This window comes from Actinoplanes sp. HUAS TT8, from assembly GCF_051380535.1.
GTDB lineage: Bacteria > Actinomycetota > Actinomycetes > Mycobacteriales > Micromonosporaceae > Actinoplanes.
Genome location: NZ_CP195646.1, coordinates 3996526 through 4457898 on the forward strand (window position 1 = coordinate 3996526; position 461373 = coordinate 4457898).

At 71.2% G+C, this 461373-nt stretch carries 383 protein-coding genes, 4 pseudogenes and 1 riboswitch (2 of these 388 cut by a window edge); of the genes and pseudogenes, 173 read left to right on the top strand and 214 right to left on the bottom strand.

Annotated elements, in window-relative coordinates; genetic code table 11:
• A protein-coding gene (locus ACSHV8_RS18145) for a restriction endonuclease (protein WP_436534582.1) crosses the window boundary here: on the top strand, positions 1-1427 show its 3' portion. The gene continues 184 nt to the left of window position 1, outside the view; 1427 of the gene's 1611 nt are visible here — the last part of the coding sequence; its start codon lies off the left edge, out of view; the stop codon is at positions 1425-1427.
• A gap of 18 nt (positions 1428-1445) precedes the next feature.
• Here ACSHV8_RS18145 and ACSHV8_RS18150 read toward each other — a convergent pair whose 3' ends face one another.
• Positions 1446-2006: a TetR/AcrR family transcriptional regulator gene (locus ACSHV8_RS18150; protein ID WP_436534584.1), complete on the bottom strand. Its 561-nt coding sequence runs from the start codon at positions 2004-2006 to the stop codon at positions 1446-1448.
• Positions 2007-2038: 32 nt separating this feature from the next.
• On the opposite strand from ACSHV8_RS18150, the gene ACSHV8_RS18155 reads away from it, so the two are divergent.
• Positions 2039-2857 (top strand): Vgb family protein, encoded by an 819-nt coding sequence (locus ACSHV8_RS18155; RefSeq protein WP_436534586.1) that lies wholly within the window; start codon positions 2039-2041, stop codon positions 2855-2857.
• On the opposite strand, the gene paaI is transcribed toward ACSHV8_RS18155, so the two are convergent.
• Positions 2838-3224, bottom strand: coding sequence for a hydroxyphenylacetyl-CoA thioesterase PaaI (gene paaI / locus ACSHV8_RS18160; RefSeq protein WP_436536810.1), 387 nt, complete (start codon positions 3222-3224; stop codon positions 2838-2840). The genes ACSHV8_RS18155 and paaI overlap by 20 nt on opposite strands.
• A 140-nt stretch (positions 3225-3364) precedes the next feature.
• On the opposite strand from paaI, the gene paaK reads away from it, so the two are divergent.
• Entirely contained in the window at positions 3365-4663 is a 1299-nt protein-coding gene (gene paaK, locus ACSHV8_RS18165) for a phenylacetate--CoA ligase PaaK (protein ID WP_436534588.1), read from the top strand.
• 21 nt (positions 4664-4684) lie between these two features.
• The gene (locus ACSHV8_RS18170; RefSeq protein ID WP_436534590.1) at positions 4685-5512 is read left to right on the top strand and encodes a hypothetical protein; all 828 of its coding nucleotides are present in this window, start codon (positions 4685-4687) and stop codon (positions 5510-5512) included.
• Here the strand turns inward: ACSHV8_RS18170 and ACSHV8_RS18175 are convergent.
• Together ACSHV8_RS18175 and ACSHV8_RS18180 are read right to left on the bottom strand one after the other, a co-directional pair.
• A complete protein-coding gene (locus tag ACSHV8_RS18175; protein WP_436534593.1) occupies positions 5445-7253 on the bottom strand; it encodes a hybrid sensor histidine kinase/response regulator in 1809 nt (602 codons plus the stop codon). The two genes, ACSHV8_RS18170 and ACSHV8_RS18175, sit on opposite strands and share 68 nt — an antisense overlap.
• Before the next feature lie 850 nt (positions 7254-8103).
• On the bottom strand, positions 8104-9408 hold the full coding sequence (locus ACSHV8_RS18180) for an MFS transporter (protein WP_436534595.1): 1305 nt from the start codon (positions 9406-9408) through the stop codon (positions 8104-8106).
• Between the two features lie 123 nt (positions 9409-9531).
• On the opposite strand from ACSHV8_RS18180, the gene ACSHV8_RS18185 reads away from it, so the two are divergent.
• Positions 9532-10149, top strand: coding sequence for a 5-oxoprolinase subunit B family protein (locus ACSHV8_RS18185; protein ID WP_436534597.1), 618 nt, complete (start codon positions 9532-9534; stop codon positions 10147-10149).
• Entirely contained in the window at positions 10146-11006 is an 861-nt protein-coding gene (locus tag ACSHV8_RS18190) for a biotin-dependent carboxyltransferase family protein (RefSeq protein ID WP_436534599.1), read from the top strand. The genes ACSHV8_RS18185 and ACSHV8_RS18190 overlap by 4 nt, the downstream gene beginning before the upstream one ends.
• Positions 11007-11343: 337 nt before the next feature.
• On the opposite strand, the gene ACSHV8_RS18195 is transcribed toward ACSHV8_RS18190, so the two are convergent.
• Complete coding sequence (locus ACSHV8_RS18195; protein ID WP_436534601.1) at positions 11344-12051, bottom strand: GntR family transcriptional regulator; 708 nt, start codon at positions 12049-12051, stop codon at positions 11344-11346.
• A gap of 4 nt (positions 12052-12055) precedes the next feature.
• Positions 12056-13012 carry a LysR family transcriptional regulator gene (locus ACSHV8_RS18200; RefSeq protein WP_436534603.1) on the bottom strand — a complete coding sequence of 319 codons (957 nt, stop codon included), beginning with the start codon at positions 13010-13012 and terminating at the stop codon, positions 12056-12058.
• A 72-nt stretch (positions 13013-13084) separates the two neighbouring features.
• On the opposite strand from ACSHV8_RS18200, the gene ACSHV8_RS18205 reads away from it, so the two are divergent.
• The 4 genes from ACSHV8_RS18205 to ACSHV8_RS18220 all read left to right on the top strand — a co-directional run bounded on the left by ACSHV8_RS18205 (position 13085) and on the right by ACSHV8_RS18220 (position 16500).
• Positions 13085-13999, top strand: coding sequence for a DMT family transporter (locus tag ACSHV8_RS18205; RefSeq protein ID WP_436534605.1), 915 nt, complete (start codon positions 13085-13087; stop codon positions 13997-13999).
• A 117-nt stretch (positions 14000-14116) separates the two neighbouring features.
• Positions 14117-14593, top strand: a complete 477-nt coding sequence (locus ACSHV8_RS18210) for a GtrA family protein (protein WP_436534607.1) — start codon at positions 14117-14119, stop codon at positions 14591-14593.
• 65 nt (positions 14594-14658) lie between these two features.
• On the top strand, positions 14659-15504 hold the full coding sequence (locus tag ACSHV8_RS18215) for a helix-turn-helix domain-containing protein (protein ID WP_436534609.1): 846 nt from the start codon (positions 14659-14661) through the stop codon (positions 15502-15504).
• A 93-nt stretch (positions 15505-15597) separates the two neighbouring features.
• Entirely contained in the window at positions 15598-16500 is a 903-nt protein-coding gene (locus ACSHV8_RS18220) for an alpha/beta hydrolase (protein ID WP_436534611.1), read from the top strand.
• A gap of 60 nt (positions 16501-16560) precedes the next feature.
• Here the strand turns inward: ACSHV8_RS18220 and ACSHV8_RS18225 are convergent, their stop codons facing one another.
• The 4 genes from ACSHV8_RS18225 to ACSHV8_RS18240 all read right to left on the bottom strand — a co-directional run bounded on the left by ACSHV8_RS18225 (position 16561) and on the right by ACSHV8_RS18240 (position 19041).
• On the bottom strand, positions 16561-16938 hold the full coding sequence (locus ACSHV8_RS18225) for a VOC family protein (protein WP_436534613.1): 378 nt from the start codon (positions 16936-16938) through the stop codon (positions 16561-16563).
• A 37-nt stretch (positions 16939-16975) separates the two neighbouring features.
• Entirely contained in the window at positions 16976-17332 is a 357-nt protein-coding gene (locus ACSHV8_RS18230; RefSeq protein ID WP_436534615.1) for a hypothetical protein, read from the bottom strand.
• 156 nt (positions 17333-17488) lie between these two features.
• Positions 17489-18397 carry an NADP-dependent oxidoreductase gene (locus tag ACSHV8_RS18235; RefSeq protein ID WP_436534617.1) on the bottom strand — a complete coding sequence of 303 codons (909 nt, stop codon included), beginning with the start codon at positions 18395-18397 and terminating at the stop codon, positions 17489-17491.
• Positions 18398-18402: 5 nt separating this feature from the next.
• A complete protein-coding gene (locus tag ACSHV8_RS18240; RefSeq protein WP_436534619.1) occupies positions 18403-19041 on the bottom strand; it encodes an HD domain-containing protein in 639 nt (212 codons plus the stop codon).
• 98 nt (positions 19042-19139) lie between these two features.
• Between ACSHV8_RS18240 and ACSHV8_RS18245 the strand changes: the two genes are divergently transcribed.
• Together ACSHV8_RS18245 and ACSHV8_RS18250 are read left to right on the top strand one after the other, a co-directional pair.
• Complete coding sequence (locus ACSHV8_RS18245) at positions 19140-20105, top strand: GlxA family transcriptional regulator (RefSeq protein WP_436534621.1); 966 nt, start codon at positions 19140-19142, stop codon at positions 20103-20105.
• Between the two features lie 12 nt (positions 20106-20117).
• Positions 20118-20750, top strand: coding sequence for a trimeric intracellular cation channel family protein (locus tag ACSHV8_RS18250; protein ID WP_436534623.1), 633 nt, complete (start codon positions 20118-20120; stop codon positions 20748-20750).
• Positions 20751-20778: 28 nt separating this feature from the next.
• Here ACSHV8_RS18250 and ACSHV8_RS18255 read toward each other — a convergent pair whose 3' ends face one another.
• Together ACSHV8_RS18255 and ACSHV8_RS18260 are read right to left on the bottom strand one after the other, a co-directional pair.
• Positions 20779-22554, bottom strand: coding sequence for a hypothetical protein (locus tag ACSHV8_RS18255; protein WP_436534625.1), 1776 nt, complete (start codon positions 22552-22554; stop codon positions 20779-20781).
• Between the two features lie 41 nt (positions 22555-22595).
• Positions 22596-22802, bottom strand: a complete 207-nt coding sequence (locus ACSHV8_RS18260) for a hypothetical protein (RefSeq protein ID WP_436534627.1) — start codon at positions 22800-22802, stop codon at positions 22596-22598.
• Between the two features lie 258 nt (positions 22803-23060).
• Between ACSHV8_RS18260 and ACSHV8_RS18265 the strand changes: the two are divergent.
• Positions 23061-23315: pseudogene (locus ACSHV8_RS18265) on the top strand (DoxX family protein); the annotation flags it as partial.
• A 9-nt stretch (positions 23316-23324) separates the two neighbouring features.
• Here ACSHV8_RS18265 and ACSHV8_RS18270 read toward each other — a convergent pair.
• Entirely contained in the window at positions 23325-24281 is a 957-nt protein-coding gene (locus ACSHV8_RS18270) for an NADP-dependent oxidoreductase (protein ID WP_436534629.1), read from the bottom strand.
• A gap of 71 nt (positions 24282-24352) precedes the next feature.
• On the opposite strand from ACSHV8_RS18270, the pseudogene ACSHV8_RS18275 reads away from it, so the two are divergent.
• Positions 24353-25237, top strand: a pseudogene (locus ACSHV8_RS18275) (GlxA family transcriptional regulator); the annotation flags it as partial.
• 75 nt (positions 25238-25312) lie between these two features.
• On the opposite strand, the gene ACSHV8_RS18280 reads toward ACSHV8_RS18275, so the two are convergent.
• Positions 25313-26815 (bottom strand): dolichyl-phosphate-mannose--protein mannosyltransferase, encoded by a 1503-nt coding sequence (locus tag ACSHV8_RS18280; protein ID WP_436534631.1) that lies wholly within the window; start codon positions 26813-26815, stop codon positions 25313-25315.
• Between the two features lie 119 nt (positions 26816-26934).
• Here ACSHV8_RS18280 and ACSHV8_RS18285 point away from each other — a divergent pair, with 119 nt between their 5' ends.
• Positions 26935-27384 carry a hypothetical protein gene (locus tag ACSHV8_RS18285; RefSeq protein ID WP_436534633.1) on the top strand — a complete coding sequence of 150 codons (450 nt, stop codon included), beginning with the start codon at positions 26935-26937 and terminating at the stop codon, positions 27382-27384.
• Here the strand turns inward: ACSHV8_RS18285 and ACSHV8_RS18290 are convergent, their stop codons facing one another.
• Entirely contained in the window at positions 27385-29001 is a 1617-nt protein-coding gene (locus ACSHV8_RS18290) for a diguanylate cyclase domain-containing protein (RefSeq protein WP_436534635.1), read from the bottom strand.
• Positions 29002-29282: 281 nt separating this feature from the next.
• Here ACSHV8_RS18290 and ACSHV8_RS18295 point away from each other — a divergent pair, with 281 nt between their 5' ends.
• Positions 29283-29483: a Flp family type IVb pilin gene (locus ACSHV8_RS18295; protein WP_436534638.1), complete on the top strand. Its 201-nt coding sequence runs from the start codon at positions 29283-29285 to the stop codon at positions 29481-29483.
• 247 nt (positions 29484-29730) lie between these two features.
• Here ACSHV8_RS18295 and ACSHV8_RS18300 read toward each other — a convergent pair whose 3' ends face one another.
• The 5 genes from ACSHV8_RS18300 to ACSHV8_RS18320 form a co-directional block, all read right to left on the bottom strand.
• A complete protein-coding gene (locus ACSHV8_RS18300; RefSeq protein WP_436534640.1) occupies positions 29731-30573 on the bottom strand; it encodes a hypothetical protein in 843 nt (280 codons plus the stop codon).
• A 93-nt stretch (positions 30574-30666) separates the two neighbouring features.
• Positions 30667-31056: an STAS domain-containing protein gene (locus ACSHV8_RS18305; protein WP_436534642.1), complete on the bottom strand. Its 390-nt coding sequence runs from the start codon at positions 31054-31056 to the stop codon at positions 30667-30669.
• 93 nt (positions 31057-31149) lie between these two features.
• Positions 31150-31713, bottom strand: a complete 564-nt coding sequence (locus tag ACSHV8_RS18310) for a GerMN domain-containing protein (RefSeq protein WP_436534644.1) — start codon at positions 31711-31713, stop codon at positions 31150-31152.
• Positions 31710-33080, bottom strand: coding sequence for a sensor histidine kinase (locus tag ACSHV8_RS18315; protein WP_436534646.1), 1371 nt, complete (start codon positions 33078-33080; stop codon positions 31710-31712). Before ACSHV8_RS18315 ends, ACSHV8_RS18310 begins: the two co-directional genes overlap by 4 nt.
• Positions 33077-33760, bottom strand: a complete 684-nt coding sequence (locus tag ACSHV8_RS18320; RefSeq protein ID WP_436534649.1) for a response regulator transcription factor — start codon at positions 33758-33760, stop codon at positions 33077-33079. Before ACSHV8_RS18320 ends, ACSHV8_RS18315 begins: the two co-directional genes overlap by 4 nt.
• Before the next feature lie 159 nt (positions 33761-33919).
• Between ACSHV8_RS18320 and ACSHV8_RS18325 the strand changes: the two genes are divergently transcribed.
• The 3 genes from ACSHV8_RS18325 (at position 33920) to ACSHV8_RS18335 (ending at position 34946) form a co-directional block, all read left to right on the top strand.
• Positions 33920-34207, top strand: a complete 288-nt coding sequence (locus ACSHV8_RS18325) for a GlsB/YeaQ/YmgE family stress response membrane protein (RefSeq protein ID WP_436534651.1) — start codon at positions 33920-33922, stop codon at positions 34205-34207.
• A complete protein-coding gene (locus tag ACSHV8_RS18330; RefSeq protein WP_436534653.1) occupies positions 34204-34578 on the top strand; it encodes an STAS domain-containing protein in 375 nt (124 codons plus the stop codon). The genes ACSHV8_RS18325 and ACSHV8_RS18330 overlap by 4 nt, the downstream gene beginning before the upstream one ends.
• 176 nt (positions 34579-34754) lie before the next feature.
• Entirely contained in the window at positions 34755-34946 is a 192-nt protein-coding gene (locus ACSHV8_RS18335; RefSeq protein WP_436534655.1) for a hypothetical protein, read from the top strand.
• 67 nt (positions 34947-35013) lie between these two features.
• Here the strand turns inward: ACSHV8_RS18335 and ACSHV8_RS18340 are convergent, their stop codons facing one another.
• Both ACSHV8_RS18340 and ACSHV8_RS18345 read right to left on the bottom strand, forming a co-directional pair.
• A complete protein-coding gene (locus tag ACSHV8_RS18340; RefSeq protein WP_436534657.1) occupies positions 35014-36429 on the bottom strand; it encodes an MFS transporter in 1416 nt (471 codons plus the stop codon).
• A 10-nt stretch (positions 36430-36439) separates the two neighbouring features.
• Complete coding sequence (locus ACSHV8_RS18345) at positions 36440-36916, bottom strand: Lrp/AsnC family transcriptional regulator (RefSeq protein ID WP_436534659.1); 477 nt, start codon at positions 36914-36916, stop codon at positions 36440-36442.
• A gap of 166 nt (positions 36917-37082) precedes the next feature.
• Here ACSHV8_RS18345 and ACSHV8_RS18350 point away from each other — a divergent pair, with 166 nt between their 5' ends.
• From ACSHV8_RS18350 to ACSHV8_RS18370, 5 genes are all read left to right on the top strand, one after another.
• Positions 37083-40499 (top strand): indolepyruvate ferredoxin oxidoreductase family protein, encoded by a 3417-nt coding sequence (locus tag ACSHV8_RS18350; protein ID WP_436534661.1) that lies wholly within the window; start codon positions 37083-37085, stop codon positions 40497-40499.
• A 69-nt stretch (positions 40500-40568) separates the two neighbouring features.
• A complete protein-coding gene (locus tag ACSHV8_RS18355) occupies positions 40569-41759 on the top strand; it encodes an acyl-CoA dehydrogenase family protein (RefSeq protein WP_436534663.1) in 1191 nt (396 codons plus the stop codon).
• Between the two features lie 20 nt (positions 41760-41779).
• Positions 41780-43327 carry a carboxyl transferase domain-containing protein gene (locus ACSHV8_RS18360; protein ID WP_436534665.1) on the top strand — a complete coding sequence of 516 codons (1548 nt, stop codon included), beginning with the start codon at positions 41780-41782 and terminating at the stop codon, positions 43325-43327.
• A 4-nt stretch (positions 43328-43331) separates the two neighbouring features.
• The gene (locus ACSHV8_RS18365) at positions 43332-45176 is read left to right on the top strand and encodes a biotin carboxylase N-terminal domain-containing protein (protein ID WP_436534667.1); all 1845 of its coding nucleotides are present in this window, start codon (positions 43332-43334) and stop codon (positions 45174-45176) included.
• Positions 45177-45306: 130 nt separating this feature from the next.
• Positions 45307-46506 (top strand): cytochrome P450, encoded by a 1200-nt coding sequence (locus tag ACSHV8_RS18370; RefSeq protein WP_436534669.1) that lies wholly within the window; start codon positions 45307-45309, stop codon positions 46504-46506.
• On the opposite strand, the gene ACSHV8_RS18375 is transcribed toward ACSHV8_RS18370, so the two are convergent.
• Positions 46471-47838 (bottom strand): MFS transporter, encoded by a 1368-nt coding sequence (locus tag ACSHV8_RS18375; protein WP_436534671.1) that lies wholly within the window; start codon positions 47836-47838, stop codon positions 46471-46473. The genes ACSHV8_RS18370 and ACSHV8_RS18375 overlap by 36 nt on opposite strands.
• A gap of 123 nt (positions 47839-47961) precedes the next feature.
• On the opposite strand from ACSHV8_RS18375, the gene ACSHV8_RS18380 reads away from it, so the two are divergent.
• Positions 47962-48303, top strand: a complete 342-nt coding sequence (locus ACSHV8_RS18380) for a hypothetical protein (protein WP_436534673.1) — start codon at positions 47962-47964, stop codon at positions 48301-48303.
• 11 nt (positions 48304-48314) lie between these two features.
• Here the strand turns inward: ACSHV8_RS18380 and ACSHV8_RS18385 are convergent, their stop codons facing one another.
• From ACSHV8_RS18385 to ACSHV8_RS18405, 5 genes are all read right to left on the bottom strand, one after another.
• A complete protein-coding gene (locus ACSHV8_RS18385) occupies positions 48315-48983 on the bottom strand; it encodes a potassium channel family protein (RefSeq protein ID WP_436534675.1) in 669 nt (222 codons plus the stop codon).
• Positions 48976-50232: a TrkH family potassium uptake protein gene (locus tag ACSHV8_RS18390; protein WP_436536812.1), complete on the bottom strand. Its 1257-nt coding sequence runs from the start codon at positions 50230-50232 to the stop codon at positions 48976-48978. Before ACSHV8_RS18390 ends, ACSHV8_RS18385 begins: the two co-directional genes overlap by 8 nt.
• Before the next feature lie 85 nt (positions 50233-50317).
• Positions 50318-50929 (bottom strand): TetR/AcrR family transcriptional regulator, encoded by a 612-nt coding sequence (locus tag ACSHV8_RS18395; RefSeq protein ID WP_436534677.1) that lies wholly within the window; start codon positions 50927-50929, stop codon positions 50318-50320.
• A gap of 78 nt (positions 50930-51007) precedes the next feature.
• Positions 51008-52234 (bottom strand): FAD-dependent oxidoreductase, encoded by a 1227-nt coding sequence (locus ACSHV8_RS18400; protein ID WP_436534679.1) that lies wholly within the window; start codon positions 52232-52234, stop codon positions 51008-51010.
• A gap of 101 nt (positions 52235-52335) precedes the next feature.
• Positions 52336-53277, bottom strand: a complete 942-nt coding sequence (locus ACSHV8_RS18405) for a hypothetical protein (protein WP_436534681.1) — start codon at positions 53275-53277, stop codon at positions 52336-52338.
• A gap of 271 nt (positions 53278-53548) precedes the next feature.
• On the opposite strand from ACSHV8_RS18405, the gene ACSHV8_RS18410 reads away from it, so the two are divergent.
• Positions 53549-54508, top strand: a complete 960-nt coding sequence (locus ACSHV8_RS18410) for an endonuclease/exonuclease/phosphatase family protein (RefSeq protein ID WP_436534683.1) — start codon at positions 53549-53551, stop codon at positions 54506-54508.
• Here ACSHV8_RS18410 and ACSHV8_RS18415 read toward each other — a convergent pair.
• A complete protein-coding gene (locus ACSHV8_RS18415) occupies positions 54496-56091 on the bottom strand; it encodes a methyl-accepting chemotaxis protein (RefSeq protein WP_436534685.1) in 1596 nt (531 codons plus the stop codon). The genes ACSHV8_RS18410 and ACSHV8_RS18415 overlap by 13 nt on opposite strands.
• A 66-nt stretch (positions 56092-56157) precedes the next feature.
• Complete coding sequence (locus ACSHV8_RS18420) at positions 56158-56940, bottom strand: ATP-binding protein (protein ID WP_436534687.1); 783 nt, start codon at positions 56938-56940, stop codon at positions 56158-56160.
• Positions 56941-57201: 261 nt separating this feature from the next.
• On the opposite strand from ACSHV8_RS18420, the gene ACSHV8_RS18425 reads away from it, so the two are divergent.
• Positions 57202-58725, top strand: coding sequence for an alpha-L-arabinofuranosidase B (locus ACSHV8_RS18425; RefSeq protein ID WP_436536814.1), 1524 nt, complete (start codon positions 57202-57204; stop codon positions 58723-58725).
• A gap of 111 nt (positions 58726-58836) precedes the next feature.
• Here ACSHV8_RS18425 and ACSHV8_RS18430 read toward each other — a convergent pair whose 3' ends face one another.
• From ACSHV8_RS18430 to ACSHV8_RS18455, 6 genes are read right to left on the bottom strand one after another with little or no spacing between them, the layout of a single operon-like run.
• Complete coding sequence (locus ACSHV8_RS18430; RefSeq protein WP_436534689.1) at positions 58837-59457, bottom strand: hypothetical protein; 621 nt, start codon at positions 59455-59457, stop codon at positions 58837-58839.
• A gap of 41 nt (positions 59458-59498) precedes the next feature.
• The gene (locus ACSHV8_RS18435) at positions 59499-59861 is read right to left on the bottom strand and encodes a metalloregulator ArsR/SmtB family transcription factor (RefSeq protein ID WP_436534691.1); all 363 of its coding nucleotides are present in this window, start codon (positions 59859-59861) and stop codon (positions 59499-59501) included.
• Positions 59858-60673, bottom strand: a complete 816-nt coding sequence (locus tag ACSHV8_RS18440) for a metal ABC transporter permease (protein ID WP_436534694.1) — start codon at positions 60671-60673, stop codon at positions 59858-59860. Before ACSHV8_RS18440 ends, ACSHV8_RS18435 begins: the two co-directional genes overlap by 4 nt.
• A complete protein-coding gene (locus ACSHV8_RS18445; RefSeq protein ID WP_436534696.1) occupies positions 60657-61532 on the bottom strand; it encodes a metal ABC transporter permease in 876 nt (291 codons plus the stop codon). Before ACSHV8_RS18445 ends, ACSHV8_RS18440 begins: the two co-directional genes overlap by 17 nt.
• Positions 61529-62302, bottom strand: a complete 774-nt coding sequence (locus tag ACSHV8_RS18450; RefSeq protein ID WP_436534698.1) for a metal ABC transporter ATP-binding protein — start codon at positions 62300-62302, stop codon at positions 61529-61531. The genes ACSHV8_RS18445 and ACSHV8_RS18450 overlap by 4 nt, the downstream gene beginning before the upstream one ends.
• 1 nt (position 62303) lies before the next feature.
• Complete coding sequence (locus tag ACSHV8_RS18455; protein ID WP_436534700.1) at positions 62304-63236, bottom strand: metal ABC transporter substrate-binding protein; 933 nt, start codon at positions 63234-63236, stop codon at positions 62304-62306.
• Positions 63237-63394: 158 nt separating this feature from the next.
• Between ACSHV8_RS18455 and ACSHV8_RS18460 the strand changes: the two genes are divergently transcribed.
• Complete coding sequence (locus ACSHV8_RS18460) at positions 63395-64999, top strand: AMP-binding protein (protein WP_436534702.1); 1605 nt, start codon at positions 63395-63397, stop codon at positions 64997-64999.
• A gap of 12 nt (positions 65000-65011) precedes the next feature.
• Here the strand turns inward: ACSHV8_RS18460 and ACSHV8_RS18465 are convergent, their stop codons facing one another.
• From ACSHV8_RS18465 to ACSHV8_RS18485, 5 genes are all read right to left on the bottom strand, one after another.
• Positions 65012-65818, bottom strand: a complete 807-nt coding sequence (locus ACSHV8_RS18465; RefSeq protein WP_436534705.1) for a GNAT family N-acetyltransferase — start codon at positions 65816-65818, stop codon at positions 65012-65014.
• Positions 65819-65842: 24 nt separating this feature from the next.
• Positions 65843-68329: an FtsX-like permease family protein gene (locus ACSHV8_RS18470; protein ID WP_436534707.1), complete on the bottom strand. Its 2487-nt coding sequence runs from the start codon at positions 68327-68329 to the stop codon at positions 65843-65845.
• Positions 68326-69075: an ABC transporter ATP-binding protein gene (locus tag ACSHV8_RS18475; RefSeq protein ID WP_436534709.1), complete on the bottom strand. Its 750-nt coding sequence runs from the start codon at positions 69073-69075 to the stop codon at positions 68326-68328. The genes ACSHV8_RS18470 and ACSHV8_RS18475 overlap by 4 nt, the downstream gene beginning before the upstream one ends.
• Positions 69076-69200: 125 nt before the next feature.
• A complete protein-coding gene (locus tag ACSHV8_RS18480; protein WP_436534711.1) occupies positions 69201-69851 on the bottom strand; it encodes a response regulator in 651 nt (216 codons plus the stop codon).
• The gene (locus tag ACSHV8_RS18485) at positions 69839-71068 is read right to left on the bottom strand and encodes a sensor histidine kinase (RefSeq protein WP_436534713.1); all 1230 of its coding nucleotides are present in this window, start codon (positions 71066-71068) and stop codon (positions 69839-69841) included. The genes ACSHV8_RS18480 and ACSHV8_RS18485 overlap by 13 nt, the downstream gene beginning before the upstream one ends.
• A 151-nt stretch (positions 71069-71219) precedes the next feature.
• Between ACSHV8_RS18485 and ACSHV8_RS18490 the strand changes: the two genes are divergently transcribed.
• Together ACSHV8_RS18490 and ACSHV8_RS18495 are read left to right on the top strand one after the other, a co-directional pair.
• On the top strand, positions 71220-71609 hold the full coding sequence (locus ACSHV8_RS18490; protein ID WP_436534715.1) for a hypothetical protein: 390 nt from the start codon (positions 71220-71222) through the stop codon (positions 71607-71609).
• Positions 71609-72721, top strand: coding sequence for a hypothetical protein (locus tag ACSHV8_RS18495; protein ID WP_436534717.1), 1113 nt, complete (start codon positions 71609-71611; stop codon positions 72719-72721). The genes ACSHV8_RS18490 and ACSHV8_RS18495 overlap by 1 nt, the downstream gene beginning before the upstream one ends.
• 30 nt (positions 72722-72751) lie before the next feature.
• Here the strand turns inward: ACSHV8_RS18495 and ACSHV8_RS18500 are convergent, their stop codons facing one another.
• The gene (locus tag ACSHV8_RS18500; protein WP_436534719.1) at positions 72752-73630 is read right to left on the bottom strand and encodes a S1 family peptidase; all 879 of its coding nucleotides are present in this window, start codon (positions 73628-73630) and stop codon (positions 72752-72754) included.
• A gap of 148 nt (positions 73631-73778) precedes the next feature.
• Between ACSHV8_RS18500 and ACSHV8_RS18505 the strand changes: the two genes are divergently transcribed.
• From ACSHV8_RS18505 to ACSHV8_RS18520, 4 genes are all read left to right on the top strand, one after another.
• Complete coding sequence (locus ACSHV8_RS18505) at positions 73779-74438, top strand: response regulator transcription factor (RefSeq protein WP_436534721.1); 660 nt, start codon at positions 73779-73781, stop codon at positions 74436-74438.
• Positions 74435-75526 carry a sensor histidine kinase gene (locus tag ACSHV8_RS18510; RefSeq protein ID WP_436534723.1) on the top strand — a complete coding sequence of 364 codons (1092 nt, stop codon included), beginning with the start codon at positions 74435-74437 and terminating at the stop codon, positions 75524-75526. The genes ACSHV8_RS18505 and ACSHV8_RS18510 overlap by 4 nt, the downstream gene beginning before the upstream one ends.
• A gap of 124 nt (positions 75527-75650) precedes the next feature.
• Positions 75651-76343, top strand: coding sequence for a FadR/GntR family transcriptional regulator (locus ACSHV8_RS18515; RefSeq protein ID WP_436534725.1), 693 nt, complete (start codon positions 75651-75653; stop codon positions 76341-76343).
• On the top strand, positions 76330-77535 hold the full coding sequence (locus ACSHV8_RS18520; RefSeq protein WP_436534727.1) for an MFS transporter: 1206 nt from the start codon (positions 76330-76332) through the stop codon (positions 77533-77535). Before ACSHV8_RS18515 ends, ACSHV8_RS18520 begins: the two co-directional genes overlap by 14 nt.
• Before the next feature lie 2 nt (positions 77536-77537).
• Here ACSHV8_RS18520 and ACSHV8_RS18525 read toward each other — a convergent pair whose 3' ends face one another.
• Positions 77538-78332, bottom strand: coding sequence for an SAM-dependent methyltransferase (locus ACSHV8_RS18525; RefSeq protein ID WP_436534729.1), 795 nt, complete (start codon positions 78330-78332; stop codon positions 77538-77540).
• 42 nt (positions 78333-78374) lie between these two features.
• On the opposite strand from ACSHV8_RS18525, the gene ACSHV8_RS18530 reads away from it, so the two are divergent.
• Entirely contained in the window at positions 78375-79049 is a 675-nt protein-coding gene (locus ACSHV8_RS18530) for a hypothetical protein (protein ID WP_436534731.1), read from the top strand.
• A 7-nt stretch (positions 79050-79056) separates the two neighbouring features.
• Here ACSHV8_RS18530 and ACSHV8_RS18535 read toward each other — a convergent pair whose 3' ends face one another.
• On the bottom strand, positions 79057-80073 hold the full coding sequence (locus ACSHV8_RS18535; RefSeq protein WP_436534734.1) for a zinc-dependent alcohol dehydrogenase: 1017 nt from the start codon (positions 80071-80073) through the stop codon (positions 79057-79059).
• Between the two features lie 76 nt (positions 80074-80149).
• Between ACSHV8_RS18535 and ACSHV8_RS18540 the strand changes: the two genes are divergently transcribed.
• From ACSHV8_RS18540 to ACSHV8_RS18550, 3 genes are read left to right on the top strand one after another with little or no spacing between them, the layout of a single operon-like run.
• Entirely contained in the window at positions 80150-80791 is a 642-nt protein-coding gene (locus ACSHV8_RS18540) for a TetR family transcriptional regulator (protein ID WP_436534736.1), read from the top strand.
• 60 nt (positions 80792-80851) lie between these two features.
• Positions 80852-84049, top strand: a complete 3198-nt coding sequence (locus ACSHV8_RS18545) for an NACHT domain-containing protein (RefSeq protein WP_436534738.1) — start codon at positions 80852-80854, stop codon at positions 84047-84049.
• A gap of 42 nt (positions 84050-84091) precedes the next feature.
• Entirely contained in the window at positions 84092-84670 is a 579-nt protein-coding gene (locus tag ACSHV8_RS18550) for an ADP-ribosyltransferase (RefSeq protein ID WP_436534740.1), read from the top strand.
• A 52-nt stretch (positions 84671-84722) separates the two neighbouring features.
• Here the strand turns inward: ACSHV8_RS18550 and ACSHV8_RS18555 are convergent, their stop codons facing one another.
• Positions 84723-85496 (bottom strand): alpha/beta hydrolase family protein, encoded by a 774-nt coding sequence (locus ACSHV8_RS18555; protein ID WP_436534742.1) that lies wholly within the window; start codon positions 85494-85496, stop codon positions 84723-84725.
• 225 nt (positions 85497-85721) lie between these two features.
• Between ACSHV8_RS18555 and ACSHV8_RS18560 the strand changes: the two genes are divergently transcribed.
• Complete coding sequence (locus ACSHV8_RS18560) at positions 85722-86762, top strand: hypothetical protein (RefSeq protein ID WP_436534743.1); 1041 nt, start codon at positions 85722-85724, stop codon at positions 86760-86762.
• Between the two features lie 45 nt (positions 86763-86807).
• On the opposite strand, the gene ACSHV8_RS18565 is transcribed toward ACSHV8_RS18560, so the two are convergent.
• Genes ACSHV8_RS18565 through ACSHV8_RS18575 form a run of 3 tightly spaced genes read right to left on the bottom strand, consistent with a single transcriptional unit; the run spans position 86808 to position 90529 of the window.
• A complete protein-coding gene (locus tag ACSHV8_RS18565; RefSeq protein WP_436534745.1) occupies positions 86808-88889 on the bottom strand; it encodes a cellulose binding domain-containing protein in 2082 nt (693 codons plus the stop codon).
• A gap of 57 nt (positions 88890-88946) precedes the next feature.
• Positions 88947-90065 carry a MalY/PatB family protein gene (locus ACSHV8_RS18570; protein WP_436534747.1) on the bottom strand — a complete coding sequence of 373 codons (1119 nt, stop codon included), beginning with the start codon at positions 90063-90065 and terminating at the stop codon, positions 88947-88949.
• Positions 90062-90529 (bottom strand): mycothiol transferase, encoded by a 468-nt coding sequence (locus ACSHV8_RS18575; protein ID WP_436534749.1) that lies wholly within the window; start codon positions 90527-90529, stop codon positions 90062-90064. Before ACSHV8_RS18575 ends, ACSHV8_RS18570 begins: the two co-directional genes overlap by 4 nt.
• 83 nt (positions 90530-90612) lie before the next feature.
• Here ACSHV8_RS18575 and ACSHV8_RS18580 point away from each other — a divergent pair, with 83 nt between their 5' ends.
• Positions 90613-91173, top strand: coding sequence for a CGNR zinc finger domain-containing protein (locus ACSHV8_RS18580; protein WP_436534751.1), 561 nt, complete (start codon positions 90613-90615; stop codon positions 91171-91173).
• A gap of 101 nt (positions 91174-91274) precedes the next feature.
• On the opposite strand, the gene ACSHV8_RS18585 is transcribed toward ACSHV8_RS18580, so the two are convergent.
• The 5 genes from ACSHV8_RS18585 to ACSHV8_RS18605 all read right to left on the bottom strand — a co-directional run bounded on the left by ACSHV8_RS18585 (position 91275) and on the right by ACSHV8_RS18605 (position 97320).
• A complete protein-coding gene (locus ACSHV8_RS18585; protein WP_436534753.1) occupies positions 91275-92654 on the bottom strand; it encodes a PLP-dependent aminotransferase family protein in 1380 nt (459 codons plus the stop codon).
• A 126-nt stretch (positions 92655-92780) separates the two neighbouring features.
• Positions 92781-93335 (bottom strand): DUF305 domain-containing protein, encoded by a 555-nt coding sequence (locus ACSHV8_RS18590; protein WP_436534755.1) that lies wholly within the window; start codon positions 93333-93335, stop codon positions 92781-92783.
• 11 nt (positions 93336-93346) lie between these two features.
• Entirely contained in the window at positions 93347-94978 is a 1632-nt protein-coding gene (locus ACSHV8_RS18595; RefSeq protein WP_436534757.1) for an Ig-like domain repeat protein, read from the bottom strand.
• Positions 94975-95763 (bottom strand): hypothetical protein, encoded by a 789-nt coding sequence (locus ACSHV8_RS18600; RefSeq protein WP_436534759.1) that lies wholly within the window; start codon positions 95761-95763, stop codon positions 94975-94977. Before ACSHV8_RS18600 ends, ACSHV8_RS18595 begins: the two co-directional genes overlap by 4 nt.
• 120 nt (positions 95764-95883) lie before the next feature.
• The gene (locus ACSHV8_RS18605; protein WP_436536816.1) at positions 95884-97320 is read right to left on the bottom strand and encodes a flavin-containing monooxygenase; all 1437 of its coding nucleotides are present in this window, start codon (positions 97318-97320) and stop codon (positions 95884-95886) included.
• Positions 97321-97394: 74 nt separating this feature from the next.
• Here ACSHV8_RS18605 and ACSHV8_RS18610 point away from each other — a divergent pair, with 74 nt between their 5' ends.
• On the top strand, positions 97395-98639 hold the full coding sequence (locus ACSHV8_RS18610) for a PucR family transcriptional regulator (RefSeq protein ID WP_436534761.1): 1245 nt from the start codon (positions 97395-97397) through the stop codon (positions 98637-98639).
• A gap of 11 nt (positions 98640-98650) precedes the next feature.
• Here ACSHV8_RS18610 and ACSHV8_RS18615 read toward each other — a convergent pair whose 3' ends face one another.
• The 10 genes from ACSHV8_RS18615 to ACSHV8_RS18660 all read right to left on the bottom strand — a co-directional run bounded on the left by ACSHV8_RS18615 (position 98651) and on the right by ACSHV8_RS18660 (position 117217).
• Complete coding sequence (locus ACSHV8_RS18615) at positions 98651-100282, bottom strand: methyl-accepting chemotaxis protein (RefSeq protein WP_436534763.1); 1632 nt, start codon at positions 100280-100282, stop codon at positions 98651-98653.
• A gap of 76 nt (positions 100283-100358) precedes the next feature.
• On the bottom strand, positions 100359-101324 hold the full coding sequence (locus tag ACSHV8_RS18620; protein WP_436534765.1) for a hypothetical protein: 966 nt from the start codon (positions 101322-101324) through the stop codon (positions 100359-100361).
• Complete coding sequence (locus tag ACSHV8_RS18625) at positions 101321-101941, bottom strand: hypothetical protein (protein ID WP_436534767.1); 621 nt, start codon at positions 101939-101941, stop codon at positions 101321-101323. The genes ACSHV8_RS18620 and ACSHV8_RS18625 overlap by 4 nt, the downstream gene beginning before the upstream one ends.
• Before the next feature lie 8 nt (positions 101942-101949).
• Positions 101950-104970, bottom strand: a complete 3021-nt coding sequence (locus tag ACSHV8_RS18630) for a family 43 glycosylhydrolase (RefSeq protein WP_436534769.1) — start codon at positions 104968-104970, stop codon at positions 101950-101952.
• Between the two features lie 76 nt (positions 104971-105046).
• Positions 105047-109537: an Ig-like domain-containing protein gene (locus tag ACSHV8_RS18635; RefSeq protein WP_436534771.1), complete on the bottom strand. Its 4491-nt coding sequence runs from the start codon at positions 109535-109537 to the stop codon at positions 105047-105049.
• Positions 109534-112284, bottom strand: coding sequence for a beta-L-arabinofuranosidase domain-containing protein (locus ACSHV8_RS18640; protein ID WP_436534773.1), 2751 nt, complete (start codon positions 112282-112284; stop codon positions 109534-109536). The genes ACSHV8_RS18635 and ACSHV8_RS18640 overlap by 4 nt, the downstream gene beginning before the upstream one ends.
• 10 nt (positions 112285-112294) lie before the next feature.
• Positions 112295-114214, bottom strand: a complete 1920-nt coding sequence (locus tag ACSHV8_RS18645) for a glycoside hydrolase family 127 protein (protein ID WP_436534775.1) — start codon at positions 114212-114214, stop codon at positions 112295-112297.
• Positions 114215-114219: 5 nt separating this feature from the next.
• Positions 114220-115026, bottom strand: a complete 807-nt coding sequence (locus tag ACSHV8_RS18650; RefSeq protein WP_436534777.1) for a carbohydrate ABC transporter permease — start codon at positions 115024-115026, stop codon at positions 114220-114222.
• On the bottom strand, positions 115026-115922 hold the full coding sequence (locus tag ACSHV8_RS18655; protein ID WP_436534779.1) for a carbohydrate ABC transporter permease: 897 nt from the start codon (positions 115920-115922) through the stop codon (positions 115026-115028). The genes ACSHV8_RS18650 and ACSHV8_RS18655 overlap by 1 nt, the downstream gene beginning before the upstream one ends.
• The gene (locus ACSHV8_RS18660) at positions 115919-117217 is read right to left on the bottom strand and encodes an ABC transporter substrate-binding protein (protein ID WP_436534781.1); all 1299 of its coding nucleotides are present in this window, start codon (positions 117215-117217) and stop codon (positions 115919-115921) included. Before ACSHV8_RS18660 ends, ACSHV8_RS18655 begins: the two co-directional genes overlap by 4 nt.
• A 177-nt stretch (positions 117218-117394) precedes the next feature.
• On the opposite strand from ACSHV8_RS18660, the gene ACSHV8_RS18665 reads away from it, so the two are divergent.
• A complete protein-coding gene (locus tag ACSHV8_RS18665) occupies positions 117395-118690 on the top strand; it encodes a LacI family DNA-binding transcriptional regulator (RefSeq protein WP_436534783.1) in 1296 nt (431 codons plus the stop codon).
• 207 nt (positions 118691-118897) lie between these two features.
• A complete protein-coding gene (locus ACSHV8_RS18670; RefSeq protein WP_436534785.1) occupies positions 118898-121072 on the top strand; it encodes a DUF6055 domain-containing protein in 2175 nt (724 codons plus the stop codon).
• 302 nt (positions 121073-121374) lie between these two features.
• Here the strand turns inward: ACSHV8_RS18670 and ACSHV8_RS18675 are convergent, their stop codons facing one another.
• Complete coding sequence (locus tag ACSHV8_RS18675; protein WP_436534787.1) at positions 121375-122445, bottom strand: pectin acetylesterase-family hydrolase; 1071 nt, start codon at positions 122443-122445, stop codon at positions 121375-121377.
• A 111-nt stretch (positions 122446-122556) separates the two neighbouring features.
• Here ACSHV8_RS18675 and ACSHV8_RS18680 point away from each other — a divergent pair, with 111 nt between their 5' ends.
• Positions 122557-123978, top strand: coding sequence for a sensor histidine kinase (locus ACSHV8_RS18680; protein ID WP_436534789.1), 1422 nt, complete (start codon positions 122557-122559; stop codon positions 123976-123978).
• Positions 123975-124646 carry a response regulator gene (locus tag ACSHV8_RS18685; protein ID WP_436534791.1) on the top strand — a complete coding sequence of 224 codons (672 nt, stop codon included), beginning with the start codon at positions 123975-123977 and terminating at the stop codon, positions 124644-124646. Before ACSHV8_RS18680 ends, ACSHV8_RS18685 begins: the two co-directional genes overlap by 4 nt.
• A 23-nt stretch (positions 124647-124669) precedes the next feature.
• On the opposite strand, the gene ACSHV8_RS18690 is transcribed toward ACSHV8_RS18685, so the two are convergent.
• Both ACSHV8_RS18690 and ACSHV8_RS18695 read right to left on the bottom strand, forming a co-directional pair.
• Positions 124670-125467, bottom strand: a complete 798-nt coding sequence (locus ACSHV8_RS18690; protein ID WP_436534793.1) for an SAM-dependent methyltransferase — start codon at positions 125465-125467, stop codon at positions 124670-124672.
• Between the two features lie 478 nt (positions 125468-125945).
• On the bottom strand, positions 125946-127148 hold the full coding sequence (locus ACSHV8_RS18695) for a sensor domain-containing phosphodiesterase (RefSeq protein ID WP_436534795.1): 1203 nt from the start codon (positions 127146-127148) through the stop codon (positions 125946-125948).
• 299 nt (positions 127149-127447) lie between these two features.
• Here ACSHV8_RS18695 and ACSHV8_RS18700 point away from each other — a divergent pair, with 299 nt between their 5' ends.
• Positions 127448-128461, top strand: a complete 1014-nt coding sequence (locus ACSHV8_RS18700) for a hypothetical protein (RefSeq protein WP_436534797.1) — start codon at positions 127448-127450, stop codon at positions 128459-128461.
• 61 nt (positions 128462-128522) lie between these two features.
• On the opposite strand, the gene ACSHV8_RS18705 is transcribed toward ACSHV8_RS18700, so the two are convergent.
• Positions 128523-129431 (bottom strand): SDR family oxidoreductase, encoded by a 909-nt coding sequence (locus tag ACSHV8_RS18705; RefSeq protein ID WP_436534799.1) that lies wholly within the window; start codon positions 129429-129431, stop codon positions 128523-128525.
• A gap of 137 nt (positions 129432-129568) precedes the next feature.
• Positions 129569-131059, bottom strand: a complete 1491-nt coding sequence (locus ACSHV8_RS18710) for an arabinofuranosidase catalytic domain-containing protein (protein WP_436534801.1) — start codon at positions 131057-131059, stop codon at positions 129569-129571.
• A 525-nt stretch (positions 131060-131584) separates the two neighbouring features.
• Here ACSHV8_RS18710 and ACSHV8_RS18715 point away from each other — a divergent pair.
• Positions 131585-132523, top strand: a complete 939-nt coding sequence (locus ACSHV8_RS18715; RefSeq protein WP_436534803.1) for a cutinase family protein — start codon at positions 131585-131587, stop codon at positions 132521-132523.
• Positions 132524-132599: 76 nt separating this feature from the next.
• On the opposite strand, the gene ACSHV8_RS18720 is transcribed toward ACSHV8_RS18715, so the two are convergent.
• Both ACSHV8_RS18720 and ACSHV8_RS18725 read right to left on the bottom strand, forming a co-directional pair.
• A complete protein-coding gene (locus tag ACSHV8_RS18720) occupies positions 132600-133361 on the bottom strand; it encodes an NAD(P)-dependent oxidoreductase (RefSeq protein WP_436534805.1) in 762 nt (253 codons plus the stop codon).
• A 2-nt stretch (positions 133362-133363) separates the two neighbouring features.
• A complete protein-coding gene (locus ACSHV8_RS18725) occupies positions 133364-134134 on the bottom strand; it encodes an inositol monophosphatase family protein (RefSeq protein WP_436534807.1) in 771 nt (256 codons plus the stop codon).
• A 67-nt stretch (positions 134135-134201) separates the two neighbouring features.
• Here ACSHV8_RS18725 and ACSHV8_RS18730 point away from each other — a divergent pair, with 67 nt between their 5' ends.
• Positions 134202-135116 (top strand): LysR family transcriptional regulator, encoded by a 915-nt coding sequence (locus tag ACSHV8_RS18730; protein WP_436534809.1) that lies wholly within the window; start codon positions 134202-134204, stop codon positions 135114-135116.
• A gap of 18 nt (positions 135117-135134) precedes the next feature.
• Here ACSHV8_RS18730 and ACSHV8_RS18735 read toward each other — a convergent pair whose 3' ends face one another.
• Entirely contained in the window at positions 135135-135962 is an 828-nt protein-coding gene (locus ACSHV8_RS18735) for a metallophosphoesterase family protein (RefSeq protein WP_436534811.1), read from the bottom strand.
• A 233-nt stretch (positions 135963-136195) separates the two neighbouring features.
• Between ACSHV8_RS18735 and ACSHV8_RS18740 the strand changes: the two genes are divergently transcribed.
• Positions 136196-136855 (top strand): enoyl-CoA hydratase/isomerase family protein, encoded by a 660-nt coding sequence (locus tag ACSHV8_RS18740; protein ID WP_436536818.1) that lies wholly within the window; start codon positions 136196-136198, stop codon positions 136853-136855.
• Positions 136856-136889: 34 nt separating this feature from the next.
• On the opposite strand, the gene ACSHV8_RS18745 is transcribed toward ACSHV8_RS18740, so the two are convergent.
• Both ACSHV8_RS18745 and ACSHV8_RS18750 read right to left on the bottom strand, forming a co-directional pair.
• Positions 136890-137150, bottom strand: a complete 261-nt coding sequence (locus tag ACSHV8_RS18745) for a hypothetical protein (protein ID WP_436534812.1) — start codon at positions 137148-137150, stop codon at positions 136890-136892.
• A gap of 28 nt (positions 137151-137178) precedes the next feature.
• On the bottom strand, positions 137179-137964 hold the full coding sequence (locus tag ACSHV8_RS18750; protein ID WP_436534814.1) for a GlxA family transcriptional regulator: 786 nt from the start codon (positions 137962-137964) through the stop codon (positions 137179-137181).
• Between the two features lie 257 nt (positions 137965-138221).
• Here ACSHV8_RS18750 and ACSHV8_RS18755 point away from each other — a divergent pair, with 257 nt between their 5' ends.
• Together ACSHV8_RS18755 and ACSHV8_RS18760 are read left to right on the top strand one after the other, a co-directional pair.
• On the top strand, positions 138222-138911 hold the full coding sequence (locus tag ACSHV8_RS18755; protein WP_436534816.1) for an EamA family transporter: 690 nt from the start codon (positions 138222-138224) through the stop codon (positions 138909-138911).
• The gene (locus ACSHV8_RS18760; protein WP_436534818.1) at positions 138896-139936 is read left to right on the top strand and encodes a zinc-dependent alcohol dehydrogenase family protein; all 1041 of its coding nucleotides are present in this window, start codon (positions 138896-138898) and stop codon (positions 139934-139936) included. Before ACSHV8_RS18755 ends, ACSHV8_RS18760 begins: the two co-directional genes overlap by 16 nt.
• A gap of 79 nt (positions 139937-140015) precedes the next feature.
• Here ACSHV8_RS18760 and ACSHV8_RS18765 read toward each other — a convergent pair whose 3' ends face one another.
• The 17 genes from ACSHV8_RS18765 to ACSHV8_RS18845 all read right to left on the bottom strand — a co-directional run bounded on the left by ACSHV8_RS18765 (position 140016) and on the right by ACSHV8_RS18845 (position 181632).
• Positions 140016-140279: a GlsB/YeaQ/YmgE family stress response membrane protein gene (locus tag ACSHV8_RS18765; RefSeq protein WP_436534819.1), complete on the bottom strand. Its 264-nt coding sequence runs from the start codon at positions 140277-140279 to the stop codon at positions 140016-140018.
• Between the two features lie 54 nt (positions 140280-140333).
• Positions 140334-141203, bottom strand: a complete 870-nt coding sequence (locus ACSHV8_RS18770; protein WP_436534821.1) for a TolB family protein — start codon at positions 141201-141203, stop codon at positions 140334-140336.
• A 20-nt stretch (positions 141204-141223) separates the two neighbouring features.
• Positions 141224-142522, bottom strand: a complete 1299-nt coding sequence (locus tag ACSHV8_RS18775) for a lysine N(6)-hydroxylase/L-ornithine N(5)-oxygenase family protein (RefSeq protein WP_436534823.1) — start codon at positions 142520-142522, stop codon at positions 141224-141226.
• 19 nt (positions 142523-142541) lie between these two features.
• The gene (locus ACSHV8_RS18780) at positions 142542-144053 is read right to left on the bottom strand and encodes a (2,3-dihydroxybenzoyl)adenylate synthase (RefSeq protein ID WP_436534825.1); all 1512 of its coding nucleotides are present in this window, start codon (positions 144051-144053) and stop codon (positions 142542-142544) included.
• Positions 144043-145221 carry an isochorismate synthase gene (locus ACSHV8_RS18785; RefSeq protein WP_436534827.1) on the bottom strand — a complete coding sequence of 393 codons (1179 nt, stop codon included), beginning with the start codon at positions 145219-145221 and terminating at the stop codon, positions 144043-144045. The genes ACSHV8_RS18780 and ACSHV8_RS18785 overlap by 11 nt, the downstream gene beginning before the upstream one ends.
• On the bottom strand, positions 145221-146525 hold the full coding sequence (locus ACSHV8_RS18790) for a cation:proton antiporter (RefSeq protein ID WP_436534829.1): 1305 nt from the start codon (positions 146523-146525) through the stop codon (positions 145221-145223). Before ACSHV8_RS18790 ends, ACSHV8_RS18785 begins: the two co-directional genes overlap by 1 nt.
• Positions 146518-147309: a siderophore-interacting protein gene (locus tag ACSHV8_RS18795; protein WP_436534831.1), complete on the bottom strand. Its 792-nt coding sequence runs from the start codon at positions 147307-147309 to the stop codon at positions 146518-146520. Before ACSHV8_RS18795 ends, ACSHV8_RS18790 begins: the two co-directional genes overlap by 8 nt.
• Positions 147306-148115: an alpha/beta fold hydrolase gene (locus ACSHV8_RS18800; RefSeq protein ID WP_436534833.1), complete on the bottom strand. Its 810-nt coding sequence runs from the start codon at positions 148113-148115 to the stop codon at positions 147306-147308. The genes ACSHV8_RS18795 and ACSHV8_RS18800 overlap by 4 nt, the downstream gene beginning before the upstream one ends.
• Positions 148106-149857: an ABC transporter ATP-binding protein gene (locus tag ACSHV8_RS18805; RefSeq protein ID WP_436534835.1), complete on the bottom strand. Its 1752-nt coding sequence runs from the start codon at positions 149855-149857 to the stop codon at positions 148106-148108. The genes ACSHV8_RS18800 and ACSHV8_RS18805 overlap by 10 nt, the downstream gene beginning before the upstream one ends.
• Positions 149850-151640, bottom strand: coding sequence for an ABC transporter ATP-binding protein (locus ACSHV8_RS18810; RefSeq protein WP_436534837.1), 1791 nt, complete (start codon positions 151638-151640; stop codon positions 149850-149852). The genes ACSHV8_RS18805 and ACSHV8_RS18810 overlap by 8 nt, the downstream gene beginning before the upstream one ends.
• Entirely contained in the window at positions 151637-163345 is an 11709-nt protein-coding gene (locus ACSHV8_RS18815) for an amino acid adenylation domain-containing protein (protein ID WP_436534839.1), read from the bottom strand. Before ACSHV8_RS18815 ends, ACSHV8_RS18810 begins: the two co-directional genes overlap by 4 nt.
• Entirely contained in the window at positions 163342-177912 is a 14571-nt protein-coding gene (locus ACSHV8_RS18820; protein WP_436534841.1) for an amino acid adenylation domain-containing protein, read from the bottom strand. The genes ACSHV8_RS18815 and ACSHV8_RS18820 overlap by 4 nt, the downstream gene beginning before the upstream one ends.
• Positions 177913-177988: 76 nt before the next feature.
• The gene (locus tag ACSHV8_RS18825; RefSeq protein ID WP_436534843.1) at positions 177989-178207 is read right to left on the bottom strand and encodes an MbtH family protein; all 219 of its coding nucleotides are present in this window, start codon (positions 178205-178207) and stop codon (positions 177989-177991) included.
• Positions 178207-179697: a tryptophan 7-halogenase gene (locus ACSHV8_RS18830; RefSeq protein ID WP_436534845.1), complete on the bottom strand. Its 1491-nt coding sequence runs from the start codon at positions 179695-179697 to the stop codon at positions 178207-178209. The genes ACSHV8_RS18825 and ACSHV8_RS18830 overlap by 1 nt, the downstream gene beginning before the upstream one ends.
• The gene (locus ACSHV8_RS18835) at positions 179694-179927 is read right to left on the bottom strand and encodes a phosphopantetheine-binding protein (RefSeq protein WP_436534846.1); all 234 of its coding nucleotides are present in this window, start codon (positions 179925-179927) and stop codon (positions 179694-179696) included. Before ACSHV8_RS18835 ends, ACSHV8_RS18830 begins: the two co-directional genes overlap by 4 nt.
• A gap of 58 nt (positions 179928-179985) precedes the next feature.
• On the bottom strand, positions 179986-180606 hold the full coding sequence (locus tag ACSHV8_RS18840; protein WP_436534848.1) for a GNAT family N-acetyltransferase: 621 nt from the start codon (positions 180604-180606) through the stop codon (positions 179986-179988).
• Positions 180607-181632, bottom strand: a complete 1026-nt coding sequence (locus tag ACSHV8_RS18845; RefSeq protein ID WP_436534850.1) for an ABC transporter substrate-binding protein — start codon at positions 181630-181632, stop codon at positions 180607-180609.
• Positions 181633-181825: 193 nt separating this feature from the next.
• Between ACSHV8_RS18845 and ACSHV8_RS18850 the strand changes: the two genes are divergently transcribed.
• From ACSHV8_RS18850 to ACSHV8_RS18860, 3 genes are read left to right on the top strand one after another with little or no spacing between them, the layout of a single operon-like run.
• Positions 181826-182800, top strand: a complete 975-nt coding sequence (locus ACSHV8_RS18850) for a FecCD family ABC transporter permease (protein WP_436536820.1) — start codon at positions 181826-181828, stop codon at positions 182798-182800.
• On the top strand, positions 182797-183855 hold the full coding sequence (locus ACSHV8_RS18855) for a FecCD family ABC transporter permease (protein WP_436534852.1): 1059 nt from the start codon (positions 182797-182799) through the stop codon (positions 183853-183855). Before ACSHV8_RS18850 ends, ACSHV8_RS18855 begins: the two co-directional genes overlap by 4 nt.
• Complete coding sequence (locus ACSHV8_RS18860) at positions 183852-184796, top strand: ABC transporter ATP-binding protein (RefSeq protein WP_436534854.1); 945 nt, start codon at positions 183852-183854, stop codon at positions 184794-184796. Before ACSHV8_RS18855 ends, ACSHV8_RS18860 begins: the two co-directional genes overlap by 4 nt.
• Positions 184797-185615: 819 nt before the next feature.
• Here the strand turns inward: ACSHV8_RS18860 and ACSHV8_RS18865 are convergent.
• Positions 185616-186659: an NAD(P)-dependent alcohol dehydrogenase gene (locus ACSHV8_RS18865; RefSeq protein ID WP_436536822.1), complete on the bottom strand. Its 1044-nt coding sequence runs from the start codon at positions 186657-186659 to the stop codon at positions 185616-185618.
• 98 nt (positions 186660-186757) lie between these two features.
• Positions 186758-188803 carry an ATP-binding protein gene (locus ACSHV8_RS18870; RefSeq protein WP_436534855.1) on the bottom strand — a complete coding sequence of 682 codons (2046 nt, stop codon included), beginning with the start codon at positions 188801-188803 and terminating at the stop codon, positions 186758-186760.
• 187 nt (positions 188804-188990) lie between these two features.
• Between ACSHV8_RS18870 and ACSHV8_RS18875 the strand changes: the two genes are divergently transcribed.
• Genes ACSHV8_RS18875 through ACSHV8_RS18885 form a run of 3 tightly spaced genes read left to right on the top strand, consistent with a single transcriptional unit; the run spans position 188991 to position 191131 of the window.
• Positions 188991-190412: a PepSY-associated TM helix domain-containing protein gene (locus ACSHV8_RS18875; protein WP_436534856.1), complete on the top strand. Its 1422-nt coding sequence runs from the start codon at positions 188991-188993 to the stop codon at positions 190410-190412.
• A gap of 22 nt (positions 190413-190434) precedes the next feature.
• Positions 190435-190725, top strand: a complete 291-nt coding sequence (locus ACSHV8_RS18880) for a barstar family protein (protein WP_436534858.1) — start codon at positions 190435-190437, stop codon at positions 190723-190725.
• Between the two features lie 49 nt (positions 190726-190774).
• Positions 190775-191131, top strand: coding sequence for a hypothetical protein (locus ACSHV8_RS18885; protein ID WP_436534860.1), 357 nt, complete (start codon positions 190775-190777; stop codon positions 191129-191131).
• A 4-nt stretch (positions 191132-191135) separates the two neighbouring features.
• Here the strand turns inward: ACSHV8_RS18885 and ACSHV8_RS18890 are convergent, their stop codons facing one another.
• From ACSHV8_RS18890 to ACSHV8_RS18900, 3 genes are all read right to left on the bottom strand, one after another.
• Positions 191136-191381 (bottom strand): hypothetical protein, encoded by a 246-nt coding sequence (locus tag ACSHV8_RS18890; RefSeq protein WP_436534862.1) that lies wholly within the window; start codon positions 191379-191381, stop codon positions 191136-191138.
• A 509-nt stretch (positions 191382-191890) separates the two neighbouring features.
• A complete protein-coding gene (locus ACSHV8_RS18895; RefSeq protein WP_436534864.1) occupies positions 191891-193969 on the bottom strand; it encodes a M14 family zinc carboxypeptidase in 2079 nt (692 codons plus the stop codon).
• Between the two features lie 138 nt (positions 193970-194107).
• Positions 194108-194584, bottom strand: a complete 477-nt coding sequence (locus ACSHV8_RS18900; protein WP_436534866.1) for a GNAT family N-acetyltransferase — start codon at positions 194582-194584, stop codon at positions 194108-194110.
• Between the two features lie 111 nt (positions 194585-194695).
• Between ACSHV8_RS18900 and ACSHV8_RS18905 the strand changes: the two genes are divergently transcribed.
• Positions 194696-194863, top strand: coding sequence for a hypothetical protein (locus ACSHV8_RS18905; RefSeq protein ID WP_436534868.1), 168 nt, complete (start codon positions 194696-194698; stop codon positions 194861-194863).
• A gap of 25 nt (positions 194864-194888) precedes the next feature.
• Positions 194889-195245, top strand: a complete 357-nt coding sequence (locus ACSHV8_RS18910) for a hypothetical protein (protein WP_436534869.1) — start codon at positions 194889-194891, stop codon at positions 195243-195245.
• 15 nt (positions 195246-195260) lie between these two features.
• Here the strand turns inward: ACSHV8_RS18910 and ACSHV8_RS18915 are convergent, their stop codons facing one another.
• Both ACSHV8_RS18915 and ACSHV8_RS18920 read right to left on the bottom strand, forming a co-directional pair.
• Positions 195261-196055 carry an IclR family transcriptional regulator domain-containing protein gene (locus ACSHV8_RS18915; RefSeq protein ID WP_436534871.1) on the bottom strand — a complete coding sequence of 265 codons (795 nt, stop codon included), beginning with the start codon at positions 196053-196055 and terminating at the stop codon, positions 195261-195263.
• Positions 196056-196059: 4 nt separating this feature from the next.
• Complete coding sequence (locus tag ACSHV8_RS18920; RefSeq protein WP_436534873.1) at positions 196060-197481, bottom strand: amidohydrolase family protein; 1422 nt, start codon at positions 197479-197481, stop codon at positions 196060-196062.
• A 211-nt stretch (positions 197482-197692) separates the two neighbouring features.
• On the opposite strand from ACSHV8_RS18920, the gene ACSHV8_RS18925 reads away from it, so the two are divergent.
• From ACSHV8_RS18925 to ACSHV8_RS18955, 7 genes are all read left to right on the top strand, one after another.
• Entirely contained in the window at positions 197693-198829 is a 1137-nt protein-coding gene (locus ACSHV8_RS18925) for a CaiB/BaiF CoA transferase family protein (RefSeq protein WP_436534875.1), read from the top strand.
• A complete protein-coding gene (locus ACSHV8_RS18930) occupies positions 198814-199560 on the top strand; it encodes a citryl-CoA lyase (protein WP_436534877.1) in 747 nt (248 codons plus the stop codon). The genes ACSHV8_RS18925 and ACSHV8_RS18930 overlap by 16 nt, the downstream gene beginning before the upstream one ends.
• Positions 199561-199572: 12 nt before the next feature.
• Complete coding sequence (locus tag ACSHV8_RS18935; RefSeq protein ID WP_436534879.1) at positions 199573-200436, top strand: extradiol ring-cleavage dioxygenase; 864 nt, start codon at positions 199573-199575, stop codon at positions 200434-200436.
• On the top strand, positions 200433-200795 hold the full coding sequence (locus ACSHV8_RS18940) for a hypothetical protein (protein ID WP_436534881.1): 363 nt from the start codon (positions 200433-200435) through the stop codon (positions 200793-200795). The genes ACSHV8_RS18935 and ACSHV8_RS18940 overlap by 4 nt, the downstream gene beginning before the upstream one ends.
• Complete coding sequence (locus ACSHV8_RS18945; RefSeq protein WP_436534883.1) at positions 200792-201751, top strand: quinone oxidoreductase family protein; 960 nt, start codon at positions 200792-200794, stop codon at positions 201749-201751. The genes ACSHV8_RS18940 and ACSHV8_RS18945 overlap by 4 nt, the downstream gene beginning before the upstream one ends.
• Positions 201752-201838: 87 nt before the next feature.
• Positions 201839-202690, top strand: coding sequence for a LysR family transcriptional regulator (locus ACSHV8_RS18950; protein WP_436534885.1), 852 nt, complete (start codon positions 201839-201841; stop codon positions 202688-202690).
• A gap of 2 nt (positions 202691-202692) precedes the next feature.
• On the top strand, positions 202693-202998 hold the full coding sequence (locus ACSHV8_RS18955) for an STAS domain-containing protein (RefSeq protein ID WP_436534886.1): 306 nt from the start codon (positions 202693-202695) through the stop codon (positions 202996-202998).
• Here the strand turns inward: ACSHV8_RS18955 and ACSHV8_RS18960 are convergent.
• The gene (locus ACSHV8_RS18960) at positions 202995-204581 is read right to left on the bottom strand and encodes a diguanylate cyclase (RefSeq protein ID WP_436534887.1); all 1587 of its coding nucleotides are present in this window, start codon (positions 204579-204581) and stop codon (positions 202995-202997) included. The two genes, ACSHV8_RS18955 and ACSHV8_RS18960, sit on opposite strands and share 4 nt — an antisense overlap.
• A 177-nt stretch (positions 204582-204758) precedes the next feature.
• Between ACSHV8_RS18960 and ACSHV8_RS18965 the strand changes: the two are divergent.
• A pseudogene (locus ACSHV8_RS18965) lies at positions 204759-205424 on the top strand (serine/threonine-protein kinase); the annotation flags it as partial.
• Between the two features lie 635 nt (positions 205425-206059).
• Here the strand turns inward: ACSHV8_RS18965 and ACSHV8_RS18970 are convergent.
• The 13 genes from ACSHV8_RS18970 to ACSHV8_RS19030 form a co-directional block, all read right to left on the bottom strand.
• Positions 206060-207328: an FAD-dependent oxidoreductase gene (locus ACSHV8_RS18970; RefSeq protein WP_436534889.1), complete on the bottom strand. Its 1269-nt coding sequence runs from the start codon at positions 207326-207328 to the stop codon at positions 206060-206062.
• Between the two features lie 186 nt (positions 207329-207514).
• Positions 207515-208033, bottom strand: a complete 519-nt coding sequence (locus ACSHV8_RS18975; RefSeq protein WP_436534891.1) for a trypco2 family protein — start codon at positions 208031-208033, stop codon at positions 207515-207517.
• Positions 208030-211365, bottom strand: a complete 3336-nt coding sequence (locus tag ACSHV8_RS18980; RefSeq protein WP_436536824.1) for an ABC transporter transmembrane domain-containing protein — start codon at positions 211363-211365, stop codon at positions 208030-208032. The genes ACSHV8_RS18975 and ACSHV8_RS18980 overlap by 4 nt, the downstream gene beginning before the upstream one ends.
• A 74-nt stretch (positions 211366-211439) precedes the next feature.
• Positions 211440-213128, bottom strand: a complete 1689-nt coding sequence (locus ACSHV8_RS18985) for an ABC transporter ATP-binding protein (RefSeq protein ID WP_436534893.1) — start codon at positions 213126-213128, stop codon at positions 211440-211442.
• Positions 213129-213255: 127 nt separating this feature from the next.
• Positions 213256-213669, bottom strand: coding sequence for a hypothetical protein (locus ACSHV8_RS18990; protein ID WP_436534895.1), 414 nt, complete (start codon positions 213667-213669; stop codon positions 213256-213258).
• 75 nt (positions 213670-213744) lie between these two features.
• A complete protein-coding gene (locus ACSHV8_RS18995; RefSeq protein ID WP_436534897.1) occupies positions 213745-214536 on the bottom strand; it encodes a hypothetical protein in 792 nt (263 codons plus the stop codon).
• Positions 214537-214643: 107 nt separating this feature from the next.
• Entirely contained in the window at positions 214644-215177 is a 534-nt protein-coding gene (locus tag ACSHV8_RS19000) for an LURP-one-related/scramblase family protein (protein WP_436534898.1), read from the bottom strand.
• A 757-nt stretch (positions 215178-215934) separates the two neighbouring features.
• Positions 215935-217533 (bottom strand): xylulokinase, encoded by a 1599-nt coding sequence (locus ACSHV8_RS19005; RefSeq protein ID WP_436534900.1) that lies wholly within the window; start codon positions 217531-217533, stop codon positions 215935-215937.
• A 97-nt stretch (positions 217534-217630) separates the two neighbouring features.
• On the bottom strand, positions 217631-218944 hold the full coding sequence (locus tag ACSHV8_RS19010; protein WP_436534902.1) for a M20/M25/M40 family metallo-hydrolase: 1314 nt from the start codon (positions 218942-218944) through the stop codon (positions 217631-217633).
• A 122-nt stretch (positions 218945-219066) separates the two neighbouring features.
• A complete protein-coding gene (locus ACSHV8_RS19015; RefSeq protein WP_436534904.1) occupies positions 219067-220194 on the bottom strand; it encodes a glutamate--cysteine ligase in 1128 nt (375 codons plus the stop codon).
• 21 nt (positions 220195-220215) lie between these two features.
• Complete coding sequence (locus ACSHV8_RS19020) at positions 220216-220626, bottom strand: RpiB/LacA/LacB family sugar-phosphate isomerase (RefSeq protein WP_436534906.1); 411 nt, start codon at positions 220624-220626, stop codon at positions 220216-220218.
• A gap of 10 nt (positions 220627-220636) precedes the next feature.
• A complete protein-coding gene (locus ACSHV8_RS19025; protein WP_436534908.1) occupies positions 220637-222460 on the bottom strand; it encodes a sensor histidine kinase in 1824 nt (607 codons plus the stop codon).
• Positions 222461-222506: 46 nt separating this feature from the next.
• Positions 222507-223268 carry an SDR family NAD(P)-dependent oxidoreductase gene (locus ACSHV8_RS19030; protein ID WP_436534910.1) on the bottom strand — a complete coding sequence of 254 codons (762 nt, stop codon included), beginning with the start codon at positions 223266-223268 and terminating at the stop codon, positions 222507-222509.
• 87 nt (positions 223269-223355) lie between these two features.
• Here ACSHV8_RS19030 and ACSHV8_RS19035 point away from each other — a divergent pair, with 87 nt between their 5' ends.
• The 3 genes from ACSHV8_RS19035 (at position 223356) to ACSHV8_RS19045 (ending at position 226296) form a co-directional block, all read left to right on the top strand.
• A complete protein-coding gene (locus ACSHV8_RS19035) occupies positions 223356-224234 on the top strand; it encodes a helix-turn-helix transcriptional regulator (protein ID WP_436534912.1) in 879 nt (292 codons plus the stop codon).
• Positions 224231-225013: a GNAT family N-acetyltransferase gene (locus ACSHV8_RS19040; RefSeq protein ID WP_436534914.1), complete on the top strand. Its 783-nt coding sequence runs from the start codon at positions 224231-224233 to the stop codon at positions 225011-225013. The genes ACSHV8_RS19035 and ACSHV8_RS19040 overlap by 4 nt, the downstream gene beginning before the upstream one ends.
• Before the next feature lie 83 nt (positions 225014-225096).
• Positions 225097-226296 (top strand): hypothetical protein, encoded by a 1200-nt coding sequence (locus tag ACSHV8_RS19045; protein WP_436534916.1) that lies wholly within the window; start codon positions 225097-225099, stop codon positions 226294-226296.
• Positions 226297-226340: 44 nt separating this feature from the next.
• Here the strand turns inward: ACSHV8_RS19045 and ACSHV8_RS19050 are convergent, their stop codons facing one another.
• On the bottom strand, positions 226341-227456 hold the full coding sequence (locus tag ACSHV8_RS19050; RefSeq protein WP_436534918.1) for a GH12 family glycosyl hydrolase domain-containing protein: 1116 nt from the start codon (positions 227454-227456) through the stop codon (positions 226341-226343).
• Positions 227457-227632: 176 nt separating this feature from the next.
• Here ACSHV8_RS19050 and ACSHV8_RS19055 point away from each other — a divergent pair, with 176 nt between their 5' ends.
• Positions 227633-228706: an RCC1 domain-containing protein gene (locus ACSHV8_RS19055; protein WP_436536826.1), complete on the top strand. Its 1074-nt coding sequence runs from the start codon at positions 227633-227635 to the stop codon at positions 228704-228706.
• Here ACSHV8_RS19055 and ACSHV8_RS19060 read toward each other — a convergent pair.
• The 7 genes from ACSHV8_RS19060 to ACSHV8_RS19090 form a co-directional block, all read right to left on the bottom strand.
• On the bottom strand, positions 228694-230310 hold the full coding sequence (locus ACSHV8_RS19060) for a methyl-accepting chemotaxis protein (RefSeq protein ID WP_436534920.1): 1617 nt from the start codon (positions 230308-230310) through the stop codon (positions 228694-228696). The two genes, ACSHV8_RS19055 and ACSHV8_RS19060, sit on opposite strands and share 13 nt — an antisense overlap.
• 55 nt (positions 230311-230365) lie before the next feature.
• The gene (locus tag ACSHV8_RS19065; protein WP_436534922.1) at positions 230366-231529 is read right to left on the bottom strand and encodes a PP2C family protein-serine/threonine phosphatase; all 1164 of its coding nucleotides are present in this window, start codon (positions 231527-231529) and stop codon (positions 230366-230368) included.
• A 45-nt stretch (positions 231530-231574) separates the two neighbouring features.
• Positions 231575-232273, bottom strand: a complete 699-nt coding sequence (locus ACSHV8_RS19070) for an alpha/beta hydrolase family protein (RefSeq protein WP_436534924.1) — start codon at positions 232271-232273, stop codon at positions 231575-231577.
• A gap of 36 nt (positions 232274-232309) precedes the next feature.
• Positions 232310-233416 carry an NAD(P)-binding domain-containing protein gene (locus ACSHV8_RS19075; protein ID WP_436534926.1) on the bottom strand — a complete coding sequence of 369 codons (1107 nt, stop codon included), beginning with the start codon at positions 233414-233416 and terminating at the stop codon, positions 232310-232312.
• A 188-nt stretch (positions 233417-233604) separates the two neighbouring features.
• Positions 233605-234066 (bottom strand): MarR family winged helix-turn-helix transcriptional regulator, encoded by a 462-nt coding sequence (locus ACSHV8_RS19080; protein ID WP_436534928.1) that lies wholly within the window; start codon positions 234064-234066, stop codon positions 233605-233607.
• 419 nt (positions 234067-234485) lie between these two features.
• Positions 234486-235688 (bottom strand): MFS transporter, encoded by a 1203-nt coding sequence (locus ACSHV8_RS19085; protein WP_436534930.1) that lies wholly within the window; start codon positions 235686-235688, stop codon positions 234486-234488.
• Between the two features lie 112 nt (positions 235689-235800).
• Positions 235801-236256: a nuclear transport factor 2 family protein gene (locus ACSHV8_RS19090; protein WP_436534932.1), complete on the bottom strand. Its 456-nt coding sequence runs from the start codon at positions 236254-236256 to the stop codon at positions 235801-235803.
• Between ACSHV8_RS19090 and ACSHV8_RS19095 the strand changes: the two genes are divergently transcribed.
• The gene (locus tag ACSHV8_RS19095) at positions 236216-237019 is read left to right on the top strand and encodes a MerR family transcriptional regulator (RefSeq protein ID WP_436534934.1); all 804 of its coding nucleotides are present in this window, start codon (positions 236216-236218) and stop codon (positions 237017-237019) included. The two genes, ACSHV8_RS19090 and ACSHV8_RS19095, sit on opposite strands and share 41 nt — an antisense overlap.
• 18 nt (positions 237020-237037) lie before the next feature.
• Here ACSHV8_RS19095 and ACSHV8_RS19100 read toward each other — a convergent pair whose 3' ends face one another.
• The 3 genes from ACSHV8_RS19100 to ACSHV8_RS19110 all read right to left on the bottom strand — a co-directional run bounded on the left by ACSHV8_RS19100 (position 237038) and on the right by ACSHV8_RS19110 (position 241365).
• A complete protein-coding gene (locus tag ACSHV8_RS19100; protein ID WP_436534936.1) occupies positions 237038-238516 on the bottom strand; it encodes a hypothetical protein in 1479 nt (492 codons plus the stop codon).
• Entirely contained in the window at positions 238513-240450 is a 1938-nt protein-coding gene (locus ACSHV8_RS19105) for a GTP-binding protein (protein ID WP_436534937.1), read from the bottom strand. The genes ACSHV8_RS19100 and ACSHV8_RS19105 overlap by 4 nt, the downstream gene beginning before the upstream one ends.
• Before the next feature lie 87 nt (positions 240451-240537).
• A complete protein-coding gene (locus tag ACSHV8_RS19110; protein ID WP_436534938.1) occupies positions 240538-241365 on the bottom strand; it encodes an IniB N-terminal domain-containing protein in 828 nt (275 codons plus the stop codon).
• Positions 241366-241595: 230 nt separating this feature from the next.
• Between ACSHV8_RS19110 and ACSHV8_RS19115 the strand changes: the two genes are divergently transcribed.
• The 5 genes from ACSHV8_RS19115 to ACSHV8_RS19135 are packed head-to-tail and all read left to right on the top strand — an operon-like array spanning position 241596 to position 248208.
• Positions 241596-242696 (top strand): hypothetical protein, encoded by a 1101-nt coding sequence (locus ACSHV8_RS19115; protein WP_436534940.1) that lies wholly within the window; start codon positions 241596-241598, stop codon positions 242694-242696.
• Complete coding sequence (locus ACSHV8_RS19120) at positions 242693-245440, top strand: LuxR C-terminal-related transcriptional regulator (protein WP_436534942.1); 2748 nt, start codon at positions 242693-242695, stop codon at positions 245438-245440. The genes ACSHV8_RS19115 and ACSHV8_RS19120 overlap by 4 nt, the downstream gene beginning before the upstream one ends.
• A complete protein-coding gene (locus ACSHV8_RS19125) occupies positions 245437-247083 on the top strand; it encodes a sensor histidine kinase (protein WP_436534943.1) in 1647 nt (548 codons plus the stop codon). Before ACSHV8_RS19120 ends, ACSHV8_RS19125 begins: the two co-directional genes overlap by 4 nt.
• Positions 247083-247439, top strand: coding sequence for a DUF742 domain-containing protein (locus ACSHV8_RS19130; RefSeq protein ID WP_436534945.1), 357 nt, complete (start codon positions 247083-247085; stop codon positions 247437-247439). Before ACSHV8_RS19125 ends, ACSHV8_RS19130 begins: the two co-directional genes overlap by 1 nt.
• 19 nt (positions 247440-247458) lie before the next feature.
• Entirely contained in the window at positions 247459-248208 is a 750-nt protein-coding gene (locus tag ACSHV8_RS19135) for a cellulose binding domain-containing protein (RefSeq protein ID WP_436534947.1), read from the top strand.
• 33 nt (positions 248209-248241) lie between these two features.
• On the opposite strand, the gene ACSHV8_RS19140 is transcribed toward ACSHV8_RS19135, so the two are convergent.
• Positions 248242-249450: a glycosyltransferase gene (locus tag ACSHV8_RS19140; protein ID WP_436534949.1), complete on the bottom strand. Its 1209-nt coding sequence runs from the start codon at positions 249448-249450 to the stop codon at positions 248242-248244.
• A 163-nt stretch (positions 249451-249613) separates the two neighbouring features.
• Positions 249614-249976 carry a hypothetical protein gene (locus ACSHV8_RS19145; RefSeq protein WP_436534951.1) on the bottom strand — a complete coding sequence of 121 codons (363 nt, stop codon included), beginning with the start codon at positions 249974-249976 and terminating at the stop codon, positions 249614-249616.
• Positions 249977-250080: 104 nt separating this feature from the next.
• Between ACSHV8_RS19145 and ACSHV8_RS19150 the strand changes: the two genes are divergently transcribed.
• Both ACSHV8_RS19150 and ACSHV8_RS19155 read left to right on the top strand, forming a co-directional pair.
• Entirely contained in the window at positions 250081-251277 is a 1197-nt protein-coding gene (locus tag ACSHV8_RS19150) for an IS630 family transposase (RefSeq protein WP_436534952.1), read from the top strand.
• Between the two features lie 59 nt (positions 251278-251336).
• The gene (locus ACSHV8_RS19155; RefSeq protein WP_436534954.1) at positions 251337-251702 is read left to right on the top strand and encodes a PPOX class F420-dependent oxidoreductase; all 366 of its coding nucleotides are present in this window, start codon (positions 251337-251339) and stop codon (positions 251700-251702) included.
• Between the two features lie 76 nt (positions 251703-251778).
• On the opposite strand, the gene ACSHV8_RS19160 is transcribed toward ACSHV8_RS19155, so the two are convergent.
• Complete coding sequence (locus tag ACSHV8_RS19160) at positions 251779-257868, bottom strand: fibronectin type III domain-containing protein (RefSeq protein ID WP_436534956.1); 6090 nt, start codon at positions 257866-257868, stop codon at positions 251779-251781.
• Between the two features lie 255 nt (positions 257869-258123).
• Here ACSHV8_RS19160 and ACSHV8_RS19165 point away from each other — a divergent pair, with 255 nt between their 5' ends.
• A complete protein-coding gene (locus tag ACSHV8_RS19165) occupies positions 258124-259656 on the top strand; it encodes a ricin-type beta-trefoil lectin domain protein (RefSeq protein ID WP_436534958.1) in 1533 nt (510 codons plus the stop codon).
• Positions 259657-259683: 27 nt separating this feature from the next.
• Here ACSHV8_RS19165 and ACSHV8_RS19170 read toward each other — a convergent pair whose 3' ends face one another.
• The 3 genes from ACSHV8_RS19170 to ACSHV8_RS19180 are packed head-to-tail and all read right to left on the bottom strand — an operon-like array spanning position 259684 to position 261437.
• On the bottom strand, positions 259684-260211 hold the full coding sequence (locus ACSHV8_RS19170) for a hypothetical protein (protein ID WP_436534960.1): 528 nt from the start codon (positions 260209-260211) through the stop codon (positions 259684-259686).
• Positions 260212-260235: 24 nt separating this feature from the next.
• Entirely contained in the window at positions 260236-260967 is a 732-nt protein-coding gene (locus tag ACSHV8_RS19175) for a hypothetical protein (RefSeq protein ID WP_436534962.1), read from the bottom strand.
• A 17-nt stretch (positions 260968-260984) separates the two neighbouring features.
• The gene (locus ACSHV8_RS19180; protein ID WP_436534964.1) at positions 260985-261437 is read right to left on the bottom strand and encodes a MarR family winged helix-turn-helix transcriptional regulator; all 453 of its coding nucleotides are present in this window, start codon (positions 261435-261437) and stop codon (positions 260985-260987) included.
• Between the two features lie 71 nt (positions 261438-261508).
• Between ACSHV8_RS19180 and ACSHV8_RS19185 the strand changes: the two genes are divergently transcribed.
• A complete protein-coding gene (locus ACSHV8_RS19185; protein ID WP_436534966.1) occupies positions 261509-262423 on the top strand; it encodes an alpha/beta hydrolase in 915 nt (304 codons plus the stop codon).
• On the opposite strand, the gene ACSHV8_RS19190 is transcribed toward ACSHV8_RS19185, so the two are convergent.
• Positions 262399-262596: a hypothetical protein gene (locus ACSHV8_RS19190; RefSeq protein WP_436534968.1), complete on the bottom strand. Its 198-nt coding sequence runs from the start codon at positions 262594-262596 to the stop codon at positions 262399-262401. The two genes, ACSHV8_RS19185 and ACSHV8_RS19190, sit on opposite strands and share 25 nt — an antisense overlap.
• 216 nt (positions 262597-262812) lie before the next feature.
• A complete protein-coding gene (locus ACSHV8_RS19195) occupies positions 262813-263352 on the bottom strand; it encodes a hypothetical protein (protein WP_436534970.1) in 540 nt (179 codons plus the stop codon).
• Positions 263353-263414: 62 nt separating this feature from the next.
• Between ACSHV8_RS19195 and ACSHV8_RS19200 the strand changes: the two genes are divergently transcribed.
• Entirely contained in the window at positions 263415-264212 is a 798-nt protein-coding gene (locus ACSHV8_RS19200) for a thioesterase family protein (protein ID WP_436534972.1), read from the top strand.
• Here the strand turns inward: ACSHV8_RS19200 and ACSHV8_RS19205 are convergent.
• On the bottom strand, positions 264206-264640 hold the full coding sequence (locus ACSHV8_RS19205; protein WP_436534974.1) for a MarR family winged helix-turn-helix transcriptional regulator: 435 nt from the start codon (positions 264638-264640) through the stop codon (positions 264206-264208). The genes ACSHV8_RS19200 and ACSHV8_RS19205 overlap by 7 nt on opposite strands.
• Positions 264641-264724: 84 nt before the next feature.
• Between ACSHV8_RS19205 and ACSHV8_RS19210 the strand changes: the two genes are divergently transcribed.
• The 4 genes and pseudogenes from ACSHV8_RS19210 (at position 264725) to bluB (ending at position 269115) form a co-directional block, all read left to right on the top strand.
• The gene (locus ACSHV8_RS19210; protein ID WP_436534976.1) at positions 264725-266794 is read left to right on the top strand and encodes an LLM class flavin-dependent oxidoreductase; all 2070 of its coding nucleotides are present in this window, start codon (positions 264725-264727) and stop codon (positions 266792-266794) included.
• A complete protein-coding gene (locus tag ACSHV8_RS19215) occupies positions 266791-267687 on the top strand; it encodes an LLM class flavin-dependent oxidoreductase (protein ID WP_436534978.1) in 897 nt (298 codons plus the stop codon). The genes ACSHV8_RS19210 and ACSHV8_RS19215 overlap by 4 nt, the downstream gene beginning before the upstream one ends.
• A 41-nt stretch (positions 267688-267728) precedes the next feature.
• Positions 267729-268205 carry a nitroreductase/quinone reductase family protein gene (locus ACSHV8_RS19220; RefSeq protein WP_436534980.1) on the top strand — a complete coding sequence of 159 codons (477 nt, stop codon included), beginning with the start codon at positions 267729-267731 and terminating at the stop codon, positions 268203-268205.
• A 32-nt stretch (positions 268206-268237) separates the two neighbouring features.
• Positions 268238-268441, top strand: a riboswitch (cobalamin riboswitch).
• 36 nt (positions 268442-268477) lie between these two features.
• Positions 268478-269115: pseudogene (gene bluB / locus ACSHV8_RS19225) on the top strand (5,6-dimethylbenzimidazole synthase).
• A 51-nt stretch (positions 269116-269166) separates the two neighbouring features.
• Here the strand turns inward: bluB and ACSHV8_RS19230 are convergent.
• Complete coding sequence (locus ACSHV8_RS19230; RefSeq protein ID WP_436534982.1) at positions 269167-269904, bottom strand: SDR family NAD(P)-dependent oxidoreductase; 738 nt, start codon at positions 269902-269904, stop codon at positions 269167-269169.
• Between the two features lies 1 nt (position 269905).
• A complete protein-coding gene (locus ACSHV8_RS19235) occupies positions 269906-270739 on the bottom strand; it encodes a TIGR03620 family F420-dependent LLM class oxidoreductase (protein WP_436534983.1) in 834 nt (277 codons plus the stop codon).
• Between the two features lie 119 nt (positions 270740-270858).
• Between ACSHV8_RS19235 and ACSHV8_RS19240 the strand changes: the two genes are divergently transcribed.
• Positions 270859-271455, top strand: coding sequence for a TetR/AcrR family transcriptional regulator (locus ACSHV8_RS19240; protein WP_436534985.1), 597 nt, complete (start codon positions 270859-270861; stop codon positions 271453-271455).
• A 139-nt stretch (positions 271456-271594) separates the two neighbouring features.
• Here ACSHV8_RS19240 and ACSHV8_RS19245 read toward each other — a convergent pair whose 3' ends face one another.
• On the bottom strand, positions 271595-272461 hold the full coding sequence (locus ACSHV8_RS19245; protein ID WP_436534987.1) for an NADP-dependent oxidoreductase: 867 nt from the start codon (positions 272459-272461) through the stop codon (positions 271595-271597).
• 121 nt (positions 272462-272582) lie between these two features.
• Between ACSHV8_RS19245 and ACSHV8_RS19250 the strand changes: the two genes are divergently transcribed.
• Positions 272583-274613 carry a LuxR C-terminal-related transcriptional regulator gene (locus ACSHV8_RS19250; RefSeq protein WP_436534989.1) on the top strand — a complete coding sequence of 677 codons (2031 nt, stop codon included), beginning with the start codon at positions 272583-272585 and terminating at the stop codon, positions 274611-274613.
• Positions 274614-274815: 202 nt separating this feature from the next.
• On the opposite strand, the gene ACSHV8_RS19255 is transcribed toward ACSHV8_RS19250, so the two are convergent.
• Positions 274816-275292 (bottom strand): nuclear transport factor 2 family protein, encoded by a 477-nt coding sequence (locus ACSHV8_RS19255; protein ID WP_436534991.1) that lies wholly within the window; start codon positions 275290-275292, stop codon positions 274816-274818.
• An 86-nt stretch (positions 275293-275378) separates the two neighbouring features.
• A complete protein-coding gene (locus ACSHV8_RS19260) occupies positions 275379-276182 on the bottom strand; it encodes an SAM-dependent methyltransferase (protein ID WP_436534992.1) in 804 nt (267 codons plus the stop codon).
• A gap of 58 nt (positions 276183-276240) precedes the next feature.
• On the opposite strand from ACSHV8_RS19260, the gene ACSHV8_RS19265 reads away from it, so the two are divergent.
• Entirely contained in the window at positions 276241-276651 is a 411-nt protein-coding gene (locus tag ACSHV8_RS19265) for a type II toxin-antitoxin system PemK/MazF family toxin (RefSeq protein WP_436534994.1), read from the top strand.
• Here the strand turns inward: ACSHV8_RS19265 and ACSHV8_RS19270 are convergent.
• The 4 genes from ACSHV8_RS19270 to ACSHV8_RS19285 form a co-directional block, all read right to left on the bottom strand.
• Positions 276648-277361: a GTP pyrophosphokinase gene (locus tag ACSHV8_RS19270; RefSeq protein WP_436534995.1), complete on the bottom strand. Its 714-nt coding sequence runs from the start codon at positions 277359-277361 to the stop codon at positions 276648-276650. The genes ACSHV8_RS19265 and ACSHV8_RS19270 overlap by 4 nt on opposite strands.
• Positions 277362-277527: 166 nt before the next feature.
• Complete coding sequence (locus ACSHV8_RS19275; protein ID WP_436534997.1) at positions 277528-278247, bottom strand: alpha/beta fold hydrolase; 720 nt, start codon at positions 278245-278247, stop codon at positions 277528-277530.
• 61 nt (positions 278248-278308) lie between these two features.
• Positions 278309-281014, bottom strand: a complete 2706-nt coding sequence (locus ACSHV8_RS19280; RefSeq protein WP_436534999.1) for a helix-turn-helix transcriptional regulator — start codon at positions 281012-281014, stop codon at positions 278309-278311.
• A gap of 18 nt (positions 281015-281032) precedes the next feature.
• Positions 281033-283717, bottom strand: a complete 2685-nt coding sequence (locus ACSHV8_RS19285; protein ID WP_436535001.1) for an AAA family ATPase — start codon at positions 283715-283717, stop codon at positions 281033-281035.
• Between the two features lie 134 nt (positions 283718-283851).
• Between ACSHV8_RS19285 and ACSHV8_RS19290 the strand changes: the two genes are divergently transcribed.
• The 3 genes from ACSHV8_RS19290 (at position 283852) to ACSHV8_RS19300 (ending at position 289972) form a co-directional block, all read left to right on the top strand.
• Positions 283852-284721 carry an AfsR/SARP family transcriptional regulator gene (locus ACSHV8_RS19290; RefSeq protein ID WP_436535003.1) on the top strand — a complete coding sequence of 290 codons (870 nt, stop codon included), beginning with the start codon at positions 283852-283854 and terminating at the stop codon, positions 284719-284721.
• A 73-nt stretch (positions 284722-284794) separates the two neighbouring features.
• Positions 284795-287251 carry an ATP-binding protein gene (locus ACSHV8_RS19295; RefSeq protein WP_436535005.1) on the top strand — a complete coding sequence of 819 codons (2457 nt, stop codon included), beginning with the start codon at positions 284795-284797 and terminating at the stop codon, positions 287249-287251.
• A gap of 39 nt (positions 287252-287290) precedes the next feature.
• Positions 287291-289972, top strand: a complete 2682-nt coding sequence (locus ACSHV8_RS19300) for an ATP-binding protein (protein ID WP_436535007.1) — start codon at positions 287291-287293, stop codon at positions 289970-289972.
• Positions 289973-289976: 4 nt separating this feature from the next.
• Here ACSHV8_RS19300 and ACSHV8_RS19305 read toward each other — a convergent pair whose 3' ends face one another.
• Genes ACSHV8_RS19305 through ACSHV8_RS19325 form a run of 5 tightly spaced genes read right to left on the bottom strand, consistent with a single transcriptional unit; the run spans position 289977 to position 294952 of the window.
• Complete coding sequence (locus tag ACSHV8_RS19305) at positions 289977-291347, bottom strand: FAD-binding oxidoreductase (protein ID WP_436535008.1); 1371 nt, start codon at positions 291345-291347, stop codon at positions 289977-289979.
• 40 nt (positions 291348-291387) lie between these two features.
• Entirely contained in the window at positions 291388-292173 is a 786-nt protein-coding gene (locus ACSHV8_RS19310; RefSeq protein WP_436535010.1) for an oxidoreductase, read from the bottom strand.
• Complete coding sequence (locus ACSHV8_RS19315; protein ID WP_436535012.1) at positions 292173-293141, bottom strand: alpha/beta fold hydrolase; 969 nt, start codon at positions 293139-293141, stop codon at positions 292173-292175. The genes ACSHV8_RS19310 and ACSHV8_RS19315 overlap by 1 nt, the downstream gene beginning before the upstream one ends.
• Entirely contained in the window at positions 293141-293932 is a 792-nt protein-coding gene (locus tag ACSHV8_RS19320) for an alpha/beta hydrolase (protein ID WP_436535013.1), read from the bottom strand. Before ACSHV8_RS19320 ends, ACSHV8_RS19315 begins: the two co-directional genes overlap by 1 nt.
• A gap of 54 nt (positions 293933-293986) precedes the next feature.
• The gene (locus ACSHV8_RS19325) at positions 293987-294952 is read right to left on the bottom strand and encodes an EamA family transporter (RefSeq protein ID WP_436535015.1); all 966 of its coding nucleotides are present in this window, start codon (positions 294950-294952) and stop codon (positions 293987-293989) included.
• Between the two features lie 70 nt (positions 294953-295022).
• On the opposite strand from ACSHV8_RS19325, the gene ACSHV8_RS19330 reads away from it, so the two are divergent.
• Together ACSHV8_RS19330 and ACSHV8_RS19335 are read left to right on the top strand one after the other, a co-directional pair.
• Positions 295023-295574 carry a CGNR zinc finger domain-containing protein gene (locus ACSHV8_RS19330; protein ID WP_436535017.1) on the top strand — a complete coding sequence of 184 codons (552 nt, stop codon included), beginning with the start codon at positions 295023-295025 and terminating at the stop codon, positions 295572-295574.
• 28 nt (positions 295575-295602) lie between these two features.
• Complete coding sequence (locus tag ACSHV8_RS19335) at positions 295603-296163, top strand: hypothetical protein (RefSeq protein WP_436535019.1); 561 nt, start codon at positions 295603-295605, stop codon at positions 296161-296163.
• A 63-nt stretch (positions 296164-296226) separates the two neighbouring features.
• Here ACSHV8_RS19335 and ACSHV8_RS19340 read toward each other — a convergent pair whose 3' ends face one another.
• The 3 genes from ACSHV8_RS19340 to ACSHV8_RS19350 are packed head-to-tail and all read right to left on the bottom strand — an operon-like array spanning position 296227 to position 299281.
• Positions 296227-297495, bottom strand: coding sequence for a hypothetical protein (locus ACSHV8_RS19340; protein WP_436535021.1), 1269 nt, complete (start codon positions 297493-297495; stop codon positions 296227-296229).
• Positions 297496-297505: 10 nt separating this feature from the next.
• A complete protein-coding gene (locus tag ACSHV8_RS19345) occupies positions 297506-298210 on the bottom strand; it encodes a methyltransferase family protein (RefSeq protein ID WP_436535023.1) in 705 nt (234 codons plus the stop codon).
• 48 nt (positions 298211-298258) lie between these two features.
• On the bottom strand, positions 298259-299281 hold the full coding sequence (locus ACSHV8_RS19350; protein WP_436535025.1) for an alpha/beta fold hydrolase: 1023 nt from the start codon (positions 299279-299281) through the stop codon (positions 298259-298261).
• Positions 299282-299373: 92 nt separating this feature from the next.
• Between ACSHV8_RS19350 and ACSHV8_RS19355 the strand changes: the two genes are divergently transcribed.
• The gene (locus tag ACSHV8_RS19355) at positions 299374-299847 is read left to right on the top strand and encodes a carboxymuconolactone decarboxylase family protein (RefSeq protein WP_436535027.1); all 474 of its coding nucleotides are present in this window, start codon (positions 299374-299376) and stop codon (positions 299845-299847) included.
• A 286-nt stretch (positions 299848-300133) separates the two neighbouring features.
• Here the strand turns inward: ACSHV8_RS19355 and ACSHV8_RS19360 are convergent, their stop codons facing one another.
• Positions 300134-300517 carry a response regulator gene (locus ACSHV8_RS19360; protein ID WP_436535029.1) on the bottom strand — a complete coding sequence of 128 codons (384 nt, stop codon included), beginning with the start codon at positions 300515-300517 and terminating at the stop codon, positions 300134-300136.
• A 746-nt stretch (positions 300518-301263) separates the two neighbouring features.
• Positions 301264-302229, bottom strand: coding sequence for a helix-turn-helix transcriptional regulator (locus ACSHV8_RS19365; protein WP_436535031.1), 966 nt, complete (start codon positions 302227-302229; stop codon positions 301264-301266).
• Positions 302230-302285: 56 nt separating this feature from the next.
• Between ACSHV8_RS19365 and ACSHV8_RS19370 the strand changes: the two genes are divergently transcribed.
• Complete coding sequence (locus ACSHV8_RS19370) at positions 302286-302930, top strand: alpha/beta fold hydrolase (RefSeq protein WP_436535032.1); 645 nt, start codon at positions 302286-302288, stop codon at positions 302928-302930.
• Between the two features lie 4 nt (positions 302931-302934).
• Here ACSHV8_RS19370 and ACSHV8_RS19375 read toward each other — a convergent pair whose 3' ends face one another.
• Positions 302935-303561, bottom strand: a complete 627-nt coding sequence (locus ACSHV8_RS19375) for an alpha/beta fold hydrolase (RefSeq protein ID WP_436535034.1) — start codon at positions 303559-303561, stop codon at positions 302935-302937.
• Between the two features lie 113 nt (positions 303562-303674).
• On the opposite strand from ACSHV8_RS19375, the gene ACSHV8_RS19380 reads away from it, so the two are divergent.
• Positions 303675-305438: a thiamine pyrophosphate-dependent enzyme gene (locus tag ACSHV8_RS19380; protein WP_436535036.1), complete on the top strand. Its 1764-nt coding sequence runs from the start codon at positions 303675-303677 to the stop codon at positions 305436-305438.
• Here ACSHV8_RS19380 and ACSHV8_RS19385 read toward each other — a convergent pair.
• From ACSHV8_RS19385 to ACSHV8_RS19400, 4 genes are all read right to left on the bottom strand, one after another.
• On the bottom strand, positions 305435-306289 hold the full coding sequence (locus ACSHV8_RS19385) for a hypothetical protein (protein WP_436535038.1): 855 nt from the start codon (positions 306287-306289) through the stop codon (positions 305435-305437). The genes ACSHV8_RS19380 and ACSHV8_RS19385 overlap by 4 nt on opposite strands.
• A gap of 159 nt (positions 306290-306448) precedes the next feature.
• Positions 306449-306994 carry an alpha/beta hydrolase gene (locus tag ACSHV8_RS19390; protein ID WP_436535040.1) on the bottom strand — a complete coding sequence of 182 codons (546 nt, stop codon included), beginning with the start codon at positions 306992-306994 and terminating at the stop codon, positions 306449-306451.
• Positions 306995-307007: 13 nt separating this feature from the next.
• On the bottom strand, positions 307008-307148 hold the full coding sequence (locus ACSHV8_RS19395; protein WP_436535042.1) for a hypothetical protein: 141 nt from the start codon (positions 307146-307148) through the stop codon (positions 307008-307010).
• Between the two features lie 66 nt (positions 307149-307214).
• On the bottom strand, positions 307215-307574 hold the full coding sequence (locus tag ACSHV8_RS19400; protein WP_436535043.1) for a hypothetical protein: 360 nt from the start codon (positions 307572-307574) through the stop codon (positions 307215-307217).
• Between the two features lie 223 nt (positions 307575-307797).
• On the opposite strand from ACSHV8_RS19400, the gene ACSHV8_RS19405 reads away from it, so the two are divergent.
• Positions 307798-307992 (top strand): hypothetical protein, encoded by a 195-nt coding sequence (locus ACSHV8_RS19405; protein ID WP_436535045.1) that lies wholly within the window; start codon positions 307798-307800, stop codon positions 307990-307992.
• Here the strand turns inward: ACSHV8_RS19405 and ACSHV8_RS19410 are convergent.
• A complete protein-coding gene (locus ACSHV8_RS19410; RefSeq protein ID WP_436535046.1) occupies positions 307937-308386 on the bottom strand; it encodes a hypothetical protein in 450 nt (149 codons plus the stop codon). The genes ACSHV8_RS19405 and ACSHV8_RS19410 overlap by 56 nt on opposite strands.
• Before the next feature lie 11 nt (positions 308387-308397).
• Complete coding sequence (locus ACSHV8_RS19415) at positions 308398-309111, bottom strand: MFS transporter (RefSeq protein ID WP_436535048.1); 714 nt, start codon at positions 309109-309111, stop codon at positions 308398-308400.
• A 93-nt stretch (positions 309112-309204) separates the two neighbouring features.
• Between ACSHV8_RS19415 and ACSHV8_RS19420 the strand changes: the two genes are divergently transcribed.
• Complete coding sequence (locus ACSHV8_RS19420; protein ID WP_436535050.1) at positions 309205-309783, top strand: Dps family protein; 579 nt, start codon at positions 309205-309207, stop codon at positions 309781-309783.
• A gap of 109 nt (positions 309784-309892) precedes the next feature.
• Here ACSHV8_RS19420 and ACSHV8_RS19425 read toward each other — a convergent pair whose 3' ends face one another.
• A complete protein-coding gene (locus ACSHV8_RS19425; RefSeq protein WP_436535051.1) occupies positions 309893-310276 on the bottom strand; it encodes a cupin domain-containing protein in 384 nt (127 codons plus the stop codon).
• A gap of 249 nt (positions 310277-310525) precedes the next feature.
• Here ACSHV8_RS19425 and ACSHV8_RS19430 point away from each other — a divergent pair, with 249 nt between their 5' ends.
• Together ACSHV8_RS19430 and ACSHV8_RS19435 are read left to right on the top strand one after the other, a co-directional pair.
• On the top strand, positions 310526-312076 hold the full coding sequence (locus ACSHV8_RS19430) for a pectate lyase family protein (protein ID WP_436535053.1): 1551 nt from the start codon (positions 310526-310528) through the stop codon (positions 312074-312076).
• 117 nt (positions 312077-312193) lie between these two features.
• Positions 312194-312988 (top strand): alpha/beta hydrolase, encoded by a 795-nt coding sequence (locus ACSHV8_RS19435; RefSeq protein WP_436535055.1) that lies wholly within the window; start codon positions 312194-312196, stop codon positions 312986-312988.
• A 22-nt stretch (positions 312989-313010) separates the two neighbouring features.
• Here ACSHV8_RS19435 and ACSHV8_RS19440 read toward each other — a convergent pair whose 3' ends face one another.
• From ACSHV8_RS19440 to ACSHV8_RS19475, 8 genes are all read right to left on the bottom strand, one after another.
• Complete coding sequence (locus ACSHV8_RS19440; RefSeq protein ID WP_436535057.1) at positions 313011-314111, bottom strand: PqqD family peptide modification chaperone; 1101 nt, start codon at positions 314109-314111, stop codon at positions 313011-313013.
• A 74-nt stretch (positions 314112-314185) separates the two neighbouring features.
• Positions 314186-314452, bottom strand: coding sequence for a hypothetical protein (locus ACSHV8_RS19445; protein ID WP_436535059.1), 267 nt, complete (start codon positions 314450-314452; stop codon positions 314186-314188).
• Positions 314453-314565: 113 nt separating this feature from the next.
• Positions 314566-315300, bottom strand: a complete 735-nt coding sequence (locus ACSHV8_RS19450) for a nitroreductase family protein (RefSeq protein ID WP_436535061.1) — start codon at positions 315298-315300, stop codon at positions 314566-314568.
• Positions 315297-316919, bottom strand: a complete 1623-nt coding sequence (locus ACSHV8_RS19455) for a nitroreductase family protein (protein ID WP_436535063.1) — start codon at positions 316917-316919, stop codon at positions 315297-315299. Before ACSHV8_RS19455 ends, ACSHV8_RS19450 begins: the two co-directional genes overlap by 4 nt.
• On the bottom strand, positions 316916-317410 hold the full coding sequence (locus ACSHV8_RS19460) for a TOMM precursor leader peptide-binding protein (protein WP_436535065.1): 495 nt from the start codon (positions 317408-317410) through the stop codon (positions 316916-316918). Before ACSHV8_RS19460 ends, ACSHV8_RS19455 begins: the two co-directional genes overlap by 4 nt.
• A gap of 146 nt (positions 317411-317556) precedes the next feature.
• The gene (locus ACSHV8_RS19465) at positions 317557-318876 is read right to left on the bottom strand and encodes a YcaO-like family protein (RefSeq protein ID WP_436535067.1); all 1320 of its coding nucleotides are present in this window, start codon (positions 318874-318876) and stop codon (positions 317557-317559) included.
• A gap of 241 nt (positions 318877-319117) precedes the next feature.
• Positions 319118-320053, bottom strand: a complete 936-nt coding sequence (locus ACSHV8_RS19470; protein ID WP_436535069.1) for a cation diffusion facilitator family transporter — start codon at positions 320051-320053, stop codon at positions 319118-319120.
• 45 nt (positions 320054-320098) lie between these two features.
• Positions 320099-320470, bottom strand: coding sequence for a hypothetical protein (locus tag ACSHV8_RS19475; RefSeq protein ID WP_436535071.1), 372 nt, complete (start codon positions 320468-320470; stop codon positions 320099-320101).
• A gap of 115 nt (positions 320471-320585) precedes the next feature.
• Here ACSHV8_RS19475 and ACSHV8_RS19480 point away from each other — a divergent pair, with 115 nt between their 5' ends.
• Positions 320586-320948: a winged helix-turn-helix transcriptional regulator gene (locus tag ACSHV8_RS19480; RefSeq protein WP_436535073.1), complete on the top strand. Its 363-nt coding sequence runs from the start codon at positions 320586-320588 to the stop codon at positions 320946-320948.
• Positions 320945-321490 (top strand): peptide deformylase, encoded by a 546-nt coding sequence (def, locus tag ACSHV8_RS19485; protein ID WP_436535074.1) that lies wholly within the window; start codon positions 320945-320947, stop codon positions 321488-321490. Before ACSHV8_RS19480 ends, def begins: the two co-directional genes overlap by 4 nt.
• On the opposite strand, the gene ACSHV8_RS19490 is transcribed toward def, so the two are convergent.
• Entirely contained in the window at positions 321419-322342 is a 924-nt protein-coding gene (locus tag ACSHV8_RS19490) for a DMT family transporter (protein ID WP_436535076.1), read from the bottom strand. The genes def and ACSHV8_RS19490 overlap by 72 nt on opposite strands.
• 80 nt (positions 322343-322422) lie before the next feature.
• On the opposite strand from ACSHV8_RS19490, the gene ACSHV8_RS19495 reads away from it, so the two are divergent.
• The 3 genes from ACSHV8_RS19495 (at position 322423) to ACSHV8_RS19505 (ending at position 324355) form a co-directional block, all read left to right on the top strand.
• Complete coding sequence (locus tag ACSHV8_RS19495) at positions 322423-322887, top strand: Lrp/AsnC family transcriptional regulator (protein ID WP_436535078.1); 465 nt, start codon at positions 322423-322425, stop codon at positions 322885-322887.
• A 117-nt stretch (positions 322888-323004) separates the two neighbouring features.
• A complete protein-coding gene (locus ACSHV8_RS19500) occupies positions 323005-323721 on the top strand; it encodes a hypothetical protein (RefSeq protein ID WP_436537378.1) in 717 nt (238 codons plus the stop codon).
• Positions 323722-323803: 82 nt separating this feature from the next.
• Positions 323804-324355, top strand: a complete 552-nt coding sequence (locus ACSHV8_RS19505; RefSeq protein WP_436535080.1) for a DUF3558 family protein — start codon at positions 323804-323806, stop codon at positions 324353-324355.
• Here the strand turns inward: ACSHV8_RS19505 and ACSHV8_RS19510 are convergent.
• A complete protein-coding gene (locus tag ACSHV8_RS19510) occupies positions 324339-324827 on the bottom strand; it encodes a DUF309 domain-containing protein (protein ID WP_436535082.1) in 489 nt (162 codons plus the stop codon). The genes ACSHV8_RS19505 and ACSHV8_RS19510 overlap by 17 nt on opposite strands.
• Positions 324828-324885: 58 nt before the next feature.
• Here ACSHV8_RS19510 and ACSHV8_RS19515 point away from each other — a divergent pair, with 58 nt between their 5' ends.
• Entirely contained in the window at positions 324886-325380 is a 495-nt protein-coding gene (locus ACSHV8_RS19515; RefSeq protein WP_436535084.1) for a flavin reductase family protein, read from the top strand.
• Here ACSHV8_RS19515 and ACSHV8_RS19520 read toward each other — a convergent pair.
• Positions 325377-326744 (bottom strand): class I adenylate-forming enzyme family protein, encoded by a 1368-nt coding sequence (locus tag ACSHV8_RS19520; protein WP_436535086.1) that lies wholly within the window; start codon positions 326742-326744, stop codon positions 325377-325379. The genes ACSHV8_RS19515 and ACSHV8_RS19520 overlap by 4 nt on opposite strands.
• Positions 326745-326746: 2 nt before the next feature.
• Positions 326747-328264, bottom strand: a complete 1518-nt coding sequence (locus tag ACSHV8_RS19525; RefSeq protein ID WP_436535088.1) for an NAD(P)-binding domain-containing protein — start codon at positions 328262-328264, stop codon at positions 326747-326749.
• 63 nt (positions 328265-328327) lie between these two features.
• Between ACSHV8_RS19525 and ACSHV8_RS19530 the strand changes: the two genes are divergently transcribed.
• Positions 328328-329827, top strand: coding sequence for an aromatic amino acid ammonia-lyase (locus ACSHV8_RS19530; protein ID WP_436535090.1), 1500 nt, complete (start codon positions 328328-328330; stop codon positions 329825-329827).
• Positions 329828-329985: 158 nt separating this feature from the next.
• On the opposite strand, the gene ACSHV8_RS19535 is transcribed toward ACSHV8_RS19530, so the two are convergent.
• Positions 329986-331422 (bottom strand): hypothetical protein, encoded by a 1437-nt coding sequence (locus tag ACSHV8_RS19535; protein ID WP_436535092.1) that lies wholly within the window; start codon positions 331420-331422, stop codon positions 329986-329988.
• A gap of 35 nt (positions 331423-331457) precedes the next feature.
• On the opposite strand from ACSHV8_RS19535, the gene ACSHV8_RS19540 reads away from it, so the two are divergent.
• The 7 genes from ACSHV8_RS19540 to ACSHV8_RS19570 all read left to right on the top strand — a co-directional run bounded on the left by ACSHV8_RS19540 (position 331458) and on the right by ACSHV8_RS19570 (position 339650).
• Positions 331458-332456 (top strand): FAD-dependent monooxygenase, encoded by a 999-nt coding sequence (locus ACSHV8_RS19540; RefSeq protein ID WP_436536828.1) that lies wholly within the window; start codon positions 331458-331460, stop codon positions 332454-332456.
• Between the two features lie 47 nt (positions 332457-332503).
• Positions 332504-334057 (top strand): NAD(P)-binding domain-containing protein, encoded by a 1554-nt coding sequence (locus tag ACSHV8_RS19545; RefSeq protein WP_436535094.1) that lies wholly within the window; start codon positions 332504-332506, stop codon positions 334055-334057.
• Between the two features lies 1 nt (position 334058).
• Entirely contained in the window at positions 334059-335051 is a 993-nt protein-coding gene (locus ACSHV8_RS19550; RefSeq protein WP_436535096.1) for an alpha-hydroxy acid oxidase, read from the top strand.
• Positions 335048-336304: a cytochrome P450 gene (locus ACSHV8_RS19555; RefSeq protein WP_436535098.1), complete on the top strand. Its 1257-nt coding sequence runs from the start codon at positions 335048-335050 to the stop codon at positions 336302-336304. Before ACSHV8_RS19550 ends, ACSHV8_RS19555 begins: the two co-directional genes overlap by 4 nt.
• Positions 336301-337566, top strand: coding sequence for a cation:proton antiporter (locus ACSHV8_RS19560; RefSeq protein WP_436535100.1), 1266 nt, complete (start codon positions 336301-336303; stop codon positions 337564-337566). The genes ACSHV8_RS19555 and ACSHV8_RS19560 overlap by 4 nt, the downstream gene beginning before the upstream one ends.
• A 111-nt stretch (positions 337567-337677) precedes the next feature.
• The gene (locus tag ACSHV8_RS19565) at positions 337678-338334 is read left to right on the top strand and encodes a response regulator transcription factor (RefSeq protein WP_436535102.1); all 657 of its coding nucleotides are present in this window, start codon (positions 337678-337680) and stop codon (positions 338332-338334) included.
• Positions 338331-339650, top strand: coding sequence for a sensor histidine kinase (locus ACSHV8_RS19570; RefSeq protein ID WP_436535104.1), 1320 nt, complete (start codon positions 338331-338333; stop codon positions 339648-339650). The genes ACSHV8_RS19565 and ACSHV8_RS19570 overlap by 4 nt, the downstream gene beginning before the upstream one ends.
• Here ACSHV8_RS19570 and ACSHV8_RS19575 read toward each other — a convergent pair.
• Positions 339589-340188: a TetR/AcrR family transcriptional regulator gene (locus ACSHV8_RS19575; protein ID WP_436535106.1), complete on the bottom strand. Its 600-nt coding sequence runs from the start codon at positions 340186-340188 to the stop codon at positions 339589-339591. The genes ACSHV8_RS19570 and ACSHV8_RS19575 overlap by 62 nt on opposite strands.
• 70 nt (positions 340189-340258) lie before the next feature.
• Between ACSHV8_RS19575 and ACSHV8_RS19580 the strand changes: the two genes are divergently transcribed.
• Genes ACSHV8_RS19580 through ACSHV8_RS19590 form a run of 3 tightly spaced genes read left to right on the top strand, consistent with a single transcriptional unit; the run spans position 340259 to position 344095 of the window.
• Positions 340259-341668 carry a DHA2 family efflux MFS transporter permease subunit gene (locus tag ACSHV8_RS19580; protein ID WP_436535108.1) on the top strand — a complete coding sequence of 470 codons (1410 nt, stop codon included), beginning with the start codon at positions 340259-340261 and terminating at the stop codon, positions 341666-341668.
• 10 nt (positions 341669-341678) lie between these two features.
• Positions 341679-342881, top strand: a complete 1203-nt coding sequence (locus ACSHV8_RS19585; RefSeq protein WP_436535110.1) for a low temperature requirement protein A — start codon at positions 341679-341681, stop codon at positions 342879-342881.
• Positions 342882-342901: 20 nt separating this feature from the next.
• Complete coding sequence (locus ACSHV8_RS19590; protein WP_436535112.1) at positions 342902-344095, top strand: globin domain-containing protein; 1194 nt, start codon at positions 342902-342904, stop codon at positions 344093-344095.
• Between the two features lie 1095 nt (positions 344096-345190).
• On the opposite strand, the gene ACSHV8_RS19595 is transcribed toward ACSHV8_RS19590, so the two are convergent.
• Positions 345191-346672: an MFS transporter gene (locus tag ACSHV8_RS19595; RefSeq protein WP_436535114.1), complete on the bottom strand. Its 1482-nt coding sequence runs from the start codon at positions 346670-346672 to the stop codon at positions 345191-345193.
• Between the two features lie 107 nt (positions 346673-346779).
• On the opposite strand from ACSHV8_RS19595, the gene ACSHV8_RS19600 reads away from it, so the two are divergent.
• Positions 346780-347319: a TetR family transcriptional regulator gene (locus ACSHV8_RS19600; protein ID WP_436535116.1), complete on the top strand. Its 540-nt coding sequence runs from the start codon at positions 346780-346782 to the stop codon at positions 347317-347319.
• Here ACSHV8_RS19600 and ACSHV8_RS19605 read toward each other — a convergent pair.
• Complete coding sequence (locus ACSHV8_RS19605) at positions 347303-347557, bottom strand: DUF3040 domain-containing protein (protein ID WP_436535118.1); 255 nt, start codon at positions 347555-347557, stop codon at positions 347303-347305. The two genes, ACSHV8_RS19600 and ACSHV8_RS19605, sit on opposite strands and share 17 nt — an antisense overlap.
• Before the next feature lie 114 nt (positions 347558-347671).
• On the opposite strand from ACSHV8_RS19605, the gene ctaD reads away from it, so the two are divergent.
• The 5 genes from ctaD to ACSHV8_RS19630 all read left to right on the top strand — a co-directional run bounded on the left by ctaD (position 347672) and on the right by ACSHV8_RS19630 (position 357381).
• Entirely contained in the window at positions 347672-349441 is a 1770-nt protein-coding gene (gene ctaD, locus ACSHV8_RS19610; RefSeq protein WP_436535120.1) for an aa3-type cytochrome oxidase subunit I, read from the top strand.
• 592 nt (positions 349442-350033) lie between these two features.
• Positions 350034-350378: an effector-associated constant component EACC1 gene (locus ACSHV8_RS19615; RefSeq protein WP_436535122.1), complete on the top strand. Its 345-nt coding sequence runs from the start codon at positions 350034-350036 to the stop codon at positions 350376-350378.
• Positions 350375-353611: a caspase family protein gene (locus ACSHV8_RS19620; protein WP_436535124.1), complete on the top strand. Its 3237-nt coding sequence runs from the start codon at positions 350375-350377 to the stop codon at positions 353609-353611. The genes ACSHV8_RS19615 and ACSHV8_RS19620 overlap by 4 nt, the downstream gene beginning before the upstream one ends.
• A gap of 7 nt (positions 353612-353618) precedes the next feature.
• On the top strand, positions 353619-354695 hold the full coding sequence (locus tag ACSHV8_RS19625) for a patatin-like phospholipase family protein (protein WP_436535126.1): 1077 nt from the start codon (positions 353619-353621) through the stop codon (positions 354693-354695).
• A 7-nt stretch (positions 354696-354702) separates the two neighbouring features.
• Positions 354703-357381 carry a protein kinase domain-containing protein gene (locus ACSHV8_RS19630; RefSeq protein WP_436535128.1) on the top strand — a complete coding sequence of 893 codons (2679 nt, stop codon included), beginning with the start codon at positions 354703-354705 and terminating at the stop codon, positions 357379-357381.
• Here ACSHV8_RS19630 and ACSHV8_RS19635 read toward each other — a convergent pair.
• The 3 genes from ACSHV8_RS19635 to ACSHV8_RS19645 all read right to left on the bottom strand — a co-directional run bounded on the left by ACSHV8_RS19635 (position 357350) and on the right by ACSHV8_RS19645 (position 361019).
• On the bottom strand, positions 357350-358690 hold the full coding sequence (locus ACSHV8_RS19635; protein WP_436535130.1) for a peroxidase family protein: 1341 nt from the start codon (positions 358688-358690) through the stop codon (positions 357350-357352). The genes ACSHV8_RS19630 and ACSHV8_RS19635 overlap by 32 nt on opposite strands.
• A 48-nt stretch (positions 358691-358738) precedes the next feature.
• Positions 358739-359626 carry an RNA polymerase sigma-70 factor gene (locus ACSHV8_RS19640; RefSeq protein ID WP_436535131.1) on the bottom strand — a complete coding sequence of 296 codons (888 nt, stop codon included), beginning with the start codon at positions 359624-359626 and terminating at the stop codon, positions 358739-358741.
• A 208-nt stretch (positions 359627-359834) separates the two neighbouring features.
• Entirely contained in the window at positions 359835-361019 is a 1185-nt protein-coding gene (locus ACSHV8_RS19645) for a pyridoxal phosphate-dependent aminotransferase (RefSeq protein WP_436535133.1), read from the bottom strand.
• A gap of 110 nt (positions 361020-361129) precedes the next feature.
• Here ACSHV8_RS19645 and ACSHV8_RS19650 point away from each other — a divergent pair, with 110 nt between their 5' ends.
• The gene (locus ACSHV8_RS19650; RefSeq protein ID WP_436536830.1) at positions 361130-362158 is read left to right on the top strand and encodes an alpha/beta fold hydrolase; all 1029 of its coding nucleotides are present in this window, start codon (positions 361130-361132) and stop codon (positions 362156-362158) included.
• A gap of 55 nt (positions 362159-362213) precedes the next feature.
• A complete protein-coding gene (locus ACSHV8_RS19655; RefSeq protein ID WP_436535135.1) occupies positions 362214-362618 on the top strand; it encodes a hypothetical protein in 405 nt (134 codons plus the stop codon).
• Positions 362619-362743: 125 nt separating this feature from the next.
• Here the strand turns inward: ACSHV8_RS19655 and ACSHV8_RS19660 are convergent, their stop codons facing one another.
• Entirely contained in the window at positions 362744-363493 is a 750-nt protein-coding gene (locus ACSHV8_RS19660) for an SDR family NAD(P)-dependent oxidoreductase (RefSeq protein WP_436536832.1), read from the bottom strand.
• A 55-nt stretch (positions 363494-363548) separates the two neighbouring features.
• On the opposite strand from ACSHV8_RS19660, the gene ACSHV8_RS19665 reads away from it, so the two are divergent.
• Positions 363549-364274: a helix-turn-helix domain-containing protein gene (locus tag ACSHV8_RS19665; protein ID WP_436535137.1), complete on the top strand. Its 726-nt coding sequence runs from the start codon at positions 363549-363551 to the stop codon at positions 364272-364274.
• 51 nt (positions 364275-364325) lie between these two features.
• Here ACSHV8_RS19665 and ACSHV8_RS19670 read toward each other — a convergent pair whose 3' ends face one another.
• The 3 genes from ACSHV8_RS19670 to ACSHV8_RS19680 all read right to left on the bottom strand — a co-directional run bounded on the left by ACSHV8_RS19670 (position 364326) and on the right by ACSHV8_RS19680 (position 366977).
• Positions 364326-364967, bottom strand: coding sequence for a class I SAM-dependent methyltransferase (locus tag ACSHV8_RS19670; RefSeq protein ID WP_436535139.1), 642 nt, complete (start codon positions 364965-364967; stop codon positions 364326-364328).
• Between the two features lie 148 nt (positions 364968-365115).
• Positions 365116-365778, bottom strand: a complete 663-nt coding sequence (locus tag ACSHV8_RS19675; protein ID WP_436535141.1) for a response regulator transcription factor — start codon at positions 365776-365778, stop codon at positions 365116-365118.
• A complete protein-coding gene (locus ACSHV8_RS19680) occupies positions 365775-366977 on the bottom strand; it encodes a sensor histidine kinase (RefSeq protein WP_436535143.1) in 1203 nt (400 codons plus the stop codon). Before ACSHV8_RS19680 ends, ACSHV8_RS19675 begins: the two co-directional genes overlap by 4 nt.
• 169 nt (positions 366978-367146) lie before the next feature.
• Here ACSHV8_RS19680 and ACSHV8_RS19685 point away from each other — a divergent pair, with 169 nt between their 5' ends.
• From ACSHV8_RS19685 to ACSHV8_RS19695, 3 genes are all read left to right on the top strand, one after another.
• Positions 367147-367887, top strand: coding sequence for an ABC transporter ATP-binding protein (locus ACSHV8_RS19685; protein ID WP_436535145.1), 741 nt, complete (start codon positions 367147-367149; stop codon positions 367885-367887).
• Positions 367881-370271 carry an FtsX-like permease family protein gene (locus ACSHV8_RS19690; protein ID WP_436535147.1) on the top strand — a complete coding sequence of 797 codons (2391 nt, stop codon included), beginning with the start codon at positions 367881-367883 and terminating at the stop codon, positions 370269-370271. Before ACSHV8_RS19685 ends, ACSHV8_RS19690 begins: the two co-directional genes overlap by 7 nt.
• A gap of 135 nt (positions 370272-370406) precedes the next feature.
• The gene (locus ACSHV8_RS19695; RefSeq protein WP_436535149.1) at positions 370407-371336 is read left to right on the top strand and encodes an MBL fold metallo-hydrolase; all 930 of its coding nucleotides are present in this window, start codon (positions 370407-370409) and stop codon (positions 371334-371336) included.
• Between the two features lie 49 nt (positions 371337-371385).
• Here the strand turns inward: ACSHV8_RS19695 and ACSHV8_RS19700 are convergent, their stop codons facing one another.
• A complete protein-coding gene (locus ACSHV8_RS19700) occupies positions 371386-372150 on the bottom strand; it encodes a class I SAM-dependent methyltransferase (RefSeq protein ID WP_436535151.1) in 765 nt (254 codons plus the stop codon).
• Between the two features lie 218 nt (positions 372151-372368).
• Between ACSHV8_RS19700 and ACSHV8_RS19705 the strand changes: the two genes are divergently transcribed.
• Entirely contained in the window at positions 372369-373577 is a 1209-nt protein-coding gene (locus ACSHV8_RS19705; protein ID WP_436535153.1) for a M50 family metallopeptidase, read from the top strand.
• 333 nt (positions 373578-373910) lie between these two features.
• On the opposite strand, the gene ACSHV8_RS19710 is transcribed toward ACSHV8_RS19705, so the two are convergent.
• Positions 373911-374876 carry a hypothetical protein gene (locus ACSHV8_RS19710; RefSeq protein WP_436535155.1) on the bottom strand — a complete coding sequence of 322 codons (966 nt, stop codon included), beginning with the start codon at positions 374874-374876 and terminating at the stop codon, positions 373911-373913.
• Positions 374797-376662 carry a glycosyltransferase family 2 protein gene (locus ACSHV8_RS19715; protein ID WP_436535156.1) on the bottom strand — a complete coding sequence of 622 codons (1866 nt, stop codon included), beginning with the start codon at positions 376660-376662 and terminating at the stop codon, positions 374797-374799. The genes ACSHV8_RS19710 and ACSHV8_RS19715 overlap by 80 nt, the downstream gene beginning before the upstream one ends.
• 82 nt (positions 376663-376744) lie before the next feature.
• Between ACSHV8_RS19715 and ACSHV8_RS19720 the strand changes: the two genes are divergently transcribed.
• Positions 376745-377350 carry a TetR/AcrR family transcriptional regulator gene (locus tag ACSHV8_RS19720; protein WP_436535158.1) on the top strand — a complete coding sequence of 202 codons (606 nt, stop codon included), beginning with the start codon at positions 376745-376747 and terminating at the stop codon, positions 377348-377350.
• Positions 377351-377715: 365 nt separating this feature from the next.
• On the opposite strand, the gene ACSHV8_RS19725 is transcribed toward ACSHV8_RS19720, so the two are convergent.
• Positions 377716-378387, bottom strand: a complete 672-nt coding sequence (locus tag ACSHV8_RS19725; RefSeq protein ID WP_436535160.1) for a hemerythrin domain-containing protein — start codon at positions 378385-378387, stop codon at positions 377716-377718.
• 73 nt (positions 378388-378460) lie between these two features.
• Here ACSHV8_RS19725 and ACSHV8_RS19730 point away from each other — a divergent pair, with 73 nt between their 5' ends.
• From ACSHV8_RS19730 to ACSHV8_RS19740, 3 genes are all read left to right on the top strand, one after another.
• A complete protein-coding gene (locus ACSHV8_RS19730; RefSeq protein WP_436535162.1) occupies positions 378461-379207 on the top strand; it encodes an SAM-dependent methyltransferase in 747 nt (248 codons plus the stop codon).
• A gap of 117 nt (positions 379208-379324) precedes the next feature.
• Positions 379325-380146, top strand: coding sequence for a hypothetical protein (locus ACSHV8_RS19735; protein WP_436535164.1), 822 nt, complete (start codon positions 379325-379327; stop codon positions 380144-380146).
• 148 nt (positions 380147-380294) lie between these two features.
• Positions 380295-380879, top strand: a complete 585-nt coding sequence (locus ACSHV8_RS19740; protein ID WP_436535166.1) for a hypothetical protein — start codon at positions 380295-380297, stop codon at positions 380877-380879.
• A gap of 614 nt (positions 380880-381493) precedes the next feature.
• Here ACSHV8_RS19740 and ACSHV8_RS19745 read toward each other — a convergent pair.
• A complete protein-coding gene (locus ACSHV8_RS19745; RefSeq protein ID WP_436535168.1) occupies positions 381494-382219 on the bottom strand; it encodes an SDR family oxidoreductase in 726 nt (241 codons plus the stop codon).
• Between the two features lie 85 nt (positions 382220-382304).
• Here ACSHV8_RS19745 and ACSHV8_RS19750 point away from each other — a divergent pair, with 85 nt between their 5' ends.
• The gene (locus tag ACSHV8_RS19750; RefSeq protein WP_436535170.1) at positions 382305-383144 is read left to right on the top strand and encodes a LysR family transcriptional regulator; all 840 of its coding nucleotides are present in this window, start codon (positions 382305-382307) and stop codon (positions 383142-383144) included.
• Between the two features lie 76 nt (positions 383145-383220).
• Here the strand turns inward: ACSHV8_RS19750 and ACSHV8_RS19755 are convergent, their stop codons facing one another.
• Positions 383221-386553 (bottom strand): caspase, EACC1-associated type, encoded by a 3333-nt coding sequence (locus ACSHV8_RS19755; protein WP_436535172.1) that lies wholly within the window; start codon positions 386551-386553, stop codon positions 383221-383223.
• Positions 386554-386607: 54 nt separating this feature from the next.
• Between ACSHV8_RS19755 and ACSHV8_RS19760 the strand changes: the two genes are divergently transcribed.
• Positions 386608-387000, top strand: coding sequence for an effector-associated constant component EACC1 (locus ACSHV8_RS19760; RefSeq protein WP_436535174.1), 393 nt, complete (start codon positions 386608-386610; stop codon positions 386998-387000).
• A gap of 6 nt (positions 387001-387006) precedes the next feature.
• On the opposite strand, the gene ACSHV8_RS19765 is transcribed toward ACSHV8_RS19760, so the two are convergent.
• The 3 genes from ACSHV8_RS19765 to ACSHV8_RS19775 all read right to left on the bottom strand — a co-directional run bounded on the left by ACSHV8_RS19765 (position 387007) and on the right by ACSHV8_RS19775 (position 392699).
• On the bottom strand, positions 387007-389283 hold the full coding sequence (locus ACSHV8_RS19765) for a putative bifunctional diguanylate cyclase/phosphodiesterase (RefSeq protein ID WP_436535176.1): 2277 nt from the start codon (positions 389281-389283) through the stop codon (positions 387007-387009).
• Between the two features lie 20 nt (positions 389284-389303).
• Positions 389304-390275, bottom strand: coding sequence for a DNA topoisomerase IB (locus ACSHV8_RS19770; protein WP_436535178.1), 972 nt, complete (start codon positions 390273-390275; stop codon positions 389304-389306).
• Positions 390276-390521: 246 nt separating this feature from the next.
• Positions 390522-392699: a catalase gene (locus ACSHV8_RS19775; protein ID WP_436535179.1), complete on the bottom strand. Its 2178-nt coding sequence runs from the start codon at positions 392697-392699 to the stop codon at positions 390522-390524.
• Positions 392700-392842: 143 nt separating this feature from the next.
• Between ACSHV8_RS19775 and ACSHV8_RS19780 the strand changes: the two genes are divergently transcribed.
• Together ACSHV8_RS19780 and ACSHV8_RS19785 are read left to right on the top strand one after the other, a co-directional pair.
• Positions 392843-393232 carry a hypothetical protein gene (locus tag ACSHV8_RS19780; protein WP_436535181.1) on the top strand — a complete coding sequence of 130 codons (390 nt, stop codon included), beginning with the start codon at positions 392843-392845 and terminating at the stop codon, positions 393230-393232.
• Between the two features lie 71 nt (positions 393233-393303).
• On the top strand, positions 393304-393948 hold the full coding sequence (locus ACSHV8_RS19785) for a sensor domain-containing protein (protein WP_436535183.1): 645 nt from the start codon (positions 393304-393306) through the stop codon (positions 393946-393948).
• A gap of 57 nt (positions 393949-394005) precedes the next feature.
• On the opposite strand, the gene ACSHV8_RS19790 is transcribed toward ACSHV8_RS19785, so the two are convergent.
• The 3 genes from ACSHV8_RS19790 to ACSHV8_RS19800 form a co-directional block, all read right to left on the bottom strand.
• Entirely contained in the window at positions 394006-394905 is a 900-nt protein-coding gene (locus ACSHV8_RS19790; protein ID WP_436535185.1) for an anti-sigma factor RsbA family regulatory protein, read from the bottom strand.
• A gap of 153 nt (positions 394906-395058) precedes the next feature.
• Positions 395059-396327 (bottom strand): sensor domain-containing phosphodiesterase, encoded by a 1269-nt coding sequence (locus tag ACSHV8_RS19795; RefSeq protein ID WP_436535187.1) that lies wholly within the window; start codon positions 396325-396327, stop codon positions 395059-395061.
• Positions 396328-396359: 32 nt separating this feature from the next.
• On the bottom strand, positions 396360-397124 hold the full coding sequence (locus ACSHV8_RS19800; protein WP_436535189.1) for a SigB/SigF/SigG family RNA polymerase sigma factor: 765 nt from the start codon (positions 397122-397124) through the stop codon (positions 396360-396362).
• A 266-nt stretch (positions 397125-397390) separates the two neighbouring features.
• Between ACSHV8_RS19800 and ACSHV8_RS19805 the strand changes: the two genes are divergently transcribed.
• On the top strand, positions 397391-397702 hold the full coding sequence (locus ACSHV8_RS19805) for an STAS domain-containing protein (protein WP_436535191.1): 312 nt from the start codon (positions 397391-397393) through the stop codon (positions 397700-397702).
• Positions 397703-397794: 92 nt separating this feature from the next.
• Here the strand turns inward: ACSHV8_RS19805 and ACSHV8_RS19810 are convergent, their stop codons facing one another.
• Both ACSHV8_RS19810 and ACSHV8_RS19815 read right to left on the bottom strand, forming a co-directional pair.
• A complete protein-coding gene (locus ACSHV8_RS19810) occupies positions 397795-398196 on the bottom strand; it encodes a PPOX class F420-dependent oxidoreductase (RefSeq protein ID WP_436535193.1) in 402 nt (133 codons plus the stop codon).
• A 24-nt stretch (positions 398197-398220) separates the two neighbouring features.
• The gene (locus tag ACSHV8_RS19815) at positions 398221-398694 is read right to left on the bottom strand and encodes a response regulator (RefSeq protein WP_436535195.1); all 474 of its coding nucleotides are present in this window, start codon (positions 398692-398694) and stop codon (positions 398221-398223) included.
• 88 nt (positions 398695-398782) lie between these two features.
• On the opposite strand from ACSHV8_RS19815, the gene ACSHV8_RS19820 reads away from it, so the two are divergent.
• The 4 genes from ACSHV8_RS19820 to ACSHV8_RS19835 all read left to right on the top strand — a co-directional run bounded on the left by ACSHV8_RS19820 (position 398783) and on the right by ACSHV8_RS19835 (position 401901).
• On the top strand, positions 398783-399223 hold the full coding sequence (locus ACSHV8_RS19820) for a DoxX family protein (RefSeq protein ID WP_436535197.1): 441 nt from the start codon (positions 398783-398785) through the stop codon (positions 399221-399223).
• Between the two features lie 62 nt (positions 399224-399285).
• Complete coding sequence (locus ACSHV8_RS19825; RefSeq protein WP_436535199.1) at positions 399286-400443, top strand: RtcB family protein; 1158 nt, start codon at positions 399286-399288, stop codon at positions 400441-400443.
• Between the two features lie 46 nt (positions 400444-400489).
• Positions 400490-400927 carry a MerR family transcriptional regulator gene (locus ACSHV8_RS19830; protein WP_436535201.1) on the top strand — a complete coding sequence of 146 codons (438 nt, stop codon included), beginning with the start codon at positions 400490-400492 and terminating at the stop codon, positions 400925-400927.
• On the top strand, positions 400924-401901 hold the full coding sequence (locus tag ACSHV8_RS19835) for an NAD-dependent epimerase/dehydratase family protein (protein ID WP_436535203.1): 978 nt from the start codon (positions 400924-400926) through the stop codon (positions 401899-401901). The genes ACSHV8_RS19830 and ACSHV8_RS19835 overlap by 4 nt, the downstream gene beginning before the upstream one ends.
• On the opposite strand, the gene ACSHV8_RS19840 is transcribed toward ACSHV8_RS19835, so the two are convergent.
• Positions 401880-402950, bottom strand: a complete 1071-nt coding sequence (locus ACSHV8_RS19840) for an alkene reductase (protein ID WP_436535205.1) — start codon at positions 402948-402950, stop codon at positions 401880-401882. The two genes, ACSHV8_RS19835 and ACSHV8_RS19840, sit on opposite strands and share 22 nt — an antisense overlap.
• Before the next feature lie 112 nt (positions 402951-403062).
• On the opposite strand from ACSHV8_RS19840, the gene ACSHV8_RS19845 reads away from it, so the two are divergent.
• Both ACSHV8_RS19845 and ACSHV8_RS19850 read left to right on the top strand, forming a co-directional pair.
• Positions 403063-403488: a MarR family winged helix-turn-helix transcriptional regulator gene (locus ACSHV8_RS19845; RefSeq protein ID WP_436535207.1), complete on the top strand. Its 426-nt coding sequence runs from the start codon at positions 403063-403065 to the stop codon at positions 403486-403488.
• A gap of 26 nt (positions 403489-403514) precedes the next feature.
• Entirely contained in the window at positions 403515-404588 is a 1074-nt protein-coding gene (locus tag ACSHV8_RS19850; RefSeq protein WP_436535209.1) for a hypothetical protein, read from the top strand.
• A gap of 960 nt (positions 404589-405548) precedes the next feature.
• Here ACSHV8_RS19850 and ACSHV8_RS19855 read toward each other — a convergent pair.
• A complete protein-coding gene (locus tag ACSHV8_RS19855) occupies positions 405549-406712 on the bottom strand; it encodes a cytochrome P450 (RefSeq protein WP_436535211.1) in 1164 nt (387 codons plus the stop codon).
• Between the two features lie 86 nt (positions 406713-406798).
• Here ACSHV8_RS19855 and ACSHV8_RS19860 point away from each other — a divergent pair, with 86 nt between their 5' ends.
• Positions 406799-407005, top strand: a complete 207-nt coding sequence (locus ACSHV8_RS19860) for a DUF397 domain-containing protein (RefSeq protein ID WP_436535213.1) — start codon at positions 406799-406801, stop codon at positions 407003-407005.
• Positions 407006-407014: 9 nt separating this feature from the next.
• Positions 407015-408298: a glycosyltransferase family 4 protein gene (locus tag ACSHV8_RS19865; RefSeq protein WP_436535215.1), complete on the top strand. Its 1284-nt coding sequence runs from the start codon at positions 407015-407017 to the stop codon at positions 408296-408298.
• Here ACSHV8_RS19865 and ACSHV8_RS19870 read toward each other — a convergent pair.
• The 4 genes from ACSHV8_RS19870 to ACSHV8_RS19885 all read right to left on the bottom strand — a co-directional run bounded on the left by ACSHV8_RS19870 (position 408267) and on the right by ACSHV8_RS19885 (position 416663).
• Complete coding sequence (locus ACSHV8_RS19870; protein WP_436535217.1) at positions 408267-413213, bottom strand: nSTAND1 domain-containing NTPase; 4947 nt, start codon at positions 413211-413213, stop codon at positions 408267-408269. The genes ACSHV8_RS19865 and ACSHV8_RS19870 overlap by 32 nt on opposite strands.
• Complete coding sequence (locus tag ACSHV8_RS19875) at positions 413210-414568, bottom strand: lipase family alpha/beta hydrolase (RefSeq protein ID WP_436535218.1); 1359 nt, start codon at positions 414566-414568, stop codon at positions 413210-413212. The genes ACSHV8_RS19870 and ACSHV8_RS19875 overlap by 4 nt, the downstream gene beginning before the upstream one ends.
• Before the next feature lie 305 nt (positions 414569-414873).
• Positions 414874-415665, bottom strand: coding sequence for a TIGR03943 family putative permease subunit (locus ACSHV8_RS19880; RefSeq protein ID WP_436535219.1), 792 nt, complete (start codon positions 415663-415665; stop codon positions 414874-414876).
• Positions 415662-416663, bottom strand: coding sequence for a permease (locus ACSHV8_RS19885; RefSeq protein WP_436535220.1), 1002 nt, complete (start codon positions 416661-416663; stop codon positions 415662-415664). The genes ACSHV8_RS19880 and ACSHV8_RS19885 overlap by 4 nt, the downstream gene beginning before the upstream one ends.
• Positions 416664-416889: 226 nt before the next feature.
• Between ACSHV8_RS19885 and ACSHV8_RS19890 the strand changes: the two genes are divergently transcribed.
• Positions 416890-419517, top strand: a complete 2628-nt coding sequence (locus ACSHV8_RS19890; protein WP_436535221.1) for an AAA family ATPase — start codon at positions 416890-416892, stop codon at positions 419515-419517.
• Here the strand turns inward: ACSHV8_RS19890 and ACSHV8_RS19895 are convergent.
• The 3 genes from ACSHV8_RS19895 to ACSHV8_RS19905 all read right to left on the bottom strand — a co-directional run bounded on the left by ACSHV8_RS19895 (position 419468) and on the right by ACSHV8_RS19905 (position 422708).
• Positions 419468-420280 (bottom strand): alpha/beta fold hydrolase, encoded by an 813-nt coding sequence (locus ACSHV8_RS19895; RefSeq protein WP_436535222.1) that lies wholly within the window; start codon positions 420278-420280, stop codon positions 419468-419470. The two genes, ACSHV8_RS19890 and ACSHV8_RS19895, sit on opposite strands and share 50 nt — an antisense overlap.
• Before the next feature lie 134 nt (positions 420281-420414).
• Positions 420415-421815 (bottom strand): amidohydrolase family protein, encoded by a 1401-nt coding sequence (locus ACSHV8_RS19900; protein ID WP_436535223.1) that lies wholly within the window; start codon positions 421813-421815, stop codon positions 420415-420417.
• Positions 421812-422708: an amidohydrolase family protein gene (locus tag ACSHV8_RS19905; protein WP_436535224.1), complete on the bottom strand. Its 897-nt coding sequence runs from the start codon at positions 422706-422708 to the stop codon at positions 421812-421814. Before ACSHV8_RS19905 ends, ACSHV8_RS19900 begins: the two co-directional genes overlap by 4 nt.
• A 43-nt stretch (positions 422709-422751) precedes the next feature.
• Here ACSHV8_RS19905 and ACSHV8_RS19910 point away from each other — a divergent pair, with 43 nt between their 5' ends.
• Genes ACSHV8_RS19910 through ACSHV8_RS19920 form a run of 3 tightly spaced genes read left to right on the top strand, consistent with a single transcriptional unit; the run spans position 422752 to position 424671 of the window.
• Complete coding sequence (locus ACSHV8_RS19910; protein WP_436535225.1) at positions 422752-423519, top strand: IclR family transcriptional regulator; 768 nt, start codon at positions 422752-422754, stop codon at positions 423517-423519.
• Positions 423520-423541: 22 nt separating this feature from the next.
• Positions 423542-423847 carry a hypothetical protein gene (locus tag ACSHV8_RS19915; protein ID WP_436535226.1) on the top strand — a complete coding sequence of 102 codons (306 nt, stop codon included), beginning with the start codon at positions 423542-423544 and terminating at the stop codon, positions 423845-423847.
• Positions 423844-424671: a Fic family protein gene (locus ACSHV8_RS19920; protein WP_436535227.1), complete on the top strand. Its 828-nt coding sequence runs from the start codon at positions 423844-423846 to the stop codon at positions 424669-424671. Before ACSHV8_RS19915 ends, ACSHV8_RS19920 begins: the two co-directional genes overlap by 4 nt.
• Before the next feature lie 131 nt (positions 424672-424802).
• On the opposite strand, the gene ACSHV8_RS19925 is transcribed toward ACSHV8_RS19920, so the two are convergent.
• Positions 424803-425177, bottom strand: coding sequence for a helix-turn-helix transcriptional regulator (locus ACSHV8_RS19925; protein WP_436535228.1), 375 nt, complete (start codon positions 425175-425177; stop codon positions 424803-424805).
• Positions 425174-425443 carry a hypothetical protein gene (locus ACSHV8_RS19930; protein WP_436535229.1) on the bottom strand — a complete coding sequence of 90 codons (270 nt, stop codon included), beginning with the start codon at positions 425441-425443 and terminating at the stop codon, positions 425174-425176. The genes ACSHV8_RS19925 and ACSHV8_RS19930 overlap by 4 nt, the downstream gene beginning before the upstream one ends.
• A gap of 74 nt (positions 425444-425517) precedes the next feature.
• Here ACSHV8_RS19930 and ACSHV8_RS19935 point away from each other — a divergent pair, with 74 nt between their 5' ends.
• From ACSHV8_RS19935 to ACSHV8_RS19950, 4 genes are all read left to right on the top strand, one after another.
• On the top strand, positions 425518-427065 hold the full coding sequence (locus tag ACSHV8_RS19935; protein WP_436535230.1) for a carph-isopro domain-containing protein: 1548 nt from the start codon (positions 425518-425520) through the stop codon (positions 427063-427065).
• Positions 427062-428012, top strand: a complete 951-nt coding sequence (locus ACSHV8_RS19940; RefSeq protein ID WP_436535231.1) for an FAD-dependent oxidoreductase — start codon at positions 427062-427064, stop codon at positions 428010-428012. Before ACSHV8_RS19935 ends, ACSHV8_RS19940 begins: the two co-directional genes overlap by 4 nt.
• A 12-nt stretch (positions 428013-428024) precedes the next feature.
• Complete coding sequence (locus tag ACSHV8_RS19945) at positions 428025-428525, top strand: flavoprotein (RefSeq protein WP_436535232.1); 501 nt, start codon at positions 428025-428027, stop codon at positions 428523-428525.
• A gap of 78 nt (positions 428526-428603) precedes the next feature.
• Positions 428604-430163, top strand: coding sequence for an alkaline phosphatase D family protein (locus ACSHV8_RS19950; protein ID WP_436535233.1), 1560 nt, complete (start codon positions 428604-428606; stop codon positions 430161-430163).
• Here ACSHV8_RS19950 and ACSHV8_RS19955 read toward each other — a convergent pair.
• On the bottom strand, positions 430121-430741 hold the full coding sequence (locus tag ACSHV8_RS19955) for a TIGR00730 family Rossman fold protein (protein WP_436535234.1): 621 nt from the start codon (positions 430739-430741) through the stop codon (positions 430121-430123). The genes ACSHV8_RS19950 and ACSHV8_RS19955 overlap by 43 nt on opposite strands.
• A 150-nt stretch (positions 430742-430891) precedes the next feature.
• Here ACSHV8_RS19955 and ACSHV8_RS19960 point away from each other — a divergent pair, with 150 nt between their 5' ends.
• The 4 genes from ACSHV8_RS19960 to ACSHV8_RS19975 all read left to right on the top strand — a co-directional run bounded on the left by ACSHV8_RS19960 (position 430892) and on the right by ACSHV8_RS19975 (position 438825).
• Entirely contained in the window at positions 430892-431419 is a 528-nt protein-coding gene (locus ACSHV8_RS19960) for a hypothetical protein (protein WP_436535235.1), read from the top strand.
• Between the two features lie 326 nt (positions 431420-431745).
• Positions 431746-434151, top strand: coding sequence for a beta-L-arabinofuranosidase domain-containing protein (locus tag ACSHV8_RS19965; protein ID WP_436535236.1), 2406 nt, complete (start codon positions 431746-431748; stop codon positions 434149-434151).
• Positions 434152-434161: 10 nt separating this feature from the next.
• Positions 434162-435559 carry a family 43 glycosylhydrolase gene (locus tag ACSHV8_RS19970; protein WP_436535237.1) on the top strand — a complete coding sequence of 466 codons (1398 nt, stop codon included), beginning with the start codon at positions 434162-434164 and terminating at the stop codon, positions 435557-435559.
• Positions 435556-438825, top strand: a complete 3270-nt coding sequence (locus ACSHV8_RS19975) for a discoidin domain-containing protein (RefSeq protein ID WP_436535238.1) — start codon at positions 435556-435558, stop codon at positions 438823-438825. Before ACSHV8_RS19970 ends, ACSHV8_RS19975 begins: the two co-directional genes overlap by 4 nt.
• Positions 438826-438877: 52 nt before the next feature.
• Here the strand turns inward: ACSHV8_RS19975 and ACSHV8_RS19980 are convergent, their stop codons facing one another.
• Positions 438878-439024 carry a hypothetical protein gene (locus tag ACSHV8_RS19980; RefSeq protein WP_436535239.1) on the bottom strand — a complete coding sequence of 49 codons (147 nt, stop codon included), beginning with the start codon at positions 439022-439024 and terminating at the stop codon, positions 438878-438880.
• A gap of 222 nt (positions 439025-439246) precedes the next feature.
• On the opposite strand from ACSHV8_RS19980, the gene ACSHV8_RS19985 reads away from it, so the two are divergent.
• Both ACSHV8_RS19985 and ACSHV8_RS19990 read left to right on the top strand, forming a co-directional pair.
• Complete coding sequence (locus tag ACSHV8_RS19985; protein WP_436535240.1) at positions 439247-441904, top strand: tetratricopeptide repeat protein; 2658 nt, start codon at positions 439247-439249, stop codon at positions 441902-441904.
• A 49-nt stretch (positions 441905-441953) separates the two neighbouring features.
• Positions 441954-442916 (top strand): LacI family DNA-binding transcriptional regulator, encoded by a 963-nt coding sequence (locus ACSHV8_RS19990; protein ID WP_436535241.1) that lies wholly within the window; start codon positions 441954-441956, stop codon positions 442914-442916.
• 652 nt (positions 442917-443568) lie between these two features.
• Here ACSHV8_RS19990 and ACSHV8_RS19995 read toward each other — a convergent pair.
• A complete protein-coding gene (locus tag ACSHV8_RS19995) occupies positions 443569-443868 on the bottom strand; it encodes a hypothetical protein (protein WP_436535242.1) in 300 nt (99 codons plus the stop codon).
• A 200-nt stretch (positions 443869-444068) separates the two neighbouring features.
• Here ACSHV8_RS19995 and ACSHV8_RS20000 point away from each other — a divergent pair, with 200 nt between their 5' ends.
• Positions 444069-444524: a MerR family transcriptional regulator gene (locus ACSHV8_RS20000; protein WP_436535243.1), complete on the top strand. Its 456-nt coding sequence runs from the start codon at positions 444069-444071 to the stop codon at positions 444522-444524.
• Positions 444466-445458 (top strand): NADPH:quinone oxidoreductase family protein, encoded by a 993-nt coding sequence (locus ACSHV8_RS20005; protein ID WP_436535244.1) that lies wholly within the window; start codon positions 444466-444468, stop codon positions 445456-445458. The genes ACSHV8_RS20000 and ACSHV8_RS20005 overlap by 59 nt, the downstream gene beginning before the upstream one ends.
• 22 nt (positions 445459-445480) lie before the next feature.
• Here the strand turns inward: ACSHV8_RS20005 and ACSHV8_RS20010 are convergent, their stop codons facing one another.
• On the bottom strand, positions 445481-447289 hold the full coding sequence (locus ACSHV8_RS20010; protein WP_436535245.1) for a rhamnogalacturonan lyase: 1809 nt from the start codon (positions 447287-447289) through the stop codon (positions 445481-445483).
• A gap of 186 nt (positions 447290-447475) precedes the next feature.
• Here ACSHV8_RS20010 and ACSHV8_RS20015 point away from each other — a divergent pair, with 186 nt between their 5' ends.
• From ACSHV8_RS20015 to ACSHV8_RS20035, 5 genes are all read left to right on the top strand, one after another.
• On the top strand, positions 447476-449629 hold the full coding sequence (locus ACSHV8_RS20015) for a rhamnogalacturonan lyase (RefSeq protein ID WP_436535246.1): 2154 nt from the start codon (positions 447476-447478) through the stop codon (positions 449627-449629).
• A 21-nt stretch (positions 449630-449650) separates the two neighbouring features.
• Complete coding sequence (locus ACSHV8_RS20020; RefSeq protein WP_436535247.1) at positions 449651-450490, top strand: helix-turn-helix domain-containing protein; 840 nt, start codon at positions 449651-449653, stop codon at positions 450488-450490.
• Positions 450491-450569: 79 nt separating this feature from the next.
• On the top strand, positions 450570-451385 hold the full coding sequence (locus ACSHV8_RS20025) for an ABC transporter ATP-binding protein (RefSeq protein ID WP_436535248.1): 816 nt from the start codon (positions 450570-450572) through the stop codon (positions 451383-451385).
• A complete protein-coding gene (locus ACSHV8_RS20030) occupies positions 451382-452437 on the top strand; it encodes an iron-siderophore ABC transporter substrate-binding protein (protein WP_436535249.1) in 1056 nt (351 codons plus the stop codon). Before ACSHV8_RS20025 ends, ACSHV8_RS20030 begins: the two co-directional genes overlap by 4 nt.
• Positions 452434-454509, top strand: coding sequence for an iron ABC transporter permease (locus ACSHV8_RS20035; protein WP_436535250.1), 2076 nt, complete (start codon positions 452434-452436; stop codon positions 454507-454509). Before ACSHV8_RS20030 ends, ACSHV8_RS20035 begins: the two co-directional genes overlap by 4 nt.
• Here the strand turns inward: ACSHV8_RS20035 and ACSHV8_RS20040 are convergent.
• The gene (locus ACSHV8_RS20040) at positions 454473-455207 is read right to left on the bottom strand and encodes a class I SAM-dependent methyltransferase (protein WP_436535251.1); all 735 of its coding nucleotides are present in this window, start codon (positions 455205-455207) and stop codon (positions 454473-454475) included. The two genes, ACSHV8_RS20035 and ACSHV8_RS20040, sit on opposite strands and share 37 nt — an antisense overlap.
• A 130-nt stretch (positions 455208-455337) precedes the next feature.
• Here ACSHV8_RS20040 and ACSHV8_RS20045 point away from each other — a divergent pair, with 130 nt between their 5' ends.
• Complete coding sequence (locus tag ACSHV8_RS20045) at positions 455338-455736, top strand: peptidase inhibitor family I36 protein (protein ID WP_436535252.1); 399 nt, start codon at positions 455338-455340, stop codon at positions 455734-455736.
• A 48-nt stretch (positions 455737-455784) separates the two neighbouring features.
• Here ACSHV8_RS20045 and ACSHV8_RS20050 read toward each other — a convergent pair whose 3' ends face one another.
• Positions 455785-456729, bottom strand: coding sequence for a GlxA family transcriptional regulator (locus tag ACSHV8_RS20050; RefSeq protein ID WP_436535253.1), 945 nt, complete (start codon positions 456727-456729; stop codon positions 455785-455787).
• A gap of 72 nt (positions 456730-456801) precedes the next feature.
• Here ACSHV8_RS20050 and ACSHV8_RS20055 point away from each other — a divergent pair, with 72 nt between their 5' ends.
• The gene (locus ACSHV8_RS20055) at positions 456802-458007 is read left to right on the top strand and encodes an MFS transporter (RefSeq protein WP_436535254.1); all 1206 of its coding nucleotides are present in this window, start codon (positions 456802-456804) and stop codon (positions 458005-458007) included.
• Here ACSHV8_RS20055 and ACSHV8_RS20060 read toward each other — a convergent pair.
• On the bottom strand, positions 457944-458747 hold the full coding sequence (locus tag ACSHV8_RS20060; RefSeq protein ID WP_436535255.1) for an alpha/beta fold hydrolase: 804 nt from the start codon (positions 458745-458747) through the stop codon (positions 457944-457946). The two genes, ACSHV8_RS20055 and ACSHV8_RS20060, sit on opposite strands and share 64 nt — an antisense overlap.
• A 13-nt stretch (positions 458748-458760) precedes the next feature.
• Complete coding sequence (locus ACSHV8_RS20065; protein WP_436535256.1) at positions 458761-459528, bottom strand: 3-hydroxybutyrate dehydrogenase; 768 nt, start codon at positions 459526-459528, stop codon at positions 458761-458763.
• 153 nt (positions 459529-459681) lie between these two features.
• Here ACSHV8_RS20065 and ACSHV8_RS20070 point away from each other — a divergent pair, with 153 nt between their 5' ends.
• Positions 459682-460854, top strand: coding sequence for a substrate-binding domain-containing protein (locus ACSHV8_RS20070; protein WP_436535257.1), 1173 nt, complete (start codon positions 459682-459684; stop codon positions 460852-460854).
• Positions 460855-460856: 2 nt separating this feature from the next.
• Positions 460857-461373, top strand: the 5' portion of a protein-coding gene (locus ACSHV8_RS20075; RefSeq protein WP_436535258.1) for an ABC transporter ATP-binding protein. 230 nt of this gene lie beyond the right edge of the window; the window shows 517 of its 747 coding nt (coding positions 1-517); the start codon lies at positions 460857-460859; its stop codon lies beyond the right edge, outside the window.

The window sequence follows — 461373 nt, forward strand, 5'->3', positions numbered from 1 at the left end:
ATCTGGAGGCCCGGGCCGCCGAGGTCGCGGCCGACAACGCCGATCTCCAGGCCCGGCTGCAGGAGCTCGAACAGCTGCTGGAATCCACCCTCGGAGTCGACGATCACATCGACTTCGGCCGGTTGCGGCAGACGGTTCAGCACCCGCCGTTCAATCCCGGGCAGCTGGGTCAGCCGATCCCCGGGCCGGACTGGCGGCAGTTCGAGCCGCCGGCGCCGACCGGGCTCGGCAAGATGTTCGGCGGTCAGGCCAAGTTCCAGCAGCAGATGGCGGCCGCGCAGGCCCAGTTCCAGCATGCTCAGGGGCAGCACGCCGCCGCGGAGGCGGATCGGCAGCACCGGCTCGCCGCCGCCTACGAGACCTACCGCCAGCATTGCCAGCGCGCCGAGGCGCAGGCCGCGGCCCGGAACGCGGAGGTCGACCGCTTCGCCGCGGCGTTCGCCGCCGGAGAGCCGCAGGCGGTCGTCGACTACTTCGGCATGGTGCTGGCCAACTCGGTCTACCCGGACGACTTCCCGCAGCAGTACCGGCTCGCCTACGTCCCGGAGTCCCGGCAGCTCGTCGTCGAGTACGAACTCCCGGGCCTCGACGTCGTCCCGGCCGTGCGCGACCACCGGTACGTCAAGACGCGCGACGAGGTCACCTCGACCGCGCGGCCGGCCAAGGAGATCCGCGAGCGGTACTCGTCCGTGGTCACCCAGGTGACCCTGCGGACCGTCCACGAGTTGTTCGAGGCCGACCGGGCCGGGCTGGCCGAGACCGTCGTGTTCAACGGTGTCGTGGACACCACCGACCCGCGGACCGGGCAGACCGTGCGGCCGTGCCTGGTCACCCTCCGCACCACCCGCGAGCAGTTCACCGTCCTCAACCTGGCCAAGGTCGACCCGGCCGCCTGTCTGCAGCACCTCAGCGCCTCGGTGTCCAAACGGCCGGAGGAGCTGGCGGCGGTCCGCCCGGTGCTGGAGTTCGACATGGTCGACAAGCGGTTCATCGACGAGGTGGATGTCCTGGCCGACCTGGACGAACGGCCGAACCTGCTGCGCCTGACGCCGAACGAGTTCGAGTCACTGATCCAGAACCTGTTCGCGAAGATGGGCCTGGACACCAAGCAGACCCGGCCCTCACGTGACGGCGGCGTCGACTGTGTCGCCTTCGACCATCGCCCGATCTTCGGCGGCAAGGTCGTCATCCAGGCCAAACGCTACCGCAACACCGTCGACGTGTCGGCCGTGCGGGACCTGTTCGGCACGCTGCAGAACGAGGGCGCGTCCAAGGGCATTCTCGTGACCACGAGCGGGTACGGTCCCGCGTCGTACGAGTTCGCCTCCGGCAAGCCGATCGAGCTGATCGACGGTGGGAACCTGCTGTATCTGCTCGCCGAGCACGCGCAGATCAAAGCCCGCATCGACGCGAGCGAGCTCGACTGACCAACCGCGTCGGTGATGTCATGGTGTGACCGTGACGCCCGCAGCTGCCGCCCGGGCATAGCGTTCCGCGAGGCCGTCGGCGGCCGGGGAACGCAGGACGGCGAGTTCGTAGAAGATCGGCGCACACGAGGCCACCAGGACGGTCCGGGCGTCGATCTCGGCGGGACCGGCCCGTTCGACGACGATTGCCGCCGCGGCGTAGCGGTCCTCCCAGAAGGATCGGAGGGCGGCGGCCGCGGCCGGGGAGCGGAACGAGGCGGCGATGAGGGCTCGGGTGATCGACGGCTCCTCGGTCAGGGCGGCGACGATCTGGCGGTTGATCTCGGTCAGGTCGCCGAGCAGGGAACCCGTGTCGGGCGGCTCCCACGGCTGCTCGCGGGCGGCGTCGAGGGAGTCGGCGAGCAGGCCGCCGGTGTCGCGCCAGCGCCGGTAGACGGTGGTGCGGTGGATTCCCGAGCGGGCGGCGACGGAATCCATGGTCAGGGCGTCGTATCCGTCCTCCAGCAGGAGGGCCGCGACCGCTTCGAGGACGCGTTCGCGGGTACGGGCGGTCCGGCCGCCGGGTCGTGAGGGTTGCACCCGCCTAATGCTACAGGTGTAGCTTTAGGGCCATGACACCGTACGCGCTGGCCCAAGACACCGCCGGAACCCTGTGGGCGACGATCCTGGATCCGCCGGGACTCGCGCGGGTGTCGCCCGGCGAGTTCCGCCACGAGGAGTTCCCGGCCCGCCCGATGCTGCTGGCCGCCGCGGCCGACGGCGTCCTGTGGTGCACCCGCGCCGACGACCGCCTGATCCGGCGCGACGCCGCCGGCACGTACACCGTGATCGACCTGCCCGCGGGCGCGGCGCCATACGGCATCGCGGTCGCCGACGACGCCTGGTTCACCGCGCCCGGACTCAACCAACTCGGCCGCCTCACCCCGGCCGGCGACATCACCTGGTTCGACCTGCCGGTTCCGGACGCCCGAGCTGCGATGATCACCTTCGATGCCGGCGGCCGGCCGTGGGCCGCGCTCAACGGCGCGGGCGCGCTCGCCACCGTGCACGGCGACAAGGTGGAGATCGTCGAGCTGCCCGGCGGCCGCGCCCCGGCGGCGCCGGTCGGCATCACCGCGTCGGCCGACGGCGTGTGGTACGCGGACATCGCCGGCGGTGGCGTCGGCCACGTCGACCCGTCCGGTTCCGTACGTCAGCATCTCTTCGACGATCCCGCGTGCCGTCCGCACGCCGTCGCGCCCGATCCCGAGGGTGGCTGCTGGGCGACGCTGTGGGGTTCCACCGAGCTGGCCCGGGTCACCTCCGACGGTGACGTCACCCTCTATCCACTGCCCGGCCAGGAGCCGCACGGCCTGTGGGTCACGGACTCCACGGTGTGGGTGGCGATGGAGAGCGGCACGGTCGTCCCGGTCAGCCGACGCCCGGAATGACCCGCCCGAGGGCCCGGCTGCGGCCCCGGAACTCGGCGATGACCTCGCTGCCGCGGGACACGGTCACGTCGTAGACGCCGGAGCGTCCCCGCCGGGCCCGCTCGACCGCCCGGGCCACCAGCCGGTCGCCCACCCGCGCGGACTCCAGGAACGTGATGTCGAATCCGGCGGCGACGGTCACCTCCCCGTACGAGTTGCAGGCCACCGCGAACGCCGTGTCGGCCAGGGACGCGATGAGCCCGCCGTGGCACAGCTCCCACCCGTTGACCATGTCGGCCCGCACGACCATCGACACCTGGGCCGAGCCGGGTCCGACGGCGTCGAGCGCGATGCCGAGCGACCGGCTCGCCGTGTCACCGGCCAGCATCACTTCGGCGCTGCGCCGGGCGACGTCGTCCGAGGTAGCGCCCACCAGCTCCCCCACCCCATTTACCAACCGATCGGTCTGTAATAACGTGACACGGGTGTGAGCTTCACGCAACCTTCCCGGCAGGAAGGAATCACGACGTGCTCGACCTGACCCCCCGCACCGAGGACCTGGACCCGATCGAGACCGCGTCCGTCGACGAGCTGCGCGCCCTGCAGCTCAACCGGCTACGCTGGACGCTGCGGCACGCCTACGACAACGTGCCGTTCTACCGCCGCAAGTTCGACGAGGCGGGCGTGCACCCGGACGACTGTCGCGCGCTCGGCGACCTGACGCGCTTTCCGTTCACCACAAAACAAGATCTCAGAGACAATTATCCGTACGGAATGTTCGCCGTCCCCCGCGATCGCATCGCCCGCATCCACGCCTCCAGCGGCACCACCGGCCGCCCCACGGTCGTCGGGTACACCAAGCGCGACCTGGACACCTGGGCCGGTGTCATGGCCCGGTCGATCCGCGCGGCCGGCGGCCGTCCCGGCGACCGCGTCCACATCGCGTACGGATACGGCCTGTTCACCGGCGGCCTGGGCGCCCACTACGGCGCCGAGCGGCTGGGCTGCGCCGTCATCCCGGTCTCGGGCGGCATGACCGAACGACAGGTCCGCCTGATCGTCGACTTCGAGCCGGACATCATCATGGTCACCCCGTCCTACATGCTGACCATCCTGGACGAGTTCGCCCGCCAGGGCGTCGACCCGACGAGCACCAGCCTGCGGGTGGGCATCTTCGGCGCCGAACCATGGACCGAGGACATGCGCCGCGAGGTCGAGTCCCGGCTGGACATGCACGCCGTCGACATCTACGGCCTGTCCGAGGTGATGGGCCCCGGCGTCAGCCAGGAGTGCGTCGAGACGAAGGACGGCCTGCACATCTGGGAGGACCACTTCTACCCGGAGATCGTCGACCCGACGTTCGGCACCAGCCGGCCCGACGGCGACACCGGCGAGCTGGTCTTCACCTCCCTCACCAAGGAGGCCATGCCGGTCATCCGGTACCGCACCCGCGACCTGACCCGCCTGCTCCCCGGCACGGCCCGCCCGATGCGGCGCATGGAGAAGGTCACCGGCCGCAGCGACGACATGATGATCCTGCGCGGCGTCAACGTCTTCCCCACCCAGATCGAGGAGCTGATCCTGCGCGTACCCGGCCTGGCCCCCCACTACCAGTGCGTCCTCGACCGGCCGGGCCGCCTCGACGAGATGACCGTCCGCGTCGAGTCCCGTTCCCCCGAGGCGGGCGAGGCCACCGCCCGTACCCTCGGCGATCTGATCAAGAACAACATCGGCGTTTCCGTACGGGTGGAGGTCGTCCCCCCGACCACTCTGGAACGCTCCATCGGCAAGGCCCGCCGCATTGTCGACAACCGCCCCCGGACTTAGCGTGCACTAGGCTGTCGGCAAGTGACGCTCTTGCTGAAGTTTGCGCTTGCTCCGCTTCTGGTTGTCGGGTCGTCGCTCGCCGGGCGACGGTGGGGCAGTCGGGTCGCCGGGATGCTGGTGGCGTTCCCGATCGTGGCCGGGCCGATCCTGCTGATCACCACCCTGGAGCAGGGGCCGCGCTTCGGGGCCCGGGCCGCCACGGCTTCCCTGCTCGGCCTGGTCTCGCTGGCGATCTTCACGATCACTTTCGCGTACGTCGCCAAGCGTCACCCCTGGCCGGTGACCCTGCTCGCCGCGTGGCTGGCCACCGGCCTGGCCGATGTCGCGATGGCCGGCCGTACCCTGGCCGCGGGCTGGCTGTTGCCGCTGGTGCTGGCCGCGATCTGGGTCGGCCGCAGGCTTCTCGCGGTGATCGACGACGGCGCTCCGGTGGCCGCCGCCGTGTCGCCCCCGTGGTGGGATCTGCCGGCCCGGGCCGCCGCGACCGCCGCCCTGGTCCTGTTCGTCACCAGTATCGCCTCGGCGGCCGGGCCGGCGGTGACCGGCATTCTGGCGCCGTTCCCGATCGCGACGAGTGTGGTCGCCGCGTTCGTGCTGGCACAGCTGGGTGTGGCGGCGACGATCCGTACGATGGCCGGGGTCCTTCAGGGTTTGACGGGTTTCGCGGTTTTCTGTTTCCTGGTCGCGGTCCTGCTGGTTCCGCTCGGTACGGCCGGCGCTTTCGCCGTCGCGGTCGCCGGGGTGCTGGTCTGTCAGTTTTGGTGGATCGTCGCGGGCCGGTTCAGCCGCACTGGTCGAGGGTCGGCGCCAGCGTTTCGCCGACCGCGGCGAGCAGTTCGACCGCGGTGAACGGTTTCTGCACGATCCGGGTGGACGTGTCCAGGTCGTACCGGGTGCGCAGTTCCTCGTCGCTGTAGCCGGACATGAACAGCACCCGCAGTTCGGGGTTGGCGGCGCGCAGCCGCTCGGCGATCTCCGGCCCGGACTGGTCGCGTAACATGACGTCGCTGATGACCAGGGCGACGTCGGCCGGATCGCATTCGTCCAGGGTCGTGGTCCGGTAGCCGTTCTCCCGCAGGATGCGCACGACCAGATCGTGGACGTACTCCTCGTCCTCGATCACCACGATGTGCTCGCCGTGCCCGGGGGCGGGGCCGGTCAGTTCGACCCCGGCCGGCTCCTCCTCGGCCTCCACGGCCAGCGGCAGCAGGATCTGGAAGGTGGTGCCGATGCCGGGCTCCGACTCGACGTTGATCTGCCCGCCGGCGTCGCCGACGATGCCGTACACGGTGGCCAGGCCCAGTCCCGTACCCCGATCGGCGGGTTTGGTGGTGAAGAACGGCTCGAAAAGCCGGTCGCGAACCTCGGGGGTCATGCCGCACCCGGTGTCGCTGACCGTGAGCAGGGCGGAACTGTCCGGCCGGCGGCCGGTCTCGACGACGATCACGCCGCCGTCCGGCATCGCGTCGCGGGCGTTGATGACCAGGTTGAGCAGGATCTGGTCGAGGCGGCCGCGGTTGGCCCGGACCATCAGCGGCTGCGCGTGCGGGCGGCAGATCAGCCGGATGTTGGCGCCGATGGTCCGGCTGAGCAGTTCGTTCGAGCAGGTCGCGACCTCGTTCAGGTCGACCGTGGTGACGTCGGTCGGCTCCCGCTTGGCGAACAGCAGCAGCTGCCCGGTCAGCGACCGCGCCCGGTCGGCGGCGTCCCGGATGCGGGCCAGGTCGCGGCTGCCGTCCGGGGTGACCTCGTCGCCGAGGAAGTCCGCGTAGTTGAGGATGATCGCCAGCAGGTTGTTGAAGTCGTGCGCCACTCCCCCGGCCAGCTGCCCGAGACTCTCCAGCCGGGCGGTGCGGGCCGACCGTTCCAGCGCGAGTTTCTCCTCGGCCTCGCGGCGCTTCTTCTCGGTGACGTCCCGCTCGGTCGCGGCGGCGGCCACGACCCGCCCGTGTTCGTCCCGGATCGGCGACACCGCGACGTTGACCAGCAGTTCCCGGCCCTCACTGTCGATGCGCCGGGACTCGTCGAGCAGAATGCTCTCCCCGGCGGCGATCTTGGCCAGCCCTTCGGCCAGCACGTGCACCCGGTCCTGCGGCAGCACCTTGGTGAACCGGGTGCCGACGACCTGCGACGCGGCATAGCCGTAGAGATGTTCGGCGCCGACGTTCCAGATCGTTACCACGCCGTCCAGCGTCATCACGATGATCGCGTCGGCCGACTGCCGCACCAGCGCCGCCAGCATCTCCCGCTCCTGCGCGGCGGCGGCCGCGGTCCGCAGCAGCGACCGCAGATGCCCGGCGATGGCCCAGCTGACCCCGGTCAACGCGGCCACCATGAGCAGGCGCCACATCTGATCCTCGGTGCCCCGCAGCCCCTTCCAGGTGGAGATCGCGGCCGACGCGGCCAGCGCGTAGGCCCCCACGCCGAGCACCGCGCGCGGATTCGCCGACGCGACGGCCAGCACCGGCCCGACCGCCAGCATGCCGAACACCAGCATCCGCGACGGCGCCACCACGGCGAACATGGCGAGCACCGTCACCGTCAGGGCGGCGACTATCACATACGCCGAATGCGGTTTCGGAAGCTTCATGGCGCGGCGCCTTTCCGCGAGGCCCAGGCATCTCCGATACGGGCAGATTAGTCCCGGTTCGCGCCGAGTGGTCGTCCCTTCGGCTAAACATCATTGCCCCATGGAAAACGAGCCACCCGATCAACTTCACAATCAAATCCTTCATTGCCTATCTCCGCGGTGGTCCAGATCGTCGCTCCCGCGGGGACCCTTCCGGGGGCCGCAGGGCGCTGGCGCGCCCAGAACGCGACCCCCTCCAGGGCGACGTCCGCTTTTGCCCACGCTCAACCCACCAACCCCACCCATTCACCCCTCCCCGCCCCGCGCGCTTCTCCCGCGCCCCGACCCCACGCCCGACCCGCGCCCCGACGCCACGCCCCGACGCCGCGTTGCCGACCCCACGCCCCGACGCCGAGTTCCGCACCCCTGGCGTTCCGCACTCCGCGAGGCCGCCACCAGTCCGCGCCCAGCCGCGACTCCCGCCCGCCGGCTGGCGCTCAGTGCTGCCTCACCACCTTCAAAGCAGCCCTCACCACCAGCCCGTCCCACCCAGCTGGTGCGGACGGCTGCGGCAAGGGCCGGAAACAGCCCTCAGCACCAGCCTGTCCTGCCCGGCTGGTGGTGAGGGCTGTTGCCGGGCCGGGGAGCAGCCCTCAGCGCCAGCTAGGGCTGGGGACGTGCAGCGGGGCCGACCGGCGTTCCTGCCCGGCTGGTGCTGAGGGCTATTTCCGGACCCGGGAGCAGCCCTCAGCACCAGCTGGGCGCTGGGGACGCGCTGCGGGGCGACCGGCGTCGGGTCTCGCACGGCGGGGAGTGGTCACGGGCGGGGGTGGGTCAGGCGGCGAGAGCCGGCCTGGTGGGCGGGGGTGGGTCAGGCGGCGAGAGCCGGCTTGGTGGGCGGGAGCGTGGGCTCGTCGGCCGGGTTCCGGGAGGTCTCGGGAGCGAAAGCGAGGGCGACCAGGGTCAACGCGAGCGCCAGCGCGACGTAGATCGACACGGCCAGGGCGCTGCCGGTGGAGACGACCAGCTTGATGGCGATGATCGGGGCGAGGGCGCCGCCGAGGATGCCGGCGATCTGGTAGCCCATCGAGGCGCCCGAGTAGCGCAGGCGGGTGGAGAAGAGTTCGGCGACGAAGGCGGCCTGCGGGCCGTACATGGCGGCGTGGGTGGCCAGCGCGACCACCACGGTGAGGACGATGATCAGGGTGTTGCCGGTGTCGAGCAGCGGGAAGAACGCGAACGCCCAGCCCGCGGCCGCGATGGCGCCGACGGCGTAGACGGGGCGGCGGCCGACCCGGTCGGACAGGCCACCGAACAGCGGGATCAGCACCAGTTGGAGGCCGGACGCGACGAGCACACCGGTCAGCGCGACGGTCCGGGGGCGACCGACCGTGCCGGTCACGTACGTCAACACGTACAGGGAAAAGGTGTAGAAAGCGACGTCGGTGCCGATCCGGGCCGCCATCGCGACGAGCAGGCCCCGCGGGTGGCGGCGCAGCACCTCGATCAGAGGGAGCCGAGCCTTATCGCCCTTCGCGCTGAGCTGCGCAAACGCCGGCGACTCCGTGACCGCGACCCGGATCCATAGGCCCACCAGCACAAGCACGCCAGAAAGAAGGAACGGGATGCGCCATCCCCAGCCGAGAAAGGAACTCTCCGAAAGGGTCGCCGACAGTACCCACAGCACGCCGGAGGCGAGGAGGTTCCCGGCCGGTACGCCGACCTGCGGCCACGAGGCGGACAGCCCGCGCCGCTGCGGGTCGCCGTGTTCGAGCGACATCACGACGGCGCCGCCCCATTCGCCGCCGAGGCCGAGCCCCTGCAGGAAGCGCAGGGTGACCAGCAGGATCGGGGCGGCGGTGCCGATCGTCGAGTGGGTCGGCAGCAGTCCGATGAGGAAGGTGGCGCCGCCCATCAGCAGGAGTGTGGCGACGAGGACCCCTTTGCGGCCGTTGCGGTCGCCGAAGTGGCCGAAGAGGATGCCGCCGAGCGGCCGGGCGACGAACCCGACGGCGTAGGTGGCGAACGCGAGCAGGGTGGCGGTGAGCGGCTCGAAGCTGGGGAAGAAGAGTTTCCCGAAGACGAGTGCGGCGGCCGAGGCGTACAGGAAGAAGTCGTACCACTCAAGGGACGTGCCGACGAGGCTGGCGAGGATGACGCGGCGACTGGCATTCATGGCTAGCTCCTCCGAGGGTGGTCGAGGGCTGGGTGGTGCCGTGTGCCACACTCTAGGAATCGTTCAACAATCCGGCAATACCTCAATGTGAAGACTGTGTATCTCCGCGGAAAGTGAGCAACCATGCGCGTACGCCGGGCCGGACCGTCGGCCGTCCTGCTCGAATGGGACGACGAGGGCGCCGTCTACGCCGCATACGACCTGCTCACGGCCGCGCGCGCGGACGGCCGCCTGACCGTGACGGAGATCGTCCCGGCGGCCCGCACCGTGCTCGTCGACGGCGTCGAGGATCCTGATCGGATCCGGACACTGCTGGAGGCGGGCGCGACGTCCGGCCCACAGTTCACGGCCGGGCCGACGACCACGATCAAGATCCCGACGACGTACGGCGGTGAGGACCTCGACGACGTCGCCGCCATGTGGGGCACCGATCGGGCGGGCGTCGTGGCGATCCACACGAGCACCGAGTTCCGGGTCGCGTTCTGCGGGTTCGCGCCCGGGTTCGCGTACCTGACCGGCCTCGGCCCGGAGCATCACGTCGCGCGCCGGCCGTCGCCGCGCACCCGGGTGCCGGCCGGGACGGTCGCGCTGGCCGGCCCGTACAGCGGGGTGTACCCGAGCGCGTCGCCCGGCGGGTGGCAGTGCATCGGCCGTACCGAAGCAATTCTCTTCGATCTTGAAAATGACCCTCCGGCGCTGCTCGCACCGGGTGTGACGGTCCGATTCGTGGACGTCTCGTGAGCGCCGCGCTGGAGGTGGTGCGCGCCGGCGTGCGGACCACGGTGCAGGATCTCGGGCGGCCCGGGTTCGCGCATCTCGGTGTGCCGCGGTCGGGCGCGCTCGACGCGGGCGCGCTGCGACTGGCCAACCGGCTGACCGGGAACCGGCCGGACGCGGCCGGGCTGGAGATCCTGCTCGGCGGTGCGCGGCTGCGCGCGACCCGGGCGATGACGCTCGCGGTGACCGGAGCGCCCTGCCCGATCCTGGTCGGCGACCGTCCCGCCGACACCGGGCTGCCGCTCGCCGTGCCGGCCGGCGCCCTGATCACGATCGGTCAGGCCCGGGCCGGGTTGCGCGCCTATCTGGCCGTCGGCGGGGGCATCGCGGTGCCGCCGGTGCTGGGCAGCCGGTCGACCGACACGCTCTCCGGGCTCGGGCCGGCGCCGGTCCTCGACGGCGACGTGCTGCCGATCGGGCCGGTCGTCGCGCCGCCGCCCGGGGTGGACGTCGCGCCCTACCCTCCGCCGGCCGACGAGCTGCGGCTGCGGGTGTGGGTGGGCCCGCGCGACGACTGGTTCACCGCCGCGGCGCTGACCACGCTGTTCACGGCCGTGTACCACGTGTCGGCCGAGATCGACCGGGTCGGCGCGCGGCTGACCGGGCCGGCGCTGACCCGCTCGGTCGACGGCGAACTGCCCAGCGAAGGCCTGGTCCTCGGGGCGATCCAGGTGCCGGCCGACGGCCAGCCGCTGATCTTCCTGGCCGACCATCCGACGACCGGCGGCTACCCGGTCGTCGGCGTGGTCGACCCGGGCGACGTCGACCGGCTCGGCCAGGCCCGCCCGGGGACCGCGGTCCGTTTCGTCCGGGCCGCCTAGAACGCGTGCCAGGGGCCGGTGATCACGCAGGTCACGCCCGGGTACTGAAGGTTGATGAACAGGTGCGGCCGTCCGCGGTGAAACTCGCCCCGGCGAGCTCGCCGGCGCCGCCCGGTCGTAGGCGTTGACCCTGCCCAGCGCCCGCTGACCGATCCGGGAATGTCCAGGTCCAGCTCGTGATTGCGGATCAGCCGGACCCGGCCGCGGCCCCGTCGAAGATCGCCTGGCCGTCGTGGCAGCCGGGGGTCGGCAGGCCGTCGCTCATCCGGGTGCGGCGCGCGGCCGACTTCCGGTGAATAACTCGCGACGAGAGTCCGACCCGAGCGCCGGGCGGCTCCTACCGAGCCGCCGCGTAGGCCGCGAGCAGCTGCGCCTCGGCGTCGTCGAAGTAGCGCTGCAACGCCTCCTCGGCCGCCCGGGCATCGCCGGCCGCCAGCAGCTCGTACAACGCGCGGTTCCCGGCCAGGTACGGCTCGTGCAGCTGCCGCGGGTCGGCCACGACCAGGAAGACCAGGCGCAACTCGGCCAGCAGGCCGCGGACCGTCTCGGCCACCCGCCGGCTGCCCGCCAGGTCGGCGATCGCCTGGTGGAAGCGCATGTTGGCGGTGCCCACGGCACCCCAGTCCCCGAGCGCGGCCGCCCGCTCGGCCTCCTCGATCGCCGCGCCCGCCGGCGAGGCCGCGTCCGGCGGCACCGTCGTCAGGTTGCGCAGGGCGCCGCACTCCAGGATGCGGCGGATCGCGTACAGATCCCGGATGTCGTCGGTGCTCAGCAGCCGCACGAAGACACCCCGGTTGAGCTGGTGCTCCAGCAGCCCCTCGTGCGAGAGCAGCCGGAACGCCTCGCGCAGCGTGTTCCGGGAGATCCCCAGTGCCTCGCGCAGACTTTCCTCGCTGAGCCGGGTGCCGGGCAGGAACACCCCCTCGGTGATGCGCTGCCGCAGGATGTCCGCCACACGCTCGGCCGTGCTGCCGCGGTCGAGCAGCGCCCGATCCCCGGCCAGCCGCGTACCCCACTCGTCGGTCACGTGCAGATCGTAGAACAATCCTTCACGGTACGGCCGTGGCCGGCCCACCCGACCGGTCACCGTCGCTCTGGTGGGGCCGGGCGTACGCCCGCACCGCGTCGAGGAAAGCGGTCAACGCCGGCGCGGGCGGTGTGTCGCGGGTCGCCACGACGAGGCGCCGCGTCAACGCGGTCTCGGCCACCTCCCGTACGGCGAAGGAATGATCGTCATCGGGGAGAGCGAGCGGCGGCATGAGCGCCACCGCCGCCCCGACCCGGACGAGTTCGAGTTGCACGTCGGCGTCGTTGGAGCGATGCCGCAGGTCAGGCTCGTATCCGCCCAGCGCCCGGCAGGTGCCGACCACCATCGCGTGATGCCCGGTGCCTTCGGCCGAGGCAGTCCAGACGTCCGCTCGCAGTGCGGCGATCGCGACCGGGCCACCCGCCCGGGCCAGGGGATGCGCCGCCGGCAGCACCACCTTGATCGGCTCCTCCAGCACGACCGCGAACCGGAGCCCGGCCGGCCGCGGGCGCGGATGCCCGTCGTACTCGTCGCCGATCACCAGGTCGACGCGGCCGAGCCGCAGTCCGGGCAGGGACTGTTCGAGTTCGAGTTCGAACACCTCGACCCGGACCCGCGGGTGGTCGGCCATCATGCGCGCCACCGCGGGCACGAGCAGGCGCCGCGCCGCCGATTGCAGGCCGCCGGCGCGGACCGTGCCGCGGATGTCGCCGCCGAGTGCGGCCAGGTCGGCCTCGGCCGCTTCGGCCGCCGACAGCAGGACGTGGGTGTGCCGGGCCAGCAACCGCCCGGCGTCGTTGAGCCGCAGGCCCCGGCCGGCTTTCTCGAACAGTCGCGTGCCGACGTCCTTCTCCAGGAGGGCCAGCTGCTGCGACACGGTCGACGGGCTGTAGCCGAGGGCGGCCGCGACCGCGGCCAGGGTGCCGCGTTCCTCGAACTCCCGGAGGAACCGTAACCGCCGCAGATCCAGCGCGACCATGCGGAAATCCTAACGGGTCAGCATCGGGAATCATCGCTGGACCTGTTCGGTCGGCGGCCGGACGCTGAGGGCATGGGTCCACTCCTGTGTCTCGTCTCGGCCGCCTGTTTCGGCGCGATGGCGATTTTCGGCAAGCTCGCCTACGACGACGGGGTCACGCCGGAAGCGCTTCTCGTCGTGCGGTTCGCCCTCTCCGCCGTACTGCTGGGAATGGTCCTGGCTTTTCGGCGGAACGACCTTCGGCCGGTGCGCGGACGGGTGCTGGTGACCGCCCTCGGATTGGGCGCGATCGGCTATGCCGCGCAGGCCGGTCTGTATTTCGCGGCGTTGCGGAGAATGGACGCGTCGCTGCTGTCGCTGGTCCTCTACACCTTCCCGATCATGGTCACCGTCGCGGCGGCCGTCCTCGGCCGGGAACGGCTCACCCCGGCTCGGATCGTCGCGTTGGCCGCGGCCTCCGCCGGGACCCTGTTGGTGCTGCTCGGGGCCGGGGGCGGACGCGTTCAGCCGGTCGGCGTGCTCCTCGGTCTCGGCGCCGCGCTGACCTACACGATCTACATCCTCGTCGCCGACACCGTCGTCGGCCGGGTCGCCCCGGTCCTCCTGTCCACCCTGGTCATGACCGGGGCCGCGGTCAGCCTGACCGCGCGAACCCTGGTCACCGGCGGCACCTCGTTCACCTTTCCGCCGTCGGCCTGGATCTGGCTCATCGGCATCGCGGTCATTTCCACGGTCGCCGCGATGCTCACCTTCTTCGCCGGCCTGAAACGCACCGGCCCATCGACGGCCGCCATCCTGTCCACGTTCGAACCGGTCGTCACCACCGCCCTGGCCGCCCTCACTCTCGGCGAATCACTGACCCCGATCCAGCTGATCGGCGGCCTCCTGGTCCTGTCCTGCGTCGTCGTTCTCCGGATAAGACCAAGACCATTGCCGGGGTACGTCGTGAGCCCCCGCCCGCCCAGCCGCGCCCGCCTTCATCCGTAGCCCGCCCGACGTTCGCCGCGAGTTGGTCCGCCGGGCCCGCGGAAGCGAAGTCACCAAGTACTGTTGCGCCCGGGCCGGCGCCGCCGGGGACGCGCCGCACGACGGAAACGATGCGGGATGGCGGTCCAGGAACAGAGCACCACCGGCGTTCGATGGCCCGAGCGGGTCGGCGACGCCCTGACCGGCTGGGTCGACCGGCTGCCGCCGCGCGTGCGTCGCGTGGTGACCCGGGACATGGCCGGTTTCGCCATTCTCGGCTCGTTCACGTTCGCGGTCGATCTGGCGCTGCTGGCGGCCCTGCGCCACTGGACGCCGCTGTCGAGGCCGGTCGCGGTGTCGATCGCGTACCTGACGGCGTTTGTCGTGAATTTCCTGCTGAATCGTTCGGTGAACTTCCGCTCCCACGCCCCGGCCGGCCCCCAGGCGTTGCGGTATGTCGCGGTTTTCGCCGGCGACTACGCCATCACCGTCGGCGTGACCACCGGCCTGGCCGCGCTGGGCCTCCCGCTGGCCGTCGCCCGCGTCACCGCGTCGGGTTTCGTCGCCGCCTTCACCTATTCGGCATCCCGCTGGTGGGTGTTCCGGAAACGCTGACCGACTCGGTGAGGGGGCAGGAATTCGCCCTGCCTCCGCTGCCGGATGACACGCAGTATTGCGTCATGACCACTTCCGAACTGGGGGACTTCCTCAAGGCCCGCCGCGCCGAGCTGACGCCGCGAGCCCTCGGCCTGCCCGCACTCGACGGGCCGCGCCGGGTCCGGGGGCTGCGCCGCGAGGAGGTGGCGGCGCTGGCCGCGATCAGCGTCGACTACTACACCCGCCTCGAACGGGGCCGGGTCGCCGCGTCCGCCTCGGTGCTGGCCACGCTGGCCCGGGCGCTGCGCCTGGACGACGGCCAGGAGGCGTACCTCTACGAGATCGCCGGCAAGTCCGACGCCCGACCTCGGCGTCGGCCCGCGCCGCAGCGGTTGCGCCCGGCCATGCGGCGCCTGCTCGACCAGCTCACCGAGTCCCCGGCGATCGTCCTGGGCCGGCGCATGGACGTCCTGGCCTGGAACGACGCCGCGGCCGCCCTGTTCACGGACTTCGCCGCGGTCCCGGCCCGGGAGCGTAACTACGTGCGCCTGCTCTTCACCGATCCGGCGCTGCGGGCGCTGCACACCGACTGGCGGCACGACGCCCGCGACGCGGTCGCCGCGCTGCGCATGCGGGCCGCCGCCGACCCGGACGATCCGGAGTTGGCCCGGCTGGTCGGCGACCTCGCGGTCAAGGACGACGATTTCCGTACGTGGTGGGCCGAGCACCGGGTCAACAACGCCGGCTACGGCACCAAGCACTATCGGCACCCGGTCGTCGGCGAGCTCACTCTCGACTGTGACGTGTGGAGCAGTCCGGACGGCAGCGGCCAGCAGCTGATGATCGTCACCGCCGAGCCGGGCACGCCGTCGCACGACGCGCTGCGCATCCTGGCCGCCTGGTCCGGCGCTGCGACCCCGGTCCGGTAGACGACCAGGGTCGGTCACCGGGGCCACCCGGGACCCGGGCGAGGCACCGTACGGGAAAGAAAGAAATCACCGGCAAGAAAGGGCGATTCCGCCATGCAAAAAATCACTGTGGAGTTCGACAGCCAGGGCCTGAAGATCGCCGGGCACCTCTACCTACCGGACGGCGATCGCCTTCCCGCGGTGGTCGTCGGGCATCCCGGCAGCGGGGTGAAGGAACAGGCGGCCGGCCTCTACGCGAGCAAGCTGGCCGAGAACGGTTTCGCGGCGCTCGCGTTCGACGCTGCCTACCAGGGCGAGTCCGAGGGTCTGCCGCGCGGGCTGGAGGACCCGGCGCACCGCATCGAGGACCTCAAGGCGGCCGTCAGCTATCTGACCACCCGCCCGGAGGTCGACGCCGGCCGGATCGGCGCGCTCGGCATCTGCGCGTCCGGCGGGTACACGCTCAACGCCACCGCGACCGATCACCGCATCCGGGCGGTGGCCACGGTCAGCGGGGTCGACATCGCCCGCCAGTTCCGTTTCGGCGCCGACGGTGACCAGGACCCGGCCGTCTTCCAGGGCCTGCTGGACGCCGCCGCGGCCGCCCGGACGGCCGAGGCCCGGGGCGAGGGGCCGCAGAGCTTCCCGCTGTTCCCGGCCACGCCGGAGCAGGGTCGTGAGCTCGGCGGCGAGCACGGTTTCGAGGGGGTCGAGTACTACTGCACGCCGCGCGGGCAGCACCCGCGCTCGACCAGGGCGATGCCGTGGGCCAGCATCGACCACCTGGCGCTGTTCGACGCGTGGACCGCGGTGCCGCTGATCGGTGACCGGCCGCTGCTGTCGATCATCGGTCGCCGGGCCGTCACCGCGTGGATGGGGATCGAGGCGTTCCAGCGGCACACCGGCCCGAAGCGCCTGGTCTGGGTCGAGGGCGCCAGCCACGTGGACCTGTACGACAAGCCGGAGTACGTGGACCCGGCGGTGAAGGAGATCGCCGCCTTCTTCGCCGCCGCCTGATCCCTTCCGGACCTCCCCGCCCGCCTGCTCACGACGGCGGGCGGGAGTCGGCACCACGGCTCAGCCGTTGGGCCGTCGATCCATCGCCTGCAGCGACCACTTGTTGCCGTCCGGGTCGCGCAGGTGCACGAAGTTGCCCCACGGCTGCACGTCGACCTCGCCGACGTCGAGCCCGGCGGCCAGCAACTCCTTGTGCACCGCGTACGCATCGGGAATCACCACCTGGATCTCCTGGGTGCCCGGCGTCTTGTCGGTCAGGCCCACCCCGATCGCGATCGAACACGCCGATCCGGGCGGGGTGAGCTGCACGAACCGCAGACCCGCGTGCACCTGGCGATCGATGTCGGTGACGAACCCGATCCGCTCGTAGAACTCTTTCGCCCGGTCCACATCGGTGACCGGAACCGGAATGAGCTCGATCTTCCACGTCGCTGTCATGACCCCATCGTCGCCGCCATTGCGGCCACTTTCCGGCCTAATGCTGTTCCAGGACGGCCGCGATGGCCGGGTCCTCCCGCATCTTGCGGCTCGTGGGTTCGTCGGCCATTCCCAGCGCCACACTCAACGCGTTGTGCAGGGCCTGGGTTCGTTGCAACTGCGACTGCAATTCATCCGTACGGGAGGACAGCTGATTCTGGGTGACCTCGGCCGCGTCCCGTGCGGCCCCGCTGGCCGACGCGGCCGCCTGGCGGGTGAAGAAATAGGTGACGAAAGCGCCGGTCACCACGCCCAGAACCGGCGACAGCGTACCGATGAGTTCTTTCAGCTCGGCCGCCGTCCACCGGGCCGTCGCCGTGATGAGCACCCCGCCGAGCAGCACGAGAATCCCCATGGCGACGACCACGGCCGGCCATTCACTCCCGAATCCCGTCGTCCCCTCAGTCCTCCGGGCCATCATCTGGAAACCCCACAATCACAAGCCGCCGCCGACGTACGTGTGGTCAGGGTGGTCCACCGCGCGGCGGCTTCGCACCGGGGAATTCCCCGGTCACGCGACCTGGATGATCGGTTTCCCCGGGACGGTCCGCTTGCGGGCGAACGCGGCCGGCGCCTCGGCCAGTGGGGACACCGCCCCGACCAGCGGCTTGAGCCGTCCGTCGCGGACCCGCCGGGCGAGGTCGGCCAGCCGTTCGCGATCGGGCTCGACCACGAAGAAGACCGCCCGCCCCCGCTCGGGCACGGCCTCCGGCGGCGCGGCGATGGTCACCACCGTGCCGCCGGCGCGCACCAGCCCGGTGAGACGCTTCAGGACGTCACCGCCGAGGACGTCGAGCACCAGGTCCACCTCGCCGGCCGGGTCCCCGGCGGCCAGGTCGACGAAGTCGTGCACGCCGAGTGCGAGCGCGGTGTCGCGGTCGCCGCTGCGGCCGGCCCCGATCACGTGGGCGCCGGCCTCCCGGGCGAGCTGGACGGCGATCGACCCGACCCCGCCGACCACGCCGTTGACCAGCACGGTCTGGCCGACCGTGAGCCCGCCGTGGTCGAACAGGCCCTGCCACGCGGTCAGGCCGGAGATTGGCAGCGCGGCGGCCACCGTGTGGTCGACGTCGGCGGCGAGCGGGGCGAGATTGCGGGCCTCGACCGCGACGAACTCGGCCAGCGAGCCGTTGCGGGCCCAGTCGCAGAGCCCGAAGACCCGCTGGCCGACGGTCAGGCCGGTGGTGCCGTAGCCCAGCTCGGCGACGACACCGGACAGTTCGTGGCCGGGGATGCTCGGCGTCCGGTCGTGACCCGCGCGGTCGGTCCACGTCGCCGGCCAGTCGAGCTCGCCGGGGGTGAAACCGGCGGCGTGGACCCGGACGATCACGTCGTTCTCGGCGGCGTGCGGGTAAGGCATGTCGGTCAGGGTGAGCCCGCCGATGCCGGCGTCCCGGTCGCGCACGATGACGGCTTTCATGGTGTTCACCTCGTCCATGCTGCGCCGAGCATCCGCTCGACGGTGGTCACCCGGCGAAAATCGGGAACGAAGTGCTCGATCACGTCGGCGAAGACGGTGCCGTCGGCCGTCGCCGGCCGCCCCTTGATCCCGTCGAACGTAGCCTGCAGGAATTCCTTCTTGAAGTCGCCCCTCGGGTGCGCGGCGACGATTTCCATCATCTGCTCGGCGTCCAGCACGTCCAGGCCGAAACCGATCGCGTCGGTCAGCACGCCGAGGTGGGTGGCGGCGATCTCCGGTCCCATCCGGGCCGGGATTCCCGGTGTCGTGTGCAGCGCGATCGCGGTCCACACGGTCCGCCCGGCCTCGTCGGAGAAACCGTTCTCCCGCAGGAACTTCCGGGCGTGATCGGCGCCGTCCACCTCGAAGCGCTGCTCGGTGCCGGAGAACGGAGTCAGCATGCCGGTGTCGTGGAAGATCGCGGCGAGATAGAGCAGTTCGTGGTCCGGTTCCAGGCCGAGCCGGCGGGCGTGCATCTCGCCGAAGAGAAACACCCGGCGGGAATGGTGAAAGATCAGCGGATTCGTCGTCTCCCGCACGAGACGGGTCGCCGCGGCGACCGCCTCCGTACCGGGAATCTCGATGCCCGCGATGAGTTCTGGCATGATTCCATGCTGGCCGCGGGCGCCGGTTCGGCACCGCCACGATCCGGCCAGGAAACACCCGAATCCGGACCGCCGGCGGCTGTGGTACGAAGGGAAACATGCACCGCGTCGCGTTCCTGCTCTACGACGGCGTGACGTTGCTGGACGTCGCCGGCCCGGCCGAGGTGTTCAAGGAGGCGAACCGGTTCGGCGCCGACTACCGGGTCGAGCTGCGGTCGCCGGACGGCGAGCAGATCACCACCGACCTCGGTTTCCGGATCGCCGTCGACGGCCCGGCCGCCGCCGAACCGGCACCCGACACGTTCGTGGTTCCCGGCGGGAGCCGTTATCCGCGCCAGCCCGTTCCCGACGAGCTTTCCCGGGCCGTACGCGAGCCGGCCGCCACCGCCGGACGGGTCGCGTCCATCTGCACGGGCGCGTTCCTGCTGGCCGCGGCCGGACTCCTCGACGGCAAACGCGCCACCACGCACTGGCGGGTGACCCACGAGCTGGCCGCCCGCTGCCCGACGACCCGGGTCGAGCCGGACGCGCTCTACGTCCGCGACGGCACCACCTACACCTCGGCCGGGGTCACCGCCGGGATCGACCTGGCCCTGGCCCTCGTCGAGGCCGACCACGGGCCCGACCTGACCCGCGACGTCGCCCGTTTCCTGGTCGTCTACATGCAGCGGGCCGGCGGCCAGTCCCAGTTCTCGGCACCACTGCAGGGGCCACCACCACGCTCGCCCGCCCTGCACAAGATCGTCGACCGGGTGACCGCCGACCCGGGCGCCGACCACTCCCTCGGCGAGCTGGCCAAGCACCTGAACATGAGCACCCGGCACCTGACCCGGCTGTTCCGGGAGGAGCTGTCCACCACGCCCGCCCGGTACGTCGAGAACATTCGCTTCGACCTGGCCCGGGCCCTGCTCGACCAGGGTCACACCGCGACGCAGGCGGCCGCCCGGGCCGGTTTCCCCGGCTACGAGAGCCTGCGCCGCGCCTTCGCCAAGAAGATGTCGACCACACCCGCGGCCTACCAGCGCCGCTTCGCCACCGCCCGCCGGGGCGACGAGATCCACTGACAGGCTAGGGGGATGTCCGCCAGCACCGTCGTCAGCGTTCTCGAACTCGTCGGCCTCTACGTCTTCGCCACCTCGGGCGCCCTGATGGCGATCCAGAAGAAGTTCGACGTCGTCGGCATCGTGATCCTGGCGCTGCTCACCGCGCTGGGCGGCGGCATCGTCCGCGACGTCATCATCGGCAGCACCCCGCCGGCCGCGTTCAGCAACGTCATCTACCTGATCATCCCGCTGGCCGCCGCCGCGGTCACCTTCTTCGCCCACCCGCTGGTGCACCGGCTGGCGTTCCCGGTCCTGGTCTTCGACGCCGCCGGCCTCGGCCTGTTCTGCGTCACCGGCACCCTGAAAGCCCTCGACCACCGCCTCGGCCCGGTCCAGGCCGTCCTGCTCGGCGTCGTCACCGCGGTCGGCGGCGGCGTGCTGCGCGACATCACCGCCCGCGAGACCCCGGCCCTGGTCCGCGTCGAAACCGACCTCTACGCCATCCCGGCCGCGGCCGGCGCCGTCCTCGTGGCCACCGCCGACCGCGCCGGCCTGCCCATGCCCGTCATCGCCACCGGCGCGGCGCTCGCCGTCTTCCTCTTCCGCATCCTGGCGATGGTCCGCCACTGGACCGCCCCCACGGCCTTCACCTGGCGAAAACCTTAGATTTGGTACGGCCGTGAGTGCCCCGTTCCTACGCCACCGCGGCCGCCCCGCCGGTCGCCGGAACCTGCGGCGATGTCACGCACGTGGTGCTGAACGGGATCGCGCCGGAACTCGTCTCGACCGGCATGACCACCACCAGCCTGGCCTGCTCGGGTGTCGTGCGATCGGGCAGGTAACCGGTGTCGATGTACTCGACGACCCGTTCCTGCGGGCCGCTCCCGTCGAAGACGATCGTCTTCAGTGACGGGTCGGAACTCCCGCCGTTACCGGTCAACCACTGATACGTCACGGTCACCGGGCCGCGACTGACCCTGATCGTCGCCCGGAAGGTGGGTGCGGACTCCGGTGGCGGCGGGCACGGCCCGACATACGTGCGGCGCACGGCCTCGGCGGTCACCGTGACCTCCGGCTCGGCCGGCACCTCCGAGGTCGGTCCTCCCGAGGTTGGCCCTTCCGCGGCCGGCCCTTCCGAGGTCGGCCCTCCCGCAGCCGGCCCTTCCGAGGCCGGCCCTTCCGAGGCCGGCCCTGCCGCGGCCGGAACGGAAGCCTGGGCGCCGGACGACGCCTGGGCACTGGTGATCGTGCGGCCTGACAGGCCCGGCGCGGCGGAAGCCCGGGGACCTTCGGTCCGGCCCGGCGCACCGGACCGGCCCCCGGCGCTGGGCTCACCCGGTCGCCCGGCATCGGGAGTCGCGGGCGGATGCGGTCCGGCCGTGGGCCCGGTGACACCCGGATCAGGCCGTGACCCGGGACTCTCCACGGCCGGCCCGGCCGCAGCCGGCGATCGTCGGGCCGGCACGGCCGTGTAGGGCGAGAGGAGCTGCGGTTCCGGCGACTCGTGGGAGTAGGACATGCCGACCGCCGCGGCCAGTGCCACGGCCACGGTGATCCCGGCGGCCGTGCGCGCCACCGACGTCGGCATCGCGGTCAACGCGTCTTTCACCGGCCCGGCCCAGCGGCCCCGGAACAGGCCGCCGACGCCCGGGACGGGAAGCGCCGTAGTCCGGCCGACCATGTTCAGCGCTCCGGTCATCTGACGCTCGGTCAGGGGAAAGATCTCCAATGTCCGGCGGCAGTGGCGGCAGCCGCGATGATGGCCGCACAACCATTTCCGGTCGGCGTCGGGCAGCAACCGGTCCCGGGTGGCTCCGAGCCGTTCGACCACGTCCGGACACGCGGTCCCGGGGCGGGCATGACGGGCCAGGTCGGCGAGGTGCACGGCGGTCAGCGCCTCCCGCACCTGGTCGCGCGCCCGATTCAGCCGTACGGCGGCGGCATTGGCATTTATCGGTGTCCCGTTCTTCGACAGTTCCGCCGCCAGTTCCTCCCCGCGTTTGCCGGTCGTGAGATGCACCCGCAACGCTTCGAGTTGGGCCTGCGGCATGACCCGCAGGACTCGTTCTTCCAGGTAGCGGAGCTTCCCGTCCTCGTCGGCGACCGGCCGGCTCGGAGCTTGCGCTACGCGGGCCTCCTCCCGCAGCGGCACGAACCGGCTGCTGGTCGCCGACTCCTTCGCCGCGATCTTGAGAACCAGACGGTGAAAGGTGGTGCGGAAGTACGGCTCGAATTTCGCCGGATCCTCCAGCCCGCCGGCGGTGACCTGGGTGACCATCACCATCGTGGCCGCCGACCAGGCGGTGTCCAGCCAATCCCGCTGCTTGGTGATCTTGCCGGCGGAGCGGTACATCCGCTGCCGGAAACGCGCGTCGAGCAGTTCGGCCCAGGCCGCCTCGGCCCGGTCACCCGAGCGGATCCGGGCTACGAGGTCGGCCACATCGCGCTGCCGGTTGTCGCTGTCGGTCACAGTCGTCCTGTTCTGAGTGTCCGGTGAGTGAGGTCGATCAGTCACGGCAGGTCGCTGCCGGGTCCACCCGGGCAGGCCGTCTCCTCCGGCAGCACCAGAACCACGACGACTGGCGCGGGCGGAACGTGGCGTGCGAGCGGAACGAGAGCGGCCAGGGTCGAGACCCCCGCGAGCAACAGGCTGACCAGCCGATACCCGGGTGACTCGCTACGGCGCCCCCGGTCGTTCCCCGGTCCGTTCTTGAACACCTCGACCTCCTAACAGCCGGGCGACCATCGCCCGTCACTGCTGTTGAGGTGCGTTACAGCTCCGGCCTTACCGTCTAGATCACCATCACTCGTCCGGATGACCGTGCGCCCGCGCCACCCGCGCGGGGCGTCAGCGCAGGTGGCCGAAGGCCAGGTCGATGAGCTCGCGGGTGTAGGTCTCCGGGTCGATCTCGGCCGCGTCGGCCAGGGCGCCGCTCAGGAACAGTTCGGCGAAGCCGTGCGCGGTCGACCAGGCGGCGTTCCCCCCGGCCCGACCGGCTGGTCACCGCCACCGGCGTACTGGAACTCGCCGCCGTCGCCGGCCTGCTGATCCCGCCGGTCGCACCGGTGGCGGCGATCTGCCTGGCGGTGTTGATGCTCGCGATGTTCCCGGCCAACGTCTCGGCCGCCCGCCGCAAGCTCACCCTCGGCGGCCGGCCGGTGACCCCGCTCCCGCTACGGACCGCCCTGCAGGTGATCTTCGTGGGCGCCGCCATCGCCGCGGCCGTCTGACGCCGGGACTCAGTCGCGCACCCGCAGGACGATCTTGCCGCGGGTGTGCCCCTCCTCCCCGGCCCGGTGCGCGTCGGCGACCCGCTCCAGCGGGAACACCTCGGCGATCTCCACCTTGACGACGCCACGGTCGATCAGCCCGGCGATCGTCGTCAGGGCGGCGCCGTCCGGTTCCACCAGGAACGGCGCCACCCGGACCCCCGCCTCCTCGGCCACCGCGGCCGCCTCCGCGTCGATGCCGCGGGGCACCGGCACCAGCAGACCGCCGCGGCGCACCGTGCGCACCACCGGAACGGTGTCCCCGACCAGGTCCACCGCCACGTCGATGTCGCTGACCTGCGCGTCCAGCGGCTTCGTGGTGTAGTCGACGACCTCGTCGGCTCCGAGCCCGGCCAGCCATTCCTGGTTGCGGGGTCCGGCCACGGCGATGACGTACGCGCCGAGGTGTTTGGCGAATTGCACCGCGAGGTGACCGACGCCGCCGGCCGCGGCCGTGATCAGCACCCGCCGGCCGGGCTGGACGAACGCGGTGTCGGTGAGCACCTGCCACGCGGTCAGCGCCGCCAGCGGAACCCCGGCCGCCTGCTCGAACGTCAGGTCCCGGGGCATCCGGGCGAACTGCCGGGCCGGCGCGGTCACATACTGCGCGTAGGCGCCGGCCGCCCGCGGGAACCACGGCATCCCGTAGACCCGGTCGCCGGGGGCGAGCGTCGTCACGCCGTACCCGACCTCCTCCACCACCCCGGCCACGTCCCAGCCGAGGATGAACGGCGGTTCGCCGAGCACTCCGGCCATCCCGGTGCCGCCGCGCGTCTTCCAGTCGACCGGGTTCACCCCGGCCGCGTGCACGCGCACCAGCACCTCGGTGGGCAGCGGCGCCGGCCGCTTCACCTCGTCGATCGTGAGTAACTCGGGCCCGCCGAATCGGCTCTGCCGGACCGCTTTCATCGCGTTCTCGCTCGTCATGATCATTATTTTTCCGCCGTACGGGCATACGCCCCAGTGGCACGAGAGGCAATGAACGTAAGATTCGTGCCATGCCTCATCGCGTCGCCGTCCTGGCCCTCCCCCGCGTGATCCCGTTCGATCTGGGCATCCCGGCCCGGGTCCTCAACGAGGCGCTCGGCCCCGGCCGGCAGCGGCTCTACGAGGTCACCACCTGCTCGATCGGCGGCGCCCCGGTCGAGACCAACGCCGGTTTCCGGATCGTCACCGACCACGACGAAACGTTGCTGAGCAGCGCCGACACCGTCGTGGTGGCCACCCAGGAGCCGTCCGCCGAGCTGCGCCGCATCGGCGAGGTGGATGCGGCCACGACAGCCGCGCTGGCCCTGATCCGGCCGGGCGCGCGGGTCGTCAGCACCTGCACGTCGGCGTTCGTCCTGGCCGCGGCCGGCCTGCTCGACGGCTATCCGGCCACCACCCACTGGTCGCTGGCCGGCGACCTGGCCCGCCTCTTCCCGCGCGTCGACGTCCGGCCCGACGTGCTGTTCGTCGACGCCGGCCCGGTGCTCACCTCGGCCGGCGCGGCCGCCGGGATCGACCTGTTCCTGCACATCGTCCGGCAGGACCACGGGGCCCAGGTGGCCAACGACGCCGCCCGCCGGTGCGTGGTCGCGCCGTGGCGGGACGGCGGTCAGGCCCAGTTCATCCAGCACCCGACCCCGCCCGTCTCCACGGTGGGCACCGGCCCGACCCGGCAGTGGGCGCAGCGGCATCTGGACCAGCCGCTGACCATCGCCGACCTGGCCCGGCACGCGTCGATGAGCAAGCGCACGTTCAGCCGGCACTTCGTCGCCGAGACCGGGGTCACCCCGGTGCAGTGGCTGATCGCCCAGCGCGTCGACCGGGCCCGCACCCTGCTGGAGACCAGTGACCTGCCGGTCGAGCGGATCGCCACCGAGGCCGGTTTCGGCAGCGCCACCCTGCTGCGCCAGCACCTGCACAGCGCGCTGGGCGTGACCCCGCAGAGTTATCGCCGTACGTTCCGCGGCGGGTCAGATCCAGCGGTTGCCCAGCCACATGCGGGACATCCACGAGTCGTACGGGATCAATTGCCCCACGAAGATCGGGTAGAAGTAGGCGAAGCAGATCGCCACCAGCGCCACGTAGACGGCGACGGCTACCGTGCCGAAGAGCGGGTCCTTGGGTGAGGCCAGCACCGCCCCGAGGACGTAGACCACGGCCAGGATCAGGAACGGCAGCGCCGGCAGGACGTAGAAGGAGAACATCGTCCGGCTGTCGGCGGCGGCGAAGTAGAACCACGGGACCAGCCCGGCCGCGGCGCCGGTAAGGATCGCGTAGGCCCGCCAGTCGCGGCGGGAGATACCGAACCAGACCAGCAAGGCCAGCGCCGGCAGGAACGACCACCACAGGACCGGCGTGCCGAGCAGCAGGATCTCGCGGATGCAGTTGGGCGCGCCGCAGCCGCTGCCGGCGTCCGGCGGCCAGTAGAACGCGACCGGCCGCCCCAGCAGCAGCCACTGCCACGGCCACGACTGGTAGTTGTGCGGCTTGGTCAGCCCGGTGTGGAACCCGAACGCGCCCTGGTGGAAGTGCAGCAGGTTGATCAGCGCCCCCAGCACCGGCGGCTCGCTCAGCCCCTGCTGCGCGCGGTAGTGCCGATCCCAGCCGGTGTCGGTGACGAACCAGCCGATCCACGTGGCCAGGTAGAACACGAAGCTGAGGACAAAACTGGCCAGCCCCCACCCGAGGTCACCGACCAGCCCGCCGAGCAGCCCGGGAATCCCGGCCGACCGCCGGGCCTGAACGCGCCAGACCACGATCAGCGCGCCGAAGAACGGCAGGAAGAACAGCCCGCTCCACTTGACCCCGCAGGCCAGCCCGAACAGCACCCCGGCGGCGAGCAGCCACCACGGCACGGCCCGGGGCGCCCGTTCCAGCGGACCGTCCTCCAGGGCCCGCAGCAGGCGGCGCCGGTAGTGGTCGCGGTCGAGCAGCATGGCCGCGAACGAGGCCAGCACGAACAGGCCGAGGAAGATGTCCAGCAGCGCGGTCCGCGACAGCACCAGCTGGAAGCCGTCGAGGGTCATCAGCAGGCCGGCCGTCCCGGCCAGGACGACCGAGCGGAACATCCGGTACGCGACCCGGATCAGGATCAGGATCATCAGCGTCCCGGCCAGCGCGGCGGTGAAACGCCACCCCAGCTCGGTGTTGCCGAAGATCTTCTCGCCGAGCGCGATCAGCCACTTGCCCAGCGGCGGATGCACCACGTAGCCGGCCGAGTCCGACTTCTCGTCCCACTCGACGCCGTGCTGCAGCATGTCCCAGGCGTCGGTCGGGTAGTAGACCTCGTCGAACACGTACCCCTTGGGGTTGCTGACCCCGGCCAGCCGCATGATCCCGGCGGCCACCGTGATGACCGCGGTGATCAGCCAGGAGTACGGGTCGAGCCAGTTCTCGAGCGTCGCCAGCCGCCGCCGCACGATCGCGGGCACGCTGCCGGCCCGGGCCGTCGTATCGGTCACCGCCGTTGTCATCTGGGCGATCTTAGAGATTCAAACCTTTCGGTACGTACCCGGGCCGCGCGATTCATCCGGCCGTCGCCCGGCGGATCTACAGTGTGGGCCTCGGAGCAGGAGAGCGAGAGGCAGGCACCTTGGGATCCACGATCGGCCACCGCAGCATCGCCCACCCGCGCTCGGAGGACTACGTTCTCTCGCCCATCCTCGAGGTCCGCCCGGACACCGGCCTCGCCGACACCGTCGTCGAGTGCGAGTACTGCGGTCAGAAAGTGCAGTGCCGGCTCTACAGCGTCGCCGAGACCCAGCGGCTGCGGGCCCGCTGGCGACGGACGGCGACGCTCTGCATCGCCGCGATCATTGTCGGACTCGTCGTGGACGTGGCCGCGGTCGCCGCCATGTACGGCAAAGGCGTCACCTCCGAGCTGCCCGGATTTCTGATCGCGCTCTCGGTTGTCGCGATGACCCTGTGCTTCCTGATGTTCCAGCGCGCCCGGCGCCTCGCCGCGAGCGACGACGGCGTACGCCTGACCGGTTCGCCCGGCAAACATCAGCTGCGCTGGTCCCCGATCATGGTCAGCGACTGATCATCCGGCCAGGACCAGCGCGAACGGGCCGGTGCGGTTCTTCTTCGCCTCGTACATGGCGGCGTCGGCGCGGGCGATCAACTCGTCCGGCCCGGTCGTGCCGCTCGCCGCCCAGGCCACCCCGACGCTCGCCTCCGGGCCCAGCACCTGGCCGTTGACCTCGATGCCGCCGCCGGTCAGGGCCTCCAGCAGATCCGCGCCGAGCCGGTGCGCCTGCTCGGCATCGGCCACCTCCCGCCGGATCACCACGAACTCGTCGCCACCGAGACGCCCGACGAGCCCGTTGTCGGCCACGGCCAGCCGCAGCCGCGTCGCCACGTGCGTGAGCAGCAGATCCCCGGCCGCGTGACCGTAGCGATCGTTGATCTGCTTGAAGCCGTTCAGATCAACAAAGACAACTGCGGTTCCCCGTACGTCGGAGCCGGTCACCGCATCGTGCAACGCCCCGAGAGTCGCCGCCCGGTTGTAACAGCCGGTCAGCCCGTCGTAGGTCGCCCGCTGCCGCAACTCCTCCCGCATCCGCACGTCCTCGGTCACATCGGCCAGGCAGACGATCGCGCCGGTCACCGCCCCGGCCTCGTCACTGAGCGCCCGCAGGTTGGCCCGGAAACGGCGCACACCCCGGCCCGGCAGCCGATGCCCGAACTCCAGATCCACGTCCCCGCCGGAGATCAACACCCCGTCCAGCGCCTCGTCGACCGCATCCCGATCGGCCGGCAGCACCGCGTCCAACTGGCCCTCGCCGAGCACCTCGCCGGCCTTCACCCCGATGCAGCGGGCCGCCCGGTCGTTGAGGTAGACGATGCGCCGATCGGCGTCGATCTGCAGAACCCCGGACGGCAGCGTCTCGGTCAGCCGCCGCATCAACTGCTCGGCCGCCCGGACCGCCTCCTGCGCGGCCATCTCGTCGGTGATGTCGAGCATCTCGGCCACGATCCCGGGCCGATCCGGATCGGTCAGCCGGTTGTGGTTGGTGATCTCGAACCAGACCGGGTGCCCGTCCCGGTGCAGATGCCGCAGCCGCACCCGGCGGGCCGCACCGAGCGGACTGTTGAGCAGATCCATCCAGCTGGCGATGGCCCGCTCGTGATCGTCGGGATGCAACAGGTCCAGGGTGCGGCGGCCGACCAGCTCGGCCGGTGACCAGCCGAGCAACTGGGTGATCTCCGGCCCGGCCTCGCTGATCACCGAGGTCGCGTCCTTGTGGACGGTGACCAGCCGCGGGCGTACGCCGTCGAGCTGCAACGCGGGCGCGGCGTGATCCTGCAACCCGGTCAGCAGCCCGACGAAGATGCCGAGGCGGGGCGTGACGTCGATCAGGTGCAGCCGGGCCTGCCGATCCGGGGCGGCGATCGGGCGGATCACGCAGTTCGCCACGCCCTCGGCCAGCGCCCGGTGCCAGGCCTCGATGACCGTCCGCTGATCCTCGGCCACGGCCAGCCCGAGCGCCGAGGACGGTCCCTCGATCGGCCGCTGCGTACCGGCGGTCAGTTCGGCCGGCAACGGCACGAACAGGCCGGTCGGCGCGATGGCGGCGATGAACGCGTCGGGGTGCTCGGCAAGGGTGGCGGCCAGGATCGTCTCCCGGCCGGCGGGGTCAATCCGGTCAGCAGCCATGCCGTCGACCATCGGCCCGGCCCACCTCGGTCTGAGGATTCCCCCACCGAACTCTCCGTGTGGTCCGCCGCACTACCGCCCGACTTGTGCGCGGCGCTCCCGCAACCGGGCCGCAACTCCGGCCGGCCGCGGGTCGGGTGGGCCCGCCGGACCGGCCGCAACCTCGCAACGCCGCGCACCCCAGCTGCAACTTCAGAGTCTTCAGCAGCGCCGGGAAAGGTCCGATGAACCAAGCGCCTGCACCGCCAACCCGGCGGCGCTCGATGTGAGGGAAGACCGCCATGGAAAAGCTGACCATGATCTACGCGTACGTCCAGGCCCGCTTCTTCTCTCCGCACCGGGACGACGAAGGCGCCACCGCCGTCGAGTACTCCCTGCTCGCCGCCCTGATCGCCGGCATCTGCATCGTCGCCGTCACCGCCTTCGGCAAGCAGGTCGCCTCGATCTTCAACACCCTCACCGGCAAGCTGACCATCCCGTGATCCCCGGTGTCGGGGCGCCCTTCCCCGGCGCCCCGACACCCCCGAACACCACCCACCCCGCCCCGCGCGGGGACGGACCGCGCGGGGACGGACCATGCGGGGACGGACCGTGCCGCGCGGCGGCCTTCCCACCCGGGCGGCGGGCGCGGGCGCGGGCTGTCAGCTGGTGCTCATGGCTGTTTTCCGGCCGGAAAACAGCCATGAGCACCAGCTGAGAGCTTGGGCGCGGCTTGCGATCGGGGCCGGCTCAGCGGGCGAGGCGGCCGAGTTCCTTGCCCGTCGGGTCCAGCAGGACCAGGGTGACGCCGTCGAAGCCGGCCCGGCCGGCCTGGGTCAGCCAGCCGCCGACGTCGGCGCCGTCGCAGCCGATCAGCGTGGACGGGCCCGAGGTGGACAGGATCGCGCCGTCCGGGCCGACGATCCACCCGCCGGTCGTGGTGTTGCACCCGTCGCGGCCCTCCCACTCGCCGCTGCGGAATTCCAGGTAGACGTCGGGCATGCGCGTGGTCGGCGACCACCGGCCGAGCAGACCGGCCGCGGTGGCCGGGGTCAGATCGGCCGGCAGCGGGGCGACGGGCGCTCGCAGGGCCTGGCGGTCCTCGTCGGTCACGGTGGGTACGTCGGTGACGTCGGACGCCATGTCGGCCCGGGACACCGGCCGCGCGCCGGGCCGCAGCCGCGCGACGGTCGCGCCGCCGGCGTCGACCAGGAGCCGTTCGGAGCCGACGATGCGGTATCCGGCCGCCCGGGCCAGCCAGTCCGGCTGCTTGCTGTAGTCAGGCTCCCCGGCCCCGGCACACCCGGGAAGGCCTTCGCCGGTGCTGTAGCTGTCGATGTAGCCCACGAACTGGCCGGTGTCGTCGGCCCGCCAGCGGCCCGCCGGTACCAGGCAGTCCTGGAACCAGGCGATCTCCCCGTCCGCGCTGATACGCAGCACGCCGTCGGTCGTCTTCTTGTCGGTCGACAGTTTCCAGAGGCCGACCAGCGCGACCGGATCGGGCGGCGTGGTGGCGGTGGTGGCGGGTTCCGGACCGGCGCAACCGGCCACGAGCACAACCGCCGTCACGGCACCGGCCAGCAGAGATCGCATGTCGAACCCCTTTCCCCTCGGGGTACGACGGCGTCCGTCGAGAGACGGTTCCCCCGAACGCCGAGTCTCCCGGCGATCGTAGGGCGTGGCCGATCAGCCCGGGGATCCGACGGCTGCCCGGCCGGGCAGGCTGAATCCGGCCGGCCGGAGGGCCGGGGGTGCCGGGCGGGACAGGTCCGGGTCGAGGGTGGCGAGCAGATCCTCGGCGCGCAGGTCGCACAGGGCCGCCAGCAGGGCCGGGGACGGCGCGGTGAAGCAGAGTTGCACGGCGTCGCTGTTGGCCCGGTCCTGGGCCGCGATCAGTACGGACAGGCCGATCCGGTCGATGTGCGACGCGCCGGACAGGTTCACCACGACACGCCGGTGGCTGGTGGCCGCGCCGGCGAGGGCTTCCCGCAGGGCCGGGGCGGCGTCCGCGTCGAGGGCGCCGCGGATGGTGATGACGGCCGCGCCGCCGTGTTCGTCGATCGTGATGTCCGGCATGCTGGTCCTTCCGTTCGCAGGACGACACTCGCCCGGCCACGTGGCGACCGGCACGCGAAGATGTGTCAGTTCCGTGTCAAAGCGGCCGGTTGGTCAGGCCGGGCCGAACAGGGAGCGGTAGTCGGACAGCCGGACCGGGGCGTCGGTGAGCGTGCCGTCGCCGCGCGGGACCTGCAACGGGCGGCCGGCCCGCTGGAACGTGACCGCACCGACGTCAGCGCGCGCGGTCAGGGTGCAGACGATCTGCCCGTACGCCATGACCTCGTCGCTGCGGGCCGCCCCCTCCCCCGCGTCGCCGACCTCGACCACCGCGGTCCCGTCGGCCGGGAGTTGGACGGTGAGCGCGGTGGTGGCCAGCGCGGTGGACAGGCCGCGGGACTGCTCGTTCGGGCCGGGGCCGGCGACCAGTTGGTCGAGTTCGCCCTGCGGGTTCAGGGCGACCGGGACCCGGCGGACGACCTGGACCAGGCGGCCGTCGCGGACCAGGCACAACACCTGGGCCACGTCACCGGAGGGCGCGGTCGCGGCCGGTGAGGACGTGATGTTCAGCGGCTGCCGCGGCAGGGTGACGTCGTGCGGCTCGTCCTGGACCGGCACGCCGCACCCGGTCAGGAGCAGCGCCGCGACCAGGACGAGAATCCGGCGAACAACGGTCATGACGGGCTCCCGGGCAGTTCGACGCGGAATCGGGCGCCGCCGCCCGGACGGTCGGTGACGATCGCCCGGCCGCCGTGGGCCGCCGAGTGTTCGGCGACGATGGCCAGGCCCAGCCCGGTCCCGTCGCTGTCGCCCCGGGCGTGGGCGGCCGGTCCCCGCACGAACCGGTCGAAGATCGCGACCCGATCCTTTTCGGCCACACCCGGTCCCGCGTCGTCGACCTCGACGAACACCGAGCCCGGCTCGGCGTCGGTCTCGGTGAGGCCGATGCGGATGGCGGTGGGGCCGCCGCCGTAGCGGACGGCGTTGTCGACCAGGTTGCCGAGGACCTGCTCGACCCGTCGCCGATCGAGCGGCCACTGCCCCGGCACCCCGTCCGCCACCTCGACCAGCTCCTCCTCAAGTCCCCGGGACCGGCAGACCCGCCGGGCCAACCCGGCCAGATCAACCCCTTCCCGCTGTACGGGTTGATCACTGCGGGCCAGTTCGATCAGGTCGTTGACCAGGGACTGGAACCGAGCCACCTCAGCCGTCAGCAGGGTCACCGCGGCCGCCGACCGTTCGTCCAGCGCGTCGCGCCGCTTGCTCAGCACGCTGGCGGTCGCCTCCAGGGTCTGCAGCGGCGACCGCAGCTCGTGGCTGACGTCCGCGGCGAACCTGCGGTCCCGGGCCATCCGGCGCGCGAGCTGGTCGGCCATGTCGTTGAAGGCGGCCGACAGCGACGCCAGGTCCGGTTCGGTGGCCGGGTCGAGGCGGGTGGTCAGGTCGCCGCCGGCGATCCCGCGGGCGGCGTCGGCGACCGCGGTGAGCGGGCGCAGGGCGAGCCGGGTGACGTACCAGCCGAGCGCCGCTCCCCCGGCCGCCACCATGATCGCGACCGCGGTCAGCACCAGGGCGAGGGTGCGCAGGGTGCGTTCGAGTTCGGCCAGCGACACGATCTCGTAGAAGGCGGCCGAGCCGGCCAGCGGGATGCCGACGATCAGGGCCGGGTGGCCGTCCCGGCTGATGCGCTGGGCGGTGGCGGCGCCCCCCGAGGTCAGCTTCTGGATGCCGGCCGGTACGGCGGTGTCGGCGGCCAGGTCGGCGCTGCGGGAGTGCCACTGCCCGTCGAGATAGAGCAGTACGTACCGGTCGGCGCCGGGGTCGAGCGACCGCAGCACTTCGAGCACGTCCGGGTCGGTGCCGGCGATCCCGGCGTTGACCACCGTCGCGTCGAAGTAGGTGGCCCGCACCGCGGTCCGTTCGCGCTCGTCGAGCAGGGTGCGGCGGGTCGACTCGTACGAGACCAGGCTGATGCAGACCGACAGCAGCAGCGCGCCGACGGCGAACGCGGCGCTGACCCGGGCGCGCAGGCCGATCGGTCTCACGGCAGCAGCTTGTAGCCCAGGCCCCGGACCGTGACCAGGTGCCGGGGGTTGCCGGTGTCCGGCTCGATCTTCTGACGCAACCGGCCGACGTGGACGTCGACCACGCGCTCGTCGCCGAACTCGTGGCCCCACACGCGTTGCAGCAGCTGGTGGCGGGAGAGCACCAGCCCCGGATGGTCGGCCAGCTCGCACAGCAGGCGGAACTCGGTCCGCGTCACCGACACGGTCTCGCCGCGTAGACGCACCTCGCCGGCTTCCGGCCGTACCTCCAGATCTCCGAAGGAAAGCACGGAAGTGGTCGGCACCGGGTGCGCCGTGGCCCGGGCCCGGCGCCGCAGCGCGCGCAGGCGGGCCGCCAGCTCCTTCACGCGGACGGGTTTGACCACGTAGTCGTCGGCGCCGGCCTCCAGCGCGGCGACGATGTCGTGGGTGTCGTCGCGGGCGCTGATCACCACGATCGGCACGTCGTCGCCGCGGCGCAGCTGCCGGATGCACTCGTAGCCGTCCATGCCGGGCAGCATCAGGTCGACCAGCACGGTGTCGGCCGGCTGGGTGCGCTGCGCGGTGAGGCCCTCCTCGGCCGTGGCGACCGCGCGGGCCGTGTACCCCTCGTCCTCCAGGGCCATGGCCAGCGACAGCCGGATCCGGTCGTCGTCCTCGATCAGCAGCACCGCGTTCATAAGTCGCATGATGCCTGCCCGCGGTGACGATGACGGCTCGGGCTCGGCGAGCGGGTCGTTTGTCACGTAACTGTCATGGGTGCGGGCCGATTTCGCGAATCCGGGCGGGCAGTCTGGCTCTGGTCGTTGCCGATCGAGCCACCTCCGGAGGTTTCCGCCATGACGGCGTCCAGCCTGCTCACCGCCGTGACGATAGGTCTCGTCATCGGGCTGGCCGGCCGGCTGCTGCCCCGGCGGGCCCGGTCGGTGCCGGTGTGGCTGCCCGCCGCGGCCGGGGTCGGTGCCGCGGTGCTGGCCACGGTGATCGTGCGGATGACGGTGCCTACGGGGGCCGGGCCGGGCGCGGCCGAGGTGGCGTTGCAGGTGCTGTTCGCGACGGCCGGGGTGGCGGGCGTGGTCACGACCGCCGACCGGCCGAAGCACGCGCATGACGGAGGTGCCCGGTGACGGTCGAGCGGCATGTGTTCGAGGACCTGGACACGACGGTGATCGTGCCGCGGACCGATCTCGGGGCCGAGATCGTCGAGACGCTGCGACCGGCGCTCGGCAAGGAGATCCAGGAGCGACGGTACGTGGTGATCGACCTGCGCTCGGCCGGTGCGATCGACTCGGCCGGGCTGGGTCTGCTCGTGCGCACGCATCAGGAGGCCAAGCGGCACGGCCGGTTCCTGGCCCTGGTCGCGCCGTCGCGGTACGTGCTGGTCGTGCTGCACACCATGCGGCTGGACGGCGTGTTCGACATCTTCGACGACCTGCCGGCCGCGCTGGACCGCGTTCGTGAACATCCGTCACGTAACCGTCATACAACAGCGCGGTGATCGTGAAGGCGGTCGGCCAGGCTCGGCCCGGAGCCGAGCTCACCCCCCAGCCGGTGTGGGACGCCTGCTGCCCTGGCGTTCCACACCGGCACCCCGCTCGGACATTTTCGGCACTGCGGCCCGACACGCGGGGAACACTCAGGCACATCTCAGGTGGGCTCGGCGACGATGTGCCCATGATGATCGACTGGTGGCCGCTGTTCGGGCCGCACAACTGCTCGGAGGACGCCGCCCCGGAACCGGCGCCGGATCCGGAGCCGGCCCGGCGGTGCACCCCGGGCCGATCGGCCAAGGTGGTCGTCGGCGGCCGTTCACGCCGCCCGCCGGGTGGCCCGTGGCGCCGGGTGCGCCCGCGGACGCGGGGCTGAAGCGGACAGCACGAGCCGGGCCGACCCGGACGCGAAGCGACCAGAACGAGCGGCCCCGGAGCCGGGGTTATTCGGCCGGGACCTCGGTGAGCGCCCTGTTCGCGGCCGCCGGCATCAGCGCGGCCAGTGCCACCATCACCACCGCCAGCACGGCCACGCACAGGCAGATCCGGTGCACGGCCAGGGTCAGCCGGGCCGGCTCGACCGATCCGGCCCCGATCGTCGCGTTGGCGATCGCGCCGAACACGGCCACGCCCACCGCGCTGCCGACCGACCGCAGGAATACGTTCCCGGCGGTGACCACACCCCGCTCGCCCCAGCCGACGCTGGACTGGGCCGCGATCAGGGTCGGTGACGCGGTGAGGCCCATCCCGAGGCCGATGATCAGGCCGAAGCCTCCCACCTCGTACACCGAAGAATTTTGATCGAGAAAAAGCAGCAGCAGCGCGCCGATGACGACCAGGGTCGCTCCGATGAGCGCGCACGCGCGGAACCCGAACCGCAGGTAGACGCGCCCGGACCGGCTCGCCGCGATCGGCCAGCCGAGGGTGAGCGCGCCCAGCGAGAAGCCGGCCACCAGCGGCCCCTCGCCGAGGACCTCCTGCACGTAGGTCGGCAGGTACGACGACAGGCCGAGCAGGATGGCCCCGACCGCGACCGCCATCAGCCCGCTGGAGACGAGCAGCCGCCGCCGGAACATCCACAGCGGCAGAACCGGTTCGGCGACGCGGCGTTCGACCGCGACGAACGCGACCAGCGCGAGCACGCCGCCGCCGAGCACGGCCAGGCCGGCCGGTGAGCCCCAGGCCCAGGCCTGCCCGCCCTCCAGCACGCCCAGGATGACCAGCCCGACCCCGGTCGCGAGCAGCAGCGATCCCCAGTAGTCGATGGATGGGCGGCCGCGGTCGACCCGCTCGTGGAACCGGCGCATGATCATCAGCCCGGCGAGCAGGCAGAGCGGGATGTTGACCAGGAAGATCCACCGCCACGAGACCCACTCGCTGAACACGCCGCCGAGCCCCGGGCCGGCCACCGAGGCGATGCCCCAGACGCTGGCCACGTAGCCCTGGACCTGGGCGCGTTCCCGGACCGAGTAGAGGTCGCCGACGATGGTGATGGTGGTCGGCATGATCGCGCCCGCACCGAGTCCCTGGACCACCCGGAACGCGATGAGCGCCGCCATCGACCAGGCCACGCCGCACAGGATCGAGCCGGCCAGGAAGAGCCCGACCCCGAACAGGATGACCGGTTTGCGGCCGAACAGGTCGTTGAGTTTGCCGTAGATCGGCACCGACACGGCCTGGGCCAGCAGGTAGATCGAGAACAGCCAGGGGAACTCGGTGAACCCGCCGAGATCCTTGACGATCGACGGTACGGCGGTGGCGATGATGTTCGCGTCGATGGCCACCAGCCCGGTGCAGAGCATGACCGCGACGAGCACGGCGCCGCGTTCCGACCTGAGACCGATGGACTTGTCGTTCACTCCCGAAACCCTAGCGGTCGCGGCGCAGGGCCTCGATGAGCGGGAGGATCCGGCGCGGGATGCGCTGGCGCAGGACCGGTTCGGTGCGGCTGCGGGTGACCCCGGGGACGCCGAGGATCCGCTGGATGACCTCCTCCAGGTTTTCCGGGCCGCGGGCCACGACCAGGCACAACAGGTCGCTGTCGCCGGCCACCGAGTCCAGTTCGATCACCTCCGGGATGCGGCTCAGGCCCTCGGTGACGGCGTCCAGCACACCCTGGGCGACGCTCAGCCGGATGTACGCCTTGGACGCGTAGCCCAGCCCGCCCGGGTCGACGACCGGGCCCCAGCCGGTGAGCACGCCCTGCTTCTCCAGCTTGTCCAGGCGGGCCTGCACGGTGCCGCGGGCCACGCCCAGCCGGCGGGCGAACTCGCGGACGCCGGCCCGTGGTTCGCGGACGGCCAGAACGAGGATCCGGAGGTCGAGTGCGTCTATCTGGTCCGGCATGGGGGTCCTGTTCCTGGGAAGCTGAGCCAACTGCCACCGCGAACGCCGTGGCACAGGTCACATGTAGGCCATTGGCTCAATTTCCGGGTCGGTGGTTGCCGGGAGCCTAGCCGCTGACCCTTACTAGGCGCGCCGATGGTCCAAATGTACGAGGGGAAACGCACCAATGGTCGTCGAACAGGCCCCGATGCCGGCCCGGTCGTTGCCGGTGATCCGGACCCTGGCGGAGCGCTACACCCGCCGTACCGGCACCGTGCAGCTGACCGGGATCCAGGCGCTGGCCCGGCTCCCGATCGACCAGCATCGGCGCGACCGGGCCCGCGGCCGCAACGTCGCCACGTTCGTCTCCGGCTACGAGGGTTCGCCGCTGGCCGGGTTCGACCTGGAGCTCGGGCGCATCGGTGAGCTGCTGGACGACAACGACGTGGTATTCCGGCCCGGCCTCAACGAGGAGGCGGCGGCCACCGCGATCCAGGGCACGCAGCTGCTCGGCGGGCACGGCGATGCGACGTACGACGGGGTCGTCGGCCTCTGGTACGGCAAGGCGCCCGGCCTGGACCGGGCCACCGACGCGATCCGGCACGGCAACCTGATGGGTGCCGACCCGCGCGGCGGCGTGGTGCTGCTGGTCGGTGACGACCCGGCGGCGAAGTCGTCGAGCGTGCCCTGCGCGTCCGAGCTCGCGCTGGCCGACCTGCACGTGCCGACCCTGTACCCGGCCGACAGCCAGGACATCCTGCGGCTCGGGCAGCACGCGATCGAGCTGTCCCGGGCGTCCGGGCTGTGGACCGCCCTGAAGATCGTCACCAACGTGGCCGACGGGTCCGGTCCGGTGTCGCTGGACGCGCCGTTCGGCGAGCCGGTGCTGGCGCGCCGGGCCGGGCGGCACGAGCCGACGGCCAGGCTGCTGCAGCCGATGCTCGGTCCGATCGAGCGGGACCTGGTCACCAACCGCCTGGACCTGGCCCGCGAGTACGCCCGCGACAACGGGCTCAACACGATCATCGGCCGGGCGCCCGGCGACCGGGTCGGCATCGTCGCGGCCGGCCGCACCTGGCAGGACACCATGGTCGCGCTGGAGCGCCTGAACCTCGCGGTCGAGGACAGCCCGGTGCGCGTGCTGCGCCTCGGCATGGTGTGGCCGCTCGAACCGGAGATCGTCCGGGAGTTCGCCGACGGTCTGGACCAGATCATCGTGATCGAGGAGAAACGGAGCTTCCTCGAGGCCGGGCTCCGGGAGATCCTCTACGGCACCGAACGGGCCCCGGCCATTTCCGGCAAGGACCTTTTTCCCGCGTACGGCGAACTCGACGTCGACACCATCCTTCCGCTGCTCGGGCGCCGGTTGCGGGCCGAGGGTCTCGTCCGTGAGGAGCCGGCGGCGCCGGTCGTGCGCACACTGCTGCCGCTGGCGCGGCGGGCGCCGTACTTCTGCTCCGGTTGCCCGCACAACTCCTCGACGGCCACGACCAGCGGCGCCACCGGCGACGGGGTGCTGATCGGCGCCGGTATCGGCTGTCACGCGATGGTGCTGCTGATGGACGAGGGCCAGGTCGGGCGGGTCACCGGGCTGTCGCAGATGGGCGGCGAGGGCCTGCAGTGGATCGGCCTGTCGCCGTTCATGAAGCGCGACCACTACGTGCAGAACCTGGGTGACGGCACGTTCGACCACTCGGGTTCCCTGGCCGTGCGAGCCGCCGTGGCCGCGGGCGTGAACATCACCTACAAGCTGCTCTACAACTCGGCCGTGGCGATGACCGGCGGGCAGGCCGCGGTCGGGGGCATGGGCGTCCGCCAGATCGTCGACGTCCTGCTGGCCGAGCGCGTCGCCCGGGTGATCGTCACGACCGAGGACCTGGGCCGGTACCGCAAGGTCACGCTGCCGCGCGGCGTCGTGGTCTGGGACCGCTCGCGCATCGAGGAGGCGATGACGCTGCTGGCGGCCACGCCGGGCGTCACCGTGCTGGTGCACGACCAGGAGTGCGCGACCGAGAAGCGGCGGCGCCGCAAGCGCACGGCCGCGCAGGCCACCTCGACCCGGGTCGTGATCAACGAGCGGGTCTGCGAGGGCTGCGGCGACTGCGGGCGCAAGTCCAACTGCCTGTCGGTCTACCCGATCGAGACGCCCCTGGGCCGCAAGACCCGGATCGACCAGACCACCTGCAACATCGACTACTCGTGCCTGGACGGGGACTGCCCGGCGTTCATGACCGTCGAGGTGCCGGCCGGGAAGAAGGCCCGGGTCGCGGTCGGCGATCTGGGACCGGACGACCTGCCGGCGCCGCCGCGCGACCGGGAGCGGACCACGACCGGGGTGCGGATCACCGGGATCGGCGGCACCGGCGTGGTGACGATCTCGCAGATCGTGGCCACGGCCGGGCTGCTCGGCGGCTGGCACGCCCGGTCGCTGGACCAGACCGGTCTGGCCCAGAAGGGTGGCGCGGTCGTCTCCGACGTCGTGCTGACCCGGGGCGACGGGATCGCCACCAACAAGATCAGCGCCGGGTCCTGCGACCTGTACCTGGGTTGTGACCTGCTGGTCGCCGCCGACGAGCGCAACCTGCGGGTGGCCGCGGCCGACCGGACCGTGGCGGTGCTGTCCACCTCGGTGGTGCCGACCGGCGCGATGGTGTCCGATCCGGCGGTCGGGCTGCCCGACACCGCCGGGGTGGCCGAGCAGCTCGCCGGCGTCTTCCGGGAGCCGCCGCTGAACCTGGACGCGCGGGCGGTCAGCGGCCGGCTGTTCGGCGACGACCAGTACGCGAACATGCTGCTGCTCGGCGCCGGATTCCAGACCGGGGCGCTGCCGCTGCCGGCGTCGGCGATCGAGGAGGCCATCCGGCTCAACGGGGTCGCCGTGGAGAAGAACCTGCAGGCGTTCCGCCGGGGCCGTCAGGCGGTCGCCGATCCGGCCGGGGTGCCCTGGAACACCCCCGATGAGCAGGCGGAGCCGCGGGACGCGGCGCGCTGGCGCTACGAGGACCTGGTGGCGTATCAGAACGTCGCCTACGCCGACGCGTATCAGCAGGTCGTCGACCGCGTGCGGGCCGCCGACCGGGCCGACGGGCGACTCACCGAGGCCGTGGCGGCCGGGCTGTACAAGTTGATGGCCTACAAGGACGAGTACGAGGTGGCGCGGCTGAGCCTGGACCCGGCGATGGACGAGCGGATCGCCGAGCAGTTCGGGCCGGGTGCGCGGGCCTCGTGGCGGCTGCATCCGCCGGCTCTGCGGGCGCTGGGGATGCGGCAGAAGCTGACGCTGGGGCCGGCTTTCCGGGTCGGTTTCCGGGCGTTGGCCGCGGCTCGACGCGTACGCGGAACCGCTCTTGATCCTTTTGGTCTTGCGCGGGTGCGTCGGGTCGAGCGGGCGCTGATCGAGGAGTACCGGCGCGTGGCCGAGACGCTGCGAGCCGGGCTGACGCCCGAGAACTACGACCTGGCCGTACGGATCGCCGGTCTGCCCGACCTGGTCCGGGGGTATGAGCAGGTCAAGCTGCGTAACGTCGAGAGCTATCACGCGCAGCTCCGGGCGTTGCTGGCGGAATTCACGAACACCGCCGGGCCGGGCACACACGCTCGTTAACGATCGTTATGGTTAACGAGCGTTAGGGTGGATCACGGGTGGGTGCTCAGTCATCGACGAGGGAGCAGCATGTTCGAGTTGAGCCGCGACCATGAGGCGTTTCGCGCACTGGTCCGGGAGTTCGCCGAGAAGGAGATCGCGCCGCACGCCGCGGCCTGGGACCGGGCGCACCATTTCCCGGTCGACGTCGTGCGCAAGATGGGTGACCTGGGCCTGATGGGTCTGACCGCCCCGGAGGAGTACGGCGGGGCCGGCGCCGACGGCGACTTCCTGTCGCTGTGCATCGCGATCGAGGAGCTGGGCCGGGTCGACCAGGCGCTCGGCATCACCCTGGAGGCCGCGGTCGAGCTGGGCATCAAGCCGCTGGTCGCGTTCGGCACGGCCGAGCAGCAGCAGCGCTGGCTGCCCGACCTGGTCGCCGGGCGCGCGCTGGCCGGTTTCGGCCTGACCGAGCCGGACGCCGGGTCGGACGCGGGCGCCACCCGCACCCGGGCCGAGCTCGACGGCGACTCCTGGGTGATCAACGGCGGGAAGCAGTTCATCACCAACTCCGGTTCGGCGATGACGTCGGTGGTGACGGTGACCGCACGGACCGGCACCCGTGAGGACGGCCGGGCCGAGATCTCCGCGATCATCGTGCCTTCGGGGACGCCCGGTTTCCTGGTCGAGCCCGCCTACGACAAGCTCGGCTGGCACATCTCGGACACCCACCCGCTGACCTTCACCGACTGCCGGGTGCCGGCCGACCACCTGCTCGGCGAGCGCGGCCGGGGGTATGCGCAGTTCCTCAACACGCTCGACGGCGGGCGGGTGGCGATCGCCGCGCTGGCCGTCGGCTGCCTGCAGGCGTGTGTGGACATGGCGGTGCCGTACGCGGGTCAGCGGATGACCTTCGGCGGGCCGATCGGCCGCAAGCAGGGCGTCGCGTTCCAGATCGCCGACCTGCGCGTGATGCTGGAAGCGGCCCGGCTGCTGACCTACAAGGCGGCGGCGATGAAGGTGGCGATGGACCGGGGCGTCCCGGGCGCGCCGTCGCGGGCCGAGTTCAAGCAGTCGGCGTCGATCGCCAAGCTGTACGCGACCGAGGCGGCGGTCACCGGCACCCGGGTCGCCACGCAGATCTTCGGTGGGTACGGCTTCATGGAGGAGTACCCGGTGGCCCGGTTCTACCGGGACGCCAAGATCCTGGAGATCGGCGAGGGCACGAGCGAGGTGCAGCGCATGCTCATCGCGCGCGGCCTGGGCCTTCCGGTCGAGTGACGATTTCAGGAGATCGATCGATGGAGAACCTCAGCGACCTCGCCGCCCAGCTGCGCGACCGCCTCGGCGTGGTGCGCGGCGAGGGCGCCGGGGGCAGCGCGGCCGCCCGCAAGAAGCACACCGACCGCGGGAAACTGCTGGTCCGGGAGCGGGTCGACCGGCTGCTGGACCCGGGCAGCCCGTTCCTGGAGCTGAGCGCGCTGGCCGCGTACGGAATGTACGGCCCCGGCGACGAGGCGTGGACGGTGCCGAGCGCCGGCATCGTCACCGGCATCGGCCGGGTCGGCGGGCGCGAGGTCGTGGTGGTGGCCAACGACGCCACCGTCAAGGGCGGCACCTACTACCCGATCACGGTCAAGAAGCACCTGCGCGCGCAGGAGATCGCCGCGCAGAACCACCTGCCGTGCATCTACCTGGTCGACTCCGGCGGCGCCTTCCTGCCCCGGCAGGACGAGGTGTTCCCGGACAAGGAGCACTTCGGCCGGATCTTCTTCAACCAGGCCAACCTGTCGGCCCGCGGCATCCCGCAGATCGCCGCGGTGATGGGCTCGTGCACGGCCGGTGGCGCCTACGTGCCGGCGATGTCCGACGAGACGGTGATCGTCAAGGATCAGGGCACGATCTTCCTGGGTGGGCCGCCGCTGGTGAAGGCCGCCACCGGCGAGGTCGTCACGGCCGAGGAGCTCGGCGGCGGGGACGTGCACGCGCGGCGCTCCGGCGTGGTCGACCACCTGGCCAACGACGACGCGCACGCGCTGGCCATCGTGCGCAGCATCGTGGACACACTGCCCGCGCCGGACCGGGCGGACCTTGAGGTCGAGGATCCGCTCGAAGCGCCCGAGACGCTCTACGACGTGGTCCCCTCCGATACTCGCACGCCCTACGACGTGCGCGAGGTGATCCGCCGGATCGTCGACGGCAGCCGTTTCCACGAGTTCAAGAAGCTGTACGGCGAGACGCTGGTGACCGGGTTCGCCACCATCTACGGCCACCGGGTCGGCATCGTCGCCAACAACGGCATCCTGTTCTCCGAGTCGGCGCTCAAGGGCGCGCACTTCATCGAGCTGTGCAACCAGCGCAAGATCCCGATCATCTTCCTGCAGAACATCACCGGTTTCATGGTCGGCCGGGAGTACGAGAACAACGGCATCGCCCGCGACGGCGCAAAACTGGTCACGGCCGTGGCCTGCTCGGTCGTCCCGAAGTTCACCGTCGTCATCGGCGGCTCGTTCGGTGCCGGCAACTACGGCATGTGCGGGCGCGCCTACGACCCCCGCTTCCTGTGGATGTGGCCGAACGCGCGGATCTCGGTGATGGGCGGCGAGCAGGCCGCGTCGGTCCTGGCGACCGTCCGCTCCGACCTGAACACGCCGGAGGAGGTCGAGGCGTTCAAACAACCCATCCGTGAGCAGTACGAACGTCAGGGCTCCCCGTACTACGCGACCGCGCGACTGTGGGACGACGGTGTCATCGACCCCGTCGACACCCGCCGTGTCCTGGGCATGGGACTCGCCGTCGCCGCCCACGCCCCGATCCCCGAGCCGTCCTACGGCATCTTCCGGATGTGATGAGTTGAAGACCGTTCTGGTGGCCAACCGCGGCGAGATCGCGCTGCGGGTGTTCCGTACGGCCCGGGCCATGGGCCTGCGCACCGTCGCCGTCCACACCGACCTGGACGCGACCGCGCCGCACGTGCGGGCGGCCGACGTCGCCGTCCGGGTGCCGTCCTACCTCGACGTCGACGCCGTCGTCGACGCGGCCGTGCGCACCGGCGCCGACGTGGTGCACCCCGGCTACGGTTTCCTGTCCGAGCGGGCCACGTTCGCCGCCGCGCTGGAGAAGGCCGGCGTCGCCCTGGCCGGGCCCAGTTCGGCGGTGATGGAACGGATGGGCCGCAAGGATGCGGCCCGCGAGGTCGCGGTGGCGGCCGGGGTGCCGGTCGTGCCGTCGTACGGCATCGACGAGGATCCGACCTCGTTCACCTATCCGGTCCTGGTCAAGGCCGCGGCCGGCGGTGGCGGCAAGGGCATGCGGGTCGTCCGCACGGCCGGCGAGCTCCCGGAGGCCGTCGCCGCCGCGAAACGCGAGGCGATCGCCGCCTTCGGCGACGACACGATGCTCATCGAGAGGTACGTGGAATCCGGGCGCCACCTGGAGGTTCAGGTGATGGGCGACCGGCACGGCACCGTGCTGCACCTGTGGGAACGTGACTGCTCGACGCAGCGCCGCCACCAGAAGGTCCTCGAAGAGGCGCCGGCCCCGACCATCGACGAGCCGACCCGGGAACGGCTCACCGGGGCGGCGGTCGACCTGGCCCGCGAGGTCGGCTACGTCAGCGCCGGGACCGTCGAGTTCCTGCTCGACAGCGCCACCGGCGAGTTCTACTTCCTGGAGATGAACACCCGGCTGCAGGTCGAGCACCCGGTCACCGAGGCGATCACCGGGCTCGACCTGGTCGGGATGCAGCTGCGGATCGCGGCCGGGGAACCGGTCGGCCTGACCCAGGACCAGGTGCGGCGCGACGGGTGGGCGATCGAGGCGCGGGTGTACGCCGAGGACGCGTTCGGCGGGTTCCTGCCGCAGGCGGGCACGGCGACGTACGTCCGCTGGCCGGCCGGCGCGCGGGTCGATCACGCCCTGGAGTCCGGGCAGGTCGTGTCCACCTCGTACGACCCGATGCTGGGCAAGGTGATCGTGCACGGGCCCGACCGCGAGGCGGCCCGGCTGGGGTTGATCGCGGCCCTCGACGAGACCGTGGTGCTCGGGCTGACCACGAACACCGGGTTCCTGCGGGCGCTGCTGGCCCGGGACGAGTTCCGGGACGCGGCGATCGACACGGCCTGGCTCGACAAGCACGCCGTGCCGCCGCCCGGAGCGGACGACGCGCGACTGCTGGCGGCCTGGGTCCAGGCCGCCGAGCTGCGGTCGGGCCCGGCCGGGCCGTTCGCGGCGGACGGCTTCCGGCTGAGCGGGCCGGCCCGGCCGCCCCGCATCGAGCTCGACGAACCGGTCGTGGTCGGCCCCGATTCGGTGCGCGAGCTGGCCCGTAGCGTCGAGGCCGGCGTGGTCCGCCTCGAAACCAGACGGGCCGTGGCTTTCGTCCGGCTCGATCGGGGCGGGGCCGAGGTCGTCCACCAGGGGCAGCGGCACGTCTTCCGGCGGCCCGACCCGGTCGCCGACGCCGCCGGCGCGACCGGTGACGGCAGTGTCGTGTCGCCGATGCCGGGCACGGTCACCGACGTGCGGGTCACCGAGGGCCAGGCGGTCGCCGAGGGTGACGTCCTGGGGGTCATGGAGGCGATGAAGATGGAGCTGACCCTGCGCGCCCCGTACGCCGGAACTGTCACGGCCGTCGGCGTCCACCGTGGTGACCAGGTCAAACTCGGCGCTCGCCTGTTCGAGGTCACCGCCGGATGACACGGGGTCCGCTTCACGCGTCAACGGTGTGAACTCGCGTCGTTCGGTGGACCGCGGCGCGAACCCGGTCGTAGGTTCATGCGGGGCGCCGGCGACCCGTCCGGCGACCCGCGCCGCCGAGAGGACTTCGATGACCGTCACCGACATCCTGTCCCCCGAGTGTCTCGACGATCCCGTTCCGGTGTGGAGGGCGCTCCGCGACACCCAGCCCCTGAATTTCCATGCGGGCATGAACGCGTACGTGATCAGTCGTTACGAGGACGTCGATCGCGCCTTCAAGGACCCGGTGTTCACCAGCGACAACTACGCCTGGCAGCTGGAACCGGTGCACGGCCGCACGATCCTGCAGATGAACGGGCGCGAGCACGCCATCCACCGGCGGCTGGTCACGCCGGCGTTCCGGGGCAGTGAGCTGGCCGCCCGGTTCGTCCCGGTGATGCGGGCCAACAGCCGCGAACTGCTCGACGGGTTCCGGCGCACCGGCGAGGTGGATCTCGTGGACGCGTACACCACGCGGTACCCGATCAACGTGATCGTGGACATGCTGGGCCTGCCCAAGTCCGACCACGTCCTGTTCCACCGCTGGTACACCGCGGTCATGGGATTCCTGGCCAACCTCACCCAGGACCCGGAGGTGACCGCGCGCGGCATGGCGACCCGGGAGGAGATGCGGTCGTACCTGTTGCCGCGCATCGCCGAACGGCGCGCGGCGCCCGGCGACGATCTGTTGTCGGTGCTGTGCACGGCCGAGATCGACGGCGAGCAGATGACCCCGCTGGAGATCAAGGCGTTCGTCAGCCTGCTCCTGGTCGCCGGCGGCGAGACCACCGACAAGGCGATCGCCAACATGATGCTCAACCTGATCCGCCACCCCGACCAGATGGCGATGGTCCGCGCCGACCGGTCTCTCATCGCCAACGCACTGGCCGAGACGCTGCGGCACTCACCCCCGGTCCAGATGATCATGCGGCAGCCGGCCGAGGACGTCGAACTCTCCGGCGGCACCGTCCCGGCCGGCGCCACCGTGGTGTGCCTGATCGCCGCGGCCAACCGCGACCCGCGCCGCTACACCGACCCGGACCGCTTCGACATCACCCGCGGCGACCTGGACTTCGGCCGGGCGTTCACGGCCGCCGCCAACCACACCGGGTTCGCGCTGGGCCGGCACTTCTGCGTGGGCGCCATGCTGGCCCGCACCGAGGTGGAGATCGCCGCCAACGACCTGCTCGACGCCATGGACGACATCGAACTGGCCGAGCCCGCGGCGCCCGCGGGCCTGTTCACCCGCGCCCCGTCAACTCTGCGCCTGCGATTCCGCCCCACCGCCTGACCCGAGGGCGGCTTCCGCGTCCTGGCGGTAGGTGTGGCGACCGCGGAGAACGATCAGGCTGCCGACGGCCAAAGGCAGAAGCACCACGGTGTACGCCCATCGCAGTGAGCCGGTGGTGTCCGAGGCCAGGCCGATCAGCCACGGGCCGAGCGCGCCGCCGAGCGTGACCACCAGCTGCAGCACCGCGAAGCCCAGGCCGCGGCGGTGGGCGGCCACGACGTCGGCGTTGGCCGCGGTCAGGTTGGCGATGGCCGCGGCAAAACCGGCGTTGGCCAGGGTGAAGCAGACCGCCTGGGGGGCCAGCACCGGCACGCTCACCGCGCCGGCCAGGAAGACCGTGCCGACCAGCAGCGACAGGCCGCCGATGGTGACCCGGTGCTGGTGGCGGCGGTCGCCGAGCCAGCTGCCGGTCAGGATCCCGGCGACGATCCCGACCAGCCCGGCACCGCCGCCGACGGCCGCCGCCGAGGCCTCGGGCAGGCCGAACTCGCGGGCGTAGAACGACGGCATCCAGAAGAACAGGCCACCGAGACCGAAGAACAGGATGCTCAGGCCGGTGATCACCGAGCGCAGCGTCCGAATGCGCAGCAGCGCGACGATCTGCGCCCGCATCGGAACCTCCGGCTCGGGCACCGGGGCCTCCACGGTGGAGTCCTCGCGGTACCACCGGGCCAGCTGGTCGCCGATGCCCCGCACCGGTTCCCGGACGGTCAGGACCAGCACCGCGATGACGATGCCGGGCACCGCGACCAGGAAGAACCCGGTGCGCCAGCCGAGGGTCTGCGCGAGCGCGCCACCGGCGATGACGCCGATCGGCAGGCCGGCGAAGTAGGCCATCCGCTCGTAGCCGTAGGCGCGGGCCCGCCCCGGACCCGGATACAGATCGCCGAGCAGGCTCGACGACGGCGGATTGTAGAGCTGACCGGCCGCGCCGAGCAGGACCCGGACCAGGAACAACGTCATGTAGGAACCGGCCAGCCCGGTGCCGACGGTGAGCAGCGCCCAGACCGCCACGACGGCGGCGATGGTCCAGGTGCGCTTGCCGGTGTCGGCCAGTTTCCCGGCCGGCAGGAGCAGGATGATCGCGGCGATCGCGCCGGCCGTGGCGATCGCGCCGCCCTCGCTGTCGCTGAAGCCGAACTCCTCCTGGATGGTCGGCAGCGCGCCGGCCAGCAGGTTGTACTCCACCCGGTCGATCGCGGCGACGAGCGCGACGCAGATCGCCGGCCACCAGCCGAACGGCGCCCCCGCGCCCCGCCGCACGGCGACCGGCGGGCGTCCCGGATAGGCCGCCACCGATCTGATCTGCTCGGACTCCCCGGTGACCGCCATCGTCGCACCGTACCGTTCGGAAACGGCGTTCCGCTAGAGGATACGCGGTTTCGACTCTGCGAGGATGGGTGCGGGAGGGCGATCCGGATGCGTACGCGAATAATTGTTTTGATCTTGGCATTGGTGGCCGGAGCGGGACTTTTCCTCGCCGGGCGGGCGACCGTGCGGCCACCGGCCGACGACGGGAGCTATGCCGACGGCGTGCGGGACGGTCGGGCGCTGCAGGCCACGATCGGCCGGGCCGCCGGTGACAGCGAGATCTTCCGGGACGGGTACGAGGCGGGGGCGAACGACGCCTTCGGCGGGTACGACGGCGGGTGGAGTTACGACACGCCGTACGCGATCGTGCTGGAGAACGGCGGTTCCGGGATCACCTACCGCATCAGCAGCCGGGTCGAACTGACGCCCGGCGTCGACTATCGACTCTGCTCGGACGAGCACCGAATCTGCCCGGTCCCGCGCTGACGGCGCGGCGCTCAGGTGGCCGCCGCGAATGCCTCCACCTTGGCGGTGTCGCCGGCGACGATGAGGACGCAGCCGTCCGGGACGACCGTGTCCGGGGTGGCGTAGGCGAACTCCTCGCCGGGGCGCTTGGTGCCGACGACGGTGATCCCCCACGTGCCACGCAGGGCGAGATCCCGCAGCGTGCGGCCGGCCGCGCCGCGCGGGGCCCGGACCTTGGCGATGGCGAAACCGTCGTCGAACTCGATGTAGTCGAGCATCCGCCCGGTGATCAGGTGCGCGACCCGCTCCCCCATCTCGGTCTCGGGGAAGATCACGTGCTGCGCGCCGACCGAGGACAGGATCTTGCCGTGCTTGACGCTGGTCGCCTTCGCCCAGATCTCCGGCACGCCGAGCTCGGTCAGGGTCAGCACGGTCAGCACACTGGTCTCCAGGTTCGTGCCGATGCCGACGACCGCGCGCGGGAACTCGTGCACGCCGATCTGGCGCAACGCGTCCTCGTCGGTGGCGTCCACCTCGACGACCTGGGTCAGCCGGTCGGACCAGTCCTGCACGATGCGCGGATCGGTGTCGATGCCGAGCACCTCGTAGCCGAGGTCGAGCAGGGACGCGGCGACCTGCCCGCCGAACCGGCCCAGCCCGATCACCACCACGTTGTCGCCGCGTGCGCTTCGGTCAGCCAACGAGGGGCCTCTCTTCCGGATAGCGGTACAGCCGGCGGCGGGTGTTCAGGGCGATCGCCGTGCCGACGGTGATCGTGCCGACCCGGCCGACATACATCAGGACGACGAGCAGGACCTGCGCCGAGGACGGCAGATCGGCGGTGACCCCGGTGGACAGGCCGACCGTGGCGAACGCGGACGTGACCTCGAACAACGCCCGGTCGAAAGGCACACCGTCGGTGAGCGCATCCAGGGCCAGGGTGCCGGTCGCGACCAGGGCGACACCCATCAGGGCCACGGTGATCGCCTGCCGTTGCGTCTCCTCGGCGATCCGGCGGTGCTGGATGACCACGTCCGGTTCGCCGCGCAGTTCGGCCCAGATCACGTACGCCAGCAGCAGGAACGTGGTTATCTTGATGCCGCCCGCGGTGCTGGCACTGCCGCCGCCGATGAACATCAACCCGGTCGTGACCGCGGTGGTCTCGCTGTTCAGATGTCCGAGGTCGACGGTGTTGAACCCGCCGGAGCGCGTCATCACGTCCTGGGTGAACGCGGCCAGCACCTTCGCCGGGGTGCCGAGCGGGCCCAGCGTGCCCGGGTTGCGCCACTCGAAGACCAGGAACGTGACGAACCCGAAGACCGACAGAAGCACCGTGCCCCACACCGTCAGCCTGGTGTGCGTGGACCAGGTGCCCGGGCGGCGCCACTCGCGGGCCAGCTCGAACAGCACCGGGAAACCGATCGACCCGGCCAGCACCCCGAAAATCAGGGGCAGGCAGATCCACGGGTCGGCGACGAACCGGACCAGGCTGTCGGGGTAGAGCGCGAAACCCGCGTTGTTGAACGCCTGAACGGCGTGGAAGACCGCCTCCCAGACAGCACGGCCCGGCGAGTAGTCGTAGGCGAGCCAGAACCGGACCGTGAGCACGGCCGCGATCGCGGTCTCCGAGACCAGCATGACCGCGGCCACCCGCAGCAGCACCGCGCCGATGTTGCCGCCGGTGAGTCCGGCACTCTCGGCCTGTGCCAGCAACCGCCCCCGCAGTCCGAGCCGGCGCGACACCAGCAGGCTGAGCAGGGTGGCGAGGGTCATGATGCCGAACCCGCCGATCTGCGACAGCACGGTGAGCAGCACATGCCCGAAGGTGGACCAGTAGGTCGGGGTGTCGACCACGGACAGCCCGGTGACGCAGACCGCCGACGCCGCGGTGAACAGCGCGGTGACCAGCGGCGCGTGCCCGGCCTCGGCCCGGGCGGCCGGAAGCATCATCAGGCCGGTCCCGACCACGATCGCGCCCAGGAACGCCAGCGGCACGATACGGCTCGGATACTGCCACGGCGATCGCACGAAACGGTCATACCCTCGCAGCGCCGGAACCACCCGGCGCGGCGAGGGAGCGCAGGAGTTCGGCGGCGGCGGCCCGGGCCCGCTCCGCAGTGAGATCGAGCTGGGCCAGCAGACTCTTGAGGAAGCCGATGATCAGCACGACGGCCGCATCCGGGTCGAGGTCGGCGCGGAACTGCCCCCGATCCCGCCCGGCCTCCAGGATCGCCCGCAGAAACCCGGCCCACGCCTCGTCGCTGACCAGCAGGATGTCCCGGAGCACCGGGTCACGGCCGGCCCGGGCGTAGCACTCGTTGAGCACCACGAGCTGGTCACGATCGGTCTCGAAACGGCGTAGCACGTGCTCCAGATGGCGAGCGAGCGCCACCGCCGGATCGTCCTCGGAGGTTCCGGCCGGCATCCGCTCCAGCGTGCCGACGACGTCCCGGACAACCGCCGCCACCAGTGCTTCCTTCGAGGGGAAGTAGTAGTGCAGCGTCGCGATGTTGATCTCGACCCGGTCGGCGACGTCCCGGACCCGCAGACCCTCGAACCCCAGGGCCGCGATCGTGTGCTGAGCGGTCGTGATGATCTGCGCCCGGCGCTGCTCGCCGTCACCTGCTGTCCGCCGCTTGGCCGGCATCCCGCCCCCATGTTCCCCATCAGCTGCTTGATGGCAGCCTAGGCGGCCCCCACCGTCCAGGGCGCCCGGGGGCTCGGCTCAGCGGTGCAGGGCGGCGGCCAGTGGGGTGGCAAGCCTGGTGAGCAGCGAGAGGGCCGGATGCGCGAGCCGCCGCTGCCACACGATCGGTTGCATCGACACCCGGACGGCCTCGCCCGCATACGCGGTGAGGCCGCGCTCGTACTCATGCACCGCAACCGGAATCGTCGTGCGCCCCTTGACCGCGCCGGCCAGGTGCTCGGCCAGCAGATCGGCGTCCCGGATGGCCGTCGCGGCGGCCCGGCCGCCGGTCGGCGGCATGGCGTGCACGGCGTCACCCAGGCCGGTGACCACGCCCGACGCCCACGGCGTCAGGTGCGCACCCGGGTCGCAGGCGTGGTAGCGGAACGTGCCGACCGTCGCCCGGTCGGCCGCCGCGACCACGTCCCGCATCACCGGCGACCAGCCTTTCAGCAGCGCGACCGCCGCGTGGACAGCGGCGTCCGGGCCGCTCTTGCGGGCGTCGGGCAGACGGTCGAGCGGCACGTTGACACCCCAGTAGACGGCCGACGACTCGGTCACCGCCGGACTGTCGGCGCCGAGGCCGGGGTCCAGCGCGGCCCCGGCCTCCACGTCGAACAGTGTGAGGAAGGTGCCGATCCCCCCGGGCCCGACGCCGAGCACCGAGCCTCCGGCCAGCACGTCGGGCAGCCGCTCACGGATCGCCGGGGTCAGTGGTGTCCGCCCGGCGATGCCCCCGATCCCGATCGGCGCCGAGGTCGGGCGGCCGGCCAGTGCCGCGGTCACCCGGGACGTCGAGCCGTCGGCGGCCACCAGCAGATCACCGTGATCCTCGGTGCCGTCGGCGAAGTGGGCCGTCACCGTGCCGTCGGGGTGCGTCTCGTGCCGCACGTACTCACTCCCCCAGCGGATGGCGTCGTCCAGCCCGCGGGCCAGCAGCACGCGCAGCCCGACCCGGCCGACGAGCAGCATCTCCTGGTCGAGGGGAATCTCCTTCTTGGCCAGCACGCGCATCCGATGGTCGGCGAAGAAGAACCACCGGTGTGCGGCGTGGCTCGGCGAGCTCGCCAGCAGTGCCTGGAAGGACGCGGGCGGAAGGTGCCGCCGCAGGATCGCGCAGGCGGTGTCGTCGAGGTGCAGCTGATATCCGGCGGTCGCCTCGGCGCGGGCGTCCCGCTCGTGGACCACGACGTCGATGCCCGCACCGCGCAGGGCCTGGGCCAGGGTTAGGCCACCGATCCCGGCCCCGATAACCACAACTCGCATGTCCACTCCTCGAAGGTCGTCGTCCGGCCTGACCAACGTTACCCATCAAGCAGTTGATGGAGAAGAGCGAGTGACCCAGGCAACACGCCACGGCCAGGCGATCAGAGAAGAGCTATCTGTCCGGGCAACGGCCCGTCGTCGAGGTCCCCGTCCAGCCGCCACAGCCGGAGAAGATCCCCCGCGCGATCCCGGGTCAGCCACCGCCCCGGCCGCTCACCACCCACGATCGACCCGGCGCCACCGCCCGGATACCGCACCCGGGACCGGCACCGCAGGCTGTGCGCGGACAGAAGCAGATGCTCCGAGGCATCCCCTGACCACAGCGACACCAGGACGAGCTCCTCGGTCAGGAAGAGCGTCCACGAGTCGACCTGCCCGTCGGCCAGCTCGGGCGGCAGGTCCGGCAGATCCCCGAGGTGCCGATGCACGAGCACGGACTCGGTGGCGACATCCCGTATCGAAAAAAATCCTTCGGTGTCGGCGGTCAGATACCGCGCGCCGCTCGGGCTCAGATCGGCCAGATCGTCGCCCCGCAGCGCCCGCAGGTCGATGCGCCCACCGGTCAGCCCGATCAGCACCCCCGGCGACGGATCCGGAGACAGCAGCACCAGACCGGTCCGGGCGATCGCGGGCCGGTGGATGAACCAGGCGAATTCCGGACCGGCCAGCGCCCGACGATCGATCTCCTCCCCAGTGGCGGCGTCGACCGCGAGGAGCTGCTGGGCCGCCGCCACATGCACCCAGAGCACACCGTCGCGGTCGAGATGGAAGCGCGGCGACTTTCCGAAAGATCGCCGCCAGCGCACACCGCCGGCGTGGTCGAGAACGACCACTTCCTGCTGGTCCCCCACGGCGACGAAGCTCGGCGAGGCGGCCGCCCGGAGGCAGATGGGCACCGGGACCCGGCCGGCCGTTCTCAGGTCATGATCGAGCAGCCGGACCGTCGAGGTCGCCGGCTCGGTCACGATCCAGCCCACGCCGGGCGCCGGGCCGACGTCCCGCGCCCCGGGCACGCGGATCTCGTTGATCAAGGATGGCCGCACGACGGAACGATACGACCAGGGTCCGACACTTTCACCGGCAGGAACATTCAAACCCGATTTCGGCGTACGGACCCCGAGCCGTCCACTCCAGCGTGATTCCCGCCCGCCCGGGCGCCGCCGCCCCGGCCGCCCCGGCGACCGCCCCCGACGCGCCGTGACCTGGCCCGGGCCGTCCCGCCTGCGACGGCGCCCGGGCCTCGGAGCGGTGAACTGCCCGCCGTACGCAAAGCCTCCTGGTAGTTCGGTTGATGATCTTGGCTATGGTGACGCGATGAGCGTTGCCGTCGCGGTCACCCAACCCACCCCCACCCGGCGCCGCGTGCGTCTGGCGGTCGTGGCGCCGGTGGCCGTGGCCGCGGTGCTGAGCCTGCTGCTGCTGGCCCACCGATGGGTGCCCGGCGCGGTCGGTTCCGGGCTGGACAGCACGCTGCCCTGGCTGGCCGGGCCGGCGCTGGTCCTGCTGGTCGTCACGGTCCTGATGCGCCGGCCCGCGCCGATGGTCGCGGCGCTGGTCCCGGTGCTGGTGTGGGCGCTGATGTTCGGGCCGAACCTGACCGACCGGGCCGAGGCCGGCCACCGTGACCTGCGGGTCGCGTCCCTCAACCTGGGCGCGGCGGTGGTGCGGGACGCCCTCGATCCGGTGATCTCGGCCGGGCCGGACCTGATCGTCCTGCAGGAGATCACCGCGGCCAACCGGCCGACGGTGACGGCCGAGCTGCGCGACGCGTACCCCTATCGGGTCAATGCCGGCACGGTCGCGGTGTTCAGCCGCCTGCCGCTGACCGACACCGAGCCGGTCGACATCCAGATCGGCTGGACCCGGGCGTTGCGCACCACCGTCACCACGCCGGCCGGTCCGATCCGGGTCTACGCCGCGCATCTGGCCTCGGCCCGCGCCGGGCGCACGGCCGGCCGCAACCGGACGCTCACCGCACTGGCCGGTGTGGTCCGGGCCGATCCGGCGCCGCGGCTGCTGCTGGCCGGGGACCTGAACACCGCGACCACGGACCGGCAGTTCGACGTGCTGGCGCCGCTGACCGACACCCAGCAGGAGGCCGGCGCCGGTTTCGGGTTCACCTGGCCGGCCCGCCTGCCCCTGGTCCGCCCGGATCACCTGCTGCAGCGTGGCATGACGACCCGGCACGCGTGGGTCCTGAACGCGCCCGGCAGCGACCATCGGGCGGTGCTGGCCGATCTGGACAGCACCGGCCGCACCGGTCAGACCCGGTAGGCGGCCACCGTCGCCTGCAGTTCGGCCGCGGTCCCGGCCAGTTGCGCGGCCGTCTGCTGTGTCTCGGTGGCGCCCTCGGTGACCTGCCGCGACGCGTCGGCCACCATCGCGATGGTCTCGGCGATGCTCTCCGAGCCCTCGGCCGCGTGCCCGACGCTGCGGGAGATCTCGGCCGTGGTCGCCGTCTGCTCCTCGACGGCCGCCGCGATCGTCGTCGTGTAGTCGTTGATGGTGGCGATGACCTGCCCGATCTCCCGGATGGCGGTCACCGCGGTGCCGCTCTCGGCCTGGATCGCCTCGACCTGGGTGGTGATCTCCTTGGTGGCCCGGGCGGTCTCCTCGGCCAGGTCCTTCACCTCGGAGGCGACGATGGCGAAGCCGCGCCCGGCCTCCCCGGCCCGGGCCGCCTCGATGGTGGCGTTGAGTGCGAGCAGGTTGGTCTGCTCGGCGATCGAGGTGATCAGGGCGACGACCGTGCCGATCTGGGCCGACGCCTCGCCGAGCCGGGCCACACTGGCGTCGGTGGACGCGGCCGCGCGGGCCGCGTCCGCGGCGACCCCGGCCGCCTCGTTGGCGTTGGTGGCGATCTCCCGGATCGAGGTGCCCATCTCGTCGGCGCCGGCCGAGACCGTCCGTACGCCGTGCGACACCTGCCCGGCCGCCTCGGAGACCGAGCCGACCTGCACGGACGTCTCCTCGGCGGACGCCGACAGCTGCGCCGACACCGCCGACAACTCCTCGGCGGCCGAGGTCAGCAGCTCGGAGCTGGTGTTGATCCGCCCGACCATGCCACCCATCGCCTCCGCGGTCTCGTTGAGCGCCTGGGACATCCGGCCCACCTCGTCGTCGCTGTCCACGGGCACGCGGGCGGTCAGGTCGCCCCGGGCGATGCGGTGCAGCGCGTCCACGCACCGCGACAGCGGTTTGACGATCAGCCGGGAGATGGCCCCGGCCAGGGCCAGCCCGAGCAGGGTGCTGACCGCCAGCAGGGCGATCACCAGGCGTTTGGTCGACTGGTAGCGGTCCTCGGCGACCTGCTCGTCGGCGGCGCCGGCCCGCACGGTGAGGTCGGCCAGCGTGGTCAGGTCGTCGCGGACGGCCGTCATCACGGTGGCCAGGTCACCGGCGCGCAGCCGGTTGAGCGCGGCCCGGTCGCCCCGGGCGGCCAGCGGCAGCACCCGGGAGTCGGCGAGGTCGCCGAACTTCTGCCAGTCCGATCGGAACGACGCGACCGACGCCTGGGCCTCGGCGCCGAGCGGGTACGCCTGATACGCGGTCACGAACTCGGTGACCTGCTTCTCGGCGGCGCCGAGGGTGGTGGTGGCGGTGGCCCGCTCGCCGGCGTCGGCCGCCAGCAGGTAGTCGTCCATGGCCAGCCACGACCGGTTGACCGCGGACCGCAGGTTGCCGATGGTGTTCAGCTCGCCGTTCATCCGGTAGCCGATCTTGACCTGCTGGTTCGTGGCGCTCAGCTGGTCCAGCGAGTACAGGCCGTCGGCCATGCCGAACAGCGTGACGACGCCGACCGCCACCATGATCTTCGTGCCGACCCGCCGGTCGGTCAGCAGTCGTCGCGCGCCCACTCGTGCTCCCCAGGTCGACCGTCCTTACCGAGGAGCCGATCGGCCGGATCGCCGATCGCCGAATGGTCAGATGGTTGCGACCGGGGAGGGAACCGGGTGCGGGCGCATCAGCGACCAGACGATCTTGCCGCCGGGCGTCATGGTGACACCCCAGTGCGTGCTGGCCGCCTCGATCATGCGCAGGCCGCGTCCGGAGCCCGGCGCCATGATCGCACCGGTCGTGGGTGGTCCGCCGGTCACCCGCGGCACCGCCCGGCTACCGTCCTTCACCGCGATCCGCAAATACTGCCCGGTGTACGCGGTGATCACCTGGAACTCGGTCCCGGCGTGCTGGATCGCGTTGTTGGCCAGTTCGGAGGCGACCAGCCGGGCCGGGTCCCGCAGGTGCGGCAGCTGCCAGCTCAGGCACGCGCCGCCGACCAGGGAACGGGCGTGCCCGGCGCTCTCCGCCTCGGCCGGGAACCGGCGCCGCACCCAGCGGGGCACGTGCGCGCGCACGGCCAGCAGCGCGAGGTGCTCGTCCTCGTAGAGCGCCACGTGCGGACGGATCCCGCCCAGCCCGTCGGTGACCTCGGGCGTGGCCCGGCAGAGCAGGACGGAGACGCCCCAGTGGGTCTGCGCCTCGCGCGTGACGGTGGCGAAGACGCCGAGGTGGGCCGGGTCGGTGTGCCCGAACCAGGTCAGGTCGACCACGACGGCGGCCGGGCACTCGGCCGCGGCCTTGCTCACCGCGAGGTGCACGTCGCCGACGCCGGCCAGGGTCAACTCGCCGCGGAGGCGGACGGTGGTGACACCGTTCTCCAGGTCGCGGTCAGTGGTCGTAGCTAAAGCGTGAGGGGCTCGTCGCACAACGTTATACCCAACGCTTCCGGGGCCGGGCACCGCAACCTGGTCACCCGTATCGGGGAATACTGTGGCGTTCATCGATGCGTTGACAGCCGCGTTACGGCAGTGTTTCAATCGGCGGCGTACCCCTGTGAGCGGTAACACACCACGGTCGCCGATGCGGCACCGAATCCCCCTGCATGTTCGACCTCAACCACCGAGGCGTCGACATGTTGTTGTTAACGCTCACACTCACCCCGTTCCCGAAAAGAGTCCAAGGTGAAAGTGAGAAGCCTCGCGATCGCGAGCATCGTCGCCGCCGGCGTCCTGATCAACGTCGCCCCGGCCGAAGCCGCCGTCACCGGCCCGTGCGACATCTACGCCTCCGGCGGTACCCCCTGCGTGGCCGCGCACAGCACCACACGCGCCCTCTACGGCGCCTACACCGGCGCGCTCTACCAGGTGAGACGCAACTCCGACGGCGCCACCACGACGATCGCCCCGCTGACCGCGGGCGGGGTCGCCAACGCGGCCGCGCAGGACAGCTTCTGCGCGGGCACGACCTGCCTGATCACGGTCATCTACGACCAGTCCGGGCGCGGCAACCACCTGACCCAGGCCCCGCCCGGCGGCTTCCAGGGACCCGAGGCCAACGGCTACGACAACCTGGCCAGTGCCACCGGCGCCCCGGTCACCGTGGGCGGCAAGAAGGCGTACGGCGTGTGGGTCTCACCCGGCACCGGTTACCGCAACAACAACACCAACGGGATCGCCACCGGTGACGCCGCCGAGGGCATGTACGCCATCTTCGACGGCACCCACTACAACGGCGGATGCTGCTTCGACTACGGCAACGCCGAGACCAACAGCCTGGACACCGGCAACGGCCACATGGAAGCCCTGTACTTCGGCAACAGCACCGGCTGGGGCAGCGGCGCCGGCAGCGGTCCGTGGATCATGGCGGACCTGGAGAACGGCCTGTTCTCCGGCTACAACGCCGGCAACAACGCGGGCGACCCGACGATCACCAACCGGTTCCTGACCGCCACCCTCAAGGGCGGCCCGAACCTGTGGTCGATCCGCGGCGGCAACGCCCAGTCCGGCTCCCTGTCGACGTTCTACAGCGGCGTGCGGCCGAACAAGTCCGGCTACAACCCGATGCACAAGGAGGGCGCGATCATCCTCGGCATCGGCGGCGACAACAGCGTCAGCGCGCAGGGCACGTTCTACGAGGGCGTGATGACCTCCGGCTACCCGTCCGACGCGACCGAGAACGCCGTGCAGGCCAACATCACCGCCGCCGGTTACGCCACCACGTCGCTGACCAGCGGCCCGGCCGTCACCGTGGGCTCGTCGGTCTCGCTGCGGGCGACCACCGCCTGCTGCACCACCCGGTACCTGGCCCACTCCGGGACCAGCGTCGCCACCCAGGTCGTCTCGTCGTCGAGCACCGCCGCCCTGAAGGCGCAGGCCTCGTTCACCGTCCGGGCCGGCCTGGCCAACAGCGGCTGCGTCTCGTTCGAGTCCAAGGACACCGCCGGGAGCTACCTGCGGCACAACGGCTTCCAGCTCTACCTGAACGCCAACGACAACAGCACCCTGTTCAAACAGGACGCCACGTTCTGCCCGCAGTCCGGGCTCAACGGCCAGGGCAACGCGCTGCGCTCGTTCAACTATCCGACCCGCTACATCCGGCACTACAACAACACCGGCTACATCGCCAGCCAGGGCGGCGTGCACACCTTCGACGCCACCGGCGCCTTCGCCGACGACGTCAGCTGGGTGGTCTCGGCCGGATGGACCTCCTGACCCGCTGAGCCGATCCTGCGCCGGGCACCCCACGACGGTGTCCGGTGCAGGATCAAACCCCTTTCCGGGTACGGGCATCTCTCAGTACGGCAGGCCGAACCCGTCCCCACCTCACCCCGCGAAGGTGACCCGCCCCGCCCACAGCGACGGGTCCGGGAAGCCCGCGTCCCGATCGCTCTCGGTCAACGGCTGGTAGCGTTCGACCGCCACCAGCCGGCCGGCCTCGTCGAAGCCACGGAACTCGGCGACCGCCGACACCGACCGGACCACCCCGGGCAGTGTCACCAGGCCGCCGGCCGGCACCGCCACGGTGATCGTCTCGTCGCCGTAGCGCACCTCGACGCGGCTGACCGCCCGGCTCGCCATCACGGTCAGCTCCACCACCCACTGCCCGGCGACGTGCGCGATCTGGGCGCCCAGGTTCGTCAGATCGCCCGGTCGCGGCCCGTGGGCCCGGTCGAGCACCCACTCCGGCATCCCGGATCCCGAAGAGCTGTCCGGCGGCAGCCAGTGGCCCTCGGGTGACCGTGCGAGCAGATACACGTCGTCGAGCAACCCCTGGTCCTCGTCGTCGTCGCGCCTCAGCACCACGACCGACCCGAAGTCACCCCACACCCCGGCCGCGGCGACCACCTCGACACCCGGAGGCAGCACCGCGGGCAGCGCCGCCACCCCGCCGTCGAGCGCGGCAATCATCCGCACGACCAGCGGATCCTCGTCAAGATCACTCACAGCATCGACCGTAGACCGGCGACGCCCCGGCGGCCAGTTCGTCATCGGGGGCGGGGATCGGCTCGGGCGTAGGCCAAGGCCTCGCCGACCAGGGTGGCGACGGCGTCGTCGGCGAGGGCGTAGAAGACGTTGCGGCCCAGGCGGCGACGGCGGACCAGGCCGGCGTGGACGAGGTCGCGCATGTGGTGGGAGACCACCGTCGAGTGGACGTTCAGGGTCGCGGCCAGGTCGGCCGGGGTGGACGGGGCCCGGCCGAGAATCACCAGGATGTGCAGGCGATGCTCGTAGGCCATGCCGCGCAGCACCTCGACCGCCCGGCGCAGCGCGACCGCGTCGACGGCCGGGCCCGGAGCGGATCCGGCCGCCGCGACCCGGCCGGCCGCGCCGTCCGTGCCGGCGGTCACGCCGGCACCGCCCGGGTGCGCCGGACCGTGACGAGAACCCAGGAGAGCAGCAGGAACGCGGTCGCGGCGAGGGAGATGGCCGCACCCGCCGCGACGTTCCACCGGGTCGACGTGTAGAGCCCGGCCAGTCCGCTGGTCACGGCCAGCAGCACGGCCACCGAGGTGATCACCGGCAGGCGGTCGGACCACAGGCGGGCCGCCGCGGCCGGGGCCACGATCAGCGACAGCGCCAGGATCGTGCCGGCCGCCGGGACCACGGTCACCACCACGACCTCGACCGCGAGCAGCAGCACCACGTCCCAGACGCCGACGGCGACTCCGGCCGCCTCGGCGCCGGTGCGGTCGAACCCGGCGAACAGCAGCGGCCGGGCGCACACCGCGAGCAGCAGGCCGACCAGGACCAGGACCACCGCGGTGCTGACCAGGTCGGACGGGGTGACGGTGAGGATCGATCCGACCAGGAACGAGGAGAGTTCCCGGCTGAACCCGTTCTGGGTGGCCACCAGGGCCGCCCCGAGCGCGAACCCGCCGGAGAGCAGCACCCCGGTCGCCGCGGCGGCGTCCTGGCCGCGCCGGCGTGACAGCGCGGCCACCCCGAGCGCCACCACGCCACCGGCGACGACGCCTCCGACCAGGATGTTCACCCCGATGATGGAGGCGGCGACCACGCCCGGGAACGTCGCGTGGGTCAGCGCCATGGTGAAGAACGACAGCCGCCGCAGCACCACCTGCACGCCGATCAGCCCGGCCAGCGCGCCGACCAGGACCACCTCGACGACGGCCCGGTGCGTCACGTCATCCCACCAGCTCATGCGGCGACGTCCTTTCCAGACGATTCGGGGGTACGCGGCGCAGCCACCGGATCGGCAGAAGCACCAGATAGGCGAGCACCAGCAGCAGCACCACCGACGAGGCCGAGGTGAGCGCGACGCCGTAGTGGACCGACGCGGTCCAGCTGAGCAGCAGTCCCCCGTAGCCGGCGGCGACCACCAGCACCGTGCCCAGCACGGCCATCGCGGCCAGGCGGTCGGTGACCATGCGGGCGGCCGCCGCCGGGACGATCAGCAGGGCCACGACCAGGATCGTGCCGACCGCCCGGACCGCGGCCACCACCACCAGCGCGAGCAGCACGTTCAGCCACAGGTCGAGCCGGCCCAGCCGGAGCCCGGCGGCCGCGGCGCCGGCCGGGTCGAACGCGCGGAACAGCAGCGCGCGGGCGCCGATCAGCAACGCCACCAGGATGATTACGGCGAGGGCGGCGGTCTCGGCGAGCTGCCGGGGTGTCACGGTGAGCAGGCGCCCGAACAGGAACGAGGTCAGGTCGGCGGTGTACGACGAGCGCCGCGACACGAGCACCACGCCGATGGAGAACATGGCGGTGAGCACGACCGCTGTCGCCGCGTCGTCGGAGAGCCGGGCGCCGCGGGTCAGCACGGTCAGCACGACGGCGGTGACCAGGCCGGCGATCAGCGCACCGGCGAAGAGTCCCTCCACTCCCCCGGCGACGAACCCGATCACCACGCCGGGGAAGACCGTGTGGGTGAGCGCGTCGGACACGAACGACAGGCCCCGGGCGAAGACGAACACGCTGATCGGGCCGCAGATCAGGGCCAGCAGGGCGATCTCGGCGAGGGCCCGGCCCATGAACGGTACGGCGAACGGCTCGATCACGGCTCGACCACCACCATCCGGCCGTCGGCGACCTCGATGGCGGCACTGCCGTACGCAAGCCTGAGTGATGTAGCCGTGAGGGTCTCGCCCGCCGTGCCCACCGCCCACTGCCGTCCGTTGATCAGGCAGACCCGATCGGCGAGGTCCCGGGCGATGGCCAGGTCGTGCGTGCTGATCACCAGGGCGGTGCCCTCGGCCGAGAGTTCCTTCAGGACGCGGATGATGGCGTCCTGGCTCACCGCGTCGACACCGTTGAACGGCTCGTCGAGCAGCAGCAGGCGGGGTTCGGCGACGAGCGCCCGGGCCAGGAGCACGCGCTGGCGCTGGCCGCCGGAGAGGGTGCCGAAACGGTCCCGGGCCCGGTCGGCCAGCCCGACCCGTCCGAGGGCGTCGGTGACGGCCCGGCGGTCGGCCGTGCGGGCGGGCCGCCACCAGCCGAGCCGGCGGTAGCGGCCCATCATGACGACCTGGCGGACGCTGACCGGGAAGTCGGCGTCGAGCCGGTCGGTCTGCGGCACGTAGCCGGCCGAGCCGCGGGCCCGGGCCGGGTGGCGGCCGAGGACGGTGGCCGTGCCGCTCAGGATCTGGGTGAGCCCGAGCATCGACTTGATCAGGGTGGATTTGCCGGCGCCGTTCGGGCCGACCAGCGCCAGCCGCTCGCCGGCCCGCAGTTCCAGCTCGACGTCGGTGAGGACCGCGCTGCCCTGATATCCGACGCTGACCTGGGCGTAGTGGAGTGCCGTGATCTCGACCGGCGAGCGTTCCGGCATGTCAGCCGGCCAGGGCTTCGGTGATGACCTTGGTGTTGTGCTGCTCGGCACCGAGGTAGGTGCCCTCGGGGGTGCCCTGCGTGCCGAGGCTGTCGCCGAACAGCGCGTCCTCACCGGCGACGACCTTCACCCCGGCCTGCTGGGCGATGGCCTCCGCGGTCTTGGGCGGCAGCGAGCTCTCGGCGAAGATGGCCTTCGTACCGGTGGCTTTGATCTTGGCGACCAGGTCGGTGAGCTGCTTGGCCGACAGTTCGGCAGAGGTGTCCATGCTGGGGATGACCGAGCCGACGAACTCCAGGTTGTAGCGCTGGACGTAGTAGCCGAAGGCGTCGTGGTTGGTGACCAGCTTGCGGTCGTTGGCGGGCAGCTTCGCGTACGCGGCCTCGTTGTCGGCGTCCAGCTTGTCGATGGCCGCCGCGTACGTGGTGAGGTTGGCCTCGAACGTGCCCGCCTTGGCCGGGTCGGCCGCGGCCAGCGCCTTCTCGATGTTGGTCACCATGATCTTGGCGTTGCGCGGGTCGTGCCAGATGTGCGGGTCGTTCTCCTCGCCCTCCTCCTCGCCCTTGCGGAGCGGGACGCCCTGGCTGGAGTCGACGACCGTGCCCTTGAAGCCGGCCGAGGTGATCGTGCCGTCGAGCCACTTCTCCAGGCCGACACCGTTCTTCACGACGACCTTGGCGGTGGAGATGGCCTGCAGGTCGGCCGGGGTCGGCTCGTACTCGTGCGGGTCGACGTTGGGCTTGATGATCTGGGTGACCGTGACGTCGGAGCCGCCGATGTTGCGGACGAAATCGGCGACCTCCGGGGTCGTCGCGACGACCGCGAGCGTCGCGTCGTCCTTCGAGGCGGTCGACCCGTCGGCCGCCGTCGATCCGCATCCGGCCAGGACCGCCAGGGCCACCGCGGCCCCGAACATCTTGTGCGCGTGCTTCATGCGTTCCACTCCCTGTAGCTGAGGAGCGAAACGGTAATCGTTTTCAATAATTATCGTCTAATAGCGAAGTGACGATGCGTCGATTTTCTTCTTCGCCCTTTCCCCGGATCCGGGTGAAGATGTGGTCTGGGTCATAGCTGCGACGTCTGGGAGGCACTGTGGAACTCAGCATCAGCACCGGGCCGGCGATACCGCCGCTGCTGGAGCACACCATCGGCGCCGACCTGCTGGCCACGGTCGCCCGGCACGGGGACCGCGAGGCGCTGGTCGACTGCGCCTCGGGCCGGCGATGGACGTACGCGCAGCTCAAGACCGAAGTCGACGCGCTCGCGCAGGGGCTGCGACGGCTCGGCCTGGTCAAGGGCGACCGGGTCGGGATCTGGGCGCCGAACTGCGCCGAATGGGTGCTCACGCAGTACGCGACGGCCCGGCTCGGTGTGATCCTGGTGACCGTCAACCCGGCCTACCGCAGTCACGAGCTGCGCTACGTCCTGCGGCAGTCCGGGGTCCGCGCCCTGGTCGCGGCCCCGTCGTTCAAGACCTCAGACTACGCCGCGATGATCGCCGAGGTCCGTCCGGAATGCCCGGACCTGCGGGATGTCGTGCTGATCGGCGAGGAGTCCTGGGACGCGCTGACCGGGGATCCCGGTGACGCCGCGATCCTGGACGGGATCGCGGCGACGCTGCGGGCCGACGATCCGATCAATATCCAGTACACGTCCGGGACCACCGGGTTCCCCAAGGGTGCGACGCTCTCGCACCGCAACATCCTCAACAACGGCTTCCTCGTCGGCGAGTTGATCGACTACACCGAGGCCGACCGGATCTGCATCCCGGTGCCGTTCTACCACTGCTTCGGCATGGTGATGGGCAACCTGGCGGCCACCAGCCACGGCGCCACCATGGTGATCCCGGCCCCCGGCTTCGACCCGGGTCTGACCCTGGACGCGGTGGCCAAGGAACGATGCACGTCGCTGTACGGCGTGCCGACGATGTTCATCGCCATGCTCAACCACCCGGAGATCGACACGTTCGACCTGTCGTCGCTGCGCACCGGCATCATGGCCGGTTCGCCCTGCCCGGTCGAGACGATGAAGCAGGTCATCGAGCGGATGGGCATGTCCGAGGTGTCGATCTGCTACGGCATGACCGAGACGTCGCCGGTCTCCTGCCAGACCCGCACCGACGACAGCCTGGAACGCCGGGTCGCCACGGTCGGCCGGGTCGGCCCGCACCTGCAGGTGAAGGTGGTCGACGCCGAGGGGGCCACGGTCCCGGTCGGCGCGACCGGTGAGCTGTGCACGCGCGGCTACTCGGTGATGCTCGGCTACTGGGAGCAGCCCGACAAGACGGCCGAGGCGATCGACGCCGACGGCTGGATGCACACCGGCGACCTCGCCGAGATGGACGCCGACGGGTACCTGCGGATCACCGGGCGGATCAAGGACCTGGTGATCCGGGGCGGCGAGAACGTGTATCCGCGCGAGGTCGAGGAGTTCCTGCTCACCCACGCCGACGTGCTCGATGCCCAGGTCATCGGGGTGCCCGACGAGAAGTACGGCGAGGAGGTGATGGCCTGGATCCGGATGAGGCCGGGCACCGTGCCCCTGGACGCGGCGAGCCTGCGGGCGTTCTGCGCCGGCAAGCTCGCGCACTTCAAGATCCCCCGGTACGTCCGCATCGTCGACGACTTCCCGATGACCGTCACCGGGAAGGTCCGCAAGGTCGAGATGCGCGAGATCTCCGTGCGCGAGCTCGGCTGACGCGCGACCCGGTCAGGGCCGCCAGGTCCAGTTGTCGCGCTCGTAGAGCGGGGCGAGTCCGGCCCGGACCAGGTTGGACAGCGAGGCGTTGTGGTCGCCGGCGGCCGGTTTCCCGGTCTCGGCGTAGAGCCGCCGCGCCCCGGCCCGGGCGGCCGCGGCGGCCCGCGCCGCGATGAGCGCGGACTGGGCGCCCCGGCCGCGGTGCGAGGGGCTGGTCGCGGCCGCGTACAGGTTCGCGTTCCCGCCGGTCACGAACAGGTTGCCGCCGGCCACGACCCGGTCGCCGTCCCAGGCCCCGAACGGCTGCCAGCCGGCCCGGCCCACGGTTTCGGCCATCATGGCGGTCAGGTCTCCGGTCGGCATCCCGAAGGTGCCCAGCAACATGTCGGCCCACTCGGCGGCCTGCTCGGCGGGCACCGGGCCGACCCGCAGATCGGTGCGCGCGGCCCCGACCGCGGCCGGGTCGCCGCCCAGCTTGATCCAGGGGCTGCCGCGGTCCAGGCCGCGCTCGGTCGCGGCCTGGGCGAACCCGTCCGGCAGCACGTCGGTGACGACCTGCAGCACGGCCTGCGACACCTGGTGGGTGCGGTAGAAATCCAGGACCTCGTCGAGCACCGCGAGGGTGAACGGTTCGGCCAGGCCAAAACCGAGAGCCTTGTTCCAGTACGGCGATCCGCTGCCCGGCATGGCCAGCGCGACACCGCCACCGATCCGCGCGGCCACCGCGCCGAGTCGTGCGCGCGCGGGTTCCGGCGTACCGGTGACGGTGTCGTACATGAGCGCGGCCTCGGTCATCTCCGCACCGACATCAGTGATCATTCGGCCTAGCCTGCCACGTCGGCGCTATTCCTTGATGCCGATGTGCTCGACCGGCGGGACCCGCAGCAGCCGAGCGATCGGCAGGATCGTGGTGGCCAGGGCGAGGACCGCCGTGCCGCCGAGGACGATCGCGCCGCCCAGCGGGGGCACGTACGGCACGAAACTCCCGGTCAGGGCCCGCACGACCGCGCTCAGGGTCACCGCCGCGATGGCGCCGCCGAGGATCACCGCGGTGCCGAGCAGCCCGAGCTGTTCGGCGTTGACCATCCGTCGCACCTGCCGCCGGGTCACCCCGGTCAGGCGCAGCAGGGCCAGTTCCCGGCGCCGGGCCAGGGCGGCCATGACCATGGTGTTGGCCGCCGCGACCACGGTGTAGCCGACCATCACGGCGATCAGCAGGCGGTTGAGCCAGGCGCTGAGCGCGAGATCCTCGGCCAGGCCGCCGGTCAGGGTGGCGGTGTCGACCAGGGTGCTGCCCGGATGGGCGGCGGCGACCCGGCGCAGGGCGGCGTCGGCCGAGGCCGGTGCGCTGATCAGCAGTTCGTCGTCCAGGTCGGTGGCGGTGTGCCCGGCCACCGTGGACAGCGGCAGGACCACGTCACCGAAGCCGAGTCCCCGCTGGTAGACGGCGACGATCCGCGGCTTGATCGGGGTGCCGTCGCCGAGGCGCAGGTCGACGGTCTGACCGAGGTCCCAGCCGAACGTGGACGCCTGCGTGCCGGAGACGGCGACCGTGCCGTCCTTGAGGTCGGCGAGGCGGCCCTCGCGGACCTCCAGGTCGAGCGTCTGCTCCAGGCTCGCCGGGTCGACCGCGCGGGCGCCGATGGACTCGCCGTCGCCCATCAGCGCGGCCATGACCGTGGTGTGGCGGATCGGGGTCACCGCCCGTACGCCGGAAATCGCTGTGACCTCGGCCACCGCGGACCGCGACAGGCCGGCCGGGGTGACCAGGGCTTTCTCGGCCTTGAGGCCGGCGTGGCTCTGGGCGACCGCCTGGCGCTCCAGATTGTTCTGCAGGAACCAGACGGATCCCCCGAAACCGACCGCGAGGACCAGCGACGTCAGCACGGTCGCGGTGCCGCGGGCGTTGGCCCGCAGGTTGGCCGCGGCCAGGTAACCGCTGGTCCGGAAGATCACGCCGAGCGGTTTGGCCAGCAGGCGGGCGGCGGCGTTGTTGATCCACGGCGCGAGCAGCGCGACCGCCAGGACGAACAGGTAGAGCATGCCCAGGGCGGCGCCCATGGCGGTCTGTCCGGAGGCGGTGACCGCGGCGAACGCCGACGCGACGGCCGCGACCAGCGCGATCAGGCCGCTGACCCGGCGGACCTTCCCGGTCTTGACCGGTTCGGCGGCGGCCTCACCGAGGGCTTCGGCCGGTTTGATGCCGGTGACGCGGCGGGCGGCGAAGAGCCCGGCCAGCACCGCCGACAGCACGATGACGCCGGCGGCGGCGGGTGCGGCGAGCGCGCCCGGGACCATCGGGAAGCCGTCCGGCAGGAAACCGCGACGGGTGAGCTCGCCGGTCAGCCAGTGGGCGGCGGCCAGGCCCAGCGGGACGCCGATCGCTGCGGCGACCAGGCCGACCAGGGCCGACTCGGCCATGATCATGCGACGGACCTGCCCCGGGGTGGCCGCAACGGCCCGGACCAGGGCCAGGTCGCGGCGGCGGTGCCGCACGGACAGACCGACCGTGGCGGCGACGACGAAGACGATGAGCAGCACGACGTAGCCGCCGAACGACGCGCCGACCTGGATGAGCAGCGTCGCCGCGGCCTGACCGGCCGAGTTCTCGGCCTGCCCGCTGTCGGCCCGGGTGAGGACCTTCGCGTCGCCGGCGATCGCCGTGATCCGGGCCTTGAGCTGGTCGAGATCGGTGCCCGGAGCGGCGACGAGCCCGATGGCACCGACCGCCCCCGGATGCGGGGAAAGGGCCGAGGCCCGGGCATCGGTGAAGAAAACGGCCGCGCCCCCGCTTCCTTTGGCAAGACCGCTGATTCGGTACGTCCGCAGCACTCCCCCGATGAGAAGCTGCACGTCATCCCCGGTTCGGCCGCCCACCGAAGCGTCGAGCACCACCTGGTCGTCGGCGGCCGGCGCCCGCCCGGCGCTGAGCTGGTACGGCGTCAGCGCCGCACTCCCCCAGCCCCGCCCGGAGATCCGCGTCCCGGCCGCGGTGACGACCGGGATGTTGTCGTCCACGGCCACCGCCTCCACGCCCGGCACGTTCCGGATCCGCGCTGCCAGCGCGACCGGCACGGTCCCACCCTCGGGCAGCGCGACGGTGCTCCGATAGCTCTCCCCGGCGAAATCCTTGCCGGTGAACGTGGTGTCCGGCCGGGCCACGACCAGGTCGGCGGCGGCATACCGGCCGGGCGCCGGGTGGTAGCTCACCCCGGACTCGACCAGGATGCCCATCGCGGTCAGGATCAGCGCGCCCAGGGCGAGTGCGAGCAGGGTGGCCACCGACGAACCGGGGCGATGGCGCAGCATGCGCAGGGCCAGCGCGGTCATCGGACGGCTCCCCGGATGACCGGGCGGCGGCCCAGGGCGGCCAGGTGCTCGGCGATACGGTCGGCGCCGGGCTGCGGCATGTCGTGCACGATGCGGCCGTCGGCCAGGACGATCACGCGATCCGCGTACGACGCGGCCACCGGATCGTGGGTGACCATGATGACCGTCTGCCCGTGCTCGTCGACGATCCCGCGCAGCAGGGCGAGCACCTCGGCCGCCGTGTTCGTGTCGAGCGCACCGGTCGGCTCGTCGCAGAAGATCACCTCGGGGCGGGAGACCAGCGCCCGGGCGATCGCCACCCGCTGCTGCTGGCCGCCGGAGAGCGCCGACGGGCGATGTCGCAGCCGTGGTCCGAGGCCGACCCGTTCGACCACCTGCGCGATCCAGGCCCGGTCGGGCCGGGCCCCGGACAACCGGAGCGGCAGCAGGATGTTCTCCTCCACGGTGAGGGCGCCGATCAGGTTGAACGCCTGGAAGATGAACCCGATCCGGCCCCGGCGCAGCTCGGTCAGCTTGGTCTCGGACAGCGTCGACAGCTCGGTGCCGCCGATCCGGACGGTGCCCGTGGTGGGCCGGTCCAGACCGGCCGCGGCCTGCAGCAACGTGCTCTTGCCGGAGCCGGACGGGCCCATCACCGCGGTGAAGGTGCCCGGCTCGAACGCGGCGTCGACGCCGGCCAGCGCCGTCACCGGCTCACCGTCGGATTGATAGGTGCGGGTGAGTCCCTGAACAACGACCGCGGACATCGCGTACGCCTCTTCCCTGCCGGCTGTGGTCTTGACGCGCCGAGAAGCGCGTGCCACCAAGTCTGTTCAGCCGGAGGGTCCGGGAAAATGAAGCCACCTGGCCAAGGCGGGTACAGCCTGCTGTACTACCGCGCCTCTTCGAGGAAACGCAGGACGGCGGTGACGCGGCGATCGGCCCGGTCGTCCGGCGCGAGCCCGAGCTTGGCGAAGATGCTGCGGATGTGCTTGTGGACCGCGCCCTCGGTGATGACCAGCTTCTCGGCGATCGCGGTGTTGCCCAGGCCCTCGGCCATCAGCGCCAGCACCTCCCGTTCCCGGGGGCTGAGCTGCGACAGCGTGCTGTCCGGGCGGGAGCGGGCGAGCAGCTGCCCGATCACCTCCGGGTCGAGCGCCGTGCCACCGGCGGCGACCCGGTGCAGGGCGTCGAGGAACTCCTCGACCCGGCCGACACGTTCCTTCAGCAGGTAGCCGAGTTTGGCCGACCCCTGGGCGAGCAGGTCGGTGGCGAACGCCGGTTCCACGTACGCGGACAGCACCAGCACGGCGAGGTCGGGCTGCCGGCGGCGGGCCTCGACCGCGGCGACGATCCCCTCGTCGGTGTGCGTGGGCGGCATCCGGACGTCGACGATGGCGACGTCCGGCCGGAACGTGTCGACCGCGGTCAGGAACGCCCCCGGCGTCTCCGCGGTCGCGACCACCGCCAGGCCCTCGGCGCGCAGCAGCAGCGCCAGGCCCTCGCGCAGCAGCGGGTCGTCCTCGGCGATCACGATCCGCACGGCAGCTCCACGTCCATCGTCGTCGGCCCACCGGGCGGGCTGGTCAGCACCAAGCGGCCATCGTAGGCCTCGACGCGGCGCCGGATCCCGGCCAGCCCGGAGCCGCCGCCCTCGTCGGCGCCGCCGCGCCCGTCGTCGGTGATCCGCACCGAGAGCCGGTCCGCGGCCCGCCGCACGAGCACCTCGGCCGACGTGGCCTGACTATGTTTGACCACGTTGGTCAGGGCCTCGGCGACCACGAAGTACGCGGTCGCCTCGACCGAGATCGCACACCGCCCGGGCACGTCCACGTCGATCCGGCAGGGCACCGCGCAGGCCGCCGCGAGCCCGTCCAGCGCGCCGGTCAGGCCGCGGTCGTCGAGCACCGGTGGCAGAATCCCGCGCACCACCGCGCGCAGCTCGGCCAGGGCCAGCTCGGTCGCGTCCTGCGCCCGGTCCAGGATCTCGGCGGCCGACTCCGGGTTGCGGTCCAGGGCCCGCCGGGCCGCCCCGATCAGCACGTTCAGCGCGACGAGACGATTCTGGGTGCCGTCGTGCAGGGAACGTTCGATGCGCCGCAGTTCGACCGCGTGCGCATCCAGGGCGGCGGCCCGGGTGGCGGTGAGCTGGGCGACGCGCAGGGACAGGTCGACGTCGCCGTCCGGGGCGAGCAGCCGGCGCCCGGGCAGCGCCTGCAGCCGGGCGATCCCGGGGCCGAGCACGACCGCGAGCACCGCGAAGACCAGGCCGACCAGGAGCACGACCAGCGCGTCGGCCAGGCCGTCGATGCGCCACCAGACCATCCCGGGGCCGCCCTGGGACGGTTCGAGAGCCCGGAACCAGAGCGGGAACGTCACGTCCTCGACCGCGTAGACCGGCAGCGTGATCCCGACCGCGCCGAGGAGGAACCCCAGCGTGCCGTGCACGAGGATCCAGCCCAGCTCACGCCGTACCGTAATGTCTCGCAAAGCGTCCCGGGCGGAGCCGGGCAACGGCGGCGGCCCGATGATCGCGGGCCCCCAGCGGGTCAGCCGGGTCCGTTCCCGATCAGCGACGGCCCGCACCGTGCGCAGCGCTCCCGGCACCAGCGGCAGTCCGATCCCGATCAGGCAGGCGGCGACCAGCGCGACCAGGCCGACGAGCGTCCCCAGGGCCAGCATCGACGTCGCCAGTCCGCCGACGATGTGCTCGAACCCGTCGACGCCGGCCCGCAGCCGCCCCTTCAGCCAGTGCCGCACCGCGAACACCCTTTCGCCGAAAACCCGACCCATTCTCCCGTACGGCGGGTGAGCAGCCCCGATGAGGTGGGCGACATCGGTGAACCCGCGTCAATCGCCACCGTAAATACTTACGGTCCCCTACCGCAGTCACGAAAGAGCAGGAACGCCGATGCCGAGCTGGCACGAGCTTCGCGAACACGCCCGCACGCAGTACACCGTGGACAAGATGGAGGACGACTGGTTCAGCGTCGTCTGGGCCTTCGGCGGCGACCGCACGCAGCGCGTCGTGATCAGCCGCTACGAGGCCTACGAGCAGGAGTGGGTGGAGTTCCGCAGCTACGTCTGCGCCGAGGCCGAGCTGAGCCCGCGGGTCGCGCTGCGCAAGAACGACGAGCTCAACCTCGGCGCGCTGGCCCTGGACAAGGACGGCGACTACTCGCTGGTGCACCGGGCCGCGCTGGCCACCCTCGACCAGGCCGAGTTCGCGCTGCCGGTGCAGGTCATCGCCGCGATCGCCGACCGGTTCGAGATCGAGCACACGGCCAAGGACGAGTACTGATGGCCGAGGACGAGGTGTTCCTGCCGGCCGACTGGGCCAACGCCCGGCCCGGCCCGAAGCACTGGACGGCCGGCGCGCGCGGCGACGACCCGGCCGCCCGGGTCGTGCACGAGCCGGCCGGTGACGGTCCGGGCCAGGGCAGGACCTTCCACTTCCTGTTCGGCTACAAGACCGCCAGCGAGCAGGACCGCGGCATGCTGGCCGAGGAGGTCGCCCGGATCGACGACGACATCGCGGTGCTGCGCGCGGCCGGCTACACGGTCGTCGTCGACCAGCAGGCCGTGCGGCAGGACCTGCAGGAGGCGGTGGCCGCCGAGGGCACGGCCGGCGTCTACTGGAGTTCGCACGGTGCCGAGGACGGCCGGCTGCAGTGCTGCGACGGCGACCTCATCTCCCCGGCCGACATCGACCCGGCGACCGTGACGCCCGGGCTGCGGCTGGTCGTGCTCGGCGCCTGCTACGTCGGCGCCTACGCGCCCACCTGGCGGGCCGCGTTCGGCGGTCATCCACTGGTCGCCGGGTGGGGACGCCCGGTGACGCTGGCCCGCGCGGTCGACTTCCTGGAGGCGGGCGACGGGCCCGACCTCGGGCTGGACGACCTGATCGAGCGCTGGCTGCTCACCGACGCACCGATCCCGGCCGCGCCACCGATGAAGGGCCTGTCCCCGGCGGCGACCCTGAGCGGGCGGGTCAAGGGCCTGAAACGGCGGGTCGACGCGTTCACGGCCCACCTGGGCGCCGACTCGGAGCAGCGGGACAACCACTTCGCGGTGCTCGTCCCGCTGCCGGACGGGCGCAGCCACGTGGTCCGGGTCTTCGTCGTCGACGGCGCCGACCCGTTCAGCGAGGGCGTCCAGCTGTGCGGGATGGAGGCCGAGGTCGGCCCCACCTCGGCTCTGGTCACGCCGGAACGGCTGCTGGCCGGGGTGGCCCGGCCCGGATACGGGCGGGTCACGCTGGTCGCCGGGGACACCGGGGTGCCCCGGATCGTCGTGCAGTCGTTCACGCCGCTGACCGGCACGTCGAGCCAGCAGTTGGCCGCCCACTGCTATCAGGTGGCGCTGCAGGCCGACCGGCTGGAGTTCGACATCTTCGGCACCGACGAGGGCTGAGCGGCTGACGGGACGCCGGCCGGCGTCCCGTCAAGCCCGGTGTCGCCGCACGCCGGCCCGGACCGGGTGACGCTGGGCGCGGGCCAGGAAAACGGCCGCGACCAGGCCGAACAGGATCAGGGCGCCGACACCGATCCGGAACGCGGGATCGGCCGGCAGGCCGGAGCCGGAGTCGATCGTCGCGATGATCCAGCCGGACAGGTTGTCGGTGCGGGCGCTGAGGTCCGGTCCCTCGTGCGGGCAGGTCGGGCCGTTGCTCACCACCGCGACCAGGACCGGCGGGCTCTCCCGGAAGTACGGCCCACCCGAGTCGTGCTCGCAGGCGCTGGTGGCCCGCTGCGGAGAGCGGCCGGAGATCTCCAGGACGGCGTCGCCGACCCGGTCGATCACGAACGATCCGGTCTGCAGACGGTCGGGGGTGCTGGATCCGGTGCCGGACAGGCCGAACCCGGTCAGCCGGACCTTCTCCCCCGGTGCCGGCGCGGTGGTGGCGACCCTGAGCAGCTTCACGTCGGTGACCGGCTCGGCCAGTTCGGCCAGGGCCACGTCGGCCGTGTCGGACTGCCGGGCGCCGACCACCCGCACCTCGTGGCCGCCGCCGTCGCCGAGACCGGTGCGCCCGACGATCGCGGTCGTCTCCATCGCGACGGTACGGCTGACCCGCTTGCCCTCGGCGTCACGGAAACAGTGCCCGGCCGTGATCACCCACTTCGGGGCGATCAGCGCGCCCGAGCACCAGCTGTCCCGGTAGCCGTGATCCTCGGTCGGGATGCCGGACATGACGAGCTTGACGGAGAACGCGTAGTCGCCGTCGGGAGCGTCCTCGCCGTACGCGATCGCGTAGGCCGGCTCGGCACCGGCCAGCACGATCAGCATGACCGTGAGTAGGTTCGTCAGGAGACGGAGCAAGGCGGCACCACCGGTACATGTGAAGGGGCAGGGTGCGCTCATGCTCCGGAACGGGGTGTTCAAGGGCCGTCAAAGCCGTACTTATGAAAGTTTTATGCCCGGGCTGCGAGGGTGCTGAGGACGATGGAGATCAACGGGAGGGCACGGCGTGCGGGTGCTGGTCGCCGAGGACGAGCGGATTCTGGCCGACACGGTCGCCGAGGGGCTGCGCCGGTTCTCGATGGCCGTCGACGTGGTCTACGACGGGGACAGCGCCGTCGAGAAGCTCGGCGTCAACCGCTATGACGTCGCCGTCCTCGACCGTGACCTGCCCGGTCGCAGCGGCGACGACGTGTGCCGGATGATCGCCGGCTCGGACTCGGGCACCCGGGTGCTGATGCTCACCGCCGCCGTCGGCATCCGCGACCGGGTCGAGGGTCTGGGCCTGGGCGCCGACGACTACCTGACCAAACCGTTCGCCTTCGCCGAACTGGTCGCCCGCCTGCAGGCCCTGTCGCGGCGCTCGACGACCGCGCTGCCCCCGGTGCTGGAGCAGGACGGGGTGGTCCTCGACGTCACCCGGCACACCGCCGCCCGCGACGGGCTGGTGCTGGCCCTGACCCCGAAGGAGTTCGCCGTCCTGCACGTCCTGATGCGGGCCGGCGGCCGGATCGTCAGCGCCGAGGACCTGCTCGAACAGGCGTGGGACGAGAACGCCGACCCGTTCACCAACACGGTCCGGGTGACGATCATGACGCTGCGCCGCAAGCTCGGCGACCCGCCACTGATCCACACCGTTCCCCGCGTCGGTTACCGGCTGGGCTCGTGAACATCGGCTCGCCGACCCGGCGGATGCTCCTCGTCGCCGGGTTCCTCCTGGTGGCAGCCCAGTTCGTCCCGTGGGCCACCACCCGGTTCATCGCACTGTGGCTGGACTTCGTGCCGATGCCGTGCGCGGTGGGGCCCCTGGGATCGCCGGACAGCAACTCGTCGTACCTCTGCCTGCAGCTCTACCGTCACCCCAGCATCCCGGTCGTGCTGGTGCGGCTCATATTTCTGCTCGGCCTGGCCGCGGCCTGCATCCCGCTGATCCGCTGGTGCCTGCGCCCGGTCCGCGACCTCGTGCCGCTGATCGCCGACGTCGGCCCGCAGAACCTCGGCCACCGCCTGCGGCCCGGACCCGGCGGCGACGACCTGGCCCGCCTCGGGCGCACCATCGACGAGATGATGGACCGGATCGCCGTCGGCTACGAGGCGCAGCGCCGTTTCGCCGCCGACGCCTCCCACGAACTGCGCACCCCGCTGGCCGTGCAGCGCACGCTCATCGAGGTCAGCATGGCCCACACGCTCAGCGCCGACCAGCTGGAACTGCTCACCGCCCAACTGCTGCAGACCAACGAACGCAACGAACGCCTGATCGAAGGCCTGCTCGTGCTCAGCGAGAGCGACCGCGGCCTGATGTCGGCCACCCCGCTGCGCCTCGACCAGATCACCGCGGCCGTCGTCGACGCCCACCGCAAACGCGCGGCCGAGGCCGGCCTCACCGTCACCACCGACCTGCGGCCGCGGCTCGTCCTGGGCGAGCAGGTGCTGCTGGAGCGCCTGATCGGCAATCTGATGCAGAACGCCGTCAAATACAACCGGGACAAAGGCACCATCGACGTACGGGTGGGGCACACCCCGGCGTTGACCATCATCAACACCGGGGACGACATCCCACCGGAGGAAGTGTCCGCCCTCTTCGAGCCGTTCCGGCGGCGAGCGGCCGCCCGCATCGACCACAGCGGCGGGGCCGGGCTGGGGCTGGCGATCGCGCGGTCGATCACCCGGGCTCACGACGGCACGATCGCCGCCTCCTCCACCGGCCACGACGGTCTCCGCGTCGAGGTCACCTTCCCCCAGCCCCAAAACCCCTGACCCGGCCCCACGGCCCACGTCCCATCACGCACCGCTCCTCGCCGCCGCCGCACGCCCCACCGAGCCGGTGGGAGGGCTGCCACAATCGCTTGTCCTACATTTGGCTGAATGGCAGGGTGGGGGCATGCCCAGCCTGAACCGCAACACCTCGCTGGCCCAGCAGGTCGCCGACCAGCTGCGTCAGCGGATCGCCGGCGGCGAGTTCCCGGTCGGCGCCCTGCTGCCCACCGAGATGGAGCTGACCCAGGAGCTCGGCGTCAGCCGCAACAGCGTCCGCGAGGGCCTGCGCGCGCTCGTGCACGCCGGCCTGCTCGGCGCCAAGGCCGGCTACGGCACGTTCGTGATCGCCACCAGCGACCTGGCCCCCACGCTGGCCCGCCGGATGGCGCAGGATCACCGCGACGACGTCGCCGAGGTGCGCCTGCTGCTGGAGCGGGAGGGCGCCCGCCTGGCCGCCTCCCGCGCCTCCGACGAGCAGATCGCCGGCCTGCGCGAGGCTCTCGCCGCGCGCCTGGCCGCGACCGACGGTCCGGGTTACGCCGCCGCCGACATCGCGTTCCATCGGCTGCTTCTGGACGCTTCCGGCAATGCTCTGCTGGCCGAGCTGTACCGGGGCTCCGGCGGCAACGAGCAGGCGCTGCAGTCCTTGAACTCGCCCGACGTCGACTTCGCGGCGGCCGCTCCCGGGCTGCGCGAGGGCGACGACGCGCACGCCGCGATCGTCGAGGCGATCGCCGCCCACGACCCGGAGGCCGCCGCGTCGGCCGCCGAGCACATGGTCCGACTCGTACAGGAACAATTTGATGGTCATCACTGAGCAACGGACCCGCACGTTGAGCCCGGCCCTGGTTTTGGCCGGGTTGCTGCTCGTCGCGGCCAACCTGCGGGCCGGCATCACCTCGGTCGGTCCGGTCCTGGAGGAGCTGCGGCAGGACCTCGGGCTCTCCGCGCTCACCGCGTCCGCCCTGATCAGCCTGCCGCTCGTCGCGTTCGCCGTGGTCTCGCCTTTGGCGCCCGGCCTGGCCCGCCGGATCGGCCTGGAACGGGCCCTCGGCGCCGGGCTGGCCGGGCTCGCGGTGGGGCTCGTCGTGCGGTCACTGCCGGGGTTGCCGCTGCTGTGGATCGGGACGATCCTGCTCGGCGTCGCCGTGGCGGTCCTCAACGTGGTGCTCCCGGCGCTGGTCAAGCGGGACTTCCCGACCCGGATCGGGCAGGTCACGGGCACGTATTCGGCGGTGCAGGCGGTTTTCGCGGCCGGGGCGGCGGGCGCCGCGGTGCCGGTGGCGGCGCTGACCGCGGCCGGCTGGCGTCTGCCGCTGGGCATGTGGGCCGGGCTGGCGTTGATCGGGCTGGGGGTTCTGGCGCCGCAGCTGGGGCGGCGGATCGCCGTACCCGCAAATCTTGAAGATCTTGGGCGGGAGCCGGCCGAGCCGGCCGGTCGCAGCCCGTGGCGGACGGCTCTGGGCTGGCAGGTCACGGCATTCATGGCGCTGCAGTCGACCGGGTATTACGTCTTCATCACGTGGCTGCCGTCGATCGAGAGCGCGGCCGGGATCGGTGAGACCGCCGCCGGCGTGCATCAGCTGCTGCTCAACGGGTTCGGCATCGCCGGCAGTCTCGCGGTGTCCACGCTGATCCCGCGGTTCCGCGATCAGCGTCTGCTCGGGATGCTGGCGCCGGCGTTGTTCCTGGTCGCCACGGTCGGGATCCTGACCGCGCCCCGGCAGGCGGCGATCTGGACGAGCCTGGCCGGGATCGCCGGTGGCGCCGCCATCGTGCTCGCGCTCTCGTTCTTCGGGCTGCGCACCGGCCACCACACCCAGGCCGCGGCGCTGTCCGGAATGGCCCAGTCGGTCGGCTACCTGGTCGCGGCGGCCGGGCCGATCGCGGTCGGCGCCCTGCACGACGCCACCGGTTCCTGGACGCCGGCACTGATCGTGGTCATCGTGCTGGAGGCGATCCTGATCGGTTTCGGCTACCTCTCCGGGCGGCGGCGTCTCATCGGCTGACGTCAGGGTTTGCGGCCGACCGCGGTCCACACGTTGATGTCGGAGCGGCCGGGGATGCCGGCGCCCGGTTCCGGTCGCCACTCGCTGGCCGGGACCACGCCCGGCTCGATGAGTTCGAGGCCGTCGAAGAGGGCGGCGAACTCGTCCCTCGGCCGCGTCCAGACATCCGATTTGCCCTGCTCGACCAGTTGGCGGTAGAGCGCCTGCTGCTCCGGCGTCCCGAAGTCCGAGGTGGCGTGGGTGGCGACCAGATAGCTGCCCGGCGGCAGGGCGTCGAGCAGCCGGCCGACGATCGGCGCGGCGGCGCCGTCACCGTGGATGAAGTGCAGCACCGCGATCAGCATCAGCCCGACCGGCTGGGTCAGGTCGAGCGTCTGCCGCAGCGCCGGGCTGGCGAGGATCGCCTCAGGATCATTCAAATCCGATTCGACGTACGTCGTCCGCCCGGCCCGGCTCCCGTTCAGCAGCGCCTGCGCGTGCACCGCCACCAGCGGATCGTTGTCGACGTAGACGACTCGGCTGGACGGCGCGTAGTGCTGCGCCACCTCGTGCGTGTTGCCCGCGGTCGGCAGCCCGGTCCCGATGTCCAGGAACTGCCGGATCCCCGCCTCGGCGACCAGAAAGCGGGTGGCCCGGCCGAGCAGCGCGCGATTGGCCAGCGCCCCGAGCCGCACCTTGGGGAACAGTCGTTCGAGCTCGTCCCCGGAGGCCCGGTCGGCGGCGAAGTTGTCCGTCCCGCCCAGCCAGTAGTTGTAGCGGCGGGCCGGATGCGCGACCGTCGGATCGATCTCGTCCACGCGGGCACTCTAGTCCACAGAGGACATGGTTTGATCGTTCGCGTGGGATATGAACTGCACATCACCCGGGCGTTCCGGTCGTGGGAGACCGCGCGCTACCCGATCGCCGACGCCGAGGTGGTCGACCTGGTGCGCGCCGAGGCCGACCTGACGATCCCGGCCGACGCGCCGCGGCGGGACGGCTTCGCCCACGTCACGTGGTCCGTCGTCCTCGCCGAGCGCGAGCACCACCTGCTGTTCCAGGACGGGTGCCTCAGCGTCAAGCATCCGGAGGACGTCTTCGTCCGGCGCATGATCGAGCTGGCCGCCCGCCTGGACGCGTGGGTCATCGGCGACGACTCCGAGCTGTACGAGTGGGACGGCCTCGGCATCGCCCAAAGGGACCGTGACTGGGTGGCGATCGGGGCGCGGGGACGTTACCTGCGCCGGCCGGGCGCACCGATCCGGGCCGACGAGTGGGCCGAGCTGGTCGCGGCCCAGAGCGACTTCGTCATGACGACGCGCGTCGAGGCGACCGTGCCGTCCGGCCGACGGTGGGTCGACTGCCCGCCGGTCCCGGCCTGGACCGGGCATCCGGACGGGCGGCTGGTCCCGTGCTTCCACGACGACGACACGGTCGAGGTGGAGGACGCCGACGGGCCGGTGGACGAGCGGATGCGCGCGCTCGCGGCGACCCTGGGCGCGGTCCTGCTCGACCGGAGCGACAAGCCGGTCTGAGCCACGGTCAGGGAAGCGTGACGACGACCTTCTCGGCCGCGCCCGGGGTCGCGGCGAGCGCGAGCGCGCGCTCCACCTCCGCGTACGGGATGACGTCGCTGACGATCAGGGCGTACCTCTCCCAGTGCTCGACCAGGTCGGCGGTCACCTCGAAGATCTCGGTCGGGTAACCCATCGCCAGCGCGATGGTGATCTCGCTGGTCAGCAGCGCGCCGAAGTCGACACTGACCGGCTTCTTGTGCACGGCGACGATGCTGAGCCGGGCGCCGTGCCGGGCCGCCCCGAGGACCGTGTCGATCACCGCGGGCGCACCGGCGGCATCCAGGTAGAGATCGGTGGCCGGTTTGCCGGCCCGCCCGAAGTAGCGCGGCGCCTCGCCGTGCCACTCCAGCAACCGGGCGACGACGTCCTCCTCAGCCGAGTTGATCACCGCGTCGGCCCCCACCTTGAGGGCCTTTTCCAGGCGATTGGGTACGACGTCGACGACCACCACGTGAGCGGCGCCGCGCAGCTTGAGGCCGATCGCCGCGCCCAGCCCGATCGGACCGGCCCCGAAGATCACCGCGGTCTGCCCGGGCGCCGGTTCCAGGCGGTTGACCGCGTGGGTGGCCACGGCCATCGGCTCGTTGAGGGCCGCCACCTCGAACGGGATGTGCTTCGGGATGGTGACCAGGTGCACGCCGACCCGCGCGTCCCGCAGGACGACCAGCTCGGACAGGCCGCCCTGGGCGCCGCCGCTGCCGATGATGCCGTCCGAGGAGGCCATCGGGTTCAGCACCACGTGGTCGCCGACCTCGACCCCGGTGACGTCGGCACCGACGGCGACGACCTCGCCGGCCGGCTCGTGCCCGAGCGGGGTCGCGCCCTGCCGCGGCGGGATGCCACCGACCGAGATGTACAGGCCGTCCGAACCGCAGATGCCGCAGGCGCGCGGGCGGACCAGCACGTCGGCCGGTCCGAGGTCCGGTTCCGGCACCTCGACGACGGCGGTCTGTCCGGGTCCGGTCACGATCACTGATTTCATCGGTTCCTCGATCCTCGCGCACCTCGTAAGTCAGGTGGCTTACGATCGTAAGTCACGTGGCGTAGAAGGGAAACCCATGACGGATGCACTGCTCGACGCGGCCGAACGGCTCTTCGCCGAGTCCGGCATCGCCCAGGTCTCCGACCGCCGCGTCGCCGAAGCGGCCGGCAACACCAACCACTCCGCGGTGCGGTACTACTACGGCGGCCGGGACGGCCTGCTGCGCGCCCTGATCGCCCGGCACGCGCAGGCGGTCGAGGAGCCGCGCCGGCTGATGTCGGAGCACGCGGCCTCGGTGCTCGACGACATCCGCAGCCTGGTCGTACCCACCATGACCGTGCTCGCCCGGCTGCCCCGCCCCACCTGGCGGGCCCGTTTCCTCGGCCAGGCCCTGCACGACCCGGCCACCCGCGCGCTGATGTCGGCCGACGCCGGCCTGGCCCCGACGACGACCCGCATCCTGCGCTCGCTCGCCGCCCGCCTCGAACACCTGGACCACGACGTGGTGACCGCCCGATCCGCCCTGATCACCAGAATGGTGGTCAGCACCGCGGCCGACGTCGAGGTCCGCGCCGAACGCGACGGCCGCGACCCGGAGTGGCCGGCCGTCGGCGACTTCCTGTGCGACGCGGCGGCCGGCATGCTGCTGGCCCCGATCACCCACTCCGGAAACCCGGTCCCGTCCATCGAGGACGCCACGTCAACCTTCGGCTGGTGACCGAGAAAGCCATCCTTACGGCGGAATGCCGGACAGTGAGCGCTTGCCTACTCTGACGGCATGCGTCGAGAGCCATCGTTGACCTTCCGGGGTGCGCTGCGCATCCTCGGGAAAACCGAGACCCCGCTCATCGACCAAATCGACACCCTGGTCGGCGGGGTGATCCTGGCTGCCGGCGCCGGTGCCGGCATCGCCGCCGCCGGCGGACCGGCTGCCCTGGGCGTGCTGGCACCGATCTGGCAGTGGGTTGACCAGAAGAACGAGGCCGGTGGCCTTCTCCGGAAGCTTCTGGGACGGGTCCCCGCCAAGATCAATAACGCGTCCGGACTGGACCGGCGGCAATTGATCGCGGCCGCGCACAGCACCATCGTGATCGCCGCCTACTTCGACATCTTCCACGAGGCCATCGCCGAGGCCGGCTACAACGGGCTGGAACTCCGATCGAAGGAGAAGGCGAGGGCCGCGTTCGGTCTGGCGCCCGCGCAGGCGTCGTCACTGATCGAGCTGCTCTACTCCAGTGACATCCCGGCGCCGTCGGCCACCAGAGGATTCCTCGAGAACCGGGACCGGGTCGCCCGCTGGATCGGCCGACTTCACGACTCGACCACCGACCTCGTGGAATCCCTGGCCCTGGAAGAGGTCCTCCGCGAGATCGACCCGTACCTGCGGGTGGTGCCCCGTCGCGCGGCGGACCGCTACCGGGCCTACTACGTCGACCTGGCCGCCGCCGTGCCCGAGTTCAAGATCTGGACCGACCTGGACGAGCACGCCGCGACCCGCACCGCCGTCGACACCTCGTTCCAGGAGGTACGGGTGTTGCTGGCCGCCCTGGGCGCGAACGCCGCCCGGACGCCCGCTGCGGCTCGCGCGCTGGACCTGGCCAACACCGGTCGGCTGCGCGACCCCGTCGTGTCGACCAGCATCCCCTGGCCAGACGCGCGATTCCGGTTCCCCAATGTCGGCCAGCTCTTCGTCCCTCCGGGCTTCCGGATCTGTGTATTCGACTCGTCGACCCGCGCCTCCGACGACGATTGGTGGGCCGGTCAACCGTTGCGGCACCGGCTGGCCGAGCGGCTCGCCGCCCACCTGCTCTCCACCGACGCGACGCAAACCCCACTGCTTCTGCTGGGCCACCCCGGCGCGGGTAAGTCGATGCTGATGAAGATGCTGGCGGCGACTCTGCCGCCCGAGGAGTACGCCACCGTGAACATCCCGCTTCGCGCGGTGAGCGCCCACGCCTCCATTCTCGACCAGATCCAGGACGGCCTCGATCTGGCCACCCACCGGCGGGTCAGTTGGGCCGGGCTGGCCGACGAGACGGCCGACCGGATGCGTGTGGTGCTGCTCGACGGTCTGGACGAGCTGCTATTGGCGGCCAACCTCGACCGGACCGGCTACTTGCAGGAGATAATTCGGTTTCAGCAGGTGGAGGCCGACCAGGATCGCCCGGTCGCGGTCATCGTCACCTCACGGACGATCGTCGCGGATCGCATCGACGTCCCGGTCGGAACCCCGGTCGTGAAGCTCGCCGGGTTCGACGACGACCAGATCGGCCAGTGGATCACCCGCTGGAACGAGGCCACGCCGACCCTGGCGGCCACGCCGGGCACCCGCCGGCTCAGCGCCGCGGAGGCGCTGCGGGCACCGCACCTCGCTCAGCAGCCGCTCCTGCTCATGCTGCTCGCCCTCTACGCCAGCGGTCCGGGCGCGGCCCAGCTCGACGCGGCCTCGTCGCAGGCCACCCTCTACAACCAGCTGTTCACACGGTTCGCGGGACGCGAGACGACCAAGGACCTGCGCCGCACGCTGCTGCGGGAGGAGGCTCGGGCCGCCGTCGAGGTCTCGATCGACCGGCTCTGCGCGGCTGCCCTGGCCATGTTCAACCGGGGCCGCCAGCACATCGGCGCGACCGAACTCGGCAACGACCTCAGGGCGTTGGCCGCCGGTCAGGACGACAGTCGGTCCGAGGAGTCCGGCGAGCGCCTCCTGATGGAATTCTTCTTCATCCACGTCAACGAGGCGACCATGGTGGGCGGCGCACCGGTCGAGCGCTCGTATGAGTTCCTGCACGCCACCTTCGGCGAGTACCTGGTCGCTCGGAAGATCATCGAGGTCGTACGCGACATGGCCGACGCCGCCTACAACGGCCGCCGGCATCGCGACCCGAGCGACGACCTCCTGCATGCTCTGATCTCGCATCAGGCGCTGGCCACTCAGCCGCCGATCCTGCAATTCGCCAACCAGATCTTCCATGCGCTCCCGGAGCTGGAACGGGCCCAGATCATCGAAGTACTCGAATTTCTCATCGCCCGCTGGCGGGTCCGGCCCGCCTCGGAGCGATACCGCGACTACCGGCCGATGCCTGTCGATCACCTGCGCCAGCCGGCCGCCTACTCGGCCAACCTGATCGCGCTCCGGCTGTATCTGACGCCGAGCGGGCGGCTGACCCGGTCGCCGCAGCTCACCCGGGACTGGCCGGCCCTGGTCGCGCTCTGGAACTCGGGTCTCGACCTCGACGCCTGGCTGGCGACCCTGCGGGCGATGACGCTCGACCGGCGGGACGGCACGATCACCACCGAGCCACCCGGTCACGGGCACAGCTTCCCCGAGTACGACAGTGCCCGCCTGATCGGCAACAACCGTGTCGCCGGGCAGCTCGGCCTGGGCGCGGCCGTCCTGAACGGCGTCCGGAACATCTTCTCGCCCGACGACTGGCGGCTGATGATGCAGAGCTGGCTCATCCCGGCGATCACCACCGGCGATTGGGGACAGATGGCCCTCGCCGAACCGCCACCGCGCGCCACGGAACACGATCGGGCCGAGATCGCCCACCTGCTCGCCACCCTGCTGCGAACCCGGATCGCCAGCCTCGAATCATCAGTCATCACGAAGGTCGTAGGCCTGCTGCTGACCCTCGACGCCCGGCCCGACCCGATCGCCCTGACCGTCGCGCTGTGCGCGCACCCTAAGCTGCTGACTCGGGTTCCGGCCCTCGGCCAGGCCGAGCTGTACCGCGGCAACCCGGCCACCGCCCTGATGATGCACGGCCTGGAGTCCCAGGTCGGTCCCGGTGAGCTTCGGCAATGGCAGAACCTCGGCCGGGCGATCGGTTCGGCGGCCGGCTTCCGTCCCGACCGGGAGGGCATCAGCTCACCGGCGACCGAGATGCTGCTGCGCCAGTTCTTCTTCCGTGACGGCGTGGACCACATCGGGCGCCCACCGTCAGCCGAACCGCGGGACACGCCACCGATGGAGTGAGGATCCGGCCCGCGGCGGCGCCCGGCCGAGAAGGTGCTCGGCATGATCACCAAGCGTCTCGTGGCCGCGCTTCTCGCCGTCGGCGCCGCGCTGGCCACCTCGGCCTCCACGCCGACCACCGCGACCGCCGCGGCGCCGGCCTGCCCGCTGGTCAAGGACAAGATCCAGGCGGCGATCGACCACGATGTACGCCTCGCCCGGATCACGCCGCGGCCGGTCTGGCGGGCCGGCTGCGGCACCCTGTATCGCAGCGACAGCCGCGCCCCGGCCGTCGTCTTCGAGCAGGGTTTCGCGGCCAAGGACGTCGACCACGGACAGTACGACATCCTGAAGTACGTCCTGGACAACCAGCCGTCACCGTACGTGTCCACAACCTACGACCACGACCTCTACCGCTCCTGGTACAAATCCGGCTACAACTATTACCTCGACGCGCCCGGCGGGGTCGACGTCAACCGCACCATCGGCAGCCGTCACAAGTACGCCGACCAGCTGGAGGTCGCCTTCCCCGGCGGCATCCGCCGGGAGTTCGTCATCGGCGTCTGCCCGGTCGACAAAACCACCAAAACCGAGATCATGGCCGACTGCCAGGACAACCCCAACTACCGTCCGTGGCGTTGAAGACCAAACCCCATCTGCGCGTACGGCATCAGCCCGCGCCAGCACCCGGTGATCACTGTGTGGGCACATGTTTCTCGAGGAACTCCAGGATGCGGGCCGAGGTCGCCGGGTAGTCGGGGTGGCCCGGGTTCAGGTACTGGCCGTGGCCAGCGCCGCGGACCGGGATGAACTGTTTCGGCCACGGGACCGCGTCGAAGGCGGCGCGGCCGGCCTCGATCGGCACCACCGGGTCCTCGTCGCCGTGCAGGAACAGGATCGGCGTGGCCGGGCCGCCGAACGCGGTCGAGGGGCGGCGCCCGGCGATCGAGACGGCCGCGCGCAGCGACCGCGAGTGTCCGGCGCGGAGCAGGCCGAGCGTGGTGGTGGCGCCGGCCGAGAACCCGACCGCGGCGACGTGCCCGGCGTCCAGATGGGCGGCGAGCTCGCCGGTGGTGATCTCCTTCAGCACGTACGCGGCGTCGGCCGGCTGCCGGCCGATGTCGCCCGCGTCGACGTGCCGCACGTGCCCGTTGGTGTGCGGGTAGGCCGGCGCCGCGACCACGTAGCCGGCCTCGGCCCACCCGCCGGCCAGCGGCGCGAACTGCTCGGGCAGTCCACCGAGACCGTGGCTGAACAGCACGATCGGGTGTTTGCCGGCGGCCATGCCGGTGCCGTCCGGCCCGCTCAGGTACCAGACGGTCGTCGGCAGCGGACGGTCCTTGCCGCGGGCGAGCTGGACGACCCGGCTCAGGACACGAGGGCCGGCCTCGGTGCGGGCCTGCGCGCGCACGCCACACCCGGCGAGCAGCAGCAATCCGGCTGTCAACGCCGCCCCGAGTTTCCGCACACCGCGGACCCTACGAAGGAGGCATCGACGACCACTACCCCCGTACGGGCGACATCCGCTCGGCGCGGTCGCCGGAGGCTCGGCTGATCGTTCATCCGGGAACGGCCTTACGTCATCGGCCGCGATCCGTTGGGTTCGAGGGCCGACCTGTTGACCGCTGTTTCTCGGCTCACCGGACAACCAGGATGGGAATCCTCGATCAGTTGATCATGAAAGGCACCGCCGATGGGCAATTCGTGGAAATCGGTCACATACGCAGGTGCGATTCTTTTACTGGCGATCGGCGCGTTGAGTGGCTGCGGCGGCACCCGCGAACCGGCGCTGCCGAGCGCGGCCGAGCCGGCCAGTGCTCCGGCCAGTGTCGAGGCCGTTCCGTCGGCGACGACCGATGCACCGGCGTCGACCGTTCCGGCCGGACCTTTCGTCGCCGTCTGCAACTACGACACCATCGAGTACTTCAACCCGGCCGACGGATCGCAACTGGCCAGTCAGCCGACGGCCGGGCTCCGCAACCTCTACCAGGTCACCGGGGCCACCGACGCCGCCGGGAACGTGGGCCGGTTCTCGGCCACCGGATCGGTCAAGCCGGGCGGGTTCGGCCTGTTCTCCTGCGGCAACTACAGCTACAGCGCGACGCTGTCCTCGATCGCCGGCCTGGACGCCTACGACAACGGGGACACCGTGCCGGCCACCCTGGACCTCGCCACCGGCACGGTCACCGACGTGGTGGCGCCGACCGACCACAGCGGCTTCGCCTCGACCGACGTCATCACCTACGTCGCCGCCGTCTACAACCCGCGCACCGACGACCTGTGGTCGCTGCGGGTCAAGGACGACAACCACATCGTCCTGAGCGACAGCGTCGGGCACACCGACACGACACTCACCTATGCGTACGGCGGGCCCTCGCCGCAGCCGTTCATGGGGTTCGTCAACGGGGCCGAGAAGCCGATCGTCTACACCGACTCCGGCAGCATGTCGGTGGTCGGTCACCCGGCGCAGCAGGTCGACCAGGCCGATCTCGGCTACCTGTCGACCGATGACCTGCCCGACACCAAGTACAGCGTGCAGCGGATGCTCCGGCCGGACGGCACCCAGCCGGGCGCGGCGTTCGTCGCCTACCCGCCCGGGAACGGCTCGGCCGAGCTGTTCACGCTCTCCGCGCCGAAGGCCGCACCCCAGCAGATCGGCACCGTGGCCAGTGCGCGCCCGGCCGACGCCCAGGTGCTGATCGACGACATCCAGGTCATCCGCTACCACCTGTAGAGCCGTCGCGGGGCCCGGAGCGATGCGTCCGGGCCCCGCCACGGATCAGGCGCTGGTGCAGACCGTGCCGTTGAGGGTGAAGACCTCCGGCAGCACGTTCGGGCCGCTGTAGGCGCCGACGAAGCCGACGTTGGTCGACGCGCCCGCGGCCAGCCCGGTGTCACTGGTGACCCGGACCGTCCGGCCGCTCTGCTCCCAGGTGGCGTTCCAGCCGCTGCTCACGCTCTGCCAGCCGGTCGGCCAGGTGAACGCCAGGGTCCACCCGCCGGTCGGGGCGGTCCCGTTGTTGGTGATGTCGACCGAGCCGACGTACCCGTTGCCCCAGTCGTTGGTGTCGCGGAACTTCACCGTGCACGACGCGCCGGCCGGGGTGCCGGTGGTGAAGGTCAGCGGCGGCGACGCGCCGGAGACTCGGCCGGCGACGTCCCGGGCGACCACGTTGATCGTGTAGCGCTGCCCGGGCTGCAGGTTGTAGACGGTCAGCGACGTCCCGGTCGTCTCGCCGAGTTGCTCGCTGATGCCGTTGTTCTGCCGGTACACCTCGTACTTGAGTCCGGAGACGCCGGCCGGCCAGGAGATCGTCGCCGTACGGTCGGTGACCGTCGCCGACGGCTGCCCCGGCGCCCGCGGTGCTCCGGTGACGGTGTGGTCCGGGTGCAGGGTGACCAGCGCGATCGAGTACGGCGCGAGCGTCTGTGCCCCGGCCGTCCCGGTCGACGCGGTGGCCACTCCCCCGGCCCCGTTGGTGAACGTCTCGACGACCGGCGTCGCCGTCCCCGGCGTGAACCCGTTGTAGTTGAGCCCGACGGTGTGCGCGGCGTCCGGGTCCTTGTTGATCAGCAGCACCGCCAGGTCGCCGTTGTCCCGGCGTACGGCATGAGCGCTCACCAGCGAGTTGTCGCTGCCCGTGCCGACGAACCGATCGCCGGTCCGCGCGAAGTCCCCCATCAGCGACAGCGCGTGGTACGGAGCGAACGGCGTGTTCAGCGGCGGCTCGCATGCCGAGTTGTCGGCCGTGCACGTCCCGCTGGAGAGCAGCCCGAAGTCGTTGTAGTCGGTCTGCCCGGCGACCGTGCTCGCCTTGTCCGGCCCGTTGTGGACGTTCCACCAGTGGACGGTGAACACGCCCTGGGCGAGCAGGCCGCTGTAGACGTCGGCCAGGAACAGCGCGCCCGGCTGGGTGTTGCGGCCGGTGTCGACGTTCGTCTCGGTCATGCTGATGCCGACCCGGGCCGCGTTCACCCCTCCGTACTGCGAGATCTGTCGCCGCAGCAGGTAGACGGCGTCCTGGATCTGCGCGGGCTTGGTCAGGGTCTCGGCCGCGCTGCTGCCGCCCGGGTACCAGTGCACGTCGACGAAGTCGATGGCCGCGCCGGCCCGGGTGAGCACCTCCTGGTTCCAGGTTCCGGCGTCGCCGGCCGCGACGATGCCGTCCGGCCAGTTACCGGGCATGGTCAGCACCGCGCCGACCTTGACGCTCGGGTCGACCGCCTTCATCGCCGCCGCGTAGGCGACGACGTTGTCGGCATACTCCTTCGGGCTCTTGTCGGCGTGGTTGTCGGCCTCCCACGCGGATCCGTAGTGCCCGTTGCCGTAGTTCTCGTTGCCGATCGTCCAGTACTTGGCGCCGTAGCCCTTGGTGACGTTGGCGTAGCGGACCCAGTCGGCCGCCTCCTGCGCGGTGCCGGTCCCGTAGTTCGCGATGATCATCGGCGACGCCCCCGTCCGCTGGGCGCCGGCCATGAACGTGTCGAAGTCGGTGTCCGGAGCAACGTAGCCGCCGGGTGCGGTGTGGTCCTTCCAGTGGTAGATGTCGGCGTAGGAGCCGCCGGGGTAGCGGACCATCTGGACGCCGGCGTCCTTGAGCAGGCCGGTGACCGCGGGCGTGCCCAGCTGGGAGTCCCAGATGGCGTGGTTGACACCGAGGGCGGTGGACCCAACGGTGGCCAACCCGGCCCGGGCGTCGACGTCGACCCGGACGTCGGCCGCGACCGCGGCGGCGCGGGCGGCCGACGGTGTGCCGGCGACAGCGGCGGCGTGGGCGGCCGGTGGTGCACCGGCGACGGCGGTGACCAGCGCGAGCAGGACGGTGCTCGCGAAGGCCCGCCGGTGGGGCGAGACATGCATGGGGATCTCCACGGGACGAGGGGTGGGAGCGCTCCCACTATCCGGCTCGGCAGAGAATCATGTCAATGCACCGGTGATCCGGGCGAGGATCTCGGCCAGCACCTCCGGACTGGTGGCGAAGTTGATCCGGACAAAGGACGCGGTGTGCTCGGCGAAATCCGCCCCACGGCCCAGCCGCACCCCGGCAACCCCTTCCAGATGCACGGCCGGATCGGGCCCGAACGGGCTGCCCGCACAATCCAGCCAGGCCAGATAGGTGCCCTCGGGCGCACGGAACCCGCTGTCCCACGGCAGGGTCGCCGCCCAGCGCGTGATCCGCTCCCGGTTCGCGGCGAGGGTGGCGAGCAGGCCGTCGAGCCAGTCGCCGGCCTCACGCCAGGCCGCGACCGTGGCGACCCGGCCCAGGATGCCGGGCTGACCGAAATAGTCGAGCGGCATCCGGTCCAGGGCGGCGCGGATCCGGTCCGGCCCGATGTGCGCGACCGCGCAGCGCAGCCCGGCGATGTTGAAACTCTTCGTCGCCGAGGTCGTGGTGACCGTGCGGGCGGCCGCGTCCGGGCTGATCGCCGCGAACGGGATGTGCCGGTGCCCGGCGTGGACGAGATCGGCGTGGATCTCGTCGGAGAGCACCGGCACGTCATACTTCCGCGCGGCGTCGGCCATCACCGCCAGCTCCTCCGGGCGGAAGACCCGGCCGGTCGGGTTGTGCGGGTTGACCAGCACCAGCAGGGCGCAGTCGCGCAGCGCGTCCGGGTCGAACGCATCCGGGTCGAGCGGGACGATCCGCCGCCCGGCCCGGACGATGCTGGCCAGGAACGGCGGATAGTTCGGCACGTGCACCGCGATGCCGTCGCCGGGCACGGTGGCCGCCTCGATGATCACCTGCAGCACCTGGATGAGGTCGGTGAACACCCTGGTCCGGCCCGGCGCCGGGGTCCAGCCGAAGCGGCCGGCCATCCGCTCCTCGAACGCGGCCACCACCGGATCGCCGGCCGGCCAGTGCGGATAACCGAAATCGGTCACCTCGCGCAGCCTCGACAGGATCACCGGTGCGACCGGGAAGTCCATGTCGGCCACCCACGCGCCGAGCACCCCCGGCGGCAGGGCGCCCCACTTCACGCCGTGGCCGGAGCGCAGCCGCGCGATGTCGGCCCGCGGATCGAAGACGGCGGTCATGATGCCGCCCCGGCCCGGATCACGTCGCGCAGGATCTCCATCTGGCCGTGGTGCTGGGCCAGTTCCTCGTAGACGTGCAGCAGCGCGCCACCCCGATCGAGGGCACGATCCGGCCCGCGGAAAGAACCGTCCGGCGGGGCGTGCAGCGGCGCGTCGAACCGGGCGGCGGCCACATCGGCGGCCAGGCGCTCGCGGACCGCGGCCACCTCGGCCAGCAGCGGCCCGACCGGCCCCGAGGCGACGAACTCGGCATCCCGGTCACGGTCGGCGACCCGACCGGCGACGAGCGTGCCGGACCAGTAGTCGACCACCCCGACACAGTGGGTGAGCAGCGCGAACGGGGAATTCGCGCCGGGCAGCGGGGGTCGCGAGTTGGCCAGGTCGTCACCGAGCCCGGCCACGATCGCGGCCATGCCGTCGAGCGCCCGGCCGGTGAAGTAAAGGTAGTCATCCGTCGAGATCATGTGCGGTTCTCCCCTCCGTCACCCCTTCAGGAGGTGACGCTGCGACCTTGCCGAACCGTACCGTCACCTGTCAAGGTGGTGACGTGGATTTCGTCTTCGTCAGCGGCAACCTCGCGCTGGACCTGCTCGGCACCCTGAAATGGCGCCGCACCCGCCCCGAGGAGGGCCTGTCCGCCCCCGGCGACGCGGCGCGCTGGGCGCTCGCGGCCGGCGTGCTGACCGAGCCCCCGCCGCCGGACGAGACCGAGTTCGATCAGCTGCTCGGCGTACGGGAAAGTGTTTATCGTCTTGTCGAAGCGGCCCGCCAGGGAACCCTTCCGGCCGACGCCGACCTGCTGGCCGTCAACGACGCGGCCAACCGCCCGCTGCCGTCACTCGACCTGACCGCCCGGGGCGCCCGGCGCACCGGCCCGCTCGGCACCGTCACCACCGAGGTCGCCCGGGCCGCCATCGCCTTCCTCGACGAGATGCACACCCCCACCCCTCCGCGGGTACGGGAGTGCGAGCGCCCCGAGTGCACCCGCGTCTTCATCGACCGCTCCCGCGCCGGCACCCGCTCCTGGTGCGGAATGGCCGAGTGCGGCAACCGCGTGAAGGCCAGGGAGTATCGAGCCCGCAAGGCCGCCCGACAACCCGGCAGCTGACCGCGGCCCGTTCCGTCGACCATCGCCGCCTCACCGAGGTCAACGACGTGGCGGTCAGCCGGGCCGGTTCGGCGGATTCCTGGCGATCCGAGAAGGCGTGGCTACGCCAGCGCGGCGAGCAGTTCGTTCACGGCGCCGGCGTAGGCGTGCTGCGGCGGCGTCGCGTAGCCGATGACCACCCCCGGCGGCGCGGCCCGGGGTTCGGCGTAGAAGCGGCTCAAGCCGTCCACCACCACCCCGCGCCGCGTCAACCGGTCGAGCAGGCCGGCTTCGGTGGCGCCGGGCACGTGCAGCACCGCGTGCAGCCCGGCGGCGATCCCGGTCAGCCGCGCGCCGGGCAGGCGGGCGGTGACGGCCCGGCCGAGGTGGTCGCGCCGGGCGCGGTATCGACCACGGCAGCGGCGCAGGTGCCGGTCGAGGTCGCCGCGTCCGATCAGGCGGGCGAGGATCAGCTGGTCGATGACGTTCACGTACGCCTCGTCGTAGGCCAGCGCGGCCCGTAGCGCCGGGACGAGCCGGGTCGGCGCGGCGATCCAGGCGATGCGCAGGGCCGGGGCGATCGTCTTGCTCACCGTTCCGGTGTAGACGACCTGTTCCGGCGCGAGGCCCTGGAGGGCACCGACGGGCTGGCGGTCGTAGCGGAACTCGCCGTCGTAGTCGTCCTCGACGACCACCGCGCCGGTGCGCCGCGCCCAGTCCAGCAGTTCCCGGCGCCGGGCCGGTGCGAGGGTGACGCCGAGCGGGAACTGGTGGGCCGGGGTGAGCACGGCCGCCGCCTCGCCGGTGAGCGCGGCCGCGATCAGGCCGTCGTCGTCCACCGGGATCCGGGTCACTTCGCGGCCGACCCGCTCGGCCAGGGCCGGATAGTCCTGCAGGGTCGGGTCCTCGAACGCGATCGTCCCGTCGAGGGCCTGGCTGATCAGGCGCAGGGCGTGCGTGTAGCCGGCGCAGACGACGATGTGTTCCGGGGTGGTGACGACGCCCCGGGAACGGCCCAGGTATTCCGCCAGGGTGGTGCGGAGGGTGGCGTGGCCGGTCGGATCGCCGTACGCGAAAGCGGTGTCGGGAATTTCCTTGAGGACGTCGCGGGTGGCGGCGAGCCACTGGCGGCGCGGAAACATCGACAGGTCGGGGAGGCCGGGGCGAAGGTCGAAGCCGCCCGCGGGTGTCCGGAACGGTGCGGCCGGGGTGAGGGCCGGCGCCGACGAGGGCCGCGGGCGCGGGGCGACGCGAACCCCGGAGCGCGGCCGTGACGTCAGGTGCCCCTCGGCGGTGAGCTGCTCGTAGACCTGGGTGACGGTGCCGCGGGCGATGCCAAGCTGCCGGGCCAGCACCCGCGAGGAGGGCAGCGCCTGGCCGGGCGCGAGCTGCCCGGAGCGGATCGCCTCGCGCAGCGCGCGTTCCAGGCCGGTCCGGAGGCCGTGCGCGCGGTCGAGGTCGAGGTGCAGATCCAGACCGCTTCTGGCCCACTGATCCGTCATCGTTCTGGACTATATCGGTGGGCCAGCCGATTCCTAGATTCAAGGGCATGAAGCATTTGGCGATGGCCCTCGGCCTGACCCGGCGACTGGTCGGGCCGCCCTTCCCGGATCACGACGAACGGAGTGTCACAGCGGTTCCTGAACGGCGCGGCGCATGGCGGCGATCTCGGCGCTCTGATCGGCGATCACGTGCCGAGCCAGACTGATCACCCACGGGTTCCGGGCCGCCGGCAGCACCGCGGTCGACATCTGCACGGCCCCTTCATGGTGAGCGATCATGAGCTGCAGAAACGTCCGCCCGGCGGCGGCCCCGGCCGAGGTTCTGAGGGCGTCGATCCGCGCCTCGGACATGTGCATGGGCGCCGACGGCAGCCTTCGGCCCCACGCGTTCAGGAAATCCGTCATGTCGGTCACTTCGGTTTTCTGGATCGCCGCCATGTGGTCGGCGAGATTGCTTATCCGGTACGGCACCCCGCCGCGCTCCCGGAGCACTTCGACCAGGCGCAGCCCCTGCCGATGGTGGTCCACCATGGCCGTGACGTAGGCGACCTCGTCCGGGCTGGGCGCGGGCACCGCCGAGGCGACCGGCCCGATGGCGGCGGGCACGATCGGCGGCGCGGGCGCGTCGCAGGCCGACAACACCACCGACAGGGCGACGGTGGCCAGCAGTAGGCGTGGCAAGACGGTTCCTCTCAGGGGTTCTCGGTGACGGTCAGGACGACCGCCGCCGAGGTGCTGGTGTCGACCTGCGCGGATCCGCCGTAGGCGACGGTCAGCGAGTGTTTCCCGGCGGGCAGCACGGGCAGCCGGATGGCCGTACGCCCGTGGTCGGTCTTGGTGATGTCGGAGACGAGAAGCGTCCGGCCGCCGTCCTTGACGGTCAGCAGTCCGGCCGCGATCTGCCCGGCGTCCCGGGGCCGCACCCCGACGACGGCCGTCGCCCGCTGCCCGGCGCCGATCGTGGTGCGAGCCAGGCGCAGCGTGGTGGTCGAGCCCTGGCTCGGTGTCACCCCGCGGGCCTGCTCGTTCTCGGTGGCGACGAAGCCGTTGCGGCCGGCCCGGGCGGCCGGGGTGAGCGGCGACTGGGCCGAGAAGTCGTGCGGGTAGAGGGTGAAGCCCTGCCAGTGCACCGGCATCGGGCTCTGGTCCTCGTCCCGGACGATGTGGTGGAAGCCCACGTTCACCCAGGCGATCGGGTCGGTGAGGGTCTCGCCGTTCGCGTAGTCCATGGTGGTCTCGCCGGCGCACGACACGTCGTTGTTGTACATCGGCAGCTGTTCGCAGGTCTTGCGCTTGGTGAAGGCCAGCGCGTTGCGCAGGCTCGGGTGGGCCGGGTAGGTGTCGTTCTTCCCGAAGACGATGTCGTAGCCGCGCGGATGCCCGTCGGCGTTGCGGCTGGACGGGCTGTAGACGCGCCACTGCCGCCGGTCGGCGATGGTCAGCAGCGACTCCTTCCCGATCGTCTTGCGCCGGGTCACCAGCACGGCCGACTGGCCGCCGCGCTTGCCGGTCCAGGTCGTGTCGCTCTGCTCGACCTTCATGTCGGACTTGCCGCCGATACCGAAGTCCACCCGCCACACCGCGCTGTGATAGTGCGACCCGGAGTAGTCACGCTCGCCGGTGCCGATCGGCCAGCCGTAGTTGAGCGACGCCGCCTCGGTCGCCTGATCGGTCCAGATGCTGGGGTTGACCTCGCCGGTCGCGCCCATCCCGACGTCGATCTGGCCGCTGTCGGCGAGCTGGTAGCTGGTCTCGTACTCGTAGTTGCCGACCGCCGACATGAAGCTCAGCGCCAGCACCGTGCCCTGCGCGGTGACCAGCGGCTGGTCGGTACCGGTGTGCCACTTGGAGCGGTAGGCCAGGCCCTTGCTCATCTCCCGCACGCAGAGCACCGGCTGGTCCTTCTCGACCCACCGGCCGGCCAGATCCGTGTAGGCGCGGTGGGTGGTGACGATCTGCCCGCCGGGGCACTCGGCGCGGGTCATGTCGCTGGCGTAGCGGCCGAAGCCGTACCCGATCAGGTCCTCGAACTCGGCCGTGCCCAGGTCGTAGGGGACCTGCATCTGCACCGGCGCGATCGAGTCGAGCACCTGGATCGGGGCGGCGTCCCTCGTACCCTGGAAGCCGACCTTGTCGAGAACGAGGCCTTTGAAGTCGTCGATGTGCCAGCACAGCTGCCATCGGGTGCCGGCGCTGAGTTTCCGGCTGACCAGGGAGTCACCCGAGCAGTAGTCGGAGGCCGCCTCGGCCGACGCCGGCGGTCCGGCCGGACCGAGCGTGACCAGCAGCGCCAGGGCCACGGCGGCGACCAGGGCGCGTTTCATGACAGGGTCCGGACGGTCCGGGCGGTGAGGTCGACCGCCAGGTTGCCGAAGTAGAGCCAGGCGCCGTCGCGCACGCGGCCCTGGAACGTGACGCACCGGTCGACCGCGCAGGCCGCGCCGTCCCCGGTGGCCGGCGGGTTGAGCAGCGCGCCCGCGTTCACGTCGAGCTCGGCCTGGCCGGTCAGGTCCTTCCCGGTGGAGGTGCGGTAGGCGGTCCGGATCGGCGCGGCGACCGGCGAGGCCAGCAGCAGGTCCAGAGCGTGCATCTTCTCGGTCTCGGACGGCGGCGCCTGCGTCCCGTGACCGCTGTGCTCGGTGACGGCGCCGGTCGCGAGGTCGACCAGCTGCAGCACCTGCACGTTGGCGGCGTAGTCGTAGGAGGTGACGGCGACCTCCCGGCGGCCGTTCTCGGTGGCCAGAGCGGCCGACAGGAACTCGTAGCCGGGTGTCCCGTCGACCCGGCGGCCCGGATTCTTCTGGGCGTGCACGGCCAGCGAGCGGGCGTAGCCGACCTCGGCCGGGGTCAGCGCGTCGAACGTCTTGCCGAACCGGGCCGGCCGCTCGGTGGGCATCCCGCCGGGCAGCGCCGGACGTGTCGCGACGAGCGCCCGTTCGATCTGTTCGGCCTGGTCGGCCCGCATGTCGGGCGCCGCGCCGGCGGCCACCCGGGACGGGCCGGTGAGCAGGTAGCCGCCGAACGCCATGGCCGAGGCCAGCGCCATCAGGGCCACCGGAACGCGGACGGACTGCCACCACGAGACCTGCTCGGACGCTCTCTCTCGCATGCGCTCTCCTCCTCGAACCGCGGCAACGGATCAAGTGTCGAAAGCGCGAGGAGGTGTGTCGGCGAGCCGCGCGGGCATTTCGCCGGTTTTCATCACATAGAGATCACTGACCGGGTGATCTCAGGAAAAGTGCAGCTCCCGGTCGGTGACGTCGTCGGCCCGGAGCAGTTTCACGTCGGACTGGTAGTTCATGGACGTGAGCCACGGCATGCGGTCGCCCTGGCGGGGCAGCTGGTCGACGACCCGGGTGATGTAGCCGGCGCCGAAGTCGAGGAACGGCCGGGTCGGCATGGCCGGATCGGCGACCTCGGGGCGGCACACGTCGTACCCCCGCATGTGCATGTGTTTCAAGAGGCGGCAAAAATGTTCGCAGAGCAGACCGATCTTCAGCGTCCACGAGGAGTTGGTGTAACCGATCGCGTAGGCGAAATTCGGCACCCCGGAAAGCATCATTCCCTTGTACGCGACGGTGTCGGACAACCGGACCTCGTGGCCGTCGACGGTGACCGGGACACCGCCGAACGCCTGCACGTTCAGGCCGGTGGCGGTGACGATGACGTCGGCGTCGAGGTGCTGCCCGGACGCCAGTTGAATCCCGGTCTCGGTGAAGCCGGTGATCCGATCGGTGACCACGGAGGCCTGACCGTTCCGGATGGACCGGAACAGGTCACCGTCGGGGACGGCGCACAACCGCTGGTCCCACGGGTCGTACGGCGGGTGGAAGTGCTCGTCGACCGGGAACCCGGCCGGGAGCTGCCGCGCGTTCACCCATCGGATGAGCTTCCGGGCGGCCCCGGGAAAGCGCCGGCAGAACGACCAGACGGCTTTCTGCTGGGCGATGTTCTTGCGCCGGGTCCACGCGTAACCGCGTTCCGGCCCGAGACAGCGTTTCAGCGCGTTGGCGATCGGGTCCTTCTTCGAGACCGGCATGATGTACGTCGGTGTGCGCTGCAGCATCGTCACGTGCGCGGCGTCGCCGGCCATCGCCGGGACGATGGTGACGGCGGTGGCGCCACTGCCGATCACCACCACGCGCTTCCCGGCGTAGTCCAGGTCCTCCGGCCAGTGCTGCGGGTGCACGATCGCGCCCCGGAACCGCTCGCGGCCGGCGAACTCCGGGGTGAAGCCCTCGTCGTAGCGGTAGTAGCCGCTCGCCGAGAAGATCCAGCCGCAGGTCATCGTGGTCCGCTCGCCGGTGTCGGTGCGCTCGACCTCGACGGTCCAGCGGGCCCGCTCGCTCGACCAGGACGCGGCGGTCACCCGGTGGTGGTAACGGATGTGCCGGTCGAGATCGTTCTCGGTCGCGGTCTCGCGCAGGTAGTCGAGGATCCGCGGCGCGTCGGCGATCGCCTGCTCGTCGCGCCACGGCTTGAACTCGTACCCGAACGTGTGCAGGTCGGAGTCGGAGCGGATGCCCGGATAGCGGAACAGGTCCCACGTGCCGCCGGACGCGGCCCGCGCCTCCAGGACGGCGAAGGTCTTCGCCGGCAGCTCGGTCTTCAGGTACCGCGCGGCGCCGATGCCGGAGATCCCGGCGCCGACGATCAGGACGTCCATGTGCTCCACGCCCTACAGGATCCGTCGCCGGGCCCGGTTGCGCCAGTTCAAAACGCACCTTCATCATCGTATTCATGGTGCAGAATGCTGCGGACTGGCCGGCCGTTCCGTCCCGGGTCGCGGACCTTTTCCGGCAGGGCGCGCAGGCCGCGCTCGACCCGCCGGCCGCGTGGATCGAGGGCCTGCACGAGGCGTCGCTCAGCGGCGAGCGGATGCGGCCGGTCGCCGACGACCCGGTGCTGGTCGCCGCCGTGCGCCGCAGCAACGTCGCCAACCTGCGCCGGTGGACCGAGGCGAACGTCCGGCACCCCGGGCGGCGGGTGTCGGCCGACCTCGGTCCGGAGGTCCTCGACACCGCCCGTGACCTGGTGCGGCGTGGGCTGGATCAGCGGGCGCTGGACTCGTACCGGACCGGGCAGACCGTGGCCTGGCGGCGCTGGATGGAGATCTGTTTCGGTCTCGGCGCGTCCCCGGACGAGCTCCGGGCGCTGCTCGACGTGTCCTCGCTGTCGATCTCCACGTTCATCGAGGACACCATCGCCGCGGTGTCGGCGCGGATGGAGGCCGAACGCGCCGAACTGACCCGGGGTGCCCACGCGGAACGCCGGGCCGTCGTGTCGCTGCTGCTGGAGGGGGCGCCGATCGGCCGGGCGCGGGCCGAGGCGCAGCTCGGATACCGCCTGACCGGGCCGCACACGGCCGCCATCGTGTGGACGACCTCGGGGCCAGCACCCCTCGAAGCCGCCGCCGAGAGCCTGATGCGGGCCGGCGGCGCCGGTCACCGTCTGACCGTGCTGGCCGGCGCGTCCGCGCTCTGGCTCTGGCTCCCGGTCACCGACGTCCGGCCGCCGGTCGCCGACCTCGACCCCGAGGTGCTGATCGCTATCGGCCGGCCGGGCACCGACATTGCCGGGTTCCGCCGCAGTCACCTGGACGCGCAGGCGACCCAGCGGATGCTGACCCGGCTCGGCTCACCGCAGCGGGTCGCCCACTACCGCGACATCCAGCTGGCCGCGCTGCTCACCACCGACCCGGACCGGGCCGACGAGTTCCTCGCGGAAACCCTCGGGGACCTGCGGCACGCCGACGCCGAGACCCGCGAGACGGTCGCCGCCTACATCGCCGAGCAGTGCAACACGCTGCGCACCGCGGAACGCCTGTTCACCCACCGCAACACCGTCGTCCGCCGACTGGCCCGCGCCGACCGCCTGCTCCCCCGGCCGCTCGCCGACAATCTGGTCGCCATCGCCGCCGCCCTCGAAATCCTCCGCTGGCAGAATCAACAACAATTTCCGCGTACGGCGGTGGAGGCGCCGTAGCCGCCCGGGGCTCAGACGCGGAACGTTCCGACCATCGCGCGCAGGTCGCCGGACATCTGCGCCAGTTCGGCCGCCGCCCGCTGTGCGTCGGCCACGTTCTCGTTGGTCAGCCGGGTCGCCGTGGCCAGCGCCTCGATCCCGTCGGCGATCTCGCTGACCCCACCGGCCGCCTCGCTGACCCCGCGGTTCATCTCACCCGTGGTCGCCGTCTGCTCCTCCACGGCGGCCGCGATCGTCGTCTGGTAGTCGCTGATCCGCGCGATGATCTCGCCGATCTCGGCGATGGCGGTGATCGCCGTCCCGGTGTCGGCCTGGATCGCGGCCACCCGCCCGCCGATGTCCTCGGTCGCCTTGGCCGTCTCCTGGGCCAGATCCTTCACCTCGCTGGCCACCACCGCGAAGCCCTTGCCCAGGTCACCGGCGCGGGCCGCCTCGATCGTGGCGTTCAGGGCGAGCAGGTTGGTCTGCTCGGCGATCGAGGTGATCAGCCGGATCACGTCGCCGATCTCGGCCGAGGAGACACCGAGCCGGGTGACCCGCTCGTTGGTGGTCTCGGCCATGGTGACGGCCTGCCCGGCCACGGCCGCGGCCTGGTTGGCGTTCTGGGAGATCTCCCGGATCGAGGCGCCCATCTCCTCCGAGCCGGCGGTGACGGTGTCGACGTTGCGGCGCACGTCCTCGGCCGCGGCGGCGACGGCACCGGCCTGGGCGTTGGCCTGCCCGGCGTTCTCGGCGATCTGGCCGCTGGTGGTGGAGAGCTGCTCGGCCGCGGCGGCCAGCGACTGGGAGGCGGTGCCGAGCGCTTCGACGGTGCCGCGCATGTTGGCGGTGGCCCGGTTCAGCGCGACCCCCATGACGCCGACCTCGTCCCGGGAGCGCACGATGACGAGGCCGGTCAGGTCACCGCCGGCGACCTGGGCCAGGGTGTCGTTGACGGCGGCCAGCGGGCGGGTGATCCGCCGTACCGTGGTCCAGCCGAGCAGTGCCGCGACCAGGAAACCGCCGGTCAGGATCAGGATCATGACGGTCCGGCTGTGGTGGTAGGCGTCGGTGTTGGCCCGCGCCGCCGCCCCGGCGCTGCTCGCCTCGTAGGCGGTCAGCGTGTCGAACCCGGCGTTGATCGCATCGGCGATCGGATCGGCGCTCTTGTCATAGGCGGTCGCGTAGAGCGTGTTGTTGCTGGACCGGGCCGCAGCGAAGAGTTGGTTGTCACGGATGTCGGCGAGCTTCGTGAGCCCGTCGGTGATCGCGGTGACCGCCGCCTGCTGCTCGGCGGCAAGCCCGAGGCCGGCGTACGCCTCGACGCCCTTGACCGTGAGGTCGTGCGCGTCGAGTGCCTCCTGCCGGAAGCTCTCGGTCTCCGAGTCGGTCACCGCGATCGTCATCCGGGCCAGATCCAGCAGTTCGTCGTCGAACGAACCCTGCGCCACGGCGAGGGCCTGCGAGGGTTGCAGGTTCTCCTCGTAGATGGCCCGCGCGTGCCGGTCGGCCTGGCTCAGACCGACCAGCCCGGCCGCCGCCACCGCCACCCCGGCGAGCAGGGCCACGGCGATGGCGACGCTGATCTTCACGCCCACCCGCAGGTCGCTGAAGAAGCTCAGGACGCCGGGACGACGCGGCTCGGCGGCAGGCGACGATGCCATCGCTGAGCTCCTTCCGTTTTCGGGACTCCAGTGGCCCTATCGGAAGGTTCGTCACCGGACTGAGCCCGGGGGCGGCTCAGGACGGTTCGGTCGCCGACCGGCGCCCTTCGAGGCGGGCCTGGTCGAGCAGCCGGCGCAGGCGCGTCCGACGGTGCCGGTCGGCAGCGCGGAGCAGCCGGAACAGTCCGATCGCGGCGGCGATGAGGAGCAGGTGCGGCCAGGGTGTCACCCACGTCGTGGTCGTGGCCGAGCCGCCCGGGGTGAGCGTCACCGTCGTGCGCAGCCGCCCGAACGCCCACACCCCGGCGACGTCGGCACGGCCGTCGCGACTGCCGCCGGGCAGCAACTGGCCGAGCGCCACCTCCGCATCGGCCCCGCCGAGCAGGCCCGTGACCCGCACCCCGGCCCGGCCCTCGACCCCGACGTTTCCGCTGTTGGTGGCCGTGTAGGAGACCGTCATGCGGCCGGGCCGGAACGGGTTCCAGGAGCGCTCGTAGCGCGCGCCGACCGCCCCGGCCGAGAGTTCGGTCCGGACGGCACCGCTGGCCCGCAGCAGCACCCGGAACCCGACCCGGCTCTCCACCTGCACCGTGCCGCTGCGGCTCAGCACCGTGGCGGCGATCCCGGCCGGATGGTCGCCCGGCGATGCGTCCCGCGGCACGGTGATGGTGAACGGCACCAGCGCCGTCCCCTTGGCCGCGACGGTGACCTGCGCCGGCACCGTGATCCAGGTTCCGCCGTCCTTGGACGGGGTGTCCGACGGCAGCATGGTGAAGCGACCGTTATCGGTCAGGTAGCCGTCGGCCGCCTTCAGCGCGAAAGTCCCGCCCACGTCGCTGAAGTTCCGCACGGCCAAGTACTCGGTGACCCGCTGACCGGGGTCGAGGGTGCGTTCGATCCAGTGCCGTCCGTCCGGCCCGGCCGCCGTCGCCGGTTGGACGGTCCAGGTCAGGGCGGCCGACGCGGGTGCGGCGGAGGCCGCCGCGGGCCCGGCACCTACGCCGAGCGCCGCGACGACGACCACGATGATCAGGCGTTTCATTCGAACAGCGAGAGGGTCAGCGTCGACCGGTAGGAGCCGGCGGCGACGTCGGCCGGGGTGCGCAGGAACAGGTCGGCGTCGACCGAGTAGGCACCGCCGGTCACCGCCGCCGAATCGTAGGTCGAGACCAGCAGCTCCTGATCGGTCAGACCGACGTTGTTGCCGGGCTGGGTCGGGTCGTCGAGAACGGTGACGACCTCCTCACCCTCGCTGACCTCGCCGGTGGTGCCGCCGTTGATCAGGCGCGGCTTCCAGCCGAGGTTCCCGGCCGAGATCGGCGCCTGCCCGGCCGTGCCGGTGAAGTCGCCCGCGGTACCGAGGACGGCCCAGCTCGATCCGGCCGGAATCTCGCTCGCCGTCCGGGTGTCGGTGACGGTCACCGTCGGCAGGGTGCCGGTGAACTGCCGGACCAGCAGGTCGGAACCGTTCTCCTTGAGGTCGACGGCGGTCCCGGCGACGGTCAGGGCCAGCACGCCGGGCTCCTTGATCTCGGTGATGTCGACGGTCACCTGCACGCCGGCGCTGTCGCCGGGGTCGGCCAGGGCGGCGGCCGGCACGGCGACCGCGGCGGTCGAGGTCAGCGCCACGACGGCGGGCAGGAACACACGGGCTCTCATATCGACTCCTAGCAGGTGATGGCGGTGTAGGGGGCGGTCACGGAGGTGCCCGCGGCCTGGACGGTGGCCGTGCCGGCCGGGATCGAGGCGAGTCGCGCGAGGAAGGACTGATAGGCGTTCGCCCCCGGCGCGATCAAGGCGAAATTCCGGCTTCCGTACGGGGTGACCACCGCGACGTCCACCGCCGCGTCCCCGTCGTTGCGGGCCTGGACGGCGACGTACGCCTTCCCGGCGATGCAGCGCGACCGGGCGGTGGCGGTGACCGGCGCCGGTGTGGACTCGGCGGCGAACACCCGCCACTCGGTGACGGCGACCGCCGAGTACGTGGTCCCGTTCCCGTTGGCGCTGATCGTCGCCCGCAGCCGGGCGGTGGTGACCGGGTCGAACGTGACGTGGTTGAACGCGGTGCTGCCGGTGCCGTACGCGGAGGCCCCGGTGACGTCCTGCCACGCGGCGCCGTCCCAGTACTGCAGTTTCCAGCCGTCCGGTTCGGCCACCCCGTCGCCGGTGCCGCGGTCGGAGTCACGCCAGAACTTCAACTCGGCCCCGGTGATCCGGATCGGTCGCGCCCAGTCGTACTGGATCCACTGCGTGGCCGGCCGGTCGCCGGACCAGGTGCCCCAGATCTGGGCCTGGGCCGGGTCGGCCGGGTCGGCGTCGTCGTTGAGCGCGCCGACGCTGTTCCAGCCCGCGGTGTACGACGCGGTCGCCGTCCCGATCGGCCCGACGTTGCCGTCCAGCGGCGCCGACAGGTCGGCCGGAACGGTCACCGACCGGCTCGCCGACACGTTGCCGGCGCGGTCGGTGGCCCGGTAGGAGACGGTGTGCTTGGCCGCGTCGGGCGCCGTCACCGGCCCGGTGTAGGCCAGCCACGCCCCGGTGTCCACGGCGTACTCGATCCCGGCCGGCCCCGAGGTCACGTCGCCGGCGGTGACGGTCACCGCCCGGTCGTCGCCGACCGTCGCCGTACTGACCGGGCTGGTGGCGTCGATCCCGACCGCAAGGTTCACGGTGTCGGAGGTGTTGCCGGCCCGGTCGGTGGCGGTCGCGGTGACGGTGTGGCGGCCGTCCCCGGTGACGGTCACGTCGGCGAAGCGCACCGGCCCGGCGGTGGTCGCCGCCCCGGCGTCCACCGTGGTGGCCAGGTTCATCCGGCCGCCGCGGTCGTCGGTGGCCGCCGCCCGGACCTTCACCGCTGAGCGGAACCAGCCGCCGGTCCCGGCGCTGCCGCTGGGCGTCAGGGTCAGCGTGGGAGCGGTGACGTCACCCTCGGTGTCGTCCGGCGAGATGACCGTGACCTGCGCGGTGATCGGCCCCGCGGCGTAACCGAGGACGCTGCCCTTGACCGTGAGGTGCCCGGGTGCGGCCACGTCGGCGGCGGTGACCGGGTCCCAGTAGACCGGGATCTGCAGAGTCTCGCCGCCGAAGGTGACCGGGACGGTGGCCGGAAGCTCCGTCTCGCCGGTCTCGACAGTGAACTCCGGTGCGCCGATCGAGGCCGGTTGAGCGGCGAGGACCTTCCACTCCTCGACCGCGACGGCCGAGTAGGTGCTCCCGTTGGTCGACGCGTCGAGAACGGCCCGGACCTGTGTCGTGGTCACCGGATCGAAGGTGGTGTTCTGGAATCCCTGGGTGCCGGTCGGGTAGCCGGAGGCGCCGGTGACGTCGGCCCACTTCCCGGCGGCCAGGTCCCAGTACTGGATCCGCCACCCGGCCGGTGCGGCCACGCCGACCCCGCTGCCCGGCGGCTGATCGTTCCAGAAGTCGATCTGCGAGCCGCCGATCCGCATCGGCTGGTCCCACGTGTACTGCACCCACTGCTGGGCCGGGTTGCTGCCGGTCCAGGTGCCCCACATGTCCGGCGGCAGCGGGTTGGCCCGCACGATCTCGTCGTTGAGCGCCTTCACCCAGTACTGCGTCGGCACCGGATCGTTGGAGACGGTGACCGTCGCCTCCTGGGCGAGGTTGGCCCGGGGCGTGCGATCGCGCTGCTTGACCGGGGTCGGCACGACCTGTTTCATCCGGGGCGGCGACTGGGTGTCGTCCCACTCGACCTTGTCGATCGCGACCGAGCGGCGGAAATGCCCGCCCCCGGCGGCGTCCGCGGTGTGGTAGGTGATGTACCACTGGCCGTCGTACTCGATGATCCCTGGATGGCTGGTGGTCGACGAGACCGGCGTGAGCACGGTTCCGCGGTAGGTCCACGGGCCCTGCGGCGCGCTCGCCGTCGCGTAGGCGATGCAGGCGTGGTAGTTGGCCGGCGTGCAGGCCGAGGTCGGCCCGGCGTTGTTCCCGGCGTAGGCCAGGTAGTACGTGCTGCCCCGCTGGAAGATCCACGGCGCCTCGAAGTAGCCGGTCAGCCCGGTGACCGAGGTCTGCGGGCCGACCGGCGTCCGCATGTCGGCCTTCAGTTCCAGGTAGCGCAGCTGCCCGAACGTTCCCCAGTAGAGGAAGACCCGCTGGCCCTCGACCAGGATCGTCGGGTCGATGTTCTGGATCGTGTTGGCGGTCGGGACGCGCTGCGAGATCAGCGGGCCGCCGAGATAATCGGTCCACGGCCCGGTCGGGGTGTCGGCGACGGCGACGCCGATGGCGAACTTGTCACTGGCGGTGCTGGCCTTCTCGCTGACCGGGACGTACCAGTAGTACCGGCCGTCGGGGCCCTGGACGACCTGCCCGGCGTAGGCGCGGCCGGCCGACGCCCAGGAGAAGAGCGTCTCCGGGCGCGCGAGTGACGGGAAATGTGTCCATGCGCCGGCGGCGACGTTTCCCGTACGGAACGCGCCCCACTCGTTCATGACGAAGTCGTTGACGGCCGGTCCGGCCTCGTCGTGACCGGTGTAGATGTAGAGCTGACCGTCGGCGACCAGGGGCGCCGGGTCGGCCGAGTAGTAGCTGCCGTCGGCCAGGATCGGGTTGCCCGGGTGGGTGAAGGTGTACGAGTCGGCGGCGAGCGCCGGACCGGCCGGCCCGGCGAGGATTCCGGCCGCCACCAGCACGGCCGCGACCGCGCTGCGTATCGATCTCATGGTGCTGCTCTCTGGAGAAGGGCCGACGGGTGGTGCGGTGGCGGCGCCCCGGGGGTGGTAGGGCGCCGCCACCGGCTCAGGAGCAGCTGACGGCCGGGTACGGTGCCGTCACTGTCTCCGTTCCGGAACCGCCGGTCACCGTGACGGTGGCGGTGCCGGCCGGGATCAGGGCCGCTCGGCTGTTGAAGGACTGGTAGGCCACCTGGCCGGGCGCCACCGCGACCGCCGCCCGCGAGCCGTAGGCCGTGGTCAGCGCGATGGTCAGCGAGCTGCCCCCGGTGTTGGCCGCGTTGACCGCGACGTAGGCCTTGCCGGCGATGCACTTGGCCTGCGCCGTGGCCTCGACCGTGACCTGGTGCCCGGAGCCGACCGTGACGGTCGCGGTGGCCGTCTTGTCGGTGCCGGCGACCGTGCCGGTGACCGCGAAGGTGCCGACCGTGGCGTACCTGGCCGGGTCGACCACGGCCCAGGTGACGGCGATGCCGCTCTGCCGCGACCCGTCGTTGTAGCCGACGGTCACCCCGGCCGGCAGCACCGGCGCGACCCCGACGGCGGTGGCGACCGCCACCGGGTCGACGGTGGTGATCTGCACCGGGTCGCTGCCCCGGACCCAGACGTGGGCGGTCGCGGTCAGCGTGGTGCCGGCCACGAAGCCGGCGACGGTGAAGTCGCCGACGGCCGCGAGCTGGTCGGCCGGGATCGTGCCCCAGGCGACCGCCATCGGCCGGCGGGTGCCGTCGGCGTAGGTCACGTCGACCGTCGCGGGCAGGGTGGGCGGGACCCCGACCTTGGTCCGGGCGTCGTAGCCGGCGATCGACGAGGCGGCCGAGGCGAACACCCGCCACTCCGAGACGCCGACCGCCGAGTACGCGGTTCCGGCCGTGCTGGGCAGCGCGTTGAACGTCGCCCGCAGCCGGGTCGTGGTGACCGGGTCGAACGACACCTGGTTGGTGCTGCCCCGTACGGCCGGGTCGAATCCGGTCGCGCCGGTCACGTCGGCCCAGGCGGTGCCGGTCCAGTACTGCAGTTTCCAGGACTTGGGCACCGAGACGCCGCTGCCGCCGGTGGTGCTGTCCGACCAGAAGTCGATCGAGGCGCGGTCGACGCGGACGGCCGACGGGAAGTCGTACTGCAGCCAGCGCGTCGCCGGTTCACTCCCGGTCCAGGTCCCCCACAGGTCGGTCTGGGCGCCGCCGGCGAAGAACGCCGGTTTGCCGTCGTTGACCGCGCCGACCGCGTTCCACCCGGCGGTGAAACTGGCCGTCGGCGTGGCCGTGGACGCCACGTTGATCTCGCCCTCGGTCAACGCCGTGCCGTTGACCACCACGTCCTTGTGGGTGGTGGCGTTTCCGCCGGTCACGGTGAGGCGAAGGGTGTACGCGCCGGACTTGGTGAACCGGGCGACGGTGGTCGGCGTGGTGGCCGGGTCGAACGCGACCGTGCCACCGGCCGGGGCGTCCACCACCGACCAGGCCGCGGTGACCGGGCCGCCGGGGGTGCCGTCGTCCTGGGCCAGGCCGATCAGTCGCGCCGAGCCGGCCTGGTGGTACGACGAGTCGAGCCACGCGTCGGCCAGCGGCGGCTGATCGCTCGCGGCGGGCGCGGCAACGCCCGTACCGTAAGCCTGAATTTCTTTGATCCCGGTCTTGGCGCCAGGTGCGTGTTGCACGGTGACGCGCAACTTGGACGCCTTGATCGTGGGGAACCGGACGCGGTTGAGGTTGCCGCGGGGGTAGGCCGGATCGCGGCTCTGACCGGGCACCGTCGTCCAGCCGTCCCCGTCGTCGTAGCTGACCGTGAACTGGGCCGGTGGCGCGTAGCCGGGCACGGTGGCGCTGGTCGAGGTGTTGTAGAAGTACACGCGTACGTCGTCGAGGTTCTTCTCGCCCTGCAGGTCGACGTCGATCGAGTCGGTCGCATTGGGTGATCCGGCGGTGCCCCAGAATGGCTCGTTGATGGTGGTGCCGTCGACCGCGCCCTGCGGAGCGCGGCCGGTCGCCGAGAAGGTCGCGGTGACCGGCCGGCCCTGCGCCACGTCGACACTTCCGGTGCTGGCCGGGGCGATGTCGGCGCCCGCCTTGGCCATCACGTCGACGATCCGGTCACCGGCGGCGAAGCGCACGTCGGCCGGCGCCTGCACCGGGATCCTGGCCGTCGAGGTGACGGTGATGCCGGCCGCGGCCCGGACCTCGCCGGCCGCCGGGTCGTAGACGAGTTTGCCCAGCTTGTCGGCGGTGAAGGCGAGCTTGCCGTCGAGGTAGACGGAGTAGCCCTCGGGCACGTCGTCGCCGTAGTACCTCGTGCCGCCGGGCTTGTCCCAGACGATGGTCAGGTCCTTGTCCCGGTAGCGGATGTCGTTGGCGGTGAAGTGGTCCCAGCCGACGTCGATCGGGTCGAGCTCCACCTTGGCGTCGTCGCGCGGGCGCAGGCCCATCGCGTCCTCGATCATGGTGAAGTTGGTGGCGCCGAGGATGGTGTGGTGGATCCAGGAGCGGTAGTCGACGCTGCCGCCGTCCGCGGCCGAGCCGTCGGCCCAGAACTCGTTCTGGTCCGGGTACCGGTTGTCGCCGTTGCCCTGGTACTGCGCCCAGGCGTTCCAGTAGAGGAGCTTCTTGTACCACTCGGCGTCGATGTACTGGTTCGGATAGTTCCGCAGCACCGAGGAGAGCATCCGGAACGTCACGGTCGAGTTGATGATCGAGAAATTGTTGCTGCCCGGTTCACCGGCGGCGGCCGCGGCCGCCTTGTCGGCCTGGTTGGCCGTGGTGAACGGGAAGATCGGGTACTGGGTGTCGTCGGCGAACAGGCGCAGCGCCTCGACGTAGGGCTGGGTGTAGTCGGCGTCGCCGGGCTTGGGCATCAGCCCGACCGAGAACGGGTAGTAGTTGTTGATCTCCTTCCACGGCACGAGCTCGTCGGAGGCGACCAGGCGGTGCTTGAGCAGGTTGCCGTCCAGGCCCATCTGGTCCGGGGTGCTGCGCCCGGGCTCCCACAGGTACTTGAGCACCGCCGCCTTGATGCTGGCCGCGAACGCCTCCATCTCGGCCGCTTTCGCGGTGTTGCCCGCCGTCCGGTAGGCGCTCGCCGAGGCCAGGGCGTTCGAGTAGAGGTACGCGTTCTCGGTGCGGTCCATGTAGCCGGGCTTCCAGTGGAACGACACCGCGTCGGCGTCGTTGCCGGTCATGGCGCCCCAGTTGTACTCGATCAGGCCGTTGCCGTCGAAGTCGTAGGCCTGCTGGAGTCCCTTGACGTCGTCCTCGGCGTAGCGGGCCAGGTTGCCGGCGATCGCGGCCGGGCCGCCGTGCAGCTGGTACGAGCGCCAGGCGGCCTCGGAGATGTACTCGGTGTAGCTGTTAGACCAGTTGGCCGGGTCACCCGGGTTGTCGACGTACTTGGATCTCTTGGCCACCTCGCCGGCCGAGACCCACGGTCCGTACGAGTAGGCCGGGTCGCGGAAGTACTTGAGGTCGTCGACGAACATGCCGACGGTCAGCACGATCGCGTTGTTGTAGCCGAGCACGCCCTCCATCGACGTCGGGAACTGGTAGTCGTTGCCCGGCAGGTCGGCGTCGAGGAAGTTGTACCGCATCAGCCACCAGCGGTAGAACAGCGTCTTGTCGATGTTGTTCTCGGGCGTGTCCAGGTAGGGCACGTTGTCGGCCCACCACTTGTTGTACGCGGTGACGTGCTCGGCGTAGGCCGCGGCCGGGGTGAGGTCGCGGTAGTGCTCGTACTCGGTCCCGGCGCCCGGGTTCTCCCGGGTCACGAAGCCGAGCTGCACCTTCGTGCGGGCGGTCCCGTCGGCCGGCACCGCGATCGTGCCTTTGAGCGTGCCGTCGGCCGGGGCGAACCCGTCGCCCGAGAATCGCGGGAACACGGTGGTCAGCTGGTTGAACGCGCGGGCCGCGCCGGTCAGCTCACCGCCGGCCGCGGTCCGGGCGAAGGCCGAGGTCGCGGTCAGCGTGACGTCCTTGGCCGTGCCGGTGGTGCTGGTCAGGTCCAGCCCGGTGACCGCGACGTTGTCGTCGGTGATGTACTTCGTCTCGACGACCTTCAGGCCGCCGCCGGTGAACACGCTCCGCCAGTAGCTCGGCGTCTGCTTGCGCTGGGCCGGGTCCTCGGTCAGGGTCACGGCGGTGCCGCCGGTCGAGGCGGTGATCGTGTACGCGCCCTGGCCACCGGCGATCGTCTCGATGTAGGCGACCTCGCCGCCGAACCCGAGCGTGCCCGGCTGGTGCGTCTTCATGAAGACCGCGCGGCCCCGGCTGAACAGGTACTGGTTGGCGTCGCCGTTGGAGCCGCCGGGCGCGTTGCCGGTGCGGGCCAGCATCCGGTCGATCCAGAAGTCGTCGTCGGTGCTGCTCCCGGCGCCGGCCGCCACGTCGGCGTCGAAGATCGCCTGCAGCTGGTTGCGGACGTGGTAGCCGGTGCGCTCGTCCGGCACCGGGTCGGCCGCGCCCTTGAAGGTCGGGTAGGGGGTGTCGGCGTTCGGGGCCGCGTCGGCGGCGATCGGCTGCAGGACGGTCAGCAGCAGACCGGCCGCCGCGACGAAGGGGAGTTTTCTCACCGATAGGCCTTTCCGGCGGCCGCGGTCACGGCGGCGACTTCGGTACGGCTGAGCAGCCCGGACTTCTCCCACCGGCGGGCGGTGGTGTCCACCGCGCGGTGGAAGGTGCGGCGGGTGGCGAACGGCGCCCCGGCCCACAGTTCGTCCAGGAACGTCGAGCCGGTGGCGCCGGCCCGGTTGGGGACGCCGGAGTCCTGACCGTCGAAGACGATCGACGGCTCGGACCGGCGGAAATAGGCGTGGTAGGCGTCGGTGTCGCCGGAGTGGAACGGCCCGAAACCGTCCGGGACCGGGCCGAGATCACCGGAGAGCGGCAGCGAGCCGTACCAGGACCGGGACACGTAGTCCGGCTGCGACGACTTGGCGATCAGCGCGATCGGCCCGTTCATCAGCGCCTGCAGCGTCGGGTCGTCCAGGGCCGGCTCGACGTGCAGCCGGTACGGGAACGCGACCTCGACCCGGTCGCCGGAACGCCAGGTGCGGGTCAGGCTCACGTAGCCGTCGGCGCCGCACCCCCGTACCCGCTGATCCTTGCCGTTGATCTTGACGGCGAAGCCGGCGGTGGCCCAGGAGGGCACCCGGAGCCGCAGGTCGAGCCGGCCGTGGCCGGTGATGGTGAGCGTGGTGCTCTCCGAGCGCGGGTAGTCGCCGGTCTGGGCGACGGTCAGGCCGCGGGCTTTCCACTCCAATGTGGACGGAATATACAAATTGACATAGAGTACGTCGCCGCGGGGCGACGCGAAGTAGATCGAGTCCTGGTACTTGGTGTGGTTCTCCAGTCCCGTGCCGCCGCAGCAGGTGCCGATGTTGCCGAAGTCGCGGCGCACCCCCGGCCCGACCGGGACCATGTAGGTGACCAGCGGATTCGTCGTGCTGTCGGCGTCCCGCCGGGAGCCCAGGATCTGATTGACCAGCGCCTTCTCGTAGTAGTCGAACAGGCTCGCCGCGGGCGCGTGCAGGAACAGGGTCCGCGCCACCTTGAGCATGTTGTAGGCCGCGCACGACTCGGCGTTGGTGGTGTTCACGATGGTCCCGGCGATGGCGTCGCGTTTGCGGAACACCTCGCCCTGGCCGATGCCGCCGTGCACGTACGTGCGGTGCGGCACCACCATCCCGAAGAAGTTCCGAGCCGCGGTCCGGTAGTCGCGCTCGGCACCGTTCTCGAACATCCGCAGGTAGCCGAGGAACTGCGGGATGTGCTGGTTGGCGTGCCGGCCGTCGAGCGCGTCGGTGTCGGCGACGCAGGACGCCAGCAGCGCGGTGTTGTCGAAGCAGCGGGCGGTCCGCAGGAACTTCTCGTCGCCGGTGAGCGCGTAGAGGTCGGCCATCACCTCGTTCATGCCGCCGTACTCGCCGGCGATGTAGAGCCCCCACATCCGGTCGAGCTGTTCGCGGGGCAGCACGCTGAGCCGGCTGTGCACCCAGTCGCCCATGCCGCGCACGATCTGCAGCGCGGTCGCGTTGCCGGTGAGGGTGTGCGCGTCCAGCAGCCCGCGCATGATCTTGTGGCAGGTGTAGTAGGGCGCCCAGATCGCCGGGTAGGTCACGAACTGTTCGAGCTGGATGAACTGGGTCTCCGGGTACGCGGCCAGGAAGCCGGCGTGGCTCGGGCCGGGCGGGCCGCCGGGTCCGGTGACCACGGCCGCGTCCCATTCGCGGCCGGAGGAGTCGGCGACGGTGGTGCCGGCCGTCTCGTCGAAGCGGTACCAGGCCAGGTCGCCGTGGACACCGGACGGCACGGCGGCGATCTCGGCCGCGGTCAGCGCCCGGGAGAACAGGTGGAACTCGCCGACCGTGCCCTTGAGCAGCGCGTCGCCGTACTGGGAGCGGCCGATCCAGTTGTTCTTCGGGGCGCCGAGGTCGGCCGGCGACAGCGTCATCACCGGATTCGTCCCGGCGACCGCGCCGTCCACGTAGAGCGTGCCGACCCCGCCGCCCAGCGTCACCGCGAGCTGCACCCACCGGTTCTCCGGCAGTGCCGTGGTGCCGCTGATCCGCTGCTCGGCGCCGCTGCCGCCGACGGTGACGGCGAACCGTGGCCCGCTGCCGGTGTCCACGGTCAGGAACATGTTGGCCGTGGTGCCGGTGCCGAAATCGAAGACCCGTGACCAGGTCCGGCGCTCGGCCAGGTTGACCCGGACGACGATGGTGAACTCGCGCAGCCCGTCGACGGTGGCGTCGGGCAGGCCGACGTACTGGCCGTCGCCGGAGAGGACGAGACCGCCGTCCCAGGTCGGCGCCGGTGGCGGGGTGCCGGGTTCACCGACGCGCGTGGCCCACGCGTCCTGGCACTCCTTCAGCACATCCACGATGTGGTCGAGCTTGTCCTTGAAGACGGCCTCCCCGGTGCCGGCCCAGGCCTGGGCCAGCATCGAGATGAAGTGCCCGCTGTAGTGGCCGCGCAGGTTGCCGGTGGCGTCGTCCCAGCCCCCGGGCGGCTGGGCGCCGAGGTCGTCCAGGCCGGCGGCGGCCCGGAAGTTGCTGAGGATCCGGTCGGCCGGATAGGCGCGGGCGTAGGCCAGGATCCGGTCGCGTTTCTCGGTGAAAATGCTCGGCGACAGGGCGACCTGGTCGAGGTCGAACGGGACGGCCCGCCAGGCGGACGGGACGGGCAGGCCGTTGACGCGCGGACGGGTGGGGGAAGCGGCCGCGGCCGGGACCTCCACCACGCTGCCGGCGACGGTGGCGCCGGCGACAGCGGCGGCGGACTGGATCAGGCGACGACGGGATATCGAGTTGTCGATCATTGTCTGGCGGTCACCTTTCGGACGTCAGAGGCATCCAGACGCGCATGGTGGACGGTCCGCGGCGAGCCCAGCGGTGATACGGCCGCAGCGGGATCTTCATCAGCGGGCCGCCCTCGGCCGGGGCGGAAAGGGGCTGATAGGGCCAGTCGTGGGCCGCGGGATCGGTGGCTCGGAACGCGGCCAGCACGTGCCCGTCGCGGTCCACCGGCTCGGTGTTCGGGTCGACGCGGAGACCGTCGAGGGGCACGTCGCCGGGCACGTCGACCGACTCCAGGCAGTAGACGACCGGGCCTCGGACGAGCGCGGTCTGACCCCGTACGGAATCAATTCGCTCGTCTCCCGAGACGAACCGTGGGCGGACCGGGAGATCGAGCACCAGGGTCTCCCCCGCCGTGAAACGGCGGCGGGTCTGTACGAGACCCCGCGTGATCGCGAGACCGTCCAGGGTGGCCCCGGCCGCCCAGTCGGGAACGCGCAGCGAGAGCGTCCACGGCGTCTCCGGGCTGCGGGCGATCCGGATGACGATCCGCCCGCTGACCGGGTAGTCGGTGTCGATCTCCAGGGCGATCGCGCGGCCGTCGGGCAGCCGGGTGTCGATGGTCGACGCGGTGTACTGGTGGATCTGCACGCCGTCGTCGTCGCTGGTGGCGACGTAGGCGGCCAGGCCGGCGAAGGTGCGGGCCAGGTTGGTCGGGCAGCAGGACACCTCGAACCAGGACGCCCGCAGGGTGGACGTGGCCCGCGGAACCTGGGTGTCGGCCGACGGCTCGGTGCCGAGAACCCGCTGGTGCAGAGTGTTGGCGTAGAAGAACCGGGTGCCGTCGTCGGCCGGCGAGGTGGCGATGACGTTGAACAGGACCCGCTCGATCAGGTCGGCGTAGCGGGGGTCGCCCTGCGCGAGCAGCAGCCGCCAGGCCAGCATGATCGAGCCGACGCCGGCGCACGTCTCCGAGTAGGCGCGGTCCGGCGGCAGGAAGAAGTCCTCGCCGAACGCCTCGTCCTGGTGGCGGGAGCCGATGCCGCCGGTGATGTAGGTGCGCCGGGCCACCGCGTGCCGCCACTGCCGGGCGACGGCGTTGAGCAGCTCGGTGTCGCCGGTCTCGACCGCCACGTCGACCGCGCCGGCAGCCAGGTACACCGCGCGGACCGCGTGCCCGCGCAGCGACTCGGCCTCGCGCAGCGGCACGTCGTCCTGGAAGTACGCCCTTCCGAACTCGATGTCGTCCAGGGTCCGGTGCCCGCGCCGCTGGATGAACAGCCGCGCCTGTTCCAGGTAGCGGCGGTTGCCGGTGACCCGGTACAGCTCGGCCAGGGCGGGCTCGATCTCGGCGTGCCCGCAGACCGAGGCGATGCCGCCCGGCCCGAAGACGTCACAGACGTGATCGGCCGCGCGGACCACGGCGGCCACCAGCTCGTCGTCGCCGAATGTGCGGGCGGCGGCGACACCGGCCTGGATGAGGTGGCCGAACGAGTAGAGCTCGTGACCCCACTCCAGGTCGCTGTAGCGCGGCTGCTGGCCGGGGCGCCCGAAGTTGGTGTTCAGGTATCCGTCGGGCTGCTGGGCGGCGACGACCCGGGCCACGATCGCCCGGTAGCGGCGGGCCACCTCGGGGTCGCGGGTCCGCCCGTACTCCCAGGCCATGGCCTCCAGGAACTTGTAGACCTCGGTGTCGGCGAACTCCCGTCCGCGGCGCTCCTCCGGGGGTGCGGAGAAGTTGCCCAGCCAGCCGGCCTTCTCCAGCCAGTATTCGATGTGCGCGAAGGACCGGGACCGGTTGGTCTGCTGGCGCTGCCGCCAGAAACCGTCGCGGAGGGTGACTTCGCGCAGGCCGAGCGGTCGCAGGCGGCCGGTGCCGGGCGTGGCGGGGGTGCCGCCGCGCTCGATCCAGTTCCGGGAGGCCGCGGAGGTCAGTGCTTCTTCAATGGTCACGTGTTTCAGCCCTTGAGTGCGCCGGACATGAAGCCGCGGACGTAGTGCCGCTGCAGTGCGAGGAACAGGACGATGCAGGGAAGCGCGAGCACGACCACGCCGGCTTCGGTGGCGCCGTAGTCGACGATCCCCATCACCTGCTGGCGCATGTTGGCCACGGCCAGTGGGAGGGGCAGTTTCGCGGAGTCGCTGATCAGGACCAGCGGGGTGATGAAGTCGTTCCAGGCGGCCAGGAACGCGAACAGGCCCACCGTGATCAGGCCCGGTTTCACCGCCGGGACCAGGATGTGCCGCAGCGTGCGGAAACTTCCGCAGCCGTCGACCTGGGCCGACTCGGCCAGATCCTTCGGCACGGCCTCGAACGAGATGCGCATCAGGAACGTGGCGAACGGCAGCTGGAACATGGTGAGCACCAGCGACAGCCCGACCAGCGAGTTCTGCAGCCCGAGCTGGTTGAGCAGCACGTAGAGCGGGATCAGCAGGGTCGCGTAGGGCACCATCAGGATGGCCAGGGTGACCAGGAAGAGCAGATTCTTGCCGGGGAACACGAAGCTGGCGAACGCGTAGCCGCCCAGCAGCGACACGGCCAGGGTGAAGGCCACCGTCATCAGCGACACCGCCGCCGAGTTCAGCAGGTACTGCCCGATGCCGGCCTGGTAGTGCGCCAGCGTCGTGTAGTTGCCGAAGCCCCACCCGTGGACCTGCTGCGTGCCGGCCTGCGGACTGACCGAGGCCACCGAGGCCCAGGCCAGGGGAAACAGGAAGAGAAGAGCAAGACCGCCGGTCAAAACAAATTTAGGCGTACGCAACATCAGCTCTCCTTTCCGCGCAGGCCACGGAACTGGGCGATGTTGAGGACCAGCAGAGCGAACAGCACCAGAATCGACAGGGCCGCCGCCCGGCCCAGGTTGTTCTGCCCCTGGAAGGCCATGTTGTAGATCAGCTGGACGATGGTGATCGTGCTGTTGTCCGGCCCGCCCTTGGTCAGGATGTAGAACTGGTCGAAGGCCAGCAGCGAACCGGTGACGCAGAGAATCGTGCACAGCGCCAGCGACGAGCGGATCAGCGGCACGGTGACGTGCCAGAACGTCTGGAACCGGCCGGCGCCGTCGAGGCGCGCCGCCTCGTAGACGTCCCCGGGAATGCCCTGCAGCCCGACGAGCAGCAGCAACATGTAGAAGCCGGAGTAACGCCAGACGATCAGCGCCACCGTCGACCAGAGCGCCGAACTCGGCGTGCCCAGGAACGAGACCGCACCGAACGGGCTGCTCTGCGGGGAGTAGAGCGCGTAGAAGAGCAGCGACGCCGAGGCGAGGCCCAGTGCGGACGGGACGAGGAACGACGTACGCAGGAATCCGGTCCATCGGTTTGATTCCTGGACGAGCAGAGCCAGGCCGAGGGCCAGCGCCAGCAGGATGACGGTCGTGACCAGGGTGTACTTGACCGTGAAGCCGACCGCCGGCCAGAACAGCCGGTCGTCGAGCACGTCGGAGAAGTTCTCCGGGGCGTTGATGCCCCGGTATCCGGCGAACAGTCCCCAGTCCGAGACCGACATCCGGGCCACGATCCCGATCGGGATGACGAAGAAGATCACCACGAAGAGCGCGGTCGGGGCGGCATAGGCCCAGCCCTGGGTTCTGGTGCTCCGCCTCTTCGGGGCGGCCACCGGTTTGTCCACGACCTCGGCCCGGCTCTGCAACGTCGTCACTGCCCGAGCACCTGCGTCAGTGCCTGATTGTCCTTCTCGAGGGCGCCGGCGTCGCCGTACACCTGGTCGCGCAGCAGGGTGACCCACGGGCTGCCGGGGGCGTTGAAGCCCTGCTGGAAATTGACCGACACCGGCGTCTTGCTGTGCGGGTCGGCCGCGACCTTGTTGATCGCCACCAGGCGCGGATCCTTGGCCGCGTACTGGTTGTCGGCGAAGTCGGTGCGCGACACGCTGCTGTTGTTGGCCGCGAGCACGTCGACCTGGGCCTTGTCGGACATCAGCCAGGACAGGAAGTTCCACGCCTGCTGCGTCTTCTTGGAATCCTTGGAGATGCCGACCCCGTCACCACCGACGAACGTGGACCCGCCGCCGCTGACCCCGGGGATCGCCGTGACACCGACGTCGACCGTCTTGGCCGCGGTGGAGAGCAGCGTCGCCGGGTACGGCATCACGCCGATCTTGCCCTCCTGGAACGCCGCGACCCAGGTCGCGCCGGTCTCGTCCTTGGCACCGGGGGCGATCGCCCCGGCCGACTGCAGGTCCCGCCAGGTGCTGTACACCTTCTGCGCGGCCGGCCCGTTGAGCAGCGACTGCGTGCCCTCCGGGTTCATCACGTCCTCACCCGAGGCCCAGACCATCGGGAACCAGGTGAAGACGTTGCAGCCACCGCAGTTGCCGCCGAAATACGTGCCGTAGACGTCCTTCTTGCCGAGCTTCTGCACGGCCAGGGCCTGCGCCTTGAACTCGTCGAGAGTGGTCGGGCCCTTCTCCGGGTCGAGGCCGGCCTCCTTGTAGAGCTTCTTGTTCCAGAACATCACCGACAGGTCCAGGACGAACGGCATCACGTACTTCTTGCCCTCGTACGTGCCGGCCGCCAGGTGACCCTGGTTGATCTTGTCGGCGTACGGGAGCTTGCCGATGCTGTCGGTCAGGTCGGCGAACAGCCCGGCCTTGGTCCAGTTGGGCACGTAGACGATGTCGGCCGCGAACAGGTCGGGCAGCTGGCCGGCGCCGGCCGCGGCACCCACCTTGGCCACGTAGTCGTCGTTCGGGACGATGGTCAGCTTGACCTGGTTCTTGTGCGACTTGTTGTACGCGTCGACGAGCGCCTTGGCCTGCAGTTCGAGCGGCGCCCTGGTCCACAGGGTCAGGGCCGCGCCGTCATCGACGCCGTCGACGCCCGCGGCGGTCGGCGCCTCGGCCTTGCCGGTGTCACCGCCGCAGGCGGCCATCGCCACCGCCAGCCCGATCGCGGCGACGCCGGCGAGGGCCCGCCGGACTATCCGGGTACGCAAAATAGCCTCCCAGTCAGGAGTTTTCGGGGTTTTCGGTGCTGGTATCTTTCGGTTAGCCTCCTCTACTGAGCAGGAGGCGATGAACAGCGAGGATTGCGCTGGGCGGGAATGTTTCCGACCAGCCGAAAACGTTTTCGAGAACGTAATACGGAGGAAAAACTGTTGTCAAGAGCTTCGATGGAGCCCGAACCGGCGCAGAGCGCCAACCGCGCTGTGACGCTGCGTGACGTCGCGAAGCTGGCCGGCGTCTCGATCGCGACCGCGTCGAAGGCCCTGAACAACCAGCCGCAGGTCCGCGCGGAAACCCGGGCCCAAGTGATCCGGGCGGCCGAACAACTGTCGTTCTCGCCGAACACCCTCGCCCAAGGATTGATCACGCAACGTAGCGGGACGGTCGGCCTGCTGACGTCCGACCTGGAGGGTCGATTCTCCATCCCGATCCTGATGGGCGCCGAGGACGCGTTCGGCTCCGACCAGACGTCGGTGTTCCTGTGCGACGCGCGCGGCGACTCGGTCCGGGAAAAACACCACCTCCGGGCGCTGCTGTCCCGCAAGGTCGACGGGCTGATAGTGGTGGGAGCGCGGCCGGACGCGCGGCCCTCGCTCGGGCGGGACCTGCCGGTGCCGGTGATCTACGCCTACTCCCCCTCGGACGACCCGGGCGACCTGTCACTGGTCACCGACAACGTCGGCGGCGGACGCCTCGCCGTCGACCACCTGATCCGGCACGGCCGCCGGCGCATCGCCCACATCACCGGCGACGAAACCTACGGCGCCGCGCAGGACCGCGCCCGCGGCGCCCTCGAACGCCTGGCCGAAGAAAAACTCGAACTCGCCGGCGACCAGGTGTGGTTCGGCTCCTGGTCAGAAGCCTGGGGCCGCGGCGCCACCCGCATGGTCCTGCAGCGCACCCCCGACGTCGACGCCATCTTCGCCGGCTCGGACGAGATCGCGCGGGGCGTCCTCGACGTGCTCCACCAGGAGAACCTCGACGTGCCGGGTCAGGTCGCGGTGATCGGCTTCGACAACTGGAACATCCTCGCGGCCAACGCCCGCCCCCCGCTGTCGACCGTGGACATGAACCTGGAACAGCTGGGCCGGCTGGCCGCGCAGCGTCTGTTCGCCGCCATCGACGGCTCCCTCCCCAACCGCGGCGGCGGCGCCGCCGGCCTCTCGGCCGGCGCGAACCTCGCGGCCGACTCCCCAGCGGGCGGCGGCCTCACCGCCGGCTCCGCCGCGAGCGGACGGCCCACCAGCCGATTTCCTGCGAGCGGCGGCCCCACCAGCGGCTCTCCTGCGAACAGCGGCCTCACCAGCGGCTCTCCTGCGAACAGCGGCCTCACCGGCGGAGCCCTCGCCAATGGAACGCTAGCCGGCGGAGCGCTAGCCAATGGAGCGCGGGCCGGTGGAGCCCTCGCCGGCGGGATCGAGACGGTCGCGTGCCGCCTGGTGATCCGCGAGTCGTCGTCCTGACCGCTCCTCTGACCGCCCACCGGCGCCGGCTCCGTTCACCCGGCCCTCGGCGCCGCCTCACCCCCTCCACCTGCCCGCGCCGCCCCTCCCCCGTCGGCTTTCGGGCATCGGCTTTCTTCATCGACTGAAATTAGGCTTGCCGAAAACGTTTTCATGCCGCAGGGTGGCCTGCCATAGATATCCCCCGATCTATGGCAGGTGAGTTCCGTGAAACATCCCCGCACCTGGTTCCTCGTGTTAGCGCTGCTCTGCGCTGCACTGGTCGCGCCGCAATCCCCGGCGGCCGCGGCCACGAAATCCGTCTACATCCCCTCCTACTGGACCCAGACCGGCGAGGTCCCCTGGTCGTCCAGCCGCAGCCAGCAGTCGACCAACTTCATCCTGCTCTGGGGTGAGAAGTCCGGGACCAGCCCGACCAGCGCCCCTTCCCCGTACAACTTCGACCCGAACAGCATCATCACGCAGCTCGAGAACCTGTACTCGTTCTACGTGAACACCATGCAGTTCACCCCCGAGACCGGCTTCCTCGCCCAATACAAGATCATCGTCATCGTCACCAACACCTGGAACCGCGCCGAGCTGAACGCCTGGGCCACCGGCGGCTCGGTCGACGGCACCGTCGGCGTCATCAACATCGACCCGAAGGCGGCACTGCCCGGCTCCTGGGGTCTGGCCCACGAGCTGGGACACGTGTTCCAGAACTACACGTTCCTGGGCCGCTCCGGTTACGGCTTCACCGACGCCTCGGCCGGCACGTTCTGGGAGACCAGTGCCGAGTTCATGGCCATGCAGGCGCTGCCCACCACGGCGGCCGGCGACCTGTCACGGTGGTTGCGCTCGGAGAACCTGTACTACAGCTCCAGCCGCCACCACTACGGCAACTGGATGCTCGCGCAGTACATCAAGGACCGCGACGGGCTGGCCATGTTCAACCGGATCTGGAACGAGGCCCGCAGCACCGAACACCCGCTGGAGACCTACCGCCGCATCACCGGGATCACGCAGGCCGAACTCAACCGCCGGATCGGCGAATACGCCACCCGCACGGTCACCTACGACTTCGGCAACCGCTCGACGCTGATGCCGTTCATCACCAACGTGTACGGCGCCGGATTCCTCAACAACGCCTACAACGGTGGCGGGGTCGAGGCCGTCGACCAGAGCCTCGGCCACTACCGCATCAACGACCGGATGGCCCCGGCCGACTACGGCTTCAACAAGATCAAACTGGTCCCGGCCGGCAGCGGCGCCCTCGTGAAGGTCCGCCTCAAGGGCCATTCCGAGACCGGCGCCTCCGGCTGGACGTTCGGCCTGGTCGCCAAGCGCAGCGACGGCACCGCCCGTTACTCGTCCCTGTTCACCGGCGTCGACGGCCAGATCGACTTCCAGCTCCAGTCCGGCGAGACCGAGGCGTGGCTGGTCGTCACCGCGACCCCCGGCGCGGTACCGCACTACGCGTTCCTCGACGGATACACCAAGGCCAGGCGTTTCCCGTACGAGTTCCGGGTCAGCGGCGCGACACCGTCGGGCTTCGAGCCGGGCTACGTGAAGCCGGCCGCCACCAACGGCGGTCACTGGCACAGCAACGGCGGCGGCTGGGTCTCCGGAAGCGCCAGCGTCGCCGCCACCGCCTACGTCGGCCCGAAAGCGGCCGTCTACGCCGGAACGGTCACCGGCAACGCCCGCATCGAGGGCCTGGGCTGGGTCAACGGCGGCACCGTGGGCGGCAACGCGGTGGTGAAGGACAACGCCCTGATCCAGGGCGGCGCCAACCTCTCCGGCAACATCGTCGTCGGTGGCGACGCCGAGTTCGCCATCTCGTGCAGCGCCGGCACCTACCTCCAGTTCAACCCGGACCGCGGCTGCGACGGCGCCGGCGGCGAGTCCGACATCAACCCGTCCCACGGCACCTTCGCCAGCGCCGACCTGGCCATCGGCGGCACCACCACCCCGGCCGAGACGAACCTGGCCCGTACCGCGACCGCCTCCGCGTCCTACACCTCCCCCTGGGAGTCCGTCGCCGCGATCAACGACGGCCTCGAACCGTCCGCCTCGAACGACATGGTCAACCCGCGCTGGGGCACCTGGCCCAACAGCGGTGCCCAGTGGGCGGAGCTGACCTGGTCGAACGCCGTCACCCTCAAGAAAGCGCAGGTGTACCTCTTCGACGACAACGACGGTGTCCGTCTGCCGGCCTCCTGGAAGCTCCAGTACTGGACCGGCACCGCCTACGCCGACGTCCCGGCCGCCAGCGGCTATCCGGCAACGGCCAACGCCTACAACACGGTCACGTTCACCTCGGTGACCACAACCCGGCTCCGGGTCGCGCTCACCTCCAGCGGAACCTCCTCGGTCGGCCTCCTGGAGATCAAAGCCTCCTGACGTACGGCCGTGGGCCGCCCCGCCGCCAGTCTCCGCGGGACGGCCCACAGTCGACGACATCCCTGCTCCCGATAACCCCGACCCAGACGACTCCAGCCCCGACAACCCCGGCCCCGGCGACCCCGGCCCCGATGACTCCGGTCCCGACACCCTCGACCCGGATATCCCCGGCCCCGGCGTGCCTGGGGTCAGAACGGTGTCCAGTTGCGGACTCTGCGGCGACGCCAACGCCGGATCACGTGGTGATGCGAGCCCGGCGGGGCGGTGCTCACGCCGTACCAAAGCTGGGTTGACATGCTCGATCACGGGCCACACTCGACGCAGTGGACGTCGGCCGGCGGCATCTTGTCGTTGACGAGTTTGCGCAGCCAGTCGGGCAGATGAACGCCGTTGACGCTCAGCTCGTAGAACTTGTCCGGCTCGAAGATCTGATGGTCGGCACCCGGCGCCGTGAAGCTGTGCAGGGCCACGCCCGCGGCCTCGATCGTCTTCTCGTTGGAGTCGGTCAGCGCGAGCAGACCTGCCGGATCACTCTTCGTCCAAGCGGTCACCTCGCGATACGCGTGTGGGTCGTAAGCGAAGTCGAAGCGGGCCAACACCAGGTTCGGATCGTGGCGACCGGCTTGGATCCAGAGGCCAGAAACGCTCCACTGGGCGACGCTGCGGTCCTTGACCGCCCAGACGGGCATCGCGGCGTAGGCCCCCCACCTCGTACCCAAGACCTCGGTGTTGAATCTGACGTCGTCGGGCCAGGCGCCGGATTGGGCACCGAAGACGACGACCTGGGCTTTCGGGAGTTTGTCGGCGACCAGGCCGCCGTAGATCGGTGCCGCGACCGAGCCGGCCGTCTTGCCGATGACCACGACCTGTTCGACGTCCGGATAGTGGGTGGCCAGGTAGTCGACGGAGGCTGTGCCGTTCGTATAACCCCTGTGCTCGACGGTCAGCTGCGGCGAATACTTCTGAGTGGTGTTGCCCAGGTGCGCGTCGCCGGTGCAGCTGCTGACATAGAGGAACGAGTAGTCGGCGAACGGGTTGTCAGACCGGGTCGTGTCGAACATGCCGCTGCGGTTGGCCGGGTCGACACTGTGCAGGTTCCAGGCATATTCGTTGCTCTCGCCCTCCGAGTCGCTGCTGGTGAACGCGCAGGTCGTGGCATCCCAGCAGACTCCGCCACCGTTCAGGAACAGGACGACCCTGGTCGGATCGGTGCGTCTCTCCCAGAAGTTGAACTGGCTGCCGTCGGCGCAGTGGCAGTCGCCCGGCGGCACCACCTTGGTCCACTCCATCGCCGTGTGGGTCTTGGGTAGGCTGCGGCAACCGGCCAGCGCCAGGGCCAGCAGCACCAGCAGCACGAGCGGTGGTTTCGTCATGCGATCGAGGCTCCGCCACGGCGGGCCCGGCCCGCATCTGCCCGAAGTCAGGTCTCGAATACTTACTTTCGATAGTGTCCGGGCGGCCGCGCCGCGACCTAGATTCTTCGCATGGGCATGTGGGCGGCAGCGCGCAGACCGGGATCGCAGGATGTCGGTCTCGCCATCGTGCTGCTCGCCGGCACCGCCCTGATGCTCGCCGGGGCGCAGGGCGGCCAGGCCGCCGGGGTGACTCCGGTGCTCGACGGCTCGCTGGCCGAGGCCTGGCCGCGGATCCGATGGCTCCTGATCGGAGTCGCCGCGGCCGCCGTCGCCGTGCGTCGTCGCCGGCCGTTCCCCGCGCTGGTCGCGGCCACTCTTGCCACCCTCGCGCGGATGGCCGCGGCCGATGCTCCGGTGGTCGCCGACGTGGCCATCCCGATACTGCTTTATACGGTCGCCGCCCAGCGGAGACGCGCGGTGTCACTCACCGTGCTCGGCGGCCTTCTGGCCACGGCGGTCGGCTGGTCGGCCTATGTGGCGCTCGACGGCAAGACCGACGGCTGGGCCTTCCAGAGAACGGTAGCCTCCGGCGGCCAAGGCCGCGACCTGGAGGCCACTGACGGTTCACCCGGCGACGCACGGCAGGCTGGTGCTCCGGCTCCGGACAACGATTCGGTACGGGGTGAGAACCACACCGTGCTCGGCCCGACCGACTGGGGTGGGATCGTCCTGCTCGGCCCGCTGCTGGTCGGGGAATGGGCGATCGGGTGGGGCATGCGCAGCCGCCGTGCCTATCTCGGTGAGCTCGTGGCACGGGCCCGTGACCTGGAGCGTGAGCGGGATCAGCAGGCCGCGCTGGCCGTGGCCGCCGAGCGGGCACGGATCACCCGTGAGCTGCACGACGTCGTCGCGCACGGGCTGGCCGTCATCGTGATGCAGGCGCAGGGCGGGGCGGCGGCATTCGAGAAGCGGCCTTCGGACACGCTCGCCGCGCTGGACACGATCGTGGCAACCGGGCGAGCATCCCTTGCCGACATGCGGCAGGTGTTGTCGGCGACCGGGCCGGTGGACGGGACCCAGCCCGTGCCGGGGCTGGCGCGGCTGCCACAACTCGTCGAACAGGTGCGGCAGGCGGGCACTTCGGTCCAGCTGCACATCGAGGGCGTGCCACGGCCGCTGCCGGCCGGGGTGGACGTGTCGGCCTATCGGATCGTGCAGGAGGCCCTGACCAACACCATGAAGCACGGTGGGCCGGGTGCTTGTGCTCAGGTCGTGGTGGCGTACCGACGCGGCGAATTGAGGATCGACGCCCGTGACAACGGCGTCGGCGGGACGCCCGACGATATGTCCCGCAGCGGGCCGCCGGGTGCAATGTCGGTCGGCTGGGCGGTGCCAGGCGGTTGGGTGCTCGGCGAAGGAACGGGGAACGGGTTGCGCGGCATGCGGGAACGGGTGGCGCTGCTCGGTGGCGAGGTCGAAGTGGGACCCGGGCCGGGTGGTGGGTATGTCGTGTCGGCGCGGATTCCGCTTGAGCGGCTGGAGATCACGTGATCCGGGTACTGCTGGTGGACGATCAGGTGCTCTTGCGAGCCGGGCTGCGGATGATCCTCGAGAACTCCGACGACATGCAGGTTGTCGGGGAGGCCGATGACGGCTCGGCAGCGGCCGGGCTGGCGGTGACGGCCGAGCCGGACGTGATCCTGATGGACATCCGGATGCCCGGGGTCGACGGGCTGGAGGCGACCCGCCGGATCCGCGCGGCACTGCCGGAAGGGCCACGGATCCTCATTCTGACCACGTTTGATCTGGACGAATACGTGTATTCGGCGCTGCGGGCCGGGGCAAGTGGGTTCCTGCTCAAGGACACCCTCGCCGCTGATCTGCTGTCGGCGATCCGGGTGGTGGCCAAGGGGGACGCGATCGTGGCGCCGTCGGTGACCCGGCGGTTGATCGAGCGGCACATCGGGACGTCCGAGGATCCGCTGCCGCGGACGGTGGTGGAACTTGAGGCGCTCACCGAGCGGGAACGGGAGGTGCTGGAGCTGATCGCCCGCGGACTGTCCAACGCGGAGATCGGCGGGAGGTTGTTCCTGACCGAGGGGACGGTGAAGGGGTACGTCAGTCGGTTGCTGACCAAGCTCGGGTTGCGGGACCGGGTTCAGGCGGTCGTGTTCGCGTACGAATGCGGCCTGGTCCGGGCCGGTGCCAACGAGCGATGAGAGGGAGAGGGACTGCTATGTGATCAGGGGACTCGGGCGACGGCGACCCAGCACATCGCGTCGGCGACCGTCGTGGTGGTGTCGGGGGCGGGGTGCCATTCGACGCTGGAGACGATTCCGGGGTCGACCAGGTCGAGGCCGGTGAGGAAGGCCAGGACCTCGTCGCGGGTGCGGGCTCGGTAGACGCCGTGCCGGCCACTGCCGATCAGGGCTTGGACCTTGGACTGGACCGCGGGCGGCAGAGTGTCGAACGTGCCGTGGACGATCACCACGTAGCTGCCTGGTGCCAGGGCGGCGATCAGGGTGCGGACCGCCTCGTGAGCGCGCTCGTCGTCGTCGATCAGGTGGAGGACGCTGCCCAGGAGCACGGCGACCGGCTGGCTGAAATCGATCACTTGGAGTAACCGGGCGTCGGTGAGGAGGCGGTCGACGTTCAAGAGGTCGCCGTCGACGAATTCGGTTACTCCCTGTGGGTGGCTGAGGGTTTGGCCGCGGTGCTGGACGCCGACAAGGGCGTCATTGTCGACGTACGCGATCCGGGTTGTCGGGTTTGCCTCTTGTGCGACCTCGTGCACATTGGGTGAGAGCGGGCGGCCGGCGCCGATGTCGAGGATCTGGCTGATGCCTCGGTCGGCGACCAGGTGGCGTACGACGCGCATGACGACCGCGCGGCCCTCGCGGGCGGCGGACATCATGTTCGGCAGGACGCTGACGATGGTCGCGGTGGACTCCCGCTCGGCGGAATAGTTGTCCTTGCCGCCGAGCCACTGGTTGTAGCGGCGCGAGGTGTTCAGGCCGCTGATGTCGGGCTCCGGGGGCATCGCGGCACCTCGCAGTGGTCGGAAGAACGGCACCCGCCACTGTAGTCGCTCACCCCGGCCCAGCGGGTGCCCCAAAAGGGGACACAGTGGGGCACGGCCCGGCACGGCACGACGCGGGGCACGAAGCCGCGCGGTGCGGCCGGCGCGGCGCGGGGCGGGCCGGCGCAGCGCGGCGCAGGGCGGCGCAGGGCGGGCCGGCGCAGGGCGGCGCAGGGCGGGCCGGCGCAGGGCGGCGCAGGGTGGGCCGGCGCAGGGCGGCGCAAGCCCACCGTGACGCAGGTGGCGGCGCGACGCGGGCAGGGGCGCGACGCGGGCAGGGGCGCGACGCGGGCGCGGGCACAACGCGGGCGCGGGCACAACGCGGGCGCGGGCACAACGCGGGCGCGGGCACAACGCGGGCGCGGGCACAACGCGGGCGCGGGCACAACGCGGGCGCGGGCACAACGCGGGCGCGGGACCCGGCTGCCCCGGGATCGGGTCAGGGCAGTGGGGCGGGTCGAGCCAGGTGGTACCCCTGCCCGCAGGCCACCCCGATCGCCGTCAGGCGGGACAGTTCGGACGGGGTTTCGATGCCCTCGGCGATCAGCCCGGCGCCGATCCGAGCCGCGAAGTCGTTCAGGCAGGTGGCCAGGGCGGCCTTCACCAGGTCCGTGTCGATGTCGCGGACCAGGCTGATGTCGAGTTTGATGAGGTCCGGGCACAGCCGCAGGATGTGTTGGAGGCTGGCGTAGCCGGCACCGGCGTCGTCGACGCTCACCCGGATGCCGGTTTGGCGGAGGGAGGCGAGCGCGTCGGTCAGTGCCTCGTAGTCCTTGACCTGCGCGTGTTCGGTGATCTCGATGGTCAGGCGTGGACCGGCGTGGCCGAGGAGGGTGTCGCGCACCTCGGCGTCGAGCAGCGCGTCGGCGGACAGGTTGACGGCGAGCCACGTGTCCGGGGGCAGGTCGTCGAGGCGGTGCAGCGCTCCGCGCAGGGCCAACAGTTCCAGGGGTACGCCGAGTCCGGCCTGGGCGGCGGCCGCGAACGCGCGGTCCGGGCCGGTGAAGGTGGCCGGGTCGAAGCGGGCCAGGGCCTCGAATCCGACCGTGGTGTTGTCGGCCAGGCGGACGACCGGCTGGAACACCATGGTGACGGAACGGTCGTCGAGGACCGACTGTACGGTGCGGCGGGCCGTGGCGACGGCCTGCCGCTGTTCGGCGAGCGGGCCGGCCATCAGGTCACCGATCAGGTCGGCGATCAGGCTCAGGTAGGTGACCGCCCGTTCGTCGAGTGACGGGTCGGGGTGCCGGCTGACGCAGCAGAGCATGCCGCCGAAGACGCCGTCCGAGGTGTGCCACGGCACTCCCGCGTACGAGCCGATGCACAGGTCGCTGGTCGCGGCGAGGTCGCGGGTGATCGGGTGCCGGCGGACGTCGGGGACGACGTCGGGCAGTGTGCCGGCGAGGACTCGGGCGCAGAACGATCCGATCAGGTCGGCGCCTTCGGTCAGCGGCACGTTCATCTCGTCGACGGCGCCGGTGGCGGCGCAGATCATCACCCGGTCCGCGGTGAGGACGGACACCCAGGCGACTTCGACGCCGAGCCGGGCGCGGACCCGGTCCAGGAGCCGTTCGGCTTCGGCCTGTTCCGAACTTCCGGGCTGCCACCACGACGTCCGTGTCCCCGCGGCGATTGCTTGCACGATGGTTCTCCCTGCTCGACCTTCGACCCCGACTGTCGGCGGGCGCGGGCCGATTCTGAGGAGGACGCGGAGCCAGGCTGCGAACGGGTTGCCGACAACTTAAGGCGACACTCAGGCGCCCACTCCCGACGCGCGCGATAAGGCCTGGTCAGAACCGGTCGCGCGGAGCTCACGACGTACGCCGAAATTGAAATTGATCTTAAATGGAAAACTCGTGGCGCCATCGTTGATCCGCCATGGGAGCGATCCCGTATCGATGGCCGAAGGCATGTCTATGCCATGGGGAAAGGCACAGGCCAATGTATCGGTCAAAGATCATCAAGTCGCGGCGCTGGCAGGTTGTCGCGGTGGTCGGGGTCGCCGTGACCCTGGCCGGAATCGGACTCGGGGTGGCGTCGGCGGCGGAGTCGTCGGCCTCGCCGACAGTCAACTGCCCCGATGTCAAGATCACCGTGTCGGTCCCGGCGCAGGCGCAGAACGAGGTCAACCAGAACCTCGCGCTGCTCAAGACCCAGATCGACGAGGCCAATCAGCGCATCGTCGCGACCAAGGGTCAGGGCGGCGCGAACTTCATCCAGAACGCGATCCTCGGACCGCTGAAGGACAAGCGGTTTGCCACGATCAACCGGATCGAGACGGCGATCGGCCGCAACGCCGCGAAGCCGAACCTCAACGCCGAGGGCCTGGCGGCCTGCACGCTGAACCAGAACGGCGGGGGTGGTGCCACCGCGGCGCCGACCACCGCTGCGGCCACCACCGCCCCCGGCGCCAACCTGGGGATTCTGACCAACAGCTGCGACACCAGCAAGCTTCCGGCGCACGACGGTTTCCAGAAGGGTGACCGTTGTGTCAGCACCGAGTTCGGCGAGGTCGCCTCGGCGGCCAACGACGCCTCGCTGCTGATCGTGCAGGCGCCGCAGCGTGTCGGCGTCAACCAGGCGTTCACGCTCAAGGTGAGCACCCGGAATCTGATCCGCGACCGCTTCCTGGCCGCCGGTCAGGGCGGGTACTACGTGGAGTCCAGCGTTCTGCAGAACGGCATCGTGCGCGGACACTTCCACACCGCGTGCCGCATGCTGGCCAGCACGAACACGGCGCCCGCGCCGGACCCGGTCCCCGCGTTCTTCGTGGCGACCGAGGACAGCAAGGGCGGCAAGACGCCCGACTCGGTGACCATCCAGGTGCCGGGTCTGCCGCAGGCGGGCACCGCGCAGTGCGCCTCCTGGGCGGGCGACGGCTCGCACCGCATCCCGATGATGGAGCGGGCGAACCAGACGCCGGCCATGGACGCGGTCCGCATCCAGGTCCGCTAAAAGGCAAAAAGCAAGATCAAGATCAAGGACCGGCGGCCGTACGGCGGTTGCCGGTCCTTTGTCATCCCAGGCTCACCCCGGTGAGACGCTCCGACTCGGCCCACAGCCGAGCGCGCACGCCCTTGTCCAGGGCCCGGCCGGTCGGGCGGGCGACCGCGGTCGGCCCGACGAGACTCAGCCAGCGCGGCCCGTAGTAACCGCCGGGAACCGCGTCGGGGCTGGTCGCGGCGTACAGCAACGGCTCTGCGCCCTGCTCGACGCCCTGACTGGGCACCACCCGGAACCCGATGCGCATGGCCAGACTGGCCCGGCCGCCGCCCTGGGTCGGACCCGAGCTCTGCAGATTCGTCCGCGTATAGCCGGGGTGCGCGCCCGCCGACATCAGCGGCCAGCCGCGGGCGGCGGCAAGGTCGGCCAGCTCCAGCATGAGCATGAGGTCGGCCAGCTTGGACTGCGCATAGGCCCGGGTCGGGGTGTAGCCGTCGCGCAGCTGCAGGTCGTCGAAGGCGATCCGGCCCTGGGCCGAGGTGCCGCTGCTCATCGTGGCCACGCGCGGGGCCGGCGCGGCCAGCAGCAGCGGCAGCAGGCGCCCGGTCAGCGCGAACGGGCCCAGATAGTTGCTGGCCAGCTGCAGCTCGAAGCCGTCGGGCGACTCCGTGCGCTGCGGCAGCATCATCACGCCGGCGTTGTTGAGCAGCAGGTCCAGCGGGCGGCCGCGGGCGATCAGGGTGTCGGCGAAGTCGCGGACCGAGGCGAGGTCGGCCAGGTCCAGCCGGCGCACCTCGACCTTGGCCCGCGGATGGGCGGCGAGGATCTCACCGCGGGCCCGCTCCCCCTTGGCCGGCGTGCGCACCGCGAGGATCACCTCGGCGCCGGCGCCGGCGAGACGCTTGGCCGCCTCCTGGCCCGTGCCGCTGTTGGCACCGGTCACGACGGCGAGTCGGCCGCTCTGGTCGGGCACCTGATACATGACGCACTCCTTAGAGACCGGCGGTCTTTTGTACGTCACCCAAGTTAGCAGACCGCCGGTCTCATCGACAAGCCGGCCGCTGAACGACGAACGCGGGACCGCCGGGTTCGGCGATCCCGCGTTCGCGGTGAGCTGCGTCAGGACGCGATGGTCCACAGCTGGCAGGGGTTGTTCAGCCACATCCAGAGCCGGGCCGGGGTGCCGTTGGCGGTGCCGCAGTCCTGATCGTCGAGGACCATGCCACTGTTCTCGACCACCAGCTCATACTTGCCGTTGCCGGCCGGGATGACCGCCCACTGCTGACACAGGTTGCCCAGCGACTGCCACAGGTCCACCGCCGTGCCCAGCGCCAGCCCGCAGTTCACCGCGTCGAGCACCTTGCCGGCGTTGACGTTGGTGAGCGTCCACTTGTTCGCGCCGACGCTGGTGAACTTCCACTGCTGGCAGGTGTTGCCGAGCGCCGCCCACTGGTCGATCGCGGTGCCGTTGGCGGTGCCGCAGTTGACCGCGTCGAGCACCTTGCCGCTCTGCACGTTGGTCAGGCGGTAGGTGGAGCCGCTGACCGGGAACGTGACGCTCTTGCTGTAGCCGACCGACACGATGTTGGCCTGGACCGAGTTCTCCGTGGCGTCGGACGGGTAGCCGCTGGTCATGACGCCCTCGAAGAACGAGCCGACCGAGCCGTTGCTGTTGTCGCCGCCGATGCCCAGGATGATCGCGCCCTGCTTGGTCATCGGCATGTAGCCCGACTGCGTCGGCAACGATCCGTTGTAGCGGGTCGCCAGGCTGCCGGACTGCGCGTTACCGTCCTTGATCGCGTACGTCGTGGTGCCGTTGTTCTTCAGCACCGCGGTCACGAAGGCGCTGCTGCGGCCGGTGTTGGCGGTGTAGGAACCGTTGCCGCCGGCGAACAGACCGTTCTCCAGGTCGGCCTGCACCCGCGGGCCGCCCGCGCACGGCGAGAACCAGCACTCGGTGCCGAAGTTGATCGCGTCCATGTCACCGTTGCCGGTGTCCAGGTTGTTGGTCTCGGCGTTGCCGTAGTCGAAACAGCAGCGGTCGTTGACGTGGGTGCCCTCGGTGACCATGTACATGCCCTCGGGCTGACTGCCGGTGGCGACACCGCTGGTCGCGTTGTTCCGATACCCGTTGCCGGCCGAGATGTAGACGCCGTAGACCTTGTGGCCGCCGGCCGTCACCGGCAGCGCGGACGCATTCGCACCCTGGTCGGCGGTCGGGTTGGCGCCGCCGCCGGGCGCGATCGACAGGTCGTTGTGCTTCGACGTCTGGTCGTAGATCTTGACGATCGTGCAGTAGGTGCCGGAGCAGAACGAATCCTGCGCGGCGGCGTTGGCATAACCGCCGGCCGCGAGCGTGCCGATGTTGCTGGTGGCACCGTCCGACCAGCGCTTCACCTGGTAGAGCGAGCCACTGTAGGCGCCGAACAGCGCGCGGGTGGTGCTGTGCGCGGCGACGCAGGGCGTGCCGCCAGTGGCATAGATGTCACAGGGCAGGGTGCCCGCGGCGTGCGCGGCGTTGACGCCGACGGCCAGAGCGGCCGCGGCGAGGACGGCGGTCGCGGCGGCCGCGAACGCGGCGCGCCATCGGGAGCGCAGGGAGATCTGCATTTCGGGGAACCCTTCGCGTGCGTGTGGGACGGCCGTCCGGTGGGCGGCGACCGCCTGGGGATCCACGGATGTGAAAGTTAACATCGATTTTCATGGGTGTTTCGGCGATGTCAAGTGGCAGGTTTGTTAACGCTAACCAGGTCCGGCGATCGAGGCCCATCCTGCCCGCCGGGCGGTGTCGGCAAGGTGTCGGCGGCTGAAACCGGGGTGACACCGGGGTCGGCGTAGGTTGCCTCTCACGAAGGGCCGGACATCCGGAGCGACCGGCTCTCAGGCGACCGACGGGCGACGACCGGGAGGACCGGAACATGTGGGCAGCGGGCGGATCCCGCGGCCGGGAATCTTGCCGGCGTCGATGTTCGGGCAGGTGAGCGCGCCGCACAACACGATCGAGTCGAAAGGGGTTCAACCTTTTGCGGCGCACTGCCGTATCTACGGGCAGGTATTTGCACACCGAGTGCAAACAGACCGAGAGGGGTTTCGATGTCTCCCAGGAGGTCCAGCAAACGTAGTGGCCCGCGATCGATGCGCAAGCGCGTCGCGCTGGGCGGCGCGGTGGCGGTCATGACCGTCGGCGCCCTGCTCGTGGTTCAGAACAGCTTCGCCGCGACGATCCCCGGGTTGGGCGCCTCCCGCCAGAGCGCCCACACCGGATCCGCCGCCGGCCAGCGAGCGACGGCCATCGGCCAGGCGACCGGCGCAGCGACCGGCGCGCGGGGCGGCACGACAGCCGGGGCGCAGGGTGGCACGACTGCCGGGCAGCAAGCGGCCGGCAACGCGCGGGCGGCCGGCAGCGGGCTGCGGTTCCCCAGGCTGGGGGCCACGACTCGGGTCGCGTCCAGTGGTGACAAGGCCGGGAACTGCCCGGATGCGCACATCATCGTGACCCGGGCCTCGACCGAGGCGCCCGGCACCGGCATCATCGGATCCCTGGCCACGGCGGTCACCCGGGCCAGCGACCAGACGATCACGGTGGAGGCGACCGACTACCCGGCGCTGCTCAACCCGTATCCGCCGAGCGTGGCGGCCGGCACGAAAGCGCTGACCACGCAGCTCACGAACGAGGCGACGAACTGCCCGGACACCAAGATCGTGGTGATGGGCTACTCGCAGGGGGCGCACGTCATCGGTGACGTCCTCGCGGGTACCGGGCGGGTCGCCGGGTTCACGCAGAGCGCGGCGATCTCCACCGGTGTCTCCGACAAGGTGGTGGCGGTGATCCTCATGGGTGATCCGCGGTATGTGCCGGGCAAGTCGTTCAACGCCGGGACCTCGCAGACGCGGGGGCTCTTCGCCCGGGGCGAGGACGCTTCGTTGGACGCCTTCACCGGCCGGACCCAGTCCTACTGCGACACCGGGGACACGTTCTGCGCCAGTGGGGCGAGCGTGGCGGTGCACCTCAGTTACACGCGCAAGTACAACAACGTCGCCGAGAAGTTCGTCCTCTCCAAGATCGGCGGCTGAGGCCGGTGGTGCGGCGCTCCCGGCAGCGCGGGCGCCGCACCCAGCCGAGGTGAGGTCAGTGGTGCGGTGCCCTCGACTATGCGGGGGCCGCAGCCGGCAGGGCGATCCCGCCCGCGTAGGCGGGGTTCTCGGCCTCGTCGAGCATCGCGGCGGCGACCGTGGCGCGGCTGACCATGGCCGGGAACAGGCGTTTCGGGGCCTCGCTGAGCCCGATGGTCCGCCGGTCGGCCGCCCGGGGGCCGTTGGTCAGCGGGCCGGCGTGGAAGACGGTGCCGCCCATCGCCAGCACGAGGGCGTCCGCCTCGACCTTGTCGGGGAGCTGGTCGCCGAGCGCCTTGAGCAGCGTCCGGGTGACCACTCCGGCCGCGCGGGCGGACGGCCCGGTGCCGTAGGCCCCGAGCCACACGACCCGGCCCACGCCGGGCACCCCGCCGGCCGCGCCTGCGAGCTGGGCATCTGCGCCGGGCACCCCGCCGGCCGCGCCTGCGGGCCGGGCATCTGCGCCGGGCGCCACGCCGGCCGAGCGTGCGGGCCGGGCATTCGTGTCGGGCCGGCTTCGGGCTGCGGCCAGGGCGCGAGCGCCCGCCACGAGTACGCCGGGCTTGTCGCCCTTGGCTATGCCCAGGCCGGAGACGACCACCGCACGGCCGGCGAGGGCGGCGGCGATGCTGTCGGGATCGCGGACGTCGGCCGCTACCCGGGTAAGACGGGGCGAGTCCGGGATGGCGATTTTGGACGGGGTGCGGGCGATCGCCACCACCGAGTGGCCTCGTTCGAGGGCTTGCCGGGTCAGTTCGAGGCCGGTCGCGCCGGAGGCGCCCAGAACGGTGATCTCCATGGTCACTTCACCGTCCGCAGCACGTCGAGGGCCGCCGCGTGCACGCCGGGGGCCGCGGCCAGGTAGCCGTCGCTGGCGATCTCCCACGGTTTGCCGTCCAGGTCGGTGACGGTCCCGCCGGCTTCGCGGACGAGCAGGACCGGCGCGATGTGCGAGCGCAGGTTGTCGAACTGCCAGTGCAGGTCCATCCGGCCGGCCGCGACGTTCGCGAGTTGCTGGCCGACCGGCACGGAGGCGCGGACGTAGAGCGCTTCGCGCATCATCGCCGCGATCGCGGCACCGGCCCGGGCGGCGTGTGCCGGTTCCCGGCTCGGTTTGGCCTGCCCGGTGCCGGTCAGGGCCAGGCTCAGGTCGGTTTTGGCCGAGACCCGCAGCGGTGTGCCGTTGAGGAACGCGCCGTGCCCGGCGGTCGCGGTGAACGTCTCCCCCGGCACCGGCGCGTAGAGGACGGCCAGGACGGGCGCGCCGTCGCGGACCAGGCTGACGCCGATGTTCCAGTCCGGCATGCCCTGGACGGCGTTCATGTTGCCGCCGACCGGGTCGACGACCCACCAGTCGCCGTCGGGCATCGGCCCGGAGCCGTGCTCGTCCGAGGTCCACTGTGAGCCGGGTAGCGCCTCGGTCAGGGCGGGCCGCAGGATCGCGGTGACCGCTTCGTCGTTGGCGCGTAGTGCCGCGAACAGTTCCTCTTTTGTCACCGGGGTGGTGGCCGGGTGGGTGACCTGGGCGGCGGCGGTGTGTACGGCCTCGACGGCGACTGTCAACAAGTTCATGACTTGAACTATCGAGCCTGCCAACCATTGTGTCCAATGCAACGTTGTTACTCTACGATTTACCCTCATGCAATTGGACTTGAACCTGCTCACGGTGCTGGACGCGCTTCTGGAGGAGGGCAGTGTGGCCGGGGCGGCCCAGCGGCTGCGGCTCTCCTCCCCCGCGGTCAGCCGCAGTCTCGGCCGTCTGCGCCGGCTGACCGGTGACGACATCCTGGTGCGGACCGGGCGGGCGATGACCCCGACGCCGTACGCCCTGCGGGTCCGTGAGCAGGTCGGTGAGCTGCTGCGTCAGGCCGAGGGGGTGCTCGCCCCGAGTCGCGAGCTGGACCTGGCCGGGCTGGAGCGGGTGTTCACCCTGCAGTGCCACGACATGCTGGCCACCGCGCTGGCCCCGCCGCTGCTGGCCGCCGTGGTCCAGCACGCGCCCGGGGTGCGGCTGCGCTTCCTGCCCGAGGCCGCCGTGGACACCGACGAGCTGCGGCACGGGCGGGTCGACCTGGAGATCGGGGCGTCCGTGCCGGCGCTGCCCGAGATCCGGCACGAGACCGTGGGCGCGGATCGTTTCGTGGCGGTGGTGCGGCGGGATCATCCGTACGCGCAAGGGCTTGATCTTGAAGGTTTTGCCGATCTGCCGCATGTGCTGATCTCGCGGCGGGGCCGGCTGACCGATCCGGTCGACGCGATCCTGGAGACGCACGGGCTGCGGCGGCGGGTCCTCGCGGCCGTCGGTACCGCGGCGACGGCCGCGCACGTGATCGCCCGCAGCGATGCCGTGCTGACCACACCGGAGCTGATGTGGCGGCCCCTGCTGACCGCTTTTGATCTGGTCAGTGTGGCGCTGCCGGTGGAGCTGCCGACCGCGCCGATCACGTGTGGATGGCATCAGCGCCACGACACGGACCCGGCCCACGCGTGGTTGCGGGCTCAGGTCCGGGCCGCGTTCGTGACCGTGCTGAACAGGTCTGATGTGGACGGGTGAGGAGCCGGTGACGGCCCTTCAGCCCAGTATCCGGCGCAGCTCGCCGGGTGGGGTGTCGCGCCGCTTCCACTCTCTGGGGTAGCCGACCGACACCTCCTCGAAGCGGACCCCGTCGTATCGCGTGGTCCGCGGGATGTGCAGGTGACCGTAAACGGACACGGCGGCGCGGAACCGGACGTGCCAGTCGGCCGTGCGCTCCGTTCCGCACCACTGGGCGAACTCCGGGTGCCACAGGATGTCGGTCGGCTGCCGGACCATCGGCCAGTGGTTGATCTGTACGGTCGGCAGCGCCGGGTCGATCGCCGCGAGACGCTTCTCGGAGTACGCCACCCGCGCCCAGCACCACTCCTCCCGGCTCGGGTACGGATCCGGGTGCAGCAGCATCTCGTCGGTGCAGACCACCCCGGCCTCGTACGCCTTCTCCAGCGACGCCGCCTTCGTGCTCAGCCCCGGCATCCGGAACGAGTAGTCGTAGAGCAGGAACAGCGGCACGATCACGGCCGGCCCGCCGGCGCCGCGCCACACCGGGAACTCGTCCTCGGGTGTGACCACACCCAGCCCGCGGATCGCCTCGACCAGACGTTCGTACCGGGCCTGACCGCGAAGCTGGACCGGGTCCTCCCGGGGCGTCCACAGCTCATGGTTACCCGGCGACCAGATCACCCTGGCGAACCGCCCGGCCAGCACCTCCAGGGCCCACGTCACGTCGGCGAACATCTCCCCGACGTCACCGGCGACGATCAGCCAGTCACCCTCGTTCTCCGGCCGCAGCCCGTCGACGATGTCACGATTCTCTTGGTACGCGACGTGCAGATCGCTGATCGCGTACAGGGTGGGGTCCGGCACAGGAACAGGCTATGCGTACGGCGGCGATCCCGGCCGGCCCTGACTGCCCATGGGTCGACCGACATCGGTGCGTTGCCGGCCGTCGCACGATCCGTGGCGGGCGCTCCGCTCGCCCGATAGCGTGGGCCCGTGACCGCTGACGTCGCGATCGTCGCCCACGGACTCGTCGCCGAGATCCGGCTCAACCGGACCCGGCCCGCAACGCACTCTCCACCGCCCTGGCCGAGGCCCTGATCGGCGCGACCGCCGAGGTCGCCGCCGGCCCGGCCCGCGCGATCGTGCTCAGCTCGGCCGCCCCCGATTCGTTCTGTGTCGGCGCCGACCTCAAGGAGCGCCACACCCTCGACGACGCCGGTTTCGACGCCCAGCGCCTCGTCTTCCGCCGCGCCTTCGCAAGCCTGCGCGACCTGCCGGTCCCGGCCGTCGCGGCGGTCCACGGGTACGCGCTGGGCGGCGGCTACGAACTGGCCTTGAGCTGCGACCTGATCGTGGCCGACGAGACCGCCGTGGTCGGCCTCCCCGAGGTGCGCGTCGGCATCGTCCCCGGCGGCGGAACCCAGTTGCTGCCGCGCCGCGTCGGCTACGGCATCGCCGCCGACCTGATCCTCACCGGTCGCCAGGTGAAGGCTGACGAGGCCGCCCGTCTGGGTCTGGTCGACCGCCTCGTCCCGGAGGGCGCCGACCTGACGACGGCGCTCGACCTGGCCGGCCTGATCGCCGCCAACTCCCCGATCGCGGTCGCCAACGCCCGCAACGCCATCCGCCACGGCCTCGGCGCCGACCTGCCCGCCGGCCTGGACATCGAGGACGCCGCCTGGCGAACCGCGGTCTTCTCCGACGACCGCCGCGAGGGCGTCCGCGCTTTCGTCGAGCACCGCCCGCCGACCTGGTGACCCTTCCTGCCGCCGGTCGAAGTCAGTCTACCGATCATCCAGGGGGATTCGCCCGGTCGACGACCCGCTCCCACTCGCCGATGAGGTTGTCGGCGAGTCCGGCATCCATGCGGCCGGATTCGACCCAGCGTGTGCCGTCCTCATCCGGTTGATCGAGGAGGCTGGGTGGTCCGATCACCCAGGTCCGCCGGTCGGCGAGCCGTTCGGCCGACGCGCGCATCGCGCTGACGATCGGGGCGGCGGGTTCTCCTTCCAGCGCGGCAAGCAGCTGGTCGAGGGGATGGTCGTCGCGCACGGCGTCCTCCGGGAGCTCGGCGGGCGGCTCAGGGGAGCATACGAAAGGCGGCCCGGTACGCCTCGGGCGTCACCCCGCGCGCCCGCCGAAAATGCCGCCGCAGCGTGTCCGCGCTGCCGAACCCGGAGCGCCGGGCGACCGAGGTGACGGTCGCGCCGTCCCGTTCCAGCAGTTCCTCGGCTCGGCGGATGCGCTGGTCCCGTACCCAGGCCGCCGGGGTCGTCCCGGTCGCCGCGGTGAAGTGGCGGATGAACGTGCGCGCCGACATCGCGGCCCGGCCGGCCAGCGCCTCCACCGACAGGTCCGCGGCCAGGTGTTGCACCGCCCAGTCGAGCAGTTCGGCCAGGCCGGGCCCGGCGTCCACGACCGGCACCGTCGTCGGCGCGAACTGCGCCTGCCCGCCGCTGCGATGCGGCGGCACGACGAGTTCCCGGGCGACCCGGTTGGCCACCGCGGCCCCGAATTCGCGTCTGATCACATGCAGACACAGGTCGATCGCGGCCGACGAGCCGGCGCTGGTCGCCACCGGCCCGTCGACGATGTAGATCGGGTCCGGGTCGACCTTCACCGCCGGATAGCGCCGGGCCAGTTCGGCCGCCGCCGACCAGTGGGTGGTCGCCCGCCGCCCGTCGAGCAGCCCGGTCGCCGCCACCGGGAACGCGCCGGTGCACAGCGCGGCCACGGTCGAGCCCCGGCCGACGGCTCGATGCAGGGCCGCGGTCAGTTCCCCGCCGGGCGCCGCGGCCATCGGCGACGCCCCGGTCACGATGATCAGATCGGCGCTGTCCAGTCGTCGCAGGTCGTGGCTGGGCACGATGGAGAAGCCGGAGGACGCTCGCAGCGCTCGGCGCAGACCGCGTACTCGTACCGGGGCAGTCCCGCCCCGATCGGCGTCAGTCCGAAGATCTCGCTGGCCACGCCCAGTTCGAAGGCGGGCACCGGCTCGGCCACCACGACCGCAACGGCAAGCGCCAATGGCGGGCCGGGGCGATTCAGGGTCTTCTGCTGCCGGCCCTCGGCACCGGTGGCGCCGCCTGGGCCGAGCAGAGACTGTCGTCCGGGATCACCGCGTTGTTCCTGGCCACGATCCCGTTGTGGATCGTCGTGGGTCGCCGTTTCGCCGATCGGGAGCGGATCACCTGGCCGGTCGCGTTCGGTCTGCTCGCCGGTCTGGCCGGTGTCGTGGTGCTGGCCCGCCCGTCCGGGGCCGGCAGCGCGATCAGTGTGGCGGTCGCGCTCGGCGCGGCGCTGTGCTGGGGGCTGGGTTCGGTCTGGGCCGGTCACCTGTCCCTTCCGCGGCCGGCGCTGATGGCCAGCGCGGTCGAGATGCTCTGCGCCTGCGTCATCCTCACGGTCCTGGCCGCGGTCTCCGGCGAGCTGGGCCGGGTCGAGGTCGTCCCGAAGTCGATGCTCGCCCTGGCCTACCTCGTGGTGTTCGGCAGCATCGTCGCCTACACGGCCTACACCTGGCTGCTGGAGAACGTCGCGCCGCGGATCGCCGGCACCTACGCGTTCGTCAACCCGGTCGTCGCGGTCCTGCTCGGCTGGTGGATCCTCGGCGAGCCGCTGACCCTGAGCATGCTGGCCGCCACCGCCCTGATCGCCGTCGGAGTCGCCCTGATCGTCCTGGCCCCGAGCGGTGATTCACGATCAAATTCACAAGCTTCTTCGCGTACGGAGGAAGGGCCGCCCCCGGCCCCGCCGTCGCCACCCGCCGTTCCGACCACGCCTGGCAGGATGGGGTCGTGCGTGCCGTCGTGATCGATGCTGTCCGAGCCCAGCCCCAGGTCCGGGACGTGCCCGAGCCGTCCGCCCCCGACCGCGGCGTGGTCGTGCGGGTCATGGCGACCGGGATGTGCCGCAGCGACTGGCACGGCTGGGCCGGTCACGACGACGACATCGTGTTCCCGCACGTCCCCGGCCACGAGTTGGCCGGTGTGGTGACCGAGGTCGGTGCCGGGGTCGAGCGCTGGACGGTCGGCGACCGGGTGACCGTCCCGTTCATCTGCGCTTGCGGCCGCTGCGAGTGGTGTCGTTCCGGTCAGGGCCAGGTCTGCCCGGACCAGGAGCAGCCAGGTTTCACGCACTGGGGTTCCTTCGCCGAGTACGTGGCCCTGCACGCCGCCGACACGAACCTGGTCGCGCTGCCCGAGCCGGTCGGCTACGCCACCGCCGCGAGCCTGGGCTGCCGTTTCGCCACCGCGTACCGGGCCCTGGCCGGCCGCGCCCGGGTCGCCGAGGGCGAGTGGGTGACGGTCCTCGGCGCCGGCGGGGTCGGTCTGAGCGCGGTGATGATCGCCCGGGCGCTGGGTGGTCGCGCGATCGCCGTCGACCGTAACCCGGAGGCCCTGGCTGTCGCGTCCGCGCTCGGCGCCGAGCATGTGATCCGGGCCGGCGGCACGGATGTCCCGGCCGCGATCGCCGACCTGACCGGCGGTGGCAGCCACGTCGCGGTGGACGCGGTCGGCAGCGAGCAGACCTGCGCCGACGCCATCCTGAGCCTGCGCCGCCGGGGCCGTCACGTCCAGGTCGGCCTGCTCCCGCCGATCGACGGTCACCCGCGGGTGCCGATGGCCCGCGTGATCGGCTGGGAGCTGGACCTGCTCGGCAGCCACGGCATGGCCGCGGCCGACTATCCGGCCATGATGTCCCTCATCGACGCCGGCACGCTGCAGCCGCAGCGCCTGATCGAACGCACGGTCGGCCTGGCCGAGGTCGCCGCCCTGCTCCCGACTTTCGACCGCGCCACGGTCGCCGGCATGACGATGGTCGACCCGACCCGCTGACGCCGGCCAGGCCGAGCCGCAGACGAAGGCGGCCCGCCCAGGACGGCACGCCGGGTCGGCCGAGCCGACCGCGACGAGGTCAGCGGCGAGGACGGGCGGCGGCCGCGATGGTCACGCCGACGGCGGCCAGGCCGATCTGGAGGATGAGTTCGATCCAGTCGATGCCGCGCGTGTCGTCGACGCCGATCGCGGCGGCGATGAACGTGCCGATCAGCGCGGCCACGATCCCGATGACCAGGGTCAGCCAGATCGGGATGTTCTGTTTGCCCGGGACGACCAGGCGGCCGAGCGCGCCGATGACCAGGCCGATGATGATCGCGGTGAAGATGCCGGTGATTTCCACGTGCGCCCCCTGACGAGTCGGGCCTCGCCGGAATTTTCCCCGGCAAGCTCCGGTCTACGCCGCCGGGTCGAACGGATATTCGACATAGGCGAAACGGCGCGAATCGGGAGACCAACTGTTGACGTTGATCGTTCCCTGGCCGCCGGGCAGTGACACGACCGTCCGCGCCGACCGCCAGTCGTCGCCCTCGACGAGCCGCAGCTCGACCGGCCGGTCGGCCGGGTGCCCGGACGTCCCGGGCGGGTAGCTCAGGTAGACGGCCCGGTTCCCGTCCGGCGCGAAGTGCGGAAACCAGTTCACCCGCTCGTCGAACGTGAGTTGCTCCAGCTCGGTCCCGTCCGGACGGATCCGGGCAATCTGCGCGCCGACACCAAACCGCTCGGTGTTGAAGTAGATCCAGCTCCCGTCCGGCGTGTACTCCGGGCCGTCGTCCGGCCCGCCCTCGGAGGTGAGCCGGGTCGACGCGCCACCGGCCGCCCCGATCGTCCACAGGTTCCCGGAGTCCCAGCGCTGCCCCTCGATCCCCACGTAGGCCAGCTCGGTCCCGTCCGGGCTGACCCCGTGCAGGAAGTGCATCCGGTCCTCGTGGGTGACCCGCCGCCCCGGGCCTCCGCGCAGCGACGCCTCGTAGATGTGCCCGTCGTCGGCCGACACGAAGATCGCGTCGCCCACGCCCAGCACGTGATCGTTGTTCAGCCCGGGCACGCCGTCGAGGGGGATCTCGACCGGCGCCGAACCCTCGGCCACCGGCAGCCGCCACAGCAGCCCGTCCCCGTTGAGGATCAGGTCACCGTCGGCGGCCCAGTTCGGCGCCTCGAACAGGACGGACGAACTCGTGTACACCGGCGTGGAGACACCGGTGCTCACGTCGTACGTAAGAATGCGGCACTTCTGCTGCGGGGCAAGCGTCCGAGCGGATCCCATCAGCCGAGGATAGGCCCCGGTCAGCGGTCGCCGATCATGGCCAGGGGGCGTGGCGGAACCTCCCGGCCGGACGCGGCGAGCGCGTCGACGATCTCGCCGGACCGGACGGCCACGGCCGACAGCAGCGTCGAGGTGATCCCGTGGGCGTGCTCGGTCCCGCCCTGCAGGTAGATCCCGGCCCGCAGATCAGAATCGGTCGTGACCCGGTAGTCCCGCCCGACCCGCAGCAGATTCTGATCGTCGCGCCGGCAGTGCGCCCCGGCCGTGCCGAGCAGGCGGGTGACGTCGACCGGGCGGTACCCGGTGGCGTACACGATCGCGTCCGCCTCCAGGGGTGTCCGCTCACCGGTGGGCAGGTGCTCGACGACCGCGGTGACCCCGTCGGGCCGCGTCTTCAGGCTGGTGACCTGCGACGCGTTGAGCATTCGGAGCCGTTCGCGGCCGAGGACCTTCTCCCGGTAGACCCGCCGGTACAGGTCCTCGATCAGATCCCGGTCGACCACCGAGTAGTTGGTGTCGCGGTGGTACTCGAACAGCATCCGCTTGACCTCGTCGGGCGCGTCGAAGTACAGGTCGACGGCGTCCGGGTCGAAGATCCCGTTGACGAAGTTGCTGTCGTCGGCCGGGCTGTAGCCGTAGCGGAAGAAGACCGAGCAGACCTCGGCCGTCGGGTAGCGCTCGTGCAGGAACGACACCGATTCGGCGGCACTCTGCCCGGCCCCGACGACGATGAAGCGCCGCGGTTCGGCGACGTCGAACGCGGCCGCCCGGTGCAGGATGTCCAGGTTGTGCCAGACGCGTTCGGACACCTCGATGCCGGCCGGCAGACGCGACTCCAGGCCGACGGCGACCGAGACATTGCGCGTACGGAACGTCCGCGCCCCCGCCGTCACGTCGAGAAGCGATCCGCCCTCCACCGGCACCACGTCGGTGACCGTGTGCCCGTAGTGCACGCTGTCCTTCATCCGCCCGGCCGCCCACCGCAGGTAGTCGTGGAACTCCACCCGCAGCGGATACATGCTCTTGTAGTTGATGAAGTCGGCCAGCCGCTCGTGCGCGTGCAGGTAGGACACGAAGCTGAAGTCGCTGGCCGGGTTGCGCATGGTGACCAGGTCCTTGAGGAACGACACCTGCATGGTGGCGTCCTCGAACAGCATGCCCCGGTGCCAGCCGAAGTCGTCCTGCTTCTCCAGGAAGATCGCGCGCAGCCGATCGCCCGGCCGGCAGCGGCCGTTGTGTTCCTCGATCGCGATGGCCAGGGCCAGGTTGGAGGGCCCGAATCCGATGCCGACCAGGTCGTACACGTCGTTGTCCTGCATGTGGATGGCCTCCATTGACTCAGCGGGCACCGGCACGCAGGGCCGCGCGCAGCTCGCGGCGGCTGACCTTGCCGACGCCGGTGACGGGGAACGTGTCGAGCACCCGGACCCGGTCCGGGATCTTGTACTCCGCGAGTCCGCGTTCGCGCAGGTAGGTACGCACCTCGGAGAGTTTCGGAGCGGTGGTCCCGGCTCGCGCCACGACGTAGGCGCAGGTGCGCTCGCCGAGGTAGGGGTCGGGGACGGCGACGACCGCGACGTCGTGCACCGCCGGGTGGGTGAGCAGGTGGTTCTCCACCTCCTCGGCGGCGATCTTCTCGCCCCCGCGGTTGATCTGGTCCTTGGCCCGGCCCTCGACGACCAGGTAGCCGTCGGGCCGGCGGCGCACCAGGTCGCCGGTGCGGTAGAAGCCGTCGGCGGTGAACGCGGTCCGGTTGTGTTCTTCCGCGTTCCAATAACCCCTGATGGTGTACGGACCCCGGGTCAGCAGATGCCCGACCGTCCCGTCCGGCACGGGCCGATCGTCGTCGTCCACGATCAGCACCTCGTCGTCCGGTGAGATCGGCCGGCCCTGCGTGTGCAGCACGACGTCGTCCGGATCGTCCAGTCGCGTGTAGTTGACCAGCCCCTCGGCCATCCCGAAGACCTGCTGCAACTGGCTACCCAGGACCGGCCGGACGCGCTCGGCCACGCTGTCGGCCAGCTTGGCCCCGCCCACCTGCAGCACTTCCAGGCTGGACAGGTCGGTCGCCAGGGAGACGCTGTCCAGCCACAGGTGCGCGATCGGCGGGACGACCGCGGTGATGGTGACCCGCTCCCGCGCGATCAGCGGGAACACGGTCGCCGGGTCCGGCTGCGGGGCCAGGACGACCCGGCCGCCGGCGTGGAAGACGCCGAGGACCCCGGGCGAGGACATGGTGAAGTTGTGCGCGACCGGCAGCACGGCCAGGTAGACGCTGTCCGGGGTGAGACCGCAGATCGCGGCGCTCTCCCGGACGCTGTAGAGGTAGTCGTCGTGGGTGCGCGGGATCAGCTTCGGCAGGCCGGTGCTGCCGCCGGAGAGCTGCAGGAACGCCAGATCGGAGGGGTTCGGGCCGGGCGGCAGGGTATCCGGGTCGCCGTCGATGGCGGCCAGGTCGCCGATCAGGATGACCCGGGCGTCACCGGCCGCGGCGGCCAGCTCGGCGTGCTCGGTGATGAACGCGACCGCGGCGGTGTGCGAGCAGAAGTAGCCGATCTCCGAGGCGCGGTGGGCCGGGAGGGCGAAGACCGGGAGCGCACCGAGCCGGAACAGCGCGAAGATCACCTCGAAGTACTCGGTGACGTTCGGCAGTTGGACGACGACGCGGTCTCCCCGCCGTACCCCCGAATGATTCAAGCCGGCGGCGAGCCGCAGCGACCGATCCCGCAGCCGGCGGTAGCTGAGGTCACCGACCGCGAGGTGATCGGAGTCGGTCAGCAGCTCGAACAGGGTCTGCCCGGTCCAGTAGCCGAGCTTGCGGTAGCGCTCGGCGAAGTCGTCAGGCCACATCGGCGTTCTCCAACCCGAGCGCGTTGAGCAGGGTGCCCAGCTTGGCCGTGGTCTCGGCCAGTTCGGCGGCCGGATCCGAGTCGGCCACCACGCCGGCCCCGGCGTAGAGGTCGATGCCGTCCGGCCCGGCGGTCGCGCAGCGGATGGTGACCGCCCACTCGCCGTCGCCGGACGCGTCCACCCAGCCGACCATGCCGGTGTAGAAACCCCGGTCGAAGGCTTCCAGGCGGCCGATCGCGGCGCGGGCGGCCTCGGTCGGCGTGCCGCAGACGGCCGGCGTCGGGTGCAGCGCGGTCGCCAGTGCGAGCGCGGAGATCGCCGGGTCGGCGATCTCGCCGGTGATCACCGTGGACAGGTGCCACATGGTCGCGGTCGCGACCAGGGACGGCTCGGCCGGCACGGTCAGTGAGCTGCAGTAACGCCGCAGCACGGCGGCCACCTGCTCGCTGACGAAGGCGTGCTCGTGCCGGTCCTTGGCCGAGGCGAGCAGCGCGGCGGCCCGGCGGCGGTCCTCGACCGGGTCGGCGCTGCGGGCCGCGGAACCGGCCAGGGGGTTGGCCGTGACGGTCCGTCCGTGCCGGGCGACCAGGAGTTCCGGGCTGGCCCCGAAGAGCGTGCGCCCGGCGCCCAGGTCGACCGCGAACGTGTAGCCGCCGGGGTCGCGGCCGGCCAGCGCGCGGACCACCGGTGCCGGATCAAAACCGGACACCTGGGCGTGCAGCGAGCGGGCCAGGACGACCTTGGTGTACTGCCCGCGACGGATCTCGTCGACCGCCTGGGCCACCGCGTCGCGGTAGCCCTCCGGCGCGGGCACCGGGTACAGCGCGCCGAGGCCGGTCGACGGCCGCGGCTGAGGCGGCACGGCGGTCGGAGCACTGCCCCGGCGCAGGCGCTGCGGGACGATCAGGTGAGCGGCGGCGCCCGGCGCGAACGGGACGGCCCCGACCACGGTCCGGACTTCGTGCCCGGCCGCCTCGGCGACCCCGAGCACGGCGTCGACCCGGCGGGCCAGGTCGGCGTGGCCGTCGGCCCGGCCGGACGGGGGCACGGCGAAGTAGGTGCCCTCGGCCAGCAGCGTCCCCCGTGGGGAGGCGAACAGCGACGACTCGCCCGGCTGGTAGCCGGCGAGCAGCTGGGCGCCGGTGGTGGCGGTGGAAACGGCAGTCATCAGTGCGCCCCCGTCCCGGCCAGCGCGAGCTCCCGCTGCTGTTCGGCCGGTGTCTGTTCCAGTCGTGACATGGCCAGGCGCAGGATCGGCGGGCCCATCACCGACGTCACCACGGCGATCAGCACGATCACCGTGTACGTGGCGATCGACAGCACCCCGAGCCGCAGGCCGGTGGTGGCGACGACGACCTCGACGACGCCGCGTGCGTTCATCCCGGCGCCCAGCGCGATCCCCTCCCAGTGCGAGAGTTTGCTGGCCCGGGCCCCGAGGTAGGCCCCGGCGAACTTGCCGACGACGGCGACCAGCAGCAGGGCGATCCCGGCCAGCAGCACCTTCGGGTCGGCCAGGGCGGTCAGGTCCATCCGCAGCCCGGCGGTGGCCAGGAACAGCGGAGCGAGCACGCTGAGCACCACGGTCCGCAGCGGCGTGAGGTCCTTCCAGAGCACACCGTCGTCGTCGCGCGCCTGGCCGATCAGGATCCCGGCGATGAACGCCCCGAACAGGGCCTCCATCTTCATCGACTGGGTGACGGCCGCCCCGAGCAGGATCACGATCACCGCGACGGTGATCCGCGGGCCGCCGTGGACGCGGCGCATCACCCAGCGCACGGCCGGGCGGCCCAGGAAGAACGCGGCGGCCAGGAACAGGACCAGGTAGAGGACGGACAGCGAGACGGCCCCGGCCCGTACGCCGGTGGTCGCGGCGGCCGAGACCACCGACAGCAGGAACCAGCCGACGGCGTCGTCCACCGTCCCGGCGGCCAGGGTGAGCTGGCCGATGTCGCGGTGCAGCAGGCCCATGTCGGCCAGAATCTTGGCGATCACCGGGATCGCCGTCACGCACATGGCCACGCCCAGGAACAGCGTGAACACGCCGCGCTGGGTGTGGTCGGTGAGCAGCGCGGCCGGGACCAGGAAGCCGGCGCCGATGCCGAGCGCGAGCGGCAGCAGCAGCCCGGCCAGGCTGACCCGCACCCCGGTGGCGCCGCGCCGGCGCAGCATCCGGGTGTCGAGCTGGATGCCGGTCACGCCGACCAGCAGCAGTACGCCGAACTGGCCGACCGCGTCGACCAGATGCAGCTGGTTCGCGTCGTCGGGCAGCACCCAGGCGAGCAGCCCCGGCGTGAGGGTGCCGAGCAGCGACGGCCCGAGCAGCACGCCGGTCAGCAGTTCGCCGACGAGCGCGGGCAGTCCGAGCCGGACGGCCAGACGGCCCAGGGCGAGCGCGACCAGCAGCAGGAACGAGACCTGCAGCAGGAAGACCAGCAGCACGTGCGGGTCGAGGCCGGGCAGGGGGTTACTCATTGTCATCCTCGTGGTGGTCCAGGTTGACGACTCCGCGCTTCCAGTAGCCGTCGATCTCCATCCAGTCCCGGTTCAGGCCCCGGCCGCGCAGGTGGCGGCGGATCGGCTTGAGCCCGGTGGCCTCCCCGGCGATCCAGACGTAGCCGTCGCCCGCGGGCAGCTCGGCCGCGAGGATCGCCTCCTGCAGGGACTGTCCGCGGTCGCGGTGCAGCCAGGTCGCCGGGCGGGCCAGCGGCTGCTGTTCGGCGGCGCCGGCAACCTCGGCGAAGGCCAGCACCCTCGCATCGGCCGGTAGCTGCTCCAGCCAGGCACCGAGGGCGGGCAGGGCGGTCTCGTCGGCGCCGAGCAGATACCAGTCGAAGGTCAGCGGGACCACGGTCGAACCGCGCGGGCCGAGAATGCCGACCCGGTCGCCCGGCTGGGCCCCGGCCGCCCAGGACGCGCCCGGACCGTGGCCGTGCAGGGCGAAGTCGATGTCGAGTTCGCGCTGCTCGGGCCGCAGGTAGCGGATCGTGTAGTCGCGGAACGTCGGCAGCGGTGACCCGGGCGGCGGCGGTTCGAGACCGTCCTCGCCGAGCGTCGGCATGACCGGCAGGTCGGCGCCCGGTTCCGGGAAGAAGACCTTCACGTGGTCGTCCGGCGCCCCGTAGCGGAAGCCGTCGAGCTGGTCACCGCCGAGCGTCACGCGCAGCATGCGCGGGCTGATCGCCTCGGTGCGGACCACCTCGAGCAGCCTGGGGGTCAGGTCGTGCCAGACCAGTTCGACCTCGCGGGCGGTGATCATGATTTCTCCTCTGTCAGGAACCGGATGAGCTCGGCGTTGACCGGCTCGGGCTGCTCCAGATATCCGTAGTGACCGGCGTCGGGGATCTCCGCGTACCGGGCACCGGGGATGGCCGCCGCGACGTCGCGGTTGCCACGGGCGGGGGCGATCAGGTCATCGGCGAAACCGACGACAAGACAGGGCAAAGAGATTTGCGCGTACGCGGTCAACCGGTCCACGTCGGAGTCGGCTTCCAGGCGACTGGTCGCGCCGTCGGCCTCCCCGGGCAGCGTCAGCTGGAAGATGTCCAGCCAGTCCTGGGCCGCCCGATCGTCGCCGAGCGTCCGCGGGGACAGGTTGACCGCCGCCCGCACCGCCCCGAGATAGTCGGCCGGCACCTTCGTCCCGATCTCCCGCAGCGCCCGCTCGCCGTCGGTGAGCGCGCGCAGGAACGCGCTCGGCCGCCCGAACGTGGCCATCAGCACCACCCGGTCCACCAGGTCGGGCCGCTGCAGGCACAGCTCGGCGGCGACCCGCGCACCCATCGACGTACCGGCCACCCGGCACGGCCCGAGCCCCAAGGTCTCGATCAGGCCGGCCGCGTCGGCGATCAGGTCGGCCATGGTCACCACGGGCGGGGTGTCCGACGGCGCGATCCCCCGGGTGTCGAAGGTGACCACCCGGAAACCGGCCCTGACCAGGGCCGGGACCTGGTGCAGGTGCCAGGTGCGGCCGCGGGCGCCGGTGCCGGACAGGAACAGGACCGCGGGCCCCGAGCCGCGCTCCTCGTAGTTGAGGCGGACCCCGCCGACGTCGATCAGGGGCATGGTTCCTCCGTTGCGATGGCGCCGGCGTGCGGCGTCTCTTCTCCGGCCGACCTTTTTCCGGCCGGCCGCGACAGTCGTCCGGCATTCAGGTGGATCACGCGCGGCAGCCGGGCGATGGTGGCCGGGCGGTGGGCGATGACCAGGACCGTGCGGCCCGCCCGGAGCCGGGACAGGGCCTCCTCGATGCGTCGCGCGGTGCCCGGGTCCAGGTCGGCCGTGGCCTCGTCGAGGATCAGCACCTCGGGGTCGGTCATCGCGGCCCGGATCAGGCCGACCAGCTGGCGTTCGCCGGCCGAGAAGCGTTCGCCGCGCCGGCCCAGGTCGGTGTCGAAGCCGTCCGGAAGCGACTCGATCCAGCCGGTCAGGCCCAGGTCGCCACCGGCCCGGGCGAAGTCGTCGCGGGTCTTGCCGCCGGGGGTCAGGGCCAGGTTGTCGGCGAGGGTGCCGGCGATCATGTGGACCTGCTGCGGGATGAGAACGAGTCGCCGGCGCAGCTCAGCGGCGTCCAGGTCGGCCAGGTCGACGCCGCCGAGCCGGACCGTGCCCGAGTCCGGCAGGTAGAGCCCGCACAGCAGCTTGGCCAGGGTGGTCTTGCCCGAGCCGGTCTCCCCGGCGAGTCCGACGTGTTCACCGGGCTCGAAGTGGACGCTCACGCCGTGCAGGACCTGCTCACCGGCGTTGTAGCTGTAGGTGACGCTCTCGGCGACGAGGCCTCTGCCGTCTGATTTCTTAGCGTTTATCGCGACCTCGTGACCGCGGGTCGCGTCGAGCAGGTCGAGCAGCCGGGCCAGCCCGACCCGCGTCTCCAGCAGGTCCCCGACCACCAGGGTCAGATCGTCGACCGAGCTGAACAGATCTCGACTGGCCAGCACGAACGTCACCACCACACCCACCGTGACCTGCCCGTTCGAGGCCAGGATGCCGCCGGCGACGAGAACGGCCGCACTGGTGATCCCCTGCACGATCCAGGTGCCGTCGATCCAGGTCGCGGCCTTCTGCGCGGCCCGCGCCCGCCCGTAGTAACCGTCGGCGTCCCCACGCAGCCGGGACAGCCAGGTCCCGGTCGCGCCGTCGATCTGCAACTGCTCGCGGGCCAGCAGGCTCTCCGAGAACGTCGAGGTCAGCGTCGACCGGGCGGCCGCCTCGGCCGGATAGGCCCGCTCGGCCGCCCGCCGCACGATCCGTGCCAGCAGCCACATAGGCGGCGCGAAAACCAGCACGAGCAGCAGGAACATCTGCCACGACGAGGTGAGCAGGACGATCGTGGCGAACACGACGTACCCGGCCAGGGAGATCAGGTCGGGCAGCTGCCCCCGCACGAACATGGCCAGCTCGGCGATCTCCACGGTCGCCCGTTGCAGCAGGTCACCGCCACGATGGGCCTCCAGGAACCGCAGCGGCGTCCCGCCGAGGCGCTCCACCACGAGGTCGCGCAGGTCGTGCACGACCCGCTCGCCGGCCCGCACCAGCAGGAGCTCCGACCGTCGCAACAGGATCGTGCGGGCAACGACAAGAACAAAGACGATTGCCGCGTACGTGATAAGCCCTTGCCGATCTTTGCCGATGACCGCATCGACGGCTCGCCCGACCGCGACCGGCACCAACGTCAGCGCCAGGGTGGCCAGCAGATTCACGGCGACCGCCCCGGCCATCGCGGCCCGATGCCGTCGCAGGTGCGGCCAGGCGCGGCGGAGCACGTGCCGCTGGTCGGGTTCTTCGGTCAGCATTCGTACGTCAGCCATGGACCAGCTCCCCGTCGTGCACGCCCAGGTGGATGACCCGGTCGGCGCGCGCGGCCACGGCCGGGCGCGAGGTGGCGAAGACGACCGTGCACCCGAGTTCCCGGAGGCCGTCGAGGATGCGCTGCTCGGTGCCGGCGTCGACCGCCGAGGTCACGTCGTCGAGCAGCAGGACACGGCCGCCGCGCAGCAGTCCGCGGGCGAGCGCGAGCCGCTGGGCCTGCCCGCCGGAGAGGCCCGAGCCGCGTTCACCCAGCTCGGTCCCGAACCCGTCGGGCAGCGACTCGACGTGCCCCAGGATCGCGGCCCGCCGGCACGCTTCCCGGATCCGCTCGTCGGTCACGTCCACCCGGCCCAGCCGCAGATTGTCGGCAATGGTCCCGGACAGCAGCAGCGGCCGTTGCCCCACCAGCGTGACCGTCGCTCGCAGCTCGTCCAGGTCAAGGTCACGCAGGTCGGTCCCACCGAGCGTGACCACCCCGGTATCCGGGTCGGCCAGCCGCGCGAGCAGCCGCAGCAGCGTCGACTTCCCGCTCCCGACGGCGCCGGTCACGGCCACGAACTCCCCGTCGGCCACCGTCATCTCGGGCAACACCAGCGCCTCCCGCCCGACCAGCGACACGGTCACGAACCCACCAGCCGCCTCCGAACCAGCCACGAGCGCCAGCTGCGGGTCCCCAGCTGGCACTGACGGTCGTCCGCGACCCTCCGGAACAGCCGTGAGCGCCAGCTGCGGGTCACCAGCTGGCGCTGACGGTCGTCCGCGGCCCTCCGGACCAGCCGTGAGCGCCAGCCGGGTGTCGGCCGGAATCGGCTTGGGTGCGTCGGGGGTGGTCAGGGACGGGGTGGCGTCGAGGACCTCGGCGATGCGGCCGGCCGCGGTCCACGCGTCGCCGAACTGGCTGAACCGCAGCGTCAGCATCATCACCTGGCGGCCGAGCAGCGCCATCCACCCGGCGAACGCGGTCAGGCCGCCGACCGAGAGCCGCCCGTCGAGCACGGCGAAGCCGCCGACCGCGACACCGGCCGCGGTGGCCAGCCACGGGATGAACGGCGCGTGCGCCGACCAGCTCGCGGCGACGCGGGCCACGGCCAGGGTGCGGTCCCGGACCGTACGGCTGGCCTCGTGATGCCGTTCGATGAGCACCGCCTCGCCGCCCAGGCCACGGACCGCCGTGCTGGCCGCGAGCAGGTCCTCGACCGCGTCGGCCCGGGCACCGTGCGCGGCCGAGAGCTGCTCGTTGGCCCGCTCGTAGCGCCGCGGATACCAGAGGTTGACCAGGATCAGCAGCGGCAGCGCGGCCAGTCCGATGAGCGCCAGCATCGGGTCGAGGGTCGCGATCAGCACGAGCACGGTGACCAGGCCGACCATCCCGCTGGCCAGCGACGGCACGGTGGACAGCCAGACGGTGACCTGCTCGGCGTCACGGGTACCGCGCACCACCAGGTCACCGGCGCTGAACCGGTGGGCGGTGGCGGCGTCCCAGCCGAGCACCCGGTCGGCCAGGCGCAGCAGCACTGCGTTGCCGGTGCGTACCCCGGCCAGGGTCGACCACCAGCGCATCGCCCACTCGGCGCCGGTCAGCCCGATCGACACCGCGAGGGTCGCACCGGCCCAGATCAGCAGCGCCGACCGGTCGCCGGTGCGGACGCCGTCAACGGCGTGGCCCATCGCCCAGGGCAGCGCGAGCAGCCCACCCTGGTAGCCGAGGCCTCCGATCCACGAGGCGACCAGGCCGCCCCGGGAGTGCCGGGCCGCCCATTTCAGCAGCTCACCCCGGGTCACGGCGCCACCTCCGGGTGCGCACCGGCCGACGTGACGGAGCCGGCGACGGGCGACGCGGGCTCGGTGACGGGCGAGGTCAGCGCGAGGGCGGCCACGGTCGGGGACGAGACGAGGTCACGCAGGCGCAGGTCGACGCCAGCCGTCCGGGCCCGGCTGACCAGGCGCATCGCGGCGATGCTGTCCCCGCCCAGGTCGAAGAACCCGTCCTCGGCACCGACCGCGTCCAACCCGAGCACCTCGACGAAGAGCGCGGCGATCCGCTGCTCGGCCGGCCCGTCCGGCGCGCGGCCGGTGACCGCGAACGACGGCTTGGGCAGCGCGGCCCGGTCCAGCTTGCCGTTGACGGTCAGCGGCAGCGCGGCCAGGGCGACGACCGCGGCCGGAACCAGGTAGGCGGGAAGCCGCTCGGCCGCCCAGGCCTTCAACCGGCCCGGATCAAGTTCGGTCACGGCGTACGCGACGAGGCGCCCACCATCGGCGATCACGACGGTCTGGCCGACCTCCGGATGCTCGCCGAGCACGGTCGCGACCTCACCCAGTTCCACCCGGTGACCACGGATCTTCACCTGGTCGTCGGTGCGCCCCAGATAGTCGATGCGGCCGTCCGCGGTCCACCGGACCACGTCGCCGGTGCGGTACATCCGCTCCCCCGGCACCCACGGGTCGGCCACGAACCGGGTCGCCGTCAGCGCGGGTTGCCGCAGGTAGCCGTAGGCGACACCGGCTCCGCCGATGAACAGTTCGCCGGCGACCCCGGGCGGCACCGGGCGCAGTCGCGCGTCCAGCACGTACAGGCTGGTGTTGGCGACCGGACGCCCGATCAGCGCCCGCGGCACCTCCTTGACCCGCTGCACGACCGCGTCGACCGTGCACTCGGTCGGCCCGTAGAAGTTGTACGACTCGGTGTCCGGCAGCGCCGCCATCGCCGCCCACAGCTGATCAGGAACGGCCTCACCACCGACCCCGAGCACGGCCAGCCCGGCCGCGTCGAAGCCGGACGCGACGAGCTGGTCCAGGTGTGACGGCGCGACCTCGATCATGTCGATGCCGTTGTCGCGCAGCAGCGCCGCGAGCAGATCCGGGTCCTTGCGGGGCTCGTCGGTGACCAGGTGCAGTTCGTCGCCGCCGAGCAGGGCGAGCAGCGGCTGCCAGGACGCGTCGAACGCGAACGACCAGTTGTGGGCGATCCGCATCGGGCGGCCGAGCTTCTCCGCGGCCGGGCCCAGGATACGGTGATGGTGGCTGGCGAAAAGGTTGACCACGGTGCGGTGCGGGACGAGGACACCCTTGGGGCGGCCCGTCGATCCGGAGGTGTAGATGACGTACGCCGGCTGATCGGGGTTGATCTTCGGCAGTTGCCCCTTTTGGACATTTACGATTTTTGAGTCGATGAGGGCCATCGGCGTGTGCGGCAGCAAATGCGCTGTGCCGGCCACAGCCAGAGTCACCACCGGCCGCGCATCCTCGATCATGGCGGCGATGCGGGCCACCGGATATTCCGGATCGATCGGCAGATAGGCCGATCCGGTCATCATCGCGGCGAGGATCGCCGGCACGATGTGCTCACCGCGCGGCAGCACCAGAGCCACGATCTGCCCAGCTCCGGCCCCCTGTTCCCGCAGGTCAAGAGCGAGGCCTTCGGCCTCTTCGACCAATTGGGCGTACGTCCATCGCCGCTCACCGACAACCAGCGCCGTCGCGTCCGGTGTGGTCCGCGCCCAGCCCCGCACCAGCCCGGTCAGCGTGTTCGCCTCCACCGGCACCGCGCCCGCGTTCCAGTCCACGAGCATGCGCCGCCGCTCGGCCGCGGTCAGCGCATCGGCCCGGTCCACCGGCCGCGACGGATCGGCGGCGACCTCGGCGGCCAGCGCCACCAGCCGGTCCAGCAGCAGCCGCGCGGTCGCCTCGTCGAAGCGGGACGGCTGATACTCCAGCGCCAGGTGCAGCCCGTCGTCCTCGGCCGCGACCAGCGTCAACGGGTAGTGCGTGGCGTCCCGGCTCTCCACCCCGGCCAGCTTCACCCCGGCCGCGCGCTGACTGTCGTCGAGCCGGTCGGCGTCCACCGGGTAGCTCTCGAACACCACGAGCGTGTCGAACAACTCCCCCAGCCCGGCGAGCTGCTGGATCGCGGCCAGCCCGAGATGCTGGTGCGGCAGCAGCGCCGCCTGCTCGTCCTGGAGACGGGCCAGGAAGCCGGACCAGGTTTCGCCGGGCAGAAGACGTACGCGAATCGGAAGGGTGTTGATGAACAGACCGATCGTCTCCTCGACACCCGCGAGCTCCGCCGGACGCCCGGCCACGGTCGCGCCGAACACGACGTCGTCCCGCCCGGTGAGCCGGCCCAGAAGAACCGCCCACAACGCGCGGACCAGCGTGTTCGGGGTGACCCCGAGACGCCGCGCCAACTCGCCGGCCGCCGCCGGCAGCTGATCGGTGACCTCGGCCGGCAACCCGGCGCGGCCACCCGGAGCGACCAGGGTCGGCTCGGCCAGCCCGGTCAGGGACTGCCGCCACGCCTCGCGTGCCGCATCGGCGTCGGCCCGCCCCAGCCAGGCGAGAAAGTCACGGTAGGGGCGGCTCGGCGTCGGCTGATTTCCCGCGTACGCGGTAAAAAGCTCCCGCGCGATCAAAGGCCCGGACCAACCGTCCACCAGCAGGTGGTGCTGGGTGAGGACGAGCTGGAACTCCGCCTCGCCCAGCCGGACCAGCAGGAACCGCAGCAGCGGCGCGCTCTCCAGATCGAACGGCGCCTCCCGCTGCTGGTCGGCGAGACGGTCGGCCTCGTCCCCGGTGGCCTCCCGGTAGTCCCACACAGGCTCCAACTCGCCCGGGATGACCTGCACCGGAGTGCCGGACGCGGTCGTGGTGAACGCGGCCCGCAGATTCGGGTGCCGGCGCAGCAACGTCCGGGCCGCCTCCCTCAGCCGCTCCGGGTTGACGTCGCCGTCCAGGTCGAGACGCTGCTGGACGGTGTAGACGTCCGTGCCGTCGAGCGCGTGCAGATAGAAAAGGCCCTCCTGGAGCGGCGTCAGCGGAAGAACGTCGACCAGGTTCGGGAAGCGGGTGCCGAGCTCGTCGAGATCCGCCTGAACGACCGGGACGAGCACGTCGGACGGGGTGAGACCGCCCGGGCCGGGCTCGGCGGCAAGATCGGTCAGTGCGGCGATCCAGCGGTCGAGAAGGCGCTGGACGGTCCACTCGTCCAGGACCCGCCGCGGGAAGGCGGCCGAGAGGACCAGCTCGCCGGCCTGCACGGATGCCTCGATGGTCAGCGCGTGGCGGGCCGGGATGTGGTCGCCGGCGTCGCCGCGCAGGCCGTCGTCGCTGCCCTCGCCGAGGCGGCCGAGATAGTTGAAGAGGACCGGGGGGTGCGGGAACGGGGCCAGGTGGGCTGCGGTCTCCGGGTTGAGATAGCGCAGAAGGCCGTAACCGATGCCGGCGTCGGGGGCGGCGCGCAGGGCTTCCTTGGTCCGTTTGAGGCTGGCTGCAGGGTCGGTCGCGTCCACCGGGTGCTGCGGATAGATCCCACCCACCCTGGGGGATCCTCCACCGACCATACTACCGAAATTCACGTCCGACCGAGGGGTGCCCTGTGGATGACCCTCCAGTGTGGATAACCCCAAGCGACCCTTCTGAGCAGCGTAAAGTCGCACGGGATGGGAGGTGGTGAACCAGCCGACAGTGCGAGTCAGGTCAGCGCCCGGCAGCAGTTGCTCCTCACGACCGTGGCCTTCGAGCTCGATCAGCAGATCCATGTCACCCACCGCCGCGGACAACGCGGAGAGCAGCACGTCCTGGACGTTGGCCCGGTAGCCGGCCGGGATCGACGAGATCAGCGGCGCGGTCCGCTCGGCGCCGAGCCGAACGGTCACCTGGTCGAGCGTTCCGAGCGTGTCCACGGCCGGGTCAAGCTCGACGCCGCCCAGGTATCCGGCCGGCCCGCCCAGGACGCTCAGCCAGTGGTCGAGCTCGCCGACCCGTTCCGTGGCGGCCTGTTGCAGGGCCAGCGCCCACGTGCGGAACGACGTTCCCGGCGTGGTCGCCTCCGCGCCGGTCAGGTCGCTGATCAGGATCGGCCAGGAGACCGCGTCCACGGCCAGGTGGTGGATCTCCAGCAGCACCTGGTCGCCGATGACCTCGGCGCGGAGCATGCGACCGGCCGCCGGGTCGAGTGAGGCCGCGCCGATCAGATTCTCGGCTCGGACCGTTCCCGGTGCCGGGACGTGCAGGCCGGCGCCGGTCCAGCGGGCGCGCAGGACGTCGTGGCGGTCCAGCAGGTCCTGGAGCCGGGCGGTCAGATCGACCGGGACCGGGAGCAGCATGGACTGGGACAGGCGCGGGTCGGTGACGGCCAGTTCGCGCATGATCGGGGTGGCCGGGATGAAACCCCGGCCCTCGGTCGCGTCCCGGTCCGCGGCCGGGGCCAGCGGGGTGGCGACCTGGGCCAGGGCTTCTACGGTCGGGTGGGCGAAGACGTCCCGGGCCGTGATCTGCCAGCCGGCCGCGCGGGCCCGGGCGGTCAGCTGCAGGGCCAGGATGCTGTCGCCGCCGAGGGTGAAGAAGCTGTCGCGGATGCCGGCTCGGGGCAGGGCGAGTACGCCGGCGACCAGGGCGGCGAAGAACTCCTCGGTGGGGTTGCGGGGCTCGTCGTCGCCGGCTTGGGCCGCGAAGTCGGGGGCCGGGAGGCGGCGGCGGTCGAGCTTGCCGTTCGGGCTCAGCGGCAGCTCGTCGAGGGTGACGAACGCGGCCGGGATCAGATGCTCGGGCAGGATCGCGGCCAGCGCCGCAGCAACGTCCCCGGCCGGCACTGCGGCAACGTCCGCGGCCGGGCTGCCGACCAGGTAGGCGACCAGGCGGGTGGCCGGGCCGTCAGCGCGGGCGACGACCGCCGCCGCGGTGATGCCGGGCAGGGTGAGCAGGGCGGCCTCGATCTCGCCGGGTTCCACGCGCAGGCCGCGGATCTTCACCTGGTCATCGGTGCGGCCGGCGTACTCGACCACGCCGTCCGGACGCTGCCGGGCCAGGTCACCGGTGCGGTAGAGGCGGCTGCCGGGTGCGCCGAACGGGTCGGCCACGAAGCGGGACGCGGTCAGGGCCGCACGGTTCAGGTAGCCGCGGGCCAGCTGGACGCCCCCCAGGTACAGCTCGCCGGTGATGCCGGGCGGGACCGGCCGCAGCCACGGGTCCAGGACGTACACCTGGGTGTTCCAGACCGACCGGCCGATCGGAACCGGACCGGACGCCGTCACGTCGACCGGGTGGTAGGTGACGTCGACCGCCGCTTCGGTCGGGCCGTAGAGGTTGTGCAGGTCAACCCCGGGCAGCACCTGCCCGAAGCGTTCGGCCAGGTCGGCCGGGAGCGCCTCGCCCGAGCAGATGACCCGCCGCAGAACGCCGGCCCCGCCGACGGCACCACGCGAAGCAGAGCCGGCCGAAGCGACGCCGGTGACCGTGACCGCGGCCGGGTCGGCGAGGAAGGCGCGCAGCATCGACGGCACGAAGTGGACCGTGCCGACCCGCTCGGTGGCGATCAGCGAGGCCAGGTAGGCCGGGTCGCGATGCCCATCAGGCCGGGCCACGACCAGGGTCGCGCCGGTGATCAGGGGCCAGAAGAACTCCCACACCGACACGTCGAAGCCGGCCGGAGTCTTCTGCAGCACACGGTCGCCGGGCCGCAGACCGTACTCGTCCTGCATCCACAGCAGCCGGTTGACGATCGACCGGTGCGAGACGATCGCGCCCTTCGGCTTGCCGGTCGACCCGGACGTGTAGATGACGTACGCCGCGGAGTCGGCCGCCACGTCCACCACCGGCACCGGGAAGTGGTCCCCGGAGTCGGCCGAAGTCAGCAGGACGGTCGCCCCGGAGTCCGCCAGCAGGTAGTCGTTGCGCTCCTTCGGGTGTGACGGGTCGATCGGCAGATACGCCGCCCCGGCCCACTGCACCGCGTAGAGGGCCACGACCAGATCGATCGAGCGCGCAATGGCCACGGCCACCACATCACCCGGCCGGACACCTCGCTCCACCAGGGCGGACGCCAGCCGGCCGACACGATCGGCGAGTTCGGCATACGTCAGCGAAACGCCCTCGAAGATCACCGCAACCGCCTCCGGGTCACGCTCCACCGCGGCCGCGAACAGCCGCGGCAGCGTGGTCTCCGGCACCGGATGGGCAGTATCGGACAGCAGCGCCGGGGCGGGCAGCGCGCGACCGACCGGCCGCTCCGGCGCTGCCGCGAGTTCGGCGAGCAGCGCCCCGAAGCGGTCCAGGATCTCCGCGGCAGTTTCCGGGGAGAAGACATCGCTTCGGTACGCGAGACCGAGCCGAAGCCGCTCGTCCGGCGCCACCGCCAGGGTCAGCGGGTAGTGCGGCGCGTCGTCCCCGGTCACGTCGGTCATCCGCAGCCCGGCCGCGCCGGTCGACGAGTGCAGTGCGTCGCTGTCGAGCGGATAGCTCTCGAAGATCGTCAGCGTGTCGAACAGTTCCCCGATCGCGCCCAGCCGCTGAATGTCGCTCAACGGCAGATGCTGGTGTTCGAGCAGCCCGGCCTGGTCGTCCCGGAGCCGCCCGAGCAGGTCGGTCCAGCTCTGCGCCGGGTCGAGCGTCACCCGCACCGGCAGCGTGTTGATGAAGAACCCGATCATGTCCTCGACCCCGGTCACCTGGGCCGGGCGGCCGCTCACGGTGGTGCCGAAGACGACGTCGGTACGTCCGGTCAGGTGCGCCAGAAGCACGGCCCACCCGGCCTGGACCACGGTGTTCAGCGTGACCTGCCGTTCCCGGGCCAGCGCGGTGAGCCGCTCGGTCACCTCCCGCGGCAGCTCCCGTTCGAGCTTCCCGGGCCGCGCGTCGAGCACCGCCCCGGCCCCCGGCGCCACCAGAGTCGCCTGATCCAATCCGGTCAGATGTTCACGCCAGGCCCGCTCGGCGGCGGCTCGGTCGGCACGCATGAGCCAGCGCAGGTAGTCCTTGTACGGCCGAGGCGCCCCCAACTCCCGCCCGTTGTACAGCTCGAACAGCTCCCGAACGGCCAGCGGCGTCGACCACCCGTCCAGCAGAACGTGATGGTTGGTCAGGATCAGCCGATGCCGCTCCTCCCCCACCTTGACCAGCGTCAACCGCAGCAGCGGCGCACTGGCCAGGTCAAACGGCGCATGCCGATCGGCCTCGGCCAGCCGCTCGAAGTCGACCTCGGCCGAGAACTCGGACCAGGGCAGCTCGGCCTGCGCGGCAACAACCTGCCGGATGACGCCGTCGGGCCCGGCCGGGAAGCTGACCCGCAGAGCCGCGTGCCGGTCGAGCAACGCCTGCCCAGCCGCCCGCAGACGGCCCGCATCAAGAGGACCTTCAAGATCAAGAACCTGCTGCACGACGTACGGATCCACCCCGTCGGCAACCGCAGCCAGGAAGACCAGCCCTTCCTGCAGCGGGGTCAGCGGCCACACGTCGTCGAGCCCACCGGCCCGGCCTTCCAACGCCTCGATCTCGTCCTGCCCCACACCCGGAAGCAGCAGGTCAGACGGGGTGTGCCCGCCACGAGCGGCAACCAGCCCGTCGAGCGCGGCAAACCACTTCGAAGCGAGTTCCCGCACCTCAGCCTCGGTGAGCACGCCGTCCGGACAGGTCAGCGAGACGGTCAGACTCCCGTCCACCACCGACGCGTTGATCTCCAGCGCGCGACTGAGCGGCATCTCCGGATCCGCCCCACCGCCGAGCCCGCCGATCGCCGCCCAGTCCCCCTCGGGCCCGGCCGCCGACGAATCGAATCGGCCCAGGTAGTTCACGACGATCTGCGGCTGATTCGCGGCGTCCAGGTTCAGAAGACCAAATCGGGCGCCGTTCTCCGGAACCGCCCGCAGCTGCTCCTTGATCCGCTTGAGTGCATCGGCCGGCCCGCCGGAGCCCGGGATCAGCCGCACCGGGAACTCGCTGGTGAACCATCCGACCGTCCGGGACAGGTCCACGCCCGGGACCAGGCTCTCCTCCCGCCCGTGCCCTTCCAGCTCGACCAGCAGCGACTCCCGCCCGAAGGCCAGCGCCAGCCCGGTGAGCAGCACATCCGGGACCGAGGCGTGGAAGGCCGCCGGAACGTCCCCGACGATCGGCGCGCTCCGGGCCGCGTCGAGCGTGACGGTGACGGTCCGCGCGCCGGCCACGGTGTCCCGCGCCGGGTCCACCGGACGCGCCCCCAGCACCGGTTCAGCCGCCCCGGCCAGCACCGAGTTCCAGTAGGCCACCTGCGTGGTGTCCGCGGCAGCGGCCTGCAGTCCGAGCGCCCATTCACGGAAGGACGTCCCCACGGCGAGCAGCTGCGGCGCACGCCCGGCCACCACATCAGCCCAGGCCGCGGCGAGATCAGGCAGCAGGATCCGCCACGAGACCCCGTCCACCACGCTGTGGTGAATCACGAACTCGACCTCGTCGCCCCGCCACACGACCTGAATCGGGACGCCGTCGGCCGGCCGCAGCCGCGGCCCGGAGGTCGTCACCACGTCACGCGCGGACAGCGAACCCGGCGGCGGAACGGTCAGGCTGTCCCCGGTCCAGCGCGCCCGCAGCAGGTCATGCCGATCAAGCAGCGCCTGCACCACCACGTGCAACCGTTCCAGGGTCAGCCCGGCCGGCGCCCGCAGCACCATGCTCTGGTGGTAGTTCCCGGCCGGCCCGGCCCCTCGCAGCCAGCGCAGCATCGGCGTCAGCGGCACTTCACCGAGGTTCGCCCCGGTCACCACCGGCCGCGGCGTCGAGGCGGGCACGGCCACCGCCGCCAGGGCCGCCACCGTCCGCAGCTCGAAGATCTGCCGCGGCGTCACCCGCAGCCCGGCCGTGCGGGCCCGCGCCACCAGCTGCAGCGACACGATGCTGTCCCCGCCGAGGCTGAAGAAGCTGTCGTCCACGCCGACCGACGGCAGTCCCAGCAGTTCGGCGAAGAGCCCGGCCAGGATCTCCTCGGCCGGTGTGCGCGGCCCGGCGTCCCCGGTCATCGCACCGAAGTCGGGTGCGGGCAGCGCTCGCCGGTCAAGCTTCCCGGCCACCGTCATCGGCAGCCGTTCCAGGGTCACGACCGCCGCGGGCACGAGATGCCCGGGGAGACGTTCACTGGCCCACTCGCGCAGATCAAGGGCTTCGCCGATGACGTACGCGACGAGCCGCCCGTCAACAGCCACCACCGCTGCCTGACGCACGTCGGGGTGCTCGGCCAGCGCCGCCGCCACTTCCCCGGGCTCCACGCGGAACCCGCGGATCTTCACCTGGTCGTCCGCACGCCCGACGAACTCCAGGGCCCCGTCGGCGGTCCAGCGCACGACGTCACCGGTGCGGTACATCCGCTCGCCGGCCTGGAACGGGTCGGCGACGAACCGCGCGGCGGTCAGGCCGGGCCGGTCGAGGTAGCCACGCCCGAGCTGCGCGCCGGACAGGTACAGCTCCCCCGCGACACCGTCGGCGACCGGCCGCAGCCAGCCGTCCAGAACATACCCGCGGGTGTTCCCGATCGGCCGCCCCACCAGGGGTTCCGCACTGTCGGCAACCCACGCCATCAGGGTGTCGACCGTGCACTCGGTCGGCCCGTACAGGTTGACCCCGGTCACCCCGTCCGCGTCGCGAAGCGCCTGCCAGACCCGCGAGTCAGCGGCCTCACCACCGAGCGCGACCATGGCCGGCCGGTGCTCCCCGTCGAGCAGCCCGGCATCCACCAGAGGCCCGGCCAGCGAGGGAGTCACGTCCAGGAAATCGATCCGGTGCTCCCGCACGTAGTCGACGAACAGCGCGGCATCCCGCCGGGTCTCGTCGTCGAGCAGGTGCAGCTCATGCCCGGCGAGCAGCCAGAGCACGCCCTCCCAGGAAGTGTCGAACACCAGCGAGGCCGACAGCGCGGCCCGCGTCCGCGACCGGGCGATCACGTGCTCCCGGTGGTGCAGGTAGAAGTTGTACAGGCTCCCGTGCTCGACAACGACGCCCTTGGGCCGCCCGGTCGAGCCAGACGTATAAATCAGATATGCCCCATTTGACGCTGACACCACCGGCAGTGCAGCGGCCGCATCCAACGACAGCAGCTCAGGCGTCACCACGACGACCGGCGCCGCGTCGTCCAGCAGATACGAGATCCGCGAAGCCGGATAGTCCACGTCGATCGGCAGGTAGATCGCCCCGGCCCGCAGCACCGCCAGCCAAGCCACGATCGCGTCCTCGGTCCGGGGCAGCAGCACCGCCACGACCTTCTCCGGTCCGGCTCCCCGAGACACCAGCACCCGAGCGAGACGGTCGACACGAGCGGCCAGATCGCCGTACGTCAAAGAATGTGATCTGAATCGGACAGCAACCGAGCTGGGCGCCCGCCGGACCGCGGCCTCGAATTCGTCCAGGATCGTCCCGCCGGGCACGACGATCGCCGGCCCGGGTTCCCGCAGCGTCCCGGCCGCCGGCAGCGCCGCCAGTCGCCCCTCAGGCTCCGAGGCGAACGCCGACAGCAGCGCCTCCAGCCGGTTGAGCAGCCGCGTCGCCTCGTCGCGGGAGATCACGTCGGCCCGGAACTCGGCCCCGAGCGTCAGCGTCTCCCCGGGGATCGCGGTCAGCGTGAGCGGGTAGTGCGTGGCGTCCCGCCCGGTGACTTCGGCGAGTCGCAGCCCGGCCGCGTCCTCCAGCGCCCGCAGCCCCTCGGCGTCGAGCGGGTAACTCTCGAACACGAGCAGCGTGTCGAAGAGCGGCCCGATCCCCCCGAGCCGCTGGATCGTCGCCAGCCCGACATGCTGGTGATCGAGGAGGACGGCCTGCTCGGCCTGCAACCGGCTCAGATACCCGGTCCAGGTGTCGCCCGCCCGTGGTCGAACGCGGACAGGCACGGTGTTGATGAACAGCCCGACCATGTCCTCCGCGCCGGGCAGCGTCGCCGGCCGCCCGGAGACGGTGCTGCCGAACACGATGTCGGCGCGTCCGGTCAGCTCGGCCAGGACGAGCGCCCACGCCCCCTGCACCACGGTGTTCAGCGTCAGTCCACGGGACCGGGCAATCTCGGTCAGCCGCACCGCGTCAACGACGTGCTCGATCGCCTCCGGAGCAGTCGCGGCGATCTCGCCACGACCGAGCAGCGTCGGTTCCTCGACCCCGGCCAGAGCTTCGCGCCACGCGTTCTGCCCGGCGCTACGGTCCTGCTTGGCCACCCAGGCCAGATAATCCTTGTACGGGCGAACGACCGGCGCCGGGCGGCCGGCGTACAGAAGCAGCAGGTCACGCACGAGAAGCGGCGCCGACCATCCGTCGAGCAGGATGTGGTGGCTGGTCAGCACGAGCCGGTGACGACGCGCCCCGAGCCGGATCAGATGCCAGCGCAGCAGCGGCGGACGCGCCAGATCGAACGGCTTCTCCCGAGCGGCGTCAGCGACAAGATCAGCCGCCGAAGAAGCTTCCGAGGGACGATCCGTCAGATCAATTTCGGTCCAGTCCACAGCCAGCGCGGACGGGATCAGCTGCACCGGCTGGCCGGCCTTGCGCGGCCGGAACGCCGCCCGCAGGTTGGCGTGCCGGTCGAGCAGCGCCTGCGCGGCGGCCCGCAGCCGGCCCGCGTCGAGGTCGCCGTCCAGGGTCAGCACCTGCTGGACCACGTACACGTCCGGGCTGCCGTCCCCGGAGTAGGCGGACAGGAAGTAGAGACCCTCCTGCAGCGGCGACAGGGGCAGGATGTCCTGCAGCCCACTCGGCGTCGTCACGGAAGTCTCCATTCGTCTTCGAACTCGTCGATCTCGTCCTGGCTGATCTCCAGCAGCAGGTCCGAGGGGGTGTGCCCGCCACCGCCGGTGGCGGCGTCACGCAGTCGGTCCAGGGCCTGCGCCCAGCGGCGGCCCAGGTCTTCCAGGTCGGCCGCGGTGAGCGCGCCGGCCAGGTAGGAGAAGCGGATGTCCAGTTCGGGGCCGGTCGGCCGGTCGGCCGTGGCCGCGTTGATCTCCAGCGGGTGCGCGACCGGGAACGCCGGGTCGAGTCCGTCGCCGAGGGTGTCGTTCTCGGCGGCGGCGATCCACTCGCCCTCGTCGACGGAGGCGGCGGCCATCCGGCCCAGATAGTTGAAGAGGATCTCCGGCTGGGCCGCCCCGGACAGCCGCGCCGCGGTCGCCGGGTTGAGGTAGCGCAGCAGGCCGTAGCCCGCCCCGGCGTCCGGGATCGCCCGCAGCTGCTCCTTGACCAGCTTCAACGCGGTCGCCGGGTCGTCGCCGCCGGGATCGATCCGGACCGGGAACTCGGTGGTGAACCAGCCGACGGTCCGGGTCAGGTCGCTGCCCGGGACCAGGTGCTCCTCGCGGCCGTGCCCTTCCAGGCGCAGCAGCAGACCGTTCGCCGCGGCGGCCGGGCGCCAGGCGCGCACGGCCAGGGCCAGGCCGGTCAGCAGCACGTCCTGCACCCCGGCGTGGAACGCCTCGGGAACGGTGGTGAGCAGCGGCCGGGTCTGCTCGGCGGTCAGCCGCAGCGTGTATTCGCACTGGTCGGCAACGGTTCCGCCACCACCCAGCACCGGCCTGGCACCGTCCAGGATCGACTCCCAGAGCGGCAGCTCGGCAGCCCGATCACGGGCGGCCGCGGTCAGGCCCCGGGCCCAGCTGCGCAGCGGGGTGCCGACCGGCGCGAGAGCACCTCCCGACCAGGCGGTGGCCAGGTCACCGGCGATGATCCGCCAGGAGACGCCGTCCACGGCCAGGTGGTGGCCGACCAGCAGCAGGCGCTCCGGGAACAGCACGGCCTGCAGCATCCGGCCCTCGGCCGGGGCGAGCCGGCCCACCGCCGCGAGGTGTTCCTGTGCCAGCGGGAGTGATCCGTTCCGGACGATCGCGGCCGCGTCGACCGTGCCCGACGGCGGAACGACCAGTCCGTCCACGGTCCAGCGGGACCGCAGTACGTCGTGCCGGTCGACGACCGCCTGCAGCAGCCGGACCAGGCGGTCCCGATCCAGCTCGGCCGGGACCCGCAGGACCACGGACTGGGCGAACGTGTCGATCGCGGCGTTCTGGTCGCGCAGCCAGGCCTGGATCGGGGTGATCGGCACCGCGCCCAGCCCGGCCCCGGCCGGTTCCACGGCCGCGCCGCCGGCCGAGGTGACCACGGTGGCCAGGGCGGCGATCGTCTGGTTCTCGAACACCTGACGGGCGCTGAGTTCCAGCCCGGCCGCACGGGCCCGAGACACGAGCTGAAGGGCGACGATGCTGTCACCGCCGAGCGCGAAGAAGCCCTCGTCGACCCCGACCTCGTCCAGTCCGAGCACGTCGGCGAAAAGACCGGAGAGCAGCTCCTGCAGTACGGTCGTGGGCCGCTCGACCTCGCGCTCCACGACCGGTTCGGGCAGCGCCTTGCGGTCGACCTTGCCGGCCGCGTTGAGCGGGAGCGCGTCGAGCATGACGACGACGGCCGGGACCAGGTGGTCCGGGAGGCGGTGGGTGAGCCACGCCCGTACGTCGGAAGGGTCGGCCGTTCCTTCGGCGTAGCCGATGAGATGCCCGTCGCGGGCGACGACGTAGGCGTGCCGGACGTCCGGATGCTCGGCCAGCGCGGCCGCCACCTCGCCCGGCTCGATCCGGAAGCCACGGATCTTCACCTGGTCATCGGCTCGGCCCAGGAATTCCAACTGCCCATCGGGGGTACGGCGAACCAGGTCCCCGGTCCGGTACATGCGCTCGCCGTCCGCGTTCGGGTCGGCCACGAACCGCTCGGCGGTCAGCGCGGCCCGGCCCAGGTAGCCGCGGGCCAGACCGGCGCCGGCCAGGTACAGCTCGCCGGGGACCCCGGGCGGGACCGGCCGCAGCGCCGCGTCGAGTACGTAGGCCCGCTTGTTCCGGTCCGGACGGCCGATCAGAACCGGTCCGCCGGGCACGCACTCCCAGTAGGTGGAGTTGACCGTCGCCTCGGTCGGCCCGTACGCGTTGAGCAGCCGATGCGTCGCCGTCCACCGCCCGAGCAGTTCGGGCGAGAGCCGATCGGCCCCGGAGATCACGGTCACGTCGGCCGGGATCGCGTCGGCCGGCACCGCGCTGAGAGCGGCCGGCGGCAACGCGAAGTGGGTGATCCGCTGCTCCCGGACGAACCGGGCGAAGTCCTCGCCCAGCCGGGACTCCTCCGGCGTGATGACCAGGGTCGCGCCGCGCAGCAGGGACACTGCCAGCTCGGCGATGGTCACGTCGAAGCTGGGCGACGCGAACTGGCCGATCCGGTGACCCGGCGTGACCCGCCAGACCTCGGCAAAGGTCTCGGCCAGATCGGCCAGGCCGGCGTGCGGGACGACCACGCCCTTGGGCCGGCCGGTCGAGCCGGAGGTGTAGATGACGTAGGCGGCGTGCTCGGGCCGCAGCGGCCCGAGCCGATCGACGTCGGTGATCGCCGAGTCGTCCTCCCCGGCCCCGTCGGCGGGACTGAGAATGGTCACGCCCGCGGCCGGCGGGTGGGAACCGCCACCGGCCGCGATGATCAGAACCGGACTCGCGTCGGCGGCCAGGCTGGCGATCCGCTCGGCCGGGTAGGACGGGTCGACCGGCAGATAGGCGCCGCCCGCCTTCGCGATCGCCAACTCCGTGACGAACAGGTCCGCCGAGCGCGGCAACAGCACCATGACCAGGCGATCCGGGCCGACGCCGGCGCGGATCAGGCGGCGGGCGAGCCGGTTGGTCCGCCGGTCGAGCTCCGCGTAGCTCAGAACGAGATCGCCGTCCTGGATCGCCGTCGCCCCCGGATCGATCCGCACGGCGTCGGCGAAAAGCTCCGGCATCGTGCTCGGCGTAGTGGCCGATCGCGGTCCTTCCAGAGGTGCCTTCTCCGCATCGGACAGCAACTCCAGCTCGGAGATCCGTCGGGCGGGGGCAGCCGCCGCCGATTCCAGGAGCCGGACGAACCGGGCCGCGAGGGTTTCCGCGGACTCCAGGTCGAACAGGTCGGCCGAGTACTCGATGACGCCGCGCATCCCGTCGACCCCGTCCTCCTCGGTCACGACCACGCCGAGGTCGAACTGCGCGACCCCGGTGTCGATCGGCACCGGCGAGGTGACCAGCCCGGGCAGTCCCGGCGTCTCGGCCGGCACGTGCTGGAACGCGACCATCACCTGGAACAGCGGGTTCCGGGCGAGCGAGCGTTCCGGGTTGACCGCCTCCACGACCTTCTCGAACGGCACGTCGGCGTGGCCGAACGCGGCCAGGTCGACGGTCCGCAGACGGGTCACCAGGTCGGTGAAGGTCGGGTCGCCGCTGAGGTCGGCGCGCAGCACGAGCGTGTTCACGAAGAAGCCGGCGAGGGCGTCGAGCCGCTGGTCACCGCGGCCGGCGACCGGGCTGCCGAGCGGGATGTCGGTGCCGGCGCCGAGCCGTCCGAGCAGCGCCGACAGGGCGGCCTGGACGATCATGAACGACGTGCTGCCGGTGCGCCGGGCGAGATCCCGTACGCGCCGATGGGTTTGATCGTCGATGGTGAATCCGACGATGCCGCCGCGATGGCTCGGCACGGCCGGTCGGGGACGGTCGCTCGGCAGCGTGAGCTCGGCCGGAACACCATCGAGCGCTTCGCGCCAAAAAGCCGATTGCCCATTTTGTACGCGGTCGAGCAGGTCCCGCTGCCACAGCGCGTAGTCGGCGTACTGCACCGGCAGCGGCGCCCAGTCCGGGGCCTGCCCGGCGACCCGGGCCGCGTAGGCCTGACCGAGGTCGGCGATCAGCCGGCCCTCGGACCACTCGTCGGTGACGATGTGGTGCAGCAGGAGCAGCAGCACGTGCCGGTCCACCCCGTCGGTGAACAGATGCGGACGAACCAGCAGCTCAGCGGCGAGGTCGAAGCCGTGACGCCCGGCCTCGGCGAGTGCGTCGGCGCTGAACTCGCCGCCCCGCCAGGTCACCTCCGGCCGGTCGAGGATCCGCTGCACCGGGCGGCCGTCGACCGTCGGGAACACCGTGCGCAGGCTCTCGTGCCGGTCGAGCACGTCCTCCAGGGCGTGCCGCAGCGCGTCCCGGTCGAGCGGCCCGTCCAGGCGCAGCGCGAACGCCACGTTGTAGGTCGGGCCGGGCCCGTTGAGCTGGTGATGCAGCCACAGCCGGTGCTGGGCGGGCGCGAGCGGCAGCGGGTCGGGCCGGTCGGCCACGGTCAGCTCGGGCACGTCGGCGCCCGCACCGGACCGGTCCAGGTAACCGGCGAGCGCGGCCGGGGTCGGCTGATCGAAAACGGCCCGGATCGGCAGGGCCCGGCCGAAGACGGCGCGAACCCGGGCGGCCAGCGCGGTGGCGGTCAGCGAGTGCCCGCCGAGCGCGAAGAAGTCGTCGGCCGCGCCGACCGCGGGCAGGGCCAGGACCTCGGCGAAGAGTCCGCACAGGATCTCCTCGGTCGGGGTGCGCGGTGCGGTCGCGCCGGCGATCCCGGCGAAGTCCGGCTCGGGCAGCGCGCGCCGGTCCAGCTTCCCGGCGACGGTCAGCGGCAGCGCGTCGAGTTCGACGACGGCGGCCGGGACGAGGTGGTCCGGGAGGCGCTCGGCGGCCCACTCGCGAAGATCAGGAACCTGGCCGACGACGTACGCGACCAGGTGCCCGCTGTGGGCGACGACGGCGGCCTGCCGCACGGCCGGGTGCTCGCGCAACGCGGCGGCGACCTCGCCCGGCTCCACCCGGAAGCCACGGATCTTCACCTGGTCGTCGGCCCGTCCGACGAATTCCAGGGTCCCGTCGGCGGTCCAGCGGGCGACGTCGCCGGTGCGGTACATCCGTTCGCCGGGCCGGAACGGGTCGGCGACGAACCGGGCGGCGGTCAGGCCGGGCCGGTCCAGGTAGCCGCGGCCGAGCTGCGCACCGGACAGGTACAGCTCCCCCGCGACGCCGGGCAGCGCCGGGCGCAGCCAGTTGTCCAGGACGTAGGCGCGGGTGTTGCCGATCGGGCGGCCGACCGACGGGGTGGTGCTGTCGGCGACCCACGCCATCAGGGTGTCGACCGTGCATTCGGTCGGGCCGTACAGGTTGACCCCGGTCACGCCGTCGGCGTCGCGCAGGGCCAGCCAGATGCGCGGGTCGGCGGCCTCGCCACCGAGCGCGACCAGGGCCGGGCGGTGCTCGCCGTCGAGCAGGCCGGCGTCCACGAGGGGGCCGGCCAGGGACGGGGTGACGTCGAGGAAGTCGATCCGGTTCTTGCGCACGTAGTCGACGAACAGGGCCGGGTCGCGGCGGGTCTCGTCGTCGAGCAGGTGCAACTCGTGGCCGGCGAGCAGCCAGAGAATGCCCTCCCAGGACGTGTCGAAGACCAGTGCGGCCGAGAGTGCGGCCCGGGTGCGCTCGGGTGTGATCAGGTGCTCGCGGTGGTGCCGGTAGAAGTTGAGCAGACTGGCGTGCTCGACGACGACACCCTTGGGGCGACCGGTCGAGCCGGACGTGTAGATCAGGTAGGCGCCGTTGTGCGGGCTGACGTGCGGCAACTCGACTTCGGCGTCCTCGTCGAGCAGCGACGGCGTGACCACGACCGCGGGGGCGGCGTCGGCCAGCAGGTAATCGATGCGCTCGGCCGGGTAGTCGACGTCGATCGGCAGGTAGATCGCGCCCGCACGCAACGCGGCCAGCCAGGCGACGATCGCGTCCTCGGTCCGCGGCAGCAGGACGGCGACGACCTTCTCCGGCCCGGCGCCGCGCGACACCAGGACTCGCGCGAGGCGATCCACTCGGGCGGCCAGATCGGCGTACGTCAGCGATTGTGATCTGAATCGGAGAGCGACCGAGCTGGGCGCCCGCCGGACAGCGGCCTCGAACTCGTCCAGGATGGTGCCCGGCGCGATGTCGAGCGCCGGACCGGCCTCCTGGAGGTGGCCGGCCGGGCGGGCCCGCAGCGGCGGCGTGTCCGCGACGAACGCGTCCAGCAGCGACCGGAACTGCCCGAGAATCCGCAGCGCAGCAGCCTCGTCGTACAGGTCGGGACGGTGTTCGAGGCGCAGTCGCAGCGCCGCGTGCGGGACGACGACCAGGCTCAGCGGGTAGTGGGTGGCGTCGACCGGGATGCCGCCGCCGATCTCCAGTCCGTCGATCGGGGGCAGTCCGGCCGTCGTCGGGTAGCTCTCGAAAACGGTCAGCGTGTCGAACAGTTCGCCGACCCCGGCCAGGCGCTGGATCGTGGCGAGCCCGAGGTGCTGGTGGTCGAGGAGCGCGGCCTGTTCGCCCTGCACCCGGCGCAACAGCTCGGTCCAGGTCTCGGCCGGGTTCAGGCGCACGCGGACCGGGACGGTGTTGATGAACAGGCCGACCATGTCCTCGACGCCGGGCAGCGCGGCCGGCCGGCCGGAGACGGTGGCGCCGAAGACCACGTCGTCGCGGCCGGTCAGCGCGGCCAGCAGCAGCGCCCAGCCGCCCTGGACGACGGTGTTGAGCGTCAGCCCGTGCCGCCGGGCCGCGGCGGTCAGCCGGGCCGTGTCACTTTCGGTCAGCACGATCTCGGCGACGCGGGGCAGCACGGCGGCTGCCGGGGCGTCCGGCGCGACCAGGGTCGGCTCGTCGACACCGGCCAGGGCGGTGCGCCAGGCGGTCTCCCCGGCGGCGGCGTCCTGGGCCGCGAGCCAGGCGAGGTAGTCGGTGAACGGGCGTGGCTTCTCCACCCCGATCTGCGCGTACGAGGCGAACAGGTCCCGCATCGCCAAAGGCCCCGACCAGCCGTCCATCAGCAGGTGGTGCTGGGTGAGAACAAGCCGGTGGTCGCCGTCGCCGAGGGTGGCCAGGACGAACCGCAGCAGCGGCGGCTCCTCCAGGTCGAAGCGGCGGCGACGCTCGTCCGCGACCAGCGCCTCGAACCCGGCCGCGTCCACGGTGACCTGGGTGAACGGCACCGGCGCGCCGGCCGGGACGACCTGCACGGCCGTGCCCGCGGCGGTGCGGGTGAACCCGCCGCGCAGGTTCGGGTAGCGCCGCAACAGCTCATCGGCCGCGGCCCTGAGCCGGGCGGCGTCGACGGCACCGGTCAGGGTGAAGACCTGCTGGACGGTGTAGACGTCGGTGTCCTGATCCAGATCGGACAGGTAGTAGAGGCCTTCCTGCAGCGGGGAGAGCGGCAGGACGTCGACCAGATCCGGCCGCCGGCGGGTCAGCTCGGTGAGCTCGTCGGCGGTCAGGCCGACCAGCGGGACGTCGCTCGGGGTGAGCGCGCCGGCGCCGGGCTCGTTCGCGGCGGCCAGCAGGGCGATCAGGGCAGCCAGCCAGTCGTCGGCGATGCGGCGGACCTCGGCGTCGCCCAGCGCGGCGGCCGGGTAGCTGAACTCGGCCCGCAGTACCGGCCCGTCGGCGCTGTCGACGGTGGCGACGTTGACGGCCAGGCGGTGGCTGACCGGCATCCGCGGGTCGGCCACGGCGTGCGCGGCGGGCAGTTCGGGCGCGATCCTCCAGTCGGCGTCGGCCTGCGCCCCGCCGAAGCGTCCCAGGTAGTTGAACAGCACCTCGGGGTCGGCTTCGAGGTCGTTCAGCAGGCCGTAACCGATGCCGCCGTCCGGGATCTCCCGCAGGCGTTCCTTGACCCCGCGTAGCACGGCGACGGGCCCGGCCGCGGTGGCCGGGAGCCGAACCGGGTATTCGCTGGTGAACCAGCCGACTGTGCGGACCAGGTCGGCGCCGGGAACGACCTGCTCCTCCCGCCCGTGGCCCTCCAGCCCGACGAGCGTGCCGTTGTGCGGGCCGGAGCGGCGAGCCAGGGCCAGCGCGAGACCGGCCAGGAGAACATCCTGGACCCCGGCGCGGAAGGTGTCCGGGACGGTCGTGAGGAGCGGGCCGGTGACGGCCGCGTCCACGGTGACGGTGACCCGGCGCAGGGTTCCGGCGGTGTCGCGGGCCGGGTCGAGCGGCGACCCACCCGGGCCCTCGATGATCCGTTGCCACAGCTCACGGTCGGGCCGGACCGCGCGCAGGCCGAGTGCCCATCCACGGAACGACGTGCCGGTGGCCGCGGGCGCCTCGCCGCGGGCGGCAGCGGCCAGGTCCTCGGCGATGATCCGCCAGGAGACCCCGTCGACCACCAGGTGATGGGCCACGAGCAGCAGGCGGCCGGGCCGGCGCCCCTGGTCGAACCAGACCGCCTGAACCATCGTCCCGCCGGCCGGGTCGAGGCGGTCGGCGGCCGCTTCCCGCTCAGCCGTGACGGCCTCGGGAAGGTCGTCGGCGGTGACCACCCGCAGGTCGAGGGCCAGCTCGCCGGGTGGGACGTCCAGAGCCCAGCGGCCGTCCTCGGTGGTGATCAGGCGGGCGCGCAGCACGTCGTGCGGGGCGAGCCCGGCTCGCACGACCGCGGCGACGTCGGCCGCGGTCGCACCGGCGGGAGTGTTCAGGAGCAGGGCCTGCGAGTAGCGGTCGATCGGGGCGTCGAGACCGCGCAGCCACGCGACGATCGGGGTCTCCGGCGCGACGCCGACCCCGGACTCCGACTGCTGTGCGACCACCGATTCGGTGACCCGGGCCAGCTCGGCGACCGACTGGTGCTCGAAGACCTGCCGGGGCGCGAAGTTCAGGCCGGCCGCGCGGGCGCGGGACACCAGCTGGATGGCGAGGATGCTGTCGCCGCCGAGGGCGAAGAACCCGTCGTGCCGCCCGACCGTCTCCTCATGCACCCCGAGCAGTCCGGCGAAGAGCCCGGCCAGGGTCCGCTCGACGTCGTTCACCGGGCGCTCACCGGTGCGAACGGTCGCCTCGACGGCCGGCAGGGCCGCCTTGTCGACCTTGCCGCTGCTGGTGAGCGGCAGTGCGTCGAGCACCACGACCGCGGCCGGGACCAGGGGCGCCGGGAGCCGGGCGGCGAGGTGGTCGCGGAGCTGCTCCCCGGGGGCCGTACTGACGACGTACGCGAAAAGGCGGTTGTCCCGGACGACGACGGAGGCCTGGCTGACGGCGGGGTGCCCGGTCAGGGTCGCCTCGACCTCGCCGGGCTCGACGCGGAAGCCGCGCAGCTGCACCTGGTCGTCGGTGCGGCCGAGGAATTCGATCTCGCCGTCGCGGGTGCGCCGGACCAGGTCGCCGGTGCGGTACATGCGCTGCCCGGGCGTCCACGGGTCGGCGACGAACCGGGACGCGGTCAGGCCGGGCCGGTCGAGGTAGCCGCGGGCGAGCCCGTCCCCGCCCAGGTACAGCTCGCCGGGCACGCCGGCCGGCACCGGGCGCAGGCGGTCGTCGAGGACGTACGCGGTCCGGTTCAGTTCCGGCCGCCCGATCAGCACGGTGTCGAAGTCGTCGGTCGCGACCCAGCTGGTCGCCGTGATCGTGGTCTCGGTCGGCCCGTACGCGTTGATCAGCCGCCGCCCGCGCGACCAGCGCCGCACCTGCTCGGCCGGCATCGCCTCGCCGCCGACCACGATGGTCACGCCCTCGGGAAGGTCCGTGTCGGGCAGGGCCGCGAGCAGCGCCGGCGGCAGGTCCACGTGGGTCAGCCGACGCGAGGCGACGAACGCGCCCAGTCCGGCGCCCAGGCGCACGTCCTCGGGCACGATCACGAGGGTTCCGCCGGACAGCACGGTGGCCGCCAGTTCGCTGAACGCGACGTCGACGCCGGGCGACACGAACTGCGACGCCCGGGTGCGCGGGCCGGCCCCGAAGCCGTCGCGCACGCTCTCGACCAGCGCGGCCAGGCCCCGGTGCGGGACGACGACACCCTTGGGGCGGCCGGTGGAGCCGGAGGTGTAGATGACGTACGCGGGATGATCGGGGTTGATCTTGATCTGGGGGTCTTCGGCGTGCGGCGGCAGCTGGCCGATCTCGGTCAGCACCAGTGCCGGCCGGGCGTCGGCGATCTGCAGCTCGTGCCGGCTCGCCGGGTGGTTCGGGTCGAGCGGCAGGATCGCCGCCCCCGACTTGGCGATCGCCAGCATCGCCACGATCAGATCGGCCGAGCGCGGCATCAGCACGGCCACCACGCGCTCGGGCCCGGCGCCGTCGGCGATCAGCCGATGAGCGAGCCGATTGGCGAGAGTGTCCAGCTCGGCGTAGGTGAGCACACGGTCGCCGTCCTCGATCGCGAGCGCGTCCGAGGGCCCGGCGAACAGCTCCGGCAGCGTGCGGGGTTCTAGGTCGAGGCGCGGGCCGCGCAGCGGAACCCGCTCGGCCTCGGTCAGCAGGTCCACCGAGGAGATCGCGGTGTCCGGGCCCGAGGCGAGGGCCTCCAGCAGACGCACCAGCCGATCGGCGAAATCGGTCACCGTCGCGTGCTCGAACAGGTCGGTGCGGTACTCGACGCTGCCGGTCAGCCCGTCCGGCCGCTCGGCGACGTCGACGGTCAGGTCGAACTTGGCGGTTCCGGTCGCGACCAGCCGCGGCGTGACCTCGGTCCCGGGGAATCCGGCGATCTCGGGCAGCGCGGCCTGGTAGGAGACCATCACCTGGAACAGCGGGTGGTGGCCGAGCGAGCGGCGCGGGTTGAGCTCCTCGACCAGGCGCTCGAACGGCACGTCCTGATGGGCCAGAGCGGTCAGATCGGCGTTACGGACCCGGGCCAGCAGCTCGGCGAAGGTGGGGTCGCCGGAGACGTCGGTGCGCAGCACGACGGTGTTGACGAAGAAGCCGACCAGGCGTTCCAGGGCCTCGTCGTCGCGGCCGGCCACCGGCGTTCCCAGGGGGATGTCGTCGCCGGCGCCGAGGCGGCTGAGCAGGGCCGCGACCGCCGCCTGCAGGGTCATGAACAGGGTGACGCCGTGCTCGCGGGCGAGCCGCCGCAGGCTCTCCTCCAGGACCTTCGGGATCGGGAAGGTGACCGTGCCGCCGTCCTCGGAGGCCTGGGCCGGGCGGGGCCGGTCGGTGGGCAGGCGCAGCACCTCGGGGGCGCCGGCCAGGTTCGCGCGCCAGAACGCGAGGTCGTCGTCGGTGAACGAGTGCCAGGCAGCGTAGTCGGCGTAGCGGACCGGCAGCGGCGCCCAGCCCGGTTCGTCGCCGACCAGGCGGGCCGCGTACGCCGTGGCCAGGTCGTCGAGCATCGGGGTGAGCGACCACTCGTCGCCGGCGATGTGGTGCACGACCAGCAGCAACACGCGCTGGGCGGGGAACCAGCGGGCGCGCAGCGGCGCCTCGGCGGTGATGTCGAACGGCTCGCGCACCGCGTCCTCGACGTCGCCGTCCGCGACCAGAAGCTCCACGTCGGCGTCGAGCAGCACCGGCTCCGGATTGAAGATCGTCCGCAGCGGCTCGTGCCGGGTGACCAGGTCGTTCAGGGCCGCGCCGAGAGCGTCCAGGTCCAGGTCGCCGTCCACCTCCAGGGCCAGGGGCAGGTTGTACGTCGGGTTCGGACCGTCCAGCTGGGTGAGGAACCACATGCGGCGCTGGGCGGCCGACATGACGTCCGGACCGGCAGCACGGGTCAACCTGGGGCGATTTGTCGGCTTGAGACGGGTTTCCAGCGACAGAACGGAGGGCGCCTCGAACACGTCGCGCAAGGTCAGGTCAGCGCCGAGCACCGTCCGCACCCGCGCGGCAACCCGAGCCGCCAGCAGCGAGTGCCCGCCCAGCGCGAAGAAGTCGTCGCGCAGTCCCACCGACGGCACGCCCAGCACCTCGGCGAAGATCCCGGCGAGAATCTCCTGCGCCGGCGTGCGGGCGGTCTCGACCGCGACCGCCGCGTAGTCCGGCGCGGGCAACGCGTTACGGTCCAGCTTGCCGTTGGGCGTGGTCGGCAGCGCGGTGAGCGGCACGAACGCGGCCGGCACCATGTAGTCCGGCAGTGTCTCGGCGGCCCGCCGCCGCAGCGCGTCCAGATCGGCCGCCCCGATCACATAGGCGACCAGGCGCCGGTCGCCCGGCCGGTCCTCGCGGATGATCGCGACCGCCCGGACCACGCCCGGGTCGCCCTCCAGGACGGCCTCGATCTCGCCCAGCTCGATCCGGAAGCCGCGCAGTTTCACCTGGTGGTCGACGCGTCCGAGCACGTCGAAGGTGCCGTCGGCGAGCCGGCGGGCGAGGTCGCCGGTGCGGTACATCCGCTCCCCCGGCGCCCACGGGTCGGCGACGAACCGGGCCGCGGTCAGGTCGGGCCGGTTCAGGTAGCCGCGGGCCACGCCGGCGCCGCCGAGGTACAGCTCGCCCGGGAAGCCGTCCGGGACCGGCCGCAGCGCGGCGTCGAGAACGTACGCCCGGGTGTTCTGCACCGGATGCCCGACGCTGACGGTGTCGCAGGTCAGCCGGTGTGCGGTCGACCAGATGGTGGTCTCGGTCGGCCCGTACAGGTTGGTCACCTCGGCCGCGTGTTTCCGCAGCTCGGCCGCGAGTTCTGGGGGCAGCGCCTCGCCGCCGACCAGCACCCGCAGCCCGGTCAGCGCCTGGGCGCCGCCGGGCACGTCGGCCAGGGCGCGCCACAGCGTCGGGGTGGCCTGCACGACCGTCGCGCCGGTGCGCTCGACCAGCGCAGCGAGGACCTCCGGGTCCTGCACGGACTCCTTCGGGGCGAGCACGACGGCGGCGCCGCACAGCAGCGGCAGGTACAGCTCCAGGCCGGAGATGTCGAAGCTGACCGTGGTGACCGCGAGCAGCCGGTCGTCGCCGGTCAGGGGCACCTCGGTGCGCATCGCGAGCAGGAAGTTGACCAGGTTCTCCCTGGTCACGACCACGCCCTTGGGCTTTCCGGTGGAGCCGGAGGTGTAGAGGACGTACGCCGAATCCTCGATCTTGATCGGTGCGAGCGGCCGGCTCTCGATGCCGCCGGCGGTCACCACCAGGGCCGGGTCGCTGTCCTCGATCATCCAGGCGAGGCGGTCGGCCGGGAAGTCCGGGTCGAGCGGCAGGTAGGCGGCGCCGGTCGCCTGCACGGCGAGCAGCGTGACCAGCAGTTCGGCGGTGCGCGGCAGGCGGACGGCGACGATCCGGCCCGGTGCGGCCCCGCGTGCGGAGAGTTCCGCGGCCAGGGCGTCGACGCGGGCTTCGAGCTCGGCATAGGTGAGCGACGCGCCGTCAGGTTCGATCAAGGCAACCGATTGAGGTGTACGTCGTGTCTGCGCGCGCCAGAGCTCGACGAATCCCACGCCCGGCAGTTCCACGACGGTGTCGTCGATGATCGGGGCGTCCACGAGCCCGAGCCGCCCGGTCGGCGTCGCCGTGTCCGTGGTCGCGAGCGTCGCCAGCAGGCTGGCCAGCCGCTCGGTGTGTCCGTCGAGGTCGGACTCGGTGTAGCGGGCCGGGTTGGCGTCGATCGCGAGTTCGAGCAGGTCACCGCCGCGGTCGTCCAGGGTGATCGACAGGTCGTCGACCGGGCCGGGCGACACGTACCGCGGGGTGCCGGGGTTCCCGCCGAAGTCGAGGGTCGCCCCGAACGGTTTGATGTTGACCCACGGTCCGGCCAGTCGTCGTTCCCCGCCGAGCAGGCCCAGGTCGCGCCGGATGTCCTCGCCGCGGTAGCGCTGGTGCCGCCGGATCGCCTTGATCTCGGCGGCGACCCGGGCGATCAGCTCGCCGACGGTGTCGCCCGGGTGGACGGCCAGGCGCAGCGGCAGCACGTTGACCGCGGTGACCGGCACGCGGGCGGCGACCGAGCCGAGCCGGCCCATCATCGGCAGGCCGAGCACGACCTCGGCGGCGCCGGTGAGCCGGTGCACGTAGAGGGCGGTCGCGGCCAGCACGGCCTCGACCCGGGTCGCCTTGACGGTGCCGCCCAGCGCGGTCAGGCCGCGGCCGGTCGCGGGCGGCAGGGCGGCGCGCCGGCGCAGGAAAGTGGGGCTGGGCCGGACCGGGCCGGACGCCAGGTCGGGCACCTCCAGGCCGGCCAGGTGCTCGCGCCAGAACGCGCGGTCGGTCTCGCGCTTGTCCGACGCGCGGTAGGCGGTGTCCTCGGCGACGACCTCGGCCAGAGTGCCGAACGGGTTCTCGGGCACATCCCGGCCGGCCGCGAGGGCGGTGTAGACGGTTGCGAGGCGGCTCGCGACCAGCGCGGACGTGTAGGCGTCCATGACGATGTGGTGACAACGCTGGTACCAGGTCCAGCGGCCGGGGCCGCGCCGGATCAGCGCCTGCGCGAAGACCGGCCCCTCGGCCAGGTCGATCGGAGTGGCCAGGTCGTCGCGAATCCACCGGTCGAGGGCGTCGTCGTCCAGCTCCAGGACCGACACGGCCCACCGCGGATCATCGACAATCTCTTGCTGAGGTACGGCGTCAGCGACCGTGAACCGGGCGCGCAGCGCCTCGGCGTCGGTGAGGGTGCGGCGCAGCGCCCGTTCGAACACCACCGGGTCGATCTCGCCGTCGATGTCGACGCAGGCGGCCGTGGTGAACGCCGGCCCCGGGTCCAGGTGCTGGGCGAACCAGACACCGGCCTGGGCCGCGGTGAGCTCGAGACGGTCGACATCGGGCACTGGGGTTACTCCGTTTTTGTGCAGGGTGGATTCCGCCGCGCCCGGCCGGGCGCGGCGGAACACGGTGGGGCGGCGGTCAGCCGGCGGCGTCCATCCGGGCGATCAGCGACGCGGGCCGCATGTCGGTCCAGCTCTTCTCGACGTAGTCGAGGCAGGCGGCCCGGCTGTCCTCGCCGAACGCGACGGTCCAGCCGGCCGGGACGTCGGCGAACGCCGGCCAGAGCGAGTGCTGGCGTTCGTCGTTGACCAGCACCAGGTACCGGCCGTCCTCGTCCTCGAACGGGTTGGTGGTCACTACGCCTCCTTCCAGGCCAGGCCGTCGGCCGACGGGACAAGGCCGTTCTCCAGCAGCGGGAGCTCCTTGGCGGCCTCGCCGAGCACGCCGCGCACCTGCACGTTGTTCATCTCGGCCATCACCTCGCGGACCACCGGCGTACCGAAGAGGTGGTGCATCTTGTCGCCGGTCTCGGTCTCCATGCTTCCGGTGCGCTCGACCGCGTCGGCCAGCGCGCCGGAGGACTCGCGGAACTCGCCGACCAGCTGCTCGGCGTTGGTGAAGGCCTGCTCACCGGAGTGCACGCCGCCGACCAGGCTGACGAACGCCTCCAGGTCGGTGGCGTTGAAGTTGGTGACCTTGCGGGCCTTCCAGAAGTACGACTCCTCGTTGCTCTGCATGTCGTAGAACGCGGAGAGGAACTCGTAGAACACCCGGTACTCGCGGCGGTAGCGGCCCTCGAACTCGCCGAAAGCCCGCTCCTCGGTGATGTCGCCGGCCAGCACGCTGTTGATCGACCGGGCCGCGAGCAGGCCGGCGTAGGTGGCCAGGTGCACGCCGGTGGAGAAGACCGGGTCGATGAAGCAGGCGGCGTCGCCGACCAGCACCATGCCGGGCCGGTGGAACGTCGAGTTGGTGTACGAGTAGTCCTTGCGGGTGCGGATCTCGCCGTAGGTGCCCTCGGTGACCCGGGTCGCGTCGGCCAGGAAACCCTTGACGATGTCGCAGCGGTCGATGAAGCCGCGCAGCGCCTCCTCCTGGTCGCCCTGCAGCTTGGCCGCGTGCTCCCGGCTGATCACGGCGCCGACGCTGGTGAGCGTGTCGGAGAGCGGGATGTACCACATCCAGCCCTCGTCGAACGCGGCGCAGAGGATGTTGCCGCTGTCCGGGGCGGGCAGGCGCTTGCCGCCCTCGAAGTATCCGAACAGGGCGATGTTCTTGAAGAAGTCCGAGTAGATGCGCTCGCCCTTGACGTTCTGGTGCACGCGGCTGCGGTTGCCGGAGGCGTCCACCACGAACGTGGCCCGGATCTCGTGCTCGGCACCGTCCGGGTCGGTGTAGCGCACGCCCCGGACCCGCTCGTCGTCGCCGATGACCTCGGTGACCGGGCTGTTCTCCCGTACGTCAACGCCGTTTTTCGCAGCATTGCGCAGCAGGATGTCGTCGAACTTCATGCGCTCGACCTGGTAGGCGTAGGAGGTCGGGCCGGACAGTTCGGGGGCGACCGCGAACAGGAAGTTCCACGGCACCGGGTTGGTGCCCCAGCGGAAGCTGCCGCCCCGCTTGACCATGAAGGACGCCTTCTCCAGCTCCTCGGTCACGCCCAGCATCCGGCCGATGCCGTGCACCGTGGACGGCAGCAGCGACTCACCGATCTGGTAGCGCGGGAAGGTCTCCTTCTCCAGCAGCACCACGCGGTGCCCGCCTTTGGCCAGCAGGGTGGCGGTGGTCGACCCGCCCGGGCCGCCGCCGATGACGACGATGTCGGCGCTCTCGATGATCGGGCTCAACGCTTCCCCTCCAGCAGGTTCCACCACGCGGTGACCGTCGGCTCCTTGGCCAGGTCGAGGTATCCGGCCTCGTAGCCGGCCTCCCGCCACCGGGTGGCGAGACTCATCAGCCGGATGGAGTCGAGACCGAGTTCGATCAGGTTCTCGTCGTCGGCGAAACTGCCCGGCTCCTCGGCCAGCACCTCGGCGACGTCGCTGCGCAGACGTTCGAGGCTCAGGGGTGCGGTCATCTGCGGGGGTCCTTCGGTAGTTGTTGTTCTCATTGCTAGTTAGGTAAGGCTTACCTTACTAATCGACGCCGGTAAAGGTGCGCTCGGGGTCATTTCCTGAAATCTCATAGAAATACAGGGCAGCACGTTTATGACCAAGATCACGAACGCCCAGCAGCCGGAATCCGGCGCCCTCGAACATGCGCCGGGCCATCGCGTGACGCTCGTCCGGATCGGCCAGCACCCGCCCGACCCGCGGGTCCGCGACCGACAGCCCCTCGGCCAGGGCCCGGACCATCGCGCGGCCCAGACCACGGCCGGTCCGGTCGCGGTCGCCGATCGCCAGGTGGATGCCGAGGTCGTACGGGCCGGCGTCGTACCGCAGGCCGACGACGTCCCGCGGTGTGCGATAGATCTCCACGTAGGCCAGGGGCTCGTCCTCGTAGGACACCAGGCACGGACGTGAGCACTCCCCCGCCAGCTGCCCGGCCAGGGCGTCCGACCAGCGCTCGGGCGACCACGCCTGCTCCCAGAACAGGTCCACGTGGGGCTCGTTCATCCAGCGGCTGACCAGCTCCGGGTCGTCCCCCTTGGCGTCGAGGACCCGGATCGACCAGGGTGCCTCGAGGACCGGCAGGGGCGGGGGCCCCGCCGCGACCACCGCCGCGGCGAGACCGTCCGTCACCTCGCGGGCGGACACTCAGGAGGCCTTCTTGGCCGCGTCCGAGATCCCCGGCAGGACGTTCTCGATGAGGTACTGCACCGACAGGGCGGTCGGGGAGCGCAGCGCCGAGAACTGGGTGCCGGTCAGGGCCACGTACGAGCCGCGCTTGACCGAGGCCAGGCCCTTGAACAGGCTGTTGCCCTCCAGGGTGGGCTGCAGGCTCGCGTCGGCGTAGTAGATCAGCGTGACGTTCGAGTCGAGCACGCCGACCTTCTCCAGGCTCAGCTGCACCGCGAACTCGTCGCCCTTGAGCGCGGCCACGGCCGGGGCCAGCTTCATCCCGAAGTCGTTGAGCATCTTCACGCCGGCGTCCTTGTCCGAACGCAGCACGCCGATCGAACCGGCCTCCCACATCTGGCTGAGCGTGAACTCCTTGCCGGTCAGCTCCGGGTGGTCGGTCTTGGCCTTCGCGACCTTGCCCTCGACCTCGGTGACGACCTGCTCGGCCTTCGCGCCCTGGCCGACCGCCTTGCCGACCTGGCGCAGCGTGGTCTGCCAGGAGTCCTCGAACGGGCCGGTGGTCTCGTACGCCGTGGTCGGCGCCAGCTTGCTGAGCTTCGCGTACTCGTCGGCGATGTAGTAGTCGCCGCCGGCCAGGATCAGGTCGGGCGCCAGAGCCGCGATCTTCTCCACGTCGAAGCCGGTGTCGCCGGCCGTCAGCACGGTCGGCTTGCTGGTCAGCAGCGGCTTGGCCCAGTCGGTGACGCCACCCTCGCCCGAGGACTCGGCCACGCCGACCGGCTGCACGCCGAGCAGCAGCAGGGCATCCAGGTCGGCATCGGACAGTGCCACGACCCGCTGCGGGGCCGCCTTGACCTCGGCCGTACCGAGCTTGTGGGTCAGCGTCACCGGGAAACCGGCCGCCGCGGCCGTCGAGGAACCCGGTGCCGCCGCCGTGTCGTCACCGTCGTCGCCGCCGCACCCGCTGAGCACGGTCAGCCCGGCGGCGAGCGCTAGTCCGGCCGCGACCGTGCGGCGGGAAACGGAGATGGGGAAGGACATGTGGGACCTCTCGATCGCAAAGTTAGGTGAGGCTAAGCTAAGCGACGCTTCGTTGCCGAGGCAATACGGGGGTCCGTGTTTTGGTAAGGCTAACCTTTCATAGGATTTCAGCAATGGACGCGAAGGAAAACGGATAGTGGCCACACTCCGGCTCGCCCGCCCGGCGCCGGTCTCCCACCGTCGCGGCTGGACGCTGATCGGCCTGCTCGCCGCGGTCGCGGCGGCCGTCGTGCTGAGCCTGTCGATCGGCGCGCAGACTCTCAGCCCGAGCGAAATCTGGCACGCCCTGGCCGACTCCGACCCGGCCTCGCCGGCCACCGCCATCGTCCACGAGCTCCGACTGCCCCGGACCGTCCTCGGTGTCCTGGCCGGACTCGCCCTCGGCGCGGCCGGTGCCCTGATGCAGGGACACACGCGCAACCCGCTGGCCGACCCCGGGCTGCTCGGCATCTCCGCCGGCGCGTCGTTCTGCGTGGTCATCGGCATCCAGCTCGGCGTCGGCGCGCTCACCGGCTACATCTGGTTCGCCTTCGCCGGGGCGCTGCTGGCCAGCCTGGCCGTCTTCGCGGTCGCGGCCGGCGGGCGCGGCGGGCCTACTCCCGTCACCCTCGCGCTGGCCGGGCTGGCGATGAGCGCGCTGCTCAGCTCGTTCACCCAGTCCATGCTGCTGACCAACGACGCCAGCCTCAACGTCTTCCGGTTCTGGGTGGTCGGCTCCATCTCGGGCCGGGACACCTCGGTCTCGGCCCAGGTCGCGCCGTTCATCGCCATCGGACTGGTCCTCGCGATGATCAACGCGCCGGCACTGAACGCGCTCGGACTCGGCGAGGACGTCGCCCGGGCCCTCGGCCAGCGCATCCTGCCGGCCCGGATCGTCGGGGTGACCGCGATCGTGCTGCTGGCCGGGGCGGCGACCGCGGCCTGCGGGCCGATCATCTTCCTCGGGCTGATCGTGCCGCACGTGGCCCGGACGCTGACCGGGCCCGACCATCGGTGGCTGATCCCGGCGTCGGCGCTGACCGGGGCGGTCCTGCTGCTGGTGGCCGACACCATCGGGCGGGTCGTGCTGCGGCCGGCCGAACTGCAGACCGGGATCGTCCTCGCGTCGGTCGGGGCGCCGTTCTTCATCGCCCTGGTCCGCCGCCGAGCCGGGACGGTGAAGCTGTGACCGCCGCTTCGACGTCGCTACGGCCTCGCGGTCGCCTCGTCCTCAGCGCGGGGCGCTTCACCACGACCGTCTCACCGCGCGGGGTCGCCGTCGGCATCGCCGGGCTGGTCGCCGTGATCGCCGTCGCGGTGCTCAGTATCAGTCACGGAAGCTTCACGATCGCGCCCGGCGACGTGGTCGCCACGCTGCTCGGCGGCGGCACCGCCGCCCAGAAACTGATCGTCCTCGACCTGCGGCTACCCCGGATCCTGGTCGCGCTGCTGGTCGGCGCCGCCCTCGCGGTCTCCGGAGCACTCACCCAGACATTCGCCCGCAACCCGCTGGCCAGCCCGGACGTACTCGGCGTGACCAACGGCGCCTCGCTCGGCGCGGTCGCGCTGATCGTGCTCGGCGGATCCGCGGTCACCGGCGTACCCCTGGCCGCCCTGGCCGGCGGCCTGATCACCGCCGCCGCCGTCTACCTGCTGGCCTGGCGGCGCGGCGTCGACGGCTACCGGCTCGTGCTGATCGGCATCGGGGTCGGCGAGATCGTCAACGGCGGCGTCTCCTGGTTCCTGATCCGCGCCGAGATCGTCGACGCCACCCGCGCCACGATCTGGCTCAACGGGTCGGTCGCGGGCGCCGACTGGGTGCAGGTGCGGCCCCTCACCCTGGCCCTGGCGGTACTCCTCCCCCTGGCCGTCGCCACCGCCTTCACGTTGCAGGCATTGCAGTTCGGCGACGACGTGGCCCGGTCACTGGGCGTACGCCTGCAGTTGGCGCAGTTGGCAGTTGTCCTGACCGCCGTCGCCCTCGCCGCCGCCGCGGTCGCCGCCGCCGGCCCGATCGAATTCGTCGCCCTGGTCGTCCCGCAGATCGCCCTGCGCCTGTGCGGAGGCTCACGCCCGCCGCTGATCGTCTCCGCCGTCCTCGGCGCCCTGCTCGTCTCCGCCGCCGACCTGGTCGCCCGCGTCGCCCTGCCCGGCCGCGAACTCCCGGTCGGGCTGGTCACGGCCATCCTCGGCGCCCCCTATCTGCTGTGGCTGCTGATCCGCACCAACCGGAGGACCACATGACCTCATCCGAGGATCTCCGCGCCGACCCCTCCCCCGGCGCGGCCTCCGCACCCGCCGCCGGCCGATCCGACCTTGTCCCCGCGGCCGACCCGGCCGATTTCGCGGCGGGTTTCTCGCCGGCTTCCGCCGCGGATTCCGTGTCGGCGTCGTCGTCCGGGACTCGGCTGCAGGCCCGAGGGCTGCGGCTCGGCTACGGCGATGACGTGGTGGTGGACGGACTAGATCTGGACATTCCGGATAAAGCAGTAACCGCGGTGATCGGCCCGAACGGCTGCGGCAAGTCCACCCTGCTCCGCGCCCTCGGCCGCCTGCTCAAACCGTTCGCCGGCGAGGTCCTCCTGGACAGCCGCCGCATCGACCGGATCCCCACCCGCGACGTAGCCCGAATCGTCGCCATGCTCCCCCAATCCCCGGTCGCCCCGGACGGCCTCACCGTCGCCGACCTGGTCATGCGCGGTCGCCACCCACACCAGACCTGGTTCCGCCAATGGTCGGCCGGCGACCAGAACGTCGTCACCGAAGCCCTCGAGTGGACCGACATGCGCGACTTCGCCGACCGCCCGGTCGAAGCTCTCTCCGGCGGCCAGCGCCAACGCGCCTGGATCTCGATGGCCCTGGCCCAGGGCACCGACATGCTCCTGCTCGACGAACCCACCACGTTCCTCGACCTGGCCCACCAGATCGACGTACTCGACCTGGTCACCCGCCTGCACCGCGAGCGGAACCGCACCATCGTGATGGTCCTGCACGACCTGAACCTCGCCGCTCGCTACGCCGACCACGTCATCGCCATGCACGCCGGCCGCATCGTCGCCCAAGGCCCCCCGGCCGAAGTCTTCACGGTCGACCTGCTCTCGGAGGTCTTCGGCCTCACGGCCATGGTCGTCCCCGACCCTGCAACCGGCACCCCGCTGGTGGTCCCCCTCCCCAAAACAAGCTGACCCACCCCCGAGCACCAGCCAAGCCCACCAAGCCGCCGCCCAGGAACCCCGCAGCCACCCGAGACAGCTCTCACCACCAGCCGAGCCCAGCGAGCTGGCACTGAGGGTCGTGTCGAGCACCCAAACCAGCCCTCGGCACCAGCCGACCCGCCCGAGCTGGCATCCACGGCTGCTCCAAGCCTCCGGAACAGCCCTCAGCACCAGCCGAGCCGAGCGAGCTGGCATCCACGGCTACTCCAAGCCCTCCGGAACAGCCCTCAGCACCAGCTGAGCCGAGCGAGCTGGTGCTGAGGGCTGTGTCGAGCCCTCCGGGACAACCCTCAGCACCAGCTGGGAGCTTGCGGCGCGAGCGGGCCGCGACCAACGACGTACCTCCGAAGCAACCGCACGCAAAGGCGCAGCGCAAGCGGCGGCAACCACTGCGACCCGAAGCGCGGGCCGCCTGGCGACCCACCGCAAGCAAAGGATTGGCGCGAGCGGCGGCAACCACCGCACGCCGACGCGGGGGCCGCCTGGCAGCCCACCGCAAGCAAAGGACCGGCGCAAGCGGCGGCAGCTAGCGCAATCAAAAGCGGACATCGCCAGCGAGCACAGGACGGGCGCAAGTCGCGGCAGATCCGGAGCCGAAGCGGCGGGCGAGGCGCAGACGGCAAGCGGCGGGCGAAAGTGCAGGCCGCGAGCGGAGGACGCGGGCGGAGAGCGGGTGGAGGGCGGAGCGGATGGAAGGCGGAGAGCCGGTGGAGGGTGGTGGGCGTGGGCGGGGAGCGGCGGGCAGGCAGCGGGCCGGGGAGGCGGCGCCGCTGCCTGCGCAGGCAGACGTCAGCGCAGCGAATCGATGTCGATCACGAAGCGGTACCGCACGTCGGACTTGAGGACCCGCTCATACGCCTCGTTGACCGATTCCGCCCCGATCACCTCGACCTCCGGCGCCACCCCGTGCTCCGCACAGAAGTCCAGCATCTCCTGGGTTTCGGCGATCCCCCCGATGTTCGACCCGGCGAACGACCGCCGCTGCCCGAACAGTGCGAACACCGGCACCTGGAGCGGCTCCGGCGGCGCCCCCACGCTGACCAGCGTCCCGTCGAGGCGGAGCAGCCCCAGGTAGGCCCGCATGTCGACCGGCGCGCTGACGGTGTTGATGATCAGGTCGAAGCTGTTGCGCAGCGCCTTGAACGTGTCCTCGTCGCTGGTCGCGTAGTAGGCCGATGCCCCGAACGCGAGCCCGTCGTCCTTCTTGCTGAGCGTCTGCGACAGCACGGTCACCTCGGCTCCCATGGCCGCCGCGATCTTGACGGCCATGTGTCCGAGTCCGCCCATGCCGACCACGGCCACTTTGCGGCCCGGCCCGGCGTTCCAGTGGGCCAGCGGCGAGTACGTGGTGATCCCGGCGCACAGCAGCGGCGCCGCCGCCTCGTACGGGATCGCCTCGGGCACCCGCAGCACGAAGGCCTCGTCGACCACGACGTGCGTCGAGTATCCGCCCTGGGTGACGGTCCCGTCCCGGTCGATGCTCGAGTACGTGCCGACGTTGCCGGCGAGGCAGTACTGCTCCAGGCCGGCCTGGCAGTTGTCGCAGTCCCGGCACGAGTTGACCATGCAGCCGACCCCGACCCGGTCGCCGAGCGCGTGCCGGGTGACCTCGGCGCCGATCTCGGCGACGACGCCGACGATCTCGTGGCCGACGGTCAGCGGGTACGGAACTTCGCCCCATTCCCCGCGCACGGTGTGGATGTCGGAGTGGCAGATCCCGGCGTACCGGATCTCGATGAGAACGTCGCGCGGTCCGAGGTCGCGCCGCTCGATCGTGGTGCGCACGAGCGGATCGGTGGCCGAGGTCGCGGCGATCGCGTTGACGGTGAGAATGATGCCCTCCAGTTACGAACAGATCATGTGCGTATCCATCACATCTACCCGGTGCGGGCCGGAGAAGTCACCAGCGATGGGTGTACCAGCAGTACACGTCAGACCGGGGTGGTGGCCGGGTTGCGGCGGCGCGGGTCGGCGGTCAGCCCGGCCGCGGCCGGGTGCGGGCGCGGCACGGTGAGCACGAACGTCGATCCGTGGGGTGTGTGCGGCCGGTATCCGACGTTGATCCCGCCCGCTTCGGCCAGTTGCCGGACCAGGTAGAGCCCGAGTCCGGTGCCCGGTTTGGTGATCGCGACGCCGGTTTCGGCGCGGGCGAACCGGTCGAACAGGTGCGGCACGAACGCGGACGGCACCCCTTCGCCGTTGTCGGTGACGTGGATCTCGGCGTGCTGCGGGCGGCCGATGACGTGGACGGTGACCGGCGGGGCGCCGTACTTGACCGCGTTGCCGATCAGGTTGCCGAGGATCAGCTGCAGGTGGGTGGGGTCGGCGATGGCGATGGTCCGGTCCGGTGCCAGCACGGTGACCGGCTGGTTCGCGGTGAGGCCCTGCGCGGCGATCGCCTCGGGCACGACCTGTGACAGGTCGAGCACGACCGGGCGGGCCACGATGGCACCGGCGTCCAGTTGGGCGAGGGTGAGGATCTCCTCGACGAGCTGGTCGGCGCGATGTCCGGCCGCGGTCATTTTCCGTACGTAATGAAGCCGATCTTCATTGGAGAGGTCGCGCCACTCCTCGATCAGCAACTCGCCGCCGGCCACGATCCCGGTCAGCGGCTGCCGGACGTCGTGGGTGAGCATCGTGATGAAGTCGGCCATCTGCGCGTTGGCCTGCTGCAACTGCTCGGCCCGCTCGGCCAGTTCGGCCTGCTGCTGGTCGCGGGTGCGCTCCAGCGCGTTACGTTCGGTCATGTCGATGATCTGGGCCGCGAACACCTGCGGTTGACCGCCCGCGTCCCGGAGCAGGATGCTCGTCACGACCACTTCGAGGTAGTGCCCGTCCGCGTGGCGGTAGCGTTTCTGCAGTTCGAAGCCGTCGAGCCGGCCGTCGCAGCAGTCGGCGACCGCCTCGGCGCAGCATGCCGTGTCCTCGGGGTGGGTGAATTCGGTGAAGACGTGCCCGATCAGTTCGCCGGTGGGGCGGCCGAGCATCCGGGCCAGTGCCGGGTTGACCCGCAGGAACCGGCCGCGCGGGTCGGCCAGCAGCATCCCGATCCGCGAGTTGTCGAAGACCTTGCGGAAGCGCTGCTCGCTGGCCTGCAGCTCGCACCGGTTGCGCCGGGCGCGGGCGGCGACGACGACGACGAGCAGTCCGACGGCGGCCGCGGTGATCACGGCGACCCGTCCGGCGGTCTCGTTGCCGTGCACCGTGCCGAAGAGCACTCCCTCGGGCACGGTCGCGGAGATCCGCCACGGCGTGCCGGGGACCCGCAGTGCCGCGTAGCGCCACCAGTGACCGCCGGACCAATACCGGCCCCGGTCGTGCGCGGCCAGTTCGCGGGCCAGGTCGGGGTCGCGGGAGCTCAGGGCCGGGCGGGTGGTGTCGAGCGGGCGGTTGCCGGCCGCGATCAGGCCGGCCTCGTCGGAGAGCTGCACCCGGATGTCCTTGAACGTCCAGGCCGTGGCCAGGTACGACGACAGCGGGGTGTCGGTGATCGCGACCGCCCCCGAGAACACCCGCCGGCCCGACGGGGTGGGGAACGGCACCGCGAACGCGATGACCGGCGTGCCCCGGATGGCCGAGGGCACCACCGACGACACCGCCGGGCGGCGGTCGCGGACGGCGGTGCGCAGGTGGGCGTACTTCTCGGTCAGGTCCTGTCCGATTCTCGCCGGGTCGGCCGGCACCGCGCGCAGCAGTCGCCCCTGTGAGTCCAGCAGTACAGCGGCCGTGTAGCCGAAGCCGCCGACCGTCCGGTCGAAGTCCCGCTGGTTCACCACCGGGTCGGCCAGCAACGCCCGGGCCTGGGCCCGTTCGCGTTCGATCAGATCGACGACGTAGCTGCCGACGAAATCGCGCAGCAGGTCCAGCTTCATCTCGAACCGCTGCACCAGGCCGGCGCGGCTCTCGGCCTGCGCCCACAGCAGTGCCGCCGTACCGCTCGCGGTCAGGACCAGCCAGATCGCCAGGGGAACGGCCACGAATTGCCACCACTTCCGCGGTGACCAGCCTGCCCGCACTCCTCAACGATGGGCCGCCGGGCACGGCAGCCGCAGCTCAATCCGGCAACCCGAGCCGCCGCCGGCCATGGCTGAGAAATCGCTGGGAACCATCGGGATCCTTCGGGCGACTATCGGGCAACGCTCCGACACCTGACGAGGACGACCGATGGCCGTGATCCCCGATCTCCGCGCACCCGTGCGGAAACCTTCCGCCTTCGGCGGGCTGCTGCTGCGTCTGCACTTCTACGCCGGCCTGCTGGTCGCGCCGTTCCTGCTGGTCGCGGCGACGACCGGCATGCTCTACGCGTTCACCCCGCAGATCGAGCGGCTCGTCTACAGCACCGAGCTCACCGTGAGCGACAAGGGCGACGCGATCCTGCCGCTGGCTGATCAGGTCGCCGCGGCCCGGGCCGCTCATCCCGGGGGAGAATTATTGGGGGTACGGACGGGAGACCCTTCCGTCACCACCCAGGTCGACTTCTCCGACCCGTCCCTGGACGCCGACCATCAGCGCACCGTATATGTGAACCCGTACACCGGTGCGGTCACCGGCGAGCTGACCACGTGGTGGGCCGCCACCCCGCTCAACGAGTGGCTCGACAACCTGCACGCGAACCTGCACCTGGGCGACACCGGCGCCCTCTACTCGGAGCTGGCCGCCAGCTGGCTGTGGGTGCTGGCCCTCGGCGGCGTGATCCTGTGGTGGCGACGGCACTCGGCCAAGCGCCGCATGCTCGTCCCCGACCTGGCCGCGAAGAAGGGCGTCCGCCGCACCCGGGGCTGGCACGCGGCCACCGGCCTGTGGATCACGGTCGGCCTCCTGTTTCTCTCGGCCACCGGCCTGACCTGGTCCAACCACGCGGGCGCGAACTTCAGCGCGTTGATCGACTCGCTCGACGCCAGCCGCCCGGCCGTCTCCACGTCCCTGACCGGCACCGCCGCCGCGAGCACCGGCGGCGGCCACCACGCCGGCATGTCCATGGGTGGCGCCGAGGCCGGAGCGGTCGACCCGGCCGCCATCACCGTCGTGTACCGCAGCGCCGTCGACGCCGGCCTGACCGGTCCCGTCACGATCACCGTCCCGTCCGACGCGACCACCGCCTGGACCGTCTCCGGCAACGACAGCCTCTGGCCGGTCGGCCGCGACAGCGTCGCCCTCGACTCCACCGGGAAGATCGTCGAGCGCATCGACTTCGCCGACTGGCCGGTGCCGGCCAAGCTCACCCAGTGGGGCATCTACGCCCACATGGGCCAGCTGTTCGGCCTGCCCAACCAGATCCTGCTCGCGGCCCTGGCCCTGGGCCTGATCTGCGTCATCGTCTGGGGCTACCGGATGTGGTGGCAGCGCCGCCCCACCCGCACCGACCGCCGGTCCCTGGCCGGCACTCCCCCGGCCGGTGGCAACTGGACCGGCCTGCCGGCGTGGTCGATCGCCGTGGGCCTGCCGGTGCTGTTCGCGGTCGGCTGGTTCCTGCCGCTGTTCGGTGTCCCGTTGCTGGCGTTCCTGGCCTTCGACCTGGTCATCACCACCGTCCGTCGCCGCCGCGACCCGGTCGTCCCGGTGAGCCCGGCCCCGGCCGGTCGCTGACCGAGCCGGTATCGTGCGGGTGGTGCGGGTAGAGATCGACGGCCACCGGATTCGCAGCGAGGCCGACTTCCATCGGCAGGCGGCCTCGCTCCTGGACTTCGGTCCCTACTACGGCCACAACCTGGACGCGCTGTGGGATCGGCTCAGCACCGACGTTCCCCGGCCGGTTCACCTGGTCTGGTCCGCCGCCGACGTCAGCCGCGAAGCCATGGGCGCGACGGCGTTCGACCGCGTCGAGCGGATCCTGCGGAGGACCGTCGAACAGGACGCCGGCTACAACTGGGTGGACCGCTTCACCTACCAACTCACCTGACCCGATTAATCCGGCTGACTTCGCGGGGTCGTCTCGCTACCTTGGCCCGATGTGCCGGTACGCCGAGGTCTTCTACAAGGTTCACTACGTGTGCGTGCCGTGCCGCCGCAGCAGCAAACTCCCGTGGGACGCGGTGGAGCATCCGTGTCCACGATGCCGGGTGCCCATGGTGTTCGCCGGCCACGACTTCGCGGCACCCCGCCACCGGAACACCTCCGGCTGGGTCGCCGTGGCGGCGGTGCTCGCCGCCGGCTTGCGCTACGAAGGTTTCCAAACGTGCGGCTGCGGGCGGGACCCGAAGTTCCGGCCGCGGACCAGCGCCCAGGTCCGCCGCCGTCTCCGGCTGGCCGAGCGCCGCGGCATTCCGGTCGCGGCCGCACTCGCCGCCCGCGATCCCTGTGCCTGACTCGTCACGTGTCCGGTGATCGCTGGTCGAGGAACACATAACCGGTCATCGAAAGCGTCAGCGCCGCCGCGAAAGTCGCGGCCGTCGTCGTGACGATTTCCATGCCGCTCGCCTTCAGGATGAACGCCGTCAATCCGGCGATCACTGCGGCCATGCCCGAGAGAACCGCAAAGAATACGAAGTAGGTTCTCCGATGAATGGCCGGCGTCGCCGCCCGTGATCGGTTGCGATGGGATTCTCTGGTTGCCATAAGTTTTCTCCTCGCCTGCCCGAACGGCCTCAGCCCGGCCGGATTCACTGACGGAATGCGAGCCGTCGAAGCGTGGATCCTTGGTCGCCGCGGGTCGCTGAGAGCACGGTAGTTCACCGAATCGGATCGTGCGCCGGGCCGGCGAGCGCGGGGTGCGAAGTGGAGGGACTCGGAGGAGTGGACTTCGCGGCTCGGCCCGAATTGATCTTTTCGAGCCCGCCGTTCATTCCACCGAATGGGCTATGACGAGGCCCGCTTTTGCGAGTCCGGCTCATATATCTGCCCGCAAATGGCGGCGATGTGATCTGCGCCACAAATGCCTCTCCACTTGCCTTCCAGAGCCCCCCAAAATTCTCCATTTTCCTCCACCCGCACGCATAAAGTATCGCTTTGCGAATGACCGGAAAATGTGAATGCCCAGGTCAACCTGGGCGGAGTGAAGTGGAGAAGGCCACAGGCCTCCCGGGAGTGGGCGACCACCTCGGTGGCCCACTCCCGGGAGTCCGGGATCAGCGAGTCGCGGCGGCTTCCCGGGCCTGGACCTCGCTGGCCACCCGGACCAGCTCGATCAGACCGCCCGCATACTCCTGCGCCTCGGCGTGCGCCTCGTCGTACGGCGGCTGGAATCCGACGCCCTCCCATTCCTGGGTCGTGTCGTTCCAGATGTCGTTGCCCACCTCGAAGTCCCACGCGTCGATGCCCAGCTCGTAATAGAGCTGGTCGGCCGAGTTCCCCGCGGCCGAGTAGAGAACGTCGGCGACCGGCCCGGTGTAGGCCGGCCAGGTGACCGTCCCCCGGGACGAGGCGATGGCGCCGACGATGCGGCGGGCGCTGTCCAGGAAGAACTTGGACTCGTCGATGGACGGCCGGGGCAGCGTGATCCGTCCGTCGGCCCGGTAGGAGCCGGGCGGCCACATGAAGTAGCCGCCGTAGGAGTGCACATTCATAGCGAACCGGATGTTCGGGTGCGCGGTGGCGAGCGCGATGACGTTGGAGCTCTCCGCCTCGGACAGTTCGCCGGTACCGGCGTACGTACCGGAAAGGCAGTTGGCGCTGCCGCCGACGTATCCGTCGAAGTAGGAGCCGACCGTGTAGTTACGGTTCACGTCGACGCCCCACGAATCGCGGTAGCGCGGGTCGCGACTGGTGCCGGCGCAGTGGTCGACCAGGTTCTTGCGCTGGAAGTTGTAATCGTTGAAGGAATAGTTCGCGCCGTCCGGGTTGACGGTCGGAATGATGAAGACGTCGACGTTGTCGACAAGGGCTTTCGTCGCCGGGTCGGTGGCGTAATTGGCCAGCAGCCGCTCGGCGAATTCCAGCGTGACGAGCGGGGTCGCCCATTCCCGGGCGTGTTCCTGGGAGTACGCGAGCACGCCGATCCTGGACCCGTCGCGCACCTTGCCGATCCGCAGCGCCTGCACGGTCCACGGCTTCTTCGACACCTCGGTGCCCTTGAGGCCGTCGTCGAGCCGGACCGGCGCGACCACCGGCATCCTCAGCCCGGCCGAGCCGTTCTCCACCGAGGCGCGGAACGTCTGCGGATACTTCGCGGTGATGAACGCGGCGACGTCGTCGGTGGTGCTGATCGTCGCGCCGGTGCTGTCGGTGGCGAGACGGACGGTCAGCACCCGGTCGGCGTAGGACGCGGCCAGCGGACGGTTCGCCGCGCCCGGGTCGACGGTGCGGACCTGCACGCCGTTCATACCCTGGTCACCGAACTTGATCGACTCGACGACGACGGCGGCGACGGCCGGGTCACCGAGGTAGGCCACCGCCGTACGTCGATAGCCTTGGGTCTTGTTGGGTAGGTTGATGACGTCGACCAGCTTCGGGTACTGCCGGGCCAGCCGCTTGATCCGGGCCGTGATGTCGGTCGGGGTCATGTAGGCGGCGATGAAATCCTGCTGGTAACCGGCGGGCGTCGGCGGCGGGGTCGCGGCCGGCCACGCCGACGGCGTCACCGCGCGGGACACCCCACCGAGGCTGGACGTGGCCGAGACCTTCACCGGCTTGCCGGGCAGCGGTTGCGGCAACGCGTAGTGGTACTGGTATTCGCCCGAGTCCTCGAACCGGACCAGCGGATACGTGCCGGTGGTGCCGTCGGCGGCGGTCCACGTCACGGAAATTTCCACGTCCGGGTCGTCGGTGGCGGTGGTGGCCACCTCGGTCTGCAGGAACGTGCGACCGCCAGCAGTCCACCAGTAGGCCTGCAGGAACTGCAGGGTGTCGGCGGTCTCGGCCAGTTTCGAGCGCCGCGCGGGCGCGCTCGACTCGGTCTCGATCAGCTGGACCGGCACCGCACCGGTCCTGACCAGGTCGGCCAGCTGCACGTCGTCGACGACGACATCGGCCAGGACGGCACCGGCGTCGGTCTTCGGCCGGGCCGCGAGATCGGCGCCCTGGACCACGAGACGGTCCAGCGCCGCCTGATCGGCCAGGCGGAAACGGATCAGCGCATGCTCGCCACTGCTGAGTGCGATGGCCGGGGCGGCGGCTGCGGCGGGTTCGGCGTCGGCCGGGGTGGCGGCGAACGAGGAACCCAGGATGAGCAGGGCGGCGGTGGCCGCCCAACGGGCTCGGAGTGACATCAAGCCTCCTGGGGCATAGAAGGACGTGAGATCACCCCATCGCTTACATCGATCCGTGTCAACATCCCGGCTTGCCGCCGGGTCCGCTTCGGGCAGGCTCGAACCATGCGCACGTACGGCGTCAGCCCCCGCCCGCGGTCACCCGTCGAGCCGCAGGATCGTCTCCTCGATCTCCGCGTTCCGGGCGTTGGCGAAGCCGACCTCGGTGCCCGTGACCACGAAACCGGCCTTCTGCAGCACCCGCAGCGACCCGGCGTTGTCGCCGGCCACCCGGGCGAGCACCGGCCGCACCGGAACCTCGTCGAGCAGCAGCGCGAGCGCGCGACTGGCGATGCCCTGCCCCCAGAAGGCCCGATCGATCCAGTACGTGAACTCGGTGTCGTCCCCCATCAGGAAGCTTGCGATGCTGCCGACCAGCCGCCCGTCCAGCGTGATGGCCCGATTGACCACCCCGGGCCACGCCTTGATCTTCGCCATGTGCGCGTCGAACGCTGCCCGATCGTCGGGATCCTTGGCCGTGAACCCGGCCATCCGCACCGACTCCGGATCCCGCATCTGCTCGAACAGAGCATCAAGATCGGAATCAACGATCGGTCGCAGCGCCACCTCAGTCACAAGAATCCCCCCGAAACTGTCCCGATGAGGGGGCCGAATGTATCAGCATCACTGGATGCCGGGGCGCCTTCGCCGAGCGATCCACGCCCGTGAGTCACGTACAGTCCGGTTGTGTTCGACTTCAACGGCGAGGCCGACAAGCAGCCGCCATCCGAGCCGCTCAAACGCCGGATCGCTGCCTACTCCCGCACGTTCGTCATCATGATCGCCCTCGCCGCGGTCGCCCTCTTCATGCTCGGCTTCGCCCTGCTGTGGACCGTCAAGGCGTTCCGCGCCTGAGCTGCCCACCTCATAAACTGCGCTCGTGACCGCTGGATCCCCGTTCACGATCATTGCTGAGCCGACATTCGTGGCGCGGTTCCTTCTCGATCCCCGCACGGACACCGCCGACACGGTCGCCAACGTCGACGCGTTCGTCGATCTGCCCGACGGCTCGTCCTGGACGCTGACGATCCTCACCGCCGATGAGGTCGGCAGGCTGCTCATTCGGTGGAAGGACAGCGGCGAGGCCGCGAACGGCAGCTACTTCTGGGTCGCCGACCAGCTGATCGTGCCGGCTCCCGGCCTGCCCGCGATGACCGCGGCCATCCGCGAGCTGGTCCGCACCGGTGACATCACCGACGTCGGTATTCGAGCGGGAGACGACGCGGTCCTCGGGTAGGACCGTGGTGGGAGTTCAGATCGTGGTTGAGGGGACCGCGGCGGCCAGGGCCCAGTCGTGGCCGATGTCGGCGGCCGTGCGCAGCAGTTTGGGCAGGTGGTCCTCGATCAGGGTTTCGAGCGAGGTCTCGGCGGCATGCACCGTCACGTTGATGGCGGCGACGACGCGGCCGTCGCCGTCGCGGACGCCGGTGGCGACCGAGCGGATGCCCGGGGCCAGGTCCTGGTCGGCCAGGGCCCAGCCTTTGGCGCGGACCTCGCGCAGGGACGCCTCCAACTCGGCCGGGGTCGGCTGCCAGCGTGCGTTGATGCCGGAGCGGGACGCCTCGGCCAGGACGCTGTCGACCGAGCCGGGGGGCAGGGCGGCGAGCAGGACTTTGCCCATCGAGGTGGCCGGGGCCGGGAAGCGGGTGCCGATGGTCACCGCCAGGGTCACGATCTTGGGGACGGCGACCCGGGCGACGTAGACGATGTCGCTGCCGTCCATCTGGGCCATCGACGTGGACTCGTTGGTCTGGGCGACGAGTTTCTCCATGTGCGGGCGGGCGATGTCCCACATGTTCAGCGCGTTCACGTAGGCCATGCCGAGTTCGAGCACGCGCGGCGTGAGCGCGTATCCGCGGCCCGCGCCGCGCACGTACCCGAGCGTTTCCAGGGTGATCAGGATCCGTCGCACCGTGGGCCGGGCCAGGCCGGTCTGCCCGGCGATCTCGCTGAGCGTCATCGCCGGGGTCCCGGGCCGGAAGGAGCGCAGGACTTCGAGGCCTCGGGCGAGCGCCTCGATGAAGTCGGTCCTTCCGATGTCGGTCACGCGGTCAATGCTTCCATTGCGCGGATCCGGCGTCGTACTCGGTGTACTGGTACGGGTTGTCGAAGAGTTCGGCCGCCGGGACGTCCGGGTTCATGCCGCGCCGCCAGGCTTCCTCGCCCATGGTCTCGCGCAGGTAGGAGACGGTGTCCTCGACCTTGGCGCGGGCCGTGGCCAGATCCACGCCGACCAGCTTGCCGTCGCGTTTGACGACCTTGCCGCCGACCAGGACCGTGTGCACGTCGCCGCGCTGGGCCTGGAAGGCCACGTGACCGTACGGGTTGAGGATGGGGAACATCACCGGGGACGCGTCGTTCTTGAGCAGCACGACGTCGGCCTGCCGGCCCGGGGTGAGCGCGCCGACCTGCGAGTCCATCCCGAGGGAGCGGGCGCCGCCGCGGGTCGCCCAGTCGACGACCTGTTCGGCCCGCAGGTGGTGGTTGGTGATGGTCTGCTGTTGGGCGTGGGCTTCCAGGTGTTCGCGGGAGCGGTCGGCGCTGAGGGTGGTGCGCATGGCCGAGAACAGGTCGCCGCTCCACCAGACGCTGGTGTCCATCGACAGCGACACCGGGATCCCGTGCCGGCGCAGCTGCCAGGTGGGCGGGTATCCCTGCCCCGCGCTCTGCTCACTTTCGGTCGAGACGGAGACGCTGCCGCCGGTGGCGGCGATCCGATGGTACGAGTCGGAGCTGAGCGTCGCCGCGTGGACGTAGACGGTGCCGGGCGTCATGAACCCGTTCTCGTACATCAGGCGGATGCCCTCGTCGTTGGTCGCGCCCCACACCCCGGCGTGGGTGGTGACCGGCACCCCGAGTTCGCGGGCGACCTCGAACGCGGCCTTCTCCGGGAACGCCGGGTCGCCGGTGACGTCGAAGGCCAGCTGGAACCCGGCGAGTTTGCCGCTGTCGACGCGGCGCCGCACGAAGTCGCGGAAACTGTCGGAGGCGGTCCAGTCCCACGGGCCCTGCTGGATGTTGCCGTAGGCCAGCACGAACCGCCCGGGGACGGCTTCGAGCGCGTCGACCGCGGCGTCGGCGTGCTGCGCGGTCTGCAGCCCGTGCGACCAGTCGACAGTGGTGGTGACGCCGGCGTCGATGGCCTCGATCGCCGAGAGCAGGTTGCCGGCGTAGATGTCCTCCGGGCGGAAGAGCTTGCCGGACTCCAGGTAATACCAGACGAAGTACTGCGTAAGGGTCCAGTCGGCACCGTAGCCGCGCATCGCGGTCTGCCACATGTGCCGATGCGTGTCGATCATGCCGGGCATCACGATGCCGCCGGTCGCGTCGATCTCCTCGGCGCCGTCGGGCGCGGTGAGGTGGTGACCCACCTCGGCGATGCGGTCGTCGATCACCAGGACGTCGGCACCGGGCAGCACCGTGTGCGCGTCGTCCATGGTGAGCACCAGGCCGTTGCGGAAGATAGCGCTCATCGTCACCTTCTTTCGGACGCCTGTCCGCTGTGCGGGCAGCTCAGATCGTCCAACAGTGTCCCCGGTCACTTGCGATGTCAAGGAGTTGTTTCGACGAGATTTCAATCAACCCATTTTCCCGTACGGGATCCCAGCCTGGAACGTTGACAGAGCGGTCCCGACCGCGAAAGCTAGATCCGGCGGACACCTGTCCGCAGAACGGGCGGTACTTATGACCGAGCACCACACGGGCCCCCTGGCCGGCCTGCTCGTGGCCGACTTCTCCCGGGTTCTGGCCGGGCCGTACGCGACGATGCTGCTCGCCGACCTGGGCGCTCAGGTGATCAAGGTGGAGGGCCCCGGCGGCGACGACACCCGCACCTGGATGCCCCCGGTCCGCGACGGCGTGTCGACCTACTACCTGGGCATCAACCGCAACAAGCGGTCGATCGCGCTGAACCTGAAGGACGACGACGACCGGGCGGCGGCGCAGGAGCTGGCCCGGCGCGCGGACGTGCTGATCGAGAACATGCGGCCGGGCGGACTGGCCCGGTTCGGGCTCGACTACGACACCGTCGCGGCCGGCAACGCGGGGGTCGTCTACGCCAGCATCAGCGGCTTCGGCACCGGGGCGGGCGCGTCCATGCCCGGGTACGACCTGATGGTCCAGGCCATCTCCGGGCTGATGAGCCTCACCGGCGACCCGGACGGGTCGCCGTTCCGGGCCGGGATCTCGGTCTTCGACGTGATGGCCGGCATGCACGCGAGCATCGGCATCCTGGCCGCGCTGCACCGCCGGGCCGAGACCGGGCGCGGCCAGCACGTCGAGGTCAACCTGCTCAGCTCGGCCCTGTCCGGCCTGGTCAACCACTCCAGCGGGTACGTCGCGGGCGGCACGATCCCGTTCCGGATGGGCAACGCGCATCCGAGCCTCTTCCCGTACGAGCCGCTGCCCACGGCCGACGGCGAGCTGATCGTGATCGCCGGCAACGACGGGCAGTTCCGCAAGCTCTGCCAGGTGCTCGACCTGCCGGGGCTGCCGGACGATCCGCGTTTCGGGCGCAATCAGGACCGTACGGCCAATCGGGAGGAGCTGCGGCCGATCCTGGTGGAACGCCTCACCAAGAGGACCAAGGACGAGTGGTTCCGGGACCTGATCGCGGCCGGGGTGCCGTGCGCGCCGATCAACACGATCGACGGCGGGGTGGCCTTCGCCGAGGAGCTCGGACTGGAGCCGGTGGTGACGGTCGGCGGGGTGCCCAGCGTGCGTAACCCGATCACGTTCTCGGAGTCGCCGGCGGCGTATCAGCTGCCGCCGCCCGGGCTGGACGAACACGGCGAGGAGATCCGCGCATGGCTGAAGAACTGAGGTTTCCGACCGGGCTCGGCACGTCCGACGCCGACACCATCTCGCTGCTGGGACAGGACCTGGCCGCCGACCTGATGGGCCAGGTCGGGTTCGGCGAGCTGGCGTTCTGGCTGGTGGCCGGGCGTCGTCCGACTTCTTCGGAGGTACGGCTCTTCGAAGCGGTGCTGGTGGCCCTGGCCGATCACGGGTTCACGCCGACGGCGATCGCGGCCCGGCTCACGTACCTCTCGGCGCCGGATTCGCTGCAGGGCGCGCTCGCGGCCGGGCTGCTCGGCGGCGGCTCGCGGTTCCTGGGCGTGACCGAGGACTGCGGAAAGTTCCTGGCCGCGGCCCTCAAGGACGCCGATAGTGACGACTTCGACGAGATCGCGCGCCAGGCGATCGCCAACGCCAAGGGCCGGATCCCGGGCCTCGGGCACCCGGTCCACAAGGTCCTGGACCCGCGCACCCCGGTGCTGATCGGCATCGCGCACGAGGAGGGCCTCTACGGACGTCACCTTCGTCTGTTCGAGGCGATCGGTCGCGTACACGGAAAGAATTTGCCCCTGAACGGCGCCGGCGTGTGCGGTGCGGCCCTGGCCGACCTGGGATTTCCCGTGGCGATGCTGCGCGGGTTCGCGCTGCTGGCCCGCGCGGCCGGGCTGCTCGGGCAGATCGCCGAGGAACAGCGCCGCCCGATCGCCAACCAGATCTACCTGACCGTCGACCGCAACGCCGTCTACGAGCCGTAAGGGAGGAATGCCATGGCCAGCATCGTCGCGGTCATCGCCTCGACGCACCACCCCTTCTACTACCGGGCCAGCACCTCGACCGGTGAGGACCGGCCGCCGTTCGCCGACGAGTGGACGCGCAAGATCCTCGCCTTCCGTGAGACGCTGACCAGGGCGAACCCGGACGTCCTGGTGATGGTCGGCTCGGACCACTTCCACCAGCTGTGGCTGGACAACATGCCGCAGTTCCTGGTCGGCAAGGCGCCGATGTACGACGCCAACTGGTACAACGAGGAACGCGAGTTCGGGCTGCCGCGGATGGTCCTGAAGGGCCAGGAGGACCTGTCCGGGCACATCCTGCGGGCCGGGCTGGACGCCGGTTTCGACCTGGCGTTCAGCAACGAGCTGCGCATCGACCACAGCGTGACCTGCCCGATCATCACGCTGCGGCCCGAGGCCGACCTGCCGATCGTGCCGATCTACACCAACATCTTCGCGCCGCCGCTGCCCCAGCCGAAACGGTTCGTGCAGCTGGGCGAGGCGATCCGGGAGATCATCGAGCAGTGGCCGTCGCACCTACGGGTCGCGGTGATCGGAACCGGTCACCTGTCGCTGGAACTGGGCGGGCCGCGGCAGTTCGGGCCGCACGGTCCGGACCCCGAGTTCGATCAGCGGGCGGTCGAATGGATCGCCAACGGGGACCTCGACGGGTGTCTGCGCGAGGTGACGCTGGACAGCCTGCACTCGCCCGGCAACGCGACCCACGGATTCATGGACTTCATGCTGATGATGGGCGTGGCCGGGGCCGGCGTGAAGGCCGACTACGTCGACACGCTCGACCTGTTCCACACCATGGAGGCGTATTTCACCTGGTACCCGAACGGAGGCCCGGCGTGAGCAAGTATCTGCTGAACAAGTTCCTGTTCACCGTGGACCGCGACCCCGAGCTGGTCGAACGCTACCGGCACGAGCCGGCCGAACTGGTCGCGTGGTGGGAGGCGAACGTCGCCAACTCGCTGCTCAACAGCCACACCGGTGAGGCCGGCACGTGGCTGGCGTTCACCGAGGACGAGCGGAACGCGCTGATCGGGCACGACCATGTGCGGCTGTTCGAGCTCGGCTCGCACCCGTTCCTGACGTTGACGCTGTTCATCGCCATGTTCGAACGGGACAACAAAGAACCCCTCGAATATCAGAAGGCGTACGGGGCGGCGCTCGCGCACCTGTCGATGCCGTACCCGGACATCGCGACGTGATCAGCGCCGCCGTCCTGACCACCTGCGGACAGGCGCCGGTCATCGAGCAGAGACCGGCGCCGGTCCCGGCCCGCGGGGAGCTGCTGGTCGACGTGGTGGCGGTGCCGATCACGCCGCTCGACCTGCTCTGCGCTTCCGGGGTGAGCTACTTCGGTACGCCGTCGACGCCGTACGTGCCCGGGGTCCAGGGGGTCGGTCGTCTGGCCGACGGGTCGCCGGTCTGGTTCGCGACGGCGGCCGGGATGCGGCCGGGCGACGGGAGCATGGCGTCCGTGGTCGCGGTGCCGGCGGCCGACGTGGTGCGCCTGCCCATCGACGTACGTCTCAATTGGCATTTGATCTCGGCCTTGGGTCTGTCGGCCGTGGCGGCGCACGGCGCTCTGCATCGCGCCGGTGGCCTGGCCGAGGGTGAGCAGGTCGTCGTGCTCGGCGCCGGTGGCGTGGTCGGGCAGGCCGCCGTGCAGCTCGCCAAACTGGGCGGCGCCCGACGGGTCGTCGCGGTCGCGCGCTCGGAGCGATCCCTGGCCCGGGCGGCCGAACTCGGCGCCGACGCGACCGTGCGGCTGACGCCGGACGGATTCGAGGAACGCCTGCGGGCGGCGACCGACGGGCCGGCCGACCTCGTCGTCGATCCGATCTTCGGAGCACCGGCGGCGGCCGCACTGCGCGTGCTGCGACCGGATGGCCGGCTGGTCAACCTCGGCTCGTCGGCCGGGCCGACCGCGCCGATCGACTCGGCGACCCTGCGCGGAGGATCGCTGCAGGTCATCGGCTACACGAACAACGCGCTGCCGGTCGAGGTGCGAGCCGCCGTCCTCACCGAGATCGCCGAGCACGCGGCGGCCGGGCGGCTGACCGTCGACCACGAAAGCGTGCCATTCGCCGATGTCACCTCCGCGTGGGAACGGCAAGCCGCCGACCAGGGAAAAGGCCGGATCGTCCTGGTACTCCCATAGAGCAATCACCGGCGTCGGCCGGTCGCGCCGATTATGCTCGGTCCCGGAACTGTCGTGGTTCATTGTGCCGGGACGAGGGACAACGCGATGGAGTTACGGCAGCTGGAGCACTTCGTGGCGGTGGCCGAGGAGGGAGTCTTCGCCCGCGCCGCCGCCCGCTGCCGGATCGCCCCGTCCGGGCTGTCCACGTCGATCCGCGCCCTGGAGGCCGACCTCGGCGCCGAACTGTTCGCCCGGACCACCCGCCGGGTCACCCTCACCACCGCCGGTTCCGCGCTGCTGCCGCAGGCCCGCGCGACATTGAGCGCGGCCGCCGCGGCCCGCAGCGCGGTCGACGGTGTGGCCCGCGGCTTCCTCGCGATCGGCGGCATACCCACACCCGGGCTGCTCGATCAGGCGACCGCGCTGGAACGGTTCGCCGCCCGCTTCCCGCAGGTCGAGGTCCGCTACACCAACGACACGTCGGACGGGCTGCTCGACCGGGTGCTCGGGCGGCGGCTCGACCTGGCCATCGTCTCGCTGCCACCGATCCCGCCGGCCGGGGTGACCGTGCGCGAACTGGCCCGCGGCCGGGTCCGGCTGGCCTGCCGGGCCGACCACCGCTTCGCCGGGCGACCGGTGGTGACCTGCGGCGAGGTGGCCGGGGAGAAACTGGTGACGGCGCAGCCCGGGTCCCGCGGGCACGACTACCTCGAACGGATCTTCGCGGCGGCCGGGATGCCACGGACCGCGCCGCACGAGGTGCACGACGTGCCGACCATGCTGGAATTCGTCGACCGGGGACTGGGCGTGGCACTGGTCGTGGACGGGATGACCGCGTCGCGGCCCGGCCTGAGCACGGTGGCGATCGACGACGACGCCCTGACCTGGACCCTGGCCGCGGTCACCCCGGCCGTGTCGTCGCCGGCCGCGCACGCGTTCCTGGCCGAGCTCGGGTAACCGTGCACATCTCGGTGACCGGCGGCGACTCGGACACCCGTGTGCTGGTCGTGGCCGGGGAACTGGACATGGCGGCGGCGCCGCACGTGCACACCGCCGCCGCGACGGCCCTGCGGGACGATCACGTACGCCGGCTGGTGATCGACTTCGCCGACGTGACGTTCCTGGACTGTGCCGGGATCGCGGCGCTGCTGGAGGTGTCCCGGCGGGCCCGGGCCCGGGGTGCGGACGCCGTGCTGGTCCACCCCCGGCCGCTGGTGCAGCGCGTCCTCGAGGCGACCGGTGTCGCCGAACGGCTGATGGGCTAGGACGCCTGTTTCAACAGGTGGAACGGGCCGTCCGCGGTGCGGTCACGGCCGCTCTCCTTGGCCGCGTACAGATGCGTGTCGGCCAGCCGCAGCAGCGCCTCCTGGGTGCGGCTGCTCTCCCCGGACGTGGCCACGCCGATGCTGGCGGTCACCGGAACGGTCCCGGTGATCGGCCGCCACTCCTGGCCGCGGATGGCCATCCGCAGACGCTCGGCCCACGCGTACGCCTCCTCGGGGTCGGCCCCGGGCAGCACCAGCAGGAACTCCTCGCCGCCGAGCCGGGCTGCGAACGCGTCCTTCACCGGCGCCGCCGCATCGGTCAGCAACTCGGCGATCCGCCGCAGCACCTGGTCACCGACCTCGTGCGAGCACGTGTCGTTGATCCGCTTGAAGTGATCCAGGTCGACGATCGCGATCGACAGCGGGGTGTGCGCCTCCTGCGCCTGCCCGAGCAGGACCGGCAGCTCCACGTCCACGAAACGGCGGTTGAACAGGCCGGTCAGCGGGTCACGCAGGGACAGCTCCTGGGCGCGCGCACCGGCCCGGCGGGCCTCGTCGGCCTCGTACATCGCATGAAGGGTCTTCGCCCGGGCGTCCCGCTCGCTGGAGGTGAGCGCCATCGCGGCGGCGTGGAACGCCTTGTACTCGTCGAGCGCCTCGGCGAACCGGCCCGCGTCGGCCCAGATCTCGGCCTGCTCACGGCGCATCTCGACGGCGACCCCGGACAGCTGACGGTCCTCGCACAGGTGCCGGCAGCGGTCGACCGCGTCCTGCGCCTTGGCCAGATCGCCGGCCCGGCGATACACCTGCGAGAGCGTGACCAGGCACAGGGCCCGGGAGCCGACCTCCTCGTAGGCGCTGGCGTATTCGTCGTCGAGCACCGGCAGCAGCGTGGTGATCGCGTCCTCGTACCGTCCCGCTCCGAGCTGCACGTTCGCCACCGTGTCCAAAGTGTTGTAGTCCAGGGTCAGGTCGTACTCGGCGGCCAGGCGCAGGATCCGCTCGACCGCCACCTCGGCCTTCGTGCTGTCACCGACGTCCTGCTCGGTGTAGGCCAGGTTGTTGAACACCCGGATCCGCGCCCGGATGTCCCCGAGAGTCACCGACAGCCGCTCGGCCTCGGCGTAGCGCTGCCGCGCGCCCTCGATGTCCTCGACATCGGCCAGGGCATCGGCCAGCGCCATCACGCACCGCCATCGAAGGTACGGCGAAGCCCCCTCCCCCATCCGGGAGAACGCCTCCAAGGCTCCGAGCGCGTGCTCCAGCGCCGTCGGATAGTCGCCGAGCTGCCCGAAGTACGGCGACAGCCGCAGATGACTGAGCGTCAGCAGCAGCAGATGGCCGTGGTCGGCCGCCCACGCGTTGACCTGTCGGCAGATCTGCCCGCTGGTGATCACGTCGCCGCGCCGGCCGACCAGATCCGCGCGCAGCAGCTGCGCCCGCAGTTCCAGGTCGGTGGCCCCGATCGCGGCGGCGGCCGCCTCGATGTCGGCGGCGCGGGTGAACCATTCGTCCAGGTCCATGCCGTACCTCGGTTGCTCCTCGAGCGCGGTCAGTTCCACGTTCAGAGTCCTCGGGTCCATGTCCCGGCTCATCGGCTCGCCCGGCGTGGTCCTGAGCACTCCACGAGATCGGCATGGGTAAACTCCGGCGCGTTGCCGCCAGAGGGAGTACAGGTCGATATGAGCATGCCGCTACGTCCCGGGGACGAGACCCGGCTCGGACGGTACGAGCTGATCGGCCGGCTCGGTGAGGGCGGCATGGGCACCGTCTTCCAGGGGCGGGACCCGGACGGGCGGCTCGTCGCGATCAAGATGGTGCGGCCCGAGTTCGCGCACGACACCGAGTTCCGCGCCCGGTTCCGCAGCGAGGTGAACCGGGCCAAGCAGGTGCCGCCGTTCTCGACGGCCGAGGTGCTCGACGCCGACCCCGATCACGAGCCGCCGTACCTGGTGGTCGAGTTCGTGGACGGGCCGAGCCTGGCCGCCGAGGTGCGGGACAACGGGCCGCTGTCCGGGGCGGCACTGCACGGGGTGGCCGTGGGCATCGCGACCGCGCTGACCGCGATCCACGGGGCCGGGGTGATCCACCGGGACCTCAAGCCGGGGAACGTGCTGTTCGCGCGCGGCGGGATCAAGGTGATCGACTTCGGGATCGCGCGGGCGTTCGAGGCGACCAGCCAGCACACGCGGACCGATCAGCTGGTCGGGACCGTGGCGTACATGGCGCCGGAACGATTCGACCCGGCCGACGGGCGGCCGGTGACCTCGGCGGCGGACATCTTCGCCTGGGGTGCCGTGGTGGCGTTCGCGGCGACCGGGCGGACGCCGTTCGCGGCCGACTCGGCGGCGGCCACCGCGATGCGGATCCTGACCCAGCCGCCGGACCTGTCCGGGCTGCCGGAATCGTTGCGGGACGTGGTGGGGCGGTCGCTGGACAAGGACCCGGCGGCCCGGCCGAGCGCGCGGGAGCTGCTCGACCGGCTGCTGGCCGGATCGCCTCCCGTCCTGGCGGCCGGTGCCTCGGTGGAGGCCGACACCGAACTGGTGCCGCGCCGGCGCTCCCGGCTGCTGCCGGTCACCGCCGCGGTCGTCGTGCTGCTGGCCGCCGGCGGTGTCGTCGCGGCCAAGTACCTGCCGAGCGCCACGGCGGACCGGGCGGCCCCGAGCGTCGAGATCACCGTCAACCGAGGGCCGGCCGGCCCGTCGGCCAGTCCCACGCTCTCGGCCGCCGAGAAGCTGTCGTCGATCATGCTGGGTCATCGCCGGACGCTGATCCACATCGCCGAGGCCGACCGTGACCTGGCCCTGGATCAGCACTACACCGAGGTTCAGGGTGGCGACGGGACCGGCGCCAAGTCGGAGTTCGCCCTGGTTCCGTACGGTGTCCAATTCATGATCCGCTCGCTGTACAACCCGACCGGCGAACAGACCTGCCTCGGCGTGAAAGCCGTCCTCGACGAGTCGGCGCGGCTGGTCTCGACGACGTGCGACCCGACCGACGCGACGCTCTTCTACGTCAAGCGCGCCCAGGGCACCGACGACAAGAAGCGCCCGACCTACTACATCTCCAACGAGCAGTGGGGGTTCGTCCAGTGGAGCGCGGGCGACAAGGTGCTCTTCGTCGAGGTGATCGGGGACGCGCCGCCGCTGTCGACCTTCAGCTTCGTCGACCGGGGACCCCTGTGAGCGTCAGCTCTCCCCGGCGGGGCTCCGGCTCCGGCTCCGGTGAGCAGCGCGACCAGGCTGTCCGGCACGTTCTCGCCGAGGCACATCTCGAAGTCCCGCGCCGCCTCGGCCGCTTCCTCCGCGCTTCGGACAAAAAGAATTTGCTCGTACGCGGTGAGCGCCGCTTCCACGTCACCGGCGTGATCGGCCAGCGCCTGGCCGAGCTCAGCCCCGTCGAGCATGGCCAGGTTCGCGCCCTCCCCGTTCGGCGGTGACAGGTGCGCGGCGTCCCCGAGCAGGGTCACCCCGGGGGTCCGCTCCCAGCGGTGCCCGATCGGCAGGGCGTGCAGGCCGCGCAGCACCGGCGCGGTCTCCCCGTCGGTGATCAGCGCGGTCAGCTCCGGCGCCCAGCCGCGGAACTCGGCCGCGACCCGCGCGGTGGCCGCCCGGGCGTCCGCGAAGTCGATGCCGGCGAACCACTCCTGGGGCCGGGTCAGCGAGACGTACGTGTGCAGCACCCCGCCCGCCTCCCGGTGCGCCTGGATGCCCTGCCCCGGGACGGGCGCCATCAGCGAGCCGGCCCCGACCGCGCGGGCCGCCGCCGGATGCTTGTCGTCCGCGTCGAACAGGTAGGTCTCCACGAACGACGTCCCCACGTACTGCGGCTGCGCCGCCGAGACCAGCGGACGGACGCGCGACCAGGCCCCGTCGGCCCCGACCAGCACATCGGTGACCACGCTCGACCCGTCCGCGAAGGTGACCTCGTGGCGTCCCGCGCCCAGCGGCCGGACCGCGGTGACCTTGTGCCCCCACCGGACCGTGCCCTCGGGCAGCGAGTCGAGCAGCATCCGCCGCAGATCCCCGCGCAGCACCTCGGGCCGGTGGCCGGTGCCGTCGTCGGGCTCGTCGAGCAGGACGCTCCCGTCGTACGCGAGGATCCTCGTCGCCTCGGCGCCCGGCCGGATCAACGCCCGGAACTCGTCGAACAGCCCGGCCGCCTTGAGGGCCGGCTGCCCGTTGTGCTCGTGGATGTCGAGCTGCCCGCCCTGGGTGCGGGCCTCGGCGGACGCGTCGGCCTCGAAGACCGTCGCCGCGATGCCGTTGACGTGCAGCACCCGCGCCAGAGTGAGTCCGCCGAGCCCGGCCCCGATGATCGCGATCATGACACGTCCTTCCCAGCCTGGAATGTCGTTCCAGTTCAACAATGGAACGACATTCCAGAAATGTCAAGGGCAGGTCAGCCGGTCGCCTCCGCGAACTCCACCTCCTCACCGTCGGCGACGGTGAGGAGGAGCGGGCCCGGCTTTCTCGTCGAGATCGACGCCGCCTGACGTCCGGGCCCCGGAAAGTCAGACGGACACGGCCGGACCCAGCTTCAGCGTCACCGTCTGAGTCTCCTCGTCGCCGGCCTCGCCGGCACCGACGATCTTGATCGTGCCCGAGTCGGTCACCACAAAATCGAGAACGACGGTGCTGCTCTTGAGCACGAACGGATCCTCACCGCCCGCCGCGGCCGACAGCGCCGCACGGACGGTGCTGATCGCCTCGACCAGCGCCTTCTCGACATTCCCGCCTCGGACCTCGATCTCCTCGTCCGGGGCCGGAGGTACCAGGGTGATCTCGACGCGCTGCGCGCTGCGCCAGGAGCGTTCAAGGTTGCCGCCGAGCTTCAACCCGACGAACGGCACCGTCAGCTCCACACCACCGCCAAGGGTCTGGCGCGCCATCGCGGTGGTGGACACGGTGACCTCGGTGATCTTGAGGTCCCTCGGTAGGTCGGCCGCGGACAGGTTCGCCTTCTTCACCGCCTTCTTGATCGCCGCGATGATCTCCACGAACGCGATCCCGTCATGCCGCTCGGCGTTCACTGGCTCCACCCTTCATTCACCGGCACGGCGTTCGGGTCGCCGTAGACGCTGTAGGCCAGCCAGGTCGGATCGTCGTCCTGCCGGGCCGCCGCCACCCTGGCCCGGAAGGACGCCTGCCCGAGCGTCAGACCAGCCACCAGATGGGTGTAGAACTCCTCGGCGAAGGCCTGCGCGCTGCTGCTGCGCACATCCCACAGGGTGCCGACGAACGCGCCGGCCCCGGCGGCCAGGAACTGTTGCGCCCAGCCCATCATGCGGGTGTAGTGCGGCACCGAATCGGCCGAGCGGCAGGCGTTGATGAAGATCAGGGGCTGGGAGGTCGCCAGACTGCCGGTCGACTTGGCGTGTTCGAGCAGAGTGGGCACGAAGTCGCCGTCCTCCATGGCGATGGCCGACCCGGCCGATCCCGCCTGATAGGTGTTGTGGCAGGCGAAGTGCATCAACCCCAGGCCGCCGGCGTCGACGAGTCGCAAGAGCTCGGCCAGCTCGGTGACCACGGACGGATCGCCGTCACCGGACACGATCCGGGACAGCGCGTCGACCTCGGCGCCGGCATTGCGAGGGCTCTCCGGAGGCACGACGAACCGGGCGCGGCCGATGCTGACGGTCCGGGAGCGGGGCTGGTTGTAGACCCGGCGCGTGACCGGCATCTGCTCGATGAGGAATCCCGAATCCTCGGTCCGGCTGATCGGATAGAGCAGCTCCCACGGCACGGTGTCCATGCCGGTGGCGATGGAGAAGGTCGTGATGCCGGAACGCACCTGCCAGAACTGCTCCCGCACAGCCTCCGGGACCAGACTGTTCCACAGCGCGATCCCGGTGTTCTGCAGCAGCCGGCGAGCGTTGCCCGGACTGTAACCGGCGGTGCGCCGAGCCAGCCGGCGCACGGTCTGGATGATGTGCTCAGTGGTCTCGTCCGGGCCCGACGACACTGACTCGACGATCACCGGATCGAACAGCTGGGTGTCGCTGAGCAGCTGGAACGTGTACCTGTCCCGGTCACGACGCACCTGCAGCGTCACCTCACCGGCCTCGGCCCGGACGTCCTCGATGCCGCTGCTCTTCACCTGGGTGCCCGCGTCCGGGCCCAGCGCGGTGACGGAGACCTCGAACTCCAACTCGGCCAGGAACGTCCCACCGGCCCAGGCCGTCACGTGCAGTCGCTGCAGGCTGACCGTGCCGGCCCGGAAGACGAAACGGACCGGGTCCGAGTCGCCGTCGACCGGAACGTGCGTCGTCTGCTCCATCGGGCCACGAGCGGTCAGACCCGGGCCCGGCTCGACGATGACGGTCACCGCGATGCCACTCGCACCGACCTCCAGCGGGCGCAGCATCGCCGCGTGACCCTGCGGGGCCGACGACGACCGGCCGATGATGCGCACGGTCAGGCTGATCTCCGCCCCGAGGCGGGCGTGCGAAGGGAAATTCCCCACCAGCCATCGCCGTGGAGGTGGAGGCTCGTGCGCGGGGCCGTACACCGTCTTGTGGCCGGAGACGACGTCGTCGAGCGTGAGGAACCGACCGTCCGGAAGCCACAACGCCGGGTCCCCGTCGGAGGGGATCCAGGCGCGCGATTCCGCCCTGGTGCCCCGATATCGGGCCCACCGCTCACGCTCGTTCGCCACCACCGCCAGCGCCGGGTTGACCGGCTGCCTCGCGCGGCTGCCGTGCCACAGCAGCCACAGACGCCACAGTTCGGCGTAGGTGCCGTTGGCCTGAGCGAGTTGCTGGTGCGATCCGACCTCGCCGACTCGGCCGTCCTCGATCACGACCACCCGGTCGGCGTGGTAGGCCAGGATCAACCGGTGATCGATCGTGACGATCGTCCGACCGGCGAGGGCCTCGTCGAGAGCTCGGTTCACCGCACGCGCGGTCGGCGAGTCCAGCAGTGAGGTCGCCTCGTCGAGCACCAGGACGTTGGGTGGGCGGAGCAGGACCCGGGCCAGCGCCAGTTGCTGTGTCCACGGTGGGGTGAGCGCGACGCCGCCGTCACCGACCACGGTGTCCAGGCCGTCCGGCAGCTCGTCGACCCAGCTCAGGGCCGACACGGTGGCCAGCGCACGCCGAATTTCCTGGTCCGTGGCGTCCGGGGCGACGAAATCGAGGTTGTCCCGCAGGGTGCCGGCGAACACGTGCTGATCCCGGCCGACCAGCATGATCTCGTGGCGGCGGCGCTTCGGGGACAATGAGTTCAGCGGCACATCGCCGACCGTTACGGTTCCCGTGGTCGGCTGGTGAATTCCCGCCAGCAGCAGGCCGAGGGTGGACTTGCCGCCACCCGACGGGCCGACGACCGCGAGGCGCTCCCCCGGTTCCACCGCCAAGTCGATGCCATGCACAACCTCTCGCGAGGAGTTGTAACCGAAGCGGGCCCCGTGAAGTTGGAGGAGGCTGGCTCTCTCCGGCAGCGAGTCACCGGCTGCAGCCGGATCGGGGGCAGCACCCACACCGAGAATCCGGGCCAGTGAGGCCCTTCCGACCTGAAGTTCGTCCAGCCACGACAGAAGTCGGTCCAGCGGATCGATCAGCAGTTGCACGTAGATCACCGCGGCGACGGTCAATCCCAACGGCAGCGTTCCGTTCAGATACAACATGCCGGCCAGCAGAAGGATCGGGATCAAGGTCAGCAGGTACGCCGCCTCGGTCGTCGGCCACCAGACAGTGCGCAGGAAGAGTGTGTATCGCTCAGCTCGCCACGAACGACCCAGAAGCCGATCGGTCAGCGCGACACGCTGCCGCTGCCGGCCGAGTGCCTCCACAGTGCGGGTGCCCGTGGTTGTTTCGGCCAGACTGTCGGTTACCGCAGCGTATGCCGCGTTCTGTCGCAGATAGGCAGTGTCCGCGCGTCGTGCATACCAACGAGTTCCCAGGGCGAAGACCGACGCCCCGAGCAGGATCGGCATCAAGAGGTAGGGACTGACCAGTGCCAGGACAAGCACCACCAGCGCGCTGCGGAACACAGCAATCAAGACCTCAGGCACCGCAAGTCGGACGCACGTGGACAATACGTCGACATCTTTGGTCGCCCGGGTCAGGAGATCTCCGACTCCGGCCGATTCCGACATTCCCAGCGGCATTGCCAGCAGCCGAGCGACGAGGTCCTCACGCAGCCGAGTCAGAATTCGCTCGCCCAGCCGTCCCAGGACAGAATACAAAAAACGCGTCAAAAGCGCCTGTGCCAGCACGAGGATCGCGAATGCAATGCCGAGGCGATCAAGTGTACGGCTGTACCCTTCGGAATGGATGATCTCCACGATGCGACCGAGAATCAACGGACCGGTAACGCCGATCGCGGACGAGGCCACGGCGAGACTCAGCGCGATAAAAGCCATGCCGCTGTGATTGCGAATCAACACCCGAAGGTATTGCCGAATCTCGACCTTTTTGGCGATCGGCAGCGGGCGGCTCACGACGACTCCTCGTCGAGCACCAATCGGGCATAACCGGGCTCCGACAGCAGCAGTTCGCTGTGGCTTCCGGTCGCCAGCACTTCGCCGGCGACCACGTACTGAACGTGGTCCACCCGGTTGAGGACAAAAGGACTCGACGTACAGATGACGGTGGTGCGACCGGCACGAAAATCACGTAGCCGTACCGCGATAAGTGCTTCCGTGAAGGTGTCCACCGCGTTTGTCGGCTCTATCAGGATCAGGATCTCCGGATTCGCGACCAGCGCACGGGCCAGTCGGAGGCGCTGTTGCTGGCCGCCGGAGAGGGAACGGCCCCGCTCGGCGACCTCGGTATCCAGACCGTCCGGGAGCCCCTCGATGACATCAGTCATCGCGGCCGCCTCGATCGCCTCCATCGCACGGTCGCTGCGATGCGGGTTCAGATCGGCGCGGAGGGAACCCGAGAAGAGCAGCGCATCGTTGTCGACGACCAGAATCCTCTTCCGTAGGTCTGTCTGAGGCAAATCGACCAGAGGCACGCCATTCCACTCTGCGCCACCCCGGTAGCCGCCGAGACGATCGGCGATCCGAACCACGGAATGCGGATCCGGGGCCACGAGCGCGATGACGCACCCAGGGGTGATGACCACACCCGACTCTGGATCGACCAGATCTCCAGACACCGGCACGGGCCGCGGACGCGGCGAATCAGCCACGTCCGGCACCTGTTCCAGCATCCCGGTCACCCGCCGGGCGGCGACAACGCCCCTGCTCACTCTCGAGAAAACGTCGGTCAGCTGGCGCAGTGGCGTGGCCAGAAACGCAGCATAAGCGTAGAAAGAGACCAGTTGCCCGATCGTGATCACGCCCGTCATGGCGAGGCGTGCGCCGGACCAGAGGATCAGCACGAGCAGTATGCCGGGCAGGAGCACCTGCACTGCCTCGACGAGCGACTCCATCTCGGCTATCCGGATGCCTTGACGCTCCAGCGCCCGAGAATCGGCGCGATACCGCGCCGCCATGACATCCTCACCGCCCACACCCTGCAACGTCCGCTGCCCAGCGATCAGGTCAGCAGCGCGACCGGTGAGTGCACTCCGGCGCTCTCGGTACATCTGCTGGCGCCGATGCAAAGTCCTGATCAGAAGCCCGGCGATCAGCATGAGCAACGGCACCCCGATCAGCACGACCAGGCCGAGCCGGATCGACGTCGTCAACAGCACAGTCGCGACTATGCAGATCGCCGACAGCGCCCCCAGACCCCGGATTCCCGCATCTGTCGCTCCGCCGAAATTGGTCAGATCCACCGCTCCGAGCGCGATCACCTCGCCGGTCTCGAGGCGACTCGGCAGGTTGGAACCCAGTTTGGTGACCTGCCGGACCATCAGCTGAACAGTTCGGAATGCCGCACCAAGCCAATTCACTACCGAAAATCGGTGACGTGCTATTCCGGCTGCCGTTTGCGCGATGCCTACACAAAAAAGTAAACCGACCACCCCGAAGAAGGACGAACTGCCTCCGGCGATGAGCGCGTCGATCGCCCAGCCGAAGACCGCGGGCGTCAGCGCCTGGGCACACATCCAGAGGACCGCCAGCGTCGCTGCGAGCAGCTGCGACCGGCAAGATTGGCGTACATTCCAGAGCAAAAAGCGCACCGGCGACCGCACGTCCGGCTGACCAGGATCTGCTTCCGGCAGGCGCCGCATGGCTACCAACAGTACGGCCCTGTTATGACGGAAAGCGAGACCCGAGCCCGCCGGACGTACGATTCAAGATCGACGAGCGACGATCATGCAACCGACTTCTGCGGGAATTCCTGGCGATGTTCGGCGGTCAGCAGGCGGCTCGGGCATAGGCGGGCAGGCCGGCGTTCGCGCAGCCGTACCACGTCTCGGTGTAACCGTCGTTGTTGACGAGCAGGGTGTCGGTGGCCGACGAATAACTCAGCTCGGTGATCGAGTTCGTGGTGCCGTACGGGAAGATGTTGAGGGTGTAGGTCGAGCCGGACTTCGCGTACGAGAACGTGGTCTGGCGCTGCACCGGCCAGCCGGTCGGGCTGGGGATGTAGCTGCGCTTCCACCCGGTGCCGGTGGAGCTGTCGAAGCTCCAGATCATCGACGGGGTGAACTGGTCGCCGCCGTCGTGGAACCACACGCGGCCGTTGCCGGCGGCGTGGGCGGCGGTGGGTGCCGCGACCAGGGCGGTGATCGCGACGGCGGCTGCGGCGGCAAGCTTGGTGAAAGACATCGGGGCTCCTCGTGATCGTGGGTCACGTGTAGGAGAGCGCCCGGCCGTGGAAAGTTCCCGCGTCACCCGATGGGGTTACACGGAAGCAAAGCGGGCGGCGAAGGCGACCGCGCCGTAGTCGCCCTGGCGCAGGCGGGTGGCGATGTCGGTCTCGCCGATGGCTTCGAGGGTCCGGGCGGCCGTGTTGATCGCGGCCGGCTCACGGCGCAGCAGTTGGCGGGCCAGCCGCGCCTGGGTGGAGCGCAGTGTCGCGAACGCGCACAGTTCCAGGGCGCTGACGAACTCGTCGGTCAGGGTGCCGGCCTGTGCGTGCTCGACGACCAGTTCGCGCAGCCAGTCGGGCCAGTAACCGTACTTGCCGACGATCTTCCCGGCGTAGATCGCCTCGGCCGGGGTGCGGCCGACGCCGAGAAGGTGCGCGGTGACGTTCACGTCCAGGTGGGCGACGCGCAGCGCGGCGACGAACATGCGCAGCAGCGTGACCGCGCCGATCCGGGGCTCGATCTCGGCGGCGGCCCGGGCGTAGTCGCCGTCGAGCACCCAGGAGACGATCTCGGCCTCGTGCAGCGCGGCCGGGTCGACACCGCGGTCGGCCAGACGGGTGATCGTCTCGCGGAGACGGTTGCGGGCGCCGTCATACCGGTCCCGGATGCCTTCGCTGCTCGGCTTGTTCCGGTAGAGGATCGCGATGTCGGCGGCGATGTCCGCCTCCCGCTGCAACAACTGGGAGGTGATCTTCGGGAGCAGCATCTCGGTCAGGCCGGTCGTGAGGATCGCCTCGTCGAACCGGTCGGACGCGGACTCGAACTGCCGCCACCACTCGGCCGGGTGGGCGTCGATGATCGTCTCGGTGCGCTCGGTGGGCATGAGGCCTCCTTCTTGCCGAACACCCTCATCGGCCGGGCGGCCACGCTCTCAAGACTTTGACTACCGCCGGAACCGCACGCGAGGCCGGGCCTCGCGTGCGGCCGGTGTCAGTGCTCGTCCTCGCGCTGCTCCTTGTCCTTCTTCTCGGCCTCGCGTTCCATCGCCAGATCGAGCGCCAGCACACTGCAGATGATCAAAAGAGGATCAACACCCGATTTGATCTGTACGGCATAGGTGTCCCGCACGGTCAACCAGCGCTTGGAGACGGCCGCGACCTCGTCGCCGTCCAGCTCGATCACATACTCGTGGTCGAGCAGGTCGCCCTTCATCGTCAGGTCGTCGTGCCCGGGGACGTCGATGGTGAACTTGTCCCGGAACGGCGTGAACAGGTTCTTCTTGACCTCGGCGGCTTCCTCGCCACCGATGCGGACCTCATACGTCGGGCGGAGCGCGATCAGGTGGCGGTGCACGGTCGCCACCTCGTCCCCGTTCGGGTCCTCGATGACGAGCTTGTCGCGGATGCTGAACGCCTTGCCGTCGACGCGGTAGACCTTGTTGCCGTCCTCGTCCAGCACGTCGAAGTCGTCACCGATGGCGAAGAATCGCTCCCTGATCACATACATGCCTCGATTCTCCGCCATCACACAGCGCAAACCATCGGTACACACCCCCAACCTCACCCCCAACCCGGCCCAGCCCACCCCCAACCCGGCCGCACCCGCCCGACCCGGCCGCACCCGCCCGGCCCGGCTGGCACCCCGGCCCGGCCCGCGCCGAGCGCTGCCCAACCCCACGACACAGCCCTCAGCACCAGCCAACAACCGCAAGCTTCGCGCCAGCCCGAGCCCCGCGCAGGTCGGGCGGCGCAGGCCCGGCAGCGCGGGTCCGGCCCGGCAGCGCGGGTCCGGCATCCGGCTGGTGCTGAGGGCTGTTTCCGGGCCCCCGAGACAGCCCCCAGCACCAGCCAACAACCGCAAGCTCCGCGCCAGCCCGAGCCCCGCGCAGGTCGGGCGGCGCAGGCCCGGCAGCCCGCGGGGTGGCCCGGCAGCGCGGGTCCGGCATCCGGCTGGTGCTGAGGGCTGTTCCCGGGCCCCCGAGACAGCCCTCAGCACCAGCCGGCGACGGGGGGCGCGGCTGGCGATGGGTGGGGGTGGATTTGCGTGGGGCGACAGGTGGGCGTCTGGGCACGCGGGGCGGGGTGGTCGGGTTTGTTGCAGTGACCGCGCCCACCCGCGGACGTCGCCCTGGAGGGGTTCGCGTTTTGGCCGCCCCAGCGGCCTGCGAGCCCCGGAAGGGTCCCGGCGGGAGCGGCGGCCTGGACCACAGCGGACGCACGACATGAAGAATTTGATCTTGATGTCGTGCGTCCGTGAGGAGTCGCGCGTCCGCGCGAGGAGATCAGCTGTGGTCGACCGCGGCCTGCTCGATCGGCAGGGCGGCGACGTAGCGCTGCATGAACGCGTCGAAACCGGCCACGTCGGCCGGGTCGGGGGCGGCCGTCTCCAGCTCCGCGGCCGCGAAGACCGTGCTGGTCAGGTACTCGTCGAGGGTCTGGCCGGGCTGCTTGCCCACCAGGTACGACGCGAGGATCGCGATGCCCCACGCGCCGCCCTCGGAGGCCAGGTCCCCCACCGAGACCGGGGTGTTGATGGCGGCAGCGAGCAGGTTCTGGGCGACGCCCTTGGTCTTGAACAGGCCGCCGTGGGCGAACATCCGGTCGAGCTGAACGTTTTCGGACTTCTGGAGGACGTCCATGCCGAGGCGCAGGGTGGCCAGGGCGGAGTAGAGCTGGACGCGCATGAAGTTCGCGAGGGTGAGCGTGCTGCCGGGTTCGCGCAGGAAGAGCGGGCGGCCCTCGTGGAGTTTGGTGATCGGCTCGCCGGAGAGGTAGTTGAACGCCATCAGCCCGCCGCCGTCCGGCGCGCCGTCGAGCGCGGAGCGGAACAGGGTTTCGAAGATCGCGTTGCTGTCCTTTTCAAAACCCAGGGCCGCGGCGAACTCGGTGAACAATCCGGCCCACGAGTTCAGCTCGCTGGCGCCGTTGTTGCAGTGGACCATCGCGACGAGATCGCCGGCCGGGGTGGTGACCAGGTCGACCTCGGGGTGCTGGCGGCTCAGCGGACCGTCCAGGACGATCATGGCGAAGATGCTGGTGCCGGCGCTGACGTTGCCGGTGCGGCGAGCGACCGAGTTGGTCGCGACCATGCCGGTGCCGGCGTCGCCCTCGGGCGGGCAGACGACGACGCCGGACTGCAGGGCGCCGGTCGGGTCGAGCAGTTTCGCGCCGGAATCGGTCAGGGTGCCGCCGGGCTCGCCGGCCGGGAGGACCGACGGGAGCAGCTCGGCCAGGGGCTGGGACAGGCCGCGACCGGCGACCAGGCCGTCGAACTGGTCGAGCCGGACCGTGTCGTAGCCGCCGGCGGTGACGTCGATCGGGAACATGCCGCTGGCGTCGCCGACGCCGAGGACCTGCCGGCCGGTGAGTTTCCAGTGCACGTATCCGGCCAGGGTGGTCAGGTGGGCGATGCGCGGGACGTGCTCCTCCTCGTTGAGCACGGCCTGGTAGAGGTGGGCGATGCTCCAGCGGTGCGGGATGTTGTACGCGAACAGCTCGCTGAGCTGTGAAGACGCCTCGCCGGTGTTGGTGTTGCGCCAGGTGCGGAACGGGGTGAGCAGTTCCCCGTCGGCGTCGAACGCCAGGTAGCCGTGCATCATCGCGGAGACGCCGAGCGCGCCGGTGGTGGTCAGCTCGACGCCGTAGCGTTCGCGCACGTCCTGGGCGAGGGCGGCGTAGCAGGCCTGGACGCCGGACCAGACCGCGTCCAGTGAATACGTCCAGACGCGGTCGACGAACTGGTTCTCCCAGTCGTGGGCGCCGGTGGCGATGGCCTCGTGGTCGGGGCCGATCAGCACCGCCTTGATCCGGGTCGACCCGAACTCGATGCCGAGGGCGGTGCGCCCCTGCTCGATCGCTTCCCGCGTTTCCGTCATGGTCATGTTTCTACCTCAAGCGCGCCTGGGACATGGGAGTGTGAACGCTAACATTAGTGCTGGTGCAGCTCAGCCTCTGAATGATGCTGAGACTTCAGGACGCTCACAGGGTACTGGGCGCGCGGAGCAACCGGTCCAGGACACGGACCCCGAATCGCAGCCCGTCGATCGGGACGCGCTCGTCCACGCCGTGGAACAGCGACGTGAAGTCGAGGTCGGGCGGCAGTCGCAGCGGCGAGAAGCCGAAGTGCCGGATGCCGAGCCGCTGGAACGACTTGGCGTCGGTGCCGGCCGAGAGCATGTACGGCAGCAGCCGCGCCCCGGGGTCCTCGGCGCCGATCGCCGCGGCCATCGCGTCGACCAGCGACCCGTCGAAGGTCGTCGACACCCCGGGCATGTGCAGGTAGTTCTGCTCGATTTCGGACCCGAGCACGGCCGCCAGTTCGGCCTCGAACGCCGCTTCCCGGCCCGGCAGCATCCGCCCGTCGACGGTGGCCCGCGCGGTCGACGGCACCACGTTGCCCTTGTAGCCGGCCTCGAACATGGTCACCGTCGCGGTGTCGCGCAGTGTCGCCCCGACCAGCCGTGACAGGTGCCCGAGCCGGGCCACGGCCGCCTCCGGATCGTCCGGGTCGAACGGCACGCCGGTCATCTCGGCGAACCCTTCCAGCAGCTCACGCACCGGATCGGTGAGTATCAGCGGAAACGTGTGCCGGTCGAGCCGGGTGATCGCGGCCGCGAGTTTGGCCACCGCGTTGTCGTCGTGCAGCAGCGAACCGTGCCCGGCCGTCCCCCGCGCGGTCAGCCGCAGCCAGGCGACGCCCTTCTCCGCGGTCTCGACGAGATAGGCCCGCGCGCCGTCACCAACGGTGACCGAGAATCCACCGACCTCGCTGATCGCCTCGGTGGCGCCCTCGAACAGGTCGGGGCGGTTTTCGATCAGCCAGCGGGCGCCGTTGAAACCGCCTGCCTCCTCGTCGGCGACGAAGGCGAAGATCAGGTCGCGGGACGGGACGACGCCGTCGCGTCTCAACTGCCGGGCCACGGCCAGGTTCATCGCCAGGGTGCCCTTCATGTCGACGGCGCCGCGGCCCCACACGAAGCCGTCGCGCACCTCACCCGAGAACGGGTGCACCGACCACTCGGCCGGGTCGGCCGGCACCACGTCGAGATGCCCGTGCACCAGCAGCGCTCCGCGCGACGGGTCGGCGCCGGCCAGGCGGGCGATCACGTTGCCGCGGCCGGGCGCGCCCGACTCGACGTAGGTGACCTCGTAGCCGACCTCGGTCAGTTTCTCGGCGACGTACTCGGCGGCGGGGCGTTCGGTGCCGGGGCCGCCGCTGTCGCTCGCGTTGGTCGTGTCGATTCTGATCAGGTCGCCGGCGAATCCGACAACCTCGTCAACCGCGTCAGTCACCCACCCACGGTAGTCATCTTCCGGTCACGGCGCCTTCGGCGCTTTCCAAGATCCAAAACACGATTGGGTACGGACTGAGCACCTCGTTACCGAGGGAAGCCGTCAACAGCCGTCAACAGCCGTCAACAGCCGTCGCGCAGCTCGCGGACCAGCGACGACACGACGGCCTTGAGGCTCCCGTGGTGGGCCGCGGCCACCTCCAGCTGACGCTGATAGCTGGCCCCGCCGTGCACGATGTCGCGCAGCCGCTCCAGCTCGGCCACGCAGTCGAGCGCCTCGGCGACCGGCGCCAGCCGCGGCAGCAGCTCGTCCAGATCGTCGGTGACCAGGCGTTCGTCCCCGGCCGCGTTGCGGATGATGATCGCCTCCAGGCCGTACCGGGCGGCCCGCCACTTGTTCTCCCGGACGAACCACGGCTGCATCCGGGGCACGTCGCGCCCGGCGTCGAGCTCCCGGGAGAAGTACTCGACCAGGCATTGCGTGAGCGCGGCGATCGCGACGATCTCCCACGCCGAGGAGATGCCGTCGAAGGTGCGGACCTCGATCGTGCCCCACTTCGGCGACGGCCGGATGTCCCAGCGCAGCTCGTTGAGTTCCTCGATGACGCCGGTGCGCATCAGGTCGCCGACCAGCGACTCGTACTCGGCCCAGTCGGCGAGTTGCGGCGGCAGCCCGGCCGTGGGCAGCTGCTGGAACATCAGGGCGCGGTTGGAGGCGTACCCGGTCCGTTCCCCGGCCCAGAACGGGCTGGACGCGCTCAACGCCTGGAAGTGTGGCAGGTACGTGAGCAGCCCACCGATGATCGGCAGCACCTTGCGCCGGTCGTCGACCGCCACGTGCACGTGCACACCCCAGATCATCATCTGCCGTCCCCACCACTGGGTCCGGTCGATGAGCGTGTCGTAGCGCGGCTTGCCCGGGGTCACCTGCTGGCGGAACCACTGGCTGAACGGGTGCGTCCCGGACGAGATGAGGTCCACCCCCATCGGTTCGGCCACCGCCGCGACCCGCTCGACGAGGTGCACGAGGTCGGCCACGGCGTCGCGGGCCCGGTGGTGCGGCGCGCTCACCAGTTCCACCGTGTTGGTCAGCAGCTCGTTCGTGACGTGCGGAAACCCGTCCACGACGCCGAGCTTGGCGAGCAGTTCCGGGGCCGCGGCGGTGAGTTCCCCGCTACGGCGATCGACGCAGGCTATTTCCCACTCGATCCCTAGACGCGACCTGACCGATGGGGCGAAGTCGATACCCATGGGCCAACTCTACGGACCGCATCATTCGATGGCGTCGATGTTGGCGGCCTCGTCCGGGTCGGGCCCGGTCACGTCCAGGAACGCCTGCAGCACCTCCACGGCCACGTCCGGCGCGAGCCGTTTGAGGCTCATGGCCAGGACGTTCGCGTCGTTCCAGAGGCGCGCGCCCCGGGCGATCCACGGATCCCAGGCCAGTGCCGCCCGCACTCCCGGCACCTTGTTGGCCGCGATCGCCGTCCCGGTGCCGGTCCAGCACATGACCACGCCGAGGTCGGCCCGCCCGTCGACGACCGCCCGCCCGACGAACCGGCCCAGATCGGGCCAGCTCGGCGCACTTCCCGGCCGGATCACCTCGTGACCGCCGTCGACGAGGGCGGCCACGACCGCCCGGGTCGTCTCGTTCTCGTCGTCGCTCGCGAACGCCACCCGCACGGGTACGAGCCTAGGCCGCTCCCGACGCGGCGGTGAGCCGGGCGTGGGCGGGCAGGACGATCCAGAAGCAGCTGCCGCCGTCCGCGCTCGCGCCGACCCCGATCGTCCCGTGGTGGCGTTCGACGATGCGGTGGACGATGGCCAGGCCCAGACCCGTACCCGGGAATTTTTCGCTTCCGTCGGCCCGGGTGAACGCGTCGAAGATGGCCTCGCGCTGCCGCTCCGGGATGCCGATGCCGTTGTCGGACACCTCGATGCGCCAGCGGTCGCCGGGCTCGGGGCGGCTGCTGATCCGCACCCGAGGCGTCCGGTCCGGCGCCGTGTACTTGATCGCGTTCCCGATCAGGTTGTCGAACAGCTGGTGCAGCAGCGTCGGATCCCCGTCGACCGACGGCAGCGCGCCGACCTCGATCGTCGCCGGCCGCCCGTGCGGGGACTCCCGGCGGTCGCAGGCCACCTGCTCGACCAGGGCCCGCAGGTCCACCGGCCGGGCCTGCAACGGCCGGTTGTCGGCGGTCGCGTAGTCGAGCAGGTCGTCGATGAGCACGGTCATCTGCTGCCCGCAGGTGTACACCCGCTCCAGGTAGTCGCGGTGTTCGCTCTGCAGGTAGCGGGTGGCCTCCTCGCGCAGGAAGTCGGTGTACCCGGCGATGCGGGCGAGCGGGTTGCGCAGGTCGTGGGCGATCACCCCGGCGAAACCGACGAGCTCGGCCTCCCGCCGGCGCAGCTGCTGCTCGACCGCCTCGCGGTGCCGGATGTCCTCCTGCAGGGCGGCCGTCGCGACCTCGACCCGGCGGCGGGCCCGGTCCCGCGAGGTGGCGATCGACGCGGTCAGCGCGGTCAGCAGCAGCGTGATCACCGCCCCGATGATCAGGGCGACCACGCTGGTCCGGACCGTGGGCTGACCGACCAGCCGCGTCGTCGGGTACGCGGTCATCTGCCAGTCGCGGCCGGGCACGGCGACCTTCAGCGTCCGCGGGTCCAGCTCGGGGTCGACCGGCGCCGACGGCCGCCAGCGGGCGATCCGCACCGGCCCGTCGGACAGGTCGATCGCGGCCGCCCCACCGGTCGCCCGGCCGAGCGCGCCGCTGAGGAACGTGTCGCTGCGCATGCCGAGCATCAGCCAGCCCCGCAGCCGGCCCGCGTCCGGCGACGGCGCGGTGGCGTGCACGGCGACCGCCAGCGCGAACCCGGCCCGGCGCTTCGACGGGGGCAGCACCAGGTCCTTGCGCAGCTCGTAGGCCGCGCTGATGACGACCTCCCGGCCGGCCTCGGATGCACGCATCGCCTCCCGGGCCGCCGGCACGGTCGTCACGTCGATGCCCAGCGGCGTCGGGATGCTCTCCGGCGACCGGCCCAGGATGATGAACAGGTGGCGGTCGCCCGAGCCCGGGGCCGGCCGTAGGGTCAGACCTTTGACCCCGCGGTCCCGCCAGTACTGCTGCACGCGCGGGATCTCGGCCGTGGTGGTCGGCACGACCAGCGCGACACCGGCGACGCCGGGCAGCATCTTGCGGCCCACCGGTGCCGTGATCGCCTCGAACTCGGCCGCCTCCAGCTGCTGCTGGGCCCCGACGGCGGCGGCCAGGCTGGTCAGGTAGTCACTGTAGCGGCGTACGCCGTCGGCCACCGCCTGGGCGGCCGAGGCCGCCTCCTGGTCGGCGGCGCGCTCGACGAAACGATGCTCGCTCCCGCGCAGCGCGACAGCGGCGAGCAGCGTCCCGCAGACGCCGAGCGCCGCGACGAGCAGGACGACGAGCAGCGAGCGGCGAGAGACCGGCCGGACCCGCGCCGCATCGGCGGCCCGCCTCCCGAACCGGCCATGCCACCTCACAACGCGACGCTACGCTCATGCGGGACGCCACGGCCCGGTTTCACGATCATGCCCGGGCGCCCCCGTCGACCCGCAGCACGACCCCGGTCACGAACGACGCCCGGTCGCTGAGCAGCCAGGCCGCGGCCTGCGCGATCTCCTCCGGTTCGGCCTGCCGGCGCAGCGGCGTCGCCGCGATCAGGCGGGCGGTCAGGCCCGGCGAGTCCGATTCCCAGGTCTCGATCATTTCCGTACGGGTGTTGCCGGGCGCCACCGCGTTCACCCGGATCCCCTCCGGCCCGAACGTGATCGCGGCCGACTCGGTGAGGCTGTTCACCGCCCGTTTCATCGCACCGTAGGCCGGCAGCGCCGGGTTGCCGGCCAGGCTCCCGACGCTGGAGTTGTTCACGATCGCACCGGTCCCGGCAGTCGCCCGGATCGCCGCGACCTGCGCCGACATCGCCACCCAGACGCCGCGCAGGTTCACCCGGTAGAGCCGGTCGAAGTCGTCGTCGGCGACCTGGTCGACCGGGCCGGGCGCGGTGATCGTCGCCCCGTTGTTGAAGGCCACGTCGAGCCGCCCGTGCCGCTCGACCACCTGACTCACCGCGTCGCGGATCGCCGCCGGATCGGCAAGATCACAGACGACGTACGACGCGTCGCCGCCCGCCGCCCGGATCTGCCCGGTGACGGCTTTGAGCTGCCCTTCGGTCCGTGCGGCGAGCACCACGCGGGCGCCCTCCCGGGCGAACAGTCGCGCCGCGGCCGCCCCGATCCCCCGCCCGGCCCCGCTGACGAAGGCCACCCTGTTCTTCAGCAATTCGGTCATGGGCCCAAGGCTGCGCCGCGCCCGGCCGCTCAGGCAGGACCGGTTCGTACCAGGCTGCGGCGGGCCGGGGCGGGCACAATCGGGGGCATGGATCGACGGGACCTGGCCGCCTTCCTGCGCAGCCGGCGCGAGCGCCTGCGCCCGGCCGACGCCGGCCTGTCCGCGGGTTCGCGCCGGCGCACCCCGGGCCTGCGCCGCGAGGAGGTCGCCCGGCTCGCGTTCATCTCCACCGAGTACTACGCGCGCCTGGAGCAGGCCCGCGGCCCGCGCCCGTCCCGCGAGATCCTGGCCGGGCTGTCCCGGGCCCTGCGGCTCACCGACGCCGAACGCGTCCACCTGCACCACCTGGCCGGCGAGCCGCCACCGGCGCCGTCCGGCCCGTCGCGCGAGGTCCGCCCGAGCATCCTCGACCTGATCGCCCGCCTCCCGCACGCCGCCGCCACGGTGGTGTCGGCCAGTTTCGAGGTGATCGCCTGGAACGATCTGGCCGCCGCCCTGCTGGAGGATTTCTCACTGGTCGCCCGGCCGGAGCGCAACCTGGTCCGCAAGGTCTTCCTGGGCCCGCAACAACCCGGCCTCCGGCTGTACGGCGTGTCCGACGCCCCCGCGTTCGCCCGCACCGCGGCCCGCCGCCTGCGCGCCGCGACCGCCCGTTACCCGGCCGACCCGGAGCTGGCCGCCCTGATCCGCGACCTGCTGGCCGGCAGCGGGGAGTTCCGCGACCTGTGGTCCTCGCACGACGTCGCCGAGGAGCTCACCCTCCGCAAGACCTTCCAGCACCCGGTCGTCGGCCCGTTGACCGTCAACTGTGACGTCCTCGACCTCACCGACCGCGACCAGCGCCTGATCATCTACACGGCCGCGCCGGGGTCCTCGTCCGAGCAGGCGCTGCGGCTGCTGTCGGTGCTGGGTGCGGCGGAAAACCCGTTGCCCGGGCGGAGCGGGGGTGCTGGGGTGGTCGGGTGAATCGTGAAGAGGTGCTGGATCTGTTCGATCGGCAGATGCGTCGTGGGATCGTGGCCATCGGGCCGTCGACCCGGGTCGAGCGGGGTGAGCGGGTCGTCCGGCACGTCGGTGCGGCCGAGGACTGGAACGCCGTGGTGTGGTCGGATCTCGACGAGGGCAACGCCGACGCGGTGATCGCCGAGCAGGTGGGGTTCTTCGACGGGCTCGGGGTCGAGGTGGAGTGGAAGCTCTACGGCCACGACCGGCCCGCCGATCTCGGGGAGCGCCTGATCGAGGCCGGTTTCGTGCCCGAGGAGCGGGAGACGCTGGTGGTCGCGTCGATCGCCGAGCTGGATCTGGACGTGGCGCCGCCGGACGGGGTGCGGCTGGTGCCGGTGACCGACGCGGCCGGGGTGGATCTGATGTTCCGGGCCAGTGAGCAGGCGTTCGGTGAGTCCAGCGGTCACCTGCGGGCGCAGGTGCTGGCGCAGCTGGCCGAGGATCCGGAGGGCATGCGCGCGTTCGTGGCGATGGCCGGGGACGAGCCGGTGTGCGGGGCGCGGATGGAGCTCAATCGGGGCACCGCGTTCGCGAGTCTGTGGGGCGGGGGCACGGCGCCGGCCTGGCAGGGGCGCGGGATCTATCGCGCGCTGGTGGCGCATCGGGCCCGGATCGCGGCCGACCTCGGTTACGAGTTCCTGCAGGTGGACGCGTCGGATCAGAGCAGCCCGATCCTGCAGCGGCTCGGTTTCCACGTGCTGGGCACGACGACGCCGTACGTGCGCAAGCCTGGTCTTTAAAATAACGTGAACCCGATTTCAATATTCATCCAATATTCGCGTATTGTGACCGCTCGATATCGATCTAGGTCACGGGGATATGGATGTCCATACCTGCACGTCTGCTGCGGGCCACCGCCGCGCTCACCCTCACTGTCTCCACCGGACTGCTGGCCGGTAGCCCGGCTCTCGCGGCCGCGGCGCCGACCGCGTTGTCGGCCTCGCAGTTCACGCTCAGCGCGAACTACACGAAGTACAACACCCTGAACACGGCGCTCGCGACGAAGCTGCCGTCGGTGAAGGTGTCCACGGTGATGGACAACGCCAACCACGACCGGCAGGCGATCACCGATTCACTGGGCCTGGCCGGGTACAGCACCGGCTTCCAGTTCGACGACGCCGACGTGAGCGACTGCAAGAACTTCCCGCAGGGCATCACCACCAGCCGCGACGCCGTGGGCACGGCGAACAGCGGCAACTACGACGGGCACCAGCTGATCCTGGTCAGCTGGTACACCGAGGACGCCTGTGACGGCGCTTCGGCGCGCAGCCGGATCACGCTGGTCGACTGGGACGCGACGTACCCGAACAAGTACCGCAAGATCCTGCTGGTCGAGCCGACCGGTACCGCGGACGCACCGAGCTTCAAGGACGTCGTGGTGCACGCCGGCGGCGTGTCGTGGTACGGCGACTACCTCTACGTCGCCGACACCGGGCACGGCATGCGGGTCTTCAACATGGCGAAGATCCTGCAGACCGACACCGGCGGCACCGCCGACCAGATCGGCCGGCAGAGCGACAGCCTGTACTACGCGCACAACTACGCGTACGTGCTGCCGCAGGTCGGCACGATCACGGCCGCGACCACGTCGGGCACGGCCCTGGCCTGGTCGACGATCTCGCTGGACCGGGCCGACCCGTCCATCGTGATGACCGAGTACACCTGCAGCTCCGGCTGCACGGCGTACCCGAACCGGGCGCCCCGGGCGATCCGTTTCCCGTTCGCGTCCGGCCTGACCACGTTCGCGGCCAGCACGACGGCTTCCGAGGCGCTGCAGCTGCCCTGGTACAAGTTGAACGGTGTGGCGTCGCACAACGACCGCTGGTGGTTCAACTCCTCGGGCGACAAGAAGTTGTACTACTGGACGCCGGCCGCGGGCCCGTCGTCCTACACGTGGGTCAGTGGCGGCGAGAGCATCAGCTACTGGGAGGACACCGACGACCCGGATCTGCTGTGGTCGCTGCAGGAGCCGGTCGGTCACCGCAACGTGTTCGCGGTGAACCAGGCCAGCTACGACGGCTGACCACAACCCGGGCGGGGCTGAGAAGCCCCGCCCGGGCGGTCCGGTCAGGCCGTGGTGCAGGCCGTGCCGTTGAGGGTGAACGCCGACGGGCTCGCGAACGACCCGCCGTACGTGCCCTGGAAACCGAACGACGTACTACCGCCGGCCGGGATGCTGCCGTTGTGGCCGGCGTCGCGGGCCGTGATCGCCCCGGACGTGCCGCTCAGCGTGGTGTTCCAGGAGCCGGTCACCGACTGCCCGCTGGGCAGCGTGAAGCCGAGCGACCAGCCGTTGATCGCGGTGTTGCCGGTGTTGGCGACGGTCACGGTCGCGGTGAAGCCGCTGTTCCAGACGTTGGTGCCGTAGGTGACCCGGCAGGCCGACGACCCGGTGGAGGGTGTCGACGGGCTCGTCGTGGGCCCACCTCCACCGCCGCCGTTGACCGAGGCGGAGAAGCTGGTGACGGCCAGCCCGGCGCCGCCGATCCACGGCTCGAACCCGGCCTGGATGCTGGTCAGGTACCACGAGCTGGTGATCGCGCCCCGGTTCTTCACGTCGTTGACGAAGTCGAGCACGCTGAAGCTCCAGCTGCTGATCGGTGACGGCGCGACGTAGGAGACCACGGCGTTGGAGCCGTTGCTGCCCTGCCAGACGTCCCAGCTGCGGCCGCCGATGGTGGCGGTGGCGACCTTGGAGCCGATCGGCTGGATCGAGCCCTGCCGGTTGAACCAGATCATGATCTCCTGGGCGTTGACCCCGGTCTTCTTCGGTGACGGGTCGAGCCAGATGTCGTACGCCGCGTCGTAGGTGGCGCCGGAGACGTACGTGTAGCCGATGCTGCTGGTGGCGCTGCTGATCGCGCTGACCTGCAGCGGCAGGTTGGTGCCGGGCGAGCAGTTGCCGTAGTGGCATCCGAAGTAGATCGCCGGGTAGGACACCGGCGCGCCGCTGGTGCTGCCGGTCCCCTGCTGGCTGGCGATCGAGAACCCACTGCCGGTGACGTTGATGCACTGCTCGGCGCTGGTGCCCCAGCGGTTGTTCATCACCGTGTAGCGACCACCGACGGTGGTGGTCCCGTACTGCTCACAGATCCGGGTGTCGGCCTGGGCCGGCCCGGCGAGGAAGAGGCCGACGGCGGCGAAGACACCGAGGGCGAGGAGGGCGAGGAGCGAACGTCTCATTGGGAGCCCCTTTCACGGGATGGGAGCGCTCCCGGCGGACGCTACAACACAGAATTGTTTCTGGCCAATTACAGACGTCAATGATAGGAAGGTGATGTGGGAGCGCTCCCACAACGATCGAGGGAGACTGACGCGTGAAAGCTCTCATCACCGCGGTATTCACCGCAGTCCTGGGAATGCTCGCCCTGACCGGCCCGGCGACGGCCGCCTCGGGAGGCGCCGGATACTCACACACCTGCGCGATCCGCAGCGGATCACTGTGGTGCTGGGGCGGCAACTACAGCGGCCAGGTCGGCGACGGCACCACCACCGGCCGCACCACACCCACCCGGATCGGCGACGTCACCACCTGGGCCGCCGCCGACGCCGGCACCAGCTACACCTGCGCCACCCGCACCGACGGAAGCCTGTGGTGCTGGGGAGCCAACAGCCGCGGTCAACTCGGCGACGGGACAACCACCAACAAGCTTTCTCCCGTACGGGTCGGAACCGCCACCACCTGGGCCAACGTCAGCGCCGGAGACAGTCACACCTGCGCCGTCCGCACCGACGGCACGCTCTGGTGCTGGGGCTTCAACCGCCTCGGACAGCTCGGCACCGACCCGTCGACCGTCTACACGGCCACCGCCCCCCGGCAGGTCGGCACGGGCACCACCTGGGCCACCGTCTCGGCCGGATTCGGGCACACCTGCGCCACCCGCACCGACCACACCCTGTGGTGCTGGGGCGACAACGGCGACGGCCAGCTCGGCCTCGGCACCCGGCTCGCCTCCACCGCCCCCGCGCAGGTCGGCACCGGGACGACCTGGTCCTCGGTGACCGCCGGCTACGCGTTCAACTGCGCCAACCGCACCGACGGCACCCTGTGGTGCTGGGGCGACAACGGATACGGCCAGCTCGGCGCCGGCACCACCTACCAGACCGCCCCGGCCCAGGTCGGCACCACGACCACCTGGACCCGGGCCGACGCCGGCTTCAACACGGTGTGCGCGTCACGCACCGACGGCAGCCTGTGGTGCTGGGGCAACAACATGTCCGGCCAGCTGGGCGACGGCACCACCGTCAACCGGGGAGTCCCGACCCGGGTGGGCACGGCCACCACCTGGACCGACGATCACGCGACCGGATATCACACCTGCTCCGCCCGTACGGATGCCAGCCTTTGGTGTTGGGGTAACAACGCCAACGGACAGCTCGGCGACGGCTCGACGACCGGGCGACTCGCCCCGGCCCAGGTTCAGTTCGCGTAACGGAACTTCGACACCAGGATGCGCAGGTCACTGGACATCCGAGCCAGCTCGGCGGTGGCCTGCTGCGCCTGCGTGACCCCCTCGGTGGTCTGCTGAGCCGCCAGGGCGACGGTGGCCACGTTCGCGGCGATCTGCTCGGCGTTGACGGCGGTGTCCGAGATGCTGCGGTTCATCTCGGCCGTCGTCGACGTCTGCTCCTCGACCGCCGACGCGATCGTCGTCTGATAGTCGCTGACCCGCGCGATGATCGACGCGATCTCCCCGATCGCCGACACCGCCTTCTCGGTGCCGTTACGGATCGCGTCGACCCGGCGGGTCACGTCCTCGGTCGCCCGGGCCGTCTCCTGCGCCAGCTCCTTCACCTCGCCGGCCACCACGGCGAAACCCTTGCCCAGCTCACCGGCGCGAGCCGCCTCGATCGTGGCGTTCAACGCCAGCAGGTTGGTCTGCTCGGCGATCGACGTGATCGCCTCGACCACCTCACCGATCTCCCGCGACGACTGACCCAGCGCCGCGATCGTCGTGTTCGCCGCCTGCGCGGCCTCCACCGCCGACGACACCACCGCACTGGCCTCGGTGGTCGAATGGGCGATCTCACGGATCGAGGCACCCATCTCCTCACTGCCGGCCGACGCCGTCTGCACGTTCAGCGACACCTGCCCGGTCGCCCCGGCCACCGCCTGCGCCTGCACCGCCGACTCCTCGGCCGACGCCGCGATCTGAGCCGACGTGTTGGTCATCTGCTCGGCCGCCGCCGCCAGCGACACCGCCGAGTCGTCGATCGTGTGCATGGCCGCACCCAGCGAGTCCAGGCTCTGCCGCAACGCCGTGGCCATCGCCGCGATCTCGTCCCGGCCGACCACCGCCACCGGCGTGGCCAGATCACCCCCGGCCAGCAGGACCAGCCGACGCCGAACCTGATCGACCGGCCCGGTCACCGACCGCGTGACCGCGACCGCCAACAGGATCGCGATGACCGCCGCGGCCGACCCGGCGATCCAGATCAGCCGGGAACCGGACGTCTGGGCGGCGTCGGCGCTGGCCCGCGCGGCCGTGAAATCGGCGACGGCGACCGTGACGACCTCGTCGAGAGTCGTGCCGATCTGCTTGAAGGTCTGGATCTCCTGACCGATCACCAGCGCATCGGCCTGCTTGACGCCCGCATTGGTGCCCGCGCGGTAGAACTGCGCGATCCGGGAGTCCACGGTCATGAAATCGTCGGCCAGGGTCGTCAGCTGCGCCAGTTGGTCACGCTCGGCCGACGTCGTCGCCGCCTCGGACGCGGCCGCCACCGTCGCCTGGAACGTCTTCATCGAGGCGAGGAACGAGGAGCGCGACGCACCGGTGTCCTCGGCCGCGTCGGCGACACCGCGGTGCGCATCGAACGCGTACGCGGTCTGCCAGCCGTTGAAATCGGCCGACGAGAACTTGGCGTCCTTCATCAGCTCGACGAAACGCTGCGCGCGGGCCATCCGATCGGCCGCGTCGCCCTGATCCCTCGCCGTGGTCAGCGCGGTGGTCATCACGATCAGCAGCAGCACCACGACCACCGAGAAGGCGGTGGCCAGGCGCGAACCCAGTTTGACCCGGTTGAGGATGGTCACCCCTATTATGATCCGCTACCGCCCCCGCTTCCGGACCCGGTTCCGATCAGCCAGCTCAGTGCCCCTGCCAGCGGAGCATCGCCGCGGTCGCGTCGTCGCGCAGCTCACCCTCCTCGTACGAGACGATCGCCTGGATCAGCCGGCGCATCATCTCCGGCGGCGGGATCCGCTCGGCCAGGCCGGCCAGCAGGAACTCACTGAGCCGATCGACCCCGAACAGCTCCCCCGACGCGTCCCGGGCCTCGGTGATCCCGTCGGTGTAGAGCACCAGCGTGTCCCCCGGCACCAACTGCTGCTCGATCACCCCCGGTTGCCGGGTGAGCATGTGCCCGAGCCCCAGCGGCAACGTGTTCGGCGTCGGCAACGGCGCCAGCGCCCGACCGTCACGCAGGAACAACTCGGCCGGATGACCGGCACTGATCCGCCGATACGTACCGGTCGGAATGTCGAGCTCGGCCAGCAGAGCGGTCACGAACGAGCCCGGATACTGAGCGCGGATCCACTTGTCGATCGAGCGACACGTGTCGACCAGGGAAAGACCGGAACGACGGGCATTACGGTACGTGTTCAACGTCAGTGTCGTCAGCGCACTGGAACCGATCCCGTGCCCCACCGTGTCGAACAGCGCGACATGCAGCACCTCGCCGTTGGCCGCATAGTCGAACGCATCCCCACCCACCTCGTAACACGGCTCCAGCACCGCGGTCACCATCGTCCCGTCGACCGCGAACGTCAACGGCGGCAACTGATTCCAGATGATCTCGGCGGCCAACTGCATCGGCATCCGCCGCCGGGTGTGCTCGACCGCGTCACCGTAGAAACGCCGGCTCGCGATCAACTCGGCGATCAACGCCGCGATCACCGCCAGATCCAGCAACGCCTCCTCGGCCGGACGGGCCTTGACCCGCAACTCCAGCACCCCGAGCCGCTCCGCCCCGTGCAACAGCGGAATCCACAGCGTGCCCTCCACCCACTGCGGCTCCGCGGTCGTGAACGCCCGGCCCGCCGGCGAGTCCTCGACCGGATACGACACCGCCTCGTCGAGCGCGTCGCGCCGCAACGGGTGCAGCGCGACCTGCCCGTAATCGACAAGCAGCACGGTCGCCACCTCGGCATCGAGCAACGGCGCAACCGACTCGAGAACCCCCGGCAGATCCTCGGCGCGACCGCGGTGCCGCAGATCCATCAACCGCCGGACGGCCTCCATTGACGCGAGCATCGCCCCATCTTCCAACCGCGGGGCCGTCACCGCACCCGGCCGGTGTCACGTTCGTGCGGCGGTCGCCCCTTCCCGGAAGAACTTCAGGATCTCGGCCAGGAAACACTCCCGCCACACCGCCTCGGTCAGAGCGTGCGCGGCACCCGGGATCACCACCCCACGAGCCTCCGGGCAGACCGCCCGGTAGAGGGCGATCACCTCGGGCGGAATCGTCTCCTCGGCACCCGACTCGACGATCAACGCGTCACCCTTGAAATCACGCAGCGCCCGCGTGGCCAGGCACTCCACCGCCTCGATCGGGCGCGGCCCACCGTAACGCCGGTCCAGCGCATCATCGGGATAGAGCGCGGGCGCACGCAGCAGCAACTTGCGAACCGCGCGCCGGCCGGTCAGGCTCGCACCGAGAAAACCGCCGAAACTCGCGCCGCACACACCGATCCGATCCGGGTCGACCGCCGGATGCGCGGCCAGCAGATCGTAGGCGGCGACCACCTCGTCGAGATGGTCACGCGGCGTCAGATCGGTGAGCTCCCCCGGCGACTCGCCGTGCGCGCTCAGGTCGAACGTCAGACAGACCGCACCCAACTGCTCGACCACCGCCTCGGCCCGCTCCCGGTAACCGCTGCGATCGCTGAAGAATCCGTGCAGGAACAGCAGACCCGGCCGCGCCGTCGCGCCCTCCGGGACGAACATCGTCCCGACCGGCCCGCGCCCGCCGACCGACAACACCACTCTCGTCTCCACCGTGCGGACCCTAGTGGTCCGACTCTGATCGCTCGATCACCCGGCCGGAGGACTCGCGTCAACCAGCCTTTCGAGCGGTTCCAGGTACTTGACGAGGGCCGCCACGGCCTCGCGGCCGGCCCGGTTGGCGCCGACCGTGGACTGCGACGGTCCGAAACCGATCAGGTGGACACGAGGGTCGGCGGCGACCTGAGTGCCGACCATGCGAATCCCACCGGCCGCGCTGCGCAACCCCAACGGATCGAGGTGGGCCAGGGCGGCCTTGAACCCGGTGGCCCACAGGATCACGTCCACACCGGTCAGCGTGCCGTCAGCCGCACGCACGCCGGTCGGCTCGATCGCCGTGAACATCGGACGCCGCTCCAGCGCCCCACGCTCCCGGGCCGCGAGAGCATAAGGCGTCCAGGCCAGCCCGGTGTAGGACACCACACTCCCGGTCGGGCGGCCGGCCTCGACATCGGCGATCACCTTGGCGATCGTCTCCCGGCCGGCGACCTCCGGCTCGAAACCGTCCGTGCGGAAGAACGGCACACGCCGCGTGTACCAGAACGTGGTCGCCACCCGCGAGATCTCCTCCAGCAACTGCACGGCCGAGATCCCGCCGCCGACGACCGCCACCCGCCGGCCCGCGAAACGATCCGCCGACACGTAGTCGTGCGTGTGCAACTGCAGCCCCTCGAACGTCTCCCACCCGGGATAACGCGGCCACACCGGATTCGTCCACGTGCCGGTCGCGTTGATCACCGCCCGCGCGGTCCACTCCCCTGCACTCGACTCAACCACAAGATCAAGACCCGCTTCCCGTACGGCCGTGACCGTCACCGGACGCACGATCGGCAGCCCCGAGACCCGCTCGAAGTCGGCGAAATACCGCGGCACCGCCGTGCGGCTCGGCTCGTCCGGGTCGATCGGCGGCTTCGGGAAGCGCGGCAAGTCGAAAATCCCGTTCACCGTCGCCATGTGCAGCGACTCCCACCGCTGACTCCACGCGCCGCCGGGGGTCGAGGACGCGTCGAGGACAATGAACGTACGTCCGCTGGTCTGATCTTTTGATGCGTCGGCGAAGCCGCGCCTCTTCAGGTGGTAGGCGGCGGAAAGTCCGGCCTGGCCACCCCCGATGACAACCACCGTGGCCCGCCGCATCGCCCCTCCTCCAGGTGCCCAGCTCATCGGTCCCGCTTCGGGTGGCCCGCTCATCGGGCCCGGCTCAGCTGGCCGGTCCATCAGGCCCGATTCGGGCGGCCCGCTCATCAAGCCGGGTTCACGGCGCCCGCTCATCGGGCCCGACTCGGGTGGCCCGCTTATCGGGCCCGGTTCGGGTGGCCGGGTCATCAGGCCTGCTCCAGGTGGGCGCGGAGTGCTGCGGCGATCTCGCCGGCGGCGGCGATCTGCGCCGGGGTGAGCGCGTCGACGAACAGCTCGCGAACGGCCTGCAGGTGCGGAACAGTAGCCGCGCGGAAAGCGTCGTTCCCGGCCGGGACCAGGACGATCTCGGCGCCGCGGCTGTCGGTGGCGCACTCCTCCCGCCGGATCAGGCCGCGACGCTCCATCCGCCCGAGGTGGTGTGAGAGGCGGCTGCGCTCCCAGCCGATCCGAACCGCAAGATCGGACGAACGCAGACGGCCGCCGTCGGTCTCGCTGAGCGCCAGCAGCACCGTGTAGTCGCCGGTGGAGAGCCCGGTGTCGGCCTGCAAACGCCCGGCCAGCCGCCCGCGCAGCGCCTCGGTCGTCTCGATGAACTCACGCCAGACGCGCAGCTCATCGCGTGTAGGCAGCTTCCGTGACCCGACCATGCAGCGCCTCCCTGATTGACACGTCAACGATATTGCGCCGTGATTGACACGTCCACTTCTGTGCCCGGCGATACAGTCCCCGACCGCCCGGGCCCACCGGTGCCGGCCGATCCGCAGTGCAGACTCCAGCCCGGCGACCGTCACTGCCTCTACGGCATCCTAGGAGGCTGGGTCGGTGGCCCTGCCCCTCAGAGGCGGCGGCCTTGCGGTCCCGGCTGGTGCTGACGGCTGCTTCCGGCCCCCGGCGACAGCCGTCAGCACCAGCTGGCATGCCGCTCCCGGCCGCATGCCTGACCCGCTGCGTCGCGGAAAGCCGGAGGCACTCATGAGGCCCAGCCACGGTTGCTCGCCGGCTCCCGAGAGTCCCCCTCGGCTCCCGAGCCTGTGGGGTGGGGGCGGGATTTGGGGTGGGGCGGGGCTTAGGACGTACGGGGAAATTGGGGTTTTGGGGGGTTTTTGGTGGGGAAGGCGGCTTGGCCGCGGAGCAGGACGATGGCCAGGGCGCAGGCGGCCAGGGCGGCGCCGGTGGCGGGGATTGCGGAAACGCCCGCGTGGTCGAGGACGGTGGCACCCAGGAGGGCGCCGCCGCCGATGCCGGCGTTGAAGGCCGACGCCGTGAGGCCGGAGGCCGCGTCGGGGGCTTCGGGGGCGACTCGCAACGCCGCGGCCTGCAGGAATACCGGCATGGTGCCGAAGGCCAGGCCGCAGATGGCCAGCGCCAGGATGGCCGATACGACGTCGGCGGCTACGGCGGCGAAGGCCAGGGCGGCGACCAGGGCGACCGTCGAGGTGAGCATCGACGGTCGCGGGTGGCGGTCGGCGATCATGCCGCCGAGGCCGATGCCGACGCCGTTGGTCAGGCCGTAGACCAGCAACGCCGGGCCGATCGCGGTCTCCGGAACGCCGGCGTGACGCAGGAACGTCGCTACGTAGGTGTAGAAGCCGTAGAAGCCGAGGCAGACCACGATCGTCGCCGCGATGACCGTGCCGGCGCCGGGGCGGCGCAGCACGCGGGTCAGGCTCGTCGCGGCGGCCGTGGTCGTGCCCGGCAGGGCCGGGAGCAGCCATCGGACCGCCAGCGCGAGGATCACGAACAGGCCGGCCAGCAGACCGAACGCGGTCCGCCAGCCGACCAGCAGGCCCAGCGAGGTGCCGGCCGGAACACCCGCGACGAACGCGATCGTGCCGCCGCCGAAGACGAACGTGGCCGCGCGGGCGGTGCGATCGGGCGGGGCCAGACGCGCCGCGTAGCCGACCGCGATCGCCCAGAACAGGCCGTGCATGAGGCCGCCGGCGATCCGCGCGGCCAGCGCCACCGCGAAGCTGCCGGCCAGCGCGGTGAGGGCGGCGCTGACCGCGTACCCGCCGAGTGCCCCGACGAGCAGCGGCCGGCGGGGAAACCGAGCGGTCAAGGCGCCCAGCGGCCCGGCGAGAAGAGCGACCATCAGCGCGTACGCCGTGACCAGCAACCCGGCGCGGGAAACCGGCACGTGGAAACTGTCGCTGATGGCCGGCAGGAGCCCGGTCGGCAGCATCTCGAACGTCACCGACAGGAACGCCGCCCCGGTCAGCGTAAACAACCCGACGAGCGGCCGGGCCGGGGTGACGGTGGATCGCGTCATGAACGCCTCCCTGGTCAGGAGGCGCCCTTGGGTCGGAGAAACCGGATGAGCGTGGCGGATCCTGGTCCGTCGCAGCGCCTCTCACCCGGCCGCCCCGACCGTAAGCCGCGCCCTATTTGATGTGCAAGCCGGTTAGCCGGCCGTCGCGTACGGTGAAGCGCTGGTCGAGGTCGGCGACGCCGCCGGGGAAATCACCCTCCAGGTGGATCGCGACGATCCAGTCGTCGCCGTCCCGGCGGGTGCCGGTCACCTCGGTCGTGTACGTGTAGGCGGCCGCCAACTGCTCCCGCCAGGAACGGATGGCCGCGCGGCCGGTGTACGTGCGTCCCTCGTCGGTGACCGTGGCGTCCTCGGCGAAGACGGCGGCGATGGTGGCCGGGTCGCCACCGGCGGCGGCGTCCAGGTAGGCGCTGATCGGCTCGGGCAACATGTGAATCTCCCTTTCGTCACGCCCCAGCGTGGCCGCTCCCCGCGGACGAGGGTCAAGCGCTGGACTCTCCCCCCGGGGGAGGGCGGACAATCGCGGGATGTCGCGGATGCTTTCGGTGGGCGAGTTCGCCCAGCTCACCCATCTGAGCGTGCGTACGCTGCGGCGCTATCACGACTCGGGGCTGCTGGTGCCGGCCCGGGTGGACGAGGCGACCGGGTATCGGTACTACGAGACCGGGCAGATCCCGGATGCCCAGGTGATCCACCGGCTGCGGGAGCTGGATCTTCCGCTGGCCGAGGTGGAGCGGGTGCTGCGCAGTCCCGATCCGGCCGAACGGGCCGGGGTGATCGCGGGGCATCTGCGACGGCTGGAAGAACAACTGGATCGGACCCGGCAGGCGGTGGCGTCGCTGCGGCAACTCCTGGAACCGCAGCCGGTGGCGGTGGAACTGCGGCGGGAACCGGCGCGGACCGTGGCCGGGGTGCAGGACGTCGTTGCCCGGGACGACGTGCTCGGGTGGTACGCGGGGGCCATGGCCGAGCTGGACGTGCTGGTGCCGGCGCCGGACGGCGTGCCCGGCGGGGTGTACGACAACGAGCTGTTCACCGAGGGGCGGGGGCGGGCGCTCGTGTATCTGCCGACGGCCGAACCGCCGGTCCGGGGGCGGGTGCGGGCGGTGACGCTGCCGGCGGTCGAACTTGCGGTGGCCGTACATGTGGGGGATCACGATGCGATCGAGGTGACGTACGGACGGTTGGGGCGATGGGTGGCCGAGCATTCGCTGGCAGTCGGTGGGCCGGTCCGGGAGACCTACCTGTGCGGGCCTCGGGACAGCGCGGATGCACGGGCCTGGCGTACCGAAATCGCGTGGCCGGTATTCGCCGTGGCCGCCGCCGGCTGACGCCCGTCGGGGCCTTGATCAGGGGGTCGGGGTGGCGAGGCGATCCAGGCGGTTGGCGATCAGGTCGCAGCTGCGCAGGACCGTTTCGGCGGCTCGGCGCTGGGGCGGGAGCAGGGCGTTTCCGTGGGCGAGAGCCTGCCATCGCTCGGCCGCGGCACCCGAGGCGGTCCAGATGTCGTCGGCGGTCGCGTCCGGGGACATGCCGAGCCGCTCGCCGACACTGGTACCGGCGCCGCCGAGCAGCCGGTTGGCGTCGGCCGCGTGATCGCGGGGCAGGTTGACCCGGCCGGCCCGCAAGGAGGCGAGCAGGCGCAACTCGCGCAGCTCGTGGGCCTCGGCGACGAGGAGTTCGACCTGGGCCAGCAGGTTCGCGGCGGGCGGGGTCCGATGGGTTCGGAGCAGACGGTCCAGGGTGGTCAGCGCGGACCGGGCCCGCAGCACCGGGCGACGGGCCGTGAACAGACCGGCGATCGAGGCCTGCAGATCCTTGAGGCCGCCGTGCTCCTGGAGACGTTCGGACAGGTCAGCGGCGCTGCCCGAGCCGGTCCGGCCCAGGGTGAGCGCGAGCCGGACACCACCGAGGCCGAGCCGCTGCAGGAGCCGGACGCGGCGCTGGGCGTCGACCGGGTGCAGGACGCCGGCCGCGGTGAACCGGTCGGTGGAGAGCAGGCACGGCTCGGACTCGGCCTTCGGCAGCGCGGCCAGGGCGGCGATCGCCTGGAACTCGTCCTCCCCCAGCGTCCGGGCGGCCGCCGCGACCAGTGGTGACACCGCCAGCACGTCCTGGGCGAGGGCGCTGACCCGCGGCTCGCGGCGGCGGCGCCGGGCGGCCTGCTTGGCGGTCAGCAGAGCGTCGACCCGGCCGCCGCCGGTGGCGTCGGCTCGGGAGAGCACGACGATGACGTGCACCGGAGGCATCAACCGGCCACGTAACGCCCGCAGGGTCTGCAGGTCGGCCTCGCCGAGCTGCGGAGTCACGTAGAGGAGCGCATCGGCGTCGGCCGCCGGGCCGTGCGTGTCGATCAGCTCGGTGCGGCGCAGGACGCGGCTGGGCCATTCGATCACCGCCCGGGCCGGGGTGCCCGGGCCTCCGGTGTGGTTCGGGTCCAGCCCACCGGCGTGCCGTAGGTCCAGCCCGCCGGCGTGGGCAGCATCGAGGCCGGCGGCGTGGCGGGCATCCGGGGTCAGGCGGAGGCCGGACTCGGTGCGGACCATCGGGATTTCGGTGTCGTGCCACCAGGCGCGCGGCTCGGTGCCGTCCCGGTAGGCCACCTCGCCGGCCCCCTCGACCGGCGCCAACTCCTCCCCGATCAACGCGTTGACCAGGGTGGACTTGCCGGAACGGGGTGGACCGGTCACGGCCAGCCGCAGCGGATCGGCCAGCCGGTCGAGCGTCGAACGCAGCAGCGCGGCGGCCGGCGGCACCGACCGGTAGACGTGGGCCGCCTCGTTGAGCAGCTGATACGTCCGCTGTTCGAGCTCCTCGTCGTCGATCACGCGCGGACGCCGCTCAGCGCCAGAGCCTCGGAGTGCAGCCGGGCCAGCACCGCGAGCTCCTCCTGGATCCGCCGGCTGTGCTGCTCGCGGGCGGCGACATCCTGATCGGCGGCGGCCTTGGCGTTGCGCAGCGAATCCATGACGATCTCCTGCAGGTCCTCGGTGACCGCGGTGAAGTGGTCACGCAGCGCCCGCTGCACCCGGCGCACACTGTCCCGGGCCTCCTTGTTGAGGCGCACGAAGACGTCGTCGACATGCCGGGCCACCAGGGCTTTCGCCTCGGCCTGCCGCTTCTTGAGCAGCGTCTTGCTCTCGTCGCGGATCGTCTTGCCGCCGAAGATCGCGCCGCCGCCGATCGAGATCGGGTTGATCAGCGACATCCCGGCCAGGCTGGTGACCAGGCCGAACATGACCACGCCGCCGTACGAGCCGCGCAGGCCGATGAACAGCTTCTGCCCCGGGCTGAACTTGGCCACCGGCGGCGCGTCCAGACCCGGCACGTGGTCGTCGCCGGTGTCCCCGGCCGCGACCAGCGCCGGCGGCGGCAGCACCTCGCCCGCCTCGGGCGGGAAGTGGCCGGCGACCCGGTGGGCCATCCACTCGCTGCGCTCGGCCAGCCAGGTCGTACTGGTCTCGGCCAGCTCCTGAAGGGACCGGCGCAGCCACGGCTCGAACTCGTCCCAGGCCTTGGCCGGGTCCGCGGTCACGAAGAACTCGTCGGCCTCGGCCAGCACCGCCCGGGTCCGCTCGCGCAGGTCGTGCTCCACGTCGGACATCAGGTCGCCGATCTCGTCGGACAGGCTGTTCTGCCAGCGGACGGCGCATTTGCGCAGGTCGTCGAGGCGGCGCTGGGTCGCGTGGAGGCGGGCCACGGCGTCCGGCACGCCGGCGTCGCGCTGGGCGGTCAGGTCCTCGCGCAGGGGGACGGCGAGCTCGTCGAGCGTGACCCGGGCCAGCCGGCTGACCGCCTCGCGGGCCAGCCGGTCGGGCTTGGCCGCCACCGTGCGCTGCAGGTGAACGATCAGGTCGGGAAAACCGGACTCGCCGTTGAGGCCGGTGTCGCCGGTCCGCAGCGCGTGCAGGCGCAGCGCCGAGGAGACGGCGGTGGTCGCCGCGGGAACGCCGGCGCGGGCCAGCCGGGTGCGGCTGTCGGCCAGCGTGCGTCGCCAGTCCACGGCGTAGTCGGTCTTGGTGAAGACCACCAGCAGACCCGGGTGGAAACGGGACAGACCCCGCAGCACGTCGAGCTCGGGGTCGGCGAGTCCACGGTCGGCCTCGCAGGCGTAGAGCACGACGTCGGCGGCAGCACTCCCGGCCAGGTCACCGGCGGCGCGCACGGCCCGGTCGGCCGAGCCCGGCAACCCCGGCAGCGGCGGGGTGTCGATCAGCACCAGCCCGCCCGCGAGCAGCGATCGAGGCACGGCCACCTCGGCGTGCACCGGCGAGCCGGCCGGAAGGCGAGCCGTGGTCTCGGCGATCGACGTGTCCAGCGTGTCCAGCCCGAGCGGGATCCGATCCTGCAGCCCGACCTCGGCGGTCCAGTCGGCGGTCGGCGAACCCCGGCGGACCAGGTACGCGCTGGGCGCGGCGGCGTGCCGGACCACGGTCGGGACGCCGGTGCCGGTCTCCGGGCACACCCCGGCGTTGATCAGGGCATTGATAAGCTGACTCTTGCCCTGCTGGGCAGCGCCGACCACCAGCACCCGAAGCTCCGGGTGCAGCAACTGGGCCCGGCGCCGCGACAGCCACTCGGCCATCTCGGACCGCCCGTGCCCGGTGCACGCCCGGATCGTCGAGTCGAGCACGTCGAGCCAGAGCAGGGCGCCGGAGGCTCGCAGCGGATCGGGTTCCGTCCGAGGGGACGGAACCCGCGGCGGCGGGACGAGGGAGGCCGGACCCGCATAGGCCGTGGGTCCGGCCTCCCAGTTCGTCATTCGCGCCCGCTCCGTCTCTCGTCCCGCGGGCTTGTCCCGCAGGATCTCGGCCCGCCTGCCCGGGGGGACCGTCCTGCCGGCTTACGCCTACAGGTGGAAGTCGCCCAGGAGACCGTGGGACGTGTCCTGAGTGGTGTCTCCGGTCGCCCCGGTCACCCCGCTGACGCCGTGCAGGACGTCGCCGACGGTGCCGGTGACACCGCTGACAGTGCCGGTGACGCCGGTGACGGTGTCGTGCACGGTGTCGGCCGGGTCTTGCGACAGCACATGTCCCAAATCCGGCGTAATCACCGTTCCGATCGATGAGGTTGCACCGCCGAGCCCGGCGCCGTCAAGGCTCGGGATGTGATCGAGGGGCACCGATGACGGAAGGTGGCCGATCGTGTCCACTCCGCTGTCGAGAGTGGGGGCCACGCCGGTGACGACGTGTTCGACCGGTGACACGGCGTGCTGGTTGACATGCTGGTCGAGGTGATAGTCCAGGTGCTGGGCCGGGTCGTCGCCGGCCGACAGGCCACCGACCCCGGTCCAGTTGAACGCCAGGTCGGAGTGGACCGAGGCGTCGGCCACGCCGATCGCGGCGGCACTGCCGAAACTGGCGTTGACCTCACCGTTCACGTGCGTGGCGGGGAACGCGACCTGCGCGGTGATCGCCTGCAGGTGCGACACCGCACCGGCGACGTCGAGGTTGGCCACCCCGGTCGTCAGGTCGTCGGCGCCGGTCAGCCCGTGCAGGCCGGTGACCGGGGCCGAGTCGACGACCAGCGGGATCACCTGCTGCACGTCGGCGGCGGTGATGTCGCCCAGGCCGGCCGCGTGCAGTGCCTGCTCGGGGTCGAGCTCGAACACCGAGCGGGCGGACGGGTCGTAGATCAGGTTCAGCACGAATTCCTGCAGCGTCGGAAACGCGTCCATGAGGCTCCTTCGAGTCGCGGCACCGGGGTCCGGCACCGCAATCCAACGTAGGTCCGGCGTCGCCTGTGGACATCGGGCCGCAACCCCCAATCCCGGCGTACGGTCGGCGGGTCCGGATTAGGGGGTTAGGGGATTCGCGTGCCGGATTTTTTGGGGGAGGTTCACAGCTCGGACATCTGGTACGAACGTCTCGACTCACCTGCCCGAACGGTGATGGATGGAGTGACGACGTGCCGTACGTCCTGGGGATCGACATCGGAGCCGGCAGCACCCGGGCCGCCGTCTGCCGGCGGGCCGACGGGCCCGGCCCCGGCTGGGGTCCGCCGCAGCCGGTCACGCTCGGCGTGCGGTCCCGGACGGTGTCGTCGGCCCTGGCGATGACGCCCGAGGGTGACGTCGTGCCCGGCGACCTGGGGCGGCACCCCGCCGAGAGCGCGGTCGGCGGCTATCTCCATCGGGTCGGCGACAGCTCGCCGATGCTGTTCGGCGGCGACCGGTTCCCGGCCCACGGCTTGGTCGCCGCGATGGCCCGCTGGGTCGTCGACCGGGTCTGGCAGCAGTTCGACGAGCCGCCCGAGCGGATCGCGCTGGCCTACCCGTCGGGCTGGGGGCACGGCCGGCTGCACCTCGTGCACGCGGCGCTCGGCGAGGCCGATCTGGCGCAGACCGCGCTGGTCACCCGGGCTCGCGCGGTGGTCGAGTGTCACCAGGCCGCGGGCCGGGTGCCACCGGCCGGCGGGCTCCTGCTGGCGTATCGGATCGGTGGCTCGACCTGCGAGGTGACGGTGGCCGCCCCGCGCGGACCGGGCCGGCTCGAACTGCTCGGCGGCGCCGAGCTGGAAGATTCCGCCGGCTTCGACGTGGAGGGTGCGACGGCGGCCGACGCCCGGGCCGTCCTGACGCCCACGGTGGACCTCGCCGTGCAGACCGTGCGCGACTGCCGGCTCGCACCCGGTGATCTTTCCGCGGTGTTGATCGCCGGGGGCTCCGCACCCGTATATCCGCATGTGTCGGATCTCTTGGCGGCCGCCTTCCCGGTGCCGGTGCTGCGTGACCAGGATCCGCCCATGACGGTGGCCGCCGGCGCCGCCCTGGCGGTGCGGCCGCAGGTGCGCCGGCCCGCACCCCGACAGCCGGCCGGACCCGGTCTGGCCGCCCCCGGTCTGGCCGGTCCTGGGCTGGCCGGTCCTGGGCTCGCCGGTCCTGGGCTCGCCGACCCCGAGCCGGTCGCGGTGGCGACCATCCCGACCGATGCCTGGCCGGAAGTCGTCCGCCACCGACCGGCCCGCCCGCCGGTCGCCGTCCCGGCTGTCCGGGCAGAGGGCCGATGAGCGCGCCCGTGATCACCGGCTCCCCCGCGACCGAGTTGCTCGCCCAGGTCGCCGCCGACCCGCTCGCGCCGCTGCGGGTCGCGGTCGTCGCGCCGGGCGGGTTCGGCAAGACCGAGCTGCTGCGCGAGCTGAACGAGGTGTGGCAGCGGGCCGGGGTGACGGTTACGACGCCGTGGCAGACGGCGCCCGCCACCGGCGAGCTGGTGCTGCTGGCCGACGACGCGCACCGGCTCGACCCGGCGGCGATCGGGGCCCTGCGGGCGTACGCGGAAAGGCCTGAAACCCGGATCGTCGTGGCCTGCCGTCCGTGGCCCCGGCCGGACGGTCTGTCCGAGCTGGTCGACCTGCTGCGCCGCACGCGGCCGGTGATCCGATTGACCGTGCTGAGTCCTGGGCAGATCCGGGACCGGCTGGGCGCGTCGAGTCCGGGGCAGATCCTGGAGCAGCCGGGTGCAGCGGTTTCCGCGCAGGTGCGGGAGCAGGTGGGCGGGGCCTCGTCCGAGCTGGTCGCGGCGGTGGCCGAGCTGACCGGTGGGGTGCCGCGTTACGTGGCCCGGGTCGCCGAGGCACTCACCGCGGCCGACGTCGCGGCGGGGCGGATGCCGGTCGCCGCGCTGGCCGGGTTCGCACCTGAGCTGGACGAGCTGGAACCGGATGTGCGCACGCTCCTGCTCGCGGCCGAGGCCGGCGCCGGGCTCTCGTTCGACCTGGTGGCGGCGTTGCTCGGGCGCGATGCGGGTGCGGTGGCCGAGCTGGTCGACGCGGGTCGGGCCACCGGTCTGCTCGCCGCCGACGGCACGCTGGTGCCGCTGGCCCGCCGGGCGATCGCGGCGCTGGGGCCGATCGGGCATCGGATCGACGTTCGGCAGCGGTTGGCCGCTCTGCAGCTGGCCCGGGGTGGCCCGGTGCTGCCGCTGGTCCGGCCGTTGTTGCGCGGTGGCGGCGCTGATCTTGGGGCGGACGGCTTCGACGGCGAGGACAGTGGAGCCCGCGCCGGAGGGCTCGACGGCGGCCTCGGAACGGTCGACAGCATGACCGGCATGAGCGGTAGCGGACTCAGCATGACCGGCGGCGGGCTTGGCATGACCGGTAGCGGGCTCGGCATGACCGGCGGCGGGCTTGGCATGACCGGTAGCGGGCTCGGCATGACCGGCGGCGGGCTTGGCATGGCCGGTAGCGGGCTCGGCCCGGTCTATGAGGCGGCCGGCGAGGAGGCGCTCGGCGACGATCCGCGGCTGGCCGCGGAGCTGTTCGCGGCGGCGGCCGGAGCGGGCCGGGGCACGGCGGCTCGGCGTGCGCTGGCCACCGCGCTCGCCGGCGACCTCGACGAGGCGTCCCGCCTGGCCGATCAGGCACTGGGGGCGGACACGCCGGAGCAGCGGGCCGAGGCGGCGTACGTCGCGGCGGTCGTCCTGACCCAGCGTGGTCAGGCGGCTCAGGCCGCCGCCCTGTACCGCTGGTCGCCCTCGGCTGTCTCCGCGGCCTTCGGAGTGGTCGCCCTGATCGGTTCCGGTCAGGGAGTCGGAGCTGCGACGGGCCAGGCCGGGCCAGGCGGCGGCGCGGCCGGGCCGGGTGATGCGCCGCCGACGCTGCTCGGGTCGGCCGCCGCACTGATGGCCCGGGGGATGGCCGAGTCGATCGGTGGCGCTCCCGCCGCCGCACTCTCCACGCTGGTGCAGGCGGCCACGATGATCGCACCGGCCGGGCCGGCCGTGCTGCTGGCCGACACGCCGGCGGCGCTGGGGGCGACGATCGCGCTGCACTGCGCCGAGCTCGACACGGCCGACGCGCTGCTGGCCCGGGCGGCCGAGACCGGCACCGGCGGCGCGCTGCTGGCCGACCGGCACCGGCTGCTGCGGGCCTGGGTGCTGATGTTGCGCGGCCAGGTCGGCGGGGCCCAGGCGATGATCCTGGGCGGATGCGCCGGGCGGGACCGGCTGTTCGCCGGGGCGCTGCGGGTCGGGCTCAGCCGCGAGGTCGGCGATCTGGTCGGCCTGCGCAGCGCCTGGCCGGACGCGTGTCACGCGCTGATCGGCCAGCCGGTCGACCTGTTCACGCTGCTGCCGTTGGGCGAGCTGACGGTGGCCGCCGCGCGGCTGGGCGAGCAGCATCGGGTCGCCGGGCACCTGGCCGAGGCCGACCGGCTGCTCGGCGCGCTCGGCGATCCCCCGCTGTGGAGCGCGCCTCTGCACTGGAGCCGACTGCACGCCGCCGTGCTCGCCGAGGACCGGACGGCGGCCGAGCGGCACGCGCGGGCGTTGATGGGGGTGCGCGACTTCAGTCCGTACACGAAGACGATGGCGACCGCGGCGGAACGCTGGCTCGACGTGCTGGACGGCCCGGCCGGGCCGGACGCGGTGATCGACGCCGCGCACGGTCTGAGCGCGCTCGGCCTGATCGGTGAGGGCGCGCGACTGGTCGGGCAGGCGGCGATCCGCACCACCGATCGCAAGGCGATGACGCTGCTGCTGGAGTGCGCCCGGCAGCTGCGGGAGCAGGTCGCCGGCCCGGGTCCGAGCGCGCCGCCGCCGGGCTCGCCGAGGCTGTTGAGTGAGCGCGAGCGCGAGGTCGCCGCACTGATCCTTTCCGGACTGACGTACAAGCAGATCGCCGAGCGGCTCTACCTCTCGGCGAAGACCGTGGAACATCACGTCTCCCGGATCCGCCAGCGCCTCGGGGTCACCGGGCGTCCGGAGCTGCTGAGCCGGCTGCGTTCCCTGATCGACCCGGAGGAAGAGCGATGAGCACGCGTACGAGGGTGATCACCGGCCTGGCATTGCTGGTCGCGCTCTGGGTGGCGGCGGCCGTGCCGGCCTTCACCGAGGCACGCCGGGTGACGTCGGCCCGCACCACCGCGACCGATCTCGTCGGCCCGGCCGGTGCGCTGGTCCTGGCTCTGGAGACCGAGCGTCGGCTGTCCGTGGCCGGCGATTCGGCCAGCGAGATGGCGGCCCAGCGGGTGCACACCGATCACGCCCGGCAGGAGTTGTCCGACGCGCGGAACTCCGGGAGTGGCTGGCTCTCCGGTTCGGATGCGACGCGGCAGGCCGACGCGCTGCTCGACCGCGCCTCGCGGCTGCCCGGGCTCCGCACGCAGGTCGACGCCAAGGAGTTGACCGGGGTGAAGGCGGCCGACGCCTACACCGCGCTGATCGACCCGGTCGGCCGGGAGACGCCGACCGTCTACCCCGATCAGCTCGGCGACCGGGCGCCCGGCCTGTCCGCGCTCAGCCGTTCCCGCGAGTTGCTGGCCGAGGAGGACGCGCTGCTCGCCGCCGTCTCCGGGCAAACCAAGATCAACGACCTTGAGCGCGTACGTCTTGTCCGGCTCGCCGGTGCCCGCCGGGAGCTGCTCGCGGCGTCCGGGGTGAGCGTGCCCGCCACCGCCGGCGACGAACTCACCACGGCGGAGGACGCGGCCCTCGCCGGTAAGGGCGGATCGGCCTGGTCCACCGCGTACAACGCGGCCAACACCGCGCTCTGGGAGTTGCAGAACGGCAGTGTCCGGACCGCGGCCGACGCCGGGACGAACCACGCGGTGCTGGTGGCCGTCCGGGCCGGGGTGGTCGGCGGCGTCGGGCTGATCGCCGTCATTGCCGTGCTCCTGCTGGCCTGGCGGTCCGGAACCGGTCGGGCGGCCCCGCGCCGGGCCGCGCCCCGGACGGCCGCGCCGGACCGGTCCGCGGGCCTCGACCCGCTGCTGCGCGACCTCGAACGCCGCAACCAGGGCCTGGTCCACCGGCAGTTGCGGCTCCTGGACACCCTGGCGCGGCGCGAGTCGGACGACGACGCGCTCGGCGACCTGTTCCGCGCCGACCACCTGGCCAACCGGATGCGGCGCAACCTGGAGAAGGCGATCATCCTCTCCGGCGGAACACCGGCCCGCCGCTGGCACGAGCCGGTGCCGCTGACCGAGGTGGTCCGGGCCGCGGCCGCCGAGATCAGCGAGTACGACCGGGTCTCCACCGCCCGGATCGAGCCGGTCACCCTGGACGGCGCGGCCGTGACCGACCTGATGCACCTGCTGGCCGAGCTGATCGAGAACGCGGCGACGTTCGGGCCGGCCGAGACCCGGGTCGGTGTGTCGGGTGAGCACCTGGCTGACGGCTACCGGATCACGGTCACCGACGTCGGGCCGGGCATGACCGCGGACGACCTGGCGACCGCGGCCCGGGTGATGGACGAGCCCGATCCGCCGGCCGGGGGCACGTGGTGGGGGCTGTACGCGACCGGCCGGTTCGCCGCCCGGCACGGCATCGGGGTCCGGCTGGCCAACGGTTTCGACGGCGGGCTGGTCGCCGAGGTCGTCCTGCCGGTGCACCTGACCGGCGCGCTCACCGGCGACAACGAGACCACCCTGGACGACCTGGAAGCGGTGACCAACTGATGTGTCCGGTCGAGGAGATCTGGTACGACGACGAGGCCGGCCCGATCGTGCGCCTCTACATGCGGGTCGGCGGCCGGACGAGCGGGCCGCGCGACGGGTTCGACCTGAGCGCGATCGTCCATCGCGTGCCGGGTGTTCCCGAGCCGGACGACCTCTCCCCCGACCAGCAGGCCACGTTACGGCTGCTCCGGCGGCCGATCGCGCTCTCCGAGGTCGCGGCCCGGCTGGGACTGCCCCTCGGCCCGGCCCGGCTGCTGCTGGCCGACATGCGGGACGCGGGCCTGGTCGACGTACGCCGCCGGGACGCGCCGCCGGACGTGCTGGAACGGCTCCTCAGCGGCCTGAACTCACTGTGATGCCGACCGGAGGGAACTGATGAACGACACCGGAACGCGGCGGCGGCGCTCGCTGTCGGTGGTGGTGCTCGACGGGATGCTGCGGCTCTACTCGGCCATGCAGTCCGGGCCCACGCCGACCCCGAAGGTCCGCGAGCCCGGGCGGCGCCGCGGCTTCGGACGCTGGGCTCTGATCGTCGCCGCGGTCGCCGCTCTGGGCGGCACCGCCCTGCTGGTCGTGGTCCTGGCTCGGGGCGGCGGCAATCCGGCGGCGCCGCCCGATCCGGCCGCCGCACTTCCCGGGCCGCCGTCGCCGCCGGCCGCCGCCCAGGCCTCGCCGGTGGTGTCGGTCCGCACCTCGACCTCGGCGGCGTCCAGCCTCGGGCCGGCGGCGACCGCGACCAGGTCGTTCGCGAGCGCACCGGTGACGTCCCGCTCGGTGCCGGTGACCGAGGCGACGACCGTGCCGCTGACCGCGTCCTACGGGACCTCGTCGGTCACCGGAGGACTGCTCGGCTACAAGATGACCGTGACCATCGCCAACCCGGGCGCCACCGCGAAGGACGGCTGGGCCCTCGCGGTGACGCTCCCCCGGTCGACGCTGCGGGTCACCTCGGTCACCGGGGCGACCGCCACGCAGGACGGCTCGACCTGGACGTTCGCCCCCGACGCGACCACCGGCCAGGTGGCGGCCGGCGGGTCGGTCGTGGTCACGTTCGGGGTGTCCGGCGCCACCCTGATCGACGCCGCACCCCAGTCCTGCACCATCGACGGCAACCCCTGCGCATGAGCCGGCCCGGCGGGGTGGCCCGCCGGGTCGGGGCTACTTCGGGTTGAGGAGGAGGCGGGCGGCGGTGGTGGCACCGTGCGGGTCGATCCGGTCGGCGACGGCCTGGGCCCGTACGCGGAAATCGGGTTCGAGGGTTTGGGAAAGCGCCTCGGCCAGCGATTCCGTGGTCGGGGAGGAGCCGTCATGGGCCGTGCCGATGCCCAGCTCGGCGATCTTGGCCGCCCAGGACGGCTGGTCGGCGATGTGCGGCACGATGACCTGGGGCGTTCCGGACTTGGCGGCCGTGTGGGTGGTGCCGGCGCCGCCGTGGTGGATGATCGCGGCCACGCGCGGGAAGAGCGCCTGCTGGTTGATCTCGCCGACGACGAAGCAGTCCGGGGCGGTGTCGATCGCGGTCAGGCCGGCCCAGCCCCGGGCGAGGACGACGCGGCGGCCCTGGGCGCGGACCGCTTCGATGCCGGTCCGGGCGATGTCCTTCTGCGTGTACGACGCCATGCTGCCGAAACCCACGTAGACCGGCGGTTCCCCGGCGTCCAGGAACGCTTCGAGGTCGTCCGGGAGGGGACGCTCGTCGGGCAGGAACCACGCGCCGGTCTGCACGACGTCGAGTTCGGTGCGGCCCTCGGACGGGCAGAGCAGCGGGTCGGCGGCGAGCCACGGCCGGTCGGTGAAGACGTAGTCGCGGACGTTGTCGATCGGGGGCAGACCGATCTCGGCGCGGTGCTGGTTGACCGCGCCGCCGTAGAGAGCGTTGACCCGCTGCGCGTCCTGCTCCCACTTCGTCTTGAGGTCGGTCTCCTCCGGGTCCGACGGCGTGCCCGGGCGGCGTCCGGGGGCAGAGTGCCGCGACGGGAGTCCGAGCAGGTGGAAGGTGGCGAGCACGTACCGGATGCCCAGTTTGTCGGCGACGTCCCGCGCGCCGGCCGGCATCAGCCCGGTGGCCAGGATCGCGTCGCACCCGTCGGCGGCCTTCATCAGCGTCTCGAACCGGGCCGCGACCAGTGCCGGCGCGAGCCGGAAGGCTTCTTCCCGACCGGGCGGCGTCGGCCCGGCCACGATCGAGCGGACCGACGGACCGAGGGGTACGTGCGGCACCCCGGCCCGGGCCAGCAGGGTCACGAAATCGTCGTCCGGTGGGGCGGCCACGGACGCCTCGGCGCCCTCGTTCCGCAACGCCACCGCCAAGCCTGCCAGCGGCTCGACATCACCGCGCGACCCCCACGTCGTCAGCAACACACGCATTCTTGCGACTCCCGTTTCCGCAGGTCTCCGGCTTCCGACCGATGATTCTGCGCCCTGGACCGGGCCTTGCGGCAAGCCCCCTGCTGCGATATACGTTGATAGTGGAAGGGGTCGGCTCGGGCACATGGGCTTGACTCTCACGCCGGCGTGAACCCTTAGTGCTTCAGTTCTGAAGTCCTTCGGGGGTTGACTGTTGGGGGTCTGGAAGGGGGCTGTCGGTGATGGGGCTGATAAGGACGTCGCAGACGAAGTCGAGTGCGTCTTCGGTGGTGCCGCTGAACCAGTGCTGGTCTTCGTAGCTGTTGTTGCTGGCCCGGTAGGTGGCCAGGTGCCAGCGGTGGGCGGATCCGCTGTAACGCAGTCTCATTACCGGTAGCTGCTGCCCGCCGGTCAACTCGACAGTGACGTAGGCGAACTGACCGCGGTAACGCACGTCCACTCCGGCCAGCTGCGGCCAGCTCGCCTTGGCCTGTGCCCTCAGCCGCTGCGGCAAGGACGTCTTGGTGGAAGCAGGGATGACCGGCATATCCACATCCTGCCGCCTCCGGCGTGTCCTACCGGCTTGCGGCACGCCCGGCCCGCATCCTCGACCAGCCCTCAAGCGAGATCATTTTCGATGGAAGCTGGCCGGTGTCCGTTCCTCACGCACGCCCGATCACCCTGACCACCGCCGAGCGACGCAGGCTCACCGCCCTGGCCTACTCCCACACCGCCGCATACCAGCAGGTCATCCGAGCCCGGATCATCTGCGATGCCGTCCGCGGAGAATCCAACGCCGCGATCGCCCGCCGCCACGAGGTCACCGTCGACACGGTACGGCGCTGGCGGGGCCGCTTCGCCGACGAAGGCCTGCCCGGGCTGGCCGACCGGCCCCGCCCGGGACGGCCACCACGACTCACCGCGGTCCAGGCCGCCGAGATCAAAGCGCTGGCCTGCCAGTTGCCGGCCGAGACCGGCACACCGCTGTCGAAGTGGAGCTGCCCCGACCTGGCCGCCGAGGCCGTCGCCCGCGGCATCGTCACGGCGATCTCGGCGCCGGCCATCCGCCGGCTCCTGAGCCGCGACACGATCAAGCCCTGGCAGCACCAGTCCTGGATCTTCATCCGCGACCCGCAATTCGCCGTCAAAGCCGAACGGGTGCTCGGCCTCTACGCCCGCGAATACAACGGCATCGCGCTCGGCCCGGACGAGTACGTGATCTCCAGCGACGAGAAGACCAGCATCCAGGCCCGCTGCCGCTGCCACCCCACCCTGGCACCCGGCGTCGCCCGCACCATGCGGGTCAACCACGAATACCAGCGCAAAGGCGCCCTGGCCTACCTGGCCGCCTACGACGTCCACCAGGCCCGAGTGTTCTCCCACCGCAATGCGAAGACCGGCATCGGGCCGTTCATGACCCTGGTCGGACAGGTCATGACCCGCGAGCCCTACGCCTCGGCGAAACGGGTGTTCTGGGTGGTCGACAACGGCTCATCACATCGTGGTCAGGCCGCCGCCGACCGTCTCACGAAACGGTTCCCGAACGCGGTCATGGTCCATACCCCAATCCATGCCTCCTGGCTGAATCAGGTCGAGATCTACTTCTCGATCATCCAGCGCAAAGTCCTCACACCCAACGACTTCACCAGCCTTGACCAGGTCGAAGACCGACTCACCGCCTTCGAGCAGCGCTACAACGCGACCGCCCGGCCCTTCAGATGGAAGTTCACCCCGGCCGACCTCGAGAGCCTGATGGCCCGGATCGAGCGACACAAACAGAAAGAGCAAAACCTCCAGCAACCCGCCGGCTGCGACAACCAGCCTGCCGCACACGCCCTGGCCGCATAACCCCCGAAGCACTTACGAACTCAAGCACTTAGCGTCGGGGCATGCACAGCGATGAGGACGTGGAAGAGCTGCTGGCCGGGCCGCATCACGCCGTGGTCGGGATCAATCGGGCTGAAGGGCCGCCGCAGCTGACCGTCGTGTGGTTCGTGTGGGACGGCGAGACTTTTCGATTCAGCACCACGCGGTCGCGCGCGAAATATCTGAATCTGCGGCGCGACCCGGCGATCTCGCTTCTCGTGGACGATTCCGTGAAGAATTTTTATGTGGTCGCGTACGGGAAAGCGGTTCTTCTTGAAGAGGACCACGAGAGCCTGGCCAGGCCGATCCTCGAGAAATATCTGCCGGAAAGAGCCGCGGATCCGGGCTGGACTCCGGATCGGGTGATCGTCGAACTGCGGCCGGAACGCATGCTGACCGGCCGCTGAAAGGCGAATCTCAGCGGCCGGCGAAAGCCGATACCGGCGCGGCCAGGCGGGTTTCGGCGGCCGGCGGAAGGCCGCCTCAACGGTCATCGGAAAGGCGGCCTCGGCGGCGGCGCTGGTAGCCGAAGAGCAGCAGGGCGGAGCCGGCGAGGACCAGGAACCAGCCGGCGATGCTGATGCCGGCCGCGGCGACGCCCGTGACCGGCAGGGTCGGCGCCGGGGAGACCGACCGTGTCACGCTGGGTGTCGGCGAGGCCGAGGCCGACACCGAGGGGCTGGTGCTCGGCGTCGTGGTCTGGGGCGCGGAATCGCCCGCGGTGGTGTGGGTGATCACGGTGATGACGTAGCTGGTGCCGTTGGTCAGCCCGGTGATGGTGCAGCTCTGGCCGTCGGTGGTGGCGCAGCTCGCCGAGTCCGCCGCCGCGGCGATCTGGACGGTGCCGGACTTCTTGATGGTTCCGGTGCTGATGCACGGGGTGGTGGTGGAACGGCACGGGGCGTCGGTCGCGGTCGCCGTGACGGTGAAGCCGAGCAGCGTGCCGCTCCCCTGTTTGCCGGGCTGCCAGGAGACGGCGATGGCCTCGTTGGCGGGTTCCGCGCCGGTGATGACCGGGGGTTGCAGGCCGGGTGGCGGTGTTCCGCCGTTCGGGGTGACGGAACCGGACGGGGTGCTGCCGGTCGAGGTTCCGCTCTTGGTCGTGGTGGTCACGGTGACCGTGTAGACGGTGCCGTTGGTCAGTCCGTGGATGGTGCACAGCGTGCCCTGGCCGGCGCCGGTGGTGCAGCTGTTGCCGCCGGGGGACGCGGTCGCCGTGTACCTCGTCAACGTCTGGGTGCCCAGGTTGGCGGGGGTCCAGGAGACGGTGATCGCCTGGTCGCCGGGGGCGACGGTCACGCCGGTCGGCGGTTCCGGCGGCCCGCTCGGACTCGGAGACGCAGAGGGACTGAGGGACGGCGACGCGGAAGGACTGAGCGAAGGCGACGCGGAAGGACTGAGCGAAGGCGACGCGGAAGGACTGAGCGAAGGCGACGCGGAAGGGCTGAGGGACGGCGACGCGGACGGTGACGCGGATGGCGTTGCCGAGGGTGACGCCGACGGGCTGGGCGAAGGCGAAAACGAGGTCGGAGACGGAGACGGAGACGGAGACGGGGACGGGGACGGGCTGGCGGTCGGCGACGGTGTGAACCGAGGAGCCAGAACCTCGACCGCATGGGACTGGTCGCGATACTCCCCATTGCCCAACTGCCCATTCACCCCATGACCCCAGCAGTACGTCCCCCCATCACTCCCCGACCCACACGAGTGGCTGTACCCCGAGCTCACCGAAGTCAGCGCCGGACCCCCCGCCACCACCGGAGTCTCGTGCTGCACGGTGCCCCCGTTGCCCAGCTGCCCGGACCCACCCCACCCCCAGCAGTACGTCGTTCCCCCTTCGGTCAACCCGCAGGAGTGGCTGTATCCGGGAGCGACCTGCGTGAACCGCACCCCCTCGGGTGCCGCCACCGCCACCGGCCTGGTCTTGTCCGCGGTATCGCCGACCCCGAGTTGAGCGTTCCCGTTGAACCCCCAGCAGTACGCCTTGCCGTCAGCGCCGATCCCGCAGGTGTGCCCGTATCCGACGGTGAGCCGGGTGAGGGGCGGCCCGTCCACGGCCACCGGTCGCAACTGGTTCGCGGTGGATCCGTTGCCGATGCTGCCGACAAAGCCATACCCCCAGCAGTACGTCTTGGTGTCGTCCCCCACCCCACAGGAGTGGTTCCCACCCGCGACGACCTGCGTGAACCGCACCCCGGCCGGGGCGTCGACCGCCACCGGCGTCATCCGGTTGACGGTGCTCCCGATCCCGAGCTGACCGAATTCGTTCCGGCCCCAGCAGTACGCGTTCCCGTCACTCCCCAGCCCACAGGTGTGATAGCCGCCGGCGCTGAGCCCGGTCAGCGTCACCCCAGCCGGGATGTCGACCGCCACCGGATCCGAGTGGTTCACGGTGTCGCCCTCGCCCAGCTGACCGGAGTCGTTCCCACCCCAGCAGTACGTCCTGGCGTCACTGCCCGACCCGCACGTGTGCCCGCTGCCGAGAGTCAGTTCCGTGAACCTGACCCCGGCCGGCGCGTCGACCGCCACCGGAGCCGACCAGTCCACCGTGTCACCGTCGCCGAGCTGCCCGGATCCCCCCTGCCCCCAGCAGTAGGCCTTGGTGTCCTCCCCCAGCCCGCACGTGTGGAACCCACCGGCGAACACGCGCACCAGGGGTGACGCGGCCGGCCCGTCAGGGGTCACCGATCCGGACCGCCCGCTGGGCACCGAGTCCCCACCCGTGGTGGTGGTGACCACGGTGACCGTGTACGCGGTCCCGTTGGTCAGTCCCGTGATCACACACGTGGTGCCCATGGTCGTGCACGTCCGGCCACCGGGCGACACGGTCGCGGTGTAGCCGATCATCGGGTCGTTCAGCCCGGTGACCTCCGTCCACGACGCCACCACCGCCCGGTTGCGGGCCCCGGCCGTGACCCCGGTCGGCGGCTGCGGCCCCGCCGCCACGGCCGTCGGAACCAGCACTTCGACGGGAGTCAGCTGGTCGGTGTTCTGCCCGTTGCCGAGCTGCCCGCCGACCCCATGCCCCCAGCAGTACGCCTTGCCGTCGGCCCCCAGCCCGCACGCGTGGCTGTACCCCGAACTCACCTGGGTCAGCGCGGGCACGTTCACCGGCACCGGGGTTTCGTGCTGCGCGGTGTCCCCGTTGCCCAGCTGCCCGGATCCACCGGCCCCCCAGCAGTACGCCCGGCCGTCGTCGCCGAGCCCGCACGAGTGGTTGTACCCGGGCGCGACCTGCGTGAACGTCACCCCGGCGGGAGCGTCCACGGCCGCCGGCCGCGGCTGGTCGACGGTCAGGCCGTTCCCCACCTGGCCGTTGCCGTTGAACCCCCAGCAGTACTCCCGGCCGTCGTCCCCCACCCCGCACGTGTGGGCGTAGCCGACGGTGAGCCGGGTCAGGGGCGGCCCGTCCACGGCTACCGGCCGCACCTGGTTCGCGGTGGATCCGTTGCCGATGCTGCCGACAAAGCCATAACCCCAGCAGTACGTCTTGTTGTCGTCCCCCACCCCACACGAGTGGTTGCCGCCGGCCACGACCTGGGTGAACCGCACCCCGACCGGCGCGTCGACCGCCACCGGGGTCCTGCGGTTCACGGTCGACCCATCGCCCAGCTGCCCGAATTCGTTCTGACCCCAGCAGTACGCGTTCCCGTCGCTCCCCAGCCCACAGGTGTGATAGCCACCGGCGCTGAGCCCGGTCAGGCTGACCCCGGCCGGCGCGTCCACGGCGACCGGGACCGACCGGTCGGTGGTGCCGCCGTCGCCCAGCTGACCGGCGTAGTTCCCACCCCAGCAGTACGCCTTGCCGTCACTGCCCGACCCGCACGTGTGCCCACTGCCGAGGGTCAGTTCGGTGAAGGTCACCCCGGCCGGTTGCTCCACCGCCGCCGGGGCCGACCAGTCGGCGGTGTCGCCGTTGCCCAGCTGACCCGAGCCGCCGGTACCCCAGCAGTACGCGTTCGTGTCCTGCCCCAGCCCGCACGTGTGGAAGCCGCCGGCGAACAGCCGCACCAGCGGTGAGGCGGGCGGCCCGGTCGGGGTCACCGGGTCGGACGCGGCACTGGCCCCCGAGGTCCCGGCGCTGGTCGTGGTCACCACGGTGACCGTGTAGCTGACGCCGTTGGTCAGCCCGGTGATCACGCACGAGGTCGTGGAGGTGGTGCACGTCCTCCCGTCCGGCGTCGCCGTCGCGGTGTAGCCGGTCTGCGGATCGTTCCCACCGGAGACGCCGGTCCAGGACACCGCGACCGCCCGGTTGCGGGCCCCGGCCGTGACCCCGGCCGGCGGTTGCACACCGCCCGGGGTGGGCGGGGTGGTGGGCCCGGCGCCGGCCACGACCTCGACCGGTTCGAGCTGATCGGTGCTCTGCCCGTTGCCGAGCTGACCGTTGACGCCGTGCCCCCAGCACCACACGTGACCAGCACCGGTGGTCCCGCAGGTGTGGCTGTAGCCCGAGGTCAGGCTCACGAAGCTGACCCCGGCGGGCATGGTCACGGGCACCGGGCCGGTCTGCTCCCCGGTTGCCCCGTTGCCCATCTGCCCGGAACCACCGAACCCCCAGCAGTACGCCCGGTTGTCGTCCCCGAGCCCGCACGTGTGGCTGTAGCCGGGAGCGATCTGCGAGAAGGTGACCCCGTTCGGAGCCCCCACCGCCACCGGCCTGGACCTGTCGGCGCTGTCACCGACCCCCAGCTGCGCATTGCCGTTGAACCCCCAGCAGTACGCCTTGCCGTCGGCACCGATCCCGCACGTATGGCCGTACCCGATGGTGAGCCGGGTCAGCGGTGGCCCGTCCACCGCGACCGGTCGCAGTTGATTCGCGGTGGATCCGTTGCCGATGCTGCTGACCGACCCGTACCCCCAGCAGTACGTCTTGGTGTCGTCCCCGACCCCGCACGAGTGGTTGCCGCCGGCGACGATCTGGACGAACCGCACCCCGGCCGGCGCGTCGACCGGCACCGGGGTCGTCTGGCTCACGGTCGTGCCGTCGCCCAGCTGACCGAATTCGTTCCGGCCCCAGCAGTACGCGTTCCCGTCGCTCCCCAGCCCACACGTGTGGTAGCCACCGGCGCTGAGCCCGTTCAACGTCACGCCCGCCGGGGTGGTCACCGCCACCGGGGCCGACCGGTTCACGGTGTCGCCGTCACCGAGCTGACCGGAATCGTTCCCACCCCAGCAGTACGTCGCGGCGTCGCTGCCCACGGCGCAGGTGTGCCCGCTGCCGAGGGTGAGCCCGGTGAAGGTCACCCCGGCCGGCGCGTTCACCGCGGCCGGACTCGACCGGTCGGCGGTGCCGTCGTCGCCGAGCTGCCCGAAGCTGCCCTGACCCCAGCAGAGAGTCCGGTGGTCACCGGTCACCCCGCACGTGTGGAAACCCCCGGCGGTGACCTGCGTGAAGCCGTCGGTCGGGGGCAGGTCCGCCACCTCGACCGGGGTCATCTCGGCGGTGTTGCGGCCGATGGCCCCGTATCCCCAGCAGTAGGACTTCCCGTTGTCCCCCAACCCGCACGTGTGGCTGTAGCCCGACACCAGCTGGGTGAAGCTCACCCCGCCCGGCACGTCCACCAGCACCGGGTTCGCCTGCTGCGCGGTGTCCCCGTTCCCCAGCTGCCCGGAACCACCCCACCCCCAGCAGTACGTCTTGCCGTCGTCCCCCAGCGCACACCCGTGGCTGTAGCCGGGAGCGACCTGGGTGAAGTTCACTCCGCCCGGGCCGGCCACCACCACCGGTCGCAGCCGATCGGTGGTGTCGCCGACTCCCAGCTGGGCATTGCCGTTGAAACCCCAGCAGTACGTCTTGGCGTCGTCACCGATCGCGCAGGTGTTCGCGTAACCGGCGGTCAGCTGGGTCAACGCCACGCCGGCGGGCCCGTCCACCGGCACCGGACTGGTCGAGTTCGTGGTGGAGCCGTCCCCGAGGGCACCGGTGTGGTCGTACCCCCAGCAGTAGATCTTGGTGTCGTCGCCGACCCCGCAGGTGTGGAAGCCGCCGGAGATGAGCTGGGTGAACCTGAGCGTCGCGACCGCCACCGGCGTCGACCGGTTCGCCGTGTCGCCCTGGCCCAACTGGCCGGAGTCGTTGCTGCCCCAGCAGTACGCCGTGCCGTCGCCACCCAGACCGCAGGTGTGCGAGCCACCCGCGGACACGCTGGTGAGGCTCACGCCGGCCGGCGTGTCCACCGGCACCGGCACCGACCGGTCGGTGGTGCCGCCGTCGCCCAGCTGACCGGCGTATCCGCTGCCCCAGCAGTACGTCCTGGCGTCGCGGCCCGACCCGCAGGTGTGCTGGCCGCCGATGGTGAGCGCGGTGAAGGTCACTCCGGCCGGGGCGTCCACCGCCACCGGGCCGGACCAGTCCGGGGTGGCGCCGTTGCCCAGTTGGCCGGATCCGCCCTGGCCCCAGCAGTACGCGTTCCCGTCCCGGTCCAGCCCGCACGAGTGCGAGCCGCCGGCGAACACCCGCACGTACTGGGTGGTCACGGGCGTCGTCGCGGTCACCCGGGCGGGCAACGCGACCGACATCACCGCCAGGAGCAGCGCCACCGCGACCGTCGATGCAATCCTTCTCGGCACATAGCCGACCGCATCACGGCCTCGCGCGCGCCAAACCGCCTCCTCTCACGTTTCACTCGTTCCGGTGGGATTCCGGCAAAGGGCTGCGGGCTCGTCATATTGCCGGGCGCCCATCCCTCGGCGGCGCTCGGACATCGACACACTTCTTTGTGCAGGTTTGTTGACAGTAGAGCGAACGCGTGCGAACAATCAACCCGAGAGCGCTCTCTGCGACATCCCTGAACGTAGAACTTCCCCCACCGTGAAGGACGTTCGATGACTCGTACCCTCAAAGCCTTGATCGCCGGGGCAGCAACGCTCGCGGCGATCACCGTGGCACCACCGCCCGGCCAAGCCGTGGAGAGGCCCGCCCAGAGCGCCGGAAGCTTCGACCTCGCGCCCGGAATGCTCGACGCGATGCGCCGTGACCTGCACCTCGACGACACGCAGATCGCCGATCGCCTGGCCACCGAGGCGGCCGCCCCGGTGATCGAGAAGCGGCTGCGCGCCCAGCTCGGGAAGCGCTTCGGCGGCGCCTGGATCCCGGCCGGCGCGAGCCGCCTCACCGTGGCCGTGACCAGCCCGGACGACGCCGCCAGGATCCGGGCCGAGGGCGCCGACCCGGTCGTCGTCCCGCGCTCGGCGAGTGACCTGGACGCGGCCCGCGCCCGCCTGGACCGCCACGCCGCGCAGGCCCCCGGCGCGATCCGCGGCTGGTACGTGGACGTGGCCACCAACAGCGTCGTGATCACCGCGGCCCCGGGCGCGCAGGCGCAGGCCCGTACTTTCGCCGCCGGTTCCCAGGCCGGGCCGGTCACCGTGAAGACCGCCGCCGAGCAGCCGAAACCGATGTACGACACACGCGGCGGCGACCAGTACGTGATCAACAGCAACACGCTCTGCTCGGTCGGCTTCCCCGTCGCCGGCGGTTTCGTCACGGCCGGTCACTGCGGTGGCGCCGGCAGCCCGACGCTCGGCTACAACAACGTCGCCCAGGGCACGTTCGCCGGTTCGTCGTTCCCCGGCAACGACTACGCCTGGGTGCGCACCAACGGCAACTGGGTCTCCCAGCCCTGGGTGAACAACTACTCCGGCGGGAACGTGCTGGTCAGCGGCTCGGCCGAGGCCGCCGTGGGCAGCTCGATCTGCCGTTCCGGGCGCACCACCGGCTGGCGCTGCGGCACCCTGCTCGGCCGCAACGAGACGATCAACTACGCCCAGGGTGCCGTCTCGGGCCTGAGCCGCAGCAACGCGTGCGCGGAACCGGGCGACTCCGGCGGGTCGTGGATCTCCGGCAACCAGGCCCAGGGCGTGACCTCCGGCGGCACCGGCAACTGCACCTCCGGGGGCACGATGTGGTTCCAGCCGGTCAACGAGATCCTCTCCGTGTACGGCCTCGCGCTGACCACCACCGGCGGCGGCAGTGCCGGAGCGCCGATCATCAGCAACTGGAACAACCTCTGCGTCGACGTGCCGAACAGCAACTTCGCCGACGGCGTACAGGTGCAGACGTGGGGTTGCAACGGCACTGCCGCCCAGAAGTGGGAGGCCACCGGCGGCGCCCTGCGCACCTCGAACAACATGTGCCTGGACGTCCCGTGGGGCTCCACCGCCAGCGGCGCGATCATCCAGATCGCCACGTGCAGCGGCAACCCGGCCCAGCAGTGGGTCCTGAGCGCCGCCGGTGACCTGGTCAACCCGCAGGCCAACAAGTGCCTGGACATCAAGGACTGGGTCAACGGCAACGGCGCCAAGTTGCAGCTCTGGGACTGCGCCGGCACCACCAACCAGAAGTGGCGCCGCGGCTAGACCGGAGATCGGCCGCCGGTCGGTTCGCTACCGGCGGCCTCTTCCACGGACGAGCTGCACCGCGGCCGACGGGAAGTGGGCCTGGCCGAGCGCGGCCCGCATGGTCGCCACGCACTGGTCACGGGCGCGGTCCACCCTCGTACGGTCATAGTGGTGTTCTAGATTCATCTCCGCGTCCGTGGTACGCAGCGGTTTCTGCCAGGCCGCTTTCATCTGCTCGCCCACCTCGGCCTTGGCCTCGTTGGCCAGCTGCCGGTACGCCGCCGCGACGGCCGGCGCCTCGATGTCGAGCACCGCCTGGTGGAACGCGAGCCGTGAATAGATCCGGCTGACCTCCTCGGTCAGCTGGTGACGCCCCTCCTGAGTGCCGGGGCGCCGCCGGATCCGGTAGGGCATCTCGGCGTAGTCCTCGACCGCGCTGAGCGCCTCGCCGAACGCGAGGGCCCGGCGTTCCCGGCGCGCGGCGCGACGGTTCAGCCCGTACGTCAGCAGCGCGGTGAGGGCGGTGCCGAGGATCGCGATGACGGCCGTGGTCTGCGCGGCGGTCCAGGTCATGCTGCGGATACCGCCCGGGGAAGATCAGATCGAGTGGAGGACGTCGATGATTCTTCCAGCCTCGTCCGGCTCCCACTGATCCGGGCCCGGCCCGAAGAGCCGGTTGATCCCGTTCTGACACGGCAATGCGGCGAACACCGCCGACTCCTCGCGGTGGCAGCGGTGCAGCCAGTCGAGCGCGCTCCGGTAGGCGTCCGGTGCCCGGTAGACGTGGTCGGGCACGTTGTACAGCAGGCATTCCAGCAGGTAGGACGGCACGTCGACGACGTCGCGGCGGCGGCGCTTGGCCGTCCGGACGACCTCCTTGAAGCGCCCCCCGGTGCGCCCCTGCTTGTCGTCGCCGTTGCGCCGGTGCTGCTTGGGGAAGTTGACGATCGGCCGGCCTTCGCTGTCGCGGAAGAAGACACCCTGCCGATACTCGGTGGCGACCAGGATGTCGACCATCTCACCGAACAGCGAGTCAGGGTCGTCGATATTGAGGCAACGGCGACCCATCCGTACGAGATGGTTCTGCCCCAGCGTGGCCAGGATCTCGTCGCGGAACTCGACCCAGTCGTGACCCGGCCCGGTCAGCATCAGCACGAGATCGATGTCACTGCCCGGCTCGATGAACGTGTCGTTGACCCGCGAGCCCTGACCGAAGATCTCGAACGGCCGATCGAACCCCCGCAGGGCGTCACGCAGCTCGTTCTCGGCCCAGGAGAGCAGGAACGCGTTGGGCTGCCCGGCCGCCAGGCGGGCACGCGTCACGGTCATGCCCCCAGTATGCCGCGTCACCCGGTGGGCAGCCCGATCTGGTCGCGTTCCAGCGCGGCCCGCAGCCCGGCCATCGCGTCGGCCACCGCGGCGATCGCGCTCGCCGCAAGATTCGCCCCCAGCAGCTCGCCCAGCAGCCCGTCCACGGTGGCCTCGGCCGCGGTCACCAGCTCCCGGCCGTCGGCGGTGACCTCCAGCAGCGAGGACCGGCGGTCGGCCGGGTTCGGCTGCCGCACGATCCAGCCGCGCGCCTCCAGCCGATCGACGCCCTTGCTGGTCGCGCCGATCCCGATCGCGAACGTGGCGGCGACGTCGGCGACACGGCAGCCCGGATGGTCGCGCACGTGCCGCAGGAACTCGAACTGCGAGGTCACGATCCCGTGCCGCTCGCGGAGCCGGTCGTTGGCCGCGTTGTACAGACGGGTCTCGCACCGCACGAGATCGTCGAAGAGACCGGTTGTCGATGCCACGGAAGGTATCCTACATTCAATGCCAAGGCATATACTTCCAAGGCATTATTACGTACGGAGGAAGCACCGCGATGACCAGAGAAGACCGCACGACCCTCGCCGCGACACTCCGGCGCCCACGTCCGTCCGGACCGCCCCCGCCGGTCGAGGACCTGCGGGCCGGCTTCCGGGCGTTGATGGCCACCATGCACGTCCCCGCCGGCATCCGCACCACGCCCACCACGCTCGGACCCCGCCCGGCACTACTCGTCGAACCGGCCGGCCCGCCACGCCCCGGAACGATCCTGTACTTCCACGGCGGCGGCTTCGTCGCCGGTTCCCCCGAGACCGCCCTCACCCTCACCGCCGGCCTCGTGACCAGGACGAACGTGCGAGCGCTGTCGGTCGACTACCGCCTCGCGCCCGAGCATCCGTTCCCGGCCGGCCTCGACGACACCCTGGCCGCCTACCGAGCGTTGCTGGAGTCCGGTTCGGACCCGGCCACGATCGTGCTCGCCGGCGACTCGGCCGGCGGCGGCCTGGCCGTCACCACCAGTTTGGCCGCCCGCGACGCCGGCCTGCCGATGCCCGCCGCCGTGATCGCGTTCTCCCCCGGCCTCGACGCCACCCGCACCGGCGACAGCATGACCACCAAGGCCGGCGTCGACCCGTTCTTCACCGCCGAAGCCCTCAACCACACCGGCGCCATGTACCTGGCCGGCCAGGACCCACATCAACCGTTGCTCAGCCCGGCCGTGCACGCCGACCTGACCGGCCTCCCACCGCTGCTGCTCCAGGCCGGCACGAACGAGATGCTCCTCGACGACTCCACCCGCCTGGCCACCCGAGCCCGAACCGCCGGCGTCGACGTCATCCTGGACATCACCGCCGACGTCCCCCACGTCTTCCAGGCCTACACCGGTTCCCTACCCGAAGCCGACGACGCCCTCGACCGGGCCGCCCTCTTCCTCACCCAGCACCTTCACCCCGCCAGAAGCAAAGCCTGACCAACCTTCTCGTCGCGCAGCAGATCCACGACATCCGGCACCCCCACGAAAACGATCGCCGCCCCGGGCTGCTGCACCTGCCGGAGCATCGCCTGGCCGACATCGGCACACGGCTGCTCCCGGATCATCTGCAGCAGCTCATCGGCCGGCTGGGCGGACTCCCCCGCCGACAACGCGAGGACCAGATGGTCGAACGGATCCTCCGAGGTCGGGTCGATCAGCAGTGGAACGCCGTGTTCGTCGATCGGGAACAGCTCACGCTTCTGATGGCTGTTGCAGTGCGAGCAGGCCAGGAGATGGTTGAGCCAGTCGAAGGTCCGCAGCGCGTTGTGGGCGATCGGCTCGTGGTGGGAAAGATCGTCGTCGCCGGTCTCCCACCTCAGGCCCGCCTATCGAGCCTGCGCCGGCCGTTTCGTCGCCGCCGCGGGCGTGGTCAGGTCGATCAGGTAGCTGCAGGGATCGGCCGTCCACCGGATCGAGGTGACGGGATCCGGTTGCGTCTTTCTCGATCGAGGGTCGAAGTGGAGGATCCGCCGGATCAGCCAGGAGCGGGTGGCCGGGGCCGGCAACGCCTCCTGAACCTCGTCCACGAGGTAGCCGTCGGCGACTTCGAGGGTGCCGCGGAGCTCCACTCGCCGGCCTGGTTGCGGGGACGGGTTCGGGTAGGAACTGGCGACGTAGATCGGGATGCCGTCGACGGCCAGGGCCCAGCCGCCGAGCGGGCGCAGGTGGTCGAACGGCAGCGCGACACCGGTGAGCAGCATGTCGACGGATCCGGGGATCGGCACCGCGGCGTCCGGGCCGGCGGCCGGCGTCCAGTGGTCGCTGCCGGTTGTCAGCAACACCTCGATCCGGTCGCCCGTCTCGGCCCGGAAGTCCGAGCTTCCGACGAGTTCGGCCGGCACCAGGACCTGAGGAAACGTCAGCACGACGCCACGGTACGCGCGGCCCGCGAGTTCCTCGGGGGCCGGTGAACTCATAAGGTCGGGGCATGACCGAGAAGGCGTTCTACCTGCCGGTGGGCGAGGACGAGTACGAGTCGACCCCGGCGACCGCCAGCCCCTGGGATTTCAGTCTTCAGCACGGCGGGCCGCCGGCGGCGCTGCTGGCCCGGGCGATCGAGCGGTGTGATCCGGACGACGGGCTGCCGATCGCGCGGATCAGCGTGGATTTCCTGGGCGGGATTCCGCAGGGGCGCATCCGTACCGAGGCCCGGGTGGTGCGGCCCGGTAAGCGGGTGGAGCTGGTCGAGGCCGAGCTGTGGGCGAACGGCAAGCTCGCCGTCCGGGCGTCGGCCTGGCGGATCCGGCAGCGGGCCGGGGCGACCGCGCACGTGGCGACGCCGGCTCTGCTGCCGCCGCCGCTGCCGGGGCCGGAGCCCCGGCCGGAGATCTACTTCGAGGGTGTCGGCGCCGGGTGGGGGTACGGCGAGGCGATCGAGTGGCGGTTCGTCGAGAGCGGCTTCAACCGGACCGGCCCGGCGAAGGTGTGGACGCGGGTGCGGATTCCGCTGGTGGACGGGGAGGAGACCGGGGCGTTGCAGCGCATGCTGGTGGTCGCCGACTCCGCGAACGGGTTGTCCGGGGAGATGCCGCTGACCGAGTGGCTGTTCATCCCGCCGACGCTGACCGTGACCGTGCAGCGGGCGCCGGCGACGCCGTGGATGTTCATGGACGTGGCGACCACGATCGGGCCGGACGGGACCGGGATCGCGCACGGCACGATCAGCGACGAGCGCGGCCTGCTGAGCCGGATCGCGCAGCCGCTGCTGGTGGCGCCGCGTCAGTGACCGCCGTGTTCCTGGGCCAGCCCGGCGACCACCTGCTCGGAGATGGTGGCCAGGGCGGCGAGTTGCTCGGCGGTCAGCACGTCACCGAAGTAGCGGCGGACGGCCGCCTCGTGGCAGTCCCGCGCGGCGGCGATCTGGGAGCGGCCCTTGTCGGTGAGGTGGATGACGGCGCCGGGGGCCTTCTCGATCAGGCCGCGCTGCTCCATCCGGCGCAGCTGGTGTGACAGACGTGACTTCTCCCAGGCGAGGCCGCAGCGCAGCGCGACCGAGCGCACGCTGGTCTCGGGCGACTGCTCCATGAAGAACAGGATGTCGAAATCGGCCTCGGAGAGCCCGGTGGTGCGGCTCAGCTCCCGGTTGATCTGGCCGTTCAGGAGCACCCGCATGCGCTGGTACGCCTGCCAGGTCGTGAGAACGTCGGGGGTCACAGCGCGAATCCTACGTCCGTTTGCAGATCAGACCAGGGTTGATGTATCAACTAGTTGACGCATCAACCCCGTGGAGGGATCGCGATGACACAACCACTGCGGTTCGGCGCCGTGGTCACCTCGGTGGCCGGGGCACGCCGGGCCGAGGAGCTGGGATACGACCTGGTCGCGGTCCCGCCGGCGCCCGACGGCGACGACTGGACGCTGCTGACCTGGATCGCCGGCCACACCGAGAAGATCGGCCTGGTCGCCACCGGGCTCGACACCGCGCGCCGCGAGCCGACCGTCCTCGGCCGGGCCGCGGCCAGCCTCGACCTGCTCTCCGGCGGCCGGCTCGATCTGGCGCTGACCGGTGAGCACGTGGACGAGGTGGCCGCGATCGTGCGTGGAATCCTGGACGCGGGCGAGGCCGGGCCGCTGCGCCACCTCGGTGATCACCATCGGGTTCCCAAGGCCCAGCGCGGCCCGCTGCCGGCCCACCGCGTCCCGATCTGGCTGTCCGGGAACGATCAGCAGTCGCTGCGGCTCGCGGGGCGGCTGGCCGACGCCTGGGTGGCCGACCTCGACCTGGTCGACGCGGGCGAGTTGGCCACGGCGTACAAAATAATTGATGCGGCGGCGATCGAGGCGGACCGTGACCCTCAGGAGATCCGCCGGGTGTTGATCATCGGTCCGGGCCTCGGCCCGGCCGATCTCACCGCGCTCGGCGCCGACACGTTCCTGGTGCGGGCCGACGAGATTCCCGACCTGAGCGCCTGGGAGACCTTGCGGAACGCCGCCGGGCCGATCATTTTCCGACCCGCTTCGGTACGGGCGAAGCGCCGCCCCGGCATCGACTACGACAGCGTCCCGGCGAGCCTGGCCGGCACCGCGGTCGAGCCCGGTGACCTGGACTACGCGCGGGTCCGCTCGACCTACATGCGCGGCGGCGCCCCCGGCCTGGTCCTGCGCCCGCGCACGACCGCCGAGGTGGTCGACGCCCTGGAGTTCGCGCGCCGGCACCCGGACCTGCCGTTCGGCCTGCGCAGCGCCGGGCACGGGGTCAGCGGCCGGTCCACCAACGACGGCGGTCTCGTGGTCAGTCTCGCCGCGATGAACACGATCGAGGTCCTCGACGAGTCCCGGCGCCTGATCAGAGTCGGTCCCGGCGCGCGGTGGATGGATGTCGCTCAGGCCATCCATCCGTACGGGTGGGCGTTGAGCTCGGGTGACTACGGCGGCGTCGGGGTCGGCGGGCTGGCCACCGCGGGCGGCGTCGGCTGGCTGGCCCGCAAGCACGGCCTGACCATCGATCACCTGCACGCGGTCGAGATGGTGCTGGCCGACGGCAGTGTCGTGCGCGCTTCGGCGACCGAGAACACCGACCTGTTCTGGGCGGTCCGCGGGGCCGGGGCCAACTTCGGGGTCGTCACGTCGTTCGAGTTCGAGGTGTACGAGGTCGGCAACGTCGGCTTCGCGCAGCTCGTGATGGCCGCCGACGACCCGGCCGACCTGCTGGTGAAGTGGGGCCGGGCGATCGAGGAGGCCCCCCGGGACGTCAGCGGGCAGCTGATCATGGGCCCGCCCCGGCCCGGGCAGCCCGCGTTCGCCCAGCTCATGGCCGTGGTCGACAACGACGACCCGGAGACGATCATCGAGCAGTTGCAGCCGATCGCGCAGATCGCGCCGCTGTATCAGCAGAACGTGGTGCTCACGCCGTACACCGGGGTGATCTCGAATGCCGCCGAAGGCGGATATCACCAGGGCGTCGGCGAACCGACGTCGCGCTCCGGGCTGATCGAGCACCTGACGCCGGAGTTCGCCCGGGCGGCGATGGATCTGCTGGCGAGCGGCGCGGTGCACTGGTTCCAGATCCGCACGGTCGGCGGCGCGGTCGCCGACGTCGCTCCGGAGGAGACCGCTTATGCCCATCGCTCGGCCAACTTCTCGGTGATCGTGATGGGTTCGTCGCAGCGCCGGGTGGACGAGGCCTGGGCGACTCTGGACGGGCATTTCGAGGGGCTGTACCTGAGCTTCGAGACCGACCTGAGCCCGGAACGGGTCGAGGACGCGTTCCCGCCGGCCACCCTGACCCGGCTGCGCGAGCTCAAGCACCGCTACGACCCGGACAACCTGTTCCGTGACAACTTCAACATCAAGGCGGCGACGCGATGACCGATTACGGGCACGATCTGCTCTTCGGTACGTTCATCACGCCCACCGCCCAGCCGGTGCACCAGGCGGTCGAACTGGCCGTCGTCGCCGACCGGGCCGGGCTCGACCTGGCGACCTTCCAGGACCATCCGTACCTGCCGAAGTTCCACGACACCTGGACCCTGATCACGTACGCGGCGGCGCGCACCGAACGCATCCGGCTCAGCGGGAACGTGCTCAGCCTGCCGCTGCGCCCGCCGGCCGTCCTCGCCCGCAGTCACGCGAGCCTGGACCGGCTCAGCGGTGGACGGATCGAGCTCGGACTCGGCGCGGGCGCGTTCTGGGACGGCATCGAGGCGATGGGCGCGCGACGGCTCAGCCCCGGCCAGGCCGTGTCCGCGCTGGGCGAGGCGATCAAGGTGATCCGAGCCGTGTGGGACGCCGACCGGCCCGGACCGGTCAACGTGCACGGCGAGTACTACCAGGTGGAAGGCCTCAAGCGCGGCCCGGCCCCGGCCCACGACATGAGCATCTGGGTCGGCGCGTACAAGCCTCGGATGCTGCGCCTGATCGGGCGGGCCGCCGACGGGGTGCTGCCGTCGCTGTCCTACCTCGAGGGCGGGCCGGGCGACTACGCGACGATCAACAAGCACATCGACGACAGCGCGGCCGAAGCCGGCCGCTCGCCCGATCGGATCCGGCGGCTGCTCAACATCAACGGGACGTTCAGCCAGTTCGGGCGGTCGTTCCTGAACGGGCCGGCCGAGCAGTGGGCCGAGGACCTGGCCGGGCTGGTCCTGGAACACGGGATCAGCACGTTCATCCTGGCCGGCGACGACCCGGCGGCCATCGAGGAGTACGCGGCCGAGGTCGCCCCGGCCGTCCGGGCGCTGGTCGAGGCCGAACGCGGCTGAAACCCTTGCGGCGGCGGTGGCGGGCCGGAAGAGTTCTCGTCATGAGCGAGGATCACGCCTCCACCGCCGGCCGGGCGCAGACGATGGCGCTGCAGGGCGTCGCCAACCGGATCGTCCGCGGCCTGCTGCGCGTGCCACTGGTGTCCCGCGGCATCGGCAAACGGCTGATCACGCTGTACGTGGTGGGCCGCAAGTCCGGGAAGCGCTACACCGTGCCGGTCGCCTACACGCTCCACGAGGGAACGCTGCTGATCGGCACCCCGTTCGGGTGGGGCCGCAACCTGCGCACCGGCGAGCCGGTCGAGGTCCGCTTCAAGGGCCGCCGACGCCGGGCCGACGTCGTCGCGCACACCGGCGAGGAGGCGGTCGTCGCGGACTACGCGATCATCGCGCGCGACAACCACAACTTCGCCGGCTTCAACAAGATCGGCTTCGACGAGCGGGGCAACCCCGACCCGGGCGACCTGCACCTGGCCTGGGCCGCGGGCGCCCGCTCGTTCCGCCTGACCCTGCGCTGACCGGGCTCGCGGTGAACCGGATAGGGTGGCCGCGGCACGAACTGTTGCGAGGTGCCCCGCTGTTCGCGGGGAGAATCGGGAAGCCGGTGGGAATCCGGCACGGGCCCGCCGCGGTGACCGGGGAGCTGCCGCCCACACGCGTTCGCGCGTAGCCACTGGCCCGGACCGGGCCGGGAAGGCGGGCGGTGAGGTGACGATCCGGGAGTCCGAAGACCGGCCTCGCGTCCGATCGCCCCGGCCTGCCCGGGGCTGAGCGCAGCGGGAGCCTGCCCATGTCGCACGACCTGTACGAGATCGTTCACCGCCGCCGGGACGTCCGGGCCGAGTTCACCGGTGGGCCGGTGCCGGAGGCCGTCCTCGACCGGATCCTGACCGCCGCCCACGCCGCTCCCAGTGTCGGCCTGTCCCAGCCGTGGGACTTCGTGGTCGTACGCGATGAGGGGTTGAAAAAGCTTTCCACGAGCACGTTCGTCACGAGCGGGACGTCTTCGCGGCCACGCTGGGCCCGGAGGCCGCCGCCCGGTTCGCCCGCATCAAGATCGACGGCGTTCTGGAGTCGACGCTGTCGATCGTGGTCACCTACGACGCGGACCGGGGTGGCCCGGCGGTCCTGGGGCGGCACGCGATCGCCGACGCCGGTCTCTACTCGACCTGCCTGGCCGTGCAGAACCTGTGGCTGGCGGCCACGGCCGAGGAGCTGGGCGTGGGCTGGGTGTCGTTCTACCGCGAGGAGTTCCTGCGCGACCTGCTCGGCATCCCGGACGGCATCCGGCCGATCGCCTGGCTGTGCGTGGGCCCGGTCAGCCGGCTGCCGGAGGTTCCCGACCTGGAGCGGCACGGCTGGCGCAGCCGCCGGCCGCTGGAACTGGCCCGCCACACGGACCGCTGGGGCGGCGGCCGGGCCGGATAGTGCGGCGGTCCCGGCCGGCGGTCCAGGACGGATCGCCGGCCGGGCTCCGGGTCAGACCTGGCTGGCGCCGCCGTCCACGTAGATCTCGGCGCCGGTCATGAACGAGCTGGCGTCCGAGGCCAGGAACGCGACCACGTCCGCGATCTCCGACGGCTTGCCCAGGCGGTTCATCGGGACACCGCTGGCCAGGCCCTTGAGCAGCTGCTCGGCCGAGGCCGGGTCGGGGGCCAGGCCGCTGAGGCCGGGCGTCTCGATCGGGCCGGGAGCGATGCTGTTGACGCGGATCTCGCGGCCGACCAGCTCGGCCGCCCAGCTGCGGGTGAACGAGCGCAGCGCGGCCTTGCTGGCGGCGTAGACGCTGAACGACGCGGCGCCCTTCACGTCGATGTTGGAGCTGGTGATGATCACCGACGCACCACGGTTGAGCAGCGGCAGCACGGTCTGCACGGTGAACAGCGTGCCGCCCACGTTGGTGTTGAACGTGTCCGCGTAGTGCTGCCAGGTGATGTCACCGAGCGCCGCGAACTCGCCGCCACCCGCGTTGGCGAACAGCACGTCGAGCCCGTCGCCGCGACGGCGGATCTCGTCGGCCACCCGTACCAGATCGTCGATGTTCGCCACATCGGCGCGGATGCCCTGGGCGTGGGCGCCGATCGAGGCCACGGCCTGGTCGAGCGTCTCCTGGCTGCGGCCGGTGACGAAGACGTGGAAGCCGTCGGCGGCGAGCCGGCGAGCGGCGGCCAGGCCGATGCCGGAGGTGCCACCGGTGACGAGTGCGGTCTTGGTCATGTCAGTTCTCCTTCGAAAGAAACGCCAGCTCACGCCACTGCGCGAGGGGAAGTGCAGAAGATCCGAGGACGTGTACGGCGACGTGGTCGGCCCCCGCGTCGAGGTGTTCGCGCACCCGCCGCTGGATGTCCTCGGCCGTGCCGTGCGCGACGAGCGCGTCGATGATCCGGTCGCTGCCACCGCCGGCCAGGTCGTCGTCGGTGAACCCGAGCCGTTTCAGGTTGTTGCGATAGGTCGGGAAGCCGAGGAACATCCCGATGCCGGCGCGGGCCGCCGCCCGGGCCTCGGCCACGTCGGTGCCGAGAAAGACGGCCTGGTGCGGCGCGATGAGCGGCTTCGGGCCGACGATCTCCCGGTGGGCCGACACGTAGTCCGGTGTCACCAGGAACGGATGCCATCCGGCGGTCCGGGCGACCGCCAGCTCGACCATCTTCGGCCCGAGCGCCCCGAGCAGCTGCCGCCCCGGACCGACCTCGTCCAGGTAGTGCCGCATCGACTCGACCGGCTTGCCGTAGTCCAGCCCGTGCGCGGCCGCCCCGGCCGGACTGCCGATGCCCAGGCCCAGCACGACCCGGTCCTGCCGGGCCGCGGCCCACGGGCCCAGCGTCGACGCCGGCTGCCCCCAGATGTTGAGGACACCGGTGACCACCTGGCTGTTCGGCGCGGCGACCAGAAGGTGGTCGACGTCGTCGAGGACGCCGGTCCCGTCCAGGCCGGGCAGCCAGATCGTCCGCCATCCGAGCGCGTCCAGCTCGGCCGCGGCGTCGCGCACCCGCGGCCGCCCGGCGCCGCGTAACTCCATGCTCCAGACGCCTACGCGTCCCAGAGTCTCCATGATCCCGACCCCATTTCTGTACCGCTCGGTACCGAATGACGAAACGCTAGCACGCGGGAACTTATTTCTGTACCGATCGGTTAAGATGAGGTGCGTCACGACGACGGGGAGGCAACGCGATGACCACCAAGGAACGCGGACGGCCCCGGGGCTTCGACGCCGACGCGGCCCTGGACCGGGCCGTCGAGGTGTTCTGGCGGCACGGCTACGAGGGCGCGTCGCTGAGCGACCTCACCGGGGCGATGGGCATCAACCGCACCAGCATGTACGCCGCCTACGGCAACAAGGACGAGCTGTTCCGGCGGGCCGTCGCGCGCTACGCCGAGATCGACATGGCCTACGTGCGCGAGGCGATGACCCGGCCCACCGCGTACACGGTGATCGAAGCCTTTCTCCGAGCCAACGCCGACGCACTGACCAGAACCGATCGCCCGGCCGGATGCCTGTCCATCCAGGGCGGGCTCGCCTGCGGCAGCGACAACGGGCACATCGCCCAGTTCCTGGCCGCGAGCCGGCTCGCCGGGGAAGCCGCCCTGGCCGAGCGCCTCACCCAGGCGGTGACCGAGAACGATCTGCCGGCCGGGACCGATCCGGTCGCCCTGGCCCGCTACGTGATGGTGGTCAGCGAGGGCAACGCGGTCCACGCTGCCGCGGGCGTCGACCGGGCCGCACTGCACGCCACGGTCGACTTCGCCCTACGCGCGATTCCGCACTAGGTTTTCCACACCGACGCCCTGTCCACAGACCACCCGCACGATCTTGGAAAATCCGGCCACACTGTCAGCGGGGGCTTCCCCTCGGTGGGGTGGGTCATGTGGTGGAAGCCGGCCAAGATCATCTTCACATTTAAGATCATCAAGCTTCCAACACAAATTTGGTACGGGCGGAGCCGCTCTCCAGGAGCGCGTGCACGCGAGCGGCGTCGGCCAGCGGCGCCACGGTCCGCCCCTGAAGCGTGAGCCCGGCGCCCACGACCGTCGCCAGAGCGGCCTTGACCTGCGACGGAACCACCTCGGAGAGTTTCACGCCCAACCCCGGACCGTGCGGGTCGGACAGCGTGATCACCCGCTCGGGCCCGCCGGCCAGCTCGATCATCCGGGGCAGGTCGCTGCGCCCGGAGGCGTCGAAGACCGCGTCGACGCGATGCCCCGGCACGGTCCGGTAGTCGACCGGTGTCGCGCCGAGGCTCGACGCCAGCGCGAAGTCGTCCGGGCGGACGGCCGCGATCACCGTCGCGCCCCGGGCCACGGCGAGCTGGGTCGCGATCGTCCCGACCGACCCGGCCGCGCCCAGCAGCAGCACCGTCTCCCCGGCCGTCACCGCGAGCTGGTCGAGCACGCGGACCGCGGCCTCGCCGGAGGCCGGCAGCGCGGCGGCGTCGGCCCACGACAGGGCGGGCGGCTTCGGCACCCAGTGGTCGGCGACGACCAGTTCGGCGTAGCCGCCGAGATCGGGTAGGAAGACCGCCACCTCGTCACCCACGGTCACGTCGGTGACGTCGGCGCCGACGCTCTCGACCGTCCCGGCCGCCTCGAAGCCGAGGACCTTGCCGGGGAACCGGGCGGCCAGCCGGCCGGAGCGGATCGCGACGTCGGTCGGGCCGACACCGGCGAACCGGACCGCGACCCGGATCTGCCCGGCGCCCGGTTCGAGGACCTCGGTCTCGCCGAGTCGCAGCACGTCCGGAGTTCCGTAGCCGTCAAGAAGAATCGCCCTGGTCATGCCGCTACCCTATGTCGATCTTGAGGAAATCCGGGCACCGCGGACGCCGTTTGGGTCATCCCGCAGTCACGTGACGGATCCCGCATCATGCCGGTAACGAGTTCCCGGTAGCTTTCCGCGGGTGACAGCGGAACCGCCCCCTGAGACCTGGCCGGCCACGCTCCTGGAGGAGCCCGGCCGAGCACTGACCGTCACCGGGGACGACCACGCCACCCTGCTGGACCGGGCCGCGGCCGAGGCGACAGATCGCGGGTGGCGCGTGCTCCGGGTGACCGGGGTGCCCGCCGAGGCCGACGTGCCGTACGCGGCCCTGGAACGGCTCCTGCGCCCGCTGGTGACCGGTTCCGCCCACCGCACGATCGACCAGGTGCTCGCCGGTGACACCACCGACCGGCGGGCCTACCGGGTCGCGCTGGCCGTCGTCGACCTGATCGAACCGTCCACCCTGCTGATCGCCGGCGACGCGCAGTGGCTCGACGAACCGACCTGGCAGGTCCTGACGTTCGCCGGGCGGCGCCTGACCCGGTCGTCGCTGCTGTTCGGGCTGGGCGACGGCCCGCGGCGGCTGACCTGCGGGCCGGACGAGGCGCACGCCCACGCCCTGGAGTGGGCCGCCCGGCAGCAGGAGCGGCGCGGTGACACCCGGGCCGCGCTCGTCACCTGGAAACGCGCGGCCGCTCTCGCCGCGGATCCGGCCCGCTACCTCTTCCGGGCCGCGGTGTGCGCCGACGATGCCGGGGTGGCCGAGGCCGTACGGGACATGATCGACCGAGACCGGCTGACCGATCGGGATCGGCTCTGGCTGAACTGGCACGACGGCGGGGCCGGGGCCGACCTCGAAGTCACCAATGCCCGACTGCTCGCGTTCGCGCAGGTCAGCGGCGGGGCGTTCGACATTCTGGGCGAGATCGTGGTGCAGCTGTTCGTCACGCCGCTGGAGGCCGAGGTCCGCGCCGCGATGACCGATCTGGCCCGGCGCGACAGCGTGCCCGAGGCCCGCGCGGTCGCCCTGCTGGCCCTGGTCGCACCGCTGGAGCACGGCAAGGAGGTGCTCGCCGCGCTGCCCCGGTTCCTGTCCACCGCGCCGGTCGACGCGGCCGAGCAGACCATGCTGGCCTGGGGCGCCCTCGCGGTCGGCGCCGTCGCGCCGGCCCGGACACTGATCGCCGGGGCGATCGCCCGCTGCCGCGACCGGCAGCGGCTCGGCCGGCTCACCCAGGCGCTGGTCACCGAGGCCTGGATCGGCGTCTTCCGGGCCGACGCGCACGCGATCGAGCGGGCCGCGAGCGAAGCGATCACGCTGGCCGAGCGGACCGCGCAGCCCCGCTGGGCGATCCTGGCCCGGCTGGCCCGGGGCATGGTCGCGGCGCTGCGCGGCGACCAGCCGGCGGCCGAGACGGCCGTGGACACCGCGGTGCGTGAACTGCTGCCCAACGGCGCGCACCTGATCGGGCTGTGCCAGCTCGTGCGCGGTACCGCGGCGCTCGCCGTCGGCAACGGCGTGGCCGCTTTCGATCACCTGCGGCGGATGTTCGACCGGGGCGACATCGCGTTCCACCCGACGGTCCGCTTCTGGGCCATCGGCTCGCTCACCGAGGCCGCGGTGCTCGCCGGACGCACCACGGAACTCGCCGAGCTGCTCGCCGAACTGGACGAGGAGGCGGAAACCCGCTGCTCACCGGCCCTGGCGCGCGGCCTTTACGCCGCCCGCGTGCAGCTGCGGCTGCACGAATCCCCGGCCGGTCACGCGCCCGGCGAGGTCGCCGAGGTGCTGCCCGCGCACCCCTTCGACAAGGCAAGAGCCGATTTCGCGTACGGGGTGAGCCTGCGCCGCGATCGTCAGCACGCCGAAGCCCGCCCGTACCTGCGCGCGGCGGCCAGCCTGTTCGACGCGCACGGCGCCGACGCGTGGGCCGACCGCGCCCGTCAGGAGTTACGCGCCACCGGCGAGTCGGTCCGGCGGCCCGGACGGGAGGCGCTGACCGCGCAGGAGAGCGAGATCGCCGAGCTGGCCGCGCTCGGGCTGACCAACAAGGAGATCGCCCAGCGCCTGTTCCTGTCGCCGCGCACGGTGAGCAGTCATCTCTACCGCATCTTCCCGAAGCTCGGTGTCACCGCCCGCAGCGAGCTCGCCACCGCTCTGAACTCCTGACACCGCTCGCCGCGCGCCTCGCCCGGCACCCGGCCGGGCGGCGAGGCCGGACGCTCCCATTTCTGAGCCGGGGCGCGACGCTCCTGTTTCTGAGCCGGGGCGCGACGCTCCTGTTTCTGAGCCGGGGCGCGACGCTCCTGTTTCTGAGCCGGGGCGCGACGCTCCTGTTTCTGAGCCGGGGCGCGACGCTCCTGGACCGCGGTCAGGGCGCGATCTCGGTCGCGGCCAGCGCGGCGGCCAGGGCGGGCAGGCGGCCGAAGGCGCGGGCGCCGGCCACGTGGTGCACGTAGTCGCGGGACTCGACGATCACCCCGTCGCGGACCCGGACCACGAAGATGCACGGCAGCGTGAAGGCCCGGCCGTCGACCACCCCGGCGTACGAGAACTCGAAGATCACCACCTCGGGGTCGGGCGTGGTGAACACGTGATCGTCGACGACGTCGTAGCGTTCCACCCCGGCGGGCCGGCCCCCGGCCGAGAAGTGCTCCCGCAAGGCGGCCCGGCTGAGCAGCGGTGTGTCGCCGAGCGGCTGGAACGGGTGACGCACGTCGGTGTGCTCGGCGTAGCAGGCGGCCAGCTCGTCGAAGAGCGCCGCCTCCTCGGCATCGGTGAGCCCACCACGCATGAGGCGGCAGACCCCGGCGGCCACGGCACGGACGGTTTCCTCGGGCGTACGCATGATGGTTCCTCCTGACGGTGAGCTTTCTACGAACTCACCGGCCGACGAGACGGCGGGCTCGCGGGCGCGTCGAGCGGACAACGAGCTCAGGAGCGGGTCACGCGGGCGACGAAGCCGTTGCAGGCGACGTCCTCCACGCGCGGGCGCGGGTTCGGCGCCTCGTCGGCCCACCACTCGGAGACCGACTGCACGCCCGGCCCGACCGGCGTGAGATCAGGACGGTCGAAAAGCTCGGCCAGCTCGACCCCGGACCGTGCCTGGGACTGCGCCTCGGCCACCGCCCGGACCGCCTTGAACTCCTCCGGCGTCATGTATTCGAGCGTCACATGGCTGGCCACCACGTAACTCCCGTCCGGCAGCGCGTCGATCAGCGTGTCCAGGATGCCGCGCGGGTCCTCGGCGTCCCGGACGAAGTGCAGGATCGCGATGAGCATGAGCGCGACCGGCTGGTTCAGGTCCAGCGTCCGGCGCAGGTCCTCGTCGCCCAGGATCCGTACGGGATCGCGCAGGTCCGCGTCGAGGTAGGCCGTCCGCCCGCGGGGGTCACCGGTGAGCAGCGCCCGGGCGTGCGCCAGCACCAGCGGGTCGTTGTCGGCATAGACGACCCGGGCGGTCGGGTCGGCCAGCTGGGCCAGCTCGTGCGTGTTCGGCGAGGTGGGGATGCCGGTGCCGATGTCCAGGAACTGGCGGATGCCCAGCCCGGCCAGGTGACGCACGGCGCGGTGCAGGAACCAGCGGTTCTCGTGCACGGTCAGCCGGACCAGCGGCATCCGTGCCTCGATCTGCCGCGCGGACTCCCGGTCGGCCTCGAAGTTGTCCTTGCCGCCCAGCCAGTAGTCGTAGCGCCGGGCCGGATGCGGACGGCTGGTGTCCAGACCTGAATCGGCCACGATCTACCTCCTCTGTGGACGTTGCCGCCCACCTTACGACATCCGTTAAGGTGCGCCGATGGAAAATCGACGCGGGCCCCGGCAGGTGCCCACCGAGGAGCGCGGGCGGCACATCGTCTACGCGCCGAACATCGACGGTGACGCGGATCCCGGCGAGATCGTCTGGACCTGGGTGGAGTACGAGGAGGACGACGGCCGGGGCAAGGACCGTCCGGTGCTGGTGGTCGGCCGGGAGGGCCGGACCCTGCTCGGCCTGATGCTCTCCAGCCAGGACGACCGTAACGGCGAGCGGCACTGGCTGGCCCTCGGCCCCGGCGAGTGGGATCGGGAGAACCGGCCGAGCTGGCTGCGGCTCGACCGGGTTCTGGAGGTCGAGGAGGACGGTATCCGCCGCGAGGGCGCGATCCTCGACCCGCAGCGGTTCACCCGGGTGGCGATGATCCTGCAGCGCAACTACAACTGGAGCTAGTGCCTCGGGCCGTGGATCTCCTGGTGGAGGCGTTCCATGCGCTCGTCGAGGCGGGCCGCGTCCTCGGCCGCCGCGGCCAGTTCGTCGCGCAGCGGGGCCGGGACGTCGGCGTCGTGCTTGTAGTAGATCTTGTGTTCCAGGCTGGCCCAGAAGTCCATGGCCACGGTGCGGATCTGCACCTCGACCGGCACGGCGACGACCTGGTCGGAGAGGAAGACCGGGATCTCGACGATCAGGTGCAGGCTGCGGTACCCGTTGGGTTTCGGCTGGGCGATGTAGTCCTTGGTCGTGACCAGGTGGATGTCGGGTTGCTGGGTCAGCATCCGGGCGACCGTGTAGACGTCGGGCACGAACCCGCAGACGATCCGGATGCCGGCGATGTCCCGGATGCGGGCCCGCAGGTCGTCCATGGTCATCGGGCAGCCGATCCGGCGGGCCTTGGCGTTGATGCTGGCCAGGCTCTTGAGGCGGGGGCTGACGTGCTCGATCGGGTTGCCCCGGCCGCGGTGGGCGAGTTCCTCGGCCAGGATGTTGATCTTCGTGCCGATCTCGGCCAGACCGAATTTGTACACCATCAGGAAGGTGTTCAGCTCGGACCGCACGTGGTGCGGCATCTCCGGCTCGGGGGTCGTGAAGATCAGCGGGTGCAGACGTGCGACCTGCCGGTCACCTGCGCGGAAGATCTCCGGCTCGGGATGGTCGGTGGTCACGTTCTTTCCCCTCGGTGCGCGCCCGGTGCCACTGCACCGTCAATCGGCACTTCCGGGCGGCACTGTAGCGGACGGCCGCTCGCCCCGGGCGGGAGCCTGCCCGGAGGTCACCCGGGGGTGTCCACGGCCGGGGCGGAACGCCGTACGCGCACATCGGTTTTGATCTTCAGTACTTGAGGGCGGCCGCCAGGATCGTCTCGGCGACCGCGCCCGGCTGCGAGACCGTCAGCGCGTGGCCGGCGCCGGGGATTTCCCGCAGCTCGTGGCCCTGCGCGCGTTCGGCCATGAAGCGCAGTGCCGGCGCCGGGATGTTGCGGTCGGCGTCGCCCCAGACGAACCAGCTGGGCAGGGTGCGCCAGGCCGGCTCGCCGACCAGACCGGCGGTCAGCGCGCGCTCGGCCACCGGCCGCTGCGTGGCCGCCATCAGCGCGGCCACGCCCGGCTCGACGTCGGCCGCGAACTGCTGGGCGAACTTGGCGACGTCGATCGACAGCTCGACGCCGCCGACGCTCAGCGGGCGCGGGACGACCGCCTCGCCCAGCGTGCTCCCGGGGAACTTCCCGGACAGTTCGAGCGCGCTCTCCCCCGTTTCCGGGGCAAAGGCCGAGACATAGACCAGGGCTTCGACGTACGGGTTCCCGGCCGCCGCCTGCGTGATCACCTGACCGCCGTAGGAATGCCCGGCCAGGACCACCGTCCGTCCCAGGGAGGTGATCACGTCGCGGACGTAATCGGCGTCCCCGGCCAGGTCACGCAGCGGGTTGGCGACCGCCACCGAGGTCACGCCGCGGGCCGACAGGCGCTCGATGACGCCGTTCCAGCTCGCCGACTCGGCGAAGGCGCCGTGGACCAGCACGACGACCGGTTCGTTGTCGTTCTCCGGCATATTCAGTCCTCTCGTTGGGCCGACCCGACGTTAGGACGCGGTTGTGGGGAAAAAGTGGGCGTCAGGCCAGTCCGGCGATCGCGTCCCGCAGCGCCCCGCGGCCGTTGATGCCGAGCTTGGGGAAGATGCGGTACAGGTGGGCGCCGACCGTGCGGTGTGACAGGAACAGGTGGTCGGCGATCTCCTTGTTGGTCCGGCCCTCGGCCGCGAGCCGGGCGATCTGCAGCTCCTGCGCGGTCAGGGCGGCGTTCTGGGGGGCGTCGGCGGTCTCCGGCACGGCGACGCCGGAGGCGCGGGCCTCGGCCTCGGCCCGGGCCGTCCACGGCCGGGCGCCGGCCTCGCGGAACACGTCGGCCGCGGCGGTCAGCTCGATGCGGGCCTCGTTGATGCGGCGCTGCCGGCGCAGCCATTCGCCGTAGGCCAGGCGGGTGCGGGCCACCTGCAGCGGGTATCCGTGCCCGCCGGGCAGGGCGAGCGCCGCCCGGAAGAAGGGCTCACCGTCCTCGGCCAGCAGCCCGTCCGCCCGCAGCAGCAGCATGCGGATCAGCGGGCTGGTGAACGTGGCCGCCCGCTCCTTGACCTCGGCCAGCCGCTCGCCGAACTGTGTCGCGTACCCGGACCGGCAGGCGGCCTCGGCCAGGTCGGCGATCGCCAGCAACCCCATGTCGGGAATATCGCAGACCGCGTTCAGCTCGATGTACGCGTTCCAGTGCCGCCCGGCGCCCAGTTCGACCAGGCCCTGGCTCCAGCGCTGCCACACGGTCATGTCGACGCGGGTCGGCGAGCCCAGCGCCCGGCTGCGGGCCAGCGCCGCCGTGCTCGCCTCGGTGTCCCCGCGCCACGCGTGGATGTGCGCGACGACCGCCTCACCGATCGCGCTGAGGAAGTGTTCCCCCAGGTCGGCGGTGATGCGGCAGCCTTCCTCGGCGATCGGCAGCGCCTCGGCCAGCCGGCCCTGCGCGGCCAGCGCCCGGCCGAGCACGACGCTGCTGGTGGCGACGTCGCCGACCGTGCGCAGCTGCCGGGACTGCGTCAGCCCGACCTCGTGATAGCGGGCCGCGAGGACCCAGTCGTGGGCCGGTTCGACGCCCAGGCCCAGGCTCGACGCCTCCTGGGAGGTGCGGAACGCCGCCGGTATCTCGCGCAACCGCTCGACCGCGGCCTGGCCGAACCGGGCCGGGTCGAGCAGGGCCCGGATGCCGGCCGTCATCAGGTCCTCGTTCGTGTCGCCGATCGCGTCGAGGTCCTCGACGATCCGCTGCCGGATGTCCGGCCCGGTGCCGTAGGCGGCGCAGAAGACGGCGGTGCTGTACATCAGGGCCAGCGCCAGGAGCTCGGCCTCGGGGGCCACGCCGGCCGTCCGCCGGGCGATCGAGCTCATCTGCAGCGGGTCGCGGCTGATGAACCCGCTGGTGATGCCGATGGCCTCCTCGGCCAGGGCGGCCCGGGCCAGGACGATCGGGTTGGCCGAGGTGTGGATCGCGGTGGCCGCCAGCCGGACCGCGGCCGTGTTCAGGCCGGCCATGCGGGCGGCCTCGGCGGCGAAGGCGAGCCGGCGGGCCCGGTCCTCGTCGTTCTCGGAGAGGTCCGCGGCCCGGGCCCAGGACCGGGTCGCGGCACCGGTGTCGCCCCGGGCGGTCAGTGCCTCGGCCGCCCGGTCGAGGTCGGCCGCGACCGCCTCGTCGGCCCCGGTCGCCGCGGCGGCCCGGTGCCAGGCCGCGCCGGGCTGGTCACCACTGGCGGTGAGCATGTCGGCCACCGCCTCGTGCACGGCGACCCGCCGCTGACGGCTGGCCGCCTCGTAGACCGCCGAGCGGACCAGTGGGTGACGGAACCGCAGCTCAGACGCGGTGGCCCGGACCAGACCGGCCTCCTCGGCCGGTTCCAGGTCGGCCAGGCCGAGCCCGAGGCGCCCGGCCACCGCGGTCAGCTCGTCCAGCCGCGATCCGGTGGTCGCCGCCGCGATCAGCAGCAGGTCCTGGGCCGGTTCGGGCAGGCCGGCGACCTGACCGGCGAAGACCCGTTCGAGCCGTTCGGACAGCGGCAGCCGGGGGTGGACCCCGGTCACCTCGGCCGGGTCGCGGCCGGCCAGGCCCCGGGCCAGCTCGATCAGGGCCAGGGGGTTGCCCTCGGCCTCGTCCAGGACCATCGCCCGGGCGGCCGGGTCGAGCGCCGGGTTGGACGAACCGAGCAGTTCGGCGGCGGCGTCGTCGGGCAGCCGGCCCAGGGTCATCTCGGGCAGGCGCATCGTGCTCAGCGGGGCCGGCGGTTCGTCGCGGCAGCTGGCGACGATCAGGACGGGCACGTCGCGCAGGCGCCGGGCCACGAAACCGATCATGCCGAGGCTGGGCTCGTCGAGCCACTGGACGTCCTCCAGCACCAGCAGCAGCGGGCGGTCGCCGGCCAGGTCCTCGAGGAGGCTGAGCACCGCGACCGAGAGCACGAGACGGTCCGGGGAGACGTCCGGGCCGAGACCGAACGCGCTGCGCAGGGCGTCGCGCTGCTGCGGGGGCAGGGCGTCGACCCGGTCGAAGGCGCCGTGCAGCAGCTGGTGCAGGCCGGCCATGCCGATCGACGCCTCGCTCTGCACGCCGACGCTGACGAACGTCTGGAATCCGATGTCGACGGCCGCGCGTTCGAGGGCGTCGAGCAGGGTGGACTTGCCGATGCCGGCCTCGCCGCGCACGACGACGGTGGTCGCCTCGCCGGTCCGGCCGGCGTTCAGCAGCTCGACGAGCTCGGCGAGCTCACGTTCACGACCGATCATGGGGAGGACCGTACCGAATCAGGCAAGTTCGGCGAGCGCCTCCGGCAGCGCGGCCCGGCTGGTGATACCCAGCTTCGGGAAGATCCGGTAGAGGTGGGCCCCGACCGTACGGTGCGACATGAACAGCTGGTCGGCGATCTCCTTGTTGGTCCGGCCCTCGGCCGCGAGCCGGGCGATCTGCAGTTCCTGGGCGGTGAGCAGGGCCGCCCCGGACCGCTGGGCCGACTGGTCGACGACGATCCCGGCGGCCCGCAGCTCGGCCTTGGCCCGGGCCGCCCACGGGTGGGCGCCGGCCAGGTCGAACGCGGCCGCGGCGGCGGCCAGCTCGTCCCGGGACGCGGCCGGGCGGCGTTTGCGGCGCAGCCACTCGCCGTGGACCAGGCGGGTGCGGGCCACCTGCAGGGGGAACTCGGCGGCGGCACCGGGCACGTCCAGGGCGGCCCGGAAGTGTTCGCCGGCCCGGTCGTCGTCGCCGGCCAGCAGGCCCCGGGCGCGCTCGATCAGCATCCGCAGCAGGCCGGACCGGAACGGCCGCATCCGCTGCTCGACCGCGGCCACCACCGCCACGGCCGGGCCGGTGTCGCCGGCCAGATACGCCGCCTCGGCCAGGTCGGCCACGGCGAGCGGGCCGAGGTCGGGGTGGGCGGTCGCGCGCAGCAGGTCGCCGAGCGCGTCGGCGTACCGGCCGGCCGAGAGCGCGGCCAGCCCGCGGGCCCAGTCCAGGTGGAACCGCAGGTCGGCGCGGGCGGCCGGGACCGGTTCGACCGGTGCCGTCTCGCCGCGCCAGGCCGCGAGGTGGGCGGCGATCAGCCCGGCGTTGGCCACCAGCACCGACAGGCCGAGGTCCTCGCCGTGCCGCCGGCCCTCGTCGGCGGCCAGGGCGGCGTCGGCCAGCAGGCCGCGGACGAGCAGGTTGCGGGCCTGCTGGAGCCGGACGCTGACCAGGTCGGCCAGGGCGCCGGCCCGCCGGTAGCCCTCGACCGTGACGGTCCAGCAGGCGCCGGCCAGGACGTAGTCGTAGAGCGCCTCGGCGCTGGTGGCGAGCCCGCTGGTCCACGGCGCGGGCAGCCCGGACAGGTCGCCGGCCAGGGTCCGGACCTCGGTCAGCAGCCGATCGGCGTGCTCGGCCGGGGCCAGGAACGCGTTCACCATGGTGGTGCGCACGTCGCCCTCGGCGAACCCGAGCTCGCGCAGCGCGTCCAGGACGCGCCCGGCGGTCGCCGACCCGGGCGACTCCATCCGCAGGCGGATGCCGGCGAACAGGTACAGGGTGGCGGCCAGGTCCCGGTCGGCCGCCGTGACCCGGCGCGCGGTGTCGATCAGCTGGTCGACGTCCGGCCCGGAACTGCCGACGTACAGCGCGAGGTACGACTCGGTGGCCGTCAGCTCGGCGACGACGAGCGGATCGGCGACCTTGCGGGCGGCCGCGACCAGGCGTAACGCGGCGTCCGGGAGGCCGCCCTGACGGGCCGCGTCGGCCGCCCGGGCCAGGCGGCGGGCCACCTGCTGCGGGGACGGGGACAGCTCGGCCGCCCGTTCCAGGTAGCGCATCGCGCCGCCCAGGGCGCCGCGCGTGCGGGCCAGGTCGGCCGCGGACTCCAGGTCCTTGGCGACGAACTCGTCCCGGCCGACGGTGCCGGCCGAACGGTGCCAGGCCGACCGTTCCGGATCACCGGCGAAGACCTCGGCCAGAGCCCGGTGGGCGGCGATCCGGCGCGGGAACGAGGCGGCGCCGTAGATGGCCGAGCGGATCAGCGGGTGCCGGAACGTCAGCCGGTCGCCCGCCGGACGGACCAGCTCGGCCGCCTCGGCCTCACGCAGTCGCTGCTCGGGCGCGTCGATGCCGATCATGCGGGCGGCCTTGCCGAGCTCGGTCAGGGTGGCCTCGTTGCCGGCCGCGGCGAGCAGCAGCAGGTCCTGGGCGGGCAGCGGCAGCCGGGCCACCTGGTCGGCGAAGACGTTCTCCAGGCGGGCGCTGAGCGGCAGCCGGGTGGCCAGGCCGGCCGTGTCGTGCAGTCCGCGTTCGATCAGGCCGCGGGAGAGCTCGACCAGGGCCAGGGGGTTGCCCTCGGCCTCGTCGAGCACCCGGTCCCGGACCTCCCGGCGCAGGCCCGGGTTGAGCTCGGCCAGCAGGTCGGCGGCGTCGCCGTCGGTGAGCCGGCCGACCGGCAGTTCGGGCAGGCCCGGGTCGGTGACCTGGTCGGCCCCCTCGGTGCGGCAGGTGACGAGCATGACGATCGCCGTCTCGCGGACCCGGCGGCCGACGAAGCCGACCAGGTTGACCGTGGGCTGGTCCATCCACTGCAGGTCCTCGACGATGAGCAGCAGCGGCTGCTCCTGGGCCAGGTCCTCGAGCAGGCCGAGCACCGCCACCGAGAGCATCAGCGGGTCGGGCGAGGTGCCCGGGCCCAGGCCGAACACGCTGCGCAGGGCGGCCCGCTGCCGCTCGGGCAGCCGGTCGGCCCGGTCGACCACCACGTGCAGCAGCTGTTGCAGGCCGGCCATGCCGGAGCTGCTCTCCCGCTGGACGCCGGCGCAGGTCAGCACCCGGAAGCCGGACTCCAGCGCGGTCGCCCGGGCGTCGTCGACGAGGGTCGACTTGCCGATCCCGGCCGGGCCCCGCAGGATCAGGGCACTGCCCCGCTGACCGGCGTCCGCCAGCAGCCCATGGAGTACCGCTTGTTCCCGCCCCCGACCGTGCATGGGCAGACCTTAGCGTCGCCCGCCCTAAGTCATCGACGAACGGGTCGGTCGACGACGTAGTCGCTTGACAGATGCCCAGCTCACGGCCGCGCCGAATACTTCGGTCGGACTGCGGTACGTGGAAGGGGGACCCGTTGTCACGCAACAACATCTGGTTCACGGTGCTGGGGCCGGTACGCGCCTTCAGCAACGACCGGGAGATCGATCTGGGCGCCCCGCAGGCGCGGGCGCTGCTCGCGTTGCTGCTGGCGCACGGTGGGCAGGCCGTGAGCCTGTCGCACCTGGTCGACACCATGTGGGGTGAGGATCCGCCGCGGACGGCGGTGAACGCGATCCACCGCAATGTCGGCCTGCTGCGCCGCATGATCGAGCCGGAGCTGCCGGCCCGGCACGCCGGTGGCTGGCTGGTCCGGGCGTCCGGCGGTTACCGGCTCGACGTGGACGGTGACAGCTCCGATCTGCTGCGCTTCCGGAGTCTGGTCCGCGAGGCCCGGGCGACCGGTCCGGGCTCGGCCCGTCTGTACCGCCGGGCGCTGCACCTCTGGGCCGGCTCCGGCGGGGAAGGCCTCGACCCGCAGGTCCGGGCCGACACCGTCTTCACCCGGCTCGATCAGGAGTTGTCCGCGGTCGCCCGGGACGCGGCCGACGCCGCGCTGACCTACGGCGGGGCCGAGCTGCTGGCCGACGTCGTGGAGCAGGTGGCCGAGCGGGCGCCGTACGACGAGCCGCTGCACGAGCGCCTGATCCGGCTGCTGTCGGCCGCCGGTCAGCAGGCCCGGGCGCTGCAGGCCTACCAGCGGCTGCGCGGGCGGCTGGCCGACGAGCTGGGCATCGCGCCCGGCCCCGACGTCGCGGCCGCACGGGACGCGGTGTTGCGCCCGCCGAACCGCCCGCCGGACCGCCCGTCACGGCCGGGGCGGCGGCCACGGTCGGCGCGGCTCATGACGTACGGCCGAATGGGTTGTCGTCTCCAGCAGCGGCCCGGAGAGATATCGCCGCATTGAGCCGGATTTGATCAGTTGGTCGTCCGTCAGGTGACGTACGCGCCCAGTTTTTCGCCGCCCTAGGGTTCCCTTGGTGAGCCCAGCGCCGTCCCCCGTCTCCGCCATGATCGGCCGCGAGGGACCGCTGTCCCGTCTCACCGAACTGATCGGCCGGGCGCCCGAGGGCCGCGGCGGCGCGATGCTGATCACCGGCGAGACCGGGGTGGGCAAGTCGGCGCTGATCCGGGCCGCCGCCGGGATCGCCCGGGAGGCCGGCTTCCGGGTCCTGACCTGCTCCGGTGTCGAGGGCGAGACCCAGATCGGCCTGGCCGGGCTGCACGAGCTGCTGCGGGTGATCATCGATCGGGCCGAGATCCTGCCGGTCGAGCACCGCGAGGTCCTGTTCAGCGTGTTCGGCCTCGGGCCGCGGATCGCGCCCGACCGCCTGCAGCTCTCCCAGGCGGTGCACGGCCTGCTGACCGCGCTCGCCGCCGAGCAGCCGCTGATGATGGTGCTGGACGACGCCCACTGGATGGACCAGCCGACCATCAGCATGATCGCGTTCCTGGTCCAGCGGGTGGCCGACGCGCCGATCGTCATGCTGGTCGGCCGGCGTCCGCACGCGGCGACCGCGCTGGCCACGATCGGGCTGGACGAGATCACCCTGGACCGGTTGACCGAGTCCGACGCCCGCGCGCTGGTCGTCCGGCGGCATCCGCGGATGGCCAACCACGTGGTGCGGCAGGTGCTCGACGAGGCCGAGGGCAACCCGCTCGCCCTGATCGAGCTGGCCCGGGAGGCGGCCAGCGGCCGGCGCGACCCGGCCGTGTCGTCGCTGCGGGCGCGGCTGGAGCGCGGCTACGCCACGCAGCTGGCCGCGCTCTCCACCGCCGCCCAGGACCTGTTGCTGCTGGCCGCCGCGGCCAACTCGTCGTCCATCCCCGAGCTGACCGATCCGGCCGAGCGGCTCGGCCTCGGTTTCGAGGCCCTGGACGAGGCCGAGAAGTGCGGCCTGGTCGCGCTCACCCCGACGACCGTGACGTTCCGGCACCCGCTGATCCGGTCGGCCTGCTACGACGCGGCCGGCCTGCACCGGCGGGTCCGGACCCATCAGGCGCTGGCCGATGCGCTGACCGCGAAGGATCAGCCGTCCCAGGCGGCCTGGCATCGGGCCGCGGCGACCTTCGGGTACGACGAGGCGGTGGCCCAGGAGCTGGAGGACGCCGCCACCGGCGACAACCTGCGCGGCCTGCACGGGGCGGCCATGCGCGCGCTGGAACGGGCCGTCGCCCTCACCCGCGACCCCGACCAGCAGGGCCGCCGTCTGCTCCGGGCGGCCGAGTCGGCCCGGCAGGCCGGGATGACCGCGGACGCCCGGCGGCTCGCGGCCCGGGGCACCGAGGTGACCACCGACCCGCTGATCCGCGGGGACCTGGCCATGGTCCGGTTCGCGCTCGACCTCAACTCCGGCGTCCGGGTCTGCGAACCCGAGGAGCTGCTGGACCAGGGTCGCAGCACGGTCGCCGAGGGCCATCCGGCCATGGGCCTGCACCTGCTGGGCTCGGCCGCCTACCTGAGCCGGCGCCGGCCCACGAGCCCGGACGTGCGGGAGCGGATCAGCCGGGCGCTCGACGAGCTGGGCGTACCGGACGACGATCCGCACCTGGTGATCTCCCGGTGTGTCCTGGCCCCCGAGCGGTACGCCCCGGACGTGCTGCCGTTCGTGCACGCGTACGCCGCCGACCCGGCCGCCCTCCCGATGGACTTCGTCTCCGGTCTGGGCAGCGCCGCGCAGGCCCTGCAGGACTGGACCCTGGTCGAGCACTTCTTCTCGGCCGCCGACCGGTTCTTCCGGGCCGGCGGGGCACTGGCCGACTCGGTCGCCGTCCGGGCCGAGGTGGCCTTCTCCCTCGGTGTCCGGGGCCGCCTGGACGAGGCCCTGGCCGAGGCCGAGTCGGTGCGCCGGGCCGCCCGCGACGGTGACCTGCTGATCGCCGCCGCCCTGGCCGAGGCGGTGATCGCTTACACGCACGCCTGGCAGGGCCGTCCGGTCTCGGCCGCGGAACCGATCCGGGCCGACATCGACGCGCTGGGCGCCTGGGCGATCGGGCTGTCCGCGCTGGCGCGGGGCGATCTGCCGGAGGCCTACGACGCCCTGTGCGCCACCGCCGTCCAGTCCGACGTCGCGATGGCCGCGGTCGCCGACCTGACCGAGGCCGCGGCCGGCATCGGGCAGGCCGAGGCGGTGCGCCCGGTGGTCGACGACGCCGAGCGCCTGGCCGAGGCGACCGGTTCGCCGCTGATGCGGGCCCTGGTCCACCGGGCGCGCGCCGTCCTCGGCGAGGATCCGGAGGCCAACTATCTCCGCGCGGTCACCGATGACTTCCCGCTCCAAACAGCCAGAACCCATTTGCTGTACGGCCAATGGCTGCACCGTGCGAACCGGAACCCCGAGGCCAGGGTGGTCCTCGCCACCGCCGCGGCGACGTTCGAGAGGTCCGGAGCACACCCGTGGCTGGCCCGTACCGAGCGCGCGCTGCGGCCCGTATGATCATCGCCCTGACTAGTGGGACCGAGGTGAAACGCCCCGATGGCGAGTCTTTTCGGGCGTTCCGGCGAGATCCACAGGGTCAGCGCCCTGGTCGGTGCGCTGCCCACCCGCGGGGCGGCGCTGGTCGTCCGCGGTGAGGCCGGCATCGGCAAGTCGGCCCTGCTCGCCGTGGCCGTGGACGTCGCCCGGGGCAGCGGCCTGCAGGTCCTGTCGGTCACCGGCGTGGAGGCCGAGAGCCATCTCGACTTCGCCGGCCTGCACCAGCTGCTGACCCCGTTCCTGCGGCTGGCCGAGGCGCTGCCCGGCCCACAGCGCACGGCCGTGCTCACCGCGTTCGGGATGGCCGACGCCCCGCCACCCGATCTGTTCCTGATCGCACTGGCCTCCCTGAACCTGCTTGCCGAAGCAAGCAGCCTGGCGCCGGTGCTGGTCGTCGTCGACGACGCGCACTGGCTGGACCCGGCCACCGCGGCCGTACTGGCCTTCGTGGCCCGGCGCATCGCGGTGGAGCCGATCGGCCTGATGGTGGCCGCCCGCGACGGGTTCGCCACGCCCCTGGACGCGGCCGACCTCCCGGTGCTCCGGCTGGCCCCGCTCGACCCCGAGGCGGCCGAGGAGTTGCTGGACACGCGGGCCCCGGACCTGCCGCCGTCGACCCGCGCGGCGATCCTGGCCAACGCCGAGGGCAACCCTCTCGCGCTGACCGAGTTGCCCGAGGTCGCCGGGCGGCTCGACCCGGCCGGCAACTGGCTGCCGCTGACCACGAGGTTGGAGCAGGCGTTCGCGGGCCGGCTCAGCGGCCTGCCGGAGGCGACGGCCACGGCCCTGGAGGTGGCCGCGCTCAACGACGGTGACGGCCTGGCCGAGACCCTGGCCGCGGCCGGGGTGACCGCGGCCGATCTGGCCCCGGCGATCGAGGGCCGGCTGGTCACGGTCGACCAGGGGCGCATCCGGTTCCGACACCCGCTGATCCGGTCGGCCGTCCACCACCGCATCGACGGGATCCGGCGCCTGGCCGTGCACACCGCACTGGCCGGTGTTTTGGACGCCACGGCCGAACGCCGGCTGTGGCACCGGGCCGCGGCGAGCGAGGGCGCGGACGAGCGGATCGCCGCCGACCTGGACGACGCCGCGCAGCACGCTCAGCAGCGCGGTGCCGTGGCCGGGGCGGTACGGACCCTGGAGATCGCCGCGCGCCTGAGCACCGACGGGCACCGCCGGGTCGAACGGCTGCTGCTGGCCGCCATCTGGGCCACCGAGATCGGCCGGCGCGACGAGATGGACCGGCTCCTCGACCTGATCGGACCGGCCGCCCTCACCCCGGATCAGCAGGCCCGCGCCGCCTGGGTGCGCGGCCGGTTCGACAACCACCTGGCCCAGAGCATCCCGGGTGCCCGGGCGCTGGTGCTGTTCGCCCGCGACGCGATCGACCGGGGCGAGACCGACCTGGCCCTCGACCTGCTGCAGGCGGTCAGCCTGCTCTGCGCGTTCACCGAGCCGGGGGTCGAGATCCGGGAGTCCGTGGTGGCCGCCGCGCGCCGCCTCACCGTGGACGGCGACGACCCGCGGCTGCTGCTCGTGCTGGCGTTCGCCCACCCGGTGGCCTGCGGCGCCGACGTCCTGGCCCGGTTACAACGGCCGGCGCCGGCTGTCGACGGTGCGGCCTACCGGGCCCTGTCCACCAGCGCGAACGCGATCGGGGAGTACGAGCTGTGTCTCGCCCTGGCCGCCCCGGCCCTGATCCACCTGCGCACCCAGGGCCGGCTGGCCCTGCTCACCCGCGCGCTGGCCGTGCAGGGCCGGGCCGCGGTGAACCTGGCCAACCTGAGCATCGCGGTCCCGGCCGCGGAGGAGACGATCCGCCTCGCCCGGGAGATCTCGCTGCCGCCGATCGAGGCGCTCGGCTGGGCGCAGAGCGCACGGATCGCGGCCCTGCGCGGCCGGTTCGGTGAGTTCGAGGCCTGCGCCGCGCAGGCCGAGTTGCTGGCGACCCCGTGGCGCGCGGCCGCGGTCCTGTCGATGGTGCAGCACGCGCGGGGACTGGCCGCGCTGGCGGCCGGCCGGCACCGGGAGGCGGTCGAGCCGCTGCTGCGGATCTTCCGGCCCGGCGACCCGGCGTACCACCTGCTGCACGGCTGGGATGCGATCGGTGACCTGGCCGAGGCCGCGGCCCGCGGACCGGCCCGGCTCCGGGTGACCGAGATCGTCGGCGAGCTGGAGAAGGTCGCCGAGCAGATGCCGACCGCCGCGCTGCGGGTCGGGCTCGGCTACGCGGTGGCCGTCCTCGACGGCGACGAGCAGGCGTTTGTCGATTTCCTGGCCACCGATCTGACCGCGTGGCCGTTCGTGCGGGCCCGGGCCCAGCTGGTGTACGGCGCGTGGCTGCGCCGCCACCGCCGCCGCGCCGAGTCCCGGGTGGTGCTGCGGGCCGCCCGCGAGGCGTTCGACGCGCTCGGCACGGTCCCGTGGAGCGAGCGGGCCCGGCAGGAGCTGCGCGCCTCCGGGGAGACGAGCACCCGCCGGGCGCCGGACGCGCTGGACCGGCTCACCCCGCAGGAGTTGCAGATCGCTCAGCTGGCGGCCGAGGGGCTGACCAACCGGGAGATCGGCCAGCGCCTGTACGTGTCCCACCGCACGGTGAGCACGCACCTGCACCGGATCTTCCCCAAGCTGGGCATCACGTCCCGGGCGGCGCTGCGGGAGGCGCTCGCCCGGGCATGATCCCTCAGGCGGCCGGCCGGATGTTGTGGTTGATCCGGAACAGGTTGGCCGGGTCGAACCGGCGCTTGATCCCGGCCAGCCGCTCGTACGACTCCGGGGTGAAGGCCAGCACCGCGGTCTCCGGCCCGGCATCCCCGGCGAACATGAAGTTCAGGTACCGGCGGCCGGTCGACCACGGTCCCAGTGCGTCGATCAGCTGCTGCTCGTAGCCGTGCAGCACCGCCGCGTCGGGCGGTCCACCGGCCGCGACCAGGAACACGTTGTACAGCGTGTCGTCCCGGTTCCCGACCGCGTTGGGCACCTCGGGCGTGCGGCTGAGCGCGCCGCCCATGTGCCGGATCTCGGCCAGCACCAGCGGCGACGCGGCGTCCGGCCCGGCGAACCGCAGGACCGTGTCGACGGCCTCCTTCGGCAGTTCGCGCAGCAGGGCGCCGTGCTCGAACAGCGGCAGCGGGTCGACCGGGTCACTGTGCACGGACGCGATCGCCGCGTACGGAAGAATCCCGACCGCGTCGATGATCGGCGTCCCCAGGTCACGGAACGGCTGGACCAGCACCGCACCCTCGGACGGGCTGCCCAGGTAGGTGATCCGCAGGTGCGCCACGAGCCGGTCGCGCAGCGGTTCCGGCACGAACGGCAGCGGCGGCAGGTGCAGCAGCCCGACCGAGGCCGACATCTCCTCGGGCAGGTCCTGCGTCCACTCCTGGAACAGGTGCAGCACGTCGGCCGCCAGTTCGCCCGGGAAGAAGATGCCGCCGCCGTAGAACGCCGCGATCGGGAACAGCCCGAACTCGATGGCCAGCACGACCCCGAAGTTGCCCTTGCCGCCGCGCAGGGCCCAGAACAGGTCGGGCTCGCTCTCGGCGGTGACGTGCCGCAGCTCGCCGTCGGCGGTGACCACGTCGAGCGCGGTCACGTGGTCGGCGGCGTAGCCGTGCTTGCGCCCGAACGGCCCGAGCCCGCCCCCGAGCGTGTAGCTGACCACGGTCACCGTCGGCGACGAGCCGTTCAGTGCGGCCAGCCCGACCTTGCTCGCCTGCTCGATGAACTCGCCCCAGCGCACGCCGGCCTCGACCCGCGCGGTCCGCGCGTCCTCGTCGATGACCAGCCCGGTCAGCCGCCGGGTGGTGATCAGCAGCGAGCCCTCGTCGGAGACCGAGCTGCCGTGCCCGGCGCCCAGGATGGCGATCGGCAGGCCGTGCTCGGCCGCGAACCGCACGGCCGCCTGCACGTCCTCGGCGCTGGTGGCGCCGACCACGACCTGCGGGGCGTGCACGACGGTCAGGTTGTAGCCGGCCAGCTCCTCGGCATATCCGGCGTCGCCGGGCAGCAGCACGGGACCGGAGACGCCCGCCCGCAGTGTTTCGAAATTCAAGATCAAGAGCCTTTCTTGAGGGTACGGCGGCCGCCCCCGCTCAGAGGGTGGAGATGAGCCCGCCGTCGATGACGATGTCGGCGCCGGTGACGTTCGCCGCCCGGTCGCCGGCCAGCAGCAGAACCAGGTCGGCGACCTCGTCGGGGCGGGTGAACCGCCCGGTCGCGGTGCCGGCCACGGCGCCCTTGGCCACGTCCTCGGGCGCGAGCCCGGCCGACCCGCCGACGGTCTCGGCGACCCCGCCGGACCCGAGCCACAGGTCGGTCTCGACCGGCCCGGGGCTGATCGTGTTGACCCGTACCCCGCGCGGCCCGACCTCTTTGGACAGCGACTTGGAGAAGTTCGCGAGCGCCGCCTTGCTGGCGCTGTAGTCGATGACCAGCGGGTCGGGCAGCCACGAGTTCACCGAGTTGATCGTGACGATGTTCCCGCCGTTCTCCAGGAGCAGCGGCAGGGCGGCCCGGGTGACCCGGACGGCCGACAGCAGGTTGATGGTCAGGCTGCTGAGCCAGTCCTCGTCGGTGACCGACAGGAACCCGCCGACCCGCGGTTTGACCCCGCCCACGTTGTTGACCAGGATGTCCAGCCGACCGAGCTCGGCCGAGGCCCGCTCGACCAGGGCGGCCGCGCCCTCGGCGGTGCTCAGGTCGGCCCGGACCGGGTGGACGAGCCCGCCGCCGGCCAGCGCGGCCAGCTCCGGGGTGGTGGTGCGGGCGCCGGCCACGACGCGGACGCCCTCGGCCGACAGGGCCTGCACGATGGCCAGCCCGATGCCCTTGCTGGCCCCGGTGACCAGGGCGGTCCGGCCTGAGAGTCGGAGGTCCATCAGGCGGGTCCGGCCAGGAAGGTGGTCAGGATGCCGGTCATCTCGTCCGGGTGCTCCTCATAGATCCAGTGCCCGGAGCCGCTGATGACCTTGCCCTGGACGTTCACGGCGTACTGATGCACCTGGGTCTCGATGTTGCCCCCGAGGCTGCCGTCAGCGCCGATCGCCAGGACGGGCATCGGCAGCGGGGTCTTGATGTTGACCTCGTTGTCCTTGATGTCCTGGGGGAACGCGCGGAACCACTCGAAGCTGGCCCGCAGGTGCGCGTCATCCTTGAGGTAGTTCGCGAAGACCTTGACGTCCTCGGGGCCGATCGACCCCTTGACGTCCATGAGCTGGTCGGTGAACAACCGCACCCAGGTCTCCTCCTTGCCGTCGACCATCTGCTCGGGCAGGCCGTTGGTGAGCGAGAAGAAGCCGAAGTTCCACACACCACGGCCGACTGCGGGCAGCGCCGGGAAAGAGTGGATGGAATTATCCGGAATCGGGGCCTCGCTCAGCACGAGCTTCTTGACCTCGGTCGGGTTGGCCGCGGCGTACGCGTAGGCGACCATCGTGCCGATGTCGTGCCCGACCAGCCGGATGTCCTTGTTGAGGCCGATCTTGACCAGCAGCCCGTGCAGGTCGGCGGCCATCGTCTTCTTGTCGTAGCCGCCGGCCGGCGCGTCGCTCTTGCCGGCGCCGCGCAGGTCGGGCGCGACGACCGTGTAGTGCTTGGACAGCTCGGGCAGCAGGTCGTGCCACTCGTACCAGGTCTCCGGGTAGCCGTGCACCAGCACCAGCGTCGGGCCGTGACCACCGCGGACGTAGTTGATGCCGACGTCGCCGACGCGCACCTTCTGCTCGGTGAAACCCTTCGGCAGCCGGCTGTCGGCCAGGCCGTGGCCGTGCGCGTAAGCCACGACCGGGGTGCTCAGGGCCACGGCGGCGACCAGCGCGGTGGCCGCCGCCTTCAGCGTGATCCGCATCAGAGACCCTGCTCCTTCAGCCAGGTCAGCGCGGTGTCGGCCACCTCGCGCCAGCCGGAGTCGATGGTCAGCGAGTGCGCCTTGTCCGGGAAGTCGACGATGTCGGTGACCGCGTGCGAGTGCCGGTACTGCTTGAGGGTCGAGCGGACGACCACCTCGGGCACGGTGTGGTCCTTGCCGCCGGCCATCAGCAGCAGCGGGCCGCGCGACTCGTTGGCCGTGTCGACCTTGGCCGGCGAGTGCGGGTTGAAGTTGGCCGCCGCGGCCTCGAACAGCGGCTTGCCCGGCGCCGGGATCGCCCAGCGGTCGAACAGCTCGCGGGACTCCTCCTCGGAGATCGCGTTGCCGAAGGCGTACCGGAACTGCTCGGGGGTCAGCGAGACCGCGCGCTTGGCGTTGGCCGGGTTGCTCAGCACCGGGAAACCGGAGCGCAGCGTCGACAGCGGCAGCGGCAGCACGCCCTTGATCTGGGCGGCGTCGACGGCGACGGCGGCCACGCCCAGGTCCAGGCCGAGCAGCTTCTGGGCGATCATGCCGCCGAACGAGTGACCGATCAGGATCGGCTTGGCCGGCAGGCCCTCGATGATCCGCGCGAAGTGGTCGACGACGTCGTCGATGCCGTGACCGGCGAGGGCGTCCGGGTTGGCCCGGGTCTCCTCGACGGTCGCGGCGTCACCCGGCCAGCCGGGGGCGGTGGCGCTGTAGCCACGCTCGGTGAACAGCTCGATCCAGGGCTCCCACGACGTCGCGTGCAGCCACAGACCGTGGATGAAAATGACGGGTACGGACACTTTCGGGCCCTCCTAGCCTTGATGCCTCGAATACGGCGTCAGGCTAGGAAGGACCTAGTGGGCAAAGAGTGGACGAGCCTCTTCCTCTTCCGCCACGGCAGGTTCGGCCACGACCACCGGGGGCTCGGCCGGGATCGACGCGATGCCGGCCAGGATGAGCACCCCGCCGAGCATCTGCAGCGGGCTGAGCCGCTCCCCCACCACGATCCAGGCCAGGATCGAGGCGAAGACCACCTCCAGCAGGCCCACGAAGGACGCGAGGCGCGACCCGAGCTTGCCCGAACCGAAAATCCCTGAGGCGTACGCGATGGCAGTCCCGAAAACCGCGACCACCCCGAGCGGCACCCACCACGGCACGACCGCCCCGAGCAGCGGAACGTCGCCGAACGTGGCCCTCATCGGCACCGCCCCGACCGCGCCGGCCAGCCCCAGCACCACCCCGCCGAGCAGCAGCCCGACCCCGGCCAGGGCCACCGGCGGCAGCCCGTCGGCCGGCTTGGCCGCGACCACGAAGTAGACCGCGCAGCCGATCGCCGCCGCGAACGCCAGCGCCAGCCCGATCGGGTCGACCGCCTGCAGCGCGCCCGGCCCGATGACCAGGACCAGGCCGCCGATCGCCAGCACCGAGCCGATCAGCACGGCCGGGCGCGGCAGATGCCGGGTGACCGCCCAGGTCCAGAGCACGAGCAGCAGCGGCGCCAGGTACTCGACCAGCAGCGCCGTCGACACCGGCACCCGGCTGATCGCCGCGAAGTAGGTCAACTGCGTGAACGCCACCGCGATGACGCCCATCCCGAACAGCCGCCACCGGCCGCGCCACAGCGCACCCCAGTCGCCGCGCAGCGAGAGCAGCACGAACGGCAGCAGCAGGAGCCCGGCGGTCAGCGCCCGGACGGTGACCGCGGCGGCCGGCGACCAGCCGGCCTCCAGCAGCGGCTTGATGAACGCGCCGGACGTGCCGAACGACGCGGCCGAGATCACCGCGGCGGCCAGCCCGGTGGACTGCGGCGAGAGTTTCACGGCGCCTCCTCGGTCATGGACTAAGTTGTTTATGGCCCTGACGCTAGATCTGGTTCAGTGAGGAGTCAAATTGCTTTTTGCCCCTGACACAGAGGAGGCGCTGGAGTTCGCGGTCGTGCTCGCCAACACCGACGCGGGCGCGTCCAAATCCGGCACCGACGAACTCGCCACCGTCGATCACCTGCGTGAACTGCTGTCGCACAACATCTTCAGCGGACGCGTCGACTACGACGACGCCGAGATGGCCGAGGTCCGGGAGGCCCGGGCCCAGATCCGGGCGGTGTGGACACTCGGACCGGACGAGGCGGTCGAGGCGGTCAACCGGATGCTGCGGGAGGCGCACGCGTTGCCGTACCTGACCCGGCACGACGGCTCGGACTGGCACATCCACGCCACCGGGCCGGACGCGCCCCTGGCCGAACGGATCCGGGTCGAGGCCGCGCTCGCCCTGATCGACGTCATCCGGATGAACGAGATGGGCCGGTTGCGGGTCTGCGCCGCCGACGACTGCACCGGCATCTTCATCGACCTGTCCCGCAACGGGTCGAAGCGGTTCTGCACGGTCCGCTGCGGCAACCGGATGAACATGGTCGCGTTCCGCGCCCGCAAGGCCGACGGATAGCGAGCGCCGGGCTACTACGGTGATCCCCGTGAGCGAGAACCTGCCGAACGTCCCGCAGGCCTACCAGCCGCCGGTGAACGCGCCGGTCGATCCCTACGAGCCACCGGCCCCCTACCAGAACCCGCGACCCGGTCGGGGCACCCGGGTTCTCGGCATCATCGTCGGCGCCTTCGGCGTGCTGGTCGTCCTCGGCGCCCTGCTGCTGGTCAGCCGGTCCGGGCACAGCGACCCGGCCGAGCCGCAGACCGCCGCCGCCCCGGCCCGGCCGCAATCCGCCGCCGCCCCGCCGCCGGCCTCGGCCGGTGTGCAGGAGCTCCCGGCGCTGCCGCCCACCGCCGAGTCCACTCTCGAGGACGCCACCGACGGCGCCGCGACCTGGATCCACTTCACCAACAGCACCGGCGGGACGGTCACCGTGATGTGGCTCGGCTACGACCACAAGCGGGTCAAATATCTCGACCTCGACCCGGGGCAGGGCTACGACCAGCAGACCTACGCCGGGCACGTCTGGGTCGTCACCCGCCCCGACGGCACCGCGATCGCCGTCTACCAGGCCACCGCCGCCCCGGCCCAGGCCGTCATCCGCTGACCGCTCCGGGCCCGGCCCACCGGCCGCCGTTGAAGCCGTGCCCGCCGGCGCCGGTGCGTACGGTCAGCCGAGGTCGGGCGGGAGCTCCCACAGGGCCCGGGGCAGGCGGGCGTTGCTGGCGGTCCAGATCATCGTCAACCGGCACACCCCGCCCGGCGCCCCCAGCGCCACCATCGGCTTCGACTGCTGGTTGAGCCCCTTGAGCCCGAACAGCGCCACCTCGTGCTGCGGCGACCGCCCGGCCGCCCGCCGCTCGTCCTGCCAGGACCGGAACGCGCCGGCCAGCCGCCACGGCGCCGACCCGGCGAGCTGGTCGTAGAGGCTGCGGACCCAGGTCTCGGTGTACCGCGCGTACGAGTAACTGATCGGATAGCCGTCGAGCAACGCGGCCAGATCCGGGTCCACCTCCACCCCCGACAGGGTGAGCGCGTCGGCGATCGCGTGCCGGTCGAGCAGCTCGGTGATCGGGCGCACCTGCTCGGCAGAGGGCGCCTGCCAGCGCTGCTCGGGCGTGGCCGCCTGCCCGGACGTGCTCCACAGCCAGGGCAGCCGGTCCCACCGGTGGTCCTGGTTCACGTCGATGAGCGCCTCGACCCCGGCCACCAGGTCGTCGCCGTCGGCCCGCACGGACAGCCACGGGCCGCGCTTGCCGAGCACGATCCCGTACCCGGCCAGGGCGACGACGGCACTGCGGGAATACCGCCCCGTACGGTCGCGCGGGAAGTGGAAGCACAGCTGCGCCTGATCGACATCGGTCAGATGCGCGGCGAGCTCGTCGCGGTGCTCGGCCGGGACCGCGGACTCGTCGACCGCGATCCGGACCCGGGCCGCCCCGGCCGCGGTGTGCCGGGCCGCGAGCTGCCGGGCCCGGCGGGCCAGCCGTTTCGGGTCGGGCGGCGGCGGGGTGGCCCGCAGCGTGTCCCGGTAGCCGTGCCAGAGGCGGATCGCGTCGACCACGCCCTCCTCGGTGCCGACCAGCTGCCGCGGCGCCCACACGGCCGAGCCGTCCCCGGAGTCGTCCAGGGTGGTCACCTCGAAGTAGACGTCACCGTCCAGGTCGTACTCCAGGTCGACCTCGCGGGTCCACAGGTGTGGATCCGTCGAAGATTCACCCGTGCGGTGGGCGGCCACGACGGTGACCTGCATGCTGCCCGGCCCGGCGGGCTCGTCGACGACCAGCCCGGTCAGCCCGTCCGGGATCTGCCCGTAGAAGTCGTAATACGGCGTGAGCAGGCCGAACGAAACCGGGATGCCGAGCCGGCGCAGCCGTTCCAGCACGCCGGCAAGCAGCTGCTGGCGCTGGTCACGGTGTCGGTCGAGGGGCGCGGACACGGCCGCCATACTAGCGTCGAATCGCGCCGGGCACGATCGACGGGACTCGCTTCGCGTACCCCTGATAATCGGCGCCGAAGCGGGCCCGCAGGTCCCGTTCCTCGAAGCGGATCCCGACCAGGATGTATCCGGTCGCGGCGAGCGCGAAGAAGAGGTGTCCCACGCTCATTCGCGGCGTCGCCCAGAAAGCGATCATCATGCCGAGCATCAACGGATGCCGGGTCCACCGATAGAGCCAGCGTTCCTGGAATTCCGGCGCCCGGTAATGGCGCCCGCGCAGCCGCGTCCACGCCTGCTTCAACCCGAACAGATCCCAGTGGTCGACCATGTAGGTGGACCAGATCGCCAGCGCCCAGCCGGCCGCGTAAACCGTCCACAGCAGAACGCTCGGCAGCCCGCCGACCTGCCAGATCAGGTGCGGAACAGGCTGCCACCAGAAGAGCAGCGCGAGCATCGACAGGCTGGCCGCGAACACGAACGTGCTGCGTTCGGCCGGCTCCGGGATCAAACGGATCAGGGCCTTCTTGAATCCGGCCCGGGCCATCACGGTGTGCTGCACCGCGAAAATGAGCAGCAGAGCGGCGTCGATCGCGAGGGCGGCCGGTGCCGGCCGGGTGGCCGCCGCGTCGATCGGACCGGTGAGAAAGACGATCGCCCAGACCGTGCTGGACAGAAACGCCGCGTACGCGACGACGGCGTAGCCGATGACAATCATCAGTTCATTCTCATCACGGCGACACGGCCGGACAGGCGGGAAAATACCTCAGTTGGCGGCGCCGGTCGCCACGTACCAGGCGGCGATCTGCGCCCGCGACCGGAAATCCATCCGCAGCCGGATCCGCTCGACGTGCGCCTCGGCCGACCGTTCGGCGATGCCGAGCCGCTCGCCGATCTCCCGGTTCGTGCAGCCCTCGGCGATCAGCGCGGCCACCTCCCGCTGCCGCGCAGTGAGCGACGGCAAAGCGCCGCGCCGCCGCACCGGCAGCCCCAGAAAACGCCGGATCTCCCTGATCAGCGGCTCGACGTCACCGATGTAGGGCAGGTGCGAGCGCCCCGGGACCACCACGAACCGCGAGCCCGGGATCCCGTCCGCAAGCCGCCGCCCCTGCTCGATCGGCGCCGCCCGGTCCCGATCCCGATGCACCACCAGCGTCGGCGCCGTGATCCGGCCAAGAAGATCAAGAACATTGATTCGGTACGCCATGAGCAGCATCGCGCCGGCCGTCTCCGCGCTCGCCGCCTCGCGCTGGTAGCGCGCGAACGCCGCCCGCACGCCCGCGTCGGCGTCCGGCGCGAACACGTTCCCGAGCAGGTCCGACGCCAGCCCCCAATGCTGGCGGACCAGACCGAGCACGTGCTCCTGGATGGCCGGCGCGGCCACGTCCGGCCCGTACGCCCAGCCGCCGTAGAGCACCAGCCGCGACACGGTCGACGGATGCTCGGCCGCCCACGCCGCCGCCACCGCGGCACCGCTGGAGATGCCCATCAGGTCGAAGCGATCACTTCCGGTCGCGTCGAGCACCGCCCGGAGCGCGTCGAACTCCCGGTCGAGCGAGTGCTCCGGGGCGGCCGGCGTGGACAGTCCGCACCCCGGTTTGTCGTACCGGATAAGCCGTCGCCCCTCCGAAAGAGCCTCGAAGAAGCCGCGCTCGGCGGGCAGGGCCCAGCTGAGCTCCAGGTGGCTGAGCCATCCGGACAGGTAGACCAGCGGCGGCCCGGACCCGCTCACCGCATAGGCCACCCGCGCCCCGCCCGGCGACACGGCCCACGCGATCCGCTGCCCCATCACACCAGTCTATGAGACCCAGGTCACGTCACATTCCGCGGCTCGGCGGGGTCCTAGTGATGTCATCGCCACCCTGACGAAGGAGACCCATCATGGGCGCTCGCCTGGACTACCAGAACACCGAGATCGGCGGCAAGGTCGTCAAGAACCTCTTCGCGGCCAGCCGTGCCATCGCGTCGTCCACGCTGCCGCACTCCACCGCGCACCTGGTCGAGATCCGGGCCAGCCAGATCAACGGCTGCGCGTTCTGCGTCGACATGCACACCAAGGATGCCGCCCACCAGGGCGAGACCTCCACCCGCCTCAACCTGATCGCCGTCTGGCGCGAGGCGACCGTCTTCACCGAGGCCGAACGGGCCGCGCTCGAACTGGCCGAGCAGGGCACCCGCATCGCCGACACGGCCGGCGGCGTCCCCGACGACGTCTGGGCCAACGCCGCCAAACACTTCGACGAGGAGCAGCTGGCGGCGATCGTGTCGCTGGTCGCCCTGATCAACACCTGGAACCGCCTGAGCATCATCACCCAGCGCCCGGCCGGCGACTACGTCCCCGGCCAATACAACTGACCCCACCACCCCACCCAGCCCCCACCCCGAAACCCCCAGCCCCCACCCCGGGCCCCCGCGTCGCCCGCTCCCCCACCCCGGGCGTCACCGGGCCGCTGCGCCGCCCGCTCCCCTGCCCCGGGCGTCGCCGGCCGGCTGGCTCTCAGTGCTGTCGCAGCCCCTCCAAGCAGCCCTGAGAGCCAGCTCAGGCTGGTCAGCTGGCACTGACGGCTGCCCCAACCCCCTCGAAACAGCACTGAGAACCAGCTCAAGCTGGCCAGCTGGCGCTGAGGGCTGCGTACCTGATCTACGTCGCGCGGACCGCGCCGGCGTGGTTCAGCGCCGTGTTCACACAACTCAGGAGCTCGCTCCCGGCGAACGGCTTGTGCAGCAGCAGGTTGGCGCCGATCCGCAGCACCCGGTCGTCGCCGGGCATGAGCACACCGCTGATGCAGATGACCGGCAGATACTCGGTCGCCGGGTTCCCCCGGATCGCCTCACACAGTTCGAATCCGTCCATCTCCGGCATGTCGACATCACTGATCACCAGATCCGGATTGTGGAACAGCACGGCCCGCCACCCCTGCTCGCCGTCACCGGCCGGGATCACGGCATGCCCGGCCCTCCGCAGCAGTAGCAGCGAAATCTCACGAATGTCCGGGTCATCCTCGGCCAGGACAATGGTTGCCATACGGCCAAGGGTTCCCGCCCGAACCCCCGTCTAACGTCCGACCTTCACCCCCAATTTCCCGTACGTACTCCCGCCCGGCCCCGCCGAGCCCCCCAACCCCGCCCCTGCTCCAGCCCACCGCCGCCTCCCGCAAGCCGGCTGGCGCTGAGGGTTGTCTCAAGCCCCCCAAAGCAACCCGGAAAGCCAGCCGAGCCCAGCCAGCTGGCGCTGAGGGCTGTCTCGCCGGGCCGGAGGCAACCCTCAGCGCCAGCCGGGCCCGCTGCCGCCGAGAGCCGAGCGGCGAGCGGGGGCGGGAGGCGGCGACGAAGGCGAGAGCCGGGCGACGGGCGGGGGCATGGGCAGGCAGGCCAGCGAGACAGCCCGGAAAGCCAGCCGAGGCCGGCCGGCTGGCGCTGACGGCTGTCTCGCCGGGCCGGAGGCGGCCCTCAGCGCCAGCCGGACTGCCGTCGCCCAGGCAGGGAGATGGTGGCGAGCAAACAGCCGGCGGACAACACGGGCAGCGCGGAGCGGCGCGGACGGCCCGGCACGGACGGCGCGGCACGGGCAGCACGGCACGGGCAGCACGGCACGGCGCGGCGCAAGGTAGGGCGGCGCGGCGCGGCGCGAGGTAGGGCGGCGCGGCGCGGCGCGAGGTAGGGCGGCGCGGCGCGGCGCGAGGTAGGGCGGCGCGGCGCGGCGCGAGGTAGGGCGGCGCGGCGCGGCGCAAGGTAGGGCGGCGCGGCGTGAGGTAGGGCGGGTGGGGTGGGTTAGGGGTGGGGGTGGGCGGCGTTTTGGAGGCGGGTGGCGAGGGTGGTGAGGGCGGTGCGTAGTTCGGGCGGGGTTTCGACGGTGAAGTCGTGGCCGAGGGTGGCGAGCATCTGGGCCATGCCGTCGAGGTTTTCGGCTCGGGCGGTGAGGCGGACGTCGGGGCCGGAGCGGGTGAGGGTGGCCGCGGTCGGGGGGATCCGGCGGCGTACCTCGTCGAGGTCGGCGTGGACCAGAACGGACACCTCGTGGCGCCAGGCGGAGGTGGCCAGGCCGGCCGCGACGTGCGCGGCCGGGTCGAAGCCGGCCGGGACCGAGAACGTGCCGGGGAGCACCGCGGCGGCGGTGATCCGGTCGAGGCGGAACGTGCGGACCGACGCGCGGGCGTGATCACGACCGGTCACGAACCATTTTCCGGCGTGGAACACCAGCCCGTACGGATCCAGTTGCCGCGACGCCGGCTCGGCGCCGGGTTTGGCGTACGTGAACGCCGCCGGATGGTGATCGCGGGCGGCCGAGGCCAGCGTGAGCAGCGTTTCCGTGGCCGGGTTGGCGCCGGTCACCGCCCGGTTGGCGGCGAATTCGAGGGTTGCCAGCAGTGCGTCGGTCCGCGCCCGCAGCCCGGCCGGCAACACCCGCTGGATCTTGGCGAGGGCGGTCTCGGCGGCGGCCGCGGTGGTGGCGAGCCCGATGCGACGGCCGGCGACCAGGCCGAGCAGCACGGCCAGGGTCTCCTCGTCGGTGAGCATCAGTGGTGGCAGCCGGTAACCGGGCGCGAGCGTGTACCCGCCGTACCGTCCGCGCCGCCCTTGAACGGGAATCCCCAGTTCGGCGAGGTGACCGGCGTAGCGCCGGACGGTCCGCTCGTCCACGTCGAGCCGCGACGCGAGGTGACCGACGGTGACTCCGGCCGGGGCGGCCTGGAGTAACTCCAGGAGCCCGAGCACCTTCCCCAGCGACTGTGGCACGGGCCACACGATATACCGGGCGGAAGCTGCCCGGAATAGTGCCTAGCGTTGGCCGCATGACGACATACGTGCTGGTACCGGGGTTCTGGCTGGGCGGCTGGGCGTGGGACGAGGTGGCCGCGAAACTGCGCGGGCAGGGCCACGACGTGCGGGCGATCTCGCCCGTCCTCGACCCCGGCACCCGGGTCGAGGATCACGTCCGGCAGCTCACCGACGTGCTGGCCACCCTGGACGACGTCGTGCTGGTCGGCCACAGCTACGGCGGGTTGATCATCACCGCGGCGGCCGATCGGGTGCCGGCGCGGATCGCGCGCCTGGTCTACGTCGACTCGGGGCCGATGCCGGACGGCATGTCGCAGGCCGACTTCGACGGGTCGGCGCCGGCCGCGGTCGACGGCATGCTGCCGGTGCCGGTGGACGCGCCGCCGGCCGCGACCGGCTTCGACTGGGCGATCGTTCGCGGTCGTGGCCGCCCGCAGCCGGTCGACACCGCGACCGATCCGGTGCGGCACGGGGACGGGTGGCGGGCCATCCCCCGTACGGGAATCCTCTGCTCTTTCTCCGAGAAACAACTGCGTGAGCTGGCCGTGAACGTCCCCGCCTTCGCCCTGATGGTCGACGGCGACTGGACCTATCACGAGATCCGAACCGGACACTGGCCGATGTTCTCGGAGCCCGCCGCCCTCGCCGGATGCCTGTGATCGGCTACAGCGCGGCAGCCAGCTCGCGGGGGTGGCTCAACGCGGGCGTGTGACCGCCCGGGATCACCTCAGGTTCGACGCCGAGGCGGTCCCGGGCGACCCGGCGGACGAACGCCGGCGGCATCAGGCGGTCATCGAGACAGAGCAGAACCTTGGTGGGTACGTCCGGCCAGGCGCTCAACGGCGACGGCTCCCCCAACCGGGTCTCGGACTGGCGGCGCCCCCGCTTCCGCGCCTCCGCGGCCAGGTCAGCGGGCACATCATGGTAGAAGAGGTCGTCGTGCTGGGCGCGTGGCTCGTCGGCCCAGCCCGTGTCCGCCCAGTAGTCGGCCGGTGCCTCGCCGGGCGCCGGGATCATCGGCGCGACGAGCACGAGCCGCCGCACGGGCCGCCGCGCGCAGACCAGCGGGGCGACGAAACCACCGAGCGACTGACCGACAACGATCACGTCACGGCGGTCGCCGATCGCGGCCACCACCGCGTCGGTGTATTCGACCAGGCCGGCCGAGTCGTCGTCGCAGGGCAGGTCCGGCGCCACGCTGTCGTGGCCGAGCCGGGCGAGTTCGGCCCGCACGAGATGCCAGTACCAGCCGACATCCCCGGCGCCGTGGATCAGTGCGAACGTGGCCATCCGCCCATTGTGCGGCGGGGCCGGGCTCACCACCGTACGGGAAAAGCTGTTTTATGGTTTTCGATGTCACCGCGGACCTGGTTGGGAGGGCCGATTGCGGGTAGCCCACCGGCGTGGCTGAGATTACTTCCGAGGTTCTGATCGAGCGGCTCGCCGCCTGGGGTGTCGACACCGTGTTCGGGCTGCCCGGGGACGGGATCAACGGGATCATGGAGGGCCTGCGGCGGCACTCCGACAAGGTCCGCTTCGTGCTCGTGCACCACGAGGAGGCGGCGGCGTTCATGGCGGTCGCGCACGCCAAGGCGACCGGGAAGATCGGGGTGTGCCTGGCGACGTCCGGGCCGGGCGGGATCCACCTGGCCAACGGCCTGTACGACGCCAAGCTCGACCACGTGCCGGTGCTGGCGATCACCGGGCTGCAGGAGAGCAGCGTGCTCGGGACCGCGTATCAGCAGGAGGTGGCGCTGGACCGGCTCTTCGAGGACGTGGCCGAGTACAACCAGGTGGTGATGAACCCGGCTCAGGTGCCGACGGTCGTGGACATCGCGATCCGGACCGCGTACGCGCGCAAGGGGGTCGCCCACCTGACGATTCCGAACGACATCCAGATCGCGCCCGCCCACGAGGATCCGTATCAGACGGTGGCCCCGGTGCGGGCGCCCGCGACCTCCCCGGTCTATCTGTCCGCGCAGGTCCGGCCGCACGACGACGACCTGCGCCGGGCGGCCGACGTGCTCAACGCCGGAGCCAAGGTGGCGATCCTGGCCGGGATCGGTGCTCGCGGCGCGGGGGCGCTGGTCGAGGAGGTGGCCGCGCGGTTGGACGCGCCGATCGTGAAGTCGCTGATGGGCAAGATGGTGGTCGCGGACGACTCCCCGTACGTCATCGGCGGTCTTGGTCTTCTCGGCACGAAGCCGAGCGAGGAGCTGATGGAGGAGGCCGACACGCTGCTCATGCTCGGGACCAATTTTCCCTACACCAAGTTCCTCCCGCAGCCCGGCGGCGCGAAGGTCGTGCAGGTGGAGATCGACCCGGTGCGGGCCGGCACACGCATCCCGACTGACGTGCCGCTGGTCGGTGACGTCGAGACCGCCCTGCGCGCACTGCTGCCGTTGCTGGAACCGAAGCAGGGGTCGCTGCTGCGGGAGTATCGCGAGAAGTTCGCCGACTGGCAGCACGCGATGGCCACCCTGGAGTCGGCCGAGCGGGATCCGATCGCCCCGCAGTACCTGGCGCACCAGCTGGACCTGCAGGCGGCCGACGACGCGGTGATGACCTGCGACTCGGGCACCATCGCGACCTGGGCGGCGCGGCACTGGCAGATCCGCGGGAACCGGGAGTTCTACCTGTCCGGGACCCTGGCCACGATGGCGCCGGGGCTGCCCTACGCCCTCGCGATCCAGCTCGCCCACCCGGGACGGCAGGTCATCGCCTACGTCGGCGACGGCGGTTTCGCGATGCTGATGGCCGAGTTCCACACCGCGGTCCGGTACGACCTGCCGGTCAAGGTCGTGATCAACAACAACAATTCGCTCGGGCAGATCCTCTGGGAGCAGATGGTGCTCGGCTATCCCGAGCACGGGGTCCGCTTCGGCTCGCCCCTGCCGGACTACGCGGGCTGGGCTTCGGGTTGCGGAGCTTTCGGCGTACGGGTGGACAAGCCGGGCGACGTCGCCGACGCGCTGCAGGCCGCCCTCGCGCACCCCGGGCCGGCGCTGCTCGACGTCGCGGTCAACCCGGACGAGCCGCCCCTGCCCGGGAAAGTCACCTACGAGCAGGCGAAAAAGTTCGCCGCCTCGTGGTTGAAGGGGCAGCCGCACAAGGCGTCGATCGCCACCACCCTGTTCAAGGACAAGATCCAGCAGCTGCGGGACTAACCGCAGTTGTCGGTGATGGTGAGGCCGTGGCCGGAGTCGAGGATGGCGTTCGGGTCCTCGGTGGGGCCGGTGGTGGCGCCGGTCTGGCTGCCCGGGCGCAGCAGTCCCTTGCGGGCGGCATCGCAGTCCACCCAGGCCATGTACGACTCGGACTTGGTCAGCCACATGCCGGTGTCGGCCTTGGCCAGGCCGTCGGCGTGCGGGAACTCCCACTGGATCTCGTCGTGGGCGGCGGCGATCCGCGGGTCGCCGCCCTGGAAGGCGTACACCCACATGAAGTTCGTGGTGACCTGCAGCCAGCGTGTGCCGTCGTCCTCCACCGAGGTGAAGGTGATCTTGCCGTCGACGCGGGGCTCCTCGGCGGCGTCCAGCGTGGCGGCCGGGTCGATCCAGGTCGCGACCGAGGAGAACCGGGTGTCACCGAAATACTTGGTGATCTCGGCGCGGCTGCTCGGCGCCAGCGTGGCCAGGAAGCCGGACGGGTCGTGCTTGACCAGCATCTTGTCGTCCAGCCGGGCGGCGATCAACGCGTCCCGCACCGTCGCGAGGGACGCCTTCACCTCGGCGGCGGTGAAGCCGGGCACCGCCTTCGCGGGCGGCAGGACGATTCCGGCCTTGCCCTTCGCGTACGACTGGGCGGGCGTCCCCTGGAACGGGCCGTACGTGGCCGGTTCGGAGTCGGCCGGTTTGGAGCCCGACGCCAGCGGAATGTAGCTCTGCGACGGGTTCGCGGTGGAATCGGAGGCCGGTTCGGCGTTCATCCGGTGGACGACCGCGGCCACCACCAGGAGCGCGACGACAACGATACCGGTGATTTCGATCGGGCCGACGGCCCGCTTACCCTGACCCACGATGACGCCCCCGAAGCCGTGATGATCGCGGATCATATAGGTTCGCGCGTCACCCCGGTCGGCCCGATCACCGGTGCCGGTCGCCCCCTTCGGCGGCGAAGGCCGACGGTCTGGATCACGGCGGGTCGTCGCGACCGGGTTCGGGCCGGCCGGTGGCGTCTACAGGCCGCTGACGAACTCGTCCATGGCGACGGTCATCTCGCGGAGGATGTCGACCGAGCGCACCGGATCCCCGGCGATCTCCAGGCTGTGGTCGGCGACCTCGGCCTCGTGGAACGGCCGGCCGAGGTCACGCGCCAGCTCCGGATCCCAGGACGGATCGCCGGTGCTTCCGAGCAGCAGGAACGGCGCGGTGGCCCGCCGCAGGTCGGCCGGCAGGCCGGTGTCGCGCAGGACCGGGGTCAGCCACACCGCGGGCAGGCTCCGATCCGCGGCCAGTGACGCCGCGTACGCGCCCATCGACTTGCCGATCAGCGCGATCCGCGGGTCGGTCTCACCGTCCAGAACCCGGCCGACGTGAAGATGGACATACGCCGCCAGCTCCCGGTTCCAACCCGCCAGGTCGTCGTGCCGGTGCGGCAGCAGCGTCGGCCAGCGGACGGCCCGCGCGGCCCACCCGTGTTTCTCGAACACACCACCGGCGTAGTGCAGCAGCGGCCGGTCGGCCGAGTACTGATAACCGGGGAGCAGCAGGGCGAGCGCCATCCAGCGATGATATTCAATTGACGACCGGAACGCGCCCCACGTCACGGCGCAGTACCGTCACGGCGACCGCCATCAGGAGCATGCCGGCGACGGCGAGCGTGGGCCGGGCGCCGGCCAGCCCGATCACCGCGCCGCCGGGACCCCCACCGACCACCCTGGGCCCCGGCTGTTCGGGATCAAAACTCGCACTCGCCGAACAAACGACCTGGCCGTGACACCGTCAACTCGGCCTGCGCGGGGACGGAACGCTCCCGTTCGGGAATTGGCGGTTGAAGACGTCCAACTTCTCCTGGACCTGGCCGGCCAGGTCGGGCCATCTCGCGGCGATCGGCAGAAGCACACGCTCATACGTCTCGCGGTCGTTGTAGAGGAACGCCTCGCTCAGCCCCAATCCGGCCTCGACCTTCCTGCGCTCGCCACTCTCCAGCCATTCGCGGCAGACCTCGAATATGTCGTGGCCGTTGTCATCGGTCAGCCAGACAAGATGATCGAGCACCTCACCCAGATCGCTTCCCGAAAGGCTGGACGCAAGTCTCTTGAGCAAACCCTCAAGAATTGCCCGCATCTCTTCTAGAGCCACATCTCCACCAGCGCCTTTCGCCCACAGCTACCCGTCGAGGATTCAGCGAGGGAACCTCGCGCGGAGAACGTTACCGAGCGGTCAGGGCCTGCTCGGATCCGCGGCGGGATGGATCGGTCCGGAGTCCAAGGGTTTCCCGGGGCGGTGTCGGGGCATCGATGAAGAGGAACGGAGTTACGAAGACGACAGGAGGTCGCCCGATATGGCCGGCAAGGAACATGACGTGAACCGCAGTGCCCGCAGCGGCCGATTCGTCAAGGAGTCGACCACGAAGCGTGAGCCCAAGTCGACGACCACCGAGCACGTCGGCAAGGACCGGGGTGACCGCGAGGTGCATCGGAGCACCAGCACCGGCCGGTTCGTCAAGAAGACGACCGCAGAGCTGCACTCGTCGACGACCGAGACGCAGCGGGTCTGACCAGCAGCAATCCCCCGGCAGCGGCGCCGAGCAGCTGACACGCGGCGATGGCGATCAGCAGGACCGACGGGTCGCCGGACGCCAGCAGGCCCCCGGCGGCGGCTCCGGCCGCCGCCGCGGTCACCTTGAAACCGGCACCCAGCGTGAACACCTGGGTGCGTAGTTCCGGCGGCGCCTCCCGGTCGCGCGTGCTGAACACCGCGACCGAGGCGACCCCGCTGAACACGCCCGCGACGGCGAACCAGAGCGCCGGCAGACCGAGCGTGGCCAGCAGGAACGGCACGGTCATGACCCCGGTGCAGAGCAGCGTGACGAGTTCCGGCCGCCGGTGCACGACCGGGACCCGGGTGCAGATCACCGAGCCGAGCAGGCCGCCGCCCGCGCACGCCGACACGATCAGGCCGGTCAGCGCCGGACGATGCCGCTGGCCGCGATCGACGCCGCGGCCAGCGGCATCGCCCCGAACCCGAGCAGTTGCAGCGTCGAGGCGACGGTCACCGCGGCCAGACGACGCCGGCGAAGAAAAACCACGAACCCCGCCATCGGACGTACGCGACGAGCCCGCGACCGCGACGGCCCGCGCAACGGCAGGGTCAGGAACAGCGCGGCGCCCACCACGACGAAGCCGCCCAGTGTAATCAGTGCCCAGGACGCCCCGGCCCACCCGGCGAGGACCGCGGCGACCGCCGGGCCGACGATGCCGGCCGTGCCGTAGGTGCCCGCGTCCAGGCTGAACGCGCGGGTCCGGTTGTCCGGGGCGAGCTCACCGAGCAGGCTGCTCAGGCCGCCGAGCAGCAGCGGGGAGACGCATCCGGCGCCGGCCAGCACGAGCGCGGCGAGCCAGGGCCACCGCCCGACCAGCGTCGAGGTGAGGGCCAGGCTCACTCCGTACCAGATGAATGCCGTTGCATAAAGCAGGCGGCGGCGCCGGACGCGATCGGCGGCCGCTCCGACCAGCGGCGCGGCGAGCACGTGGGGCACCATCAGCGCGGCCACCAGCAGGCCACCGACGGCCGCGTCACGGGTGCGCTCCAGCGCGAGCAGCACGATCGCGACCCGGGCGCCCTCGTCGGCCAGGCGACCGCATACCGCCGCCGTCAGATACCGCGCCAGTGTCATGGCCCCCATTCTTTCCCGGATGAATGGTGTTTGCGCATCTCGGGGGCGGGCACCAAACACGGTGAGTTTTCCCCGGAAAAGGAGTGATGAGCGATGCCACCGCGCAAGCGAGCGACCGTCAGCACCACGACCCCGAGCTACACCGTTCCCGGGGTCAAGCCCGACGCCGCCGGTGAGGTCATCGCGCTGTTGCAGGATCGTCTGAACGCGCTCAACGATCTCGCGCTGACCCTGAAGCACGTGCACTGGAATGTCGTCGGGCCGCATTTCATCGCGGTTCACCAGATGCTGGATCCGCAGGTCGACTCGGTCCGTGAAATGGTCGACGACCTGGCCGAGCGGATCGCCACGCTGGGCGGTTCCCCGGTCGGCACGCCGGGCGCGCTGGTCGCCCAGCGCAGCTGGGACGACTATTCGATCGGCCGCGCCGACACGAACTCGCACCTGGCCGCGCTGGACATCGTCTACAGCGGCGTGATCGAGGCGCATCGGGCGGCGATCGAGAAGACCGACGAACCCGACCCGGTCACCCAGGATCTGCTGATCGGGCAGTCCGGCAAGCTGGAGCAGTACCACTGGTTCGTGCGGGCCCACCTGGAGAACGCGCAAGGGGTTCTGCTGACCGAGGGCGTGCACGACGAGAAGACCGCGGCCAAGCGCGGAAAGCGCTGATTCCCGGCTCGCCGGGCGGGCCGTCGAGAAGCGTCCGAAAATAGGCCGCCGGATCAATTCCGGCGGCCTATTTCTTTGTACGGCCGGTGGTTCCGCGCGGTGTTCGCGGTCACCGCACCGGGTCGCCCCATTCCGTCTCGCCGGTGGCGGTGACCGCGAGGTGGACAAAAACGCTGTCGTCGGTGGCGCCGTGCCAGTGCGGGACGCCGGGTTCGACGTGCACCCAGTCGCCGGGCTGGAGTTCGCGGGGCTCGTCCAGGCCCTCCCACTGGATGAGGCCGTGGCCGGCGACCACGATCAGGGCCTGCTCGCCGGTGTGGACGTGCCAGTTTGAGCGGCCGCCGGGCGCGTAGGCGAAGCGGTGGCCGCGCAGGCCGTCCGGCTTCTGCCGGGTGAGGATCTCGGCCTGCCAGACCCCGCCGGCGAACTTGTCCTCGGCCGCCGCCGGCGACGGGAGCGTCCCTTCCGGCACGACTCTGAAGTAGCTGCTCATGCCCCTCATCATGCCGAACCGGGCGGCGCCGCGGCCGCGGCCGAGGCAGCACCAGGATCCGGGCGGGGAAAGCGGCGCGCGGGTGCGAGATCAGGCACGGGCCGGATCCGGAGGGCGACAACAGCCCCGCGGACTGCAACAAAATGCAAACGTCGAAGTTTCTTGTGTGTTAATCGACGTCCTCCTATGCTCGGCGGAAGAACCTTAGGAAAGCGCTTTCCTGCACCCCATCCCCGAGGAGCGCCGTTCATGAGAAGAATCCGGTTCATCGCCGCCGCCGGCACCGCCGTCACGGCCGGCGCCATCGCCCTCATGCTGCCGAATCCCCAGGCGTCGGCCGCCGTCGCCGGCGCGGCCAGCGGCTTCGCCACCCAGAACGGCGGCACGACCGGCGGCGCCGGCGGGACCACCGTCAAGGCCACCACCGGCACGCAGATCCACCAGGCCCTGTGCGGCCGGGCCAGCGCCAGCACCCCGATCATCATCGAGGTCACCGGCACGATCAATCACGGCAACACGACGAAGGTCTCGGGCGACAGCTGCAACACGGCGGCCGACAAGATCGAGCTGAAGGACATCTCGAACGTCACGATCGTCGGGGTCGGCAGCGCCGTCTTCGACCAGCTGGGCATCCACATCCGGAACGCCAGCAACATCATCATCCAGAACGTGACGGTCCAGAACGTGAAGAAGTCGGGTTCGCCGACGTCGAACGGCGGCGACGCGATCGGCATGGAGACCGACGTCCACAACGTGTGGGTCGACCATGCCACGCTCATCGCCTCGGGCGGCGAGGACGCCGGCTTCGACGGCCTGTTCGACATGAAGGACAACACGAAGTACGTCACGTTGTCCTACAGCATCCTGCGCAACTCGGGCCGGGGCGGGCTGGTCGGTTCCAGCGACAGCGACCTGGCCAACGGGCCGATCACGTTCCACCACAACTGGTACGAGAACATCGACTCGCGCACGCCGCTGCTGCGGGGCGCGACCGCGCACATCTACAACAACTACTACCACAGCCTCAACGAGTCCGGGATCAACCCGCGGGCCGGTGGCAAGGCCAAGGTCGACAACAACTACTTCCAGGACTCGAAGGACGTGCTCGGCACGTTCTACACCGACCTGCCCGGGTACTGGCAGGTCAGCGGCAACACGTTCGACAACGTGACCTGGTCGGCGGTGGGCACGGACAACAATCCGGCCGGGCCGAACCCGGTCTCGAACACGACCGTGAGCATCCCGTACTCGTACACCCTGGACAACACGTCGTGCGTGCCCAACGTGGTCAAGGCCACGGCCGGCGCGAACACCGGGCTGAAGACGTCGACCGGGACGTGCGCGACCACCACCAGCAGCCCGAGCCCGACGACCTCGACCTCACCGTCGGCCTCGACCAGCCCGACGCCGAGCACGTCGCCGTCGCAGCCGAGCGGCACCAACCTGAGCCTGGCGTCCGGCGCCGGCGCGGACGGTTCCAGCAAGGCGAGCGGCACCAGTTACGGCAACGTCAAGGACGGCAGCCTGACCACGTACTGGTCGCCGAGCGGCACGACCGGCGACATCTCGATCAAGTGGGGTTCGGCGACGACGGTCTCGCGCATCAACCTCCGCGAGGTCACCTCCGGGGTCATCGGCTCCTACCAGGTCCTCAACGGCGCGACCGGCGCTGTCCTGAAGTCCGGCACCGGCTCCGGCGTCATCACCTTCACCGCGACGTCGACCACCAAGATCACCTTCAAGATCGTCAGTGCTTCGGGTACGCCGCAGGTCGCCGAGTTCGAGACCTACGCCTCCTGACTCACCCGGTCGGCGTCCGGCTCCCCCGCCGGGCGCCGACCGGCTGTGCGGGAAACCGTTTCCAGACCGGACCGCGACCGGCAGGATGAGGCTGTCACCGAGCGATGGGATACGCCGATGTCCACTGTCCTGTTCATTCACGGTCTCTGGCTGCACTCCACCTCCTGGCAGCCCTGGCAGGAGTTCTTCGAGGCGGCCGGCCACCGCACCCTGGCGCCGGAGTGGCCGGGCACGCCGGACACGGTCGCCGAGGCCCGGGCGAATCCGGAGTCGATCGCCGATCACGGCATCGACGACGTCACCGAGCACTACAAGCAGATCATCGAGGGCCTGGACGAGGCCCCGATCCTGATCGGGCACTCGTTCGGCGGCATGATCTCGGAGAAGCTGCTCGGGCTGGGGCTCGGCGCAGGGGCCGTCGCGATCGACGCCGCGCAGATCAAGGGCGTTCTGCCGCTGCCGTTGTCGGCGCTGCACTCGACGCTGCCGGTCTTCAAGAACCCGGCCAACCGGCACCGCGCGGTGTCGCTGACCGCCGAGCAGTTCCGGTACAGCTTCGGCAACACGCTGCCGCCCGAGGAGTCGGACGCGCTGCACGAGCGCTGGGCCATCCCGGCGCCGGGCAAGCCGCTGTTCGAGGCGGCCGCGGCGAACTTCCTGCTGCACTCGCCGGCCGCGGTGAACACCGGTAACGAGGACCGGGGTCCGCTGCTGCTGATCGCCGGCGGCAAGGACCACACCGTCCCGGAGGTGATCACCCGGGCCACGGCCAAGCAGTACCGGAAGTCGTCCGCGGTCACCGACCTGATCCAGTTCGCCGACCGTGGTCACTCGCTGACCATCGACCACGGCTGGCGCGAGGTCGCCCAGACGTCGCTGGACTGGCTCGGCAAGCAGGGCCTGGTCGGCTGAGGCCCGGTCAGCTCAAGCCCGGTCAGCTCAAGAACTGCACGACCAGCCGGTAGTAGTTCATCGAGATCATGGTCAGCAGCAGGCCCACGAAGACGGCGCTGACCAGCCCGTAGACGAGATACAGCCCGCGCCGCGCGGTGGAGACCGCGCGGTGTGCGGCGGGCATCGGCCGCCGGAGCAGCACGTGGCCGAGGTAGCGGAAGGCCCGGTCGCGCAGGTTGATCTCGCCGAGGGCGGCCTCCATCGCGTGGTGCCCGTCGGTGAACGGCAGCAGCGGGTTCAGGTTGTTGAAGATCACGAACATCTGCATGCCGAGCAGCCAGAGCAGCCCGTCGAAACGGGCCGGGTCGAGCAGGACGAGCAGGGCCACGACGCCGGTCGCGACCAGGTCGATCATCGGCCCGACCAGGGCGACCGCGCTGCGCCCGAAGCGGGACCGCACCCGGTAGGCGTCGGTCCGGTCCACGTAGGTGAGCGGGATCAGCAGGCAGAACAGTTTCACCCCGGCCTCGCGCACGGGCACGCCGAGCGCCTGGCAGACCGCGGCGTGGCCCATCTCGTGCGCCGCCGCCTGCACCAGCAGCACGCCGACGGTCAGCACCCAGGGCGGGCCGACGTAGACGGCCGGGCCGGGGCGGCTCAGCGCCAGCGCGATCACGACGACCGATGCGACCGCGGCCAGCAGCGTCAGGGCGGTGAACGTGCGCGGGAAGCGCGCCAGCAGCATGGACGGCGGTCGCAGCATCCGGTTGAGGTGGCGCGCCGGGATCCGGATGCGGGGCGTGAGCCGGAACAACCGGGCGAACGCACGGTCCCGGCCCCGCAGCGGCTCCGGCGGCACGGACAGCACGCCGGCCGCCCGCAGGTCGGTGAGGAAGGACAGAAGAACAGGAGCCCGATCGCGTACGCCGTCCGGTCCGCGCGACCGCCGTGCGGCGTCCAGCAGCGCCGTCCCGGTCCGGCTCCCGTCGAGCAGCGGGACCAGGCGGGCCCCGGTTCGGCTGAGCCGCACGTACGTGCCGGTCTCGGGGTCGAACAGCAGCGAGTGACCGTCGGCGCCGTCGATGAGGGTGACCTGGGGGGCCAGGGCGACGGGCCCGTCCAGCCAGTCGGTGGTGGTCATGGTGCCTTCCGTTGGCCGGGCCGGCCGGGGGCGCGCCACGTGGCGCGCCCCCGGTCGAATTCATCTGACGACCGTCAGTGCATGCCGCGGGTTCCGCCGCAGCCGCCGCAGTGGCCGCACGGGCCGCAGTGGTGGCAGGACCGGCACGGGCCACAGGGGCCGCACGGGCCGCAATGGCCACAGGGGCCGCAACCGCCACATCCGCCACATCCGCCACCGCAACCGCCCGTACCCAGCAGCGACGCGCTGACCACGGTCGGCAGCTGCTCGGCGGTCAGGTCGTCCTCGAGCCAGAGGTCGAGTTCCTCGAAGACCTCGGGTCCGTTCAGTTCACTGTGCATGCGACTCAGCTCCTTCGATGTGTCGTGTCCATGCAGAACTCCGGGCGGCCGGATCGGCCGTCCGGCCGGGGCCCGGACGCCGGATGCGCGGACCCCAGACTGTGGACCGGGTGCTACGCCGCCGGTTCGGCCGCGGGGTGCGCGACGGCGAAGGCGAGCAGCGGCGCCCGGTGATATCCGTCGGCGCCCGCGCGTTCCCGCAACACGTGGGGCAGCAGCCCGGCGAAGACCGAGCCGCCCAGGTGCAGGCGCAGGGCGGCCAGCCAGGCGGCGTGCGCGGCCGCTCCGGCGCGGGACAGCAGCAGGCGGTGCCCGTGGCTGCCGTGCCGGGCGAGCGAGCCGGCCAGGTTGCCGGTGATCACCAGCACGGCCGCGGCCTGGGCGAACTCCGACTGCATGACCAGTTCGGCGGCGTCCGGCCCGTCCGGCAGACTGGCGACCCGGCGCAGGGCGTCGCGTCCGGGCAGGTACCGGTAGAGGCCGGTGTCGACGCCGGTGACCCGCCAGGCCGCGCAGTAGAACTCCAGGCCGACGCCGCCGTCCCGCTCGGACGCCCAGGAGTCGGCGTCCATCCGCTCGGCCGCCGCGCAGACCGCGGACAGTTCGGCCGCGGTGATCGGAATCGGCTCGTAGTCGCGGACCGCGGTCCGGCCGAACAGCACGTCGTCCAGGCCGGCGCGCGGGGCGGCCGGCTCGGGCAGCTCGATGATCGGCCCCTGGTCGGGGGCGGGCAGCAGGTACGCGGGCACCGGGGCCAGGGGGCGCCCGGCGCTGTCCGCGTCGAGGCGGGAGTCGATCATCAGGTCCTCGAGGAGCCGGTAGCGGTCCTCGTCCACGGTCACGGTCATCGCAGGCCTCCCAGGGCGACCACGGCGGTCACCGGCTCGGCGTCGGGGTCGAGACGCAGGGCGTCGTGGAACGCCGCGTCGTCCCAGCGGGCGGCGAACCGGGTGGTCACGCCGCGGGTCGCGGCGACGGCGGAGAGCTGGGCGAGCGCGACCCCGGCATCGAGGCCGAGGATCCGGTACGCGAAGTCGTGGTACTTGGCCGCGACGACGCCGAGCGCGCCGGTGAGCACGAGCAGCGCGGACGGGCCGGTCTCCTCGAGCGCCGGGCAGACCCCGGCCGTGGCGGCGCGGACCCGGCCCAGGGTGTGGTCGGCCCGCTGGTAGAAGTACCAGGCCGGGTCCAGCCCGTCGACGTCGAGGGCGAGCAGGTACGCCTGGACCGAGCCCAGGTTTCCGCCGGTCGGCGACCACCGGCTGACCTGCCCCGGGAGCGCCCGGTCACCCAGATCACGCAGACCCGCCGTACGGCGAAGAAGGTGTGAGAGTGACCCGTCGCCCAGCGGAAGGCGCGCAGCGGCCTGATATTGCTTGTTGTAGCGCTGCAGCGCGTGGTTCGCGGGCCGGTAGTGCGCCTGGTGTTCCTTGAGGTTGAGCCACTCGCGGGGCGGGAAGGTGACCGCCTGCTCGTAACGGTGGGCCAGCGGCGACCGATCGGTCTCGGCCCGCGGATCGGCCGGCAGGCAGGTCGGGCAGCCCGGCCGGCGATAGGCGCCGATCACCTGCCGGGACCACTCCCCCAGGTCGTAGACGGTGCAGACCTGCATCGAGGGCACCTCGCCGACCCGGGCCAGCAGGTGAACGGTCTCGGTCGCGGCCAGAGCCGCCCAGATCGCCGCCCGGACCGCCGAGGGTTCGCCCGCCGGGGCCGTCCGGTTCCGCGCGAAGCAGTCGTAGCAGCACGAGTAGCGGGCGTCGAACAGCGGCCCGATCTCGGCCCGGTCGGCGCCCACGGCGGTCCGCAACCAGCCGATGCCGGCCTTGCGGCAGGCCTCCTCGACCTCGGTCAGCGCGGTGGTGTTCCCGTCGTCGACGGCGACCACCAGGTCACCGGTGGTCAGCGCGTCACCGGTCCAGGCGTGCGCGTCCGCGCCGGCCCCGGCCAGTTCGGTGCGCAGCATCGCGGCCAGCGGACCGGTCCCGGCGATGAGCACGCGGGTGCGGGCCAGGCGTTCGCAGGCCTGGTTGCGGCTGCGGTTGACCCGGGTGGTGTCCAGGTTCCGGCCGAGGTATCCGGCGACCTCGGCCGGGATCACCTCGACGGCCTCGCCGATCGGCCCGTCCTGCAGCAGGCCGCTCACGTAGAGCAGGGACACGCAGGCGTGCAGCGTCTTCAGCGGCACCCGCGGGAGCAGTTCGCCCAGTTCCTCGACGGTGCGGGTGCCGTCCAGCAGGGGCAGCAGCCGCGGGATCAGCTGGACGGCCGAGCGTCCGCGCAGCACGGTCTGCCGGTTGCCGGTGCCGGGGAACGCGATGCCGTCGACCAGCGGCACCTGGACCAGGCCGGCGGCCAGGCACGGGCGTACGGGCGGGACGAACTGCGGGTCGGCGGCCACGGCGTAGGCCATGGTCGCGGCGTCCATCCGCCCGTCGTTGCGGGTGACTTCCTCGACCGGGGTCATCGCCACACTCCCTGCAGCATCTCGGGCAGTCGTTCGTACGACCGCGTCGTCTCGTCCCGTCCGGTCCCGCACCGCGGGCAGCCGTGCACGCCGACCACCCGGCCGGCCCGCATCTGCTGGGTCGGCACCTCGATCTGGCGGATCCGTCCGGCCTCGGCCGCCGGGTCGTCGCGCAGCCGCTCGACCACGTCGGCCGCGGCGGCCGCGGCCAGCAGTGCCGTCGAGGGCAGGTAGCCGTCCGGTCCGGCGTCGGGGTGGGCGTCGTAGTACTCGCCGACGGCGGCGCGGATCACCCGGGCGTTGTCGTGCTGGGCCTGCCGGCGGCGGTAGCAGTCCTGGCAGGCGCCCAGTCCGGGGACGACGACCGGGCCGATCTCGAGCATCGGGTGGTCGAGGATGACCGGGAGCCAGGGCCGGCCGGTGCGGTGGGACTCCTCGTCGAACTCGTGTTCCAGGTGGGGTGTGCGACGCCAGGCGGCGAGAAGGTTCACGCTCGGCTGTCCGTTTTTTCGCGATAAAACGCCATCGGGCGCATCGACGACGGAGACGTCGGGGACCAGGTCGCGCAGCCGCTCGGCGACCGCGAATCCGAACGGTCCGACGGGGGTGACGATCAGGTGATACATGCTGACTCCCATCAGGCGAACGGCTGCGGCCACGTGTTGAGCTCGGACTCGGCCCGGCTCGGGTACCCCATCCGGACCGGCGCCTCGTACAACCGGGGGCTGCCCAGGAAGCGCGAGCGGTACGTGAAGGAGAGCGGCAGCAGTCCGGGGATCACCGCGCGGACCACGGTCATCCCGGCGCGGATCGCCTCGTCCGGGGTCAGGTCCACGACGTACGAGTCCAGCCCGGCCGCGTCCAGCCGGCCGAGCACCACGCGCAGGTCGGCCGCCGAGTCCCCGGTCGCCAGGTTCGGCATCTCGGAGAGTTTGCGCCGCGCGGTGCTGCCGGTCAGGAAGTCGAACGCCGAGGCCCGTTCCGGGGCGCCCATGTAGATCGCGCCGTCCGACACCCCGCTGAAGTCCTGCACGTCGTCCGGGGCCTTCTCGCCCTGCAGCGCGATCCGCACCGAGACGGTCTCGGAGATCGCCTTGGCCGCGGCGATCTGCGGGTCGAGGCCGGTGGCGCACGACACGACGATGCTGCAGGCCGGGTGGTTCGGGGCGATCGAGACGCCGTACACGGTCGGGATGCCCAGGTCGGTGGTCGCGTCGAAGAGCTGGACGGTGACGTCCCGGTCGGCGTACAGGTCGAGGTAGCGCTGCAGTTCAGGTGTCACCACGTCCAGCTCGATCCGCGGCAGCGCGAGCTTCTGCAGCCAGATCAGGCTGATCGCGTCCCGCTCGATCACCTCGCAGAGCGCGCCGGTGATCGCGCGGACCGGGTCGTAATGCGTCGCCGCGCCGGTCGAGATCGGGTTGGTGATGCTCTCCGCCCCGTGCGCCGAGTAGTGCATGTAGACCAGCACCGCCGGGACCCACGACAATTTCCGCGTACGCAGGTTCATCCCCCGGATCCACCGCATCCGCCCCGACTTGTCGGGCAGCGTGAGCGGGCACCGCGGGTCGGCGAGCTCGGTCGCCGAGCAGCGCGGCAGCACGTCCAGGTCGAGTGCCTCGTCCCCGAGCTCGTCGGCCGTGGCCCAGTGCAGCTGGGCGTCGTCGTACAGGCAGTTCGCGTACCGTTCGAGCGCCTCGGCGATCCCGACGGTCCGCGCGAGGTCGGGGTCGACGCCGGTGCCGGTGCCGTCGAGGCTGCCCAGGCAGTCCGGCCCGCACATGGTGGCCATCACGGTGGACACGTCACCGAGGTCGGCGGAGAAGACCTTCAGGGGTGGGTTGGAGGGTTCGACCGCCAGCTGCCCGACCCCGGTTATCAGGCCTCCCAGCGGAGAGACCAGGTCCTGCAGCGTGCCCGTCTTCCGCCGCGCCACCTCTGTGGCAACCGCACTCATCCCCGCGCGCCCTCTCGTTTTCCCGCTCGAAGCCCGGGCGCCGGCCGGTCGGCTCGGCGCATCCATAAGCCTGTCCCGGAGAATGCCCGCTTCGCTGGGGTTTACGAAAAATGCCGCCTGGGTAAATTAATGTACGTTTTGTTAGTATGTAGGGACAGTAACCGAGTCATTATTCGGTCGTTCCGATGAATCCAAAGCGCGCCATTTCCTATTGCGCCGATAGGCTCCAGCACCGAACCGATCACTCCAGGGTGACCGTCACCTGGGTGATCGACTCGTCATCCAGAAGTGCACGCCGCAGCCGGGTCACCCGACCCACCAGGTCGTCGTCGACGGCCGGGGTCACCCACAGATTTACCAGCAACTGCGACGGCCCGACCCACACACCGTGCAGATCGCGGATCGAGGCCACCCAGTCCTCCCCGGCCACCCGCTCGCGGATCGGGTCGAGCACGTCGGCCGGCGCGGACTCGTCCAGCAGCAGGCCCTTCGACCGCCGGGCCAGCAGGAACGCCACGACGATGAGCAGCAGGCCGATGAGCAGGCTGCCGACCGCGTCCCAGCCGGCCCACCCGGTGGTCGCGTGCAGCACCAGCGCGGCCAGGGCGACCGCGAGACCGATGAGCGCGGCCGTGTCCTCCAGGAAGACCGTCGTCGCGCTCGGGTCGGACGCGTGCCGCAGGTGGTGACCCATCGACCGGTCCTGCTCGCGGGCCTCCTCGCGCAATTGTTTGTGCGCGGTGTACCACGAATAGCTCTCGAATCCGGCGGCCACCACCAGCACCCCGATACCGACCCAGAGCGATTCCACCGGCTCCGGATTCATCAGGCTGCGCACACCCTCACCGATCGAGAGGACGCCACCGACCAGGAAGATCCCCAGCGCGGCCAGGAACGTCCAGAAATAACGTTCCTGCCCGTACCCGAAAGGGTGTTTCTCGTCGGGTCCTTTGCGTGATTTCCGCAATCCGACCAGCAGCAACACCTCGTTGCCGGTGTCCGCGATCGAGTGCGCGGCCTCGGCCCACATCGACGCCGACCCGGTCAGGAACCCGGCGACGACCTTCGCTATGGCGATGGCCAGATTGGCGGCCACCGCCACGATCACCGTCCAGGAGCTTCCCTTGTCCTTTTCCGAGTCATTTCCCGTACGGCTGTCGTCCGCGCTGTTCTCCACGCCTGCGCCGATACCCGAACCGGGCCGAGCGCACACCCGTCGATGTCACACCCGCTCGACGTGCACCCCGCCGACCAGGCCGAAGCAGCGCACCCGCACGACGATCTCGTCCCCGCCCCGAACCGGCGCCGCGTTGCGCACCGGGCCGAAGATCCGGAAGCCCTCGGCGACCACGCTCACCCCGTCCGGCACCTGCAGCGACGCCCCGCCGACGAGGCTGATCTTGGTGACCCAGTACGTCTGCCCGGCCTCCAGACCGGCCCCGCTCAGGTCCAGGTTGACCCCGCCCAGCAGGCTCACGAAGCGCAGGTCCTGGGGCATCTTCCATCCGCCGCGGCGCTTGAGCCCGCCGAGGATCGAGATGTACCAGGCCGCCCCGTCACGGCCGGTGAAGGCCGGCGAATCCGTGTGATCCATGCCCCGAACACTATGGACGTTGGTCGACCTCTTGAGAGGCCGATCGTCACCCCCTCCCGATGACAGATGTCACCCGGGAATTGAACGGCGGGGCGCGTGATGCGTCGTAGGCGATATGGGTTCCTCCTCGCTGACCACCGGCTCCCCGCTCTCCCCGGCCGTCGACCTGATCTTCAGCCGATGGTCGCCGCACATCCTGTGGGCGCTCGGTGCGGACGGCCCGCTGCGCTACGGCGACCTGCGCAGCCGGCTCTATCCGGTCGGCACGGCGACGCTGGCGCAGCGGCTGCGCGAGCTGGAGTCGGCCGGACTGCTGCAGCGCACCCTGTACATGCGGCATCCGCCCCGGGTCGAGTACTCGCTGACCGAGCTCGGCCGCACCGTCATCCCGGTACTGGGTGCGGTGGCCGACTGGTCGCGGGCGCACCTCATGGCGTACGAAATAGGTGACGCATCAATCCCTGGAGGGCCGCTGTGACCGTAGTCTCCATCCGGAAGGTCGGTGATCCGGTGCTGCGCCAGATCGCCGCGCCGGTGACCGATTTCGACGCCGAGCTGGACCAGCTGGTCAAGGACCTGACCGAAACCCTGGTCCAGTCCCGCGGCGCCGGGCTGGCCGCCCCGCAGATCGGCGTCGGCCTGCGGGTCTTCGCGATCAACCCGGACCTGCCCGGAAATGATCTGAAGCTCGACCACCTGGTCAACCCGGTGCTGGAGTTCCCCGACGAGGCCGAGCAGTCCGGCCCGGAGGGCTGCCTGTCCATCCCCGGCATCTACCTGGACACCAAGCGCCGGATGAACGTGCTGGCCAAGGGCTACACGAAGAAGGGCGACCCGGTCCAGGTGGTCGGCGACGGCATCCTCGCCCGTTGCATGCAGCACGAGACCGACCACCTCGACGGTGTCCTGTTCATCGACCGGCAGGACGCCGAGGGCCGGCAGCGGCTGCTAGACACGCTGCGGGAGGCGTCCTGGTTCGACGACCAGCTCACGCCCGAGGTCCGCGTCAGCCCGCACTGACGCCCGGTTGTAGCCGACGACACCGCCGGTGACCAGCGCCAACGCGACCAGGACACCGGCGGTGACCGGCTCGCCGAAGATCGGCACGGCCAGCAGCGTGGTCAGCACCGGGCTCAGCGCACCGGTCACCGCCGGAATCGCGCTGCCCAGCCGCCGCACCGCGTAGACGTAGCTGAGCGTCGAGAAGATCCCGGTTCCCACACCTTGAAGAAGAATCAACACGATTACGTACGACGGGGAAGCGCCGGCCAGATGCATCGGCGCCGGCCCGGTGCACTCCAGCGCCACGGCCACCAGGGCCGACGGCACGCACACGACGAGTACGACGCTGGTCAGATCGAGCCGCGTGTGCCGCAGCGCGATCGTGTAGACCGCCCACGCGCACCCGGCCGCCAGCAGGATCCCCACCCCGGCCGTGGTCGCCGCCGACCCGGTCAGCAGGGCGGTCGCCGCCACCCCGAGCGCGATCGCGGCCAGCGCCAGCACCCGCCGCCCGCTCGGCCGGTCACCGCGCCACACGACCAGGATGACGGCCACGAACAGCGGGACCGTGCCGGGCAGGAGCAGCCCGGTGAGCGCGGCCGAGGTCAGGCGACCGCCGAGTGCCGAGAGCAGGTAGTGCGGGAGGCCGGCCAGGCTCAGCGCCAGGATCGTGCCGGGACGCTCGCGGCGTACCGCCCGGAACGCCCGGGGCAGCCAGGGCGCCAGCAGGATCACCGGGGTGACGAAGCGCAGCACGGCGGCGTCGACGGGGGTCAGACCGGTGGCGCCGAGCCCGCGGATGGTGAGGGCGAACGACGCCCACAGGACGACGGCGACCGCCAGCGCGGCCAGGCCGCTCTTCCGTTTCATGCCGTGAATCTAGGAAGAATCGCCCGGCACGCGATTGCTAATTCTGCCAGTGCCGGGCCCTCCAGTGGCAGAATCTGCCAATGACGACCCTGGACTCGATCGACCGGCAGATCCTGCTCGAACTGCAGCGCGACGGGCGCCTCACCAACCAGGAACTGGCCGACCGGGTCGGGCTCTCCCCGTCACCGTGCCTGCGCCGGGTCCGCCAGCTGCAGGAGTCCGGGGTGATCGAGCGCTACACGGCCGTCCTGTCGCAGGACGCGGTCGGGCTGCCGATCACCGCGTTCGCCCGGCTCACGCTGCTCTCGCACACGTCGGCGGTGGTCGACGAGGTGGAGACGCGACTGCGGGCCATCCCGGAGGTGGTCGAGGCGTACCTGCTGGCCGGCGACGACGACTACCTCGTGAAGATCGTCATCCCGTCGTTCGCGGCCTACGAGGACCTGCTGCGCCGGGAGATCCGGCCGATCCCCGCCCTCGCCTCGATCAAGACGACCTTCGCGTTCGCCGTCACGAAACCGCAGTCACCGCTGCCGCTGCCCTGAGTTCCGGCCATTCTATAAGGCCCTCATGCAGTCGGCCGGAAAAGCGCCGACGACGCCCCGGCCGGCCCCGTCCCCTGTTTGACTCGACCGGTTGACCGCGAACAGGAAGGCTGAGAGGTGAACAAAGCAAAAGGGCTGGTGATGGTGGCCGCCGGCATTGTCTCCGGTATCGCCATGGGCGCCGGTCCCGTTCAGGCCGCGGATAATCCGGGGCCCAGGCTCGACGTGGACGTCATCGGCTATTTCGGCGCGCAGGACAACTGCCAATGGGTCGGCACCACCGGGAAACTGCTCGGCAAATGGCGCGACTTCGTCTGCGACCGGGGCCAGCACGGAATGTGGCAGCTCACCACCTGGACCGTGGCCCGCCCGGTCATCGGCCCCGGCGGCCGTCCGGTCGGCCCGCCGGTGGTGTCCCCACCCGGCCGCCCCGGCGGTCCCGGCGGTCCCGGCGGTCCCGGCGGCCCGGGTCAGCCTGGTGGCCCGGGTCAGCCCGGTGGCCCCGGCGGTCCTGGACGCCCTGGTCAGCCCGGTGGTCCGGGTGGTCCCGGCGGACCGGCGGCCGGCCCGGGTGGTCCCGGCGGGCCGGTCAGCCCGGTGGGCCCGGACGCCCGGGTCAGCCCGGTGGTCCGGGTGGTCCCGGCGGCCCGCTGGGTGGCCCGTCCGCACCCGGTGGCCCCGGCGGTCCCGGTGGCCCTCACCAACCGCCGCGAGGCTGACACGGTTCGTGTGCCCCGGAAGACCCGTCGCGGGTCTTCCGGGGTTTTCTTACACCACGAAGGCCACCTTCGGCAGTCCCCCGGACCGGCACGACATCGCGACGCCGACGGGTGACTCCGGGCGTCCGGGTCTGGGGTTGACGGCCCCTCTCATGATGCGATCTAGCTGGTCACCACCCCCACGCTGAGGAGCATTCGTGAAGCACCGCCCTGTCGTCCTGGCCGCCGTCATCCTGTTCGGGATCGGCGGATGCGGCGTGATCAACAACGCCGACACCGACAAGGCAGCGGCTCCCGCCGCGACGGCCACCGCCAAGCCGACGCCGACGACCGCGAAGCCGACCGAGGACACCGGCGGCAGCACCGACTCGGTCAAGGACGGCGGGAACATCCCCGACCCGTGCACCCTGCTCACCAAGGCCGAGGTCACCGGCCTGACCGGGCACAACATCACGCAGATCGACAAGGACGGCGCCTCCGAGGGCGACGTCAGCCGGTTCTGCCAGTGGCAGCAGGACAACGGCCAGCTCGCGCTCTTCCTGAGCCGCACCACGGCCGACGAGTTCAAGGTCACGGTCGCCGAGGCGGAGACCGTGGACGGGGTGGGCGAGGACGCGTACTCGGCCAATGGGCATCTGTATGTGCTCTACGGCACCGTGCAGATCGACGTGTACGTGCGCGGCGGCTCGGACGCCGAGAACCTGGCCACCGCCAAGAAGGTCGCCAAGGTCGTCATTCCGAAGATCTGAGCCGCGGCGCGAGCAGTTCCTCCGGGATCGGGCCCTGACCGATCCGGGCGGTGAGGTCCCGGGCCCAGGCGGTCAGGTCGGCGACCGGGATGCCGTGCGGGGCGTCCTCCGCGTAGGCCGAGATCCGCTCCCCGGCCCGGGTCAGCAGCCGGATCGCGCCGACGTCGTTGCCCCGCCGCAGGTGGGTCACCCCGACGGCGAGCTGGGCCAGCCCCTTCCACAGTTCGCGGGTGTCGTCGTCGCAGGCCTTCCACGCCCCTTCGAGCACCTCGTGGGCGTGGAAGGGCCGGCCGGCGACGAGCAGTCGCTCGGCCTCGCGCAACGCCTCGGCCGGGGGCAGCACGAGGTCCTCCGGGGTGGTCGGGACGCCGGTCAGGCCGTGCGGGAGCGGGCGGCCGAGCCCGTCCCGGGGCCGGGCGTTGCGGGCCCGTCCGGTGGCGTCCCGATCACGCTCCACGCGCAGAGGTTCCATGTCACCATCCTGCCGCACGGTTTGACATGAAGTGGACTTGAGGTTTTAGCGTTCGCCCGTGGATCTGGGAACACGGCAGGACGTCGGCGACCGCATGAAAGGCGCATTCCGCCGATATCCCACCGGAGTGGCGGTGATCACCGCCACCGGCCCGGACGGTCCGGTCGGTCTGACCGCCTCCAGCGTCGCGTCGGTCGCGGTCGACCCGCCGGCCCTGTCGTTCTCGGTCCTGGGCACCTACTCGGCGCGGACCCTGCTGGCCGCGCCGAGCTTCGTCGTCCACCTGCTGGGCACCCGGCACGCCGCGCTGGCCCACCAGTTCGCGCACTCCGGCGGCGACCGTTTCACCCCGGACCAGGGCTGGACGATCCTGCCGACCGGCGAGCCGATCCTGGCCGACGCGGTCGCCGCGCTGCGCAGCGAGCCCCTGCACCTCGTACCCGTGGGTGATTCGACCCTGGTCATCGCCCAGGTCGTCGAGGTCTTCCACGGCCCCGAGGACCGCCCGTTGATCCACCACTCCCGCCGGTTCACCAGCACCGAGCAGGGCTAGCCGACGGCGAGGGCGGCCTTGTCGGGTTTGCCGCTCGGAGCCAGCGGGACGCGATCGATGACGGTCACCGACCGGGGGACCGAATAAGGGCCGAGGCGGGACTCGACGAGGGCGCGCAGCGTCGCGGGGTCCGGGATGCGGTCGGTGACCGGGACGACGTACGCGTGAATCGCCTCTCCCGTCTCGTCGTCGGGACGCCCGACGACGTAGGCCTCGGCGACCGTGGGATCGCTCGCGAGCGCGCGTTCGATCGGGCCGGCATAGACCAGCGTCGCCTGCACGATGATCACGTCCCGGGCCCGGCCGAGCAGGCGCAGGCAGCCGTCGTCGCCGAGCGTGGCCAGGTCGCGGGTGCGGACCCAGCCGTCGGTGAAGACGCGCGCCGACTCCTCCGGGTCGCCCCAGTACGAGCTCGCCTGGGCCGGGGTGCGCACGTACAGCTCGCCGTCGGTGAATCGCAGCGAGGTGACCGACGGCGGCCGTCCGACCGAGTCCGGCGGGTCGTCCGGGGTGGCCATCGCGATCATGCCGGTCTCGGTCTGGCCGTAGCCGTGGAAGACGACCGGCCCGAGCACGTCCAGGGCCTCCCGCAGGCGGCCCGGCTCCAGCGGCGAGCCGGAGACCATCAGCGCCTTCAGGCTGCTCAGGTCCACCGGGTTCGTCCGCTGGGCGCGAACCAGCTGATGCAGTTTGCCGACCGTGATCACGCTCGCGGTGGCGCGGTGCTCGACGATCGCGCCCGGGAAGGCCGGCGGATGCGCGGCGACCAGCGTCCCGCCCGCGGCCAGCGTGAGGATGCCGTACTCGAGCATGACCTGGCTGTTCAGTGAGCCGAAGACGAGGTAGCGGTCGAGTCGCCGGGCCAGTTCGGCGATCGCCGGCGGCCAGCGGTCCGGGTGCGGCGCCCAGGCCGCGGACATCGCCGCGTACGTCTGGGCGCAGCCCTTGGGGTCGCCGGTGCTCCCGCTGGTGTAGATGATCCGCGCGACGTCGCCGGCCCGACCGGCCGCCCGCAGGGACCTACCGGGGAAGTCGGCGAGCGACCGCACGTCGTCGTCCTCGAGAAGCACCGCGTCGTCCCGTTCCAGCAGGTAGGACAATTGTCCCGGAGCGAGCCCGGACGGGATCCCGGAGACCCGCGCCCCGACCGCGAACGCCGCGATCGTCGTCGCGAACGCCCGCGCGTTCACGCCGAGCCGCAGCGCCACCCCGCGCCCCGGCCCGAGCCCGTGGTGCCGCAGCCCGGCCGCGATCCGCCGCACCAGCGTGGACATCCCGGCGGCGGTGACCACCCGGCCGCCCTCCTCGAAGACCGGCCGGTCGCCGTCGTCGGCGAGCAGGTCGAGTACCGGATCCGGCCACATCGTCAGAGAACGCCCTTGATGAACCGGGCCAGGGGTTCCTGGTGCACCGGCGGGATGTTCCAGTGGTTCTCCAGGTTCTCGGCCAGGTGGTGCTCGGCGACCACCACCCCGTCGCGGCGCACCCGGACGACCGGGTGCAGGTAGCTGGCCTCGTGCGCGGTCGTGGCGTCGTTCTCGGCGATCCGCGGGACGGTGATGTCGAACGGGTCGATCTGGTCGTGGCCGGGCCCGTACTCCAGGGTGACCACGAACGCGAGCGGCTCCGGCCCGAGGTAGGCGACCGGCACCTCCTCGTAGTAGCGGGCCGCGCCGTCCCCGACCGTGACCACGTCGGCCAGCACGCCGAACTGCTGCCACAGCGCTGACGACACGTTGATGCGGGCGACGATGGCGTCGGTGATCGCCTCCGGGGTCACCTCGACCGGCACCGACGGCCACGGGGTGTCATGGTGACGGCTCCGGAGGATCCGGTGCAGGGCGCGGACGCCGTACCGGAAGCCGTGGATGAATCCGTTGGTGGACTTCTTGAAATCACGCTGCTGCGACAGGGTCCCGGCGAAGTAGAGGCCGGGCACGTTGACCGACTCGAACGCCGGGGTCAGCGCCGGGAACCGGTCGTTGATCGCCAGCTCCGGCCGGGCCGACTCGTCGAAGACAGAGGCGTCGAACCGGAACCCGGTGGCCAGGATGATCCGGTCGTAGTCGATCTCGCGCAGGCGCTCGCTGGTCCGGGCGTAGCGGAAGACGATCCGGAAACCGCCGTCCTCGCGCGCGGTGATCCGCTCGACCGTGCCGTCCAGCACCGCGTTCTGCGACTTCAGCTGGTACGTGTCGAGGAAGTTGTTGTTCACCGCCCGCAGGTGTCCGACGTAGTGGGTCTGCCAGGCCAGCCGCACCGAGTGCGGACCGGCCACGTGGATCACCGCGGCCGTTTCCACCAGCGCGTCCGCGGTCTCGAAGGCCGAGTTCCCCTTGCCGATGATCAGCACCCGCTGATTGACGAAGTCCTCCGGGTCGACGCTCACCGTGTCGTAACGTTCGCACAGCTCGGCGCCCTCGATCGGCGGCACGTAGAGCTGCGAGACCCCGGTGGCCACGACCACCCGCCGCGCGCTGAACGTCTCCGCCGCGGTGGCGACCGTGAAGATACCCTCGGCCTGCGACACCCGCTCGACCGTCCGGCCGTAGCGGACGTTCAGGCCGGCGGCGAAGTCGGCCAGGTACCGCACGAGGTCGTCGGCGGCCGGGAAATACTTGCGGCTGTAGTTCTTGAACAGCAGCGCCGGATCGTCGGTGAGCAGCGAGTTCCAGTCCGCCCGCAGGTTGAACTCGGGGTCGTCCGAACCGGTCCAGACCTTGTTGATGGAGATCAGCGTGCGGTGCCGGGGATAGCGGGTGAAGAACGTTCCCGGCGCGTCACCGGCCTCCAGGACGACGTAGTCATGACCGTCGCGCTCCAGCAGCGCGGCGAGCTGCAGGCCGGCCGGCCCGGCGCCGATGATGAGGTAGTCGTGCGTCATGCCGCGGAAGTTACCGGCGCGATTTCAGAGGGTTCTGAGAAGTCCTCACTAGCGTCCCGGTTCATGACGATCGAGGTGGATCTGGCGGCCCCGCTGCGCATCGCCGACCTGCGGGCCGCCCGCGCACCGATCACCGTACTGGCCGGTCCGCCGGTCCGCGAACGGGTCACGGCCGGGCGGGTCTTCCTGGCCAAGGTGCTCGGCGACGACCGCGCGGTCTACGGCGCCACCACCGGATTCGGCGCCCTGGTCGGCTACGCCGGCCGCGCCGACCAGCGCGACCAGGCCGACAACACCCTGGCCCACCTCGGCGCCGGCCAGGGCCCGGACATCGACCCCGACCTGGCCCGGGCCACCATGCTGATCCGCGCACACTCGCTCGCCCGCGGCGCCTCGGGCGTGTCCCCGCACGTCGTCGACGCCCTCGCCGCCGCGCTGGGCACCACGTTCGCCCCGGCGATGCCGCGCCTGGGCTCGGTCGGCGCCAGCGGCGACCTCATCCCGCTGGGCGCCGCGGCGCAGGCTTTGCGCGGGCGAGGAGACGCTTATGCGTACGGGGTGAGAATGCCCGCCGCCGAAGCCCTCACCCGATGCGGCCTGGAGCCGCTGCCCCTGGACGGCCGGGACGCGCTCGCCCTGGTCAACGGCACCTCGCTGACCACCGCGGCGACCGCGCTGGCCCTGGACCGAGTCCGCACCTCCCACCGGGTCATCCAGCTGCTGTCGTGCGTGCTGGCCGACCTGCTGGGCTGCGATCCGCAGTTCCTCGACCAGGGGCTTCTCGACCTCTACGGCCACCCGGGGGCCCGGGACGTGGCCGCCGCGATGCGCGGCTTCCTGTCCGGCGCGACCCCGTCCGGGACGCGGCCGCTGCAGGAGCCGTACTCCATCCGCTGCACGCCGCAGCTGCTCGGCGCGGCCGAGGACGCGCTGCGCTACGCCGACGGCGTGGTCACGGCCGACCTGAGCGGGGTCAGCGACAACCCGCTGTTCTTCCCGGGCGCCGACCAGGTCGTCCACGGAGGAAACTTCTTCGGTCAACCGGCCGCCTTCGCCGCCGACATGCTCACCATGGTCCTGGCCCAGCTCGGCAACCTGGCCGAACGCCAGCTGGACCTGCTCGTCGACCCGGTCCGCAACGGCGGCCTCCCGCCGATGCTGGCGGCCGGCCCCGGGCAGCAGCACGGGCTGCAGGGCGTCCAGCTCGCCTCGACCGCCCTGATCGCCGAGATCCGCCGCGACGCGATGCCGGCCAGCATCCAGAGCCTGCCCACCAACCTGCACAACCAGGACGTCATCCCGCTGGGCACCCAGTCGGCGCTGCGCGCCCTGGACCAGTCCCGCCTGCTCAGCCTGATCACCGGCTCGCTGGCCCTGGGCCTGCGCCAGGCCGTGCACGTCGGCGCCCGCACCCCGACCGCCCCGGCCTGCGCCGCCCTGCTCACCGCCCTGTCCGATGCCATCCCCCCGATCGACCCGGACCGCCCCCTGGACGCCGACGTCCGCCGAGCCGCCGAGATCGTCGAGTCCTGGTCCACCCCGGGCACCGACCCGGCAGCGTGAGCCCGGCCCGGCACCGCACACCGAGGGTCACGGGCCGACGGCTCAGTCCTCGTCCGTCTCGTCGTCGTGCTCCGAAGCATCCAGGAGTGGCTTAATCACCCGCGGATCACCGGGACGGCCGAGCGCAGTGGCGGCGGTCCAGCTCGTGGCTGCCGGGGTCAGCTGCCGAGGCGTGGGGTGACGCGGCGGACGGCCACCGGGGTGCCCGGTCCGCCGCCCGGGCGGGACCGGTACTCGGGGACGCCGACGCAGGTGAACAGCAGGATCGCCAGGTCGTCCGGTTCGCCCAGCAGGGCCGGGACCTCCGAGTCCAGGAACGTCATGCCGGAGGCGCCGGCGCCCAGGGCGTACGCGGCCAGGTGCAGGCGGCCCTCGACCAGCCCGGCGGCCAGCTGGGCGTCGCGGTAGCTCCGGTCGTCGAGGCCGGACAGGGGTGTGGCCGCGATGACCACGTAGGCCGCGTCGGCGGCCAGGGCCTGGTCCAGGCAGACCCGCAGCAGCTCGTCGCGCAGTTCGGCCGCCCGCAGCGGTTTCTCCAGGTCGGGCCAGCGGTAGATCCCGGGCGGGACCTCGTCGACGCCGTGCACGGCGACCCAGTGCGGCACCGGGATCCCGCGCAGGGCCGCCGCCACCGGCCAGCGCAGCTGCTCGGCGGTCAGCGTCCGGGAGCGGTCCATCCGCCGCTGCGAGCCCCGGCGGCGGATGACCTCGTCCAGCGAGTCCGACGGCGGGGTCGCGTCCAGCGCCGGCGCGTCCGGCCAGGGCTCCCCCAGGGTGTCCCGGTCGCCGGCGCGCTGGGCCGCGGTGCCGAGCGGGAACTCCACTTCGGGCAGCTCACCCGGCACGGCCGGGCCGGACGGTTCGATCGCCGGTGCGCCGTCGCCGAGCGACAGCAGCGCGAGGGGGTACTCGTGCACCCCGTCGGCACCGACCAGGTCCCGCACGGCCGCGTCGGGGAACAGTGAGCGCAGCCGCGGCCGGAGACCGGCACTGTTCGCGGCGGCCGAGAGCTGGGCCAGGACGGTGCCGGCGTCCCAGTACAGATGCCGCCAGCCGCGTTCGGCGTAGCGCCACCCGGTCCGCCACGGGACCCCGGTCACGATCAGGGTGGTCACGTCGCCGCCGGCGGCCGGGGCGACCCGGACCAGGGCGTGCCGCACCGCGTCGTACCAGTAGACGGCGTCCGGGACCCCGGCCACGCCGACCGCGCTGGCGTAGACCTCAAGGGGGAACCGGGCCCCGGCCGAGCCGGCCGCCCGGTACAGGATCGTGCGCCCGTCGCGCTTGCCGGTCCGGACCACGCCGGCGCCCAGGAACAGCACCCGGCCCAGCTGGGCGGCGTCCAACGGCCGGGCCGGCCCGGTAACCCCGGCGAGCACCGCCGCGGCGCTCAATCCCGGATCGGGCAGCTCGCCCGGCAGGGCCAGGGCTTCCAGGTCGTCCGGGTAGGCCTTCATCTGCGGTGGCACCGTCGCCGAGTCGTTCGGGGTCAGGTCGTGGCGCACCCGGGGGTCGTCGGCGGGGACGTCCCACTCCCGGTCCGGCACGTACGACGTGAGCCGGTGCAGCAGCCCGGCGCCCTCCTCAAGATTCACGCCCACCACTCTGCCAGCCCGTGCACCACAATGGGGTGATGTCGGTGGTGATCGTGGGCGGGGGCGTCGCGGGCGCGGCGACGGCGTTGGCACTGCAGCGGGCCGGGATCGCGGCCGAGATCTTCGAGGCGCACCCGTCCGGCGGGGAGGACGCGGGTGCGTTCCTGACCGTGATGGCCAACGGGATGGGCGCGCTCGGCGAGATCGGCGCGGCCGAGGCGGTGGCGGCGGTCTCCGGCCCGGCGCGGGCGGTGTCGCTCTGGGACGCGCAGGGCCAACACCTGGGACGACGCCCCATCGAGGGGGCGGCGCGGTCGGTGACGCGGGCCGCGCTCTACCGGGCGTTGCAGGAGCTCGCCGTGTCCCGCGGGATCCCGGTGCATCATGGTCGGCGGATGACCGGGGCCACGGCCGGTGACGGCGGGGTCGAGGTGACGTTCGAGGACGGCGGGACCGTCGCCGGGGGTCTGCTGGTCGGCGCGGACGGAATCCATTCGCGGACTCGGCGGCTCATCGACCCGCAGGCGCCGCAGCCACGGAACTCCGGGCAGCACGTCGTCTACGGTTACGCACCGGGCAACCCGGCCGGCGTCGACCCGGACGAGTACCACATGATCCGTGGCAGCCGGGCGTTCTTCGGCTTCACGGTTCCCGCCGGCGACGACCGCACCTGGTGGTTCGCCCGGATGAGTGGTGGTCGCCGGCCCGTTGCGGATCTGTTCCGTGACGATCCCACTCCCGCCGCGGCGATCGTCGCCGCGACTGTGGACGTCGTGGGCGGCGACTCCTACGACATCCCGACCACACCGCACTGGCACAACGATCGGATGGTCCTGGTCGGCGACGCCGCCCACGCCGCCACCCCGGCCGCGGCGCAGGGCGCGTCGATGGCCTTGGAGGACGCGGTCGCCCTGGCCGCAGCCCTGTGCGACCACGCCGATCCGGCAACCGCCTTCGCCGCCTACGAGACCGGCCGCCGGGCCCAGACAGAAGAGACCGTCGCGGCCAGCGCACGGTTGATAGACGGTCGCTGACATCCGTTCTGAAATATCACTGATTTCTGGTTCGTACCGTCGGCGGCATGCCGCTTGATTACCTGATCGTCGGGGCCGGCCCGGCCGGCCTGCAGCTCGCCGCCCTGCTGGAAGCCGACGGCAGGCGCGACTACCTGGTGCTGGAGGGCGCGAGCCGTCCCGGCGCCTTCTTCGAGCGGTATCCGCGCCACCGCACCCTGATCTCCATCAACAAGCCGCACACCGGCACCACCGATCCCGAGCTGAATCTGCGGCTGGACTGGAATTCGCTGCTCAGCGACGATCCGGAGCTGTTGTTCACCCGCTACACCGAGCGCTATTTCCCGCACGCCGACGTCATGCTCACCTATCTGAGCGACTTCGCCCGCGGCCTGCGGGTCCGTTACGACACCCGGGTGACGCGGATTCACCGGAACGGCGATCTGTTCCAGGTCGACGCCGGTGACCAGACTTTCACGGCCCGGCGGCTGATCGTGGCGACCGGTGTCTCGAAGACCTATCGGCCCGACATTCCCGGGTTCGAGCTGGCCGAGGGCTACGACGAGATGTCGGTCGACCCGCGCGATTTCCTGGACCAGCGGGTGCTGATCATCGGCAAGGGGAACTCGGCGTTCGAGACCGCGGACAACCTGATGGAGACGACCTCGGTCATTCATGTGGCCGGGCCGAGTTCGGTGCATCTGGCCTGGCGGACGCATTACGTGGGCCATCTGCGCGCGGTCAACAACAACTTCCTCGACACGTACCAGTTGAAGTCGGCCAATGCGATCCTCGACGGCACGGTGAAGAGCATCGAGCGCGACGGTGACGGTTTCCGGGTCGCCTTCGGTTTCTCCCGGGCGAACGAGGTCGTCAAGGAGCTGTATTACGACCGGGTCCTGGCCTGCACCGGCTTCCGTTTCGACGCGTCCGTCTTCGACGATTCCTGCCGACCGGAGCTGACCGTGCGGGATCGTTTCCCGGCGCAGACCGAGGCCTGGGAGTCGACCAACGTGCCCGGCCTGTATTTCGCCGGGACGATCAGTCAGGTCCGGGATTTCAAGAAATCCACCAACGGCTTCATCCACGGCTTCCGGTACGCCGTGCGCGCTCTGCACAAAATTCTTGAGCGTACGTACGCGGGAGTCCCGTGGCCGGCCGACAAGCTGGACGCCACCCCGGAGGCCGTGACCGACGCGATCATCGCCCGGGTGAACCGGACGTCCGCGCTCTGGCAGCAGTTCAGTGTCCTGGCCGACGTGGTGACCGTCGCCGCCGGTGACGCCCGCTACCACGACGAGGTGCCGGTCGACTGGTTCGCCACGCACGGCCTGGCCACGGCCGAGCACGACTACCGGCACGCGTTCGTGGTCACTCTGGAGTACGGCCCGGAGCACGACCAGGTCGACCCGTTCGACGTGACGGTCAGCCGGATCGCGCAGGACGTTCCCGGTCAGGCTCACGACGCCGCCTACCTGCACCCGGTCGTCCGCCATTACCGCGACGGCACGGCCGTGGCCACGCACCATCTGGCCGAGAACCTGGAGAACCGGTGGGACCGGCCGAGCGTCCACGTCGAACCGTTGCGGGAGTTCGTCGCGCGCAGTCTGACCGAGGCGTGACATGAACCCGGTCCATGCCGACTACTTCGCCGGTGGCGCCGGCGAGGAGCGCACGTTGCGGGGCAACCTCGCCGCGTTCGATCGGCTGCGGATCGTCCCCCGGGTGCTGCGCGCGACCGGTGACCGGGACCTGCGCACCACCCTGTTCGGCACCGAGCTGGCCACCCCGATCCTGGTCGCGCCGACCGCGTTCCACCTGTTGGCCCACCCGGGCGGTGAGGCGGCGACCGCGCTGGGGGCGGCCGCCGCCGGCACCGTCATGGTGGTCAGCATGGCGGCCAACCAGCCGGTCGAGGTGATCGCCGGGGCCGGTGGCCCGCTGTGGTTCCAGCTGTACCCGCAGCCGGACCTCGGGTTCACCGCGGCGGTGGTCGAGCGCGCCGAGGCGGCCGGGTGCCGGGCCCTGGTGGTGACCGTGGACTCCCCCGTCCACGGCCACCGCGAACGCGACGTCCGCAACGGCTTCACCGACCTACCCACCGGCCTGACCTGCGAGAACATGCGCGACGACACCGGCCGGGTGCGGGACGTCGTGATGGACACAACGCTCGGCTGGGACGTGGTGGCGCGGCTGCGGGCCATGACCGGGCTGCCGATCCTGCTCAAGGGCGTGCTGCACCCGGCCGACGCCCGGCTCGCCGTGGATCACGGCGTCGACGGCCTGATCGTCTCCAACCACGGCGGCCGGCAGCTGGACGGTGCCATCGCCACGATCGACGCCCTGCCCGCCGTGGCCGAAGCGGTCGGGGGACGGATCCCGGTACTGATCGACGGCGGAATCCGACGCGCCACCGACGTGCTGATCGCCCTGGCCCTGGGCGCCGACGCGGTCCTGCTCGGCCGCCCGATCCTGCACGCCCTCGCCACCGGCGGCCCCGAGGCCGTCCGCGACCACCTGCGCAAGCTGACCGCCGACCTGGACCACGTCATGGCCCTGGCCGGCGCCGGACACCCCACCGACCTGACCCCCGACCTCGTGGCGGTGGCCGGATGAGCGCCGTGATCCGGCTCCGCGAGTGGATCTTCCAGCGGGTCAACGGCGCCGAGGGCATCCCGATCCCGGGTCCGCTGGTCGGCGCCGAGCACTTCGAGAAGGTCTACAGCGATCCGGCCGCGGACGGGCGCAGTCGCGGCGCCGGGCTGTCCGACCTGTTCTGGTACTGGCTGGCGCCCGGCCCGCAGATGCACCAGGAGCACCTCGAACCCGGTGATCGTTATCAGACGGTCGCGCGAACCACGCGCAGGGTTCTGGCCGTGCCGCACCCGCGCTCGGACGAGCTGGCGACCGCCGCAACCCGGCGCGTCCTGGACGAGCTTCCGGCCGGGCGGACCTCCCTCGTCCGGCTGCGGGACCTGATGATGCCGGTCTGGGCCGAGGTCTTCCACGAGCTCGTCTTCGGCGAACAATGCCCTCCTGAGGTGCGCAAACTCATAGTCGCCAACGCGGACGACGTCGTCACCGCGCTGAAGGGGCTGAGCCTGCGCCACATGCGCCGCCGCGACCGGCTGACCCGCCACCTGCTCGCCCGCGTCGAGGCCGGAACGTGCCCGGTGGTCCTGCCCGAACCGTTCACGGCGATGGAAACCACCTGGTACCTGCAGGGCGCGTTCTTCAACACGGCCGTCGTGCAGATGTCCGAGGCGATGGCCCACGTCCTGCTGTGCGCCGCCGGCTACGAGACAGACCTATCGGACGACTCGCTCGACCGGCTCATCGACGAGACGCTGCGGGTGCATCCGCTCTTCGGCATCGCCCACCGGATCACCTCGGCGCCGATCACCGCCGGCGACGTCACGCTGCCCACCGGCTCGGTGCTCCTCTTCAACTACTTGGCGTTCCAGCGCACCGGCCCGGCCGCCGACGACACCTTCGACCCGGATCGCTGGAAGACCCTCACACGAAAAGAGGCCAATTTCGTCCCGTACGGCATAACCGCCAACCGTGCGTGCCCGGCCCGCGGCGCCGCCCCGGTGATGCTGCGCGCCGCCACCCGTGAGGTGCTGCGCCGCTTCACCGTCGCCTCGTCGGTCGCGCACACCCGTTCGCTGCCCGGTCGCGGCCCCGCCTACCTGACCCCTATCGGTCACCCGGGTCCGAGTCAGGGCCGGCTGATCGCGCTGCGCCGCGCCGATCGGCTCGCCGACGCCGGCCGCTCGGTCAAGCAGCTGGTCCTCGGCACCTGGATGGTGCTCGACGCCCGGCGCCAGAAGCTCTGCACCACCTATTTCGAGGAGGCCTGCCCGTGACCCCCACCGAGCTCGCGCCGCGGTTCTTCATCGCGGTCGCGGTCATCCTGCTGTTCTGCCGCCTCGTCTCCTGGCTGCTGGGCAAGGCCGGCCAGCCACCGGTGGTGAGCGAGATGCTGGCCGGGGTGCTGCTCGGGCCGTCCCTGCTCGGCCTGCTGTTCCCGCAGGTGCAGGCGGCGTTGTTCCCGGCCCCGCTGCTGCCGGTGCTCTACGTGGTCGGTCAGGTCGGCCTGGTGCTGTTCATGTTCCAGGCCGGGTACGCGTTCAAGTCGCACCGGGTCACCAACCTGGCCGGCACCGCGGGTGCGGTCTCGCTGGCCGGGGTGACCGTGCCGCTGCTGCTCGGCGTGCTGCTGGTCCTGGTGACCGCTGACGCCGTGCCGATCCGGCCGGACGGCGTGTCGATCGGGGTGTCGGCCGCGTTCGTCGGGGTGGCCCTGGCCATCACCGCGTTCCCGATGCTGGCCCGGATCATCACCGAGCGCGGTCACGCCGGCACCCGGCACGGCTCGCTCGCGCTGGCCAGCGGCGCGATCGACGACATGGTCGCCTGGATCATGCTGGCGGTGGTGCTGGCGTTCGCGTCCGGGAAGGCCGGCCCGGCGTTCGTCACCGCCGGCGGCGCGGTCGTCTTCGGGCTGGTGCTGTGGCTGGGCGGGGGCCGGGTGACCGGGGCGCTGATGCGCGCCGGCCGTCTCGACGACCGGGGCCGGCTGCTCGGCACGGTGGCGCTGCTGTTCCTGGTCGCCTGGTACACCGACGAGATCGGGCTCTACGCGGTTTTCGGCGCGTTCGCGGTCGGCGTGGTCATGCCCCGCTCGGAGCGCTCCGATCAGGTGGTCGAGACGCTGACGCCGGTCGCGTCCGCGGTGTTCCTGCCGTTGTTCTTCACGTTCTCCGGTCTGCGGACCGAGTTCGGCCTGCTCGGCGATCCGCGGGTGCTGCTGTTCGCGGCGGCCTGCGTGACCGTCGCCATCGCCGGGAAGTTCGGGGCGTGCTGGGCCGCCGCCCGGTTGCGGGGCGAACCGAGCGGGGTCGCGCTGCGGGTCGGCGCCCTGATGAACGCGCGGGGCCTGATGCAGCTGATCGCGCTGAACGTGGGCCTGGAGGCCGGGATCGTGAACTCGTCGCTGTTCACCGTGCTGGTGCTGGTCGCGCTGGTCACGACGTTGATGACGACACCGCTGTTGTCCTGGCTGGAGTATCGGGAGGCTCGGCGGGCGCCGGCCGCGGCGGAGCCGGCAGCGGTTCCGGTGGCCTGAGGGCGGTGCTCACGACGTACCTTAAGAAGGATCTTGTCTGGTCCTAAGAATTTCGTTGAAAAAACAAACTTTTTCTCCCGGAACGTCCGTCCATATGAGATCTTCGATGTCATGCGCCGGCTGCTTGTGGTCGAGGACGACTCGGATCTGCGCGAGATGGTCACCGAGACGCTGGTCGACGAGGGTTACCACGTCGACCAGGCTCCGGACGGCCAGCGCGGACTGCACCTGGGCCTGACCCGGCCCTACGACGTGCTGGTGATCGACCGGCGGTTACCCGCGCTCGACGGCCTGGATCTGATCACCCGGCTGCGGGCGCGGGCGGTGGCCGCGCGAGCATTGATGCTGACCGCGCTCGGCACGGTCGACGACCGGATCGCCGGTCTCGACGCCGGCGCCGACGACTACCTGGTCAAACCGTTCGACCTGGACGAGTTGAGCGCCCGGATCCGCGCCCTGTGCCGGCGCACCTCGGACGCCACCGACGTGCTGCGTCTCGGGGACGGGTTCCTGGACTTGGGGGTACGGGACGTCGTGCTCCCCGACAGCACCCGCGTCGCCCTGTCGGCCCGCGAGTTCGAGCTGCTGCGCGTGCTCGCGGCCCGCCCGCGCGCGGTGCACTCACGGGCGGTGCTGCGCAGCAAGGTCTTCGACGAGGCCGCGGCCGCGTCGATCGTGGACACGTACGTCTACTACCTGCGCCGCAAGCTCGGCCGCGCCGTCGTCCAGACCGTGCACGGGCTCGGCTACCGGCTGGGCACGCTGTGAGCCAGGCGATCGAACTGCGGGCCGTGCGCCGCGCCCGGTGGCGGATCGGGCTGCTCGTCGGGCTGGCCATCGGGGTGCTGCTGGCCATGGCCGGCGCCATCGCGTACGAGGTCCTGAGCCACAGCCAGGAGGAACAGATCGGCCGGGAGCTGGACTACGGCCTGCAGAACGGCGTGATCGCCGGCCCGCCGGCCTGCAGCTGGGTCTTCTTCTACGCGGCCGACGGCACCCTGACCCACGGTGACCGGGCCGCCCCGACCGGCCTGGCGCTGCGCGGTGACGTCGACGCGGTGATCGCCACCGGGGTCACCCAGAACCGGCGGATCGACCGGGACGACACCGAGTACTGGATCCGCACCCAGGCCCGCGGTGACGTCGTCGTCCAGGCCGTGTTCGACGCCCGCTTCCAGCTCGCCGACCGCCGGCACCTGCTCACCGCGTTCCTGCTGGCCGCCGCGGCCGGGCTGTTCGCGGCCGTGCTGACCGCGATGATGGTGGGCCATCGAGCGGTGGCGCCGCTGGCCGAGGCGCTCGGGCGGCAGCGCCGGTTCGTGGCCGACGCCAGCCACGAGCTGCGGACGCCGATCGCCCAGGTGCACACCCGGGCGCAGCTGCTGGCCCGCCGGGCCGGGCCGGACGGCGTCGACCGGCGCGACCTCGACCGCCTGGTCAGCACGACCCGGCGGCTCGGGGAGATCGTGGACGAGCTGCTGCTGTCGGCGCGGCTGGCCGCCGATCCGGGCAACCTGCCGCCGGGACAGATGGTGGATCTCGCACGGCTCGCCACCGACGAGACCGAGCGGGCGCTGAACCCGTCGACCTCGGTGATGCTCGACACGCCACCCGGGCCGGTGCTGGTCAACGGGGTGGAGTCCGCGCTGCGGCGGATGGTCAGTGAGCTCCTGACCAACGCACTGAACCACACTCGCGGTGGCCAGGTCACGGTTACCGTGCGGGCTGCGGCGGGCCAGGCCGTACTGGTCGTGGCCGACACCGGCGTGGGGTTCGAACCGGCCGACGCCGAGCGGATCTTCGACCGGTTCCACCGCGGGGCGGGAGCCGGCGACCGCCGGTTCGGGCTCGGGCTGGCCCTGCTGCGTGAGGTGGTGACCGGGCACGGCGGCACGATCGTCGCCGACGGTCACCCGGGCGCCGGAGCCGCGTTCACGGTCCGTCTGCCCCTGGCCGCCCGGCCGCCGGCCGGCTCGCCGCTGCCGACCGACCCGCGCCTGGTCTCGATTCTGCGACTCGCGGTCAGCCGGCGCGGCCTCGGTATCCGAGCAGTGGCAGCCACAGCACGTCGACGATCTCGATGATCGTCTCGTCCGGGATCTCGCGCATCGTCATCAGCAGCTCGTTACGGAACAGGTCGAACGGCATGTTCACCATCCGCGGCGGGCGCGGCCGGTCGGGCAGCTCACCGCGCTCGACCGCCCGGGCGATCATCTGCTCGAAGGCGTTGGGCAGGCCGGCCGGGCGCAGCGCGTCGCGCAGCTGGGCGAAGCTGCTCCCGGTCTCCCGGATGTAGTCCATGATCTGGACGCTGAGCATGGCCACCATCCGGGTCCGGGCGGTGCTGGCGCTGCGCAGGAACGTGATCACGTCGTCGCGCAGGTTGCCCGTGTCCGGCACCGGGATGGGCTGCGACCACCAGTGCCGGCGGAGCACCGCGAGCAGCATGTCCTCGCGCTGCGGCCAGCGGCGGTAGAGCACGGGACGGCTGGTCTCGGCGCGGGCGGCGACCGCCTCGTACGTGAAATTGGGGTAGCCCTGTTCGATCAACACCGCCCAGGCGGCCGACAGAATCGCGTCCTCGAGTTCGCTGCCGCGCCGGCGGGTGCCCTTAAGACTCACTTGCGTATCTTATCGCCGCGTCGTACCGTGGCCAAAGTTAGATACAACCGCGTACCTTAAGGCGGCCCCGGTGTCCGAAGAACGCATCGACCCGACAGCCCTGCGCACCGCGATCGCGGTGCTCGCCGGCGGCATCACCGTCATCCTCGACTCGACGATCGTCAGCGTCGCGCTGCACGAACTGGCGACCGACCTGCACGCCGACGTCGCCACCATCCAGTGGGTGAGCACGGCCTACCTGCTGGCCCTGGGCGTGATCATCCCGGTCGTCGGCTGGCTGCAGAGCCGGCTGGGCGCCAAGCGGCTGTGGATCGCCGCGCTCACCGTCTTCCTGCTCGGCTCGGTGCTCTGCTCGTTCGCGGGGAGCGCCGGCACCCTGATCGGTTTCCGCGTGGTCCAGGGCCTGGGCGGCGGCGCGATGATGCCGCTGATGACCACGATGGTCATGCAGTCGGTGCGCGGCAAGGACATCGGGCGGCTGATGTCGGTGGTCGCGCTGCCGGCCGCGCTCGGCCCGATCCTCGGCCCGGTGATCGGCGGCCTGATCCTCGGTGCCGGCTCGTGGCGCTGGCTGTTCCTGGTCAACGTGCCGCTCTGCCTGATCGGCCTGGTCCTGGCCGTGCGGCTGATCCCGGCGGACGAGCCCGGGCGCCGCGTCCGCCTCGACGTGGTCGGCCTGGCGCTGCTCTCCCCCGCGCTGGTCGCGCTGCTCTACGGCCTGTCCAAGGTGTCGGCCGAGCACGGCTTCGGCAGTGCCGTGGTGCTCGTCCCGATGATCGCCGGGGCGGTGCTGCTGGTTGCGTTCGTGCTGTGGGCGCTGCGCGGGCGCGGGGACGCGCTGGTCGACCTGGAGGTGCTGCGCTCCCGCCCGACCTGGGCCGCGACCGTGCTGATGTTCCTCTCCGGCGCCGCCCTGTACGGCGCGATGGTCCTGCTCCCCCTCTACTGGCAGGAGGTCCGGGGCGAGGATGCGCTCGGCGCCGGTCTGCTGCTGATCCCGCAGGGCGTCGGTTCGTTGCTCAGCCGTACCGTAGCCAGTCGTTTGATGGAAAAGGTCGGCGGCCGTGGCGTGGCTCTGCTCGGTTTCGTCCTGACCGGCCTGGCCACCGTCCCGTTCGGGTTCGTCGGCACCGACACCGAGACGTGGCCGCTGCTGGTCGCGCTCTTCGTCCGCGGTCTCGGGCTGGGCATGGTCTTCATCCCGCTGCTGACCGTCGCGTTCGTCGGCCTGGACCGGGAGAAGGTGCCGCACGCCAGCATCGTGGTCCGGATCGGACAGCAGGTCGGCGGCTCGGTCGGGGTCGCCCTGCTGACCGTCATCCTGGCCACCTCGGCCCAGCGCACCGGCTCGCTGACCGGCGCGTTCGACGCCGCGTTCTGGTGGTCGATCGGCTTCACCGGACTCGCCGTCCTGGTCTCGTTCCTGCTCCCCGGAAAGGCACCCGCCCCGGCCCTCACACCGGTGCCCGCGAACGGATAGATTTCCGGCCATGTCAACCACGGCCGCCGAGGAACGGCACGCCACCTGGCTGGAGCTCTTCTTCGACCTGGTGATCGTGGCCGCCGTCGCCCAGCTCGCCCACCTGCTGCACACCGGACCGGACGCCCGGCTGCTGATGATCTTCGCGGTCCTCTACTACGCGATGTGGAGCGTCTGGACCGGCTTCACCCTGTACGCCAACGTCGCGGCCACGCGGACCCGCCTGCTCACCATGCTGGCCGCGATGTTCGGCATCGCGGTGATGGCCGCGTCCGTCCCGCAGCTGGCCGAGCACGACCGGCCGCAGCCGTTCATCATCGCGTACGTCGCCTGCCGCATGCTCGCCATCGCCTCCTGGAAACGGGAGAACGAGGTGATGACCGAATGGCCCGGCGTGCACCAGGCGCTCGGCCTGATCCCGTGGGTGGCCTCGCTCGGCTTCGACGCCCCGGCCCGCTACTGGCTGTGGGCGCTCGGCATCGTCTTCGACGTCGGGTTCTCGCTGCTGGGGTCCCGCTCGCCGGAGCGGCTGCTGGCCGCCGAACGCCGCGACTTCGAGCGCGACCAGCGCCGTTGGACGACGCGACTGGTCCGCCGGTTCGCGCCGTGGCACGAGGCCGACACCCTGCCCCAGGCCGCCGCGGCCGACCGCCCGCACCTGGGCGAACGGCTCGGACTCTTCGTGATCATCGTGCTCGGGGAGGCGGTGGCCCAGCTGGTCAACGCGGCCGCCGGGGTGGAGCAATGGTCGTACCAAATGTGGCTCCTGGGGTTGATCGGTTTCGGTCTTCTCGTCGCTCTCTGGTGGCTGACGCTGCAGTACGGCTCGGCCGCCGTGCCGCTCTCCGGGTCGCTGTCGCGGGCGCTGCGGCTGACCATGCCCACGCACTACCTGACCACCGCCGCGATCGTGGCGATCGCCGCCGGGCTCGGCGGCCTGGCCGGCGAACCGGAGCACGCCGGCACCGGGATCCGCTGGGTGATGTGCGGCGGCGCGGCCGTGTACTTCCTGGTCGCAGGCCCGCTCGGCTACCACGGCGCGGCCCGCGGCTGGACCCTCGGCTGGGCCCTGCCGGCCGCCGCCGGCGCCGTCCTGCTCGGAGCCCTCGGCGGCCGTCTCCCGGCGTGGGTGCTGGTCGGCGGCCTGCTGATCCTGGCGCTGTGGCAGGTCGGCTACCGCCGGCTTGCCCGGATCCCCGTCGAGGCGGCCTGACCTGCCGATATGGTCGGACAGTGCTGTCCAAGACCGCTCGGCCGATCGTCCAACGCACGCTTCCGATCGTCGGCGAGAACATCCACACGATCGCCGAACGTTTCTACGCCCACATGTTCGCGGCCCACCCCGAACTGCACGACGGGGTGTTCAATCGCGGACATCACGCCGAGGGCAGCCAGCCCAAGTCCCTCGCCCTGTCGGTGATCGTCTTCGCCGACGCCCTGGTCGCCAACCCCGGCCGCCTGCCCGGCCGGCTGCTCACCCGCGTCGCCCACAAACACGCGTCGCTCGGCATCCGGCCCGAGCAGTACCAGATCGTCCACGAGCACCTGATGTGGGCGCTGTTCGACGTGCTCGGCCCGGCCGCAGCCACACCCGACGTGGTGCTGGCCTGGGACGAGGTCTACTGGCTGATGGCCTACGCGCTGATCAACCGCGAACGCGGCCTCTACTCGGCCCGCGGCGTCACCGCCGAACGCGTGTGGCGCCGCTGGCGGGTCGCCGAGAAGATCACCGAGACCGACGACGTGGTCGTCTTCGTCGTCCGCCGCATGGACGACCGCCTGGTCAAGACGTCCCTGCCCGGCCAGTACGTGACCGTCCAGGTCCCGATGCCCGACGGCATGCGCCAGCCCCGGCAGTACAGCCTGATCCGCGCCGACGACGGCGAACACCGCTACTTCGCGGTCAAACGCGACGGCGAAGTCTCCACCTTCCTGCACGACCAGGTCCACCCCGGCGACGAACTCACCCTGAGCGTCCCCTACGGCGACGTCGTCCTCGACGACAGCGGCCGCCCGGTCATCTTCATCTCGGCCGGCATCGGGGTCACGCCCATGGCCGGCATGATCTCCCACCTGGTGGCCGCCGGCTCCCATCTGCCGGTCATGCTGCTGCACGCGGACACCAGCGAGGCGACGTTCCCCCTACGCCGCCAGATCGTGGACGACCTGTCCCACCTGCCCAAATCCGAACTGCACGTCTGGTACGAAAGCGGCGGGGCGGACACGCTGCCGGTGACATCGGCACACAGCGGGACACTTGATCTCGGCGAGGTGCCGCGGCCTAAACGGGCGCTGTACTACCTTTGCGGGCCGCTGCCGTTCCTTGAAACGGTGCGGGGGACACTGCTGGAACGTGGGGTGGCACCGCGCGACATCCAATATGAGATGTTCGGGCCGGACCTCTGGCAGGCCGACACCGACTGCTGAAAAACAATCATTGCCTACGTCCGCCGGGGTACAGATCGTCGCTCCCGCGGGGACCCTTCCAGGCTGAGCAGGGCGCTGGCGCGCCCAGGGCGCTCAGCCTTCCAGGGCGATGTGATGGGGTGGTTGCGCTTAACCCAAAAACCTGGGGTGGTGCTCGTTATCCACACCCGGGGTTGTCCACAGGCCGTCGGCATGATCTTGGGGTTCCGGGCGATACTTACGGCAGAGGCGGTGGCCCCCCAGTGGTGGGTGGGTCCTATTCACTCGGCCTCGCCGGCGCTCGATGCCGTCGCCAGTACCCGCCGTCCGCCTGCGGCCGCCACCCGCGCCCGTCACCGCTCACGCTTGCTCACGCTTGCTCACCAGCCAGCATGCGCTCCGAGCACGGTGGCAGCCGCCGCCCACGGCCGCTCCCGCTCACCCCAGCTAGCCAGCCAGCATCCGCTCCGAGCGCGGTAGCAGCCGCCACCCACGGCCGCTTCCACTCACCCCCGCTAGCCAGCCAGCATCCGCTTCGGCCACGGTGGCAGCCGCCGCTCGCTGCCGTCGGCAGTCACGGTTGCTTCGTGGGTACGCCGGGGGTCGCGGGACGCTCGCGGCGCGAGCTCCCGGCCGGCTCTCAGGGGTGCCTCGCCGTCGCCGGGCACGACCCCAGCGTGTTCCGGGACAGCCGCCACCACCAGCTCGGCCGACCCAGCTGGCACTCACGGTCGCTACAAGGCCCCCAAGCAGCCGCCACCACCAGCTCGGCCGACCCAGCTGGCACTCACGGTCGCTACAAGGCCCCCAAGCAGCCGCCACCACCAGCTCGGCCGACCCAGCTGGCACTCACGGTCGCTACAAGGCCCCCAAGCAGCCGCCACCACCAGCTCGGCCGACCCAGCTGGCGCTCACGGTCGCTACAAGGCCCCCAAGCAGCCGCCACCACCAGCTCGGCCGGTCCGGCTGGCGCTCACGGTTGCTGCGAGGCCTCCGGGCAGCCGCCGTCACCAGCTGAGGTGGGATGGGTGGGGGCGGGGCGCGGAGATGGCCGGCCCTTCCGCGCGTGGGGCGGGAGGGCCGGGCTCAGGACGTACCTGATAAGCGGGTTTTGATTTATTTCTCGGCGTGGTGCAGGTGCGGGAGGTGGATCTCCGACGGCTCGTCCGGGAGGTCGGAGACGCCGGCGGCGAGGGCCTGGTCGTGGCGGCGGCGGGCCGAAGGGACGGCGAGGGCGGCGGCGACCGCGAGGACGGCGACGCCGGCGCAGGTCCAGAAGCCCATGGTGAAGGCGTCGTCGGTGGGCAGGCCCTGAGCGGTCGTGTTGGAGGTGATCACGGCGGCGACGACGGCGGTGCCGATGCTGCTGCCGATGGTGCGGGCGATGGTGTTGACGCTGGTGGCCTCGCCGGTCTGGGCCGGCGGGACGGCTTCGATGATGGCGTTGGACATGGCCGCGAAGGCCAGGCCGATGCCGGTGCCGGTGAGGACGCCGGAGGCCAGGACCTGCCAGATCGCGCCGTGGCCGAGGGCCGGGAGGGTGAAGGCGGCGACAACGGCGACGGTGCCGAGGAACATCGGGAGCTTCGGGCCGAAGCGGCGGGACAGCAGGCCGGCCAGCGGGCCGAAGACGACCATCATGACGACGGTCGGGAGCAGGAACAGGCCGGACTGCGAGACCGACTTGCCGAAGCCGTAACCGGTGACCGCGGGCAGCTGCAGCAGGGTCGGAACCAGCAGGAACGTGCCGAACATGGCGAAGCCGAGGATCATCGCGACCAGGTCGGTGGACCAGACGGCGCGCAGCTTCATCAGGCGCATGTCGACCAGCGGCTCGGCGACCCGGAGCTCGACCAGGACGAACACGACGAGCAGGACGGCGCCGGCGGCGAGCAGGCCGATGGTGCTGCCCGCGCCCCAGCCCCAGCTCTGGCCCTTGCTGATCGCCAGCAGCAGCGAGACCAGGGAGACCGACAGCAGGATGGTGCCGATCACGTCGAGGCGGCCGGGCTTGCGGACCGGCGATTCGGGCATGCCGAAGATCGCGCCGAGCAGGGCGATCACGACCAGGACGAGCGGCAGCCAGAACAGCCAGTGCCAGGAGAGGTGTTCGACGATCGGGCCGGCCGCGACGATGCCGACACCGGCGCCGATGCCGAAGATCGCGGAGAGCAGGCCGACGACGACGCCGACCTTCTCCCGGTCGAGTTCGTCGCGGACGATGCCGATGGAGAGCGGGAGGATCGCGCCGGCCGCGCCCTGCAGAACCCGGGCGACAATCAGCACGGACAGGTTCGGCGCGAGGGCGGCCAGCAGGGTGCCGGCGGCGAGGATGGCCAGGACGCCGATGAGCACGCGGCGTTTGCCGACCATGTCGCCGAGGCGGCCGAGAATGGGCGTGAGCACGGACGCGGCCAGCAGGTAGGCGGTGATCACCCAGCTGCCGTCGCCGGCCGAGACCTTCAGGTCCCGGCTGATGGTCGACAGCGCGGGCGCGACCAGCGACTGGAGGACGGCGAAGGCGAGGCCGCCCAGGGACAGGTAGAGGACCAGCAGCGTGGAGTTCACCTGTGGGCGCTGCGCGGTGGTTGTGGTCACGGGGTTCCCCTGGGGAGGTGTGGATGTAATTCCTGGATTACTTAGACGCCCAGTATGGGACCAGGGTGGCTAAGTCATCCAGGGATTACATCAGTTACCGTTCTCACATGAGACGCCGGGACTCGGCCGCCACCAAGCAGCTCCTGCTGGACGCCGCGCGCCGCCGCTTCGCCACGGGCGGGTACGCCGCGACGTTCATCCGGGACATCGCGAGCGACGCCGGGGTGAACGTCGCGCTGATCGCCCGCTACTTCGGCAACAAGGAGGGCCTGTTCCGCGCTTGCCTGGCCGGCTCCGCGGACGAGCTGGAGCGCGACGTCGCCCAGGACGTCGCCATCGACCAGCTGCCGATGATCATGGCCCGGCACCTCACCGACGCCCGCAGCGAGCAGTACTCGGCCCGACTGATGCTGCTGCTGCGCTCCTCCGGGGACCCGCGGGCCGAGGAGATCCGGATCGCCACGCTGCACTCGTTCGCCGAGCGTCTGGCCGAAGCCGGCGGGTCGACGGTGCTCGACGCACAGTTCGTCGTCGCCACCATGGTGGGACTGACGATCCTGCGCGCGGCCGGGGTCGCGCCGCTGGCCGACGCCGGTCAGGAGGAACTCGTCACCCGGCTCCAGCGGATGATCAGCGCGATGCTCTGACCCGCCGGAGCAGCACGAGCATCACCACGGCGGCGGTCACGTTGATGGCCACCAGCGCGGCCCGCGGCCCCAGGAACAGCCCCAGGAACGGCAGCGTCAGGAATCCCGCCACGCACACCACCGAGACGGTGGGGAACGGGCAGTCGGGCGATCGCATCCGGCTCACAAAGGCCGGATCCGCGGCGCAGAGCCGCTCTTCGATGTCCGCGAGCACGCGGCGGTCCTTCTCCTCCAGCATGCCCTCCCCCTTCCGGATAAAAGAGGAATAGCCGATCTGGCACGAATTAAAGCGTTAGAAGCCTATAACAGAGGGTGAGCAGTAGTTCTCCGTATGCGCAGCCGAGGAGGCTGGATGACCACCGTCGCCCCGAGGCCTACCCCCACCAGGCCTCATCCGGTCCGCCGGCAGGTGAGAGGGTCAGCACTGGCCCGGACCATTCGCACCACCGATGCGAAGCAGATCGGGATCATGTACATGGTCACGTCGATCATCTTCTACGTCATCGGCGGCATCATGGCGCTTCTCATGCGCGCCGAACTCGCCCGTCCGGGCATGCAGATCCTGTCACCGGAGCAGTTCAACCAACTCTTCACCATGCACGGCACCGCGATGCTGTTGTTCTTCGCGACCCCGATCGTGTTCGCGTTCGGCAACTTCGTCGTCCCCATCCAGATCGGCGCGCCCGACGTGGCGTTCCCGCGGCTGAACGCGTTCGCCTACTGGCTGTACCTGTTCGGTACGCTCATCGCGATCAGTGGCTTCGTGACCCCGGGCGGCGCGGCCGACTTCGGCTGGTTCGCCTACACCCCGCTCAGCGACTCGATCCACTCGCCCGGCATCGGCGGCAACTGCTGGGTGGTCGGCCTGGCCCTCTCCGGTCTGGGTACGATCCTCGGCTCGGTCAACCTGATCACCACGATCCTGACCCTGCGGGCACCCGGCATGACCATGTTCCGGATGCCCATCATGTGCTGGAACATGCTGGTCACGGCCCTGCTGGCGATCATGGTGTTCCCGTTCTTCGCAGCCGCGCTCTTCGCCCTGGCGGCCGACCGGGTGCTCGGCGCGCACGTCTTCGACGTCGACACCGGCGGACCGATGCTCTGGCAGCACCTGTTCTGGTTCTTCGGCCATCCCGAGGTGTACATCATCGCGCTGCCGTTCTTCGGCATCATCACCGAAGTCATTCCGGTCTTCAGCCGTAAACCGCTCTTCGGCTACAAGGGACTCGTCGCCGCGACCATCGCCATCGCCGCCCTGTCGATGAGCGTCTGGGCCCACCACATGTACGCCACCGGCCAGGTGCTGCTGCCGTTCTTCAGCTTCCTGACCTTCATGATCGGCGTGCCGACCGGCATGAAGTTCTTCACCTGGATCGGCACCATGTGGCGCGGCCAGGTCAGTTTCGAGACACCCATGGTGTGGGCGATCGGCTTCCTGGTCACGTTCCTCTTCGGTGGCCTGTCCGGCATCATCCTGGCCTCGCCGCCGATGGACTTCCACGTCTCCGACTCGTACTTCGTGGTCGCCCACTTCCACTACGTGCTCTTCGGCACGATCGTGTTCGCCGTGTTCGCCGGCATCTATTTCTGGTTCCCCAAGATGTTCGGCCGGATGCTCGACGAACGACTCGGCAAACTGCACTTCTGGCTGACGTTCATCGGTTTCCACACCACGTTCCTGGTGCAGCACTGGGTGGGCACCCGGGGCATGCCCCGCCGCTACGCCGACTACCTGCCCACGGACGGCTTCACCGGCCTGAACACCATCTCGTCGATCGGCTCGTTCATTCTCGGCGCGGCCACGCTGCCGTTCCTCTACAACGTCTGGAAATCCTACAAGGTGGGCGCTGCGGTCACCGTCGACGACCCGTGGGGCTACGGCAACTCCCTGGAATGGGCGACCAGCAGCCCACCCCCGCTGCGCAACTTCGACAAGATGCCGCGGATCCGCTCCGAACGGCCGGCCTTCGACCTGAAATTCCCGCACCTGGCGGCCGGCGAGCAATCCCTGGCCGGGCCGCCCGAGGGGGGAGCACGGCCGCTCCGTAAGGAATCGGACGGCGGGGCGACGTATTCGGAGGACATCGCGGCCGATCGCGACCGTAAGAAAAAACGCTGAACCATCCCGGCTCAAGGCCGCCCACATGCTGGAGCATGTGGGCGGCAATTTTTGTACGGTGTTCCGGCCGCGCTCACGCCGCGTCTCGCGGCCACGTCGAAGATCGTCCAGGGCCGGCGCCCCGGGAACCCCGCCGAGCAAGCGACCCGGCGCGCGTGCGATCGCAAGCAAAAATACGACAGTTACCCCGAGTACTGAATCAAGACTCCGGGCTCGTGGCGAGATCGGCGCAGTTCCAGGTACCGCACTCCCCATAAAGATCTTTTCTCCGGACGAGAGCGCGCACCCTCGCGAATTTATGGGGGTTTTCCTGCTACTGACGCTCCGCAGGAATCCTCTATGGTGGGCGCACAAAATCATCTAGTCACTCCGCGGAACTGGATCACCCGCCCTCGCCAGTGACCCACCGTGACGGAAATAATCCAGCTCCGTCCACGCTCCCGGATCCCTTTCCGGCCCTACGTCTTGATCATTTATCGGAGAACTCTGTGAATCACTCACGACTGCACCGACAGCGGCTTTGCCCTCTGTCCTCGCCCCTCACGGCCGGCACGATCGCCCGCTCCGAGCCAGTGCGCCCAGGCGGCGCCGGATGAGCGAGATCGAGATCAGGGTCGCGGACCTGGACTGGCTGGAAGACGACCCGCGGTGGCGCAGTCAACGGCTGGAATTGATCACCGCTCTCCGCGATGCGCCGGATATTCGCCTCGATGAGGCGTCCGATTCCGGCAAGGGGGCGGCGGAGACCGTCATCGTCGCGCTCGGTTCGGCGGGCGCTTTCACGACAATGATCGAGATCTTCAAGGCGTGGATCGGCACCCGGCCGAATCGAACCATCATGATCAAGAGGAAGAACGGCGATTCAACGATCGAATTCACCGTGAAGAACATCTCCACGGCCGAGGCGATGAAGCTGCTCGAAAGGTTCAAAGAATGAGGGGTCGCGCACTGTTGATCACCTGCGGTTCGTACGACGACCCTCGGATACGGCCGCTGAGGAGCCCGGCCCTGGACGGGCGGCTGCTGGCCGGCGTGCTGAGCACACCAGGCATCGGCCTCTTCGACGAGCAGGACGTGGATACCCTGCCGGACCCCACGAGCACGGTCGCCCGGCAGCGGATCAACGACCTGCTGCGCTCGGCGCAGACCGGGGAAACCGTGCTGATCTACTACTCCGGCCACGGCCTCACCTACCAGGACTCCATCCACAACCTCTTCCTCACCACTCGCGACACCGATCGTGATCAACTTCTTACGACGAGCGTGGACACCGGCTTCATCAACACCGCCGTCGCGGGCATGGCGAAAACGGTCCGGGTCGTTCTGCTGATCGACGCGTGCTCGGCCGGCGCACACCAGGTCGACCCCACGCTGACCACCCAGCTCTACGTCATCGGGGCCGTGGCCGCCGACCGGGAGGCGCCCGACGGCACAACCGAGGAGCCCAGCCCGTTCGCCGTCGCGGTCGCCCGTACCCTGCTCGGGCTGGAGACGCCCGGGACCGACCCGGTGACCGTCGACGACGTGTACGATGCGCTGCGTCGCCTGGGAGACCGGGTGCCGTTCCGGTCGGCGATCTCCAGTGGCACCGTCGAGCTGACCGCGCTCAGGACCGGTACGGATCAGGCCGGCGAGGAGAATTTCCGCCGGGAGTTGCAGTTCGCGCGTTTCCCGGAGGCCCGTCACGCGAAGCGGGCAGTCGACGACCTCACCGACGAGGCACGCGAAGCCTGCCGGGACATGCAGGTGGTCCCGGAAGACTCCCCCGTCTCCGAGCGGTGGGTCACCGCATGGTGGGGCTCCCCCGACGGACGTCACCTGTCCGAACCGGAGAAACTGCTCGAAGACCTGATTGATCGACGACTGGTCGAGGTGACCGTGCCGGCGCGGAAGGGCCACGGCCGACTGGTGGCGCTCCGCAAGCCGGCCCGGGCCATCCTCTCGGTGGGTTTCACCGGCGACCGGCGGCGCCAGGCGTACGACTCGATGGTCAGCACCGCACGTGGCATGCTGTTGCCCGCCGGTGAGCCCGAGGCCTGGTGGCTGCTCCCCGCCGAGCCCGAGACTCTTTGGGGTCGGATGCCCCGGCACCTGGAGAACGCGGGCCGGACAGCCGAGGCCGACCGTCTTCGCTGCGATCCGCGGTGGATAGCGCTGCGGATCCGTCGAACCGGATCGGTCACCAAGGTGCTCGGTGAACTCGACAAGATCAGCCGTCGGACGCCCGACGCCGCCCGGTTGCACCGGCATCTCCTGCGCGCCCGGCACCTGATCGACCCGGTCGCACGCCGAGCCGCCCTCACGACGACCCTGTTGAGCCGTCTGGTGGGATGCGAAGCACTGATCGCCGAACTCCGCGGGCCCCGGCTCACCGCCGAGTGGCCTTTGCCGGACGTACCGCATCCGGCCCAACTCGTCCTGATCCGCCCGGCCGGGGCGCAGACGGTGCCACTGGCAACCACGCCGGCCATCCGTTGGCTGGTCACCGCCGGTCCCGAGGGAATCGGACGCTGGGACCCGACCACGGGTGATCCACTTCCGTCACGGACCGACCCGGCCGGCGGCACTCCGCACTGCTGCGCGGTCACGACCGACGGTCAGTTCGTGGCGGTCGGCGGCGAGCAGGGTGTCCGCCTGCACACCCTGCCCTCCGGAGAGCCCGCCGATGACGACACGACGGCCCGGGTGGGACGGGTGCGCGCCTGTGCCGGAGGCGAGGGCCGCCTGCTGGTGGCCGGCTCCGACAACATCGCCCGCCTGCTCACCCTCACCGAGCACGGCAGGGTCAGCCAGGACAACGGCGCCACAGTCGAGCTTCTCGGCCACAGCGACGTGGTGAACTGCTGCTCGATGCGAGGCGATGTGCTGGCCACCGGGTCGGACGACTGGACCGTCCGGCTGTGGACTCCCGAAGGGGAAAGCCACGGTGAACCGCTCGACGCCGACGGAGCGGTTCTGTGCTGCGTGCTCACCCCCCACGGCGACCGGGTGATCGGGGGCACCGACAGCGGCGCGGTGGTGGAGTGGAACACCGAGGGCTCAGGTCCACAGCCGCTCTACCGGCACACCGGCGCCGTGCGCTGCGCGACGGTCGACCCAGCCGGTCGGTGGGTGGCGACCGGCGGTGAGGACGGGACCGTCCGGGTCGCGCCGGTGACCGGCGGGCTCGGCGGCAGCTACGGCAAACCTACGATCCTCTCCGGTCATAGAGGTGCGGTCACCCAATGCGCGGTCGCATCCGACGGCTCGTGGCTGGCCACCGCCGGTGACGACGGCACGATCCGGATCTGGGACCCGTTCGTCCGCGAAACCCACACGCCCACGATCCGCACGGAACCGGCCCGTTTCTGCGTGCCGGCGCACGGTGGCGAGTGGTTCCTCACCGGCGGCCCGGGCCGGGCATTGCACCGGTGGGACCGGAATGAGCCGGACGCCCCGGCCGAGGTCTGGGACTCCCGGGTCACCGCCGCCGCGATCAGTGCCGACGACCGGCTGCTGCTGGTCGGGACGTCGGACGGGCTGCTACGACTGTTCGTCGGAACCAAACTGACGCACACGTTCCCGGCCGCCGGAGCGCCGATCACCGCCTGTCACCTCGCCGATGACGGGAGTTGGTTGGCCGCCGGTCTGCTGACCGGTGAGATCGTGGTGCATTCGCTTCTCGACGACAGCGCGGCGCCGACCCGGCACATCGTCGACCGCTCGCTGATCCGGGCCCTCGCCGAGTCGCCCGAGGGCCGGCTCGTCGTCTTCTCCCGCCGGGGTACGCGCGCGATCGTCAACCCGCACGACACGGCGGCCGGGATCATCCGTCACGCCCAGAACGACCAGGTCCACGCCGCGCAGACGTCGCCCGATGCCTTCGTGCTGACCCGGACCGACGGCAGCATCGCCGGCGGATCGTTGGCTGCGGTGCCGATCGTCCGCCCGTTCACTCCCGAGTCCAGCGCCGGCCCACTGCGTTTTGTGGCCGCCGCGGTCGATCGGGCCGGGAATCGGCTCGTCACGGCCGACACCGGCCGATCCGTCCGCGTGTGGGACGCCGACGGACGCCAAATGGCGGAATTTCCCTCGGACCAGGACGTGACCGACTGTCGCTGGCTCGACGACTCGACCGTCGTCGCGGTCGGCGACGCGGGCGTCCACCTGCTCACCTTCCACGAGAGTTGAGGTCAGCATGGCGAATCTGATTCCCGCACCGCGGGTGCCGCTCCCCGGCCCCCAATGGGCCGGGGACCATCCGGTCCTCCAGGTGCTGCGCAAACGGCGGGCCGCCGGTACCGGTCCCGGCCGACACGGCGACGGCAACCGACTCGCCCTGGCCGTCGAGGGTGGCGGCTTACGCGGCGTGGTGTCGGCGGCAATGCTGCAGGCCCTGGAGGATCTCGGTCTGCGCCATTGTTTCGACGCGGTCTTCGCCTGCTCGTCCGGAGCGGTCAACTCGGCGTACTTCCTGGTCGGTGAGACCTGGTACCCGGTGTCCATCTACTACGACGACCTGACCAACAGGCAATTTCTCGACTTCCGCCGTATGCTTCGCGGCCGTCCGATGATGAGTCCGTCGTATGCGCTCGACACGGTGGTGCACACGATCAAACCGCTCGACTACGACGCCGTACTGGCCTCGCCGGTGCCGCTGCACGTGATGGTCACCAACGTGGACGCGCTACGCACCGAAGTGATCAGCGAATTCTCGTCGACCAGCGACTTCCGCGAAGCGTTACGTGCCACCATCTGGCTTCCGATAGCGGTACCGGGCGCGGCCCCGTTCCGCGGGTACCGGGCGGTCGACGGTGGTGTGCTCACGGCGCACCCCTTCCAGGTCGTGCCCCGCACCGGTGACCAGGCGTTCACCCACGTGCTGTCGCTGAGCACCCGGCCGATGGGCACCACCCGACGCCGGGTCACCCTCTTCAACCGCTTCGTCGGGTCGCGGCTCAACCGGCTCCGAGCCGGGCTGGGCACCGGCTACCTCGAGGCCGTTCACGTCTACCGGCAGGCGCGACACGAGGTCGAGGCTCAACGGCTTCACCCCCGGCCGGATCCGTACATCCTCGATCTCGCGCCGTTGCCCGGACAACCCGAGGTCGCACGGCACGAGATGAACCCCTGGCTGCTGATGGAGGGCGGGCGAGCCGGATACGAGGCGGTGTACTTCGCTCTCGAAGGCGTCCGCCGTCGAGCGATGCCCCGGCTCATGGTGCCCGACCACAACCGGTCGGACTTCCGCTTCCCGCTCGACCTGGACCGGTGAGGCCTTCGTGGCGAAACACAGCAAGGCGCTCGGCGCGCTGATCATCTGGACCCGGCAGACGCGCGACGAGGAGATGTCGCCGGTCCTGCCGGTCAGGATCCACGATCAGATCCGGACCGAGGGGACGCCGACCGTCACCGGAGCCGACCCGGACGTCGTGGCCTGGCGGCAACTGCTCGCGATGCTGCCGCTCGACGCCGCGTCGTTCAAGGCACTTTACGGCCGAGACCTCGGCTTGAAGTGGGCCGAGAGCACGACCGCGGCGCCGGCCCACGGGGCCAACTCACGCCGTGGATTCCTCGACGACCTGTCCCAGTGCCTGAGGCGGCAGATGGACGAGATGTCCGGCGACGACTCGCTCGGCTATCTGGCCGTACTCTTCTTGACCCTGCTCACCATGGAGGACGCGGACGACCGCAGGTTCGACGATCTCGCCGACTGGGGCGTTCCGCGCACCACAGCGTGGCCCACGCAGACCAGCACCGCGGCGCAGCAATACGCGGACTTCTGTGAGGAACTCTTCGCCTTCGACCAGGTCGGCGAGGCACTGTGCAAGCTCTACGAGCCGGAGTGGGCGGACTATCGGGGCCCGGACAAGGCCATGACCGACTACAACGCTCAGGCGGTCTTCGAGGGAAGCGAGAAGCTGCCCGTCGAGGCCGCCGGCGTGGCCTACCTGACGGCCAAGCGGGCCCGGCAGATCTGGGCCGAGCTCGACTTCGAGGACATGCGCTTCCATCGTTGCGGCACAACCTCCTTCATCGTGCGTACGCCCTGGCGGGACCGTCCGAGCACCCAGGGCCGCAACGACGCGGCTGTGAAGTTCGTTCTCCTGCCATACGCCGAATTGGCCGCCATCGAACGCGCCACCAGCGAATATCTCGCCTACTACGGCCGCCGGACGCACCGGGTCGAATCCGCTGTCCAGATCCGGGCCAGCACCCGCAACCTGATCGTCACCGACTTCGTCGAGGGCGACACGCTGGCCCAACGCGTCGAGCGCATGCAGCGGGAACTGCACGGCGAGCGCATCGCGGCTCGACGGGAACAGCACACCCGCGCCCGGTCCGGCCGACTGCGCAGGTTCCTCGCCGTCGAACCACGCCAGAACACCACGCCGGAGCAGCGGTACGCCGAACGCCTCATGCTGGAGACGTTCAGCGAGCCGCTGTTCCGGGCACTCGAAGAGCTCAACAAGAACGGTCTGGTGCACCAGGACGTCAACCCGTCCAACATCATCGTCGTCGAGGACACCGCCGGGATACGACTGGTCTTCATCGACTTCGGTCGCAACTACCTCTACGACCAGGCCGGACTCAGCCGAGAGGGCGCGGACGCGGTCTACATCGCGCCGGAGATCCGGGCCGGTGAGCATGCCGGGCCGGCGATGGAGTACCTCGCCGACGTCTACTCCCTCGGACAACTCCTGATCGCCCTCAGCGGCGTGGGCCGCGACGCCGAGGGCGTGGTGCCGGATCCGTTCTACCGGCGTACCCCACTGCTGGCTCGTTTCCTGGAGGACTTGATCGAACGGGATCCGGCGCTGCGGTTGCTGCTCAACCGGCCCGCTCCGAACACCAACCCCTACACCCACCTGAACATGGTCTTCCAGACGAACTACCACGCCACGCTGATCGCCGACCGCGAGGACGGGGTGTTCGGCCCCCCGACCCGGCTGCGGCGCCTCATCGTGACGTACGGCCCGGTCTCGGGGGCGGTGCAACGCTTGCGGCGTCTCCGCGACGTCACCAGCGAGCAGAACCGCGCAGAGCAGTTCGACCGCGGCAACCCCTGGTGGCACACCTCGACCTGGCTGCACCGCTGGGCGGTGTGCAGCGCAGTGGCCTGGTACGGATGCCTCGCTCTGGTCGGCTATCTGCTGCTTGCCGACCTGGGGCTGGTCCCGGCCGGGCTTCTCACCGGCCTCGCCCGCGACGGCTACGAGGTTCCTCCAGCGGATCTGGCCACGAACCTGACTGCCCGATTCACCGGCATCACCTTTGCCCTGGCCGCGGTGAAGTACTACCAGAACATCTACAGCAACCTGACCACCCGCGTCCTGCCGCCGATGAGCGGCCGGCTGGGCCGTTTGCGGTTCTGGACCGAGCTCTGGGTCCGATGGAACGCGTTCTTCGTCGCCCTCGTCGTCGTGCCGGTCAATCTGCTCCAGCCGGTCTGGTGGACCACGGGTAGCGCGGTCGGCCTCTTCGACTCGCTGATGGTGAACTTCACCGGCTCGCTGTTCGCACTCGTCGCCGTCCAGGAAGCGCGTACCCAGGCAGCGGGACGCACCGATCGTCGGCAACAGCTGTCCACCGTCCCTCAGAACATCCCGGGCCTGTCGATGTACCGAATGTGGGGCCCGTCGATGCTCTCGTACGTCGTCATCGTCATTTTCTTCGCCGTCCTGATCAACACCGAGGTGTTGGAGGACGACCTGGCCTACGCCACCGTGGTCTCGGTGCTCAACATCGCACTCTTCTTCGGCATCAAGTGCGGCATCAACGCCGAACCGGTCCGGATCGGCCTCACCAGGGCGTACCTGGCGGCGGAACGGCTCGGCCGGGCCCGGCAGGCGGGGCTGCTCCCGGCCGGCAACGCGGATGCCCCGGCGACGCCGCCGCCGGCCCCGCGGTCCTCGGTGGAAGCGGCACTCACGCCGGCCCAGCCAGGTCCGGCACGTTGAGCGCCAGTAGGTCGGTGAGACGGAAGTTTGAGGCGGCGGCCGGGAGGTTCGGGGTCCAGTCCGGTTCGAGGTTGAGGTAGCCGGCCGGGTCGGCGCGGAGCAGGCCGATCAGGACCTCGGCGACGATCCGGCCGCCGACCGGGCCGAGGCCGTTGCCGGCGGTCGTCTGCTCGGCCTCCTTGAGGATGTAGAACCACAGCGGTGTGCCGCCGGGCCAGGTTCCCTCGGTCAGCGCGGGCACGCCGAGCAGTGCGGCGACGTCCTCGCCGCTGGGCAGTGCCGTGCTCTCGCCGCGGAGCAGGTCGCGGACTGCCAGCGACCGGTGGGCCTCGGTGTCGACCGCACCCGTGACCTGCGTGGGGAGGCCGATCAGGCTGGACGCCAGGCGACCGTCGAGGCGTTTGGCCCGTTGCGCCGGTGGCCGGCCGGGGAGGTCGAAGATCTGCGCCAGGTCCAGGTGGTGGCTGATCGGGCCGAAGCCGACCAGGTCCGGGAAGAGCGGGACGGCCGGCCCGTCCGCGGTGAGGCGGTACGTGTGGCGGATCTGGCCATGGCCGTACCGGAAGGCCGCGTCCGCGAATTCGAGAGGGATGAACGCCTCGCCGGGATCGGGGGCGAACCACTGTCCGCCTTTGATCAGTACCTGGTCGACGATGTCGCGGCCGGTCAGCCGCGGCAGAAAATCGTGCACGACGATCCACTGGTAGTGCCAGGTGAGCGTCGTCCGCGCCCGATCGAAAAGCGCGGACTCGGCAACGCCCTGCGTTCTGAGCCGGTCGACGATCCGATTGTGCGCGTGCAGCAGCGCGATGTGCAGTGACAGCACGAAAAGATGCACGTCATTGCGCGGGTCGCCGATCAGCGCCACACCCTGCGGATTCCGCGGGACGTCGTCACCGACCAGGAACTTCGCGGGATCGTCCAGGTCGAACAGGAACGGGGAGCCGATCGGCCCGTCCGAGTAGAGCATTTCCAGGTTCAGCATCGGGGCCCGGGCGTTCCGCAGCCGGTCGACAGACGTTCCACCGGCGATCGGCGACCGGTCCGCCGTGATGTCGTGGGCGATGATCTGGCCGAAGAACGGCCAGCCGGCGGCGCCTTCGGCGTCATCGCCGACCGGACCGCCGACGGCACAGATTCCGCCCGGGGATCCGGCGCGCAACAGTTCGCCGGAATCGACGGCAAGCGGTTTCGCACCCGGGAACATCCGGCCGTAACGGGCCGGCCCGGCCGGACGGTCCACCGCTCGCCCGAGGCTGAGGCAATGGTCCCGTCCGGCTATGTGGGTGGCGTGGTTCTGAGCGCTCATACCCTCATGGACCGGGTAGCCCGCCCGCCTGTGACAGGCCACCCGATCTCAGGCGAACGCGGCGATCTTCTCCGGGGTGACGATCCAGAGGATGCGCTCGATTCCGTCCTCGCCCGCGACCACGGTCATGACCCCTTCCAGGATGCCGTTGCGGCGCAGCACGGCCGACGACTCGCCGTTCGTGCTGACCCAGCTGATCTCGATGTTCTCCCAATACCAGGACGAGAGGGCGGCGAAGAACTTGGCGACCCGTTCGGCGCCGACGACCGGCATCCGGGCGACGCGGACCGCGCCGTTACCGTCCGAGTAACTGGCGACGTCGGCGGCGAAAAGGCGTTCCAGGGCGGTCATGTCGCCGGTGCGGGCGGCCGCGATGAATGTGGTGAGCAGATCCTTCTGCGCCTCCGGGGCGACCGTGGCCTTCCGCTCGCCGGCGACGTGTTTGCGGGCGCGACTGACCAGTTGCCGGGCGGCCGGTTCGGTCGACCGGAGAATGTCGGCGATCTGCCCGTACGGATAGTCGAAGGCCTCGCGCAGCACGTAGGCGGCGCGTTCGCTGGGGGTCAGTTTCTCCATCAGCAGCAGCGCCGCGAATTCCAGGGCCTCGCCGCGTTCCGCCCCCAGATAGGGGTCGGCGCTGGTGTCGACCGGCTCGGGCAGCCAGGGACCGATATACGTCTCCCGGCGCACCCGCGCCGACTGCAACGCATTGATCGCCAAGCGTGTCGTGGTGGTGGCCAGGAACGCTCCCGGGTTCGTCACGGTGGAACGGTCGTAACCCTGCCAGCGCAGCCACACGTCCTGCACCAGGTCCTCGGCCTCGCTCGCGCTGCTCAGCATGCGGTAGGCGATGCCGAACAGCCGCGGCCGCACGCTCGTGAAGATCCGTGCCGCCTCGTCGAGATCCTCCGTGGTCCGCGCCCCGGACTCGGTCACCGTCTGGCCCCCGTTCGCTGATTCCGCCGAAGCCCATCCTGGGCCGATTCCGGCCGATCGCACACCGATTCGAGGCGCCTGTCACAAAATAGGACCCGCCCTTTCGACGGCGGGCGCGGAGGTCCTTTCGGCGGCGGCCGACACGCCCGGGCGCGGGGCCGGACCGGAACGCCCGGGCATGCGGCTTCGACACGCCCGGGCGCGGGGCTCAGGCGGCGGCGACCAGCTTGGCGATCCGGCCCACGCCCTCGACCAGGTCGGCGTCGCTCAATGCGTACGAGAAACGCAGGTAACCCGGCGTGCCGAACGCCTCACCGGGCACCACCGCGACCTCGGCCGCCTCAAGGATGATCTCGGACAGCTCGGCCGACGTCCGCGGCACGCGGCCGGCCAGCGGGCGTCCGAGCAGGCCCTTCACCGACGGGTAGACGTAGAAGGCACCCTGCGGCTCCGGGCAGAACACGCCCGGGATGTCGTTGAGCAAGCCGACGATCGTGCGGCGGCGCCGGTCGAACGCCTCGCGCATGCTCGTCGCCGCGGAGAGGTCCCCGGTCACCGCGGCCAGGGCGGCGGCCTGCGCGACGTTGCAGACGTTCGAGGTCAGGTGGGACTGCAGGTTGAGCGCCGCGCCGATCAGGTCCTTCGGGCCGGTCATCCAGCCGACACGCCAGCCGGTCATGGCGAAGGTCTTCGACACGCCGCTGAGCACGATCGTCCGGTCGGCGAGTCCGGGCACGAGCGCGGGCAGGGAATGGAATTGGGCATCGCCGTACACCAGGTGCTGGTAAATCTCGTCGGTGATGACGAAAAGTTCATTCTCGACGGCCCAGGTGCCGATTCCTTCGAGCTGCTCCCGTGAATAGACGGCACCCGTCGGATTCGACGGAGAACACATCAGAATTACTTTTGTACGATCGGTCCGCGCAGCTTCGAGCTGGGCGACGCTCACCAGATAGCCGGTCGACTCGTCGGTGTCCACGGCGACCGGGACACCACCCGCCAATCGGACCGCCTCGGGATAGGTGGTCCAGTAGGGAGCCGGGATCAACACCTCGTCGCCCGGGTCGAGAAGCGTGGCAAACGCCTGGTAGACGCCCTGCTTCCCGCCGTTCGTGACGATCACCCGGGACGGTTGGATCGGGTGCCCGGAAATGCTCGCGATCGCCTCGCGCAGCGCGAGCTGACCGCCGGCCGGCGTGTACTTGTGCGAACGCGGGTCGCGGCACGCCTCGACGGCGGCCTCCACGATGTAGTCCGGAGTGGGAAAATCGGGCTCGCCGGCCCCGAATCCGATGACCGGACGACCGGCGGCGCGCAGGGCCTTCGCCTTCGCGTCCACGGCCAGTGTGGCGGATTCAGCAATGCCGGAGATTCGCTCAGAAATACGGGGCATGCGGCTGATCCTGCCAGCTCCCATACCGTACGGGAAAGTCAATAAAATCTTTTGAATTGCCTTTCCGGTACGACAATATCCGCGGCCGTGGGGATAATGGGCGGGTGGAGATGCACTTCGCCCGGGCCGAGGACGGCGTCACGATCGGCTACCAGGTGTTCGGGCAGGGGCCGGTGCTGGTGTGGATGCCGTCGCTGAGCAACATCGCCGCCCAGTGGCGGATTCCGGCGATGCGGGCGGTGTATGAGGCCCTCGCCCGGGAATTGACGATCGTGCTCTACGACGGGCGCGGGATGGGTGCGTCGGATCGGCGGATCGACCTCGGCGATCTCGGGGTGGACGCGCATCTGCGGGATCTGCGGGCGGTGCTCGACGACGCCGGTATTCGCACGGCGTCGCTGCTCGGTTACTACCACGCGGCGGCGACGGCCATCGCGTTCGCGGCGCGCGAACCGGAACGCGTCGAGCGGCTGATTCTTTTCGGCGGGGCGGCACGCATGCGGGAGGCGATGCGGCCGGCCCAGACCCAGGCATTGTTGTCCCTGGTCGAACAGGATTGGGGCCTGTTCGCGGACGCGGCGGCGACGGCATGGCTGGGGTGGGACAAAGCGGCTTCCGGGCGGTGGACCGCCGAAGCGTTCCGGACGGCGACCACGGCGGCGGTCGCCCAGGCATGGTTCTCGGCCGCGGCGGACATCGATGTGACCGGCGAACTGGCGAAAGTGCGAGCCCCCGCTCTGGTGCTGCATCGGCAGAACGAACAGCAGATTCCGGTCGAGGTGTTCCGACGATTGGCCGACGATTTACCGGACGCGGAATTGGTCGAACTGCCGGGGACGACACCCACACTGTTCATGGAGGACGCGGCGCGGGACATCCGGCTGGTGACCGATTTTGTCATCTCCGGGCGGGCGTCCCGCGGTGCTCCGGCGCCGCGGATCCCGGGCGGTGGGCTGACGCCGAGGGAGGGCGAGGTGCTCACGCTCGTCGCCGCCGGGGAATCCAATGCGGAGATCGGGCGGCGGCTGGGCATCTCGGTGCACACCGTGGAGCGCCATCTGGGGAACCTCTACCGCAAGATCGGGGCGCGGGGGCGGGCGGACGCCGTCGCGTACGCGATGACGGAAAACTATCAATGAGCGTGACGGTTCCCCGGGATGCGCGGGGCGGCCGGCCCGGCGCAGGATGCCGGGTATGAGCAGCTCAACCGCGACTCCTGACAACACTTCGTGGCGTTTTGCCCGGGCGACGGCGCCGGTCGTGCGGGTGCTGGCCGGGCGGCGGTTCTCGCCCTGGGCGGTCGTGCGGCATCGCGGGCGGATCAGCGGGCGGGACCTGACCGTGCCGGTGGCGGTGGTGGCGACGGCGGACGGGTTCGTGATCAATCTGCCGTGGGGAGCGGGGACGAACTGGGTGCGGAATGTGATGGCGGCCGGTGGGTGCACGATCAGGTGGAAGGGGGTCGATCACCGGATGGGCGCGCCTCGGATCATCGACGAGGTGGTGGCGCGGCCGTTCTATACGCGGCTGACCTGGGCTATCGCGCGCAGGATGTTCCCGGCTGACGCTTGGTTGCTGCTTTCCCGGTCCCCGGAATAGCCGGTTTCTCCTGGTCCCCCCTTCCTCGGCAGATGCTCCTGTTCTCCTGGCAACTCGGCCGGCTCCCGCTCTTCGGTTTCACTGCCGGCTCCCGCTCCGTCGGCTTCTCGGTCGGATTGTTTCGGTCAGGCGAACGGGCCTCGGACGGTGACGCCGCCGTCGACGACGAGGCTTTGGCCGGTGACGTACGCGGAAAGCGGCGACGCGAGATAGACCGCCGCCGCGGCCGCGTCACGGGGAACGCCGAGGCGACCCATCGGGATCTCCGGCACCGGCTCGGCCGCCTGACCGGCGTTGGCGACCGCGGTCGCGATCGCACCGCAGGTCACGATGTTCATCCGGATGCCGTCGCCGGCATACTCGGCGGCGACCGTCCTCGCCAGGCTGGCCAGTCCCGCCTTCGCCGCACCGTATCCGGCCTGCGTCGGCGCGGCCATCACCCCGGCGACCGAACCCACGCTCACGATCGTCCCGCCGGTGCCCTGATCGAGAAACGCGCGGACGGCGGCACGAGCGGCCCTCATCACATAATGGAGATTCATCTCGTACGCGATATCCCAGTCCTCATCGGTCATCTCGTGCAACCGCACCGCCGGCACGAACGCCACCTGCCCGCCGACCACGGTCACCAGCGTGTCCAGTCGCCCGAACTCGGCGACGGTCGCGGCCACGAAACCGTCCACGTCGACACGCGACCGCACGTCGCCGACCAGCGCGACCGTGCCGGACCCGGTCTCGGAGATCTCCCGAGCGGCCTCATGAGCTCGTTCCGCGACAAGATCGGCCACGGCGACCGACGCCCCCGCCGCCGCGAACGCCCGGGTTATCTCCCGGCCGATGCCGTCGCCACCCCCGCCGATCACCAGAGCGTTCAGGCCGTCGAGTGGTGCAGCAAAACCGGTCACGCCGCGATCCTGCCATCATCGGCCCATGAGCAGGGGGCGATTTACGGTCGGCGACGGCTACGCGGAGTACCGGGGGCCGACGGTGGCGGGCTCGGTCCATCGCCACGCCGCCTTCCAGATCGTCATCGCGCCGGCCGACCACACCGACGTCGGCATGGTCGACGCGGCGGGACGCGAGCACCGCGGTGCGGCCCTGGTCGTGCCGCCGATGGTGCCGCACCGGCTGCTTCCCGCCCCGGATCTGCTGACTGTCTACATCGAACCGCACTCGGCCCTCGCGGACGACCTGCGCAACCGCTACCGCGACGGCATCGCCGTGGCCGGCGAGACGCGCGACAGCATCGCTGCAGCCAGCGAGACGCATGACGCCATCGTCGCCGCCTTCGAGGTGCGCGACATCGGCGCAGGAAAGTCCCGATCGCTGGATGCGAGGCTGCTGCGGGCGATGCGCCTTCTGCTGGAGCGCAGCATCTCGATGCCGGAACTGGCCGCTGAGGTCGGCCTCTCCCCGCAACGTCTGCGTGCCCTGGCCCGCCAGCAGATCGGCATGCCGCTCCCCCGCTGGCGGCTGTGGTCCGAACTCCGCCGGGCGGCCGAAGCCCTGCAGTCCGGTCAGTCCCCCGCCGAGGCCGCGATCACCGCCGGTTTCGCCGACCAGGCCCACCTGACCCGCCGTATGCGCGAAATGGTCGGCCTCACCCCGGCATCAGTCCTCCCTGTCCTCCGTAACCAGGCCCCCTCAGCGCCGTAAACCACGACCAGTCCGCCACAAACGCATGCTCCACGGCGCCGCGGAGCGTGGTCAGTCCCGCCGAGCCACGTAGACCGAGATCGACCCCGTGATCGTCGGAATCACCTCGGCCTCGCGCACCTCCGCGAAGCCCGCCTCCGCGATCAGCCCGGGCAGAACCCCGTCGGCGTTCGGTTGGGTGTCGGCCCTACCGTCCGCGAACTGCACGGTCCGGAACGCCACCCGCATCAACGCGGTCCGCTGCAGCCCGTAGTCGGTGACCACCAATCGCCCACCGGGCCGCAGCACGGCCGCCATCGACGCGAGTATCGCCCGTTTCACCGGGACCGGGCACTGGTGCAGCACAAGGCTGGAGACCACGGTGTCCGCCATGCTTTCGCCCAGCAGCTCCGCCAGCTCGTCACCCCGCCCCGGCACCCATCGCACGGCACGCGTCTTGCGTCCGGCGATGGCGAGCACCTCGGGATCCGGGTCCACTCCGACGATCCGAGCTCCTGGCTCCGCCTCGGCCAGCATCAACGCCAGCGAACCGGTACCACAACCCACATCGACGATCACATCCCCGACCCGCGGCGCCACGTGCGCCACGGTCAATGCCCGCCAAACCCTCTCGCGGGTCACCGCAACCACCGCATCGTAGAACCGTGTAGGCGCAAACCGCCCCAGTGCCGGCGTAAAGGCTCGCTCAGTCATGCCCGAAGCATCAGCCACACACGACTACAAGGTCTTGAACCAATCGCTCGCCTCCCTTCACATCCAGCACCGTTACTCGCGCCGGACACGCCAGTGCGCAACCCGGTTCGCCGGGCGACAAGTCACCCTGGGCGTGGGTCCTCCATGGTCATGTGCTCACGGTGACCAACCCCGTCTCGTAGGCGACTATTACCAGCTGGGCGCGGTCGCGGGCGGGGAGCTTCGCCAGGATCCGGCCGACGTGGGTTTTCACCGTGGCCAGGCTCAGCGCCAGGTGTTCGGCGATCTCAGGGTTCGACAGTCCGAGACCGACCAGCCTGAGCACCTCACGCTCGCGCTCGGTCACGGCGTCCAGCGATCCGGGGATCGGCTTGCCCGGCTTCGGCTGCCGGGCGAACTCCGAGACGAGCTTCCGCGTCACTTTCGGCGACAGCAAGGCGTCCCCGGCCGCGATGACCCGGATGGCGTTGAGCAGTTCCGCGGCCGGGCTGTCCTTGAGGAGGAAGCCACTCGCGCCGGCCCGCAGCGCTCCGTACACGTACTCGTCGTGGTCAAACGTCGTCAAGATCAACACTCGGACGTCGGCAAGGTCGGGATTCCCGCAGATTTGCCGGGTGGCCTCGATCCCGTCCAGTTCCGGCATGCGCACATCCATCAGCACCACATCGGGCCGGAGCTCGCCGGCCAGGCGTACCGCCTCGACGCCGGTCGACGCCTCCCCCACCGCTGAACACCCCTCGCTGGAGTTGACCAGCAACCGGAAGCTGTCACGAACCAGCTCCACGTCCTCGACGATCAGGACCCGGATCATCGGTTGCCTCCCGCTGCTGGATCGGCCACGGGCAGCAGCGCTGTCACCGAGAACCCACCACCGTCTCTCGGCCCGGCACTGAACGTTCCGCCGTGCAGGGCCACACGCTCGCGCATCCCGATCAACCCGTGCCCGACCGCGCCGACACGCACCGGCCGTTTCCCGTCGTCGCTGACCTCGACCCGCACGTCCTGCGCGCCGACCATCACGACGACCTGACAATGGGCCGGCGCCGCGTGCTTGACCACGTTGGTCACCGCCTCCTGAACGATCCGATACACCGCCAGCTGCACCGACTCGGGAATGCCGTCCACCGCCGAGCCCTCCGGGCGATCCACGGTGAGTGTCACGGACGCGTCGCCGGCGGATGCCATCTCGACCAGTTTCGGCAGGTCGCCGAGGCCGGGTGTGGGCGCGAACGGCGTGTCCTCCCGAAGCATGTCCAGCACCTTGCGAACCTCGTACATCGCAGCTCGTCCGGTCTTCTCGATGACCTGCAACGCGTCACGAGCCTCGGCGGGATTCGTCTCCGCGACGTGGTTCCCGATCGACGCCTTGACCACGATGAGCGTCATCGTGTGCGCGATGATGTCGTGCAGCTCTCGCGCGAGCCGAAGCCGCTCCTCGATCGCCGCCTCGCGGCGCAACTGCTCGCTACGCAGCGCATTCTGCGCCCGTCGCTCGCCGATCGCGAACCCCAGAATGGCGGACGGCGCGATCATCAGGGCGCCGAAGAACAGTGACAGGAGCTCGGACGGCGCGTCCGGTGGTGGACCGGTGTGCCGGGCGAACAGCATCGGCCCGGACATGCCGACAGTAATAAGGAAACAGCAGACGCCCTCGACCAGGAACGCTCGGGCGTCCCGGACCGCGCCGCCGAAGGTATAGAAGGCCAGAATCAGCGCGCAGGCCGGACCGGGCGCGGCGAACGACGGGATGAACTCCAGGCCCAGGCCGAGCGAGGCGGCGACCGTGACGATGATCGCCACGGCGGTGGGCCAGCGACGCCGGACCGCGATCGGAAGCCCGATGGCCAGGGCGGTCAGCACCGACGCCCAGACCGGCTCCGTGGGCCGATGATCCGCCGGCGTGGCCATCGCGGCCGTGAAACAGATCAGCACGACGGTCACCGCCGCGACCGTGTCGAGTCCGTAGAGCTCGACCGGGCGGAGGCGCCTGATCAGCTGGGCGGCATTCATGGGCACGACCGTATCCGGTGCGGCGGCGCCGCGCGTCGGACCAGGAGCTGTCATCCCCAGGGATGACGAAACACCATTTGAGGGTACGGCGTACCACCCTGGGCGGACCGAGAAAGTGTCCATCGTGGTCCGATGTGCGAAGCCGCCCCGGCGCGGGATCGTTGCCGCCATGACGACGCAGACGGTTGTTCTGGAGGACGTCCGGGCCGCCTACGGCACGGGCGACCGGCAGCTGGTCGCGCTCGACGGCGTGTCGATCGCCTTCGAGCGTGGCACCTTCTCAGCGGTGATGGGTCCGTCGGGCTCGGGCAAGTCGACACTGCTTCATTGCGCGGCCGGGCTCGACCGGCCGGCCGGGGGCACGATCACGATCGACGGCGTCGTGCTCGACGATCTGACCGAGGACGAGCTCACACGACTTCGGCGCGACCGGATCGGGTTCGTGTTCCAGTCCTTCAACCTGGTCTCCTCCCTCACCGCCGAGCAGAACGTGGCGTTGCCGTCCCGGCTGGCCGGTCGGCACACACCAGCGGCCGACATCGCCGGCGCGCTGGCCGCGGTCGGGTTGACCGGCCGTCTCCGACATCGCCCGAGCGAGCTCTCCGGCGGTGAGCAGCAGCGTGTCGCGCTGGCTCGTGCGCTGATCAGTCGTCCGGCGGTGGTGTTCGCCGATGAGCCGACCGGCGCGCTGGACAGCGTGACCTCACGGCAGATCCTCGATCTGCTGCGATCGCTGGTCGACGAGCACCAGCAGACCGTGGTGATGGTGACTCATGACCCGGTCGCCGCCGCCCGCGCCGACCGCGTCGTGTTCCTGGCCGACGGCCGGATCGCCGGCGACGTCCCAGGTCCGTTGGCGCCGGAGCAGATCGCTGCCCGCACCGCTCAGCTGGTGGAGGAGCCGTGTTGAGGCTGCGCCGGACAGCCGGCGCCCTGGTGGCTGTCGCGATCGGGATTGCCCTGGTCACGGTCGCCCTGCTGTTGCTGGTCGCGGGACGGCCGAAGATTCCCGACCGTCTGGCGCAGGCGCCGGTGATCGTTCAGGCTCCGATGAGTCAGAGCCCGGCCGACCCGTTCCCACCGGCAGTTCCGTGGACGGGCGCGAAGGCGGACGAGATGAGGGGGCAGCTCGACGGCTTGCCCGGTGTCGCCGGTGCGGTCGCCGATCGTTCCTTCTATATGCAGGCGGTCGTCGCCGGGACGCCGTCCGAGACGGTGATCCGGGGTCATGGCTGGTCCTCGGCCCGTCTCGGTGGCGAGCGCCTGGTCACCGGCGAGCCGCCGCGACGACCGGGTGAGGTGGTGTTGGACAAAGCTCTCGGCCTCCGGACCGGGAGTGCGGTAACGCTGCTGACTGCGGCCGGGACCATGCCGTACACCGTGGTGGGTTTGATCGATGTGCCTGATGTGCTGGTGTCGGACCAGGTGGCGGCCCAGCTGTCACCCGGGGTGAGCGCGATCGGGCTCGTTCTTGAGCCGGACGCGGACGCCGGGGCGGTGGCCGAGGCCGCGCGTGGTCTTGTCGGCAACGCCGGAACAGTGCTCACCGGCGACGGCCGCGGAACATTGGAGCCGCGCGAGGACGCGCGAACGCGCTGGATCGGCATGCAGGTCCTCACCGGGACCTCCGCGCTCGCAGGGTTCGTCACGGTGTTCGTGGTCGCGTCGACGTTTGCCTTCACCGTCACGCAACGACGGCGCGAGCTGGGGCTGCTCCGGGCGGTCGGTGCCACGCCACGACAGGTGCGGCGGATGGTGTACGGCGAGGCGATGCTGGTCGGGAGCATCGGGGCGGTCCTCGGGGCGGTCCTCGGAGCCGCGATGGCCCCAATGGTGGGCCGGGTGCTCATCGACGCGGGGTTCGAGCCGGCCACCTACGAGGTGCGCTACAACCCGTTGCCGATCATTGCCGCGCTCCTGCTCGGTCCGCTGGTCGCCCTGGCGGGAGCCTGGACGGCGGCTCGCCGCGCGGCCCGGGTCCGGCCGTTGGAGGCGCTGCGCGAGGCTGCCGTCGAGCAACGGTCGATGGGCCGCCTCCGGTGGGTCGCCGGTGGCGTGTTGGTCGGGCTGGGCATCGCGTTCGCCGTCGGCACCGCAAGTTCGGACGATGCCCAGGACGGTTCGACCTATGCCCTGTTCGGCGCGATGGCACTGGTGACGGGGATGGTCGCGCTCGCTCCGGCGGCGATTCCGCTGATCGTGCGGGTGTGGCGGCTCCCGGGGCGGCACGGTAGCGGGGCGATCGGTCTCCTGGTCCGGGCGAGTGCGATGACGGCGGCCCGGCGGACGGCGTCCACCGCCGCTCCGGTACTGCTGACGGTCGCGTTCGCGGTTCTCGTCGCGGGGATGGTCCGCACGTCGACGGCGGCGTACGCGGCCGGACGGGCGGCGGATGTCGCGGCCGGGCGGGTGATGGTGCCGGATCGTACGCCGGGATTGTCCGACGCCGCGGTGGCCGTCGCGCCCGGGGCATCGATCCTGCCGACCACGGTGTTCGGACAGGAACTGCGAGCACTCAACGGGCTCGGGGTCGACCCCGTCGCGTTCGCCGAGGCCGACCGGGGCGCGCGAGTCGTCGCGGGGGCGATAGACGGTCTTCGTGACACGGACACGGTGGTCGTGACGGAGTCGGCGCGTCTGAGTCCGGGCGCGCTGTGCGCGGTGGTCTTCGCCGATGGACAGCGCGTGGAGTTGCGAGTCGTCGCTGTGGTCGCCGGCGGGTCGATCCGCGGTGATCTCCTGTTGTCGCGCGACACGGTACGGCGGCACGATCCGTCCGCGCTGGCCTCGGCCGTCTACCTGGATCGTGATGCTCCGGCCGGGGTCGGTACGCGGGTGATCGACACGGGTACCTGGGCGGCGGAGGCCGACAGTGCCGAGGACCGGCTGGTGTGGCTGTTCACCCTGATGCTGATCGCGGTGTCGGCCGGCTACGGGGCGATCGCGGTCGCCAACACGCTGCTGATGGCGGCCGAGGGACGTGCGTCCGACCTGCGCGTGATCAGGCTGGCCGGGGCTACGCGACGGCAGGTCACGAGCTATGTAGCGGCGGAATCGGCGCTGGTGGTGGCCATTGGAGCGGTGCTCGGTGGTTTGGTCGCCTTCGGGGCGCTGCTGGCCGTCCGCGCCGGCTTGATTGAGCAGACGGGCGCGGCCGTTCCGCTGGTGGTGCCGTGGCCGGTCGTCGCCGGGGTGATCGGGCTCTGCCTGCTCCTCGCCCTGGCCGCGGGTGTGCTGCCGACCCGGCGGATGCTTGCCGCGCCCGCTCTCCGTGCTCCGCAGGTGGACCTGTGACGCCCGGACGGCTCACCCGCGCCTCGGGCCGTCGGCACGTCGGGCCGGTCACTCAGCTCGCGGGCGGGCCGACTACCTGGTGGGGAGAGGGACGATGCCAAATCGGCGCCAAGTCGGGAAGGTTAGCCTCAGGCCATGAGTGGAGCGGTGGACGATGCGGCGGAGCTGGTCGAGGTACGAGCGGGGATCCACGCCTGGGTGCAGCCGGACGGGTCGTGGTGGCTGAACAACGCGGGAGCGATCACCACCGCGGAAGGGCAGCTCGTGGTGGACACGTGCGCGACCGCGGCCCGGGCCGGGCGATTCCTGGAAGCGCTGGGGGCGGCAACCGGGCGGGCGCCGAAGCTGGCCGTCAACACGCATCAGCACGGGGATCACACGTACGGAAACTGTCTTCTTCCTGCCGGGACAGTGATCATCGGGCAGGAGAAGATGCGGGAGGGGCTACGTGTCGATCCGATCATCGACGGGTGTCCACCGTTCTGGAGCCCGGTGCCGGACTGGGGTGCGGTCGAACGGCGGCTGCCGGACGTCACCGTCGCGGAGTCGATGACCGTGCACCTCGGCGAGCGCCGGGTCGAGTTGCGGCACCCCGGCGGGCCGGCGCACACCACCGGCGACCTGATCGCGTGGGTGCCGGACGAGCGGGTGCTGTTCACCGGTGACCTGGTCTTCGCCGGGCTGACGCCGCTGGTCTTCATGGGTTCGGTGCCGGGGGCGCTGGCCGCGGTGGACTGGCTGGCCGGCTTCGAACCGGAGGTGGTGGTACCCGGGCACGGGCCGATCCTGACCGGGGAGGACATCGCGCGGGTGCTGGACGAGCATCGCCGGTACTACCGGGTGGTGCTGCAGGCCGGTGCCGACGGGATCGACCGGGGGCTCTCACCGTTGGAAGCGGCGCGGGCCGTGGATCTCGGTGAGTTCGCCGGGTGGGCCGACGCCGAGCGTCTCGTTCTGAACCTGCACCGGTTCTACGCCGATCATTACGGAAAGGACTTGGACCTGATCGCGGCCTTCACGGATGCGGTCACCTACAACGGGGGTCCACTTCCCACACGCGTCTGAGGAGAGGAGGGAACGAGGCTGAGGGACATCGCGGATGACGTGAACGAGGTCAGCAGCGGCGGGCCAGGTGGACGATGATGTCGGCGTTGAGTTCGAACTGGGCCGGGAGGGCTTGGAGAATGTGCTGGTAGGCCTCGTCGCGGGCAGTGGGCGGCAGGGTCAGGTAGGCCGAGACGGTCGAGAGGTAGGCGACGTAGTCGCGGGCGCTGATCGTCAAGCGACGGGTGATCGTCGACTGGCGGACGTCGTCGAAGTACGGGGATCGCTGGAGTTCCGTGCCGGGCCACTGCATCTCATGGTCCGGGGCTGTTCCGTCCGGGGACGGTAGGTCCTCGCGATCGACGAACCGGGCCCGGGCCTGCTGCGCGGCGGCTTCGACGGCGGGGTCGGCGGGCTGGATCGGTCCGCCGAAGGAGACGATGGTTCCGCCGGGTTCGACCAGGGCGGCCATGCGATTCCAACGGCCTTCGGGGCGGGTCCAGTGCAGGGCCGCTCCCGCGTAGACAAGCGCGTAGCTCTGGTCGAGTGGGAGGTCCTCGAACGCTGCTTGGACGGCGCGCACATTCGGGACGTGTTTGCGCAGTTCGGCGAGCATGTCGGCGTCCGGGTCGGTGGCGGTGACCGCGATGCCCGGCTGGGCGAACAGTCGTGTCGCCTTGCCGGTGCCCGCGCCGATCTCGAGCGCGGTTCGTATCGGGCGGTCGGCGTAGGTCATGACCAGGTCGAAGAGTTCGGAGGGGTATCCGGGGCGGTATCGCTCGTAGGCCTCGGCTATCGGTCCGAAACTCAGTGCTCGCACAGACACGCCGAGCATCCTCACACGACCGGCCCGTTCTAGGACGTCGAATAAGCGCCCAATTCATCCATCTTCCGGGTGAAAGGGCGAGCTGAGGCGGGGCGGGGCAGGACGGAGCGGGGATTGGGGTGCCACGAGCTGGAAGTTAGAGGGAGGGTTTGGGATTGGGGGCCAGTGTTGAATTGGGGGGCGCTGGGTGGCTGGAAATGTCGGGGGTGGGACCTAGACTGCCGGGCATGACGTGGCTCCTGGGCGCCGTGGTCTTTCTTCTCGGCCTGATGGTTTCGATCGCGCTGCATGAGGTCGGGCATTACGTGCCCGCGCGGCGGTTCGGGGTCAAGGTGACGCAGTGGATGGTCGGAATCGGACCTACCGCCTGGTCGATGCGGCGCGGGGAGACCGAGTTCGGGATCAAGTGGCTGCCGTTCGGGGGCTACATCCGCATGATCGGCATGCTGCCGCCCGCGCCGGGTACGCCGGCCGGGAAGGTGCGGCGGTGGTCGACCGGGCCGATGCGGTCGCTGATCGACGGGGCGCGCGAGGCGGCCTGGGAGGACGTCGGGCCGGGTGATCACGGACGGCTGTTCTACCAACGGCCGTGGTGGCAGCGGGTGGTCGTCATGGCCGGCGGGCCGACGATGAACATTCTGCTCGGCTTCGTCTTTCTGTCGATCGCGCTGACCGGGATCGGTGTCAGCACCGCGCAGCCGGTCGTTCAGCAGGTGGTCGAGGTGAGCCCGGCGGTCACCGCGGGTCTGCGGTCGGGCGACCGGATTGTTTCGTATGACGGTTCTCCCGTGAGTTCGTGGACCGAGCTCACCGGGCGGATCCGGGACGATGCGGGGCGGGCGGTGACGCTGACCGTCGTGCGGGACGGGGTGACTCTGGCCGTGCCGTTGACCATGGGGCGGAACGGGCAGGGCGGGTTCCTCGGGATCGAGCCGGCGTATGCGCGGGAGCACATGACGCCGGTGGAGGTGGCCGGGGTTGTCGGGGCGGCCAGTAAGGACGTCGCGTTCGGGGTGTTCCGGCTGCCCGAGCGCATGGTCGGGGTGTGGCTGGCCGCGTTCAGTGACTCGCCGCGGGCGGTCGACGGGCCGATCGGGGTGGTCGGTGCGACACGGCTCGGAGGTGACGTGGCCTCCTCCGCCCTGCCGGTTGCCGATCGGCTGCTGTTCCTGCTGGAGTTGCTCGGGTCGTTCAACATCGCGATGGGTGTCTTCAACCTGATTCCGCTTCTTCCGCTGGACGGCGGGCACATCGGCGCCGCGTTGCTGGAGGGACTGAAGAGGGGCGTCGGGCGGCTGTTCGGCCGCCGATGGAACCGGCCGGTCGACGTCGCGCGGACCATTCCGCTGACCTCGGCGGCCGCTTTGGTGCTGGTGGGGATGGCCGCGCTGCTCGCCTACGCCGACCTGGTCAATCCGGTTCATTTCATGAACTGACCCGATAAATCCGGCATGCCTTGGCCCGGGTGCGCAGGTAGAACGCACAGACGGGAAGGCAGAACGAGCAGGCGGTCGTCGCCGAGGCGCGGGCGGGCACGCCCACGGGCGTGCCGGCGGGATGCAGGGGGCAAGCAAACGCGCGGACGGCGGAAAGTGCCGGGCGGCCACGCAAGCGGCGAGTCGGCGAGGCTCGCCGGGGTCGGCGGGGTCGGCGGGGTCGGCGGGCGACCCTCGTCGGGGACCGGTGAGGGTCGGCGGGCGGCGGCGGGCGTTGGTGGGCGGCGGCGGGCGGCGGCGGGCGTCGGGCGGGCGTCGGGCGGCGGCGGGCGGTTATGGGGGCCACATAAGAACGAGGCCGATCTGGGCGGCGGCCACTCCGGCCAGGATGGCCCAGTCGCGGCGTGGGAGGTGGGTGCGGATGGCGGTGACCGCTACCGCGGTGAAGAAGAGGTTGATCACCAGGGTGGAGCGGCTCGCACCGACCGCGACCAGCAACGCGACCACGGCGACGGGCAGCAGGTAGGCCGGGAGGGCGCTTCGGCGGCGCCGGGCGACGGCGGCGGCGCTGACGACGTACAGCAGGCAATGAGCCAGACCACTGATGGCCGTGACCGCACCGCGGACCGGATCAAAAGCGGACATCGGTGTTGAATTGTGGGGTGAGCCGGCGCCGAATCGCCAGCGCACGTAGAGCCAGCCGAGATAGACCGCGACGCTGGGGAAGGCCAGGACGGCGAGGATCGCGGTGGTCGCCTTGACCTGCCGGGCCCAGGTTCCGGCGAGGAACGGTACGGCCGCCGCGAGCGCCGCCATGTAGACCAGCGTGGCCAGGTCGCAGACCGCGGCGCAGGCCAGGGTGATGCCGGCGACGAATCCGCCCAGCGTCTGGCCGTCGACGACGAATCGGAGGTAGCCGTCGAGGGCGACGACGACCAGCGCCATCCCGATCATGGACGGGAGGTCGGTGGTGCCGACGGCGCAGATCGCGAGGCCGGGGCCGGCCACGATGAACGCCGCGGCGAGCCTGGGGACGCCGTGTTTGTGGAGGCGGGCGGCGAGCACGTGGCAGTAGACGCCGCTGGCGAGCACCACAAGTGCGGAGACGATCGTCGGGTCGACCCTGTCCAGAAGCGGACTGACGACGCCTTTGCGCCGGGCCTGCCAGATCAGCAGCAACGGCAGCGGGAGGGTCAGGAGTGCCCGCGGCCAGCGCCACCTATCCGGGCGGGCCGGCGGCGGCGCCGGCGGTGACGGGTTCGGCGAGGGCAGCGCGACCGGGGGCGACGCTGAGGCCATGGGTCGTCTTCTCCCAGTAGTGCGGCTTCGTGATCAACTGCCAGAGCGCCTTGTAGGCGGCGATCGCGTGCAGCAGCCAGTAAACAGGATTCAGCAGCGACCAGAGCATCAATCCGTATCGGCGGCGGCGGAACGCGCCCATCATCGCCAGATAGACCATTGCGGTGTTGCCGACGAGCAGATTGAAGACGCCGAAGGCCATCACCCAGTCCGGGAAGAACTGCCCGATCGGCAGATTCGGCGCGATCAGGGAAAGGAAGAAGATGACGTAGAGGGGCGGCGTCAGCAGGAAGGACGCGGGGGTTCCGCCGATCAGCAGAATGAACGACAGGCTCTGTTTGAGGCCGGCGCCGCGCACGATCGTGCCGGGCTGGCGCAGGTGCACGAGCAGCGTCTGCATGTAGCCCTTGATCCACCGGGACCGCTGGCGGATCCAGTTGCCGACGGCCCGGTTCGCCTCCTCATAGGTCGTGCTGTTGATCACGCCGACCCGGTAGCCGAGCACGGACGCGCGAATTCCCAGGTCAGCGTCCTCGGTGACGTTGAACGGGTCCCAGCCGCCGAGGGTGCGCAGCGCGTGGACGCGGAAGTGGTTGGACGTGCCGCCGAGCGGGATCGGTAGGTTCAAATCGTCGAGGCCGGGCAGCATGTAGTCGAACCAGAACGAGTATTCGAGCGTGAACATCCGGGTCAGCGCATTGTCCTCGACGTTCCAGTAATTGAGCGCGGCCTGGATGCAGACGGTTTCCGGCCCGGAGCGGCGGAACGCGACGACCGCTTTCTTCAACTGATCCGGTTCGGGACGGTCCTCGGCGTCGTAGATCACCACGTATTCGCCGCGGGCGAAGAACAGCCCGACGTTGCACGCTTTCGGTTTGGTCTTCGGCAATCGATCGGGGACGACCACGAACCGTACCGTAGGAGGGGGTTTTGCCGCCCGCGCCGCAGCGATCGTCTCGACGTCGTCCTCCTCCATCAGGAGGAGAATCTCCAGACGGTCGCGGGGATAGTCCAGGTCGCCGAGATTGTGCAGCAGATCGCCGATCACATTGGCTTCCCGATACACCGGAACCAGCACGGTGTAGACGGGCAGATCGTGGTCGCCGAGAGCGGCCACCTCGTCCGCGGTGATCGCCTCCTCCTTGTCGTATTTCGCGCCGCGCAGGCAGACGACGAATTTGAACATCACGCTGACCAGGAAGAACACACTGATGGCCATGGATGTGGCGGTCAGTGTGATGCGCGGGGCAAAAATCAGAAAAACGAAGAGAAGAGTGAGCAGTACGCCCAATGACCAGGCCTGGCGGGCATAAAGAACCTGGCGGGCCGACTGCGCCGCCGACCGCCGCCACAATCCCATCGTCGCGTCGTCGACAAGCCTTTCCCGGTACGACCGGTGGACCGCCTGATCGATGTCCCAGTCGGTGGTGACCACCTGCGTGATCGTCCCGCCGACGGCGGCCCGGATCATCTGGGCCCGCTCGTCGGACGGCCGTTCCGCGGTCGCGACCAGCACCGACCCGTCGGCGTCGCGCCGCACCGGCACCCAGCCGGCCCGTACCAGGTCGGTCGGGTCGTGGTCGTCGAGCAGGTCCGGGTCGAGGTCGACGTGGGTGAGGTCGAGGAACGGCAGACCCCACTGCTCGGCGAGCAGTTCGTAGAGGTCGAGACGGCGGACCGCGCCGCTGGTGATCAGGATCGCGCCGAGCCGGGAACCGGTCGCCTGCTGCTCGCGCAGCGCGTCGTCCATCTGTTCCGGGGTGATCAGGCCACGGGCGATCATCATGTCGCCGAGCGTGGCCGGGCCCCTCACGAAGTGCCGATCGGCCGCTCGGCGCCCGCCCTTAGCGGAAACATACGATCATTCGGTGGCGAAGCGAACCTACAACTCCCCGACGCGGGCCCGGTCGGCCCGGGAGACCCACGAGGCCGTGCTGCAGGCGGCGCGGGAGTTGTTCGCCGAGCAGGGTTACGCGCGGACGACCATCGCGGCGGTCGCGGCGCGGGCCGGGGTCGCCGTGAACACCGTCTACACCAGCGTGGGCGGGAAAGCGGCGCTGATCGAGGAGCTGACCCGCAGCAGCACGTCGGACGACCTGATCGAGAGCGCGGTCGCCGGGATGCTGGCGATGACCGACGGGCGGGCGATCCTGGACCGGCTGGCCGAGACGACCGGGACGACGATGCAGCGGCATGAGCAGTTGATCCGGGTGCTGCTCGACAACGCGGCCTCCGACCCGGCGGTGGCCGGCGCGGCCGAGCTGTCGGTGCAGCGCTATCGGCAGCGGCTGGGGCTGATCGCCGCGCATCTGGTCGAGCTCGGGGCGGTGCGGGAGAGCTCCGCCCGTACGGCGGAAATTCTTTGGTTTTTCTTCGGCACCTCGGCCTGGACCGTGCTGACCGAGTGCGGCTGGTCGCGGGCGAACGCGGCGGACTGGCTGGCCACGCAGGCCGCCGGCGCCCTGCTCAGCTGATCGGTGACGGGTTCGTCGGCGAAGACGCCGCCGGTAGCCGGGCCAGTCGTTCGGCGCCGAGCCGGGGCCAGGGGGAATCCGAGCGGCTCGTGAGGCGCCGGTAGAGGGCGCGGGCGTCGTCGGGCCGGCCGGCCGCGTGCAGCGCGTCGCCGGCCTCCAGCGCGAGATCCGGACGTCGGCGGGCGCGACGCTGGGCGCGAGCAGCACGGGCAGGTCCTCGGCGAAGGCGGCCACCGGCACGGCCACCGCCTCGATCACCCCGGCAAGATCCGGGCCGGCCGTGACGTCGCGCTGCTGCCGCACCGTCCCGGACCCGAATCCAGGCGCCTGGGCCGCGAGCGGCGGACCCCGTTCGGGAGATCGGATCAGTGACGGACGGCTCGGACGTGGTTCGCATACTGGCGGGCGCCGAACAGGCGCCACATCACGCGGGCCGGTGGGGGCATCTCGCCGAGGAACCAGGACTGCTCACGAGGTGTCGCGTCCTCCAGCACGGCGCCCGCGAGCAGCAGCTTCGCCGTCAGGCCGGCCGGGCCGTGGGCCATCGCGTGCTCCTGCGGAGCGTGCCACTCGGCGACGGTGAGGTGCTCGTGGATCAGGGGCAGGACCTCGCTCTCCTCCAGCGACAGGTGCTCGGCCAGCGCTTTTTCGAGATCATTCAATTTTTGTACGAGGTCGGCCCGCTCATCCGCACCCGCTGTCGCCGTCCAGCCGGGCAGGAGCGCCTCGATGGCGGTGACCGCGGTGGCGATCACGTGGTGCTGCTCCTCCATGACGTCGACAAGGGCCTGCTCCAACGGCACGCGTGAGCGCAGCACCGGCCAGAGCAGCTCGTCCTCGGCCTCGTGGTGCTCGTGCAGCATGCCGAGGATCAGCCCGACGTGCCGCCCGACCCGTCGCGCGCGGGTCGTGTCGCCGGGCGGGACCGCGGCGACCAGGGTCGGGAACAGCGCGAACTCGCGGCTCAGCGCACGGTGGATGACCTTCATCTGATCGGTCTCCGGCTTGTCGGCCGGGGCGTCCGGGTTGATCCGCATGCATTCACCGTAGCTCTGCTCCTTTCATTGGATCAAATCTCCATCGAATTACCTTCGTCATATAGTGAGCGCCGTGGATACCTCGGTCCCGCACCCGGCTCGCCGCTACAACTACTGGCTCGGCGGGACGCGGCACTTCGCCGCCGATCGCGAGTCCGGCGACGCGATCGCCGCCGCGTTTCCGGTCGTCGTCGAGCTGGCCCGGGCGAATCGGGCGTTCTTGGGCCGGGCGGTGACGTTCCTGACCGCGCAGGGCGTCGACCAGTTCCTCGACATCGGTTGCGGGCTGCCCGCGCCGGGGAACACGCACGAGGTCGCGCCCGGCGCCCGGGTGGTCTACGTCGACAACGACCCGCTGATCACGGACTTCGGCGGGGACGCGTTTCTCGCCGCCGACCTGCGCGATCCCGAGGCGATCCTGGCCGATCCGAGGCTGCGGGCCGCCCTCGATCTCGGCTCGCCGGTCGGGTTGCTGCTGGTCGCGGTGCTGCACTTCGTGCACGACGACGACCGGGTGGCGGCCGCGGTCCGGCGGCTCGTCGACGCGCTCGCGCCGGGCAGCTATCTGGTGGTGACCCACGGGACGATGGACTTCAGCGGTCCGGCCGGGATTTCCGCGTACGAGCAGATGTTCGCCCGTGGCGGCACGGACGTGCGGGCCCGATCGAGGTCGGTGATCCTCGGCTGGTTCGACGGCCTCGACATCGTCGAGCCGGGGATCGTCCCGGTCAGCGAGTGGCGCCCGGAGGACGCTCCGGCCGACCGGCCGGTCAGCGATGACCTCGGCATATACAGCGTCGTGGCCCGCAAACCGGTGTGATTTCAAATTTCTTGACATAGCCGGATTTCGGGCTGATGCTGCATAAGTCCGATTCCCCCGGTATGCCTGGTGCGCGCAGCTCATCCCCCTCGCTGGCACCGCTAAGGAGTCCCCCAGATGTCCTACGCTCTCGACGACGCCACCCTCGGTGACCTCTGTGCCAAGGCGCTCAGCGGACACGCGTCGGAGAACCGTTTCGTCGCCCTGGCCCTCGCCCCGCACGATCCCCTGGCCGACGTCGCGCGGACCGTCGAGCGGATGGTGTTCGAGGAGTCGTTCGGGCTGGACGAGGCCGCGATGGTCGCCGAGTACACCCCGTACGAGGAAATGAGTTATTTTTTCCTGATCCTGGATCGGGAGACCGGGCTGCCGGCGGGCGCCGCGCGGGCGATCGAGGGTGGCGGCAAGACGCTTGACGACGCGCCCGACCTGATCGGCGTGTCCCTGTCCGAGATCGTCGACACGCACGGCATGCACGACGGCGGCAAGATCTGGGACTACGCCACGCTCGCGGTGCTCCCCCGCTACCGCGCCGACCGCAACGGGCTGACCGTCAGCGGCATGCTCTACCGCGCGTTCATCAACGCCGGTCACCGGTGGGGTGTGCGGCACGTCGTCTGCATGCTCGACGCGGCCGCGTTCCGCAACCTCGACATGCTCGGCGTACGGTTCGTCGCGATGGCCGGCTCGGAACCGTTCGAGTACCTCGGCTCGGCCGCGAACCGCGCCCTGTACATCCCGTTCGAGGAGATCGCCCGCTCGATGGGCGACATGGCCGAACTGCTCCTGCAGCCCGAGGTGCCGGACGCCAACGGCCGGCGTCGCCCGGGCGCGCGGCGCGTGACCCAGCGCCTGGCCTCCCAGGTGTCGTCCGGCGACGACCTCGACCCGCACATCGACATGCCCGGCTTCGAACGGCGGCGGCGCCCGCGCGCTTGATCCCTGTTTGCGAGAAGGCGTCCTCTTCGTGAGGGCGCCTTTTCCGTTGTCCGGTACCGGCTTCGTGCCATGCCGTCCGCACGGTGGTACCGCGGTGCGCGCGGTCCTCATACAGTGCGTCGACAGTCGGCTCTACCCGGGAGGACACGTGCGGAGACGCCGTGGGTTCGTCATCGCTCTGCTCGCCTTGGTGCTGGTCGCCGTGGGGGCCGGGATCGCACTGTCACATCTGCGGAAAGGGTCGTCCGCCGAAGCCGCCGGTCCGGCCGCCGGCAACAGCGAGGAACCGTCGACGACCGCGTCGGACGATCCGGTGACCCTCGAGAGCGCCCCGGCCTCCACGCCGGCGACCAGGAGCAACAGCACCCCGAGCCACACGCCGACCCACAAGACCTCGACCAGCGCGGCGCCCAGCGGGCCGGCCATCTCCTACTTCCGGGTGTCGGGCAAGCCGTCCTGCCCGTCCGGGACCGACCAGACCCACTTCGAGGGCGACCCGGTGACCCTGGAATGGAAGGTGACCGGGGCCGAGAAGGCGACGATCTCGGTGGACGGGCCGGGGCTCTACGACACGTACGGGGTCAAGGACTCGGTGACGATCAACTTCCCGTGCAGCGGGGATCCGGGCTCCTACCAGTCCCACACCTTCATGTTGACGGCGATCGGCCCGAACGGGACCAGGACCAAGACCCTGACCGTCAAGGCCAAGGTCAACGAGATCACCACAACCTGAGCCGGCGTCCGCCTCCTCCGTTTGGGACAAAAGATCCAAGGGAAAAGGCATTACGCTACGTCAGATCCGGAGCTAGCATAGCTCTCCAGCCAGCGCATTCTGGCCGGAGAAAGGAACGACCGAACATATGCTTTTCCCCGAATCGTCCGATGCGCGGGCGGTGGCTCTCACTATGGCCTTCGCTGCAATTGCGCGAGGCTGCGGCTGCACGCCGACTGTCGAGGAGACCGCGCTGAGACTCACGCTGAGCCGCGATCTAAACATGAGCACAGCCCATGAGGCAGCGCATCTGATCTGCCAGTAGGTCCGGCTTTCATCGCGATCGAAATCCGAAGTCGAATGAGGCACCGCCGTTGCCGCTCGGGTCGGCGGTGCCTCTGAATTCTGATATCTGAATGACTGCCTTTCGTGCCACATAGGAATTATCTCGGGCCCCGTTGGACTACACAGTGCTCGGCTTGCTCGGCGAGGTGGCATGGGCGCGGTCCACCGGGCCCGGATCCGGAGGGGCGGATCGTCGCGGTGAAGGTGATCCGGCCCGAGTTCGCAGCAGTCGACGAGTTCCGCGCCCGGTTTCGCAGTGAGGTCAACCGGGCTCGCGAGGCCTCACCGAGTCACCAAGGGACGACGCCGGCGTCCTCGAAGAAGGCGCCGGTCGGGCCGCCGTCCGGCAGGGTGGCCAGGCGGATCGCCGTCGCGGCGCCCTGCTCGGCGGTGCGGTGGCCGCGGAAACCGTTCAGGTCGGTCGCGCAGTAACCGGGGCAGGCCAGGTTGATCAGGATGTTCGTCCCGACCAGCTCTCGCGCGTACTGGATCGTCACCGCGTTCAGGAACGTCTTCGACGGTGAGTACGCCGCGGCGATCGGCCCGATCTCCGCGCCCGGCGCCGACTGCCGGGTCAGCGAGCCCACGCCGCTCGACATGTTCACGATGCGTGGCGAGGCGGACCGGCGCAGCAGCGGGAGCAGGGCGTTCGTCACCCGGATGACGCCGATGACGTTCGTCTCGACGACCGTACGGATGATCGCCGGGTCGACCAGGGTGGGTTCCTGCGGGTGGCCGCCGGTGATCCCGGCGTTGTTGACCAGAACGTCCAGCCGGCCGTAGCGCTCCTCGATGAGGGCGGCGGCCGCGGTGACACTGGCGTCGTCGGTGACGTCCAGCGGGACGCCGAACGCGTCCACCCCGGCCGCCCGCAGCTTGTCCACCGCCTCCGAGCGGCGGGTGTCGTCGCGGGCGCCGACGCCGACGGTCTGTCCGCGGGCGCCGAGGCCGGCCGCGATCTCGTAGCCGATGCCCTTGTTCGCGCCCGTGACCAGTGCAATTGTTTGTTCGCTCATGGAATGAATCCTGTCCGTGGGCGGCCGGCGGGGCCAACACCGATCGGGTTGGTCGGCCATACCCTGCGGGTATAGCCTGGCCGTCATGGAGACGCGGGAGTTGCGGTACTTCGTCGCGGTCGCCGAGGAGCTCAACTTCGTGCGGGCCGCGCAGAAGCTCGGCATCGCACAGCCACCGCTGTCCCGCGCGATCAGCCAACTCGAACGCCGGCTCGCCGTCACGCTGCTGGAACGCTCCAGCCGCGGGACCACGCTGACCGAGGCCGGCGCCGTACTGCTGCGCGAGGCCCGCGCGGCGCTGGACGCGGTCGAGGCGGCCGAGCGGCGCACCAAACGGGCGGCCCAGGGGCAGGCCGGGCTGGTGCTGGTCACCAAGGCCGGCGCGTCGACCGAGCTGCTGGCCAAGCTGCTCGACGCCTACGACTCGGAGCCTGACTCCGTACCCCTGGAAATTGTTCTATGTGGAATCGCCGAACAGGAACGGATGCTGCGCGACGGGCGGGCCGACGTGGCCCTGTTGCATCTGCCGTTCGACTCCACGGCCGGGTTCGACATCGAGGAGCTGGGAACGGAACGGCAGGTGGCACTCCTGCCGGCCGGTCATCCGCTGACCACGCGCCGACACGTGCGGATGGCCGAGGTGCAGAATCTGCCCGGCCTGCCGCTGCCCCGCTGGCCGCGGCGGGACGGCAGCTATCCGGACGGCGCCGGGCCGCACGTGCACAACACCATGCAGGTGCTGCAGCTGGTCTCGCTCGGCCGGGCCTGCATGGTCGCCCCCGAGTCGAGCCGCCTGCACCTGCCCGAGGGCATCACCGCCGTCCCGGTGCTCGACGCCCCACCGGTGACCACGGTGATCGCCTGGCCGCCGCACAGCCGTTCACGCGCCCTGGCCGCCCTGGTCCGCACCGCGACCCGCCTCTAGCCGACCCGACCTCAAAACCAGGAAGATCAGCCATTTCCCGTACGGCGTCAGCGGCCGGCCACCACCGCAGGGCAGATCAGACCGGGTCTCCCGCCTCGGAGCGCAGTTCGCCGAGCGCCTCCCGTGTGCGCCGGGTCGTCGGGTGCCCGCTGCCCAGCACCCGTTCACGATCGGCCAGCACCCGTGCGAACAGCGTGATCGCGTCAGCCGTCCGGCCCGCCTCGGCGTAGGCCGCCGCGAGGTTGTGCCGGGTCGTGAGGGTGGCCGGATGGTCGCCGCTGAGCACCCGTTCCCGGTCGGCCAGAACCTGTTCGAACAGCTCGATCGCGTCGGCCATCCGCCCGGCGGTGGCGTACGAGATGGCGAGGTTGTGCCGGGATTTCAGCGTGTCCGGATGGTCGTCCCCGAAGTGGGATCGGGATGTCTCGATGACCGTTTTCTGCAGCCGGGTCGCGTCCTTGAGCCGGTCGGCCGCGGCGTAGGCGCGGGCCAGGTTGTTCATCGACGCCAGGGTCTCCGGGGTGTCCTCGCCGAACAGGCGGCGGAAGGCGTCCAGCGCCTGTTCGTGCAGCTCGATGGCGTCGTCCAGGCGTCCGGCGATCTGGTAGGCGGACGCCAGGTTGTGCCGTGCGGTCAGGGTGTCCGGGTGGTCCTCGCCGAGGAAGGCCTTCCACTCGCCGAGGATCCACTCGAAGTGGGTCACGGCGGTTCCGGTCTCGCCCTGGAAAAGACGGTAGGTCGCGGCCTGTTCGGCGAGGTTCAGCAGGTCGGCCGGGCGCATGTCGGGCCGGCGCTGCTCGATCAGCGCGTCGACGTGCGGCAGGAGCTGGTTCCAGCGTGCCCAACCGGCCACGTTGCCGACCGGATCTTCGGGTACGGCGGTCCGCAGCAGCCGGGCCGCGATCTCGTCGCCCGGTTCGGCGCCCGAGCGGGCCACCGCCAGGACCAGGCGATGCGCGGTCAGGGCGCCGTCGTGGCGATCGATCAGGCCGAACGACTGCAGGAGCCCGAGCGCCAGCTGCAGGTCGATCGGATCATCGGCCAGGGGCAGGAGCACGTCCTCCGGGAGGGGATCGGCGGCCAGCCAGGCCAGCGCCGAGATGAGCCGCGCGGCCGTGGCCGACCGTTGCGCCACCGCGTCCATCGTGACCCGCAGCGTCCCGGCGACCGATCGATCGCGCAGGCCCAGGCCGAGGATTTGGTCGGAGCGGGACGCGAGCAGTTCCCGATAACCGTCGAAGTCCATTCCCTGGTGCAGGCTGATGAACGCCGCCGCCTGTGACAACGCCAGCGGCAGCCCGCCGAGGTCGGCCGCCAGCCGAGCCGCTCCGGACTCGTCGTCGAGACCGGTCATCCGGGTCAGGACACGCACGCACGATGCCGGGTCCAGCATCCCGAGGCTCACCGCGGTCACGCCCAGTCGCGCCCAGCCGGCCGCGCCCAGGTTCCGGCGGGTCGTGATCAGCGCGCCCCCGCGGCCGGCGACCTCGCCGAGCAGCGGTTCGACGGCCGCGACCTCCTCCACGTTGTCGAGGATCAGCAGCCAGTCACGGTTGCCCTGCAGCCAGGAGACGGCCCACTCACGGGCGTTGGCGAGTATGCCGGTCGGCCGGAGCCGGGCGGCCAGCGCGGCGAGTCCCAGCGTGACGTTCTGCTCGGTGTCGGCGTTGATCCACCACACCAGGCGGTAGCGGTCCCGGTACGCCCGCGCGTAGTGCAACGCGAACTCGCTCTTGCCGATGCCGCCCAGGCCGTGCACGGCCGCCTGTCCGGCCGGCCCGTGCAGGACGGCCGCGAGTACGTCCAGATCCCGGCCTTCGAACACGGCCGTGCCGAGCGGCAGGTTGTCGATCCGCGCGTTGCCGGAGAGCGGACTGACGAGAACGGCCTCGTCCGGGCGCGGGTAGATGGTGACGGTCACCGAGTCACCGGCCCGGGTCACGGTCGGCTCGATCGCGCCGTGGGCCCGGCAGTCGGCCACCGCGCGGGGGATGCCCGCGCCCTCGGTCTCGACCAGGCTGTTCCAGCTCAGCACGTGCGCGAGCCAGAAATTGCGGTGCCGTGACTCGCCCTGCAGGTCGCGCAGCGGCTGCGTCCGCCCGTCCGGGAGCTCGGTCGCGTGCCATCGTCCGGGGCTGGTGATCTCGACGCGATCCGTGTAGACGCGCACGTGCACGCACATCTGGGTGTCCGCGTAGTCGCGGTGGACCAGGGCGTTCGCGATCACCTCCCGGACGGCGACCATCGGGAACCGATGCACGGCCTCGGTCACCGCGGCCGCTGCCGTGGGCGCCTCACCCCGCCGGGACAGAGCGGCGACGAAGGCCAGCGCCTCCTCGATCTGCTCCGGGACGGTGCCGCTCAGGTTCCGCTTGTCGATCGGCGCGTCCTTACCGGTGCCGTGGTAGTGCGTGCACTGAACGGTGGCGGTGGGGATCACCGCGGTCGGGTTCTCGCCGAACAGCAGGGCGCCGGCCCGGGTCAGCCGGCCGTCACGCATCAGGTTCGCGGCGTGCAGGAACGTGGCGGCGGAGTCGCGCCGGGACGTCGCCCGGCCGACGTCGCGCCGCATCTTGCGGCGGAACTTGGCGACCTGGCGGGGATTCACGAACGTCGCGGTGGTGGTCAGGTCCAGGTACGGACGGTTCTCGTCGGACTGCTCGACCGCCGGGACGACCGAGGCCGGCGGGACCGGCCCGGCGGCCGGGGCGACGCGGCGCGCGACGGGCACGGCGCCGTGCCCGTCGAACCGGTGCCGCGGTGCCGGGCCACCGGTCAGCTCGCTGCTCAGGAACTTGTACAGCTCGGCCACGTCGACGTGTCCGTCGCCGTCGCCGTCGACCGCGCCGTGCAGCAGGCCCTCGATCACGGCCCGGGTGAACGGGCTGGGCTGCCCGTCGGTCTCGGCGTCGTCGGCGAGCTGGGTGGCCCCGGTCGCGGCGAGCACGAACCGGCCCTTGCCGGAGAGCAGCTGTTCCACGGCCACGCCGGAGCCTTTGAAGGCGCCGGCGTGGCAGCAGTCGAGGATGATGACGATCGCCTGGGCCAGCGAGTCGTTCATGATCTCGTTGAGCGTCTCGTTGGACAGTGCGGTGCCGGGCAGCAGGTCGCCGCTAGTGTCGGTGGCGCACAGGTACAACCGGCCGTTGCGGCTCCGCCCGTGACCGCTGAAGTACAGCAGGAGAACGTCGCCCTTGGCGGCCTCGCTGAAGAACTGGTTCACGTTCAGCGCGATCTCGTTGCGGCCCGCGTCGAAGAGCACCGTCACGTCGGCCGGGGCGAACATCCCGGTGCGCTCGTCCACCAGCGCGGTGCTCAGCATCCGGCCATCGGTACGCGGCCCGTGCAGCGGGACCAGCCGCGAGTCGTCGTCGTATGTGGAGTTGCACACCAGGAGGGCGCGGTACACCGCTGCTACCCTACGACTTCCGGCCAAGCTCGTCGATCCATCGGAGACGAACCCGTGACCTCGACCACGATCATCCTGCGGCCGGAACTGGCCGGACTGGGCGCCGACGACGAGCGCACTCACGCCACCGTCCAGGAACTGGTCGACGACCTGCGTTCGGTGGAGATCCCGCCGTCCGCGCAGGGGCGGCCCCGGCCCGGGACCAAGGGCGAGCTGACCGATCTGGTCATCTCCCTCGGCGGGTCGACGGCGGTCGTCGGTGCCGCCGTGCGCGTGTTCCACCTGTGGCTGAGCCGGGATCGGCGGCGTTCGCTCACGCTGACCACCGACCGCGGCGACGGCCGGCGGACGGTGGTCGAGATCAGCGGCGACGCCGTGTCCGACGAGACGGTCCGGGAGGCGATGCGGCAGCTGCTGGAGGACGAGCCCGACGAGCCCGGGGCCTAACACTCATCAGACCGTGACCCGCACCGGCGGCCGGTAGGCGGGGATTTCGGTGGCCGGCAGCGGCCTCGCATAGTGATACCCCTGCGCATACCGATACCCGAGCCGATGCAGCTCCGCCGCCTGCTCGGCCGTCTCCACCCCTTCCGCGACCGCCCGCAAGTGCAACCCGTCGCAGATGTGGATCAGGGCGGCGGTCACGACCGCGTGCTGGCCGCCCTCGGTGATGTCGTCGACGAACGACTTGTCGACCTTGAGGATGTCGGCCGGGCAGGTGCGGAGCAGGCTGAGGGACGAGTGGCCGGTGCCGAAGTCGTCGAGGGCGATGTTGACGCCGAGCGCGGCGATGGCTTTCAGTTCGGTGAGGGCGGCGCCGCCGTCGAAGACCGCGGTCTCGGTGATCTCGACGGTGAGGACGTGCGGGGGCAGGCCGGTGCGTCGCAGGACGGCATCGACCTCGCCGGCGAAGCCGGATTCGCGCAGCTGCCGGGCCGACACGTTCACGGTGACCGTTTTCGGACTCGCGTCGCCGAGTTCGTAGAGCCACGCGGCGCCCTGACGGCAGGCTTCCTCGAGGATCCAGGCGCCCAGCGGCACGATGAGCCCGGTGCGTTCGGCGGCCGGGATGAACACGCCGGGGCTTACCGGACCGCGGTCCGGATGGTTCCAGCGGACGAGCGCCTCGACGCCGAACAGCTCGCCGCCCGGGATGGCGACGATCGGCTGGTAGAGCAGGTACAGCTGGTCGGTGTCGAGCGCCATCCGCAGGTCGGCGGCGAGGCGGGACTGCTCGGCGGTGCGCTGGTCCATCTCCGCGGTGTAGCCGACCTGGCGGCCCTTGCCCTGGCCTTTCGCCTCGTACATGGCCACGTCGGCCCGCCGCAGCAGTTCGTCGGCGGTGTCACCGGCGCGGGCCGGGGCCAGGCCGAAGCTGGCCTCGACGACCAGTTCGTGACCGGCCGCGTGGACCGGCAGGCGCAGCTGGGCGGCGATGGCGGCGAGGATCGCGGCGTGGTCGCCGGAGCGCAGCAGCAGCGCGTACTCGTCGCCGCCGAGCCGGGCGACGACCGCGTCGGCCGGGAGCTGGGCGGCGATCCGGTCGGCCACGGCGATCAGCAGCGCGTCGCCGACCGCGTGCCCGAGGTCGTCGTTGATCTCCTTGAAGTCGTCCAGGTCGACGAGCGCGGCACTGACCGTTTCCGGTCCGTCGGCCAGCGCGGCGTTGATCTCCTCGACCAGCACGGTCCGGTTCGGCAGCCCGGTCAGGCCGTCGTGGGTGGCCCGGTGGGCCAGTTCCCGTTGCCGGGCGTCCAGGTCGTCGAGCAGCAGCGTGTTGTCCCGCAGTGCGACCAGTTGCCGGGCCGCCACCAGCACGGTCACGGTGACCGAGCCGAGCGCGATGGCCACCAGGTCGGAGGTGTGGGTGAGCGCGCTGAACAGCAGCAGCCCGCCGGTGGCCAGCACCGCCGCGTACGGCATCAGGCTCAGCCGCCGCGTGGCCGGTCGCGGTTCCGGCATCCCGGCCCGGGTCGCGCGCAGCTGCCGGTCGGCGGCGATGCACAGGCAGAAGCAGGTGGTCGGGAGCAGCACGTGCGCGGTGTTCAGGTACGGGCGCGAGGCCAGCAGCGGCGCCAGCGCCCCACCGGCCGTGCCGACGGCGCCGGTCATCGCCAGCAGGTGCAGTGCCCGCCGGTCGATCGGCCCGGTGCCGGTGAACGCGACCTTGATGAACGCGAAGACGCAGATGAGGCCGGAGACGATCACGATCAGCACGGTGATCGCGCCGGCCACGCTGTCGCCGAGCCAGCTGTGCCAGCGCGGGTAGATCAGGTGGAAGGCGAACGTCAGCACGGTGACGATCATGGTGGCGTTGTCCAGGCCGAACCGGAGCCACTCGATCCGCGACCGGTGGACGCCGGGGATGCGCAGCAGCCCCCACATGATCGCGGCCAGCCCGGAGATGTAGATCGCCGAGGTCCAGCCGCTGATGTGCTGGCCCTCCTGGCTGCCGCTGAAGTAGTCGTAGGCGTTGCCGGCCGCGCCCAGCCCGATCAGCACGATCCCGACCGACACGTAGCGCCACATCGTGCGCTCGTGGTCGGCGGCCCGCCACGAGGTGAGCATGGCGTTGGGCACGGCGATCAGCAGCGGCAGCCAGCCGATCACCGGCGGAGTCCGGACGATCAGGCCGACGCTGAACCAGGCGGCGCAGGCCAGGACCAGTCCGCCGGCGAGCGCGAGCGTGCGGGTCAGCCGCCACGACGGGACAACCGGCTGATTCGTCACGACGGTCTCATCGGCTGCGCCTAGGTCTCCTTGAGAAGCTTCCGCACTTCGCGCTCGTCGCCCCGCCGCGGCGCCTCGCCGTCCTCGTACTTCTCGAGCAGGCGCGGGTCGACGTACGAGGCGCGCGCCACCGCCGGAGTGTTGCCGAGCTTGTCGGCGACCTCGCGCATGGCGTGCGCGACGACCTTACGCCTTTTGGTCTTGGTCGGCTGCGGCCCGGCCTCGGCCAGTTCGGCGGCGGCGGTCACCGTGCCGTGCCACGTGCGGAAATCCTTGGCGGTCATCGGTGCGCCGCTGATCTCGCGCAGGTAGTCGTTGACGTCGTCGGCGTGGATCTCCTGCCAGCGCCTCCGGGACGGATCCCAGTAGGCGAAGAGTCGCTTCCGGCCGCGCCTCTTGAGCGCCGTGAGAACTTCCGCAACTTCGCCGTCCTCGACGACACGCTCGTGCTCCACGCCCGATTTGCCGGGAAATTTCAGCATGAGGGAGCCGCGGCGGCGACGGACGTGCTCGGGCCGCAACGTCGACAACCCGTAGGACGGATCCTCGTCCCGGCTCGCCGACGCGTCTCCGCCGATCCGGAACATTCCGAGGTCCAGCAGCCGCACGACAGCGGCCAGAACCCGATCCCGGGTCAGCCCGCGGCCGGTCGTCAGATCCTCACACAAACGGTCACGCATCTTGGGCAGGCGACCGGCGATCTCCCGTACCCGATCGAATTTCTCCTCGTCCCGGGCCGTGCGCCAATCCGGGTGGTACCGGTACTGCTTCCGTCCGGCCACGTCAAAACCGGTCACCTGAATGTGACCGCGCGGATCCGGGCAGATCCACACGTCCCGCCACGCCGGCGGAATCACCAGTCCCTTGATCCGCTCGAGAACCTCCGGGTCCCTGATCGGCCCGCCGTCCGCGTCGAGGTAGCGAAACCCCGTCCCGGACCGCCGACGCGTGATCCCCGCCCTGGTCAGCACACTGCGCCGCAACCGCGCCATCGACCCTCCCCAACGCCGCCAGGCCTACCGCCTACCCACAAAGACCAAGATCAAATTCTTCATTGCCCATCTCCGCCGGGGTACGGACCGTCGCTCCCGCGGGGACCCTTCCGACCTGAGCAGGGCGCTGGCGCGCCCAGAACGCTCAGCCCGCAAGGGCGACGTGGTCGGCTGGTTGCGGTCAGAGCAACAAACCCGCCGACCGGAACCGCGATGACATCACGGTTCCGGCTGGCGGGGCGAAGATCAGCTGACGGTGGCCGGGAAGCGCTCCCAGACCCGGTGGGCGGCCATCAGCTGCTGGAGGGCGGCCAGGACACCCGTGGACGTGTCGTGGGTGACCACGCCCGGGGTGTCGGCCAGACCGGTCCGCTGCAGCAGATCCACGCCCGGCCCCCACCCGCCGATGGCCTTGGCGTGCCGCCAGGTCTCGTCGATCAGCAGGCTCACCCGCGGGTCGACCGCGGCCGGGATCGGGGCCGGGGGCGCGTCGGGGGCCGGGGCCGGGGCGGCGGCCAGCAGCAACGCGTCGAACTCGATCGAGCGGGCGGTCGCGAACGTGCGCTGGGCGGTCAGCGAACCCACCGTCCCGCCGTGCGGCGCGATGATCAGCGGGACCATCCCGGCCCCGGCGATCGCGTCACGCACCTCGGCCACCCCGTCGAGGGCGGACTCGTCGACGACGATGCCGATGACCCGGCCGTCGCCCGGCCATTCCCCGCCGACCTGGGACAGCGCCGGGCTCGGCGTGACCTCGGGCAGCTCGGCCGAGGCCGAGGGCGCGGGCAGACCCAGCCCTTCGGCCACCGACGCGCACAGCACCGGGTCGATCTCGGCCAGGCACTGCAGCTGCCGTTCCTTGATCGTCTGGTGGTACACCTTGCTCAGCTCGAACGTGTACGCCCGCACGATGTGCTCGCGCTCCACCGGCGTCATGCTCAGCCAGAAAAGTCGTACCTGGGAATAGTGGTCCTTGAAAGAGACCGGCAGGTCACGGATCTTCGGTGCCTCGGTGACGACCACCGGCACGTCGACGAACCCGTTGTCCGGATCCGGCGCCGGGTTGCCGCCGTCGAGCGAGTTCGGCCGGTACGGCGCCACGCCGGCGTGCACGGCCTGCTGGTGGAAGCCGTCGCGGAGCATGTCGTTGACGGGCGCGTGCGGCCGGTTGATGGGGATCTGGTGGAAGTTCGGCCCGGCCAGCCGGGTGAGCTGCGTGTCGACGTACGAGAAAAGCCGCCCCTGCAGCAGGGGATCGTTGGTCACGTCGATGCCCGGCACGAGGTTTCCGAGGTGGAAGGCGACCTGCTCGACCTCGGCGAAGAAGTTGGTCGGGGTCCGGTTGAGCACGAGCTTGCCGACGAGCTGGACCGGCGCGAGTTCCTCGGGCACAAGCTTGGTCGGGTCGAGCAGGTCGATCCCGGCGAACGTCTCCTCCGGGGTGTCCGGGAAGACCTGCAGCCCGAGCTCCCACTCCGGGTAGGCGCCGGCTTCGATCGCGTCGTACAGGTCGCGCCGGTGGAAGTCGGGATCGAGGCCGGCCGCGATCTGCGCCTCCTCCCAGACCAGCGAGTGCACGCCCAGCTTGGGCTTCCAGTGGAACTTGACCAGCACGGTCTCGCCGTCGTCGTTGACCAGGCGGAACGTGTGGACGCCGAAGCCCTCCATCATCCGGTAGGAGCGGGCGATCCCCCGGTCCGACATGTTCCAGATGGTGTGATGCTGCGCCTCGGTGTGCAGCGAGACGAAGTCCCAGAACGTGTCGTGCGCGCTCTGCGCCTGCGGGATCTCCCGGTCCGGGTGCGGCTTGCCGGCGTGGATGATGTCCGGGAACTTGATCGCGTCCTGGATGAAGAAGACCGGCATGTTGTTGCCGACCAGGTCGAACGTGCCCTCGTCGGTGTAGAACTTGGTCGCGAACCCGCGTGTGTCCCGCACGGTGTCGGCCGATCCGCGGGAGCCGAGCACGGTCGAGAACCGTACGAAAACGTCGGTCTCCTTGTTCTTGGTCTTGAGGAACCCGGCCCGGGTCAGCCCGGACGCCGTGCCGTAACTGGTGAAGACGCCGTGCGCGCCGGTGCCGCGGGCGTGGACCACGCGCTCCGGGATGCGTTCGTGGTCGAAGTGCGTGATCTTCTCGCGGAAGTGGTGGTCCTGCAGCAGGATCGGCCCGCGCGGCCCGGCCTTCAGCGAGTGGTCGGTGTCGCGCAGCCGGGCGCCCTGGGCGGTGGTCAGGTAGGCGCCCTGCTGGCCGACCGCCTCCGGTGGCGCACCGGTCTCGGCGCCGGTGGGCGTCCGGGTGTCCGGCTGCCCCTGTTCCGGGCTCGGCAGCAGCGATTCGACGGGGGCGGTCGGCTCCTTCAGGCTCGGAGTGCCGCTGCCCGGGGCTCCCGGAACACTGGGCTCCTTCTTGCGTGATTCCATCCGGACAAACTCCTCAATAAGGTGTATTCAGCCAGGGGTGCGGATACCCAGGCCCGACACCGGCAAACCCCGGACAACGGCCGCCGTTGATCTCGCATAGAGTGCTCGCAATTTCGTTCCCCTCGACCCCTTGCGAGCGCGTGATGGCCGCTTTCTCCCTCGACCTGCGCCACCCCGCGGGCGCCTTCCTCTACAACGCGACCCGGCCGCGACTGACCATCGACGGTCATGACGTTCCGGTCCGGGAGTGGGGCGTGCAGCAGCTCGACCTGATCCCGGGCGGGCCCCACAAGATCGAGATCTACGTCCCGTACGTGTTCCCGCGCCGCGTCGGCCGGGTCACGCTCGACTTCATGGTGCCCGAGGAGGGCGTCGCGCTGGAGTACATGGCGCCGACGTTCACCTTCGCCAAGGGCAGCCTCGGTGCTCCCGGCGCGCAGAAGTCGTCCGGTTTCCGGACCACGTGGACGATGAACATCGTCGCCGCCGTCGTGGTCGTCGCCGCGTTCGTCTACCTGAAGTCGCAGGGGTAGGGCTAGCCCTACCCCGTAAGGGCTAGCCCGCCCCATCGTCCGGCGCGCCCGCGTTCAATAGCGTCGACAGCATGACGACGACGCAGATCGATACCGTACTTGTCCCGGCGCCGGCCATGCGGTTCGTGGCCGCGACCGGGACGAACACGCGCTACGTCCTCAGCGGGCTGCCCCTGGCGCTGAGCTCGGCCGTGGTCTGTGTGACCGCGTTCTCGGCCGGGCTCGGGCTGGCCGTCGTGTGGCTCGGCGTACCCCTGCTGATCTTCGCGCTGGGCATGTCCCGGGGCTTCGCCGAGACCGAGCGCGGCCGCATCGCCAAGGTGCTGGGCGAACCGGTCGCCCGGCCGGTCTACCGCACGACCGATTCCACCAACCTTCTCGTACGGCTGGTCACCGTCCTCGGCGACCGGCAGACGTGGCGCGACCTCACCCACGCGGCGCTGCGCTGGATCCCCAACTCGGTCGCGTTCTCCCTGGTCACCACCTGGTGGGCCGGGATGCTGGGCGGCCTGTCGTGGGGACTGTGGGGCTGGGCGCTGCCGCACGGCGACGTCGAGGTGCCGCAGCTGCTCGGTTTCGGCGACTCGTACCTGACGATCGTGCTCTTCTACCTGGCCGTGGCCGCGGTCTTCGCCGCCACCCTGCCGACCGTGGCCCACGCCGCCGCCCGGCTGGAGGCCCGCTTCGCCCGGTCCCTGCTCACCGCCACGGCGTGATCACCGCCGCGGCCGGCCGGCTCGTCGCCGGACCGGCCACCCTGTGGTGACCGGGCGTCATTCGCCCACGAGGTCCATCTGCAGGCGGATGCTCGTGCCGCCCGGCCGCGTGTCGATGCGGACCAGGTCGCACAGCTGGTTGGCCAGCAGCAACCCACGGCCGCCCTCGCTGGTCGCGGCCGGTGGGATGCGTCCGGCGAGCGGGTCGGCCACGTGGCCGCGGTCGTCGACCTGGCAGACCAGCACCGACGTCTCGGCCCAGATCGCGACGACGCCGCCGGCCGGACTGTGCACGATGGTGTTCTCGGCCAGCTCGTTGACGGCGACGATCAGGTCCTCGGCGGCGATCGTGGCCAGACCGGCCGCCTGGGCCAGGCGCTGGGTGAAGCCGCGGACCGCGGCGAGGTCGCCGACCGTCGTGAAGGCGAGCGTCTCGGCGCCGGCCGGGACCGGGGGCAGCGGCGCGTCGAACCGCGCCGACGGCGTGTAGTGCGGGCTGGGCCGCCGTGAACCGTCGGTGATCGTCACCGGGTGGGTCCGTTCGGCGTCGCGCAGCCAGGCGGCGGGCAGGGCCAGGTCGTACGGGCACAGCACGGTCCCGCTGAGCACCCGCCCGATCAGCGCGTCGTGCTGCACGCAGGCAGGTTGTTCGATCGGTGTCCGGCCGGGCCAGACCGCTTCCTGGATCACCGCGACCGGCCGGCCCGGGTGGGCGGCCGCGAACGGCAGCAGCACGCCGGGGATGATCCGCCCGGGGTTGCGCCCGGCGACGGTCAGGTCGACGTAGCGGACCGCGTCGCCGAGGTCACCGAGGGCGTCCTGCACCGCGACCAGGTTCTTGCCGGGGACGGCGACCAGCACCGGCTCGCCGGCGGCCACCGCGGCCCGGGCGAACGCCGTGGTGCCGCGAAGATAGTCGTCGAAGTCGCGGTAGAGCAGCGCGGGATGGTCCGTCACTCGACCATCACGCCACCTCCGAACCGAGCCCCACCCGCAGGTGTGAAGACTAGCCCCACCCGGCGGCAACAGCGACCGGGCGCCTTGGTGGGCGTAACCCCGGCCCGCATTGCGCCCGCGACGTCGACCGGTCGGGTCTCTCGACGTCGGCCGCTAAGGGTGCAATGCCTGCGAGCCGGAGGCGACGCCGGTAAGCACAGCGACCGGGGCCAGGCATCGCAGCAGTGATCGGGCCGCGGCGACGACCAGCCGGCGGTCGTGAGTCAGCGCGAAGTCGAACCGCCGCCCCCGGTCCGGGCCGTCGTCGCCCAGGTCCCGGGCGACCAGGGCGGCCGCCCGGTGCGGGCCGACCACGATCACGTTCCACTCGCCGTACATGCTGTCGGCCGCGTCGAGGTGCGCGCCGCGCACGCCGGGGGCCGGTTCGCCGCCGAGCCCGGAGCCGACCGCGGCGACGAACGGGCTGTGCGCGGCGATGCGCGTGTACCGGGCCGCGGTGGCCGGGGTGAAGTGGCACGAGTCCTGGAAGCAGGCGAGCAGCACGGGTGGTTCCGGCCCGTCGCCGGCGAGCGCTTCCAGGTGCCGGCTCATGGACATCAACTGCGATTTCGACGTACGGGTGACCGGCCGTTCCGCGGCCACCACCTCGAACGGCGTCCGCGCGTCGCCGGTGGAGCGCCGCACGTGCGGCAGCGCGGTCGCGTACGGCAACTCCCCCGGCAGCGGCCCCGGCATCCCGAACCAGAAGCCCTGCCCGACCGTCGCTCCCATGCTGCGCGCGACCGCCACCTGCTCGGCCGTCTCGATCCCTTCGGCCAGCACGATCGCGCCGCTGGCCTCGGCGTAGGCGGCGACCGCGGCCACCACCCGGGCGGTGTTCGGGTCGTCCGGCGCCCGGAGCAGCTGCATGTCCAGTTTGACCACGTCCGGGTGCACGAACGGCATCAGCGCCAGCGACATCGGGTCGGCCCCGACGTCGTCGAGCGCGACCCCCCAGCCGTTCTCCCGGCAGCTGGCGGTCGCCGCGAGCAGCGCCGCCGGATCGTCGGCGATGACCCGCTCGGTCATCTCGGTGACGACCCGCAGCCGGTGCCGGGCCTGCTGGACGATCGGCACGAGGTCGGCCGGGCAGTCGGCCCGCCACGCGGTCGGTTCCATGTTCACGAACAGGTTCAGTTCCGGGCCGAAGCCCGCGTGCAGGGCCGCCCGGTACGCGGCGGCCCGGCAGACCCAGTCCAGTTCGGCCTCACGCCCGATCGCCCGGGCGGCGGCGAACAGCGCGGTCGGGGTCTCCAGCGGCGAGCCGGCCGGGCCCCGGCTGAGCGCCTCGAACCCGAGCACCCGACCGAAGGTCAGGTCGACCAGGGGCTGGAAGACCGGCGTGACCAGACGACGGTCGAGCACTTCGTGGATGTCGGGCACGTCGGCCACCATCGTCCGCGCAAGGTCCGACCTTAGAAGGTGTCGGAGCCGAGTCGCGTGCGCAGCTTGGCCAGCGCCTGGGCGAGGAGCCGGGACACGTGCATCTGGGACACCCCGACCTGCTCGCCGATCTGGCTCTGGGTCAGGTTGCCGAAGAAGCGCAGCGTGACGATCTTCCGCTCGCGGTCGGTCAGGCTTTCCAGGGCCGGCCCCAGCGACAGATGCAGGTCGGTCTCGGCGAAGCCGGGGTCACGGGCACCGAGCGTATCGCCCAGTTCGGTGTCGCCGTCGGCCACGATCGGGGCGGACAGCGAGGTCGGCCGGTACGCATGCGCGCCCTCCAGGCCCTCGATGACTTCTTCCTCACCGAGGCCCAGGTGGCCGGCGATGTCGGCGACGGTCGGCTCCCGGCCGATCGTCTGGATCAGCTCGCCGCGCGCCCGGTTGATCGCCATGTTGAGTTCCTGCAGGCGGCGCGGCACCCGGATGTTCCACATCCGGTCCCGGAAGTGCCGGCGCAGCTCGCCGAGGATGGTGGGGATGGCGTATCCGGCGAAGTCGGCGCCGCGCTCGGGTTCGAACCCGTCGATCGCCTTGATCAGGCCGACGACGGCGACCTGGTTCAGGTCCTCCTGCTCGACGCCGCGGCTGGAGTACCGTTTGGCCAGGCGTTTCGCCATCGGCAGCCAGGCGGTGATCGCCTGTTCGCGCTTCCAGGCCCAGGAGGCGTCGTCGCGCGGGGTCTCCACCAGAGCTGTGGCGAGATCGGTCTCGTTGTCGGTCGTGGTGATGGCCATGACACTCCCCTTCACCGGGCCGGGGAGGTCCGCCATGTGCACGAGACACACCCCGATGCCCTGATGCACATCTGGATGATTCCTCGGCACGCTGTTTGACCGATGCAGGAACCCTAGCCGTACGTCTCGGTTCATGCCAGCCGAAAGTACTAATCGATGCAGGTGGCGCACTCCTACCACCGTTACGTGTGACACAGGACGCGTTTGGCGGGCAAAACTTCTGGGAATCGGCGCGGCACACCGCGACGGCGCTACAGGGAGACGACATGGAATTCGGCTGCACGATCGAACGGCACGACGATCGGGTCGTCATCGTGCCCGAGGGCGACATCGACGCGGAGAGCGCCGGCGCGCTGCGCCAGGTGTTGCGCCAGGCCGTCGAGACGCCCGGCTTCACCGCGCTGGAGGTCGACATGGGCCGGGTCTCGTTCCTCGACTCGACCGGGCTCGGCGTCCTCGTCGCCACCCGCAAGGCCGCTCAGGCCCGTGGCATCACGTTCCGCCTGGTCAACCCGGGTGCGATGGTCCGCATGCTGCTGCAGGTGACCAACCTCGAGGAGACCCTCACGGGGGTCTAGATCAAGATCAACATCATCTGCGCGTACGGCGTGAGCAGCGCTGTGATCTTGAGGGCGCCGCTGACGCCGTACGCGCACATGGTCTTGAAAAATCAGTGCCAGGGGGCGTGGATCACGCGGTCGACGCGGATCGTCAGGAGCACGCGGGTCTGCTCACGGCCGCCGTAGTTCTGGTACGGCCCGCCGGTGTACTTCTGCGAGATGCGGTCGATGCTCTCCCGCGCGCCGTCGGTGTCCATGCTGATCACGGTGCCGTTCAGCGAGTAGTAGGTGGTCGGGTCGGCCGCGTCGAGGATGCTGACGGCGACCCGCGGGTCCCGCTCGATGTTGCGCAGCTTGCGGAAACCCTGAACGGTGTTGATCAGCACGTGCTTGCCGTCGGTGTCGACCCAGGTCTGGGTCAGTTGCGGCGAGCCGTCCGGGTTGGTGGTGGCGATCAGGCACGGGCTGGGCGCCTCGAGCATGTCGATCAGGCGGGTCGGCAGTTCGGTCACGGCGGCCGACTCTACCGTCAGTGATCAGTGCCGGGGACGGAACTGCAGCACGGTCGCGACCCGCTGGTCCTCGGTGAGCGCCACCGACTGGAAGAACTCGCTGATCGTGCGCACCGCGCTCTCGAACGCGAAATAGTCCATGGGCTTGGTCACGTAGGCGCTGGCGTGCTGCTGATAGCTGGCGTCCACGTCCTCCCGGGCCGACGACGTGGTCAGCACCACCACCGGGATGGTGCACAGCTCGTCGTCGTTCTTCATCGCCGCGAGCACCTCGTGCCCGTTCATCCGCGGCATGTTCAGGTCGAGAAGCACCAGGTCGGGGCGCCGCGCGTCGGCGTAGAAGCCACGCCGGTGCAGGAAGTCGAGCGCCTGCCGCCCGTCCGCGACCCGCGTCACGATCGGCGGCACGCTCGCCGTCTCCAGGGCCTCCTCGACCATCAGGAAGTCGGCCTCGTCGTCGTCGACGACAAGGACGTGAAGGGCCCGAGCGCTTACCACGCCGCCGCTCATACCCACTCCCGGCCGGATTATCACCTCGTACTTTCTCACCTCACCCTTCCATGTTCCCGGCGATAGCGTGGCCCGCATGACGACCTCTCGTGCACGCCGCCTCGTGGCCGGCGCCGGACAGGTGGCCCTCGGCGCCTTCCTGGCCTTCGCCGGCACGTCCCACCTGACCGTGGCCCGGCAGGAGTTCCAGGCCCAGGTCCCGGCCTGGCTGCCCCTGGACCCGGACTTCGTGGTGCTGGCCTCCGGCGTGGCCGAGATCAGCCTCGGCGCGGCCCTGCTCACCGTCTGGAAACAGCCGGCCCGCGGCCTGGTCGGCGCGACCGCGGCCGCGTTCTTCGTCGCGGTCTTCCCGGGCAACATCGCCCAGTTCGCCGAGCACAAGGACGGCTTCGGCCTGGACACCGACACCAAGCGCGCGGTCCGGCTGGCCTTCCAGCCGCTGCTGGTCGCGTGGGCGTTGGGGGCGACCGGCGGCGTCGGCGCGCTGAGATCCATAGTGGCTCGGGCCCGGCGCTAATTCGGTCCCGGCCCACGGCCGTACGTGCAAGGATCCTCTGGATTTCACGGGAGGAAACAGACGTGCGGCAGATCAACGAGCGGCTGATGAACTGGGCCAGCATCATCGGGGACGAGACCCTGGAGCAGGCCGAGAAGGCGTCCCGGCTGCCCTTCATCCACCCGCACATCGCGCTCATGCCCGATGCTCACCTGGGCAAGGGGGCGACGGTCGGTTCGGTCATCCCGACGCTGGGCGCGCTGATCCCGGCCGCGGTCGGGGTCGACATCGGCTGCGGGATGGCCGCGGTGCGGACCCAGTACCGGGTCGAGGATCTGCGGCCGGACCGCAGCGGGCTGCGGACGGCGATCGAGGCGGCGGTGCCGCTCTCGGCCGGCTCCTACAGCTCCCGGGTGACCGATTCGGCCCAGGCCCGCATCGACGTGCTGCTGAAGAAGGCGGACTTCGACCCGGCCCGGTACGCGAAGAACTGGCAGCTGCAGCTCGGCTCGCTGGGCAGCGGCAACCACTTCATCGAGGTGTGCTCCGACGAGCGCGGCTCGATCTGGTTGTTCCTGCACTCGGGGTCGCGCGGCGTCGGCAACAAGATCGCCACGCATCACATCCAGGTCGCGCGGGACCTGCAGGAGAAGCGCGACGTCGAGCTGCCCGATCGTGACCTCGCGTACCTGGAGGAGGGCACCGGCGAGTTCGACGCCTACCTGGGTGAGCTGCGCTGGGCGCAGGACTTCGCGCTGGCCAACCGGGACGAGATGATGGACCGGGTGGTCGCCTGCTTCGCCGAGTTCGTCGGTGGGCCGGTGCACGAGCTGGAACGGGTGCAGTGCCACCACAACTACACCGAGCAGGAGACGCACTACGGCAAGACGGTGTGGCTGTCCCGCAAGGGCGCGATCAACGCGGCCCAGGGGGTGGCCGGTCTGATCCCGGGGTCGATGGGTGACGCGTCGTACGTGGTCGTGGGCCGGGGCAACGCCGAGGCGCTGAACTCGTCGCCGCACGGGGCCGGCCGGGCGTACTCACGCTCGAAGGCTCGCAAGACGTTCACGCGCGAGCAGCTGCGGACGGCGATGAAGGGCATCGAGTACCGGGACACGGACGCGTTCCTGGACGAGATCCCGCAGGCCTACAAGCCGATCGACGTGGTCATGAACGACGCCGCCGACCTGGTCACGATCCGGCACACGCTGCGCCAGCTGGTCAACGTCAAGGGCGACTGATCGCGACGCTTGACTTCAAGCGCTTGAGGTTTGATGTGCTTGCGGCATGGCGACATTCACCATCCAGGACGTGGCGCGGCGCAGTGGGCTGAGCGAGCCCACGCTGCGCTACTACGAAGAGGCCGGCCTGGTCGGGCCGATCGAGCGGGACCTCAAGAGCGGGCACCGGCGCTACGGTGCCGCCGACCTCGACACCATCGAGGCGTTGTCGTGCCTGCGGGCGGTCGGCGTCGGCATCGAGGACATGCGGACGTATCTGGCCAACCGCCGGCGCGGCCACGCGGCGGCGGCCGAGCAGCGTGACCTGCTGCTGCGGCACGCCGCGCGGATCGAGGCGGAGATCGTCGCCCAGCAGGCCCGGCTGGGCTATCTGCGCGAGAAGGCGGCCCTGTGGGACGCCCGCGACCGCGGCGACGAGCGGGCCGAGTCCGAGATCACCCGGCGGGTCGTGGACGCGATCGGCCGTCTGGAGGTGGCGCGATGAGTCCGATTCTGGTCACCGGCGGGTCGGGGTATCTGGCGACGCACCTGATCGCGGTGCTCCTCCAGGACGGGCAGGAGGTCCGCACCACGGTTCGCGACACGGCGGGTAGCGACGAGCTGCGGGCGGCCGTGCGGCGTGGCGGGGCCGACGACGCCGGGCTGGAGATCGTCGCGGCCGATCTGTTGAGCGACGACGGCTGGGCCGCCGCGGTGGAGGGCTGCGCCGAGGTGCATCACGTGGCCTCGCCGATCCCGCCGGTCCAGCCGCAGGATCCGGACGAGCTGATCGTCCCGGCCCGCGAGGGCACGCTGCGGGTCCTGCGAGCGGCGCGGGACGCCGGTGCCCGTCGGGTGGTGCTGACCTCGTCGTTCGCCGCGGTCGGTTACACGCCGAAGCCGGGCGCGGAGTTCACCGAGGACGACTGGACCGATCCGGACACGCCCGGCCTGCCGCCGTACCCGCGGTCGAAGGCGATCGCCGAGCGCGCCGCCTGGGACCTGATGACCCGCGACGGCGGCGGCACCGAGCTGGTGGTGGTCAACCCGACCGGGATCTTCGGCCCGACCCTGACGACCCGCCCGAGCTCGTCGACCCTGCTGATCAGGGCCATGCTCGACGGGACGATGACCGTCGCGCCCCGGGCCCGGTTCGGTGTCGCCGATGTCCGGGACATTGCCGACCTTCACGTACGGGCGATGACCACGCCCGCCGCGGCCGGTAAACGTTTCCTCGCGCTCGCCGACGGCCCGGCCACGAGCTTCGTCGAGGTCGCGGCGATCCTGCGGGAGGAGTTCGGCGCGGACGCCCCCACGCAGGAGGCGCCCGGGCCGGACCTGCCCCGCCCGGTCATCCACAACGAGCGGGCCAAGGCGGAGCTGGGCTGGCAGCCCCGCCCGATGCGGACCACGATCGTCGACACCGGGCGGAGCCTGTACGACCTGGGACTGCTGGATCAGGCCCCGAGGGTCGGGTAGTCGGTGTAACCGGTGTGGTCGCCGCCGTACGCCTTGGAGAAGTCCGGGGTGTTGAACGGGCCACCGGCGGCCAGCCGCGCCGGCAGGTCCGGGTTGGCCAGGAACAGCGCGCCGTAGGCGACCAGGTCGGTGGTGCCGTCCTCGATCAGGGCGAGCGCGTCCGGGCCGGTCGGGTTCGGGTAGGTGCCCGGGTTCAGCACGAACGTGCCCGGCCACTGGGCGCGCAGCTTGGTGGTCAGCTCACGGCCGGCCGACTCGGCGACGTGCAGGTAGGCCAGGTTCAGCGGGGCCAGCCGGGCGAGCAGCGCGGTGTAGAGCTCCTCGATGTTCTCCTCGGCGATGTCGTTGTACTGGTTTCCGGGCGAGATCCGGATGGCGACCCGGTTCGCGCCGATGGCCTCGACGAGCGCGGCGGCCACCTCGTACGCGAATCGGGTCTTGCCCTGAATGTCCTTGCCCCAGCCGTCGGTGCGCAGGTTGGCGTTGGAGGACAGGAACTGGTGGACGAGGTAGCCGTTGGCGCCGTGGATCTCGACGCCGTCGAAGCCGGCGGCGATCGCGTTGCGGCCGGCCTCGGCGAAGTCGGCGATGATCTGGGTGATCTCCGCCTCGGTCAGCTCCTTCGGCGCGACCATGTCCTGCTGGCCGGCGTCGGTGACGATCTGACCGCCCGGGGCGACCGCGGACGGCGCGACCGGGTGCAGGTCGCCGGGCAGGGTGTCCGGGTGACCGATCCGGCCGGTGTGCATGAGCTGGGCGAAGATCACACCGCCGTTGGCGTGCACGGCGTCGGTGACCTTGCGCCAGCCGGCGATCTGCTCCTCGGAGTGCAGGCCGGGCGTATTGATGTAGCCCTGCCCGCTCACGGACGGCTGGGTGCCCTCGGTGATGATCAGGCCGGCGCCGGCCCGCTGCGCGTAGTACTCCGCGTTCAGCTCGGTCGGGCTCAGGCCCGGGCCGTGCGCGCGGTTGCGGGTCATCGGGGACATCGCGATGCGGTTGCTGAGCTTGGTGCCGCCGAGGTCGTACGCATCAAATGCCGTAACCATGTCAAGTCCTTCATCCCGTGAACGGTTCATGCCGTGAACGAAGTTAGTTCATGGCATGAACGTCCGCAAGTACGATGGCGGACACAACCGTGAGACGAGGGAGAATGTGCAGGTGACACAGCCAACCGGGTTCGGCGACATGCTGCTGGGGCTCTCCCATCTCATCCAGCGCCGCCACGTCCAGATCTGCGCGGAGCACGACCTGACACCCGCCCAGTCCCAGCTGCTGTGCACGATCAAGGACGAACCGCGGCGCATGGTCGACCTCGCGGCCCAGCTCGGCATGGCCAAGCCCGCACTCAGCCAGCTCATCGACCGCATCGAGAGCCGAGGCCTGGTCCGCCGCACGACCGACGGGCAGGACCGGCGGGTGGTCATGATCCATGCGACCCCCGAGGGACAAAAAATCGGGCGAGCACTGTACGAGGATGTCGACGCCCGCCTGCCCGACGTGCTCGCCGCATTGAGCTCGGCCGATCAGGAGCGATTCGCGCAGCTGGTGGCCGCCATCCCGCACGTGCACTGCCCGCGCGTGTGAGCCCGGCGGCGAGCTAACATCGCCGCGTGAGTCGGCGGGGGCACTACGTGCGTACGGTGTTGGGACTCGGCGTGGCGCTGGCCGCCGGGGCCGCGCTGCTGTTCGGCGCACCCGCCCAGTCCGGGGAGCCGCAGCCGGTCGCGCTGACCGCCGCCTGGCCCGGCGCCGCCCGGGGCAGCGTGCCGTCCAAGCTGGCCGACGGCAGCGAGTTCACCCCCGGCCTGTTCCTCGACGCGAAGACGTCGGTCGGCACGGCCCAGAGCGCCGACTCGAAAACGCTGCGCCTGGTCGTGCGCGACCCCGACGGGAATCTGCTGGAGCTGCGCAAGGTGCCGGCCGAGCACCGGGCGCCGTTCGCCGGGCTGACCCTGAGCGGCAACACGCTCATCTGGGTGGAGAGCATCGACGGCAAACAGCAGCTCTGGTCCGGTGACCGGCACGACCCGAAAACCGCACGGATGCTCACCGCCGACGTCGGGGCCATGCAGTTCTACGACTCCGACCACGACCTCGTCGTGGCCGACGGGCGGGTGCACTGGGTGGCCGGCGGGAAGGGCGACGAGACCGAATTCCGGTCGGTGGCGCTGACCGGCGGCCCGGTCACCGTGACCACCCAGAAGGGCACCTGGTCGCTGGCCGCCTGGCCGTGGGCCGTGGACGGCCAGCACTCGGCGCGCGGGACGACCACGCTGCGCAACCTGACGACCGGCGCGACCGTCGCCACACCGTCGGCCGAGCGATCGGTGACCGGGTGCGGGGCGACGTGGTGCCAGATGGTGTCGATCAACGAGGACGGGTATTCACGGATCGAGCTGTCCCACCCGGACGGGTCGGCCCGCCGCAAGATCCTGGAAGGCAACGTCGAGACGGCGATCACCGACGTGGCCGTGCTCGACCGGTTCGAGGTGCTGGCCAAGGTGACCTCGCAGTCCGAACTGAGCGGGAACCAGCAGCTGGTCGTCTACGACCTCAGCAACCGACACCTGGTCCTGGTCAGCCCGGACGCGGCGAACATCACCTACCGCGCCGGGGTGCTGTGGTGGTCGACCGGGGACCAGTCGTCCTACATCCGGAACAGCCTGGACCTGCGCACTATCTGAGCTCGTGGTCGAACCGGACGCGGTGGGCACCGTCCTCGTCGACGGTGAGGCCTCCCGTGCCGCTCCCGGGGACAATGGTGAGGAACTCGGCCTGCCCGTCCGTGCCCGTGGTGGTGGCGGAGTGGGCGAATTTTCAGGTGCCGACCCGGCCCTGGCCATTGCCGTTGTTTCGGCGGGGTCGTGTTGCGGAAACTGTGTCGACATATATGCATGATCATTTAGGGAATTTGATTTGGCATGATCATCCGCTGACATGGTGGCGTTTGGGTTTGAGATAATTTTTGTATGGGGCAGATGTCGTTGTTCGGTCGGGCGGAGACGGCTGCGATGCGGGATCGGACTCGGGCTCGGAACTATTCGGCGGAGCGTGATGAATTTCGTCGCCGGCAGAAGATTCGTCGGGACTGGGGATTGAAGCGTCGTCATGCTGAGAAACTGCGTCGCCTGCGAGAAGGGGACACCGAGGGGCGGGTCGTTCGGGACGAGCGGGCGGGTCTTGGTGTGGCGGCCGGGCGGCCTGTGGCCCGGGTCTCGCACGCCACTGAATCGGCCTCGCCTGCCTCAGCCCCGGCTCCGGCATCGCGGACGGCAGTTCCTGACCGGCGGGCCGTGACGCCGCAGCCTGCGGTTTCGGGGGTTCGGCAAGCAGCTGCTGAGTCGATTGCTGCGCAGGGGGCGCCGTTGTCCGCGCAGGCGGGTGGGCGGCGGTTGTTGTCGGCATTGTGCCTGAGGTCGTTTGGGGTGCTGGGGCTTCGGCGGGGTCGGGGTGGGTTGTTATTGATTAAGTTTGGTCGCCGTGGGGTGATGGTTGCGGTGGCACTCGATGAGGTGTGGTGGCGTCGGGTTTGTGGGGGTCACCGTTCTGCGGTTGAGGTTACCGAAGATTTTATTGGACGTTCTTTGGTTCCCTTAATTTTGTTCGGTGGGCGTGGTCCGCCTTTTTTTTGGTGGTTGGGTTTGTCACCAAGTTACTGGGAGGGTGGTTAGGCCGTAGACGGAGTTGGCGGCGCGGAAATGTATTTGGCCGGCTACTCGTAGGTGGGGGAATCGGTGTAGTACTGCTGGGATGGCTATGCGTAGTTCGGCTCGGGCCAGTGATGCGCCGACGCAGTGGTGGGCGCCGTGGCCGAAAGCGACGTGGCCGGTGGTGCCGCGGCGCACGTCCAGCGTCACCGGGTGGTCGATCAGCGTGGGGTCGCGGTTGGCGGCGGGGAGGGAGATCAGGAGCAGGTCGCCCGGTTCGACCTTGTGGCCGCCGAGTTCGACGGGTGTGGTGGCCAGGCGGATGATGCCGCTGCTGATCACGCTGATCCAACGGAGCAACTCCTCGACGGCGGCTTCCGGGTGGTCGTGGACGGCGGCGAGCTGGTCGGGGTGGCGTAGCAGGGCCAGGAGTCCGAGACCGATCATGTTGGCGGTGCTTTCGTGGCCGGCGATCAGCAGCAGGTGGGCCAGGCCGACCAGTTCGTCCTCTCCCAGCTCTCGGCCGTGTTCGCGGATCAGGTCGCCGAGCAGGCCGGGGCCGGGGTGGGTGCGTTCGCGGGCGACCAGGGTGGCCATGTGGTCGCGGGACTGTTCGAAGATGGCGACGCGGGCGGGGAACGGGCGGGACAGGTCGAGGTATTGGCCGGACCAGCGCTGGAACGCGGCGCGTGACTCGAACGGGACGCCGAGCAGTTCACAGATGACCTGAGTGGGGACCGGCATCGCGAACGACCGGATCAGGTCGGCCGGTGGGCCGGACCGTTCGACGGCGTCCAGGTGGTCGGCGACGATCTGCGCGATGCGCGGTTCCAGGAGGCGCACCTGGCGCATCGTGAGCTGCGGGTTCAGCATGCGCCGCAGTCGCGTGTGCTCCGGCGGGTCCAGCGCCGGGAGGTCGCCGGCGGTGGCGCGGGCCAGCTCCTCCGGGGTGCGCTGGCCGGCGATGCCGAGACGGTCCGGCGTGATCGCGCTGCTGAAAGTGATCGCGTCGGCCGGCACCCGCCGCACATTGTCGAAACCGGTCACCAGCCACATCTGAACGCCGTACGGGGTGTTCACCCGACGAATCCCGCCGTCGAGAATGCGAGGGTCGGGATGGAACTCGCCCTCGCGCCGCATGTAGGGCGGAATGTCAGTCATAGCGGCTCCGCTCGATGGCGTTGACGGCCGGTTGTCGATGAGACGAGTATCGGCCGCATCGGCATCGTGAAAAAGGGGGTGGAGTAATGCACGACTTTTCTCAGGCGCAATGGCGGATCTCCAGTTACAGCACGGCGCACGGCACCTGTGTCGAGGTCGCGGCCGTGGGGGACGACGCCGTCGCGGTGCGGAACAGCAATTCTCCGGAGCTCGGCGCGGTGATTTTCACTCGCGCCGAGATGAAGGCGTGGCTGCTCGGCGTGAAGGACGGCGAGTTCGACGACCTCGGCTGAGCCGGCCCGGTGCGTGTCGCGCTGCTGGGGCACCGCGGTAACCCGTACGTGGGTGGCCAGGGCGTCTACCTGCGCCATCTGAGCCGGGAGCTGGTCCGGGAGGGGCATCGGGTCCACCTTTTCTGTGGGCCGCCATGGCCGTACGCCGATGATGGGGTTGATCTCGTCCCGGTGCGCGGCCTTGACCTCTACCGGACCGGCGACCCCGATCCGATGACCGCGTTGCGGCGCGTCCGCGGACCGGTGGACGCCCTCGAATGGGCCACACTGATGGCCGGCGTCTATCCCGAGGCGCTCGCTTTCTCACTGCGCGCCCTGACGCGCCTTCGACGATCACATCCTTTCCCGTACGACGTCGTCCACGACAATGCGGACGTCGGCTACGGACTTCTCGGACTTCTCGGAAAAGCGCCCGTGGTGGCCACGATCCACCACCCGGCCACCATTGATCGCGAATTCGACGTGGCCGCCGAGCGCGGATTTCATCGACAATTATTAATGCGCCATTGGTACGGTTTCACGCGCATGCAGGGCCGGGTCGCGCGCCGCCTGATCGGGCTGACCACGGTGTCCGAGGCGGCCCGATCGGCGATCGTGGACGCGTTCCGGGTGCCGGCCGAGCGGATCCGCGTGATCGAACTGGGTGTCGACGAGCGGGTGTTCACGCCGCCGGCGACTCCCCGCGTGCCCGGCCGGATCGTCACCGTCGCCAGTTCGTCGGCGCCCCTCAAGGGCATGTCCGACCTGTTCGAGGCGGTGAGCCGGCTGCGCGCCGAGCCGACCGGGGCCGGCCCGCCCCGGGTTGAGCTGATCGCGGCTGACACGCCCGGGGTTGAGCTGATCGCGGCCGAGCCGCGCCGGGTTGAGCTGATCGTGGTCGGCCGACCGCGTCCGAGCCCGGCCGGGGTCCGGTTCGTGACCGGGCTGGACGACGCCGAACTGGCCGCCCTGGTCGGATCGGCCGAGGTGGCGGTCGTGCCGTCCCGGTACGAGGGGTTCTCGCTGCCCGCGGTCGAGGCCATGGCGACCGGAACCGCCCTGGTGGTGACCGCCGCCGGCGCCATCCCCGAGGTGGTGGGCGATGCGGCGCTGCACGTGCCCCCGGGTGATCCGCCCGCGCTGGCCGCGGCGATCCGGCGGCTGCTGGACGATCCGCCGTCGCGCCGGCGGCTCGGGGAGGCCGGACGGGCTCGGGTGCTGCGACGTTACACCTGGCGGCGGACCGCGCGGCGGACCGCCGAGTGGTACTCCGAGATGGGCGCTATCTGGGCAGCATCGCGGCGTCGAGAGTGAGGTCGACGACGCCGGTGCGGGTGCCCGCGGTGAGGATCCCGGCCGTGTGGTCGAGCGCGTGAACCGGGACACCCAGCGGGATCGTGGCGTGGAGTCGCCGGTCCCGGACGTCCCAGATGCGGATCGTGCCGTCGTGTCCGGCCGACACGAGCGCCGTGTCACTCAGGAAGCAGACCGCGCGCACCTGATCGGTGTGCCCGGTCAGGACCGTGCCCGGGGACAGCCGGACCGTCCCGTCGGCGCCGGCCGAGGCGATCCGCGAACCCCGCACCGCGACCGACCAGACCCAGCCGTCGTGGCCGGTCATCGTGGTGATCTCCGAGCCGTCGACCACCCGGACCGTGCCGTCCGACCCGGCCGTGACCAGCCAGTGGCCGGAGGAGCGGACCGCGCGGATCGGGCCGTCGTGCACCGGGATCGGGCCACGCACCCGCCGGCCCGGCCCGAGATCCCACACCGTGAGCCGGCCGTCGGCGGTGCCCACCGCGACACCGCCGTCCACCTCGCACAGGGCGGTGACCGCGGCCTCGCCGACCCGGATCGGCGGGCGGTCGGTGACGCCGCCGAACACCGAGAGCCAGCCGTCGCTGGAACCGAGCACGACAGCCCCGGCGACGGCGGCGACCGTGTTGATCACCCGGGTGGTCTCCAGGAGCCGGACCCCGGGCCGGCCGGGCACCCAGATCCGGGCGCGCCCGGACTCGCCGACAAGCACGCGCGTGTGATCGGAAGCGGTCGCGATCGCGTCGACCGAACCGGGCTGACCACCGACCGGGGCGCCGATCGCCGTACCCGGGACCGGATCCCAGAGCCGCAGCGTGCCGTCGTGTCCACCGGAGGCGAGCAGCGGCGGGCCTCCCGGTCGCGGAACCACACACAGGTCGCGGACCATGCCGCGATGACCGGGCAGGCCCCGGGCGCCGGGGCGGCCGACCTCGCTCAGGCCGATCTGCCCGTCGCCCCCGCCCGACGCCAGTACCCCGTTCACCTGGCACAATGCCCGGATCACGGACACATGCGCCGCCGACGGCACCCCCACCGCCGCGCGGGTGCCGACGTCCCACCACCGGATCGTGCCGTCCACCCCGGCGACCGCGAGGACTCCGGGCCGGGGCGAGGCGAGCGCGAGGACCGGCGCCGGATGTCCGCCGACCGGCGCTCCCACGGCCTCCCCGGTCCGCGGATCCCACAGCCGGATCATCCCGGCGGCGTCCCCGGCGGCGAGCAGCCGCCGCCCGTCACTATCGGACAGGGGGCACACCGCCCGGATCGCCGCCGAGCCACCACGCAGCACCAGCAGAACCTCGCCCGACCGCACGTTCCACACCCGGACGGTCCCGTCGGCACCACCCGACGCGACCTCCGCCCCACCCCATCTCGCCAGGGCGAGCACCGGTCCGTCGTGGCCCTTCAAGGGATTCCCGTACGGGGTGAGCGTGTCCAGCCACCACCGGCGAACCGTCCCGTCGTGCTCGGCCGACACGAGCATCGCCCGTCCGTCCACGAGGATCACCCGGGCCATCACCATCAGCCCCGGCTCCACGCGGGTCGCGAACCCTCGGGGCAGCAGGGAGACGGCGTCCCACCGGGTGACCACGCCGTCCATGGTCATCGCCATCAGGTCGGATCCGGCCGAGTCGACGGCGGCCACGAGACCGGGGTTGAGCGCGGGCGGCTCCCCGCCGGCGAGCGCGGCCGACAGGTCCCACAGCCGGGGTGCCCCGTCCTCCCCGGCCGTGGCCAGCAGCGTCCGCCCGTCCGGCCAGGTCCCGGCGCTGATCGCCCACAGTGCTCCGGCCATGCTGCTCAGCGGGACCCCGACCTGGGTGCCGCGGGCGGTGTCCCACAGCCGTACCGTCCCGTCCGCGGCGGCCGACGCCAGCAGGTCCCGCCCGGGAACGGCGGTGAGAGCCTCCACTCCCCCGGTGTGCCCGGTCAGCGGCTCCCCCACGGCTTCGCCGGTGGCCGGGTCCCAGAGCCGGATCGTCCGGTCGTCCCCCGAGGACGCCACCAGCAAGCGACCGCCGTCGGCACTGGCCGCGCACACCGCCGCGACCACCCCGGCATGCCCGCGCATCGGATCCCCGACCGGGCCTCGCCGGTCCCAGCGGCGTACCGTCGCGTCCGCCCCGGCCGACACGATCAGGACCCGGTCGTCCCCGGTGCGCACCGCGCAGACGTCGACCACCGGCCCGTCATGACCGGTCAGCGGTGCACCGACCGGCGCCCCGGTCCCGGCATCCCACAGCCGCACGGTCCCGTCACCGCCCCCGGACGCGAGCATCACCTGTCCGCTGTCGATCGTCCGGCCGGTGCCGGGTACGAGGCAGATCGCGCCGACCCCGCCGTCGTGGCCGAACAGCGGCGGGCCGACCGGGGTGCTCGTGGCCGGATCCCACAGCCGCACCGTGCCGTCCGCGCCGCCGGTCGCGACCAGCGTTCGACCGCCCGGCCCGGCAACAGCGCAGACCGCGGTGACCGGACCGCGATGGCCGGTCATGGGGGCACCGACCGGCAGGGCGGTGGCCGGATCCCAGAGGCGCACGGTGCCGTCGTCGCCGGCCGAGGCCAGCACCCGGCCGAGCCGGGAGTCCTCGAAGAAGACCAGGCCGGCGACGCTGCCGGTGTGCCCGGGCAGCGGGACGTGCAGCGTCAGCCGCTCGGCGTGACCGGCCCGGACCGTCCACGGCCGTCCCGGGCCGAGGTCGAACTCGTGCGCGCCGAGCGCGGTCATGGCGAGCTGTCGCAGCCCGGCACGGTCCGCGGCGCCGGCGGCGGCCAACTGGTGTCGGGCAAGGATCACCCCGGCGACCGGCAGTGGCAGGCCCGCCCCGCCGAACACGGTCCGCAGCGCGTCGGCGGCGATGGCAAGCGGATCCAGCCGGTCGAGCACGTCGGGGGCGGCGGCGAGGGCATCCCAGACACCGGCATCGGCGACGTGGCCCGAGAGATGCATGACCACGTACGGATTCGCCACCCCGGCGTCCGGACGACCGCCCGCGGCGGCGGGGCCGGCCGTGGTCAGGGCGATCAGGGCGTGACTGATCGCCGGCTGGCGGGACGCGCCGGCGTCGGCGCCGAGCAGCTGCTCGGCGAGCACCCGGTGGGCCAGCCGGTAGACGGTCTGGCCGGCCTCGTTGTCCACGGCCACGTAGGGGTTGGCCGCCTCCAGGAACGCCGACACGTCGCCGTCGCCGATCGGGGCCGGGGACAGGGCGGACGCCATCGCCGCCCAGACGCCGCCGACGATCGGTATGCCGCGCCCACGGCCGAGGGCCAGCGCCTCGACCAGCGGCCCGAACGCCGGGTCCAGCCCGGCCAGCCGGGCGGCGGCCTGCGCGAACAGACCCCGGTGGTCGGCGGGCAGCGGGTCGCCGAGCCCGTCCGGGTCGGCGATCATCTCGTGCACCGCCAGGTGGGCGTAGAGGAAGTCGCTGTCCTGGGCCGCCTCGGCGATCCGGTCCGCCCCGGCCACGCCGGCCCGGGCCAGGCGGCGTGTAACGTAGCGTTCCATCGCGTCCGGGTCCGGGCCGATCCACACGACCTTGGCGAAGCCGGGCGGCGCGACCGCGGTCAGCGCGTCGAGCAGGTCCTCGTCCTCCGGTTCCGGCCGCAGCAGGCCCTCCCGGGTCGAGGCGCGCGTGCCGACCACGAGGCGCACGTTCTCCAGCGCGGCCAGCGGGCGCAGTACCGTGCGGGCGATCACCAGAGGCTCGACGGCCTCGTCCAGGGCGTCGACCAGGAGGGTGAGGGGCTCACGACGTACGCGCGCATTGTCGATCAACCGGTCGAGCAGATCGGTCGTGGCAGCGCTCGCATCCAGGGGTTTCGTCTCGACGGCGGCGGCGATGCGCCGGACGAGGGTGTCGAGGGTCATGCCGGTGAGGTGGATCGTGGCGTCGAACACGTGGTCGGCCGGCTGCTCACGCGGCGGCAGCGGGTCGACCAGCCCGGAGCGCACCAGCACCGAACGCAGATCGGGCCGGCTGTGCACCAGCAGATGTCCGAGCAGTGCGGACTTGCCCGAGCCGGCGCGGCCGGTGACGATCAGCAGTCCGGTCCGGGCGGTTCTCAACCAACGAACTATCCGCGTACGTTCGTCCGCGCGGCCCTCGAAGAACCAGGACAGTTCGCTCTCCTGGGCGCCGCGCGCCTTGGCCACGAAGTGGCCGCGCTCGTCCGGCGGCAGCGCCGCCAGCACCGTCTCCAGCTCCCGCAGCAGGTCGAGGGGCAGGCTGACCGCCGCGGCCAGGGGCAGCACCGGGCGGGTCAGGGCGGCGTCGCCGAGCCGGCGGCCGACCACCAACCCGGTCGGCAGGCGCCGGTCCAGCTCGGCGGCGAGGCGCCACAGCTCGATGCGCTCGTCGGTGCGGAAATTCTCGGTCAGGCACTGGCGCAGCGCGGCCGAGAACCGGCCCAGCGCCGTCGAACCGTCCCCGGAGACGCCGACGAGCAGCACGCGGTCGGCGCCGAGCAGACCGGACGCGAGTTCGGCGTTGAGCTTGTCGACGAACCGCGACGACCAGCAGGTGTCCACGACCACGATCGCCCAATGGTCGCCGGCCGTGGCCTGCCGGGCCCGGATCGCCTCGGCCAGCTGCGCCGGCAGCAGGCCCGAGGTGCGGACGGCGGCCGGGCTGCGGGCGTGCGCGAGGGCGACGTCAAAGCCGTCCGACCAGCCGTGACCCAGCCAGTAGAGCACCGAGTCGGCCGGTTCACCCGGGCGCGACCAGTCGCGCAGGCGGCGGTCCACGGCGTCGCCGCCGCGCTCGTCCATCGGCACGGCCCACGGTTCGGTTTCGGCGCCGAACTCGGCGAACAGGGCGGCGACGGTGGCCAGCTCGGGCTCCACGGCGAGCGCCGGATGATCCTCGTAGGCGCCGACCACGACCGGGAACAGCTCCGGGCCGGTCATGGCCCGGCGTCGGCCATCACGAGCTGGCTGACCGGGGACGATCCGCCGCCCGCGGCCTCGACCCGGTACACGCCCGGGGCCGGGACCGCGACCGTCCCGGCGATCCGCCCGTCGGCCCGCCGCAGCGGAACCGGCTGCACCATCCGGTCGGTCGACGCGTCGATGACCCGGCAGGACACGTCGAGCGGATGATCGGCGCCGCTGACCTCGACCGTGAACGGCACGCCGGGCCGCACCAGGTCGGGCAGGTCCAGCCCGAGATCACCGGCGCCGAGCCACGGCCCGGTGCGCCGATCGGTGAGCACGTCGGCCACCGCGATGATCGCCTCGTTGCTGCGCGCGATCGCCCCGTGCGACTGGGCCAGGGGCATCGCGGCGACGTCGTGCAGCTGCGCCGACTCGCGGTAGACCGTCCCGTCGCCGGCCAGGTCGACCCGCTCGATGCCGCCCGCGGCGGCCGGCTTGCAGGTCCAGCGCTCGCCGACCGCGACCCCGGCGTCCAGCCGCACCGACTGCGTGGTCGGCTGATGCGCGCCGACGACCTGGACGTGGCCGGGCAGCGCGACCCGGGCCACCCGCCCGGCCCGCGCGAACGCCGCCTCGGCCAGCTCGCCGTCCCCGCCGAGGCCGCGCACGTCGGACACGTCGAGGCGGCGCGCGTCGGTTCCGGTGTCGACACAGCGGTACGTCGGCAGCAGGTCGTACACGCCCGGCAGGCCCCGGACGAGGTCCCGCAACCGGGCGTGCGGCAACGGCAGCGGGCCGCCGCGCCCGGAGCTGAGCAGCACGACCGCCTTGGCCGCGCCGTAGAACGGCGTGCCCAGCGTGATCACCCTGCGGACCAGATCGGCGGCGCCCGGGATGGTGGTCAGGTGTCGCGCGAGCAGGCCGCCCATCGAGTGGGCGACGATCACGACCCGCACGTCGTCGCCCGGTGACCGGGCCCGCCAGGCCCGCAGGTGGGCGTCCGCGAAGTCGGCCAGCAGCGCCGCGTTGTGGCTGACCGGCAGCCGCCAGTCGTAGCCGAACTCGGCCACCGCGGCCGGATCCCGGGTCACCGGGCGGATGCCGTCGAGCAGCCGTCCGTACGGCTCGAACCCGCGCAGCACCGGCGCGAACGCCGGGAAGCGGAGCAGGCCGGTCGCCCGCACCCGCCCGTAGTGCCCGGCCCGCTCGTCGTCGGTCAGCGCCAGGGCCCGCAGGGCCGAACCGCCCGCCCAGGCCTTCACATACCAGCGCGGGTCGCGCAGACCCCACAGGGTCTCGCCGGTCCCGGTGTCGACCAGCTCACTGCCCATGATCCCGGGCACCACGACGACGGCGTCGCCGGTCACCACAGCGTCAGGCTGCCCCACGAGCCCAGACTAGGAGCCCGCTCGGCCCGGCAACAGCGGCTGATCCGGTCGGCTGTGGACACCACACGGCTGTACCACCGCCCGGGTGACGCCCCAGGCCGGAACCCGCCCGGCCGTCGACCCCGACCGGGCCCGCCGAAAAGCGCGGCACCGCGGCGGTGAGGGCGTCGCTCGAACCGCACCGACCGACCAGGCCGGCCGAAAAGCGCGGCACCGCGGCGGTGAGGGCGTCGCTCGAACCGCACCGACCGACCAGGCCGGCCGAAAGCGCGGCACCGCGGCGGTGAGGGGGTTGGTCGGGGCCGTCAGACGTAGGGCTGCTTCGGCTCGTCGATCTCCTGCCAGGACTTGACGTCGATGTAGGCGACCTGCGCCTGGTTCACCGGGTCGGTCCCGACCTCGGTGCTGTAGACGCCGACGACCTCGACCCAGGCGTCCGGCGGCGCGTCCATCGCGGCGCCGGTCATGCCGACCTTGATCGGGCGGCCGTCGGCGGCGCAGCAGGTCAGCACGATGCGGGCGAGCATCGGTTTACCGTCCGGGCCGGGGGTGATGAAGCCGGTGAGCTTCACGTTGCGGCCGGCCAGGCTCTTGCCGCCGTCGAAGACGGCCCGGGACGCGTAGTCGAGCAGGCTCACCTCGACCGGGTCACCGTCGGGCAGCGGCGGGTAGTCCGAGGCGGCCGACAGGCCGACGCTGCCGGCCTGGCCCGCCGCGAACGAGCCCAGCGCCGGCGGTGAGATCAGCAGCAGCCCGAGCACCGGCAGCAGCAGCAACCAGCCGACCTTCGGCTCGTGATGCCCGTGACCGTGCCCGTCGTCGTGCCCGTGCCCGTCGTCGTCCGAGCCGTGGCCGTCCGAGCCGTGGCCGTCCGAGCCGTGGCCGTGGGCGTCGCCGGGCTCGGGGTCGCCGCGGCGGGCGGCCCGCAGGTCATACCACATCGTCATGAGCGCGGCGGCGACCAGCAGGAGGCCCGCGACCAGCAGGAACGGGCGCAGGCCCTCCTTGACGTAGCGGAGGAAGGTGTCGGTCACGGTCGCTTTGATGATCGCGCCGCCGAACAGAAGCATGATCACGGCCTGGGTCATGCGGCTCATAGGACGGCCATCCCGAAAGCGGAGCCGACCAGGATGGCGGCGACGAAGGTGGTGGGGGCGAAACGCATCGAGAAGCGGCGGCCGAACACGCCGGTCTGCATCGAGATCAGCTTGAGGTCGACCATCGGGCCCACGACCAGGAAGACCAGGCGGGACGTCAGGGAGAACTGGGACAGGCTGGCCGCGACGAAAGCATCGGCCTCGCTGCAGATCGACAGCAGCACGGCCAGGGTGGCCAGCGCGATCACCGAGAGCACCGGATAACCGGCCAGGCTCTGCAACCAGGCCGCCGGGATCACCACGTTGATCGTCGCCGCGGCGGCCGCGCCGAGGACCAGGAAGCCGCCGGCGTGCATGATGTCGTGCCGGCAGGCCGCCCAGAACGCGCGGGCCTTGGACTCGTCGTCCAGGTCGGGGCGATGCGGCAGCTTGATCCATTCCGGTTTGCCGATGCGCAGCCACAGCCAGCCCATGGCGACCGCGACGACCAGGCTGGCCACACCGCGGGCAACCGCCATCATCGGCTCGCCGGGGAACGCGATCACGGTCGCGGTCAGCACGATCGGGTTGATCGCCGGGGCGGCCAGCAGGAACGCGAGCGCCGCGGCCGGGGTCACCCCGCGCCGGATCAGGGAGCCGGCGATCGGCACGCTGCCGCACTCGCACCCGGGCAGGATCACGCCGGCGACCCCGGCCGCGGGCACGGCCAGCGCCGGGTGGCTGGGCAGCGCGCGGGCCCAGAAGCTGCGGGGCACGTAGACCGCGATGACCGCGGAAAGCACCACCCCGAAGACCAGGAACGGCACGGCCTGCACCAGCACCGAGACGAAGACGGTGGACCAGGTCTGCAGGGCGGCGCCGGAGAGCAGCCCGGCGATGCTGCCGCGGGCGAGCACGAGCAGGACGAGCACCACGGCCAGCACCTCGAGGGAGCCGATCGTCGTGCCTTTCTCCGCATCCGGTTCGGTCTTGCTCTCGGTCGTCGTAGTCGTGGTCACCAGCGGCTCCCTCATCCTTGCTCGGGCCGCGTAAAACTACCGCCTGCGGCCGACAAATCCAGCGCGTCCCACCGCTCGGATGACGATGTAAATAGATGCGTATGTCCTAATACGGATTTCGGCGACCAGCGGTTCAAGGGTTCGCCCGCGGCGAAACAGTCCGCAACCCGCGAGGTCAGGACCGCGGCCCATCGGGCTCCACAGATCGCCTGCCTAGGATGGCCGGATGCTCATCGGCCGCGACGACACCCTGCGCCAGGTGTCGGATCTCCTCCACGGCCCCGCCCCCGCGGTCCTGCTCACCGGCATCCCGGGCGCCGGCAAGACCGCCGTCCTGACCGCCGTCCAGCGGCAGGCGAGGAGGGTTCTGAAGGCCACCGGCGCCCTGAGCGACCGCCACCTCCCGTACGCCGCCCTGGCCGACCTGATCACCGACGACCAGCTCCTGGACAGCATCGCCGGTAACCCGCCCCACCCCTTGCGGCTGCGCCTGGACGTCCTGGCCTGGCTGGAGTCCGAGGCCGAGTCCGGTCCGCTTCTGATCACCCTGGACGACGCCCAGTGGTGCGACGAGACCTCCCTGTCGGTCCTGGGTTTCGTCGCCCGCCGCCTGAGCGGGACGAACGTCTCCTTCCTGGCCGCCTGCCGGGACAGCGAGATCCCGGCCGCCCTGGCCGGTCTGCCGGCGGTCCCGCTGCCCCCGTTGGACGAGCACGACGCGACGCGTCTGCTGAAGGATGCCGGGGTCGACCTGACCGGTTCCGCCCTGCCGAAGGTCCTGGATCGGGCCGCCGGTAACCCGCTCGCTCTGCTGGAGCTGGGCCGGGCGGCCGCCGCCGACACCGAGCCGACCACGGTCGAGCTGGCCTTCGCGGCCCGGTTCCGGGCGCTGCCGGCCGGCACCCGGGAGGCCCTGCTGCTGGTCGCCGCCGGTGACGGTGACCTGCGCACGGTCGGCCGGGTGACCAGTCCCGGGGCCCTGCTGCGCCGGCTGGCCCCGGCCGAGTCGGCCGGGCTGCTCACGATCACCGGCCGGGTCGCCCGGTTCCAGCATCCGCTGGCCCGGTCGGCCGCCTATCAGCTCGGCACGACCGAGGAGCGGGTCCGGGCCCACCGCCGGCTCGCCGCCGCCCACGAGGACGACCCGGACCGGCGGGTGTGGCATCTGGCCGAGGCCACCGTGGTCGCCGACGAGTCGGTGGCGGCGGCCCTGGTCGAGGTCGCCGAGCGGGCCGAGCGGCGCGGGGCGTACGCCGAGGCCACCCGCTCGCTGATCCGGGCCGCGGAGCTCAGCCCGGCCCCCGCCGACCGGGAGCACCGCACCCTGAACGCGGCCTGGACGGCCTCGGCGGGCGGCTTCTTCGAGTGGATCCTCCAGCTGGCCGGGCCGTTGCGGGACGGGTCCGAGGACCGTTCGACGCGGGCGGTGGCCGCCCAGATGCTGGCCTACGGCAACTCGCAGACGTCACGCCAGCAGAGCGCGTGGGGTCTGCTGCTGGACGCGCTCGGCCTGCTCCTCGACGAGCAGCCGAGCTGGGGGTGGTCGTCGCTGACGACTCTCGCGGTGCTCGCCTACCGCCGCGGCGCCGACGGCCCGGTGGTCCAGCAGTGGCTGGACCGCTACGACGAGGTGCTGGCCGGGCGCGGCGAGCCCGTCCCGCCGCGGATCCTGGCCTGCCGCGCCTGGATCCGGATGGCGATCACCCCGCTCGCCCAGCCGGCCGACATCCTGGAGCTGATCCGCACCGTGCGGACGCCGGACGGCCCGCCGGTCGAGATGGCGAACCTGGAGATGATGCTGGGTGCCGCCGCGTGGCTGCTGGACGACTCGCGCAACGCGCTGACCAGGCTGAGCCGGGCGGCCGACCTGTTCCGCAAGGGCGGTCCGGCCAACATGACGAACACGCTCATGACGCTGACCCAGGTGCAGCTGGACGTCGGGGACTTCGACGCCGCCGAGCAGTCGTCGCGCCTGCTCGTCGACCTGGCCGCGACCGTGCGGCACGCGTTCGCGGGCGAGCACGGCTTCGAGCTGGGGGCGCGGGCGGCCGCCGTACGCGGGAATGTGGATCTTGCTCGTGATATGTGCGGAAAGGGACTGCGCACCCTGGAGGCCGGCGAGTATCGGGTGCTGGAGGTGACCGGCCTGGTCACGCGCGCCTACATCGCGTTCGCGGAACGGGACGCGCAGGGCGCGTGGGATGCGCTGCGGCCGCTCTTCGATCGCGACGGCGAGCCGCTTCACCCGCACATCTCGTACCGGGAAATCGCTTTTTATGTCGTCACCGCGGTGCGCGCCGGTGCCCTGGAAGAGGTCCGGCCGGTCGTCGATCTGGCCGGGAAACGGCTGGCCGGGGCCGGTCCGCGGTTGCGGCTGCAGCTGGCCGCGGCGCGCGCGCAGCTGGCCGGGGACGACGCCGAGCCGCATCATCGGGCGGCGACCACCGATCCGATCGCGGCGCGGTGGCCCTTCGAGCTCGCCTGCGCCCGCCTCGAATACGGCGCCTGGCTTCGCCGGCGCCAACGATCGCGGGACGCTCGCGCTTCGCTTCAGGCGGCCTCGATGGCTTTTGTACGGATGGGAGCCCGCCCGTGGGCCGAGTTCGCCGCCGCCGAGCTGCGCGCGGCCGGGGTCACCGCGGCCGGCCCGGCCCCCTCGGCCTGGGCCGATCTGACCGGCCAGGAACGTGAGGTGGTCCGCCTGGCCGCCGCTGGCCTGACCAACCGGGAGATCGGCGCGTCCCTGTTCCTCTCCGCCCGGACCGTCTCCACGCACCTCTACAAGGCGTACCCCAAACTGGGGGTCACCTCGCGTTCTCAGCTGCGCGACCTGATCCCGGACGATCGCTCGTGAAGAACGTGATCAGCGCGGGCGCCAGCACCTCGGGGTCGACCGCGTGGGTCTGCCCGGGCAGCGTCTCCCGGCGGCCGTCGACCACCCCGGCCGCGACCGCCGTCACCGCCTCGGCCGCCCACGGCGGGCTGGCGCCGCCGTCGACGGCCAGCACCGGGACCTTCACCTCGGCCAGCAGATCGGCCGGGACACCGCTGTCACCGAGGATCGTCAGGTCGTAGGCGAGCGTCGGCGCGACCGCCTCCAGGGCGGCCCATCCGGGGCCCTGCCGGGCCTGGTCGATCATCGCGTCGGGCATGCCGGTCAGCCGCATGAAACCGCTGACCGCGTCGTCGCGCCGGCCCTCCCGGGCGGCCGCGATGACGGCCGCCGCGGCGTCACCGCGGTCGCCGCTGCGGAACGGGGGCTCGTAGACCGCCACCCGGGTGACCGGGCGGCCGGTCGCGGCGGCGCGCAGGGCGAGGGCCGAGCCGGAGGACATGCCGTACAGGATCGCGGTTCCGCCGGCCGCCTCGATCAGGGCGTCGAGGTCCTCGATCTCGCGCTCCACCGCGTACGGCGGGGTGTCGCCGCTGTCGCCGCGACCGCGCCGGTCGTAGTGCAGGGCGCTCAGGCCCGCGGCGGCGAGCAACTCGGCCAGGCGGGCGGTTCCGTGATCGATCCACCGATGCTGGAACGCGCCGCCGACGAGGACGACCGGCGGGCCGTCGCCGTACCGGTCGAACGCGATCGTGGTCCCGTCCCGCGAGGTCACCGTCTCCATGTGTCGCACGCTACTCGCGTGCGAGCCCGCAATACGTCAGCCGACGTATGCCGCGCGGGCCGGTCGGCTTCGTAGGGTTTTGACATGACTAGAACGGACATCCCCGGCTGCTCCTACCTCGGCGGCACGATCCTTCAGCTGACGGTGCGGACGAGGCGGTCCTTCAGGGTCGACAGCTGCTGTTCCGAGTAGAAGGTGCCGGCCCGGACGACGCCGGTGATCCGGTGCAGGTTCGCGGCGTCGTCGAGCGGGTTGGCGCCGAGCAGGACCAGGTCGGCCTCGCGGCCCGGCTCGACCGTGCCCATCGTGGCGGTGGCCTGCAGGAACTCGGCCGCGTTGACGGTCAGCATGCGCAGCAGGGTCAGCGGGGCGAGGCCGGCCTCGGCGAGCAGGTCGATCTCGTCGTGCAGGCCGGCGCCGGGCACGATCCAGACCGCGCCGGAGGAGTCGGTGCCGACGAGCATCCGTACGCCGGCCTCGTCGAACGTCTTGGCCAGGTAATATTCGTACCGGTGGGAGGCCCGCAGGATCTCCCGGTCGGCCGGGCTGAACCGGGCGAACCGTTTGACCGCGCCGTCCCAGGTGCGGCGGGTGGCCGGGGTCATGTAGCGCAGGTCCTGATCGGCCGGGAAGCCCGGATCGTCGCAGAGCTTGCTGGTCTTCTGCCGGATCAGCGTGGGCACGTGCCAAGTTCCGTCCGCCGCGAAGCGTTCTCCCAGCTCACGGGCCCGCCCCTCGTCGTAGTGCCGGACCGCCTCGTCGAGCAGGGCCAGGTCGGCCGGCTTGTTCAGCTGGACCGGGTTGAGCACGATCCGGCGCAGCACGGCGGCCAGGATCCGGTCCGCGAACGGCAGCCGGAACGACGGCAGGCGCAGCCGCTGGTCACCGGTCGCCGGGATCTCGCTGTGCCCGTCGCAGCAACCCAGCACGCCCAGGCCGGACCCGAAGTGCTCGATCGACCGCATGCCGATCTTGGAGGCGCGCAGGACGTCGAGGCCGGCCGGCAGGTGCCCGACGATCGGCACCCCGAGCCGCAGCGCCTCGGCCTGGGCGTCGAAGAAGCTCTCGGCGGTCATCGCGGCCGACTTGACGAAGTCGGCGCCGGCCGCGACCTGGGTCCGTACCGTCTCGGCGGTTTCTTCCGGTGTCGCCGTGTTCAGCATGGTCAGAAGCGGACCCGGCATGGCCAGCAACGCCGGGGACGCCTTGGGCAGACGCAACTCGCCGTTCGCCCGGGCCCGGAGCAGGCTCAGGTCGCCGTGCATCTGCCGGAAACCGGTGATGCCGTGTGCCAGCATCAGTTCCAGGGTGGCGCCGACCTGGCCGGGCTGCCCGAGCGGGTGCGCGTGCATGTCGTTGAAGCCCGGAACGACGTACCGCGAAGAAGCCTCGACCATCTCGGCGCCGGGAGGCGCCGGCAGAGCGGGACCGACCGCGGAGATCTTGCGATTTTCTATGAGTACGTCGGTTCCGGCGCTCAGCCCGCCGGCGCGGACGTCGACGACGGTGGCGTTGCGCAGCAGCAGAGCGCTCATCGGTTGAACAGCCTTTCGGCGTTGTCGCTGGTCAGGGCCCGCCAGGAGTCGTCGATGGTGTCGATCTGGGCGAGCGCGAGCGGGGCCGGCGTCCAGCAGTAGTCGCTGCCGTAAACCAGGCGGGACGTGCCGAAGGCGGCCTCCAGGGCGGGGATCTGCCGCGGGAACGGGGTGCCGGCCATGTCGAACCAGACGCGGCTGAGCTGATCGACAACGGACTCCTGCACGTCGGCGGCTCCGGGCACCAGCGCCTGGAACAGTTGCATCCGGTCGGCCAGCAGGGGCAGCGCTCCCCCGCCGTGGGTCAGGACCCAGCGGATCGCCGGGTAACGGGTCAGCACGCCGCTGAAGATCAGGTCACTGGCGGCGCGGGCCGTGTCGAAGAGGAACTCCAGCATCGGGCGGGGGCGGCCGAGGGCGATCTCCTCGGCGTGCGGCGGCGAGGTCGGGTGGACGAAGATCAGGGCGGAGCGGCGGTCGAGCTCGGCCCAGAGCGGCTCGTAGCGGGCGTCGCCCGGGTAGACGCCGTTGTGGTTGGTCTCCACCACGACTCCGTCCGCGTCGAGGTCGTCCAGAGCGTAGGTGGCCTCAGCGATCGAGGCGTCGACGTCCGGGAGCGGCAGGCTGGCAAAGTGCCCGAATTTATCTGGATATTTTGCCTTCTGCTGGGCGCCGAATTCGTTCACTTCGCGAGCCAGGGCCCGGTTTTCCAGCACCCCCGGCGACGAGACGGAGAGGTACGCCTTGTCGATGCCACCCCGGGCCATCAGGTCCAGGTGCTCGGCGGCGCTCCAGGCGGGCCACCCGGGCATGCCGTCCGGGCGCTCGATCCCGGTCGCGGCCGCATAGGCGTCGGTCACGAAATGGGCATGTACGTCGATCAGTCCGGTCATGGTGTGCAACCGTAGGAGCCATGACCGGTGAACGGAATGCCCTATGCCACTGAGCGGCACACCGGTTATCGAACGCGCGTTCACCCTGCTCCGCACGTTCGACGCCACCCACCGGGCGCAGGGCCTGGCCGACCTGGCCCGCCGCGCCGACCTGCCCCGCAGCAGCGCCCTGCGCCTGGCCCGCACCCTCGTCGAGGCCGGCGCCCTGGAACGCCTCGACGACGGGCGGTACGTGATCGGCCTGCACCTGCTGGAGATCGCCTCCCTCGCCCCGCGCGGCCACGGCCTGCGCGCGGTCGCGATGCCGTACCTGGAGGACCTATTCCACGTCACCCGCCAGCACGTGCTGCTCGCCGTCCGCGACAACGACGAGGCCCTGCTCGTCGAACGCCTCTCGGCCCGCGACGCGAGCCCGGTCCGCTACCGCGTCGGCGGACGCCTCCCCCTGACCGCCACCGGCGTCGGGCTGGTGCTGCTCGCCCACGCGCCGGCCGAGATCCAGGAAGCGGTGCTCGCCGCCTACCGGGCCGGTGACGGTGACACCGACATCCAGGGCACCGCTGACCTGCGGCGGGTTCTTGCTGAGGTACGGCGTGGCGGCTACGCCTTCGGCCGGCAGAACCGCCCGTGGGCGATGAGCACGGTCGCCGCCCCGATCCACGCGGCCGACCAGGTGGTGGCCGCACTGTCGGTGGTGGCGCCGAGCGCGGGCTTCGAGGCGGCACCGTACGGCCTGGCCGTCCAGGCGGCCGCCCGCGCCGTCTCCCGCCAGCTGTCCACCGTCCCCGCCGCCGACCTCCTGCTGTCCTGACACGGGCCTCTAAGGCAGGTGGGTGCTCTACGCGGTTCCCGAACTGGACACCGCGGATCATCAGGTCCTCCGAGAACTCGACACGATGCGGGCTGCGCTCGGCGCACACCTGCGGTCCGAGCCGCGGTGGGCGATCCAACTACGTCGGAACCTGTTCGCCGCGGCCGTCCGGGGCTCCAACGCCATTGAGAACATCACGATCAGCAGCGCGAATGCACGGGCACTTGTCGAACACGCCCCGATGTCCGCCGCGGCCGGCGACGAGACACAGCAGGCGGTGATCGGATACCGCGATGCCATGACCTACGTGCAGCAGACCCCCTCATGACCTTCTTCGAGTACTCGGAGACGCTGCTGTCTGCGCTGCATTTCATGATCACGAAGTACCAGCCGGCGAAGTGGCCGGGCCGCTATCGGGCCGGCGGAATCTTCGTGTCCAGCTCCGATCCTTTGGAACCGATGTACACGGGCCCCGACCCCGATCTCGTCCCTGGACTCATGACCGAACTGGTCACGTGGCTGCGCGACGGCGACCTGGATGCCCCGGCCTATGCGCGAGCGGCAATGGCCCACCTGAACCTTGTAGCCATCCACCCCTGGCGGGACGGCAACGGCCGGACAGCACGCGCGCTGCACACCCTGATCCTGGCCCGCACCGGTGAGCCGGCACCCGAGTTCTCCTCGATCGAGGAATGGCTCGGCGAACAGATCAACACCGTGCAGTACTACGAAGCGCTGCGCACCACGCAAGGTGGCCGCTTCCAGCCTGGCCGTGACGCCCGCCCGTGGCTCAAGTTCGTGCTGTCGGCCCACCATCGCCAAGCCCAGCGGGTGCAACGACGATATGAGTGGACCGTGCTGCTCTGGAACGATCTGGCGCACCTCGCCACGGAACGGAACCTGGCCGAGCGCACCGTGTCCGCTCTCTACGCCGCCGCAATCGGCGAGTTGAGGCGGACCACCTACCAGCAGGACGAGGAGCTCAGCCGCGACCAGGCCATCCGCGACATCCAGGCGCTGACCCGGGCCGGCCTGCTGACCGCGCGCGGCCACGCGACCGGCCGGGTCTATGAACTCGCCGGGGTCGCCTCGGAAATCGCGGAGGCCGCCGCCGCGGCGGTACGCGGGCCTGGCCGCGACCCGTACGAGTAGCCGGAGTCGCAGGCCCCGGAAACGGCGATTCGGCCATTCTGTGCGTACCCACCCGCCGCGGCCGTCGGCCCGATCGTGGTGACCAATCAGCCGCCGCGATTCGCCGCTTCACATTCCAGGTCAGCCGCCCCCTACTCTCCGGAAAAAGATTGGCTCGGGAATCCGCTGCTCGCCAGGTACAGGTGAAGAAATTCCGTCAAGACATCGGTGTGCCTTCCATCGATGAAGAGCTCTCCGCGCTCCGCCAGATGGTCGGCCACGCGCTCAGCCAACCGCCGGACCGCTGCATCGCCGGGACCGGGTCTGCAGTCCGCATCGCCTTCCCGCCATCGGCTGATCCATCCCTCGACCTCGTAGGCCCACCAGACACGGCCCATTCCCAGCTCCTGAAAAGGTTCGGGGAAATCGTCGCGATCGGCCAGTTGCTGGATCCGTTGCCGGGAGAGGCCGAGCCGGATCGCGATCTCCCTCGCACCCATCAGCCGGGGAAGCAGCCGCTGCCTCATGGACACAACAGCTCGTAGTGGCCGTGCGCGTTGCGCCGGACCGCGTGTTCCTGACGACCGCCGCTCCGGGCGGCCGTGACTGCGGCCACGAACCGGCGCAAGGCATCGGGCACCTTCTCCGGATGCGGTCGCAGAAAGATCACCCCACGACGCTCGTCGAGACTGAGCCCGTTGATGTCCAGCGGAATGCCGTCCAAGTTGATCTGTACCTCGGCATCAAGCCCGATCGCCGCCAGGGCCGCGATCAACTCCCTCTGCGTGATCACACTTCCTCCTTCGAACCATCGACGATCAATTCACCCGTACGGCCGGTGGCCCGGCGGGTGACTATCAGCGAACCGTGAGTTCGACCGGGAGGGGAGGCGATCCAACCGTCAAATCCGTCAACCAGGCCGGAAATGATCAATTCACCCGGCTAATATCGCCCCTACTTCGATCGTTTCCGGGAGGAGGCGTCACGACACGGGATCGCGCGAACAAGGCATTGGCCGGCTATCTCATCGAGGCGGGCATGACGCCACGTGCGCTCTCCCGCGAACTCAACCGACGTTTCGGTCCCGCGACACTGGCCGAGACGGCTCCCTACCATTGGCGTGACGCCGGCGGGGTCCCGCGCAGTCCACTGCCCGCACTGGCCGCATACGTGCTCTCGCGACGCCTGGGACGACGGGTGACTCCCGCCGATCTCTGGCCCGGCGTCGACGTGCCGGCCGGTGGCACGCTGGTGGTGGACTCCAGCGTCGGTATGGCGGCGCCATGGACCGCCGGAGGCTTGCTTCACATCGCTGAGGACTGGCTGCTGGGAGGACTGGTGGACCGCAGGCTCTTTCTGACAGTGTCCGGTTCCGCCCTCGCCCGCGCAGTCACCGTGTTCCTGAACGACCAGACCCTCATCGGCGAGACCCGGCCACCGGCGACGGTGGACGATCCTCTGGTCGATCAGATCGAATCGACTGTGCCCAAACTGCAGGTCCTGGATGACGAGCAGGGCGGCGCGAGCGGCCTGCAATACGTAGGCGCCCAGATGCGCGCTGTCATGCTGCTTCTCCACGAGGGCGGGCACAGCGACAGCACTCGCCTGCGCCTTCTACGCGTCCTCGCCGACCTGGCCCAGCTCGCCGGCTGGAAAGCGTTCGACGCGGCCCAGAACGGCCTCGCGCAGCGATATCTGTTCACCGGGCTGCGGGCCGCTCACGAAGCCGGTTACCGCCCGATGGCCGCGCACATTCTCGCCGACCTTTCCTTTCAGGCCGCGTCGCTCGGAGACGTCGTGGACGGAGTCACTCTGGGTGAGGCGAGCCGGCGGGTCGCCGCCAGATCGGCGCCCAGCGTACGAGCGTCGGTCGATTCACGGCTGGCCTTCGCCTACGCCGCGGCGGGACGGCCGCGTGACTGCGAGCGGGCCTGGCTGCAGTCGCGAGAGCACCTCACGCACCGCGCCGCACAGTGTGATCCCGAGTGGATGTACTACCTGACCGCCAATCATCTCGACTGCCAAGCTGGATACGCCATGATCCTCGCAGGCCGCAACGCGGTCGACGCCGGCGACAGATCGAACGGACGTGCACTGCTCCGCCGAGGCGCGGGCCTGCTGCGCACTGGCGCCTACCGACGCCCTGTCGGCCTGCCGTACCAGCGCCGAGCGATGTACGAGGGCGCCTGGCTCGCCCTCGGATATGCGGCTCACGGCAAACTCGACGATGCGTGCGCCGTCGCTGAGCTCGCCCTGCCCCGCCTGGAGCGGGTCCGTTCGCCCCGCAGCACGGCCCTGCTGACCACACTCGCCGTGGATCTTCGTCGCCGCAAGCGCCACCACACCGTCGAGCGACTTCTGCCCCGGCTCGAACAGGCTCTCGGCAACAGCGGTCAACGATCGCGGACGACGTGAACGGAACACGTAGCGAGGCGATCGTCATCGGCGCCGGCGTCATCGGCCTGACCACGGCGCTATGCCTGGCCGGCGCAGGCTTCCGGGTCGAGGTCTGGACAGCGGAGAATCCCGGCGACACCACTTCCGTGGCGGCCGGTGCCATGTGGGGGCCGTACCACGCCGAACCGCTCGACCGCGTGACCGCGTGGAGCGATCGCACCCTCGCCGTTCTCCAGGATCTCAGCCGGGAGCCGTCGAGCGGCGTCCGTCTCGTCGCCGGCATCGAAGCGTCCCGCGTTCCCGCAGGTCCGCCACCCTGGTCTCTCGAGCTCCACGGATTCCGCATGTGCGCGCCGCACGAATTACCCACGGGTTTCTCGGCGGCTTGGCGGTACACCGCACCACTGGTGGAGATGCCGGTCTATATCAACTACCTGCTGCACCGTTTTCTGGAGACCGGTGGATCACTTGAGACCCGGGCCATCAGCCGTCTCCACGAGGCCACCACACACGCCGATCTGGTCGTCAACTGCGCCGGCATGGGCGCCCGCGCCCTGGTCCCTGACCGGGCCCTCTACCCGGTACGCGGCCAGCTCGTCGTCGTGGAGAACCCCGGCATCACCGAATTCTTCTCCGAAGAAACCGGCAGCTCGCCCCACCTGACGCACTGGTATCCCTTTGGGGACAGGCTTGTCCTCGGCGGGACCGCCCAACCAGACATATGGGATCGCCAGCCGGATTCCACGATGGCCGAGGCGATCATCCGGCGCTGCTCGGAGATCGAGCCGAGCCTGTGCAGCGCCACCATCCTCGCCCATCGTGTCGGGCTTCGGCCTACCCGTGCACGCGTCCGGGTCGAGAGCCACGGCCGGGTCATTCACAACTACGGACACGGGGGCGCCGGAGTCACCCTGTCATGGGGTTGTGCCGAGGAGGTCGTAGCACTCGCTCTCCGCCGGCGCTGAAGAATCGCTCTTATGAACTCTGGCGGCGGGCTTCTCTGTGTCATCGTCTGTGCGGCCGGGCCGGCCGGCGAGGTGGGGCGACTGGTCGCGGCGGCGCTGGCCGACGGTTGGACCGTGCAGGTCGTCGCGACGCCGGCGGCGGTCGACTTCATCGACGTGGAGGCGCTGGAGGGGCAGACCGGGCGGCCGGTCCGCAGCCGGTACCGGAAGCCGGGTGAGCCGCGGAGCCCGCGGGCGGATGCCATCGTGGTGGCGCCGGCCACCTACAACACGGTCAACAAGTTCGCGCTGGGTATCGCCGACATCTATGCGCTCGGGCTGCTCGCCGAGGCGCCCGGGCTGGGGATTCCTGTCCTGGTCCTGCCGTATGTGAACACCGCGCTCGCGGGCCGGGCGCCGTTCCGCCGCAGTGTCGAGCGGCTGCGGGCCGAGGGGATCCGGGTGGTGTTCGAGCCGCACGAGCCGGGGGCCGCGACCGAGTTCCCGTGGCACCTGGCACTGGACGTGCGGTGATGCAAAGCCGTCGATGGGTAGTGCGGTGTCCACCCCGGCGTCACCCGGCCGTCATGGTCGGGGACTTGGGTGGGCGGCATGGCAACTCGTCGTCAGCTTCTCTCCGCCGCCGCCCTCGCCGCGGGTGCCGCTGCGCTTCCGGGTGGCGCCGCGTACGCGTCCGCGCCGGCCGACCTCTTTCCCATCGGTGTGGCCAGTGGTGACCCGCTGCCCGATGCGGTGATCCTGTGGACGCGTCTCATCAGCGACACCGGTCTGCCGCACCGGCCGGTCGAGGTCGAGTGGCAGGTGGCCCGGGACGAGCACTTCCGGCGGGTGGTCCGGTCCGGCCGCACGGTCGCGCGGCCCGAGCTCGCGCATTCGGTGCATGTGGACGCCCGCGGCCTGGACGCCGGTCACGAATACTTCTACCGTTTCCGGGCGCTGGGCCGGATCAGCCCGACCGGGCGGACCAGGACCGCGCACGCCACCGGCTCGCTGCGCTTCGGCATCGTCAACTGCCAGGATTTCCAGAACGGGTACTGGCCGGCCTACTGGGGGCTGGCCGCCGAGGACCTCGACGTGGTCCTGCACCTGGGCGATTACATCTACGAGTACGACCCGTCCAGCGTGTTCGCCGATCGCCGGCACACCACGCCGCAGACTCTCGGCCTCGACCAGCTGGTCACGCTGGACGACTACCGGGCCCGGCACGTGCAGTACAAGGGTGACCCGGCGCTGCGGGCGGCGCACGCGGCGTTCCCGTGGATCGTGACCTGGGACGACCACGAGACCGAGAACAACTACGCGAACCTGGTCGACGAGGTCGATGACACCGGCGCCGAGCGGCAGACGCCGGCGCAGTTCGCCAAGCAGCGGGCGGCCGCGTACCAGGCGTACTACGAGCACATGCCGATCCGGGCCGATCTGCGCCCGGGCTGCGCCGATCTGCGGATCTTCCGCCGTTTCGACTTCGGGCGGCTGGTGCGGTTCAACGTGCTGGACACCCGGCAGTACCGGACCGACCAGCCCGGCGGCTTCTCGGGCGACTTCGGTCTGGCCGAGGCCGGGCTGGCCAACACGGCCGGCACGCTGACCGGCGAGGATCAGGAACGCTGGCTGCTCCGTGGCCTCGACCGCAGTCCGGCCCGGTGGAACGTCATCGCTCAGCAGGTGATGATGAGCCGGATCAAGTTCCCCAACCCGACCGGGGCCGGGCCGGCCACGCTGGCCAACCTCGACCAGTGGGACGGCTACGCGCCGCAGCGCACCCGGCTGCTGCAGCACCTGCACGACGCGAAGGTCGCCAACCCGGTGGTGCTCGCCGGTGACATCCACTCCAGCTGGTTCAGCGAGCTGAAGCTGGACTTCGACCGGCCCGAGCAGGCCTCGGTCGCGGTCGAGTTCACCGCCACCTCGGTGAGTTCGGACTTCCCGGCCGCCTTCGACGCGCCGATCAAGGCGCTCAACCCGACGCTCAACCCGCACGTGCGCTATTTCGACGGTTCGCGCCGCGGATATCTGCGCTGCGTGGTGGACCGCCACGAGTGGCGTACGGACGCGCGCACGGTCGAGACGATCGCCGTGCGGGAGGCCCCGGTCAGCACCAGCGCCTCCTACACGGTGGAGTCCGGAACGTCGGCGCTGGTGCGGAGCTGATTGAACGACGGGCCGTGGGCCGGCTCCGCCGTACCGGTCACTCGCTCGTCCAGGGCGGTGAGCAGTGCGGCGAGGTCCGGTTCCACGGCGAGGTCGTCGAGCGTGGCGGCGGGCAGGAACCCGGCGTCGGTGATGCCCCGTAGCGCGTCGACCAGCGGCGTCCAGAAGCCACCGAAGTCGAGCAGGCCGACCGGCTTGGCGTGCAGGCCCAGCTGACGCCAGGACCACACCTCGAAGATCTCCTCCAGGGTGCCGAGCCCGCCGGGGAGGGCGGCGAAGGCGTCGGCGTGCTCGGCCATCAGCGCCTTGCGTTCGTGCATGGTCTCGCAGATGTGCAGTTCGGTGAGTTCGTGGTGGGCCCACTCCCGGTCGATCATGCTCCGGGGCATCACGCCGATGACCTCGCCGCCGGCTTTCAACGCGCTGTCCGCGACGACGCCCATCAGGCCGCTGCGCCCGCCGCCGTAGACCAGGCCGATCCCCCGCCGGGCCAGTTCGGCGCCGACGTCGGCGGCCAGTCCGGCGTAGGCCGGGTCGTTCCCGTGGGACGAGGCGATGAAGACGGCGAGGCGGCGCATGGAGTCCCTCCGGCGGAGCGGCGACGAACGCACTGGTCTTATCACAGAGCCGTCCGCCCGGCCGCGGTGCTCACCACGTACGCCGAAATGAATGTGATCTTTGGGGTGGGCGGCCCCGGCGGGTCACCGGGCGGGTGGCATGCTCGGTGGGTGAGCGGCACTGACGTCATCGGGAACGGGTCGCCGCCCCGGCCCGTGCCGAGGTGGGTGGCGCCGCTGTTCGCGGTGCTGGGCGCGGCGACCATCCCGTGGACGGTCTATCTGTCGTTCACGCTGCCGCAGCGGATGCACACCGACAACTATCGGACCGCCTGGGTCGGGTTCGACGTGCTGCTGGTGCTCGGGTTGCTCACCACCGCCTATCTGGCCTGGCGCGGGCAGCCCCGGGTCGGGCTGGTGGCCGGCGCGACCGCGACGCTGCTGGTGGTCGACGCGTGGTTCGATCTGACGTTGTCGAACCGGACCGAGATGCTCGCGGCGGTGCTGTCGGCCGCGCTGATCGAGATTCCGCTCGCGGTGTTGTGCGGGTGGATCGCGTTGCACGTCGACCGCCTGGTGGAGCATCGCCTGCGCCGGCTGGCCCGAAGGACCGCGCGGCTGCGGGCCGCCGCGGCGGTCCTGCCCGGCACGCCGAAGGTCGGAAGGTCTCGCGCGCAGCGCCGGCGGGACCGGCGGTAATCACGCTCGGCTCCTTGCTGGGAGTTTCGTGGATTTTCGGTCCAGGTGGCGGTCCACGGGGGTGCTACCAGCGGATTGGCCGTTCATGAGTTTCTATTCGTAACGTGCTTGACATCTTGCCGAAAACGTTTTCGTAAGGAACGCTGACCTCCAAGGTGGACTCCGGGCCACCGCCACATCACCAAGACATCCCCGCCCGCCGGCGGCCGATTCCGGCTGCCCGCAAACACCGCTCGCCCCCGCAGCAAGGGTGGATTCCATCCGAATCAATCGAAACCTGTCGATCAATGCCCGGCTGACCGGGCGCCGACGAAAGGTGATCCCCCATGTCCCTCTCCCGACGCGAACTGCTCCTGGCCGGTGCGGCCGGCGCGGCCGGGGCCCTGCTGCCCGGCCTGGCCGAGGCACGGCCGGACAGCGGCGTCTCGGCCTACGCGTTCCCGCTCACCGCCGTCCGTCTGGGCGCCGGCCCGTTCGCCGACAACTCCGCGCGCACCCAGGAGTACCTGCGTTTCCTCGACGCCGACCGGCTGCTGCACATGTTCCGGGTCAACGCCGGCCTCGCCTCGTCGGCCACCCCGTGCGGCGGCTGGGAGTCGCCGACGACCGAGCTGCGCGGGCACTCGACCGGGCACGTGCTGTCGGCGCTGGCGCAGGCCTACGCGAGCACGGGTGACACGGCGTTCAAGACCAAGGGCGACTATCTGGTCGCTCAGCTCGCGCTCTGTCAGAAATCGAACGGCTTCCTGTCGGCGTACCCGGAAAGCTTCTTCGATCGTCTGGAGAGCGGGCAGAGCGTCTGGGCGCCGTATTACACGCTGCACAAGATCGTGGCGGGGCTGCTCGACCAATATCAGCTCGCCGGGAACGCGCAGGCCCGAACCGTTCTGGAACGGAAAGCGGCCTGGGTCCAGGCGAGAAACAGCCCTTTGACGTACGCCCAGCGCCAGCAAGTGCTGCGGACCGAGTTCGGTGGCATCGGGGAGACGCTGTTCAATCTCTACCAGGTCACCGAGAACGCCGCCCATCTGACCACCGCGCAGTATTTCGACCACGCCCAGATCCTCGACCCGCTCGCCGCCAACACCGACGCGCTGGCCGGATTCCACGCGAACACGCAGATCCCGAAGGCGATCGCGGCGATCCGCGGATTCCACGCCACCGGCACCACGCGCTATCGCGACATCGCGGTCAACTTCTGGAACTTCGTGGTGCGCCGGCACTCGTACGCGATCGGCGGTAATTCGAACGGCGAGTACTTCCAGACGCCGAACCAGATCGCGAGCCAGCTGTCGGACACCACCTGCGAGTGCTGCAACTCGTACAACATGCTGAAGCTGACCCGGCAGCTGTTCTTCACCGATCCGAGCCGGTCGGCCGAGTGGATGGACTTCTACGAGAAGGCGCTCTACAACCACCTGCTCGGCGCGCAGAACCCGAGCTCGGCGCACGGATTCCACTGCTATTACGTGCCACTGCGGGCCGGTGGGATCAAGAGCTACAGCAACGACTACGACAATTTCACCTGCTGTCACGGCACCGGCATGGAGACCAACACCAAATACGGCGACAGCATCTACTTCTACAACGGCAACACGCTGTTCGTGAACCTGTTCATCGCCTCGACGCTGACCTGGCCGGGGCTCGGCATCACGATCCAGCAGACCACCACGTACCCGGAGACGTCCACGTCGCGGCTGACCGTGACCGGGGCCGGCGCGATCGATCTGCGGATCCGCATCCCGTCGTGGACGACCGGCGCGCAGGTCAAGGTCAACGGCACGGTGACCGGCACGGCGACGCCCGGCACGTACCTGGCGATCAACCGGACCTGGGCCAGCGGCGACGTCGTCGACATCAGCCTGCCGATGGCGCTGACCACCGAGGCGACGCCGGACAACGCCGCGGTCCGGGCGGTCCGGCACGGACCGATCGTCCTGGCCGGGCAGTTCGGCACCCAGAACCTGACCGCATTGCCGACACTCGATCCGTCCAGCCTGACCGCCACCGGGGTGCCGCTGGAGTACACGACCGGTTCGGTGCTGCTGCGGCCGTTCTACAAAACCCACGGGCAGCGCTATTCGGTCTATTGGAACGTCACCGGAACACCGGCCCCGGAGATCAGATACCTGTTCGACGAGACATCCGGCACCACAGCGCTCGACACCGGCGGCAGCTCCCGTAACGGCACGCTTGCCGGGGGCGCGACGCGGACGACCGGACGCGCGGGAAACGCTGTCCTGCTGAACGGCTCCAACGCGTACGTCAATCTGCCGTCCGGAATTCTGAGCGGCGCGACCTCGTTCTCGATTGCTTTCTGGGTACGGGTCGACACCGCCACGACGTGGACGCGCGTCTTCGATTTCGGCAGCGGCACCGGGTCGTATCTGTTCCTGACGCCGCGCAGCAGCGCCGGCACCGCCCGGTACGCCATCACCAGTGGTGGCGCGGGCGCCGAGCAGCAGATCAACGCCCCGTCGGCGCTGGCCACGGGCACGTGGACGCACGTGGCGGTCACCCACACCGGCAACCTCGGCGTGCTCTATGTGAATGGCGCCGAAGTGGCCCGGAACAGCGCTTTGACGGTCCGGCCGTCGGCGCTCGGTTCCACCACCCAGAACTGGATCGGCCGCTCCCAGTACGCGGGCGATCCCTATCTCGCCGCGGCCGTGGACAACTTCCGGATCTACAGCCGGGCGTTGTCGGCGGCCGAGGTTTCCCAGGTTCAGTAGAGGAGCCCAGATGTCAGCCCGAAAATGGGTGGCTGCCGCATGCGGCGTGATCACCGCGGTCGCCGCGGTGGCCACCCCGGCGGCCGCCGCCAATCCCGTCATCACCGCGATCTATACGGCCGACCCGGCGCCGCTGGTCGTCGGCAACACGATGTACATCTACGCCGGGCGCGACGAGGCGACGGCGACCGGCAGCAATTTCGTGATGCGCGAATGGCACGTCCTGTCGTCGACCGACGCCAATACCTGGACCGACAACGGCGCCAAGGCGAACATCGGCACGTTCGCGTGGGCCGGGGCGGACGCGTGGGCCGGTGAGGTCGAGCCGCGAAACGGAAAGTATTACTGGTACACGTCGGTCAACGGCAACGGCGCCGGGTGGATGGACATCGGTGTGGCCGTCGGCAACAGCCCGCTCGGGCCGTTCACCGACGCCAAGGGTGGGCCGCTGATCAGCGACAGCACGGCCAATTCGTCCGGGCTCAACATCGACCCGACGGTGTTCGTGGACGACGACGGCCAGGCCTACATGTATTGGGGCGGTTACTGGGGGCCGCGCGCGGTCAAACTGGCCAGCGACATGATCAACACGGTCGGGTCGGTGGTCACGCCGGCCGGGCTCACCAATTACTGGGAGGCGCCGTGGATGTTCAAGCGCAACGGCACCTACTACCTGATGTACGCGGCCAATGACACCAACGGCTGCGTGACGAATTCGAATTACGCCTGCCAGCGGTATGCGACCGCGTCGAATCCGCTCGGGCCGTGGACGCAGCGCGGGATCGTGCTCGGCCAGGTGTCGTCGACGACCAACCATGCCGGCATCGTCGACTTCAACGGCCAGTCGTACCTGGTCTATCACACCGCCGACGCGCCCGGTGGCGGGAATTTCCGCAGGTCGGTGGCGGTCGACAAGCTGTACTGGAACGCGGACGGCACGATCCAGAAGGTAATTCCGACCGTCGGCTCTTCTAATGGGACAAATCTGGCGAGTTCCGCGACCGCCTCTACCTCCTACGTCTCATCCTGGGAGTCGCTGGCCGCGATCAACAACGGCGGGACACCGGCCAATTCACAGGACAGAACCAATCTGGCGTACGGGAACTGGCCGCAACAGGGCACGCAATGGGTCGAGTACCAGTGGCCCACCGCGCAGTCGATCAACAAGTCGTCGGTGTACTGGTTCGACGACAACCAGGGCATCGACGTGCCCGCCTCCTGCCAGGTGCAGTACTGGAACGGCAGCGCTTACGTCGCCGTACCCGGGCAATCGTCCTGTGGGGTGAATGGCAACACCGAGAACGTGATCACGTTCAACACGGTCAGTACGACCCGTCTGCGGTTGTCCGTCACGTCGCGCAGCGGCTACTCCACCGGCATCCTCGAGTGGAAGGCATTCCAGTCATGAAGCGCGCCTACGGCATGACTCTGCTCCTGGTCGCGGCCGTGATCAGCCTGCCGGCGACGGCGGCGCAGGCCGCGCAGACCATCGGCCTGCCCACGTTCAACGGTTCGACCATTCCGCAGCCGCCGGTCGCCTATTCCACCGGCGACACGATGAAAGCGATCTACGACGCCGAATCGGGTGGCACCGATTTCTGGATGGACCGGCTGCTGACCCGCAACGGCAGCGACCCGGCCGGGAACTTCCTGATGACACGTGGGCGCGCGGCGTTCATGTACACCTACAACCCGGCCGTGATCGGTTTCGGCGGCAACGCGGCCTACTGGGACAACATCAGCAGCCAGAACGCGTACGCGGTGACCGCCTCGCCGGGCACGTTCACCGAGCAGGCGGCGCAGCGCAAGCAGACGCCCAGCTACGCGAAGACCGTGCACACCAGCGGCACCTTGCGGGTCGAGGCGACCCGGTACATCACCAACAACAACGTCATGGTCACCAACCTGGCCGTGGTCAACACCGGCACCGCGTCGGCCACGATCACGTTGAACGCGACCTCGCCCTACGCCACCACGGTCAGCGGCACCGAGCTGACCGGCACCCGCGCGGTGAAGAACAGCCTGACCACGATCTATCCGCGGTTCTCGGGTGACGGGTTCACCGCGGCCAGCGGCGCGCTGAGCCGGTCGGTGACCGTGGCCGCCGGGGCCACCGTGACCACAAAAGTGCAGCTGGGCATGGTCGCGAACGAGATCCCGGCGTCGCTGACCGACTACAACTCCTATCGTGCGCTGAGTGCGGCCGACGCGTTCGCGACGCACGTGCGGGCGTACAACAAGTGGTGGGCCGACAACGTCCCGTACATCGATGTTCCGGACCCGGCGATCAAGAAGAACATCTACTACCGCTGGTGGCTGATGCGCTTCAACTATCTGGACGCCGACATCCCCGGGCAGGACTTCCAGTTCCCGCAGTCGGTCGAGGGCGCGACCGGGTACAACAACGCGATCGCGCTGACCCAGCCGATGCACATCGACGACCTGAAATACCTGCGGAACGCCGAGTACTCCTACGGGCCGTACCTGGCGGTCGGGCAGTACTCGGCCAACGGCCGGTTCGTCGACAACCCGGGTGACCCGGAGAACTGGTCGAACTCGTACACGCAGTACATCGCCGAGGCGGCGTGGCGCGCGTACCAGATCCACGGCGGGCAACCGGCCATGCTGAACAACTTCGCCCGGTACGCCGAGGGCGACGCCAAGGGGCAGCTGGCCACCTACGACACCAACAACAACGGCGTCATCGAGTACGACTGGGGCGCGATGACCGGCAACGACGCCGACGCCGTGTCGTTCCACTGGAAGGCCGGCAACCTGGACCGGGCCGAGACGGCGTACGTCTGGAGCGCCGCGAACGCCGCCCGGGACGCGTACACCCTGGCCGGGAACACGGCCAAGGCGACCGAGATGCAGACGCTCGCCGACCGGATCAAGAACGGTGTCGTGAACACGCTCTGGAACCCGGCCGACCAACTCCTGGAGCACAAGCACGTCGCCACCAACACGTTCGTGCCCTGGAAGGAGATCAACAACTATTATCCGTACGCGGTGGGGCTCATGCCCAACACCGCCGAGTACCGCCAGGCGCTGCGGTTGTTCGCCGACCCGGCGCAGTACCCGATCTTCCCGTTCTACACGGCGAACCAGGTCGACAAGGCGGCGGCCGCCGCGGCCGGCAGCCCGGGCAGCAACAACTTCTCGACGATCAACTCGACCGTGCAGTTCCGGCTCTACTCGTCGGTGCTGCGCAACTACCCCAACCAGTGGATGAGCGCCGACGACTACAAGAAGCTGCTCTACTGGAACAGCTGGGCGCAGTACGTCAACGGCAACACCGACTGGCCGGACGCCAACGAGTTCTGGGCCGACTGGAACGGCAGCGCCATCACGTACCGGTCGTGGATCCACCACAACATCCTGGGCAGCAGCAACTGGACGATCATCGAGGACGTGGCCGGGCTGCGCCCGCGCAACGACGCGCAGATCGAACTGTCCCCGATCAACATCGGCTGGCCCAACTTCGCGGTCAACAACCTGCGCTACCGCAACGCCGACCTCTCGGTCGTCTGGGACGACCCGGCCGACGGCGTGGTCAAGTACAGCGGCGTCCCGCAGGGCTACTCGATCTTCCTGAACGGGACCCGGGTGGCGACCGTCAACCAGCTCACCCCGTTCACCTACAACCCGGCGACCGGGGCGGTCACCTTCCCGACCGGTTCTTCCGGCACGGTCGCGTACAGCGCGGCGTTCACGTCGCTGCAGGCGCCGCAGAACGTGGTGCTCGGCGGGGACCGGATCACCGACGTGTTCGCCAAGGCCGGGGTCGACCTGACCTCGACCGCCACCAACCTGGCCGCGGGAGCCACCACCTCGGCGTCGTACACCACCTCGGGGACGACCACGGCGGCCGCGGTCGACGGGCTGCCGACGAACTCGCCGCTGTGGGGCAGCTACGGCAGCACCAACGCCACCGACTGGTACGAGGTCAACCTCGGCACGGCCAAGACGGTCGACGAGGCCAGGATCTACTTCCGCAACGACCGGGCCACCAACCGGTACCGGCCACCGTCGGCCTACACCGTGCAGTACTGGAACGGCTCGGCCTTCGTCGCCGCAACCTCACAGGTCAAGACACCGACCGCACCGCAGTCCAACTACAACAAGGTGAACTTCACCCCGGTCAGCACGACCCGGCTGCGGATCCAGTTCACCCAGCCCACCGGCACGGCCAAGACCGGGCTGACCGAACTCAAGCTGTACCAGCGGGGCACGGTCGTACCGCCGGTCTCCACCAACCTGGCGCTCACGGCCACCCCGAGCGCGTCGTACACCTCGTCGTGGGAGTCGGTGAACGCGCTCAACGACGGCATCGACCCGCCGTCGTCCAACGACACCGTCAACCCCCGATGGGGTACGTGGCCCAACACCGGCCAGCAGTGGGCCGAGCTGACCTGGCCGTCGGCGCAGTCGCTGACCTCGGCCCAGGTCTACTTCTTCGACGACGGCCAGGGCATCGACCTGCCGGCGTCGTGGAAACTCCAGTACTGGAACGGCACGGCGTACGTCGACGTGCCGTCGGCCAGCGGGTATCCGGTCGCCGCCAACCAGTACAACGTGGTCACGTTCCCGCAGCTCAGCACGACCAGGTTGCGGGTCGCCCTGACCAGCGGCACGGCCTCGGTGGGCCTGCTGGAGGTGAAGGCCTTCAGCTGACCGCCGGGCCGGGCACGGGGATTGCGCCCCGTGCCCGGCCCGGTCGTCCGGGCTACTGCCGATCGGGCCGCCGGTCTTTCCGATCATCGTCGACAAGCCGGTCCAGCCGGCCGGAGATCCAGAGGGTGATGACCGTGGCCGCCAGTGACTCGACTCCCTGAACCGGCATGCCCAGGGCATGCGCGAGGGCAGCGGCCACCGTCCCACCCGTCGCACCCCCGGATGCCGCGGCGCCCAGAATGACAGCGGTTCGCAGTGGTAGTCGCATCTCAACTCCGTCCTGAAGGTCTCGATGCGATGAGCCTTCACCGCCGGCCGCCGTCGCCCGACCGGCCGCGAACAGCGCCGCCGGATCCGAGCTTGACCAGCCGCGACGGGCTCCTGTTCGCTGGGTGCCAGCGAACAGGCCGGGGGATGAACGATGCCGGGACGGGAAGCGAGCTCGCTCTACGGTGGAGCCCGCGAGCTCCACGAACTTCTGCTGGAGCTACGTGCTGCGCGATCGTTGCCGTCGTTGCGGAAGATCGCCGAGGCGGCCGGAACGTCGCCGGGCTACGTCAGCGACATTCTGCAGGGCAAGCGGACCCCTGGCCCGGACCTCGCCGAACGTGTCGCCGCCGCACTGGGGGCCGGCCCGGACCGGCAGCGCGCCGCCCGTCGGCACGCCGAACGCGCGGAGCTGGATCCCAAACCGGCCGACCCGGCCCCGCCGAAGCCCTACCACCTGCAGGAACTGAGGCCGGCCGGAAGCCCCGCCGAAGAGTCGCTCAGCGCCCTGCTGGAGGCGCACCGGGCGGTTGTCGACTTCTACGGTCGTTCCGAGGAACTCGGCCGGCTCGCGGCCTGGCGGGACGACAACTCATCGATGGTTGCCGTCACGCTCGTGGTCGGTGCCGGGGGCGAGGGCAAGACCCGGCTGGCCCACCGATTCTGCGCCGGGAGCGATGGATGGGCGACTGTCGAGGCGAGGCACACCGTCGATCTGCGGCCGATCGCCCGCCGGGCGAGCAGCCGCCGCGCCGCGGCGTCGCGCGGACTGATCATCCTCGTCGACTACGCGGAGCGATGGCCGTCGGCGCATCTCCTCCTGCTGATCGACGACATGCTGACCGGGACGACGGTGCCGGTCCGGGTGATCCTGCTCGCCCGATCCGCGCGTATCTGGTGGGACGTCCTGCGCAAGCACCTGCGGCAACGCAGCGTCAGCGCCGACATGCTCCGCATCCCCCGACTAGGGATCTCCGTCGAGGAGCGAAAGGCGATCTACGCACTCGCCGTGGCCCAGTTCGCCGCGGTGCTGGGGGCTGAGCCAGAAACTCGTCCCGAATTGCCGGCCGCGCTCGTCCGCGACGAGAACGCGGGCCAGGCGCTCACCCTGCACATGGCCGCGCTGGTCGCGGCGGACGCGGCGATGCGCGGCGTGCGGGGTCCGACCGACCCCGCCTCGTTCTCCGCCTACCTGCTCGATCGTGAGCTGGACTACTGGCGACAGATGCACGACAAGCCGGCCGAGCCGATGGTGACCTCACCGGCGACCATGGCCCGGGCGGTCTTCCTCGCGGCACTCACCGGGCCGCACGACTGGTTCGACGCCACCGCGGCGCTCAACCGGGTGGGGCTCGGAGGCGCATCACCGGATCAGGTTCTCGACGACCACTTCGCCTGTTACCCGGCCGAGGACGGCATGTCGGTGCTGAATCCCCTCTACCCGGATCGGCTCGCCGAGGACTTCATCGCGCTTCAGATCCCGGGTTCTCCGGCCGCGACCACACCCGATCCCTGGACCACGCCCGCGGTGCAGCGCCTGCTGCCGACCGCGGAGGATCCCCGGCCGGACTACTTTCCCAAGTTCATGGCGGTGCTGACCGCCTGCGCCCAGCGCTGGCCCCACATCGCCCACGGCCTTCTCTACCCGTTGGTGACGGCCAGGCCCGGGTTGATGATGACGGCCGGAAGTCCGGCGCTGATCGCCATCAGTGAACTTCCCGACCTTCCCACCACGGCCCTGCAGGCCTTGCAGGATGCGTTCCCGAACGACTGGCAGAGCGACGCCGCCGAGGGCATCGCGGCGATCGCACAGCGCTACACCGATCGGGTCGTTCCCCACACCGACCTGGACACCCAGGCCTATCTGTACGTCCGCCTCGCCTCATGGCTGCGGGAGGCCGGGCTGCATGAACGCGCTCTGGCCGAGTCCGAGAAGGCAGTCCGCATCCGCCGGACGATAACCGGCGTACCCAGGGAACGAAACGATCCGGCCCTGGCCGCGGCCCTCCGAGGAATGGCGGTGTCGTTCGCCACGTTCGACCGGCACGACGAGGCGCTGCGAGCCGTCCGGGAAGCCCTCGATCTGTGGAAGGCCATGCCGCGAACGGACGCGGAGGGTTACGACCACCACGTCGCGCTGGGGTACGACAACCTCAGTGTCCAACTGGGCGCGTCCGGTCGTACCGAGGAGTCGATCCAGGCGGCGAGATCCGCGGTAGAGATCTACTCACGGCTGGCCCCGCGCCGGGCCTACTTCACGAAATGTCTGGCCCTCGCGTTGCACCACCTTTCCGCGCGACTGAACGAGAGCGGACTCGCCACGGAGGCAATCACGCCGGGCCAACAGTCCGTGAGCATCTATCGAGAGCTCGTGGGAACGATGCCCTCGGCCGTCCCCGAACTGGCCACCGCGTTGAATTCGATGGGCAATGTCATGGCCGATGCCGGGAATCCAGAGGCAGCGATCGATCTCGCGGTTGAAGCGGTCGCCCTGGCCCGTGAACTGGCCCTCACGAATCCGGCCGGCCAGCTGCCTCTGCTCGGGGTCAATCTCTACAACCTGGCCCATCACCTGGCGGAAGGAGGCCGGCCGCAGAAAGAGGTGTCCCAGGTCGCCGAAGAGGCCCTGCTGGTGTGCCGGAAGCTGGTGGCGGCCGACCCGACCGCCTTCTCCAAGACGCTCGTCAACATGCTGTTCGGGCTGAGCGGGATCGCCCGGCGTTCCGGCAACGTCGCGGAAGCCACGGAACTCGCGCAAGAGGCAGAGCACGGACCGGCGGCCCGGTATCTCAAACGGACGCACACCGGTTGACGCGCGCCAAGGCGATGATCACGCTCCCATCGTCGGATATCGTTCGGTGATGGAGCAGGCCCGGACCAAACTGGCCGATGTCGCACGAGTGGCCGGGGTGTCCCGGGCCGCTGCGTCGCGGGCGATGAACGGCGCCTACGGCGTCTCCGACGAGGTGCGCGACCGGGTGCGAGCCGTCGCCGAGCGGCTCGGGTTCGAGCCGCACGGGGTGGCGCGGGCCCTGGCGACCGGGCGGGCCAGCGCCGGAACCCGGGAGCGGATCGAGATCCTGATCGTGGACCCGGATCCGCAGGCGCTCAGCGTCAAACCGTTCTACAGCCGGGTCCTCACCGGGGCGACGCGGGCCCTGGCCGGGCAGGACGTCGCGCTGGAGTTGCGGCTGGTGCCGGCCCCGCCGGTGGCCGACACCGACCCACCCTTCGGCCGGATCCTGATCAACATGCCGGCCGGGCCCGGCGCGGCCTACGCGCGCCGCGGGCGCACGATCGCACTGGGTGAGAGCGCGCCCGGTGTCCCGTTCGTCGCCCCCGACAACGACAGCGGCGGCTTCCAGGCCGCGGTGCACCTGGTGACGACCGGCCGGCGGCGGGTCGGTGCGGTGTTCGGGCCGGACACACCGTGCGCGCGGGAACGCAAGGCCGGCTTCCTGCGGGTGATGGCCGGGGCCGGGCTGACCGTGGTGTCCGCGCACGGCGACTTCACCCGGGCCACCGCCCACGCCGCCGCCCAGGACCTGCTGGCCCGGGAGCCGCGGCTGGACGCCGTCTTCGCAGCCTGCGACGTGTCCGCGATGGGGGTCCTGCAAGCCTTGCGGGAGGCCGGTCGCCGCGTGCCGGACGACGTGGCCGTCGTCGGCTTCGACGGCAGTGCCCTGGCCGAGGCGGCCGACCTGTCGTCGATCTTCATGCCGGTGGAGGAGGAGGCCGCGTCCGCGGTCCGGCACCTGCTCGATCCGGCGCTGCCCTCCCCCGGCCGCCTGCCGACGGCCCTGACCGTCCGCGGCTCCAGCTGACCGGCCGGAGTGCCGGTACGCTCGCAGGCCAACTGGCGGCGGCCGCTTATCGGATCAGCCCTACCCCGCAGGCTCGGTCCAGCCCGCTCACCGCTGCCGCGGGCCCGCCGGTCAGTCGTCTGCACGCCTCGGAGGGCACGGTGGCCGTCGCGACCGACCCCTCGTCGGGGTTGCCGGCCGCCGGGGACAACGAGGGCGTCGTACGGCTGTGGCGGCTCGGACACGGTGCACCGGAAGCCCTGGCCTGGACCGTTCCCGCGCTCGCCGACAGCGTCGACTCGGTTGCCCTGTCCGGTGGGCTCCTGGCCGTCGGCGGAAAGAGCGAGACGGTCACGGTGTGGGACGCCTCCGGGTCCGAGCAGCCCCGGCCGGTCACGACGATTCGCGTCGCGAGCCAGCCGAGATACGCCCTCGCGCTGTCGACGGATGCCCGCACACTCGCCGTAGCCGGCGACGACGGGATCCATCTGTGGGACGCCCGGTCCGGACGGGGATTGCCGGGCCCACCTCGACCAAGCCCGGGAACCGGCAGGCGGAACCCTCGGCGAGAACTCCGGACAACGCCGGACACGGCCGGGGCGGCTTCTTCAGGCCGGCTTGGAGCTGGTCGAGGGGCCGCAAGGGCGTCGCCGCGGCCACGCCTGTCCCGGCGTCACTGGCAGTACCCGTCGCCGTCGTTGCCGCCGTACGTTCCGATCGTCCCGTCGGCCGTGACCTTCACGCACTGCCCGACCACGTTCGCGGAACTCGCCTTCACCATGATCTCGGTCGCGTTGGCGCCGACCAGCCGCCCGAACGGCTCGGCCGTGACCGCCCGCACCGCGGCCACGCCCACCGGGTACGTCAGCTCGGCCGTCTCGGTCTTGTTGAAGTAGACCGTGCCCGGTGTGTAGTGCGGCCCGGACACCGCCGGAGTCGCAGCGGCGATACCGGCCGCGATCATCATCGTCACCATGTGCACCTTGAATCCCCCCTCGTGCTGATGGGGAAAGCGTTTCAACTCCGCACCCCGGCCGGGGTGAAACCCGTGATTCTCACGCTCGTCGCGTCGAGCGCGCGTTCGGGAGCGGCCGATCGGCGGGCACGGCGATTTCTCCGGAAATGGGTCCCGCGGGCTGCGTACCGGCACGCCTGCGAAGCAAGCTTGTCGGCGTGCAGATCGGTGAACTCTCCCAGCGGGCCGGCGTGAGCGTGCGCGCCCTGCGCCACTACGAGGTCGAGGGGTTGCTGCGGCCCGGCCGCTGCGCCAACGGCTACCGCGTGTATCAGGACGACGCCGTCGAGCTGGTCCGGCAGATCCAGGCGATGATCGCGAACGGGTTGCCGATCCGGATCATCCGCGAGGTGCTGCCCTACCTGGACGGGCCCACCGATCTGATGCCCGAGGTGCCGTGCGATCACCTGGTCGAGCAGGTGGCCGCCCAGGTGGCCCAGCTCGATGAGCGCATCCGCAGCCTGACCCGGAACCGGGACGCGCTCGGCGCCTACCTGCTCGCGGCGCGGACGGCGCTTGACCCTGACGCAGGTGTCATGGTTCTAGCGTCCCGGCATGAGCATTCCCGCGACGATGCGCGCGCTGCGCCAGGCGACCCTTCACGGCCCGGGTGACCTGCGGCTGGTCACCGATGCACCGGTTCCGGTGGCCGGCCCCGGCGAGGTGCTGATCCGGGTCGGTGCGGCCGGCGTCAACTTCGCCGACGTCATGCAGACCCGTGGGACGTACGAGGGTGGGCCGCACGCGCCCTACACGGCCGGTTTCGAGGCTGCCGGCACGGTAGTCGCGCTCGGCACCGCCGTGACCGGCCCGGTGGTCGGCGATCGGGTGATCGGCACCGGCTACGGCGCTTTCGCCGAGTACATGGTGCTGCCCGCGGCGACGGTGACGGCGGTGCCGGCCGGCTGGGCCGACGAGCAGGCGCTCGGGCTGGTGCTGAACTGGGCGACCGCGCTGGCCGCGCTCCGGCCGCTGGGCCGGGTCACCGCCGTCGACACCGTGCTGGTGACCGCCGCGGCCGGCGGTGTCGGGCAGGCGGCGGTGACCCTCGCCCGGCACTTCGGCGCCACCGTCATCGCCACCGCCTCGACCACAAAACATGATGTGGTACGGACCCTGGGCGCCCACCACGTCCTCGATCGCCGCACCGCCGACGTGGCCGCCGAGGTGCGACGGCTGACCGGTGGCCGGGGTGCCGACCTGGTGCTGGAGTCGATCGGCGGCGACTCGTTCCGCACCGCTCTGGCCGCGGCCCGGCGGGTCACCGGCCGGGTGGTCGTCTTCGGTCACGCCGGCGGCGAGGCCGCGCTGACCAACCGCGACCTGGTCTTCGACCATCAGATCCAGGTGACCGGCCTGCACATCGGGGTCCTCGGCACGGCCGCACCGGAACTGTTCGCCGAGCTGATGGACGAGTTGGCCGAGCTGATCGCCGCCGGCGTGTACCGGCCCGGCCGCCCGGCGGTCGCGGACCTCGCCGACGGGCCGGCCGTGCTGGCCCGGATGGCGGCCGGGGCCACCGTCGGCAAGCTGGCGTTACGCCCTTGACCGACGGTGGCCCGGAACCGTTCTAGGAGATGGCGAAGGACGGGTGCGGCGGCTGGTTGTAGGCGGTGTTCTGCCAGGCCACGGCCTCGCGGTACATCCGGTCCTGCATCAGCGACGTGTGCGAGATGCTGGTGCTGTCGGTCGTCGAGTAGATGCGTAGCCGGGTGTTGTCGGTGGTCGGCCAGATGACCTCTTCGCGCCAGTCGCCGAGGATGTCGGCCTGCAGGGACGGCGTGGCCTTGGTGCTGTTGTTGGAGTGCACGTCGCTCGCGGTCAGCAGGCGGGTGTCGGCGCTGGTGCCGTACTTGTCGATGTGGGTGCCGTCGAGCAGTTCACGCTGGGCGTCGCCGTCCCACCAGATGACGAAGTTGGTGCTCGACGGTTTGCGGCCGATGTTCTGGCCGGACGTGTTGTACAGGCCGGAGACGCCGGACGACCAGGATTCGGCACCGGGGCTGCCGGCGTAGATGTCGTCGGAGACGCCGCGGCCGTTGTCGCAGCCGCAGGACGCGTTGGACCAGATGATCGCGCCGGTGCGGGCGTCGGCCATCCACGCGGCCAGCTTCGTGGTGCCCTCGTCGACCTTGAAGATCTCCAGGCCGGACCGGCTCGGGATCAGGTCACCGACGTGGTACGCGTCGCCGTGGCCCTGGCCGTTGACCCACAGGCCGGCGCCGTTGTCGTCGACGGCCATCGCCCCGTACAAAATCTCGTCCTTGCCGTCGGCATCGACGTCGGCGATGGAGAGCTGGTGATTGCCCTGGCCGGTCCAGGCCGACCCGTTGGTGGAGGAGTTGCTGTCGAAGGTCCACTTCCGGGTGAGGGCGCCGTTGCGGTAGTCCCAGGCGACGATGACCGAGCGGGTGTAGTAGCCGCGGGCCATGATGATGCTCGGGTAGGAGCCGTTGAGGTAGGCGGTGCCGGCCAGGAATCGGTCGACCCGGTTGCCGTAGCTGTCACCCCAGGACGAGACGGTGCCGCGCGGCACCACGTAGTCGGCGGTGGCCATCGCCTTGCCGGTCTGCCCGTTGAAGACGGTCAGGTATTCCGGCCCGGACAGCACGTAGCCCGACGAGTTGCGGTAGTCGGCGCTGGAGCTGCCGATGACCGCGCCGGTGCCGTCGGTCGTACCGTCGGCGGTCTTCATGACCACTTCGGCCTTGCCGTCGCCGTCGTAGTCGAAGACCTGGAACTGGGTGTAGTGCGCACCGGCCCGGATGTTCTTGCCCAGGTTGAGCCGCCACAGGCGGGTGCCGTTGAGCTTGTACGCGTCGATGATGACCGGCCCGGTGTACCCGGACTGCGAGTTGTCCTTGGAGTTGGACGGGTCCCATTTGAGGACGATCTCGTAGGAGCCGTCGCCGTCCAGGTCGCCGACCGAGGCGTCGTTGGCCGAGTAGGTGTAGGCCACCCCGTCGGGCGTGGTGCCACCGGCCGGGATCTGGATCGGCACGTCCTGGTAGGCCGCGGCCAGGGCCGTCGTGGGTGTGGCGGCCTTCAGTGAGGCGGTCTCCACCCCATTGATCAAAGGCTTCACCGTGTACGTCGCCCCGACCGGCGCTCCCGCGTCGGTGAAGTTGGTGCCCTTGGTGATCGGGGCGGTGTTCACCTTGGTCGAGCCGCGGTACACGTCGAACGCGATGCCCGCCGGGTCGGAGGCGAGCAGGCGCCAGGACAGGAAGTTGCCGCCCGTGGTCCGCAGGCTGATCAGCCCGCGATCCAGGTTGTCGACGGCCGCCGGTGTGACCGCGGCGCCCGCGGCGGTGGGGATTCCGCCGGTGGTGAGCAGGACGGCGGCCACGGACAGGCCGCAGAGGATTTTGCGTCGCATGGGGGATCCCAACGTGGTTGAGGACAGGGACGCACCGCTACTGAAGCGGTTAACCGGACCGTAACACCACGGCAACGTAAGCCATAGACCGACTCAAATTCCTGAAAGGATTCATCGACCTGTTGACCCGGGCCGGAGCCGGGTAGAGGATTCTGCGGGAATGCGCTTTCCTGTCGAGGAGGACCGATGCGACGAGCCCTGCTGGTCATCCTGCTCCTGCTGCTTCCCACGGCACCCGCGGCCGCCGCCACCAGGACCCTCGAACGACTCGACCGTGGCCTGGTCGCCGCGGCCACCGGCAACGGCGTCTTCCTCAGCTGGCGTCTGCTCGGGCCCGAGGCCACCGGGCACTCCGCCACCGGCGTGACCAGCGCGCCTTTCCGGGTCTACCGGGACGGCAAGCGGATCGCCACGGTCACCGACAGCACCAACTACCTCGACCCGGACGGCACGACAGCCTCGACGTACCAGGTCGCCCCGGCCGGCGGCGCGCGCAGCGAACCGGTCAAGCCGTGGGCCGAGAACCACTACGACCTGCCGCTGCAGAAACCGGCCGACGGCGACGGGTACACGTACTCGGCCAACGACATGAGCGTCGGGGACGTGGACGGCGACGGGCAGTACGAGTACATCGTCAAGTGGGATCCGTCCAACTCCAAGGACGTCTCGCAGGTCGGCTACACCGGCAAGGTCTACGTCGACGCGTACGAGATGGACGGTTCTCTGCTCTGGCGCATCGACCTGGGCGTCAACATCCGCGCGGGCGCGCACTACACCCAGTTCCTGGTCTACGACTTCGACGGCGACGGCCGCAGCGAGATCATGATGAAGACCGCGCCCGGGACCCGGGACGGCCGGGGCCGCCCGATCACCACGCCCGGCCACCAGGTGACCGAGGACTACCGGCTCAGCGCGGCCGGCTACTACGAGCACCTGGTCACCATGTTCCAGGGCTGGACGACGCATCCCGAGGTGGTGGCCGGGCACTGGCCGGCGACACTGGAGCAGGCGTTCGGCATCGAGCCGCGCTACTCGTACCCGCTGAACCGGGCCGACGCGTCGGCGCTGGTCGACTACTTCATGGACGTCTACGCCCCGGCCCGCAGCACCCGGAACGTGCTGCGCGCCTTCGAGGGCTTCATCGTCGACGGCCCGGAGTACCTGACCGTTTTCGAGGGCCGGTCGGGACGCGAGTTGGAGACCATCCCGTACAAGCCGGGCCGGACCGACGACGGCCTGATGTGGGGCGACTACGCGATGCCCCGGATCGAGCCGGGCAACCGCGTCGACCGGTTCCTGGCCGGGGTCGCCTACCTCGACGGCCGGCACCCGTCGGCGGTGTTCGCCCGCGGCTACTACACCCGCACGACCCTGATCGCCTACCGCTGGAACGGCCGCCACCTGGTCGAGAACTGGTATGTCGACAGCGGCTGGGTGCCGATGACGAACCCGTTCGACGACACCCCGCACGGACGCGACGGCACCTCGCGGGAGTTCGGCACGATCACCACGCAGGGCTTCCACTCGCTGAGCGCGGCCGACGTGGACGGCGACGGGCGGCAGGAGATCGTCTACGGCAGCGCCACCATCGACGACGACGGCTCGCTGCTCTACTCGTCGTCGGGCACCATGCCGGACGGGAGCACGGCCCGGCTCGGGCACGGCGACGCCATGCACGTGACCGATATCGATCCGCAGCGCCCGGGACTGGAGATCTTCACGGTGCACGAGGGGGCCACCGCCGCCCCCTACGGCATGGCGATGCGCGACGCCCGTACCGGAAAAGTTCTTTTCGGCACCTACTCCGGTGTCGACACCGGCCGCGGCATGATCGGTGACGTCCTGTCCGAGGAACCCGGCCTGGAGGCGTGGGCCAGCCTGCCCGGCGGCTCCGGCGCGCTCGGGCTCTACACCGCCGACGGCCGCAAGCTCGCCGACACGCTGCCCGGCACCAACCAGAGCATCCGCTGGTCGGCCGACCTGACCACGCAGATCCTCAACGGCGCGGGCACGGTCACCCCGACGATCGACGACTGGCGACGCGGCACCCTGCTGACCGCCACCGGCACGCTGTCGAACAACGGCACGAAGGGCAACGCCTCGCTCATCGCCGACGTCCTGGGCGACTGGCGAGAAGAGCTTTTCCTGCGTACGGCCGACAGCAGTGCCGTGCGGATCTTCACCGGCACCGAGGTCACCGGCCACAAGCTGTACACGCTCATGCACGACCCCCAGTACCGCGTCGAGGTCGCCCGGCAGCAGACCACCTACAACCAGCCGTCCTATCCGAGCTTCTACCTGGCCTCGGACACCGATTGGTCGAAGGTTCCGCGGCCGTGACCGGCACGTACGCTCGTCGCCATGGTTGCGCCCACCCCCGACGATCTCGGCCTGGCCACCTGGCGGCGTGACCCGGACACGGTGATCCGCCACGCCGTGTCGGCACCGCCCGGAGCCTGCGACGAGCTCACCATCATCGCGAGCCGGGAGCGGACCGGGGTCGCCACCGACTGGCCGGCCCACTCGCACCCGATGCACGAGCTGGTGTGGGCGCGCGGCGGGACCCTGACGTCCCGGATCGGGAAACGGATCTTCACCGTGCCGCCCGGGTTCGGTCTGTGGCTGCCGGCCGGGGTCGTACACGGTGGCCGGCTGACCGCGGCGGCCGAGCTGCACGACGCGTTCTTCGCGCCCGAGCGGTCCCCGGTCGCCTTCGCCGAGCCGACCCCGATCACGATGACCCCGCTGCTGGAGTCGCTGCTGCTGCGCCTGGCCCGTACGGATCTCGACGCCGGCGCGCGGGCCCGTACCGAGGGTGTCGTGTTCGACGTGCTGGAGCCGGCCCCGCGGCAGTTCGCCCTGGAGCTGCCCGGTGATCCGCGGATCGACCCGATCGCCGAGGCGCTGCTGGCCGACCCGGCCGACGATCGCGGCCTGCAGGAGTGGGCCGATCAGCTGGGCGTGAGCGACCGCACCATCACCCGGGCGTTCCGGGAGGCCACCGGGTTGTCGTTCGCGCAGTGGCGGCAGTCGCTGCGGGTGCACGAGGCCCTCGCGCTGCTCTCCGAGGGTGCGGACATTCAGGCCGTCTCCGAGCGGCTCGGGTACGCCCAGCCGAGCACGTTCATCGCGGCGTTCCGCCGGGTGATGCGGGTTACTCCGGGCCGGATGATGTCCGGAATCCCGTATCCGATGTCCTGAGTGCCGGATTGCCGAATCACAAGATCATCATCTAGCCTCCGTTAGGCAAGGCAAACCTAACCTGAGGCGGAGCGGCTCGATGTTGCGTGGTGAGCAGCTCATACTCGGCTACGGCAAGACCGCCGTGGTCCACGGCGTCTCGGTGACGCTGGAACCCGGCCGGGTCACCGCGCTGATCGGCCCCAACGGCAGCGGCAAGTCCACCCTTCTGCGCGCCCTGGCCCGGCTGCACCGCGTCGACGACGGCCGGGTGCTGCTCCGGGACCGCGCGGTGTCGCTGCTCAACGCGCGGCAGTTCGCCCGCGAGGTCACCCTCTTCTCGCAGTCCCGCCAGGCCCCGCACGGGCTGACGGTCAGCGAGGTCGTCGCGTTCGGGCGGCATCCGCACCGGCGACGCTTCGCCGGCCCCTCCCCCGACGACCGGAAGGCGATCGACGACGCGATGACCGCCACCGGCGTACGGGAAATGTCCGATCGTCCGGTCGGTGAGCTTTCCGGCGGCGAGATGCAGCGGGTCTGGCTGGCCGCGTGCCTGGCCCAGGAGACCGGGGTCGTGCTGCTCGACGAGCCGACCAACCACCTGGACCTGCGCTACCAGATCGAGACCCTCGACCTGGTCCGCGACCTGGCCGACGAGCGCGGTGTCGCCGTCGGCATCGTGCTGCACGACCTCGACCAGGCCGCCCGCGTCGCCGACACCCTTCTTCTCATGCACGACGGACGCGTCCACGCGACCGGCGACCCCTTCGACGTGCTCACCGCCGAGCACATCAGCGAGGTCTACGGCCTGCCCGTCGAGGTCGAGGCCGACCCCCGGACCGGCCGCATCCGCATCGACCCGATCGGGCGTCACACCACCCGCAAGAAGATCCACCCAGGAGAAGAAACCCCATGATCCCCGTTTCCCGCCTCGTCGCCTCGGCGGCGACGCTCGCCCTCGCGGCGACGGTCGCCGCCTGCGGCACCACCAAGGTCGAGCCGGCCGCCGCCAACTCGGCCCCGCCCGCGTCGGCGACCTGCGCCGACGACAAGACCACGACGGCGACCGGCCCGGTGTCGCTGACCGACGGCGTCGGCCGCAAGGTCGAGCTGGCCAAGCCCGCGTCCCGGGTCGCCGTGCTGGAGTGGCAGCAGACCGAGGACGTGCTCACGCTCTGCCTCAACCCGGTCGCGGTCGCCGACGCCAAGGGATACGGCACCTACGTCAAGGCCGAGGCGCTGCCCGCGACCGCGGTCGACACCGGTGAGCGCGGCGAGCCCGACCTGGACAAGCTCTACGCGACCAACCCCGACCTGATCATCGTGGAGGCGTTCAAGGCCGACGACGAGATCATCACCAAGCTGGAGAAGCGCGGTGTCCCCGTCCTGGCGACGGTCGGCGCCGACGCGACCGGCCAGATCGCCAACATGAAGAAGGTCTTCTCGATGATCGGTACGGCCACCGGCCGCACCGAGCGCGCCGACGCCGTCCTCAAGCAGTTCGACGCACACCTGGCCGAGGCCAAGCAGAAGGTCGCGGCCGCGAACTCGACCGCCCGGGACTTCCTGTTCTTCGACGGCTGGATCGAGGGCGGCAACGTCGTCATCCGCCCGTACGGCCAGGGCGCGCTCTTCACCGAGCTCGGCGAGCAGCTCGGGATGACCGGGGCGTGGACCGACGCGATCAACAAGACGTACGGCAGCGGGGGCGTGGACCCGGCGTACGGCCTCGCGCAGACCGACATCGAGGGACTCACCGCGGTCGGCGGCGCCACCCTGTTCTACTCCGACGACCAGACCGCCGACAGCTACGTCAAAGAGCTGGTCAAGAGCCCGATCTGGACCAAGCTGCCGGCCGTCGAGGAGGGTCGCGCGTACACCTTCCCGGCGGGCGTCTGGGGCGCCGGCGGGCCGAAATCCAACGAAGAGGCGATCGACGCCTACGTGAAGATCCTCACCAAGTCGTGAGCGACACCCGGGCGCCGATCGGCCTCGGGCGTGGCGCGAGCGGGACGGCCGTACTGGCCGTCCTGCTCGTCTCCGTGTTCCTGACCGGCCTGTGGCACATCACGCAGGGAACCTCCGGGGTGGGGTTCTGGGATCTGCTGCGCTACCTGCTCGGCGCGCACGAGAACGTCGGTGGCGTGCCGATCGCCGACGTGCTGACCGGCTCCCGCCTGCCCCGCGTGCTCGCCGGGATCGCGGTCGGGGTCGCGCTCGGCTCGGCCGGGGCGCTGCTGCAGTCGGTCACCCGCAACGCGCTCGCCGCCCCGGACACCCTGGCCGTCACCGCCGGCTCGTACTTCGCGCTGTGCGCGGTCGCCGCGTTCGGCCTCGCCGTGCCGCTGTGGGCCTCGGGCGCGGTGGCGTTCGGCGGTGGCCTGCTCGCCGCCGCCGTCGTGCTCGGCCTGGCCGGCACCGGCTCCGGCCTGGGTTCGACCCGGCTGATCCTGGCCGGCTCGGCCGTGGCGCTGGCCCTGGACGCGGCCACCGCGATGCTGCTGATCCTGTTCAAGGAGAGCACCACCGGCCTGTACGCCTGGGGCAGCGGCTCCCTGGCCCAGCTCAACATCGACGCCGCCCTGCGCGCCGCCCCGGTCATCGTCGCCGTCCTCGCCGTCGCCGTGCTGCTCTCCCGCCGCCTGGACGTGCTCGGTCTGGGCGACGACACGGCCGCCTCGCTCGGCGTGCCGATCCGCTCGACCCGGCTCGTCGCCATCCTCTGCGCCGTCCTGCTGACCAGCCTCTCGGTGACCCTGGCGGGCCCGATCGCGTTCATCGGCCTGGCCGCGCCGGTCGCGGTCCGCCTGGTCGCCGACCGGGTCGGCGTGTTGAGCCGGCACGCGTTCCTGATCCCGGCCTGCGGGCTGGTCGGCGCGCTGCTCGTGCTGCTGGCCGACTCGGTGCTGCGGGCCGTGCTCGGTGCCCAGGCCGCCGCGTCGATCCCCACCGGCATCCCGACGTCGCTGCTCGGCGCCGTGGTCATCGTGATCCTGGCGCTGCGGCTGCGCGACGCCGGCTCGGCCCGCTCGGCACCCAGGGCACACGTCGCCGTCCGTTCCCGCCGCCGTTTCGTCACCGTCCTGATCGTCGTGACGGTGCTGCTGGTCGCCACCGTGATCGTCGGGCTGCTGGCCGGCAGCCTGTGGTTGCGCACCGGTGACCTCGCGCTCTGGGTGCAGGGCACCGCGCCCGACCTGATCGCCCGGGCCCTCGACGACCGGGCCCCGCGGGTCGCGGCGGCCGTCGTCGCCGGGGCCGCACTCGCCCTGTCCGGAACCGTCGTGCAGGGCACGGTCCGCAACCCCCTGGCCGAACCGGGCGTGCTCGGCATCACCGCCGGGGCCGGGCTGGGCGCGGTCATCGTGGTCACCTCCGGCCTGTCCGGCAGCCACACCATGCTCGTCGCCACCGCCGTCGCCATGGGCCTGGCCACGTTCGGGCTGATCGCCGCCCTGTCCTGGCGCGGCGGCATCCTGCCCGACCGGTTCCTGCTCATCGGCATCGGCTGCGGCTACGCGCTCAGCGACATCAGCACGTTCCTGCTGCTGCGGGCCGACCCGTGGGACACGCCGCGCATCCTCACCTGGCTCTCCGGGACCACCTACGGCCGGACCTTCGCCGACGTGCTCCCGGTCCTGCTGGTGCTCGTGGTCGCCGCCCCGGTGGTCGTCGGCCTGCGCCGCCAGCTCGACCTGCTGTCGATCGACGAAGACACCCCCAAGATTTTCGGCGTACGCCGGGAAGCCGCGCGACTCACCCTGCTGACCGTGGCCGCGGTCGCGGCGGCGGTGAGCGTCACCGCGGTCGGCGTCGTCGGTTTCGTCGGCCTGGTCGCCCCGCACATCGCCCGCGGCCTGGTCGGTGTCCGCCACGGCCGCATCATCCCGGTCGCGATGCTGCTCGGCGGCCTGCTCGTGTGTGTCGCCGACGCGCTCGGGCGCACCCTGATCGCCCCGTCCCAGATCCCCGCCGGGCTGATGATGGCCCTGGTCGGCGCCCCCTACTTCGTCTGGCTGCTGCGCCGTTCCCGCGCCTGACCGGGTTTCCGGCCGAGCAGCAGGGAGAAGCGCAGCTCGTCGCCCGGGGCGGTCAGGTCCAGCGTGTCCACGGTGAACCCGGCCGCCCGCAGGTCGCGGCGCACCGAGCGGGCCGTGGCGGTCCGGTAGTACATGACGAAGGAGGGTGCCACGACGGCGTTGCGGACCAGCATGGCCAGGTCGAACCCGAGCGTGCTCCAGTAGGCGCCGTTGTCCCGGGCCGGCAGCTCGCCCAGCGCGACGGCGAACAGCCCGCCCGGCCGCAACGCCCGGTGCACGCCGTCGAAGAACGCCGGCCGCTCCGAGGGCAGGAAGTGCCCGAGCGCCCCGAACGTCACCGCCAGGTCGAACCCGCTGTCGAACGGCAGCGCCCGCGCGTCGGCCCGCACCAGCGTGGCGCCCGGAACCGCGGCGTGCGCCTCGTCGAGCATGCCGGCGCTGAAGTCGACCCCGGTGACCTGCTCACGGCACATCCGGTCGAGGACGGTCAGGCCGGCGCCGGTGCCGCAGCACACGTCCAGGCCGCAGTCGAACGGCCCGTACGGCGACAGCGCCTCGACGGTCGCCTCCAGGACGTCGGCCGGGGTGCGGAACGGGGTGTGGTCGAACTTCGGGGCCAGGAAGTCGTAGCCGCGCTCGACCGAGGTCAGCGCCTGGACACAGAGTTCCCGCAGCGACGGCCCTTGAGGAGAGAACACCGCCCGACCCTACTCGCCCCGGCCCGCGCCGGCCGGATCGCTGTGAATACGTCATAAAGTGTCCTTCCACTCCCTCTCTCTACCTTTGTCGATACGTAAGCGTCCTATCGCTATCGGAACGGGAGATTTGATGAACAAGCGCACGGTTCTCGGCGGCGTCGCGGCGGCCGCCATGGCGGTGGCCGCGAGCATGGTCGTGATGCCGACCGCGGCCCAGGCGGTGTATTCCTGCCAGAACGGCGAGGTCTGCATCTACTCGGACTACGACCTCAAGGGCACGGTGCTGGTCGTCTACAGCGGGGCGCACAACTTCACCAGCAACTGGCACTTCTACAACGGCCTGCCCGCCAACGACAACGCGTCGTCCATCGTCAACAAGTCGAATCTGACGGCGTTCGTCAGCGAGGACTTCGACGGCAAGGGCTACTACAACGCCACGATCAAGCCGGGCAAGCAGATGAACTTCAAGGGCCGGGAGCAGCTTTTCGAACTCCCGAACGACACCATGTCGTACATCAGCCTGTACTGATTCATCGCTGATCGCGGGCCTCCGGGAGAACCATTTCCCGGGGCCCGTTCAGTTCGTACGGAAATCGCGCCGGTAGGCGGCCGGGGTGGTCTCGAAGGCGGTGCGGAAGCGGCGGCGCAGGTTGACCGCGGACGAGAGGCCGACCCGGGTGGCGATGGTCTCGACCGGCAGATCGGTCTCCTCCAGCAGGGCGCGGGTCCAGGCGATGCGGCGGTCGAGCAGCCAGCGGCCCGGGGAGATGCCGAGCTGGTCGAGGAAGTGCCGGTGCAGGGTGCGTTCGGACAGGCCGGAGCGGGCGGCCAGGTCGTTCAGGGTCAACGGCTGGTCCAGGTTGGCGATGGCCCAGTCGAGCAGCGGGGCCAGGGAGTCCGGCACCGGGCCGGGCGGTTCCGGGGCCGGGCCCTGACGCTGGCAGCCGGTGCGGGGCGGCGCGGCCGACAGCTGCCGTCCGATGCGCATCGCCAGGGCGGCGCCGTGCTCGCGGCTGACCTGGTTGAGGCACAGGTCGACGGTGGTGGCCGACGCGCCGGCGGTGGCCACGTCGCCGTGGTCGATGTAGAGGACGGTGCCGTCGGCGTTGACCCGTGGATACCGCCGGGCCAGGTCGTCGGTGCACTCCCAGTGGGCGGCGGCCCGGCGGTTGTCGAGCAGGCCCAGCGCGGCCGGGACGTAGACGCCGCCGCAGATGCCCACGATCCGCGCACCCCGGGCGTGCGCGGCCAGCACCGCGTCGGCCAGCTCGGCCGACAGGTCCGGGCCGGGGCTCCACCCGGCGATCAGCACCGTGTCGGCATTCTCAAGGGCCGACAGACCATCGGGTACGACGATGTCGGCGCCCATCGTGGTCGGCACCGGCCCGGGGCGTTCGGTGCACAGCCGGAAGTCGTAGTGCCGCGGAAGCTCGGTGCCGTGATCGCCGAAGACGGCCGAGGCGCAGGTCACCGGGTAGAGCTCCAGGACCGGGCCGACCAGGGCCACCACCGCATGTGTCATGGCAGGAATGTACCCAAGCTTGTCGGGCCGGGCGCCTGTGCCCGCCCGCCCGCACGAGAAGGATCATGACTCGTGTGGACCAGGGATTTCTCTTTGTACTTCGGGGCCCGGGCGGTGTCCCTGCTGGGTGACGCGATGATGCCGGTGGCCGCCGCGCTGGCCGTCGGGGCCCGCTACGGGGTGGCCGGGGTTGGGTACGTTCTCGCCGTCTGGACGGCCACGTGTGTCCTGCTGATCGTCTTCGGGGGCGTGTTCGCCGACCGGATCGGCGCCCGCGCCATGATGGTCGGCGCCGACGTGGCCCGGGCGGTCACCCAGGGCGTGCTGGCCGTGGCGTTCCTGACCGGGAGCCCGCCGCTGTGGCTGTTGCTGGCCGGGTCGGCGCTGTCCGGCGCGGCGACGGCCATGTTCCAGCCCGGCGTGAACGGGATGGTGCCGCTGGTCGCGCGGGATCCGCAGCGGGCCAACGGCGTGCTGAAGGTCGCCGACGCGATGTGTCAGCTGGCCGGGCCGGCGGTCGCCGGGGTGCTGACGGTCGCGTTCGGGGCCGGGACGGTCTACGCCGTGGACGCGGGCACGTTCGTGGTGAGCGGGCTGTGCCTGGCCCTGATCCGGCCGGCCCCGGCCCCGGCGGGAACGCGGACCTCGATGACGCGGGATCTGCGGCGCGGCTGGGTGGAGTTCACCTCCCGTACGTGGATGTGGTCGGTGATCGTGATCTGGATCTTCTTCGGGCTGTTCGTCTTCGGCCCCTACATCCCGCTCGCCTCCCGCCTGGTCGGCGAGCAGTTCGGCTGGGTGATGGCCGCGCTCGGCGCCGGGACGGTGGCCGGCGGCGTGATCGCGATGCGGCTGCGACCGGCCCGGCCCCTGGCCGCCGGGGCGGTGGCGCTGATCGGTTTCGTGGCGATCCCGCTGCCCCTGGCGCTCGGGTCGCCGCTGCCGGTGCTGCTGGCCGGGCACGTGATCGGCGGCACGGCCTGGGCGTTCTGGTCGGTGATGTGGTCGACCAGCGTGCAGACCCTGGTGCCGCCCGAGGTGCTGAACCGGGTCACCGCGTACGAGGTGGCCGGTTCGGTCTCCGGGCTCGCGGTCGGGCAGGCGGTGGTCGGGCCGCTGGCCGAGGTCGTGTCGGCCCGCCACCTGCTGATGGTCTCGTCGGTGGTCTGCCTGGGCGTGGTCGCCGCGCTGCTGCTGGTCCGGCCGATCCGCCGTCAGACCAGCGCGGCGATCCGGTCGGCGACCCGGGAGGCGCCGGAGCCGAGCAGAATCGTGTAGTGGTTGACGTCCGGGACCAGCTCGGCGTCGACGCCGTCGAGCCGGTCGGCCCGGTAGAGGCCGCCGTCCTCGTCGGCCAGACCGCGCGGGGCCCAGAGCAGCGGGAACGGGGCCGGGATCGGGGTGCGGAGCATGTCGGTGGCGTCGGCGCGGATCGCGTCGACGTTGCACGACGAGCCGGTCCCGGTGAAGTCCCGCAGGATGTAGGCCTCCAGGTCGGCCGACCAGTAGCGGCCCAATGCCGGATTCTGCCGAAAATAAGCGACATATTCATCGGCCGATGCGAACGTCATCGACAGTCGCCGCATGGCTGGCCCGATCACCGCCTCCAGCGCGACGTCCACGTCGACGTCGAGCGGCACCCCGAGTGACACTCCCCCGTCGATCATCAGCACCGGCCCGACCCGGTCCGGGTGATGAAAAGCGGTCGCGGCCACCACGAAGGCGCCCATCGAGTGCCCGACCAGCGGCACCTTCTCAGCGCCGAAGTGCGAAGCCACCGCCACCAGGTCGTCGGCGTGCGCGGCCATCCCGAACGGCCCGGGAAGATCCGCGCTGAACGCCCTCCCCCGCAGGTCCACCGCGACCAGATGGACCCGGCCGTCCAGGGCCCGGGCGACCGGGGACCAGGACAGCGCGTTCGCGGTGATCCCGTGCGCCGCGATCACCACCGGCCCGGCCCCCGGCCAGCTCACCGCCCGCAGCGTCCCCCCGGCGACCGGGACGTCGATCTCCTCCACCAGAATCCCCTTCTCAGTGCGCGGTCCACCCGCCGTCGATCACGATCGACGAGCCGGTGATGAACGAGGCCGGGGGGCTGCACAGGTAGGCCACGAGCTCGGAGACCTGCTCCGGCTCGATCAGCTTCTTGATCGCCGCCCGGTCCAGCATGATCTTCTCAATGACCTCGGACTCGGGGATCCCGTTGGCCCGGGCCTGGTCGGCGATCTGCTTGTCGACCAGCGGTGTGCGCACGAATGCCGGGTTGACGCAGTTCGAGGTCACCCCGTGCTCGGCCCCTTCCAGGGCGGTCACCTTGGAGAGCCCTTCGAGGCCGTGCTTGGCGGTCACGTAGGCGGCCTTGAACGGCGACGCGACCAGCCCGTGCACCGAGGAGATGTTGACGATCCGGCCCCAGCCGCGGTCGTACATGTGGGGCAGCACCAGTTTGACGAGCCGGAACGGCGCCTCCACCATCACCCGCTGGATCAGCGTGAACTTGTCCGGCGGGAAGTCCGGCAGCGGCGCCACCACCTGCAGCCCGGCGTTGTTGACCAGGACGTCCACCTCGGCCGGCAGCGCGTCGACCGCGTCCGGGTCGGACAGGTCGGCGTGCAGCGCCCGTCCGCCGATGGCCGCGGCCACCTCCTTGGCCGATCTCTCGTCGATGTCCACCGCGATCACGTCGGCGCCCGCCGCGGCCAGCCGTTCGGCGCAGGCGCGTCCGATGCCGCTGCCCGCGCCGGTGACCAGCGCGGTACGTCCTGTCAGGTCGAGGTCGACCACACGTGCCGTCGTCATGCCGGTGACCGTACGGATCAGCGACCGTGCCGGGGTATGTGGCCACGCCACACAAGCGGGTGACAACCCCTGTGATCGATCCGGATGGCCTGCGTCACATCGACGCTCTTAGCTTGTGGCCACACGAAACAGTTTCTTAACGGAAGGCATTCGATGAGGCCCTTGTCGACATCCCGGCGTGCGTGGCTCGGCGCCGCGCTGGCCGCCGCCGTGGTCACCGTGAGCGGATGCGGCAGCCCGAAGGGGGCTGCCGGTGACGACTCGTCGATCGACGTCGGCGTGGTCTATTCCCAGTCCGGACCCCTGGCCGGCTACGGCGCGCAGTACGCGGAGGGCTTCAAGGCCGGGCTGGCCTACGCGACCGGCAACACCGGCAAGATCGGTGACCGCACGATCAACGTCAGCTGGACCGACGACGCCGGTGACCCGGTGAAAGCGGTGTCGGCAGCCAAGGACCTGATCGGCAAGGGTTACAAGGTGCTCGCCGGCTCGACCAGTTCGGGCGTGGCACTGCAGGTGGCGCCGCTCGCCGCCGAGAACAAGGTGCTGTTCGTGTCCGGGCCGGCCGCGTCCGACGCGATCACCGGGGCGAACAAGTACACGTTCCGGTCGGGGCGGCAGTCGTACCAGGACGTCCTGACCGCCAAGGCCTACCTGGGCGACGGCAAGAAGGTCGTGGTCTTCGCGCCCGACTCGGCCTTCGGCAAGTCCAACGTCGATGCCGTGACCAAGGTCGTCGGCACAAACGCCGCCGTGACCAGCATCGCCGTCCCGGCCAGCGCGACCGACTTCACCCCGTTCGCCTCGCAGATCAAGGCGGCCAAGCCCGACCTGGTGTTCGTCGCCTGGGCCGGGACGACGGCCGGCGCGATGTGGCAGGCCCTCGACCAGCAGGGCGTTCTCGCGAGCACGAAGGTCGTGACCGGCCTCGACATCCAGGCCGGCTGGGCCGGTTTCGGTTCGGGCGCGGACAAGCTGAACCTGCTCGCGCACTACTTCGACGGGGCCGCCGACAACCCGGCGTACCAGGCGCTCAAGGCCGCCGTTCCGGGCGGCAAGACCGACCTGTTCCATCCGGACGGGTTCGCCGCCGCGCAGATGATCGTGCACGCGCTCAGCGCCGGTGCGGACGACGCCGACAAGATGGTCACCGCGCTGGAGGGCTACAGCTTCGACTCGGTCAAGGGCAAGCTGACCGTCCGGCCCGAGGACCACGCGCTGCTGCAGCCGATGTTCCAGGCCAAGCTGACGGCCGGCAAGGCGACCCTGACCAGCACGATCAGCCCCGACGACGCCGCGCCGCCGGCCGCCGCGATGAAGGGCTGAGAATGACGGCCCTCACCGTCGAGGGTGTGTCGTGGACGATCGGCGCCGTGCCGATCGTCCACGACGTCACCCTGCACCTGGAACCGGACGAGTTCGTCGCCCTGATCGGACCCAACGGCGCCGGCAAGACGTCCCTGTTCAACCTGATCAGCGGCCTGCGCCGGCCCACCTCGGGCCGGATCCGGCTGGGCGGCGACGACATCACCGCCCTCGCCCCGCACCGCCGGGCCCGCAACGGCCTGGGCCGCACGTTCCAGACCTCCGCGGTCTTCGGTTCGCTGACCGTCGCCGAGAACGTGGCGCTCGCCGTGCAGGCCCGTAAAGGCGGCGCGATGCGGGCTTGGCGTCGCGCTTCCGACCGCGACATCGCGCTTCGCGTCGCGGAAATTCTTGCGGAGGTACGTCTTGAGCACCGCGCCGACCGCATCGCCGGATCCCTCGCCCACGGCGAGAAGCGCAAGCTCGAGATCGCGCTGCTGCTCGCCGGTGACCCGCGGGTCCTGCTGCTGGACGAGCCGA

Bases quoted from the DNA above. Each gene is read 5' to 3' on its own strand.
- ACSHV8_RS18155 (WP_436534586.1), top strand. From the start codon at position 2,039: ATGACACCGTACGCGCTGGCCCAAGACACCGCCGGAACCCTGTGGGCG.
- paaI (WP_436536810.1), bottom strand. From the start codon at position 3,224: ATGCTGGCCGGTGACACGGCGAGCCGGTCGCTCGGCATCGCGCTCGAC.
- ACSHV8_RS18175 (WP_436534593.1), bottom strand. From the start codon at position 7,253: ATGAAGCTTCCGAAACCGCATTCGGCGTATGTGATAGTCGCCGCCCTG.
- ACSHV8_RS18180 (WP_436534595.1), bottom strand. From the start codon at position 9,408: ATGAATGCCAGTCGCCGCGTCATCCTCGCCAGCCTCGTCGGCACGTCC.
- ACSHV8_RS18185 (WP_436534597.1), top strand. From the start codon at position 9,532: ATGCGCGTACGCCGGGCCGGACCGTCGGCCGTCCTGCTCGAATGGGAC.
- ACSHV8_RS18200 (WP_436534603.1), bottom strand. From the start codon at position 13,012: ATGGTCGCGCTGGATCTGCGGCGGTTACGGTTCCTCCGGGAGTTCGAG.
- ACSHV8_RS18205 (WP_436534605.1), top strand. From the start codon at position 13,085: ATGGGTCCACTCCTGTGTCTCGTCTCGGCCGCCTGTTTCGGCGCGATG.
- ACSHV8_RS18210 (WP_436534607.1), top strand. From the start codon at position 14,117: ATGGCGGTCCAGGAACAGAGCACCACCGGCGTTCGATGGCCCGAGCGG.
- ACSHV8_RS18215 (WP_436534609.1), top strand. From the start codon at position 14,659: ATGACCACTTCCGAACTGGGGGACTTCCTCAAGGCCCGCCGCGCCGAG.
- ACSHV8_RS18220 (WP_436534611.1), top strand. From the start codon at position 15,598: ATGCAAAAAATCACTGTGGAGTTCGACAGCCAGGGCCTGAAGATCGCC.
- ACSHV8_RS18225 (WP_436534613.1), bottom strand. From the start codon at position 16,938: ATGACAGCGACGTGGAAGATCGAGCTCATTCCGGTTCCGGTCACCGAT.
- ACSHV8_RS18230 (WP_436534615.1), bottom strand. From the start codon at position 17,332: ATGGGGATTCTCGTGCTGCTCGGCGGGGTGCTCATCACGGCGACGGCC.
- ACSHV8_RS18235 (WP_436534617.1), bottom strand. From the start codon at position 18,397: ATGAAAGCCGTCATCGTGCGCGACCGGGACGCCGGCATCGGCGGGCTC.
- ACSHV8_RS18240 (WP_436534619.1), bottom strand. From the start codon at position 19,041: ATGCCAGAACTCATCGCGGGCATCGAGATTCCCGGTACGGAGGCGGTC.
- ACSHV8_RS18245 (WP_436534621.1), top strand. From the start codon at position 19,140: ATGCACCGCGTCGCGTTCCTGCTCTACGACGGCGTGACGTTGCTGGAC.
- ACSHV8_RS18250 (WP_436534623.1), top strand. From the start codon at position 20,118: ATGTCCGCCAGCACCGTCGTCAGCGTTCTCGAACTCGTCGGCCTCTAC.
- ACSHV8_RS18270 (WP_436534629.1), bottom strand. From the start codon at position 24,281: ATGACGAGCGAGAACGCGATGAAAGCGGTCCGGCAGAGCCGATTCGGC.
- ACSHV8_RS18280 (WP_436534631.1), bottom strand. From the start codon at position 26,815: ATGACAACGGCGGTGACCGATACGACGGCCCGGGCCGGCAGCGTGCCC.
- ACSHV8_RS18290 (WP_436534635.1), bottom strand. From the start codon at position 29,001: ATGGCTGCTGACCGGATTGACCCCGCCGGCCGGGAGACGATCCTGGCC.
- ACSHV8_RS18295 (WP_436534638.1), top strand. From the start codon at position 29,283: ATGGAAAAGCTGACCATGATCTACGCGTACGTCCAGGCCCGCTTCTTC.
- ACSHV8_RS18300 (WP_436534640.1), bottom strand. From the start codon at position 30,573: ATGCGATCTCTGCTGGCCGGTGCCGTGACGGCGGTTGTGCTCGTGGCC.
- ACSHV8_RS18305 (WP_436534642.1), bottom strand. From the start codon at position 31,056: ATGCCGGACATCACGATCGACGAACACGGCGGCGCGGCCGTCATCACC.
- ACSHV8_RS18310 (WP_436534644.1), bottom strand. From the start codon at position 31,713: ATGACCGTTGTTCGCCGGATTCTCGTCCTGGTCGCGGCGCTGCTCCTG.
- ACSHV8_RS18320 (WP_436534649.1), bottom strand. From the start codon at position 33,760: ATGAACGCGGTGCTGCTGATCGAGGACGACGACCGGATCCGGCTGTCG.
- ACSHV8_RS18325 (WP_436534651.1), top strand. From the start codon at position 33,920: ATGACGGCGTCCAGCCTGCTCACCGCCGTGACGATAGGTCTCGTCATC.
- ACSHV8_RS18335 (WP_436534655.1), top strand. From the start codon at position 34,755: ATGATGATCGACTGGTGGCCGCTGTTCGGGCCGCACAACTGCTCGGAG.
- ACSHV8_RS18345 (WP_436534659.1), bottom strand. From the start codon at position 36,916: ATGCCGGACCAGATAGACGCACTCGACCTCCGGATCCTCGTTCTGGCC.
- ACSHV8_RS18350 (WP_436534661.1), top strand. From the start codon at position 37,083: ATGGTCGTCGAACAGGCCCCGATGCCGGCCCGGTCGTTGCCGGTGATC.
- ACSHV8_RS18355 (WP_436534663.1), top strand. From the start codon at position 40,569: ATGTTCGAGTTGAGCCGCGACCATGAGGCGTTTCGCGCACTGGTCCGG.
- ACSHV8_RS18360 (WP_436534665.1), top strand. From the start codon at position 41,780: ATGGAGAACCTCAGCGACCTCGCCGCCCAGCTGCGCGACCGCCTCGGC.
- ACSHV8_RS18370 (WP_436534669.1), top strand. From the start codon at position 45,307: ATGACCGTCACCGACATCCTGTCCCCCGAGTGTCTCGACGATCCCGTT.
- ACSHV8_RS18375 (WP_436534671.1), bottom strand. From the start codon at position 47,838: ATGGCGGTCACCGGGGAGTCCGAGCAGATCAGATCGGTGGCGGCCTAT.
- ACSHV8_RS18390 (WP_436536812.1), bottom strand. From the start codon at position 50,232: ATGATGCTTCCGGCCGCCCGGGCCGAGGCCGGGCACGCGCCGCTGGTC.
- ACSHV8_RS18395 (WP_436534677.1), bottom strand. From the start codon at position 50,929: ATGCCGGCCAAGCGGCGGACAGCAGGTGACGGCGAGCAGCGCCGGGCG.
- ACSHV8_RS18400 (WP_436534679.1), bottom strand. From the start codon at position 52,234: ATGCGAGTTGTGGTTATCGGGGCCGGGATCGGTGGCCTAACCCTGGCC.
- ACSHV8_RS18410 (WP_436534683.1), top strand. From the start codon at position 53,549: ATGAGCGTTGCCGTCGCGGTCACCCAACCCACCCCCACCCGGCGCCGC.
- ACSHV8_RS18440 (WP_436534694.1), bottom strand. From the start codon at position 60,673: ATGAGCTGGTGGGATGACGTGACGCACCGGGCCGTCGTCGAGGTGGTC.
- ACSHV8_RS18450 (WP_436534698.1), bottom strand. From the start codon at position 62,302: ATGCCGGAACGCTCGCCGGTCGAGATCACGGCACTCCACTACGCCCAG.
- ACSHV8_RS18455 (WP_436534700.1), bottom strand. From the start codon at position 63,236: ATGAAGCACGCGCACAAGATGTTCGGGGCCGCGGTGGCCCTGGCGGTC.
- ACSHV8_RS18465 (WP_436534705.1), bottom strand. From the start codon at position 65,818: ATGATCACTGATGTCGGTGCGGAGATGACCGAGGCCGCGCTCATGTAC.
- ACSHV8_RS18470 (WP_436534707.1), bottom strand. From the start codon at position 68,329: ATGACCGCGCTGGCCCTGCGCATGCTGCGCCATCGCCCCGGTTCGTCG.
- ACSHV8_RS18475 (WP_436534709.1), bottom strand. From the start codon at position 69,075: ATGTCCGCGGTCGTTGTTCAGGGACTCACCCGCACCTATCAATCCGAC.
- ACSHV8_RS18490 (WP_436534715.1), top strand. From the start codon at position 71,220: ATGCCGAGCTGGCACGAGCTTCGCGAACACGCCCGCACGCAGTACACC.
- ACSHV8_RS18495 (WP_436534717.1), top strand. From the start codon at position 71,609: ATGGCCGAGGACGAGGTGTTCCTGCCGGCCGACTGGGCCAACGCCCGG.
- ACSHV8_RS18515 (WP_436534725.1), top strand. From the start codon at position 75,651: ATGCCCAGCCTGAACCGCAACACCTCGCTGGCCCAGCAGGTCGCCGAC.
- ACSHV8_RS18520 (WP_436534727.1), top strand. From the start codon at position 76,330: ATGGTCATCACTGAGCAACGGACCCGCACGTTGAGCCCGGCCCTGGTT.
- ACSHV8_RS18535 (WP_436534734.1), bottom strand. From the start codon at position 80,073: ATGAAATCAGTGATCGTGACCGGACCCGGACAGACCGCCGTCGTCGAG.
- ACSHV8_RS18540 (WP_436534736.1), top strand. From the start codon at position 80,150: ATGACGGATGCACTGCTCGACGCGGCCGAACGGCTCTTCGCCGAGTCC.
- ACSHV8_RS18545 (WP_436534738.1), top strand. From the start codon at position 80,852: ATGCGTCGAGAGCCATCGTTGACCTTCCGGGGTGCGCTGCGCATCCTC.
- ACSHV8_RS18550 (WP_436534740.1), top strand. From the start codon at position 84,092: ATGATCACCAAGCGTCTCGTGGCCGCGCTTCTCGCCGTCGGCGCCGCG.
- ACSHV8_RS18560 (WP_436534743.1), top strand. From the start codon at position 85,722: ATGGGCAATTCGTGGAAATCGGTCACATACGCAGGTGCGATTCTTTTA.
- ACSHV8_RS18565 (WP_436534745.1), bottom strand. From the start codon at position 88,889: ATGCATGTCTCGCCCCACCGGCGGGCCTTCGCGAGCACCGTCCTGCTC.
- ACSHV8_RS18570 (WP_436534747.1), bottom strand. From the start codon at position 90,065: ATGACCGCCGTCTTCGATCCGCGGGCCGACATCGCGCGGCTGCGCTCC.
- ACSHV8_RS18575 (WP_436534749.1), bottom strand. From the start codon at position 90,529: ATGATCTCGACGGATGACTACCTTTACTTCACCGGCCGGGCGCTCGAC.
- ACSHV8_RS18585 (WP_436534753.1), bottom strand. From the start codon at position 92,654: ATGACGGATCAGTGGGCCAGAAGCGGTCTGGATCTGCACCTCGACCTC.
- ACSHV8_RS18595 (WP_436534757.1), bottom strand. From the start codon at position 94,978: ATGAAACGCGCCCTGGTCGCCGCCGTGGCCCTGGCGCTGCTGGTCACG.
- ACSHV8_RS18600 (WP_436534759.1), bottom strand. From the start codon at position 95,763: ATGCGAGAGAGAGCGTCCGAGCAGGTCTCGTGGTGGCAGTCCGTCCGC.
- ACSHV8_RS18605 (WP_436536816.1), bottom strand. From the start codon at position 97,320: ATGGACGTCCTGATCGTCGGCGCCGGGATCTCCGGCATCGGCGCCGCG.
- ACSHV8_RS18610 (WP_436534761.1), top strand. From the start codon at position 97,395: ATGGTGCAGAATGCTGCGGACTGGCCGGCCGTTCCGTCCCGGGTCGCG.
- ACSHV8_RS18615 (WP_436534763.1), bottom strand. From the start codon at position 100,282: ATGGCATCGTCGCCTGCCGCCGAGCCGCGTCGTCCCGGCGTCCTGAGC.
- ACSHV8_RS18620 (WP_436534765.1), bottom strand. From the start codon at position 101,324: ATGAAACGCCTGATCATCGTGGTCGTCGTCGCGGCGCTCGGCGTAGGT.
- ACSHV8_RS18625 (WP_436534767.1), bottom strand. From the start codon at position 101,941: ATGAGAGCCCGTGTGTTCCTGCCCGCCGTCGTGGCGCTGACCTCGACC.
- ACSHV8_RS18630 (WP_436534769.1), bottom strand. From the start codon at position 104,970: ATGAGATCGATACGCAGCGCGGTCGCGGCCGTGCTGGTGGCGGCCGGA.
- ACSHV8_RS18640 (WP_436534773.1), bottom strand. From the start codon at position 112,284: ATGATCGACAACTCGATATCCCGTCGTCGCCTGATCCAGTCCGCCGCC.
- ACSHV8_RS18650 (WP_436534777.1), bottom strand. From the start codon at position 115,026: ATGTTGCGTACGCCTAAATTTGTTTTGACCGGCGGTCTTGCTCTTCTC.
- ACSHV8_RS18665 (WP_436534783.1), top strand. From the start codon at position 117,395: ATGGAGCCCGAACCGGCGCAGAGCGCCAACCGCGCTGTGACGCTGCGT.
- ACSHV8_RS18675 (WP_436534787.1), bottom strand. From the start codon at position 122,445: ATGACGAAACCACCGCTCGTGCTGCTGGTGCTGCTGGCCCTGGCGCTG.
- ACSHV8_RS18680 (WP_436534789.1), top strand. From the start codon at position 122,557: ATGGGCATGTGGGCGGCAGCGCGCAGACCGGGATCGCAGGATGTCGGT.
- ACSHV8_RS18690 (WP_436534793.1), bottom strand. From the start codon at position 125,467: ATGCCCCCGGAGCCCGACATCAGCGGCCTGAACACCTCGCGCCGCTAC.
- ACSHV8_RS18700 (WP_436534797.1), top strand. From the start codon at position 127,448: ATGTATCGGTCAAAGATCATCAAGTCGCGGCGCTGGCAGGTTGTCGCG.
- ACSHV8_RS18705 (WP_436534799.1), bottom strand. From the start codon at position 129,431: ATGTATCAGGTGCCCGACCAGAGCGGCCGACTCGCCGTCGTGACCGGT.
- ACSHV8_RS18710 (WP_436534801.1), bottom strand. From the start codon at position 131,059: ATGCAGATCTCCCTGCGCTCCCGATGGCGCGCCGCGTTCGCGGCCGCC.
- ACSHV8_RS18715 (WP_436534803.1), top strand. From the start codon at position 131,585: ATGCGCAAGCGCGTCGCGCTGGGCGGCGCGGTGGCGGTCATGACCGTC.
- ACSHV8_RS18720 (WP_436534805.1), bottom strand. From the start codon at position 133,361: ATGGAGATCACCGTTCTGGGCGCCTCCGGCGCGACCGGCCTCGAACTG.
- ACSHV8_RS18725 (WP_436534807.1), bottom strand. From the start codon at position 134,134: ATGAACTTGTTGACAGTCGCCGTCGAGGCCGTACACACCGCCGCCGCC.
- ACSHV8_RS18730 (WP_436534809.1), top strand. From the start codon at position 134,202: ATGCAATTGGACTTGAACCTGCTCACGGTGCTGGACGCGCTTCTGGAG.
- ACSHV8_RS18770 (WP_436534821.1), bottom strand. From the start codon at position 141,203: ATGGGATCCGCTCGGACGCTTGCCCCGCAGCAGAAGTGCCGCATTCTT.
- ACSHV8_RS18775 (WP_436534823.1), bottom strand. From the start codon at position 142,522: ATGCAGGACAACGACGTGTACGACCTGGTCGGCATCGGATTCGGGCCC.
- ACSHV8_RS18780 (WP_436534825.1), bottom strand. From the start codon at position 144,053: ATGTGGCCTGACGACTTCGCCGAGCGCTACCGCAAGCTCGGCTACTGG.
- ACSHV8_RS18785 (WP_436534827.1), bottom strand. From the start codon at position 145,221: ATGACTGCCGTTTCCACCGCCACCACCGGCGCCCAGCTGCTCGCCGGC.
- ACSHV8_RS18790 (WP_436534829.1), bottom strand. From the start codon at position 146,525: ATGAGTAACCCCCTGCCCGGCCTCGACCCGCACGTGCTGCTGGTCTTC.
- ACSHV8_RS18795 (WP_436534831.1), bottom strand. From the start codon at position 147,309: ATGATCACCGCCCGCGAGGTCGAACTGGTCTGGCACGACCTGACCCCC.
- ACSHV8_RS18800 (WP_436534833.1), bottom strand. From the start codon at position 148,115: ATGCCCCTGATCGACGTCGGCGGGGTCCGCCTCAACTACGAGGAGCGC.
- ACSHV8_RS18805 (WP_436534835.1), bottom strand. From the start codon at position 149,857: ATGGCTGACGTACGAATGCTGACCGAAGAACCCGACCAGCGGCACGTG.
- ACSHV8_RS18835 (WP_436534846.1), bottom strand. From the start codon at position 179,927: ATGACCGCACCCCTGAGCCTCGAACGTCTGCGCAGCGACGTCGCCGAG.
- ACSHV8_RS18845 (WP_436534850.1), bottom strand. From the start codon at position 181,632: ATGTCCTTCCCCATCTCCGTTTCCCGCCGCACGGTCGCGGCCGGACTA.
- ACSHV8_RS18860 (WP_436534854.1), top strand. From the start codon at position 183,852: ATGACCTCATCCGAGGATCTCCGCGCCGACCCCTCCCCCGGCGCGGCC.
- ACSHV8_RS18875 (WP_436534856.1), top strand. From the start codon at position 188,991: ATGGCCGTGATCCCCGATCTCCGCGCACCCGTGCGGAAACCTTCCGCC.
- ACSHV8_RS18885 (WP_436534860.1), top strand. From the start codon at position 190,775: ATGTGCCGGTACGCCGAGGTCTTCTACAAGGTTCACTACGTGTGCGTG.
- ACSHV8_RS18890 (WP_436534862.1), bottom strand. From the start codon at position 191,381: ATGGCAACCAGAGAATCCCATCGCAACCGATCACGGGCGGCGACGCCG.
- ACSHV8_RS18895 (WP_436534864.1), bottom strand. From the start codon at position 193,969: ATGTCACTCCGAGCCCGTTGGGCGGCCACCGCCGCCCTGCTCATCCTG.
- ACSHV8_RS18920 (WP_436534873.1), bottom strand. From the start codon at position 197,481: ATGAGCGCTATCTTCCGCAACGGCCTGGTGCTCACCATGGACGACGCG.
- ACSHV8_RS18925 (WP_436534875.1), top strand. From the start codon at position 197,693: ATGACCGAGCACCACACGGGCCCCCTGGCCGGCCTGCTCGTGGCCGAC.
- ACSHV8_RS18930 (WP_436534877.1), top strand. From the start codon at position 198,814: ATGGCTGAAGAACTGAGGTTTCCGACCGGGCTCGGCACGTCCGACGCC.
- ACSHV8_RS18935 (WP_436534879.1), top strand. From the start codon at position 199,573: ATGGCCAGCATCGTCGCGGTCATCGCCTCGACGCACCACCCCTTCTAC.
- ACSHV8_RS18950 (WP_436534885.1), top strand. From the start codon at position 201,839: ATGGAGTTACGGCAGCTGGAGCACTTCGTGGCGGTGGCCGAGGAGGGA.
- ACSHV8_RS18960 (WP_436534887.1), bottom strand. From the start codon at position 204,581: ATGGACCCGAGGACTCTGAACGTGGAACTGACCGCGCTCGAGGAGCAA.
- ACSHV8_RS18970 (WP_436534889.1), bottom strand. From the start codon at position 207,328: ATGATCGCGATCATCGGGGCCGGGCTCGGCGGACTCACTCTGGCGCGG.
- ACSHV8_RS18980 (WP_436536824.1), bottom strand. From the start codon at position 211,365: ATGGCTTTTATCGCGCTGAGTCTCGCCGTGGCCTCGTCCGCGATCGGC.
- ACSHV8_RS18985 (WP_436534893.1), bottom strand. From the start codon at position 213,128: ATGCGGCGCCTGCCGGAAGCAGATCCTGGTCAGCCGGACGTGCGGTCG.
- ACSHV8_RS18990 (WP_436534895.1), bottom strand. From the start codon at position 213,669: ATGTCTTTCACCAAGCTTGCCGCCGCAGCCGCCGTCGCGATCACCGCC.
- ACSHV8_RS18995 (WP_436534897.1), bottom strand. From the start codon at position 214,536: ATGCCCACCGAGCGCACCGAGACGATCATCGACGCCCACCCGGCCGAG.
- ACSHV8_RS19000 (WP_436534898.1), bottom strand. From the start codon at position 215,177: ATGGCGGAGAATCGAGGCATGTATGTGATCAGGGAGCGATTCTTCGCC.
- ACSHV8_RS19005 (WP_436534900.1), bottom strand. From the start codon at position 217,533: ATGACCATGACGGAAACGCGGGAAGCGATCGAGCAGGGGCGCACCGCC.
- ACSHV8_RS19015 (WP_436534904.1), bottom strand. From the start codon at position 220,194: ATGGGTATCGACTTCGCCCCATCGGTCAGGTCGCGTCTAGGGATCGAG.
- ACSHV8_RS19030 (WP_436534910.1), bottom strand. From the start codon at position 223,268: ATGACCGAATTGCTGAAGAACAGGGTGGCCTTCGTCAGCGGGGCCGGG.
- ACSHV8_RS19035 (WP_436534912.1), top strand. From the start codon at position 223,356: ATGGATCGACGGGACCTGGCCGCCTTCCTGCGCAGCCGGCGCGAGCGC.
- ACSHV8_RS19045 (WP_436534916.1), top strand. From the start codon at position 225,097: ATGTCCATACCTGCACGTCTGCTGCGGGCCACCGCCGCGCTCACCCTC.
- ACSHV8_RS19050 (WP_436534918.1), bottom strand. From the start codon at position 227,456: ATGAGACGTTCGCTCCTCGCCCTCCTCGCCCTCGGTGTCTTCGCCGCC.
- ACSHV8_RS19055 (WP_436536826.1), top strand. From the start codon at position 227,633: ATGCTCGCCCTGACCGGCCCGGCGACGGCCGCCTCGGGAGGCGCCGGA.
- ACSHV8_RS19065 (WP_436534922.1), bottom strand. From the start codon at position 231,529: ATGCTCGCGTCAATGGAGGCCGTCCGGCGGTTGATGGATCTGCGGCAC.
- ACSHV8_RS19075 (WP_436534926.1), bottom strand. From the start codon at position 233,416: ATGCGGCGGGCCACGGTGGTTGTCATCGGGGGTGGCCAGGCCGGACTT.
- ACSHV8_RS19080 (WP_436534928.1), bottom strand. From the start codon at position 234,066: ATGGTCGGGTCACGGAAGCTGCCTACACGCGATGAGCTGCGCGTCTGG.
- ACSHV8_RS19085 (WP_436534930.1), bottom strand. From the start codon at position 235,688: ATGACGCGATCCACCGTCACCCCGGCCCGGCCGCTCGTCGGGTTGTTT.
- ACSHV8_RS19095 (WP_436534934.1), top strand. From the start codon at position 236,216: ATGTCGCGGATGCTTTCGGTGGGCGAGTTCGCCCAGCTCACCCATCTG.
- ACSHV8_RS19105 (WP_436534937.1), bottom strand. From the start codon at position 240,450: ATGACGAACTGGGAGGCCGGACCCACGGCCTATGCGGGTCCGGCCTCC.
- ACSHV8_RS19110 (WP_436534938.1), bottom strand. From the start codon at position 241,365: ATGGACGCGTTTCCGACGCTGCAGGAATTCGTGCTGAACCTGATCTAC.
- ACSHV8_RS19120 (WP_436534942.1), top strand. From the start codon at position 242,693: ATGAGCGCGCCCGTGATCACCGGCTCCCCCGCGACCGAGTTGCTCGCC.
- ACSHV8_RS19125 (WP_436534943.1), top strand. From the start codon at position 245,437: ATGAGCACGCGTACGAGGGTGATCACCGGCCTGGCATTGCTGGTCGCG.
- ACSHV8_RS19130 (WP_436534945.1), top strand. From the start codon at position 247,083: ATGTGTCCGGTCGAGGAGATCTGGTACGACGACGAGGCCGGCCCGATC.
- ACSHV8_RS19135 (WP_436534947.1), top strand. From the start codon at position 247,459: ATGAACGACACCGGAACGCGGCGGCGGCGCTCGCTGTCGGTGGTGGTG.
- ACSHV8_RS19140 (WP_436534949.1), bottom strand. From the start codon at position 249,450: ATGCGTGTGTTGCTGACGACGTGGGGGTCGCGCGGTGATGTCGAGCCG.
- ACSHV8_RS19145 (WP_436534951.1), bottom strand. From the start codon at position 249,976: ATGCCGGTCATCCCTGCTTCCACCAAGACGTCCTTGCCGCAGCGGCTG.
- ACSHV8_RS19165 (WP_436534958.1), top strand. From the start codon at position 258,124: ATGACTCGTACCCTCAAAGCCTTGATCGCCGGGGCAGCAACGCTCGCG.
- ACSHV8_RS19170 (WP_436534960.1), bottom strand. From the start codon at position 260,211: ATGACCTGGACCGCCGCGCAGACCACGGCCGTCATCGCGATCCTCGGC.
- ACSHV8_RS19175 (WP_436534962.1), bottom strand. From the start codon at position 260,967: ATGACCGTGACGCGTGCCCGCCTGGCGGCCGGGCAGCCCAACGCGTTC.
- ACSHV8_RS19185 (WP_436534966.1), top strand. From the start codon at position 261,509: ATGACCAGAGAAGACCGCACGACCCTCGCCGCGACACTCCGGCGCCCA.
- ACSHV8_RS19200 (WP_436534972.1), top strand. From the start codon at position 263,415: ATGACCGAGAAGGCGTTCTACCTGCCGGTGGGCGAGGACGAGTACGAG.
- ACSHV8_RS19210 (WP_436534976.1), top strand. From the start codon at position 264,725: ATGACACAACCACTGCGGTTCGGCGCCGTGGTCACCTCGGTGGCCGGG.
- ACSHV8_RS19215 (WP_436534978.1), top strand. From the start codon at position 266,791: ATGACCGATTACGGGCACGATCTGCTCTTCGGTACGTTCATCACGCCC.
- ACSHV8_RS19220 (WP_436534980.1), top strand. From the start codon at position 267,729: ATGAGCGAGGATCACGCCTCCACCGCCGGCCGGGCGCAGACGATGGCG.
- ACSHV8_RS19230 (WP_436534982.1), bottom strand. From the start codon at position 269,904: ATGACCAAGACCGCACTCGTCACCGGTGGCACCTCCGGCATCGGCCTG.
- ACSHV8_RS19235 (WP_436534983.1), bottom strand. From the start codon at position 270,739: ATGGAGACTCTGGGACGCGTAGGCGTCTGGAGCATGGAGTTACGCGGC.
- ACSHV8_RS19240 (WP_436534985.1), top strand. From the start codon at position 270,859: ATGACCACCAAGGAACGCGGACGGCCCCGGGGCTTCGACGCCGACGCG.
- ACSHV8_RS19245 (WP_436534987.1), bottom strand. From the start codon at position 272,461: ATGACCAGGGCGATTCTTCTTGACGGCTACGGAACTCCGGACGTGCTG.
- ACSHV8_RS19255 (WP_436534991.1), bottom strand. From the start codon at position 275,292: ATGCGTACGCCCGAGGAAACCGTCCGTGCCGTGGCCGCCGGGGTCTGC.
- ACSHV8_RS19265 (WP_436534994.1), top strand. From the start codon at position 276,241: ATGGAAAATCGACGCGGGCCCCGGCAGGTGCCCACCGAGGAGCGCGGG.
- ACSHV8_RS19275 (WP_436534997.1), bottom strand. From the start codon at position 278,247: ATGCCGGAGAACGACAACGAACCGGTCGTCGTGCTGGTCCACGGCGCC.
- ACSHV8_RS19280 (WP_436534999.1), bottom strand. From the start codon at position 281,014: ATGATCGGTCGTGAACGTGAGCTCGCCGAGCTCGTCGAGCTGCTGAAC.
- ACSHV8_RS19285 (WP_436535001.1), bottom strand. From the start codon at position 283,717: ATGCACGGTCGGGGGCGGGAACAAGCGGTACTCCATGGGCTGCTGGCG.
- ACSHV8_RS19300 (WP_436535007.1), top strand. From the start codon at position 287,291: ATGGCGAGTCTTTTCGGGCGTTCCGGCGAGATCCACAGGGTCAGCGCC.
- ACSHV8_RS19310 (WP_436535010.1), bottom strand. From the start codon at position 292,173: ATGGACCTCCGACTCTCAGGCCGGACCGCCCTGGTCACCGGGGCCAGC.
- ACSHV8_RS19315 (WP_436535012.1), bottom strand. From the start codon at position 293,141: ATGCGGATCACGCTGAAGGCGGCGGCCACCGCGCTGGTCGCCGCCGTG.
- ACSHV8_RS19345 (WP_436535023.1), bottom strand. From the start codon at position 298,210: ATGATTGTCATCGGCTACGCCGTCGTCGCGTACGCGGCGTTTCTGTCC.
- ACSHV8_RS19350 (WP_436535025.1), bottom strand. From the start codon at position 299,281: ATGGGGCAGCGGATCGCGTGGGCCGTGTCGCCGGGCGGGGCGCGGGTG.
- ACSHV8_RS19355 (WP_436535027.1), top strand. From the start codon at position 299,374: ATGGGCGCTCGCCTGGACTACCAGAACACCGAGATCGGCGGCAAGGTC.
- ACSHV8_RS19360 (WP_436535029.1), bottom strand. From the start codon at position 300,517: ATGGCAACCATTGTCCTGGCCGAGGATGACCCGGACATTCGTGAGATT.
- ACSHV8_RS19370 (WP_436535032.1), top strand. From the start codon at position 302,286: ATGACGACATACGTGCTGGTACCGGGGTTCTGGCTGGGCGGCTGGGCG.
- ACSHV8_RS19375 (WP_436535034.1), bottom strand. From the start codon at position 303,561: ATGGCCACGTTCGCACTGATCCACGGCGCCGGGGATGTCGGCTGGTAC.
- ACSHV8_RS19390 (WP_436535040.1), bottom strand. From the start codon at position 306,994: ATGGCGCTCGCCCTGCTGCTCCCCGGTTATCAGTACTCGGCCGACCGG.
- ACSHV8_RS19415 (WP_436535048.1), bottom strand. From the start codon at position 309,111: ATGACACTGGCGCGGTATCTGACGGCGGCGGTATGCGGTCGCCTGGCC.
- ACSHV8_RS19420 (WP_436535050.1), top strand. From the start codon at position 309,205: ATGCCACCGCGCAAGCGAGCGACCGTCAGCACCACGACCCCGAGCTAC.
- ACSHV8_RS19425 (WP_436535051.1), bottom strand. From the start codon at position 310,276: ATGAGCAGCTACTTCAGAGTCGTGCCGGAAGGGACGCTCCCGTCGCCG.
- ACSHV8_RS19430 (WP_436535053.1), top strand. From the start codon at position 310,526: ATGAGAAGAATCCGGTTCATCGCCGCCGCCGGCACCGCCGTCACGGCC.
- ACSHV8_RS19435 (WP_436535055.1), top strand. From the start codon at position 312,194: ATGTCCACTGTCCTGTTCATTCACGGTCTCTGGCTGCACTCCACCTCC.
- ACSHV8_RS19440 (WP_436535057.1), bottom strand. From the start codon at position 314,111: ATGACCACCACCGACTGGCTGGACGGGCCCGTCGCCCTGGCCCCCCAG.
- ACSHV8_RS19445 (WP_436535059.1), bottom strand. From the start codon at position 314,452: ATGCACAGTGAACTGAACGGACCCGAGGTCTTCGAGGAACTCGACCTC.
- ACSHV8_RS19450 (WP_436535061.1), bottom strand. From the start codon at position 315,300: ATGACCGTGACCGTGGACGAGGACCGCTACCGGCTCCTCGAGGACCTG.
- ACSHV8_RS19455 (WP_436535063.1), bottom strand. From the start codon at position 316,919: ATGACCCCGGTCGAGGAAGTCACCCGCAACGACGGGCGGATGGACGCC.
- ACSHV8_RS19465 (WP_436535067.1), bottom strand. From the start codon at position 318,876: ATGAGTGCGGTTGCCACAGAGGTGGCGCGGCGGAAGACGGGCACGCTG.
- ACSHV8_RS19475 (WP_436535071.1), bottom strand. From the start codon at position 320,470: ATGGATCACACGGATTCGCCGGCCTTCACCGGCCGTGACGGGGCGGCC.
- ACSHV8_RS19480 (WP_436535073.1), top strand. From the start codon at position 320,586: ATGGGTTCCTCCTCGCTGACCACCGGCTCCCCGCTCTCCCCGGCCGTC.
- ACSHV8_RS19490 (WP_436535076.1), bottom strand. From the start codon at position 322,342: ATGAAACGGAAGAGCGGCCTGGCCGCGCTGGCGGTCGCCGTCGTCCTG.
- ACSHV8_RS19495 (WP_436535078.1), top strand. From the start codon at position 322,423: ATGACGACCCTGGACTCGATCGACCGGCAGATCCTGCTCGAACTGCAG.
- ACSHV8_RS19510 (WP_436535082.1), bottom strand. From the start codon at position 324,827: ATGGAACCTCTGCGCGTGGAGCGTGATCGGGACGCCACCGGACGGGCC.
- ACSHV8_RS19520 (WP_436535086.1), bottom strand. From the start codon at position 326,744: ATGTGGCCGGATCCGGTACTCGACCTGCTCGCCGACGACGGCGACCGG.
- ACSHV8_RS19525 (WP_436535088.1), bottom strand. From the start codon at position 328,264: ATGACGCACGACTACCTCATCATCGGCGCCGGGCCGGCCGGCCTGCAG.
- ACSHV8_RS19530 (WP_436535090.1), top strand. From the start codon at position 328,328: ATGACGATCGAGGTGGATCTGGCGGCCCCGCTGCGCATCGCCGACCTG.
- ACSHV8_RS19545 (WP_436535094.1), top strand. From the start codon at position 332,504: ATGCCGCTTGATTACCTGATCGTCGGGGCCGGCCCGGCCGGCCTGCAG.
- ACSHV8_RS19550 (WP_436535096.1), top strand. From the start codon at position 334,059: ATGAACCCGGTCCATGCCGACTACTTCGCCGGTGGCGCCGGCGAGGAG.
- ACSHV8_RS19555 (WP_436535098.1), top strand. From the start codon at position 335,048: ATGAGCGCCGTGATCCGGCTCCGCGAGTGGATCTTCCAGCGGGTCAAC.
- ACSHV8_RS19565 (WP_436535102.1), top strand. From the start codon at position 337,678: ATGCGCCGGCTGCTTGTGGTCGAGGACGACTCGGATCTGCGCGAGATG.
- ACSHV8_RS19585 (WP_436535110.1), top strand. From the start codon at position 341,679: ATGTCAACCACGGCCGCCGAGGAACGGCACGCCACCTGGCTGGAGCTC.
- ACSHV8_RS19600 (WP_436535116.1), top strand. From the start codon at position 346,780: ATGAGACGCCGGGACTCGGCCGCCACCAAGCAGCTCCTGCTGGACGCC.
- ACSHV8_RS19605 (WP_436535118.1), bottom strand. From the start codon at position 347,557: ATGCTGGAGGAGAAGGACCGCCGCGTGCTCGCGGACATCGAAGAGCGG.
- ctaD (WP_436535120.1), top strand. From the start codon at position 347,672: ATGACCACCGTCGCCCCGAGGCCTACCCCCACCAGGCCTCATCCGGTC.
- ACSHV8_RS19615 (WP_436535122.1), top strand. From the start codon at position 350,034: ATGAGCGAGATCGAGATCAGGGTCGCGGACCTGGACTGGCTGGAAGAC.
- ACSHV8_RS19620 (WP_436535124.1), top strand. From the start codon at position 350,375: ATGAGGGGTCGCGCACTGTTGATCACCTGCGGTTCGTACGACGACCCT.
- ACSHV8_RS19625 (WP_436535126.1), top strand. From the start codon at position 353,619: ATGGCGAATCTGATTCCCGCACCGCGGGTGCCGCTCCCCGGCCCCCAA.
- ACSHV8_RS19635 (WP_436535130.1), bottom strand. From the start codon at position 358,690: ATGAGCGCTCAGAACCACGCCACCCACATAGCCGGACGGGACCATTGC.
- ACSHV8_RS19645 (WP_436535133.1), bottom strand. From the start codon at position 361,019: ATGCCCCGTATTTCTGAGCGAATCTCCGGCATTGCTGAATCCGCCACA.
- ACSHV8_RS19650 (WP_436536830.1), top strand. From the start codon at position 361,130: ATGCACTTCGCCCGGGCCGAGGACGGCGTCACGATCGGCTACCAGGTG.
- ACSHV8_RS19655 (WP_436535135.1), top strand. From the start codon at position 362,214: ATGAGCAGCTCAACCGCGACTCCTGACAACACTTCGTGGCGTTTTGCC.
- ACSHV8_RS19665 (WP_436535137.1), top strand. From the start codon at position 363,549: ATGAGCAGGGGGCGATTTACGGTCGGCGACGGCTACGCGGAGTACCGG.
- ACSHV8_RS19670 (WP_436535139.1), bottom strand. From the start codon at position 364,967: ATGACTGAGCGAGCCTTTACGCCGGCACTGGGGCGGTTTGCGCCTACA.
- ACSHV8_RS19675 (WP_436535141.1), bottom strand. From the start codon at position 365,778: ATGATCCGGGTCCTGATCGTCGAGGACGTGGAGCTGGTTCGTGACAGC.
- ACSHV8_RS19680 (WP_436535143.1), bottom strand. From the start codon at position 366,977: ATGAATGCCGCCCAGCTGATCAGGCGCCTCCGCCCGGTCGAGCTCTAC.
- ACSHV8_RS19685 (WP_436535145.1), top strand. From the start codon at position 367,147: ATGACGACGCAGACGGTTGTTCTGGAGGACGTCCGGGCCGCCTACGGC.
- ACSHV8_RS19695 (WP_436535149.1), top strand. From the start codon at position 370,407: ATGAGTGGAGCGGTGGACGATGCGGCGGAGCTGGTCGAGGTACGAGCG.
- ACSHV8_RS19700 (WP_436535151.1), bottom strand. From the start codon at position 372,150: ATGCTCGGCGTGTCTGTGCGAGCACTGAGTTTCGGACCGATAGCCGAG.
- ACSHV8_RS19705 (WP_436535153.1), top strand. From the start codon at position 372,369: ATGACGTGGCTCCTGGGCGCCGTGGTCTTTCTTCTCGGCCTGATGGTT.
- ACSHV8_RS19710 (WP_436535155.1), bottom strand. From the start codon at position 374,876: ATGGCCTCAGCGTCGCCCCCGGTCGCGCTGCCCTCGCCGAACCCGTCA.
- ACSHV8_RS19715 (WP_436535156.1), bottom strand. From the start codon at position 376,662: ATGATGATCGCCCGTGGCCTGATCACCCCGGAACAGATGGACGACGCG.
- ACSHV8_RS19725 (WP_436535160.1), bottom strand. From the start codon at position 378,387: ATGCGGATCAACCCGGACGCCCCGGCCGACAAGCCGGAGACCGATCAG.
- ACSHV8_RS19735 (WP_436535164.1), top strand. From the start codon at position 379,325: ATGTCCTACGCTCTCGACGACGCCACCCTCGGTGACCTCTGTGCCAAG.
- ACSHV8_RS19745 (WP_436535168.1), bottom strand. From the start codon at position 382,219: ATGAGCGAACAAACAATTGCACTGGTCACGGGCGCGAACAAGGGCATC.
- ACSHV8_RS19750 (WP_436535170.1), top strand. From the start codon at position 382,305: ATGGAGACGCGGGAGTTGCGGTACTTCGTCGCGGTCGCCGAGGAGCTC.
- ACSHV8_RS19770 (WP_436535178.1), bottom strand. From the start codon at position 390,275: ATGGCGCGGTTGCGGCGCAGTGTGCTGACCAGGGCGGGGATCACGCGT.
- ACSHV8_RS19775 (WP_436535179.1), bottom strand. From the start codon at position 392,699: ATGGAATCACGCAAGAAGGAGCCCAGTGTTCCGGGAGCCCCGGGCAGC.
- ACSHV8_RS19780 (WP_436535181.1), top strand. From the start codon at position 392,843: ATGGCCGCTTTCTCCCTCGACCTGCGCCACCCCGCGGGCGCCTTCCTC.
- ACSHV8_RS19785 (WP_436535183.1), top strand. From the start codon at position 393,304: ATGACGACGACGCAGATCGATACCGTACTTGTCCCGGCGCCGGCCATG.
- ACSHV8_RS19800 (WP_436535189.1), bottom strand. From the start codon at position 397,124: ATGGCCATCACCACGACCGACAACGAGACCGATCTCGCCACAGCTCTG.
- ACSHV8_RS19805 (WP_436535191.1), top strand. From the start codon at position 397,391: ATGGAATTCGGCTGCACGATCGAACGGCACGACGATCGGGTCGTCATC.
- ACSHV8_RS19820 (WP_436535197.1), top strand. From the start codon at position 398,783: ATGACGACCTCTCGTGCACGCCGCCTCGTGGCCGGCGCCGGACAGGTG.
- ACSHV8_RS19830 (WP_436535201.1), top strand. From the start codon at position 400,490: ATGGCGACATTCACCATCCAGGACGTGGCGCGGCGCAGTGGGCTGAGC.
- ACSHV8_RS19835 (WP_436535203.1), top strand. From the start codon at position 400,924: ATGAGTCCGATTCTGGTCACCGGCGGGTCGGGGTATCTGGCGACGCAC.
- ACSHV8_RS19840 (WP_436535205.1), bottom strand. From the start codon at position 402,950: ATGGTTACGGCATTTGATGCGTACGACCTCGGCGGCACCAAGCTCAGC.
- ACSHV8_RS19855 (WP_436535211.1), bottom strand. From the start codon at position 406,712: ATGACTGACATTCCGCCCTACATGCGGCGCGAGGGCGAGTTCCATCCC.
- ACSHV8_RS19860 (WP_436535213.1), top strand. From the start codon at position 406,799: ATGCACGACTTTTCTCAGGCGCAATGGCGGATCTCCAGTTACAGCACG.
- ACSHV8_RS19870 (WP_436535217.1), bottom strand. From the start codon at position 413,213: ATGACCGGCCCGGAGCTGTTCCCGGTCGTGGTCGGCGCCTACGAGGAT.
- ACSHV8_RS19880 (WP_436535219.1), bottom strand. From the start codon at position 415,665: ATGAGCCGCATGACCCAGGCCGTGATCATGCTTCTGTTCGGCGGCGCG.
- ACSHV8_RS19890 (WP_436535221.1), top strand. From the start codon at position 416,890: ATGCTCATCGGCCGCGACGACACCCTGCGCCAGGTGTCGGATCTCCTC.
- ACSHV8_RS19895 (WP_436535222.1), bottom strand. From the start codon at position 420,280: ATGGAGACGGTGACCTCGCGGGACGGGACCACGATCGCGTTCGACCGG.
- ACSHV8_RS19900 (WP_436535223.1), bottom strand. From the start codon at position 421,815: ATGAGCGCTCTGCTGCTGCGCAACGCCACCGTCGTCGACGTCCGCGCC.
- ACSHV8_RS19905 (WP_436535224.1), bottom strand. From the start codon at position 422,708: ATGACCGGACTGATCGACGTACATGCCCATTTCGTGACCGACGCCTAT.
- ACSHV8_RS19910 (WP_436535225.1), top strand. From the start codon at position 422,752: ATGCCACTGAGCGGCACACCGGTTATCGAACGCGCGTTCACCCTGCTC.
- ACSHV8_RS19920 (WP_436535227.1), top strand. From the start codon at position 423,844: ATGACCTTCTTCGAGTACTCGGAGACGCTGCTGTCTGCGCTGCATTTC.
- ACSHV8_RS19925 (WP_436535228.1), bottom strand. From the start codon at position 425,177: ATGAGGCAGCGGCTGCTTCCCCGGCTGATGGGTGCGAGGGAGATCGCG.
- ACSHV8_RS19945 (WP_436535232.1), top strand. From the start codon at position 428,025: ATGAACTCTGGCGGCGGGCTTCTCTGTGTCATCGTCTGTGCGGCCGGG.
- ACSHV8_RS19950 (WP_436535233.1), top strand. From the start codon at position 428,604: ATGGCAACTCGTCGTCAGCTTCTCTCCGCCGCCGCCCTCGCCGCGGGT.
- ACSHV8_RS19955 (WP_436535234.1), bottom strand. From the start codon at position 430,741: ATGCGCCGCCTCGCCGTCTTCATCGCCTCGTCCCACGGGAACGACCCG.
- ACSHV8_RS19965 (WP_436535236.1), top strand. From the start codon at position 431,746: ATGTCCCTCTCCCGACGCGAACTGCTCCTGGCCGGTGCGGCCGGCGCG.
- ACSHV8_RS19970 (WP_436535237.1), top strand. From the start codon at position 434,162: ATGTCAGCCCGAAAATGGGTGGCTGCCGCATGCGGCGTGATCACCGCG.
- ACSHV8_RS19975 (WP_436535238.1), top strand. From the start codon at position 435,556: ATGAAGCGCGCCTACGGCATGACTCTGCTCCTGGTCGCGGCCGTGATC.
- ACSHV8_RS19985 (WP_436535240.1), top strand. From the start codon at position 439,247: ATGCCGGGACGGGAAGCGAGCTCGCTCTACGGTGGAGCCCGCGAGCTC.
- ACSHV8_RS19990 (WP_436535241.1), top strand. From the start codon at position 441,954: ATGGAGCAGGCCCGGACCAAACTGGCCGATGTCGCACGAGTGGCCGGG.
- ACSHV8_RS20005 (WP_436535244.1), top strand. From the start codon at position 444,466: ATGAGCATTCCCGCGACGATGCGCGCGCTGCGCCAGGCGACCCTTCAC.
- ACSHV8_RS20010 (WP_436535245.1), bottom strand. From the start codon at position 447,289: ATGCGACGCAAAATCCTCTGCGGCCTGTCCGTGGCCGCCGTCCTGCTC.
- ACSHV8_RS20015 (WP_436535246.1), top strand. From the start codon at position 447,476: ATGCGACGAGCCCTGCTGGTCATCCTGCTCCTGCTGCTTCCCACGGCA.
- ACSHV8_RS20020 (WP_436535247.1), top strand. From the start codon at position 449,651: ATGGTTGCGCCCACCCCCGACGATCTCGGCCTGGCCACCTGGCGGCGT.
- ACSHV8_RS20025 (WP_436535248.1), top strand. From the start codon at position 450,570: ATGTTGCGTGGTGAGCAGCTCATACTCGGCTACGGCAAGACCGCCGTG.
- ACSHV8_RS20030 (WP_436535249.1), top strand. From the start codon at position 451,382: ATGATCCCCGTTTCCCGCCTCGTCGCCTCGGCGGCGACGCTCGCCCTC.
- ACSHV8_RS20045 (WP_436535252.1), top strand. From the start codon at position 455,338: ATGAACAAGCGCACGGTTCTCGGCGGCGTCGCGGCGGCCGCCATGGCG.
- ACSHV8_RS20050 (WP_436535253.1), bottom strand. From the start codon at position 456,729: ATGACACATGCGGTGGTGGCCCTGGTCGGCCCGGTCCTGGAGCTCTAC.
- ACSHV8_RS20065 (WP_436535256.1), bottom strand. From the start codon at position 459,528: ATGACGACGGCACGTGTGGTCGACCTCGACCTGACAGGACGTACCGCG.
- ACSHV8_RS20070 (WP_436535257.1), top strand. From the start codon at position 459,682: ATGAGGCCCTTGTCGACATCCCGGCGTGCGTGGCTCGGCGCCGCGCTG.